The following is a 461,373-nucleotide window of genomic DNA, read 5'->3' as shown; positions in this document are numbered from 1 at the left end:
GCTCCGCGAGCGCGAGCGCCCAGGGCAAACCCACGCTGAGCGGCTCGTGGTCGGCGAGCTCCGTATCGGAGAGCTGGTCCTTCGATGGCTGGGTGGACGCATGCGGGCCGAAGCCGCGGGGTCAAGGCGGGGGCGGCGGATCGGTGCAGATCCGCGAGCAGGGCGGCGAGCTGTCGATCGTCGGCGCAGGGCGCGCCTGGAGCACGGCCGAGTGCTGGGAGCAGGCGCCGGGGCTCGGGCGCGTGAGCCACTCGCAGTCGGGCGGCGGGCGGTTCTGGAGGACGCGGTGCAGCCTCTCGAACGAGAAGGAGCGCATCACCGTCACGACGACGGTGTCGGCGACGGACACGTCGATCGCGATGCAGGAGACGTCGGAGCACAAGGTCACGGCCGAGGGCGTGACCTGCACGGCGACGGCGAGCCGATCGCGCTCGTTCGGGCTCGTGAAGCGCGACGGCGAGGAAGCCGCGCCGAGCGCCTCCGCGAGCGCCTCCGCGAGCGCCGCGCCTTCCAGCCCCCCGGCGAGCCCGCCCCCGAGCGCCGCCGCGAGCGCCGCGGTGCCCGCACCCAAGGCACCGCCGAACTATTGCAAGGTGGCGGGAGATCCGGCGCGGCTGGAGGTGTATCCGGCGAAGAAGACGCTCCGGCCAGGGGATCGTTTTTCCTTCCGAACCGTGGTCACGGACAGCGAAGGCTGTGGTGTCTGGGTCAAGCCGACGTGGACGGTGACGCCCGGTCCTTTCGCGGCGAAAGTGACCGTCGACGGGAGCGGGACGGTCACGGTGGCGGAGGGCGCCGAGGAGGGGCGCGTCGAGCTCGTGGCGACGGTGTCCGGCAAGGGCGTGCCGATCGCCGTGGAGATCACGAGCCCGACGAAGTACGACGCGCTCCTCTCGGCAGGCACGCTCGACCCGCAGGGGCCGGAGCAGGCCGCGGTGGCCGTGATCGCCACGGGCGCGGTGGGGGGACGCAAGGGCGTCGCGGACGACGTGGGCCGGGAGCGGAAGCAGACGTTCGTGGCGATCGTGATCGGCCTCGCCTTCGCCCTCGGCTTTGCGGGGCTCGTGCTGATGCGGCGCGGGCGGAGGCCGGCGGAGACGGCCCCGGAGGCGGACGCCGAGCTGACCGAGGAAGCACCGGCGGAAGCGGAAGCCGCAGCAGGCGCGGAGGACGCGGAGGACGCGGAAGCCGAAGCGGAGGCCCCGAAGGCCCAAGCCCCGGCACGATCTTCCCCTACCCGCGCGGGGGCGCCGGCGGGGAAGGTCTGCCCGACGTGCGGGGAGCGCTACGGCTCCGAGGCGCAGTTCTGTGGGGCAGACGGCACGACGCTCGTACCCCTGAACCGCTGACGCCCGGGTCGGGTAGATCGGGGTGACTTGCTCGCACGTCGAACGAGCACCTGTAGGTTGCTTGATCGCGCTCGTGCGAAACCGTTATGCTTTGTGACGGCGTACGGAGAGGCCGGTAACGACCGGACCGCAGGTCCTCGGCGAGAGAGCAAGACGATCGTTCGTGCACGTGCGCGAGACCCGGAAGGGCAGCTTTCCCCATGAAGATTACGTGTCAGTCGTGCCAGGCGAAGTACACGATCGCCGACGAAAAAGTTGTCGGTAAGACCGTCAAGATCAAGTGCAAGAAGTGCGGCTCGGCCATCGTCGTCAACGCGAACGAAGCCGCGCCCGATGCACACGGCCAGGGTGGCTACGAAGAAGAAGACGACGGGGCGACCCGCGTCTTCGCAGGTGATCCGAACGCAGCCGCAGCAGGCGGCAGCGACTGGACGGTCAACGTCGGCGACGACGACCAACGCACGATGTCGACCGCCGCGCTCGCGGCTGCGTACGCGGCAGGCACGGTCACGAACGACACGTACGTCTGGAAAGACGGCATGTCGGACTGGCTGCCGATGTCGCAGGTCCCCGAGATCATGTCAGCCGTGGGTCGCAGCAGCGGCGCAGCACCCGCCGCAGCGCCGCCCGCAGACGACATGAACGCGACGCTCATGATGCCCGAGGGCGCGGGCGCCGCGCCTGCGGCCGCGCGCAACCAGGCGGCGGCGCGCAAGACGGGGGGTCGTCAGGATCTCTTCGGATCGCAGAAGGGCGAGCCGGAGCCCGCGCGCGCCTCGGTGCCGCCTGCCGCGGGGCCGAAGGGCAACCAGGTCGGCGAGCGCAACGAGAACTCGGTGCTCTTCTCGCTCTCGGCGCTCACCGCGGCCGAGAAGGCCGCCACGAAGGACGAGCCGAAGAAGAAAGACGGCCGCGGCGGGCTCGACGACATCATGAACCTCGGCGGCGGCGGGCTCGGCGGTCCGATGCTCGCGCCGCCTCCGCTCATGGCGCCCGTCGTGGAGCCGCCTCCGCAGCCGATGATGGCCTCGATGCCCGGCATGATGACGGGCACGCAGATCCCGATGACGGGCACGCAGATCCCGCTCACGGGCACGCAGCTCCCGCTGACCGGCACGCAGATCCCGCAGGTCGTGATGGTGCAGGTGCCCGAGCAGAAGAAGAGCTCGGCGGGCCTCGTCGTCGGCATCGCGCTCGGCATCGTGGTCGCAGGCGCGGCCGCGTTCTTCCTGCTGCGCGGACAGCCGCCGAACCCGGTGACGACGGAGAACACGACGACGTCGGCGACCCCCACGGCGTCCGCCGCGCCCACGACGCCCACCCCGACGCCCACGGACACGATCGCAGTGGCGCCCACGACCACGAACAGCGCTGCGCCCGCGACGACGGACACGGCGAAGGTCGGCGGCCCGATCGCAGGCACGGGTGGAACGGGCCCGAAGCCGACGAACACGGCAGCGCCGACGGCGACGACGGCGGCGCCTACGACGACGGCCGCGCCCACGGCGGAGCCCCCGCCTGCGGAGGGTGGCAAGGAGTTCAACCGCGGCGCGGCCTCTTCGGCGCTCGGCTCGGCGGCCGGCGCGGCGAAGAGCTGCAAGACGGCGGACGGCCCGACGGGCACGGGCAAGGTGAAGGTGACGTTCGCACCGAGCGGCAACGTGACCTCGGCGCAGGTGCAGGGCCCGCCCTTCGCGGGCACCTCGGTCGGCGGCTGCGTGGCCGGCGTCTTCCGCGGCGCGCGCGTCCCGCCCTTCGACGGCGCGCCCGTCAGCGTCACCAAGTCCTTCACGATCAATTGACGGGCTGGGCTCGCAAACGCGGGCCCTTCCCCGTACCCTCGGCAGCCATGTCCCACCGCCGAAGCTTCGTGCACGTCGGCCTCGGTGCGCTCGCCGTGGCCGGCATCGCCCTCCTCAGCGCGTCGTGCGTGGTGAAGAACCCAGGCAGCGTCGCTTGCGGCGAGGAGGTCCGTCCCTCCATCGATTGCTCGAGTGATCTCGCCGCGGGCGACATCGGCGTCCTGAACCTCGCCTCGGACACGGCGACGTTCGAGGACGTGGCGATCCGCCGCATCTCGGCGGAGACCGAGAAGTATGTCGCGGCGCACACGCGGCTCTGCCGGGACTACAACGCGTGCGCGATCGACAAGGAGACGTACGACAAGGAGAAGAAGGCGCTTCTCGGGCTCCTCAGCCCCGTCAGCTCGATGGTCGCCGCGGTGAAACAGGCCTCCTCGGAGGAGGAGCGGCAAGCCGCGCTCGACACGCTCTACCAGCACACGGTGCCGGAGGCGGAGCGCAAGGAAGAGCTGACGATCACCCTGTCGATGGAGGCGGAGCTGCCGGAGAGCGCGGGCGGCGGGACACGGACGGTCAAACCGGACGAGCCGCTTCCGACGAACACGCGCGTGTTCTTCAAGGTCGACGTCAAGCCGCGGGCGTACGTCTACATCTTCCAGAACAACGCGAGCAGCGGCCTCACGGTGCTCTTCCCGGACGAGCGGATCGGCACGAAAAACCCGCTCGAAGGAAGCCAGGCGTCACGCATCCCGAGCGGGGACGCGCGGTTTCGTTTGAACGACAAGGATCTCGGCTTCGAGGACATCTACGTCGCCGCGTCGCGCACGCCGCTGCGGAGCCTGGACGAGGCGCTCGCGCGCGTGCGGGACGGGAAGGTCACGCGCATCAAGGACGACAAGCTCCTCGACGGGATGAAGCATCTGCCGGTCGCGGAGGCAGGCGCGAAGAAGGACACGAAGTGCCGCGACGTCGGGATCGAGAGGTGCCCGCGCATCCGTGGGCTCGAGCTCGACCTCGGCGGCGCGTCGGGGAGCAAGCCGGGGTTCAAGCCCGCGTCGTTCATCGCGCGCACGGAGCCCGGGGATGGGCTCATCCTGAAGGTGTTCTCGTTCCAGCACACGGGCGAGGGCGCGGCGTACAAGGACGCGGCGGAGAAGTTCGCGAAGCTGCCGGCGCCGAAGACGCGCGGCGTCGTGATCCTCGAGAGAGCGCGCACGCGGGGCGTCGTGATCCTCGAGTAACGAAGGCCCGGGGATCGAACATCAGCTCGCCGCGAGCAGCTTCCGCGCTGCATCGACGAGCCGGCGGGTCGGGGGGCGCAAGGAGGCTTCGACTTGGCTGGCGCTCTCGACAGCCTTCTGGAGTTCGTCGCGCGCGCCCGGGTCCGCGCATCGCGCCGCGTGGAGCGCGAGCCACAAGACGGCTCGCGCAGCATGATCGACGTTGCCGTTCTCCAGAGCGATCACGCGGGCCGTCGTCGCGTCCTTGGCAGCCTGCTCTTCGTCATGGCTCTGCTCGCAGATCTCGACGCGCCGCAGGAGCGCTAGTGTCGCTCGGTAGTCGCGCCCGGGCAGAATGATCTCGATGGCTTCGTCGATCGCGGCGCGCGCGCGGGCGAGCTCCCCGATCCGGAGCAGACCGTCCGCACACACAGAGAGCGCCCCCGCGAGCATGACGAGGTCGCCGGCGGCGCGGCACGTCTCCGCAGCGCGGTTCGCGGCGTTCGCAGCCCGCGCTGCATCTCCGGTACGCAGATACGTGGTCGCCGTGTTCACCAGGACCTCGCGTTCGAGCGTCCCGAACTTGAACCGCTTCGCGCGCTCGGAAATGCTCTCGAAGAGAGGGAGCGCCGTCGCAAAATCTCCGGCGTTCGATCGAGCACACGCGAATGCGTTGTCCGCGTCGAGCTCGGCCCACGGAGAGCCGAGCTCGCGCGCAGCGGTGCGCACGAGCTCCGTCGCGCGTTGCAGCCTCACCACGTCGCTCGGATCGACCTCCGCCAAAAGCTCGAGCCTCATCCCGAGCGCGCGGTAGCGGAGCTCCAGCGGGCACGCCGCCGCGAGCCCGATCGCCGCTTCGGCAAGCGAGAGCCCGCGATGCCCCCGGGAGAGCCTCGCGACAGCGAGGCGCGTCTCGACACGCAGAGCCATGTCGCCATGAGCATCGGCGTCGGCGACGAGCGTCGGATCATGATCGGCAGGCAAATGCCGGAGGATCGCCGCGATCGCGAGCGTGAGCGTACGCGCTTCGAGCCGCACGCCCATGTCCGTGACGCCGTCGAGGTGGATCTTTTCGAGTCGCTCTTTCGCCTCAGCCGCGCGACCCGCGCGGAAAAGCGCGTCGCCCACATGAAGCTCCGCGCGCGCGCGCTCGGCCCCCTTCGCTACCTGCGCGAGCTTCTCCGCGAGCTCCATCGCCCGTTCAAACTCGCCGCCCGCGAGCGCCTTCGCCACGGCCCTGCTGTACCAGCGCGCAGCCTCCTCGCGATCGCCGAGCGACTCGTGACCCGCCGCGAGAAACGCCGCGTTCTCCTCGGCGACCTCGCTCCGCCCCACGGCTTCGAGCAGGCTCCGGTGGATGCGGCGGAACCACGGCTTCTGCCGCACGTCTTCGAGCGCCGCTTGCCGCACGATCTCCTGCGCAAACCCGTACTCCTGCCGCTCGCCGCGCACGATGAGCAGCCCCGACTCCACGAGCAGCTCGAGCGCCTGCTCCACGCTCCGCGCGTTCGTCCCCGCGGCCTCCACCGCCGCGACGAGCTGCTCCACCGGCAAACCCGAGCCGTAGAGCGCGACGCACGCGAGCACGTGCTGCGCGGCCCGCTCGCCGTCCGATCCCGGATCGAAAAACGAGTCGAGCCGCGCGCGCAAAAGATCCCGCACGCCCGGCACCGAGGCGCGCAGGATCGACTCGTCACGCGGTCGCCACGCCGCGTCACGCCAGACGAGCGCGCCGGTCTCGTTCCACACGAGGAGCGGCTGCACGAGGAAAAACGGCACGCCCCCCGCGCCCTCGACCACGGCACGCTCGATGTCCTTCGCGATCGGCGCGACGTTCTGCACGAGCGCGGAGGCGTCCTTCGAGGAGAGCGCGTCGAGCATGACGCGCGTCGCGCCCGCGCCGATGCCTTGCTCGACGCGACCCACGAAACGCCGCAGCGCGACGCTCGGGTTCGGCTCGTCGCGCACGGTCACGATCACGAAGAGCCGCCCGCGTCCCTTGCGGATCGCTCGATCCGTCAGCATGCGCAAAAGCCCCTGCGTGTGCTCGTCTGCCCACTGCGCGTCGTCCATGTCGAGCACCGTCGGCTCTTCGAGGCTCGCCTCCACGAGCGCCTCCTCGATCGCCTCGATCGACGCCTCCAGCGCCGCGCGCGTCATCGCGGCCTCGACCGAGAGCGCGCGCTCGATCGCGTCGCGCATGCGCCCGAGCCCCTTCACGCCCTCGATCGCAGTGCGCAGCGCGCGGAGCGGCGTCCTGCGCTCGACCGAACAACGCGCGTCGATCACGCGCCCGAAGCCGTACGCCGCGGCCGCCGCGACGATCTCGTCCGCGACCCGCGTCCGACCCACGCCGAACGATCCCGTCACGAGCGCCATGCGCACGCTGCCCGACGCGGCCTCCTCCGCCGCGCGCTCGAGCGACTTCACCGCCGCGTCCCGACCGACGAGGCGTGGCCTGTCCGTGAGCTCCTGCGGCGCGTTCTTGTCCTCGCCCACGAGCTTGCGGATCGCGCGGTCGACCGGCTGGTGCTCCCGATGCTCGCCGATCTCCGGATCGGTGCAGCGCCACGGTTTGCCCGGCGCGTGCGGGCCGTCCGCGAAGAGCAGCCGTTTGTCGACGAGCGGCAGGTAGGGCGACACGGGCATCCACGTCCCGTCCTCGCGCACCACGTACGCGACGCCTGCCTCGACGCCCGCGGCCAGCGCGCCCTTCGTCTTGCGCCAGACCCCGCCCCGGAGCGGCGTGCCCATGCGCGCCTCGTACGTCAGCGGATCGAGCGACACCACGCACCGGAGCGAGAGCGACAGGAGCGCCTCGGTATTTTCGAGGAGTGCCATCAGCTTCTCCAGCGCGTTGTCGCCGGAGCCGCCCCGATGGATGAAATCGTTGCGCGCCGAAACGAGCTCGGTCAGCGGCCGCTGCGACGTGAACGCGAGCATCTGCGCGAGCGCCGGGTCGTAGGGCTTCAGCGCGTTGCCGATGGTGCGCGTGAGCTCGCACCACATCCCGTCCGAGATCCGCGCCGCGCGCGCGAGCGCCTCTGCGAGCGGCCTCGGCGCCGCCGCGCCGCCGAGCTTCGCCACGAGCGCGGCGAGGCCGAGCGAAAAACCGTACCGAACGATGCCGATCCCGAGCTCGAAGAGGCGCTTGCGCACGCCGGTCGCGTCCCCCTCGGCCCGCGCGATCTCCACGCCGACGGCGAGCGTGGCGACGGGCTCGGGCATCGTCGCGATGCGCGCCGCGAGCTCGTCGAGCATGTCCTCGTCGAGCGGCTTCGGCGGCCGCAGGCTGCGGAAGGTGCGTGGTTCCGCGTTCTCCTCGCCTTCGGGGAGCTCGTCGCGCGCCTCTTGCGGAACCTTGCCTTCGTCCAGAGGTTCGACCACGGGGAGAGCGTAGCGCGTAGCCGCCTTCGCGGCGGCAGAACACGCCGCCAAATCAGGTCGTTGGGTGCCCCACGAGGTCCTCGACCTCTTCCGGCCGGAAGCCGAGCATCACGGGCTCGGGCACGAGCCGCACGCCGAAACGCGCGAGCACCGCATCACGAATCCGGCGCGCGAAGCGAAGGATGTCCTCGGCCGTCGCGCCGCCGCGGTTGACGAGCGCGAGTGCGTGGCGCGTGGACAGACCCACCGGACCGTCGCCCGTTCCCTTCTTGAACCCGGCGCGCTCGATGAGCCACGCCGCCGGGATTTTTACGCGACCCGGGCCCGCGACGAACTGCGGGAGGTTCTCGCCGGGTTCGAGCACGTTCGCGGCCACGATGCGCGCGCGGGCCTCGGCGAAGGCCGCCTCGTCGAGCGTCGGGTTCACGAAAAACGAACCGGCGCTGCGCGCGTTCTCGTCCCCCGCCTCGACGAGCATCGACTTGCGGCGGCGTAGCTCCAGCACGGCCTTGCGCACCTCGGCGAGCGAAGGCGAAGGGCCGGCGCCCGTGTCGCGCAGGTGCCGATCGAGCTCCGCGTACCGCACGGCCGCCGAGCCGCCGCGCTGAAGGGAAAACGTCACGCCGACGATCACGAACCTGCCGCTCGCCCGGCGCTTGAAGACGCTGTCGCGGTAGCCGAAGCGGCAGCCGAGCCGATCGATGCCCACGGTCGCGCCGCTGCGCCGATCGATGCCGTAGACGAACGTGATCACGTCGCCCGCTTCTTGCCCGTACGCGCCGATGTTCTGGATCGGCGCCGCGCCCACGTCACCCGGGATGCCCGAGAGGCACTCGAGCCCGGCCCAGCCTTGCTCCACGGTCATCGCGACGAGCGCATCCCACGGCTCGCCCGCGCCCGCGGTCAGCGTGACCCGATCCCCCTCCATCGCATGATTCACGCCGGAGACCGCGACCCGGAGCACGAGGCCGTCGACGCCGCGATCCGCGACGAGCACGTTCGAACCGCCGCCGAGCACGGTGACGTCGAGGCGCTGGTTGCGCGCCCAGGCGAGCGTCTCGTGCACGGCCTCCTCGGTGCGCGCCTCGACGTAACGTGCAGCCGGGCCGCCGACGCCGAGCGTGGTCCGCGGCGCGAGCGGCACATCAAAGAGCATGCCCTCCGGCGCGCGCGGAGGCTCGGGCGGCGGGGGACGCAACGTACGCAGGCTCAGGGTGACACCTTCACGCGCGTGCCGGCCATGAAGCCGTCGTCCACGGCGCGCACCCGCTCGACGAAGCTGTCGTACTCGCCCGCCGACACCGTGCCCGTCGGCAGATCGAGCAAGAACGCCTCCTCGATCACGCCCTCCTTGTACGAGCCTTCGCGCGACGCGGAGAACCCCTCGTGCGCGACCTTCACCGACGACGGCGCGCGCGCGACCGTCGCGCCCTTGGGCAGCTCGATGCGACGGCGGACGCGGTACTGGAGCGGCCTGTCGATGGTCAGCGCGCTCTCGCGGCCCGCGCGGGACGCGTAGAACGAAGCGAGCGTGCTGGAGAAACCACGCGCGAGGTGCATCGGTTCGAGGCCCGGCAGCAGCCACGTCTTGCCGTCGCGGGTCTCGGGCTGCGAGTAGCCGAAGATCGCGATCTTCGCGCGCACCGAGACCTCCCACGAGCCCTCGCTCGATCCGAGCTCCACGTCCTCGACGTCGGCCCAGGGCACCCACGTGAGCACCACGTTGCGGAGCATCTCGCGCCGATCCGTGCCGACGACCATGTCGAGCGAGTCCGCGAGCGACTGCGCCTCGCGCCCGCGCAGCGCGATCGAGAACGTGCCGCGCGCGACGCCCGACGCGTCGAGCGCGAGCCGGATCTCCACCTCGTCGCCCTTCTCGCTCGCGTCGCCCTGCACCGTCACGAGACTGCCGTCGGGCAGGATCGCGTTCCTGCCCCGAAGCTCCGGGCTCACGCGGCCTGGAGGCAAGGGCGGACCGTCCACGTCCGCGTCGATCCACAGCTCGCCCTCGGGCAAACGCGCGACGACGAGCGGATACCGGAAGCGGCCTACGTGCGGCGGGAAGTCGGCCGCGCCGCTGAACGGCTCGGTCTCGGCGATCGCGAGGCGCGCGTCCACGCCGAGCTCGCGCAGCGCGCGCCACACGACGAGCGCGCGGCTGCCCTGGCCGAGCTCCAGCACCGTGCGCGCCGTCGTCTGCTGCGGCCCCGTGCCGTACATCGCCGACACGTCCGACAGCTCGCCGCCGCCGGGCACCTTCACGCGCTTGCCCACGGCCGTGACCACGCGCTCGACGAGCGCGCGCGAGGGCGCCGTGACGCTCCCCGCGGCCTCGCGCGCGAACCGCGCGACGTACGGATCCTTGTCTTCGAGCGCGCGGACGTGATCGTCGAGCAAACGACCGAGGTTCGCCCACGTCTGCGTGCCGAAGCTGATCGTCACCGCCTGTTCGAGCCGCGGCACGCCGTCCTCGATGCGGCGCGGCTCCTTGTTCTCGATGCGCCAGACGCGGACCTCGTCGCCCTTGTCCGTGCGGACCTGCGGCTTGCCGAGCAGCGGATGCGACCAGAGCCCGAGCGCGAGCGAGGCGGGGCGGCGCAGCTCGATCTCCGCCTCGCGCACGCCGGTGCGGGCCGGCAAGAGGTCGGGCCCGTCCACCACGATCTGCCCGCCCGCGTCCGGCAGCACGAACCCTTCGAGGATCTGCTCGACGTAGTCGCCCTTTTCGAGCTCCGAGAGATCGCTGTGGCTCTGCTCGGCCGCGACCTGATCGGGCTCGACCACGCGGCCGTCGCGCTTGTGGATGCGGCGCCGGAGCAAGCGCTGCGCGGCGTTCGCCTCGATCGAAGGCCCGTACGAGTCCGCGCCCTCCGCGACGTCCGTCGTGCCCGACACGCGCCGCAGATCGTAGACGAGGTACCGGAGCACGCCGCCCGCATCCACGGCGTACCGCTCGACGTGCCGGAGCACCGCCGTGCCCGCGCCGGGCATCACGTTCGTCGCGCGATCCGCCGACACGAGGCGCGCGCCTTCGGCCTCGAGTTCGCGCGCTTGATCGGGTTCGAGCGCGAGGATCCGACGTAGGATCGGGATCGCATACGGCGTGTCGACCGCCACACGTTGATCGCGTTCGAGGCGCGGACGCACGAGATCCGACCGGTTCCGGCCCGCCGCAAAGCCGAGCGCGTCGAGCAAACGCCTCCGCGCCGGCGGCGTCGCGTCGTAGGCCGCGATCGCCGCGTCGAGATCTCCCGCGAGCACATGGAGCCCGACCTCCGCATCGCGAAACGCATCCGGCGCCGAGCGCAGGCGCCGCACGCGGCCGAGCTCCTCCAGCGCCGCGCGCGCGTCTCCGCGCTGCTTATGCGCGTGCATGCACGGGAGATACGCGCGGCCTGTCCCTCCCGCGCACGCAGCCTTCACCGCGTCCGCGCCGACCCGCCCGTGCAGGTACGTGTCGACCCGCGCGAGCAGCGGCGATCCCGGCACGGCCGTCTCCAGCGCGCGGTACGCCTCCTCCGCGACGTCGAGCATCTGCCCGCGCTTCGCCGCGGCGGCCACGTACGTGAGCGTCATCGGATCCGTCACGGCCTTCTCCGCCGTGGGTTTGTCCACGGCTTGCCCCGACGCCGGCGGACGCACGCCGAGCTCGCCGAGCGCGTCCGCGAGCCCCTCGACCACGCGCCTGCGCTCCGTCAGCGCCGCGCGCGTCACGAGCGCCTCCCACGCCTTTGGCCAGGCCGCGAGCGTCTTCTCCGTGTAGGCGCGCAGCCGCTCGATCTGCTTCGAATCCGGCAGATCGTCGGCCTTCGCCGTCGCGCGCGCGGCCAGCAAGAACACGCGCGGGCTGCTCGTCTCCGGCAAACCTCGCTCTTCCAGGAGATGCTCGGCCACGCGCGCCTCCCCGAGCCCGAGCAGCGCGGCCGTCGTGAGCGCGAGCGTCGCGTCCCCGGCCCTCGACGCCGTGATCTCGATCGGCGCCGCGCCCGAGGCCCGGCTCACCGTGGCCACATCGCCCGCCTTCGGCGCGCGCAGCGGCAAGGGCAGGCCGTCGTCGCCCCACACGTCGAGTTCGATCTGATCCCCGTCGCTCATCTGCCCGACCCGCACGACGACACGCGCGCGCCCGACCGGGAGCGAGACACGCCCGAGCCGCGTCACGGCCCCATCACCGGCCTCGAAGCCACGACGGATCACGCGCGTCCCCGCGACGTCGACGACCGCCGCCGACCTCGACGCGAGCGACACGAACACCGTCTGCTCGCGCGGGTTCTCGATGTCGACCACGACCGCGCGCACGCCGGGCAGCGAGAACGTCGCGTTCACGTCGAGCGCGCACGCGTCCGCGCGCACCACGTACGGCGTCACCTCGGCGAAGAACGGCCGCGCGCCCGGGTACGTCGCGCCAAACGCGCCCGTCGGTACGACCTGTGAGGGCTCCGCGAGGCCTCGCAACGCGGCGAAATCGAGCGGCGCGACGAGCGCGGCTTCCCGCGCGCATCCCCGCCGCTCGCCCCACACCATCGCCGCCTGCTCTTGCCCCACGTACATCGCGAGCTCGTGCAGCGCCGTCGCCAGCTTCCCGCGCATCACCGGCAGCACGCCCGGATCGTCGCCTTGCGCGAGCCGCTCACCGGCCGCCGTCCACGCCGCGCGCAGCCGCTCCACGACGGCGGGCATCCCGTCGCGCGAGCGATACGCGACGGCCTGTTCTCCGGGCAACCCGAGCGCCTCGACTTCCCGGAACGCGAGCGCGTCGAGCGACGCGACGACCGTGGCGAGCGCCTCGGGATCACGCCCGTTCGCGACGGCCCGATCGATCGCGTCGAGGTACTTCGCCGACGCGAGTGGATCGGCCGCCTCCGCGTCGATCGCCGCGACAAACGACTCCGCGAGCTTGGCGGACGGCGGCTGCTGCGGCGCGACGGGCGTCGGGTTTGCACAAGCGGCGAGGAGCGCCGCAGAAATGAGCCCGAGACGGGCAGCATGCTGGGGGTTTGGGGGCGTAGCTCGGCTCGCCCGAGCGGAGCCCCCAAGCGTTAAATGGCGCATCGGCGGCCTCCATGCTGCCTCATCCACGCGCGCTTGGCACGCGTGGCGAGGTCGTCATGCCGCGGGCGATTCTTCGTACACGCGCACGCCGTACTTCTCCATGCACCAGAGCAGCCCGATGACCAGGCTCCGCTTGTCGTCCACGAACGAAGGTTTTTTCCCTTCGAGTGCGTGCCCCACGAACTGGAAACCCCAGCCCACGGTGAACATCGCCCCCGCGAGCGGCAAGCCGACGAGCGTCGCGCCCACGGGGAAGCTCAGCGCGATGAGGGGGATGCCAACCTTGTGGCAAGCCTGGTTGCGCGGATCTTGGTGATCATCCTGGTACTTGTGGAGGAGCCGGGTCCACTCGGCGTTCAGGGAAATCATGGTCGGGACGCGGAGATTACCACGAGCGCCCCGGGCGCGGCCCTCGCCGTGATGCCGGACCGAAGATCCGCGACGGCGGCCCCGAAGGCGGCTCCGCTCCGGCGAGCAGGCGCGTCGCCTCCTCGCTCATCGCCTCGCCCTCGGACGCCTCGCCGCTCGTCGTGAGCGCGTCCCCGAGCCGCCAGAGCGAGTCGGCGAGCTGGTAACGCACCTCCGCGTTTTTCTCGCTCGCCGCGTAAAGCTTTCGATCGATCGCCACGGCCTCGCGATACGCCGCGACCGCGCCGACCACGTCGCTCGCGTGCACACACGCGTCGGCCAGGCGCTTCAACGAATACGACACCTCGCCGAGCGCCTCCGGCCCCTCCCCGATCGCCGCGAGGACCCGGCGTCGCAGGAGCAAACACTCCGAGAAGGCCACCGTCGCGTCCGCCCCCTTGTTCGCGGCGAGCCGCGCATCGCCGATCCGCTCGAGCGCGTCCGAAAGCTCGAACAATGCGTCCGGCCCCTCGTCGCCTTGCCGCATCGCGCGGATCGCCCCGAGCGCGAGCTCCTCGAAGCGCGTCGCGGCCACGTGCTCGCGCCGCTCCCGCGCGATCCGCGCCGCCAGGCAATACCAGGCCGGCGGCACCTGCCCCGGCATCCGCGCGCCGTACATCGCGAGCGCCTTCTGCACGTGCACCGCCGCGCGCGACAGGTCCTCGTTCTCCGTCTCGATTTCCGCGAGCACCGCGAAGACACGCGCCTCGTCGAGCGCGTCGCCGCGCACGCGCAGCAGCGTCGCCGCCTCGTCGGCCGCGTCCTTCGCGTCCTGCATCCGGCCTTGCCGCAAGAACCCCTCGGCGGCGTCGACGAGCGCGTGCGCGCGGGCCACCTCGGCCCGCGGCGGAGGCGGCGGCGGCGTCGGCCTCGAGCCGAGCGTCGCGGGCGCGAACGACGCCGGGGGCATCGACGGCGTCGACGCGCGCGTCGAGTTCTCGGCTTGCCAGGCCTTGAGCCGCTCTGGGTTTTGCGAGATCGCCACGAGTTCGTCCGGATCGGCGATCGCGGCGCGCATGGAGCTCGTCGAGGGCCTCGACCCGCCGCGCACGGGCAGCGGCGTGCTCGATCGCGGCGCGCTCGCGTTTCGCGGCGTGATGAGGAGGGACAGCGCCTTCACCTGCCAGAGATCTGGCGCGGCCTTCGACACGGGATCGACCACGCCCGGCGGCGCGGCGAGCACGATGCCTCCGAGCAGGACGCCGCGCAGCTCCTCGAAGAGCGCCTCGATCTCGATCACCGTCTGCTCCCAGGCGCGCGTCCACGGGGTCTCGGGCGCGCCGGGCGCCTCGGCGTGGAGCGCCTCGATCCAGACGAGGGATGCGTTCGCGAAGCTCCGATCTTCGAGCAGCCGCGTGGGCAAACCGAGCAGCTCTTCCGGCGTGTTCGGCACGAGCGTCACCATCATGTGATTGTCACCGGTCACGTGCCGCCCGACCCGCTCGCGCAGGGTGCGGAGCTCCGCCGGCACCGGTGAAAACACGAAGCCGACCCAGAATCCGATCACGTTGTCGACGCGTTCGCGGAGGGACTCCCACGCAACTTCGCCGCGGATCGCCAGCGCTTTCGGCGCCGGCTGTTCTCCATCTCCCCAGCCTGCCATCGGTTCGTGACCGCGTTGCGCCGCCCATCGAGCGGCTCCTCGGCTCCCACGAAACCTTATCACCAACGAGGCCGTGTGGGCCTCCTGCGCACGCGAACCTTTACGCCCTCGCCCACCTTGGCCTACCCTACGAGCACCTCATGGCGCGCCGAGTCACTCGATTTCTTCGTTCCGTCCCGTACGCGGGACTCGCGGTCGTCCTCCTCGCCTCTGCGTGCGGCGGTCAGCAAACGCAGACCACGCCGAAACCCCCTACGAATACGAAAACCGAGGAGACGGAGCCCGAAGACGAGGGCCCGGCGCTCGGGCCTCTGACGCTCACCCTCCCCGACGCCGCGGCCTCGGCGTGGGTTGGGCAGCGCGGCAACTACGTCGATACGCTGAGCGGCATCTGGGGCCTCGACAAGCTCGTGATCGCCGTGGGCGGCGGCGGGACGATCCTGCGCAGCGAGGACGGCGGAATCAACTGGACGCGGCAGGCCTCGCCGAAGGACGCGTGGCTGCGCTGCGTCTGGGGCAGCGGCCCGGACGACATCTACGTCGTGGGCGGCAATGCGATCATGCACTCGACGGACGGCGGCATCACGTGGTCGCCGCAAAAGATCCCGATCACGGGCACCTTTTTCATGGCGGTATGGGGGAGCGGCCGGGACGACGTCTACGTCGTGGGCGGCGACGGGAACATCCTCAACACGACGGACGGCGGCAAGACGTGGACGAAGGACACGAGCGGCGTGGTCGGCACGCTGTACGACGTGTGGGGCAGCGGCGCGGATGACATTTACGTCGTGGGTCAGGCCAGCAAGGACGGCGCGCCGATCGTGCTGCAATCGAAGATCGGCGGGCATCTCTGGGCGAAGCTGCCGGTCGACACGCTCGACGCGCCGCTCCGCCAGATCGACGGCGCGAGCATCGATTACCTGTACGCCGTGAGCGCGAAGGGCACGGTGTACGAATCGAACGACCGCGCGGCGTCGTGGAAATCGATCGGGAGCTTCGACGGCGACGAGCTCCTCGGCATCCGCGTGGTGGGCAAGGGCGACCTCTACGTGATCGGCCGCAACCAGCAGTTCCAGCACACGAGCGACGGCGGCAAGACGTGGAAAGACGAGCTCAACTGGCCGCACGGCGCCGCGGCGCTCCAGGGCATCTGGGGCAAGGGCACGACGGAGCTGTTCCTCGTCGGCGAGGGGACGCTCGAAGCCGGGCAGAAGGGGAGCTTGGTCCGGCGGCGGTGACGACCCCCGCGCCACGCGTTGAGGATCCGACCGTGGGGGGGAGGACCCGAACCGATGCGCGTATCGGTTCAGGTCGTGGGAGGGAGGATGACCCCCTCGTCGGCGCAGGGGCCCGAGCGGCTCGTCACGGCGCCGCCGGCAGCGACATGCGGACCGTCGTCCCCACGCCGAGCTGGCTCGTGACGCAGAGACGCCCGCCGTGGTCCGTGACGAACCTCTGGGTGAGCGTGAGCCCGAGGCCCGTCCCCTGCCCCTGCGGCTTCGTGGTGAAAAAGGGTTCGAAAATGCGGTCGAGGTTCTCGGCCGGGATCCCACAGCCGGTGTCGCGCACTTCGATCTCCACGGCGGGGGCGGCGTCCTTCCCCTTGTCGAGCGGCCGCGCCACGACGGAGACAGCGCCGCCCTCGGAGACGGCATCGAGCGCATTGCCGACCACGTTGAGCAGAGCCGCGTCGAGCTGCGCCGCATTCGCGAACACCGCCGGCGGAGCCTCGGGATCCTGCCATACCTCCAGGCGTACCTCGCGCGCACGCGCCTGAGGCGCCGTGAACGCGAGCACGCGGTCGAGCGCCGCCCGCACGTCGCACGGCTCACGCCCGGTCGGATGGTCGCGCGAGTAGTCGAGCAGCGTGTGCACGAGGCGCGAGCAACGCGTCGATTGCGACTCGATGGTGTGCAGCGCCTTGCGGAGGCCAGCCTCGTCGAGGGTCGGCCCTTTGGCCGCGTCGAGCCGACGAAGCAAGAGCTGAGCATTCATGAGGACGATCGCGAGGGGATTGTTGATCTCGTGCGAGAGGCCCGCGAGCATCGTGCCCACCGCCGCCATCTTCCCGGCCTGCACGAGCTCCTCCTGCGTCTCGGAGAGCCGCTGCAAGGTCGCCGTGAGCTCGCGGTTTTTCTCGGCCAGCTCGACGTGCACGCGGTGCAGACGCGCGGCCGCGCGCACACGCGCCGCGAGCTCGGCCGGCTCGAACGGCTTGCTCAGATAATCGTCCGCGCCGGTATCGAGGCCCCCGACCGCCGCGGCGTACCCCGCCCTCGCCGTCAGCAGGAGGATCGGAATGTCGCGCGACGCCGGGTCTCGCTTGAGCCGGCGAACGAGCTCGAAGCCGTCCATTTCGGGCATCATCACGTCCGATACGATGACCTCGGGGCGCCGCGCCTCCACGGCTTCCAGCGCCGCCCGGCCATTCGTCACGAGCTCGATGTCGTATTCGGCGGAGAGGAGATCCACCAGATACGAACCCATGTCGGGGTTGTCCTCGACCACGAGCACGCGGGGGCCGCGCCCGCTCGTCTCGACGCACCGGGCGCTCGCCGCGGGCGCCTCGAAATGGCCCGCGTGGGACGCGGACAGCCGCGCGTCGACCGGCGCGGGCGCAGGCCGCGGCGCGGCCATGGGGTCCGCGGCGCACGGGAGCCGCACGAAGAAACACGAGCCCACGCCGAGCGTGCTCTCCATGAAGGCCTTGCCGCCCATGAGCTCCGCGAGCTCCTTGACGAGCGAGAGCCCGATCCCCGTCCCTTCGTGCTTGCGCGTCGCCGAGGCGTCGATCTGCTGAAATTGCCGAAAGAGCAGGTGTTGTTTGTCCGCCGGAATGCCCGGCCCCGTATCCTCGACCGCGAATTCGAGCTCGTCCTCGACCTTCCGCAGGCGGACCACGATGCGCCCGCCCGGCGGGGTGAACTTCAAAGCATTGCCGAGCAGGTTCAGCACGATCCTCTCGAATTTGCGTCGATCGAGCGGGACCGGGCCGAGGGCCGAGGCGCGAAGCGAGAGCTCGATGCCGCCGCGCACCGCCGAAGGGCGCGCGGCGTCGACGATGTCGGCGCAGAGCTCCGCGGCATCGACGGCCTCCCAGTCGACCGTGAACTTCCCGGCCTCGATTTTCTGGTAATCGAGGATGTCGTCGACGAGGCGATGGAGCCGGCGCGCATTGCGCTGGATGCGCTCGAGATCCGCGCGTACGCCCGGCGAGAGCGGCTCGCGCTCGTTTGCCTCCCCGGAGAGCAGCGAGGCGAGCGGGCCGAGGATCAGCGCGAGCGGCGTGCGCAGCTCGTGGCTCATGACCGTGAGGAATTGCCCCTTCGCGCGGGCTGCGTCGTCGGCGGCCTCCTTGGCGTGCTGGAGGTCAATCTCCATCTGCTTGCGCTCGGTGATGTCGGCGTAGATGCCGAGCAGCCCGGTCACCTTGCCGCTGTCGTCGCGAATCGGGACCTTGCTCGTGAGCAGCACACGCCGCGCTCCATCCGTGCGGAGGACGGGCTCTTCAATATCGAGCATCGACGCGCCGCCCTCCATGACCTCGCGGTCGGCCTTGACGAATGCGTCCGCGTCCTCGCGCCGACCCCAAACGTCGTAATCGGTCTTTCCTACGAGGTTCTCCAGGGTCTTCGTGCCCGTATCATTCAAAAAGTTCTGGTTGCCTCCCAGAAATCGACCCTCGCGATCTTTCCAGAAGATGGCGTGAGGGACGTTCGCGATGACGTACTTGAGCACCGCTTGCTGCTGCTCGAGGGCGTCTTGCGCGCGCTTGCGCGCGGTGACGTCCGTGGCGACGCCGAGCACGCCCGAGCTCTTGGTCTCCGGGATCCGGAGCGGCATGAAATCCACCTCGTACCAGACCCCGTGATACTCCCCGACCACGCGCACGCTCTCGCCGGCGAGCGCCCGCCGCGCGCTGTCGGTGACCCACGGGTAGTCCTGATACAGGCGGAAAATCGACTGGCCAATCTCCTCGTGCTGGTGGAGCCTCGCCGCTTCGAGCCCGCGCCCCTCCTGGAGCGTGAAGACGCCGCGTTCGTCGAGCGTGAAGAGCACGATGGGAGCGTGGGCAAGCACAGTGCGCAAGTGTGACGTAGCTTCCGACCCTGCGCGAGTCCCTGCCGCAGGGGTCGAGCGCCTGGGCCAGGCGGGCCGCCTCCGCAGCCTGGCCGCGCGTTGGCGATTGGATGGCATGGGTGCTGCGTCAATATAGGGTGCCGACCTCCCAGATGGAGACGTACGGCTCCCGATACGCGCGGTTTCGTGTCCCCCCCGCCCGAGCCACCGGGCGGGGACGAGCAATGCCGCGCAGACGGCCGCTTCAGGGCGTCAGGAAAAACGGATTCGACGCCGCGAACGGCCTTCGCCCGGGATGCAGCGGCGCGAGGTCTCCGTCGCCCTTCGCGTGGAACATCACCCAGTTTCTCGGGCGCGACGGGTCCAGCGTCACGGTGACCTGATGGACGAATTTCTTCGACGGGCCGGCCCAGCCATCCACCGGCACGAGTGGCTCCGTCGACACCGTCTTCCCATTCACGATCGTCTCCAGCGTGCTCGCATCCACCCAGCTCGCCGACTCGATCGTGAGCGTGAACGTCGCCATCCCACCCGCGCCGGTCTGCACCATCTGCCCAGGCTTTTCCCCATTCGGGCCCGCCGCCGTCATGAAGAGGCCGCCGCTGATCGTCGCCGAACCATTCCCGACCGCGTCACGCACGAGGAGCTTCGTCAGCTTCGTCGGGTCGTCGTGCCCGAAGGGCAGGCACGTCCGCGGATACCCCACCGGGCTCGTCCGCAGATAATGGCTGTCGGAGCTGCCCACGGCCCACACCGTCATCCCCGCCTCCAGGAGCGCGAACCAATCGGCGACCGAGTCCTTCCGGTTCGCCTCGAAATCGGAGTCGTTGAAGACCTCGATCGCGTCGAAATCGTCGCTCCAGAACCCGTCGCGGCCCTTGCCCGTCTTCCGGTCGAGCCCCGCCGCGCTGAAATAGGCGCCGAATCCGCCGCCGCTCGGGTGGTTCACGATGAGCACGGGGTTGTCGGGGAGCGCGCGCACGAGCGCGAAGACGTCCTTCGGGTCTTTGCCGATCCAGTCGACCGCGCCGTTGTTCGCCTTCGTCAGGTCCGGCGTCATCGGCAGCACGCCGAAATGACCCCACGTGAACGTCGTCAGCTCCTCCGACGCCATCCCGAACGCCCATTGCGTCAGGCCCATGTCCTGGATCAACGGCTGGAAATCCGCGACCCACTCGTGCTCGCTCGACACCGGGATGTCGAGCCCGTCGGCGATCGCGCTCCGCACCTTCTGCACGATCCGGTCGCTCGAGTCCGCCGAGAACTGCGAATGAATGTGGAAATCGGCGCACATCACGCCCGTCGAGTCCACCGAATGCACGAGGTTCGCCGGGACCTCCAGCGTCTCGCCCGCCGCGACCGTCACGTCCGTCGAGAGCAGCTCCCATTCGTAGCCACGCGACACGATCACCGTATGCTCGCCCGGCGGCACCGCCACCGTCGCATTCCCGTCCATCGCGAAGACCTGGTGCAATCGGCCGTTCACCTCGTCGGGCACGCCGAACGCCTCGGGCGCCGCGGCGAGCACGTCCTTCGGCACGACCTGCACGCGCACCGGCAGCGCCACGCCCGTCGCCGTGTCCTTCGCGACCACGTGAATCGTGCCGTTCGGATCGAGCGGAATCGTCGCCGTCGCCTCGTTCGCCCCGACCCCGAAGCCCGCGTGCGGCGCATATCCCTGCTTCTGCGGCACGAGCGTCACGGACGCGCCCGGCGGCGCGTGCACCACGAACGCGCCTTCCGAATCCGTCCGCGTCCGGCTCAAATACGCGCCGTCCGCGCCCACCGCGTGCAGCCACGCCGAAGCGATTCCGTTGCCCTGCGCGTCCTCGACCTTCCCTTTGATCTCGCGCCACGGCGCCTCGCCGGCGACGCGCCGCACCGCCTCGGCAAGGCCGTCGTAATCAGGCCCGCCCGCGATGATGTCCGCCCGATCGATCGACTTCGCCGAGCAAGCCTCGACGACGAAGCCAGGACCATAAAAGAGCGAGAAGCCGCTGACCGTCAGGCCATACGCGAGTTCGTGGTCGGGAATGCGGTACGCGAATCCGAAATCGCCGCCGTCGAAGCCCGCCCACGCGACGCGCCCCTTGGGCTCCGCGAACCCGAACTCCTGCGTCACGAGCTGCGCGTTGCTGGAATGGAAGAAGCCGAGCAGCTCGTCCGGATCCGGGCGCTCCACGCCGAGGTCGAGCGGCTCGTTTGTCGCATTGACCACGCCCATGCGCATCGTGACGCGCTCCTCCCCCGGCCGGAGCACGTAATCGTAGACCGCTTCGAGCTCGTATGTCCGCGGGAACAGATACGAGAGCGGCCCCTGCATGAACGGGATCTTCGAGAGCTTGCCCGCGACCCGCACGATGGCCTCGCCGCCGTCCGAGCCGTCCTTCAGCACCGTGACGCTCGTCGGATCGATCATCTCGACCGAGATCCCGCTCAGCGTCTCGTTGTACATCGACACGCCCGTCGGCTTGCCTTCGGCGTTCGCCTTGTCGATCGAGAGGATCTCGCCGCCGAAGCGCGCATACCCGTCGGAGAAATCCTTGTCCTCGATGAACACGACGATCTTGTCGTTCGCGAGGACGAAATCCCCCGGCTCGATCCGCTGCCGGCCATGCCCCGGCTGCGCGATGCCCGCGAGCTCGGTGACCTTGCCGGCGCGCGCCTGCCCCGCCGCCTTGGCCCCGAACGGGTCCTTGTGCCCGCTCGGATCCCCGGCCTCGAACTTCAGGGCCGAGCAGTCGGTGGCCCCAGGCGGCTCCTCGTCGGTGCCACTGCACGCGGCGACGAGTGGCATCTGAACGAGGACGCAGAGAAGGGCACGAAAGGAAGGCGCGGCAAGCGAAGGACAACGCATGAGACCTCCTCGCGAGGCGGGGGACGCCCGACCTCCATGGATATCTCTACGTTTTGGTGACGATCTTGTGAAGTCTTTCCGGCAGCGCGCGCCGGTCGTTGGGGCTCAAAACGAAGCGCTCATCGCGAGGGCTTCTCCGCCGTCTTTTGTGGTGCCGTCTTGCTTGCGTCCCCGGGCACGAGCCGCACGACCCGGTGCATCAGGCCGTCGACCCGCTGCAACCACGCGCGCCATTTCGTGTACTTGTCGACCGAGATCGTCGACAGATCGAACACGAGCGTGCGCTTCACGACGACCGCGCCGCCCTCGCCCGGAGAGAACTCGATCTTCGCGCGCCCGAACTCGCCGCCCGCCTCTTCACCACCCGGCGGCAGCTCCGCGAAGACGTACCCCTCGGGCGGGACGATCGTGATCGCGCGGGTCTCGTGCCGCGGCGCGAGGGACGGCGGGAGCACCACCGGCAGCGTGCGCGACGAGAGCGGCGCGAGCTGCGACGTGAGCGTCGCCGTGTCGCTCACCGGCACCACGAGCTCGTTTCCTTCGCGCCGCGCGATGCCCTGGCTCGTCGCCTCGTACGAGAGCTTCGCCGCGCCGCCCGGCAGCGCGCCGTCGAAGCCGACCTCGCCCTTGAGCTCCACGCCGGGCACCCACTTGCCCGTGAGGTACGTCTCGGCCCATTGCTTGCGCGCGTCGGGCTCGACGAGGTTCGTGCGCAGCTCGAACGCCGCATCGCCCACGTGCCGCTCGTTCGCGGTGAGCTTGCCGCGCCCCTGCGTGTCGAGCTCGATCCGCCACTCGGCGTCGATGCCGTGATCGTCGGGCGAGCTCGCGGGCGTCTCGATCATCTTCGCGGGGCCGTCGTCGATGAAGAACGCGAGCGTGCGCGCATCCATCGCCGGCAGCGGTCCGAGGCGGCTCTGCGGGCTCGTCGCGTCGAGCCACATCGCCGGCGCGCCGTCCTTCGCGGGCAGGTACGCGATGCCGTGATCGAACATCGGCACGGCGACCTTCTCGCTCCGAAGCAACATCGACTGCCCCGTGTACCGCGTCTGCACGAGCACCTCGGTCGCCTCGATGCCGATCGCCTTGAGCAGCGTGATGAGCAGCATCGCCTTGTCGTCGCAGTCGCCTTGCTTGCGCGCGAGCGAGATCTGCGGGCGGTTCGGCAGCCACGCCTCGCCCGAGACGTAGTTCACGTACCGGATCGAGTCGGCGACATAGTCGAAGACCGCGCGGATCTTCTCGTCGCGTGTCTTCTTGCCCTTCGTGAGCTCGGCCGCGAGCTCCTTGATGCGCTCGTCGGGCGTGGAGAAACCCTCGATCGCGCTCTTGTACCAGGTCCGGAAATCGCCCCAGCCCGCGAACGTCGAGCCCACCACGACGGGCACCGTCTCCGCGATCGGCGGCGCGAGCGGCTCGTCACGCACGTTCGTCGGGTTGTCCCATACGAAGCGCTTGATCACGCGGTCGCCGACGGTCTTCGTCTCCGCCCGATCGGCCTTGCCGTTGATCACGTCGACGGCGAGCGGCGAGGCCGCGGGCGAGTCGACGACGACCTCGTTGAAGAGGATCGGCCGCGTATCCATCGAGCCCACGTAGTCGATGAAGTAGAACGGCGCATCGCCGCGCCGGCCCACGGGATCACGCGTCCACGAGCGCACCGCGATCTCGACGACGTCGCCCGACGAGAGCTTCGGCCAGCGCACGTACGCGCCACGCCCGCCGCCGCCTTGCTCCTCGGGCAGCGCGATCGAGCCGTCCTTGCGGTGCACGCGCGCGAAGAGCAGCTCCGTGCGATCGCCCTCGGTCGGGATGTCCGGCTCGTAGAGGTCACTCTCCGTGCGCGGCTCGACCACGATCTCGCGCGCGTAATGCATGAGCTGCGAGACGCGCCGATCCGCGTGGTACGTCACGACGCGCGTCCAGTGGAGCTGCCGATCGAAGACCTCGCCCTTCTTCGCGGGGTTCGCCTTGGCCCGCGCGAGAAAGACGCTCGGCTGCACGATCGACTGCTCGTCGGGCATCGTCGTCTTGCCCTGCGGCGTGCGCGTGCGGAGCGCGATCTCCGCCTTGCGTTGCTGATCCGTCGGCTCGAGCGCGAGCGCCCGCGCAAGCGCCTCGGTCACGCGCTCGGCCGGCTCCGACGGCGGTTTGCCCTGCCGCGCCTCGTCCGCCAGCACCGCGGTCCGCGCGGCCGCGAGCCCGTCGAACGCCGACGCCTTGTTCGGCGAGACCAGGGTCGCCACGTAATACACTTCGCGCGCCCAGGCGTTCCTGCCCGCTTCGAGGAGCTGCCCCCCGATCGCCACGAGCTCGTCGGCCGATCGCTGGTGCGCGAGGCTCTCGGCCGCGGCGCGCTCGAGCTCCGCGCCGCCCTGCACCCGGAACGCCGACACGTAGCGGCTGTCCCGCGCGCCCGCGCGTTGCTCCACGAGCTTGCGCGCCGCGAGCAGCGCCGTCTGCGGATCGGACCGCGACACCGAGGAGAGCTCGGCCCACACGGCCGTCGGCGCGCGCCCGCGATCCTCGCCCGACATCGCCATGAGCTCGTCGCGATGCGCCCGGTACGCGCCCTGCGCGCCCATCTGCGAGCGCCCCGCGATCTTGAGCAGCCGCGCTTCGAGGTCCGTCGCGGTGGAGAGCGGCGCCTCGCGGACACGCGCGATCGCCCAGTCGGGGTAACGCGCCGCGAGCGACGATTCGAAGAGCCGCCGCTGCGCGAACGCCGCCGTCGCGTCGTCACTCGCAGCCTTGCCGCGCTCGAACGCGAGGTTCAGCCGCTCGCTCCGCTCCGCGCCGAACGGCGAGACGTACCCCGCGAGCGCGAGCAGGTCGGGCGGCGTCTCCTTCGCTCGCAACGCGGCTTCGAGCAGCCCCGGCGCGCGCGGCGAACGCGCGTCCTCCGCGCCCCCGAGCGTCCGCAGGATCGCCGCCCGCAGCGCCACATCCGGGCTCGGATTCGCGCCCACGTCGAGGCCGACTTCGAGCTGCGTTTTTACACGCGTGACGCCCTTCGGCGGCTTGATCTCCGCAGCCACGCGCGCCTCCTTCGCCGGATCCACTTTCCCTGCTTTGCCCGGCTTCTTCTCCGCGGCCGCGGGCAGCACCACGTTCGTGATGTCCGACGACGACGACACCGTGACCGGCGCGCCCACTTCATCCGTGAAGCGCAAGCGCACGCGCCCCTCGTCCGAGGTCGCGCCCGAGCAGACCTTCACCGCGACGAGGTGCGGCCCCGGCGCAGGCTCGATCTGCGCCGCCAGCCGATCCAGCACGAGGCGCGGATGCACCTCCTCGCTCATCACGACATCGGCGCCGTCCCAGAGCAGCCGCACCTTGCCCGTCGACGCCACGTGCACGAGCACGGGCTTCTGCGCCTGGCCCGCGGGCGGGTTCGGGAAAACGACCTTCGACGCGAGATACGTGCAGCTCTCGGCGCGCGGATGCACGTAGAGGTCGAGCGGAACACCCCGCCACGTCGACGACTGCGGCAGGATGCGCCGCCACGCGACGTCGTACACGCCCCACGAATACCGCGCCGCCGCGTCATTGAACTTCTGCCCCGGCGCCTCCGGCCCTTCCTTGTCGCGGATGCCTTCGCCCTTGTCCTGGAACGGTCCCAGGATCGCCATCGACCGCACGAGCCCGCTCGTGTCGGGCGCGACGTCGTACGCGATCGACTTCGATCCGGCCCACGCAGCCCCCGCCGGGCTCGGCGTGAGCCACGCCGCGAGCGCCCGCGCATCCCCCGCGACGGGCGACTTCGTCGCGGCCACCGCGCGCAGCCCCCCGCGCACCTTTCCGAGCGTCGCGCGCTCATCGAGCGTCGTCGCCACGAGCAGCCCCGCGAGCGCATCCGGCCCGCCCGCCGTGGCGCGCTGGATCGCGAAATCCACCATCGGATCCGGCTGCGCCGCCGTCCACCGCGTCGGCGCCTTGGGCAAGGACGGCTGCGCGCTCGCACCTTTGTCCTGGACGCGCTTGTCCTTGTCCTGGACGCGCTTGTCGGTGTCCTGGACGCGCTTGTCCTTGTCCTGGACGCCCGCGGCGGGCTTCTTTGCCGCCGCGGCATCGGGCTTTTTCCCGGGCGATTGCGCGAGCGCCGTGCTCGAGACGAGCCCGAGCGTGATCACCCACGCGATGCCCCTCTTCCACGACGCCCCGGCGCGCAGACGTCGTGTTCCCTCGCCGATGGCCTGCGCGATCGAAGACCTTTCCATGGGTACCTCGATGCATAGCGCGGTCGCTCGGAGGGAGCGAGTCTCTCGGTCCGGTTCTTGGCCCACCACGCCGCGCGCCTCTACCCTCCCGCGCATGCGCCGCGTCTCTCGTTTGATCGCTGCCCTCGCGCTCGCCTTGACCGCCTCGCTCGCGCCCGCTTCGAGCGCGTTCGCGCGCGGCAAGGCCACCGTCGAGTGGACCCGCGTCGACGCCCCGGAAGGAAAAGACGGCGACCGGATCGCCCGCACCCTTCGCAACCTCCTCAAAGAGGCCAGCCGCAAGGCCGATTTCGGCAAATCCGGCAAGGTCGCGCTCCGCGCCAAGATCACCGAGTACGTCGTCGAGAAGAAGGGCGACGTGCTGCGCATCCGCTGCACCGTCATCGGCCGCGTCGAGGGCGGCGCAAGCGCCAAGAGCCGGATCTCCTTCGGTGGCGACCCGAACGACCCGAAGGCCCTCGAGAAACAAGTCCTCACGATGGTCGCGCAGGGCGTCACGAGCCGCCTGGCCGCGATCGCCCGCTCCCGCGCCGAGGCCGAGGAAAAAAAGAAAAACGCGGCCCGTGAGGCCGAGGACTAGAACACGACGCGTTTCGGTTTCGCCTCTCGACCCTCGCGGCAAATTGATTTAGTCCAGGGAGTCGACATGGAATACGACCGCATGCTCGCGACCCTCTTCGAGGAAGAGGACCGCGCGCGCGAGATGGCGAGCAAGCTGATGAAGGTCTCCCAGGAGTCGCGCGAAGCGTCCTCCGCGGAGCGCCAAAGCCTCGTCGCCTTCCTCAAGGGCCCGATGGAGCGGCATATGGCGTACGAGGAGCGCGCCGTCTTCCCGCAGCTCGACCGCCGCGGCCTCGGCGCCGAGGTGCAAGTCGCCCTGCGTCACCACGCGATGATCCGCGAAGACGCCGAGAAGCTCGCCGCCGCGAAGCCCGGTGACGACGTGAGCCAGCTCATCTTCGACGTGGCGCGCCGCATGCTGCACCACACGAACTTCGAGGGAGACTACATCTACCCCGAGCTCACCTACGAAGCCTGGCGGGACCTCATGAAGGAGACCGCGGGGTGAACGCCGCGCTCTCGACATCTGCCCCGGGCGCCACGTACTCTGTGGGTTCCTGATGAGCCTCGAGGCAGGCCGCGTCCTCAGCACCCGCTACCGGCTCGTCCGACCCCTCGGGCAGGGCTCGCAAGGGGCCGTGTGGATCGCGGATCACCTCGCGCTCAACACCGAAGTCGCGGTCAAGCTCATCGACCCCGAGCTCGCGAAGCGCGAAGACGCGCTCGAGCGCTTCAAGCGCGAAGCCACCGCCGCCGCGCAACTCCGCAGCGCCCACGTCGTCCAGATCCTCGATCACGGCATCGACGAAGGGCAGCCCTTCATCGTGATGGAGCTGCTCGACGGCGAAGACCTGTTCGAGCGGCTCAACAAGCGCGGTCGGCTCTCGCTGCGCGAGACGTCGAAGGTCATCACGCAGGTCTGCCGCGCCCTCGCGCGCGCGCACGCCGCGGGCATCGTGCACCGCGATCTCAAGCCCGAGAACGTCTTCCTCTGCAACAACGAGGACGACGAGGTCGTGAAGGTGCTCGACTTCGGCGTCGCGAAGGTGACCGACCCGGCGAAGGCCACGATGCAGCGCACCAACGTCGGTACGCTCATCGGCACGCCGCACTACATGAGCCCCGAGCAGGTCAAGGGCATCTCGGAGATCGATGCTCGCACCGATCTCTGGGCGATCGGCGTGATCGCCTACCAGTGCGTCGTCGGCGAGCTGCCCTTCGACAGCGAAGGCGTCGGCGATCTGCTCATCAAGATCTCGGTCGCCGAACCACCCGTGCCCTCGAAGGTCTGGAGAGGCGTCCCGTCCCAGTTCGACGCGTGGTTCGCGAAGGCCTGCGACAAGGACCCGAACAAACGCTTTCAAAGCGCGCGTGAGCTCGCCGAGGCCCTCGCCCGCGTCGTCGCCTCCGTGCCCGAAGCGATGCGCGGCGAGCTGCCGCCGCGGCCCGCGTCGATCCGACCGCCGCCCGTCGCGCCCACGTCGGCGCCCGGCACGCCCGCGCCCACGAGCGCGAAGCCGAAGAGCGCGAAGGCGCCGGCGTTGCCCCCGCGCGCGACCGCGTCCCCAGCAAAACCGCCCCCGCGCGCCGAGCGCGCCAAGACGGAGCTGCTCGACCCCGCCGATGTCGAGGTCCTCGCCGACCACACGCCGCACGCCCCCGCCTCCGAGGACATCGACGACTTCGAGTTCGACTTCGACGACGAGCCGCCGGTCGTCGTCTCCACGGCGCCGCCCCCCGTCGTCGCGAGAGCGCTCGCGACGGCGACGCCCGCGCCCGCGCCGAAGGTCGCATCCGGCGTGCGCGCGCCGATGCCGTCGCCCGTCACGCAGCCCCCACAAGCCGCGCAGCCCGCGCAACGCGGGAGCGCGCCGCCGCCACAGTCGCAGCCGCAGCTTGCCGCGAACCCGTTCCTGACCGACCTCGGCGCGCCCGTCCTGCCCGCAGGCCTGCTCGATGCCCCCGCGGCCCGGCCCTCGGCCCCGGCGCCGGAGCCCGTGCAGGCGAGGATCCCGCGGCATCCCGCGCCGATCACGGCGCCCGGCGTGGACAGCGGCGATCGGATCTCGGCGCCCCCCGAGATCGACGGCTCGCGCCGCAAGCGCATCCTCGCGTTCGTCGGCGTGGCGTTCGTCCTGGCCGCGGGCGGCATCGCCTACGTCGTGGTCCGATCGAACATGCTCCCGCCCGGCCCTGTCCCGGCCGCGTCGGCGCCGCCTCCGCCCGAGCCCATCGAGCCGCCGGCCGTGGTGGCCGTCCCCTCGCCCACGGCGAGCTTCGGCTCGCCGATGCCGACCACGAAAAAGGGCACGGGCAAGACGGGGGGGACGACGAAGAAGACGACGTCCCCCGCGAACACGTCCAAGACGACCCCGACGGCGACGGCCAAGCAGCCGGATCCTCCGCCCGAGGACGGCACGATCGTCATCCCGGATCCGCCGAGCGAAGTCCCTCCCGCGGACTGATCCAAAAGGAAAAACCCCGCAACCGCAGGACGCGGCGCGGGGTTTTTCGAGACGCCCCGGCGTGTTCTCGCCGGGGCGTCCTCGTTTCGAAGGATCAGGAGCCTTCTTCGAACTCCGCGTCGATGACGCCGTCCTTGCCCTTGCCACCGGCGGGCGGGGGCGGCGCGCCGCCGTTGCCGGGGGGCGGACCGGCCTGCGGACCGGCCTTCTCGTACATCACGCTCGCGATGCGGTGCATCTCCTTCTCGAGCTTCTCGAGCGAGGTCTGCACGGCCGCGTCGTCCTGCTTCTCGATCGCCTGGCGCGCCTCGGCCACGATGCCGTTCAGCGCGGACACGTCGCTCTCGGGCAGCTTGTCCTTGTTGTCGGCGACGGTCTTCTCGATCTGGTAGCAGAGGTTGTCGAGCTTGTTGCGCCGCTCGATCTCCTCGCGACGACGCTTGTCCTCGGCCTCGTGCTCGGAGGCCTCGCGGACCATGCGCTGGATCTCGTCCTCCTTGAGACCACCGGAGGCCGTGATCGTGATGCGCTGATCCTTGCCCGTCGCCATGTCCTTCGCGTGCACGCTCAGGATGCCGTTCGCGTCGATGTCGAACGTCACCTCGATCTTCGGCACGCCGCGCGGCGCCGGCATGATGCCTTCCAGGTGGAAGCGGCCCAGCGTGCGGTTATACCGCGCCTCGGTGCGCTCGCCTTGCAGCACGTGCACCTCGACGGAGGGCTGGCTGTCGGTCGCCGTCGAGAACGTCTCCTTCTTCTGCGTCGGGATCGTCGTGTTGCGCTGGATCATCGGCGTCATCACGCCGCCGAGCGTCTCGACGCCGAGCGAGAGCGGGGTGACGTCGAGCAGCACGAGGTCCTTCACGTCGCCGGAGAGCACGCCCGCCTGCACCGCGGCGCCGACGGCCACGACCTCGTCCGGGTTCACGCCCTTGTGCGGCTCTTTGCCGAAGAACTTCTTCACCGTCTCCTGCACGAGCGGGATGCGGGTCGAGCCGCCGACGAGCACGACCTCGTCGATCTGCTGCGGCGTCTTCTTCGCGTCCGAGAGCGCCTTGCGCACGGGCTCCATCGTCCGCTCGATGAGCGGCCGGATCATCTGCTCGAGCTTCGCGCGGCTGAGCTGCTTCTGCAGGTGCTTCGGGCCCGACGCGTCGGCCGTGAGGAAGGGCAGGTTGATCGTCGTCTCCTGCACGTTCGAGAGCTCGATCTTCGCCTGCTCGGCCGCGTCCTTCAGGCGCTGCACGACCATCTTGTCGGCCGCGACGTCGATGCCCGTGTCCTTCTTGAACTCGGCGATCAGCCAATCCATCACGAGGTGGTCGACGTCGTCGCCGCCGAGGTGCGTGTCGCCGTTCGTCGAGATGACCTGCACGACGTTGTCGCCGACCTCGAGGATCGAGATGTCGAACGTGCCGCCGCCGAAGTCGTAGACCGCGATGACCTCGTCGTTCTTCTTGTCGAGGCCGTACGCGAGCGCGGCCGCGGTCGGCTCGTTGACGATGCGCTTGACTTCGAGGCCGGCGATGCGGCCGGCGTCCTTCGTCGCCTGGCGCTGCGAGTCGTTGAAGTACGCGGGGACCGTGATGACCGCCTCGGTCACCTTCTCGCCGAGGTAGTCCTCCGCCGCCTTCTTCAGCTTCTGCAGGACCTTCGCCGAGACCTCCGGCGGCGAGTTTTGCTTGCCGCGGATCTCGAGGATGGCGTCGCCGTTCTTGCCCTTGATGACCTTGTACGGGACGCGCTTGACCTCTTCGCTCACTTCTTCGAAGCGGCGGCCCACGAAGCGCTTCGCCGAGTAGATCGTGTTCAGCGGGTTCGTGACCGCCTGGCGCTTCGCGATCTGCCCGACGAGCACCTCGCCCTTGTCATCGAACGCGACGACCGACGGAGTGATCCGTGAGCCCTCCTCGTTGACGATGACCTTGGGCTCCTTGCCCTCCATCACCGCGACAACGCTGTTCGTCGTGCCGAGATCGATGCCGATGATCTTGCCCATGGAACCTTTTCCTCCGAGACGGTCGCGCACGAAATTCGGCGCGTGCGAGGCAGAGCGGCCGGGGAGAGCCTGCCCGGAAAACGCTACGTAGATGAGCCGGAAACCTCTGAAATTCTTCCTGTTTCTCGAGTCGCTCCGGCTTCGCGGGTCGCTTTGGCGTCGAAAGTAACCACACCCCCCATCACGTCAACGGAAGCGCTGGCAGAACCCGGAAAAATCCATGCCCGGGTCGGGGCGCCCCGGAAGAACCTGCCCGTCTTGATGACCGTCCCTTGCGATCTCCGGAAGGTGCGTGCTAAGAGGCTCGGCCCTTCTCGGAGGAAGCGCCATGAAGCAAGGCATCCACCCCAACTACGTCATGTCGACGATCAACTGCGCCTGCGGCTCGGTCGTCGTTACCCGTTCGACCCGCGGCAGCTTCACCACCGACATCTGCTCCGCGTGCCACCCGTTCTATACGGGCAAGGCGAAGGTCATGGACGTCGCCGGTCGCGTCGACCGCTTCCGCAAGAAGTACGGGCAGACGCAAAAGGCGACCTGATTCCGCGCGGAATCTCATATTCCGCCTATCTCCCCCCGTGGGGCGCCCGCTCTGCGGGGGGGCGCCTCCCACTCGGGTACTTCCCGCGCTAGAGTCTTCCCGATGAGCCAGGAAGTCGCGCGCCCGTACATCGGCGGGCAAGCCGTGATCGAAGGGGTCATGATGAGATCCCCTCGCTCGCTCTCCATCGTGTGCCGAAGGCGTTCGGGTGAGCTCGTGGTCCGTGAAAGGGCCGCGCCCACACTCGCCCAGGGCCCACGCACCTGGCCGCTCGTACGCGGCATGGTCACCGTCGTCGAGTCCCTCAAGCTCGGCTCGCAAGCCTTGCGCTGGTCAGCCGATCTCTACGAGCAAGACTTAGATGACGATGGGGGCTCCGCTCGGCAAAGCCGAGCTACGCCCCCAAACCCCCACGACGACGACAAGCCGAAGTCGAAGAAGACGCCGCCGTCGGCGAGCAACGTCCTCACGGCGCTCTCGCTCCCGATCCTCTCGCTCGTCACCTCGGGCGGAGAGGCGGCCCCGTCCACGGGGAGCAAGGGCGCGGGCGGGTTCGGGTTCATCTCGATCCTGTTCGCCGTGGGCCTGTTCGTCGCGGCCCCGCAGGCCGGCGCCGAGGGCATCAACAAGCTCTTCGACCTCGGTCTCCCCATCGGCTCGCCGGGCTTCCAGGCGCTCACGGGCGCGGCGAAGCTCCTCATCGTCGTCGGCTACATGCTGCTCATCCGGCAGGTCGCCGAGATCCGCCGCGTGTTCCAGTACCACGGCGCCGAACACAAGGCGATTTCGACCTACGAGGCCCACGAAGAGCTCACGGTCGAGAACGCGGCCAAGAAGACCACGCTCCACGCGCGCTGCGGCACCACGTTCCTCGTGATGGTCGCGCTCGTGTCGATCCTCGTCTTCTCGGCGATCGGCGCGTTCCTCCCGACGATCCCGGGCGGACGTCTCGCGCAGAGCGTGGGCTTCTTCTTCATGAAGCTGCCCTTCCTGCCGTTCATCGCGGCCATCACCTACGAGCTGCAGCGCTTCTTCGCGCGCTTCTGCACGGTGGGCCCGCTGCAAGTGCTGCTCTGGCCGGGCTTCCTCGTCCAGAAGATCACGACCGCGGAGCCCGAGCACGCGCAGCTCGAGGTGGCGCTCGCCTCGCTCCGCGCGACGCTCTGGCGCGAAGCCGCGGCCCAGGGCGCGCCGGCCGAGGTGCCCGACCGCGTCTTCCCCGATTACGGCCGACTCCTCGCGGACCCGGGCTACGTCGGCGCGCGCGTCTGAGTTCGGAACGACCCCCATGTTGCCGATCGCGAAGCTCGAAGCCGTGGCGCGGCGCTTCCGGGAGCTCGAGCACTTGCTCTGCTCGCCCGAGGTGCTCGCCGATCACGCGAAGCTGCAAAAGCTCAACAAGGAGCGCACGGACCTCGAGCCCGTCGTGGCGCAGTTCGCGCGCCTGAACGACATCGAGCGTCGCATCGCGGAGGACCGCGAGGTGCTCACCGATCCGGAGCTCGGTGAGCTCGCGCGGGCCGAGCTGCCCGAGCTCGAAGCCGAGCGCGAGACGATCGCGAACGAGCTCGAATTGCTCCTCCTGCCGAAGGATCCGAACGACGCGAAGAACACGATCGTCGAGATCCGCAGCGGCGAGGGCGGCGAGGAGGCGGCGCTCTTCGCAGCCGACGTCTTCCGCATGATCGTGCGGTACGGCGAGACGAAGCGCTGGAAGGTCGAGATCCTCAGCGTGAGCGAGGCCTCGGCCGGCGGGTACAAAGAGGTCATCGCGCTCGTCACGGGCCAGGATGTCTATTCGCACCTGCGTTACGAGGGCGGCGTGCACCGCGTGCAGCGCGTGCCCGCGACCGAGGCGCAAGGCCGGATCCACACGTCGACCGCGACGGTCGCGGTGCTGCCCGAGGCCGACGACGTCGACGTGCAGATCGACGACAAGGATCTCGACATCTCGATCGCGGCCTCCGGCGGCCCCGGCGGCCAGGGCGTGAACACGACGAACAGCGCCGTGCAGATCCGCCACATCCCGTCGGGGATCATCGTGAAGTGCCAGGACGAGCGCTCACAGCTCAAGAACAAGGCGAAGGCGCTCAAGGTGCTGAAGAGCCGCCTGCTCGACATCGAGCGCAAGCGGCAGGAAGAGGCGCTCTCCGCCGAGCGGCGCACGATGGTCGGCTCGGCCGAGCGATCGCAGAAGATCCGCACCTACAACTACCCGCAGAACCGCGTCACCGATCACCGCATCGGCCTCACGCTGCACAAGCTCGATCGCATCATGGACGGTGACATCGACGAGCTCATCGCCGCACTGCGCACGCATCGCCAGGCCGAGCTCCTGAAGCAGGGCGGCGCGGAGGCTCGCCCCGCCGAGCTCGAATGATCACGCGGCCCGACCTCGAGGCGCTGCTCGTCGCGCTCGTGCTCGTCCCGGGGACGTACTCGCGCAACCGCTTCTTCGCGCTCTACACCGACCCCGAGGCGGCCCACGCCCGCCGCCGCGCAAAGCTCCTCCGCAGCGTCGTCGCCGAGGTCACGCAGAGCGACCCCGCGCGCCGCGGGCACATCGTCGCGATCGACGAACGCGACGACGGCGGCGCGACGTTCACGTACGTCGTGCCCTCGTTGAACCTGCGCCGCACGACGACGCTCTCCGAGCTCGAGCTCGCGATCGTGCGCTACGCCCTCGCGCACCGCGCGGGCTCGATCGCGCCCGCGACGCCGCCCGACGAAAAGGCATTCGCGCCGCTCGGCGAGGACGATCCGGTGCGCGCGCGCATCGAGGACACGCTGCGCAAGCTCGCGCCCGATCTCGCCGCGCTCACGTCGAGCGGCCCGCTCGCCGCGGACGAACCCGACGACCTCGACGAACCGTGTGATCCGGACGAGCGGGACGAGACCTCGGCGTCTGGAGTGCCTTCCGGTCTTTCTTCTTTACCCGAGGGAGCGACCGAGCGATAAGGCGAGCTTCGTGCATCCGGGGAGGACGAGATGTGCATCTTCTGCAAGGTCGCGAAGAAAGAGATCCCGGCGAGGATCGTGCTCGAGGATGATGATCTCGTCGCGTTCCACGACATCAACCCCGTAGCGCCGATCCACGTCCTCGTGATTCCCAAGCAGCACATCACGGGGATCGGCGACGTGACCGACGAGCACGCGCTGGTGCTCGGCAAGCTCCTCGTCGCGGCGCGGCGCATCGCCGAGGACGCGGGGCTTTTGCAATCGGGTTTCCGCGTCGTCATCAATCACGGCCAGCACGCGGGGCAGACCGTGCATCACGTCCACGTGCACGTGCTCGGAGGCCGGCTGCTCGCGTGGCCGCCGGGCTGATCGAGGCGAGGAAGACGATGCGTAGAGCATTCTTTATGGTTTGCCTGGCCGTATCGACCACGCTCGTGGGCTGCGGCGACGAGAGCAACGGGCAGCCGGCGCCCCACTACGTCAGGAAGACGATCGAGCTCGTCGAGCACGTCGAAAACGAGACGGTCACGCACACCGACGCGGAGAAGGTGGATTCGGTCGGCGACATCCTCACGTTCGCGAACCCGGTCTTCGACAAGGCGAACGCAAAGCAGGTCGCCACCGACCAGGGGTATTGCATCCGCACCGAGGTCGGGAAGTCCTGGGAGTGCGAATGGACGATGTTCCTCGAGGACGGCCAGATCTCGGTCGCTGGGCCGTTCTATGACACGGAGGAGTCCGAGCTCGCCATCACGGGCGGCACGGGCGCCTACGAGCAAGCGAGCGGTGAGATGCACCTCGGCTTCCGGGACGTGCCGCCGCCGAAGGTCGAATACGATTTCGTGTACCACGTGATCGTCCCTTATTGAGGGACGTCCCCGTCAATCGACGCGCGAGGCGGCCTCGGCCATTCGATCGATCCAGGCCGCCTCGACCTCCCCGAGCGGCGGATTGCGTTCGAGGCGCGCGTCGAGCGGGTGCGGGCGGGTGAGCGGATCGCGGGAATGCGCGCGCAAATGCGCCGAGCGGATCACGCCGGCGCGGCCGTTCATACCGAAGAAGAGCGCGAAGAGGTCGGGGCCGACGGCGCGGCGCGGCGACGGGCGCACCTCGAATTCGACGCCGGAGCGAAGGCGCGCAGTGAAGCCGGCGACGAGGTGATCGGCCGGATCGAGCCACGGATCGGGCGCGCCGGGGGCACCCCGCGAGAGCCAGGCATCCACGGTCGTCGCGGCGAGGTCAGGCGCGCCTTTGCCGAGCCCGAGCGTGAGCCCAGACCGCGCGAGGAACGTCTCCACGTCGGCGAGCGTGGCCTCGCCGCTCGCATGGACGAGGAGCGAGGCGCGGTCGAGCGTGAGGCTTTGGGGCGGCGGCGGGACGGGGCGGCGTTCGGGCGGATCACGCGGCAGGAGGTTGCCGGGGTTCATGATGCCGCGCGGGTCGAGGACGTGCCGCAGGGCGTGCACGACGTCGATGCCGCGGCCGAGCTCGGCCCCGAGGCGCGGCGCCTTGCTGCGCCCGACGCCGTGGTGATGCGAAAGCGTGCCGCCCGCGCCGATCGCCGCGTCGAGCGCGGTGCGCCAGGTCCAATCGTAGATGGATTCCATCGCCGCGGGCGTGGGCGCGCTGCCGGCGAACGTGAAATAGATGCTGCAGCCGTCCGGATAGGCGTGCGAGAGGTGCGCCATGACGAAGACGTTCTTGCCGAGCGCCTCGCGGACCGCGCGGTAAAGCTCGCCGAGGCGCGACCACGGGGCCGCGACCTCCATCGTGTCGCTGAAGGCACCGGCCATGAAGACCGGCGATTGCCGATAACTCACGCTGTACCGATGCGAGAGCCAATGCCGCGCCGGCCCCTCGCCGAGGTCGCGCGCGCCGCTCGCGAGCGCGATTTGCTTCGCCCGGGCAAAATCCGCCTCGCTCTGCGCGGCTTGCCCCTCGAAGACGAGGATCAACGTGGCGCCGCCGAGCCAATCCGACGGCGCCGCGTCGACGATCCGATTGAGCACGCCCGGACGGCGCAGGATCCGTCGCAGGACGGCCGCGCCAAACCCGGCGCCCTCGCCCCTCTCTTCGAGCGTCTTTTTCGGCCCGGCATGTTTGCCCCGGCGCACGGATCCGAGCCGGGCGATGAACGAATCGAACACGTCGTAGAGGCGCGCGACGGCGGGGCGGATCCCGCTCTGGAACATCTGCCGCATCGCCTCCCAGCCGGCCTCGACCGTGGGGAACGAAAACGCGCCGAACGCGCGCGCCGCCGGGGCGGCGTGCAGCCGGAGCCGCGCGGAGGTGACCACGCCGAGCACGCCCTCGCTGCCGATGATGAGCGGCGTCGCGTCGGGTCCGTGGAGGCGGCGATCGAAGCGAACGATCTCGCCTTCGCCGACGACGCATTCGAGCGAGGCGACCATGTCCTCGATCTTGCCGTACAGCCCGGAGCATTGCCCCGCGCTGCGGGCCGCGACCCAGCCGCCGACCGTCGAGCAGAGGATCGACGAGGGGAAATGGCCGAGCGTATGGCCCGCCGCATTGAGATCCTCCTCCAGGCGGATCCCCAGCGCGCCGGCCTCGACGTCGAGCACGCCCGCCTCGGCGTCGAGCCGCCGGACGCGATCGAGGCGTTTCAGATCAAGGACGACCGTGCGTTCATCCGGCAAGACGCCGCCGCACACGCCCGAGCCCGCGCCGAACGGGACGAGCGGAATGCCTTCCTTGGCGCAGAAACGGACGACGGAGGCGACGTCCTCCGTCGTGTTTGGCCAGACGACCACGCCGGGCCGGTGCTCGGCGATGCGACCGTCGGAGACGGCGAGGTGATGGCGCGGCCAGAGGTCACGCGCGTACGCGATGCGATCGACCGGCGAGGCCGAGACCGTGAGGTTCGGCAGGGCCTGACCGAGCGCCGCTTCGAGGTTCACTTGCGCTCGGCCACGATGACGAGCCGCGGCGACTCCGAGCCGAAAAAGACGCCCGGATGCGCGGGGTGGCCGGTGACCTCGACGACCTTGAAATCGGCGTCGTGCATCATCTTGCCGATCTCGTGCAAGGCGTAGAGGCGGAGCGAATACTCGATTTCACGCGCGCGGCCGTCGTCGAACATGGCCGTGCGCTTGACCTTGAGGCGGCTCGAGAAGAAATCGACCTGCATCTCATCCATGCACACGCAGCCGTCGCCCTCGAACCAGACGAGGCTCGGCTGGCGAGGGGCCACGTAATCACGGTTGATGATGTCGAGGACGAGGATGCCGCCGATGCGCAAAGCGCGGTGCATGCGACGGAGGACGTCGAGGTTCTTCTCGTCGTCGAAATACCCAAAGCTCGTCGACCAGCAATACAGGCCGTCGAAGACCTGGTCGAACGCCATTTCCCGCATGTCGCCCTGCAGGAAATTGAGCTTTTGTGCGCGGCCCTGCGCCTCGTCGGCCGCGAGCGCGAGCATGTTGAGCGAGAGGTCGTAGCCGACGACGCCATATCCGCGGCTCGCGAGCTCCACGGCATGCTGGCCGGTGCCGCAGGCGAGGTCGAGGATCGTCGCGCCCTTCTCCAGGCCGAGGCACGATTCGATGAAATCAGCCTCGCGACGGATCACCTTGGCGTCGGTGCGATCCATCGTGCGGATCATGTCGTCGTCGAAGAGGTCCTCCCACCAGGGGCGCTGACGGCGGCGGCTCGGCTCGGGCAGGCTGATCGGCTTGGAAGGCGCCGAGGCCGCAGGCGGCGGGGTCGCCTGCGCGGCGGGCGGAGGCGGCGGGCCCTTCGGCGGCGGGAGCGAGGTCGCCGCAGCGGCCGGCACGACGTCGGGGACCGTCGGCGCTTGACGTCTCGGCGGCGGCGGCGGGGGCGGCGGCTTCTTGGGCGCGGACGCCTGCTGCGCGTCGGTGGGAGCAGACCCCTTCGCCTCGGAGACACGCTCGGGCTCGATCTCCTCGAACGCATCGACCTCGTCCGCCCTGGCCTCCTCGGCGACCGCGGAGACGACGTCGTCGTCCGCCTCCTCCTCGGCGACCTCGACCACGAGCTCCGGCGCCGATTCGAGCGGCTTTTTCCGCGGGGCCGCCTCGAGCGCCTCGATCGGCGTGACCGGCGTATCCATCGCGGGGCGAGGCGGAGCGGCGGGCGGCGGCGCGAACGCCACGGTCTGCGCCTGCTCGGCCGCGAACTGCGCGGTGATGACCGCGACCTCGGGCGGGCGCGGCGTCCAGCCCTCCTCGACGAGCTCCTCCCCGGGGAGCTTGGCCGGCGGGACCCACGAGCCCCGCGGCTTCGACGTCGCCTCCGCCGCGGGCATCGCGGGCGGCGGCTCCGAATAGACCTTGACGGGCGGCAGATCGTCGCCGACCGAGAGGATCCGCATCGGCTGGATGACCTCGGCGTCGCTCGCACCCGGCGCAGGGAGCGGCTCGGGCGGCGCGGCTTCGGCCACGGGCTCCGGCCCCGGCGTCGCCGTGTCGTCCAGCAGCGCGGGTTGCCCCTCGGACGCGGGCATCGTGTCGTCCTCGGTCTTCACCGCGCGGCGCGAGCGACGGCGCGGCAGCGGCGGGGACGCCGCACGGTCCGGCTCCGCGGCGGCGGCGGCCGGCGTCTCCGTGGACGTTTCGATCTGAGGAACGGCAGGCGCGGGAGGCACGGCGGACACGGCGGGCGCGGCGGGCGGGTTCGACGCGCGGGGCGGCGGGACGTTGGTGTTCGGGCGCGGCGGCGGAGACGAGCCGCTCACGGGCACGCGCGAGGGGCGCGGCGGCGCCGGGACGCTGCCCCCCGGGCGGGGCGGAAGGGGGCGTGGCGATCCCCCGTCCACGCTCCCCGCGGCACCGGCGACGCCCGAGACGCCGGGAGGGTGCCCGTCGATCCCGTTCGAGGTTTGCGTCGCCGTGGAATCTTCAATCCCGCGGGGAGGTGTGTCGTTCATCGGCTGTCTGCTCCGTGCAGCGACTCGCCCATCCGAATCGGACCGCCCTGGATCCCCCAGGGACGGGCCTTGCCTGGCTCGACGAAGATGACGGCGGTCGAGCCGAGATGGAACATGCCGATCTCGTCCCCGCGCTTGACGGCGTACCCCGGCTCGAGCCGGTGCTCGCCGAAGGGAACGTCGCGCGCGTCGATCCCGCTCACCGTGATACGACCGACGATCATCGCGGCGACCATCACCACGGTGACGCGCCCGTGCGCCTCCGTGTCGATGCAGATCGAGACGCGGCGGTTCACCGAGAAGAGCTTCGGCACGTGCATCTCGCCGACCGAGTTGACCGGGAAGTACTCGCCGGGGAACGAGCGCACGAGCGAGATCGTACCGCCCGCGGGAGCGTGCACGCGGTGGTAGTCGCGTGGGCTCAGGTAGACGATCGCGAACTGGCCGCCCTCGTAGCGGCGCGCGTCGTCGGCGTCGCCGACGAGGTCGAGGGCAGTGTAGTCCTTGCCCTTCACCCGGAAGACTCCGTCTCGTTCGATGATCCCGAACGAGTCGATGCGCCCGTCGGCGGGGCTGACGAGGGCGCCCTCGTCGGGGCAGAGAGGACGCGCGCCGTCGCGTAACGGGCGCGTGAAGAAGGCGTCGAAGGACGAGAAGCCCCCGTCGGGGGTCACGGCTTCGGCCATGTCGACACGATAGGCGCGGGCGTAGATCCCGACCACAGCGGACGTGACCGCTTGGGGCATCGGGAGGTCGCAAAGCCGGCCTACGGCCTTGGTAATGCGCTCGCGCGGGAGCACACGCAGGATCTGAGCGGCAGCGTACGTAGCGATCATCGTTGAGATCGGAAAAAGTCGGCCTGGCGGAGCTTAGGCACCGGGCGGGATTAGGGTCAACGGCGGAGCGCGACCGCGGCACAGGTTTTCACGGGGTTTCACTCGTACGACCCTGCTGCCTGACGCAAGGCTGTGTACGCTCGGACGTCTGGCTCGTGAGGCGCGCGTGTGTTCGGACCAACATGACGGCCCCTCTCCGCCTCGTCAACGTGGACGGGCGCCCGGAGGCGGGCGCCGCGGGCGGGGGCGATCCGTTTCGGCGCGGCACCGCTCGGTCTTGGTGCAGTGCCGGAGGCCTCTCCTCGCGATCCGCGGGAAAAGGGCGGGATTTCGCGACGGCACGCTCCTCGCAAAGGGGAAGCGTCGAAGGCAACGACGAGGAGGCATCACATGGAGATCACGTTCTGGGGTGTTCGCGGCAGCATTGCTTCTCCGGGTCCGGACACGATCGGCGTCGGCGGCAACACGAGCTGCGTCGAGGTCCGCTGCGGCTCGACGAAGATCATCCTCGACGCGGGCACGGGCATCCGCGCGCTCGGCGACAAGCTCCTGCGCGAGGGGTCGGTCGAGGCGTCGCTGCTCCTCTCGCACGTCCACTGGGACCACATCCAGGGCATCCCCTTCTTCGTCCCTGCGTACGTGCCGTCGTCGCAGATCCAGGTGATCGGCAGCGCGAACGGCGTGATGTCGCTGCGCGACGCGCTCGCCTACCAGATGACGGCGCCGGTGTTCCCGGTGCGGCTCGACCAGCTCGGCGCGAAGATCGACTGGCGCGAGGTCCGCAGCGGCGAGCGCTTTCAGATCAACGACGTCGTCGTCCGCGTGGCGCGGCAGAACCACCCGGGCGGCTCGTTCGCCTACCGCCTCGACTGGAACGGCCGGAGCGTCGTGTACGCGACGGACACCGAGCACTTCGCGTGTATCGATCCCGAGCTCTACGCGCTCTCGCGGGGCGCCGACGTCCTGATCTACGACTCGCAGTACACGCCCGACGAGTACCGCGGCACGGCGCCGGGCAACTCCAAGGTCGGCTGGGGTCACTCGACGTACGTGGCCGGCGTGGAGCTCGCGAAGGCCGCGGGGGTCGGGCAGTACGTGCTGTTCCACCACGACCCGCGCCGCTCGGACGCGGGGGTCGCGGACCTCGAGCAGAGGACGCGTGAGCTCTTCCCGAACGCCGTCGCCGCGCGCGAGGGCATGGTCATCGGCCTCGACTCCATCGCCAGGGCGGCCTGATGGGCCTTCCCGCGCTCCGTGTCCGAGACGAGCCGTCGATGGTGACGGCGGCGGCGTGGCACCTTATGCTCGAGCTCGCCCCAGGCTCCATGTCGCGCCTCTCTCTCCTCGTTGATCTCGCATCGCTCCTCGCGCGCGAGGTCGACCTCGACGCGCTCCTCGGCACCGCGTGCGAACGCCTCGCCCAGGCGATGTTCGCCGACCGCGCGACGATCTGGCTCGTCGACGCCGAGCAAGGCGACCTCGTGACGCGCGTGGCACTCCTGCCCGAGCTGCCTGCGCTGAGGCTCCCGCTCGGCCGCGGCATCGCGGGATACGTGGCCCGCACGGGTGAGGTCGTGCGCGTCGACGACGCCTCGACCGACGCGCGCTTCGATCCGACGGCGGACCGGGCCACGGGCTACACGACGCGCTCGATGCTGGTCGCGCCGATCCGCGAGGAGGCGCGCGCGCCGGTGCGCGGCGTGGTGCAGCTCCTCAACAAGCAGGTCGGTGGCAGCTTCGACGACGAGGACGAGCGGTACCTCGTCGCGCTCGCGAGCCAGCTCGCCCGCGCGTTCACGATGACCACGCTGCGCGCGGCCGACGGGGGAAACCCCGGCCTCGTGCTGCAAGGGCCCTTCAACCGCATCGTCGGCCGCAGCGCGCCGATCACGGCCGTCTACGAGAAGATCCAGCTCGCCGCGCAGACCGACGCGACGGTGCTTTTGCGTGGCGAGACGGGCACCGGCAAGGGCCTGTTCGCCCGCGCCATCCACGTGAACTCGCGGCGCCAGGCGCGCCCGTTCGTCACGGTCGACTGCACGACCCTGCCCGCGCAGCTCGTCGAGAGCGAGCTCTTCGGCCACGAGCGTGGCGCGTTCACCGGCGCCGATCGGCGCGTCCCGGGCAAGGTCGAGCTCGCCGAAGGCGGCACCTTGTTCCTCGACGAGCTCGGCGACCTGCCGCTCGACATCCAGGGCAAGCTCCTCCGATTCCTTCAAGATCGTACGTTCGAGCGGGTCGGCGGGCGCAACACGATGCGCGGCGACGTGCGCGTCGTGTGCGCGACGCACCGCGATCTGGAGACCGCCGTCGCCGAGGGACGCTTCCGAGAGGACCTCTACTACCGCGTGCGTGTCGTGGAGATCGAGCTGCCGCCGCTCCGGACGCGCGGGCGTGAGGAGATCGAGGCGCTCGCGCGGCACTTCGCCGACGTCTATGCGCAGCGCTACAGCCGGCCGAGCCCCACGTTCGATCCGGCCGCGCTCCTGGCCATCGGCAGCCACACCTGGCCGGGCAACGTGCGCGAGCTCGAGCACTGGATCGAGAGCGCGATCGCCCTCGCGCCCGACGGCCGCATCACGCCGGCGCACCTACCCCAACGCAGGCGCCCGACGACGATCTCCGATGGACGATCGAGCGGCGAGGAGGAGGTCCGCCTGCCGCTCCACCTCTCGCTCGACGACGCGATCGAGCGGTACGTTGGCTCGGTCGTGGCCGCGTGTGACGGCAACAAGACCGAGGCCGCGCGCAGGCTCGGCGTCGGTCGAAACACGATCGCGCGCGCCCTCTCGCGCCGCCACGGCGGAGGCCCGACCTCGCGCGGGCCGGACTCGCTCCTCGGCGGCTCGCACAGCCGCGGCGACGACGACTGACGGACGTTCCTAGCGAGGCATGCGGCGCGCGGCCTCGCAGATCGCCGCGCGGATCGCGTCCTTCGGAAGCTCCGGCGCGGCCTTCTCCTCGCACGCCACCGCGGGCTCGAGCGGATCGAGCGCGATGCCGAAACGGAACGGGCGATCGAGATCACTCGTGTCCGGGTGCAGGAGTCCGTTCAGCGAGTGCCACCGCCCGAAGCGGTTGTACACGTCGTCGATGCGCTCCACGAGCGGCGCGGCGTTCTGCGTGTCGCCCATCGCGAGCAACGACTCCGCGAGGTGGCATCGCACGGAGGCCTCGTGCGGGATGAGCGCGTGCGCGCGCGCCCGCTCGATCGACGCCGCGCGCGCGTGCCCTCGGCCCTGCAGAAGCTCACCGAGACGAATGCGCCGCGCGATCTCCTTCACGTTCGCTGGCATCGCGCCGGGCTCGAGCTCCTGCGGCAGGTCCTTCGGCAGGCTCGTGATGTGCGCGCGCCAGCGCTTCACCCACGTCTGGAAGTCTGCGGCGCTCACCTCGGCGATCGCCTGTTCGAAGTCCTTCGAGCTCTCGGCCGCCTTGAGCCGCACCACGAGCTGCGGCAGCGCCTCGTCTCCTGCCTCGCGCGCCCAGTACCGCACGAAGCTCGCCACCTCGGCGAACGCCACCTGCGCCTGCTCCGCCGACGGTAGCATCGCGATGGACGGCCCGATCTTGTCGAGCTCCACGCCGAGCCCCTTGTCGAGGCCCACGCGCGCGACCACGTCGATCGGCGGGAAATCGTCGAGCGGCTCCTTCTCGCGCCACCGCACCTCTTGCCGCTTCGCCACGCCCTCCTGCAGCCAGAGCGGCGCCTTGTCGCGCGTGCCGCGCGTGAGCGCGAGGTGCGTCAGCTCGTGCGCCAGCGTGTCGAGCCACGCGTAGCCGTTCGTCGTCGCGCGCGGCGAGATCATCGTCACGCGCCCCCACTTCGCCACGGCCACCGTGCCCGTCGTCTGCGCCGCCTCCTCGGGCAAACCCGTCATCGCCGCGAGCGTGAACTGATCTCGCACGAGATCGATCCGCATCGGCAAAGGCAGCTCCACGCCGAGGTCCTTCGCCAGGTTCTCGCGTGCCCGCAGCGCCACATCGACGATCAGCGGCACGAGCGCGCGATCCTCGTCGTCCTGCAGCCGCACGACGACGCCGCGCTCGTCGTCGCGCACCGTCAACGTCCCGGCCGTCGCGCGCGCGCATCCACGCGACACGTCGCCGAGGTCCATCGCCTCCGGCCGGTTCGTCAGGTCCGGCCGCGAGAGCACGGCCACGGCCCCGTCGCAGTCGCCCTCGTAGAGCCGAAGGCGCGCCGTTTCGAGCGCGAGCGCCGTGTCCGACGTGTCCGCGCCGTCCAAGATCTTGCGCGCTGCCGCGACGTCGAGCTCCAGCGTCGCTTCCCGCGCGCGCCGCGCCCGATCCAGATCACCGAGCAGCGGCACGTACGCCTCGCTCGACGCCGCGACGCTCATCGACGTCACGACCGCGAGCGCGCCCATCACAACCTTCCGCATCGCGACCGACCTCATCGCAGGAGCCCCTCCGCGTAGCGCTTCACGGCTTCCTTCAGCAGCGGATCCGACGAGCCGCCGAGCCCTTCGAGCACGCGCTTGCGGAACGCGTCGGGACCCTTGTGGCCTTCTTTGCCCGGGATGTCCGCCTTCTTCGCCATCGACCGCCCGTCGCTCGACTCGGGCCGCTCCTGGCTGCTCTCGTTCTCCTCGTTGTTCCGCTCGCCGCGCGCCATCTCCAGGAGCCGCTGCGCGTTCTGCTGATGTTCGAGCCCCGCCTCGCCGTCGCCCTCGGCGAGCGCGCGCTCGGCGTCACGCATGCTCTTCTCGGCGCGGTCGAGCAAATCGAGCGTCTCTTCGGGCAGGCTGCCGTCGCCCGACGCGCCCTTCTCCCCGAGCTTGCGCGCGCGCTCGGCCATCTGCGCCTCGCGCTTGCCGCTCTTCTCCAGATCGCCCTTCGCGCGCTCCGCGGCCGATTTGCGCAGCTTTTCGAGCGCCTGCTCCGCCCACGCGAGCTCCTCGGAGAGGCCCGGCCGTGCTCGCTCCGCCTCGCGACCGGCGCTCTGCTCGCCCATGTCCCACTGATCGGCGTCTTGCCCGCGCTTCTTCGCGTCTTCGAGCGCGCGCAGCGCCTCCTTGCCGCTTTGCACCGCGTCGCGCGGCCGGCCTTGCTCCAGCGCGTCCGCCATCGACTCGGCGAGGTCACGCGCCTGTTTGCCCGCGGCCGTCGCCGAACCCGGCTCGCCCGCGCGCCTCGGAAGATTCTTGATCGACTCGCGGATCGCCTCGGCGTGCTTCTTCGCCTCGTCCTTCAGCTCGTCGAGCTCGTCCTGCGAGAACGCACGTTCGAGGGCCTGCTCCACGTCTTCGAGCTCGTTCGAGTGCTCGCGGATCAGGTCTTCGAGCTCCTGCTCGCCGGCCTCCGCCGCGTCGTCCGCGCTCGAAGGATCCCCATCGCCCGTCCCACCCCCACCGGCGGCCGACTCCGTGCCACTCCCGCTTCCGCTTCCGCCTCCACCCGCGAACGACGGATCGGGATTTCGCAGCCGCGCCGCGAGGTCCCGTGCCGCCAGCTCCGCGTGGAACAGATCGTTCGCCTTCCGCGCCCGATCGATCCGCCGGAGCCCGTTCGCCACGATCTCGCCGAGATCCAACCCGAGCTGCCCGAGCCGCAGCAGTTGCTTCCCTCCCCCATCGAGCACCGTCACCGCCGCATCGAGCCGCGCCACGCCGTTCGCCGAATCGCTCCCGCGTTGCCCTGCCGCCACGGCCGTCGCCTCCGCGGCTTCATCCGCGACCGTCGCGAGCCGCTTCGACACGCGGCGTGTATCCGACGTCCCGAGCGAGCGCGCGGCCGCGTCGATCGCGAGCAGCACCTCCTCGCTCTCCTCGACGAGCTTCTGGTGCGTCACGGCCGACGGCTGCTTCTGCTCCTCCGCGAGCGCGACCTCCAACCTGCGAAGCTGCCCACGCGCGAGCGCAAGCGCGCGACGCGGGAACCGCAAACCGCCGTACGTCCCGGCGAGCGCCTCCTCGACCACGCCGAGCGCCTTCTCTTGCGCATCGCGCTCCTTCTTCACGTGCTCGGTGCTCTGCTTGCCTGTCGGCGCGTCCTCCACGAGCCGCATCGCGACGAGGTCCGTCAGCGCGTCGCGCGCTCGCACGAGCGCCTCGTACCGGAGCGCCTCCGGCTCGCCGACCTGCGGCGGGATCACCACGACGGCCGCGCTCTTGCCCCACTTCGGCCCGACGATCGGATCGTTGTCGCGCGCCTCGACCGTGATCTCCACGGGCAGGAAGTTGCGCTTGAAGAACGCATCGCCGCCGAAGACGATCCGGTGCGAACCTCGATCCGACTTGGGATCTCCCTGCGGCCGCGACAGCACACGCCGCGCCTCGCGCCCACCCGAGCGGTACACGAGATCCACCTCGCGCAGGCCGTGATCGTCCGTCGCCTCGTACGACACGACGATCTCCGGCTCGTCGAGCATCCGCACCGTGCGTGGCGCGTCCTCGACCAGCACCTTCGGCGCGAGGTCCGGGATCGACGTCACCTCTTGCTCGTCGGCCTGCGCGATGCGCACGTCGCCGAAGCGCGCCGCGATCCGCAGCGTCGCCGTCTCACCGAGCTCCCACCGCGCCACCACGCCGCCCCCGCCGTCGAACGCGAACGGCACCTCGACCTTGCCGTCCGTCAGCACGAGCGTGCGGCTCGGAAACATCGGACGACCGTGCACGGTGAGCATCGTCCCGCGCGGCAACGACGTCGCCTCGAACGTGTCGATCACCCGGCCGTGCTGGTGCAGGTACTCGGGCGGCTTCGCGACGATGTTCACGTCCTCGAGGTACGAGAGCGGCAGCGGCGCCTCGCCGTTTCGCGCCACGAGCACGTCGAGCCCTTCGACCACGCGTTGCTCGATCGCCGCGCCGAACACGGCCACGAGCGCGAACACGAGCCCCGCGACGGACCACCTCCGCGCCGCGGCCGACGCGCGCTCCGCGATGCGCTCCATCGACGCGCGGCTCAGCAGACGCGCGAGGTGAAGCCGAGCGAGCGACGCCGACCCGCGCGTCGCGTCCTTCGCCGTCTGCTCCACGAGCCCGAGCCCTCGCACCGTCGCCGCGGCGAGCTCCGGGTCCGTCGGGCCGATCGTCTCCAGGATCGTGCGCCTTGGATCTTGCCGGCGCCGGTGCAGCACGATCGCGCGGACCACGAGAAACACGCAGAACGCGGCGAGCAGCGAGGCCACGGTCGCTCGCACGGCTGGGGTCCCTCGGCGGGCGAGGTGCGCGAGGCCGATCAGCAGGGCGGCGGCGAGCGCGACGAGCGTGCGGCGCGCGGAGGGACGGATCTCGGCTTCCCAGGTGGAACGGAGCTGGGCGAGCAAGGCAACCGGGACGTCGTGCTCCACGGCGGAGAACGTAGCAGACCGGAGGCTCGTCGCTTCTCCCCTCCGTTGCCGCCCCCGAGCACCTCCCGTACGATGCGGAGCGGCCCTCGTCCTTGCGGCGCGCCGGCCCCTGCGAACTTCTACATCCCGACATCCGGGAGATCTCGCTTGGCGAACATCGGCTACATCCAGGTCGTCCGGCATTGCAACCATTTTTGCGGGTTCTGTTCGAACCCCACGACGCCCTACGTGCACACCTTCGACACGATGAAGGTGCTCGTCGACGATCTGGTGAAGCGCGGGTATTTCGGGGTCATCCTCACGGGCGGCGAGCCCACGCTGCACCCGGAGCTGCCGCGCATCGCGGCGTATGCCTCCGCGCAAGGCCTCCACGTGCGGATGATCACGAATGGCTCACGGCTCGCGGACCCTGAATTCGCGCGTGCCGTGGCCGAGGCGGGCGTCCGGCTCGTCCACGTCTCGGTGTATTCAGTGCGCCCGGACGTGGAGGCGATCCTCCGCGGCACGGACGGTACGCTGGAGAAGGCGTTCGCCGCGGTGCGCAATGCGCACGACAATGGCATCGAGATCAACGTCAACTGCGTCATCAACAAGCTGAACGCGGATCACCTCGACGAGAACATCGATCACTGGATCGAGCATCACCCGTACGTGCGCCATTTCGTGTGGAACAACCTCGACCCGTCGATGGGCCGGGCCGAGGTGAACCAGGCGCAGTTCACGCCGCGCCTCGCCGATTTCGAGGTCTCGCTCCAGCGCGCGATGCGCAAGCTCCACGCCTCGGGCCGCACGTTTCGCGTGGAAAAGGTCCCGCTCTGCTACATGACCGAGTTTGCCTGGGCGAGCACCGAGACCCGCAAGATCGTGAAGGGCGAGGAGCGCATCGTGCATTTCCTCGACAACAAGCAGACCGTCCGCCAGACCGACTGGGAGCACATCTACGCGCCCGCCTGCGCCCATTGCACACTCCGTCCGATCTGCGGCGGCCTCTTCGACCGAGGCGCGGCCTACGACCCGGAAGAGCTCTCGCCCGTCTTCGTCTCCATGGACGCCGTCGTCGAGACGATCATCACCGACCCGAGCGACCCGAGTTATCCGCTGCGCAATCTGTCTGCGTGGAAGAAGGATTTCGAGCAAAGGCTCGCCGTCGCGCGGGGCGCGGGCGAGGAAAAACCCCATACGTCCGCCGAGGAAATGCGCCCACCGGACGCGCCGCCCGTCGGCATGGTGACCGAAAAGGGCCTCCGGCTCTTCGAGGCGAAGCGGAAGAGCGAGGCGAAAAAGGCGGAATCGCTCGGTGTCTCGATGGAGCACATCGACGTCGCCGTGCCCGACGACGGCCCGAACGGGATCTAGGATGTACCGTGCGAAGTAGAATGGATTCGACGGATCTTGGCGGCGAGCTTCATGCCGGCCCGTATCGGCTCGAATCGGTGATCGCCCGCGGCGGCTTCGGGTTCGTCGCCCGCGCGACACACGCGCCCACCGGCCGCACCGCCGCGGTGAAGGTCATGCACGCCGAGCTCTTCGCCGACCCCACGGCGATCCCGCGCTTCGAGCGCGAGGCGGCGATCATCTTCGAGCTCCCCCACCCGAACGTCGTCCGCGTCCACGAATTCGGCCGCCTCGCCGACGGGCGCCCCTATTTCGCCATGGAACTCCTCACCGGCCAGAGCCTCGACGCGCGCCTCGCCGCGGCCGGCCGGCTCCCGATCGACGAGGTCCTCGGCATCCTCGAACCCCTCGCGGACGCGCTCGCCGCCGCGCACGCGCGTGGCATCGTCCACCGCGACATCAAGCCCTCGAACGTCTTCCTCGCCGAAGGCCGCACCGAGGGCCGGGTCGTCCTCCTCGATTTCGGCGTCGCCAAGCTCCTCGACAGCGCCGGCCCCTCGCTCACCGCCTCGCGCGCGACGCTCGGCACCCTCCCGTTCATGGCGCCGGAGCAGGTGCTCGGACAACCCCTCGATACACGCGCCGACGTGTATGCCCTCGGCGCGCTCGCATTCGCCATGCTCACGGGAAAACCGCCGTTCGGCGATCAGGCCACCGCCGTCGTCCGCCAGATTCACCTCCACGCGCGACCGCCTCGCCCGAGCGAACGCGCTCCCGTCGATCCCGCGCTCGACGAGCCCCTCCTCCGCGCGCTTTGCCGCGATCCTGCGGGCCGCCACGCCTCCGCGCCGGAGTTCGTCCGGGCACTCCGGACGGCGAGCGGCGCCGCGACGAGCCCGCAACACCCGAAGCCCGACGCCGCCTCCGTCCGCCCCTCCATGGCCATCTCCGTCTCGCTCCGCGCCGATCCGGCCGCGCTCGCGGACGGCGACGAGGCGCTCTTCACGGCCCTCGAAACGAGCCTGCCCCTCGTCTCGGCCGAGCTCACCGCGGCCGGCCTCGTGCTCTCCCGGGAGACCGCGACAAACCTGCTCGCCGTCTCGCCCGCCCCGCCCGACCCGCCGTTCGCCCGACGCGTGCTCGAAGCGTGTGTCCGCGCCTATCGTCGCGTCCTCGCGGGCCCCTTGTCCGGACAACCTGCCGACCTCGGCATCGTCGCGCACGTCGGCGCCCTCCACACGAGCGAGACCGGCACGATCCTCCCCGGCGGCCTCCTCGACGTCCCCGCGTGGTCGCCGGGTCCCGTGCGAGGCGTCGTCGCCACGAGACAAACGCTCGAAGGCCAGGATCTCCCGCGGTCGGCATTCCCGAACGACCCGCGGTTTTTCTTTCTGGAACGATGAGGGTGGCGCGCGGCGTCACTCCTCCACGGCCGATATCCCGTGCCGCCGCAAAAGCTCCCGCAGGTGGTTCCGATCCATGTGCGCCGAGCGCGCCGCGCGGGAGAGATTGCCTCCGCTCTGCCGCACCAGCGTCTCGATGTACCCGCGCTCCCATCGCGCAACCGCCCGCTCCTTCGCTGCGCGAAACGAGCCAAGCGCGAGATCATCCTCGTAATCGACCGAGGGCGGCGCCGCCACCTTGGGCTCCGACCCAGGCGCCGCGCCGAGCGTCGCCTCGAACCAGAGCTCCTGGTCCTCCATCAGGATCGCCCGCTCCACCGCCGCGCGCAATTCCCGCACATTCCCCGGCCAATCCTGCTTCGTGAACGCCGCCACGAGCTCGGCCGGCGGCAGCGGATCGCCCGACCGCGCGAATTGCTCGTAGAAATGCGCCACGAGCGGCGGAATGTCCTCACGCCGCTCCCGCAGCGGCGGCAATCGAATGCGCACGATGTTCAGCCGATAGTAGAGATCCGAGCGGAACGTCCCGCGGTTCACCTCCTGCCGGAGGTCACGGTTCGTCGCGGCGATCACCCGCACGTCGAGCTTGACCGGATCGAGACTCCCGATCCGCCGCACGAGCCGCTCTTCGAGGGCCCGGAGCAACTTCGGCTGCATGTCGATCGGCAGCTCGCCAAGTTCGTCTAGAAAAACTGTCCCGCCCGCGGCCGCCTCGAACGCGCCCGCGCGCGATTGCAGCGCCGTCGTGAACGCCCCGCGCATGTAACCGAAGAGCTCGGCCTCGATCAACGTCGGCGGGATCGCGCTGCAATCGATCACGACAAACGGCCCCTGCGCGCGTGCGCTCTTTTGATGGATCACCTCGGCGAGCAGCCCCTTGCCCGTGCCGGTCTCGCCCTCGATGAGCACTGTCGAGTCCGAGGCGGCGATCCGCGGCAAGGCCGCAAAAAGCCTGCGCATCGCCATGCTCTGACCGAGGATCCGGCCATAACGCTCCTCGTCGGCGAGCGGCTCGACGATCTCGTCCGGCAGCGGATCGAAGCGCAGCGTCGATTTGCCGATGCCGAGCACCGCGCCCGGGGCGAGGTAGGCGCCTTCCACACGAAAGCCGGCGACACGCGTGCCGTTGCGGCTGCCGAGGTCGCGCACGAGAAACCCGCGGTCCGTCACGGTGATCACGCAATGGTGACGCGAGACGGCGCCGTCGGTCAGGACGAGGTGGTTGCCGGCGGCCGTGCCCACGGAAAGCTCGGCGCCGTCCGAGACGCGCTCGATGCCTCGATCGGGCCCCGCCGTGACCTGGAGGCGAAAGCGGCCGATGGCGCACTCGCGCGGGCGAACGACGAGGGCCACCGTCTCCTTCGCGTGCGGTTCCTTGCTCATGGTGCGGGCACGGTATCACGAATTCCGTGACCTGACCCCGACACCTCCGCCCGTGTACGCCTCTCTGCTCCACGTGTACACATACCCGTCCCGGGTGCGCTTCGCGCTCACCAATCCGGTGGTCACGATTTCGGCGAGCGCGGTGCGGCAGGTTTCCTCGTGGTACTTCGTAATGCGCGCCATCAACGGCGCGGTCATGCGACAGACCCCATCCCGCTGCGTGTGCCGCGCCAGTTGAAACGCGACGAGCTGCGTGGTCCCGCCAAACCGCTCCTGAATCAGCCGCGCCACAGGCCCCCACGGGCGGAACGGTCCCAGACGTGACGACTCAAGTGCGTTCTCCGCGTCGCCGGCCGTTGGGGCGCTTGACGAACCGCGTGCGGGGGCTATAGACTCCCCATTAAAGGTCGAATCCGACACAAAGACCTCCTAGACCCCTGAGGCTCCTACTTTGCGGGATGGGCCTCGGGGGTTTAGCTTTTTGTCTGGTCACCTACCAAGACCGGAACGGTCTCAGCGGAGATGGTCGGAGGGTGCATGGCGGCCCTCCGGAAATCAAGTGCCCTCGATCGCGCGTTGCGCTGCGTTTCGAAAATACCCCGGATCCCTATAAGGAGCGGACCCCCGCCCAACCACGAACTTGGCTGGGACCTGTCCTCGAAGGGCCCTGGCCCCGTGGCCCAATTGGACTGGCTCCTGAAATAGCTTGACGGCGATCGTGGCATGCGCCGTAGCAAGCGCCGCGTGTGACATGAGCCACCGACATGTGGATTGACACGCACATGAAAACCTGCTCGCAGCAGTCGAGTGTGTTGTAGAGTACGCCGGCATATCAATGCCTGCGGTGAACGGCGTGCGATGTTGACACGCCGCGATCGGTGTGTAGTCGCCGCCCGATTCGGGGACGAACCGCGCACACCGGGGGGCACGTTTCTGGTTTGTCGATGGGTTTGCCTGCGCAACATGTGCGGTACGCTACGGTGCGTGTAGGGGAGGAGGCGCTGTGCTCCCCGGAACCGTTAGGACGCGAACCGGCGGACGTGTGCGAGGGTCGTAGGCGGACATGGCGGGACGCCGGGGGCACGCAGGACGGATAATTGTAGGGAGCCATGACGCTTGTCCCGGTTGCGCCTGACGGTGCCGAGCTGAACCCCGCCCTCGTCTACATCGGCAGCATGAAAAGCCAGGAATCCAAGCGGACGGTGCGCGCTCGCCTCAACAAGGTGGCGCGCTTCTTCCGTGAGGGTGCCACCGCCGCGACGTTCCCGTGGCACGAGCTGCGATACGAGGACGTTCAGAGGCTCCGCGGATATCTGGCCGAAGCGTGCAGCTACAAGACCGCCAACATGTGCCTTTGCTTCCTGCGGAAGACGCTTCGCGTGGCCTGGCGTCTCGGCCTGCTAGATGCGGAGGAGCTCGCGCGTGTGACTGACGTCGAGAGCATCCGCGGCGAGTCCCCGCCCACCGGCCGTGCGCTCGAGCTTGAGGAGGTGCGCGCGCTTCTCGACGCGGCGGCCAAGGACGAGCGTCGATGGCGAGCAAAGCGAGACGCGGCACTCGTGACGATTCTATACTGCGCAGGGATCCGCCGCGCCGAGGCCTCGGGGCTTCAGGCGACGGACATTGAGGATGCGGAAGGGCGGTACTGGCTTCGCGTGCTGGGGAAAGGGAACAAGACGCGACGGGTGCCATTGCCTCGGGATGCGCGGGCTGTGGTCGACGCATGGCTCGACGTGCGGGGGAGGACGGCAGGGCCACTCTTTCCGGCGAGGTCGCGCCAAGGGCAACAGCTCCACGGCAAACCGATGAGCGAAAACACGGTGGGGCGGATCGTAAACCGGCTCGTAAAGCGAGCGTCGCTCGGGCACATCACGCCGCACTTCTTCCGTTACACGTTTATCTCGACCCTTCTCGATGAGAGCGGGGACGTCTCAGCCATCCAAAAGCTTGCGGGACACGCGGACGTGAGCATGACGCTTCGCTACGACAGGCGAGCGGAGAGGGCGCGCGTACGCGCGGTGGACAAGTTACCGCTGCCGTTCGGGGGTGAGTGATGGCGAGGTCTAGAGCGTGTCGAGCTCCGCGCTGATCACCCTCTGGACGGCGTCATCGTCGCGGAGCTCGAAGAGGACGGAGGCCGCGAGGCGGAGGAGCGCGGAGCGGCTCGGGGGGTTCTGGCCGAAGGTGCGCCCGACCCACGAGCGGAACGCCTCGAGCTCGCGCAGCTCGGCGTCGGTGAACCGAACGGCGGTGACGGTGGTTTCCTGCGTCCCGACGCGGTGAGGGCGGCCCATGGGTTACGTATTACGTAACTATGGGCCGCCTGTCGAGCGTTACTCGTTGAGGACCAGAATCCGATAAAGGGCCATGACGTCGGCGAGAGGGCACAAGTAGAGCCTCTCGCCGTACAGGCCCAGCGTGTCATCGCGCCAGAAGAAGGGCTGTCCAAACATCACTCCCACCATCCCGACTCGATGAGCGCGTCTATACCGGCTCGAGCTGATCGACACGGAATCCGAGAGGCACGTGCGCGGGCTCATCGTTGACGAGAAACATTGAAGTCCCTTTCAGGGCGTGCCGGTGCTCCACCTCGTCAAGCGCGACCCACACGAGGGCGTAACAGCCTGACTCGTCGCGGTTGTCGATCAGCACCCGCCCCACCTTGCCGCTATGCCGCACCCGCACGCGGTCGCCCTTCTGGTAGCGCACGGTGGCTTTAGTCGTCACTGCCGAACCCGGCGAGGACCAACCCACCCACAACCATCGCCAGGGTGATCAGAATGGCGAGCTCGGGCTCCGTGTCAGCCAAAGCCGCCACCCTGCCGGTCGAGTTGGCGAGCACGAGCGCGAGCGCGCAGAGCGCGAGGAACCCATAGGGCGGCGGCTCCCTGGGCCAGGGAGCAGTCTTGGTCACGAGTCGACACCCGCGATGTTGTCGGGCGACATGTACGGCATGACGCTCGGCAAGGGGATGTGTCGCACACCAACGCGCCGCCTGGCCACGGCCGCGGCCGCCATCGCCTTGAGCCCCTGGCGGAGCGCGGCGACGGCGATGTTGTGGTCGGTCGGATGCTTGACGCCAGGCGGGAGCTTGGCACCATCGCAATCGAGACGCGCGAGCTGCGCGACGGTGTCGAGCAGGATGCGGCACTCCGGGTCGTCGAGCACGAGGGTGAAGAACGGATTGTTGGACGTGTCGGCCATGGGAGTCTCCTATTCGTCGCGGAACGGTTTCGTAACGCGTTAATCGAAGATGCGGAACCCAGCCTCCTCGAGCTCGCGTTGCTGCGAGGGGGACAGGCCGGGGTAGTCGAGCGGCTTCGCGTCGAGCTCGTCGTCGAACGAGACGGCATCGAGCAAAACGTAGTAGGTGCGCTCCTCCCCATTCTCGACCAGGGAGACCCGGCACGATTCGAGGAGCGTGTTGACGCGGTCTGCGTAGGCCTTTCGCCCTCGGTCGGGCCCGGAAAGGATGACCACGCGGCGCTTCGGGTTCTTTCGCTTTGCCATGGTCACACCACGAGCAGAGGGTCGAGCGAGCCAATCCCGAGGAGCCGCGGGTCCGCGAACGTGCGGTACATCAATGCGACGCGATCGCTTCTCGTGCCGCTGTTTCCCTCGATCGTGTGGAAGCCCTTTCCATCGCGGTCGACGCTCTCGACCACGCCGATGTGGCCCATCCACGACCCCGGGTCGCCGCGGTGCCACACCGCGATATCGCCGGGGCGAACCTTCGCGGCGGTGAGCTTCGCCGCGGGAATCCAGGTTCCGCGCGCCTCGAGCTGCTCTTTGAAGGCCTTCGCGCGGGCGCCACCGGCGATCGGGGGCGGACCACCGAGCCCCATGTACGCCTCGCGCATCCACGCGGTCACGGCCGCGGCGCACCAGTTGGCGGGTGGGGAGATCCCCACGGCGGCGAGGTAGCGGTCGACGACCGGCCCCGTGTTCGCAAAGGTCTCAGCGACGCCCTGCCGCAGGGCGCGTTGCGCGGCCGCGAGCAGAGCGGGACCACCTCCGAGCGGTGGCGCCGTGGGGGAGGAGCTGCGCGACGAGGGCGCCGCCGCCGGCCGGGGGCGGCGCGTTCCGCCGAGGAGCTTGTAGGCGACCAGGCCGACGGCGGCGCCCGCGACGGCCACGCCGAACCCCAAGGCCGGCTTCACGAACGCCTCCGGCGCCCGGACCGCGGCGCGTCCACGCCGCTCGTCGTCGGCGCGCTCTGCGCGGCCTCGGCGGCGCGCCTCGCGGCGTCGCCGAACCTCGAGCCAGCCCCGCCCTGCGCTTTCTTCGGCGGGGGTCTGCTGTGGTACTCGTGGATCTCCAGGGGCCGCTCGGGAGCCGGCTTGGGGGGCGGCGCTGGGGTTGTCCCAGGCGACGCCGAGGCCGCCGGGGGCGCCGCGGGCCGCTCCTTCGCGGCGGCCTGCTCGCGTTCGGTGGCCTGGACGATTTGCTCCGGTGTCGCCCGCAGAGCGCCACGGAACGCGGCGTCGATGCCGTCACCAGAGCCGCTCCCACGCGCGAGCTCGGGACGCTCGCGCTCGCGGTCATGGAGGAGGCGATAGACGACGTATCCACCGCCGCCGACGCCGAGGAGGAATAGGAACAGGAGGGGCATGGCTGGTCTCCACCACGGGTCCGACGCGGCCCACAGACAGAGCCGGCCCCGCGCGGCGAGAGGGTCAGGAGGTGGGGTTCAGGACTTCGCGGCGTCGTGCTCGGTCGGCTTCGGCAGCTCGGCCTTGGCCGCCGCGGCGTCGTGCTCGGTCGGCTTCGGCAGCTCGGCCTTGGCCGCCGCGTCGTCATGCTTTGCGAGCACCTCGATCGCGATCCCGAGCACCTGGAACGCGGCCTGCGTTCGCACCTCCGCGACGCCTGCAATCGTGATGGCCTTGGCGATCTGCCCCGCCCGCGCGGACTGCACGTCGTTCGGCATCACGTGGGAGGCCAGCCACCGGCCGAACGTCTCGGGCTCCACGGTCGCGGCCGCCGCCCGGATCGCCTGCACCGACTCGATGGCGAGTTGCTGCGCATAGGTCCCGACGGTCACCCCGTCCGTGGGGACCACGCACCAACCTGCCATGAAAAAGGCCACCACGGCCACCACCACATTCCGTTCCGCCTGGGCGTCCATATCGCTCCTTCCCTTGTGAGGGGTCAGCCTCGGTTCCGAGGAGCGTCGACTATGGCCCGCGAAACGGGGCGTAACGCTTGCGCAAGTCGAAACCCCCCGTGTGTCCAGCGGCTTCGACTTGCAAGCGCAATCGTATTCCGGTCGGCTGGTAGCTCTTGCTAGCGCGGCGACTTCTTATCTACGCCGCGGGCAAACCGCTCGACGGTCGGGACCACGCGCTCCCGAAAAAACGCGCGCGCCTTCGGAGCGCACGACGCGCAGAACGGCACCGACTGGGGATCGAAGCCCTTGCCACAGGCAGGACAGCGCCCGGATACCGCGCGGTCGCAGACGATCAGACCCACGATCAGTCCACGTATGACGCTCATCCGTGCAGTGCAAAGGCGGCCGCGGCCGCGAGTTGGTCCGAGGGCTCCTCATGCTTCGCCACCCGGACGAGCGTGTGAAACGAGGCGTCGTTGACCACCTGAATCACCGCACAGCGAGCGCAGTTCTCGTGCGAGCCGTCGTGCTCCTTCAAACGCATACGACGTGCGATCCGGAGGATATTGTTGCGGTGCGACGGCGTCGGGAACAGCCGCACGCACTGCACGGTCGGCAGTGCAGCGACGGCGCGGCAGCGCGCGAGAAACGGGCCCTCAAGACAGGCACGTACCGTGTCAAGACGAGCCGCAATCGTTACGTCCCCGGGGAACCGATCGTACCGACCGTCAAGGCAATTCACGGCCATAGCTCACCTCACGCTTGCAGACTTGCGGGCGCAAGCGACTTGCGGCGCAAGCCTAGCAGTTGCAAGTCGGAAGTGGGTCGCGCCGGACTTCGATAGCGCTTGCGCATGGGAAAATTCGACCCATGCCTCCGCCTCCTCCGAAAGCAACGATTGCCCGTGCCGCGCCGAAGCCCAGCGCGCCGGGCGCGGGCAAGGTCAGTAAACGGGCGATGGTCCTCGCCGCGGGCCGGAAGGTGGCCGCGGGTGGCAAGACCGCCGGACGCGCGATCGTTCGTGGCGCCGTCGTTGGCGGGCGAGCGCTCGCCACCGCTGGCAAGGCCACGACGCGGGTGATCTATCGCCAGGTCCGGGAGAACTGGAAGACGGTCCTCTTGAACGAGGGGCTCGGCTTCGGGGCGCACACGGCCACGTTCTTCGCCGATCGGGCCGCATACCGCTCTTACCTTCGCGACCTCGAAGGCAATCCGATCCTCCAGTGGCTCGCGAAGCCCAGCAACATTCTGGTGGCCCTCGAGGGTCTTGGCCTCGCGCTCACCAGGGGCAACGTCCGCAAGGCGATCCGCGAGGCCCTCCGCGGGACGCTGCACGCCAAGGTGGGCGAAAACCTCCACGCATGGTTCGGCAACGGCCGCGAGGCCGTGCCGCAGATGACGACGCGCGGAGTCGAGGACGTCGCGGGCGTCGACCAGGGCGAGCCCGAACCGGCGCCCCACGACGTGAGCGGCGTCGAGCCGGATGCGCCCGACGAGCCGGACGAGCTCGAGGGGCCGCCGGACGAAGAGGGCGAGCCCGAATAGGGGCACGCCCATAACCCAACCGCTTTCCCATGCAGACGAATAGGAAGGTATGACCCACCACAGCCACACGCAGCCGAAGATCGCGCTGGTCGGTATCAAAGAGCTCGCGGGCATCCTGGAGGAGATCGGCGCGACGCCCGCCGCCCAAATCGCGAGCCTCGCGCCGAAGTACGTTCAGGCGCTCCAGACCCAGGCGCAACGCATTCAGCTCCCGCAGGTCCGCAGGCTCGCGACGAGCACGGCCGCGAGCCTCTCGCAGATCCACAAGTTCTCGCTCGAGCGGAAGATGCAGCGGGCCGTCCAGCCGAGCCTGCCGATCACGATCTCCTGGGACGGCGTCCCTGCCAATACGGCGGGCGCGCAGGCGACGATGAGGGCGCCCTACAGCGGCCAACCGTTCCGTGTGACGGAGATCGAGTGCCTCACGCAGGTCCCGTTCCGGTTCACGGAGTTCAATATCGGCGGCATCGATTTCGCCGAGCCGTCGCGGAGCCGCGTCACCTACGACGGCGCCATCGGAGCGGTGGCCACGGCGAACCGCGGCTTGGACTTCCCGACGATCAAGGCTCGCGACAAGACGCGGCCGATCGATGCCAACTGGTCGCCGTGGGTGAACGTCGACTTCACGAGCGACGCGACGATCACGGTCACGCCGTTCAACTACGGCACCGTCACGGGTGCCGTCCTGCTGACGATCTACACGCGCTCGAACCCCTGCGGCAACCAGTTCAACAAGCAGGCGTACTACAGCGGCGCGGCGAAAGCAGTTGCCGCGAACGCGATCATGGGCGCGTCGTACATCAACGCGCTCGACGGGATCGGCTGAACCGTGCTCGTCTCGGTTGACACGGATGCGGCGGGGGCGGCGGAGCTCGTGGCGGGACTCGTGCGAGTCAACGTCCGCGATTGCCTCCGCTCGCCCACGTTGCGCCGTGCGCTGATTCTGCGGTGTCGGGATCGCCGGGACTTGCTGCGGTACGCGGACGACGCAAAGGCCAGCCCATTCAAGCGTGATGAATGGGCGGCCTGGTCCGTGAATGCCACGCGCTACGGATGCGTGCGTGCGAATCCGAATGCGAGGAAGGGCGATGACCCGTACCTCCCCGGCGACGATGACGCAGTCGTCATTGACGACTGTGAGGGCCTCACGGCCATGGACTTGGCCGCGCTCGTCCTCACGGAGTTCCCGGACGAGCTCTACGCCGCGATCACGCACCCGAACGGCACGACGGTCGCCCACGCGTACCTGCGGCTCGGCCCACGCGGGCCCACCCAGCGCGTGTGGGATCCGTCGGTGCCGGCGGGGATGAAGGCTCCCACGAAGCCTGGCTGGTACGACCAGGACGACACCCGAATGGTCAGGATCGAGCCCCTTTCGCATTTCCTGGAGGCCGCATGAACCCTATCCAGATCCTCGTCGCTGCGGTCCTCGCGGTCGCGGGGGGGCTCGGGGGCGCGTTCGCCGTCGACAAGCTCGTCGACAAACCCAAGCCCCCGAGCCCCCCGCCGAAGCCGGAGACCAAGACGTCGGGTGTCCTGTCGCCCTCGCAGCAGCGGGATCTCCGTCGTCTCGGTCCGCCGGCAGCCGGCAAGAATTACCAGCGGATCGAGGACACCGGCGCGGATGCGTTCGACCGCGCCCTCGACGCGGCGATGTTCACGCCGGCGGCGCCGTACGCCGCCGTCGTGAAGGTCATTCGCCCTCACGCCGAGGGAGCGATGCAGGACCTCATGGCGCCGCCGAAGTCGAAGAAGGCGGCGCCACCGAAGTCGAAGAAGACGGCGCCACCGAAGTCGAAGAAGACGGCGCCACCGAAGCCGAAGAAGGACGACGCGCCACGGAAGGCGGAAGCCTCCGACTGCCCGAAAGGAGTTGTGGTGCTGGACCAGGACAAACCGCAGGACGAAACCGGATTCACGAGCGTGGGCGCCGTACCGCCGAAGCCGAAGCCGCCGGACCGGTTTTACAAGGCCTGGTCCTCGGGCCAGAAGCGCTATTACCAGGCGAAGAAGTCCGACGCGCAGTGGAAGAAGGAGATCGACGCGTACAACGCGGCGCTCAAGGCGTGGAACGAGGCCGTCGCGTTCGACGCGAAGATCACGCTCGAGAAGAAGCGAATCGAGGAGGACATCCGCCGCGCGAAGAGCCAGAACGAGGTGACCGCGCTCAAGAAGCGGCTGGAAGCCGTGACGAAGGCCGGGAACCTGTCGAAGGTCCACGGCGCCAACTGGCGAGGCCGGCCGGCGCTCACCGCGTTTTTCCAGGCGACGGCGCAGAATGGCGTCCCGGCGAACCTCGACGCGAACAAGCTGCTCGAGGCCCTGAACGCATTCGCGGCGCAGCTCCAGACCCAACCGGTGCCCGGCCTCGACCCCAACGCGTTCATGACGCCGATGGCCCCCGCGGTGTCGGACTTCCAGAACCCGTGGGCGGCGCAGCCCGTGGCGCAGCCGCAGCCCTACGCCGCGCCTCCGGGCTACGCGTACGTGCAGACCCCCATGGGCCCGCAGCTCGTGCCGCAGCAGGCCGCCATGCAGCCCGTCGCGCCTCCGGGCTACGCGTACATGCAGACCCCCATGGGCCCGCAGCTCGTGCCGCAGCAGGCCGCCATGCAGCCCGTCGCGCCTCCGGGCTACGCGTACATGCAGACCCCCGTGGGCCCGCAGCTCGTGCCGCAGCAGGCCGCCATGCAGCCCGTCGTGGACCCGTACGGTCAGCAGTTCGTCGCGGACCCGTACGGTCAGCAGTTCGTCGCGGACCCATACGACCCGAACGCCCTGGTCGAGGCGGAGCTCATGAACCTCGCTGGCCACGGCGGTTCGACGGGGACCCCGGAAAGCATCGGGTGGGCGAGCGACTCGGACGTGGAGGGGCTCGAGCAGCTCTTCGGCGACCAGGCCGGGTGGGCCGACGACTCGGACGAGCTCGAGGGCCTCGACGAGCTGCTCTCCGACCAGGCCGGGTGGGCCGACGATTCGGACGAGCTCGAGGGCCTCGACGAGCTGCTCTCCGACCAGGCCGGGTGGGCCGACGATTCGGACGAGCTCGACGTGGGGCGCACCGATTCGGCGTGCTGCACGGCGTGTGCCGTCGGGCAGCCGTGCGAGGGGGGGGCGTGCGGGATCGGCGGAGGGTGCTCGACCTGCTGATCTCGCGATGAGTTTGCCGCCGCGGGGGTGACCGGCGCAACTCGGCGTGTCGGTCGCCCCCGCACTTTTCCTCAAACGGAGGCTACGATGCCCGCCAGCGCAGAACTCGCCAATCCGCTGCTCGACGGTAACTTGCTGCCCCGGCAGAGCTTCACCCGTTTTGCGGAAAATTGCCGGCACGTCGCGAATACGTTCGGGCAAAACTTCCTCCTCCTCACGTACCGTCGTAGTGACGGATACGAAGAACAAATCAACGTCCAGGAGCTCGAAAAGCCGCGGACCGGCACATACAGAGCCCGCATCAAAGGCGACGACCGTGTAGCGGAGGCCGAGTTCACCGCTGCCGCCGACACGACCGCGCACAACCGCGCGAACTTTCTCGATCGGAGCTACCAGGAGCTCATCGAGACCTTAGAGCACAAGTACGCGATCCGGGCGCAGGAAAACCTCGACCTCGAAACACGGCTCGGCGAGGAGCGGAAGCTCCGGTTTCAAGCCGAGGACGCAATGCGTCTCGCCCAGCGCCGCGCCGCGGAGCTCGAGGCGCAGCTCGAGGAAGCCGACGACCAGGTGCTCGACGACTCGCTGATCGAGCTCATCCGCGGCGTGTTCGGCGACTTCACGGGGTGGCTCGAACGCACCGAGGCGGCGCGGACGGCACTCGACGTGATCGAGGCTCATCCGGAGGTGGCCACGGCCCTGCAAGAGCAGGTCCCCGAGGTGATTCTCCTGCTCGCGCACGCGGCCGGCGAGCATACCGGCGACGACGAGGACGCCGATGCGAGCGCAGAGGCGGGATTGCAATGAGCGCTATTTGGAGCGCGGGCGGGGACCCCCTGCACATCTACACCGTGCAATGTGGCTTGCGGGAGAAGCTCGCGGCGAACCTCCTCGATCGCTGGGATCTCGTGTACGTCGACATCCGTCGGCGCGCAGGAACTGTGGAGCTCGACAACGACGGCTACCTCCCACACTTGCAGTACACGCCGCAATACACGCAGACCGAAGAGGACCGCGGTCCGTGGGTCATCACCGGCAACACGGCGGACAAGCCGGTCTTCCGCTTCGATCCCGGGCCGTTCTTTTGCAACGTCGCTGGGAAGATCGTCCTCACGGGAGGCGCGGGGACGGCGGTCTACGTTGTCAGGGTGTATTTGAAGCGCTTTTCCAAAGCCTTCCCCCTTCGTCACACGCTCACAATCGGCACGACCGGAGGGCGCTTTCAGCGTCCACTGGGCGCGTCGGGCCTCTGGCTCCCCAGCAGCACGAACGCGGTACAGGCACACCTCGGCAATTTCAACCGGTCCATTCCTGCGCCGAACGGCGGCTTCGTCGCATGCGGCCCATTCCAGGAATACGTGTTCACGCCGGGCGAGATTGCGACCTTTGAGGTTATCCCCCCATGGTAGGCGCGACCCTTGCGATCGCCGCCTCTGCATGGCTGCTCGGCGGTGGCGCGCGCCTCGTCCAGCAGGCTCGCAAGGCCCCCACGATTCCGGCGCGTCCTGTGGCACCCGCGCAGAAGGCTCAGGGCGCGGTCCTGCCCAAGGTGGGGCTGCTCAGCCCCATCGCGACGGGTCACGCTGGCGGATACCTCATGCAGGGGCTCCGCGACGACGTGTACGCGGCGATCCGCTGGCTCGAAGTGCCCGTTGGGGATCTCGTGGTGACCATGGCGGCGGACGCCGTCCAGGCGTTCGTGCCCGTGGCTTCGTGGAGGCCGCTGCGTCTCCCGGTCTCCTACGCGGACACCGTCGAGGCCTGTCGCGTCGTGGGCGACTGCGTGGCGCCGAACCAGGAGATCGTGGATGCCGCGTACGCCCTGTCAAGCCGCAACGGGCGGCTGATCTTCAATGGCCTCGTCCACAACGAAAAGGACGAGGCGAACATGACGACGCTGGACTTTACCGTGAAGTTCAACACGGGCATTGACCGGCAGCTCGCAAAGGCGCCGCACCCGGGCATGCGCTGCGGGGCCTGGAAATACTGGATCTTGCACTCGCGGATCCGCGAGAAGGGCGCGGTCAACTACGGGGGGTTTGCCGCGAGCGGCGCGCCGATCCAGACGGTCGGTGGGCGGCACGGGCCGACGCACTACGACTACAGTCAGCTGTTCCAGCCTGTGCGCCGCTATGCGCGCACCAAGGGCGGAGCGCGTCTGGACCTCCTCGAGCGGTACGCAGCGCAGGGCGTCCCGGCCGCGTACCTGGAGAAGTACCGTTGATCCTCCTCCTCGCTGCGGCTTTGGGTGCGGGCGTCGGAGCTGCTCGGCGTTACGCCGACCTCCGGCGCCCGCGCTCGCGGCCGATCGGCTACAACGTGTGGGCGTTCGAGGGGCTCGAGCGGCTCCCCGTGGAGACGGTTCTACGGCCGCTCTCGGCCGGCCTCCTCGAGCTCGGCGTCGACCCGAACGCGGTGCTTGCGGTCCTGAAGCACGAGAGCAATTTCAAGCCCGACGCGGCAAACTGGCAGATGGTCGACGGCAAACGTCGGCTCGTCGCGGCAGGGCTTCTCCAGTGGATCGCGGACACGGCGCGCCGGTATGGCACGACGACGGCGCAGATCCTGCAAATGAGCGCCGCCGAGCAGGTGCCCCTGATCCTGCTCTATTGGCGCGACATGGCCAAGACCTTCCCGAGCCAGCGCGGCCGCTGGACGCCAGAACAAGCCCTCCGCGCAACGTTCTACCCGGCGAGCGTCGGGAAGGCCGGCGGCTACGTGATCGGCGACAAGAACGCGAAGCCCGCCGACGACTCCGAAGCCGCTAAGAAAAAGGCCCGCTACTCGCGCCTGATTTACCAGCAGAATGCGGGCCTCGACCGCAACAAGGACGACAAGGTCACCGCGAGCGACGTCGACGACGACGTGAAGCGCGTCTACCTCGCAGCGAAGCAACGCCCCCCGATCCTCATCTGAAAGGAGCCACCTATGCAAGAGGTCAAGGTTCACTTTGTTGGGTTTTCCCTTGGTGTCGTGCTGCTCCCGCTCGCGACCGCGTGCAGCTCCGAGCCGCAGGTCGATGCCGCGAGCGCGAGCGGCGGGGCGGCGCCGAGCTGCTGCGCCGAGGGACAGACGACCGGCGACGTGTGCGGCGTCGAGCAGCGCGGTGTCTGCCGTGGAACGCCCCTCGAGTGTCACGAATGGTGCGTCGAGAACGGCGCTTGCGTGATCAAGCGCGTCGAAGGCCCCGAATGCCGCTCCTCGTGCTCGGCCGAGGCGTGTCCGCCGCAGTGAGTTTCGTACTACGTAACTGACCCCCAAAGGAGCCGCCCCCATGAAGACCTTCAAAGCCCTTCGTCGCTATCTCCACGCGCTTGCCGATCAGGCCGTGGCCGAGACTCGGCTGATCAACGCCGAGGCGAGCCGTCAATACCTCGCCGCGGCGGACGAGGTCGTCAACTTCGTCACGCAGCTCTTGAACCGTCCCGCGCCCACCCAGGCCGCGGGCGCGTCGACGAGCTCGAGCTCCGCGGGGGCGGCGTCGAGCGGTGCCTCAACGGCGGCGGGGGCGGCGTCCGACATCGCGCCGCCCCCCTCGCCGTCTCCGCTCGCCGACGAGGAGCCGGGGGCCGACGAGCTCGACCAGGCGCTCGAGCTGCTCGGCGAGACGCGCTTTCCTGGAATGGTGGCCTTGGCGCGCCGGTACAAGGCCGTCGAGGCCCTCAAGGATCGGCTGAACGGCCGTGGCCTCGCGAACGACGACCCCGAGCAGCTCCTCGAGGCCGTCGTTCGCATGGTGGAGAGCGAACCGGCCGGCGTCCCTACGGGCGCTTAAAGAACAGCACGCTTCCCACAAGCGTGGGCAGCAGCTTGTCCACCGCACCGATCACGGCATCCTGGCACCCCAGGTACCGCACGCACACCCGCCCACCGACGTGATGCCAGTCGACACGTTGGCCGCTCTCCTCGGCCAATGCGAACACCCACCGATTCGCCTCGGCCTTCGTTGCGTCCAACCCGATGAGCACGCTGCCCCTGCTGTAGACCTCCGGATCGCATCGGTCGGAGTTCACGTGATCAGGAGCTCCTGCGTCGCACCCTGGGTCTCGACCATGCACCCCTGCAAGTTCTCAAGCGAGTGATCCGCCACGGCGTCGCCGCAGACCGTGCAAGCCGGTATCACTCCCATCTGCTTCCCATTGACTTCCGCGATTGGTCCGTCCCAATCGTCCCACGGCGTGTCTGCACACCCGCGCAAGTCTTTGGGCGTGTGTTCGTCGATATCCTCGCCGCAGCACCCACATTTGAGCAACACGGGCCCGTCAATGCGAAGTTTCAACGTGGCTTCCATCTGCCCTTCCTCCTCGGTGTAGCGCAGCGGACATCGCTCACGCCGAACGCTGATACCGCTGCTCCCAGGCGAGCCGCTCATCCCACCCGGCCCGAAAATCCCGCCGTCCCACCTCCCAATCCCCCTCGTACTTGTACTTCGCCGACGCGTGCGCCCATGACGCCTCGTCGCACTCCTTCGTCGGTTCGTAGGCGTTCCACCCCGCGCAGAAGTCCTCCATCGCCTCCGTGCGCTCGCTGCGGACCACGTAGCGGCGTTCGGCGTACTTCGTCGCGCGGCTCGATGCCTCGCGACCGCACTGATCGGGGGGCCCGTTCGGGTGGCTGGATCCAGTCCCTTCCCGCACTGCGTGCACCCAATTGCCCATATAGCCCGCGGGCTCCCCCGGAGCGGTGAACGCCGGGGCAAATTCGACGCGCTCGAAGAGCGGCCCATCCTCCCGCTTCCACCAATACAGTGCCCCTTCGGCTACTCCGCCGTGGAATCCTGATTGATGGCGGTCGAGCTCGCAAACAAGGTCGAGCCCTGACGCGTGCCGCGCACCACACTGCGGTGCTTGCCGCGCCGAATCGTCCGGCTCGTCTTCCGCGACCGTCAATTCGTGCCGTAGAAGTGCACTACTCACCAGCCACCTCCTGCCCACCACGGCATCCGCGACGCGAGAAGCCAGGCGAGCGCGTGGACCTTCTGCGCGTCGGTGGGATAGGGGAGATCGCCGTAGGCGAGGCGCCTGCCGTTCCATGCGACCTCGGCGAAGGCCGCGCAACTGCGGTTCCGTTCGTCCGCGGTCACGGATCCACCTCCGGCCCGAACTGGTCCGGCGACCAGGTTGTCCACGGGGAACCTCGCCAGTGGTTATCGAGCTCCGGGAACCACTGCGACACGTCGCCGACCCACGCCACGAGGCGATCGTCGTCGGGGCGGCGCGCAAGGTGTGGCCTCGCCGGCTCACACTCGTTCCCCACACCGCTCGCGTTCGAGCATCGGTGTCCCGTCGGGTCCGCGTTCGCGACCGGATTCGTGCAGCGCAAGCCGGACGCGTGTCGATGTCCGCAAAGGGGCCCAATGGGCGCGTCCACGCCCCGCGCAGTGAGCATTTCGTCCAAGGTGAGCTGTTTCATTGTGCCCCCCGTAGACTCGGCCAAAGCAGGCTGCGGATACGCCGCGCGAGCGGTGCGCTTGCCCCCTCCACGCTTCCACCGCGCAGGCTTACGCAGGTCTCCGCGTCGTCGACGAGCCGCTCGAGCTCCTGCCAGTCCTCGGGCCGCCGCGGGACAAACCCACGGCCCTCGGTCGAGCGCTGCTGCTCGAGCTCGTCGGCGCTTTTCAGCGTCTTGCGCTGCTCGAGCTCGTCAGGCCCTGGGGGGTCCTCGAGGGTGTCGCGCTCCTCCCGCAGTTCATACCCAGACGGCAGCTTGTGCAACGCGCACTGTCGCGAACACAGGAACACGCCGCCGCCCAACACGAAGGCCTGCGACCGCGGCACAAGCGGCCGATCGCACTGGTGACAAAACGTCTCGGCGGCCACCTCAAACTGCTCGAGGACCGCCACGGCCGGCTCGCGCTCGGCGTGATCGGCGAACGTGTCCCGCTGATGGGCATCACCGCCAGCATCGGCGTTTGTCCACGGGCGCTGCTCGAGCGCAGCCAGTCCCGGCTCACTCCAGCCATCCGGGCAGCGCGACCGCGTGCCGTCGGCACCGTGCATCGCACGTGACGTGCCGCAATTTTGGCACGGGTCGTACCCGCCCCCGTCGCGGAGCGCCGTTGGGTCACCCGCGGCGAGACGCGCGCCAATTTCGCCCATGTACAGGCAGTCCTGAGACTCATGCCATTGAAACGTGCACCGCACGTCTAGGTGTGCTTTTTGGCGCCATCCCTTGCAACGGCGGGTGTGCGTGCCGTCTGACAGCGCGACCGAGCCGAACGCGTGCGACCCACAGGCCGGGCACGTGAACACGTCGCGCGCCACCGGCCGCCGGTTCCGCCCCGCGAGGAGCTTGATCCCGAACACCACGGCGCCCGTTCCGAACAGGAACACGGCGATGCTCGCAATAACGAGTTCCGCGCTCATGCCGCCGCTCCTTTCGCTGCCGGGCGTTTGAGAACGGCCAGGACCCCCTGCAACCCCGCACGGACTTGCTCTTGCTCGCCTTGCGACCGTTCACGGAGCGTCGGCACGAACGCCGGCTTGGGAGTCGCCGACGCCTTTGCCTTGTCGCGGACAAGGAGCGCCGTTGCCACATCGGCGAAATCCTGGCAAAGGCGCGCGAGCGGGTGCCTGTGGTTCCGCAAAAAATTGTCTTTGCCGGGCCGCTCGAACCACACCGCCATCACCTCGCTGGCATTGCGCTCCAGCGAAACGGCTGCCGGTTCTTCAGGGCTTTGCCGAGTCTCGGCCAACCACAGCAGGTTTTCGCGCAGCTCTTGTTGCTCTTCAGCGTTCAGCCGTGCGCGACGTCGAGCGGATGGCAGGTTAGCGGGAACGCGGTAGCGGTCCTCGTGCTGGGACAACCATGCAACCAGAATTACACGGTCGACGTCGACGCCCTCGAGCTCCCCGAACGAAGCCGGAGAACACGAACTCCCACGCCTGCTCGCGCCGAAGCAGTTGCTCTTCGTCGGGCGCTGCGTACCATGCCCCCGGATGATTGGTCGGCAGCTCCTCACCGACTACGAGATCGTCCGCGTGCTGGGTCAAGGCGGCATGGGGACCGTCTACGAGGCGAGGAGCACGAAAACCGGCCGCCGCGTCGCGATCAAGTGGCTGCACGTGCGCCCGTTCGCCCCCGACGACCCGGACCTGCTCCGCTTCGAGCAGGAGGCGCGGATCGCCGGCTCCCTCGACTCGCCGCACGTCGTCGCGGCCCTCGCAGTGGATCACGATCCCGAGAGCGGCGTCCCGTTCCAGGTGATGGAGCTGCTCGACGGGGAGGACGTGCGGGCGCTCCTCGGGCGCGTGGGCCCGCTCCGCCCCGACATCGCGCTGCGGATCCTGGCGCAGGCTTGCGAGGGGCTCGCGGCGGCGCACGCGGTGAGCGTCATCCACCGTGACATCAAGCCCGAAAACATCTTCCTCGCGCGGGGCGGGGACGGCGAGGTCACCGTAAAACTCCTCGATTTCGGCGTGGCGAAGATCCGGCGCACGCCCGAAGCGATGGGCGCGGGCGGCGCGCTCACGGCGCCGGCCGTATCGATGACGCAGAGCGGGCAGGTGATCGGCACGCCGCTCTACATGGCGCCCGAGCAGATCGAGAATCCGAAGAAAGTCGACGCCCGATGCGACGTGTATTCGATGGGCGTGACGCTCTACGCGATGCTCGCGGGGGCGCCGCCGCACGCGCACGTCAAATCGCTGGTGGAGCTCTTGTATGCGATCACGACGCAGCCGCCGCCGCCGCTCGCCGAGAGCGCGCCCTGGGTGCCGGCCGAGATCACGCGGTTCGTCGAGAAGGCGACGGCGCACGCCCGCGAGGACCGATTTCCTAGCGTGGAGGCGATGCGCGACGCGCTCCGCCCGCTCTTGCCCGAGGGGTTTTCCCTGCGACAGGGCACGCTCGTCGGCGTGACCGAGGACGAGCGGAAGGTTGTCGCGACACACCTGACGAACCCTCTGACGGCGGTGGCGAAGACGGAGCGGTCGGCGGAGACGGTCAAGACCGCGCGGGCCCGCGCGGGACGAGCGAGGCTCGCGGCGGCTGCGATCACGCTCGTGGTCCTCGGAATCGCGGCGTTTTTCCTGTTAGGCCGTTAGCGCCGCGTCCGATCAGAAGCAGGAGGTCGGGTCCTTGAGCTGCACCCGGATCGTGTGCGGGTTGTAGAGAATGGCGCCCGACGGTTTGCACGACCAGTATTCACCGGCGGGGCCATTCGGGATGCAGGCGGTCTGGCACGCGCCGAGGTACACGAGGCCGCAGCTGTTCCCGGCCTGGTCGCAGATCCGGTGATCGATCCAGGGCTTGCCGCCCGAGGCCGGGCATTGCTGGATCTGCTCGAGCTCGGAGCAGACGTACGCAGAAAACGCCGGCCGGCCGGGGACGATCGGGGTGCGCGAGTCGAACAGGTTCCCGTAGGCGCTCGACTCCTCGAAATCGTACGTCGCGTCGTTCGCGAGGTTCTCGACGATCCGCGGATGATTGCCTTCAAGGAGGATATCGACGTGCGCGCCGAGGACGTTGAGCCGCTGCACCATACACGCGGTCACCCAGCGCTTGCCGTCCGTGGTGAGCCCGCCGTAAAACCACTCGTCCGCGAGCCCCCAGTGCCCCTGGTAGGTCACGCCATTGACGGGATCGAGCACGGACTGCGACGGGTTCAGGGCACACTCGACCGCGTTCTTCAGGACCTCGCGACAGGTCGCGAGCAGCGTCGGCAGGGCGGGCAGGCTCCCGTTTGCGCCGGAGGTGAGCGCCACTTTGCCGAGGTCACGCAGCGCTTGCTGCGAGCCGGAATCCCAGAAACACGGGGGGCCGTAGCCGTTCGTGCCGAACGGAGGATCGTATCCCCCATATCCTGCCGTCTCGAGCGCCACATCGAAATCTTCGGCGTCAAAGGGATTCTCCTCATCCGAGAGCACGCAGCCATTGAGCAGGGCGGCGGAGGAGGCAAGAAGGGCGAGGAGCAGGTGCGACGATTTCATGGGGCTCTCCTGGGGCTCGAAGCGGCTCGACAAAAGATGCCTAGCAGACCCCATGCCACCACGTCCCCGGAGCAAATCCCAGGGAAAACGAGGCCCATACGCGGCCTCGTGCCCCGCGCTGCAGGCGGCAGCATGCAGCAGGTGCAGGCGCGCGCCATCACCCCCTCCCCGCACATCAGTGCTGGGGGTTACAGTCTTCTGTTGTCCTACGGAACGATTTCCTCGACCTCCTTCTTGAGGCTCCCGTGATCCCGCCCGAGCGACGGGTCGATCTGGAATGCCTTCGCGCACGCCTCCTTGGCCTTGCGCGTGGCCTCGGCGCGCTCGCTTTTCCCGCGCGCGCGCCGCGCCTTTACCAGATGCATCATGCCGCTCACGAGGTATGCCTTCGCGAGCTGCGGATTCTTGGAGACCGCCTCCTCGGCCCTCACGAGGCCTTTTTCGAGATCCTCGCCAGGATCACCACCCGTCTCGGCCAGCCACGCCGCCCGGAGCGCATGAATCTCTGCGAGGAGGGCATGCGGGCTGCTGTCGACGCCGGCCTTCTTCAGCAAGGGCCGTACCTGCCCGAAGGCCGCCTCGAAGCTCTTCGGGCCGAGCGCCGCACGCTTCGCGTCGACGCGCAGCGCCACGATTTCGATCCTCGCGGACAAGAGGCGGAGCTGCGTCCGCGTCGATCCACTCGTTCCGGCGGAGATACGCACGGCCTCCCGCGCCTCGGCGATGAACAGCGTCGCGTCAAGCCCCTGCCGCAAGGCATACGAGGCCTCCAGCAATCGGCACTCGGCGAGCTCCTCGAGGAGCCAGAACTCCTTCGGCATGGGCCCCGCGGACGCGCGGATGGCATCCACGGCCGTCCGCAGGGCAGGTCGAGGGTCCCGATCGAGGACGAACGCCTGAAGGCCATGAAGCCGGTGCGCCCGCGCATTCCAGAACGCGAGGATCGAAGGGCTGCTGCCCGTCTTTTCGAGGAGCGCCACCGCGTCGAAGAGCGCCTTGCTCGTCTCCTCCGTGGGACGTCCACGATCGATCTCCGCTTCGAGCAGCATGCGGAACGCCTGTAGCCGCTGCCCCACGGGCAGAATGAATCGGGGATCGAGCGCCATCGCCTGGTCGAACTGCCGGATCGCGTTGCGCAAGAGCGTGGAGCCGTCGTGCCCTTTCGAGATCTCGTAGCTGGCCTCGAAGATGTATGCGAGGCCGAGCTCGTTCACCGCCCAGGTGAAGCGCGGGTCGAGGGCGAGAACCCGCTCGTACGCTTCGATGGCCTTCGCCATGGAGGCCTCTCGACCCAGCGAGTACATGACGTCGGCGCGCATCCGATGCGCCAGGGCGACCGCATACTGCGCCATGACGTCCTCACCATTCGTCCGGGCGCTTTCTTCCGCGGCGCGCAAGGCCTCCTCGACGGCGCGGGCCGTATCCTCCGAGACGTCGTTCACGGCGACTCGCGAATAGACGCGCGCCGTGAGCACGAGCGCCTGCTGCACGCGCGCCCGGCCATCCTTCGAGCTCGATTGCACCGCGCGGCTACATACCGCCTCGGCGACGTCGAACGGCGTACCGGAGGGCAAACCCTTCGACAGGGCGGCTTGCCCCATCTTTTCCCATAACTCGCACTCCGCCCGGTGCACCTCCGGGTCGCTCCGCCCCATGTCCGCGGCGATCTTGTACGCTGCGGCCCCCGGCTCGAAGAACGATTTCATCTTCTCGTAATCAAAGGCCGCGTCGTGCCGATACTTGCTCCCCTCCGCGAAGAGCGCGTCCGCTTCGAGCTTCTTCGCCTCGTACATCCAGGGCGCCTTCTCGAACGCCTCCTTCGCCTTGGCAATCGCCGCCTCGTTTTTCCCCTCGTAGAGCGCGATGAGCCCCTCCGCGTACGCCGGCACCTCGATCTTCGCCGCCAGCGCCGCCCGCAAATGCCCGAGCGCGGGATCTCGCAATGCCCGCTCGAGCTCCTCGACCTTCTTCTTCCGCTCCTCCTCGTTCGTGATCCGCCGCGTCTCCGCCAGCGCGCGCCGGAAGATCTCTCCGATCGCCCGCCCGAGCGCATACTCCAGATCCGCCGATGAATACCCCGCCGCGAGCGCCTTCTCCAGCTGCTCGCGCGCCCCGTCCGGATCCCCGAGCGCGAGGTGCCCCCGCCCGATCGCGTAATGCCCTGGCCCCTCCCCCGCGCGCCCTGCCGCGACCATTCGTTGGTCGATCTCCCCGAGCCTCTCGCGCACCACGTCCCGCTCCCGCTCCACGTCGTGCAGCGGCAATTCGTAAGCGGCGCGCAAAAACAGCTCCATCTCCTTCACGCCCTCGCCGAGCTCTCGCGCGAGCCGCGCCTGCTCCGCCGCTTGCCGTTGCGCCCGCACCCACACGCCCACGAGCACGAGCGACGAGCTCAGCGCAATCGCGAGCAACGACGTCGCGAGCTTGTGCTTTCGCGCCTTCTTCAAAAACACGTACCCAATCGAGGCCCGTCGCGCCAGAATCGGCTCGCCGTCGAGGAACCGCTGCAAATCCTCGGCGAGCGCCCGCGCCGACTCGTATCGCCGCGACGGCTCCCGCTCCAGGCATTTCATCACGATCGTCTCGAGCTCCGCCGGCACCCCTTTCTTGACCGTGCCGAGCGGCGGCGCCTCCTCGTACGCGACCGCCATCAAGAGGTTCCACGCATGCTCCGCGACGAACGGCGGCCGGCCCGCGATCACGTCGTACAGCGTCGCCCCCAGCGAATACACGTCCGAGCGCCGATCCATCGCCCGCACATCGCCCTTCGCTTGCTCCGGCGGCATGTATGCGGGGGTCCCGAGGACCGCGCCCGTCTGCGTTTCCCCGCGGTCCGAGACCTCCCGCGCCAGGCCAAAATCCATCACGTACGGCTTCAGCGAGCCGTCCTCGCGCGCCTCGACGAGGATGTTCCCCGGCTTGATGTCCCGGTGAATCATCCCGAGCCGATGCGCCTCGTGCACGGCCGCCGACACCTCTTGCATGAGCTTCACGCTTTGCTCGAGCGTCAGCTTTTCCGCGCGCTTCGAGAGCGGCTCGCCGTCGATGTATTGCATCGCGATGTACGGCTCGCCGTCGGCCTGCCCGGCCTCGTACACGCGGCACACGTGCTCGTGCTGGATACGCGCCTGCGCCCGCGCCTCGCCGAGGAATCGACGCCAGAGCTCCGGATCGTCTCCTTTCAAGAGCTTGAGCGCCACCTTTCGGCCGAGGCGCGGATCCATCGCGCGGTAGACCGTGCCCATCCCGCCTTCGCCGAGGAACCGGATGTCCTCGTACCGGTCCGCGAGGGATCGCGGCACATGGCGCCGCTCGCTCGGCGGCCCCGGCATCACGAGCGGGAGCGTCGACGCAAACCCGAGATCCACCTGCACGACGCCGCCGGACGCGGGCGGCCCCGGCTCCGTCGGGGCCACATCACGTCCGCCCTCCGTCGACATGGAGGACGAGTTTACACCGAGCCGCCCGCCCTCCGCACGTGGCTTTTCTTCCCGTGGTATGCGACGTGGTCGACGCTTTCACTCCGGAACTTCGCAGTCGGAGCCGTACCTGTCGTAATTCTTCAACCGAACGCTGACGTGCTCTTGCCCCGACGACCCGCATTGCACGAAGCCGTCGAGGCTGTTGTAGAAGCAGGCGGAATTGCAGTTCCCCACGATGTCGATGCTGCAATCGGGGCTCGAACCACAGAGACGTTGCTCGACGACCTGCTCCACGTCACAAGCGGCCGCCAAATCCGAAAAATAACATACGTTGGCCACGAAATTCGGCGCGAAGAGGTTTCCCCACGCGCGCGACTCCGTCACCGGGAACTCCGAGATCTGCGTCGAGGTCGGCTGGAGCTCCGAGCGGGCGCCTTGGAGGAGAATGGGGACCTCCAGCCCGTATCCATTGAGATGCGCGATGAGGCAGGACGTGACCCACTTCTGGTCGTCGCTGCTCAGCGCCTGCGTCTTCCATGGGTTCGCGACGCCGAGCCAGCCGTTGTACGTGATATTGGTATCCGGGTCCGTCATCGAGGAACCCTCGGGCAATGCGCACCGGGCGAGGAACTTGAGCGCATGGCTCCTGCACGCGCTCGAGACTTGGGACAGGTGCGTGTTTGCGGGAAGGGTGCCCAGCGTGTCCACGTAGAGGGGATTTTGCGCGTAGAGCTTGTAGGCCGCCTGGACGTTGGGATTCCAGAAGCAGCTGGGGTTGAACGGATTGCTGCTGCCCGGCGGGCGGGGGTCGGGGTCGCCGGGCTCCTGCGTTTCCAAGGCGACGTTGAAATCATCGGCTCCGAAGGGATTCGCCGCCTCGGGCGCGCTGCAACCCGAGACGGCGACGCTGCCAGCAACCACGAAACAAGAAATCAAAATCGACGTTCGCATGGAGTCTCCTCGTGGTGAATGGTTAGCAACGCTCGTGCCACGCCTTAAAGCCCCGCTTTTTGTGGATTTTGGCGGCCGAAGGGTCCCCCGGCGAAGATATTTGCGGGGGGGCGCCTGCAGCGGTGATGGCCAGGGCCTGCAGCGCGGGACGGGGCGGGCGCGCCAGCTCCTTTCACCGAGCCGCCCGCCCTCCGCTCGTGGCTTCGAATCAGGGGAACACGACGTCGACCGGCGTGGAGCTGCTCCCCGACGCGGGCGCGCCATTGCCGAGCTGCCCGAGGCTGTCGCCGCCCCAGCATTTCACGCCGTCCCCGAAGAGCGCGCACGTGGAGACCTGACCGCCGTCGATCTTGATCGCGCCCGTGGCGTTCGTGATCTGCGTGGGCGCGCTCTGGTTCGTGGTCGTGCCGTCGCCGAGCTGCCGCGAATCGTTCAGGCCCCAGCAGAACACCTCGTTGTCGCTACGAATCGCGCAGGTATGGCTGTTACCCGCGCCGAGGTCCACGATGTCCGAGAGGCTCGAAAGGAGCTCGGCCGAATACGCCAAGCTCGCTGCGCCCGAGCCGAGCCCGAGCTGCCCGTAGTTGTTCGCGCCCCAGCATTTCACCTCGCCACTGGAGAGCAGCGCGCAGCCGTGGTTTTGCCCGCGCACCATCTTCACGACATCGTCGATCCCCAACACCTCGACGGGCGCGCCCTGGTTCGCGCTCGGGCTGCCATTGCCGAGCTGACCGAACCAGTCGTCGCCCCAGCAAACCACCTTGCCCGTGGCGCGGAGCGCGCACGTCGAATACGCGCCGGCGTCGATCGAAATGGCGTCGGAGAGGTTCGAGACGGTCACGGGCGACGCGGAGTACGAGCCCGACGACCCGTGGCCAAGCTGCCCGTAGGAGTTTTGCCCCCAGCAGACCACCTCGCCCGACGAAAGGAGGGCGCACGAATGCTCCCACCCCGTGGCGACCGCGACGGCGTCCGTGATTCCGGAGACGGCCGTGGGCGTTTGCTTCGGGCTGTACCACGAGCCCGAGCCCACCTTGTTGTAGCCGTTGTGGCCCCAGCAATACACCGCGCCGCCTTCCGTCGCCGCGCAGGTGTGCAGGCCGTACCCGTCGACGTCGGCGACATCGAGGAGGCTGCTCTGCTCGGGGGCCACGCGATTCGTCGTGTCGCCGAGCCCGAGCTCGTAATTCCCATTGTAGCCCCAGGCGAAGAGGTCCCCGCCGTCGGCGATGGTGAACACGTGCGAGTATCCGACCTCGATCTTCTGGACGATGGTGATGGCCTGCGAGGCCTCGGCGGTCCGTCCCTCGGCCGGCGCGTCGATCGAGCCGGCGCAGGCGGCGAGGAGCAGGGCGAAGGGGGCGAACGTGAGGGCGTGACGATTCCTGGACATAGGGATACCTCTTCGAAAATTGGAATGGTTTCGCGACGTGACTCACTCCGGGATGACGCAATCGTACCCGTACCAGTCGTAATTCTTCACGCGCACGCTGATGTGCTTGTTCCCTGACGAACCGCATTGCTTGTATCCGGCGAGGGCGTTGTAGAAGCACGCGGTGTTGCAGTTCCCCACGATGTTGAGATTGCAATAGGGGCTAGAGTCGCAGATGCGCTCGTCGAGCAATTGCTCCACGAGACAAGATGTCGCCATGTTCGTGGAATAACAAACGTTGGCGACAAAATTCGGCGCGAAGAGGTTTCCCCACGCGCCTGACTCCGGCACGGGGAACTGCGCGATCTGCGCCGAGGTCGGCTGGAGCTCCGCGCGGGCTCCCTGTAGCAAAATGGGGACCTCGATCCCGTACCCATTGAGGTGCTCGAGCAGGCACGACGTGACCCACCACTGGTTGTCGCTGCTCAATACCTGCGTCTTCCACTGGTCCGCGAGGCCGAGCCATCCATTGTACGTGACGTTGTTATATGGATCCGTCATCGAGGAGCCCTCGGGCAATGCGCACCGGGCAAGGTACTTGAGGGCCTGACCCCTGCACGTATTCGAGACCAGGGACAGGTGCGGGTTGTCGGGGAGCGTGCCCTCCGCGTACTGGTAGAGCGGCTTTTGCGCGTAGAGCCTGTAGGCCGCCTGGACGTTGGGGTTCCAGAAGCAACCGGGGACAAACAAATTGCTGCTGCCCGGCGGCCGATCCGGCGGATCGCCATCCTCTTGCGTGTCGAGACCCACCACGAGATCGTCGTGATCGAACGGGTTCGCGGACTCGGCGCCGGCGCAGCCGGATGCAACAGCGAACGTCAGGGCGGCAAGAGAAGCAAACGACCGCAATGCAAGCATGGAGCCTCCTCGTGTCGACGTGTCGACGAGGAGAGGCTTTGCACATGCCGGGCCAACCCGCACCGACGCCGAATCCGCGCATTTTCAGAGGCGTTTCGCGCCCCGCGGCGAGGTGTTGCAGGGGGCGACACGCACGAGGCGCAGGCTTCAGCCATCACCCGAGTTGTCAGCGGAGAAACGCCTCGACCTCCCGGTTGTCATCCTCATGGTCCTTCCGGAGGAGCTCGTTTTCCTGGAACGCCGCGTCGAATGCGGCCCTCGCGCGCGACGCCGCCTCCACGCGCTCGGCCTTTGCGTGCGCGCTCCGGGCCTCGATGAGATAAAGCTGCCCTCGAACGGCAAACGCCGATGCCATGTGCGGATTCTTGGCGAGCGCCATTTCGATCCTCTGCAGGCCGGCGTCGATGTCCGATCGCGGATTCGCGCCGCTCTTCCACGTGAAGGCCGCTCGCAGGGCGTATACCTCCGCCAGAATCCGGTGAAGCTGTGGCTGGTCGTTCTGCTTTTGCAGCGTGGGCTCCACGAGCTCGAATACCGGCTCGAAGCTCGACGCGCGCGCCCGGCCGAGCTGCGTGACGGCCCGGACGCGCTCGAGCTCGATGCGCGCAGCGAGGATGCGGTTCGACAGGGTCGTCGTACCACGAACCGAATCGGCCTCCCGCACGGCCTGCCGCGCGGCGCCGAGCAGCGCCTCGGGGTCGATGCCTCGGCGGAGCGCGTGCCTCGCCTCGACGAGGTGACATCGCGCGATCTCCCCGAGGAAAAATGCATCCCTGGGCGACTCGCCGGCAAACGCATGAATCTCCGCGATGGCGGCGCGGGTATATCCGCCGGGATCACGGCCGAGCGCGGCCTCGTACGTCGCGATCATGCGATTCGCTCGCGCTCGCCAGAAGGCCGTGCGCCAAGGATGGTCCTTCCGCCCTTCGAGCCGGGAGAGGCCTCCGAGCAAAGCCGTGACAGTCGCGTCTGCATTTTTCCCCTGATCGATGTCCTGCTCCAGGAGCATCACGAGCACTTCGACCGTCATGAATGCAGGCAACGAAAATGCCGGATCGAGCGAAAGCGCGCGCTCGAACTGCCGCCGTGCATTCTCCAGCGCGCCCCGTCCGTCCTGGCTCCGCAACCGTGCGACGTCCGACGCGAGCATGTACACCTGCCCGAGCTCGTTGTAAGCCCATGTGAAGAGCGGATCGAGCTCCTGGGTGCGCTCGTACGCGACAATGACCTCCTCGACGGAGACCTCCTCCTCCCCGCGCGCGAAGCGCACCTTCGCGCGCTCGTGCAAAGCCGTGGCGACCGCATATCGCGCCATCACGTCCTGCGGGCGCGCGCGCACGGCCTCCTCAGCAGCGTCAACTGCGGCCTGGGCGGTGGCCTGCGCCGAATCCTTGGCGTTGCTGCTGCTGGACACGGCATTGGCGCGCGCGACGAGGAACAACGCGCGTTGCACGAGCGACCTCCCGTCTCGGCTGCTCGCCTGCACGGCTCGATGGCAAGCCTCGACGCCGGCCTCGAACGGGACCTGCCTGTCCGCATTGCTGTTCAGCGCCGCCCACCCCATCTTCTCCCACAACTCGCACTCCGCCCGGTGCACCTCCGGATCACTCCGTCCCATGTTCGCCGCGGCCGCATAGGCCCGCGCCGCCGGCTCGAAATACGATTTCATCTTCTCGTGATCGAACGCCGCGTCGTGCCGATACTTGCTCCCCTCGGCGAAGAGCGCGTCCGCTTCGAGCTTCTTCGCCTCGTGCATCCAGGGCGCCTTCTCGAAGGCCTCCCGCGCCTTCGCAGCGGCTTCCTCGTTTTTCCCCTCGTACAGCGCGATGAGCCCCTCCGCATAGGCCGGCACCTCGATCCGCGCCCCCATCGCCGCCCGCAAATGTCCGAGCGCCGGATCCCGCAGCTCCCTCGAAAGCTCCGCGACCTTCTTCTTTCGCTCCTCCTCGTTCGTGATCCGCCGCGTCTCGGCGAGCGCCCGCTGATAGATCTCGCCGATCGCCCGCCCGAGCGCATAACGTAGATCCGGCGACGAATACCCCGCCGCGATCGCCTTCTCCAGGTGCTCCCGCGCCCCCTCCGGATCCCCGAGCGCGAGGTGCCCGCGCCCGATCGCGTAATGCCCCGGTCCCTCCCCCACCTTCCCCGCGGCCGCCATTCGCTGCGCGATTTCCCCGAGCCGCGCGCGCACGATGTCCCGCTCCCGCTCCACGTCGTGCAGCGGATACGCATACGCCGCCCGCAGGAAGAGCTCCATTTCCTTCACGCCCTCGCCGAGATCCCGCGCGAGCTCCGCCTGCTCCGCCGCCTGTCGTTGCGCCCGCACCCACACGCCCCCGAAGACGAGCGACGACACGGCCCCGAGCGCCAAGACCGACGCCAGGAGTTTGTTCTTACGTACCTTTTTCCGGAGCACGTATCCGATCGAGGCCCGTTTGGCCAGGATCGGCTCGCCGTCGAGGTAGCGCTGCAAATCCTCCGCGAGCGCCCGCGCCGAATCGTATCGCCTCGAAGGATCCCGTTCGAGGCATTTCATCACGATCGTCGCGAGCTCCGACGGCACCCCCTTGTGCACCTTGCCAATCGTCGGCGCATCCTCGTACGCCACCATCATCAAGAGCTTCCACGGGTGCTCCGCGACGAACGGCGGATGCCCCACGATCACGTCGTACAGCGTCGCCCCCAGCGAAAACACGTCCGAGCGACGATCCATCGCCCGCACATCGCCCTTCGCCTGCTCCGGCGGCATGTACGCCGGCGTGCCGACCACCACGCCCGTGCGGGTTTGTCCGCGGTCCGAGACCTCCCGCGCCAATCCGAAATCCATGATGTACGGCTTCAGCGAGCCGTCCTCGCGGCGCTCCACGAGGATGTTCCCCGGCTTGATGTCCCGATGAATGATCCCGAGCCGGTGCGCCTCGTGCACCGCCGCCGTGATTTCACGCATCAGCTCGACCCGCTGCTCCAGGGTCAGCCGATCCCGAAAGCGCGATAGCGGCTCGCCGTCGATGAATTGCATCGCGATGTACGGCTCGCCGTCCGCCTGCCCGGCCTCGTACACGCGGCATACGTGCTCGTGCTGGATGCGCGCCTGCGCCCGCGCCTCGCCGAGAAATCGACGCCAGAGCTCCGGATCGTCGCCCTTCAAGAGCTTCAGCGCCACGGTCCGGCCGAGGCGCGGATCCATGGCGCGGTACACCGTGCCCATCCCGCCTTCGCCGACGAACGTGATGTCCTGGTATCGCTCCGAGAGCGAAGGCGGCACGCCCCGCCGCTCGGCCGGCGGCCCCGGCAGGACGAGCGGCACCGTCGACTCGTGCCCGATCTCCGCGTTTCGTCCGTCGTCCGCCGCCGACATGCCCTGGAAAGATACACGCGCGAAGCGAAGGCGGCCACGACAGGTCCACGGTGGTACCCTGCTCTCCGGCCATGCTCCGCGCCCTCTTCGAACACCTCGCGCGCCTCTTCGCCCCGGCAAAATCGAAAGAGCCGCCTGCGCCCGAAGAGACCGACGACGACGAACCTTTGCCCGACCCCGACGCCATCGCCGTCCTCCCGATCGAGGACGCGATCGATCTGCACGGCTTTGCGCCCCGCGACATCCCCTCGGTTGTCGAGGAATACCTGAACGAGGCCCACGCGCGCGGCTTTCCCGAGGTGCGCCTCATCCACGGCCGCGGCAAAGGCGTGCAGCGGCGCGTCGTGCAATCGCTCCTCGCGCGACACCCGCTCGTCGAATCGTTCCGGGACGCGCCGGCCACGCGCGGCGGCTGGGGCGCGACGATCGCGCGGCTCCGGATCAATCGATCTTGATCGTCACGCCCACGCCGAAATGGTCCGAGGCAAACGCCCGGCCTGCATATTGCGGGGGGCAGCCCGAAATCTCGCCGAGCGGCGCGACGAGCTCCATCGTGATCCGCTCGGGCGCGGCCCGCTGTGACGTCCACACGTAATCGATCAGCGCCCGCTCCGGGCCGCCCTCGTGAAACGCCCGCGCCACGTCGTTCTGCTCCGTGTCGTACGTCAAGAGCCCCGCGCGGGCCGTGTGATCCGTCAAGCTCTCGCCGAGCCGCCGCGCGAGCCCCTCGTATTCGGTCGTCCCGCAAGGCACGTTGAGATCCCCGCAAAGAACCGTGGGCACGCCGCTCGAAAGCGGCTCCCGCAGCGCGTCGCAGAGCACCTCGACCTGGGCTTTACGCACATGAAGGCATTCCTCCGGCGAGACACGCCCGTCATCCGCCTGCAAATGCGTGTTCACCAGGTAGAGCTCGCGCCCCCCGGGCAAACGTACCTCCGCGAGCGCGGCGCCCTTCCGTGAGAATCCGTCCGCGCCCACGCCACGCGGCAATCGTAAAAAACGCGCCTTCAGGGGAAACCGCGAGAGGATCACGAGGCCCGCGCCGACGAGCGTCTTGTCCACCCCGTCGGGCCCCGGCGGATCGTGCCAGAGCTCGGAAAACCTCCCCGCCACGCGCAGCGCTTCCAGCCGCTCGTGCACACCGCCCACGAAGTTCTCCTGGATGCACACGATGTCGAAGCGCGAGAGCACCTCGATCACCCCCGGCGCCCCGAGGCGCTCGGGCCAGAAGGGCCGTCCCGCCAGAAAATCTTCGAGGCTCTGCGGCGCGCCGAAGCAGTTCCAGGTCGCGAGGCGAACGGACAGGGGCCTTTGATCATCCACCATCGAGACCAGATCCTAAATCAACACGCGCGCCCCGGCTGCCCCTTCATTTCCTCGAATGGACGTTTTTCCCGCGCTTTCGCTCGGAGAGCGCCCAGCGGATGCCCATCTCCAGCGTCGAGCGGGTCACGAGCGTGCCGAGATCGAGCCCAAGCCCGACGATCGTGTGCGCGACGTCCGGGCGCAGGCCCGTGAGCAGCACCTCCGCCCCGAGCAGCCGCGCCGCCTGCGTCGCCGCCACGAGCGCGCTCGCCACCTGCACGTCCACCACGCCGACGCCCGTCACGTCGAGGATCACCACCTCCGCCGCGTGCCGCACGATCCCTTCGAGCAGCGTCTCCAAAACCTGCCGCGCGCGCGCCGAATCGAGCACGCCCACGATGGGCATCGCGAGCACGCCGTGGCCAATCGGCACGAGCGGCGTCGAGAGCTCCCGCAGCGCGTCCGCCTGCCGCCGAATGAGCTCCGACGCCGCCCGCAGCTCGGTGATGTCGCTCGCGAGCCCCACGGTCCGCACGACCTGCCCCGACGCATCCTTCACCGGATACGCCCGATCCCGCACGCAACGAATCGTGCCGTCCGGTCGCACCACGCGATATTCGATATCGTATTGCCCGAGCTCCTGCAGCGGCATGGCTTCCACGACGCTCGCGCGATCGTCGGGGTGAATCGCGTCGACGAACCGGAACCGCTTTTCGTAGAGATCCGACCTCGGCCGGCCCCATACGGTTTCATAGGCCGGGCTCACGTAGACGAGCGCGTTTCCATTCGCGTCCGTCATCCAGAAGACGTCGCTGATCGACTCGGCGAGGAGGCGGAACGTCTCTTCCCGCTCGGCGAGCGCGCGCGTGGCTTGTTGGGCCTCGGTGACGTCACTGAGCGTCGCCACGTACTGCTCGACCACGTCCGCCTGGTCCCGCTGCACCGTCACGTTGACCAGGAGCCACACGCGATCGCCGATCTTCGGCCGATCCACCCCGATGATCATGGACGAGACGGCCTCCCCCTTCCCGAGGGCGCGCGCCATGGGGGATTGGTCGGGGGGCAGGGGTTTGCCGTCCTCGTTCAGCATCGCCCAGCCCGGATCACTCGAGGCACGGCCGTGCATCTGCGCCTCGGTCATGCCGAGCAGCTCGAGCGCGCGGCGGTTCACGAAGCGCATGTCTCCCCGCGGCCCCCGGATGACGAGGCCGATCTGGAGGTTCCGGAGCAGCACGTCGAAGCGCGACTCCATGGCCGTGAGATCCCGCGTCCTGCGGGCCACGGTGTCTTCGAGCTCGCGCCAGCGCGCCGACGTGTCGGTCATGTCGCGGCCGAGCGACACGACGAACGACACGCCGCCATCCGCGCCGCGCATCGGCGTGTAGCTCGTGTCGAGGTAGGCGACCGCCCCCGCGCTGCCGCGGATCTTGTGCACCACCTGCACGGTCTCGCCGCTCGAAAACGCGCGCTCCACGCACTGCTCGATGCTCGCGGCCCGGTCCCCATAAAGATCCCGCGGCGACTTGCCCGCGAGCCCCTCCGCATCCCACCCGAGCAGCCCGCACGCCGCCGGGTTCGCATACACGAACCGACGCGCCGTGTCGTAGACCACGCAGACATCCCTCGACTGCGCCAAATAAGAAGAAGGATCAAACGGGAGCGCGGCGGAACCGATTGGAGGGGTGACCATGGGCCTGATCTTCGCAGGATCGCGCATCCGACGTGCGCAACGCAACAAGGATCCGAAGTCCCCGACAGGACACGGGATCTCGCCGCGCGCTCCGCCGGGGGCGTCACGTTCTAGCGCGGAGGGCAGGCTGGCGCACCTCGACCGGGGCGTTCGTCGGGCAAGCAAAAACCAGCGCGTGACAAACGTTGGGATCCGTTGAAAATGGTGGGTGAGCGCGGCAAGCTCCGCGCTGCCTTCGAGGCACGATGAGCAAGGCGCGCGCAGGATCCAAGCCGACGCGGACGAAAAAGGCCGCCGCAAAGCCGACGAAGGTCGCCTCGAAGACGACCTCGAAGGCTGCCGCGAAAAGGCCGAAGGAGGGGCCCGCCCTCGTGCCGTCCGCGCCCCGGATGCCCGAGCTCCGGCCCGCACGCACCGAGCCGCCGCCCGCCGCGGACAAGCCGCTCGTCACGAAGTGGGCCGAGCGCGGGGCCGCGCTCCTCGAGGAGCTCGCGGCGCACGGCGCCGAGGATCACGAGTATCGCGTGGACCTGAAAGACGGACGTTTCGTGTGGCTCGACCCGCGCGGACGCGTCTCGGCCGAGGCCCGCGCGCGCGCGCTCCTGAGCTACGCGCCCACGACGTCCTCGCTGACGATGGCCTGGGCCGATCCGCTCCTGCGCGCGGCCTCCGTGCGCCCGATCGATCGGATGCCGAGGGAGCGAGACGACGTCGACGAGGAAGGGGCCTGGCACGTGGCGATCGCCGCAGCCGAGGCTTCGGGCGCCGAATGGCTCTACCGCGTGGCCGCGCCGCACTCGTGGTACTTCCTCGCGCTCACGGACCTCTCGTTCCAGCCGATCAGCCCCTCGTTCACGCCGGGATCGCCGGCGGGCCTCGTGCTCCTGGAGATCGAAGCGAGCCGCAAGGCGATCCGCTCGGGCGCCGAGCCCGCCGTCATCGTGCGCGAGCGCCTCGCCCGCGTGGGCAGCGCGCTCCTGCACGAGGCCGAATACGCCTACCGCAGCACGGACTGGGTTTCGCGGCTGGCGAGGACGGGCAAACGGCTGGAGAAGCTCGCGGGCAAGGTGCCGGTGCCGTCGTTCGAGGCGGTCGCGAAGAGCGCCTCGTCGTCGGAATGGCTGGCGCCGGACCTCGCAGGCAGCCTCGACGAGGCGTTAGGGCTGCTCGAAGACGAGTGGCGCCTGTTCGCCTAAGGCCCGCACGATCCCGTCAACGTCCACGCCCGCGCTCGCCGCGATCTCCACCGCGGCCTCGGGTTTGTCCGTCCGGCTGATTCGCAGCGATCCCTCGCTCCCCGCGGTCACCACGTGCGAAAACCGGTGCGCCGCTGCATAACGCAGGACGTCCGCCCCCGGCGCGCGCCACGCCGTCGCGATGCCTCGCGCCCGGAGCGACGACGCCAGCGCCTCGCCCGGCGGATCCGCGGACACGAGCACCCGGAGGGGCCGCTCCTCCCGCACGCCCGCGGCCTCCCGCGCCCGCGCAATCGCGTCGAGGTGCAGGCCAAACCCCACCGCCGGCATGGGCAAACCAAAACGTCCGAGCAAATCGTCGTATCGACCGCCCGCCCCCACGGGCTCGCCCGGCCCCGGCGCGAGCACGTGGAAAATCGGCCCCGTGTAATACGCGAAGCCCCGCACCTCGCCGAGATCGAGCCGGAGCACATCCCCGAGCCCGGCCGCGGACGTGTTCGGCCCGCGTGCCGTCTCCCACAATGCCCGAAGCTCGCGCAGCGGCCCCTCCGCCCCCGTCCCCGCAAAGAGCTTTTCCGCGCGGGAGAGAATCTCCTCGCCCGGCCGATCCTCCGCCCCGCCCGCGAGCTCCGGCAGCGCCACCAGCGCCTCCGCCACGCGCTTCGGCACCCCCGCCGCCTCCCGGCCCGAAAGCAGCGCGAGGAGCCGCGACGCGTCCTTTTGCGCCAGCGCGTCCGTCACCTCCACGTCGAGCGGCGACGGCACCGCATCGACCAGCGCGCGCGCGATGAGCGCGTGGCCGAGGTCGATCACGAACGACCCGAGGCCCACGGCGTGCGTCACCGACGCAAGGAGCCGCAGCGCTTCGAGGTCCCCCTCGGGCGAAGGCGCGCCGTAGAGTTCCACGCCGGCCTGCGGGATTTGCCGGTGCTTTTTGGCCCGACCTTGGCGGCGACGGACGATCGTCCCTTCGTAGCAGAGCCGGATCGGCGTGGGCTCCGCGGCGAGGCGCGTGGCCACCATCCGCGCGATCTGCGGCGTCATGTCGGGACGGAGCGCGCACACCTCGCCACTCTCCGGCTCCACGAAACGCAGCACGTCGCCGGGATCCAGGGCGCCGAGACCCTTTTCCAGCACCTCGGCCAGCTCGAACGCCGGCGGCGTCACGAGGTCGTAACCGTGCAGAGCGAAATGGTCGAGGAGGGTCCGGGCGAGCGCGCGCCTTCTTCTCGTCTCGTCCGGTAAGAGATCACGCATCCCGGCGGGCAGCGGATGCGATAGCGCCTTGGGCGGAGAGCCAGAACGGTCCACGCCGAGCTTATACCGCGGCTGGGCAATCCGTGCGCATCGTTTGTGCCCTCGCTGCGATGGCTCACGCATTCTTTGAGGCGCGGAGGCACATCCCTCACGCCCCGACGTGCCAGCGGCGCCAGCCATTCGCGCGGATCCCGACCTGCCATGCCTGGCAGATGACTTGCTAACCCCGACCACCTGCCAGGCGCGCCCACGAAGTGCCGGGAAAGCGCTGGTGATGGAGGCTCTCATGGCCGTCCAGGCCGTCACGACGACGCGTACCTCCGCGGCACCGCCCGCGCCTGCCGGGGCAGAGGCCCGGCTCAGCGAGCTCATCGAGCGCGTCAAGAATGGCGACACCGTGGCGCTCGACGCGCTCACGCGTGCCATCCGGCCGCACGTGGAGCGGCAGCTCGCTCGGTATCCCGTCTCGGACGAAGACAGGCTCGATCTCGTTCAATCGACACTCCTCCAGGTCATCCGACGAATTCGCTCCTTCCGCGGCGATTCGAGCTTCACGACGTGGCTCTTTCGGGTCACGGCGAACGAAGCTCTGATGCTGATGCGCTCCCAAAGGCGTCAGCGGGCGCGGTTCGTCGGCGGCCTCGACCTCGAGGACCTCAGCGTTCTGCCCACGATGCGCGCCCCGGCGCTCGAAGACGACGCGGCGAGCGTGGCCGAGCGCGAGCGTTTCGTCCGGCTCGCCCTGGGCGAGCTGCCGAACGACTACCGGGACGTGGTGATGGCGCATTATCACGAGGACCTCGGGCTCCAGGAAATCGCCCAGAAGCTCATGGTCAGCGAGAGCGCCGTCCGTTCCCGCCTGCACCGCGCACGCCTGCGCCTGCGCGCGATCCTGAACGCGACGCCTTATGGCCGCGAACTCCAGGCGGGATTCGGTCCGGTCGAGCGCCGGGGAACGACGGCCGGGTGACGCCATACCCACCCCCGTGCGGCCTCCCGTACGCAGCGTGTGACACGGTTTTGCCATCGACGAACCCTGTTCGGCGTGGAAAACGGTGGTAAGGTCCGACCATGCGCCCTTACGTCTTGCTTTCGCTCCTCGCCTCGACCGCCGCCACCATGGTCATTGCATGTGCCACCTCGAACGGAGGCAGCTCCTCGTGGGACCCTCCGGGGCAAGGGGGAACCGGGGGGACCGGCGGCGCCGGCGGGACCGCGGGCACGGGCGCGGGAGGCTCGGCGGGCGAGGGCGGGCTCTTCCAGGACGACGGGGGGACGGGCACGGACGCGCCGCCCCTCTCGGACGACGCCGCGTGCGCGTCGACGGCGTCCGAGGCGACCGTCGAGAAGCTCCCCGTCGACATCATCTGGGTCGTCGACAACTCGTCGAGCATGCAGCCCGCGATCACCGAGATCAAGAAGGGCCTCAATGCGTTCGCCTCGCTGATTGCCGCGAAGAACCTGGACTACAAGGTCATCATGCTCTCGCTCCGGAACAAGACGAGTCCGGTGCAGGTCAGCGGCAGCACGCGGTATCCGATCTGCATTCCGGCGCCGCTCGCGGGCAACGACAATTGCGGCAATGGTGCGCGGTTCTTCCATTCGAGCGTGGACATCCGCAGCGTGCAGCCGCTCGAGCAGTTCCTCGGCACGCTCGGACAAACGGACGGCTACAAGCTCGGCGACGAGCGAGGCGGCGAGCCGTGGAAGCAGGAGCTAAGGCCGCAGGCGACGAAGACGATCGTCATCGTGTCGGACGACAACTCGCGCCTGTCGGCGACCAATTTCGAGTCGTTCGCGGGCGGGAAGAACCCGGCGAACACGCTGACGCTCCCGCCGGGGATCCTGAGCCCGACCTGGAACGGGCTCTTCACCGATTACGTGTTCAGCGGCATCTACGGCTGGGGCTCGACCTCGAATCCGAACACGGTATGCGAGTATTCGGACGGCACCAACCCGCCGAGCTCGGGCCCGACGTACACGACGCTCGTGCAAAAGACGGGCGGCGTGCGGGCCCAACTCTGCGACGGCAGCGCCGCCTGGCAGCCGTTCTTCGACGCGGTGGCCCAGGCCGTGGACCAGACCGCGAAGCTCTCGTGCGAGCTCGCGATCCCGAAGCCTCCCACGGGCGAGGACCTCGATCCGGAGCTCGTGAACGTGGCGCTTTCGAGCGGCGGCGCGCCGACGTACCTGCCGCGCGTGAACGGCGCGGCGGCGTGTAACGGCGGCGGCTGGTATTACGACGACCCTGCAGCGCCGCAGAAGGTCATCCTCTGCGAGACCTCGTGCGACCAGGCCCAGGCCTTGGTCGGCGAGGACAAGACCGGGAAGATCGAGGTCTTCTTCGGCTGCCAGTCGATCATCAAATGACCACGCCGATCCGCTCGAACGGCGCGCGGAGATCCTCCGGCAGCGCCGCTTCGAACGTGATCGGTTTGCCCTCCCACGGGTGCACGAAGCCAAGCGACCGCGCATGCAGCGCGAGCCGCGCGAGGCCAAAGCGCTCCCGATACGCGCGGTTCAGCGCGCCCTTGCCATAATTCGCGTCCCCGATCAGCGGGTGGCTGATGTGCTTCATGTGCCGCCGCACCTGGTGGAGCCGGCCCGAATGCGGCTCCGCGTCGACGAGCGAGAGGTGTTCGCCCCGCCAAACCCTGCGGAACGAGGTCGAGGCGGGCACGCGTGGCCCGCCCTCGCGGCGGGGGATGGGGTGGTCGATCGTGCCGGCCTCGGGGGCGACGCCGCGGACGAGCGCGAGGTAATGCTTTTCGACGCGACCCTCCTCGAACATCTCGCAAAAGACGCGGGCACTCTCGGGGGCGAGCGCGAAGACGAGCACGCCGCTCGTGGCGCGGTCGAGGCGGTGGACCGGAAAGACCTTCTGCCCGAGGGTATCGCGGACCTCGTGCATCGCGGTCCGCTCGTCGTCGGCCCAGCCGGGGTGGACGGCGAGGCCAGAGGGTTTGTCGACGACGACGAATCGTTCGTCGTGGTGGAGGATCGAGAGCAAGGACCTAACGCAGCTTGATCCTCGTCGTCGGCTCGCGCCAACGCTGCACGATGCCGGGCAGCATCGAGAGATCCGGCACGGTCACGTCCGGCCCCGCCTGGATGAGCGCCTCGACCGCGGAGAAGCCGGACTCGACGCCCACGGCCCAGGTCCCGGCGTTTCGTGCACAAAGGATGTCCTGGATGCCGTCGCCGACCATCACCACCGCCGCCGGGATCGAGCCGAGCTGCTTCGCCGCGAGCAGGAGCGGCGCCGCGTCGGGCTTGCGCTCCTTCGTGTCGCCGCCGGCCACGATCGCGCCGAACCGATCTTCGATGCCGAGCGCGCGCAGCACCACGTCGGTCGTCCCGCGGTGCTTGTTCGTGCAGATGCCGAGCGCCATGTTCTCCATCGCGGAGAGGGCCTCGATCGCCTCGAGCGCGCCCTTCGCCCAGCGCGTGAAGTCGAGCGGATGCTCCCTGTAGTAGTCGAGGAAGAGGCGGATGAGCTCGTCGGTCTCCGGCGCGTCTTCCGGGATCTTCGCTGCCCTCGCGCAGAGCGCGCGCGGGCCGTCGCCGACGAGGCGCACGATCACCTGCGCGGGCTGCGGGTTGCGCCCCGTCGTGAGGAGTGCGTGGTTGATCGCGGCCACGATGTCGCCGCGGCTGTCGAGCAGCGTCCCGTCGAGATCGAATACGACCGCTGTGGGGGGAAGCACGGGGTTCATCCTAGGCGATCGGAGGCCGGATCTGGAAGGGCCTGAACGACGAACTCACTTCCGCGGGCCCGTCACGCGGATCTCCCGGAGGCGCGCGCGCAGGGCCGCGTAGCGCTCCTCCATGCCCTCGCGCGTGTCGGGCGAACGCCAGAGGTCTTTCCTTTCCTCGGGATCCTGGCCGAGGTCGTAGAGCTCGTAGCCCGCGTTGTTCGAGACGATCAGCTTGAGGTCGCCGTGGATGAGCGCGCGGCGCGCGTCGTTGTAGGGGCCGGCGGGCATGTCGATGACGACGTCACGCGCGGCCGGCGTCTGCCCCTCCGGCAAGAGCACGTCGGGCAGGAGCGAGGTGCCCGAGAGGAAGTCCGGGCCCTCGGCGCCGGGCTTCGGAGGCTCGATGCGGAAGAGGTCGAGCACGGTGGGCGTGATGTCGATGGTGCTCCTGCGCGCCTCGATCCGCGCGGGCTTCGCGCCCGGGACGTGCACGACGAGCGGCACGCGCACGAGCGGCTCCCACAACTCGAAGCCGTGGCGGAACATCTTGTGTTCGCCGAACGCCTCGCCGTGGTCGCTCGTCACGACGATCGCCGTGCGCTTGCCCCAAGGCGCCGCGCGGATCCCGTCGAGGAGGCGGCCGATGTGTTTGTCCGTGAACGCGACCTCGCCGTCGTAGAGCGCGCGCTGGCCCGTGCCGAAGCTCGGCACGTCGTCGTGGCGCAGGTAGTCGGCGTGCGGGTCGAGGTAGTGCACCCACAGGAAGAAGCGTCCCTGCGTGTTCTCCGGCTTTGCGAGCTGCGCGAGCGCCGCGTCCGTGAGCGCGTCGCTCGACTTCATGTCGGCCACGTCCCAGGGTGCGCCCTCGGGCGGCGCAGCCGAGAGATCGACCACGTCGAAGCCGGAGTCGAGGCCGCCGAACTTGCCGAAGTAGCGGTGCGCGTGGACGCCCATCGTGCGGACGCCCGCGCGCGAGAGGCGCTCGGCGAGGAAGGTCTCGGTGTCCTCGAACTTGTTGAAGTGCCCCCAGTTGCGCTGCGTCTCGCTGCCGTACTTGCCGAGGAGCATCGGGCCGACGCTCTTGCCCGTGTACGAGGCGAGCGAATAAGCCCGGAGAAACACCGCGCTCTCGGCGGCGAGTTTGTCGAGGTTCGGCGAGATGGGCTGTGGATACCCGGCGTACCCGAGGTCGGCGCGCAGCGTGTCCACCGTGATGAGCACGACGTTGAGGTCGGCCGGGACGTCGGCGCTCTTCGGCGCGGGCGCTTGCGCCGAAGCGGCGGGCGCGAGCGCGGCGAGCACCTCGGCGCGCAGGTCCGTGCCCGAGCAATCCTCGTCGACGCCGTTGTCGGGGATCTCCACGCCGAGCGGCCCGATCGACGCGTCTCCCTCGCGGCAATCCCCACCGCCGAAGAGCGCGCTCGCGCCGTCGTGATCCCGATCCGCGAGCTTGCGCATTGCCGCGAGCGAGAGCTTGCCGAGCGGCGCATCCCGCTCGATCGCCTGCGCCACCGGCGCGCCTTCGCCCCCGAGCGAGACGGCCGTCCGCGGCGTAAACAGGACCGGCGCGACCGCGAAGAGCGCCGCGACGAGCGCCCTGCGCGGCGATGCGAGCGCGGACGAGAGGACCGCGGCGAGCGCGACGAGCGAAAGCATCCCGACCGCGCGCAGATCGAGCTCGGGGCGCCTGAGCACGCCGTAGATCCCGAAGAGCCCGCCCTCGCCGCTCGGCCCGCCCGTCGCGACGCCGAGGCCCAAGAGCAGGCCCACGACCACGAGCGCGGCGAAGGCCGTCTTCGCGGGATCCACGAACGCGGGCCGACCCTCGCTCGCCGTCGCCAGCGCTTGCCGCAGCGCCGGCGTGAGCGCGAGCGAGAGCAGCGTCGCGAGCAGGCCAACGACGAGCGTGCCCGTCGCGATGGCGAGCCCCGCGAGCGGCGCCGCGACGTCGAGCGCGAGGAGCGCACGCGCGAGCTGCGCAGAGAGCGTCATCCACAGGAACGCGGCCACGATCGCGAGCGGCACGAACGCGGCCACGTCCGCGGGCCGGCCTTTGGCGCGCGCGCGGAGTGAGGCCACGGCCGACGCGGGCGTCGGCGCCGCGTCCGGGAAGAGGATCACGAGCGACGTCGCCACGACGAGCCCCACGACGAGCGCGACGGGCGCGACAAGCCCAGCGTCCGCCACGAAGATCGCGAACGCCTTGGCGGCGTCGATCCGCTCCTCCTCGCCGCCGCGCGCATACGCAGCGTCGAGCGCGGCGGCAGCGAGCCCCGCGATGGATGCGCCCATCGCCCCGCGGGCGATCCGGCTCGCCCAAGCTCGAACGTAGAGCGCGGTCTTCATCCCTTGTTTCGCGCGCGCGGCGCGCGGGGCGGCGCGACCTCCGGGCCGACCGTCTTCGTGGGGCTTCTCCGCGCGAGCGGGTGCGCCGCGTCGTACACCTTCGTCAGGTGATCGATCGAGACGTGCGCGTACCTTTGCGTCGTCGACAGGCTCGCGTGCCCGAGCATCTTCTGGATCGCGCGCAGATCCGCGCCGCCGTCGAGCAGGTGCGTCGCGAACGTGTGCCGGAGCGCGTGCGGGTGCAGGTCCGCGCGGCCCGCGCCGAGCGCGCCGTACCGATGCACGAGGTGCTGCACCTGCCGCACGCTGATGCGCCGGCCGAGCCTCGACACGAAGAGCGCTCGCTCGTCGAGCGCGCCCGTCTTCGGATTCCGAAGCTCCTCCCGCCGCCCGAGCCATCGCGTGATCGCGCCGCACGCGAGCGAGCCCACCGGCACGATCCGCTCCTTGCTCCCCTTGCCGAGCACGCGCGCGCGTCCGCCGTCTGCTGCAATCTCCACGTCGCCGACGTCGAGCCCCGCGAGCTCCGACACGCGGAGCCCCGAGCCGTACAGCACCTCCAAAATCGCCCGATCCCGCTGCCCTTCCGCCGTCGCCTCGTCGGGCGCCTCGACGACCTCCGCCGCGGCGTCCGCGTTGACGAACGTGGGCAGCGGCCGCCGCACCTTCGGCAGCTCGAGCTCGGCCGCGGGGTTCTTCTCGATCTCCCCGCGCCGTTCGAGCCACCGCAGGAAGGCCCGCACCGCGGCGATCTTCCTGCCGATCGAAGGCGGCGCGTGCGTCCGGGCGAGCTGCCCGAGGAACCCTCGCAGCACGAACACGTCGAGATCCCCGGGCCCCCGCACGCGCCCGCGCCGCTCCTGCACGTGGGCGACGAGCTGGGCAAGGTCTCGACGGTACGCGGCCACGGTATGCGGCGATGCTCGACGTTCCTCGCCGAGGTGGCGCACGAAACGCGCCACGGCCTCTTCGAGGCCCGCGCCCTTCGCGGCGTTCTCCGGGACCGCGCTCTTCACGGCCCTTCCCGTAGCATCGCCCCCCGCCCCCGGGCAAAGAGAGCGTCGACCGAGGGCCCCTGCGTCGATCGGCCGGACCGGGCCGGGGGCCTCTGCGAAAAGATGCCTTCCGTGGAGGGGAACAGGTAGATTGCTCCTCGGGGAACCTATGGAAGGCGAGACGCTCGAGGGCCGCTACCAGCTCGGGGAGGAGCTCGGCCGCGGGCGTCATGGCGTCGTGTACAGGGCGAACGACCTGCAAACCGGCACCGAGGTCGCCCTCAAGCGGCTGCGCGTGCAGGCCCAGGACGACCCGCAGCTCTCCGCGCGCCTCTTCCGCGAAGCCCAATCGCTCGCCTCGCTTTGGGGCACGAGCGTCGTGCGCGTCCACGCCTTCGGCACCGACCCCGAAGGCGCCTTGTACATGGTCACGGAGCTGCTCGAAGGCGAGAGCTTCGAGGCCCACCTCGCAGACCTGGAGCTCTTCGGCGATCGTTTGAGCTCCTACAACCTGCTCACGCTCCTCGACCCGATCGCGCGCGCGCTCCACACCGCGCATGCGCTCGGCATCGTCCACCGCGACGTCAAACCCGCGAACTTCTTCCTCGTCTCGCCCGAGCACGGCGGCGGCGTGCGCATCATGGACGTCGGCCTCGCCCAGGTCCTCGGCTTCGAGGCGCTCACAGCCGCGGGCACCCAAGGCGGCTCGGCGAGCTACGTCGCGCCCGAGGCCTGGCGCGGCGAGCCGCTCGATCATCGCGCCGACGTTTACGCCTTCGGCGCCGTCGTCTTCCGCGCGCTCGCCGGCCGAACGCCGTTCCAGGGCGACACCGTCGCGGATCTCTCCCTCGCCGCGACGACCGCGCCGCGCCCCGAGCTCTCCCCGCTGCGGCCCGACCTCGCGCCCGAGATCGACGGTTGGGCGGCGCGCGCGCTCGCGGCCGATCCAAACCAGCGTTACCCGTACATCCCCACGTTGTGGAACGACCTCATCCGCGTGATGATGAACGGCAAAGGCCCGAGCGCCGATCGGGTGCGACAAACCTTCCGCCTACCCGGCTAGCCCTGCATGTCGCCTACCCAAGAGAGCGCGCAGTCCATCGAGATCGACGACGCCGAGGCCGAACAGCCGGTCGACGTCGACCAGGCCAACGAGGAAGCCCACCAAAAAGCGCTCGAACGCGCGCGGGACCTGATTGGCCAGACGATCTCGGAGCGCTACCGGATCATCGACCTCCTGGCGATGGGCGGCATGGGCGCCGTCTACCTCGGCGAGCACGTGCTCATGCACAAGCGCATCGCCGTGAAGATCCTGCACCCCGAGAGCGACGACAACCCCGAGATCGTGGCGCGCTTCGAGCGCGAAGCCCTCGTCGGCGCGCACATCGACAACCCGAACATCGCCCACGCGACGGACTTCGGGAAGCTCGACGACGGCTCGTACTTCCTGATCCTCGAATACGTCGAGGGGAAGAACCTCGCCGAGGTGATCCGCGAGGGGCCGATGAAGCCGCGCACCGTCGTGCACGTGGCGCGGCAGATCCTGCTCGGCCTGCAAGCCGCGCACGAGCTCGGCATCGTGCACCGCGATCTGAAGCCGCGAAACGTGATGCTCGAATCGGGCTTCGTGGCGAAGCTCATCGACTTCGGCTTCGCGAAGGTCTCCGTCGGCAAGCTCCCGCTCACGGTGCCCAAGGAGGGCCGGCCGCCGTCGCGCCTCACCGGCGTCGGCGTGATCTTCGGGACGATCAACTACCTCGCGCCCGAGGCGGCGCACGGCATGGACGCGGTCGACGAGCGCGCGGACCTCTATGCGCTCGGCGTGATGATGTACGAGATGCTGACGGGCAAACACCCGTTCGATTCGACCGATCCCGTCGAGATGTTCCAGCATCACCGAACGACCCCGCCGCCACGTTTTTCGGTGCGCGCGCCGGACGTGACGATTCCCGCCGAGCTCGAGCCACTCGTGGGCAAGCTGCTCGAAAAGGACCCGTACGAGCGATTCCCGAACGCGGCCGCGGCGATCGAGGCGCTCGACGCGCTTTCGATTTCGAGCGAGCCCGTCGAGGAAGCGGCCGTTCGTTCGAGGAAAATCACCCCGCCGCCGCCCTCGGTATCGACGCGCCCCCCGGAGCAACCGAGCACGAATGCGGAGCCGGCGAAGGCGCCCGAAGCGGCGCCGGCGAGCGCTGTGCGCAAGAAAAAGAAAAAGGCGCGGGCCGACGAACTCGCGCGGCGCGCCCCCGAAAAAAAGCCGAGCGCCATCAATTACACGCTCGCCGTCATCGCGATCGTGGCCGTGGCCGCAGCGGCGTTCTTCGCGTCGCGCTAAAAGCCCCTCAATCGCCCGACATCGGCCCCGGATCCGGGATCGGATCCCGCATCGTGACGAACTCCTCGGCGGCCGTCGGGTGAATGCCGATCGTCGCGTCGAATTGCGCCTTCGTCGCGCCGCATTGGATCGCAATGGCCACGCCCTGGATGATCTCCGGCGCGTCCGCGCCGACCATGTGCGCGCCGACCACCTTCTGCGTCGCCCGATCCACGATGAGCTTCATCATCGTGCGCTCGTCCCGCCCCGAGAGCGTGTGCTTCATCGGCCGGAAGCGCGCGCGGTAGACGTCGACCTTGCCGTACCGCCGCCGCGCCTCGTGCTCCGGCAGGCCCACCGCAGCCGCCGGCGGCTGCGAGAACACCGCGCTCGGCACGTTCTCGTGGTCCATCACGGTCGGGCGGTCCCGGAAGAGCGTCTCCGCCACGGCACGCGCCTCCGCGATGGCCACCGGCGTCAGGTTGATCCGATCCGTCACGTCCCCGACCGCGAAGATGCTCGGCACGCTCGTGCGTGAGTACGCGTCGACCTTGATCGCGCGCACCTCGTCGAGCGCCACGCCGACCTCCTCCAGCCCGAGCCCGTCCGTGTTCGGCGCGCGCCCCGTCGCGAACAGGACCACGTCCGTCTCCAGGATCTCGCCGCCTGCAAGGCGCACGGACAGGCTGTCGCCTTCCTTTGCCACGCTCCGGAGGATCGTCTCGCGCAGGATCCGGATGCCGCGCTTCTGCATGCCCTCGGCCACGGACTCGCGCACATCTTGATCGAAGCCGCGCAGCACGTTGTCACCGCGCAGGGCGAGCGTCACCTCCGCGCCCGCGGCGCGCCAGATGCCGGCGAACTCCACGCCGATGTAGCCGCCGCCCACGACGAGCGCGCGGCGCGGCACGTACGGCAGATCGAGCGCCTCGTCCGAGGAGATGCCGAGCTCCTTGCCCGGGATGTCGGGCCGCACGGGCCGGCTGCCCGTCGCGAGGAGCAGGTGCCGCGCCGTGTACCGCTTGCCCGCGACCTCGACCGTGTGGGGATCCACGACCCGCGCGAAGCCCTCGATCGTCGTGACGCCCGCGTCGCGCAGCATGCGCACGTAGATGCCGTTCAGCCGATCGAGCTCGCGCTCCTTCGCCTCGACGAGCTTCGCCCAGTCGAGCTTGGCCTCGCCGAACGTCCAGCCGAAGCCACGCGCGTCTTCGAGCTCCTCGGCCACGTGCGCGCCGTAGACGAGCAGCTTCTTCGGCACGCAGCCGCGCAGGACGCAGGTGCCGCCCACGCGGCGCGCCTCGCAGATCGCCACGCGCGCGCCGTACGAGGCCGACCTGCGGCTCCCCGCCACGCCGCCCGAGCCTGCGCCGAGGGTGAACATATCGAAGTCGAACGTGGTCATCGCGGGGACTCCTCGGCGGGGAGTATGCGGGAGGAAAGGCGAACGCGCGATGGGGTTTGGGGCTCCGCTCGGCGCGGGCTGTTACTTGCGGCCCGCCGCGCTCGAACGCATGCAGCGCCGGAGCGCCTCGCGCAGCGTCGCGAGCGTGCTGATTTTCGTGAGATCGATCCCGATCTGCACCATCGTCTGCGCGACCGCGGGGCGAATGCCCGTGATGATGCACTTCGCGCCGAGCAGCTCGGTCGCGCGCACGAGCTTGCCGATGTGGTCGGCCGTCGCGGTATCCACGATGTCGACGCCCGTGAGGTCGATGATCGCGTACGTCGCGCCCTTTTGCGTGATCGTGTGGAGCAGCCGCTCCATCATCTCGGCCGCGCGCTGGCTGTCGACCACGCCCATGAGCGGCAGCGAAAGCACGCCGTCCCATACCTCGATGATCGGGGTCGAGAGCGCCCGGATCGCCTCCTCCTGCCGCGCGATGAGCTCGAGTTTTTCGCGCAGCTCGCGCTCGGCCGCGGCGCGCTCGTCGACCTCCTTGCGCACGCGTTCGAGCGCCACGGCGAGGTCCGCCTTCGTGGCCTGGTCCGATTCGAAGAGCGCGTCGAGCCGATCTTCGAGGCTCCTTTCCGAGGGCCCCACGACGAACTCGTCGTAAGCGTCGCCCCGGGCCGCGAAGGACGTCTGCTCGGCCCAGCACGAGGGCACGCCGAAATGACGCTGAAAAATCCCGGCGAACTTGCCCCCCACGTACGCGGAGCCCCAATGGGCCGCGATCGCGCGCTGCGCCATGGATTCCCAGCTATTATGGATCCGCACGCGCGCCTCGCGGGCTTTCAGATCGATGGAGACAAGCTCCCAGCGCCCCCAGCCCGCCGCCGCCGCGACCGCCGCGACCGCCGCAAAGCCCTCCTCGAATGTGGGCTGCGCAGAAATGAGGCCCCAATCTCCGTCCGTGCTGTCACGACCACCGCCGTGGAGCGCAAGCCGGAATCGCTCGGTGCCGACCATCCGGTGAAAACCGGACAAGAGGCCCGCGACGGACGACTCGGTCCACATCGTCACAGCGGGAGAGCCGCCCCAGGTGCACACACCTTTCTCGGCGTCCCACTCGACGTCGATCCCTCCGATACGCACCTTGTCGCCCATCGTTCGGCCCCACCTCGCAATGACGACGGAGCGTATCGCCGGCGCCGAGATCAAGCCAGTAAAATAAAAGATACAGCCATAGCGTAGCGCCATGCCGCGCGCATCATGACCGACAACGGCCTGACACCGTTTCTGCGCGCAATCGTGACCGTGTGCCTGGAAAACGGCGCACGCGCGTCGTCGCTAGAGCGAGGCGCGGGCGCTCAGGCGACTTCCGCGTGGTCAGGAATTTTTCTGCATTTGAAGATCCGACGGGCGCATGCAACGGCGCAATGCCTCGCGCAACGTGGACAGGGTGGCGATTTTCGTGAGGTCGATCCCGAATTCGACCATCGTCTGCGCGACCGCGGGGCGAATGCCCGTGATGATACACTTCACGCCGACGAGCTCCGCCGCGCGCACGAGCTTTCCAATGTGATCGGCCGTCTCCGCGTCGATCGTGTCGACGCCGGTCAAATCGATGATCGCGATCCGCGCGCCCTTGTGGGTGATCGCGTCGAGCAACCGCTCCATCATCTCGGCCGCGCGCCTCGTATCGACCACGCCCAAGAGCGGGAGCGTGAGCACGCCGTCCCATACCTCGATGATCGGCGTCGAGAGCGCCCGGATCGCCTCCTCCTGCTGCGCGATGAGATCGAGTTTTTCGCGCAGCGCGCGCTCGGCTTGGGTGCGCTCCTCGACCTCCCGGCGCACACGCTCGAGCGCCACCGCGAGGTCCGCTTTCGTGACCTGATCCGATTGAAAGAGGGCGTCGAGCCGCGCTTCGAGGCTCCTGTCCGAGGGCCGGACGACGAATTCGTCGAAGGCGTCGCCCTCCGCCGCGAACAACGTCTGCTCGGCCCAGCAGGTCGGGACCCCGAAATGGCGCTGAAAAATCCCGGAGAGCTTGCCCGCGACGAACGACGCGCCCCAGGAGACCCCGAGCGCGCGCTGCGCGAGGGATTCCCAGTTGTTGTAGACCCGCACCCGCGCCTCGCGCGCGGCGAGGTCGACCGAGACGAGCTGCCAGCGCCCCCAGCCCGCCGCCGCCGCGACCCGGACGAGCCTTTCGAACCCCTCCTCGAACGTCGGCGCCGACGCAATCATCCGCCAATCCCCGTCGATGCTGTCGCGCCCCCCCTGCTGCATCGCGAGTTCGAACCGCTCGGCCCCGACCATTCTCTGCACCGTCGTGAGCAGCCCCGCCATGGTGCTCTCGATCCACGCCGTCATCACCGGCGCGCCAGCCCATAAGCAAAGCCCGTCCTCCTCGCGCCACTCGATGTCGATGCCGCCCACCTCAAGCTTCGGATTCATGCGGCCGAACATAAACCGAGGACGGAAAAACCGCATCCAGAAATCGGGAAAAGCTGGATGCTACAGGGGACCACGTTACACTACACGGTCGAGATGCTCCTGGAAGAACGCGAGGACGCGATCCTTTGCGTCGAGCGCGGAGGGCTCGTGGTAGCCGGCGTGCATCGGCAGGAACGGGCCGATCTTCTGGAGAATTGCACCCTCGGTGCGCGTGAAAAACGAATGCCCCGCGTCTTCATAGACCTTGATGTCCGAAGGGACGTCGAGCCGTGCGAGGTTCCGCCGCAAGCGCTCGGGCGCGTCTCGCAAAGGCTTGTCGAGGCCGCCGAAGCTCGCCACCGTCGGGCAGGCGCTCGGCAAATCCTCGGGGACCTCGCCATAAAAAGGTGCAGCGACCTTGTAATGGCCCCGCATCGCGAGAACGATCGCGAAGCCGCCGCCCATGCAAAAGCCGACGACGCCGAGCCGGTTGCCGTCGACCTCGGGGCGCGACGCGAGATACCGCCTCGCCGCGTCGAGGTCGTCGAGCGGCCGGCCGCGTTGCTTGATGATCGAGCGAATCGCGCCCGCCACGCATAAGAGCTTCGGGCCGCGGTGAAAGAGGTCCGGGATGAGCACGACATACCCCGCCTCGGCGAACTCCCGCGCGACGCGCTTCATCTCCTCGTTGAGGCCAAAGACCTCATAGATGAGCACGAGCCCAGGCCGCGGCTCCGGCCGGTCCGGCAGCGTGAGGATGCCCCGCATCGAGAAACCGTCGTCGCAAGGAAACCTGATCTCGCGCTGATCCATCGAGCCCCCCTTGTACCATGGGGGAGGCCGCTCCTCAGCCGAGGTTGCGCTTCTTGTCGGCCGGCGCGCCCTGCCTCGTGGCCGCCGGCATGCGCACCGAAGGCTTGCGCGCAGGCCTGCCCTCGGCGCGGGGAGGCGCGAGGCTACGCAGCGTCGCCTGCACCTCCTCCCGCACGTGCGGGCCGAGGAGCCGCTCGGCCTGCGCCACGATGCGGCCCGCGAATGCGGCGAGGATCGCTTGGCCTTCGAGGTCGTCCTGCTCGGGGGCCCCCAGCTTGCGTCGATGCTCCTCGTAATCCCGGGCGCAGGCCCCGACCGGACCCGGCGCGGAGAGGGCACGGCGCACGACCAGGCGCGCGCCCCGTTCGCCCGTGACCGCGGGCAGCTCCGCGGCGATCCGCAACGCGCCCTCGACATTGCCGGCCGCGGCGAGCATGGGCGCGAAGTACTTGCGCGCGAGCTCGACGAGGCGCGGGGCGAGCGCCTGCTCGTCGAGCACGGTGACGTCCGGCGAGAGCAGCCCCACCACGCCGGCCTCGTGCAGGAAGGCGTTGAGGACCCGCGAGCGCGTCGGGACGGGGCGCAGGTAGGTCCCGGAGCCCCGCTCGGTCGGACGCACGGCAGGCATGGCCTTGACGGACCGAGGCTTCCGCGCCCGCGCGAGGTGCCGGTCGGCGAGCGCCTTCTGCGCCTCCGGCTCGGCGCCCGAGACAAGCTCGGACACACGTTTGGCGGGGCCAAAGGCTGGATCCGAAGGAGGCGTGTGACGCTTTCCGCTGGACATGCGAGGGGTGGCTCCCAAAAAGGAGCCTGCTCGTCCGTCTACCACGCGGAAAGCGTTCAGGTGTGGAGAACTTGGACAGGCTCGGACGAATATTGTCCGAGGCTGGATCCAGGCTGGTTTCCGCGACAGCTCAGGCGGCGCGGAGCACGGCCTGGATGGCGTCGAAGCTCGCGGGCTTGACGAGGTGGGCGTCGAAGCCGGCCTCGAGGGCGCGGGCGCGGTCCTCGGCCTGGCCGTAGCCGGTGACGGCCACGATGAACGGACGCAGGGTCCCGTCGTCGCGCAGGCGCTTGCAGACCTCGTAGCCGTCCATGCGCGGCAGGCCGATGTCGAGGAGCACGATCTCGGGGTGGCCATTCGACACGGCCTCCAGGGCCGCCTCGCCATCATGCGCGACGGAAACCTCGTGGCCGAGCGTTTCGAGCAGCGCGGCCATCGTCTCGGCCGCGTCGATGTTGTCGTCCACGACGAGGACGCGGCGGCTCTGCCCGGCCGCGGGGATGTCAGCGGGTTGCGGGATCGTCATCGGAGCTTCCTCCAGCGCGAGACGGACGACGAACTCGCTGCCTTTTCCGAGCCCCTCGCTATGGGCTTCGACCCTTCCGCCGTGCAGCTCGACGAGGCGGCGAACGAGGGAGAGTCCGATTCCGAGCCCCCCCTCCGAGCGGTCGAGGGTGCGCGTCGATTGATAAAATGTGTCGAATACATGCGGCAAGTCCTTCGGGTCGATCCCACGGCCATTGTCCTTGATCCGGATGAGCGCTTCGTTTCGGGGTCCCCTTTCGATGCCGAGGTGGATGCGGCCTCCGTCGTCGGTGTACTTGGCCGCGTTGTTCAGCAGATTGGCCACGACCTGCGTGAGCCGCGCCGCGTCGACATTCACGTGAAGCGGCTCCGAGCAAGGCGCGAGGTCGAGATCGTGCTTGCGGGCGTCGATGAGCGGCCGCGTCGATTCGATCGCCTGGTCGATGATCTCGCAGAGCTCGTGCGTCTCTTTTTGCAAGGTGATCCGTCCGCGCGAAATGCGTGAGACATCGAGCAAATCGTCGAGGAGGCGCACGAGGTGGCCGACCTGGCGCTCGATGACGTCGCGGGACCGCAAAAGCCGCGGCTCGGCGAGCTCGACCCGCTTCTGGATCTCCACGGCCATCTTGATGGGCGCGAGCGGATTGCGGAGCTCGTGCGCCAGCATGGCCAAGAATTCATCCTTGCGGCGATCGGCCTCGCGCAGAGCCTCCTCGGCGCGGGTTTGATCGGTGACGTCCTGGACGACGATGCCGATGCCCATGATCTCGCCCGCCCGTCGGTCGCGCACCGGATAATAGTTGCAGAGCCAGTGGCGGCTCTCGCCCGGACACGCGCGCGTCTCGCCGACGAGGGACACATTGAGGAGCCGTTCGCCCGCGAGCACGCGGCGATACACATCCTCGAGCAGCGGCCACAGGTCGGGGACGACATCGGCGACGCGACGGCCGACGTGCTCGGCGATCGAAGCGCCATTCATCGACGCCAGGCTCTCGTTGACACGCACGAACCGGCATTGCGGGTCGACCAGCGCAATGCCGAGGGGCGCATACGCGAAGAGGTTGTCGAGCAGGCCGAGCGCCTCCTCGGTCGAGCGCTGCGTCTCGCGGAGCATCTCCTCGTTGCGCTTCCTTTGCGTGATGTCCTCGATCACCGCGGTCGACGTGGAGATCCCCCCATGCACGTCCCGCAAGAAAAAGGCGTGCACGCGCACCCAGACGATGCTGCCGTCTTTGCGGAAGTACCGCTTTTCGGTGCGATACACCCGCCCCTCCCGCGCGGCCTCTCGATAACCGGCCACGTCCTTTTCACGATCGTCGGGGTGCGTGAGCTCGCTGAACCTCTTGCCGAGGAGCTCGGCCGCCGAATACCCGGTGATCTCGCAATAACAGGCGTTGACCCGGAGCAAGCGCCCGTCCTTGGCGTCTGCCTGCGCCATTCCGAGGGGGATCCAATCGTAGAGCTGCCGGAACAGCTCGTCGGTCCAGCGCGCCACGCTCTCGGCGGCGCGGCGCGGCGTGAGGTCGCGGATGACCGTCGCGCGCGCCGGGCGGCCCTGGACGTGGACATTGCCGCCCCGAAGCTCGGCTACGAATCGGCTGCCGTCCTTGCGCTGGAGCACGGCCTCGTACGAGGTCTCGGCGCCGCTCATCATCCGCTCCGCGAGCAAGGGGCGAAAATCGTCCGGCGCGAGCAGCTCTTTCCGCGCCCCGAGGACCTCCTCGCGGCGATACCCGAAGGTCTCGGTGAAGGCCTGGTTGACGTCGAGGATCACGCCCTCGCTGTGGAGGACCAGCGGATCAAACGAGGCCTGCGCGAGGGCGCGGAATCGCCCCTCGCTCTCGCGCAAGACCTCCACCTCCGCGGTCACGCGCGCGTCGCGAGCACGCAGCCGATCGAGGAGGGAGGTGCAATCCCCGAAGCGGCGATCGGAGCGGCGCATGCGCCCGCCAATCCAGCTCATGGCGAGGCCGAACGCGAAAAACAGGATGACGAGCACCGCGTCTCGACCGGCCGCCGATTGGATGAACACGGCCAGACCACAGAGCCCCGTGGCGAGCAGGCCAGGCCCGAGGCCACCGAGCACGGCCGGAAGCGCGACCGCGAGGGAAAAGAGCGACCACGGTGGCGACGCGCCGAGCCATCGTTCAAGCGACACGTGCACGACCATCGCCGTGGCCGTCGACAGGACGGCCACGACGAAGCCGAGCGACGTGGACCGTTGGGTTCGCGGCGTCTGCATTCGGTTCCGTGACGTCACGGAGCGTTCGTACAGACCCCTACTAGGATCCGCGCAGGCCGCACGTCACGGCGAATGCATTTGCTCGAAGCTGTCCGGAAAAACCAGCCTCGGGGGACACGCGGGCTCAGCAGCCCGGGGCGTTCGGGCAGCTTCCTTCGCGGGGCGTGGAGCTCGCCGCGCCGACGTCGCACCAGGTGGGGAAGGTGTCGGGCAAACCCTTCGCATAAGGCGATTCACCGGCGCCGATCCAGTAGGGATGGTCGAGGACGAACTGCCACATCGACGCGTAGCTCGTGAGCCCGTTCATGGCGTCGATGGGCGGCTCGGCGTGGCCGCAATTGTGGATGCATTCGAGGAAGAAATGCCCGCGGGAGGCGAGGTTCTGCTCGAGATCCTTCGACGCGGTCTCGAAGTTCATGACGCCGAAGCAATTGTCGGTGGGCCCGCCCCAGAGGACGATCGCCGGCATGCGGTGCTCGGGATTCGGGAACGGCTTGATGAGGCCGCCCGTGCCGCCGGAGAACGAAAGGATCGAGGAGAGGTATTGCCCACGGCCACCCGCGAGCTGGCTCGTCCAGAGCGCGCCCGCGCTGACGCCGGCGCTGGCGACGCACTCCTTGTTGACGCTGAACTGCGCAGACACGCAGGCGAGCATGTCGTCGAAGAAGACGAACTCCTCCTCCATGCGCGCCGTGCTCTGCGTGGCGTCAAAGGGCCATTTGAAGGTGATGTCGTCCTTCGATTCGGGGATGACGGCGATGAAGCGCTGCTGGTCGACGGCGGTCTGGATCTGGCCCTTTTCGTAAAAATCGTCGGCGCTGCCGCCGAGCCAGTGCCAGAGGAAGATCACGGGGAGGCGCTCGTCCGGCATGATCTCCGCGGGGACGACGAGGCGGAAGTCCCGATCGGCGTTGCCGCTCTTGAGGAGGTTGTGCCCGGAGACGAGCGCGGGACACTCGCCGCCCGAATACGTGGGCGCCTCGGGCGCGAGCGTCGCGCCGGGCGGAGGCGCATCGCCGCACTTCAAAAAGACGCTCGCGCCACCCGTGCCGCCTTGCCCCCCGCCCGCGCCGCCCGCGCCGCCCATCCCCCCGTCGCCGCCCGCACCGCCCATCCCTCCGTCGCCGCCCGCGCCGCCCGCGCCCCCGGCCGCGCCGGCGCCCGATCCCGCATTGCCGCCGGTATTGGCCGACCCGCCGTCATCGCCGCAGCCCTCGGCCATTGCGACAAACCCGAGAAGTGCAAGAAAAATCGCGCCGTACTTCATAGCGAAGACCTCCCGGAATGGTCTTACACCCGGGGCGGCGCGGCGGAAAGGGAATTGGGGGAGGTTCGTCTTTCAAAACCGCGGGCGCGTCCGCGGGATCATCGGCAGCTCGCCCGGCGGCAGCGCCTGCAGCGCCGCCAGGAGGTTCGCGGCGCCGGCTTTCGTCTTCTCGATGCCCGGCGCGATCGGCGCCGTCTCCTCGCGCTCCTCGTAGAGCTCACGCGGAAGCTCCAGCAAGAATCGGCTCGGCGTGCGCGGCACGAGCTTGCCGCGCTGCCCACGCGCCATGCAGCGCGACAGGTGGAGCTTTTCCCGGGCGCGCGTCACGCCCACGTAGAAAAGTCGCCGCTCCTCCTCCAGGCTCACCGCCCCGTCCTGATCGCCGGGCACGAAATCGGTCGCGCGCTCGGTCGTCGTACGAGAATGCGGGCAGAAGCCCTCCTCGACGCCGATCAGGAAGACGTACGGGAACTCCAAACCCTTCGAGCCGTGCATCGTGGTGAGCGTGACGCGGTCCGTCGCCTCTTCGTCCTTCTCGTCCATGCGCAGCGCGAGCAGGCGCAAAAACTCGGCGAATTGCTCCCGATCCCCCTTGCCCGCCTCGTCACGCCGCGCGAAGACCTTGAGCAGGCCCTCGATGTTGCCCCAGCGGCGCGCCGCGACCTGCGGGTTCGCCGAGGCCGCCATGATGTCGGCCTTGAGCCCGATCGCCTCGCAGAGCTTCGCCGCGACCTCCGCGCTCGGCAGCTTTTGCTCGAACGCGAGCCGCCCGCCCTCGACGATCCGCACGAACTGCCGGCACCCCTCGAGCGCTCCCGGCGGCAGATCCCGCACGGCGTGCGCGCGCTGCACCACGGCCCACAGGCTCATGTCCTGCGCGGTCGCGTGCGCGGTGATCTTGTGGAATGCGACCTCGCCAATGCCTCGCGCCGGATAGTTCACGACACGCCGCAGGGACATCTCGTCGTCGGGCGAGAGCACGACCTTGAGGTACGCGATGAGGTCCTTGACCTCCTTGCGCTCGAAGAACTGCTGGCCGCCGATCATACGGAGCGGAATCCCCCGCTCCTTCAAGGCCTGCTCGATCGGCTGCGCCTGGAGGTTCGAGCGGTAAAGCACCGCGATGTCCTTGGGGCGCACGCCGTGCTTCTCGATGAGCTCTTGCGACTCGGAGGCGACGAAACTCGCCTCGACCTCGGGATCGGCGCAGACGACGACCTGCACGATGGGCCCGTCGCCCTGCGTGGGCACGAGGACCTTGCGGTGCCGTTTGCCCGCCTGCCGCGCGAGGATCGCGTTCGCCACGTCGAGGATCGGCTTCTTCGAGCGATAGTTGTGCTCGAGCTTGACGACCTTCGCGCCCGGAAAATGGTCCTCGAACGAGAGGATGTTCTTCACGTCGGCGCCACGCCACGCGTAGATCGACTGATCGTCGTCGCCGACGACCACCACGTTCCTGTGCGCGCCCGCGAGCTGCAGCACGAGCTCGAGCTGCGCGTGGTTCGTGTCCTGGTACTCGTCGACGATGAGGTACCGGTAGCGCATCTGGTACTTCTGGAGCACGTCGGCGCGTTTTCTCCAGAGGCGGACGAGCTCGCAGATGAGGTCGTCGAAGTCGAACGCCTGGAACGTGCGCAGCGCCGCGAGGTACTTCGGGTAGACGAGCATGCTGATCTCGTCGTACTCGTCCACGCCGCGGCCCTTGCGTTGCTTCTCCAGCCATTCCTCTGGCGTGATGAAGTCGTTCTTCGCGGCCGAGATGCGCGCAAGGATCGCGCCGATGTCGTAGTTCTTCGTGGTGCGGAGCTCGCGCAGGATCTCGCGGATCGCGCTCGTCTGGTCCGCCTGATCGAGGATGGCGAACTTCGAGCCGCGGAAGCCGAGCGCGCGCGTCTCCTGGCCGAGCGTGTCGAGGCCGAAGCGATGGAAGGTGCAGACCTTGAGGTCCTTCGCGGCCTTCGGGCCGACGAGCTTCGCGACGCGCTCGTGCATCTCGGCGGCGGCCTTGTTGGTGAAGGTCATCGCGAGGATGCTGGTCGCGGGGACGCCCTTGCCGAGCAGCCGCCCGATTCGCTCGGTGACGACGCGCGTCTTGCCCGAGCCTGCCCCGGCGAGCACGAGCATCGGCCCGAGATCGTGCTCGACCGCCTGCTTCTGAGAGGGGTTGAGATCGATCGCCACGGCCGGGGGGTAGCGCGGCCGCGGCGGGTTGGGTAGTCGGAAATTCTCGCGGTGCGTCAGGGCCCAGGATCAGGCCGGATTCCAGGATTCTGGTGCACCGTTCGGCGCGCCGCGAGATCGCGCAGCGAGCTCGCCTCGGGGGGTGAATCGGCCAGGCTTCGCCCGGACGAGAGGGGGGCGCGAGGCGTCCCCCTCGGGACTAGGGCGGCGTGGCGAACTGGCCCGGGAAGGGATTCGCGTCGTGGCGCTTGTTGACCTCGTCGTTCGTCCAGGGGAACGGGTTCGTCCCGCGCTCGTGGAAGAAGGCGAAACCGATGACGCCCACGTTGCGCGAGTCGCCGCCGGACTTCTTGGTCGCGTACGCGCCGCGCACCGAGCCGAAGCGGAAGGCGGCGACGGCGTCGACGCTCTGGCGGAAGCCGTCGATCTCGAGCTCGCCGTGCGGCTGCACGAGGTAGCCGCGCTTCGAGAAGCCCGCGGCGCGGCCGTCGATGACGTCGAGGCCGTCGACGGACACGACGCACTCGATGCGGTTCGGCGTGCGGTTGCGGATGACGATCGTGTAGCGGCGGCTCGCCTCGCCGACGATGTAGTTCTTGTCGCTCGCGACGAACCCGTTCAGGAACGCGCCGTTCTCGTCGCGCAGGCCGACGAGCAGCGCGCCGCCTGCGACCGGGGTGACGCCGCCCGAGGTGCGACGGAAGCCGGCGGCGTTCGCCATGGCGCGCGCGCCTTCCTCGTCGTTGTAGAACAGGCTCGCCATCGAGAACGGGCTCGTGGGTTCGGCGCGCTGGAACGCCACGGTCGTGATCGACGACGAGCGCGTCTCGCCCCACTCGGTGCCGAGGCCGGGCCGGTTCGTGGGCTCGGGCTGCAGGACCTCGGCCCTCTTCTCGGCCTCGAACACGCCGCCGGGGCGCGTCGCGGTGGTGCCCTGCACGGCCGGGAGCGGAGGCGCGGCGGGCGCGGCCTCGTCAGCGGCGGGGGAGGCGGCCGAATCGCCGCCGAACTGCCCGGGAGCCTCCCTCGCGCCCGTCGTCTGGACCTCGATGCCCCCCGCCTCTGCCGGCGGCTTCGAGCCACCGCCCGTGTAGGAGGCCCCTCCGCAGCCGATGGCGGAAGAAAACAACGTCGCTAACGAAACAGCCCAAAACCCACGTCGGATGAGGTCCATCGTCGTTCTCCCCACGGCTCGCGCCGTTCGCCGGTGGAAACGGAGGCGTGCACGAAGACCTTACACCGATCGCGACGCGATCGGATCGTTCACGACACCGCCGAACGAAGAGGGGGCGCCGAGGAGCCTGCCCGCGGCGAGCCCGGCGGCGAGCGAAGCGATGGCCAGGGCGGACACGACCATGCGGCGCATGCCCTCCCCGCCGCTCGAATCCCGCGGCGACGCGGCGGCGCTCGGGGACGAGGGGCGGGAGACGTCCACATAGAACACGGACGGCGTGGTGACGTCGACGGCGCGCGCGGCGGGGTCGTAGAGGGGCGCGACGATCGCGGGGATCTCGGCGGCCATGGCCTCGGCCGAGGTGAAGCGGTCGTCCGGGTCTTTTTCGAGGGCGCGGAGGAGCCAGGTGTCGAGCGCCGCGGGGATGGGCTGCGGGGCGAATCGCGACGGCGGCGGGGGGGTCCGATCGAGGTGTGCGAATCGGAGCGCGTCGATGCCTTTGATGTCGTCGAAGGGGCCACGACCGGCGACGAGCTCGTAAAGGACGAGGCCGAGGGCATACAGATCCGCACGCCCGTCGACGGGTTTTCCAGCGAATTGCTCGGGCGCCATCGTGCGCGGCGTCCCGAGCGAGGCCCCCCGCGCGCCCGGCCCCTCACCACCCGCGGCGGGCTCGGCGGCGCCGAGGTCGAGGATCTTGGCGCGGCCGTCATCGCAAAGGAAAAGGTTTTCGAGCTTGATGTCGCGGTGCACGAAGCCCGCGCGGTGAAGCGCGCCGAGGCCGCCGAGGATCTGCGACGCAAGGGCGAGGGTGGTCGGCACGGAGAGCACGCCGATACGGCCGAGCTCGGCCCGGAGATCACGGCCTTCGAGGAGCTCGAGGACGAGGTAGGGGCGGCCGTCGTCCGAGAGCAGGCCGAGGTCGAGGACCTCGACGAGGTTGTCATGACGTACGCGGGCGAGGATCCGCCCCTCGTCGGCGATCCGCTCGGCGAGCCCGTGGCGCTCGGCATTCGCGGGGAGGAGGACTTTCAGCGCGGCGCGGCGCCCGAGCAGGACGTGTTCGACCTCGAAGACCTCGCCGACGCCGCCCTTTCCGAGGGGCCGAACGACAATCCACGGCGTGCCGGGCGCGCGCTCGCCGCGGCGGAGAGGCGCGGAGCGTCCGAGGGCCTCGGTGGAGGGGGCGCGAAGGCTCTCCGCGGTATCATCGCCGGGCATGGTGGACCGCTCGGGAAGGCCCGTGCAAAACGCAGCGTTTGTCACGACGCCCTCCGCTCGGCCCCGGAGAACGCCTCGGGCGCGACGGCGCCGCGGATCGCCGCAGCGAAGGCGGCCGCCGTGGGATACCGGCGCGCGGGTTTCTTTTCGAGCGCGCGCGCGACGACGCAGGCGAGAGCGGACGGGACGTTCGCGACGTCGTCGAGGCGGCGCGGGGCGAGGCCGAGGTGGGCGCGCATGACGGTGAGAAGATCGGACCCGGCGAGCAGGTCGAACGGGCCGCGCGCGGCGATGCATTCGAAGAGGACGATGCCCATGGCATACACGTCGGTGCGGGCGTCGACGCGCCCGTCGAGGATCTGCTCGGGGGCGATGTAGCGAGGCGTGCCGAGGATGAATTGAGGGTCCGTGGTGTGGCGGACCGCGGCGCCGGAGACCTTGGCAATGCCGAAATCGATCATCGCGGGGCGCGGGGGGCCGGCATTCGCGGCGATGAGGAAAATGTTCCCGGGTTTGACGTCGCGATGCACGACGCCGTGCCGATGGGCGGCGTGCAATCCATCAAGCGCGCCGGCGACGAGGGAGGCGGCGAACGCGGGCGCGAGGGCGCCCTGGCGGAGGCGGGTCTCGCGGAGCGTCTCGCCGGGGAGGCGGGGCATGGCGAGGAAAGGACGGCCGTCCCGGGTCATTCCCATCTCGCGCAGGGGCACGAGGTTTGGGTGGCGGAGCGAGGCGAGCAGGCGCCCCTCCTGGAGAAGGCGTGCGGCGGCGTCCTGCGAGTCCCGCATCTCGTGGCGGAGCACCTTGATGGCATGAAGCTCGCCGGAAGGGCCGGTGGCCTCGTACACGTCGGCGGACAAACCGCCGCCGATCAAACGAACGACACGATAACGGGTCCCCACGAGCGGATCGGTCGAAAGCGCTGCAACGTCGATGAGCATGAGTTCGTCCTCCCGGGGGGTTCGTCCGAGCATGACCCCCACGCGATCATGTCGACAGGAAGGGGTCGACAGTTGCGTGGTAAGGACGAAAAATCGTAATGGGCTGACGAATGTTCAGGTCGCTGCGGGAGCAGACTGCACGTCGATCCAGTGGGAGGGATCTTCGACGAACCTCAGTGCCCGTTCGTCGCGGCGAGCCAGGTGGCGAGGTCTTGGGCGGAGAGATCGAGCACCAGGTCGCCGACACGCTCGGCGCCCTGTGCACGGACCCGCTCGGCGAGCCGAGCCCGCTCGGCGTCGGACAAGCCCCGCGCGAGCCGGCGCTCGAACTGACGCACGAGCGGACGCAGCTCCCCTTCCAAGCGCCCCTCGACGCGCCCCTCGACGCGCCCCTCGACGCGCCCCTTCTCGATGCCCTGCTCGAGCCCCTGCTGAAAGTACGTACGCGCGAACTCGCTCTGGTACTCGTAATTTTTGATGCTCATGACAGCCTCCAGGGCGCTTCGTGTGGCCGCGTTCAACGACATTAGCACGAGATCCATGTAGAGCGCACGGGTCGCCGTGTCCTCGATCCCCGCGCTCGCGGTCATTGCAGCGATGGCCACCTCGAACGCCGTCTCCGTCCGCCCGTGCGCCATCGCCGACAGAACCGCGAGTTCCGGCCTTCTCTGCGCCTCCTCGATGTCCGCCACGACCGGAACGCCCGCGGGTCCCAGGACAAACGGCGTGATCACGGCCTGGCCAGGGCCGAGCACGATCGGCTCTGCGAGGCGCGCCGCGAGCGCAGGGTCGGGCGTGACGAGGAGAAGACACGCGGGGCACTTGTAGCGCGCGCGTGCGCCGACGAGGTAGGCAGGCCACGCGAATGACTTTTCCTGCTTCGGATGGTGAAGCTGCGCCTCGACGATGATCGCGAGAACGGGCTTTCCCTCGAGGAGGAGCACGAGCAGGTCGGCGCGGAGCTCCCGAGGCATCACGTCGCCGAGCTCCGCGGATTCGATGCGCGCTTCCGTGAAGCTCGGCAGCGTCACGTCGAACGCCTCACGCAAGATCTCCGCCGCGAGCACGGGTCGGTTGCGAAACAGCTCGACGATCGCTTCGTGGGACAGGGAGGGCACCGGCGCGTTCTACGCCGGCGGTTCGGGCGTCGTCAACAAACCGGTTTGCCCACGGACGCGAGGAAAAACGTCGCGGTCCACGGACCGTGCATCTTTTGCATCGTCGGTCCGGCACGAGGACGGGCACGCCGGCGACGTCGTCGCTGCCGCGAAGAGCAGATCCGATTGACAGGCCGCTGGCATTCGCGCCACGCTCCCCCGTTCATGCGCCGCAAAGTCCCTTCGCTCGCCATCGCCGTCGCGCTGCTCGTGTCCACGAACCCGAGCCGCGCCGATGGGTGGAACGTCTTCACGGTCGGGCCGATGGGCGGCATCGTGTTCGGCCCCGAGCAGCCCGTGCTGGGGCTCCTCGGCGGGGAGGCCACGTTCGTGCATTACGCGAGCTCAACCGGCAAGGGGCTCGGGTACGGGGGCTTCGTTCAGGCGAGCACGGTGGGCTTCGAGCGCTTGCGGGTCTCGTTTGGCCCGCAGATCAATACCACGATCTTCGGTGCCGAGGTCGGGGCCACGTTCGAGAGCGCGACCAAGGATCGGGCCGCATTCGTCGGCGCGCACCTCGCGCCTTTCGTGTCGGTCGGGTTCGCTTCGCTCATGTTCCAGGTCGATCTCCCGTTCGCGTCCCTCACGAACGGCCCGCTTCCCCCCGTCGAGCTGGTCGTCGCCGGCACCCTCAAGCTGCCCATCGACCTCGAACACGGGGTGCTGCTGCAACCATGACCACACGCTTGCGAAAACGCCGGCCGCGACGGTAGAAAGAAAGGCATGCCCCTCCCCCATTGTCGCGCCACGGCGCTCCTCGCGCTGCTCTCCCTGGCCTGCGGCTGTCGCGACGCCACGACCCCGAACGAGCGCGCGCCGTCCGCCGCTCTCACGCAATCGGTTTCGGCCGCGCCGACATCGACATCGAAAGAACCTCCTCGCAACGCCGCGCCGCTCGGGCCGGCTTCGCCGCTCGTCGAATTCGAGGGACTCGCCAAGCTCGACCACAAGCCGCTGGCCGTGCTGCGCGAAAGGAATCCCTGGCTCATGGTCCTCGGCTCGGACGTGCCCACGATCGTCGTGTACGAGGACGGGCTCGTCGTTTATCACAAACTCGTGGGCGACAAGGCCGAGGCGCTCACCGTGAACGTGGGCGCGGAGGCGGCGAGAAAACTCGTCGAGGAGCTCGCGACGGCCGAGTTCATGGCCCTGCCTGCACAGATCTCGGTCACGGACGCGACGGATCAGCCGAGGGTAGGGATCGCGCTTCGCCAAGGCTCGCAATGGAAATACGCTTCCGTCGAGGGCATCACGCGGAATGGGAAGGCCACCGCCGGGGAGACGGGCGTGGCGCCGGCCGTGTTCGTCCGGGCGTATCAGCGCCTCGCGAACTTCCACGCGCCGGGCGCCACGCCCTGGGCGCCCGAGACCATCGAGATCATGCTGTGGGACTTTTCCCACGCGCGGACTCCGCCTTTGCCCTGGCCCGCAGGCATTCCGGCACCTCCCGCCGACGTGAAGGCGCCCAAGGAAGGCGTCTACCACCATCACGTGCCCGGCCGCCACGAGGCCGCGACGCGCGCGTTCATCGCCTCGCTGGAGCAGAGCCAGGGTGTCTCCGTCGGCGGCGCGTCCGCGTCGATCGGCGTCCGGCGCGTCGTCCCGAGTGATATCTACATCGGAACCATGATCCGCTGCGCTTGGATGAAGAGCATTCCCAACGCGCGGCTCCCGACGGGCTGCCGCTAGCCCCCGTCAGTGCACGAGGAACCACCGCACGCCGGGCTTGATCTCCATGTGGAAATGGTCGGCGTGGTCGGTGTTGTAATTCGGCGAGAGCACGTACGTGAAGATGCCCGCGTCCTGAGATTCGCACACGAGGGCGCGGAGCTCCTGCGCGACGGGCTGCTCGGGCTTGCGCGCGCCGTCGCCGCAGGTCTTTTCACCGATCTTGCCGTGGAAATGGTCGAGGACGCTGATCCAGGTCCCGTCCTTCTTTCGCAATCGGCCCACGTCGATCGCGAGCCCCGCGGGATGACGCGTGCCCGGCGGGGCCCAGCGCGGGTGCGGCACGGTCTTCGCCGGCGCTGCGTGCGTCTCGGCCTTCGCGGGTGTTGCCTGCACGTCCGGCTTCCCCGGCGCCGCTTTCGCCTCGGCCTTCGCCGGCGCGTGCTGCGGAGCGGCCTTCGGGGCGTGCCGCGGCGCGGATTTCGGCTTCTCGCTCGCCGTCACCATCTCGCGCGGCTTGGCCTGGACCGCGGCCGGCGCCTTGTGTTTCGTGCCCTTCGCCGCGCCCTCATGGGAAGGCTTTGCCCCGAGCCCGCCCTTGCCGAGGTCCGGCGCCTTCGCCGCATTCCCCACGGGCAACTTCGAGCTCGTCTTCGGCGCTTCCGCTTTCGGCGCCTCCGCTTTCGGCGTTTCCTTTTTGGGCGCCTCTTTCTTCGCCGTTTCCTTCTTCGGCGCTTCCTTCTTGGCCGGTTCCTTTTTCGCCGCCACGGGCACGGACATCTCGCGCGGCACGTTCGGCCGGTACATCGTGTAGTGGACGAGCTCGTCGATCTCGTGACGTTCGAGCACCGCCGTGAAATCGTCGAGCGCGAGGGCCAGGCGCGCGTCGAGGATTTCGAACACCGACGTCGCCCGCTGCTCCTCCGGCAGCGCCGAATGAATCGATACGCCGTGCAGCCGGCCCGTGAGCCGGATCGGCGCGCGGACGCCGGGCACGGGTTCGACGCGTACGTACGGGAGGCTGCGGCGGTCGAGCTCGGCGATCGCCTCGTCGTCCGTCATGTTCGCGTATCGATACGCCGGGCTCGCCTCGACCACCGAGGCCTCGGGCGTCACCAGGAACGGCGAGAGTGCGCTCGCCGGGCGGGCGCAGAGCATGCCCGCGCCGAGCGTGAGCGCCGCGAGGCAGGACGGGGCCAGGGAGCGGAGAAGCGAACCGAGCACCACGGACCGACTGTACCCGCCGTCCCCAGGAAGGCCAGAAAATCGAAGATCTTCCCGGACCACCCCACGACCACGGGCTCGCGCCGCCGGCCAGACGAGGCTATCCTCGCCCGCGCGTGCTCCCGGATCCTCCCGCCCCCTTCGAAACGCCCGAGCCGCCGCCCGCCCCGGGCCTCGGCGCCGAGAGCCCCGCGCCCGCCGCGCCCGCCGCGCCCGTCCCCGAGGCGCCGAACGCGCGCCGCCCGCTGCTCGTCGCGCTCGCCACGACGATCCTCGTGACCGCGCTCTCGTACCTCGCGCCCAAAGATCACGCGGGGACGGCCGTCGGGCTCGCGTTCCTCGCGGTCACATGGTGGCTCGTCCTGCGCGCGGACGAGCACGTGATCCGCGCGCACGGGCTCTCCCTCGGCGGCCTGCTCGAACCGCTGCCGCTCGATCGGCGCCGGCTGCTGCGCGACGCGGCCGTGGCCTCGCTCTGGGTGCTGCTCCTCGCAGCGATCATCTTTCCGCCGTTCTGGATCGGCTTCAAACTCTTCTGGCGCGTGAAGATGCCCTTCGTGCTCCGGGGCTTCGCGTCGCCGTGGAACGAAATCTCCGGGCATTTCCTGGCCGTGGCGCTCCCCGAGGAGGCGTTTTTCAGGGGATACCTCCAGACCCGCCTCGATGCCGCGTGGGCGCCCCGGTGGCGCGTGTTCGGCGCGGATCTCGGCCCGGGCGTGGTGGTCTCGTCGGCCATCTTCGCGATTGGGCATTTCTTGACCGTGCCGAGCGTGGACCGGCTCGCGGTGTTTTTCCCGTCGCTCGTCTTCGGCTGGCTGCGCGCGCGGACGGGCGGCGTCGGCGCGGGCGTCGTGTTCCACGCGCTCTGCAACATCTTCTCGGCGACGCTCCAGCGCGGCTACGGGTTCTCGCGATGAGCGCGCCGAAGCCCCGCGCCGCGCTCTTCGACATGGACCGCACGCTCGTGCGCAAGGAGACCGCGAGCCTGTACGTGCGGTATCTGCGGGACATCGGCGAGGCGTCGACGTTCGACCTTTTGAAGACGTTTTACTGGGTCGGGCAATACACGCTCGGGCTCCTCGACGCGGAGGGCATGGCGGAGAAGGCGCTCGCGCCGCTCTCCGGCACGCCCGAGAGCACGCTCGTCACGCGCTGCGAGGACTGGTTCGGCAAATACGTGGAGCGACACGTCGCCGACGCGGGGCGGCGCGCGGTGAAACGGCACAAGGCGGCGGGCGACGTCTGCGCGATCGTGACAGGCGCGACGAAATACGCGGCGCGGCCGCTGGCCCAGCGATTGGAGATCGAGCACGTCGTCGGGACGGAGCTCGAAATCGACGCGCGTGGCCTTTTCACGGGTCGCGCGGAGCGGCCGCTTTGCCTCGGCGTGGGGAAGGTGCGGCGCGCGGAGGCGCTCGCCGAGAGGCTCGGGTTCGTCCTCGAAGAATCGACGTTTTATTCGGACAGCGTCACCGACGTGCCCCTGCTCGAACGGGTGGCCGAGCCGATCGCCGTGAACCCCGATCCGCGGCTCGAGCGCCTCGCCCGGCAGCGCGGGTGGCGCATCGAAAGGTGGTGAGGGTATCTCATGGATTCAACCCGACCCCCCGCGCGCCTCGACCTGATCCACGAAGAGGACCTGCTCGTCGTGCGGCTCGACGGCAATTACGACCTGGAGGTCGAGCTGTGCGTCCAGCGCGCGCGCGACGCGACCGAAATGACCTACGGCTACCGGCTCATTCTCCTGGACGCGCGAAAGATCGGCACGGTCACCCCCGAAGCCCGAAAGACCATGGTCACGTGGAGCCGCGGCCGGACGGCGCCGAGCGCGATCGCCATGTTCGGCGCGAACTTCGCGGGGATGACGCTGGCGAAGATGGTGCTGAGCGCGGTCCGGGTGCTCTCGAAGCGGCACATGCGCTTCGAGTTCTTCGAATCGGAGGCCGCGGCGCGGGCGTGGCTCGTCGAGCGGCGCGAGGAGCTGCGCAAGCTCGTCCCGTGAGGTGCGGAGGGGAATGACGATGGCTGGGCCGACGCCGGACGAACGACGGCAATTCGGGGAGCAGGTCGCGTGGACCGAGGCGCCGAACATCTTCGGCATGTGCCTCTCGGGCGAGGTCGACGGCCCGTCGCTCGACGCGCTCATCGCTTATCAAAGGGCCTGGGCCGCCGAGCGAGGGCACATCTTCGTGCTCTGCGACCTCTCCGCGGTCACCGGGGCGACGCCCGAGGCGCGGCGGGTGCTCCAGGGGACGCGCCACACGAGCGCGATGACCCACGTCTGTTTCGGCGCGAAATTCACGATCCGGATCTTCGCCGAGATGGTCATGCGGGCGGCGCGGTTCCTCCGGACGTCGCCGCCCGACATGCATATCGTGTTTTTCGACAACGAAGCGGAGGCACGCGCCTACATCGCGTGCGTGCCCCCGTCCCGACGAAGAAGGCGCGCATGAACGGGATTCCGCGGCGAAAAACCGCATTCGTGACGGGCGGAACGGGCTTCCTCGGCTGGGAAATCACGCGGCAGCTCCTCGCCTCCGGGCACCACGTGGTCGCGCTGTCGCGGAGCGGCGGTTTGCCCGGAGACCTGCCGCGCGACGAGCTCGACATCGTGCGGGGGGACCTCGACGACGTGGAGACGCTGACCGAGGCCATGCGCGGCGTGTCGGTCGTGTACCACGTCGCGGCCGACGTGCGGATGTGGCGCGCGCAGTGGGCGGAGATCGAGCGGACGAACGTCACGGGCACGCGGAACATGCTCGCGGCGGCGCGACGCGCGGGCGTACCGCGATTCGTGTTCACGTCGACGGGCTCGACGATCGGAAAGCCGTATCCCCCGACCGAGGCGATCGTCACGGTCGACGAGTCGAGCGTGTACAATTTCGCGGCGCTCCAGATGGTCTATCCGCACACGAAATGGCTGGCGGAGCAGGAGGTGGAGCGGGCGGGGCGCGAGGGGCTCTTCGTGGTGATCACGCACCCCGTGGCGGTGTTCGGCCCGGGGGACTGGAAACGCAACGTGCTCCCGCTCTTTTCGGCGACGCAAAAGGGCACGACGATCGCGGCGCCGAGCGGGATCCGGACCACGTGCGACGTGCGCGACGTGGCGACGGCGCACCTCGCGGCCGCCGAGCGGGGCAGCGCGGGACGGCATTACATCCTCGGCGGCGAGGCGCTCTCGGTGGGGGCGCTGCTCACGCGAATCGCGGCGGCGGCCGGCGGAAAGGCGCCACGCTTCACGTTGCCGGATCGGGCGGTGATGGGTTTGTCGTTCTTGATGGAAAGCGCGTCCCGCCTCACGGGACGGCCGCCCCTGCTGAGCCACGAAATGGCCCTGCAGAGCACGCTCCGGGTGCGGATGTCGTCGGAGCGGGCGGCGCGGGAGCTCGGATACACGTCGCGGCCGCTCGACGTGTCGCTCGCGGATGCGGTGCGGTTTTATCGGGAGCAGGGGTGGTTGTGACGCTTCGACGCGCTGGGCGCGTCAGTGCGTATTCTCGACCTGCACCCGCCGAACATCCTTGACCCGTTCGAGCCGCTCGATCAGATCGCCCACGCGGAGCGACGGGGGAAACCCCACGTCGAAAGCGATGGAGATCCGCCGCTTTTCATCGAGGCGCCGCTCGTATTCGATGTTGAAGACGACGCCGCGGAGCTCCTTGAGCAATGCCTCCACGTCGTCGAGTTGCTTGGAGTCCTCGGCGAGGACCACCGAGACGCGCCGCCGGACGAGCAGGTTGCCTTTGCCTTCGAGTCGCCGCACGACCGTCTGCACCACGACCCCGATGGCGGTCACGAGGGCGGCTTCGACCATCATGCCCGCGCCCGCACAAAGGCCGATCGCGGTCACCAGCCAGAGGCCCGCTGCGGTCGTGAGCCCCTGAATCGTCAGCCCGGTCCGTAGAATGGCGCCGCCCGCCAGGAAGCCGATGCCCGACACGACAGACGCCGCAATACGTGAGCCGTCCACCTCGACGAGCTGACCTTCGGCGTACCCTTGGAAGTAAACGAAGTGCGCGGACACGATCATGAACGTGGCCGAGGCCGTCGCGACGAGGAGGTGCGTCCGGAGGCCCGCGCGCTTGCCGTGCCGGTCGCGCTCGTATCCGATGACGCCGCCGAGCGCCGTACCCACGGCGATGCGTGTGATCATCTGAACGTGGGAGATCATGGCCTCGACTCCCCGGCGATGGGTCCGGCGCGCCAGACGCGCTGGCACCGTCGTGACCGGTGCGAATGACTTCGAACCGAACCCATTGTGCACGCGTGGACCGGCCGCGCAAGCCTCGGAGCAAGGAGCCGTGCTCGCGGGTTGCACCCCTGGATCGGCGCTGGTTCATCTCCGCGCTCTTCGGTGGAGACGCACGATCCAGACTCCTCACGACGCTCGATCGTCGCGGTCAACGTCGCGCTCGGGTGCGTCGCGCTCCTCGGCGTGGCGTGGATCCCCTTCTTCTGCTGGTCCGTCTCGCTGGAGAGGGACTGGGCCCGCGCAGCGGGGGAGCGTACTGCGGCAACCCCGTCGGCGATCCCAGCACCGCCGCGCAGCGAGACGGTCACGCCCGAGCACGAGCAGGTAGGCTCGCTCGTCGTGGGATCGTCGGGGCCCTCCGCAGCGCTCGGATCGCTCGACGACGCGTTTCTCGACGAAATCGACGACACGCTCGGCAGTTGCCTGCCGGACGACGACCACCGCGAAGGGGCGACGATCCGGCTCGTGGCCGACAAACAACAAGGAGCCGCCGACGCCGGACGCGACACGCATATCCTCGCGCTCGAATACCGGCCGCCCGTCGGCGAGCCGTCGCGGTTCTACGAGTTCGTAGGGCACGACGCGCAGGGTTATTATGACGCGACGGGGACACAGGCCTGCTCGACCGGCTGGCGTTCGCCCCTCGCCAAGCTGCGCAGGACGTCCCCCTTCAACCCGCGCCGCATGCACCCGATCCTGCGCCGGCCCATGCCGCACCAGGGGACGGATTTCGGCGCCCCCAAAGGGACGCCCGTGTATGCCTCGTATCGAGGCACGGTCAGCTTCGTCGGCCCCCACGGGGCGCACGGCAACTGGGTCGCCATCGTGCATCCCGACGGAACCGAGACCGGGTATGCCCATCTCTCGAAGTTTGCCCAAGGGCTCGAGGTCGGCGATCACGTGCGCCCCCACCAGCTCATCGGGTATGTCGGGAGCACGGGGCGCTCCACGGGGCCTCACCTGCATTTCAGCGCGCGCACGAACGGCCCCTTTGTCGACGCCGAGTCGCTCCTCAAGCCGCCCACCACGGCCGTGCCCGAGGCAGAACGACACGCCTTCCTGAAGGCGAAGGCCGAGCTCGATCAGCGGCTCGACGCCGTGCCCCCCCTGGCGCACTGAGCTCAAGGCACGGGCGGGATTTCCGGCGGAGGCGCGGTCTTCGGCGGCGGGGGCACGCTCACGTCCGCGGGCGGCGCGGTGGCCTCGCGACGCGGCGCGTGCAGCTTCTCGTAGGTGTCGACGGTCCAGACGGCCATGGCCGCGATGACGGGGCCGAGGAAGACGCCGACCGGGCCAAAGAGCTCCAGGCCGCCGAAGATGCCGAGCAGCGCGATGAGCGGGTGCATGCGGGTCGACGAGCTCTGCACCCACGGGCGCACGACGTTGTCGGAGAGGCCGATGACCACGGCCGAGACGATCATCCCGATGCCGCCGCCGACGTGCCCCGTGACGAAGAGGTAAATCGTCGCGCCCACCGTGACCGGCGTCGTGCCGACGAGCGGGATGAACGAGAGGAACGCGGCGAGGACGCCGAGCAAGAACGCGTTTGGCACGCCGAACACGTTGAGGGCGAGCAGCGCGAGGCTGCCCTGGACCACGGCGGTCGCGAGAATGCCGAGGATGGCGCCGTTGACGGTCTCGCGGACGGAGGCAAAGAGCTCGCGCGTCTGGTTCTGCGGGAACGGCGAGAAGCGGAACATCCAGCGGACGAGCTTGCCGCCGTCGCGCAGGAAGTAATAAAGCGAGACGCCGAACAGGAAGAGGCTCAGGATGAACGCCGGCAATGCCGTGGCCAGGCCGCCGACGAACGAGGCCGCGAAGGACGCCGCGCGCTGGCCAATGTTCTGGATGGCCGCCTGGAGCTGGGGGCCGCCGATGTGGATGCTCCGGCCGCGAATGTCGATGCCTTCCGTCAGGAACGACTGGAAGCGCTGGATCGTCGGCGTCCAGTCGCGGGTCAAAAATTCGTTGATCTGCTGGATGGCCTCGATCGTGAAGAAGACGAACGGGATGACCACGAGGATCATCGTGCCGAACGTGAAGAGGAGCGGCGCGATGCGCTCGGCGCGGCCGAGCCGCGGCTTCGCCTTTTCGACGAGGGGGCTCAGGAGGAGCGCGAAGAGGCCGCCCAGGGCAATCGGGACGAGGAGCGTCCGGATCATCCAGAAAAACAGGACGAGCAGCGCCGTCCTCAGCACAACGGAGAGCCAGCGGTCTCGGTCCATGGGCAACACGCCTCGCTGAGGGGGAGACGTGGGATAAAAGAGGCGCGGCGTCAACCGGAACGGGAGGTCCCTCGGGGGGCCCAGCCCCCGTCCGGTCAAAGGCCGTCGCAGACAGGGGCGCCGGTGCTCGGGCTGCACGCGCCGGCGTCACAGAAGCCGCTCGCGCATTCGGCGGAGACCATACACGTCGCGCCGTCCGGCTTCGTGGGGGCACATGCGCCCGTGCCCGCGGCGTCGCCGCAGAAGCCGCTCGCGCATTCGACGCTCGTCACGCACGCCGCGCCGTCGGCCTTTTTCGCGGCGCACATTCCGGCCGCGACGTCACAATACCCGCTCGCGCAGCCCGCGTTCACGGCACACGCGCCTCCGACGGGCGCGGGCGCGGCGCAGATGCCGGCCTGGAAATCGCAATAGCCGCTCTGGCAATCGATGTCGAGGTCGCACGCGGCGCCGTCGGCCGTCGGGGCGACGCATTTCAGCATGCCCTCGTCGAGCCTGCACGTGAGGCCCGGCCCGCAGAGGCCGTCCTGGCAAGGCTCGCCCGCGCCGGGCGGGGCCTTGCAGGTGCCGAGCTCCGTGCCCGAGGCGCCCGCGCACGAGGCGCCCGGGGCCTCGCATTCTTCGTCGCCGAGGCAGCCGCCGCCGAGCGCGACGGTGCCCTGGAACATGGCCTCGCAATCGGGGTCCTCTTCGAAGAAATGGGAGCCGAAGAAATCGGCGCAGGCCGTCGCTTCGGCCTTCGTGAAGCACGTGTCCGCGCGGGCTTCGTCGTACGCGATGCGGCCGGCCTCGATGCCCTTGCGAAGTTCGACGGCGACGGCGCCGAAGAAGCTCTCGTACCGGGCCTCGCATTCGGCCTGGGTCGCGGGGGCCGGGTCGAAGAGGAGCACGTCGTCCCGCTCGGCGGCGTCGCAGCAGGCGAAGACACGGCCGCACTCGACGCGGGCATAGGCCTTGGGAAGGCCGGCGAGCGGATCGTCCGTCGTTTGCTGGGGATCGTCGCTGCAGCCGGCCGAGACGACGCCCCACGTGAGCAGGGCGCCGAGAATCTTCGCAATCGTTCGCACGGCCCCTTTTAGGAGAGCTCCGGCGGAGAAGCAACCACGCCGTTCGGGCCCTCCGGATCAGGGCTTGAAGAACCCTGGGTACTTGGTGATGAGGCCGATGATTTCGTCGAGCTCCGGATCGGGGGCGCCGGCCTTGGCTTCCTGGAGCAGCGCGAGCGCGCTCGCCAAGGACTCCTGGGTCGGGTCCTTGAGGGCCTCGGCATAAGCGACGATCGCCTTGCCCTTGGCGAGCTGGGGCTTCGGGGCGGCGAGGAGCTCGGCGAGGGTCATGGTGACCTTCACCTCGCGGTCGAGATACGTGAGCGGGGTCTTCCAGCGCGCGACGACGGTGATGCTGTCGTTCGGATCGACGACCGAGGGGTCACACGCTTTGATGACCTGGTTGAAGATCATCGCGTCGCTCGGGGCGAGGTGCTGCGGCTCGATTTCCTCGGGGTTCGCCGAGTATTCCTCGCCGTAGAACTTGTACATGCGCATGTACCAGGGCAGCGTGATCTCGACCTGCACGCCGCGCGCGGCGACCTCCATGGTCTCGTCGAATCGATCGACGAACATGCGCGTCGCCTCGGCCGGGCTGTCGAGATACACATAGGCGCCGCGGCCTTTGTCCGTGACGGTATCCATGAGCGCATCGTTGTAGTTCTCGCCGGGGCCGGCGCCGATGCCGACGAGGTAGATGCCCTCCTTGTCGGCGTCCTTCGATTGCAGGCCGATGAGGTCCTCGTCCGTGACGCCGACGTTGGCGCCACCGTCGCTGATCAGGATGACGCGGTTCAGCCGGCCCGCGCCGTAATGCTGGTTCGCGAGCTTATAGCCCGTCGCGAGGCCATTCGAAAGATCGGTGCCGCCGCTGGCCTCGATGGATTCGGCCATCGCGAGGACTTCAGGATCGTTCGGCCCCGTGACCTTGTGGCCGGAGAGCACGATGTTGTTGCTCGTGTTCCACGTGACCGCGTTGACGATGTCGCCCTCGGCGAGGCTCTTGGCGATCGCCGTGACGGTGGCGCGCTCGCGCTCGATGGGCTCGCCGCCCATGGAGCCGGACGTGTCGAGGACGAACGTGATCGTCATGGGGCGGCGCGGCTTGACGGCGTCGAAGGAACGGACGCCGAGCTGGAGGTCGAGCTCGCCGGCGATCTTGGTCTCGCCGAGGTGCGGGAGGATCGAAAGGTCGCCGGCGGGCGGCGCGGGGTACTGGATGCGGTAGTAGTTGAGGAACTCGTACGTGCGGACGAGGTTCGCCGGCGGGATGATGCCCTTGTTCAAGAGCTCGCGGATCTGGACCGGCGAGCCCATCGAGTTCGAATCGTCCGCCGAGAGGTAGAGGATGACAGGGCTGTCCTTGTCGAGGTCCTCGCACGCAAAAGGTGCAGCGGCGTCGGCGCCCGCGTCGTTCCCGTCCGCCGGCGGAGGCGGCTGGGCCGGCGGCGGCGAGACCGCGCCGCCCGACGTACCGCCGCTCGGGTTTTGCTCATACCCCGGATAGTCCGAGAGGCCCTCGGACGACTCGCCGCACGCAGCGAGGCCGACGGCGACGACCAGAGAGAGAGCGGCCGATCCCACGAAAACGACGTTCTTCATCGAGCACCTCCGAAGCTATGGCGCGGAGGGCGCCTAGCAACGGACATGCCCCTCCGTGATCAGCGCAATGCCAGCATCCGCACCGTGCGCGGCTTCATGCGCACTTCGAGCGTGCCCGCGCGGGCCTCGAAGGTGGAATCGTCGATGAGGTCGCTCGCCTTCGTGCGCACGGCGCCGGCGCTCACACGCGCGACGATGTCCCGCTCGGAAGGATTGACGACGAAGAGCACGCGCGGCGCTCCCGCGGCATCCTCGTGCACGGTGACGTAGATGCCGCCGGGGTCGCAGGCGTACGCCGGGAGGCCGAGGGTCCCGATGGCGTGCGAGACGGCCGCGTCGGCCGCGGCGGGGACGTCGCCGGTGAGGGGGCCGTCCTCGCCAAGGCGGCGCAGATCGAAGGGGACGGAAAGCGGACGGAAGGCGCCGTCGAAGCGAGGCTCGTGCGGGCCGATCGTGACACGCGCGCCACGCGCGTGGGCCTCGGCGAGCCGGTCGAAGAGCTCGGGCTTCAAGGCGCCGGAGGTGGCGCAGATGAGCCAGCGCGCGTCGCCGAGCGCGATGTCGCGGTCCTCGCCGCCGACGACGGCGAAGGGCACGCCGCGCGCTTCGAGGGCCTGCTCGAAGGCACGGGCGAAGTTGTCGGCCTCGATGGCGAGCGGATACCCGAGGCCGAGATCGTCCTCGACACAGCGCTCGCGCGCGCCGGCCCCGACGATCGAGAAAAACGCGCCGGAGAGCGGGCCGAACGCATGCATGACCCGCGCGAGCCTGCGCTCGGTGCGAGGGAGGAGAAGACGGACGGGTGCTCTTCGGCGCAGCTCGTGAAAGTTCGTCTGTTCGAGGGCGGCGCAGAGCTTCCGCCAGAAGACGGCGTACGGGCGCGCGCGGCCATGCCGATCGATGGGCGCGCCGATCCAGCGGTCGCGCTCGACGGCCATGTACACGTTGAAGCCACGCAGGCCGTACGCGAGGGCGCAGAGGACGGTGAAGGCGCCGTCGCGCTCGTCGAGGGGCGGGAAGAAGGGCGGAAAACCCGCGCCCATCTCGCAAGCGAACGCGGGGACGGAGAGGGCCTCGCAGCGCGTGGCGAGCTCGCTCGTGCGGCGCGCGATGATGGCGCGGCTCGTGGGATCGGCCATGTGGTAGTAGTCGAGCCCGACGAGGTCGACGACCTTCGTGACGCGCGCGGCGTTGAGGGGCGTCGCGTCCTGGCCCGGCGGGAGGTTGTGCGTCGTGGGCAGCCCGTCCATGCCGGCGGCGGCGAGCGCGCGGCCGAGGCGCTGAAACGCCGTGGTGAGCAGGTGCTCGTGAAACTCCGACCAGTCGAGGTGACGCGCGAGGTCACGCGGGCGCTCGGCGTCGAACTTGCGCGGCGGGTCGATCGCGGAGAAACGCGTGACCTCGCCGCGGCGGCTCGACGGGACCTCGCCCTCGTCCAGCGTGGGGGTGCCGTAGGAGGCGCGCAGGGCGTCGATGGTGCCGTATTTCTCCCGGAGAAACTCGCGGTAGAGGCGGATCGCGTCGGGGTGGTAGTCCTGGTCGTAGGCGCCGTCGCGGAAGTAGAGGGCGCCCTCGTTGTCGATCTGGAAGAGGACGATCGGCCCGTTCGGGTAGAGCAGCGGCGTGAGGGCGGGGCCGAGGGCCTGGAAATACCGCGCGGCCTCGTCGTGGAAGGCGTCGCTCGCGTAACTCGGGACCGGGAACGCGAACGGGAGCATGGGGAGCATCACCGGGTTCTGGTCGGGCGAACGGGCCTGGCAGGCCGGGTCCCACACGATGCGCTCGGGCAAGCCGAAGTAGGTGAGCTCGGCGTTGATGTGGGGGCCAGGGCGGGCGATGACGTAGAGGCCGAGCTCCTCGGCGATGCGGCAGAAGCGGGTGATGTCGCGCTGCGGGTCGGAGGCGCCGAGCTCGAGTTTGCCGGGAGCGACCTCGTGGACGGCCCAAGGGATGTAGGTGTCGACGAGGCGGAGGCCCATGGCCTTCACGGCTTCGAGGCACGCGCGCCACTCGTTCGGGTCGAGGCGCCAGTAGTGGACGGAGCCCGCGAGGAGCGGAACGACATCGCCGGCGATCTCGATGCCCCCGGGGACGAGACGCACCCTACGCCCGAGGCCCTCGCCCCCTGCCCTGTCTTCACGTGCGGTCATGACGCCGGGCGAAGGGTAGCAAAGAAGGGACGAACCCGTGAGCTTCGAAAGGCGGAAGAGCCGCCGAGCTCTGGTACTGTACGCCCATGGCGAGCAAGACCCACGTCGATGGCAACAAGGTGACGATCGACGACAGCATCTACCACGTGAGCGCCGCGGGCGGTCAGTACGCCGTGAACGACGAGTTCGGCCTGCGGACCGGCTACTTCTCGGTGCGCGGCCGCGTGGTGACGCCGGAGGACTACGGCGTGGAGGGCGCGCACCCCATTCTCCAGATCGGCAAGCTGTGGGCGGCGGCGAACCTGTGGAAGGCGAGCGAGAAGTCGGCGTCGTCGGTGCCCACGAAAGGCCTCTGCCGGGTGGTGACGCACGAGAAGGCGGGCGAAGCGGACCTGGAGAAGGCGCGCGCCCATCGGGCCTGGATGCGCAAGCAGCCCGGATGCAAGGCAAGTTATTTCGTGACGGATCCGTCGACCGGGAAGGGAATGACCATCAGCATTTGGGAAACGCGCGATCAGCTCAATGCGTTCAAGGAGGCGAGGCCGCCGGAAGGGGCCGTCGCGCTCAAGTCGCTCGGCGTGGAAGTGTTTCCGATGGTCGAGGAGCCGTGAACGTGGGAATGTGACCTCCTTCGCGGAGGTCACATGCGTCGACATTTCTTTCTTCTTTCATTGGTCCTCGGCGGCTTCTGCCTGCATTGCGGCGGCGGAGGCGGCTCGGCGTCGAGCTCCGAGCCGTCGAACTCCGGAGGCTCCGGGGGCGTTGGCGGCTCCGGCGGCGTGGGCGCGTCGGGCGGCGTGGGCGCGGGCGCGTCGGGCGGCGGGGGCGCCGACGCGTTTGTCCCGCTCGACCCGAGCTTCGACAAGGCGGGCTTCGCCAGGGGGCCCGGAATCGGGCCCAACGCGGACCACATGTATGACTCCGTGTTTCATCCGAGCGGCAGGTTCTTCATCGCCGGCACCACGTCGCCCCATCTCCACGGCGACGCCTTTCTCCTCGGCGTACGCTCCGACGGCACGCTCGACACCCACTTCGGCCGCGACGGCGTGTGGGTCATGAGCACGCTGAGCCGGGCCTCCTTCCATGCCGTGACCATCAGGGGCAATGGAGACGTCATCTTCGCCGCGGGCGCGGCCTCGCGTCACCTCGACATCCAGCGCGTCCTCGTCGCGTCTTTCGATTCGACCGGCTGGCCCGATCCTTACTTCGGCGAAGACGGCGTTGTGCTCGGCGCGAATGGCAGGGCATTCGCGATCGCGATCCAGGGCGACGCCAAGATCGTCGTCGCCGGCGTGCGCGAGGAGCCCTCGCAGCCGCCCCGCTACCTCGTCCAGCGCTTCTTCGGCAAGGGGAACGTGGACGTGGACTTCGGGAAGGAGGGATTGGTCGAGCTGCCCTTCGACGACGCCACGTTCGCCTCGGCGATGGTCATCGGAAACGACGGCAAGATCATCCTCTGCGGCAAGCACGAGCCCTCGGGCGGAGCGGCCATCGTGCGGCTCTTGCCGGACGGGACGCTCGATCCGAGCTTCGACGAGGACGGCATCGTCACGACGACGCTCCTCGACATGACGCATCTCTCCGACTGGGCGCCCTCGCGCGCGCCCTCGACGTGCGCCGTCGACTTGCACGGCAAAATCGTCATGACCGGCGGGTCGCTCGGGAGCACCGCGGTCCTGCGCCTCGATTCGAGCGGCAAACCCGACACGACCTACGGCGAGGGGGATGGGCTCGCGACTCTCGCGAACGGGAGCCCCGGGGAGTCTTTGCGGCTCCTGCTCGAGGACGGAGACGGATCGGTGCTCGTGGCGTCCGGCGGCCCGGGGGGGTCACGTGTGGTTCGCTTCCACGAGAACGGGCTCCTCGACACGAGTTACGGGACGGGGGGAATCGTGGACCTCCCCGCGGCGCTCCGGGTCCGCGAGATCGTGAAGGGCGGCCCGGAAGGGCTCGAGAGCGTGATGGTCTCGGGCAAAGCGGAAGGTTTGCCCAACATCGGCACCGCGCTCGCGCGAATCACGCCCGAAGGCGCGGTGGACACCACGTATGGCGCGGGAGGGCTCGCCGTCGTGCAAACGGGGGCGACGCCGGAGGTCGCCATTTCGGTTGGGCTCTCGAATGGCGGAAAGCTCGTCGCCGCCGGCACCACGCGCCGCGCGGAGGACAGGAGCAACGCCATGGTGACGAGGCACCTGCCGGACGGCACGATGGACGCGAGCTTCGGCGCGGGCGGCGTCGCCGTGCTCGAAGAGCTCCGCGATGCCGTGGATGTCGCGGTGCAATCCGACGAGAAGGTGGTCGTCGCAGGCGCAACCGGCGATTTGACGGTTCCCCGGGTGGCGCGGCTCGACGCCGCGGGCGCGCTCGATGCGAGCTTCGGGGCGAATGGTTTCGTCGAGCTCCCGAGCCCGCTGCATGGTGATCCTCGAGCGCTCGGCGTCGACGGCCAGGGGCGCATCGTGATCGGGGGGCTTTACGAGGCTCCGCAGCCGGCTGGGGTCCCGTATTTCGCGAGGCTGCTCGGGACGGGCGAATTCGACACGAGCTTCGGCGGCGACGGGGTGGTGTCGCTCGACGGGATCGGCGGCAAGGTCTACGACCTGGTGACGCTCGCGGACGGCACGCTCGTCGCGGCGGGCAAGGTGGGGCCCACGGCCGCGCTCGTCGTTCGGCTGCTCCCGAGCGGCGCGCTCGATACCGCCTTCGGCGAAGGAGGCGTGACCGTGGTGAACGACGCATTCCCGGCCGGCCGCCTGGCGCGACAAACGAACGGTGGGTTTCTGGTGGCGGGCATGTTCGACACGACGGGCGTCATCGATCACTTCGAGGTGGGCGTCGCGCGCATCGACGCGAATGGCCAGCGTGACATGACGTTCGGCACGAACGGGCTCGTCCGGGAGACGGTCGAGGGCGTGGTGACGGTCACGACGGGCCCGGCGGTGGTGCCGCTCCCGGACGGCTCGTTTTACGTGGCGACCACGGAGCAGCGCGACGTGGATACGATCGTCGTCTTCAAATATCTGCCCGACGGCAAGCGCGACCCGAGCTTCGGCCTCGGAGGGCGCGCGCTGGTAGCGGCCGCGGCGCCGTGGGGAGCGTATGACGGGCTCCTGCAACCGGACGGGAAGGTCGTCCTCGCGGGTCGCGGATTCTCGGCCGGCGGGACGGATTTCGGTCTCGTGCGGTTCACGCCGTAATGGCGGAAGCGGGCATTCGCGCGCGCCGGTGAAGGTGTTTCCGATGGTGGAAGCGCCGTCGACATGAGAGTGTAACCTCCTTCCCGGAGGTCACATGCGTCGACATTTCTTCCTTCTCTCCTTGGTCCTCGGCGGCTTCTGCCTGCATTGCGGCGGCGGAGACGGCTCGTCTTCTTCCAGCTCGGATTCCTCGAACGTGGGCGGCTCCGGCGGCATCGGCGGCTCCGGCGGCGCGGGCGCGTCGGGGGGCGGCGGCTCCGGCGGATCCGGCGGATCCGGGGGTTCTGGCGCGTCCGGCGGCGCGGGCGGCGCGGGTGGCGCGGGCGGCGGTGGCGCGGGCGGCAGCGAGGCCTTCGTCGCGCTCGACCCGAGCTTCGGCACCGACGGCCTCGCCACGGCCGCCGGGACCAAGCAGAACCCGGACCTCATCCACGCCTCCACGCGCCAGGCTGGCGGCAAGATCCTCATCGCCGGCGGCACGTCGGACTGGTATTACGGCGAGGGGCTCCTCCTCCGCGCCAACGCCGACGGCACGCTCGACACCTCGTTCGGCGAGGGCGGCAAGGTGCTCGCGACGACCCGGAGCCGCGCCTCGTTCCACGGCGTCCTCGTCGCGCCGAACGGCGACATCCTCGCCGCGGGCCTGGCCTCGCCGCAGTTCGGCATGAACCGCGTGCTCGTCGCGCGCTTCGACGCGACTGGCAAGCCTGTCGCCTCCTTCGGCGAGGGAGGCCTCGCGCTCGGCGCCGACGGGACGGCATTCGCGATCGCGCTCCAGCCCGACGGCAAGATCGTCGTCGCCGGCCAGGGCGGGTGGTCCTCGCCGTACTCACACCTCGTGCAACGCTTCCTCGCCGACGGGAGCGTGGATACGACGTTCGGGGAGGCGGGCGTCGTCGAGACCCCGTTCGACAACGGGTCGTTCGCCTCGGCCGTGGCCCTCACGAGCGAGGGCAAGATCGTCCTCTGCGGGAAAAACGGCAACGGCTCCGAGACGACCCTCGTGCGGCTCCTGCCGAACGGGGCGCTCGATCCGAGCTTCGACGAGGACGGCATCCTCGTGACGCCGCTGCTCAACCTGTATCAATATGCCGACTGGACGTCGGCCTTCGCCGGCTCGATCTGCGCCGTCGCGCCGGACGGCAAGATCTTCGTGGCCGGCGGGACCGTGGGCTCCACCGCGGTGCTGCGCCTCGACACGAACGGCAAGCCCGATACGACGTACGGCGAAGGGGATGGCCTGGCCACGGTCAGCGACGCCGCCGGCGGCTCGGGCTCCGCGGAGTCGCTGCGGCTCCTGCCGGATGGCTCGGTGTTCGTCGTCTTCCGCTCGAAGAGCTCCTACGCCGTGGCGCATTTCGCCGCCGACGGGACCCTCGACGCGAATTACGGCACGGGGGGCCTCGCGCAGCTCCCCAAGCAGGGCGGGGTCCGCGATATCACCGTGGCCCCGGATGGGAGCGTCGTGGCCGCCGGCCGCCAGACCATCTCGACCCTCGGCGCCACGCTCACGCGGCTCGCGCCGCTCGGCGTGCCGGACACCGCCTATGGCGGCCCGGGAGGCGTCGGCACGCTGCAATCGGGCGCGACGCGGGACATCGCCGTTTCGGTGAGGCTCGGCGCGGACGGCAAGATCGTCTCGGCCGGCGCGACGGGCGGCTTCACGGACATCACGACCGCGATGATCACGCGGCACTTGCCGGACGGCGCGCCCGACGCGGGCTTCGGCACGGGCGGCGTCGTCGTGCTCGACAACCTGGCGAAAGCCGTGGACGTCGTGCTGCAACCGGACGGCAAGACGGTCGTCGCGGGCATGCCCGTCGGCTCGACCAACCGCCGGGTCGTGCGGCTCGACGCGGCGGGCCTGCCCGATACGAGCTTCGGCGCGAATGGCGTGGTCAACCTGCCGGATGCGACGCATGGCAGGCCGACCGCGCTGGGCATCGACGGCGACGGGCGCGTGCTGATTGGCGGGATTGGAAACGGCTCGGTGTACGGGATCGCCTATTTCGCGAGGCTCCTCGCGACAGGCGCGCTCGATACGACGTTCGACGCCGACGGGCTCGTGACGTTTCCCCAGGTTCTGGGGCAGGTCTACGACCTCGTGGTCCTCGAAGACGGCTCGATCGTCGCCACGGGCTACAAAGATTACACGGCGTCGTTCGTGCTCCGCGTGCTCCCGAGCGGCGCGCTCGACGCGTCCTTCGGCGATGCGGGCGTGGCGACGGTGCCGAACAGCGCCTTGTTGAACCGAATTGCGCGAGAAGCGAACGGAGGGTTTCTCGCGGCGGGCGTGTTCTTCTCGCCGGGGAACATCAGCAACTTCGAGGTCGGCGTCGCGCGCTTCGACGACAAGGGCGTGCGTGACATGACGTTCGGCGAGAATGGTTTCGTCCGGCAGAACGTCGCGAGCGTCATCACCTCCGACCCTCCCACGGTCGTGCCGCAGCCGGACGGCTCGTTCTACCTCGCGACCACGCAAGTGCTCGACCGCGAGACGATGGTGGTCTTCAAGTATTTGCCGAATGGAAAACCCGACCTGAGCTTCGGCAATGGCGGACGCGCGCTCGTCGCGGCCCCGGGGCCGTGGGGCGCGTACGACGGGCTGCTCCAGCCGGATGGAAAGCTCGTCCTCGCCGGCCGCGGATTCTCGCCGAAGAGCGGGACGGATTTCGGCCTCGTGCGAATTGCGCCGTAATGGCGGAAGCGAGCATTCACGCGCACCGGTGAAGGTGTTTCCGGTGGTGGAAGCGCCGTCGACATGAGAGTGTGACCTCCTTCGCGGAGGTCACATGCCTCGACATGCCTTCTTTCTCTGCTTGGTCCTCGGCGGGCTCTGCTTGCATTGCGGCAGCTCCGGCGGCTCGCCCTCTTCGAGCACCGCTTCCTCGAGCGCGGGCAGCTCTGGAGGTGTCGGCGGCGTCGGCGGCTCCGGCGGCGTCGGTGGCTCCGGCGGCGTCGGCGGCTCCGGCGGCTCCGGCGGCGTCGGCGGCTCCGGCGGCGGTGTCGGTGGCTCCGGCTGCGTCGGCGGCTCCGGCGCGGGCGGCTTCGACGCGGCGGGCCTCGCCGTGGCCGCCGGGACCCAGCCGAATCCGGATCTCGTCCACGCCTCCGCGCGCCAGCCCGACGGCAAGCTCCTCATCGCCGGTGGCACGTCGGATTCTTATTACGGCGAGGGGCTCCTCTTCCGCGCCCATGCCGACGGCACGCTCGACCCCTCGTTCGGCGAGGGCGGCAAGGTGCTCGCGACGACCCTGAGCCGCGCCTCGTTCCACGCCGTCCTCGTCGCGCCGAACGGCGACATCCTCGCCGCGGGCGTGGCCTCGACGGGCCTCGACCACGACCGCATGCTCCTCGCGCGCTTCGACGCGACCGGCAAGCCCGTCGCCTCCTTCGGCGAGGGAGGCCTTTTGCTCGGCGAATGGGGGACGGCCTTCGCAATCGCGCTCCAGCCCGACGGCAAGATCGTCGTCGCGGGCTGGAGCAACTCGTTAAGCTCCAGATACTTCGTGCAGCGCTTCCTCGCCGACGGGAGCGTGGACATGACCTTCGGCCAGGCAGGCATCGCCGAGCCTCCCACCTTCAACACCCCCTGGGTGTACCCCTCGGCCGTGGCCCTCACGAGCGAGGGGAACATCGTCCTCTGCGGGAACAACGGTTATGAAGCGGGCGCGTCCGTCGTGCGGCTCCTGCCGAACGGCGCGCTCGATCCGACCTTCGACGACGACGGCAGCCTCGTCACGCCGCTCCTCGACCCGGTGGATCATCCGGACTGGATGCCGACGCCCGCCGGCTCGATCTGCGCCGTCGCGCCGGACGGCAAGATCCTCGTGGCCGGCGGGACCGCGGGCTCCACCGCGGTGCTGCGCCTCGACACGAGCGGCAAGCCCGACACGACGTACGGCGGAGGGGATGGCCTGGCCTCGATCAGCGAAGCCGCCGGCGGCTCGGGCTCCGCGGAGTCGCTGCAGCTTTTGCCGGATGGCTCGGTGTTCGTCGTCTTCCGCTCGAAGAACTCCTACGCCGTGGCGCATTTCGCCGCCGACGGGACCCTCGACACGACGTACGGCACGGGGGGCCTCGCAGAGCTCCCCAAGCAGGGCGCGGTCCGCGATATCACCGTGGCCCCGGATGGGAGCGTCGTCGCCGCCGGCCGCGAGACCGCCTCGATCCTCGGCGCCACGTTGACGAGGCTCACGCCTCTCGGCGTGCAGGACGCCACGTATGGCGGCCCGGGCGGGGTCGGCACGCTGCAATCGTGCGCGACGCGGGACGTTGCCGTTTCGGTGAAGCTCGGCGCGGACGGCAAGATCGTCTCGGCCGGCAAGACGGGCGGCATGAAACACCTCACGAACGCGATGATCACGCGGCGCTTGCCGGACGGCACGCCCGACGCGAGCTTCGGCGTGGGCGGCGTCGTCGTGCTCGACAACCTGCTGGAAGCCGTGGACGTCGTGCTGCAACCGGACGGCAAGGTGATCGTCGCGGGCGCGCCTCTGCCCCTCGGCACGTACGTCCGCCGGGTGGTGCGGCTCGACGCGGCGGGCCTGCCCGATGCGAGCTTCGGCGCGAACGGCGTGGTCGACCTACCATTCACATCGTTTGGCGAACCGACCGTGCTGGCCCTCGACGGCGACGGGCGGGTGGTGCTCGGCGGGGGCGCAGACGGCTCGTTCGAGGGGACCAGCCATTTCGCGAGGCTCCTCGCGACGGGCGAGCTCGATACGACGTTCGACGACGACGGGGTGATGATGTTGCCCAACGTCAAGGGGCACGTCCAGGACCTCGTGGTGCTCGACGACGGCGCGATCGTTGTCGCGGGCGGGCACCTCTATTCCACCACCTCGTTCGTTCTCCGCTTGCTCCCGAGCGGCGCGCTCGACGCATCCTTTGGCAATGCGGGCGTGACGACGGTGCCGAATGACCCCAGCCCCTTCTTGAAACGCCTGGTGCGAGAAGCGAACGGAGGGTTTCTCGCGGCAAGCGCGACCTTGTCCACGGGGTACAACAACTTCCCGGTCAGCGTCATGCGCTTCGACGACAAGGGCGTGCGTGACATGACGTTCGGCGAGAATGGTCTCGTCCTTCAGCACGTCGAGGGCATCACGACCTACCTCGCCCCCACGATCGTGCCGCTGCCGGACGGCTCGTTCTACTTCGCGACCACGCAAGTGCTCGACCGCGAGACGATGGTGGTGTTCAAGTATTTACCGAATGGCAAACCCGACCTGAGCTTCGGCAATGCAGGCAGCGCGCTCGTCGCGGCCCCGGGGCCGTGGGGCGCGTATGACGGGCTGCTCCAGCCGGACGGGACGCTCCTCCTCGCCGGCCGCGGATTCTCGCCGAAGAGCGGGACGGATTTCGGGCTCGTGCGATTCGCGCCGTAGGGAGGATGGCAGAGTCGTGCTCTCCGACCGAGGAGCGGTTCCTCCGCTTGCCTCCACGACGCAGCCCGTGCTACCCGCCATCGGATTCACTTGGACTTACCAACCATCGCCCCTCGCTCCCCCACGCGGCACGTCTTCGCGAAGAATCTATCGTTCGGCGCGCTGCTTTGGCTGCTTTCGGCCTGTGCCGCGCCGGGCATGCCCCGAAGCATCGAGGGCCCCGCGCGCCCGGCGAGCGTCGACGTTCCGCCCACTGGCGCGGTACCTTATGCAGGCGATTTCACCTGGAAGACCGAGGCCATGGGCTTTTACGAGACCGGCCTGGCCCTCGCGGACATCGATGGAGACGGTCACGCCGATCTGCTCACCGCCAGCGGCAACGATACCGGACTCCAGCCGCTTGCCATCTACCGCAACGACGGCAAAGGCAACTTTCCCGCCCGACCGAGCGCCCTCTCCGAGGACCTCGACGCGAATATGAACCTCGCTGTCGGGGACATCGATCACGATGGATTTCTCGATGTGGCCGTCTCCACGCTGGGCCCGCCGTACGGCACCGGCGGGGTGAAGATCTACTTCAACCGGCAAGGTACGCTGGAAAGAAAACCATCCTTTCGCTCCAGGGACCTGTTCAGCTCCTTTGCTTGTGCGCTCGGGGACGCCGACGGCGACGGGGATCTCGATCTGGCCGTCTCCGTGATGGCCGAGCCGGGAAGCCCGGAGGGCGGGTCCGCGCGTGTCTATTTCAACGACCGAGGCGTGATCGCAGAGACCCCCGGCTGGAAGGCGCGCCAGCGGATGTTCGGCGCCGCTGTCCTTTTCACGGACGTCGAGCAGGACGGCTTCCTCGATCTGGTGGTGGGTGGGTCGCGGGTCTTCGTGTACCGAGGTGGACCCGTCGAAAGCGGATCGGCGCAGCTCTCTTTGGAGCCGTGGTGGGCCTCCCGGGAAGGCCCCTTCGTCCCTTATCTCGCTGCGGGCCCGCTTGGCCGCGCGGGGAGCTGGGCCCTCGTCGCCTCGCGCAATGATCTCCTCTGCTTGTTCGCCGGCAAGCCTTGCCCTTCACCCCGGTACGAAGCCTACCAGCCAGCGTTGGACAGGCACGAGCCGATATGGAGCTCGTCGTCCACCGGCCTCGGTTCAGGGGTCCGGCTCGCCGACGTGGACGGGGACGGCGTGACCGACCTCTTGGGCGGCTCCTGGGGTGAGACCCGACCCGACGGCGGGCGGCTCGAGATCTACCGCGGCGAAGGCCACGCGTTCACGCGCGAGCCCGAATTCCGCGCCACGCGTTCACGCGCGAGCTTGATTCAGTCCATCGACGCCGCGGACCTGCGGGGCGACGCCACGTGCTCGCGCTTGCACCGCGCGGTCATCCCTCGCCGCGCCGCGGCGATCTCCCTTCCCGAAGTGTTGATCGGCAACGTCACCGGGATCCGGAGAAACGGCGCCGCGCTCGACGCGCAGCGCGACTACACGACGATCCCGGCCGCGCCCTGGATCTCCTTCGCGAAGCCGCTCGGGGCCGGGGATCACCTCGAAATCGCGTACACCCGCCCGAGCTTCGTCGACGTCGTCGTCGCCAACCAGGATTGCGGGATCGGCGCCTATCGCTACGACCACCACATGAGCGCGCCGCGTTGTGCCATTGACGAGAGGGCGCGATGATTCTCTCTCCCCTGGAGACCCTCGACTGGTTCGCCCCCCGGGTGCCACCGGCGCTCGTGTCCGCGGCGGCCTTTTCTCGCGTGCGGCAGGCGGCAGCCTGGCTCCCGGCCGCCCGCGGGCTCAGCTTCGAGTGTTACCTCGGCGCCGATTCCGCGCGGGTGGATCTCATCGCCTGCTTTTCGCCTGCCTGGGGCTGCGACGAGCTCGCCGCCGGCGCGCCGCGGGGCGAACCCGGCTCGCACATGGAGTCGGTCTGGCAAACCATCGCGGCGTTGTGCAGAGATTGGGCCGATCCGGCGAGCGTGCTTCACGAGCGCATGCCATGCCTGTGGCTCGAATTCGACCTGCACCCGGACCGAGAGGGTGTCCCGCCGCCCTTTGCCACGGCCTGCGTGCAGCCCGGGTATTTGAAGGGGAAGCTCGTGAGCACCTCCGACCCAGGGGCGGACGAGGTGGAGCGAATCACGTGGCGCGTGCTGCATCTGCTGCACGGAGGCCCGCTGTCGCCCGGCGTGGAGCGGAAGGTCCGCGCTTGTATCGACGAACTGTCCGAGGGATCGAGCGTGACGCTCGTCTCCTCGCACAAGCCGCGCGGACGCGACGCCGTGCGCCTCATCGTCACGATGCCGCGGCGCGAGGTCATCGCTTATCTGCGCCGCGTGGGGTTCCCCGGCTCGACGGACGAGGTGGAGGAACACTTGCTCACCTATGCCGATGTTTCGAGCCAGGCGGACATCTACCTCGATATCGGTGAGGAGCTCCTCCCGATCACGAGCTGCCCATCCCCGGTCATGCGTTCGCCCGACGATCCCCGGCTCCACCAGATCGCCGATCGGCTGGTCGAATGGGGTCTCTGCCCCCCGGCGCGCCGCGACGCGCTGATCGCATTCCCGACGCGGCGAAATGTCGTTCTCCCCGGCACCGCATGGCCCACGACGCTGATCGAGGCCACGAGCTTCAAGCTCGTGCACCGTTCGGGTCAGCCGCTGGAGGCCAAGGGGTATCTCGAGCTCCAGACAGCATTCTCCTTGGTGGATTGAGCCAACCTCTCGAAAGGAACCAACGTACCGTGTCCATCCTCAAGAACTTTCTTTCTCGCCTGCTCCGCGACGAGAAGCTCCAGCGCGCCTTCACCCAGGATCCCGAGACCACGATGAAGAACGCCGGCCTGGGTGACGAGGATCGCGCTCGCCTGCGCGCCCCCGATCGACGCCAGTTCATGGGTCAGCTCACGCTTGGCACGGCTGTCTTCATGACGCCTCCCATCGGGGCGTGGATCGCGCCGATCGTGGAGATCACCGGTCCGGTGCAGCCCGATGCGGCCAGCCCCGGCGTGGTGATCGAGGGCTTCACGGTCAAGGGGCGTTACTTCTCGGCGGGGATGAAGGCGACCCTCGAAGGGAAGGATCGCTCGGTCCCGGTGGAGGTGAACCGCGTGGAGGGCGCCGGGCTGGAGGAGAGCAAGCTGATCGGGACGCTGCACCTGCCGAAGGATCTGCCGCCTGGCGCCTATACCCTCCGCGTGACGCGCAGCATCGACGACCAGAGCGCGACGTTGCCGCAAGGCTTCCGCGTCCAATGACGAGCGGAACGATACGGCAGCACCCCGGCTCGACCCCGCTTTTCGGGCTCGTGCGGATCACGCCGTAGTATCCTCCAGGGCGTGCTCTCGCCCCACGAAGCCCGGCTCGGCGCGGCGCCGGCCATCTTCGACATGGATATCGGCACGGATCCGGACGATACGTGCGTCGCGGCGATCCTCGCCGCGCGGCCCTCCCGATTCCAGCCTGCCCTGCTCGTCACGAGCGACGAGACCCACGAACGAGGCCGCGCGCGTTTCCTCGCGGGGCTGCTGCGCGCCGCGGGTGTGTCTCGCTCGTGGTCCGGGCTCGATACGGACGACGAGGCGGCCCGGCGAGCGATGGCGGAGGCGTCGCTCGGGGAGGATGGCGCGCGGGTCGCGGAGGCCTGGGGGGCGTGGAATCGGGGTGGTGGGAGGTCGCTCACGGGCTCGTCGACTCCGCTCACAGGCTCGCCGACTCCGCTCACGGGCTCGTCGACTCCGCTCACGGGCTCGCCGACTCCGCTCACGGGCTCGTCGACTCTGCTCACGGGCTCGTCGACTCCGCTCACGGGCTCGCCGACTCCGCTCACGGGCTCGTCGACTCTGCTCACGGGCTCGCCGACTCCGCTCACGGGCTCGCCGACTCCGCTCACAGGCTCGTCGACTCTGCTCACGGGCTCGCCGACTCCGCTCACGGGCTCGTCGACTCTGCTCACGGGCTCGCCGACTCTGCTCACGGGCTCGCCGACTCCGCTCACGGGCTCGTCGACTCCGCTCACGGGGTCCGAGGACTTCGATCACGAACTTTCGGATGTCGAAGGACCCCAGGGCCGGACAGGTCCCCCATCAGGAGGACCTGGCGCCAAGCGAGTTGTTCTCGAAAACTCGATTCATTCACGCGCTTGCGGGGGTGCTCTTCGGAGCTCAGTTCACGTCGATGACGTTCCGAGGCGCGCAGCCCAACCGAGCCGCGACCGGGAAGCAGCTCGGGACCCCCGACACGGCGTCTCCGAGCTTCACGCGAATGCATACATTTCCGGGTCGCTCCGAGCGGGAGATGAACGCGGCTTGCCTTCCTCCCACATCTGCGGCTGAACAGACCGCTGCGCTTTCCGCGGACTCCAAGTCGGCGATCGTCGTACAGCCGAAGTGCTGATCCTGGGCGACCTGCCAGCAGTCCGCAACATTGCCAGGCACGGGGGTACCGAGCTTGACCCGTACACATGCATTCCCCCGGGGCGAGAGGGCGACGACCGCTGCTTGCCTGCCCCCGGCCATCGACGCCGAGCACTCCGCCAATTCTTCGGTGACCATGTCGACAATTTTTCGACAACCCAAGCCTTGAAAGCGAGACGCCTCCCAACAATTCGGAGTCCCGGGAGCTACCCGGGTACCATGGGTGATCCGAAGGCAGACCCCGGGAGCTTGCGGCAGCGTGGTGAGCGTCGCGCTTTGCCGTCCCCCCGCCATCGACGCCGAACAGGCCACCGATGTCGCGTTCGCCGCTCCGGTCGTCAAGGCGACCGCAGCCCAAAGAGAGGCGCCGATCCCAAGCTTGATAACCATTGCGATTTTGCGATCCTTCGTCATGTGCACACCCTCCTCATCCTGGTCCTGCCCATCCCGCAGCACGCGCCGCGATGACGAGAGCGAGCAGACCCCCCTGCTGTTCATCACAACAGATATGTGTGGGCCCTGGTTTGAATGACAAGCCCCGCTCAGGACGGCCGGCGCCTCTGGATGTCACGAGGTTCGTAGCAGGGAAATCGGACAAATCGGGACCGCGCTCGTCAGCTCCCCGAACTCCAGCCCCTCCTCGTGGAGGTTGAGCTTGTCCCAAGTGCCGACTAGCTTCCGCGGCATGTCCGACGCCTGGCTCGACCTCCCCCTCGTCCGCGCCCGCCTGAACGGCCCCGACGAGGACGCGCTCCGCAGCTCCTTCAAGCACGACAACGAGGCGCACGCGGCGACCCTCCTCGCCCTCGACGACGCCGAGCGCGTCGGCCTCCTCTCACGCGCCAAAGGGGGGTACGCGGGCGGCGCCTTCCAGCGCGCGTTGAACCAGCTCTCGCACGCGTGGCTGAAGACCCGGCCGCGCGACGCGCTCGTGCTCTTCGATGCGCTCCTCCAGGGGAAGAACCACGACCTCGCCACGTACTGCAATGCGCTCTGGGCGGTGCAGGACGACAACACGCACCTCGGCAAGGATCCCGCGCGCGCCCGCAGGTACATCGACGCCTGCCTCCCCCACGGCCCGGAGAACCCCGCGATCTTCTTCAATGCCGCGTGTGTCGCCCTCGAGCTCGACGACCTCGACGCCGCGCTCGGCTTCGTCAAGGACGCGGTGCGCTTCGGGTACGACGGGCGCGAGAAGATGCGGACGGCGTTCCGCACCGAGGCGTTCTTCGCGAAGATCCGCGACGACCGCCGCTTCTTCGACGCGCTCGACGACCGCGGTCCGCAAGGCGTCGCGCTGGTCGAGCGCGTGATTGCGAAGGTGAAGGAGAAAGGCTGGCCGGCGTTCGGCATCGAGGCCGCGAAGAACAAGAAGAAGGACGCCTGGCCGAAGCACGACAAGGACTTCCGCCCGCTCTCGCCGGAGGTCCTCGGCGCGCTCACGCTCCCGAACGGCGCGCCGCTGCCGCAAAGTCTGCGGACGTGGCTCGCGTTCGACGCGCAATGGCTCTCGGCGCTCGGCTGGTTCGAGCTCACGCCGGCCTTCCGGTGGACCTCGCGTTCGCTCGAAGCCATCGCGAAGGAAGAATTCGGCGATCTGGACGAGCCGTCCTCCGATCCCGAGCCGGACGCGGAGGGCGCGAAGTCCTGGGCGGACTTCTTTGCCGTGCCGGCGATGGAGCACGGTTTCCTCGTGCCCGGCGGGAGCGAGCATCGCCGGGTGTGGATGCTCTCGAAGGAGCCGGATCACGAAGGCGACTATCCGGTCCTTTATATCGACATCGACGACGTGCCCTCGCTCGGGCCGATGTACCCGGGCTTCGACGTGTGGCTCGCGCAGGAGGCCAACGTCATCGGCATCCGGTACGAGACGTACTCGAGCGCATTCGACGATTTCCGCTTCGCCTCCCGCCTCCGGCACCATGCGCGGACGATGTGCGACGGCGCAATGTACGTGCAATGCCCGGGGATGGTGCTCGGCGTCTCGACGCGGGATGATGGTATCGCGGTGTCGCTCGACCGGGACGATTGGTTCGAGCGTCTTCTCGCGCTGCGGGCATCGCTTCTTCCGGCCGACGACGCGCCGATCCGCGGCGCCTCGGCGGAGGACCTCGCCTGGCTGCAAACGCACCTCGGCGCTCCCCTGCCCCCCGCCGTCGTTCGTTTCTACGAACGGGTGAATGGGCTCTCGTGGGGGACGTTCCGCTTCCTGTCGATCGACGAGATCCGCGACAGCGCGGCGCAGCGTGGCTTTTTCGGAGAGACGAGCCCGCCGTCAGCTCCGTTCGCCGTCCTCCTCGCGCAGCCCAAAGGGGCCGACCGGTTCGTTCTCCTTTCGGAGGACGGCATCGTCGATGGATACCGCTTCGCCTACGACGATTTGTCCCTCGCGTCGCCGAAGTCTGCCATCGAAGGCGCGATCGAGATCCTGCGGCACGCGGCGCTGTTCGCCGCGGTGGAGGAGGGGTTGGAGGAGGACGAGGAGGGCGAGGACGAAGGCGACGAGGACTGAGGGCGTCGTTGCTGCTATCTGTAGGGAGCCATGCGCCGTGGCACCCTACGAAAGGCAGCACGATTGAACCCCGGCGGGGTCTTGCGCCTCGCGCGCTTCCTGCGCCTGCGCGTCGAGGGGATGAGCCCGCGGCAGGTGGCGAGTCTCGTGTATTGGCGGATCACGCGGGGTCGGTATCGAAGGTAGGGCCCACGCGGCCGGGACGTTCACCACCCCGGCCCCTGCCCTCCAATCACGATATGCAACCCCGCGTCGTGACGTAGATCCTCGCCCCAGGTCCCCAAAGCTCGTTCCTCGCCGAACGAATGGAGCACCAGGTGCGGCACGAGCCCGAAGGTGAACGCTCCCTGCTTGCCTTCCTCCTTGCCCACCGCAAACGCGACCCCCAGGGCCGCGCTCAGCCGCGTCTCGTTCCACAGGACGCCTTGAAGCTGGCCGCAGGGTTGCCAGGGCGCCTCCTCGGGGCAATCGTCGTCGCCGGGCAAATCGAGGTAGGCGCTGTTGTACGTGGCCCCGTGGCTCACGTAGAGGTTGAAGAGCGGCGCCACGCGGCCGAGGCGAATGCTCAGGTCGAAGCCGGCGCGGCCCCAGGGGCCATGGCCGATCGCCGAGTAATACCCGCCGGCGCCGAGGGCCATGGAGACAGGGTCGCCGTTGTCTTCATCGAGGACGGCAAAACGCGCTTCGCCGCCGAGGCGCTGGAAGCCGAGGGAGGCGCCGAGCTCGAACCAACGATTGACGCCATAACGAAGGCTGACGTCGTATACGCTGAAGCCGGCGCTCATGAACCAGGGGAACGTCTCGGTCTCGGGGTAAATGTCCGCGCCGCCGGTGGAGACGGATTCGTCCTCGGCGTTACCGCGCTCGAAGTGGCCCGTGCCGAAGTTCCAGAGCGTGGCGTGCACGGACCAGCCGAACTGGCCGGCCGGCGTGGTGTCGCCCGTGCGCGGCGCGATGGCGGGGCTGCACGCGGGGAGGGTGACGAGGAGGGCAAGCAAGAAAAGAAGGTGCTGCATCATGGCCTCAGAATAAGGCCATGGGGCGCGCGATCGTCACGCTTTCTTGGATACGTCGAGCGCGCCCGAGAGGAGCAGCGGGAGGAGCGCGTCGCGGATGCTCGAAAGGCGTCGGTTTTGCTCCTGGAGCGCGACCATCGCCTCGGGGCGCGTGACGGATTGTTCGAGCGGGAGGCCGAGGAGCGAAGCGAATTGGAGGGCGCTCAGGACCTCGATGATACGATCCTGGACGGAAAGCGGGGGCACGGCGAGCTCGAATTCGAAGAGGTCGCTCTGGTAAAGCTCCGGGTACGTCGAGCCATTCGCGACCTTGTCGAGGTAAGGCCGGTTCGCGCGCAGCCAATACGCGAGGTAAAGCGGTCGTAAGGCCGGGCCGCAGCGAAAGTTCAAAAACCCCTGGTTCGTGGCCATCGGGACGGCGTTCACGGCGACGGCCCCGACGGGCGCGCGTTTGCTCAGCATCACGGTCCCCGGGGGCAAGAGCTTCGCCGAGGAGTTTTCCAGGCCGAGCTGCGTGATCGAGCGCTCCGTGCGCGAGACGAAGACGCCGTCCTCCAGGCTCGTGATTTCTTTCGGCGTGAGCCAGGGGAGGTCGCCGTCCCAGTAGGCGTCGACGGACGTGCTCGGGGTCCCGCCGCTGTCGACGCGCGCGATCAACTCCCCGTCCGGCTCCAGCGTGCTCCGGCGCCAGCTTTTCGGGCAGATCAAATACGGCTCAGCCACGGAGGAGCTCCGTGAGGACGCCCAAGGCCGCATTCGAGGCCCGATCGATCTGCTGGAACCGCGCGAGGATCTCGGTGAGCTCCGCCTGCAAGGCGCCGTGATCCCAGGTCGCCTGCAGGCGGCTCTCGAAGCCGACGTAGCGACCCGGGACAAGGACGTACTTGTGCGCGCGAATGTCGGCGAGCGTCGCGGAACGAGCAAAGCCGGGCACGTCGGCATACCGGGTCGGTTCACGCTCGCCGCGCCAGGCGTGGTAGGTGTCGGCGATCTTCTTGATGTCCTCGGCGGTGAGGACGCGCTTGACGCGGTCGACCATCGTCCCGAGGGTCCGCGCGTCGATGAGCAGCACGTTCCCGCTGCGATCCTTCAGTCGTTTGCCCTGCTCGCCGATCCCGCTTTTCTTGTCGCGCGCGAGGATCCACAAGCACACCGGGATTTGCGTGGAATCGAAGAGCTGGCCGGGCAGCGCGACCATACAATCGACGAGGTCCGCCTCCACGAGCTTTCTCCGGATGTCCCCCTCGCCCGATTGCTGCGAGGACATGCTCCCATTCGCGAGCACGAACCCGGCGATGCCCGTGGGCGCGAGGTGGTGGAGGAAATGCTGGACCCACGCGAAGTTCGCATTGCCCACGGGCGGCAAGCCGAACGCCCAGCGCGGGTCCTCGCGCAGACGCACGCCGCCCCAGTCCGAGTCGTTGAAGGGCGGGTTCGCGAGGATGTAATCGGCCTGGAGGCCCTCGTGCAGGTCGCGCTGGAAGCTGTCCGCCCATTCGGCGCCGAGGTCGCCTTCGAGCTGGCGGATGGCGAGGTTCATCTTCGCGAGGCGCCACGTCGTCGGGTTCGACTCCTGGCCGTACACGCGGAGGTCGCCGATCCGCCCGCCGTGCTCCTCGACGAACTTCTCGCCATGCACGAACATGCCGCCCGAGCCACAACACGGGTCGAAGACACGGCCCTTGTACGGGGCGAGCATTTCCACGAGGAGCTCGACGATGCATTTGGGCGTATAGAACTGGCCGCCGCGTTTGCCCTCGGCCGCGGCGAAATGGCCAAGGAAATACATGTACACGTCGCCGAGGACGTCACGGCCGCGTTTCGCCTTGTCCTTGAAGCCAATGTCGCAGAAGAGCACGAGCAGCTCGCCGAGGCGCCGCTTGTCGAGCGCGGGCCGGGCGTAGTCCTTGGGCAAGACGCCCACGAGCGCAGGGTTTTCCCGCTCGATCGCGAGCATGGCGTCGTCGACGAGCTTGCCGATGGTGGGCTCGGCGGCGTGATCCGCGAGGAACGACCAGCGCGCTTCCCGGGGGACCCAAAAGACGCTCTCGGCGCGATAGGCGGCCGGATCCTCGGGATCGGCGCCGGCCACGGCGGAGAGGGCGGCGTGTTTCTCCTCGAAGGCGTCGGAGATGTATTTGAGGAAGATCAACCCGAGGACGACGTGCTTGTACTCCGCGGCGTCGAGGCTGCTCCGCAGCTTGTCGGCCGCCGCCCATAACGTCGCCTGGTAATCACCCACGCCTCCGCCCTCGGCGGGTGGCTTGGGCGCGCTCGTTCTGGCCGTGCGCGTCATCGCTCAGACGAGCCCACGGGGCTGCTCCGTCGACGCAATCTGCAGAGGCCCGGGTCGATCCACGAGCCTGTGCATTCCGAGGCACGCCTGATCCACCATGCCAAGGAGCGGCCGCGGCGCCACGCCGAGCAGCACCAATCCAATCGCGAGCGGCAGCGCCGCCGCGAGCTCACGCCTGTACATCGCGGGGAACTTGCCGCCGAACGGCTCCAGGTACTTGCTCGTCGGCCACTCCTCGCGGGCCTCGCCAAAGAGAAGGTGCCCCATCGCGAAGATGTGCACCGCCGCGAGCGTCACGATTCCGATCGCCCCGAAGGCGCCCACCGCCCGCTCCCGGGCGAACGCGCCCCAAAGCGCGAGCAGCGGTCCCCAAAAGCCCGCGAGCAGCGGCAATCCGAGGGACGCGAGCATGCCGAGGCCAAAGAGCGTCGCGAAGAGCGGCATCTCCCGCGAGAGGCCGCCGAATCGCCCGAGGTCCCGTGTCTGGACGCGCGATTCCAGGACCGACACGAGCACGAAGAGCAGGCCGAGGATCACGCCGTGCGTCGCCGCCACCACGACGCTCGCCTCGAATCCCTGCGGCGTGAGCGATCCAATCCCGAGGAGCGTGATCCCGCCGTGTGCACCGGCAATGCGCGCCAAGAACCGCTTGAGGTCGTCCTGCGCGATCGCCGCGAGCGCGGAGACCAGGATGCCCGCCGCGCCGAGGATCGAGATCGTCGTCGCCGCCCAGCGCATGCCGTCCGGCAAGACGCCCACGTTGAGGCGCAGAATGCCGTACACGCCCGTCGAGAGCAGCGCGCCCGAGAGAAGCACGCTCGTCGGCGCGTCGGTCTCGGTATGCATGTCCGCGAGGTACCCGGGGAACGGGAACGCAGACATGCGGAGCGCAAAGGCGGCGAAGAGCGCGGTCCAGAGGACCTTCACGGCCGAAAACCCGCCCATCGCGAGGCCCTTTTCGACCCAGGCCACACGCGCGAGCTCCGGGATTGCGGCGGAGCGGCGGACGGATTCGCCGGTCGCGAGGTACGTGGGGTCTGCGTGTTGCCAGAGGAACCAGGACGCAGCGCAGAGGAGCGCGGCGCCGATCAGGGACGAGACGAGGACACGGGCCGCGGCGCGGCGCGGGCCAGAGCCGCCGCGGCGCGCGACGAGGAGGCTCGTGGGGAGGAGGGCGAGGAGCCAGAAGGCGCAGAACAGGAAGAGGTCGAGCGAGACGAGGACGCCGAGCGAGGCCGTGAGGAAGACGCCGGCGAGGGCGTGGTAGGTGGCCGCGCGGTCGCGCAAGCTGGCGCTGGCGATCGAGGCGACGAAGGCGAGGAGGACGGCCGCCGCGACGAGCGCGAGGGAGATGCCGTCGACGCCGAGGAAGTATTCGACGCCGAGCGAAGGGAAGAGGCGGCCGCGTTCGATGAGCTGGAAGCCGTCGTTGCCGTCGGCGCGGCTGAAGGCGCGGTCGAACCGGACGCAGAGCCAGGCGACGAAGACGAGGAGCGAGCCGTGGACGAGGGCGCTCGTCGCGGCGAGGAGGCGTGGGCTGTCGCGGCGCGTGACGCGGAGGAGGAGCGCGAGGAGCGTGCCGAGGAGAGGGAAAAAGACGACGACGGAGAGCGGCGTGCGGCCAAGGAAGCCGAGGCCGAGCGGTCGTTCGGCGTGGATGGCGAGGGCGAGGGGGCGGCCAGGTTCGGCGCCGTCGCCGGCGCGGGCGTTCGATTCGACGAGGACCTGGCCGTAGAGCTCGCGGGCGCGAGCGGATTCGTACCGCCAGCGGATGGTGACGCGGCGCTCCTGGCCCGGCGGAATACGCGTGGAGGCGTGCGGGCCTTCGACGGCGACGGTGATGCCGGGCGGGAGGCGTGGATCGTTCGCCGAGGTGCGGACGTCGACACGCGAGAGCTCGAGCGGGCCGGGGCCTTCGTTGCGGAGGAAAAACGCGCCCGTCATGTGCTCGCCGTCGGGCGCGAGGGTGAGCTCGACGTGATCGCCGCCGAACTCGGGGCGAAGGACGGCGCGGCCCGCAGGCTCGTCCGCGAAGGCCGGAGCGGCGAGGCCGAGGATGACGAGCGCGGCGAAGAGGGAGAAGAGGCGCTCGAAGAGGCGCGCGGGCAGGCCGAGGACGAGGTCGTCGATCGCGGAGACGAGCTTCGAGGCGCCCCGCGCGATCGTGTTGGCCACCTCGAAGAGGGCCTCGCCGCGCTTCGTGCCGGTGCCTTCGAGGAGGAGACGCGCGCCGGGGAAGGCGAGCGTCTTCGCAGGTCGCGTCTCGGCGCGCTCGGTCGTTCGCAAGCACGTCGCCGCGCGCACGAGCGCATGGAGGGAGAGAAGGACGACGGCGAAAGCAGGCTCGTCGAGGCCCACCGCGACGAAGGCGAGGGCCGTGGCGGCGAGCGTGCCGTACACGAGGCGATGGGGGTTTCGTGGTTCGAGCGCGGCACGAAGCGCCGCGAGCACGGCCGAGAACGCGCCGAAGATGGTGACGACGCCGGCGGCCATGGGGCTCAACGTGAAGAGATCGGAGAGGCGCACGAGGAGGAGCGGCCCAGGCGCGAGCGCGAGGCCGAGGACGAGCGCGAGCGCAGGGGGCGAGAGAGACGCCGCAGCGCTCGGAAGCCAGGCGGAGAAGGGAAAGGTCGCGCTCGTCGCAGCCGCGCCAGCAAAGAGCAGGAGGCACGCGAGGGTGACGAGGCCAATCGAGCCTGCGCCGAGCTTGCCGAGGAGCGAGCGCGTGACGCTCTGGCGCCCCGCCTCGTCGCGGATCACGAGCTGATCGTGGATCTCGCGAAACGCGACCGTGGGGCCGAGCGGCGTGATGCGAACCTCCTCGCCCTCGGGGACGACGAGGCCCTCGATCCAGGCGACCTCGAAGCCATCCCCCGTGACCGTGGCGCCGCCGCCCGGCGCGATGACGATCGAATGCGGGCCCGCCGCGATTTCCCGGCGCACGAAGGGTGCGACCGCAAAGGGAACGGGATTCTGCGCGAGCTGCGCGCGGTCGGAGACGCCGACGTACACACGCGCGCCCGGGTGGCTCGTGAGCGTGAGGAATCCGCGCTTCTCCGCGCGCTCGGCGACGATCTTCACGTCACGCTCGCCCCGCGGGCGTTCGACGTCCTCGGCGAGCGTCGCTTCGGCAGGAATCCGCCCCTCGGCATACACCGGGACGAAGCGCGCGCGGGAATCCGCGAGGAAACGGCCCTCGTCGAGCCACGCGCCGCCGAGACCCCAGAACAGGAAGACGAGGCCGGAGACGATCGCAGCGCCGCTGAGGCTCGCCACGACGCCCGCGCGCATGCCCGCGGACGCGGCAGGCTGCGAGCTCTTGCCCTGCACCACGAAGAGGCCCGTCGCGAGGACGACGGCGCCCCAGCCGAAGAGCCACACGATCGCATCGGCCGCGAGCGCGACGAGCGAGAGGCCGGACGAAAAGAGCGAAGCGGTCGCGGTGAACCGAATCGCCGCGCGATCGTCGTCGAGGCGCTTCCACGCGGCGACGTGCACGATCGTGACGACGAGGAGCGCCGTGAGGAGGAAGCCCGCGCCGAGCGGGTCGAGGGAAAACGAGGCGTTCGCGTCGAGCGAGCCGATACGCACGAGGCGGAAGGCCACGTCGAAGAGCGCGCGGCGCGCAGGTTCGAGCGAGGCGAGGCGCGCGGCGTCGGCGAGGGCGAGCCCGAGCGCGAGGAGCGTCGCGCCGAGGCCGAGGTGCGTCGCACGGCGTCGCCCCATCCGCGCGCCGAAGAGGGCCACGACGATCGCGGCGAGCAGAGGCACGAGCGGCACGAGGCCGAGCGGCACGAGGGGCGCCTCGACGGGCGTGAGCGGACCGGCATACGCGGGCATGGCTGTCCGGGAGAATGTCGCGCGCGTCGCAAGGCGCCAGCCCCGTTCGTCAGGCCCCGCAATCGAGCGGGAAAGAGCAGGGCACCGTCGGGGCGAGAAGCGGGCGGGCGTGTCACGATCCACGGATGCTGACGGACACCAACGTCACATCCCGGGGCGACGAGGCGGCGAGCGAGCTCGCCAGGCTACGCAAGGAGAACCGGCGCCTGCGCGAGGACCAGCGCCGCCTGGAGATGCTGGTCGAGGTGACGAACGACTGGGTCTGGGAGATCGACGCGAGCGGGGTCTACACCTTCGTGAGCCCGCGAATCCGCGATTTTCTGGGCTTCGAGCCGGAGGAAGCGCTCGGAAAGACGCCGTTCGATTTCATGCCGGCCGAGGAGGTGCCCCGCCTGCGCGCCCTCTTCGGCTCGCTCGTGGCGGCGCGCGCGCCGTTCAAGGACGTTGAAAACGTCAACGTGCACAAGGACGGGCGGCGCGTGGTGCTGGAGACGAGCGGCGTGCCGCTCTTCGACGAGGCCGGCACCCTCTGCGGGTATCGCGGCGTGGACCGCGACGTCACGATGCGCAAGGTGGCCGAGTCGGAGCGCGCACGGATGCAGGAGGAGATCATCCGGGCGCAGGAGTCGATGCTGGAAGAGCTCGAAACGCCGCTCCTGCCCGTGGCCGAGGGCGTGCTCGTGATGCCGCTCATCGGCTCGGTGGACAAACGCCGCGCCGCGAGGATCGTCGACGCGCTGCTCGCCGCCGTGTCCACGCGCGCCGCGACGTTCGCGATCATCGACCTGACGGGCCTGCGCGCGGCCGATCAGGCCGTGATGCGTCTGCTCTGCGAGGCGGTGCGCGGAGCACGGCTGCTCGGCGCGGAGGTGCTGCTGACGGGCGTGCGGCCCGAGGTGGCCCGCACGATGGTGGAGCTCGAGCTGCACGGCGTGCGGACGTTGAGCACGCTGGCCCGGGGGATCACGTTTGCGCTGGGGATGCAGAGAAGGCGCTGACTTACTCGTCCTCGCCGCCGCTGCCCACGCCTTGCATTTCGAGCGGCCCTTCGAGGGCCACGCGTAGCGCCGAGAGAGCGCGCGCCGCGCGGGATTTCACGGTGCCGAGCGGCACGCCGTCCCGCTCGGCGATCTCGGGATAACTGAGCCCTTCGAAAAACGCCGTCTCCAGGGTCGCGCGTTGCGCCGCGGGCAAACCGCCGAGCGCAGCCCGCACCGCGCGGCGTTCGAGGTCGAGGACCGAGCGCGACTCAGGATCGATCACAGGCTCGCTCGGCTCGTGCCGCAGCTCTTCGTCCGTGATCTGCGCCCGCCGCGTGCGTCGCCGCGCGCGATCGAGGGCGAGGTTTCGCACCGTGGTGACGAGCCAAGCGACCACGGTGCCTCGCTCGGCGCGGTACTGATCGGCGCGCTCGACGATCGCGACGAACGCGTCGTGCACGACGTCCTCGGCTTCGAGCGCGTCCCGCACAATCTTGAGCGCGAGGCCGTACGCGACGCTCGCGTGACGATCGTAGATCTCCGCGATGGCGTCGTCGTCCCCATCACAGATGCGACGCATGGCGCGCGCGTCCAGCGCGTCACGCTCCGCCCGGCTCTGGCGCCCACCCGCCGTCATCGCCACCTAACGAAAGGAGCACACAGGCCGAACGTCAACCGATTTACGGTGCGCATCGCCGTACGCTCCCGTGCTGCTGGGCACGCTTCCCAAGGGCGGGCACGCCGCGTACGGGTGGATCAGGACGCACACGCGCGCCGTCAAGCAGGCTCCGGCTCCTGGTCCTTCACGACGGGCGTCGCCTCGGGCGTGCCGAGCGTGACCTTGCGCAGGAGCGCCCACAGCTCCGCGCGGCCCTCGCCCGTGACCGAGGAGAAACCGATCACCTTGCGCCCGGTGCTCTTCGCGATCGCCGCCACCGCGCTTCGGCTCGCCGAACGCCCGATCTTGTCGGCCTTCGTGGCGACGATGACGATCTCCACCGGCCGACGCTGGACGTCACGCGCCTCCTCCACGAACTGGATGAGCTCGAGGTCGTCCTCCTCCAGGCCGCGACGCGCGTCGACCAGGATGACGAGGGCCGCGAGCGTGATGCGGCCGCGCAGGTACCCCTCGATGAGGTCCCCCCACGCCGTCCGTTCGGCCTTCGACCGTTTGGCATAGCCGTAGCCGGGCAGGTCGATGAGGTGGAAGGTCGCGCCGTCCCGCGCGCGCGCCTCGAAGAGGTTGATCTGCCGCGTGACGCCGGGCGTGGCCCCCGTGCGCACGAGGCCCTTGCGCTCGACGAGCGTGTTGATGAGGCTCGACTTGCCCACGTTCGATCGACCCGCGAAGGCGATCTCGGCCATCGTCGGCGCAGGGAGCGACGAACCCGGCGCGGCCGCGGCGAGGAAATCGGCATGCACGATCTGCTTCGGATCGAGCGCCTTCTTTTTGCCGTCGGCCGGCGCGGCCTTGGGCTTGGGTCCTGCGGCGGGTGTCTTCTTCGCCGGCTTCGTCTTTTGGTTCACGGCACTGATCCCGGGCTGAACGTGGGCTTGCACGCGTCGCACTGACAGAGCGAACGGAGGTAACGGAAGGAGTAGATCCCCGTGTCGTGCTGGTCGCCCCAGGTGAACTGCAAGGCGTAGTTGCCGACCTGCTGGATGTCCCGGAGGGAGAGGTCGCCGCCCGGCACGAAGTGGATGGTGCCGCCGTGCCCCTGGCAGACCGCGCAAGGACAGTACCCGCGCAAGATCTCGTGCGGAAGCACGCTCTTGTGCCCGTCGGCCCACTCGATCTCCATGGTCCGCGCCCCATGCGGGGCTTTGACCATCGTGGGTTCGATCCTCGGATCGCCGCTCATCGTGCTCGCTCCCTGTGATCTTGGGACTCGCGCGCTAGCATGAAGCTTCGGGCGACGTAAAGCAGCCATTTTCCTGGCGCCCCCGAGGGTCATGCGAAGGTTTTGGACTGTCCTCTTTGCCGTGACGATCGCGCTGCACGTGACGTTCGCCATGGCCACACACGCGATCCTCGCGCGCCTCGATGCGCCAACGCCTTGGCTCCTGACGCTCGTGCTCTGCGCGCTGCTCGCTTTTGCGTTTCGAGGACGAATCCAGCTCGCGTCGGCCGATCGTCCGGTCCCACGCCTGCGCCGCCTGCTCATCGAGGAGCCGTACTACGTGCACTGGTGCGCCCTCGTGGCCGCGCTGCCGGTGTGGCTCGTCAGCCTGGCCCTCGCGATGCTGGCGAGCTTCGTCGTGCCGGCGACGCACGTGCCCACGTCGGGCTCGCTCGCGATCGTCGCGTACGCGCTCGGGCTCGCGCTCGCCGGCTGGGGCGTGCTCGTGCGGCGCCGCTGGGTCCGCGTGCGCACGATCGACGTGCCCATCCGCGGCCTCGCGCCCGCCTTCGACGGCTACCGCATCGCGCACCTGTCGGACCTGCACATCGGCGCGCTCTGCCCCCGCGAGCACGCCGATCGCTGGGCGGAGACCGTCCGCACGCTCGACGTCGACCTCGTCGCGCTCACGGGCGACTACGTCACGAGCGGCAACACGTTCCACGGCGAGGTTGCCGAACTCGCGAGCTCGTTGAAGAGCCGCGACGGGGTGCTCGCCGTGATGGGCAACCACGACTATTTCGGCGACGGCGAGGCGCTCGTGGGGAAGCTGCGCGAGGCCGGCATCGCCGTGCTGCGGAACGAACGCAAGGCGATCGAGCGGGACGGCGAGCGCCTCATGATCGCAGGCGTCGACGACACATGGTCGCGCCGCGCGAACGTGCGCCGCGCGCTCGACGGCCACGATCACGGCGCGCCGCTCTTGGTGCTGGCCCACGATCCGCAGCTCTTCCCGGATCTGTCCGCGCGGGGCGCCTCGCTCGTGCTCTCGGGCCACACGCACTGGGGCCAGGTCGCCGTGCCATTTCTTTCGACGCGGTACAATCTGTCGGCCCGCGTGTATCGCTATCACGCGGACCTTTATCGCGAGGGCGACGCGTGGCTCTACGTGAGCCCGGGGCTCGGTACGACGGGGCCGCCGGTGCGGCTCGGCGCGGCGCCGGAGATCACGATCCTTCGGCTCGAAGCGAAGCCGGCCTGAGGCCCGCCTCGCCGAGCACCCGCTCGGCCTGCCCGAGCGCGCGCACGACGACCACGCCCTCCTCGAACGGCGTGCGCGGCGCGCGGCGCTCCTCCACACAACGCAGGAAGTGATCGATCTCCACGGCCATCGGCTCACGCCACGGGACGCGGATCTCCTCGGTCGGCCCTTCGAAAAGCCCGTCGCTGCTCACCGGTGAACGGGAGAGAAAAATGCGATCCGGCGCCCGCACGTCGTCGAGCATCGCCACGGAGGACGAGCCCACGACCACGATCCGCCGCTCCTTCGTCGCATGCACGCGCGAGAGCTCGATCCGCGCGTCAAACCCGGTCGCGAGCCGCAAGCCGAGCACGACCGGATCGCCCTCCGGTCCGCTCGTCGCTTCGAGCGACTCGATCCGGAGCGGCTCGATCGCGTGCACGATCGAGAGATCATGCGGGCCGAGCGACCAGAGCGCCGGCACCGATCGATCCCCACGAATGGAGAGGCGCGAGGCCGCAAGGTGCCGGACCGTGCCGAGCGCGCCCTCGTGCACCAGCGCGACGAGCCGCTCGACGGCCGGGTGATACCGCAAGAGGTGGCCCACCATCGCCACGCGCCCGAGCGAGGCCGCGCGCAAGGCGCAACGCTCGGCGTCCGCGGCCGAGAGCGCGAGCGGCTTCTCGACGAGCACGTCGAGCCCCGCGTCGAGCGCCGTGAGCACGAGCGAAGCATGCGAGCGCGGCGGCGTCGCGATCACCACGGCGCGCGCGCCGAGCCCGATCGCCTCTTCCAGGCTCTCGACGATCGCCGCGGAGGGCGCCTTCACGCGCGCGAGCTCGCGCCGCGCCGCGCTCGTCTCGGCGACCGCGACGAGATCGGCCCGCGGGCTCTCGCAAAGCACACGGAGCAGGTTCTCGCCCCACGCGCCGCAGCCGACGAGGGCGACGGGTACGGTCACGACCGCTCCCTGTTGATGCACATCCGCGGCGTATAGCGCCGGCCCGCCGTGCGGGAAAGGTCAGGCGAGGAAAGAGCCGAGCGCGCGGAAGCGACGATACCGATCGTCGACGAGCTCGTCCCCCGAGAGGCCGTCGAGCGAGATGAGCGTCGGCCACAAGGCCTCGTCGAGCCGACGCGCCGCCTCCTCGTGGTCCTGGTGCGCGCCGCCCGTCGGCTCCTCCACGACGGCGTCGACCACGCCGAGCTGCAAGAGCTCCGGCGCCGTGATCTTGAGCTGCGCCGCGGCCTCGTCCGCGCGCGTGCCGTCGTTCCACAGGATCGCCGCGCACCCCTCGGGCGAGATGACCGAGTAACAACCGAACTCCATCACGAGCACGCGGTTCGCCACGCCAAGCGCGAGCGCGCCGCCCGACCCGCCTTCGCCGATGATCGTCGCCAGGATCGGCACGCGCGCCCTCGCCATGGCCGCGAGCGCCGCGCCGATGGCCTCGCTCTGCCCGCGCTCCTCGGCGCCGATGCCGGGATACGCGCCGGGCGTGTCGATGAACGTGAGCACGGGCAGGCCGAACTTGTCGGCGAGCTCGTACATGCGAATCGCCTTCCGGTAGCCCTCGGGGTGGGGCATGCCGAAGTTGCGCTTCACGTTCTCCTTCGTGCCGCGGCCCTTCTGGTGGCCGACCACGACGACGCTGCGGCCGTGGTACGACGCGAGCCCCGCGACGATCGCCTGATCTTCGGCGAAGCGCCGATCTCCTTTGAGCTCAACCCATCCGGTGAAGAGCCGCTTCACGTAATCGAGCGTGTAGGGCCGGTTCGCATGGCGCGAGAGCTGGACCTTCTGGATCGGCGTGAGGTCCGCGAAGATCTCGCGCGCGAGCCGCGACGTCTTCTCTTCGAGGCGCAGGAGCTCGGGTTCGAACCTGCGATCGGAAGCGGCGAGCGCGCGCAGGGCCCTCACCTTCTCGACCAAATCCGCGACCGGCTTCTCGAATGGCAGCACGAACATGGCAGGTTGAGGTCACTCCGAGATCGTCGGCTCCGCGAGGATGTTCGCGGGGACCTGCACCGACGTCGCCGCCCGGATCACGTTGAACACGCGCAGCGGCTTCTCCTTGCCCTTCACCTTCGCCGAGGGCAACTCCTCCGTCTCGAAGCGCCCCACGAGCCTGTCGTGGGTCATCTCGCTGACCACGATCTGTCCCGCCAGCGCGACCGAGCAAAGCCGCGCCGAGGTGTTCGCCGTGTCGCCGATGACCGTGTACGAGAGCGCCTTCGAGCTGCCGATGTAGCCCGCGACGAGCGGGCCCGTGTGAATGCCGATGCCGATCGCGAGCGGCGCGAGGTCGCGCTCGAGGCGCCTCCGATTGAAGTCGCCGAGCACCTCGCCCATCTCCAGCGCGCAATGCACGCTGCGGATCGCGTCGTCGGGGTGGATCACGGGCGCGCCCCAGATGGCCATGATCCCGTCGCCCATGAACTTGTCGAGCGTGCCCTCGTACTTGAAGATCGTGTCCACCATGAGCTCGAAGTACTCGTTCAGCATGTCGACGAGCTCTTCGGGCGGGGTGTTCTCGCTCATCGCGGTGAAGCCGCGGATGTCGCTGTTGAAGACCGTGCACTCATCGACGCGCTGACCGCCGAGGCGCACCTCGAGCTGGCCGCTCATCACGCGCTCGGCGATGTTCGGCGAGAGCAGCCGCGAGAAGCGCTCGCGGGCGATGATCTCGTTCTCGATCTTCTTTCCGAGGATGTTGATCTCGATGAACATCGAGGCCTGGTGGGCCACGGCGACCACGAGCTCGAGGTCCTTCGGCTGGAACTGCGCGAGCGTCTCCGAGTCGAGCCAGAGCACGCCGAGCACGTCCTGCGTGTTGTTCGGCGCGACGAGCGGCACGACGATGGCCGAGCTGATCCGGTTCAGGATCATGCTCTTGCCCTTGGAGGCCGCGAAGTCCATGGCCGCGTCGTGCGTGAGGACGGCCGCGCGCTCCTTGACCACGTGGTTCAGGATCGTCGACGAGACGCTGATCGGCGCCGTGGTGCCGTCGCGCCGCTGCGAGGCGCGCGGCATGAGCTCGCCGTTGTTGTCGTCGCGGAGGAACATCACCCCGCGGTCGGCCTTGATGAACTTGATGATGCTCGCGAGGATCTTGTCGAGCAGCTTCGACGTGTCGCGCTCGGAGGCGATGTCGCGCGCGAGCTCGTGCGACAGGCGCAGCCGCTCGTAGTCGGCGCGGAGCTGGTTGAGATCACTCGCGAGGCGGTCGAAGGGCAAAAACCCCTTTTCGACCGCGGCGATCTGCGTGCCGATCTGGCGCGCTTGATCGTTCAGATCGATGCGCGTGCCCTGCGCGACGTACGAGTGCGGGCCCGTGATGAACGTGTGCGCGCCCGAGCCCTTCCCCATCATCGTCATGTTGGGGTTCGCGCTCGGGATGCCGAGCGCGGGGTTCGGCGCGGGGAGCCCAGGCCCCTGCGGACGCGGCGGCAGGTTCGGCGCGACGGGACCGGCTTGCGGCGGCGGACGCGGCGGCATCGGCGGCGGCGCGAAGGCGCCCTGCGGTGGCCGGTTCGCCTGCGCAGCAGCGGGCAACGCGGGAAGGACGTGCGCGGACTGTGCAAGCGGGGAAGGCGCGACGGGCGCGGGCTGCGGCGTCGCGGCCCACGCTTGCGGCTGCGGCTGCGGAGGCGGCGCGGGCGGCAGTCCCCCGGCCGCGCCTGCGACCGGCGACGGCGTGTCATCGAAGCGGCCACGCGTCGATCCGAGGGCGATCTCGTCGCCGTGCTTCAGCGGTGCCTCGCCGCGAACGCGTTCGTTGTTGACGAACGTCCCGTTCAGGCTGCCCAGATCACGCAGGTAAAACTGCGCTCCGCGGAGCTCGATGATGCAGTGCTCCTTGGAGACAATCTTGTCGAGCAGCTGGATCGAGTTGTTGGGGTGGCGCCCCAACGAGTTCACGGGCCGCAGCTCGATGGCCTGCTGCCCTTCGGCGGTCTGCAGGATCAGTCGAGCCATCAGGTGAGCCGTTGCGCTTGCATTCCGAGAACCACGGGAGGCCCTGCCCGCACGAATGCAGACGGCCGCCGAACGGGTACGGGCAGAAGTGTATTCCTTCTCGTGGAATTAAGCGAGAGGTTCGACGCGCCGATCGTCCTTCCCCCAGCGCGGCCGCCGGGCTAGGCCCGAAACCATGGCCGCCGACCTTCTGCTCGCGATCGACCAAGGGACGACCGGGACGACCGCCCTCGTGCTCGACACAGCAGGGACGACGCGCGGGCGCGCGACGCGCGAGTTCCCACAGCACTTCCCGCGCCCCGGCCTCGTCGAGCACGAGCCCGAAGACATCTGGCAAAGCGTGCTCGAATCGGTCGAGGCCGCGCTCGGCTCGGCCGGCGTCAAAGGCGATCGCATCGCCGCCGTGGGTATCACGAACCAGCGCGAGACCACGCTCGTCTGGCAACGCGCGACCGACAAGCCGATCCACCGCGCGATCGTCTGGCAAGACCGACGTACCGCGGACGCGTGCGCGCGTTTGCGCGAAGGTGGCCACGAGCCCGCCGTGAAACGCACGACCGGCCTCGTGCTCGATCCGTACTTCAGCGGCACGAAGCTCACGTGGCTGCTCGACAACGTCGAGGGCGCCCGCGAGCGCGCCGAGCGTGGCGAGCTCGCGTTCGGCACCGTCGACAGCTACCTCGTCTGGCGCCTGTCCGGCGGCGCGATGGGCGGCTCGCCCGTGCACGCGACCGACGTGACGAACGCCTCGCGCACGCTGCTCATGAGCCTCGCGACGCTCGATTGGGACGACGCGATGCTCGAGCTCTTCCGCGCCCCGCGCTCGGTGCTTCCGAAGATCGTCGACTCGGCCGGGCTCATCGCGAAGACGCTGGGCTTTCCGCACCTGCCCGACGGCGTGCCGATCACGGGCATCGCGGGCGATCAACAAGCCGCGCTCTTCGGCCAGGCCTGCTTCGATACGGGCGACGCGAAATGCACGTACGGCACGGGCGCCTTCGTCCTCGTCAACATCGGCGCGCAGCCGATCGCGAGCCGCTTCGGGTTGCTCACGACGGTGGGCTGGAAGGTCGGCAGCGAGGTCGTCTTCGCCCTCGAAGGCAGCGCGTTCATCGCAGGCGCGGCCGTGCAGTGGCTCCGCGACGGCCTCGGCATCATCCGGAGCGCGGCCGAGATCGAGCCGCTCGCCGCGAGCGTCCCGTCGAGCGAGGGCGTGACGTTCGTGCCCGCGCTTTCGGGCCTCGGCGCGCCGTACTGGGATCCGGACGCGCGCGGCCTCATCCACGGCATCACGCGCGGCACGACGAAGGCGCACCTCGCGCGCGCCACGCTCGAAGGCATCGCGCTCGAAGTGACGGACCTGCTCCGCGCCATGTGCGACGACCTCGGCAAGCCCCTCGGCCGCATGCGTGTCGACGGCGGCGCCGCGAACAACGATCTCCTCATGCAATACCAGGCCGACACCGCGGCCCTCACGATCGAGCGCCCGATCGAGCTCGAATCGACCGCCCGGGGCGCCGCCATGCTCGCCGGCGTCGGCGCCGGCCTCTTCAGCGGCATGCGGGATGCCGCCCGTATGTCCCGGGTCGAGCGGACGTTCGAGGTCGGAATGCCCCAGGAGGAACGAAATGCCCACCTCGCCCGCTGGGCCGACGCCGTCGCCCGCGCCCGGTCGTCGCGCGCTTGAGGCGCGGGATCCGCCGCCCGGGACAGACGAACTCCGGCCAGACACGCTCGGCCGTTCGCTGGACGAGCATTTCCGGCGCGAACCTGCTACTTCGCTGTTTTCGGATGCCAGACGTGGGACGCTTGGCAAGCCGGCACACCCGACGCCTTGGACGAATCCGTCGCGGCGGCGCCCATCGCACGGAGATGGCCGAGCTTCCGGCCTGGGGAACAGGCACTATGTTGCGAGAGTTCACCCCAAAGCGACCTCACAGAGCGTAAAATTCTATGTCAACGGAGAGCTCCCGTTCTCACTTGGTTCCCCTGCAGAGGCCCGGCCGGCCCGCCACACGTCGGGTCGTGTCGCTCGATGAGGAGGAAATGCCGAAGCCTGAAAATCCTTCCACCTCGGGGGTGGTCTACCGGGACATCCCGATCGATTGGGAGGCGCTGGAGGACGCGTTCGAGAACAACGCGCCCGAGGTCCACTCTTACCTTCACCTCGTGACGGGTGACGTCCTGCGCGTCGTCGACGGAGTCGCAGACCCACAGATGCACGCGCGCATCGCGGCCGATCCGAACTACCTCCGCATCGATCCGGTGAGCTCCCGCGAGCAGTACCGCTGGATGGAGCGCTTCATCCCGATGGTGGAGGACCCGGAGCTGCAGGGAAAGCTGACGCAAGCGATCGACGGAAAAGGCGCCTTCCGCCGCTTCAAGGACGTGCTGATGAGCTACGGCCCGGAGCGCGAGCGCTGGTTCTCGTTCCGCAGCGAGCGGCTCCGCATCTTCATGGAAGCGTGGTTGAACGCGCACGCGCTGAACCCGATCGCGCGTCCCGTGTGGGTGCCCGAGCAGCCGCCCTCGCGCACGGGCGCGGAAGGCCAACCTGCGGACGCCCCCGTCGCCCCGCCCGTCCCGAGCACGCGCGAGCTCCGCGAAGAACCGCCGCGCGAGCTGCGCCGTGGCAAGAGCGTGGAGACGCTGCGCAAGAACCTACGCGACATCGCCGATGCGCTCGGCCCGCGGGACCTCGACACGCTCACGGCCTTCGCAGAGTTCCTGAAGGCACGCCGCGCCGCGCGCTCGTTCGCCCATCACTACGAGGGCAGCCACGCGCACACCGAGGAGGAGCCCGCTCCCGCCTCGCAAGAGATCGTCGGCGGCGAAGCGCGCTCCGCTTCGTCCTGACACGCGCGCTAGCGCGAGCGAACGATCGTGACCGTCACGCGAGAGCGCGCGGTCTGGAAGTAACTCGCGATCGCCTCGCCGAGCCGCTGCGCCACGACCCACCGACCGAGCGCGACGGAGACCTGTTCGTACGGACGACCCGTGAACGGCGTCGTGCCCGTGCGCAAGAGCGCTCGGAGCTCCGGGTCGCTCGGCGCGAGCATCGGCGCGACCATGCGGTCGAGGTAAATGCTCGCGCGGGCGTGGCGGCGCAGGAGCGCGTCGATCTCGTCCGAGCCGATCCCCTCGGCCTTGGCCGCGGCGATGAGCTTGTCGCGCCCCTTCACGCGTTGCTCGAGCACCGCGCGGGCGGACTCGGCGCGGCTCGCGATCTCGGTCGCGTCGGGCGCAGGCAGGACGGGCAAGCTTGCGAGGAGCGTCTCGGCGATGTGGCGATCGAGCGCCGCGCGGACGTGGCGATCCGTGAACGGCGCGGGATCCGGATCCGGATCGGCCATCGCCTCGATGCGCGCTTCGAACGCGAGCTCGCGCTCGTAGACGAACTGCGGACGCGCGACGCCGCCCGTCTCGGGCGCATGCCAGCGGACGACCACGCGATCGAGCAGCGCAGGCTTCGCATCGGTCTGTGCGCCGGCGGGCACCGCAAACGCGAGCGCGGCGAGGACGAGGAGGACGGCCGGGCGCATCGAGGATGCGAACTATACCGCGGGCACGAAGCTCCGCCGCTCCATCGAGGGAGCGTCTGCGCTAGCCTCGTTTCATGGCCGAAAGGAGCCCCCCTGCCGCATCACGGCTGACCGTGGTCACGCTCGTCGTGTCGCTCGCGGCGGCCGCGTCGACGCTCCTTCCGGCGCGCGCGGAGGAGCCGCGGCCGGAGGGCCCGCACGCGAACGTGCGCGTGGGCCTCGTGTTCGACGTCGGCGGACGCGGCGACAAGAGCTTCAACGACGCGGCCTACGAGGGGCTGTCACGCGCGGCGCGCGAGCTCGGCGTGACGACGGAGGTGCTCGAGCCGAGCGGCTCGGAGGATCGCGAGGCGGCGATGCGCCTCTTCGGGGCGCGCGGCTTCGACCTCGTGATCGGCGTGGGGTTCATCTTCTCGACCGACGTGAACGTGGTGGCGCGTGATTTCCCGAGCACGCGCTTCGCCTGCATCGACTACGCGCCGCCGATGGAAGGCGCGATGCCGCCGAACGTCTCGGGGCTTCGTTTCCGCGAAGAAGAAGGCTCGTTCCTCGTCGGCGCGGTCGCGGGGCTCATGTCGAAGACGGGCCACGTGGGGTTCGTCGGCGGCATGGACATCCCGCTCATTCGCAAGTTCGAGGCGGGCTACCGCGCGGGCGTGCACGAGGTTTGTCCGCGCTGCGAGGTGCACGCAGCGTTCGCGGGCACGACCCCCGAGGCGTTCCGCGATCCGGTGAAGGGCAAGGCGCTCGCGAACAGCGAGATCGCCGCGGGCGCGGACATCGTCTACCACGCGGCGGGGACGACGGGGCACGGCGTCTTCGAGGCGTCGCGCGACATGGGCGTGAAGGCGATCGGCGTCGACGCCGATCAACACGACGAGATGCCCGGCACCGTGCTGACGAGCATGATCAAGCGCGGCGACGTCGCCGTCTTCGACACGATCCGCGACGTGGCCGAGGGCCGCTTCCAGGCCGGGCTGCGCACGTTCGGCCTCGCCGAGGGCGCCGTCGGGTACGTCGACGAAGGGCCCCACGCCGCGGGCATCCCGGAGGACACGAAGCAGAAGGTCGAGGCGCTCGCGCAGCGCGTGATCCGCGGGGAGATCAAGATCCCCGAGCGCTAGAGCAGCGAAGGGCTCGCTGCTCTGCGGGGTCGCGCAGCGAGCCCGCCTCGGGACGAACCTTCACCACTTCACGAGCACCTTCGGCGGATCGACCACGACCTTCACGTGCGGCACCTCGAGCAGCACGTCGAGGTACACGCTGCCCGGCTTGCTCACATCCGCGCCGGAGCTCTTCGGCTCGACACGCGGCACGAGCGACTCGGGCGAGACGGCGTTCACGTCCTCGTTCGATCCGACGAGGCGCACCTTCACCGTGGGCGGCGTCGTCACGGCGCGCGGCAGGCCCACGACCTCCACGCGCAGGTTCGCGAACTCCTTCTTCGCGAGCTCGCGCGCGATCTCGACCGTCGCGATCACGCTCTCGACGTCGTAGCTCACGAGCTTCGGCGGCTTGTCGAGCGGGAGCGGCCGGCGGTAGACGCCCTCGGTCAAGCCCGTCACGTCGAACGGCGCCGCGCGCGCGTACTGCATGACGTCCACGATCGAGCGAGCGCCCCGCGCCCGCGCGACCTTCGGCTCGGAGCCGATCACGCCCTTCACCGCGAACGTCGGCGCCGGATCACCCGTGCGCGCGATCTGCACCGGGATCTCGCGCTCGACGACGTCGTCCCAGCGCAGCTCGATCGAGGGCGGCTGGACCTCTTCGATCTGCACGCCCGTGGGCACGCGGAACATGCTCGGCTTGAGGTCGAGGTTCGTCTCGCGCCCGCTGCGCAGGTTGAGCTGGAGCGTGCCGAGATCGTCGCTGCGCAGGTCGTCGAGCTGCGTGCGCGAGCCGCGCAGCGTGACCTTCACCTCGTTCGGGATCTGCGTCATGAGCTGCCGGTTCGCGCTGTCCGGCGGCATGATCGTCACGACGCTGACCGAGAACGTGCGCTGCGCGTTCTCGGCGCCGTGGATGAACGCGTAGATCCCGAGCGCGCAGAGGAGCGACAGGATCTTCAGCCCGATGTTGTCGAGCAACGCCGCGCGGATGTTTTCGCGAAGCCCGTCCTTGGCCGTCATGAGTCGTCACCATGGGTGGGGCTGCCGGCGCCCTCGCCCCCGCCAGCGCCCGCGCGCGCGGTCGTCGGCTGCGTGCCCGGCGGCGCGCTCGAAGGCGGACCGGGGGGCGTACTCGGAGGCGTGCTCGGAGGTGTCGTGGCCTGCGGCGCCGCAGGGACCACGCCGGGCGGCGGCATCGTGGCCGCAGCCGCGGCCGGGGGCGCGGGGTCCGAGGACGGCGGCGGCGGCGGCACGGTCGACGTGGGCACGAACGTGTTCGGCCGCAAGGTCGGCGCCGCGACCGAGGCCGGTGGCATCTCCGTGGTCGTGGCCGGGCGCATCGGCATGGCCGCGCTGCTCTGCGGCATGCGCGACGCGGGCGCGCCCGAAGCGCCGGGCATCGGCGTCGCGCCGACCGAAGGGGGCGTAGGGATCGACGGACGCACGGGCGGCGCGGGCGGCGGGATCGCCGGCGTGCGCGAGGGCTGCGGCGGGGCCTGCGTCGGCGGGGCCGGGGGCTTGCGCGCAGCGGCGGCCTTCTGCTTCTTGCGCGACGAGCGCCCGAAGAGGCCGAGCAGCGCGTGCCGGAGCGACTGGCCGTCGAGGTTCGAGACGATGTTGCCGCTGAAGCAGAAGCTGATCGTCCCGCGCTCCTCGCTCACCACGACGACGACCGCGTCGGTCTCCTCCGTGATGCCGAGCGCGGCGCGGTGGCGGGAGCCGAGGCTCGCGTCGAGCACCTTCGTCTCGGGCATCGGGAAGAACACGCCGGCGCGGGCGATCTTGAGATCACGGATCAAGACTGCGCCGTCGTGCAGCTTGTTCACCGACTCGGGGACGAACATGCTGACGAGCAGCTCACGCGTCACGATCGAGTCGAGGACGATGCCCTCGCTCTTGCAGAACTCGAGCACGTTCGCGTCCTGCTCGAAGGCGATGATCGCGCCCATGCGATGGCGCGCGAGCTCCGTCGCCGCCGCCACGACCTCGTCGATGACGCGCGACTGCTGCTCGCGCCCTCCGGCGAGCCACGCCTTCGAACCCATGCGGATCAGCGCGCGGCGGATGTCGTTCTGGAAGACGACGACGACGATCAGGATGATCGACGAGAGCAGCCACGAGAGCAGGTGCAGGAGCGTGACGAGCTCGAACGTCTTCGCCGCGAGGTAGAGCAGAAAGACGATGCCGAGCCCGAGGCCCATCTGCATCGCGCGCGTCCCGCGCATCACGAGGAGCGCGCGGTAGATGACGTACGCGACGATGAAGATGTCGATGAAGTCCCGCAGGATCTGCAGGAACGGGCGCGGGGCGAAGAGGCGAAGCAGGCCGTCGAGCATGGCTCAGGCGTCCCCTCCTCGGCGCGCGTCGATCGCCTTCGCGACCGCGAGCGCTTGCACCACCGCCTTCACATCGTGCACCCGTACGATCGCCGCGCCGCGCGCCACGCACGCGAGCACCGCGGCGATCGTCCCGCCGAGCCGATCTTCCGGCGGCGCGATCACGCTCGCGTCTGGGTTCGCCGCGCGCGCGACGAACGATTTCCGGCTCGGCCCCACGAGCACCGGAAAGCCGAGCTTTGCGAGCTCGTCGAGCCGCGCGCAAAGCTCGATCGAGTGACGCACGTTCTTCGCGAACCCGAGCCCCGGATCGAGCACGAGGTCCTCGCGCGGCAAACCCTTCGCGAGCGCCCGCTCGGCCGCTTCGGTCCACTCGCGCGCGACGTCTGCGACGACGTCCCCGTAGGCGGCGTCGTCGTACATCGAGAAGCCGCGCATGTCGGTCATCGAGCCGCGGCAATGCATGAGGACGAGCGAGGCACCGACATGTGCGCAAAGCGCGCCGAGCTCGGCCGCCGGTTCGAGCGAGACCGTGTTCACGATGCGCGCGCCCTCGCCGAGGGCCCACGCGGCGACGTCGGGCAAGGTCGTGTCGATCGAGACCACCGCGCCGAGCTCCACGCTCGCGCGGATGAGCCCACCGATGCGCCGGATCTGCTCGGCGGCGTCGATCGGGGAAGACCCCGGCCGCGTCGACTCGGCGCCGATGTCGAGGATGTGCGCTCCTTCGATCACGAGCCCCCGCACATGCGCAACGGCTGCCGCATCATCCAGGAATCGTCCCCCATCCGAGAAAGAGTCCGGGGTGCGATTACAAACCCCCATGACGAGCGCGCCCCGTCGGCTCGAAAGAAGCGCGCGGAGCGGGGACGACATTGTGTGTGCGTAGCAAGTTCCGAGCCGGCCGGCAATCTTCGACCGTGTGCGGCAAAAACCTCACGATCCGTCAGCGAAATCCTTGGACTTTCCCGAGGTCGTTCCTGCGGGCGTCCGGACGTGGCCGGTCGGTGTGCGTTCTTCGGGTGGCGCGGCCCATGCGATCCCCCTGACGCGCGGCGAAATGCCTGCTACGGTCGGCCGATCCGCGTGTCCGAGGCGTCTCGGGCCGCATTCGGCCGAGGCCACGCCGCGGCCCGAGCGAATGATGCTAGCCACGCGTGTTCGAGCAGGGGCGACGGCCGGCCTGGTGCTGAGCCTGATTTTCGCCGCACTGTTCACGGCCATCGGCACCTTCGAACTGTACCTGCCCTCCATGGCGCCGCGCCTCGGACAGACGGCGCCGGTCACGCTGCGGATTCCCTACGGCCCGCGGATCGTCCGCGACGCTCGTTCGGGCCGGCTGGCGTACGAGCACGCCCGCGTTGTCGTGCCGCGCGGCACCCTCCTCCACGAGGACAACGACGAGCACCGCGCCGCCTTCGCCTACGAATCGACGCGCAGGCCCCCGGCGGCGGCGCGCCTCGTCTCGGTGTTCGTCATCCACTTCATCGTCTGCCTCATGCTCACCGCGTACCTGCGGCGCTTCGGGCAGAACCGCGTGCGGCTTTTGCGCGCGCAGATCGGGCTCCTCAGCCTCATGGCGGGCAGCGTCGCGCTCGCCAAGGGCATGCTCCTGTTCACGGCGCTCCCGGAGTTCTGGGTGCCGATGGCGGCGCTGCCGCTCTGGGTCGCGCACGCGTTCGACCGGCGCACGGCCTTCCTCGTGGATCTCGCCGTCGCCTTCGTCGCCGCCTCGCTCCTGCGCTTCGACAACGTCCTCTTGTCGGTGCTGCTCGTGCGCGGCGTCGCGGCCACGCTCTTCTTCTTCGATCGCAAGCACGCGCGGCAGATGGTCGTCGCCGGCACGCTCGCCGGCATCTCGGGCGCGGTCGTGTTCATCGCGCTCACCGTGGTCTACGAGGGGCGCTTCAACGTGCTCGCCGACATCTTCCGCGGCACGAGCTCGAACGTGCTCGGTTGCATCGGCGGCGGCATGCTCGCGGGCATCCTGGCGCGCTCGCTGCGTGATCCGGCCGAGCGCGCGATGGGCCATGTGTCCCGCGAAAAGCTGATCGATCTCACCGACCTCGAACAACCGCTCCTGCGGAAGATGGCCGCGGAGGCGCCGGGGAGCTGGGAGCACGCGCGCGCGATGGCGAACCTCGCGGAGGCCGCGTCGAGCGCGATCGGCGCGGACGCGCTGCTCACGCGCGTCGGCGCGTACTACCACGACCTTGGCAAGACCGTGCAGCCCAAGTATTTCGTCGAGAACCTCGCGCACGGCGAGAAGTCGCCGCACGAGGACCTCGACCCCGAGGTCTCGGCCGACGCGATCATGGCGCACGTCGTGATGGGCACGAAGATCCTGCGCGACGGCCGCATCCCCGAGCCCGTCGTCGAGTTCGCCTACACGCACCACGGCACGCAGGTCGTCGAGTTCTTCTGGCACAAGTGCAAGGAGCAAGGAAACCCGCGTGGCCTCACGCAGGAGTACTTCCGCTACCCGGGCATGAAGCCGCAGACGAAGGAGACGGCGATCCTCATGCTCGTCGACTCGATCGAGGCCGCGAGCCGCACGATCTGGCCGCCCGAGCAGAAGAAGTTCGAGGAGATGATCCAGCGCGTCATCTTCACGAAGCTGTCGAGCGGCCAGCTCGACGAGTCGGGCCTCACCCTGGAAGACCTGCGCATCATCACGACGCGCATGGCGACGACGCTCGTGAACCTCTACCACGGCCGCATCAAGTACCCGTGGCAACGCGACAGCGCGAAGCAGGAGGCGGAGAAGACGCCCATCGTGCACGGCGCGCCCCCCGCGAACACGACCCCCGTCGTCCACTCGCCCGCCGAGCTTCCCGAGCCGAAGAGCTCGAAGGAAGGCCCGAAATCCGGCGAGGCGAAGGGCGAGGGTAAGCCCGCGACGACCGAAGAATCCGCGAGCTGACGACCGCGATCCTCGCGGGAAAACTTGCTACAACGAGCAAGTGCCCCCGCTGATCGAGCAAAGCTTCACCAAGGCGCTCTTCCACGGCGTGATCGCCGAGGACATGATCTTCCCGTACCCGGAGATGACCTCCGAGGAGCGGCAGAGCACGTCGATCATCCTCGACAGCGTCCGCCGGTTCTTCGCGGCGAACGTGGACAGCGCCAAGATCGACCGCGACCACGAGATCCCGCCGGCGGTCATGGACGGCCTCCGCTCGCTCGGCCTCTTCGGCCTGCAGATCCCCACCGAGTACGGCGGCATCGGCCTCTCCACCGCGGCCTACGCGCGCGTGATGCAGGAGATCGGCGGCATGGATGCCTCGATCGCGGTCACGCTCGGGGCGCACCAGTCGATCGGCTACAAGTCGCTCCTGCTCTTCGGCACGCACGAGCAAAAGCGGCGGTATCTGCCGCAGCTCGCGACCGGCGAGTCGGTCGCGGCCTTCGCGCTCACCGAGCCGTCCGCGGGCTCCGACGCGGCCGCGATCAAGACCCGCGCGGAGGCGGTCGACGGCGGCGCGGCGTACCTGCTGAACGGCTCGAAGATCTGGATCACGAACGGCGGCTTCGCGGATGTCTTCACCGTCTTCGCCCGCACGAGCGCGCTCGAAGAGGGCTCGAAGCCGAAGATCACCGCCTTCATCGTCGAGCGCGGCATGGGCGTCACGAACGGGCCGAACGAGCACAAGCTCGGCATCCGCGGCTCCTCCACGACCGAGATCTTCCTGGAGAACGTGCGCGTGCCCCGCGAGAACGTGGTCGGCGACGTGGGCAAGGGCTTCAAGGTCGCGATGGAGGTCCTGAACTCGGGGCGGCTCGGCCTCTCCTCAGGCTGCGTCGGCGTGTGCAAGACGCTGCTCCGCCTGGCGATCGCGCGCGTCGAGGAGCGCCGCGCCTTCGGCCGCAACATCGGCGACTTCGGCCTCATCAAGGACAAGATCGCGCGCATGCTCGCCGAGACGTACGCGCTCGAATCGATGACGTACCTCACGGCCGGCCTCGTCGACTCGAAGATCGCCGACTACTCGCTGGAGAGCGCGATCTGCAAGGTGAAGGGCTCCGAGACGCTCTGGAGCGTGGTCAACGAGACGCTCCAGATCGCGGCGGGCATCGGCTACATGCAGGACTATCCGTACGAGCGGATCCTGCGTGATTCACGGGTGAACCTCATCTTCGAGGGCACGAACGAGATCCTCCGTTGCTTCATCGCGCTCTCGGGCATGGCCGCGCCGGGTAAGGCGCTCGCCGAGGTCGTGAAGGCGATGCGCGAGCCCATCAAGGGCTTCGGGTTGCTCAGCGATTTCGCGCTCCGCAAGGCGCGCGCCGCGCTCGGCCGCGAGCGCATGACCCGCGTGCACCCGCTGCTCGGACGCGAAGCCGTGATCTTCGAGGAGTACGTCTCGGAGCTCGCCGTGCAGGCGGAGAACGTGCTGCGCAAGCACGGCCGCGACATCGCCGAGATGCAGTTCACGCAGCTCCGCATCGCCGACATGGTGATGGATCTCTTCGCCGTGGCCGCGTGCCTCACCCGCACGACGCGCGCGATCGAGCGGCGCGGCGAGGACGGGGCGCGGCGCGAGATCGATCTCTGCTCGCTCTACCTGAACATGGCCCACAAGCGCCTGCGGCAGAACGTCTCGGACTTCGCGCGCAACGACGACGAGCTGCGCAAGGCGATCGCCGGGCGCGCCTACATCGACGGCGCGTATCCATTCGACGTGCTCTAGCGCGGGCGGTCGAGCGATCCCGGCGCGTGCCTTGCACGACGCCCGGGCGTGACGACTTCTCCTGGATTCCTCATCGAACGCGCCGCCGCGCGACATCGCGACTTCGTGCAGCATTTGCTCTCGGAGCACCTGCCCGGGTCGGACGTCGCGCGCAGGTACACCTGGCTCTACGAGCAGAACCCGCACGGCCGCGCCGTGACGGTCATCGCCCGCGACGAACGGACCGGTGAGCCGCTCGGGATCACCTCGGCCTTCCCGCGCCGCATGCTCATCGCCGGCCGCACGCGCCTCGGCTCGGTCGGAGGCGACGGCTACGTGCGCCCCTCGGCCCGCCGTCGCGGCATCGCCACCGCGATGCACCGCGCCTCGCTCGAATGCATGCGCGCCGAGGGCGTCGAGATCATGTTCGGCCCGCCCGAGCCGCACAACCTCCGCGCCCTCGAGCGTGCCGGCGCGCGTGTGGTTTGTCACGTCCGCCGCTTCTCGCGCCCGCGTGTCTTGCAGAGCCTCCTCGGCCCCCTCGGCCGCTTCGTCATCCCCGGCGCGCGCCTCGCGCCGATCGAGGGGCGCGACCGCCGGGTCGATCAGATCTTCGAGCGCGCCGTCGACGGCAAGGTCGTCACGCCCGTGCGCGACGCCGCCCACTACGCGTGGCGCTTCGTCGACAGCCCCGCCCGCGCGCAGCGCGCCTACGTCGTCCTGCGCCGGGACAAACCGCTCGGCCTCTGCGTGCTCGAGCGCGCGGGCCGCCGCGTCGCCCTCGTGGATCTCTTCGCGCATCCGGGCGATTTCGGCGACGCGCTCACGATCATCGCCTCCGCGTCGGGCGCGGACTCGCTCGTGACGCAGCTCAACGACCGCGGCCCGCACACGCGGAGCCTCGCGCGCGCCGGGTTCTTCCCGCGCGAGGGCAAACCCTTCCAGGTCCACGCCTGCGAGGGCATGGATCCGGCCGTGTTCGACGCGAGCCGCTGGTACCACACCTGGGGTGACGGCGACCTCGATCGCGTGCTCTGAACCCTCAGCGCACCGCCATCGGACCGATCACTTCGAGGATCGCATCGATCTCCAGCACGCGGGCAAACGCCGCGAGCGGCACGCGCTTCTGCGATCCCGAGCTCGCCTCGTTCACGCCGATCTGGCCCGCGTCGATCGCCTCGCGCAGCGTCGCGATCGCGTCCTTGTGCTGCCCGAGCGGACCGTCGCTCGGATCGAGCGTCGTCTCCGGCTGCACCTTTCGACCCGGCAGCTCCACCTCGAACATCCGACCGGTGCGGTTGTCGATGACCCCGTAGACGTACACGCTCATCTCGGGCGCGGGCAGCGCGCCGAAGGTCCGCTCGAGCTCGTTCAGGAGCGCCGCGAAGCGCGCGCCGTCGAGGCCCGTCGGGAGCAGCACGCCGTCGCGGGAGAGCTCGACCATCCGCTCGTGCAGATACCCGAGCAGCATGCCGCGCAGCCGCTCCGTGAACATCGGCGACGACGCGCGCCCCGATGCGGCGTTCGTCGCCTCCTCGACGGCCGTGATCAGATCCTCCGCGGAGAAGATCGACACGTCGATGCACAGATCCTTGCAGAACGCCTGGAGGAACGCGGCGGCGTCTCTCCGAATCCCTTCGTCGAACCCTGCGAGCGCCTTCGTGACCGGCTCGGTGATCATGCAGGTGGGCCTCCTCGGCCGACGCCCCAGCGTAGCGCCGGAACTCGCCCGCAGGTAGGCGCGCTCCGGCCGCGGTTCGTGCTCAGATTGCCGCTTCTTGCAGGGCCGCGCTCGCCTCGGCCATCACGTCCGGCCAGGTCGGATCCGGCGTCGACACGTACTCGGCGATCGAGCGCGCGTCCTCGCCCGCTTCGATCGCGCGCCGCGCCTGATCCGATCCCGTGAGCAGATCGAACGCGGGGATCGTGTCGATGTACTCGTACCGCTCCGTTCGGAACGCGAAGCTCTGCGGGTTCTGCCGGCGCGCCAGGGCGACGAGCGCGGTGTACGTGGCGACGGGGCGGAACGTCATACGATCGGCGACGTGGATCTGCACGCCGCCGCAGATCTGCCCGGCGTGCTTCTGGAACGTCGGCCGGAACGTGAGAGGCCGCGCGACGAACCCTTGCAGGCCTGTCGCCCGGAGCCCCTGCGCGAGCTGATGCCCGTCGATCCACGGCGCGCCGACGATCTCGAAGGGCTGCGTCGTGCCGCGCCCCTCGGAGAGGTTCGTCCCTTCGAGCAAGCAGCCGCCCGGGTACACGATCGCCGTGCAGCACGTCGGCATGTTCGGCGAGGGCATCACGAACGGCCGGTCCCAGGCGTCCGCGTACTTCTCGCGATCCCAGCCTTCGACCGTCACGATCGAGACCGCGTCGCCGAGCGGGATGCCCTCGCGCCGCGCGAAGAGCGCCACGGCCTCGCCGATCGTGAGCGAGTGCCGGACCGGGATCGGCTCGAGGCCGACGAACGACAGGAAGCCCGGCGCTTGCGAGCGGCCTTCGACCATGCGGCGCGAGCCCGTGATCGGGTTCGGCCGATCGAGCAGGATCACCGGCACGCCGGCCTTCGCCGCCGCGCGCGTCGCGAGCAGCGCGGTCCAGACGAACGTGTAGTACCGCGCGCCGACGTCGGCGAGATCGATGAGCAACACGTCGATCGACGCGAGATGCTCGGGCCGCGGCGAGAGGTCCTCGAAGCGGTCGCCGTAGAGGCTGATGATCGGCGCGCCCGTGCGCTTGTCGCGCGCGTGCGGCACATCGACCATGTCCTGCGCTTCTCCTCCGTAGCCGTGCTCTGGCCCAAAGAAGAGCGCGGGCTTGGCGCCGATACGCGCAAGCACGTCACCGATGTGCTCGATGCCCCGATCCACGCTGGCCGGATGCGCGAGCACGCCGAAACGCGTGCGGTTCAGGCGGGAGGTGACCGAAGGGAGGCGAGGGAGCCGATCAAGTCCTGCGAGCACTGTCCGGCCGTACTCCGGCCCTGGCCGCTCGTCCAGGGGTGAGCACAGGACTTACCAGGGTCTCCACAATTCTGAGGGAAATCATAGGGGTTCGCGCTTTGCAAGCGCAGGAATCCGTCGCCGTGGTAGCTTACATTTCGTCTTTTCAGGGGGTTACGGCGCCGGACCATGGCTCTTCAGATCGGCCAGATCTACGGCGGCAGGTACCGCGTCCTTCGTGTGCTCGGCGAAGGCAAACACGGCCCCGTGTACGAAGGGGAAAACGTCGAGATCCATCGGCGCGTCACGGTCGAGGAGCTCGCGCCGTCGCCACGCGCGCGCCCCGCCGCCCTCGCAGCGTTCGCACACGACGCACAAGCCGCGAACGGCGCGCCGTCCCTCCACGTCGACAAGATCCTCGACGACATCGAGCTCGCCGGCGGCGCGCGTGTCCTCGTGAAGGAGTCGCGCGAAGGCGTGACGTTGCGCCAGCGCATGCGCGAGCGCGGCCGGCTCGACGCCGACGAGACGAGCCGCATCGGTATCGAGAGCACGCGCGGCCTCGCCGCCGTGCACGCCGTCTCCGTCGTGCACCGCGCCCTCGAACCGGAGAGCGTCTTCCTCGCGCGCGGACACGAGCCCCGCATCGAGCACGTCAAGCTCCTGGACGTCGGCGTCGCTCACATCGCGGAGAAGCAGCCGCCCGACCATGCCACGCCGTACACCGCCCCTGAACAGATCCGCACCACGAACGAAATCGACGCGCGCGCCGACATCTACGCGCTCGGTGTGATCCTCTACGAGTGCCTCGCCGGGCAGGCGCCCTTCGCCACGAGCGCCGAAGATGAACTTCTTTTCAGCATTGTGATGCAGGACCCTGCACCTTTGGAGAAGCTCGCGCCGGACGTCGACCCCGAGCTCGCGACGATCGTGCACAAGGCCATGGCGCGCGACCCGAGGGTCCGGTATCAACGCGACCAAGACCTCGCGCAAGCGCTCGCCACGTTCCGGGCTCGACGTGGCCTCGGCGCCGTCCCTGAGGTGCCTTTTGCACCGCACTCTCCGCGCCCGCCATCGCCCTCCATGAGCGCCCCCGGGGACGACGACGACGACCTGATGATCGCGGACCACGGCACGGTCATCATGGACCGCAAGCCGCACTTCCCCGCGCGCCCGGCCCCGCCGAACCCGCCGCCGCCGCCGAGCCAACGCCATCCGGCCCCCATGTCCATGGGGCACCCGCCGATGTCCAGCCCGGCGCCCGTGGGGCTGCCCGTCCTGCCTTCCTCGATCACCGGCGTCCCCGCCCGACCGCAGCCGCAAGCGGGTCGTCCGTCGCGAGCGCTCGCCCCGATCGTCGGCGGCGCGGCGTTCGTGATCGTGTTCGTCCTCGGCGCGATCATCATGCTGATCGTGCGCTTCACGCAGGATCCGACCGAGGCGGCCACGCCTCCGGCCGCCGTCTCGGCCTCCGCAGCGCCCGTGCCTTCGGCCGTGCTCCCCGCGGTCACGGTGGAGCCGATCGAGACCTCAGAGGCGGTGGAGGGGTCCACGCGGGTGATCACGCCGCCGCAGACGCCTGCCCCGAACACGAAAGGCACAGGGACCACGCGCACGTCCCCCACGAAAGGTACGGGCAAGCGCCGCATTTCGGACGACCTGTGAGCGCGCCTCGGGGATCGTTCGAGGCCCTCGGCCGGACCGTCGAGAACTCGACTCCATGCGCCTTCCGCGCGGTATGATGCAACGCCCACGCGCGCTCCGGAACTGGTTCCGGATCTTCTTCCCGACCCGATAGGGCAGCCGATGACGCTTCAGCCCGGCAACACCATCGAAGGCAAATACCGCATCGTCCGCCTCCTCGGGCAGGGCGGCATGGGCGCGGTGTACGAGGGCGAGAACGAGCGCATCCATCGCCGCGTGGCGATCAAGGTCCTGCACGCGTCCGTCTCGGGCAAGGAGGACGTCGTCCAGCGCTTCGAGCGCGAGGCGCAAGCCGCGGGCCGCATCGGCTCCGAGCACATCGTCGAGGTGCTCGACCTCGGCAACCTGCCGACCGGCGAGCGCTTCATGGTCATGGAGTTCCTCGACGGCCAGAGCCTCGGCGATCGCATCAAGAAGCGAAAGCGCCTCACGCCGCAGGAGCTCGCGCCGCTCATCCACGGCATGCTCGAAGGGCTCGCGGCCGCGCACGACGCGGGGATCGTCCACCGCGATCTCAAGCCCGACAACGTCTACCTGATCAACAACAAGAACCAGCGCGACTTCGTCAAGATCCTCGACTTCGGCGTATCGAAGTTCTCCGCGCTCGACACCGACATGAGCATGACCAAGACCGGCGCGGTCATGGGCACGCCCTACTACATGTCGCCGGAGCAGGCGCGGGGCGGCAAGATCGACGCGCGCAGCGATCTCTACTCGGTCGGCGTGGTCATGTACCAGGCGATCACGGGTCGCCTGCCCTTCCAGGCGCAGACGTTCAACGAGCTCGTCTTCAAGATCGCGCTCGAGTCGCCCGATCCCGCCGAGCTCGTCGTGCCGAACCTCGATCCGAACTTCGCGGCGATCATCGCGAAGGCCATGATCCGCGACGCGAACGTCCGCTTCCAGACGGCGCGCGAGTTCCAGGCGACCGTCGCGCAGTGGATGATGGCGAACCCGGCGGGCCCCGAGCTCAGCGCAGGCCGCATCCCCACGATCCAGCCGGGCATGTTCGATCCGCGCATGAGCCAGCAGAACCCGCTCGTCGGCACGGGGCCGCTCGGTTTGCCCGCGGGGTTCGATCCGCGCATGAGCCAGCAGAACCCGCTCGTCGGCACGGGCCAGCTCGGTTTGCCCGCGGGGTTTGACCCGCGCATGAGCCAGCAGAACCCGATGGTCATGGGCCAGCAGCCCATCCCCGGGACGAGCCTCGGGATGTCGCACCCGAACCTCGGCATGTCGCATGCCGGGCTCACGGTCGTCGGCGCGCCCCCGAAGAGCGGCAACGGCGCCATGGTCGCGATCGGCCTGCTCGGCACGTTGCTCGTCGCGGCGAGCGGGCTCATCGTCTGGAAGTTCGTACTCGACAAACCGGCCGCAGGAACGCCGCCGGCCGTGACCACACAAGCCGCGGCGACGCAGCCGCCGCCGATGCCGACGCCCGCGCCGACGCTCGCGCCGACGCCCACGGCCGCAGCGACGGAGGAGGCGCCGACGCCGGCCGATACGAACACGGCGGCGGTCGGCACGGCGACACCACCGATCGGCGTCGGTGGGCCGCTGCCGACGGGCGCGCGCACGAGCAGCACGGCGCCGGTCGGCACGGGCACGGGGACCGGGACCGGCAAGAAGCCGCCCACGCCGACGACGACGGCGACGTCGACGGGCGGCCGCAAGATGGGCAGCGATCTCTGAGAACGCTGCCCGCGCGGACCTAACGAACCGCCGTGTAAAACGTCGCCTTGTCGCGACGAATCCGCAGCAAGAGCCGCCCGTCCTGCGCCGCTTTCTGCACGTCGGCCGACGACGGCAACCGCGCGAAGTCTGCCTCCAGCACCACGTCGCCGCGCTTGAGCCCCGCCCGATCCGCCGGCGAATCCGCCGACACGGCCACGATCTGCGCGAGCGAGCTACCGCCGTCGCCCTCCACGTCCCGCAGCGTGATCCCGAGCCCCTGCGGGCTCGACACCTTGCGCTCGACCGGCAAGGCCGGCGGCGACGTCTCGCTCTTCGCTTCGAGCGTCACCTTCGTCTGGTAGCGCTTGCCGCCGCGGATGACCTCCATCGCCAGCACCTCGCCGTCGTCATGCAGGAAGAGCTCGCGGATCACGTCCTGCGCGTCGGCGATCGAGCGCGCGCCGATCTTCGTGACGATGTCGCCCGGCTCGAGGTGCGCCTTCTGCGCAGGCCCGCCGGCCACCACGGTGTTGACGAGCGCCCCCGAGGTCGGCGCGCTCGGAATCTCGGCCGCGAGCTGCGGCGTGAGGTCCTGGATCCCGATGCCGATCCAGGCGCGCATCACGCGCCCCGTCTTCAGGATCTGCGTGGCCACGCGCCGCGCGATGTTCGAAGGTACGGCGAGGCCGATGCCCTGGCCCTTGCTCACGATCATCGTGTTGATGCCGAGCACCTGACCGTCGAGGTTCACGAGCGGCCCGCCGGAGTTGCCCGGGTTGATGCTCGCGTCCGTCTGCAGATAGTCCTCGATCGCGTTCATCCCCACGCCGCCGCGTCCCTTCGCGCTGAGCACGCCGGTGGTCACGGTGTGGCCGAGGCCAAAGGGCGATCCGATCGCCACGACCCACTCGCCCACGCGCGCGGCATCGCTGTCCGCGAACGTCGCGACGGGCAGGTTCGTCGCGTCGACCCGGAGCACGGCGAGGTCGGTCGCGGGGTCGCGGCCGGCCACGCGCGCGGGCAAGGTGCGGCCGTCCTTGAGGCGCACGTTGATGGCGCGCGCGTCCTCGATGACGTGGTTGTTCGTGAGGATCGCGCCGTCGGCCGAGAAGATCACGCCCGAGCCCATGCCGCGCGTCGTCGCGTCGGCGCGGAACCAGCGGCCCGCGGAGCTCTCGCCGCTTCCGACCGTCACGTCGATCTGCACGACGGCCGGGCTCGTCTTCTCGGCGACCGCGACGAACGTATCGCCGAGCGCGCGCACCTCGGCCGCCGAGGGCAAACCTCGCGCGGGCGCGGGGAGCGCAGGCGGCGGCGACGGGGCCTTCGGGCGCGGGACCTGCGCGGAAGCGACCGCAGAGGCCGAGCCGAGCCCGGCCATGACCAGCATCGAGGCGAGCATGCAGCGAGGGCGCATCGTTCCTCCGACGAAGACAGGGGTTCGATTATGGATCTCTCGGGGCCACGAAAGCACGCGGAAGACGCGCGCCTACGCCCCCGTCACGCTCGGCCACGCTTCCCGCCCCTCGTCGGCGAGCGTCACCGAGACCAGGTACAGCCCATCCGGAGGCGCGGTGATGCCCGCGTCGTCCCGGCGTTTCGAGGCGAGCGCGCGCGACACGGCGCCCGGCGCGAGCCGCTCCCGCGCGACGTCCACGAAGGTCCCGACGAGGATACGCACCATGTTGTGCATGAACGCATCGCCCTCGACCTCGATCCGGACGAGGCGGGGATCGTCCCGGTCGACCTCCACCGACACGCGCCGCAGCGTTCGCACCGTATTCTCCCGCGGATCCGCGGCGGATCGAAACGCGGCGAAGTCGTGCGTGCCGACAGCGAGGCTCGCCTCGGCCGCGGCGCGCGTGATCGCGGCGTCGTCACGAAGCTGGTCCACGCGCCACACGCGCCCTTCGAAGAACGGATCCCGCACGAGGTCGCGCAGGAGCAGATATCGATATCGCTTGCCCTGGCTCGCGAACCGCGGCGTGAACCCGCGCGGCACGAGCGACGCGCGGCGCACCGCGATCTCCTTCGGCAGATGCCTCGCCGTGCCGAGCACCCATCCTCGCGGCGGGACCACGCGCGACGGATCAAACGCGACGCGCTGGCCGAAGGCGTGCACGCCCGCGTCGGTGCGGCTCGACCCGCGGATCTCGCGGATCGTCGGGTCGAGAGCGCGGACCGCGGCGAGCAGCTCGCCTGCGATCGTGCGGCGATCGGGCTGGTGGGCGAAGCCCGAGAAGGTCCGGCCGTCGTAGGCGACGGTGAGAAGAATGCCGTCGGGAAGGGGGGTCTCGCCCCTCTCGTCAGCGGGCTCGTTCATGGAAGGGTCGCGTGGCTAGTTGCCGCCGCCGCTGCCGCCGGAGCCTCCGGTCGGCTCGGGCCCGGCGCCGTAGCCGTAGAGGCAGGCTTGGAGCTCGAAGCCCTGGAGGTCCTTGCAGCACTCACCAGGGGGCGAGACCTTGCCGTTGACGACGCAGGTGGCGAACGGGTTGCAGCCGTTGTCGACGTCGATGTGCCCGTTCTCGCTGAGGTCCTGGTTGCACGTGGGCGTCGTGCCCTCCTCGGACGCGCACGCCGCGGCGCCGCACATGAGCGCCACGACGATCGCCGCGAGCAGCGGAGAGGTCTTACCGACGCCTTTCGGGGAAGTGAGGGGTTTCATCGAGGTCGTGCTCATGGCTGGAAAGGGGTGCGCTCGAGCGCGCTGCGTGCGCTCTCTCGCGAAGCGATGCCTCCCTGTACCTTACCCATCTGCGGCCCCGGAGGGAACGTCCTCCGCGCGCGTGTACAAGGAGATCGCCGTATCTCCGTAGATCCGCGTCTCGTCACGGACGAGGCGCGCTGGCTCGGGCGGGGCGTCGCGGCTCGCGTGTTCGAGCACGACGCGGGCCCCGGGGGCAGCGAGGTTCGACGTCTCGGCGGCGAGCGCGTCGAGCACGCGCGCCGCCTCCGCGAGGGCGGCGTACGGCGGATCGAGCAGGATGAGCTCGAAGGGGCCGAACGGCGCGAGCGACGCGAGGGCGCGCGTCACCGGCTGCGTGATCACCCGCGACGCCCCCTCGATCCCGAGCGACGTGAGGTTTTGCCGGAGCGCGGCGAGCGCGGGGCGGCCATTCTCGACGAACACCACGCGCGAGGCGCCCCGCGAAATCGCCTCGATCCCGAGCGCGCCCGTCCCTGCGTAGAGGTCGAGCACGGCCGCGCCGGAGACGTCGCCGAGCACGTTGAAGAGCGCCTCGCGCACGCGGTCGCTCGTTGGCCGCGTGGCGTGCCCCGACGGGGCGACGAGCCTGCGTCCGCCGAGCGAGCCGCCGATCACGCGCATGGGAGGAGAGGTGGAGAGAGGTTTGTGGTCAGAAGCGGAAGCCGACGTCGAGCTTGCCGCCGGTCCGATCGACGCGGGGCAGGACCATGAAGCCCGTCGTGGGTTTTTCCTTCGAGGCCGTACCACTCGTCGCGATGAGAAACACGCCTGCGCCAGCCGCGATGGCCGCGAGCGGGTAGAACACGAGCTGCAGGAGCTGGCCCGTTTCGCCCCTCGAGCAGAGGCTATCCACGGCGGGCCCGTCGAAGCCGGAGACGGTCGGCTGGTTGCCCCGCGCGAGCTCGCAGATGTTCGTCTGCTGGTCGTAGAGCGCCTGGTTCTTGTCGTACACCGGATCCTTGTTGACCCCGTTCACGGTCACGGTGCCGTAGATCCCGACCGCGCCGAACGCGACGCCCGCGCCGATCGCAGCAAAGCCGCCGATGCGCTTCCAGTTCGTCGGCGACGTGTCGCCGGCGGCGACGGGCGCGACGACCACGTCCGTCGGCGAGTTCGGCTTGACCGTGATCTCGGTCGACATGTCGGCGTACCCGGCCGCTTTGACCACGAGGTTATGCGTGCCCGAGGGGACGAAGAACGTGCCCTCGCCGTTCGCGAGCGCGCCGAGGGGCTGACCGTCCACGAAGACCTGCCCGGCCACGCTGCCGGCCTTGACCTTCACCTCGCCCTTGGGCGGGCCGTCCGTCAGCTTGTTGAGCGCCTCGGTGGCGATCTTCCGCAGCGCCTCGTCCTGCGACTCGGTCAGGTTCGCGGTGTATTCGACCTTGTGGTCCGTTGTGCCCTTGCCGCGCACCCAGAAATGCAGCTCGCCGACGACGTTGCCGCCTTTGCCTTTGTCGAGCTTGCCCCACACGTACCGGTCGGCGCGGATCTGATCGGCGATGCGCGACTGACACCCCGCGTCCGGCGGATCCGGACACTTCAGCGAGAGCGTGAGCACTTCGAGCGAATAGTCCCCTTCGCCCTGCGACCAACCCGGCGTCGCGCGGACCGCGTTCCGCAGCGCCTTCGTGAGCGCCTCCGCCTGGTCGTCGGCGTCCATCGTTTGGACCGAAATGATGTGGATCGGAAGCGTGTCGGGCCCTGGCTCGGAGGCCTGGGCCGCGCCGACGGACATCCACGTCGCAAACGCGAGCGTCGTCGCCAGACCGTATCGGGGTGCGCGCATGGTCATCTTGCCGCTCTCTCTCCTCCGCGCGACCACGTTATCCTCCCTTGGGCTGGTTCCGCAATTATGCGGTGACGGGGCGAGGAGGATCACGCTCTGTCACGAGGGGGACACCTCGCGTCCCCCTCTCGGCCAGGCGAAGCCCGGCCGATTCACCCCCCGAGGGAAGATCGCTTCGCGATCTTCCGCGCATCGAATGGTTCGATGCGCTAGCCGATCTCTACCTTGCTCCACATGTCGCGGCGCATCTTCTCCTTGCGGCGGTCGGTCCGCGTGACGAGCCGTGCCGCGCCCCACGCCGCGAGGAGCTGTCCCTCTTGCCCGAGGCCGGGCAACACGCTGCGACCCACGAGCAAGGTGCGCTCGATCGGCCCGCGAATCGGCTCGCCGCCGAGCCCGAGATACCCCGGCGGATCCACGTCGAGCTGCCGGACCATGGGCTCCGGCGCGGTCGACGCGCCCGTGAGCGAGGTCCGATCCAGCGGGCGGAATCGGCCGTCTTCGTACACCCAGACCGGCAGGCCATCGTGCACCGAATCGACCACGCGCAGGTGACGTTCGAGAAACGGAAGCTCCGCCGCGAGCGTCGACAACACCACTTCGCGCATGCCGAGGACCGGAATTGGGCTCCGATCGGGCAGGAGTACTTCCGCGACGAGCAGCGACTCTCCGCGCACGCCGGGCATCACGTGCCGCTCCAGGTGCATCACGGGGCGCAACGCGGCCGGCGGCGCGCTCGAACGCGGGCCCGCCGCCGCGGCCGTGCGCGCCGTGCTCCGCAACGCGGGACGATCGCCGGGCAACACGAAGCTCTCCACGCCGAGCGGCGCGGGCAAACCTTCGTCACGCACCACGAGCGACACGACGAACCTGCCGACCGACGACGTGATCCGCGGCCACTCGCGCTGGGCGCGCTTGTGGATGCCCTCGCCCCCGGAGAGCGCCGCGAGGCCTTCGCCATCGAGGTCGGTGATCACGAAGCTCGCGCCCGTCGGCCCCTCGTCGCCGTCGACGACCACACCCGCGGCCGCGCCACGCCGGAGGTGCAAGGCCCGCGCGCGCGCGGAGAGCATGCAACGGCCGCCGTGCGCCACGATGCGATCGACGAGGAACTGTTCGAGCTCGTCCTCGCCGCCGGGGAGCGTGTAGAGGCCACGCGTCCACGCGCCGTGCAGGCGAGCGACCGCGAACGGCGGCGGCAACGAGGCGAGATCGGTCGCGAACGAGACCGACGACGTCACGACCTGCCGAAAGAAATGCCCGCGCGGCAGCTCGACCAAGAGGTCCGCGTCCGGCTCGGCGCGCACGTAGGGCAACATCGCGGCATAACGCCCCGTCTCGCGCCGCTCCCAGAACGTGCCTGGCGGCCAGACCGCGTCCCTCTCGAAAGCCTCGTCCGCGGCCCCGTTCACGCGGGCGAGCTCGGCGTAGAGGTCGTCCACCACGCGGCGCACCTCGGGCATCTCGCGATCGATCTCGCGGCCGAAGAGCACGAGGTCGGGCGGGATGTCGAGCCTGCGCCGCGGCGCGAGCACCTGCATCATGGGGCTCGCCGACACCACGCGCCGCTTCCACGTCTGCGACTGCGCGAGCTCCACGAGCACGCGCGTCCACGCGGGCGAGCTCGCCGCGAGCATGGTGAATGCGCGCCTGCGCAGCGTGCGTTCGCCGAGCTTGTAGCTCGCGGGCCTCCCGCCCTGGCCGAGCACGAGCACCGTGAAGTCACGCCGCGCGAGCAGCGCGGCCGTCACCAGGGCGCCGAGCGATCGGCCGAGGACGACGACGTCGAAATGCTTCGAGGTCACGACGCGCTCTCCCTCAATCGTTCGTCGTCTCGACCCCGAGCGCGCCGGGGACACCCACAAGCTCGACGCGCGCCCTCGATGCGACCGTGGTCGGCGGATGCACCGTGAGGTTTCCCGCGGCGATCGCGGCGAGCACGTACACGAGCAGCGCGTGCTCGCGCGCGAGGATCCGCTCGGACAAACGCTCCTCCGTGTCGTCCGGCAGCACCGGCACCGCGGCTTGCGCGAGGATCGGCCCCGTGTCCGTCCCGGCGTCGACGAGGTGCACCGTGCAGCCCGTGATCCGCACGCCGTGCGCGAGCGCCTGCGCCTGCGCGGAGACGCCCGGGAACGCAGGCAGGAGCGACGGGTGGATGTTGATCACGCGGCCTGGAAACGCGTCGAGCAGCACGCTCGTCACGATCCGCATGAAGCCCGCGAGCACCACCCACGACGCGCCTGCTTGCCGCAACGCGTCCACGAGCGCGGCGTCGAACGACGCTCGGTCCGGGTGATCCTTGTGGCTGATCACGGCCGTCGGCACGCCGGCTTCCCGTGCGCGATCGAGGCCCGGCGCGCCGGGGCGGTTCGAGATCACCAGGCGGACGCGCGCGTCGAGCTTCCCCGCGGCGATCGCGTCGAGGATCGCCTGGAGGTTAGAGCCGCGGCCGGAGATGAGCACACCGAGGTCGAGGGTCATCGGGCCGGGCCATCGTAGCCGAGGATGGGGGACGCGCATCGACCGCGCGCTCGTTCGGATATCATCGCCGCGTGCGCCCTCGTTTTTCGTGCCTCCTTTTCGCGGCTCTCTTGCTCCCGCTCGCGTGCCAGCCGTCGCGCTCCTCGCCCGTCCCGGCCGGAGACGGCGGGACGCCGCGGCAGATCCTGGTGACCGGGACCGACGTGGTGGGCCTCTCGTCGCTCGCGGTCGGCCCGTCCGGCGCGCTCTTCACGATGACGGAGAGACAACCGCTCTTGATCGAGCTCTCGCCGGACGGCGCCGTGGTCCGCAAGACGGCGGTGAGCGGCGTGCCCGAGGGCCTCGATTTCGAGTCGCTCGCGTGGCTCTCGGGGGACTCGTTCGCGATCGGCACCGAGGGCGGCTGCTCGAAGACGGGCGCGGACCGCATCCTGCTCGCCACGCGCGAGGGCGACGCGGCGCGCGTGACGCGTACGCTCGACGTCCCGCTCTCGGCGTGGAACGCGTCGTGCGACGAGGGGCATGGACTCGAGGGCCTGTGCGCCGCGTCGGGGCAAATCGTCGCGGCGATCGAGGACGCGATGAACGGCGAAGGCAAGGCGCGCCATGCGCCGATCGAGCGGATCGATCCGACGACGGGGGACCGGGCGGTCTTTCGCCTGTCACTCACGAGCACGAAGGACGAAAAAGGAAAAATCTCCGGCCTCGATTGCCGTGCCCGGGGGGACGATCGAATCGAGGTGCTGGCGATCGAGCGCCATTTCGCGGTTTCGCGCATCCTCTCGTTCACGCTCCCTGCGAAAGGCCCGGGGACTGCGGCCCCGATCGAGCCCCGCGTCCTCGTGGACCTCGCGCCGTATTCGAACGAGGGCACGCGCAATTTCGAGGGAATCGTCTGGAAGGATGAGACCCACGCGCTGCTCATCGTGGACAATCAATATGGCGAAAAGATCTCCGGGCCGAACGAGCTCCTCGAAGTGACGCTGCCCGCATCGCCGTAAAGCATCGTTTGTCAGCGCGAACCCCCGGGCCCGAGCATCCCGACGAGCGAAAGCCACAGCGCCTTCACCGTCGGAAAGCGATGCTCCGGCTCGATCGCGAGCGCGCGCTCCACCCACGTATCGATCGCCGCCGGCAAATCCGGCCGGAGCGCGTGCAAGCTCGGCCGTTTGCCGCGCGTGCTCATTTTCACCACGTCGATGAGCGTATCCGCGGGGAACGGCACCTGGCCCGCGAGCGCGCGGAAGATCACGGCGCCGATCGCGTACACGTCGGCCGCAGGCGTGACCCGATCGGGCCTGCCCTGCCAGCCTTCGGGCGCGATGTACGACGGCGACCCCACGACGAGCCCTTCCTGCGTGAGCGGCGTCAACACCGAGAGCACCTTCACCAGACCAAAATCGAGCAACCGCACCGGCCCTCGCGCCGTCGATTCCAGCACGAAGATGTTCGCCGGCTTGATGTCGCGATGCACGATTCCCCGCTGGTGCGCGACGTCGAGCGTGTCCACGATCGGCGAGATCAGCTCGAAGAGCTTCGATCGCGAGAGCCTCCCCACCTCGCGCTCGTGGTCGGCGAGGAAGCGCTCGAAATCCTTGCCGCGGAGCAGCTCCATCACGATGTACATCTGCCCCGACTTCGTGCGGTTCAGCGCGAAGATCTGCACCGCGCTCGTCCCCGACAGGGCGCCCATCGCGCGCGCCTCCCTGCGCATGCGCGTGGCGAACTCGGGCGTGTCCGCGACCTCGGGGCGCAGGAACTTGACGGCCACGGGCGCGCCGATGTCGAGATCCTCGGCCTCGTAGACGGTCCCATGTCCGCCTTCGCCAATCCGGCGCAGGATCCGGTACTGCCCGTCGATCACCTCGTTCACCTGAAACATCCCCCGATCCTCCGCAGGCCACACAGCCAAGGCAAGGCCACGAGAGCCATCCTACACGGAGCGCTGGACTTGTCAGGACGGTGGGTACAGTAACGCTTCTATCCGCGACGCACAGCCGGGAGACCTCACCATGCTCGAACGACGATTCCACTTCCTCGCCGCCCATCCCCTCGTCCGCGCCGCCGTGCTCGCGGCCCTCACCCTGTTCGGCGCGGCGTGCGGCGCCAAGGTCGTCGTCGATGCCGGAGGCGAGACCGGCGGCACGGGCGGCGCGGGCGCCTCGGGCACCGGCGGCGACGGCGCGGGCGGCGACGACGGCCTGCAGTGCGGCGAGGAGCCCAATATCGGCAAGCTCAACGCCGTGTGCGTCTCGATGAACGGCGGCGACTTCTGCCCCCCTGCGGCGTCGACCCCCGGCCTGCTCAAGACCCTCGCGGACGCGACCGGCTTCTGCGCCGAGACGACCCCCACGGCCTGCTGCAACAAGCCTGCGTACCGCCAGGTCGTCTGCGATTTGCCGCCGCTGGACGACGAGTGTTGTTACCACGTCCATTACATCCCGAACGTGGTTTGTCCGTGAAGACCACGCGGCGTCTCCTCCTCGCCGCGCTCGCGTTCGCGGGCGGCTGCACCCCCGCGCCGCAGCCCTCGACATCGCCGCCGCGCGCCGCGTGTGAGCCTGCGTCTTCCTGCGAGAGCCCTCCGGAGGGCCTGCTCATGCTCGCGGAGCTCCGCGTGTTCGCGCGCGACGAGCCCTTCGTCACGCTCTACCGCAACGGCTTGCTCGTGCAGCGCGGTGAGGTGCTCGGGACGCTGCATTCCGATGGGACGTTCGTCGACCTCGGCGGCACCCTCCACATCACCATGAACGCCGACGGCACGGTCCCGATCTCCGCGGGCACGCTCGTCCTCGACGAGGCCGGCGTCGCGACGATACGAACGCCGGACCGCCCGCCGCAGAGGATGCATTTCGACGCCGCGGGGCACATCGTCGGAACCGAGAGGGACTTCCGCGTCGAAGGAATGACCCCGGCCACGCGCCGGACCGCGATGTTCGTGTTCCTCCTGCCGGATCTCCTCCTCGACGCGCGCCCACCCCGGATCCAGTAGCCCACATCCCCGCACTCGGACATTCCCTGTCCGATCTGGACCGTCATTTCCCTGGAAATCGCACGCGCATGCGGTAATCTGTGCGCCGTTCCAACGAAGAACAACACGCGGCTCGGCGACGGGCGGCGTGACCCAACGGCGGGTTCATCGAGGGGGGCCGGGTGAAGGCGCGGAGAGCGTCCCCCGGCAACTTGTATCGATCCGCCCTCACATCAGGAGGTCCTCGTGACGCTCGCGATGCATCATTTCGACGGCGTTCGTATCCGCATGCCTATGATCGTGGCAGCTGTCGCTGCTTTTCTTCTTCTCAGCGCCGTGCTTCTCGGCGTTGCCTCGTGGATCGTGGAATCGAAGGGGCATTCCGCTTCGGGGAGCGCGCAAACGTCGAGCGTGTTGCCCTCGGACGCGCCCGATCCGGCACGCCTGCTCGAAGATCGGGGCCGCCCCGGACGCCGCTACTGATCCACGTCCCCAGGGGGGATTCCTTCCACAACACGACGAACGGGGGCGCTCGCCGGCTGGCCGGCGTCCCCGCGCCTGCCCACGCGTCGTGTCCCTACAAACGCTTCCCTGCGCGCCGTCAGTGCACAGGCGGCGGACGGGAGCCGCGCGACGTCACGCCCTGCGTTCCACATCGGATCGCCTCGATGTAGGCCCGCGCTTCCGCCTCGGTCGCGACGAATTTGAAGGGGGTCAGGATGCGCGAGGGCCTGAGCACACGCGCGGCCTTGATCGCGAGGTTCGCGATCGCGCGCTGCTTGAAGTTGCCGCCGTAGATCGCCGTACCCCGCAGGTTCTTGTTGGTGTCGGATTCGATCGCGAGCTTGCGCGCCTCGGCACGCACGTGCCCCATCTGCGTGATGTCCGCCAGCCAGAAGACCAGCCCCCCCACCTGCGCTCGGGCCTCCCGGACCAGCTCGAACATACGCTGCATGTCCTCCCGGGCGACGTCGCCGACGTTTCGGATGTGCACGATATCCGGCGCCTCGAAGCGATAGACGTGCTCCCCGAACCCCTCCCAGTCGGTATTCGATAGCGTCATGCAACCCGAAGGAAAACGCTGATTGTGGGCGTATTGCCCACCCGCACAGGATGAGCCCGCCGCCGCGACCGTGTCAAGCCCTGCGGCAGGCGTTGACGTACGGACGCACCCATTGTAATCGGGCCGCCGACGTCGTCCGCGCCGCGCGCGCCGAGGCCCTTGCGGCCAGGCCCCTTGCGCCAAACGGACACGCAACAAGCCCCATGCGTACGCTCTTCCTGTTCCTGCTCGCCAGCCCGTTGCTCCTCGCCTGTCGTGACGCCGCGCCCGACAGCACCGCGCCCGACAGCACGAAAACACCTGCCGCCAGCGCCGTGGCGCCGACGACGCCGACCGCGGCCGCGCAGCCGCCCGCGGAGCCGACCGCGAAGGCCGCCGAGCCGCCTTCCTCGGCGAAGCCCGCTGCGCCCGCGCAGGGGACGAAGGAGCCCGGGGACACGGCGCCCGAGGCGTTCGAGGGGACGTCCGCGCCGATCGAGAAAAAGATCCCCGAGGTGCATACGGTCGAGCTGCGGTCGGTCCGGGCCGGCCGTCACGCGGGATTCGATCGTGTCGCCTTCGAATTTTCGGGCCAGGCATTGCCCGGCTACCGGGTCGAGTACATCGACAAACCCGTGCACCTTTGCGGCACGGGCGAGGCCGTGACGGTGGCGGGCGATGGATGGCTCCAGGTCCGGATGACGCCGGCGCGGGCCCACAGCGACGCGGGCCTCCCGACGCTCGGCCCCGTCGAGCGAAAGCCAAAGCTGCCCGTGCTGCTCGAGCTCGCAGCGACCTGTGATTTCGAGGGACAGCTCACCTGGGTGCTCGGCGTCGGATCGAAGAATCGGTATCGCGTGCTGGAGCTCCGTGATCCTCCGCGGATCGTCGTCGACGTCCGGCACGGCCGCAGCTCCCCTTGACGCGCCTCGCACGCGCTCCTACCGCCGCAGGAGGGACCATGAAGACCGTCGAAGACATCCCCGTCCTGTCGGGACAAACGTTTGCCGGGCACGCGACGGAGTTCCGCACCACGCAAGCGGCGATCTTCCTGCGCCTCGCGCGCGAGCTCGGCGACCTCGGGCAAATTCGATTCTTCAACTTCCCGCTCGTCGTCCTCTGCGCGCCCGAGCTCGCCCACGAGGCGCTCGTGGAGAAGCAAAAGAGCTTCGAAAAGAGCCTCGCCACGAAGATGATGTTCTACCCCTTCGCCGGCCGTGGCCTCTTCACGAGCGAAGGCGAGCCGTGGCGCAAGCAACGCAAGCTCATGGCGCCGCTCTTCCACCCGCGCGCCATCGAAGGGTATGCGCCGATGATGAACGACGTCATCACGCGGTGCCTCGACGACTGGAAAGACGGCGAGATCCTCGACGCCGGGCGCGAGATGACGCGGATCACCATGGGCATCGCGGCGAAGGTCCTCTTCGACGCCGACACGCTCGACGAGTCCGACGAGATCAGCGCCGCGATCCGCGCGATGTTCAACTACCTCGGCGAGCAGACCGCCAGCGTCTCGATCTTCCTACGCTCGATGTTGGCCCAGCTCCTTCTCCAGCCGCAAAACCTCCCCGCGCCGCTCGAACGCGCGCGGGAAACGGCCCTCGAGGCCCTGCACCAGCCCGTCCCCCTGCCCACGGCCGAGCGGCGCAAGCTTTTGGCTGCCATCCGGACGGTCGACGACCGCATTCAGCGCATGATCACCGATCGCCGGCAAAAAGGCGGCGACCGGCCCGACCTGCTCTCGCGGCTGCTCGCGGCGCGCGACGAGGACGACGGCTCGTTCATGACCGATCGCCAAGTGCGGGACGAGGCCATGACGTTGTTCATCGCCGGCCACGAGACGACGGCGACGTCCACGACCTGGTGCCTCTATTTTCTCGCGCGCAATCCCGAGGTGTACCGCCGCTGGAAGCAGGAGGTCGACAGCCTGTCCGGAAAAACCCCCACCGCCGAGGCGGCTTCCCGGCTCGAGTACACGCGCGGCGTCTTCCGCGAAGCGCTGCGGTTTTATCCGCCGGCCTTCGCGATCGATCGTGTCGCCATCGAGGACGTCGAGGTCGGCGGATACCACCTGCCCAAGATGACGTCGATCATCGTCCCGATTCACGCGCTCCACCGGCGTGAGACGCTCTTCCCCGATCCGGAGCGCTTCGATCCGACGCGCTTCTCGGCGGAGAACGAGGCAAAGCGGCCGCGCGGTGCCTACATGCCGTTCGGCGCCGGCCCGCGGGTCTGCATCGGCGCGACGTTCGCCACGCTCGAAGCCGAGCTCCTGCTCGCGCAAATTGCCCAGCGCTTCGATTTCGAGCCCGTGAGCGACGCGCCGATCGGCCCCGATTACACCGCCGTCCTCCGCCCCGAAAAACCCGTCCTCCTCCGCGTCCGCGCGAGGCGCGCCGCGAACTAATCCAAGATCCCGCTGAAGCCCACGAACGGCCCGCCGCCGGGCAGCGGGCTCGCCATCATCCCCGAGAGCCGCGCCCCTGCGTCTTTGCTCAGGCTCGCGCTCGGCCGGTGCAGCCACGGCACCACGAACCCGACGGCCGATCCGACGATCGCGCCGACCATCACGTCCGAAAAATAATGTTTGTCCGCGGCCATGCGCAGATACCCCGTGGCCGTGGCAATCGTGAGCCCCGTGGCCCAAATCCAGGGCGCCGCGCGATATCCCTTCAGCGTGGCCAGCGTTCCAGCCGAGACCGCCGCGGAGAACGTGAACGACGTGTGACCGGAAAAGAAGGAAAGGTTGTTGTCGCGGTTGTCCCGATCCTCGGGAGACACGGAGCCGTATTCGAGCAGCGGGCGCTCCCGCGCCACGGAAAACTTCACGATTTGCGTGAGATCCGCGGCCACGACCATCGACTGCAAAAGGACGATCACGTCCGTCCCCCACTCTGCGAGCGTACCGCCGCTCGCGTACACGACCGCCGCGTCGAACCCAAACGCGGCGAGCGGCGCGAGCCCATACAGCCCGACATCGCTGATCCGGGCCGCCGTCTTCGTGTTGCTCCAGCGAAGCGCGCGCGCGATCGAATCGTCGAACCCCGGCGGGCTGCACCATCGACACGTCGCCGGCGCGATCTTCGATTTCAGCACCTCCGTCGTGATCCACGCCGCGCCGCCCACGCCGATCACGGTGAGATCGATCGGCAGGTTCACCCGCATCATCGGCCGAGCGGGCGGAGGCTCCTGTGCCGAGGCCACCCCCGGCGCGGCGAGACACGTGACGAACGCAAACGAAAGCAGGAAGCGCGGCATCGAGGACATCCGGAGATGCTACAGGAAGTCCCCCGCGTGGAAGACCCCTCGCGGACCCGAACGATGCGCCCGAACGATCGCGAAACCGTCGATGCCCATCGCCCGGACGAGGGCGACGCGCCGAGCGAGCCCCCTCGAACGGCCCCCTCGTGGCGCACGATCGAGCCGCCGCGCGAGGGCGAGCTCATCGTCGTCGTCGGCCCCACTGCGAGCGGAAAGACCGAGCTCGCGATCCGCCTCGCCGAGCGCTTCGGCGGCGAGATCATCAATGCCGACAGCGTGCAGATCTACCGCGGCTACGACGTCGGCTCGGGCAAGCCCACGGCCGACGAGCGCGCGCGGGCCCCGCACCACCTCGTCGACATCGCCGACCCACTCGTGCCCCTCGACGCGCAGACCTTCGCCGATCTCGGCGAGCGCGCGATCGAGGACGTCAAGCGCCGCGGCCGCGTGCCCATCGTCTGCGGCGGCACGTACCTCTGGATCAAATCGCTCGTCTACGGCCTCGCCCCCGCGCCGCCCGCCGACTCCACGATCCGCGCGCGGCACGCGGCGATCGCCGAGGCCGAGGGACGCGCGGCCCTGCACGTCATGCTCGCCGCGGTCGACCCCGAGAGCGCCGCGCGCCTCGCGCCAAACGACCTCGTCCGCGTGAGCCGCGCGCTCGAAATCCACGAGCTCTCGGGCAAACCGCAGAGCCAGTGGTTCGCCGAGCACGGCTTCCGCGAGAAGCGCCACGACGCGCGCCTCGTCGGCGTCGCCTGGCCCCGCGAGACGCTCGACGAGCGCATCCGCGCGCGCGTCCGGCGGTGGATCGACGCGGGCTGGCTCGACGAGGTGCGCGCGCTGCTCGACGCGGGCCACGCCGCGGCGCGACCCATGGGATCGGTCGGATACAAGCAGGTGCGCGCGCACCTCGCAGGCGAGCTCCCGCGTGAGGAGCTCGAAGACACGATCGTCCGCGCGACACGCGTCTTCACGCGCCGCCAGCGCACGTGGCTGCGCGACGAGCCCGTCCTCTACGTCACGCTCGACGCCTGATCCATCACGCGCCCTTGTCGCTGATGTCGAGCGTGATCACGAGCGAGAGCAACGCCGGCCCCTTCGAGGCTTCGAGCTTCTGCTCCGCTTCGCGCACCGCCTCGGCCAGGAGCGCGCGCGCGGACTTCCGGTCGGGCGTCGATCCTCGCCGCTCCACGCTCACCCGCGTGAAAGGCACGACGCCCTCCGACGCCAGCGTCTGCGTGAGCGACTTGCGCTTCGTGCTCTCCGCGCGTGGCCGCGTCGCGCTCGGCGGCGGCGTCCCGCGCGACGCCTCGATCCGCACCACGGCAGGCGCCACGACGCTCGCGAGCACCGCGCTCTTCGGCAGCATGCCGTCGTCGGGAAGGACGTGCAGCGGCGCTCCGTCGGCGCTCGGCGTGCCGCTCAGGAGGTACGCCTGCGCTGCGCCCGCCACCATGCGCAGCTCCACCGACAGCGACCGCCGCATCTCGTCCTGCCGCAGAATCGCGCGCGCCTCGCGCAGATACTTGGACGCCGAAAGGTCGTTCTTCTCGCGCCCCGCGAGCTGCTTGAGCACGCCGAGCACGAGCGGATCGTCGAGCGTCTCCAGCGAATCCTCCGCGGCACCGAGGCTCGCCTGCACGGCCGACGAGCTCGTCTCCAGGCGCGCGGAGGCGAGCGCCTCGACGATCTCGCGCGCCTCGCGCAGCGACTTGCTGGCCAGCGCCTCACAAAGCAAACGCGCGCTCCGGGCCGTGCGCAGCCTGTCGCAGTCGTGATCGATGCCGAGCTCGGCCATGCGCGCTTCGAGCACCTCGACGAGCTTGCGCGTCGCGGGCGTGATGGCGCGGATGACCTCCAGCACCTTGCGCGCGAACTCTTCCAGGGCCTTCGCAGATAGCGTGCGCTCCGTCAGGCTCACGCCGAGGATCCCCGTCCCGAGGACGACGGCGCGCGCCCACGTCGTCGTCTCCGGCAGGGAGCCTGCGCTGCTGTCGATCCCCGTCCTGCTCTTGGCCATTCGACCTCTCCGCGGCGAAGTATAGGCGAAACGGCCCTGCACGCTGGACCCTTCGGCACGTGCGGGACACACCCGCGCGCGGGCCTACGATCGCTCCCCGCTCGTTCGCTGTTCGTGGCATGATGCATTTCATGCACGTCGACGCGGACCTCTGCGGCGGGAGCATTGTCGTCACCGGCCACTACGGGGCCGAGGCCGAGCTCTCCTTGCGCGCCGACAGCGCGGCAGGCATCCGGCAATGGTTCCATTTCCGCGTTCGAGGCGCGCGCGGCCGCCACGTCGAGCTCACGATCACCGACGCGGGCGAGGCGATGCACCCCGACGCCTTCCATGGCTACCGCGCGCTCGCATCGTATGACCTCGATCGATGGTTCCGCGTCCCCACCCATTTCGACGGACGGCGCCTCGTCCTCCAGCACCGGCCCGAGCACGACACGGTCCACTATTCGTATTTTGCAGCGTATCCCCTGGATCGCCTCGCGGCGCTCCTCTCGGTCGTCGATCGCTCGCCCCGGGCGCGCGTGCTGCCGATCGGCGCGAGCGTCGAGGAACGCCCGATCCACCTCGTCGTCTTCGGGGAGGAACGACCGGGCAAGCGCCGCCTCTGGATCGCGGGGCGGCAACATCCGGGCGAGACGATGGGCTCGTGGTTCGTCGAGGGCGCGCTCGTCCGGCTCCTCGCCGAGGACGACCCGGTCACGGACACGCTCCTCCACGAGGCCGTGGTGTACGTCGTGCCGATCGTGAACCCGGACGGCAGCACGCGCGGCAATTTCCGCACGAACGCGGCCGGGCGAGACCTCAATCGTGAATGGCAGACGCCGAGCCCCGAGGTCAGCCCCGAGGTCGCCTCTGTGCGCAGCGTCATGGAGCAGGCCGGCGTGGACCTCTTCCTCGACGTGCACGGCGACGAGCACGCCGACGTCGCGTTCGCCATCGGCTGCGCGGGAAACCCTGGCTACTCCGAGCGCCTCTACGAGCTCGAACGACGCTTCACGCGGAGCCTCGCGCGCCGCGACGGCGGTTTTTCCTCGGAGCTCGATTATGGGGCGGACGACCCGGGCAAGGGCGATCTGCGCATCGGAAACAACTGGGTCGGCGAGCGCTTCGATTGCTTGTCCATGACGATCGAGATGCCGTTCAAGGAGGGCCCGAGCGGCTTTGGCCCCGAGCGCGCCGCCCAGCTCGGGCGCTGCTCGCTCGAGGCCGTGCTCGAATCTTTGGGCGCGCTGCGCTAGGGTAGCGCCCCTCGATGCTTGCTCGGCTCCTCCCCCTTTGGCGGCGCCTCCCCGCCTTCCTCGGCCGCGTCCTCCCCTGGCTCGTCGGCCTCGGCGCCGTCGCCTACGTCGGCATCTATCTCGTGCTCGCGGTCCTGCACCTCCGGTATCCATTCGAGCTCGAATGGATGGAGGGCGGCGCCGTCGACCACGTCCGCCACATCCTCTCGGGCAAACGCCTCTACGATCGCCCCACGATCGATTTCGTCCCCTTCATCTACACGCCGCTCTACTTCTACGTCTCCGCGGCCGCGAGCAAGGTCGTGGGCCTCGGGTTTTTCTCCCTGCGCCTCATCTCGTTCCTCTCCTCGCTCGGCTGCTTCGCGCTCCTCGCGCTCTTCGTGCACCGCGAGACGAAAAACCGCCTCGCGGCCGTGCTCGCGGTGGGCCTCTTCGCGGGCACGTACCGCGAGAGCAGCGCTTTCATGGATATCGCGCGGGTCGACTCGCTCGCGCTCCTCTTTTTGCTCCTCGGCCTCTACGTCCTCCGCTTCCGCGAGGGCCTCGGCTTCCGGCTCCTCGCCGTCGCCTTGTTCCTGCTCTCGTTCCTCACGAAACAATCGATGCTCGTGGCCGCGGCGCCTCTTGCGGTGTACGCGCTCTTCGCGGACGGCTGGAAGCGCGGGCTCGGGTTTGGCGTGGCGCTCTTCGGCACGATCGGCCTCTCGATCCTCGCGCTCGATCGCCTGCACGGCGGCTGGTTCCGTTATTACGTCTTCTTCTTGCCCTCGCAGCACCCGAACGTGCCGGCGATGTGGGTCGATTACTGGATCGAGGACCTCTTCGCGCCGCTCGCCGTCTCTTTCGGCGCGGCGCTCTACTGGTTCGCGGCCTCGGGCGAGGGCGCGCGCAAGGCGCGGCTCTTCTGGTTTTTCGCCGCGGCCGGCGCGCTCGGGACCTCGTGGGGCGGGCGCCTGCACGCGGGTGGCTGGCCGAACGTGCTCATGCCCGCGTTCTCCGTGCTCGCCATTCTCTTCGGTCTCGGCGTCGCCACGGCCCTCGAAAGCATCGGCCAGGCGCCGGAAGCCCTGCGGGCCCGCCTGCGCGCCGCGGCGTTCGGCGTCGCGGCCCTCCAGCTCGCCTGCGTCATCTACGATCCTCGCCGCCTCGTGCCCTCGCGCAGCGACGAGCAAGCGGGCCACGCCTTCGTGAAGAGGCTCGCTGCATTGCCTGGCGACGTATGGCTCCCGGCGCACGGCCACCTCCCGACGCTCGCGGGCAAGCGCCCATTCGCGCACGAAATGGCGATGCAGGACATCCTGGGCATCGGCGGCGGCCCGCCGGGCACCGCGCTCAGGGACGAGCTCCGCGAGGCGCTGAAAACGCAGCGCTTCGGCGCGGTCATCCCGGACACCGATTTCTTCAAGAAAGAGATCAACCTGTTTTACCAGCGCAACGAAAAGGACCCGCCGCTCTTCGGGGGGAACGATTTTTTCCCGGTGACGGGGATGAAGACGCGACCGCGGGGGGTGTTTTCCCCGCGGCCGGTGGGGCAGCGGCGGTAACGCGGCGGCTCACGGCCCGATCGAAAACGTCACCGCCTCCCCTGTGAACGGCCCTCCGTCCTGCGCCACGCGGTTGTCCTCGAAGATCGCGTTCGTCACGACGAGCGTCACCGGCTCCCCCGTGAGCGCGAGTTTCGTCCACGAGGCCGCGTCGAACGTGTACGACAGCTCCGTCGTGAAAACACGAACGAGCTCCGGGCTCTTCGGCGTCGAGAACACGAGCAGATACGCGCGACCGTTCACCGGCGCCCCGTGTGCCCAGGCCTCGCGCGGGCCGAAAAACGAGGCGATCGCCTTCGCGGCTCCGACAAACCTTTCTCCCGCCGAAGGCTCGCGCGCCGCGGAGGACCCGCCCACGTGCCATTCGATCGTCGGCGGCACGTCCTTCGGCAACGTCGCGCCCGCGGCCGGTGTGTCCACCACCGCGGCCTGCGCCGCGTCGGTCTTCGGCGCGGCCAAGAGCAGCGCCTCGAGCGCCTCGTCCGTCGCCTCGCCCGTGTAGACCACGCCGGTCAGGTCCGGCTCGTTCGTCGCGGGCGGGTTCTCCGTCCCGCCTCCGCACGCGCCCACGCTCGTCCCGACGAACACCGCGCCGGCGAGTGATACGATTCCCACGATTCGTCCGATTCTTTTCACGGCATTCCTCCCGCGCTGTCCTGCTTCCAAGGGTCCGCGAAGCGCGGATCGGTGAGCAGCGCCTCGTCCGTCAGCGACGCGAGGAAAGCAAGCACGTCCGCCTTCTCCTCCTCGGTCAACACAAAACCATTGATGAGCTCACTCTTGTACGGGTTCGTGCTCCCCACGCCCGCGTACGGGCCATCCGCGATCGTGCGCCCGCCGGCCGCGTAATGGTCGAGCACCTCGCCGAGCGTCGCGATGCTCCCGTCGTGCATGTAGGGCGCCGTGAGCGTGATGTTGCGGAGCGTCGGCGCGCGGAACCGGCCCATGTCCGTGGAGACCTGGGTCACCTCGTAGACGCCTCGATTGTTCTCCGGATACGCGCCCGTGCCGCCGATGTTGTAAAGGCCGGTGTTGTGGAACATCGTCTCGGTGAACGTGCTCCCGTCGTGCACCACGGAGTCGGAGAAATTGAAGCCGCCGTGGCAATGGAAGCATTCGAGCTTCTCCGAGAAAAACAGGTCCTTGCCGCGTTTCTGGGCCTCCGACAGCGCCTTCGAATCACCGCCGTAGTTGTGCCGATCCCAGGCCGAACGGTAGGAGGTCACGCTGCGCTCGAACGCGCCGATCGCCCGGACGACGTTCTCCAGCCGCACGGGGTCGGCCTCGTCCGGAAACGCCTTCGGAAAGAGCGCCTCGTACACCGGCTCCTTGCGCAATCGTTCGAGGAGCACGTCTTCCTTGCCCGCGAGCCCGAGCTCGACCGGCGTCTCGCCGAAGAGCGGCAGGAGCGCCTGCTCTTCGAGCTCCGTGATCAACGGGTTTGCCCAGGTGAGCGTCGACAGATACCCCACGTTCACGATCGACATCGAGCTCCGCGGGTGGACCTCGCCCGTCGATCCGAGCCCGCCTGCGCGCCCGTCCGTGAACGCGAGCTTCTGGTCGTGGCACGACGCGCAGCTCTGCGTCTCGTTCCCGGACAACCGTTTGTCGTAAAACAGGCGCCGGCCGAGCTCGACCTTGTCCACCGACATCGGGTTGTCCGCAGGAACCTTGGGCTTCGGATACCCCGCGGGCAGACCAAAATCCCAGATCGCGGGGGCCGGGGGCGTGGGCTCGGGCGGCCCCTCCCCCTCCCCGCCGCAGCCGGCGAAGGTGCCGAGGAGCAAAAGCGCGGCGAAAGGCCCCCGCGCGGCCAAGGGGAGGAGGGGAGGGTATTTCATGGATTCACTCCGCCACGAAGAGCTTCTGTTCGTCCGGATGAACCGACCCGTCGTCCACGTGAATGCCGAGCCGACCCATGACGGCCAGGCATTCGGGGTCGTCGAAGCCCGCCATGCAGCCCGGCGCGCCGCCCGCGTTTTGCGAAAGGTCATTCTCCGCGACGAGCGCCGCGTAATCGACGACGAACTTGCCCGCGAGCGGGTCGAAGTCCGTGAGGCGCACCTCCGGGCGGTTCGACCGATCGCAAGCCGTGACGGCGCCCGACGCGTCCTCCGTACAGCCCGTGCTGCCGATGTGCACGTTGAACGCCCCGCCGCCCGCCGTCGGCGCCGCATCCACGCGGAGGAACTTGTACCCGCCGTTCCAGTTCCAGAATAGCGCGCTCAGGTTGAGCGGCGAAGGCGCCGCCGCCGCGTCGCCGTGGTTCAGCTCGAAAGGCACGCCGACCTTGAACGTGATGCCTTGGTAGCTCCCGGCCTGCACCCGGCCCTTGATCGTGGTGTTCGTCTCGCTGGTGCCGTTCGCGCAGGCGCCGGCCTTGTTCTCGAAATCGAGGAGCGCCAGGTTCTCGTGTTGCCACAGCCCGTCCTGCGTGAGCTCGACCGGGAACTCGCTGCCGTCCTTGCGCAAGAGGCGCACGTCGTGCACGTAAAGCCGAAAATCGGTGATCCGCACCTCGGTAGACGCGCTTCCTGCGGTGTAGGTCTTTCCGCAATCGAATACCTCGTCCCCGACGCGCCCCTCGAACGCGAGCTCCACGTCGACGAGGTTCGGCCCGCCGCCGCCCGATCCACCGCCGCCCGATCCGCCGCTGCCGCCCGATCCGCCGTTGCCGCCCGATCCGCCGCCGCCTCCGCCGCACCCTGCGACGAGCGCCGCGCCGAGCGCCACGATGAGCCACCTTCCCCACGAAGTACCAAGTTCAGAAGCCACGTCTCACCTCCGTCCGAAAAGCCATGAACCCGTTTCCGTGTCCAGGCAATGCGACAATTTGATGCATCCCCCGTGCCACACGGCTCCGGGCTTTCCTTCGGCTACGCGGCGCCATTGACGGAACCTCGCGGGGATGTTGAAGCCACGTGGATCCGCGCGCAAGCCGCGTGCGTCGTGACCACGTTTCTTGTAGGGTGCCGGCCATGCTCGTGAAGCTCTTCCGAATCGGGTTCGTGACGGCCCTCTCGGCCGCAGTCGCCTGCGGCCCGGCGCCTACGCCTCCGGCCGCCTCGCCCGGAGACGGGTCCCAGGGACCCGCTGATCAGGGCGCGAACGCCGCCACTGCTGGAAAGGACGCCGAAACCGCAGGCCGCGGCGGGGTCAAAGGCGCGGGCGCGCCCCGCGCCGACGGCGCAGCCGAAGGCGACGGCGAGAGGGCCCTCGTCGGGGGCGCCGAAGACGACAACACCGCAAACGGATTCCCCGTGCGCACCGTGGCCCCGGCCGAGGCCGGCACGTGGACCGGCGGAAACGAGGCCGACACCGGCGAAGGCGCGAAGAGCCCGGTGCCCGTCACGGCCGCGGATCCGAGCTGGGGGAGCCCCAAGGCGCTCGTCACGATCGTCGCGTTCTCCGACCTCGAGTGTCCGTTCTGCGCGCGCGCAGCGGGCACGCTCGCGGAGCTCGGGAAGATCTACGGCAAGGACCAGCTCCGGATCGTCTGGAAAAACTTCCCGCTCGTGTTCCACAAGAACGCGCGCCCGGCGGCCGAGGCGGCGATGACCGTGTTCAAGCTGAAGGGCTCGCCCTGGTTCTGGGCCTATCACGACGCGCTCTTCGCCGGCCGGATCGACCCGCAGGTCATCGACGGCTCGCTGCCGCGGGGCATCACGCGCAAGTTCGTCGACGCGACGCTCGCGAGCGGCGAGATCGGCAAGAAGATCGACGAGGACATCGAGCTCGGCAAGAAGCTCGGCGTGACGGGCACGCCCGCGTTTTTCATCAACGGCGTGCACCTCTCCGGCGCGCAGCCGATCGACAAGTTCCGCGCCGTCATCGACGAGCAGGTCGCGGCCGCGCGCAAAGCGACGGCGAGCGGGACGGCGCCCGAGAAGGTCTATGCGGTGCTCTCGGCGCAAAATTACCAGAAGCCCGAGGACCGGCCCGGCGCGAGCCCGAGCCAGGCCGAGGACACGAAGACGGTCTGGCGCGTGCCCGTCGACGGCTCGCCGGTGCGGGGCAAAAACACGGCGCTCGTGACGCTCGTGATGTTCACGGATTTCCAGTGCCCATTCTGCGTCAGGGTGACGCCGACGATCGAGCAGCTCGCCCGCGATTACGGCGACAAACTCCGGATCGTGTACAAGAATAACCCCCTGCCCTTCCACAAGGACGCCGAGCCCGCGGCCGAGCTCGCGCTCGAGGCGCGCGCGCAAAAGGGCGAAGCGGCGTTCTGGCAAGCGCACGACCTGCTCTTCGCCGCGAACGGCAAGCTCGCGCCCGAGGACCTCGAGGGCATCGCGAAGAACCTCGGGCTCGACGTGAAGAAGGCGAGCGACGCGATCGCGAAGAAGAAGCACAAGGCCCGCATCGAGCAGGACATGGACCTCGCCGACGACGTGCAGGCGAGCGGCACGCCGCATTTCTTCATCAATGGCCGCCGCCTCGCCGGCGCGCAGCCGATCGACAAGTTCAAGGCCCTCATCGACGAGGAGCTCACGAAGTCGGAGGCGCTCGTCAAGAAGGGCACGCCCGCGGCGAAGCTCTACGACACGATCATCAAGGACGGCAAGGCCGCGACGTTCGAGAAGGTGAAGGCGATTCCCTCGTTCACGAAGGAGAACCCCACCAAGGGCCCGGCGAACGCGAAGGTCACGGTGCAGATCTTCTCCGATTTCGAGTGCCCGTTCTGCAAGCGCGTCGAGCCCACGCTCGCCGAGCTCGACGCGGCCTTCCCGGGCAAGATCCGGTTTGTCTGGCGCAACAAGCCGCTGCCGTTCCACAAGAACGCGATGCCCACCGCGCTGGCGGCCATGGAGGCATTCAAGCAAAAGGGGAACGACGCCTTCTGGAAGATGCACGACGCGTTTTTCCAGGACCAGACGCAGCTCGACCGCGCCGGCATCGAGCGGACGGCCGCCGCGCTCGGGCTCGACGTGCAGAAGGTCCTCGCCGCGATCGACGGGCAGACGCACAAAGCGCTCATCGACGCGGACCTCAAGGCCGCCGACGACGCCTCGATCACGGGCACGCCGACGTTCGTGATCAATGGGTATCTCCTCTCGGGCGCGCAGCCGCTGTCGAAGTTCAAAAAGATCGTGAACCTCGCCCTCAAGGACGCGAAGTAACCCGCGGCGCCGGGCCGCGTCGGGTTTTCGACGTGGCCCATCTTCTGCTGGGGGCACGTTTCTTGATATCCTCGCCGCCGATGCGCACACGCCTGCGGCTCGGCCCCGCCCTCGCCCTCGCCACGATCACCCTCGCGACGCGCGCGAACGCGCAGCAACCGGGCTCCGCGCCCCCGCCGCCTCCGCCCCCGCCGGCCGCGACGAACGCGGCTCCGCCGCTGTCGAACGCGCTCCCGCCGCCGTCGCCGTCGACCCCGGCGCCTCCGCCGCCCGCGGCCCCCACGCCGCCGCTGCAAGCCAATCCCTTCCCCGCGCCGCCCGCAGGCCCCCTGACACCGCCGCCAGGGGTGCCGGCTCCGCCGCCTCCTCCGGGATCGGCTGCGAATGGGGCTTCGCTTCCGCCGCCGCCGGCCCCGCCGCCGGGCGCCGGGCCTTACACGCCTTATCCGCCCGGACCTTATGCGCCGTATCCGCCGGGGCCCTATCCGCAACCTCCGCCCAACGGGGCCTGGGGGCGCGGGTACGCGATGCCTCTGCCCGGCTGGAGCACGGAGGTCCCCACGCAGAAGGTGAAACGCTGGTATGGGTGGCAGACCTTGATTGGCGTGGTCGCGGGTGATCTCGTGTCGGTCGTCGGCATGGGGACCCCGATCACGTACGTCGGCATCGCGGGGCACGTGCTCACGGGGCCCATCGTTCACTGGGCGCACGGGCACCTCGGCAAGGGCTTCGCGAGCCTCGGCCTGAACGTCGGTCTTCCCCTCGGAGGCGGCCTCATCGGGCTGATGGCCGGCGCGGGGAGCGGGTACGAAGCCCTCGGGTATACCGCCATCGGGGCCGTCGTCGGATACGTCGTCGCGCCCGCGCTCGACATGGCCGTCTTCTCGACGGAGACCGTGGAGGTGCCCGTGGAACCGGCGAAGGGCGCGCGCGCGCTCCTGCCGAGCTCGGTCACGGTCGTGCCGATGATGGGTCAGGATCGGATGGGGCTCTCGGTCATGGGTTTGTTCTAAGCACCTCCGTCGACCGGCGCCCACGCATGCACGGGCTCGCCGGAGGCCGCGCGCTCCTCGTAATGGGCGAGCATCCGCCGCAACGCCTCCTCCTGCGAATGTCGACCCCGCAAAGCCGCGAGCGCCGCGCGTTGCCAGCGCGCGCCCGTTTGCCCAGCTCGTACCCGAGCCGCGAAGACGTCGAGCCAGCGGTCGGCCTCGCTTTCGAGGACGCCCGCGCCCACGAGGCCGCTCCGGGCGAGGGGCAGGAGGCGCTCGCATAATGTGACGATCGGGGTCGCGCGGGGGGACGGGGCCTCGTTGCACGGAAAGGGAACGACGGCATCGAGGCCATGCTGCGCCGCTCGATGAAACGCGTGGCGCGCGAGCTCGAACGGATAGGCGGGCAAGAGGCGCTCGACGTCCGGAGCGAGGCCGATCGTGGCGCCGAGGAGGAACGCGGCGCTCGCGAGCATGTCGACCACGGTGGGCCCGGCCGGCAACGCGCGATATTCGATACGGAAATGGCCGCCGCTGCCCGGGTCGTAGACGGCGCGGTTCCAGCGCCAGACGGTGCCGTGGTGCAAACGGAGCTCGGCGAGGCCGGGGACGCCGCCCGAGGCGAGGGTTTGTCGGGGGTCCTCGCTCCCGAGCACGGGCAGGAGCGGAGCGTGGAGCCGGACGCTCTCGGCGAAGAGCTCGGCGGCCCCGTCGCGGACCCAGCCATACCCGAAGGACACACGCGACGGCGGGTGAAAGGCCGCCGGGGCGTCGAGGCGATCGTCGACGGCCTGGCGAAAGAGCGCGATACGCGTCTCGTCCCAGAGGCGATGGCCGATGAGGATCGGCGAGTTGCACGAGGCCGCGAGCGCCGGGATCGTGGCGATCTGTGCCGCATTGTAATATTTGGCGAAACGTCCGGGCGGGACGCGAAGGTGAACCTGGAACGAGGTGCCGGCGCCCTCCATCGCGACGTCGTCCGTGTCGAGGGCGAGCGGGTCTTCGCCGTGAATGCGGACATGAAAAGGTCCGCCGCGCAGGCGCCGGATGCGCTTGCCGAGGGCGCGATAACGAGGGACGTCGGTCATCTCCGCGGCGGTGAGATCCTCGCGGCGCAGCGTCGGCAAGATGCCGATGGGCACGATACGCCCGCCCTGCTCCCGCGCGGCGCGCGAGATCTCCACGAGCGCGCCGGCGAGCTCGTCCGCGAGCGCCGTGAACGGGCGGCCGGCGAGCGGGCACGGGCTCGCGTTGAACTCGAGGTTGAACCGGTCGAGCTCGACGGTGAACCGACGATCGACCGTGCGCGCGAGGACCTCGCGGTTCGCCGGGAACGGGAGGCCGGCCGGGTCGACCAGGAAAAGCTCGAGCTCGGCGCCGACCGTGGCCGGCCCCTCGCCGAAGCCGGGGAGGTTTGCGAGGGTGCCGAGGACGTCGAGCTGCTCGGAGAGACGCTCGGAGAAACGGACGAACTCGTCCTCGGTGAAATCGTCGCGCGTGATCAGGAGGCCCATGCCCTCCGAGCTTTGCGTTCACGCGCGGCGGGCGGGAGCGGGGGAGGCGCGATTCAGTCGATGAACTCGATGCCCGTCGCCTCGATGTTCACCTGCGCCATCTTGGCGCTGCCGCCCTGGCCGCAGCCGTCGTCGGCGCCGCAGACGCCCTTGTCGGCCTCGGGCGTGAGGACCTTGCCCTGAATGACGGCGCGGTGGCCCGAGCTGTCGCGCGGGACGAAGAAGCTGTGGCCCGCCATCTTGATGTGCGCCTTGCCCGAGGTGTCGGCGATCTCCATCCAGCAGCCCATCGACTTGCAGACCGCCGAGACCACGCCCTCGGTGCGCACCGTCTGCTCGGCGAACTTCGCGGGCTCCTTCGTCAGGTCCGTGAGCGCCGTCGTCTTCGTCTCCGTCACCGGCTGGCCGAACTTCTTCTGCGCGAGCGGCTTGATGCTCTCCGCGACCGCGCCCTGCGGCTGTCCGGGCACCTGCGTCGGCAGGGCGGCCGGCTGATCGGCCTGCGCGGCGGGTGCTTCGGACTTGCTGCAAGCCGCGAGAAGGAGGGTGAGACCGGCGAGCGAAACGAAGAGCCGAGACGTGTGCATGGCGGGCGGAGTGTGCCGCAGATTTCGGGACCGTGCCAGAAGGGATCGAAACGGACCAAAGCCGTGGTCGGTCGACCGAGGAGCCCGAACTTTGCTACAAGGTGCACGCGATGCGAGCACGGGTGAAGCGCCTCGAAGACCGACGGCGGAAAGGCCGACGTGCGCTCGCGTCCGCAGCCGCCTTCACCCTCGCGCTCGGCGGGGTGATGGGGACGGCGCGCGGCGCGGACGCGAGTGAAGAGGCGGCGGACGCGGACGCGGCGCCGGCTGCGCCCGAGCCTCCGCCACGGCCGAAGGAGCTGCCTCCGCTCGACATCAAGGAGCCGCCGTTCACGCGGCACGTCGACATCGGCGGAGGTGTGGCGCTCGTGCATCGCATCCCGAGCGGCGACACGGGCGTGCGGTATCCGGCGTCCGTGGGCATGGGGCTGTGGGCGCGGGTCGACATCACGCGGTACCTGCGCGCGAGCCTGTACGCGGTGCGCGCGGAGCGCGACTTCAACATGCCTTCGGGCGCGCTCGGGCTCGTCGGGGATCCGGGGGATGTCGAGTTCTACACGTACTCGTTTGGCCTGCGGCTCGCGCCGACGTGGCGCATCTCGCCGCGGGCGCGCGCGTGGGTCTCGGCGGGCGCGGGCTGGGGGCGGCTCGAGCTCGGGCGGTTCTCGGTCGAGACGTCGGGAGGAAGCGTGTTTCCCGTGCGCGAGCGGACGGCGTCGTTCGTGGAGATTCCGCTCGGCCTCGGCGCGTCGTTCGACGTGGTGCCCCAGTGGCTCGCGGTGGAGCTCGAGACGACGGGCGCGTTTTACCCCGCGTCGGCGCAACGAGGACGGGCCTTCGAGGACGGGCAAGCGATCGACGCTTCCGGGCGCCGCGTGACGGTGGGACCTTTCCCCAGGTTCGCTGGGGGTTTCGTGACGACGCTCGGGCTTTCGCTCGTGCTTTGAGGGGAAGCGGAGGACGAGATGCTCGAGAGCCGGCGGGATGGCGCGCGCCCCCGGATCATCGCGGTGGCTGGGAACATGGGAGCTGGGAAATCGAGCCTCGTGAAATGGCTCGAGCAGCAGTTCCGAATGGTGCCGTTCTTCGAGCCCAACGAGGAGAACCCGTACCTGTCCGACTTCTACGGGGACATGTCGCGCTGGGCGATGAGCTCGCAGCTCTTCTTCCTCGTCCGGCGCTTCCACATCCACCGCGACGTCGTGCGACGCGCGGCCGTGGATCCTCGGCCGATCGTGCAGGATCGGACGCTCTACGAGGACGCGGAGATCTTCGCCGCGCACCTGCACCAGGCCGGCTACATCGACGCCCGCGACTGGCAGATGTACGACGACCTCTATCGGACGCTGCGCGAGGAGATCCGCCCGCCGGACCTGATGATCTATCTGCGGTGTCCTCTGCCGACCCTCGTGCGGCGCATCCGGCAGCGGGGACGAAACTTTGAACGCAAAGTACCCAAGAGCTACCTCGCTGCGCTGGACAAGCTCTACGAGGAATGGCACGCACGGTACGACCTCTCGCCGACGATGGTCATCGAGACCGATCGGCTCGACTACGTGGAGCGGCTCTTCGACAGGCTCGAGGTCATCCGCGCGATCGAGAAGCACCTCGGCTGAACATTTCGCCTGACAGCCGCACCATTGCGGTCATTGCGTTACGCGAAGTTGGCGTCACCCCGCGTCAACCCATTGGCACTGGGCGGCAAATTGCCGCATGCTCGCTTTTGGCGCTTGCGCAATGCTCAGCGATGGGCGACCTATTGGAATTCCTGGAGTTGGCGTGGGGCTCATTGGCACGACGATGGGAACGACGGCGGAACATGGGGGATCCGCGCGGCGGACGCGCGTGCTGCTCGTCGACGACGAGCCGTTCATCGTGGCTTCGATCCGACGGCTCCTCGCGAACGAGCACGAGGTGACCACGGTGTCGAGCGGGCACGAGGCGCTCGCGGTGGTGGAGGCGGGGGCGCGCTTCGACGTGGTGCTGTGCGACGTGCGGATGCCGGGGATGAACGGGTTCGAGCTCTACGAACGACTGCTCGTGACGGCGCCGGAGGTGGCGCGGCAGATCGTGTTCTTCACGGGCGCGGCGTTCACGAGCGACGTGCGCGCCTTCTTCGCGCGCGTAGAGAACCTGCTCCTGGAAAAACCCTACGACCCGTCCGAGCTGCGCGCGCTCGTGCGCAAGCTGGCGACCGGCAAGCCCGACGCCCCGACGAACCTTTGAGCTCGAAGGGAGCGGCCGGCCCGATGGCTCACGAGAGCGCGAGCATCCGGTCGATCGGCACCCGAGCGCGCTCGCGCAGGTCGAGGGGCATCTCGATGCGGGGCTCGAGGTCGCGCAGCGCGAGGTAGACCTTCTCCATCGTGTTCAGGCGCATGAAGGGGCACTCGTTGCAGGCGCAGTTCTTCTCGGGCGGCCCTTCCAAAAACGTCTTGTGCGGCGAGGCCTTGCGCATCTGGTGCACGATGCCGCTCTCGGTCGCGACGATGTAGGCCTGCGCGTCGTCGGTCTGCGTGTACTTGAGCAGCGCGGTCGTCGAGCCGATGAACGCGGCCATGCGGAGGAGCGCCTCCTCGCACTCGGGGTGCGCGATGAGCTTGGCCGTGGGGTGCTCCTCGCGCAGGGCGATGATCTTGCGCAGGCTGAAGGTCTCGTGCACCACGCAGCTTCCCTGCCAGAGCCGCATCTTTCGGCCGGTCTTCTGTTCGAGCCAGCGGCCGAGGTTCTTGTCGGGCGCGAAGAGGATCTCCTTGTCCTCGGGGATCGCGCGGACGATCTTCTCAGCGTTCGACGAGGTGCAGATGTAGTCGCTCTCGGCCTTCACCTCGGCCGTGCAGTTGATGTACGTGATCGAGACGGCGTCGGGGTATTTCGCGCGCCAGGCGCGGAAACGGTCGACCGGGCAGCCGTCGGCGAGCGAGCAGCCGGCCTCGAGGTCGGGCACGACGACGATACGATCGGGGTTCAGGATCTTCGCGGTCTCGGCCATGAAGTGCACGCCCGCGAAGAGGATGACGTCGGCCGTGGTCTTCTTCGCCTGCTGGGCGAGCTGGAGCGAGTCGCCGAGGAAGTCCGCGAGATCCTGGATGTCACCCTCCTGGTAGTAGTGGGCGAGCAGGACGGCGTTGCGCTCCTTCTTGAGCCGCACGATCTCGGCCTCGAGATCCAGACCCGGGTCGATCTTGCCTCGGACGGTTTCGCTCATCGTGGGCCTCAACGTAGAGGCTCCGCGGGCGCCGCGCCAGGGGGGCGCGGGAGGGCACGCGCGAGGCGTTCGAGGGCGAGGCGCAGGTGCGCGGAGGGCTCGGCGCCGAGCTCCGCGACGTCGAGCGCGGGGCCGATCGTGACACGCACGTCGACGTCGCCGAAGCCTGGGAGCGTGAGCTGGAGGAGCGGCACGAACGCATCGGTCAACCCCGCGTGGCCCGCGAGCGCAGACGCGAAGGCGCGTGCGCGGAGCGAGACGACCCCCGAGACGATCACGGGCACGACGACGAGGTCGGGGCGCGCGCGCGCCGCGAGCGTGACGAGCGCGTCGAGGCCGGGTTGGAAGGCGTGGAGCACGCTCTCGCCGGGAGGAACGAGGCGGGGATCCGGCTCGATGCGGCCCGCGGGGAAGTGCAAGAGCGCGCCGCCGCGCGTGAGGTGACGGGCGGCAACGCGGAGCGCGAGACCGGCACGCGCGTCGGGCGGCGCGGAGAGCAGATGCTTGCGGACGTGGGGCAAGGCGAAGAGCAGATCCCGCGCGGCCGCGATGACGGCGAGGTCGTCGCGGCCCACCGCTGAAAAGAGCGCGAGGGCGTCGTAAAGGCCGGGGTGGTTCGACACGACGAGGAGAGGGCCACGCTCGGGCAGAGCTGCGCGCCGCGCGGTGAGGTCGTGCGGGCCGCCCGAGGCGTCGGCGAGGCGCGCGCGCACGCCGTACCGATCGAGCATCACGAGCGAAGCGCGGCGGAGCGATCCGAGGCGCGCGAGGTCGTGGTCGAAGGCGACGAGGTGTTTCGCGAGCGAGAGCGCCGCAGGATGGAGGACGATCTCGGCCGCGCGAAGGGCGAGCGGGCCGCGATCTTTCGCGAGGTGCCCGGCCATCTCGGCGCGCGCGATGTGGAGGATCTCGACGAGGTCCGCGTTCATCCTGCGATGCCAAGATACTCTGCTTGCGGCGGCCGAGCGCGCTCGACATCATGGGTTCATGCGCGTCGTTTCAAGCCGTTTCGCCCTTGCCGTCACGCTCGCCGGGCTGGTGTTCACGCAGGGCTGTCGCGAGGCGGCGAGTCCGCCCCCGGTGGCCGAGGAGCCGAAGGTCGCGGTTGCGCCGAAGCAGGCTGAGGAGCCGAAGGCCGCGGATGCGCCGAAGCAGGCCGAAGAGGGCGTCGAGACGCGCGAGGGCGAGCTGCATCCGAGCAAGGGATTCGGGTCGGTCGCCGATGTGTTGATCCCGCGCGACGACCTGAAAAAGCACCTCGGCGCGGATTGGCAGAAGACGACCGTGGGAAAACGCGTGCGGGTGCGGGGCAAGCTCCGGATTCACAAGTGCGGGCCGCAAGAGCAATGCCTCATTCAGGGCGAATTGCCCATTCTCACGCCGGATTCGATCGAGGTGCTCCCGTGAAGCAGCCCACGAGCGCGCGCCCGCGGGCCGGCCCTTCGCAGCAAACGCGTCAGTCGTCGTCGCACGAGAAGCGCGCGAAGAACGCCTCGTCGGTCTTGGCGCCATAACGCTTCTTGGTCTTCGACCGCTCCCGCTCGATGCATTCGCGACACTTGTCCTTGCACCCGAGCCGCTTCCAGAGGATCGCGGCATAGAAGAGCTCGAACGTATCTTCACGGGGATTGATGAATCGATCTTCCTTCTTGCGGGGCTGCGAGCAGAACTCCGCGACCGCGCGTTCGTCCCGGAACCGGTCGAAGAAGGGCAGGGCCGCCGTCTCCACGAGCCGCCGCAGCTCCTGCCCTACTTCATCGTCCTTCTCGGGCCCATCGGAGGACGTGAGATGCCACCACGGATTGCCCGCCGGTGTCAGGAATCCGGGTCGCACGTGCAGGACGCCGTCCGCTGCGTCAGGTGCCTTGGGTTCGACGCTGTGTGGACCCCAGTAGACAGTTCTGACCCCGGGAATGTAAACCCCACAATTCGTGGTAAAACTGTATTCCTCGGCCGTATTGAGCTCGTCACTCTCGTGATGGTAGAGATGCTGGACGCTCCCCACCTCCCGCACGTACACGATCCCTCGTTTCTTGAAGCCCGCCGCGTGGAGCGTGGGCGTGACCCGCATCTTGAAGATGTGGCTCATTCGGTCCCGCAGGACTCGCTTAGGGTTCATAATAGATCACCCGTCCCTTCTTCCGAAACGCCTCTTCGTACTTCTTCATTTGGCGTTTGCCCGCTTCTTTGCCCGTCGGCGTGTTCGGCTTCAGCTCGATCGGATTCCCATTTGGCGTGAGTGCGTCGGGCCGCAGTTCCTTGCCATCCTTCTTGATGCTCGGCCGGGGATCCCACCCCTCTCCCTTCTTCGCCTCGACCTTCTCCGTGAACTCCTTGTGCACCTGCCGCCCCCGCGCCGCCGCCGGGTTCTCGCCTCCCCGCTTCGGTTTGGCCTGCGGTGGAGGATCCGCCGCGCTCCCGCTGCCCCCCTGCCCCGCCGCCCCTCCGTTCGGCTTCCCGACCGGCTTGGTCCTCGTCTTGACCGTCGACTTCGCCGCCGGCTGCGGCGTGCTGGCTCCCCCCGCGCTCCCACTTCCCGTTGACAGTGACTGCCCATGGTGCGTCCCGGCGGGCTTCTTCTTGTCCTTCGGCTGGAAGTTCTTGTGCCGGGCATGGCAAGCGCCTGTGAGGCACTCCTGGGCTCGATCGAGCCGCGCCGTCTCCTCCGGGGTTTGGCTCCAGTCCTCATACCTCCATACTTCACCCGGCTGCACCTCGCTCGGGTCCTTCGGTACGGGCGCGGGCGCCTCGACCGGGCGCGGTCGATTTTCCGCGACGGCCGGCTCCCCGCCGGGCCGCTTGACCAGGATCCTCGTGCACGTACGTGAACCCGCGCCGCCGCGTTGCCGCGTCTGACCTGGCTCCCGATAGGCCGCGCACCGCTCCCGCTCCGACGGTCTCGCGATCGGTCGCGGCAGCGATTTCCGCCGCGACGTCGGCGGCTCGGCGCGCCCGGCCTCGCCCTTCTTTTCTCCGTCCTCCTTCTCCGTCGCCGCGAGCTTCTCCGGCGGGGGGGGGCGGCGGCTTGTCGCAGGGGAGATGCTGGAACGCAATCCCCAGAAGCTTCCGGCTCTCGGAGGGCGCGTTGGCATCATGGATATAAATGACCTTGGCCTCGCGGCTCTCCAAGAGCTCGTCGAGCGGCAGGAACGTCGTTCGAGGCGTCCCGTCCCCCACGTCGTACCAATAACGCGCATTCGGGTCGACGTGGGGATGGCGCCGGCATATGCGGAACAACCTCATTCCGTTCGGCGTCGTCTGCGCCCACGCCTGCGTGTGCGCGCCTGTCGCGGCGCACCCGAGGAGCCATGCCGAGACGCCCAAAGCGAGGAGCACGAGGAGCCAAAGCCGAACAAAGCGGTTCGACGACCAGGCCATGGAAGTGCCTTCCGTTTGCGCAAGGCCTCACCAGGCCACCCCCGTGGCGCCGTGCGCGGGCTCGCGTTCTTCCTGGCGAGCCGTTCTGCAACAAGCCTCGACGCGGGGACAAGAGATTGCACGCCACCGCCCCCGCGCGGCAAATCCCTCCCCCGCGGATGCGTCCTTCAACCCCGCCACGGCACGCCATCCACGTGGGAGGGCACACCCTCTCCCCGCGAAGGCACGCTCGCCCCACCCCAAGGCAGGCCCTCGACGTGTGACGGCACACATCAAACCCATGAAGGCACGCACCGACCGCAGGAATGCAGCGCGCAGACGTGTGATTGCACACGCTCGCTCCGCCGCGGCAAACGTTGCCGGCACGAAGGCACAATTCCGACCCGTGAATGCACACTCGACTTCGTCGAACGCTCCCGCTGACGGCGTCTTTACAACCTCAGAACCGCGCATATGCGCAGGTAGGACACGAACATGCCCCTCGATCTCGCGACGATCTCCCCCAAAGGCCGCGACCGTTACCTCCGCATCGGCCGCGCATACGGGTCCAGCGACACGCTCAAGCAGGCGAACAAGACCCTCCACGCCCTCGATTCGCACGCGTCGGCTCTCCTCGACGGCGGGTTCGCCTCCGAGGACGCGGTGCTACTCGAAGCCGCGCGCAATGCGCTGATCGACGCAGGCGTGGGGCGCGACGAGGCCGCCGGGAAAAAGAGGTCGACGAGCCAGGCTTATCTCGCCGCGACCACGGAAGCGAAGGGCGCGCGCGCACGCGCGCGATCGGTCCTCGTGGCCGCGCACCGCGTGCTGGAGGACGCGGGGTGCGAGGACGCAGCGCGCACAGTGGAGACGACGCTCGATCGCACGAGCGTGCTCCCGGACGACGCGGAGAAGCTCGCGACGCAGCTCGACGCGCTCCGGGCGACGTTGAGCAGCGAGGCCGTGGTCGAGGTCGCGAAGAAACGCGGGGGGACGACGGCGTTGCTGTCGCTCACCGCGGCCGCCGCCTCGCTGCGCGCTGCCGCGGAGGCGCGCGAGGGGACCGGCACGCAGCTCTCCACCGAGCAGATGGATGTCATCGACGGGATCATCGTGACCCTGTGCCGCTCGGCGAGAAACACCGCGCGGCTGGCGGCAGCTTCACAATCGCAGCCCGCGCTCCTCAAGGCATTCGCGCTCACCCATATCAAGCCGCCAAGCCGCGCTGTCGAGGACGACGGCGCCGATGAGGCCTCCGCGACTGGCTGACCCTCTCCCGACCCGCCCCGCGAGCCATTTCATCCCCATCGCAGCTCCATGACCAACCGGGGGTCCTTCTCGCCGAAATAGTGCGGCTCCTCGCCGATGACCTCGAATCCGAGGTTCCGGTAGAGCGCCACGGCCGGATTGTCCGGGTGCACCGTGAGCTTGGCCGAGGACGTCCCCCGGGCCTTCATCGCCGCGAGCAGCGCGTGCATCAGCGCTTTGCCGAGCCCGCGACCCCGGGACGCGCCTCGAACGGCGAGGGAGAGGACCCACAGGACGCCGGGCTCGTGCGAGCTGGCTCCGATGCCGTATCCGTCGAGCGAGCCATTTTCGCCGTCGGCCACGAAAAAGGTATCGCCCCAAAGATCGAACGCCTGCCGGAAGAAAAAGTCTGGATAGACGTGCGTGCCGAAGACGTCGCGCTCGACGGCGAAGACGGCGCGGAGGTCGGTGAGGTCAGCGCGACGGATCATGTTGCGAGTCCCATCGATCGATGGCCCGATGCCACGAGCCCCCGATCAGCCGAGGACCCGCTTCAGCGCGCCATACGAAATGACGTCACCGATGCGCTCCACGAACGGAATGTTCTCCGCGACGCCGCTCGCGAGCGAGCCCCGAAGGATCACCGGCGTGAAGTCGTGGTCCAGCGCGCCGCGGTAGGTGGAGAGCACGCAATGTTCGGCGCAATATCCGGTGAGGATGACGGTATCGACGTCGAGCTCGCGCAGAGCGCCCGCGAGCGGCGTCTTGTTGAACGAATTTCCGTACGTCTTGTGAATGTGCAGGTCCGAGGGGAGGACCTTCACGCTTTCGGGCACCTCGAAGCGCGTGGTGCCCGGGACCCGTTGGTCCTCTTCGCCGATGTCCTGCACGCAGACGACGGGCAGACCTTTCGCGCGAAACAACGCGATGCCGGCATTGATGTACTCGATCGCGTTCGTCAGCGAGCGAGCCGTCTCGGGGCTTTCGTCGAAAAACTGCTTCTGTACGTCGATGACCAGGAGGGCAGGCTTCATCGGGAACTCCTCGTCGCAGGCGCGTTCATGCGCGCCCACGCATGGCAGGCGCGACGGTAGCGCGGCGGGGCGAGGATCGTCTACGGCACGATTTCCTCGGCGCAAGCAGCCATCTCCCTTGACGATGCTGGTCGACCAAGCCCAAGTAACCCTTGCGGCCCCCAAGGCGCCGCGCCCCCGCATGGCCGACGACAAGCCCAAGGACAAGCCGCCGACCTCCCGGCTCGGCCGGCTCGCGAGACTCGCGAGCCTCGCCCCGCGCTCGATCCCCTTCGCCCTCGAAGGCGCCAAACGCGCGCTCTCGAAGAGCCCTCGCACCGAGGACGAGGAGGCCGCCGCGAAAGAGCGCATGGCCGCCGAGGTCAAGAAGACCGCCGAGGCGATGCTGAAGACGCTCGGCGAGATGAAGGGCCTGCCCCTGAAGCTCGGCCAGATGGCGAGCTACATCGACGGCCTCGCCCCGCCCGGCCACGAGGACAAATTCCAGGCCGCGCTGAAGAAGCTCCAGGACAAGGCGCCGCCGCTCTCGGCCGAGTCCGCCGCGCAGATGATCCAGACCGAGCTCGGCGCGCCGCCCGAGGAGGTCTTCGCGAAGTGGGAGCGCGAGCCGTTCGCCGCCGCGAGCATCGGTCAGGTGCACCGCGCCGTCACGAAGTCGGGCGAGCGCGTGGCCGTGAAGGTGCAATACCCCGGGATCGACAAGGCGATCGAGAACGACCTGAAGAGCATCTCGCTGCTCGAGACGATGATCAAGCCGCTCTCGCGCAAGCTCAACGCGACGCAGACGCTCGACGAGATCCGGCAGGTCTTCCTGGCCGAGCTCGACTACGGCCGCGAGGCCGAGATGGCCGACCTCTTCCGCCGCCTCAACACGGACGAGCCGGACATCCTGATCCCCGAGGTCCACCACTCGCTCACGACGAGGCGCGTGATCACCACGAGCTTCGCCGACGGCGCGCCCTACGCCGACTTCTGCAAGGAAGGCAGCCAGGAGGCGCGCAACCGCGCCGGCGAGGCGATCTGGCGCTTCACGTTCCGGTCGATGCTCCGCTACGGCGTGCTCTACGCCGACCCGCACCCGGGCAACTACCGCTTCCTGCCCGACGGGCGCGTCTGGTTCCTGGATTTCGGCTGCGTGAAGATGCTGCCGCCCGACCTCGTGAACGACATGAAGCGGTACATGCGCGCCGCGCTCGACGGGGACTGGGTCGAGTTCGATCGCGCGTGCATCGAGGTGCTCGGCTACGACCCGAACGACGAGACCTGGGATCTCTACCGGAGCTACACGATGGAGCTCATGATGCCGCTCACGACGAAGGGCACGTGGGTCTGCTCGCGGGAGAAATCACGCGAGACGGTGCAGTTCCTGGCGCGCGGCATCAAGAGCCTGGCCTTCAAGGAAGGCGAGGCGATCCCGAACATCCCGCACGTGCCCAAGATGCCGCAGGACTTCACGTTCGTGAACCGCCTGCAATGGGGCCTCGCCTCGGTGATGGCCGGGCTCGGCACGGAGGCGTCGTTCCGCACCATCAGCGAGGGCTGGATCCGCGACGGGGTGCACCCCCTTCCTGCGTAGCGCGTCGAGGGACGAACCATGACCGTACGGCTCACCCAGGTCGCCAAGCGCGCCGGCTGCGCAGCGAAACACCCGCCCGGCTACCTCTTCCCGCTCCTCCGAGGTCTGCCGCCGATCACCGATCCCAACGTGATGATCGGGACGAGCACAGCGGACGACGCGGCCGTCTACCGGCTCTCCGCAGACACGGCGCTCGTGCTGACGACGGACTTCTTCACGCCCGTCGTCGATGATCCGTACGACTTCGGCGCGGTCGCCGCGACGAACGCGCTCAGCGACGTGTACGCGATGGGCGGCAAGCCGCTGACGGCGCTGAACCTCGTGGGCTTCCCCGACGACACGCTCGACGCCTCGATCCTCGCGGAGATCCTGCGCGGCGGGGCCGAGAAGGCGCGCGAGGCGGGGATCGATCTCGTTGGAGGCCACACGATCAAGACGGACGAGCCGATCTACGGCCTGGCCGTGACGGGCGTGGTGCATCCGGATCGCGTGGTGTCGAACGCGGGAGGTCGTCCGGGCGATCTGCTCGTGCTGACGAAGCCGCTCGGGATCGGGATCCTGACGACGGCAGCGAAGCAGAACAAGGACACGCGCGGCGCGATCGGGAAGGCGATCCGGCTGATGTCGACGCTGAACCGCGACGCCTGCGAGGCGATGACGGCCGTAGGCGTGCACGCGGCGACGGACGTGACGGGCTTCGGGCTGCTCGGGCACCTGCGGAACGTGGTGGCCGCGAGCGGATGCGGCGCGACGGTGTGGCTCGACGCGGTGCCCGTCGTGGAGGAGGCGTGGACCTACGTGAAGGAAGGCATCGCGCCCGGCGGGACACACGCGAACTGGCGCTTCCTGAAGGATCATGTGAGCTACGAGGACGGGATCGACAAACCCGCCGAGCTCGTGCTCTCCGACGCGCAGACCTCGGGCGGGCTGCTCATCGCGGTGGAGCCGTCACGCGTGGATGCGCTCGTCGCGGCGCTCGAAGCGCAAGGCACGCCGGCGCGGGCGATCGTGGGCAGGCTCGACGACGGGCCGGCCGGGAAGATCCACGTCGCCGCGAAGCGAACGTAGCCCGCGTCAGGGCGAGAGCGCGAAGACGAAGCCGTCGGAGTTGTACGTGCTGCTGTTCATCAGCGTCTCGTCCGCGGACAGCGACAGAGAGCGCTCGAACAAGCCGCCGACAAAAACCCGCTCCTTGCTGTCGACGCCGACGGTGGTCGCGGCCTGCCCGTCGTCAGCGCCGAAGCCCTTCCCCCACAAGACCTGCCCTGCTGCGTCGAGCTTCAGGACGAACACGTCGCCCGGCGACCCGCCGCTCTGGACGTTGACGACCGCGTCCTCATCGTAGAACTCGAGCACGCCCCGGTACTCGCCGCCGACCACGATCTCGCCGCTCGGCGCGACCGCGATCGATCGGCCGACCTGGTTGCCGAATGAGCCGAAGCGGCGGCTCCAGAGGTGCTGGCCCGTGGCGTCGAGCGCGAGCACGAAGAGATCGGTGCCGCCCCGGCTCTTCAGCGTGGCGCCCCCGCCGAGGTCGAACGTGCCCGCGAACTCGCCCGTCACGAGGATCTCGTTCGACGGGCCGATCGCGAGGCCGTACGCGCGCTGATCCTCGGCCGGGCCGAAGGTCTTTCCGAACACGCAGGAGCCGTCCGGCGCGAGCCGCACGACGAACGCATCGGAGCCGCCGTACTGCGGGAGCGTGCAGCCCGAGAACGTGAGCGTCTCGTTCAGGTTGCCCGCGACGACGATGTCGCCGCTCGGCATGACCTCGACCGACGCGCTCGGGTTCTTCGGGTCGTCGCTCGCCGCCCTACCGACGCGCTGGTGCCAGAGGTGCTTGCCCGCAGGGTCGAGCTTGACGACGAAGATGTCCGTGCCGGGGTTCGGCGGGCTCGGGACGCCGTCGCCAAAGTCGACGGTCCCCCTCACCACGCCGACCACGATCACGTTCCCCTCCGGATCCAACGCGACGTCGGTCGCGAACTGCGTCTCCGCGTCCCCGACCCGGTAGACCCACTGGGCCACGCCGTTCGCGTCGAGCTTCACCGCATACGCGTCGATCCCGCCGAACGCGGCCGCCATGGCGCCGTCGACGGCGAACGGCCCTTCCCACCCGCCCGCGAGGACGACGTTGCCGACCTTGTCGACGGCCACCGTGGTCCGGTACTGCTCGGCGGGATCGCCGATGTGCTTGCCCCACACCGCGTCGCCCTCGACGACGGACATCTTCACGACGGCGAGGTCGAGCTTCCCCGTGGTCACGTACGGGGTGCCTGCGAGGTTCGGGATCTCGAGCTGAGCGTCGAAATCCACGACGGCGAAGAGGAAGCCCTCGTCGCGCAGGACGGCCATGTCGTGGACGCTCTGGTACGAGTCGACGGCCGTTTGGCCGAAGCTCTTCTGCCAGACAGGATCTCCGCCCTCGCGCCCGCCGCCGCCGGTCGTGGTGTTGGGGATCCGGGTCCCCGGCTGGGCGTCCTCGGCCGCGCAGGAAGGCGCGCCGATCGCCGCGAGCCCGAGGGCCAGCGCGAGGAGAGCTCTGCGATCCGTGCGGTCCATCAGAAACGACCTCCGATCCCGACCCCCGCGCCCTCCCGCTCCACCCAGGTCCACGGCGTGACCGAGGCCGACGCGACGCGCGGCTTCGACGACGGCGCCGTGACGATGCCGACGACGGCGACGCCGAGCGCCGCGACGCCCCCGATGCCGAGCCCGATGAAGAGGGCGTTGCTCCGGTTCTTGCGCGTGTTGTCGGACGCGGGGTCGTAAAACGTGAGCGGCGGGCAGTTCTTCTGGACGTCGCCGTCGCAGATGCCCGACTGCTTGCCCTCGATGTAAGCCTGATCGATCCGGAACGCGGCCGCGCCCGCGAGCAGCGCGATCCCCGCGCCCCCGGCGGCCCACGCCCAGATCGGGATGCGACGGCCTCCCGCAGCCTCCGCGTCGGTGCGCAGCGCGATCGCGACGTCGATGACCTTGCCCTCGGCCACCTCGACGGTCGTCGCGAACGGCTCGTAGCCGGGCGCGTCGGCGCTGATCGACTGCTGGCCGAGATCCACGGGGATCACGGTGCCGAGCAGCGCGACGGGCACGTCCTTGCCGTTGTGCGTGACGCGCAGCCCCGGGGGCGCGCCGCCGCTGACGGCGATCTTGATGCGCGGCAGGCGCGGCTCGATCTTCGTGAGCCCCTTCTGCGCCACGTCCTCGAGCGCGCGCTTGCGCTCCTCCCCTTGCGTCTCGCGGTTCAGGACGAGCGCGCGCTGGTAGGCCGACCACGCGAGCGCGAGCTTTCCTTCATGCTCGTAACATCGCGCGATGTTGAGCAGCGTGCTCGCCGCGGGGTAGAGGATCATGCTCGCCTCGAACTTGGCGCAGCCGTCCTTCCAGTTGCCGCGATCGAGCAGATCCCGGCCCGCCTGAAAGAGCGCCGCCGCCGCGGGATCGGGGACCGACGCGCTCTGCGCCTGCGCGGCGCGAGGCGGCGCGGTGACGAACGACGCTCCGAGGCACGCGATGAGCACGGATCCGACGCGCGCACGGCGAGCGCCCGCCGAGCGGATTGTCCGCGGGGAGCGAGCGACTTCTGTGCACGACAGCGCAGCGGGACCGCGTGGCTCAAAGCTCACGGAGCGGATCATACCCCGTTTGCTTCTTCGTCGTGCGCTTGGTCGCGGGGTTCGTCGTCGTGGTCGTCGGGCTTGCTGCCTTGCCCGTCGTCGCTGCCGCCGGCGTATTGGCGCTTGCGGACGAGGGCGCCGGCGTTGCGGTCGTCGTCGCGGGAAGCGCCTCGGGCGCCGCGGCGCTCGAAGGTGCGCGGGCCTCGGGGGTCGCCGCGGCGAGGGTCGGCGCAGTCGGCGTGACGCCGCCTGCAGCCGGCGTGGTGGCCGTCGCGTCGGCCGGGCCGGAGAAGCGAAGGACGATCGCCGCGACGCCGATGCCCACGACAAACGCGAGGAGCAGCACGGCCCCGATCGTCTTGCGGTTCGACTTCTTCGCGGGCCGCGCGGCCGGAGTCGCCATCGCCGCATGGGAGTACGGCCCGTACGGCGCGGCGCCCGGCGGCCGGAGCGCGGGCGCAGGCGGGAGCGGCGGCACGGACGGGGGCATGCCGGGGCTCGACGAAGGCGCGCCGGGCGCGGGCGGACGATAGAGCCCGCCCGCGAGCTTGCGGACCGAGGTCGCCGTGAGATCCCAGTCGCCGGTCGAGGTCATCGGCCGCGCGTCGAGCGGGATGCCGAGCACCTGCGCGAGGGCGAGGACGAGGTCCGTGGCCTTCACGAACCGCCCGTCCGGCTTGGGCCACGTCGCACGCGTGAACCAGGCATCGAAGGCTTGCGGCAGCTCGACGCCGTAGCGGCGCGCGCGCACCGAGGCCGGCTCCTTCGCGCCCTCCACGATGTGCAAGAGCAGCGTGTAGAGCGACTCGAGCTTGCGGCTGTCTTCGAGCCAGTACGGCTCGCCGACGAGCAGCGCGTAGGCGATGTGGGCGAGCGCGTAGAGGTCGGCGCGATGATCGATCGTGCCTTCGCCCAGGATCTGCTCGGGCGACATGTACGGCGGCGTGCCGAGGTTGATCGTCTGCTGCTTCATGCCGGCGTGCTGGCCGGAGGCGAGCACCTTGGCGATGCCGAAATCGAGCAGCTTGATGCGGGGCGTGCCGTCGTCGCGGTACGTGATGAAGATGTTCTCGGGCTTGAGATCGCGATGCACGATGCCCGCTGCGTGTGTCTTGTCGAGCGCGCGCGCGGCCTGCGAGAGCACGAGGACGATCTCGGGCGGCGAGAGTTTTCCCCGGTCGCCGAGCACGTTCGCGAGGTCGTCGCCGCGCAGGAGCTCCATCACGAGGAAGGGCGCGCCGGTCGCGGCGTCGACGTCGGCGTCGAACGTCTCGACGATGTGCTCGCTGACGATGTCGGCGGTGACCGTGGCTTCGAGCTTGAAGCGCTCGCGCATCTCGGGGCTGCCGACGAGGCCCGGCAGCATCACCTTGAGGGCGCGGCGGCGGTGCGTCTTCTGGTCGATGACCTCGTAGACCGCGCCCATGGCGCCGGTGCTGACGCAACGCACGACCTCGTAATGGCCGTGGAAGATCTTGCCGGGGGCGAGCAGCCCCGCATCCGGTTCCGCCAAGGGATCTTCCTTCTAAGCGTGCAGTGTTCCGCTTTCAATAGCCGCGCCGCGCCGCCCGCCTTCTCTCGCGAACGGGCGTCCGACATGCTGAAAACAGGCGCTCTGAGCTGCCAAATTTACGTAATTGTTACAAATATTTACAGTTATGCCGTGGGCACCGACACAACGATGCCCCGGATCCGTGGCGTTCGCGGCGGGCACGCGCTAGACCCGCCGCCTCCGCGAGGTAGCTGATGCTCGACGACAAGCTCCGCGAATGCCTGACCTTCGACGACGTGCTCCTGGTCCCGGCCTATAGCGAAGTGCTGCCGAACCAGGTGGACGTGCGGGCGCGCTTCAGCCGGCGCATCCCGCTCAACATCCCGCTCGTCAGCGCGGCGATGGACTCGGTCACCGAAGGACGCACCGCCATCGCCATGGCGCGCGCCGGCGGCATCGGCATCGTCCACAAGAACCTCACGATCGCGCAGCAGGCGCGCGAGGTCGAGCGTGTGAAGCGCGCCGAGAGCGGCATGATCACCTCGCCCGTGACCGTGCGTCCCGACGAGTCGCTGCGCGACGCGCTCGGCGTGATGAACGAGCACGACATCAGCGGCGTGCCCGTCGTCGAAGGCGGCAAGCCCGTCGGTATCCTGACGGCGCGCGACATCCGCTTCGAGAAGAACCTCGATCAGCCCGTCAGCGCGCTGATGACCCGCGAGCTCGTGACGGTGCCGCCGGGCGTCTCGAACGACCGCGCGAAGGAGCTGCTGCACGCGCACCGCATCGAAAAGCTGCTCGTCGTGGAGAACGGCAAGCTCATCGGCCTGATCACGATCAAGGATCTCCTGCAGGCCGATCGAAACCCGGACGCGCTGAAGGACGAGGCCGGTCGCCTGCGCGTCGGCGCCGCGCTCGGCCCGGGGCCCGACGCGGACGAGCGCGCCGAGGCGCTCGCAGCCGCGAACGTCGACGTGCTCGTCGTGGACACGGCGCACGGGCACTCGCGTGGCGTGCTGGACACCGTGAAGCGCGTAAAACACCGCTTCCCGCACATCGACGTGGTCGGCGGGAACGTGGCGACGCCCGAGGCCGTCGAGGCGCTCGTCGACGCGGGCGCAGACGCGGTGAAGGTCGGCATCGGGCCGGGCAGCATCTGCACGACGCGTATCGTCGCGGGCGTCGGCGTCCCGCAGATCACGGCCGTCTCCGACTGCTCACGCGTCGCCGATCGGCACGGCATCCCGATCATCGCCGACGGCGGCATCAAGTACTCGGGCGACGTGACGAAGGCGCTCGCCGCGGGCGCGTGGAGCGTGATGGTCGGCTCGCTCTTCGCGGGCACGGACGAGTCGCCCGGCGACCTCGTGCTCTACCAGGGCCGCAGCTACAAGGTGTACCGCGGCATGGGCTCGCTCGGCGCGATGCGCAAGGGCTCGAAGGATCGCTACGGTCAGGGCGGCGCGGCGGACGAGAAGCTCGTGCCCGAGGGCATCGAGGGCCGCGTGCCGTACCGCGGCTCGCTTGGCTCGATCCTGTTCCAGCTCGTCGGCGGCCTGCGCTCGGGCATGGGCTACACGGGCTGCGCGACGGTGGCCGAGCTCCGGCAGAAGGCGCGCTTCGTGCGGATCACGTCGCAAGGGCTCCGCGAGAGCCACGTGCATGATGTGATCATCACGGAAGAAGCGCCGAACTACCGCACGTAACGAGCGCTCGTCGGCGGCAGCGGCTTGTCGCGGCCCTCGCTGAGATCGAAGCGGTAGAGCAAGCCCACGCGGAAGAGGAGCGCGTTCGTCGTCCCGGCGCCGGGCGCGCAGCCCTCGATGACCTCGCTCGAAAGGCGGTAGGCGTCGAGGGATCCTTCGGCGGTGAACGAGACGGTTTTTCCGATCGGCACCTCGACGCCCACGGCGGCGCGCAGGCCGAGGTTCAGGCTGTCCGTCGCGGAGCAGGAGAACGGCTGTCCCCCGCGGAGCCCTCCATCGATGAGGAAGACGCCGTCGGCGTGTGCGCTTTGCCAAACGGCGCCGAGGCCCACGCCGAGGAACGGCACGATGGGCTCGAGGCCGGAAAAACGCACGCGGACCGAGGCCCACGCGGCGTCGGTCGAGCGAGCGATGCGCACGGCGCCGAAGGGCACGACGCCGCTGTCCTCGCGGCCGAGGCCCACATGCTCGTACGTGAGCCCGATCGAGAGGGGGTGCAGGAGGTAGGTGAGCCCGAGGCCGAACAGGGTCCCGCCGCGCTGTGTGACCGGGAAGAGGGGCGCGTCGCCGAGGCGAACGCCGCCGCCGACCGACGCCGAGAGGTCGATCGCGGTCTGTCGGGGCTTCCTCGGCTGGGCCGGCGGGGCGGCCTGGGCGCGCGCCTCCTCGGCTCCGAGGAGAGACACGAGGAGCGCGGCTGCGCCAAACGCGCGGGCTTGCCGGGCCTTTTGGGAGAGCGGGGGCATGGCCCGAGCCATACGCTGGATATTTCTTCGTTGGCAAGGACGGACGATGCTTGACCAGGCGGCCGCCTTTTGCCATCTTCGCCCGCGGAGAGGTGACCGAGAGGCCGAAGGTGCCTGATTCGAAATCAGGTGTACCCTCACGGGTACCGCGGGTTCGAATCCCGCTCTCTCCGCACAGACCAGCGTAAACGTGACGCGCGCCGATGGCCCCAAGCTACCGGCGCGTTGTCGCGCGTGCGCTTGGAGAGGTGACCGAGTGGTCGAAGGTGCACGACTGGAAATCGTGTGTACGGCAACGTACCGCGGGTTCGAATCCCGCCCTCTCCGCCAAGATCAAGATCGCGCTCGATGATGCGTCCGGACGCACGCCGCGCCTACTCGGTGCGGAGCGCCTCGATGGGGTCGAGCCGCGCTGCGCGCCAGGCTGGGTAGAAGCCGAAGATCACGCCCGTTACCAGCGCGAGGCCGAGGCCCAGGCCGATGGACCAGGGCTCGACGTGGTGGTCCCAAGGGCCCACCACCTGCGTCATCACCTGGGCCAAGAGCCACGAGACGCCGACGCCTCCGAGCACGCCGAACGCGCCGCCGACCGAGGAGACGGCCGCAGCCTCGAGGAGGAACTGGGCCAGGATGGCGCGGCGTGGAGCGCCGACGGCGCGGCGGATGCCGATCTCGCGGGTCCGTTCCGTCACGGTCACGAGCATGATGTTCATGATGTTGATGCCGCCGACGAGCAGAGCCATGAGGCTCGTGCTCAGGAGCAAGAGCTCCACCACGCTCAGGATGAGCCGATCCTGACTGCTGCTCTCGTCGTCCTCGACCTTGAAGTTCTTCACGCCGAGGTGCCTGCGCAGGAGCGTCGACGAGACGATGCTCCGCAGCGTGGAGAGCGGCGTCGTCACCTCGGCCGTGTCCGTTCGTCGCACGTAGATGCGGTTCACGGCGTGGTTCGGCGAGAGGATCGCGTCGTAGGTCGTCTCGGGGACGAGCACCTTTCGGTTCCAGATGTCGGTGCTGTCCGTCGAGCCGAAGATCGGACGATTCACGAGCACGCCGATCACCGTCCACGCGTGCCCCTCGACGAGGATCCGAGGGAGATCGTCGGCTTCGAACGCAGCGAAGCCCCGATCGCCGAAGAGCTTCTGCCAGACCTCATGACCGAGGATGCACACCCTCGCGCGACGTTCGAGGTCCGCGTCGACGAAGAAACGACCTCGCGCGAGCTCGAGGCGATAGAGCGAACGCGCGGTTGGCGTGGCGCTGACGAGCGTGATGCTCGTCTTCTTGTCGCCTGCGTGTGCCTCCGTTCGCTTCGTCGATTCGCTCTGCGCCTCGAAGCCGCGGATGCCGCCGGACGCGCGGAGCGCGCGGGCATCGTCACGTGACAGCTCACGCCGCGTGCGCTTGCGGTCTCGCGCGTTCGCTTCTTCGCGACGCACCTGGACGAGGTCGCTCTCGGTGGCCTCCTGGCTGGCGCGCAGCAGCGCTTCTTCCCCGCTTCGAAGGAGCGAGGCGAGGACCACGATGGAGCCTGATCCGATCATCACGCCGAGCAGCGTGAGCAGGGCGCGCAGCCGCCCGCCGACGACGAACCGCACGGATCGGAGCAGATCGAAGAACCTCATCGCCGCATCGCCACGACAGGATCGAGGCCGCCCGCGCGGCGCGCCGGCAACCAGCCGAAACCCACACCAAGGCCGAGTGAAACGAGCAGCGCGGCCGTGGCCGCGCCGGTCGAGACGGAGCCGACCCAGGTCGGGATGGCCGATGCGATCAGCGGCGCCGCGACCAGCGCGACGAGCGCGCCTGCGGCCGTGCCGAGCAGACCCCCGAAGCCGGAGAGAAGCATGGCCTCGACGAGGAACTGCGCGCCGATGTCGCGCGGCGTCGCGCCGAGGGCCTTGCGGATCCCGATCTCGCGCACGCGCTCCGAGACGCTCACGAGCATCATGTTCATCACGCCAATCCCGCCGATCAGGAGCGCGACGCCGGCGATCAGGCCGACGACGGCCTCCATGATCAGGAAGATCATCTCGAACTTCCCCATGATCGAGCTGAAGTCGTAGATCGTGAAATCGTCGACGCCGCGATGGCGCGAGACGAGGCGCGCGTTGACGATGCGCTTGACCGCGTCGTTCTGCGTCGCGTCGTCGGTCTTCGCGACGACCGTCGTTTCGAACCGCGTGCGCGGCAAGAGCTCCGCCACGGTCTCGAGCGGCGCGATGAGCAAGTCGACCCAATCGAACCCGAACCCGACGCCGAACCGCTCGTTGTTCGCGAGGACGCCGACGACCCGGCACCGCAGCACGCCGATGGTGACGTTTTGCCCGAGCGGATCACCGTCCCAGAGTTTTTCCGCGAGCTTGTGGCCGACGACGCAGACCCGCGCGTGGCGCTTGTTCTCCTCCTCGGTGAACGCGCGCCCTCGACCGATGCGCATCCCGTAGGCCGCGAAGAAGCTTTCGTCGCTGGCGACGAGGGACGTGCGCTCCTGCTTCCCCTTCGCCGAGAGGATGTCCTTCGTGCCCAGCGACGCGTACATCGCCGTCTCGACGACGTGCGGGACCCGATCGAAGTAGCGCGCCTTGTCGCGCAGCTCGAAGCCGAGCGTGTACATGCCCTGCTTGCGCGCGGCGCGCTCCGGCACCTTGGGCACGAAGAGGAGCAGCCGAGCGCCGCCGATCTCCTCGATGCCGCGGCTGAGCGTCTGGAGCCCGCTCTCGGCGAGCGACGACATGAGGACGATGGCGAACGCGCCGATCATGATGCTCGTGACCGTCAGGAGCGAGCGGAGCTTGTGCGCCACGAGCGCCTTGGCGGCGATCACGAGGTGACTCGTCCACATCACATCTGCGTCTCGTTTGCGGCGGCAGACCCCGGTTCGAGCAGAACGCGGTTCCCCTCCTCGAGCCCACGCACCACCTCGACCTCACGATCGGTGCGCGCGCCGAGGACGACCTCGACCTCCTCCGTCGTTTGTCGGCCCTCGGGGCCGTCGTGGACGCGCGTGACGCGCGCCTTGCCGCCGCTCTCCCGGACCGCCTCGATCGGCAGCGTGAGGACGTCGCGGCGTACGTCGAGACGAATCCGCACGTCGGCGGACATCCCCGGCTTGATTTGCGCGTCAGCCGCGGTGAGCTCGGCCTCGATCGGGAACACGTCCACGTCCCTGCCCTGCGGGCGCGTCGACGCCGGCGCGATCTTCGTCACGCGCGCCTCGTAGGTTTTCCCGGGGAGCGCGTCGAGCGTCAGGGTCGCGGCCTGCCCGAGCTGGACCTTCGCCACGTCGATCTGATTCACCTCGATTTTGACGACCAGCGTCGAGAGGTCCGCCACGACGAGCAGCGCCTCGCCATTGAAGGTGGCTTGCACGCCGGGCGTGACGACCTCGCCCGGCTCGATTCCGCGCTGGATCACCGTGCCGGCCATCGGCGCGACGATCTTCGTGTATCGAAGGCGATCCCGGGCGATGTCCACCGCGACGCGCGCCTGCCGCACGGAGATGTCCTTCGTGGCCAGGTCGTGCCGGGCCGCATCGAGCTCGTGCGCGGGGACGACGGCCCCCTCGACACCCGCGGTTTTCCGGCCGAGGACGAGTTTGGCATAAGCTACCGACGCCTGCGCGTTCGCGAGCTCGGCTTCGGCGCGGGCGAGCTCGCGTTGATAATCCGTCGGATCGAGGACGACGAGCAGGTCTCCTTTTTTCACCTGCGCGCCTTCGTCCACGAGGACCTCGGCCACCTGGCCCGGGACCTTCGATTTGAGCTCGACCTTGTTGCGCGCCTCCACCTTCCCCGTCTCGACCACCTCGAGGACCAACTCCGAGCGTTTCGCCGTCACGACGAGCGCGGGGTCGAGCGGAGCCGCTCCCGCGCCGCCGCGCTGCGAAATCACGACGCCGAGCGCGACGATCACGATGAGCGCGAGCAGCCACGGCCACCGCCGCTTCCGCTTCGCGCTCATGCTGTGGCTCCCTGCGCGGCTGCGGCGGCCCCTGGGCTGGCCGCGACAAACTTCGACGCGTCCGAGACCAAGGCCCCGTCCTTGAAGGTGATGACCCGATCCGCATAAGCGGCGATGGCCTCGTCGTGGGTCACGACGACCACGGTCATTCCCTGGGCGTGGAGCTCGCGAAAGAGGCCCATCACCTGCACCGTCGTGGCGGAGTCGAGCGCCCCCGTGGGCTCGTCTGCGAGCAGGAGCAAGGGCTCATTGACGATCGCGCGGGCAATGGCGACGCGTTGTTGCTGGCCGCCGGAGAGCTGGTTCGGCAGATGATCGATACGCTCGGCGAGGCCGACGCGCACGAGCGCGCGCCGCGCACGTGCTCGGCGTTCCGACGGGCGGATACCCGAATAGATCATCGGCAGCTCCACGTTCTGGAGGGCGGAGTCCCGGGGCAGGAGGTTGAACGACTGGAAAACGAACCCGATCTTGCGGTTTCGGAGGTGCGCGAGTTCGACCTCGTCGAGCGCCCCCACATCCTCTCCATCGAGACGATATCGCCCCTCCGTCGGCCGGTCGAGGGTCCCGATGACGTTGAGCATCGTCGACTTCCCCGACCCGGAGGCGCCCATGATGGCGACCATCTCGCCCTTCCGGATCTCCAGCGAGACATTGCGGAGCGCGTGCACCTCGATCTGCCCCATCCAGTACACCTTCGTGATCGACTCGATCTGGATCAGGGGATCCATCAACGGAACCTCTTCCGGCCGTAGCGGACGCGCCCGCGGAAGGGGCCGATGGTACGAGACTTCGTCTTACGCCACCCAGAAATTTCATCGCTCCGCACAAAAAACGCAAAACAGCGCCGACGCGGGCCGCTCCGAGCATTCTGTTGCACCACCAATTGAATTCTACAACACGCAACCGCATCTCGGCCTTCTCCGAAGACGACACGTCAACGAATGTGCTTGTGGGACGACACGGAGATTGATAAATCTGAGTATTGCTCCTCACCGGAGCAATTCACGAGCAGGAGAAAAACCATGAACGACATCGAGAAGCAGATCCAGGATCGCCTCGCCGACGAGGACAGCATGGACTTCGAAGGTGCCGAGGACCTCATCGAGGCCCACATCGACGAGGTCACGGGCGGCGGCTTCAGCCTGCACGTCCAGTTCAAGCAGCAGCAGAAGTAAGCCTCCACCACGTGGAGTGAGTCCGCCGGGCGCGGCCTCCTTATAAAGAGGCCGCGCTCGGTGGCTCGAACGCGGGCCTTGGATACGAAAGGAATCAGCGCGAGATGCTTCAGGACATCCGTCGAACCGCCGAGTATCTGAACATCGTATTCAAGGTAAGCGAGCGCTGCAATCTCAAATGCGATTATTGCTATTTCTTTTTCGCCGGCGACGACAGTTGGAAGAAACATCCTCCGCTCGTGTCGCCGGAGGTCGTCGACTCTCTCGGGGCGTTCTCGGCGCGAGCGGCGAAGACGTACGGCATCGAGCGGGTGACGCTCATCTTTCACGGCGGCGAGCCGCTGCTGATGCCACGCGCCCGGTTCGCGGACATGTGCGAGAGGCTCCGCAAGCACGAGGAAGGATTCCGCTTCGACTTCGGCCTGCAAACGAACGGGGTCCTCGTCCGCGACGAGTGGATCGATATCTTCGAGAAGTATCAAATCTCCGTGGGCGTATCGCTCGACGGGCCGCCCGCCGTGAACGACAAGCACCGGCTCGACCTCAAGGACCGCGGCTCGTATGACCGCACGGTCGCGGGGCTACGCCTGCTCCAGGAGGCCGCGGCGCAAAAAAGGCTCAGCGCGCCCGGGCTCCTCGCGGTGATCAACCCCGGGGCCGACGGCGGCGCTGTGTACCGTCACTTCGTCCACACCCTGGGCGTGACCGACATGAGCTTTTTGACCCCGGATTACACGTGGGATTCGGGCGTGAACGAGGAGATCGTCCGCGGCGTCGAGCGATATTTGCTCTCGGCCTGCCGCGCGTGGCTGCGCGACAAGAACCCCAAGGTCCACATCCGCGTCTTCTCGGAGCTCCTGTCCGCGATGGTGAGCGCGCAAGCCATGGACCTCCTCCGGACGTATCGCGACGACTATCGAAACATCATCTCCGTCTCGTCGAACGGCGACCTGGCCCCCGAGGATACGCTGCGCGTCGTCGATCCGCGCTTCGCCTCCATGGGCCTCAACATCGCGACCCACGGCCTCGAAGACCTCGTCGAATCGGATGCATGGCGCGAGCAGGCCGAGGCGTCGCTGAAACGACCGGAAGGGTGCAAGGCGTGCGGATGGTGGAACATCTGCAAGGCGGGGCGACCGATCAATCGTTTCTCCAAGGCCCTCCGGTTCGACAACAAATCGCTGTATTGCAAGGGGCTGCAAGACATCTACGCGGAGATCGCCGCATTCCTGGTCCGGAACGGGATTCCCCTCTCCGAGATCACGAACAGGATCGCCGCGATCGACCCCGCGCCCGCCCCCGACCCGGGGGGCGTCCCGGAGAACGGGCAACAGGCGTCCCCTCCACGCTGAGCCGGACAAACCCATGGCAGACATCTCCTCCCACGCGGACATCTTCGCGTCGCCCGTCCACGGCGACGCCGTCGGCGCCGTGCGCTCGCTCGCGGCAGGTCGCCTCCATGCGACGCGCCGCCGGGTGGCGGACGTATTGACGCGGGCGGGAAAGGACGAACCCGCCCGCGCCCTCGTCGCGTTCACCCCGGGCCGAGGCAGCGCATGGCGCCCCGAAATGGGTTTGGCCCTGCTCGCCCTGCGAAACGACGCCCCCGCGCTCGCCGCGCTCCAGCTCGCCGCACTGCACGGCGGCATGGGCGGGTCGGGCGTCGTGGAGATCGAAATCGACACGCCGCAATGGCTTTACCTCGACGGGTGGCTCGAACCCATCCAAGGGGCGTGCCGCCTCGCGGCGGGGGAAAACAAGACGACGGTTCATTCGGATCTGGGCCATGCGACGTACGTCCTCTCGCCGGAGAAAAACCTCCTCCCGGCCGAGGCGCCGGGAGGCCCGTGGAGGGTTTTTCCGAGCGGCGGTCTCGCGCCGCGGTACGTCACGGTCAGCGGGCTGCGCCATTCCGTCGAGGGATTCCCCTGGATTGAAGGCCCTCCGCCCGCCCCGCCCGCGACCGTGACCGCGCCGCAGGAGCGCATCGACGTCATTCGCGCCGCCTGGCGGCTCTTGCTGGAGAGCGCGCCCCTCTTCGCGCCCTGGGTCGCGAGCACGGCCGCGGGGTGCTTGCTCCTCGACCGGAGCGGCAGCCACGAGGCCCAATCCGGCAGCTCCTACGATCATCCCGGGCTCATTGCGATCGAAACGCCCGACGACGCGGCGTTCTGCGGCGAGCTCCTCGTCCATGAGTGCGCCCACCAGCACATGCTGCTCTACTCGATGGTCGCTCCGTTCGTGCAGACAGGGAGCGACGAAGTGTACTACTCTCCGATCAAGCGGGCGCACCGGCCGATCGAGCGGGTCCTCTCCGGGGCGCACGCAGTGGGAAACATGATCGTTTACTACCACGCGCTCCGCCGGACGACCGGGCTCGACGCCGCCTCGCAGGATCGATTCAGCGTCCACCAGCGCTGGTTCGACGAGGATTACCGGCCCGCCCTCGACCAGAGCAAGACCCTCACGGAGGCCGGCCAGCGGTTCTGGCGGGGCGTGTGCAACGCGGTCGATTCCGCAGCGCGACAATGAGCGAAAGCAAGGCGAGCGAGAGCCAGGAAAAAGGCGGCAAGAGCAACCGGCGGGACAATCATCGACTCTACCGCCCGGAGGCAGTGGCTGCGCACGCCACACGTGGAGCCGGTGAGCCGTGGGAAGGCCGATTGCTCGCCGAGCACGCGATTCTCGCCGTCCTGACGTTGCTGGCGGCGGCCGGCCTCGTCGCCTTGTATCTGGGAGCCCGCTGAGCCCATGGCCAGCGTCGCCGACAACGAAGCCTCGCCCCCTCGCCCTGCGCGAGCCGTCCCCATCATTCTGCAAGGAGAGCCCAGCGAGTGCGGGCTCGCGTGCCTCGCCATGGTCGCCTCGTCCTGGGGGCTCGAGGCCGACCTCGCGGCGCTTCGCGCGAAGCTCACCACCACGCCGCGCGGACTCAGCCTGCGCATGCTGATGAGCCTCGCGGGGGCGCTTGGCCTCGCGGCGCGCCCCGTGCGCATCGGCCTTCACCGCCTCGGTGATCTGAAGACGCCCGCCATTCTCCACTGGAACATGGACCATTTCGTGGTCCTGGAGAAACTCGCGGGAGACGTCGCGTGGATCGTGGACCCTGCGCGTGGCCGCGTGCGCATGAAAATCGACGCGGTATCTCCCTCCTTCACCGGAATCGCGGTCGAGCTCACGCCGACGAAAGCGTTCTCCCGCGAGCCCCTCGCGCTCTCGCGGAGCTTCCGGCGGGCGTGGTTCGACGATCCGCACCTGCGATCAGTCGCGCTTCGAGCCTTGTGGCTCACGGTCCTGCTCCAGGTATCCATCGTCTCCCTGCCTTTCGCATACCGGTCCCTGATCGACCGTCACCCCGCGGCGGGCACGTCCGACCCGGCCATGCTGGCGATCGTCGCGGGCATTGCATTGATGATCGTCGTGCAAGCAGGCGCGTCGTGGACACGCGGGGTGCTGGTCACGCGGTTCGGCAATCTCTTCGTCCACCGCGTCTCCGCGCACATCGTCGGGCGTCTCTTCTCGCTCCCGGTGTCCTTCTTCCAGCGTCAGATCCTCGGCGACGTGCTGGCGCGCGTCCGATCAGTCGACGCGATCCGGCGCTTCGTCACCGATCGGGCGATTCCCCTGCTCATCGACCTCGCGGTCAGCGTGGTGACCGCCGCGCTGATGATCCGATTCAGCCCCAAGCTCGCGGCGATCGTGATCCTCGGGCTCGCCGTCGAGACCACGATGCGGTTCGCGGCGCTGCCGCGGCAACGGGAGCTCTCCGACGAGCTCTTGCACGCCGAAGGAAAAGAGCTCGCCCGCCTCCTCGAATCGATCCGCGCAGTGCAAGCCATCAAGCTCGCGGGGCGGGAGGCCCAGCGGTTCGCGTTGTGGGAGAACGACCTCGTCCGTGTCCTCAACGCCAACATGCGCCTGAGCCGCCTGCACACCGGCGTGGAATCGGCCGCCTCGACCATCGGGGCCGTCGAATGGGTGCTCGTCCTCGGAATCGGAGTGCTCGGCGTGGGCGCCGATCCCGTGCCCCTCGGCACCCTCTTCGGCTTCCTCGCGTACCGCGGCGTGTTCCGTGAGCGGTTCGGCACGCTCACCGAGAACCTGTCCTCCCTGCAGCTCGTCAGCGTCCACCTGCGTCGGCTCGACGACCTCATGCTCGCCGAAGCGGAGCCCGTGGGCGGACGCGACATGCCGGTCGACGGCGCGGGCGCGCTGTCGCTGAAGAACGTCCGCTTCCGGTACGCGGCGACGGAGCCGCTGGTGCTCGACGACGTCTCCCTGGAGGTCCCGGCCGGCGCGTGCGTGGCGATCGTGGGGCCGTCCGGGAGCGGGAAGTCCACGCTCATCAAGATCATCCTCGGCATCGAGACGCCGAGCGAGGGCGACGTGTTCCTCGACGACGCCTCGATCCGCGACGTCCACCGGCACGGCTGGCGCGAGCGGTTCGGGACCGTCATGCAGGATGACACGCTCCTCGCCGGCTCGATCGCCGAGAACATCGCCTTCTTCGACGCGACGATCGACATGGACCGGGTCCGCGCGGCGGCCCGCGATGCCTCGATCGCCGAGGAAATCGAGGCGATGCCGATGGAGTACGGCACGCTCGTCGGGGACATGGGCGCGCAGATCTCGGGGGGCCAGCGGCAGCGGATCCTCATCGCGCGCGCCCTCTACCGCCAGCCGAAGATCATCCTCTTCGACGAGGGCACCGCGAACCTCGATGCCGACAACGAGACGCGCATCGCGGCCGTCCTCGCCAACCTGGCCCCGACGCGCATCGTCGTCGCGCATCGTTCGCACCTCGTCTCGGTCGCCGACATCGTCTACGAGGTCCGCGGCGGACGCGTCACCCGGATGCGCTGAGCCGGATCGAGCCCCCCGAGGCCGAGCCCGCTTCGTTTGATGTCAAAATGACTTCAGGTTCGACACGATCCGCTTCGAGATGACCACGCGCTGGATGTTCCCGGTGCCCTCGAAGATGTCGTAGACCTTGATGTCGCGGAACCACTTCTCGAGCAGCGCGTGCTCTGCCTGGAGCGTCCCGTGCGCGCCGCAGATCTCGATCGCGTCGATGCACGCGAGCGTCGCGGCCTGCCCCGCCGCGGCCTTCGACATGCTCGCCTCCTTCGCGTTCGGGATGTTCATGTCCGCGAGGTATGTCGCGCGGTGCACGAGCAGCCGCGCCGCCTCCAGACGTCGCCCGATCTTCGCAAGCTTCTCTGCGATCGCCGCGTACCTCGGGATCGGCCGGCCGAGCACGTAGTTCTGCTTCACGAAGTCGCGCGCGTACTCGTACGCCGCGCGCCCGATGCCCACGGCCATCGCTGCGACGAGCGGGCGCGTGTTGTCGAAGGTCTTCATCGCCGTCATGAAGCCCTCCTTCGATCGATACGCCTCCTCGCCGCCGAGCAGGTTCTCCTCCGGCACGCGACAATCCTCGAGCACGAGCTCCGCCGTCTCGTTCGCGCGCAGCCCCATCTTGTCCTCGATCTTGCCGACCTCGAACCCGGGCGTCCCCTTCTCCACCACGAACGCGCGATGCCCCGCGCGCCCGAGCGAAGGATCCACGGTCGCGAAGATGACGGTCCACACCGCGCGGCCGCCGTTCGTGATGTAACACTTGCGCCCGTTCAGCACCCAGTGCGCGCCGTCCTTGCGACAGCTCGTGCGGATGCCCGCCACATCGCTGCCCGCGCCCGGCTCCGTCAGCCCGTACGCGCCCCACTTGAGCGGGCCCGTATCCATGTCGCGGAACATCCCGAGGAACCGCTTCTTCTGCTCCGGCGTCCCCGTCGCGCGCACCGGCGGCGCGCCGAGCCCCGGCCCCGGCATGCTGAGCGGAATCGCCGCGTCTGCCCACGCGAGCTCCTCGGCCGCGATCACCGCCGTGCGGTTCGCCTCGGAGGGCTTGCTCGGATCTCGCTCCTTGCGCGGCGTGCCTTCCGAGAACTCCGCGATGTCGTCCGAGCGGAAGCCCCTCGACATCATCATGAAGTTGCGCAGGAACGACTCCGGCACCTCCTTGTTGCGATCCATGTCGAGGCTCATCGGCCGGATCACGTGACGTCCGAGCGATTGGAGCGCCTCTTTCAGCTCGTGTTGCTTCTTGCTCAAAGCAAATTCGATCATCGTCGGCTCCTCGTTCGGTCCGTCAGGTGAAGATCGCCTGGGTGTCGGGGGTGGGCAGCACGAGCGCGGGATCGAGCTTCTGCCCGAGCTCGATCGCGCTCGCGAGCTGATCGAGCTGCTCGGCCGTCGGCGCGGCGAGCATGAGCTGCTTCGCGTCGCGCATCAGCTTCTCGGCCACGAGGTCGCGGATGAAGCCCGAGCCGCCGAAGAGCTGCACGCAGTCATCGGCCGTGCGCATCGTCGCCTCGAACGCGTGCGCCGCCGCGCGCGCCGACGCCAGCAGCGCATCCCGCTCCGGCAGACCCGCGTCCCACGCCGCCGCCGCCTTCCACACGAGCCAGCGCGACGTCTCCACGTCCATCGCTCGATCCGCGAGCGTGAACGCGACGGCCTGAAAGTGGCCGATCGGCTTTCCGAACGCGACACGCGTGTCGCAGTGCTCGCGCGCCAGCTCGAACGCGAAGCGCGAGAGCCCCACCGCCCGCGCCGCCACGACGAGCGCATGCTTCACGAAGAAGCGCAGCGCAGCGCGGGTAAAACCCTCCTCGCCTCCGTCGCCATGCAGCCGATCCGCGTCGCGCACGACCGCGCCTTCCAGCACGACCTCCCCGAAGCTCGCCGCGTCGAGCCCGAGCGTCTTGTGCCGCTCCCCCACGCGGATCCCGGTGTTGTCTCGCTGCACCACGAACGCGCCGATCCCGCCCCACCCGCGCTCGGGCTCCACCTGCGCGAACACGAGGAACCGATCGGCGAGCGCCGCGTTCCCCACGAACGCCTTCTTCCCCGTGATCCGGTAGCCCTCGTCGGTCCGCTCGGCCTTCGTCGCGAAACCTTCGTGCGTGCGACACGGCCCGGGCTCGCTCCACGCGACCGCGCCGAACCGGTCCCAACCGCCTTCCTCTGCGAAGCCGGCGAGCAGCTCGGCTGCGCGCTCCGGTCCGCCGAGCTCGATCACCGCGCGACCGAACGCGCCGGGCCCTGCGAGGCCAAACGCTGCGGCTGCGTCGGCGGCGCCGAGCTCTTCCTCGATCAGCACGGCGGTCACGAGCCCTTGGCCCTGGCCCCCGGCGGCCTCGGGGACCGAGACGAGCCCGAGCCCCATCTCGTGTGCCGTGCGCCGGATGTCCTCGGGCACGCCGCGCGCGTGTTCGAGCTCGCGTGTCCGGGGCAGAAGCGTGGCTTTCGCGAATTCCGCCACGGCGTCCTGCATCAACCGCTGGTCTTCGGTCGGTTCGAAAGCAATCATGGGTCCAGGCAAGGTCGGCCAAGGGTGGCCTTGCCGTCAACGCGGCGGGTTTTACGCACCCTTCGGGTGTGAGGACGGGTGGATCACGAACGATCCGATGCGGTTTTGCCCTCGTCGATCCTTGACAGACCGCCACCCCGCCTGTAGAAGTTGCGCCCCTTTCAGCTAGCTGGTGTCCCTCGGAGTCCGAGCGATGAATCCTGTCCCCAAGTCGTACAGCGCTAAGCCTGCGCAGGCGCTCGCAGATCGTAAATGGTGGGTGATCGACGCGGAGGGCAAGCCCCTCGGCCGCCTCGCCTCGCAAGTTGCGACCATCCTGCGTGGCAAGAACAAGCCCACGTTCACGCCCCACGTCGATACGGGGGATTTCGTGATCATCGTGAACGCCCAGAAGGTGGCGCTCACGGGACGCAAGCTGGAGCAGAAACAGTACGTCCGGCACAGCGGTGAGCCGGGTGGCTTCCGGACCGAGGCGTACGGTCACCTGCTCGAGCGCAAGCCCGAGCTGCCGATCGTCAAGGCGGTCAAGGGAATGCTCCCGAAGAACATCCTCGGCCGCGAGCTCATCACGAAGCTCAAGGTGTACGCCGGACCGGATCATCCCCATGCGGCGCAGAAGCCGCAGCCCCTTGCGTGAACTGAGGCCGATCCATGCCCGAGAACAATCGCATCTACGCTACCGGTAAGCGCAAGACGGCCGTCGCGCGCGTGTGGATCTCGCCGGGTTCCGGCAAGATCTCGGTGAATGCTCGTGGCGCGAACGACTATTTCGTGCGCGAGACGAACCAGATGATCATGCGTCAGTCGCTCGAGCTCCTCGAGCTCGTCGACCAGTACGACGTGCAAGCCACGGTGTCCGGCGGCGGGCACAGCGCGCAGGCCGAGGCGATGCGCCATGGCATCGCGCGCGCCCTCTGCCTCGCCGACCCCGAGCGCCGTGCTTCGCTGAAGCGCGCCGGCTTCTTGACGCGCGACGCGCGCAAGAAGGAGCGCAAGAAGTACGGTCAGCCGGGCGCCCGCAAGCGCTTCCAGTACTCGAAGCGCTGATCGCTGCCCGTTTGGTCCCCAAAACCCCCTCTCCCCCTTCACGGGACGGACAGGGGGTTTTGGTGTTTTGTCCCGAGGTGGCCCTTGCCCACGGAGGAGATCAGCTCGCCTTCGACGCGAGCTCGTCGCGCTGCGCCTGAAGCCAGGCCCGCCCGATCTCCTCGTCCGGGAAGAAACGCACCTGCACCTCGGTACGCGTGAGCGAGCGCATCGCGCGAACCGCGAGGTCCGAGAGGACCTGCACGTAGTGGTTGCCGCCGCAGATCGCGATCGCGCGGTTGTGCGTCCCGAGCGCGGGCTCGGTGGACGCCTTGCGCGCGTCCATGGTCGAGCTCATCTGGCGCGAGATGTCGACCAGCACGAGCAAGTAGGGCTTGCCCGCGTTCCATTGGCCCTCGGCCACGCGCAGCGTCCGGAGCTGGTGCCCCTCGACGACCCCGCCGAGGCGGTAGATCACAAGGTCGGGTTCCTCCACTTCGAGCACGCTGTCGCCCGCCTGCGCGATCTGCACCGGCTTCGACGATTCGTTGCGGCTCAAACGATCCCCGACGCGCTCAATGTGCCTCGGACTCTTCACCCGGATCATCCGGGGGCGCCTCCGGCGCAGGCGCGGCCGGCGGCTTCTTGCCCGCCGCGGACCCGATCGGCGTCGCCGACGACGGTCCCATGGGCAGGCCGTTCAAGAGCGGCGCGGGGATCGGCTGGCCGCCCCCTTCATCCTCATCGTCGCCCGTCTCCTCGACGAAGCCTGGCTGGGCCGCGGCCGGCTCACCCGCCGGCTGCGACGGCGGCGCGCCCGGCGCGGCAGGCGCGGCGCTCCCCGCGGGCGACGGCGGCGCGCCCGGCGCGGCGGCTGCGGGCGCGGGCTTCTCGGGCGGCGGCTCCGGGAGCGGGATCGCGTCGAGACGCCGATCGAGCTCGGCCTTCGCCTCCAGGAACGCGGCGCGATCGATCGGCGGCAGCACGCGCTCGCCGTCCATCTGCAGCGTCAAGGCGTCGAAGAACTTGCCGTCCTTCTTCGCGCTGAAGTGCAGGTGCGGGCCCGTCGATCGGCCCGTCGAACCGACGTACCCCACGAGCTGATGCACGCCGAGCTTCATGCCGACCTTGATGCCGGGCGCGAAGCGCGAGAGGTGCGCGTAGCCCGTCTGGACGCCGTTCGGGTGCATGATCGTCACCAGGTTCCCGCTCGGCCCGGCGGGCCCCACCCAGTCGACCGTGCCCTTGTAGGCTGAGTACACCGGCGTCCCCGTCGGCGCGCCGAGGTCCGTGCCGTTGTGCGGCATCGGCCGCTTCAGCACCGGATGTAGCCGCTTCGGGTTGAAGTGCGACGTCACCGGCGCGCCCGGGAGCGGCGAGCGCCAGCCGCCCGAGTACGGCTGTTTGCCGTGATCGTCCCAGTAGCCGCGCGCCTCCTGCCCGTTGAAGAAGTAGATGCGGATCGGCTTCTCGGCGGGATCGGCGGGCCTGTACTCGAGCGCGACGATCTTCTTGTATCGCGCGAACATCCCGAGCGCCGTCTCCTCCACCGCGATCACGCGCACCGTGGAGCCTTCCTCGAACGCCTCCGACGAGATACGACCGCCGAGCGCGTCATCGATCGTCGTGAGGACCCCGTCCTCCAAGCCGCCGGCCAGAGACGACGCGACGACGTCCTTGCTCACGTAGAACGCGCCCACGACCTCGGCCTCGGCGACCTTCATGTCGAGCCGCGTGCCGGCGAGGATGCCGCCTTGATCCTCGCGCGCCTGGTAGACCTCGAGCGACGAGACCTCGTACTCGAAAGCGCGCACGCGCTTCGTCGCGCGATCGAGCGCCGCGAAGAACTTGTCCTTGCGGCCGCACTTGTCGAACTTCCGCGTCCCCTCGAAGGCCTTCATGATCCGGTAGGTCTGGGCCTTCGGAACGTCCTTCTCCGCGAGCGCCTCCACGAAGCTCCTGCGATCGATCGTGCCCGACACGATCTGCACCGACGGATCCTTCGCGAGCTCCGACAACCGCCACGGACCCGGGACCGGCTCGCGCTTGCGCTTCGTCGCCTGCGCGTTCGGACCGCCTTTCGCATTCTCCGGCGTCGAGGCCTGGTGCGTGAGCCCTGCGCCTGCGATGAGCGCGCGCTCGTTGCGCGGCGGCACCACCTGGATCAGGAGCGCGATGATCGACGTCACCGTCGCGAGCCCGAACAGGCCGCCGAAGATCGCCGTCATGCGCGGCGTCAGGTACACGCCTCCGTGCGCGCGCGGCAGCGGCCGCGCCGACGGGCCTTCGAGCCCGGACGAAGGCGATGGACCTGCGCCGCCGCCCGCGAGCCCCGAGAGCGGCCCGCGCGGCGCGGCGGGCGGGCCCTCGGCTTCGCGCCTTCGCAGCGGCACGACCAGTCGCGGACGTTTGGACCTCGAAGCGTCCGCGACGCTCCCTCCCGGCTCGGGCGACGGATCGTTCATGTCGTCGAGCTCGGGCCCCTGCGGACCTCTGCGCTCTTCGACGGGGATGATCGGCTCCGGGACGTCCGCCACGGCATGCACGTACCCCGAGCAGACGAAGGCGGCAAGAGCGGCGTGCATGCACACGCCCGAGCTTCCGCCTCGGTCGAAGTACTGGAAAACGTAGGCTTTTTTGCGCCCACGCATCGCCGAGTCGGCCTGGCCGACGTAAGCTTTGGGGCATGGATGAGCGCCTCAAGGACCTGCTCCGCGTCGCGCGCGAGCACTACCAACGACGGGATTACGACCGCGCCGAGCCCGCCCTGAGAGAAGCGCTCGCGCTCCACGGCGAGCTCGCCGACGTGCACGACATGCTGGGCGTGATCCTCCATGATCGCGGAGATCTCCTGGGCGCGCGGTTTCACTTCGCGAACGCCGCGCGCATCAACCCCGCCTACACCGAGGCGCTCATGAACCTCGCGGTCACCCACGCCGACCTCGGCGACTACGAGGCCGCGCGCGAGGTCTATCGACGCATCCAGTCGGAGCACACGGGCACCACCTCGGACCCCTTCGTCCGCGGCAAAATCGCCAACATGCACGCGGACCTGGCGCAGGCCTACCTCGACGCCGGCAGCCCACGCGACGCCATCGCGGAGCTGCGCCGCGCCGTCGATCTCTGCCCGCGTTTCCCCGATTTGCAGGCTCGCCTCGGCAACCTCTACCGCGATCAGGGCAACCACGCCCTCGCCCGCGAGCACTACACCTCGGCCATCGAGGCGAACCCGCGGTACGCGCCGGCCCACGTCCTCCTCGGCCTCACGATGCTCGCCCTCGGCAGCCCCGATCAGGCCGTCACTTGTTTCCGCGCGGCGCTCTCGGTCGACCCGGACAACAAGAGCGCGAAGATGTACCTTCGCCTGGTCGAGGCCCAGCGCAACGCGCGCGCGGCCAAGCAGCCCCGACGGTCCCGCGAGGGCGCATCAACTCCAACTTGACGCTTGGGGGTTCCGCTCCCCCAAATCCCACCTGAGACTTGGCGACCTTTTCCCTCTGGCGCGAGGAGCTCCGGCGCGCCTTCCGTGACCTCCAAGGCGAGGACCTCTCTCCCGCGCGGCTCGGCGCCGCCGTCGCCATCGGCCTGTTCATCGGCTCGCTCCCCGTCTTCGGCTTCCACCTCCTCCTCGTCCTCGTCGTCTGCCTGAGGCTCCGCCTGCACGCCGTGCTCGCGTACGCCGCGGCGAACGTCTCGAACCCTTTCTTCGCGCCCTTCCTCATCACCGCGGAGATCCAGGTCGGCGCGCGCCTCCGCACCGGCGCATGGCTCCGCCTCGATCACGCGGTTGACGCTTGGGGGCTGCGCTCGGGCGAGCCGAGCTACGCCCCCAAACCCCCGATCGAGGCCAGCTACCGCACGGTCGTCGACTTCGCCGGCTACATGCTCGTCGGCGCTCCCCTCGTCGGCCTCGCCCTCGCCGCTGCTGGCTTCGCCCTCACCGTCACATTCGTCCTCGCCAAACGCGCCATCCGCCCTGCCTCGGGCGCGCTCCCGCCCTACCGCCTCCCGGAGAACGCGCCTCCCTGGATCGTCGCCGCCGAGCGCGTCGCCTCGCGCTTCGCCTCGCCCGAGAGCCCTTCTGCCGCCGACAAGAGCCTCTTCCACTACGTTCGCATCAAGCTCTCGCTCGACCCTATCGCGCGCCTCATCGCCGACATCGAGGGCCCGCGCGACGGCGCGCTCGGCGACGTGCTCGACATCGGCACCGGCCGCGGCCAGCTCCCGATCCTCCTCCTCGATCTCGGCCGCGCCACGCGCGCGCATGGCCTCGACTGGGACGAGACCAAGATCGAGGCCGCGCGCCGCGCCGCCGCCACGCGTCCCGAGGGCGCCGGGCCCGCCGAGGCCACGTTTGCCCGCGAGGACGCGCGCCGCTTCGAGGCCACGCCGGCCGACACGGTGCTCCTCATCGACCTCCTCCACTACTTCACGATCGAAGAGCAGGACGCGATCCTCCGCTGCGCTGCCGACCACGTGAAACCCGGCGGCCGCCTGCTCGTGCGCGAGGCCGACACCGAGCGAGGCTTCCGCAGCTTCGCCACCTTGCTCGAAGAGAAAATCTTCACGGCCGTACGGTTCAACCGCGGCGAGCGTGTTCGTTTCCGGCCTGCGCAAAGCATCACCGCGCTCCTCGAAGCGCGCGGCTTCCACTGTGATGTCCTGCCGGCGTGGGGCTCCACGCCCTTCTCCAACGTGCTCATCGTCGCGCGACGACCCGCGCTGGAGAATGCGCCCGCAGCGTGATCTCGCAGCAAGCTGCGATACGTGGATGCCCCGCGCGTTCGTCCGGGTGTGATACCGTCCCGCCCAATGTTCTCCCGCCGCGCGTTCCGGCTCCTTTCGCCGCTCCTCCTCGCTCTTCCCGCCTGCGCCTCCTCCTCGACATCCGCGCCTCCGAGCTCGCCTGCGAAGGCCGAGGCGCCTCCGCCCGACGTCCCTTTCCCCTGGGAAGCGCGCCCCTCCACCGCCGCGGGCATCGAGACGCCCGCCGCCGCATCGCCGCCGATCCTCATCCGCAATGCGACGCTCTGGCTCGCCACGGGCAAGACGATCCCGCGCGGCAGCATTCTCCTTCAGGGCGGCAAAATCGCGCAGGTCGCCGAGGGGGACCTCACGCCGCCCGAGGGCGCGCGAATCCTCGACGCCGCGGGCAAGTTCGTCACGCCCGGCATCATCGACACGCACTCGCACATTGGCGTCTATCCGATGCCGGGCACCGTCGCGCACCTCGATGGCAACGAGGCGAGCTCGCCCGTCACGCCCGACGTGCAGACCGTCGACGGCTTCTGGCCCCAGGATCCGGCCATCGAGCGCGCCGTCGCCGGCGGCGTCACCACGCTCCAGATCCTCCCCGGTTCGGCGAACCTCATTGGCGGCCGCTCCGTCACCTTGAAGCTCCGCCCCGCCCTCTCGCCGCGGCAAATGCACTTCCCGAATGCGCCCGACGGCCTGAAGATGGCCTGCGGCGAGAATCCCAAGCGCACCTACGGCAACGGCCGCCACGTGGCGCCCGGCACGCGCATGGGCAACCTCGCCATGCAACGCAAAGCCTTCCTCGACGCGAAAAAATACGAAGACGACTGGCAACGACATCGCACCACCGAGGCGAACCGCCTCCGCGACGACCAAAAGAAGCGCGCCGCTTACGAGGCCGAGGTCGAATCCCGCCAGAAGCAGCAGGCGCAATGCAACGACGATCCTTCGTACCCTCCCTGCGCCGAATGGCAAAAAGACTGGGACAAACCCCTCGATCCTCCGCGACCGAGCGACCCGGACGCCACGCCCCCGCGGGACCCCGCCAAGGAGACGCTCGTCGGCGCCATGCGCGGCAGGGTCCTCGTCCACATCCATTGTTATCGCGCGGACGACATGCTCGCCATGCTCGCGCTCGCCGACGAGGTGGGCTTCCAGGTGCGGAGCTTCCACCACGCCCTCGAAGCGTACAAGATCCGCGACATCCTCGCGAAAAAGGGCGTCTCCGTCTCCACCTGGGCCGATTGGTGGGGCTTCAAAATGGAGGCGTATGACGGCATCCCCGAGAACATCGCGCTCCTGCAAGAATCGGGGGCCCTCCCGATCGTACACACCGACTCGGCCGAGGGCGTCCAGCGCATGAACCAGGAGGCGAGCAAAGCCCTCGCCAGCGGCCGACGCGCCGGAATGCCCCTCACGGACGAGGAGGCCATTCGATGGCTCACGTACAACCCGGCCTGGGCCCTCGGCATCGACAAACGCGTCGGCACACTCGAAGTCGGCAAGGACGCGGACGTCGTCCTTTGGGACCGCCATCCTTTCTCGGTCTATGCCTCGGCCGAGGAGGTCTGGATCGACGGCGCCACCGTGTACCAAAAAGGCAAAAAACGCCCACCCTGGAGCGATTTCGAACTCGGCCAAGACACCGGCCGGCCCACGACCCTTCTGCCCGGAGGTGCGCCGTGACGAACCCCCGATCCCTGCGAAAGACGTTTGCCTCGTCCCTGTTCGTCCTGACCACCCATTTCGCGGCGACGGAGGCCCTCGCGCAGCCCGCCCGCCCCGCGCCAGCCCCGGCCCCCGCGGCGGCGAAGGCCACCGAGCCTGCCGCCGCCGCGCCCCTGGCGATCGTCGGCGGCCGTGTTCATACGGGCACGGGCGAGATCCTCGAAGATGCCACGATCCTCGTGGAAAAAGGCCTCGTGCAGAAGATCGGCAAGGGCCTCGCCGTCCCGACCGGCGTCACGACCATCGACGCCAAGGGCGCCATTGTCACGCCTGGCTTCGTCGACGCGCTCACATCCATCGGCCTCGTCGAGATCTCGCTCGAAGACTCCACGCACGACGATGACCGCGGCGGCAAAGACCCCATTCGCGCGGCCTTCCGCGCCGCCGACGGCTACAATCCCGCCTCCACCGTCGTCGGCATCACGCGCGCCGAGGGCGTCACCTCCGCCGCTGTCGTCCCGCTCGGCGGCCTCTTTTCCGGACAATCCACCTGGGCCGACCTCGACGGCGACACCCGCGAATCGGCGCTCGCCGCGGGCCCCCTCGCGCTTCACGTCCACCTCGACGGCAGCCTCGACGGCGATCGCGGCGGCCCTGCGGCGGCCTTGCACCTCGCGCGGGAGGTCTTCGACGACGCCCGTACGTTCCAGAAAAACCGCGCCGCCTGGGAGCGCAACCAGAGCCGCCCCTTCGCCGCGAGCCGGCTCGACCTCGAAGCCGTCGGCGACGCGCTCGCCGGCCGGGTCCCGGTCGTCTTCCACGTCGATCGCGCCTCCGACATCCTCGCCGCCATCGCGCTCGCCAAGGAGTTCGGCCTCCGCCCCGTCATCGCGGGCGGCGCCGAGGCCTGGAAGATCGCGCCTCGCCTTGCCGAATCGAAGGTCCCGGTGATCGTCAATCCCCTCGAACCCGGCCCCACGACCTTCGACACCCTCGGCATGCGCGACGACAATGCCGCGCTCCTCCACGCCGCTGGCGTCCCCGTCGTCATCACCACGAACGACACCCACAATGCGCGCAAGCTCCGCCAGGTCGCCGGCAACGCCGTCCGCGCGGGATTGCCGCACGCCGCGGCCATCGCTGCCATTACGAGCGCCCCGGCCGCGGCGCTCGGGCTCGGCGCCAAATACGGTACGCTCGCCCCGGGCAAGGTGGCGAACCTCGTCGTCTGGTCCGGCGATCCTCTCGAAATCGCCTCGCGCCCGCTCGCCGTCGTCATTCGCGGCAAGAAGGTCGACCTCACGAACCGCCAATCGGCCCTGTTCACGCGCTACAGAAAACTCCCCATCGCCCGGTGAACGCGCCTGCCCCGCCTCGATTTCGGCTCCGCCTCTTCCTCGAGCGCCTCGCCGTCGGGCATTTCTTTGGCTACCCCCTCGCCTTCGTGTGGGCCGTCGCCTCGATGCCGCTCACGATCCACCTGCATTTCGAGCGCCTCTCCGAGCTTGAGCACGACACCAAGGCGATGGGCCAGCTCGTCGTCCGCCTCGTCGCCTGGCCTTCCGGCGTGGTGTTCGTCCTCGCGCACCTCTTCGCGCTCGCGTGGGGGCTCGCGCAGTCGAAGAAGCGCGGGCAATGGATCTTTCTCGGCGGATTCGGCGTGCTCCTCGGGACGGGCGTCCTTTTCGGCGCGGGGAGCTGGCTCTGGCTCTACCTGCGCTGACGGACCCGTTTGGCGGGACAATTCCTATCGAATCTCGATGTACCGAAGATCCACGCTCTCCTGCGGACCGTCGTTGTCTCCGAGCAACCACACGGTGGAATCCTTCCCGACGGGCTCGACCCGCCCGAGCTTCGACACGGTCGCATCTCCCTTCGTCGCGCCCTTGATCGAAATCAGCCGCCGATTCGGCAGGTACTGCACCCGCACTTCGAGTTCCTGATCCCGCGACCAGTCGAGCCCCTCGATCCGCAGGCTGTCCGGCGAGCCCACCTTGAGCAGCGTCAACGTGCCTCCCATCGCCCCGGCCTTCATCCGAAAAAAGACGCTGTCGTCCTCCAGCGCGACGAGATCTTGATCAACGACCTGCTCCCTCTGCGCGTAATGCGGCGCATACCGGATCGTCACGTCGAAATACCCCGACGGGGCCAGCGTTTCCATGTCGACGTGCAAGAGATCCGCCTCCCGGAGCGCCGGCGCCCCCGTCGTCGGAATGAAGCTCGAAGGATATGTCCCCACCTCCACCTGCGCCGCGTACACGGTCATCGCCGTCGGCTGCTCGATGGCAGGCTCCGCCCCAACCGCCTCCGTCGTCAATCGAAGGACGGGCTGCTCCTCGACGGTCCTCACCTCGTACCGCTTCCATGCCGCGTCGCCCACGGTCACGAACGCATTGCCGTACGCGAAATACGCAAACGGCCCCGTTCCCTGCGTGCCCGCGATCCACGCCGAGGCAATCGCACCGTCCACGATCATCCCGGGTGACGACTGCTTTCCCGCGGAGAGCAGGGCCACGCCATCCATTCCGCCTGCGGGATCGGGGGCGTCCTGCGTGGCCATCATCGCCTGGGCCGGCGTGATCCACCCGGCGCCTCCCCACCTGCTCCGCGGATTCAAATTCGTCCGCTCCGTCTCCAGCGCGAGCCCCCAGCCCGTCCCCACGTTGCGGGGCCTCGGCTCGTTCTTCTGGTATCCGATCCGCAGCGCATTCGGACCAATTTGCGACGTGCGCGGCGTGTCGGTCTTATTGATGTAAATGAGCCAATCGGGCATCGTGTAGACCATCTCCGGCCCGGGCTCGATCGCCTCCCACACCAGCCGATCCCGCGGAGGCAGGCTGCCCGGGTCCTCATCGAGCGAAAGCTCGCCGGGCAGCCCGCCCACGATCTGGCAGCCAAACGTCGAGGCCCCGAGGATCGCGATCCACAAACCTCGCTTTGCTTTCCACGCGCGCATCTTGCTAAGCTCCACGCGCCCGAGGATACACCACCCGGAGGCCCCCATGAAGCGACGCGCCCCTGCAGCCGAGAGAAATCGCGATCCCATCCTGGACATCCTCCGACGTGTCCTCCCGGACGGCGCCTTTGCCCTCGAAATCGCGAGTGGCTCGGGTCAGCACACGGCCCACTTCGCGGCGCACCTCCCCAGCGTCACGTTCCAGCCGACCGACCCCGACTCCGACGCGCTCATCAGCATCGAAGCGTACCGCGCTGAGCTCGATCTCCCGAATTTCCTCCGCCCGCTCCGGCTCGACGCCTCCGAGGACACCTGGCCCGTCTCTCGCGCCGACGCCATCGTCTGCATCAACATGATCCACATCGCCCCCTTCCGCGCGTGCGAGGGCCTCTTCCGCGGCGCCGCGCGCATCCTCCCCGCGGGCGGCGTGCTCTTCACGTACGGCCCTTATCGATTCTCGGGCTCCTTCACGGCGCCGAGCAACGAGGCCTTCGACGCCTCGTTACGGGAAAGGGACCCGTCCTGGGGCGTGCGCGACCTCGACGACCTCCAGCGCCTCGCACGTCAATCCGGCTTCGTGCACGAGGAGACCGTCCCCATGCCCGCCAACAATCACTCGCTCGTCTTTCGCAAGACGGCCTGAGCGATCATTCGCATTTCACGAGCGGCGCGAGCGGCGCGAAATCCCACTGCGTCAGGTTCATATCGTCGTACGTCTTGAGCTCCGACGACAGGATCTGCGTAATGTCGGCCCACGTCTGCCCGAACTTGTTCGCCGTCGTGCCGCCCGTCTCGGCCACACACGCGAATTTCGCGGCCCCGCAGATATCGAGCGCCTCGCAGCCCGGCGCTTGCGGCCCAAGCGCCGCGAGCACGGCGTCTCCATAAAGCGGCACCCCATTCACCACAACAAGCGAAACGTCCTTCGGCCGCGCCGCGAGCACCGTATCAAATGGCACGCTCGCATCCCCCGTGATCACCGTCACGTCCGCCTTTTTCCCGACCTCGAGCGACCCGAGCACATCCGAGAGCCCCAGCGCCTTCGCCGCATTCACCGTCACCATGCGGACCAGCATGGCCGGCGACAGCACGTCGCCGAAGGCCTCGTTGTCGACCCTGTTGGCGAAGCGCAGCTCGTCGAGCAGGTTCTGGCTGCCCCCGAGCGACCAATCCGGCGCCAGCGCCACGTTGATGCCCAGCGACAAGGCCATCGGCACGTTCGTCGTTTTCGTGAAGTCCGTCCCGCCGCCGTACAGGAACACGTTCGAGCGCGGCGACCACACGAGGCTCATGCCCTTGTCCGCCATCACCCCGAATTCGTCGGCCCCGAACGCCGTCCCGTGGACGATCGTCGTCTCTGCCGCGTACAGGCAGCCATCCGGGTTCGTCGCCGTCCCGAGCGTCGTGAATTCTTTTTTCGCCGTCTCGTCCACGCCCTCGCCGCAATGAATGACGTACGCGTCCGTCTTGTCGACGAGGAAGTTGCTGCAGACCGTATCGCCGCTCGACGGCGGGAACAACGTCGAGACCTGCACCTTGTCCGCGCCGAGGTCGTTCGCCTTCTGATCGATCGTCCGGGCGAGCGACCCATAACACGTCTTGTCAATCGGGTTCGCCGCGCCGGCGATGCTCGTCGTCCCGGCGACGAGACCCTTCATCTCGCCGTACTTGTTCATCTCGCAGCCGAAGCCCGGGTCGAGGTTCGGCGTCCCCTCGCCGTTCATGTATTGCTTCGCGTCGACCATCGCCTGGTAACGCGGCTCGTTCGGCCACTGGTTGTGGTTGCCGTACGCCTTCGAGGGGCTCCAGTCCGACTCGTCGAAGATATCGAACAGGATGTGGTTGTGCGTATCGATCATCCCCGGCAGGATGACCCCGTGCGTCTTGACGACCGTCGCCTCCGCGGCGCCCGGCGCGTTCTCGCACGACGGGCCCACGCACGTCAGCGTATCGCTCTCGATGAGCACCTCGCCCGCGAATGCCTTGTCCGGGGTGACCACACACCCGATGAGCCGCAGCTTTCCGGGCATCCCCACCTTGGACACCTCGGGCGTACCCAGGTCGGCCATGCAATCGGTTTCGACCGGGACCCCGTCGCCGCCGCTGCCGCCCGCGCCGCCCACGCCCCCTGTTCCGCCCGCGCCGCCCATTCCCCCGACGCCGCCCATTCCCCCTGCGCCGCCTGTCCCGCCGACGCCGCCGACGCCACCCGACCCGGCGTCGCCGCCGCTGCCTCCATTGCCCTCGTCGACGTCCACCGGAAGGGGGTTGCTCGGCGTGAGCACCGGCTCGTCCGAGCAACCCACGACCGAGACCAACCCAAAAGCCCAAAGGATGAAGGTTCGGGAGGAGGCCACGGCTCGAATGTACAGGTTTTCCCCCCGAACCGCACTCCGTTTTTCGTGACATCTTGGTGGCACGCGGCGCGTCAATTCGCAGCGCGCACGACCCAAAGCGGACCTCGCAGGGAGCTGCCCTCGAACCGTTCGTCGAGGAAAACAGGCCCGCCATCCTTTTCCACCACGATGGCGCGCACGCCCTGGTCGGTCGCGACGAGCGCCCGGTCCCCGGCCGTGGCCAGGTCTCGCGAGAAAAACGTACCAGCCCGACGAACCTCCCCCCCAAGCGCGATCGCGGTCACGCCGAGACCCCCGTTTTCCTGCCCGAGCTCCACGACCCACAATGTATTCGTCGACAGCACGAGCGCCGCCCCGCCGAGCACCGCCGCCGCTTCGATCCTCTCGATTCCCGGCCCGACCCCGAGCATCACGGCGGCCTCCGCACTCTGCGCGCCCACCTTCCGCGCGGCAATATCACCTCCCACCACGTCCCAAAGCAGCCCGGATTCGGCCGACAGCGGAACGAATCGCGCTGTCGGCGGCTGGAGCGCCGGCGCCCCGAGGTCGAGGCCCGTCGTCACGACCAACCCGTTTTCCGTCAGCGTCCCCGACATCCGCGTCAATCGGTCCTCGTTCACGCCGTACGAAAGCACCTCCATCCGGTCCCCCTCCCTCCACACCGAAGCGGGCCGCGGCGCGTAGACCCCTTTTGCGATCGTGCCTTCCCGCAGCACCTTCCACCGAGGCCCGTACGCCCCTTGCTCGAACACCCACAGCCCCCCGTCCGTCGCGAAAAGCGCGGCTCCTCCATCCACCCACGCCGCGTGCGCGCACGCCCCCACGGCGCCCTCGTCGAGCGGACACACACGGATCTCGCCGCCCGACGCATCCTCATTTTCTTCGAGCACCCACAATCGTGAGGCGTCCGGATCGACCGCCACGTCGCGCGGCGTCCCTCCGCCCCCTTCGGCCGAGCTCGTCACGGCCCCGGTCTTCCCGTCGAAGACCACGACCTCCCCTTGCAGGCCAAACCCCACACCATACCACGCTTCATCCGCGGAAGAAATATGTTGCACCTCCAACGGATTCTCCTCCCGGCACGCCGATACCCCAAGCACCCCGAGCACAACGATGGACCATCGCGTCATGCCCCTTCATCGACGCGACCCCCTCCGCAGTTGCGTAGAATTTTTCGGTACGCTCAGGGACAGCGAATGCGCGTCGGCAATGGCTCGCACCGCGCCACGCCTTTGTGGAGCACGCAACAGGCCTCGTGAGCCCCGTGGCAGGGACAATCCCTCGGCTTCGTACCGTCGCCGCAGAGGACCCCGCGTGTCTTCTCGAATTCGGCCTGCTCGGCCCGCAAAAGCGGCAGCTCCTTCGACGAGAGCTGCGCGAGCGCCCGCGCCACCTCGGGCTTTCGTTTCTCCGCCGGAGGCAACGTCTCGAGCAGCGCCCGCGCCTTGCAAACCGCCGCGCGCCCATCCATCCGCGCATCCGCGAGCACCGCGCTCGCCAATTTCATCCGCTCGCTCGTGGAGAGCTGCGCGGCGTTCGCCGCCTCGATCGCCTGCTCGACCGCGCCCGGCTCCTCCACGGACGCCGCGGGGCGCGCCGGCTCCGCGGATGGGATCTGCGCAGTGCTCTCGCGCCATCGATCCTCGATCTCGCGCACGATCCCATCTTTGTTTTCGGCGACGTGGCCATACGCCACCACCGCCACGACGACCGAGGCGAGCGCCACAGCCACGCGTACGAGCTCCATCCGTGTATACGCGAGCCACCGCCCGCGCCTCGGCGCCCGCCCCTCTCGCGAGCTCCGCGCGACGAGCTCGTCCGCGAACGCCGGGTGATCATCGAGCGCGATCCACGCCTCCTGCCCCTCGGGCCGCACCCGCGTCGACGAGGGCAAACCCCGCATGATGGCCCAGCGCACGGCCTCCTCGCTCATCGGGCCGAGTTTCTTGTCGCCGTCGTGGAGTTCCCATCCGGGCATGATGGTTCAAGATGAGACTACCACGAGTTCTGCGGTGAAGGCTCAAAGAACCTGCGCCCCCTCGACCGTCGGGACGATCGCCAATGCGTTGACCGACGGCCCCTTCACAACCTCCCCCCTCGCCCCCTCTCGCCCACCTTCGAGCTGCCGCTCCACGAGCTTCCGATAAAGCCCGCCTTGCTGCATCAGCGTCGCGTGGTCCCCGCTCTGGATGATCTTTCCGTCCTCGATCACCACCACCCGATTCGCCCCCATCACCGTCGACAATCGGTGCGCGATGATCAGCGTCGTTCGCCCCTTCATCAATCGGTCGAGTGCTTCTTTCACGAGGTGCTCGCTCTCCGCATCGAGCGCGCTCGTCGCCTCGTCGAGCACCAGGATCCGCGGATCCTTCAGCACCGCGCGCGCGATCGCCACCCGCTGCTTCTGCCCGCCGGACAACTTCACGCCCCGCTCCCCCACGAGCGTCGCATATCCCTCCGGGAACTTCGACACGAACTCGTGCGCGTTCGCCGCCCGCGCCGCCGCCTCCACCTCGGCCTCCGTCGCGGTTGTCCGGCCATACCGAATGTTGTCCGCAACGCTGCACGAAAACAGCATCGGCTCTTGCGACACCACCCCGACGTTACGTCGCAGCCATTCCGGCGAAAGCTCCCGCAAATCCTTTCCGTCGAGGGCGATCCGCCCGCCTGTCGGATCGTACAGACGCAGGAGCAGCGCCGCGATCGTCGATTTCCCCGATCCCGACGGCCCCACGAGCGCCACCACCTCGCCCGGCGCGATCACGAGATCGAGGTCCCGCAGCACGGGCAGGTCTTTCCGCGAGGGATACGCGAAGCTCACGCGCGAGAGCTCGATACGACCCTCCACCGAACCGGGCCGCGCGCCCTCCGTGAGCGGAATCGTCGGGGGGCGATCGAGCAATTCGAAGACCCGCTCGGCCGCGCCCGACGCCCGCATCAAGTCGGCCCACAGCTCGCTGATCCCGCCGAGCGAAAACGCCACCATGAGCGTGTAAATCAAAAATGACGTCAATCCGCCGGGCGTCATCGCTCCCTGCGAAACGAGCCGCCCGCCGTACCAGAGCACCAGCGCGAGCGCCGCAAACGCCGCGAACGACGAGACGCTCATGAACACCGAGCTCGTCACGATGCGCCGCCATACCACGGCGAAGGCGTCCCATACCGCGTTCGTGTATCGCCCCGCCTCCGTCTTCTCCGCGGCGAACGCCCGCACCGTCCGGATGCCCGCGATCGTCTCCTCGGCGACCTCGTTCGACCGGGCGAGCGCGTCCTGCGCCTCGCGCGACAGCTTGCGCACCCGGCGCCCATACGCCACGGCGCCGAGCGCCACCGGCGGTACCACCCCGAGCATCACGGCCGTGAGAATGGGTGACGTGTAGACGAGGAAGCCGACGCCGCCGAGCACCTGCGCCGCGAAACGCAGCCCCATCGAGATGTTCACGCTCACCGCGTTTTGCACGAGCGTGGTGTCCGCCGCGAGCCGACTCGTCAGCTCGCCCGTCTTCCGCTCGTCGAAGAACGCGATCTCCTGCGCGAGCAGGTGCTCGAAGAGATCCCGCCGCAGGCGCGTCACCACCCGCTCGCCTGCGCTCGTGAACAGCACGAAACGCAGCGCCGTCGCGGCCGCCTGCACGGCCGCCACCAGGATGAGCGCGAGCGCCGCGCGATCGATCGTCCAGAAGCCGCCCACCTGGCCCACCGCGCGATCCAGGATCACCCGGAATGCCTGCGGGACGAGCAGCCCCATCAGCGTGCCGATGACGAGGAACACGGTCCCGCCCGCAAGCCGAGCGGTCTCCGGACGAGCGAGCCCGAGCAAGCGGCTGAGGGACGCATTCTTGGCGGGTTTGTCCGGATCTCCCATGATCCCGCCTATGTACCACGGAGCGCGCCCGCCGACGACGCTGCTCGCTCTCCGTTATCCTGCTTTCCTCACGCGCTCGCGCGGCGCGCGCCTCGGCGCGGCCTTCTTCACCGACGGACGCGCGCGCTCCTCCGCAGGCGCCTCCTCGGCCGCGGCCTCCTCCGCTTCCTGCGGCGCGGCCGCGGCCGGGGCCTTTTGTTTTGCGGACAGGCTCTGCTTCAACGCCTCGAACAGATCGATGATCTGCGCCTGCGGCTCGGCCGGCGGCAGCGAGATCTCCTGCCCCGCCGCCTTCTTCTCGATGAGCTCCGTCAGCCGCTCTTGGTATTCGTCGTGGTAGTTCTCCGGGTGGAACGCGTCGGTCGACAGCTCGCTGATGAGCCGGTCCGCGAGGTCCTCTTCTTGCGGCCGGAAATCCACCTTGGCCGGCGGCGCGATCTCCTCGAACGGCCGCACCTCGTCCGCGTAATACACCTGGTGCATGAGGAGCCCGCCCTTGTACGGTCGCAAAAGGACGAGCTGATCCTTGCCGCGGACGCCATACCGGCCGACCGCAAACGTCTTCGTCCGCTCCATCGCGTCCGCGAGCAGCTTGTACGCCCGCGCGCCGCCCTTGTCCGGGCCCAGGTAATTCGTCTTGTCGATATACAGCAGGTCGACGGTCTCGGCCGGGACGAACTCCACGATATCGATCCGGTCCGTCCGCTCGGCGCGCACCGCGTCGAGGTCCTGATCGGTCACCTCGATGTATTGCTCCCGCGCGTACTCGAACCCCCGCATCGTGTCCGATCGCTCGACCACCTCGCGGTCGTACGGACAGAACAATTGTTGCTTGACCCGCGTCCCACATTTCTTGTGAAGCATGTGAAAACCGACGCCGTGGGAAGACGTGGCCGTGTACATCTTGACCGGAATGGAAACCAGGCCAAACGAGATGGTCCCCGTACCCGTGGATCGCGCAGCCATGCGCATCGATCCTTGCAAAGGTCGTGGACGATCCCGGAGGCCCCTGTGGACGGACAGGCCAAGCTCGATGCATACCGGAAAAAGCGTGATCCCGGGCAAACCCCCGAGCCCTTCGGGGGCCCTTCGAGCTCGCCCGGTGCGACGCGGGAAGGCGCGTACGTCGTGCACCTGCACGACGCTCGCCGCCGCCATTACGACCTGCGCCTCGAGGTAGGCGGCGCGCTCGAGAGCTTCTCCGTGCCCAAGGGACCCACGCTGAATCCGGGCGAGCGCCGCCTCGCCGTCCGCACCGAGCCGCACCCCCTCGAATATCTCCATTTCGAGGACGTCATCCCCGAGGGCAATTACGGTGCCGGACCCATGATCGTCTGGGACTCCGGCAGCGTTCGGTACCTGGACGAACCCGCCGAGGAGCAGTTACGCAAGGGCAAACTCGAGTTCGAGCTTTCGGGCCACAAGCTCCACGGCCGCTTCCTCCTGGTCCGGCTGAAGGACTCCGAGAAGGACTGGCTCCTCTTCAAAAAACACGACGCCTTCGCGGCGCCCGGCGGCGACATCGTCCAGGAAAAACCCCGCTCCGTCCTCTCCGGCCTCGACATCGGCGAGCTCGGCCACGCCTCGGACATCGCCTCGGAGCTCGAAGCGCGCGCCGCGGCCCTCGACGCGCCCGTCGGTTCCATCGAGCCAACCATGATCCCCATGCGCGCCAGCCCGGCGCCGAAGGGCTTGCTCGGCTCGAACTACATCTTCGAGCTCAAGCTGGACGGCGTCCGCTGCATTGCCCGGAAAAACGGCGCGGACGTCCTCCTCCAGTCGCGAAACCTCCGCGACGTCTCGCGCGTCTATCCCGAGGTCGCGCGCGCCGTCCACAAGCTCCCCGCCGCCCGCCTCGTCCTCGACGGCGAGATCATCGCCCTCGACCAGGCCGGCCAGCCGAGCTTCCAGCGCCTCGCTCAGCGCATCCACCTCGCGAAAGGCGCCGACATCCGTCGCGCCGAGACCCGAATCCCCGTCCTTTTCGTGGTCTTCGACCTGCTCGCGATCGGTGACCGCGACCTGCGCCGCCTCCCGCTCCACGCGCGCAAGGAGCTCTTGCAAAGCCTCGTCCGCGCGCCCGGCGAAATCCGCACCCTCGACATGATCGAGGGCGACCCCACCCTGCTCTTCGATTTCTGCCGCGAGCGCCGAATGGAGGGCCTCGTCGCCAAACGCAGCGACGCCCCCTATCGCCCCGGCCCCTCCCGTTCGTACGACTGGATCAAGCTCAAGTGCGAGCGCGACGACGATTTCGTCGTCGTCGGTTATACCCTCGGCGAAGGCGGCCGCGCCCGGCTCGGCGCGCTCGACGTCGCGGCCTACGAGGCCGGCGAGCTGCGCTATCGCGGCAAGGTCGGCAGCGGCCTCGACGCAAGTTCCATTGAAGCCCTGCTCGCGCGCCTCACCCCCCTGCGCACGGACAAACCCACCGCGCGTGGCCCTTACAACGCCGCGCCGCGCGGCCGCGTCCACGTCCGCCCCGAGCTCGTCGTGTCCGTGCGTTTTTCCGGGTATACCGACGACGGCAATCTCCGTTTCCCGGTGTTTCGCGGGATCCGGGACGACGTCGCGCCCGAGGAGTGCGTGGCCTCGCCGCACGCGGATCGAGAGGAGGCCGAGATCGAACGCCTCGCGGCGGAGTCCACCCACACGGGCGGCGCCGCGGATGAACCGACCCGGGTCCCCGTCGCCAACCCCGACAAGGTCCTCTTCCCCGCGGACGGCATCACGAAGCAGGACATCGCCGAATATTACGCCGCCGTCGCGCCCGTCCTTCTGCCGCACCTCGGCGACCGGCCGGTGATGCTCGTGCGGTATCCCGACGGCATCACCGGCAAATTTTTTTATCAATGGAACGTCCCTGCAGGCTTGCCCGCCTGGGTGCCCACGCTCCGCGTCCGCCTGCCGGGGCGCGAGGACCTCCTCGAAGTCTTCCACATCCGCGACGAGGCCACGCTCCTCTACGTCGCGAACCTCGGCACGATCCCCATTCACGTGATCGCCTCCCGCGTCCCGCACCTCGAAGAGGCCGACTTCTTCAACATCGACCTCGACGTCAGCGGCGGGACCTTCGCCAACGTCATCACCCTCGCGCGCTCGCTCGAGGATCTGCTCAAACAGATCGGCCTCACGGGCTTTCCCAAGACCTCCGGCCAGTCGGGCCTGCACGTCTTCGTCCCGCTCGGCCCCGCGATCTCCTACGAGACGGCGCGCGCGCTCGCCGATCTGCTCGGGCACATGCTCGTCCGCAGACACCCCGACATCGCCACCATGGAGCGCTCGAAGCAGCGCCGCGGCCCGCGCGTATATGTCGATACCGGACAAACCGGCGCGTCTCGCACCATCGTCGCCCCCTACGCCCTGCGCGCGGTCCCCGGCGCGCGCGTCTCCACGCCGCTCACCTGGGACGAGGTCGACGATACCCTCGATCCGCGCGCCTTCGACATCCGCACGGTTCCCCGCCGCGTCGCGCGCATCTTCGACCCCATGGCGGCACTGCTCACGGAAACCCCCTCCGTGCTCGCGGCCATCGAGCGGCTCGAAAAGCTCGCCCTCGGCCGCCACGTCGCCTGACGCCCCTCACGGACGCTTTCGGGCGGGCGCCTCCGTCGGCACGAGCGCCCCAGGGCTCACGCGCCCTTCACGCGCCGTCGCCACGATGTAATCGATGAGCGCGCGCACCGGGCGCGAGGGCTCCACGCTCTTCGGGTAGAGCAGCGAAAACGGGCGGCTCTTGCCGCGAAAAGAACCGAGCACCTCGACGAGCGTGCCGCGCGCCACCTCGTCCTCCACCAGAAAGTCGTACACCTGCACCAGCCCCACCCCGGCGCGCGCGAGCGTGACGATGCCGAGCACGTCGTCCGAGCATCGATAAGGTGCCTCCGGCTCGAACCTCTCCGGCGCGGGCATGAACGTCCACGGGAGCACGCGGCCCGAGCGCGGCATGACGAAGGCCACGCAGGTATGCTCGTCGAGCTCGTCGGGCGTGCGCGGCGCGCCGTGGCGGGCGAGATACGAGGGGCTCGCATACACGCCCAGCGCGAAATCGCCGAGCTTGCGCGCGACGAGGGTCTTGTCGTCGATGGCGCCCATCCGGATGGCGAGGTCGTAGCCGTCACGCACGAAGTCGACGTTCTGGTTGGAGACGTTCACCTCGACGCCGATGCCGGGATAACGCTCGCGAAATGTGCCGAGGGAGGGCAGCAGGCGGTGATGGCCGTACGTGGTGGGCACGCTGATGCGCACGCGCCCCTCCACGGCCTTCTTTCCGCTGGCAAGCTCGCGTTCGCCCGTGGAGAGGAGCGAGAGGGCCTGCACGCAGAGGTCATAATAACGGCGCGCCGCGTCGGTCGGCGCGAGGCTGCGCGTGGTCCTGCGGAACAACGTGACGCCGAGGGCGCGCTCGAGCCGGGCGACGCTCCGGCTGGTGGCCTGCGGGGTGACGGAGAGGACACGCGCGGCCTTGGTGAAGCTGCCGGTCTCGTACGTGCGGCAAAAGGCTTCGAGGTTGGGGAGCGTGCCCGCGAGGCTCGGCGCCGTCATCGTTCAACACGATAGTACAAATGCTTCGACGCGGGGTCGTCTACCGGACGCGCACGGGGACGATTATCAAGAGGGGCATGTCGAACCCCGAAACGGATCGGCCGGTCGCCGGTCGCACCCGGCCCGTGTGGCTGCTCGCCGCGGCCCTGCTCGCCGCGTGCGGCGGACCGGCCACGTCCTCCGCGACCGCGAAGGACGTCGTTCCCGACAAACCAGCACCCAAGGAGGCCCCTGTGACGAAGCCTGTTTTGCTCGCGATGACCAGCCACGACAAGAAGGGCGATACCGGCGAGAGCACCGGCGCCTTCCTGCCCGAGATCGCGCACCCGTACGCGGTGTTCGCCCGGGCGGGTATCGTCGTCGAGTTCGCCTCGGTGCGCGGCGGGCGTGTCCCGCTCGACGGCGTCGACCGCGACGACGCGGTGAACGCCGCCTTCCTCGACGATCCCGAGGTGACGCGACGCTTGCACGAGAGTTTGCCGTCGAGCGCGGTGGATCCCTCGCGTTACGCGGCCATCTTTTTCGCCGGAGGACACGGCGCCATGTGGGATCTTCCGGACGATCCGAGCTTCGTGAAGGCCACAGCGCGGATCTACGAGGCGGGTGGCGTGGTGGGGGCGGTCTGCCACGGCCCCGCGGCGCTCGTGAACGTGCGCCTCTCGGATGGCGCGTACCTCGTTGCCGGCAAGCAAGTGAATGGCTTCACGAACGAGGAGGAGCGCGCGGTGAAGCTCGAAAACGTGGTGCCCTTCCTGCTCGAAGATCGCCTCGTCGCGCGGGGCGGGCGCTTCGTCGGCGCGCCGAAATGGCAAAAGCAGGTGGTGGTGGATGGCCGCCTGGTCACGGGACAAAACCCGGCGTCCGCGGCCGGCGTCGCCGAGGCGATGGTCGCGCTCCTGCGCGAGAAAAAGACCCCCTGATCTTCCTCAAGGTCGCTTCCAGGCGAAGGCCTCCGTCGGCACGAGCGTCACGTTCGTCAGGCCATACTTGTCACGCAGGGCGAGCACCCGCTCGGTCGCCACGAGGCAACCGCTGAATCCCCAGGGCACGAAGACGTCCTCGCCGCTCCACGTCGGCTCGTCGATCGTCATTCCCTCGACCAGCACGACCTCGGCGCCGCCCATGCATTGCAGGCAATCGGGTTCGCCCTCGCGCACGACGTGGCTCCGCTTCGGGTCGATCTGCGTCATTCCGTAGCCGGCCATCGCGAGGTGATACCGCGCATGCGGCGCGGCCGATTCCGGGTGCACCTTCCGGATCTCGACCTCCTTCAGCCCGTGCAGCCCCGAGAGCTTTTCCGCGCGCCACGCGTCGAGGAGACGCTCGGAGATCAGCAAATCGAGACCCGACGCGAACGCCACGTCCCCGGGCGCCTCGCCGCGCGCAAAAAGCTCGGCGCGGAGCGGCGGGAGCCATTCCTTTTCCGTGAGCGTACGCCCGCAGGCCGGGCACGTGAGCCCCTCTTTGAACTGGGGTTCGAGCGGCGCAAAGGCCGTCTCGTGGCTCGACCCGACACCGCTCTGCAAAACGAAAAACTTCATGGCTCGTTGCCTCTCACGACGTTCTGCCCCCCGCTGCGCCGCTCCTCCTCGACGTACGCCCGCGCCTCGGCCTCGGTGGTGAAAAAGGAAAGGGGCCTCATTTGCCGACTCGGACGCAGGAGCGGGATCGCCTTCATCACGAGGTTCGCCACGAGCCGCTGGTGAAAGTTGCCCCCGAACACGACCGTGGCCCGGAGCCACCGCGTGGGATCGAGCTTCAGGGGGAACTTGCGGGCGGCCGGGGTCACCTGCCCGAGCCCCGAGATATCCGAGAGCCAGAAGATCGGCCGCCCTGCTTTCTCGGACAGATCCTCGATCCTCTCGAACATGGTCTGCGTATCGGAGAGGCTGACGTCACCCACGACACGAACGATGAAGAGGTCCGGCGCCTCGAATCGATACCGATGCGCCCCGAGCGACGACCAATCCTCCGACAACTCTGCCTTCACCGCGCCTCCATGCCTCGACGTATCCTCCCCCCCATACCTGGGAACCCTCGCCCCATCGGGAAACATACTGACTTGCGCAACGACCGGCCAGCAAAGCAGGAATGCGGCCTCCGCCGCAGAACGCCCCTACGACGCGGCGTTTTGAAGACGCCGCTGCTCCTCGACGACCGCCCTCGCTTCGGCCTCCGTGGCGCAGAAGACGACCCTGTCCGTCCTCCGCTCCGGCTTCAGGACGTGCAGGGCCTTCGTTACCATGGTCGCGAGGAGCCGCTGGTGAAAGCTGCCCCCGTAGATGAGCGCCCCGCGCAGGAACGGTTTGAGGTCCCGCGCGAGGGCGAGCTTGCCGACCTCCTCGCTCAGCTTCCCGACCCGCGAGATGTCTGCCATCCAGAATAGCCGCCTCCCCGCGCGCGCCGCGAACTCCTCGACGAGATCGAACATGCGCGCCAGGTCGGCGCCGGAGACGTCGCCCTGGGTACGACTGAAGAAGAGGTCCGGCGCCTCGAAGCGATACAGATGCGGACTCCCCGCCCGGAGCGGCGACCACTCCTCCCGAACCTCCGGCTTGACCATGCCTCGACGCACCCTCCGCGTACCGTAAGACCTCGTCCGCGCGAGGGAAGATACCGACCTGCAGCGTACGCGGGCTAGCAAAGTGGAAACTCGAGTGCCCACCCGCCGGAACGCCTGCGCGTGGCTTCGCGTGGTCGTGGTATGAGGGGGTCGAACGCACTTACCAAGGAGATCATCATGCGACGCGCCCTCCAAACCATCGTCCTCACGTCCTTCCTTGGCCTCGTCCTCGCTGCCTGCGGCGGCTATTCGCAGGAGGAGGCCCAGACCAAGTGCGACATCGAACGCACCGCCAAGGCCGCCTGCATGAGCGACGCAGCCTACCAGCAGTGCGTGAGCTGCTTCGAGGAGTGCGGCGACACCTGTGCCATCGCCGAGTCCTGCCCGCTCCAGTACATCTGCTCCGAGTAGTTCTCCCTACTCCTCCCGCCCCACGACCGCGCTGTGGTTTGGAGCACGAAACCCACGCGCGTCGAAAAAAAAAACGGCCTCGTCGCTTTCGTTCGGACGAATGGCCTTCTCAACACATGTAGGAAAGCAGGGGAGGTCTGATCGGCGCATGCCGGCCCGGCCTCCCTTAGGAGCAAGCCCCAGGAGGGCGGATCCGTCCTACCGCCCTGGTCACGATCAACTCGGCTCTGTGCACCTGGCCAAACCAAAAAGTGCATACGCCGGAAAGAGTCTCGTTGCCTCGGCCTTTGGGACAGTGAAACCTTCCTGGGGTTTGCCCCGTCCAACTCGCTGTACGACGCCATGACCATCGACCCCTTCCTCCACGACGAGTCGCCCGACACCCGCCACGACGCACCCACGAAGCGCGCGATGGAAGGGCTCTTCGCCGACGAAGTCGCGTCGAGCGACGGCCCCGCGACCCGCGCCATGAGCCCGGACGAACGGGAGATTGCGCTGCTCGGGCACGAAGAAGGTCGATACGGAGGCGACGCGGAAGCCTGGGACGACGACGAACCCGCCGAGCCGGTCCTCCCCGCGGCGTTCGCCGACTCCGACGATGACGACGCGGCGCTCGCTGCCCTCGCCGAATTGTCAATACGGTCCGATCGGAAGACGTTACCCTCGGCACGCTTTACCCACCTCGGCGAGCCCCGGGCCCCGGGCCCATGGGCCGACCTCGGCTGGGAAACCTCGATGTGCGCGGACGAACCCGCGACCTCCTGGGACGAAACCCCGGTCCCGGCCTCCGAGGAGCCGCCGGTCTCCTCGCCTTCGATCTGGGGACGTGTGCAGCAGTTTGTCGCGCGCCTCTCCATGAAGCGCACGGCGCCGAACCCGGCGGCCTCGCATGCGCGGAGCACGGCGCGCGCGCTCGCGGACCTCGTGTGGACGATGGAGGACGCGGACCTCGAGGTGCTCGCGTCGCACATCGAGCGCGTGGTCTCGTTGCGCCAGCTCGGCCCCGAGGCCTACGCCGAAGCGAGGATCCTCGACGCCATGGGCACGCTGGAGTCGGACGACCGCGCCTCCGGCGGCATTCCGCTCTCGGCGCTGCGCGCACACATGCCGGAGGTATCACGCAGCGCGCTCGACACGGCGCTCTTGCGCCTGGAAGAACGCCGCTTCCTCGCGCTCGCCCCCGCAGACGACGTGCCGGAGCGCGATGCGCTGCACGACCCGAAGCGAGGTTTGCTCGGCCGATGCGCCCTTCTCGCGCCTTCCACGATGGGGGGCTCACGCAGCTAACGCTGCGCTCTGCCCCCCAAACTCCCGGTTCGCGATGGGGGGCTCACGCAGCTAACGCTGCGCTCTGCCCCCCAAACCCCCGGTTTGCCTACCGTACCCCCAACGCTCACTTCAGCTTCGCCGCTTCGTCCCCGACGCGCTCGAACAGCTCCGGGATCGCCTTCTTCTGTGCGGCTTCGCGGATCCAGCCGGGAAGGGCGGTGTTCGGCTCGGCGTGCACCGTGTACACGAGGAGGCTCTTCTTGCCGCCGTCGTGGGGCTTCACCTCCCAGCTCCCCTCGTTGAACTTGTAGTCGCCGCGCAAGAGCTTCCAGCGCCGCGACATCCCCTTGTCGCTCACCTCGTGCACGGCCTCGGTCACGGCCGTCAGGTTCGAGAGCGGGAAGGGCATCGCGATCGTCACCTCGCAGGTGTGCTTGTTCCCGTCCTGCTTGACGAGCTTCGACGCCTCGATGCGCGGCATGCGCTTCTTGTAGCTCGCGCACTCCGAGACCACCTGCCACACCTTCTCGGGCGGCTGATCGATCACGGCCTTCGCCACGACCTTCGGCGTGTCGCTGCCTTTCACCTCGACCACCCGAATGTCGGGCGGCGCCGAGCCTCCGGCGGCGGCTTCGGGTCCGAGCAAGGTCGTGCCGACAAGGGCCGCGCCTCCGAGAAGCGCGAGGGCGCGACGCGCGAAGAGGGACGTTCGTTCGCGTTCCATCTGTGCGGGCCTCCGATCGTGACAGATCGAGAACTACCAGCGAAGCCGCACGCGGGACAAGCCCTTGCAGCACGGAGGCATGCAAAGTTCCATGCCGTTCGTCAGGTACATTTTCCGGGTGGCTGTCGCCGCCAAACCCTACCGGTCGAGCTCCCGCCGCACGACGGCCTCGATCGCGTCGACGAAACGCGGCCGGTCGCACACCGCCTTGGCCCGGTAGAACCGCCCGAGCCCCGCCTTCGCGGCGATCGTCGGCGCCTCGATGTCGAGGTCGTAGAGCGTCTCCACGTGCTCGGCGAGAAACCCGATCGGCGCGACGAGCACCGCGTTCGCACCTTGGGCTCTGAGAGCGGCAAACGTCTCGGCGAGGTCCGGCCCGAGCCACGGCTCGGCGCTCGCGCCCTGGCTCTGGAAGGCGATACGCGTGGAAAAACCACGTGCTTCGAGCCGCGCCGCCACGGCGCCGGCCATTTCGCGGAATTGTGCTTCGTACTTGTCCCCCATGGCGATCACCCGGCGCGGCAGGCTGTGCGCCGAGAGGACGATCGGCACCGCCGTCCGCTCCGCCTCGGGCACGGCGGCGAGCGCCTCGTCGATCGTCTCGACGAACGCGTCGATCAGCGCGGGCTCCATCCCCCAGGCGGGCACCGCGCGGATGGAAAGCTCCGGATGGCTCGCGGCGGCCTCGCGGACGGGCCCGTGATACACGTCGACCGATTGTGGCGCGAGCGGGAGCGACACGAGCGCCCGCACGCCCTTCGCGACGAGCCCAGGCAGGACCTCGGTCGGATACGGATGCCAGAGCCGGCCCGACACGACCACCGGAATGCCGATCCGCGCTTCGAGCGCGCGCGCCTGCGCGTCGGTGATGGCCATGAGCGGCGAGCCGCCGATCGCCTCGAACCGATGCGTGACCTCCGCGAGGAGCTCGGGCGGCGTCGGGCGGCCCCGGCGGATGTTGTTCAGGAACGCGGGGATGTCGGCGGTGCGGGAGACGGTGCCGTGGCAGGAGACGAGGACGGCGGTCGACATGGGGCGTGTGTATAAGGCGAACGAGGTCCGCTGGCGAGCAGCCGGAGCGCGTGTCTACGACCGGCCCGCCCGCCTGCGCCTGAAGAGGCCTCCGACCACCGCGAGGAACCCGAGGGCCATGCCGGCCGAGCCCACGCCGGCGCCGGCCGCCTTGCAGCCGCATCCGCTGTTTTCCTCGGGCGCAATGCATTGGCAAGCCTCGTATCCGGTCCCGTCCTGATTGCAGGCCTGCGCCCCCGGAGATCCACCCGGACACGCGCATTCGACCTGCTCGCCCGGGATACACACCCCGGGGTTTGCCCCGCTGCCCCCCATGCCGCCGCTCCCCCCGTTTCCGCTCGGCATTCCACCCGTGCCGCCGCTGCTGCTCCCCATGCCGCCCATGCCGCCCATGCCGCCGATACCGCCCATGCCGCCCATGCCGCCCATGCCGCCGGTCCCACAGGGCGCGGGGCATGCCGGCGGGGTCCCCTCGGTCGCGCCTTCCTTCACCACAATCGGGCTCGGCACGGCGGTTTGATTCGGCGAAACGCCCACGGTGAGATCCGTCATGAGGCCGTCGGGCCCGAGGTTTCCTTCAAACCGCGTCACCCAGGTCGCGTTTGGGTCGAGCCCCCCGAAAATCGCGTCCAAGTCGGCCGTGCAGCCGCTCGAAGCCTCGGCCGCGTCGATCCCCCACCCGCTCGCCGCGGGTTGCGAGGTGGCCAAAGCGAGCATGTCGTTCTTGAACGTGTTCACCGGGAAAGGCGCGGCATGCTCGACGACCCACCCCGTCCCACCGACGACGTTGAAAGCATCCTGTCGCAGCGACGCGTAGTTGCTCGTCCCCGTGTCCCAGTTCCAAAGGAGGTTGTCCAAAGAAACGGTCACCGAGGGCATGTTCTGGGAATCGACGCGGCCGCCGGCGACGACGTAGAGCCGCGTCGGCAGGGCCATCGGCGCACCGGCCCGCGAGAAGCGCATCGGCAACGTGGGAACCGAGCCTTGCAGCGTGACGCGAATCGGGCGCGTCGCCAACGTGCTCGCAGACGGGGCCATCCTCAGCGCGACGAAGCCATATCCCTGCACAGTCGCGAGAGAATCGATGAGCGCCGCCGTCCCGGCATCAACGGCGTACCCGTGTGCTGCGAGCCAATCTTTGAGGGCTTGCGGGTCGCCGGGTTGCAGGGAGACGATGTTGTAGGGCCCGACCGTCTCCCGCGCGGGAACGACCTCCGCGGGCATTCCACCGCCCCCGCCCCCTGCGCCGCCCATGCCCCCCGTGCCGCAGTCCGAGGGTGGACAAACGAACGGCGGTGGCGTGATCACGGTCTCCGTGACCACGTCGAGATTGTTGAAAAGCGCGTCGGAGGAGAGAGCGATCGTGGCCGACGCCGGCACCGGCAAGACCCACGCGAACGATTCGGGGACGGGCGCGAACTCGACCTGATCGACGACCGTCGTCTTCTGCGCGGAAAAAACGAGCAGCGTGCGGTGCCGCGTGACCTTCGAGGACTCGAACGACGACACGAAATACCCGCTCGTCGCCGTCGCAGTGGGGGCATGCCCGGCGGCCAGCGCGAAAAGGGCGGCGGAAAGGATGTAGACGGGCGCACGACGCATGACGCCATCGGAACACATTCCCAAGGCCTGTCAACGCCGACGACGTGGTGCCACGCACCTACACGATGCGCCCTCGCCGCTCGAGCTCCCGCACGATTCGCTCGGCGCATTCCGCCACGCTCAACTCATGGCTCGGCAGCACGAGGTCCGCATCCTCGGGCGGCTCGTACCGGAAATCGAGCCCCGGCACGTTCGACACGTTGCCCGCGGCGGCATCCCGATAAATCCCGCTCCGATCGACCTCGCGGCACCATTCGAGCGGCGCGGCGAGGTGCACCAGGAAAAACCGCTCCGGGCCCACGAGCTCTCGCGCGCGCTGCCGTACCGCGTCCTCCGGCGCGACCAGCGACGCCACGCAAAGCAGGCCCGCGTCGTTCAGGAGCTTCGCGACCTCCATCGAGCGGCGCAGGTTCTCCGAGCGGTCCGACGCGGAGAAGCCGAGGTCCCGGTTCATCCCGTGCCGCATCGATTGCCCGTCGATCGCCACCACCGCGCGGCCGAGATCAAAAAGCCTGCGCTCGACCTCCCGCGCCACGCTGGTTTTTCCGGACCCCGCGAGCCCCGTGATCAGGATCGTCGTGGGCTGCTGCCCATACCGTTTTTCCCGCTCCTCGCCCGTGACCGCGCTCTCCGCCCGCGTGAGCCTGCCTTGCGCCGGATCGTCCCAGCGCCCTTCCCCGCTCTCGACGATCATCCCCGCGCCGACGGTTCCATTCGTCACGCGGTCGATCACGACGAACGCGCCCGTCGCCCGGTTCTTCGTGTACGCGTCGAACAGAAGCGGCCGGCTCGTGCGTAGCTCCACGCGCCCAATCTCGTTCAACGCGAGCGCCGGCGCGTCGCTCTTCTCCAGCGTGTTCACGTCCACGCGGTGCACGATCCGCGTCACGCTGCCCGGCGTGCGCAAGGGCCCGTGCTTGATCCAGTATTCGCGCCCCGGCACCATCGGCCGCTCGTCCATCCACACGAGCATCGCGAGCACGCGCGTCGAAATCTGGGGCCGATTGTCCGCGTGACACAAGACATCTCCACGGCTCGCGTCGATCTCGCCTTCGAGCGTCAACGTCACCGACATCGGCGCCGCGGCCTCCGCGAGATCACCCTCCCACGCCACGATCCGCGCGACCTTGCTCGTCCGCCCGGACGGGAGCGAGACCACCTCGTCGCCGACCCGCACCGCCCCCGACGCGATCGTCCCGGCAAATCCCCGGAACTCCTGGCTCGGCCGGTTCACGTATTGCACGGGGAAGCGCAGGTCCACCGTGTTCGACGCCTCGTCGAGCGGCACCGTATCCAGCAATTCGAGCAGCGGCTCCCCCTCGAACCAGGGCATGGCCGCGCTCTTCTCGACCACGTTGTCCCCCGCGAGCGCGCTCATCGGGAGGAACCAGTGATGCCGGTCCGGCAAGAGCGCCGCGAAATCGAGGTAGGCGCGCCGGATCTCCTCGAAGACCTCCCGCGAATACCCGACGAGATCCATCTTGTTCACGGCCACCACGACCTTGCGAATCCCGAGCAGGCTCGTGAGGAACGCGTGACGCTTCGTCTGCGTCGTCACGCCCTTGCGCGCGTCGATCAGGATCACCGCGAGCTCGGCCGTGCTCGCGCCCGTGGCCATGTTGCGCGTGTATTGCTCGTGGCCCGGCGTATCCGCGATGATGTACTTGCGCCGCGACGTCGAAAAATACCGATACGCGACGTCGATCGTGATCCCCTGCTCGCGCTCGCTCTTCAGCCCGTCGACGAGCAGCGCGAGGTCGAGCGCGCCGCCCTGCGTGCCGAAGACCTTGCTGTCCTTGGCGACGGCCGCGAGCTGGTCCTCGTAAATGCCCTTCGTATCGTGCAGCAGCCTGCCGATCAGCGTGCTCTTGCCGTCGTCTACGTTCCCGCACGTAAGGAAGCGCAAAAGCTCCTTCCGCTCGTTCCGCGCGAGGTAGGCCTCGATATCGGTATGGGCGAGGTCTTCTTCGTGGCTCATCTCAGAAGTACCCTTCGCGCTTCTTTTCTTCCATGCTCCCCGACTGATCGAAATCGATGAGCCGGCCCTGGCGCTCGCTCTGCCTCGCGAGGAGCATCTCCTGGATGATCTCGGGCAACGTCGTCGCCTCACTCTCGATCGCGCCCGAGAGCGGATAACAGCCGAGCGTCCGGAACCGGACCTTTTTCGTCATCGGCACCTCGCCCGGCCGCAGCGGCAGCCGCTCGTCGTCCACCATGAGCAGCACGCCGTCGCGCTCCACCACCGGCCGCGGCGCCGCGAAATATAGCGGCACGATCGGCAGTTTTTCCTGGTGGATGTATTGCCAGACGTCGAGCTCGGTCCAGTTCGACAGCGGAAACACCCGGATGCTCTCGCCCTTGTGGACCTCCGTATTGTAGAGGTTCCAGAGCTCCGGCCGCTGGTTCTTCGGGTCCCAGCGGTGGTTCTTGTCGCGAAACGAAAACACACGCTCCTTCGCGCGTGATTTCTCCTCGTCGCGCCGCGCGCCCCCGAACGCCGCGTCGAACCCGTATTTGTCGAGCGCAAGCTTGAGCGCCTGCGTCTTCATCACGTCGGTGTGCACCTTGCTCCCGTGCGTGATCGGACCCACGCCGGCCCGCCGCCCCTCCTCGTTCGTGTACACGAGGAGATCCACCCCGAGCTCGCCCTTCACGTAGCCGTCGCGATAGGCGTACATGTCCCGGAACTTCCACGTCGTGTCCACGTGGAGCAGCGGAAACGGGAGCTTCGCGGGGTGGAACGCCTTCCGCGCGAGGTGCAAGAGGACCGTGCTGTCCTTGCCGATCGAGTAGAGCATCACGGGTCGCTCGAAGCACGCGACGACCTCGCGAAGAATGTGGATGCTCTCGGCCTCGAGCATCTTGAGGTGCGTGAGCTTTCCCTGGGCCATGCTGGTCTCGACGCGCTGGGTCAAGGCCCGAGCGTCGGAGCAGAACATCGCGCGAACACGGCGTCTGTCAAGGGCGTCGAGCCCCGCGCGGCAAGCCCGCTCACGCCGCGATCGAACACAATCGATCGCGGAGCCCGGCAAACGAAGGCGCGTGGTGCCCGACGAGGGACACGGCCACGTTCGCCGCGCGCTCGCGCATGGCGCGGGACGCGTCGCTCGCGACGACCCGCAACGCGAGCTCGGCTTCGAGCGGCACGTCGCCGAGCAGGCCCGCGAGTTCGAACGCGCGCACGGCAAACGAAGCGGGGACCTGGCCGAGCATCGCGAGGAGGCGCAAGGCGCGCGCCGCGAGCGCGAGATCGTCGAGCGACGCGGGAGAGGCTCGGAAGCGGTCTTCGAGGGCCTCCACGACGAACGAGGAGCGCGCCCGCGCCGCGTCGAGCTGCCCCGAGGCCGCGAGCACCTCGGCCCGCTTCTGCTCGAAGATCGGGCGCGTGGGCAAAGGCTCGCGCGCGATGGCCGACGCGAGAAACACGAGCGCCTCGCCAAAGAGGCCCATACGACCGAGCGCCGTCGCCGTCGCCTCGCGGCGGAAGGCGTCGAGCGCGGGGGAATCGTTCGTCTCGCGAACGCGGGCGACGGCGAGGGCCACGTCGTACCGCGCGCCAGTGATCAACGTCTCCAGCGCCGCGGCGATCGCCTCGGCCGCGAGCTTCGGCCCGAGCAGAGGCGCAAACGCCCGCACCTCGGCCCATCGCGCGGGCGTCACCACGAGCGGACCCGCTTCGAGCGAGCCGCCGAGCGGCAAGGCCGCGAGTTTTTCGAATAAGAAAAGCGCCTCGTCGTCGTGTCCGAGGGACCCTTCGATTCGACCGAGGCCAAGCGCAGCGCGGAGCGCGAGGGCGAGCGCCGTGAGATCCCCATTTCGATCAAACGACGAAGCGAGCAGCGCGATCGACGCGCGGTAGAGGCGCCGCGCGTCGATCAGGCGACCCAGGAGCGACGCGCTCCGGGCGGACTCCTCGAAGCAGAGGGCGAGATCCGGGAGGCGGCTCTCTCTCGCTTCGAGGGCGCGATCGAGGCGCGTGGTGATCTCCACGCACGCGGGCTCGATCGGCCCGCGCGGCGACCTTTCGCGCGGGGCCAGGAATTCGTCGCAAAGAAAAGCGCTCGGCCCGCCGCCCGGGGCGGCTGGCCATGCAAGAGCGAGGGCGCTCATGAGGGCCGCCTTTCAAGTTCGTCCGTGTTCAGGCATTGCCTGGCGAAATAGCCTCCGAAGAGGCGTGCGCCCCCGGAGAGGCGCTATCGGGGCAAGGTCTCCCAGCCCCGCGGGTGCTGCATTCGATTGTGGCCGGGCGCTGCGGACGTCAACGCTCGGTGGATTCGATCATTACGGGATCCAACCTGGAATGGCAACGAAATTGACCCCCTGGATGGGACCGAGAATGTCCGGTCCTGGGGCGCACGTCGAGGGCGCTTGACACCGACTCGCCAGCGCGCCTTTCATGGACGGCATGCAGCCTGTCCGCCAGCCTGCGAAGTCGTCTGCCGGCAAGGTCATGGTCACCCTCGGCGTGGTCCTTCTCTTCGCGCTCGTCCTGTCCTCGTGCGTGGGCAAGCACCTCTGGACGGTCTCGGCGCCGCCGATCACCCGGACGGTCGAGCTCGTGGAGAAGGATCCGGCCGTGGCGGCAGCGCTCGGGAGCCCGGTCTCGGTCTCGCTGGCCGTGACGAAGACCCTCCGTCGCGACTTCGTCCGCGCGATGCAGGGTCAGGACAACGTGACGGTGCTCGCGAAAGCATCGGGCCCGAAGGGCGAAGCCTGGTTCCGGCTCAGCGCGCAGAACCACGACGGCCAGGGCTGGGCGGGCACGTTCTCGGTGACGACGGAAGGGCGGCAGGTCCTCGAAGGCGGCTCGTACAAGGCCGAAGGCGCGGGCATCCTGATCGAGGGTGATTTCGCGCCCGACGGCGCCCCGCGCGTCAAGAAGCCCTGATCCCACGCCTCACGGCGCGAGGAGCAGCACCTTCGGCTGGCTCGGCACGATCCGCATGCCGGGGCAATTCGTCGAATTCTGCAGGGCCATGCTGGTCATGCGTGTGGCGGGCATTCCGCCCACGAGGACACGGAACGCGGCCGTCAGGTGCCGCGCCGGCCCCATCACCGTCCCTGACGCCACGCCCATGGCCACGCCGGCGTTGTCGCCATTCGTCATGGGAATACACGTGGTCATGTTGTGCGAGGGCGTGCACGTGAAGAGGACCTTGTAACAGGCCGACACGGCCATCACCCCGACAGCGATGTTCGGATAAGGGATCGGCGTGGGCGCGGGCACGGGCGTGAGGCACACGTCGGGAAACCCGAGATCCATTCCCATCATCTGCGTATTCGCGAACATGGCATCACCCCAGGTGGATCTGCTCGCCGTCGACCTTCACGAGCTCCTTCGCCATCACGATCGCGTGCTCGGCGCGCATGCTCAGCGTGCGCTTGGCCGCGTGGTCGATGCTCTCAGCGCGGAGGTTGTCCTGCTCGGTCACGACCCGATAGACGCGCTTCGCCTTCTGGAAGATCCGATCCGCGATCGAATCGAGCGCCTCGGCCACGACCTTCACCACGCCGACCTCGGCATGCACCGCGGAGCTGAAGACGCCGAGGCGCTCGGCGGACACGGCGGTGTCGGCCGCTTGAATCGTCGCGCGCCCGGCGATCAGGCTGATCTCCTGCTCGGTCACGACCTCCACGCCCTCGCGCGAGAGCACGCGCACCTTGCCCGAAGGCGCCTCGATCGAGGCATCCCCTTCCAAGACGATCCGCGAGCTCGCCTCGGCGTCCCGCTCGAGCACCGCGAGCACGTACGCCGCGCCGCTCTCCAGGAGCACGACGAGCACGGCGTCGCCCGCCGCCGGCGCGAGCAGACAGCTCGCGGCGCGCCGCGCGATGAGAATGTCGTCGGCGACCTCGACCCGGATGAGCTCTCCCTCGATGGCGTGTACCGTCCCGACTTCCTGGACGGCGCGGCCTCGGGGTGATTTTGCTCGCTTTCGTTGCGGCTCGAAATTCATGACAAACCACTCCTTCAGCTTGGAACGAAGCTCTCCGCCTTTGCGAGCTCACGATCGTCGCCCAGCGCGAGCGCACGATCCGTAAAAATGGCCTGGGTCTCCACGGTGCGGTGGAACTTGGCCCGGAACAGGGTCGCGCCGGAGAAGTCGGCCTTCGACACGTCGGCGTTCGAGAAATCGGCGTACGTGAGGTCCGCGGCGGGCAGGAGCGCGCCCACGCAGCGAGCGCGGTGGAAGTTGCACTGACCGAGCTTCGCCTTCGCGAAATTCGCCCCGGAGAGATCCGCATCGGCGAAGACCGCCTGATGAAAATCGCCGCGGCGCGCCCGCGCGGAGACGAGCTTCACCTCCACGAAGAGCGCGTTCTTCGCGTTCACGTCGTCGAGGTTTGCCCCCGAGAGATCGGCGCCCTTGAAATTCGCCTGCACGAGGTGCGCGCCCGAGAGATCGGTCCCGCGGAGATCACACTCCATGAGCTGCGTCAGGCCAAGCTCCACGCCAGCGAGCGACATCCCGGCGAGGTTCGAGCCGACGAGCACGGCCGTCTCGAAGCGCGCCTTTTCCAGCAGGACCTTGCGCAGATCCGTCTTCAGCACGGCCGTTTGTTTGATCACGCTGCGCGTGAACCGCAGCCCCGAGAGGTCACACGCGACCAGGGCCGACCGGTCGAGCACGACGTCCACGAAGCTCGCGCCTTCGAGCTTCCCTTCGAGGATGTTCGTATTGTGCACCTTCGTGCGCTCGAACTTCGCGCCCGCGAGGTTGCATTTGTTGAAATTCGCGAACGAGAGATTCGTGTCCTCGAACGAGACACCTTCGAGGTTGCACTCCACGAACGACGCGTGGCGCGCGTCCACGCCCGCGAGGTTCACGCCCCGCAGATCACTGCGATGCACGATGACCTCGCGCAGGTTCGCCCCCGCGAGGTTCGCCCCGGAGAACTTGCTCTCCTCGGCGATGAGGCCCCCGATGGACGCGCCCCGCAGATCGAGCCCCGAGAAATCCAGCCGATTGAGAACGTCTCCGCGCCCGACGAGGCGCTCGAGCTCTTCCTTGTTCACGCGCCGCCCTCCCGTGAAAAGCGCACCTGGGTGACGTTCGCCGCGTCGAAGCTCGTCTTGTCGTCGCCCTTCATTCGCGCGAGATCGGCCCGGAACAGGCTCGCCCCGCGGAAATCGGCCCCGGCCACGTTGGCCTTTTGCATGACGGCGTGCATCAGGTCCGCCCCTCGCAACGTCGCCTTGTCGAGGTTCGTCCGCACCCAGCGCGACTCGCGGGCGCGAATCCGATCGAGCTTCGCGCCCCGCAGATCACACTCACTGAGGTCACCCCGATCGATCTTGGCCTCCGTGAGATCCGCCTCGACGAGCGACGTCCCGCGCAAGTTTGCCTCAACGAACGTGGCTCCCTTGAACGAGGCGCCCGAAAAATCGCTCTCCTCGACGAACCGAGCATTGTCGAGCGCCGCCTTCTCCAGGTTCGCGCCATTCGCCTTGCAGCGCAAAAACACGGCCGAGACGAGCTTCGCCCCCGAAAGCCGCGCCCCCGAGAGATCACATTCGAGGAACGTCACGCCCGAGAGATCCGCCTCGGAGAAGTCCACCGCGGCGAGCTTCGCTTCGAGCAGCCGCGCGCCCGCGAGCGTGGCCCGCCGCAACACGACATCGCCGAAGCTCGCCTCGTGGAGCGACGCGCCCGAAAGATCCGCGCCCGAGAAATCGGCGGCCGCGAGGTCGGCCTTGTCCAGCGTGGCTTGCGCGAGCACGGCCTTGCCGAGCTTCGCACCCGTGAGCGTGGCCGCGCCGAAGTTCGTCTCGACGAGCTGCGCCTCTTCCAGATCGGCCCCGGTGAGGTCCGCCCGCGCGAGCACCGCGCCGCCGAGCCTGGCTTTTCGCAGCACCGTCCCCCGCAGGTTCGCGTTTTCGAGCATGGCGCCTTCGAGATCCATGCCCGAGAGATCCATTCCTTCGAGCGACGCGCCCGTGAGATCCCTCCCCGCGAGCGATTGCCCCGTCGCCCGCGCTTCGAGCACGACCGCGCGCACCCGCGCCATCGGCTCGTCGGCGAGCGCGCCTGCCGGCGGGAAATGATGGGCGAACCGCTGGTACATCTCCCGCAATTTATGCTCGGTGAACCGGAGCTTTTTTTCGAACTCGGGATCCACGAGATACGCTTCAAGCGACGCGTTCGGCGTCCCCTCGGCGCGATAGCGGGTCGCGAGGGCCCGAAGCTCGGCGAACTGCGCGTCTGCGGAGAACTTCGGCGGCCCGGCCGCCTCCGCTTGGGCCTTGCGCATCTGCTCGTCGTAATCGAGCCCGGCCGCCTCGCACCGCGCGCGCACGTTCGCGATGGCCTCCTCCCGCTGCTTCTTCACCTGCTCGCGGGCCTTCTCCATTTCCTTTTCCATCTGCTCGACGTGCTCGGCCATGTCGTCGACGTCGGGCAGGGGGGCCTCGGGCGGCAGTGCCTTCGGCACGTTCGCGTTCTTCTTGCTGTCGGGGAAATCGTCGAGGCCCTCGTCCACCGCGGCGAGCCGCGCCTCCATGCCGGCGCGCAGGTTTTTCGAAACGAGCCGCTCGGTCGTCGTCCCCGGCAGCCCCACCTCGTCCGCGCGAAACGCCGCATACGATGCGCCGATGGGCAAAAGCTCGCGGTCGCGCAGCGCGTGCAAATGCCCCTTCTCCTTGTCGATGCGGCGCGCGAAGACCTCCCGGTAATACGCGGAACCGCGCTTCTGCTCCTTCGCGTCGAGCGCGCCGAGGAAATGAAGCACGTCCTTCGCGTCGTCCTCCGCGATCCGCACGACCCCGCGAAAGATCAGGATCCCGAGGAGCGCGCCGGGCAAGAGGTGCACCGTCTCCATGCGCAACGGCACCTCGACCCATTCCTCGCCGCTGGCCTTCCGCTGGGTGATGAATGCGCGGCCCACGACCTCGGGGACACGGGAGACGATCCGCGCCCGCTCAGGGTGCACGTTCTCCAGCTCGATCGCCTCGCCGCCCGAGAAAAACCCTTCGATGCGTTGATCGGGCGGGGCGACGTTGAAGAAGCTCCAGTCGAAATCGCTCGGCATCCCGGGCGCCTCGTTGTCGAGCCATTTCTTGTCGTACGTGCCCGAGTTCGCCCACCGCTCCGGCAACGTGAGGTCTGCCGGGCCAAACGTCGCCGGCTCGGGCCGATCCCCGGGCGCCTTCACGAGCCGCTTCGGGTTCTCCACGTTCGGCAGGAAATGCACCTCGCCGCCGCCCTCGGTCTTCTCCGGCGCATATCCTCGGCCCACGGGATTTTTCGTGAACCCCTTGCCGCCGAACGACCTCGACCACGTAAGAGGCATCTCGGTGAATGGCGCGGGTTGCGAGGGCACGCCGAGCTTCCAAGCGCGATCCCCGAACACGGCGAGCCGCTTGTCGACGGAGCCGACCTTGAGCCGCACCGGACAAACCGGCGCCGGACCTCCGGGCGGATACGCTTTTCCGCTGAGCAGCACCTCGCCGTTCGGCTTGGGCCGGCACACGTCGAGGGGCACGTTCGGGCCGAGCTCCTTCGTGATGGAGAGCCAGAGCGCGGCCTCGGGGACGAGCGAGGGCTCCTCGTCGAGCGTGAAGCCCGCGAGGAGCGAGACGACGAAATGGGGTTCGCGGCGCGCCTCGAACACGCCCGTCATGACGCCGAGGCGGAGGGGCTTGATCGTCTTCATGCGAGCATGAAAATGCCGACCTGGGTGATCGTCACGCTCTGCTGGATGAGCGTGATGCTCACCGAACCGAGCTCGGCCTCTTTCTTGACGATCTTGCCCTTCTTGAGCTCGAACTCGGCGACCTTGTCGACGAGCGACAACGTCGCGCCGAACCGGATCTCCGCGGCGAGGACGCCCTCGATCTTGCCGCCCACGAGCGACTCCACCTGCAGGCCGAGGATGTTCTCGTTCTTGATCCCGAGATAGGTCTCCGACTGCGAGCCCTTCACGCTCACCTCGGCGCCGAGCACCTCCCATTTCCACTCGGACTTGCTCTTCACGTCGACCTTGTTGGCCTCGATCAGGATGTCCTTCGTGGCTTTGATCTCCATCCCCTGGGGCGTATCCACGTTGACGCCGGCGTCTCCGTGGATGTGCATGAGCCCCTTGCTCAGGAGGTCCATCGTCGCGTTGCTCGATTCGACCTTGACCAGCCCCTTGCTCAGGATCTCGGTCTTGCCATTCGTATCGAACTTCGTGTTGTTCGTCGTGACGGTGACCGTGTAATCGCCCTTCGTCGTCGTCGTCATCGTGTTCGCGGGCACGCGCGTCGTCCACGGCCCTTCCGTCACGGTGAGCGAGTAGCTGCCGTGGTTCGCCGTCATGCTGATGCTCTGGTTCGCCGTGATCCCGATGCATCCGGCCCCGGCCGGGCCATACCCGACGCCCACGCCGAGCGCCATGCCGCCCTGGATGTGCGATTTCCAGTCGGTCGCCACGTCGACCGTCCAGTTCCCGCCGCCCATGAGTCCCACGTCGAGGTCGAAGTTCTTCCCGAAGTCGAGCAGCGTGTTGTCGTCGGTCCTCAAGATGATCTCGTGACCGTCGTTCGGCGAGCCCATCCGCAGGTACGAATTCGAATACGGCGTCGACAACGTCACGCGCTGCTGCCCGGCGAGGTCCTCGAGCTCGAGCCGGTTCCTGCCGCCCGTCTGAATGACGTTTTTCGTATGGTTGCCGCTCGTCACCGGGCTCGGCGTGAGCGCGTTCGGCACGACGCCGCTGATCACCGGACGATCCGGGTCGCCGCCGAGGAACGTGAGCACCACCTCGGTGCCCTTGCGCAGCGGGAAATGAAACCCTTCGATGCCGCCGCCGTGCGGCTGCATCATGCGCACGTACGTCGAGGCGTTGCCCTGCTTCAGGTTGCTCTCGTCGTACTTGAACTTGACGAGGTATCGCCCCTGATCGTCGATCTGCGCGTACTCGCTGTCGGCCGGGCCGTCGATGATCGCGTTCTCCACGCCGAAGATGCGCGGCCACGGCGTGCGGCATTCAGGCCGGAACTGCGTGTCGGCAGGAATCGCGTCGACCTCGACGAAGTACACCTCGTCGTGCTCGATCTCCATCAGCTCTTTCCACTGCGTATGCCCCGCGGCCTGGTTGCCGTGGTGGTGCACCTCGATCGCCAGGTACTTCTTGTTGAACGAAGCCTTCGGGTGCTCGTCGAGCTCGAAGGTATGGCCGCTCCGCAGGTGCGAGCGCGTCCCCGTCGCCCGGAAGACCACCTCGCGCGCGAGCATCTCTTCGGCGCGGATCTGCGCGAGCCGCTTGCCGTCGCTCGGCGAGAAGAACCGGGCGCCGTGGACCGTCACCTCCGCCGTTCCGTGCTGCGAGACGTTCGCCTGCCCCGACACGTCGAGGTTCGGCTTGGCGTAATCGTAGTCCTTCAGCTTGACCACGGCCGGCAGCGAGGCGTGGCGCGCCCGGAACGTGCGGAACGAGGGGCCCGCGCTGCGATCCATGCCCGTCTGCGGGAAATACCGCACCGGCGCGCCCAGCGGCTCGTCGGGGTAGCCTTCCGCGTCGCAGATGATGAGCTTCTCGCCGTTCTCCGCGTGCTCGAAATAATAATAAATGCCCTCGCGCTCCATCCACCGCGAGATGAACGCGAGATCGCTCTCGTGGTACTGGCAGACGTGCTCTTCCTTGGCGTACCCCGAGAGCCGGATCTCGAAGTCCTCCGAGGTGAAGCCATTGTCTTCGAGGATCGCCTGGAGGATCTCGGGCACGCTCTTTTTCGTGAAGTTGCGCGAGTGGCGCGAGAGCCCGAGCGTCCAGAGACGCGGCACGATCACGGCGCGGACGAGCGAGCGGCCGCCGAAGCTGTGCAGATGCTCCAGGCTGCCGAGGATCCCCGCAAAGATATAGGGCGGGAGCTTGTCGTCCGCGCGGTCGATCACGAGCCGCGCCTTGCCGCCGATGCCGTCCGCGAGATCGATTTCCTCGCCGTCGGCCTCCTCGACCACGACCATGACCTCGAACTCGTAGGGCCGCGACATGCCCTCCACGCCTCGAAACGTGGCGACGCGACTGTTCTCGGGAAGTGCGCTCGATTCCAGGGTGATGAGGTCCGCCATAAGGTCGGACGGGAGGATAGGTCACCCCCGAGCCGCATGAAAAGGGAAAACCCGCCGCCCGATCGATGCTCTAAAACACGCGTCGCGTGCCCGTCACGGCCGCGTGCACCGCCCGCATCGCCTCTGCGACCGCGCCTGCCTCGTCCCGCATCACCGCGAACCACCGCGCCGGCGTGAGCATCGAGTCCGGCAGGAGCCGCTCCAGCAAATCGATCGCCTCGGCCCGCCGCGAGAGATCGGATCCGCCGAAATCGGCCACCACCTCGGCGATCGTCGAGAGCACGACGACCACGGCCTCGCAATCGGACGAACGCCCCGTGGATGCATTCTCGCCGGGTTCGGCCGCCGGCGCTGGAAACCATCGCAAAAATCGCCCTTCGAGCGCGCGCCGATCCTTTTCGATCGCCTCGCGCAGCGCCCGCGGCCCCTCCCCCTTCGCCGCCGTGTCTGCTGCGACCCCGAGCGCCGCCTCCGCGCGCGCCGCCTCCGCGCTCGCTTCCGCCTCCGCCGCGAGCGCTTCGATCGCCGCCGCGCTTCGTTTCTCCGCGAGCGCCCCGAGCTCATCCACGAGCCCGCCGAGCTCGGCCCGGAGCCGCGCTGCCCGCACCTCGACCGAGAGGTTCTTCTCGTCCGGCAGACCTTCCACGTGGATCTTCGGCCCCTTGAAGAGCTTGCCCTCGCAGATCTCGACGAGCGCGTCGTCGTCGAGGAAATGATAAAAGGCCCGCTCCCCGCGCGCCCGCTGCCGCGCGACGAGCGCCCGCAGCGCCTCGTTCTCCTCCCCGAGCGCGACCACGCTCACGGCGATCGGCACATCGCCGACCTTCTCCCGCGCCGCCTGGATCACGTCCTCGCGCACCACGGCGTCGCCGTCGGTCACGAGCACGATCTGCGCCCGCGCGAGGTCCGGATCCTCGTCCTTCGCCGCCCGGATCTGCTCGAAGCTCGACAGAAGCGCATTCTCGATGTCCGTGCCGCCCTTGCGCACGGTGCCAACGACGTCGGCCATCGCCGTGATCGCGGCCTTCCCATTCTCGATCCGCGTGATCGGCCCGATCTTCTTCGTGAAGTATCGATAATGCAGCGTGAGGCGCGTCGACCGATCCCCCTCGGCAAATCGCTTCACCAGCATGCCGAGCTCGGCGAGCAGGATCGCGTCCCGCACCCGCGCACGCGCGCCCTTCTTGCCGTCTTCCAGCATCGAGCTCGACCCGTCGAGCACGTAGACGCGCGCCTCACCCACGAGGCGCGTCCGCGTCCGCTTCTTGACCTCTTGCTCGACGTACCGCCGCGCGAGCAGCCGCCCCTCGGCGAGCGCGAGCAAGACCGTGCGTGGCTCCTCGATGACGGCGTGCGGGAGGTCCATCACGTCGCGCGCGGGCATGAGCAAGAGATCCTGCGTCGGGTGACGGACGAGGCGCGCGCGTGTCTCGACTTCGGTCACGCGCACGGGCGCGAGCGGAACGCCGACGTCGACCGTGCCGTCGATCGCGCAAAGCGCCGCGTGTGTCTCGGCCTCGTTCTCGGGCGCGAGCCATTGCAAGGCAAGCAGGCGGTATTTTTTATCCTCGTCGCTCTCGCCTTTCGGCGCCTTCGCCTGCACGCGGCGCGCCTTCCCGTATCCTTCCGCGATCGCGGTCATCGCCGCGCCGCCGAACATCTCCTCGCTCGACCGACGCAGGCTGCGCAGTTTGTCCCCCTCGGGATCCTCGCCCTCGCCGTCGCCGAGCTTCTGGCGCGCGCGCGACGACGCGGCGGAGAGCGCCTCGTCACCGGCCGCGAGCGAGGCGCCGTCGAGCGCGACGAGCGCGGCGTGCAGCCTCTGCCGTTCGCCCCGCGCGAGGGCGTCCTTCGCCTGGTGCAAGAGCCCGCGGTGCGCCGAAAGCCCCGCGGCTTCGAGCCGATCGATCCGCGCGATCTCCATGGCGAGGTGCCGCCTGCGCACCTCCACGCCTTCCTTGCCGAGCGGCAGCGCCGCGGATGCGTCGAGCAGGAGCTTGCGCGCGGCTTCGAGCAGGCGGCGTTTGCGCGAGAGAAACTCCGTCTCGCCCCGCGCCGCGTCGAGCAGGTGATCGATCGCGAGCAGCTCGACCTCGACGAGGCGCTCCTCCTCGGCCGAAAGGGGTTTTTCGAAGAAGCTGTCGGCCTCCGCCGTGGCCGCCTCCCCTTTCCCGGCCCCCTTGGATTTGTCCTTCTCGCCCGTATCCCCGGGCGTGCGGGGCGTGATCGCGAGCGGCGGCGCGATCCGCACCGGATCGATCGCGGCGGCGACACGCCGCGCGGCCTCGTTTTTCTGATCGCTCGCGGCGCGCGCGGCCCGCACCGTGACCTCGTAGAGCCGGCGCACCCACGCGGCGTGCGCGAGGGGAACCCGCCCGTGCACCACGAGCGTTCGTTCGAGCGCGATCACGTTGTCTTCGAGCTCGCGCACGGCGCCCGTGAGCAGCTCCTCGGGCACGGGTTTGCCCCCCGGCGCGCGCAGCGCATCGAGCAGCGCCGTGACGCGGGCCGTGCGCAGCGGCGGACGATAACCGAGCGCTCGAAGCAAAGGCCGCGCGAGACGCACGAGCGGGGCGCGCACGTCGTGCGGCCGCGCCGTGAGCTGCTCGATCCGCTCGCCGAACGACGAGAGCGCTTCCTCCGTCATGCGTTCCCGGTACGCAGCGCTTGCGCCCACGCGGCATCCGAGCGCTGCCGGAAGAGCTCGGTCACGGCCGTGCGTGTCCTCGCGTCGAGCGCGTCGATGCGGTGGCGCACGGCGTCGACCTCGGCCGCGTGCGCGGGGAACACCTCGGCGACGTTCCGCGCTTCGAGGGCGAACCGCGTGAGCGCCCCCTCGTCCCACAGGAGATCGAAGAACCGCGATTGCACGATCGCGCGCAGGCTCGCCTCCGCGCCGCCCGCGTGGTTTTCGAGGTCTCGCCAGAATCGTTCGAGGTAATCGAGCGACCGCCCGATCCGCGCGAGATCCCCGGCGACGACCCGCCCGCGCACCGCCTCCGGCAGCTTGCCGCACGCGGCCGCGATCGCCGCCGCCGCCTCCGCGGGCGAGGACGCGTCCCGCACGCCCTCACCGGCGACGAGGAGTGCGATCTCCGCGAGCGTGTAAGCCGAGGAGACCCGCCGCTCGGCCGCGCGGACGCGGCGATACCCGTCGTAATCGTGGATTTGTCCTTCGCCGACATTCGGCGCCACGTCCCCGCGCAGAAGCGCCTCGGCCGACCAGCCGAGGAACGCCTCGGCGGCGATCGCCCGCGCGAGCCCGGCCTTCCCGAGCACGGAGACGAGCGCTTCGACCTCGCGCACGAGCGCGGTGCGATCGCGCGCGTCGAAGCCCTTGAACACCACCTCGATCAGCGCGCCGAGGCGCGGCCCCGTGACCTTCTCCTTCAGCGACGAGGGCGCGCCCCGCACGCCTGCGAGGCGCGCGGCCATCACGTCGAGCCGATCGAGCTCGGGCGCGATCGCCGCGAGCACCTCGGCGAGCCTGCGCGCGGGCGCGCTCTTCAAGGCGCTCGTGACCACGCTGCGCAGCGAGATGTCGAGCAGGATCGTGATGTCGTCCTCGGCCGCGGCCACCGCGCGCTGCCAGGCTTTTTCCTCGCCGGTCTCGTGCACCGCGCCCTGGCCGAGCAGCTCGCGCCGCAGCTCGTAGAGCGATTCGAGCGCCTCGATCCGCGCGCGCGCCCTTTTTTGCGCCTCGGTGCCGTCGTCGATGATCGACGCGACGATATCCGTCGACGACGCGCCCGCCGCGTGCCCCGCGGCCTCGTCGACCATCACGAGCGCCCGACCGCGCAGCCACCGCGCGACGGCGCGTGTCCCCGCCGTGCCGTCCTCGATCTCGGCGGCGAGCCGCGACAGATCCTTCACGACCTCGCCGATCGGCCGCGTCTCTCCGCCCGCGGCCGCGTCGATCCCGCGGCGCAGCACGAGCGCCGTCAGCGCCCCGGTCGCCTCCTTCACGAGCAGCCCTGCGCGCGCCGCGTCGATCGAGCCCGTGCGCGCCTGCGCCCCGAGCTCCCGCATGGCGGCGAGCAAGCGTGTCGCGTCTTTCGAGGCGATGGCTTGATCGACCATCACGCGAGGCTTGTCCTCGGGCGGGGGCGGCTCGGATTTGCGCTTCTTCTTTGTGCCCGTATCCGCCGGCACGGTCACAGCGTCGGGCCGCGGCGCATCGACCGTGGCGGGCCGGGGTTTTACGTGAATGGGCGGCATCTGCGCGAGGCACGATTCGAAGATCGAGCGCTCCGTGCGCACGATTCCGAGCTGCCGCCGCTCGTTCGGATCACTCTCGCGGCCGATCAGCGCCTCGGTCTGGTCCGGCGTGGGGCCCGAGAGCAAGAGGTGCAGCCGCAGCCATTTGAAATCGGAAGGCAGCACCTCGAGCGAGCGCTTCGGATTGTGCAGGATACGGTCCGCGACCACGGCCGCCCGCAGGACGCGGCCCGAACGAACGGCCGTGCGTGTGGAGATGTAGCGCGTCGGCACGAACGCCGGATCGGCGCGCACGGCGGCGTTGAGCTCGCGATCGAAACGTTCGAGCAGGGTCGCGAGGCCATCGCAGACCGGATCGGAGACGTAGACCTCGTCGACGAGGTGCTGCAAAGCGTCGAGGTCCTGGACGCTCAGCGTGGATTCGAGCAGCGCCCGGGACGACCCCCCGACGTGACGTCGCAGCACGAGCCCGAGCTGATTCGGATCGGCGAACCCGCGCGGGACGAACGAGACGAACGCGATACGATCGACGAACGCGAGCAGCGTCTCCCGCGAGCTTTCGAGCACGTCGGCGATGTACCGGTTCGTCGTCATCAATGCGCACTCGATGCGCCCCCGCTTCACCCGCCCGCCTTGCTTCACCTCCCGCTCGTGCAGCACGTTCAGCGCCGAGCGGAGCAGCATGTCGCGGCCGTCGAAGATCTCGTCGAGGAAGGCGTGGACGGCGCCGAGCATCCCCTCGTCGGTGAAATGCTCGGTGCGCCCCGTCTCCATCAGCGTCTTGAAATCGATGGGGCCGATGAGGTCGGTCTGGACCGTGCTCTCGCCGATCTGCCGCGCGTACAGGCTCGGCTCGCCCGTCTCCTCGTCGAGGATTCGCCCGAAGACCGCCGAGGCGAGCTGGCTCTTCGCGGTCCCCGGCGGGCCGGTGACGAGCAGGTGCTCGCGCGAGAGCAGCGCGAGCGTGAGCTGGAGGAGCACGTCGTCGCGCTCGAGGAAAAGGTGATGGAGCTCGTCGAAGAAGGCGCGGAAGCGATTGGAGGCGGCTTCGAGGCGGATCGGATCGACCATCGCGGCCGAGGGTAGCGGCTCGCGGGGGCCGAGGTAAAGGCTAGAGAACGTGAAAATGGAGCTCGATCGGCAGGCCGACGTGCACCGCCGAGGCCCCGAGGCTCTTGTTCGCGCTCTCGACGCGCTCGGTCTGGAACAGGCTGTAGAGCGCGATGCCCGTCCGCACCGAGAGGTTTGGCGAGAGCTGATACCCGAACATTGCATACATCGACATCGCGACGCCGACCGTGCTCGAAGCCTCGTCGACCTTGCGCCCGTCGGGCAGCCGAAGCCTGCGGTCGTTCGACCCGAAATAGGGACCGATGCCGAGGCCAGGCATAAACGCGAGCCGCCGCGTGACGGGCAGGATGTAATGGCCGGTGAACTCGAGCAGCGCCGCGACCGAGGTCGCATTGCTGCCGTCCTCGCGCGTGAGGTTGTTGCCGAGCAGGCCGAACGAGGCGGAGACGAGCACCCGCTCGTACACCGTCAATCCCACCGTGGGCGTCAGCCGGAAGAAGAGCGTCGTATTGCTCTGCTCCTCGGCGAGGAGCGTATCGTTCGAGATGCCCGTGTAGCTGAACGCGCTCCGGCCCCCAAAGCTCCATTTCCACGGCGCCGTGGAGATCTCGGGCTCGGGCGACGGGATCGGCAGGGCGGCGGGCAACGACGCCGCGGGCGGGGGCGGCGGCGTCTGGCCGCGCTTCATCGCCTCGTAATCGGCGAAAGGATCCGGCTGCGCCGCGGCCGTGAGCGAAACGGCGGCGCAGGCCGCGTAGGCGAGCGCGCTTCCGGTGAGCCGCTTCATCCTTCTCGTCATTTGATGCCCTCGACGAGCTCCATGTGGATCTCGATCCGTCGATTGTCCTCGCGGCCCTGCGGGGTGTTGTTGTTCGCGATCGGGCTCTCCGCGCCCCGCCCCTCCGAGCTCAGGAGCTCCGCGGACACGCCGCGCTGGATGAGCGCGTCGCGCACGGCCGCGGCGCGGTCGGCCGAGAGCTTCTTGTTCGTCGCGGCGGCGCCCCAGCCATCCGTGAACCCGATCAGCGACACCCGCTTGTACACCGCCTTGTTTTCGATCAGCACCTTGGCGAGCTCGTCGAGGGAGACCTCGCTCGCGGGCGTGAGCGTCGTCCCCTTCGAGAACTTCACGGGCGGATTCAATCGGAGCTGCGACCCGAAGCGCGCCACCCGCGTCACGCCGGCGGGCAGGAGGAACTCCGGCTGCTTGGCGATCGTGTCCTTGAAGATCTTGTCCGCCTTGTCGGCGAGATCTTTCACCACCTCGTAACGTTTGTCGACGTAGGCCGCTTGCGCGGAGACCATGTATTCGGTCGCGCGGATCCACGCCTCGCCGTCGATCGCGCGGCAATTGCGGGTCTCGCAGATCTTCTTCGTGATGTTCGCCTCGCGGAGCGAGCTGTCTGCCGCCTCCCGCAAGGCTTCGAGCTTCTCGGCTGCGATCTTCGGATCGGACGCGTCCTTCCGGGGCTTCTGCAGCGCGGCCGAGAATTGCTCCTTGGCCTTGCCCGCGAGCTCGATCGCATACCCGAAGCGCCTGTCGACATACGCCTGGCGCGCCGAGGCGAGCAGCTCCTTCGCGCTCGCATGCCCCGCGAGATCACGGTCGCCGCACGCCTCTTTCTCGCAAACCTGCTGCCCCACGCTCGCCTCCCGAATGAGCGCGTCGGCCTTCCTCGTGCGCTCTTCGAGCTCCTCGGGGCTGCCCCGATCCGCCGTCACCTCCGCGAGGGGTTCGAGAAGGGCGGACGCGTCGTCGGCGAGGCGCATCGCGTCGGCATGACGTTTCGCCTGCCAGGCCGCGCGGGATTGCGCGAGGAGCGCATCCGCCTCGTCCAGGCGCTTCTTTGCGTCCGGCGACCGGAGCCTCGCCCGATCCCGCAGCGAGAGCGCCCGGAACACCCGCTCGTAGGCCGGCCGCCAGGACGCATCGACCGGCCCTTGCTTCTGCTGCTGCATCTGCGCGAGCGCTTGCTCCATTTGCTGCAAGCGGGCCGCGAGGAATTGCTCTTCGCGCGCCGCCGACCTTTCGTCGACGATCCGCACCGTCGTCCCCGGCGGCGCCGGGGGCACGGGCGGCGGCGATTGGACGACGTACACGGGGGCCTGGGGCTGCGTGGGCTGCGGCGGCTGCGGCTGCGTGGGTTGCGTCGCGCTCGGAGGCGCGGGCGCGGGCTTCGATGCGGCCGACGCGGCCGGCGCGGCGGGCTTCGCGGCGACCTTCGCGGGCTCCGGCGCCTTCACCTTGGAGAGCACGGCGAGCGCGCGGTTGGCGAAGTCCTCCGCCTCCTCGTACGATCTTCGCCCGAGCCAGGCATCCGCATTCGAGAGCAGCAGATTGCCTTGCAACACCCCCGGATCGTTCGGGTTCGCGACCTGCGCCCGCGCGCTCTCGACCTGGGCCTTCTGAATCGCCACGACGGCCTTCTTGCGCGCTGTCTCCTCCGCGTCCTCCGCCCGCTTCTGGCCCGCCTGCGTCGCTGCGGCCGGCATCGCAGCCGCGACCAGCCCGAGTTTGTCACAAGCACGGAGCCGCTCGTCGGCGCGCAGCGCATATTCGTACGCGTGCTCGTAATCGGCGACCTGGAACCGCTTCTGCGCCAGCACGAGCATCGCGTCCATCTCGCGGAACGGCCCCGGGCATCGCTGATCCTTCTGCTCGCCGAGCGCCTCCGCGCGCCGCAGCTCCAGCGAGACGAGCGTCCTGTCCGCGAGCTCCTCGATCGACGGCGCGGCCGCGCGCGTCCCGCCTGCACGCGGACGCGGCGGGGCGGCGCGGGGCGCCTCGACGTTCGCCGTGCCCGCCCGTGTTGCATTCGTCTCCTCCGCTCGCCTCGGCTCCACGGGCGTTTCGCCGCCGGGCGCCGCCGCCGCCTCCTTGTCCTTTTCCGTCACGCTGCCGATCGCCGACACGAACGAAGCCGCCGCGGACTGGCCCGCATTCGCCGCCTCCGCGTACGATTTCACCTCGAAGGCGTCGAGGGCGACCTCCAGCAAGGCCTGCCCCTGCTGGAAGTAAACACCCGCGGAGCCCCCGGTCGCGCCTTTTTCGAGCGCCGCCAATTGCTTCTCGTGCGCCCGGTCGATGGCCCGCATCGCCCGCGCTGCCTCGGGTGAGCTCTTGCTTTGCTCTTCGAGGTTTTTGAGCCGCGCCTCCAGCTCGGCCTTTCGCCGCTCCTCCTCGCTCTCGCCCGCCGCCTTGTCGACGACCCGCAAGAGCCGCTCCGCCTCGTCGCGCTCGGCCAGGTTTTTCGCCGTCGTGAAGAGCTGGATGGCCTGGTACGCATAGAGCGCCGCGCGCTCGGAGTCGCCGATGTTGTGCGCCGCCTTTGCCCGACGCAACAAATCACGCGCCTCGGCCACGAGCTCGGGCCGGGCGATCTTGATATCCCCGGTGTCCTTGCGCGCGAGCAGCCGGTCCGCCTCGGTGAGCGGGGCCGGAGGCGGCGCCGACGCGCACGCCGCGACGAAAAGCGCAGGCGCGAAGCGCGCCGCGAGGAAGAGGGCACCCGGGAGCCGCAAAAGAATGCGTGTTCGTCTCATGCCATCACTCCGAGGTTTCATCGGCCGTCGGCGCGAGCGCCTGCTCCCTGCGCTTCGCCAGCTTTTCCTCCGCCCGGCGCCGCGCGTAATGCGTCTGGATCATCGAGAGCTGCCCCTCGGCGGTCGTCAGGTACAGGTCGGCCCGCTCGTCGACCTTCCCGTCCTTGGCCTCGGCCTCCGCCGTGACGATCCACGTCTCGGCCCGCTGCAAATCGAGCCGGACCTCGTTCGCGAGCGGATCGGCCTTCACCTTCTCGAAGGCCCCCCGGATGCGGAGGATCCGCTCGTTCACTTCGAGCGCCGTGGCCGGATAAGGCCCGTAATTGCGCCCGCAGCCCGAGAGCGCGGCCAGAGAGACGCCGAGGAGCGCGGCCAGGATGATTCCTCGGGAGCGACGAACGAGCGATGGCATGGGCGTCGCGAGGCCTCCGGTCAGAAGATGGCCGCCTGGAGCCGCAGGCGGAACGTGTGGGCGAACTGGTTCGGCACGACCGCGGCAGCGTCGCGCCTGAGGACGGCCGTGTACACCACGGAGGCGAAACGCGAGAGGCGCAGGCTCGCGATGTTGTCCCATCGATAAATGGGCCGGTACGTCGCGCCGAGGAACCCGCTGAACTGATCCGTGTCCACGAACAGGTCGAGGCGGCTCTTCACGGAGAGCACCTTGAAGAGCGTGAACCCGACGAGCCCCGACGCCTCCGCGCCGTAATCGAAGGCGTCCGGCAGCGTGATCAGATCGAGGTTCGCGCCCGAGCGCCCCTGCACGTAGCGCCCGCCGCCGTAAAACGATTGCCGCATCGCGGCCCCGGCGCGGAAGCCCAGCGTGATGCCCAGGAAATCGACGCGTGTCCCGAACCCCGCGCCCTCCTGGAGGAACAGGGGAAAGCCCCCGGCGAACGTCTCGAGCTCGTCGCCGGCGAAATAATCCCCCTGCTTCACCACCTTCCCCTGCACGTCGCGCGTCGTCGCCCGGTACGGCTGCTCGTCGCGATAGGTGGTGTTGAAAAGCGTCGCATACCCCATGGCGTGGGCGTAAGGGCCGAGGATGCCGACGACGCGATAATTGTAGAGCAGCTCCGCGCTCACCTCGTCGACGACCTTGCGGAGCGGAAATGCCTGCTCGACGGGCGAGGTCAAGGAGAGGACCATCTCGTCGATGCCGACATTGAGCTGGGCGAGGTGGCGGCCGGAGTCGTAGGCGCCCTCGAAGCTCGTGAACCCGCCCGCCATGAAGACGTCGCCGTTGTACGTGGAGAACTGGTTCATCCGCTGGGCGAACGACACGTCGCCGCCGACGACCCATTGCACGCGCCACGGGCTCGGTTCGTACTCGGCCTCGGGACGACCGAACTCGGTGCGGACGATCTTGCCGTCCTCGATGACGACGCGGTATTCGATGAGCTCGCCGCCGCCGACCTGGATCGCGATCGAATTCACGGTCGCGTTTGGATTCGTGCCGAGCGCGAGGATGTACCTGCCCGGCGGCAGGATGAGCGCCTCCGGCTTCGCCGCCTTGTCGACCGAGGTCGCCACGGGGCCATACACGCGGGCCCCGTCCGCGGACGCGACGACGTACTTGTCCTCGATCGGCGCTTTTCGGTCATCGACGAGGCTCACGCGGAGCACGCCGAAGTTCTGCGCCGCGGTGACGGTCATTCCTTTGACCACCGTCACCTCGCTCGAAGCCCGGAGCGCCTCGGGCCCGGAGCCCACGAGCACGCGATACTGGCCCGGCGGCACGGGGATCCGCTCGCCGATGTATCCCCGCGCGACCGTCTCCCCCTCGTATTGCACGAGCACGCTCGCGCCGGGCAACCTCCCCGCGGGGCTCGGCACGAATACGGCCCCGTACCCGGTGGGCAGGGGCGTGATATCCATGTCGAGCTGATCCTGAACGGACATTCCGGAGGTGCGCTTCGGCGCCGCAGGCGGGGTCGACTGGGCGAGGGCGGGCGCGGCGAAGAGCAGCCCGGCGAGCGAAAGGGCCACGAAGCGCGCGCCCGTGAGGGGATGGAAGGCGCGGCCGTTTCGCGGAAATGGGGGGAGCTGGTTCACGGCGTGGCCATTTCTCCTGGCGGCGTGTACGTGGGCGCTCGGAAGCGGTCTTCAGGCATCGTACGATCGAAGCTCGGAAAATGTCCAGGAACGGATCGGATCGGCTCCGGACACCTCGCGCAACGGGACGTGGGTGAGCCTCGTGCACTGACGGGCGACGTGAGGAGATCGCCGCGCTTGCGCTCGAAACGGCCGGGAACCACGAAGGTCCCATGGACTTTCTCGACGACTCTCTGTTCCCCGAGAACCAGGAAAAGCTCGTCATCACGGTCGCGCCGTACGGGCCGGAGTGGGAGCCGACCGATTTCCCCGAAGACATCGCGGTGACGATGGCCGAGCAGGTTCAGAAGGCCGTGGATTGCTACAACGCCGGCGCCACGGTGCTGCACGTGCACGCGCGCGAGGCGGACGGCAAGGGCTCCAAGCGCCTGTCCAGGTTCAACGAGCTCCTCGCGGGCCTGCGCGACGCGGTGCCCGACATGATCCTGCAGGTCGGCGGCTCGATCTCCTTCTCCCCGGAGGGCGAAGGGGAGAAGGCGAAATGGCTGAGCGACGATACGCGCCACATGCTGGCCGAGCTCTCGCCGAAGCCCGATCAGGTCACGATCGCGATCAATACGAGCCAGATGAACATCGTCGAGCTGATGACCGAGGACGACTATGCCGGCAGCTCGTTCGCGCGGCCCGATGTCTACAAAGCCTACCGCGAGATGACCGTGCCGGCCGGCCCGGCCTGGGTCGAGGAGCACCTCCGGCGGCTCTCGGCCGCCGGCATCCAGACCCATTTTCAGCTCGCCAGCGTCCCCCAGCTCGAAACGGTGGAGCGCCTGATCCGCCACGGCGCCTACGCCGGGCCGCTCAACCTCACCTGGGTCGCCATCGGCGGCGGATTCGACGGGCCGAACCCTTGCAACATGATGGAGTTCATCCGCCGCGTGCCGAACGGCGCCTGCCTGACGCTGGAGAGCGTCATGCGAAACGTGCTCCCCATCAACACGATGGCCATCGCGATGGGGCTGCACACCCGGTGCGGCATCGAGGATACGTTGTGGGGGCGCAAGGGGCAGCGCATGACCTCCGTGCAGCAAATCGAGCAGCTCGTCCGCATCGCGCGCGAGCTCGGCCGCGACGTGGCGGATGGCAAGGAGGCCCGCCGCATCTACAAGATCGGCACGTTTTACAAGGACGCCGACGAGACCCTGGCAAAGCTCGGGTTTGCGCCCAATCGCGAGGCGGGCGAGCGCGGGGTCCCGCGGCGCAGGGCGGCCTAGCGCCACCGAAGGGGGGCATTCCCATGGCCCATGCGGTTCGATTTCACGAGACCGGCGGACCGGAGGTCCTGCGCTGGGAGGAGGTCACCGTCGGTGATCCGGGTCCTTTCGAGGCTCGGGTCCGGCACGTCGCCGTCGGGCTCAACTTTGCAGATACCTATTTTCGCACGGGGCTTTATCCCGTGCCGCTCCCGAGCGGCATTGGCGTGGAGGCCGCCGGCGTGGTGGAGGCCGTCGGAAAAGGCGTCACGAACGTCGCGCCGGGCGACCGCGTGACGTACACCGGCTTTCTGGACACGCTCGGCGCCTACAGCACCGAGCGAACCCTGCCCGCGGCGCCGTTGATTCGATTGCCCGAGGGCATCCGCTACGAGACCGCCGCGGCCATGACCATGCGGGGCCTCACGGCGGCCTACCTGATGCGCCGTATCTGGCCCTTGAAGGCCGGCGACGTCATCCTGCTCCACGCGGCGGCGGGCGGCGTGGGCCTGATCGTGTCGCAATGGGCGAAGCTCCTCGGCCTCACGGTGATCGGCACGGTGTCGACCGAGGCCAAGGCGGAGATCGCCCGCGCGCACGGCTGCGATCACATCATCCATTACGGCCGCGAGGACGTGGCCCGGCGCGTGCGCGACTTGACGGGGGGAGCCGGCGTCTCGGTCGTGTACGACAGCGTCGGAAAGGACACGTTCACGGGCTCGCTCGATTCCCTGAAGCGGCGCGGGCTGCTCGTCTGCGTGGGCACGAGCTCGGGCCCGGTGCCGCCGCTCGACGTATCGAAGCTCGCGGTCAAAGGGTCCGTCTTCGTCACGCGCCCGGCGCTCGCCGATTACATCGCCGATCCCGCGGAGAAGGCCGAGCTCGCCGGAGAGCTGTTCGACCACGTCGCCGCGGGGCGGATCCGGATCGAAATCAACCAGCGCTACCGGCTGGAGGACGCGGCGCTGGCGCACCGCGATCTCGAAGCACGCAGGACGACCGGTTCGTCGATCTTCATCGCCTGACCCACCAGGAGACGCCGCCATGACGAGCGCAGCACGGACCCGATCGACGATCCCTCGCCATGCGACCCACGACTCCATCAAGGTCGCGCCGTTGACCTGCACGATCGGAGCCGAGCTCGAGCACGTGAGCCTGGCCGACGCTGTGCGCGACGACGGGCTCTTCGCGGAGATCCGCGCGCTCCTGCTGAAACACCGGGTGCTGTTCCTGCGTGATCAGGACATCACGCGCGCCGACCACGTCGCGTTCGCGAGGCGCTTCGGCGAGCTCGAAGACCACCCCGTCGCCAGCAGCGATCCCGACCATCCGGGGCTGGTCCTCATTTACAAGGACCTGAACAGCCCGCCGGAGCACTACGAGAACGCCTATCACTGCGACACGACCTTTCGCGAAGCGCCGCCGATGGGCTGCGTCCTGCGCTGCGTGGAGACGCCAGCCGTCGGCGGTGACACGATCTGGGTCAACATGGTCGAGGCCTACCGCCGCCTGCCCGAGCCCATCCAGCAGCAAATCGCGGGGCTGCGCGCCAGGCACAGCATCGAGGCCACGTTCGGCGCGGTCATGCCGTTGGAGAAACGCCACGCGCTCAAGGCTCGTTTCCCCGACGCGGAGCACCCGGTGGTGCGCACCCATCCGGAGACCGGCGAAAAGACGCTGTTCGTCAATGCGTTCACCACGCACTTCGTCAACTTCCACACGCCGGACAACGTGCGCTTTGGCCAGGACTTCACGCCTGGGGCGAGCCATCTGCTGAACTACCTGATCAGCCAGGCGCAGATCCCCGAGTATCAGGTTCGATTTCGGTGGAAGAAGAACAGCGTGGCGATCTGGGACAATCGCTGCACGCAGCATTATGCGGTCCAGGATTACTGGCCGGGGGTGCGCAAGATGGAGCGGGCCACGATCGTGGGCGACCGGCCGCGGTGACGGGCATCTGGATCAGGTTTTCTCCGGCGCCTCGCCCTCGCCCTCGGCCCGCACCTCGGCGACCTCCGCCCACAGGGCATCGATATCGATCAGGAGCCCGGCGCATCCCGGAACCGATTCAATCCGCCCGTCGGTCGACGTGACCTTGTGGATGTATTCGCTCTCCGGTCCGAGCTCGAGGATCTCGAACGATTGAAGCGCAGGATCGACGATCCAGTACCATTTCACGCCGAACGCAGCGTACTCCTTCAATTTCTCCACGCGGTCGCGCCGGGCATCCCGGGGGGTCGCCGAGACGACCTCGACGGCGATGCTCGGGGGCACGCGGATCGGTCCTTCCGCGGGCGGGCGGCGTGATCCGGCGAGGTACACCGTGAGGTCCGGCATGCGCCCCCGTGTGGCCGACACGGCAAACTTCCCCGCGGACCCGGCCACCCGCGCTCCATGCGCGATCGCCCAGGATCGAAGCAGGTGCGCGAGCCAAATGACGACGACCTCGTGGACGTACCCGGCCATCTCTTCCTCGACGAGCTCGCCGTCGACGAGCTCCCCCGGCTCGTCCTCGGGCAGCGCGGCCCACTCCTCGAGCGTCATGCGCCGAGGGGACGCGCGGTCGGCGTCGTGAGCGACGAAGCTCATGAGCGAGATCTTACCGAAGACGGTCGGGTATGTCGAGGCGAGGGGGAAGCGGCGGGGAAGAGAGAGGAGGAGGCGCGGGCTCGACCGAGCGGAGCGAGCCCGCGCCGGTCGAGGTCAGGCGTCGGTGGGCGGGAGCGGATGCGAGGGGAGCGGTTCTTCCGCGCCGTCCTCGCTGGTGGTGGCGTCGGCCTCGTCGACGGGCGGGAAGAGGACGTCCTGCAGGGCGCGGTCGCGCGGGAATGCCGCGCGGACCTGGCCCATGATCCGGTCGACGGCGTCATGGTGCGCGTCGCGGAGCGCGAGCTCGGCCTTGAATACGTCGTCATACGCCGCGAGGGCGGCGAGGTGCGTGGCGACCGCCACCTCGAAGCTCGCGAGCGCGTCCTGGAGCTTCGGGAGCCACACGGCGCGATACGCGTCGATGCCGGCGACCTGCGATTTCGCCAGCCGCTCGACGAGGTCCTTCAGTGGCTTGACCTGGCGCTTTCCGACGGGCTTGAGGATCGGGTTGGATCCTTTCGGAAAGACGCTCGCGCAGATGCGCGCGCGCCTGCCGCCATCCTCGATCTCGGCGGCGCGGAGCGCGGAGCGAACGACGCGCTCGACGCTGTATTCGGCGAAGCGAAGCGCGGCGCGGGTCCGGAGGACCGGAATGCGGAGGGCGCGGCGGCTCTCGTACCGGGCCGCGAGCGCGCCATTGATCGTGCTGATATCCGAGGCCGCCGAGGTCAGCTCGGGGAACAACGCGAGGCCCTCGCCAAGCTCGATGCCATACTCGATACGGACGTCCGACGCGGCATTGCTGCGATAACTGCGCATGGTCTCTTCCCTGGGCCCATGGCCCGGTCTGGTTGGTTCCGACAACCCAGCCGAGCGCGTCGCGCCGGCGGGTGCACGTTGAACGGAGATGGGGCGTTTTCATTGGGGCAAAAAAGAAAGCAGGAGTTCGACGCCGGAGGCGCGCGCGGGGGTCGCCGCGTGGCAATGGGGACGCGTCGTCGTGGCGCGAGGGGGTCGCCGCATGGCGAGGGGTCGTGGAGAACGTGACGCGAGGGGGTCGCCGCGCGGCGAGGGGGACGGGTCAGCGTTGCAGGAGGGGGTCGCCGCGTGGCGAGGGGGACGGGGCAGCGTTGCAGGAGGGGGTCGCCGCGTGGCGAGGGGGACGGGTCAGCGTTGCATGAGGGGGTCGCCACGGGGCGAGGGACGCGCGTGGACCTTGCGCGAGGGGGTCGCCGCGTGGCGAGGGGGAAGGAGGCGGGGAAACGGGGGGACGCGCCGCGGCCGTGAAGGGCGACAAGGGGAGCGCAAAGTTGCTGTATCCATGAGCGGCAGGCTTCCGATAGGGTTGCACGCGTACCCTTCCAGCCCACGGAGCCTGCACGTGACTCTGTCCGCGCCGTCCTCGCCGCCCGACCGTGTCGACATCGTCTTCCCGCTCGCAGGCACGCTCGTGCCACGCGATCACGGGTACGCGCTCTTCGGCGCCCTCGCGCGGGTGCTCGGGGATCTGCACGGCGCATCGTGGCTCGCGGTGCACCCGCTCGGGGGGATCCCGCGGCCGGATGGATTGCTCGCGTTGCATCCACGGCGCGGCTCGCTGCAATTGCGCGTGGTGCCCGCCGAGATCCCGCGCGTGCTCGCGCTCGCGGGGAAGGCGCTCGATGTCGATGGATATCGCGTGCACGTCGGCGTGTCCCGCGTGTATCCGCTCCGGCCCGCCGAAGCGCTGACGGCAAGAATGGTGGTGATCAAGGGTTTCCAGGAGCCGGAGCCGTTCGCAGAGGCCGTGAAAAGGCAGCTCGATGCGCTCGGCGTGATGGCGTCGATCGAGGTGGGGCGGCGGAGGATCGTGACGATCGCCGGGGACAAGGTGGTCGGCTTCGGGACGACGCTGCGAGGGCTCTCCGAGGAAGGATCGCTCGTCGTGCAAAGGGCGGGGATCGGTGGGCGGCAACGGATGGGCTGCGGGGTGTTCGGGCCGGTCGGGAGGGAGGCGAGGGCGTGAGCGGGAGCCCGGACAGGCTCCTCGCCAAGAGCATTCGCAGCGGGCGTGATCCGGTCACGCTGGAGGCGCACGCGAACGACACCGAGCGCGCCGCCGCGCGCCTCTTCGGGCCCGAGAGTCGCTGGGGGACGTCGTTCTGTCGGTTCTTTCGGATCGCCGAGGAGGCGCGCCCGCGTTTCCTCCTGCACCTGCGCGTCGCCGCGCTCTTTCACGACCTGGGCAAGGCCAACGAGGATTTCCTCGCGGCCGTCACGCGCACACGCACGGAGCCGCAGACGGTGCGGCACGAGCACCTCTCCGCGCTCGTGTTGCACCTGCCCGAGGTGAAGGCGTGGCTCGCAAAAAACGCCGCGCTCGATCACGACGTGGTCACGGCCGCCGTGCTCTCGCATCACGTGAAGGCGGGTCAGGACGGGGACCACCGTTGGTGCGAGCCGCAAGACGGCAAGAAGAGCGTCGCGCTTTACCTCCAGCACGCGGAGGTCCGCGCGATCCTTTCGCGCGTCCGCGAGCTGCTTTCGCTCGACGATGCGCCGGAGTTGCCCGCTCGACGATGGAGCCATGCGCCACCCTTTGGGGAGGCGCTGAAGCGCGGAAGGGACGCCGCGAAGGCGCTCCAGAGGGCGCTGCGCGCACAAGACGAGGCGTCCCGCGCGCGGCGCGCGCTCCTGCTCGCGACGAAGGCCGGCTTGATCGCGGCGGACGCGGTGGCCTCGGCCGTCGTGCGGGAAGGGCTGTCTTTCGAGGCATGGATCGACGAGGTCGCGCGGCGCCCGGCGCTCACGCCGGAGGAGATCCACGCCGCGGTGATCGCGCCGCGCATCCAGGAGATCGAGAAGCGGCAGCCCTACAAACCGCATCGCTTTCAGGAAGCCGCCGCGGAGCTCGGCCCGCGCGCGCTCCTTCGCGCGGCGTGCGGCGCGGGCAAGACGCTCGCCGCGTGGAAGTGGGCCGAGGCGCAAGCACGCACGCGGCCCATCGGGCGGGTCGTTTTCCTCTACCCGACGCGCGGCACCGCGACCGAAGGCTTCCGCGACTACGTGGGCGCGGCGCCGGAAGGAGAGGGCGCGCTCGTGCACGCGTCGAGCCGCTACGAGATCGAGGCGATGCGGGACAACCCCGCCGATCACGACAAGGCCACGCGGCACCACCTGAACGAAGCGGACGAGCGGCTGTTCGCGCTTGGGCTCTGGTCGCGCACGTACTTCAGCGCGACGGTCGATCAATTCCTCGGCTTCCTGGAGCACGCGTACAGGAGCCTGTGCCTCGTGCCCGTGCTCGCCGACGCGGCCGTGATCATCGACGAGGTGCACAGCTTCGATCCGCGCATGTTCGAGGCCCTGCTGGCGCTGCTCGATCACTTCGACGTGCCCGTCCTCTGCATGACGGCGACGCTGCCGCCCGCGCGGCGGAGGGCGCTCGAAGCGCGAGGGCTCGTGACGTACCCGCGCGAGGAGCACCGCGCCGAGCTCGAGGATCTGGAGCGGGCCGAGGGGCATCCGCGCTACCGGATCGAGCAGGCGGCGAACACGAGCGCCTGCGTGGAGATCGCGGCGAACGCGTTCCGCGAAGGTCGACGCGTGCTCTGCGTCGTCAACCAGGTGCGGCGCGCGCAAGTGCTCACGCGCCAGCTCGAAGCGGCGCTCGGCGCGGCGCCGCTCTGTTATCACAGCCGCTTCAAGCTCCGCGATCGGCAAGCGGTCCACACAGCGACGGTGGAGGCGTTCCAGCAGGAGAGCCAGGCGGCGCTCGCCGTGACGACGCAGGTCTGCGAGATGAGCCTCGACCTCGACGCGGACCTCCTGATCACGGAGCTCGCGCCGATCCCGGCGCTCGTGCAGCGGTTCGGGCGAGCCAACCGGAAGCTCGCGCGAGGCGAGGCGTTCCGCGCGCGTGTGATCGTCGTGCCGCCCGAAAACACGCTTCCGTACGATGCGTCGGAGCTCGACGCAACGAAGCGTTTCCTCGACGCGATCGGGTCGGGCGACACGAGCCAGCGCTTGCTCGCGGGGCTGTTCGAGATCCACGCGAACGCGGAGCGGATGCCCGACGCCTGGGCGCGGTTCCTTCACGAGGGGTACTACGCGACGCCGGGGACCTTCCGCGACATCGAGGAGCGCTCGCGGCCCTGCATCCTGGACGGGGATCTGGAGGAGGCGCGAGCGCTCTACCGCGCGAGGGAGCCGCTCGATGGGCTCGTGGTGCCCGTGCCCTTCACGTCGGTGCTCCCGAGCGAGGGTCGGCCCTCGTGGTTGCCCGGGTATTACGGCGTCGCGGACGGCGCGGCGTACGACGAGCGGATTGGCTTTCTGGCCGAAGCGGCGAAGGGGAAGGCATGACGGAGACGACGAACGCCAAAGCGTCGCGGGGCAAGGCGGCGAAGAAGGACGAAGCGCCTTCGGTGCTTGCGCTGGAATGGTCGCTCGCGGAGCTGCCCTCGGCGCAACACCGGGCGGGGCTCGCCGGGCTCGTGCTCATGGTGCGCTGGCTCGAAGGGCAGCCGGGAGGCTTCGCGGGGACGTGTCGGATCACGCGTATCGACGAGGCGGGCCTTTCGCTTTTGATCGATCTCGCGGGGCTCGGGAGCCTGCTCGACGCGACATACGAGGCGGCGAGCGAGGAGGAGGAGTACCCGAGCCCGTGGAAAAACAAAGCGCCGATCCGCGAGGTGCAAAAGGAGGAGGTCGACAAGAAGGGGAAGGTCAAGACGAAGACGTATTACGTGTACCCGAGGATCGTGCCGAGCGGCGCGTGGCTCGTCTCGTATGACCCCTCGGGGAACGGCTCGAAAGGCGGGGAGTGGACGGCGCTGTTCCGGCGCATGTTGTGGGAGACATTCCGCGGCGTGCCGGCGACGCGCGCGCCATTCGAGGAGCGCGCGGCGAAGAGGGCGTGCGGGCTCGCCGAGGATACGTGGAAGGACCTGTGCCGTCCGCCGGAGCACGCGGTGCGGCTGCCGAGCACGTATTACCTGGGCGCGCAGGCGAATTCGGCGGACGGGGTGCCGTTCTTCGATCGAGCGCGGTATCAATTCCTCCTGCATTTCTGGCCCTTCGTCGCGTCGATCTACGTCCCTGCGCACGTGAAACCACAGGACGGGAAACGCGAATACGTGCCGTACGCGATCGTGGTGCCCGACGTGGCCGCGCTCGCGTCGTTCTGCGAGGAGCTACCGTACGTGCTGAAAGCTCGCGAGACGCGGGCCATCGGAAAATCGTTGCCGGAGGCGGCCGTGCTGGATCTGGCGATCGAGGGGGCGCTCGACACGGCGAGGCGTCTCCGGGAGCGAATTGCCGCACGGGAAGGGAGGAAAGACACGGCGGATCTCGTGCTCGGCTACGAGGTCCATCACGTGACGAAGGAGGGCAACAACGTGCGTGTGCTCTCGTCGTCGCGGGTCGAGCCGGACGCGGACACGGTCGACCACTACGCGCGGAACCGCAAGGCGTTCAGGCATCCGCCCTTCCGCCAGGTCTGGCTCTCGAACCTGATCCACGGCCGTCCGCGCCATGTCGCTTTCGATCGTCTCATCGCGACGAGCCCGCTCTCCACGATGACATTCGGCTCAAACGCATTCCGCCACGACGCGCGCAAGTATTTCGAGATCACGTCGAACGAGGCAGCAGAGATGCAAGAAGAGAACGAGACACCGGAGAACACGCGAGACGACAGCATCGAGGCCATCGTGTACGCGGTGGTCAGCGGCTACGTGCGCGGGAAGCTGAAGGCCAAATACAACCTCGCCTGGGAGGATGTGAAGGCCGGCAAGAAATCCAAGAAAGACTACGAGGAGAAGAAGGAGAAGGTCGCGAAAGAGGCGTTCCTCGCGGTACGGGCGAGGCCCGAGCAGGACTTCGTCTCGTACTTCGCCGGCACGCTCTGCTCGGTGCCTCAATTCCTGGATACGAAGCGATACAGCCGGCTCACGCACGCCCTGCAAGGCGACACAGGCAAAGTCCGCACGCTGACGTTGCTCGCCCTCTCCGCGAACGCCTGGTCCATCCCCGCGAAGGAGTCCTGATCATGTCCCAGCGATTGAATCTGTTCGCCACCGTCCTCACCTACGCCGCGCCGAGCTCGAATTACAGGGGCGAGAGCGAGGAGAACCGAACGGTCCTCCAGAAGATTACGCGCAAGAACGAGGAGTACACGGTCATCAGCCCGGAGTCGATGCGCAACGCGCTGCGGGAGATCCTCGCAGGATACGAGCTGCCGATGAACCGGCGAAGGCTGCACGACGAGGATCAGCTCGCGGTGGAGTTCAAGAGTTTCCCGAACGCGGAGGCGTACGCGGACGATTTCCTGTTCGGTTACATGGTCGCCGACGGCGCGACGATGAAAAAGGAGAAGCGCCCGGCGAAGCGCGACAGCGTGCTGCGGATGAATCTCGCCGTGGCGACGTCGCCGTATCGTTTCGACGCGACGTTTCATCAATCGCCCCTGAACGCCGGAGCGAGCCCCTGGAAGAATGCGACGACGTCCGCGCTGCTGCACCGGGAGGTGAATCACACCGCCTACCAGTATCCGTTCGCGCTCTCGATCGAGGATTGCCTGAAGGCCAAGGAGGGCAAGGCATGGACGAAGGCTCTGCTGCGGGCGATCGGGGAGCTGTCGAACGTGGCGGGTGGACACGCGCGCGCGTACTTCGAGATGGCGCCGCGGAGCATCGTGGCGCGGCTGTCGCCGAGGCTCGTCGCCGGGTTCGATACGTACGGCTTCGACGCGGAGGGGAAGTTCGCGGAGCTCGCGCGTATCCACGCGGACGATCTGCCGGGTCGGGAGATGTGGATCGGCGGGGAGATCGTGCGGGGCATGAAGGCGGAGGAGAAGGAGCGGCTGAAGAAAGAGGGCGCGCGGCTCTTCGAGAACCCGCAGGTGCTGCTCGAAAAGATCGGCGCGGCGGCCTTCGGGGAGGCGTGATGGAGCGGCTCTGGCTGCGTGCACGCGCGCCCTTCGCGGCGTACCGGGCGATGCAGGCAGGCGTGTACCGGCCGAGCGCGCCGACGATGCCGCCGTCGGCCGCATTCGGGCTCGTGCTGAACTGCGCGGGGATCGAGATGCGCGACCCGGAGCCCACGCCGACGACGCGCATCCGGAGGGACGTGCCGCGATTGCGTATCGCAATCGGGGCTGTCTCGCCGACGGAGACGGCGACTTTGTATCAGCAGCTCCACTCGTATCCCGTGGGGGCGTCGGGGCAGGAGCACAAGGCGCGGACGCACGGGGCGAAATACTGGATCGCGCCGGCGCGGCGGGAGCTCGTCGTGGACCTCGACGTAATGATCGGGGTCGAGGCGGAGGCGGCGCTCTGCGAGCGGGTGCGGCGAGGTCTGCGGGGAGAGCTGGCGGACGCACGGTACGGCCTGCCCTTCGCGGGCGATAACAACTTGCTCTTCGATCGGATCGAGGCGCTGGATACGCCCGTCGTGGCGCGCTGGTACACGCCCCTCGCGCCGGGAGACCGGCCGCGCCGAGGTTCGTGCCGGTTGACGATCGGGATCGACCGCGAGGACAGCAGCAGGACGACGTCGCAGCTCTTCGCGCCGATCGAGGAGGCGTGTGCGTTCCCGCCCGACGAGGCGTGGACGTGGACGCCCTGGGCTCCCTGACAAACCCCGCCGACAAACTTGGCCTCCGCCGCAAGCGCCCGTACCCTCCAGTAAAACCTATTCCTCACGGGGAGGTTCCACATGGATGGTTCGGGGGACGGCGCGCCGCTGCGCGTGATGGCGCTGCACGCGCTCGCGTATTGTGAGCGATTGTTTTTTCTGGAAGAGGTGGAGGAGATCCGCGTCGCGGACGCGCGCGTGTATGCCGGGCGGACGCTGCACGCGGAGCTCGCGCGGGAGGAGGGGGACGGGCCCTCGGAGAGGTTCGTGCTGGAGAGCGAAGCGCTCGGGTTGCGCGGGGAGGTGGACGCGCTGCGGCGGCGCGACGGGCGGTGGATCCCCTACGAGCACAAACGAGGGCGCTGCAAGCGGGGCGAGGGCAAGGAGGCGCCAGAAGCGTGGCCCTCGGATCGATTGCAGGTCGGGGCCTACGCAATGCTCGTGGAGGAGGCGACCGGCGAGGTCGTCCCCGAGGGGCGGCTGCGATACCACGCGGACAACGTGACCGTGCGCGTCGCGGTGGACGAGGCGCTCCGGGCGGAGGTGCGCGCGGCGATCCAGCGAGGAAGGGCGCTGCGCGGGACGGTGGAGCGGCCGCCGGTGACGCCAAACGAGCGGCTCTGCACGCATTGCTCGCTCGCGCCGGTATGCCTGCCAGAGGAGGAGCGGCTGGCAAAAGACGAGGCGCGCGAGCCTCCGCGTCTCACACCCAAGGACGATGACCGGCAAGCGCTGCACGTGACGACGCACGGCGCGCGCGTGGGCCGAAGTGGTGACGAGCTCGTGGTGACGCCACGCGAGGGCGAGGAGACGCGCGTGCCGTCGAGGTCGACGAGGCACGTGGTGCTGCACGGCGGCGCGCAGATCTCGACGCAAGCGCTGCACCTCTGCGCGGAGCGGGAGGTGGGGGTGTCATGGGTGACGACAGGGGGGCGGTTCATCGGTTCGCTCTCCGCCGGGGCGGGGTCGGTGCAGCGGCGCATCCGTCAATACGAGGCCCTCGGAAAAGAGGGCTTCGCGCTGGATCTGGCGCGGCGGCTGGTGGGCGCGAAGCTCGAAGGTCAGCTCCGGTTCGTGCTGCGGTCGACGCGAGGAGAGAGGGCGAGGCCGGCCGCGGTGGAGGAAATGCTCGACGGGATGCGGCGGGCGGTTCGAGGAGCGCACGCCGCAGGGACGGTGGAGGAGCTGCTCGGAAACGAGGGCGCCGGGGCCGCGGCGTATTTCTCGACGTGGAACGTGCTGCTCGGGGAGGTGGATGAGCGGCTGCGGTACGCGGGGCGGACGCGGAGGCCACCGCGAGACCGGGTGAGCGCGCTGCTCGGGTTCGGTTATGCGCTTCTACTTTCGGACGTGACGACGGCGCTGACGAGCGTGGGGCTGGAGCCGGCGTTCGGGTTTTATCATCGGCCGAGAAGCTCGGCGCCGCCGCTCTCGCTGGACCTGATGGAGCTGTTCCGGGTGCCGCTGGTGGACATGGCGGTGCTGGGGTCGATCCGGCGGGGGCAATGGGACCCGGAGGAAGATTTTTCAGTGACGGGTCCGCGGATATGGCTGAGCGCGGCGGGGAAACGGAAGCTCGTGGAGGTGTACGAGCGGCGACGAGCGGAGGAGTGGAAGCATTCGGTGGTGGGGTATTCGCTGTCGTACGGCCGAATGATCGAGCTGGAGGCGAGGCTCCTGGAGAAGGAGTGGTGCGGGGCGCCGGGGTTGTTCGCGAAATTCAGGCTGCGGTGAGGCCGCGGGGGAAAGAAGGGCGCGATGAGCGAGGCGAAGTCATGGTATCTGGTGTCGTACGACATCCGAGATCCGAAGCGATGGCGCAAGGGATACAAGGTGCTGCGGGGGTACGGGACGCGGGTTCAATACTCGGTGTTCCGGTGCTGGCTGTCGGTGCGGCGGCTGGAGGAGCTGCGGTGGGAGCTGGAGAAGGTGCTGGACGCGGAGGACAGTCTTCTGTTCGTGCCGCTGTGCTCGGCATGCGTGGCGAGGATGGTGATGCGAAACCGGAAGGACGTGTGGGTGGTGGATGACGCCCCGGCCAAGATCGTGTAGGAGGGGAGGAGCGTGGACGGAGGGATCGGGCGGATCAAGGATCTCCGGGGGTGGGTACCAACCGGCCCCCGGGAAGGTCCATGCAGAGCGTCAAGTGTCCGATCTCGTTGGTGTTTGACAACCAAGATGGAGGCGCGGAGGTGCTTGATCAGAGAGAAGAGGCGTGAAGACGGAGGGTTGCGCGGTGGTGGAGCACGGTGGAGAGGGCGAGGAGCCGGTAGGAGCGAAGGTGCTTGCAAAGGGGTCCAGATTCCCGTGGAGTTTCCAGGGCTACGGGGGTGGGGACCGAGTTCTGCTGGGATGCCGATAAGGCGTTGAGCACCTCGACCAACTGGAACGCAACGGCTTGCCCGTAACGGACCGAGTTCTGCTGGGATGCCGATAAGGCGTTGAGCACAACATCGCATTGTTGTTCACGGCCAGCGGCACAATCCGAGTTCTGCTGGGATGCCGATAAGGCGTTGAGCACTTCCGAGCCGAAAACACGCTGGCAGACATCACGGTAGGCCGAGTTCTGCTGGGATGCCGATAAGGCGTTGAGCACTAGTACTGGAGGGCGCGTCGTGGACGGGAACGCTACCTCCGAGTTCTGCTGGGATGCCGATAAGGCGTTGAGCACTCCTCGCGTGTGCGATTGAAGCCAACGGCCCACGTTCCGAGTTCTGCTGGGATGCCGATAAGGCGTTGAGCACACCTCGACGATGCCTTGGATGACTTGATTCCGTTCCGAGTTCTGCTGGGATGCCGATAAGGCGTTGAGCACCGATCGAATTCGGTGCCGACGCGCTCGCGCGTGCTCGCCGAGTTCTGCTGGGATGCCGATAAGGCGTTGAGCACCTGCCGCGCAGCCGCTCGTCGTAGGCGAGCAGGACGCCGAGTTCTGCTGGGATGCCGATAAGGCGTTGAGCACGCCTCGTCCGAGCCGACGAGCCCAGCCGCCGAACTGTGGCCGAGTTCTGCTGGGATGCCGATAAGGCGTTGAGCACGTGCCTTCCAGGGCATAGACTCCGATGGGCGACGCGAACCGAGTTCTGCTGGGATGCCGATAAGGCGTTGAGCACGTGTGCGCCCGGTCGATTGCTCGCTGCGGGGTCTTGCCGAGTTCTGCTGGGATGCCGATAAGGCGTTGAGGGCGGTTATTCGTTGTTTTGTTATGCCACCGAGGCGCTGACGGCGAGAATGGTAGTGTTCAAGGGCTTCCAGAAGCCGGAGCCGTTCGCCGAGGCCGTGAAAAGGCAGCTTGATGCGCTCGGCGTGACGGCGTCGATCGAGGTGGGCGGCGGAGAATCGTGACGATCGCCGGGAACAAGGTGGTCGGCTTCAGGACGACGCTGCGAGGGCTCTCCGAGGATGGATCGCTCGCCGTACAACGGGCCGGAATCGGCGGGTGGCAACGGACGGGCTGCGGGGTGCTCGGGCCGGTCGGAGAGACGCGGAGGCGTGAGCGCAGGCCCCGGAGAGAACGCGGAGAGCAGAAGGGCCCCCTACCCCCGCGTTCGCCGACGCAAAAGCCCTTCCTGGGCGGTGGACGCGACGAGCCGACCATCTCGCGAAAAGACGCTGCCCCGCACGAGCCCACGGGCCCCCGACGCCGACGGGCTGTGGATCACGTGCAAGAGCCAGTCATCCATCCGGAAAGGCCGGTGGAACCACATCACGTGATCGATGCTGGCGACCTGCATCGAGAAATCGAACCACGTGACGCCGTGGGGGCGTAGCGCCGTCGTGACGAAGGCGTGGTCCGACGCGTACGCGAGCAAGTACCGGTGCAGCGCCGGATCGTCGGGCAGGGCGCCGGCCGCGCGGATCCAGATGGCCTCGTGGGCCTCTTTTTTCTCCGGATGAAAGGGATCGATCGGGCTCACGTGGCGAATCTCGATCGGCTGCTCGGCGACGGCGCGGGTACGGAAAGGCTCGGGGATCTTGTGCGCCAGGCGGCTCCAGATCTCGCGCTGGCTCGAAAGCCCGTCCGGACCGGGGACGTTCTCCATGCTGTCCGCGTGGTCCAATCCCTCCTCCTCGATCTGGAAAGAGGCGGACATGTTGAAGATGGGCTGGCCATTCTGGATGGCCACCACGCGGCGGGTCGTGAAGCTCTGTCCGTCGCGGATGCGATCGACGTCGTAGACGATCGGCTTGCGCGCGTCGCCGGGGCGGAGGAAGTACGCGTGGAGCGAATGGACCTGGCGCTCGGGGGGCACGGTCTGCGCGGCGGCCGAGAGCGCCTGGCCGAGTACCTGACCGCCAAAGACCTGGCCCCAGCCGAGGTCCTGGCTCTGGCCCCGAAACAGGTTGGTTTCGATCCTCTCCAGCGAGAGCAGCTCGATCAGCTCGGTCAGCACGCGGGTCATGGTGCCGTGCGTCATAGTGGACGCCCAGCCCGGCCGGCAAGAGAGCGCGGCTCCAGGGAGCGGGAAAAGTTTGGGGGGGTTTCCAGGGTGGAACGGGAGCCGTCAATCGCGCGACGGCAGGCCGCCGGCCCCCGCGAACACCTTGAGGCTCCCGATCCGGTCCACGTAAATCGCCACGTCCAACCCCGTCCCCCACTGGAGCCGCAAGAACGGCCACGCATAGGCCCGGACCACGTGGCGCACCACGCTCGCGCCGGCGCCGATCGCCGTGAGGCCCGCGAGCGCCTTGTCGATCGCGTCTCCGAAATCGTGCCCGTGGAAGTCGGGCCGAACGATTTTCTCGCCGCCGCGATAGGCCGAACCGGTGACGCGGCCCGTGAGGTCGTGGCAGCGCAGCTCTTCGGGTAACGCCTGCTGGAACTGGACGTCCTGCTCCATGCGGCTCTCCAGCCCGAAGAGCGCCGGCACCGCCGTGATGTGCGTGGGCATGTAGGCCTCGCTCAAGAAGGCCGGCGTGTCCGTGTAATAACGGAGCCGGACCCGGCTCGCCTCCGCCGTGCCGCCGCACGTCGGGCACGGGATGAATCCCTCGTCGCACGAGCAGCGCGTCTTGCCGTTGAAGAGCGTGCCCGCGCCGCCGCAGATGCGGCAGCGCCGCTGTCCCGGGTTCGCCGTGCACGCCGTGCATTCGCCGCCCCCGAGGCTCGCGTCGATGCGCACGTGGTGGTGGACCTCCAGGTCGTCGGGCGGCGGGGGTTCGCCGCTCTCGAGCCCCGCAGGCGCGCTCTCCACGTCCTCCGCCCAGCTCGTGCGCCGGATCAACGCCGCGTGCACGACCAGCATCGCGAGCCGCTCCACCGAGACCGGCTCCCCCGCCGGCAGCGGCAGCCGCGCGCGCGCCGTGTCGAGTGTCGGGAAATACGATTCGAGCGATGACATGTCCCGGAGGAGGCCAGCCTTGTCGCGCGCCGTCAAGGGAAGAGCCTCCCATGCCCCCGCGGCTCTGTTACCATGCGCGGCGAAAGGGCGTTTCGGGTGTGATGATGGCAACGTTCGGGCTCGGCAAGATCGTCCTCTACGCAGGGGACCCCGAAGCCGTGAGCGCCTTTTATGCGCGCGCCGCGGGGCTCTCGTTCGATCGGGTGGAGGGGACACGGCGCTACGAGTCGATGAGCACGGGCGGGACCTCGCTCGTCGTCGACCTCGCGCTCGAACCCCTCCCGCGAGGCCGCAGGGAATGCGCGCTCTCGCTGCGCGTGCCAAACCTCCAGGCCGTCGCGTCGAGCCTGCGCGAGGACGGCATCGACGTGGGCCCGATCCTCGAAAGGCCCTCGGGCGTCTTCGCGTCGCTCAAGGACCCGGACGGGCGTGACGTCGAGTTATGGGAGCCCCGCGCCAAACCCGTGAGCGTCGCGCCGCCGCCGCTCGTGGACAAGCCGACGCTGGCCACGCAGGAGCCCGCGCGTATCGCGCCGCCCCCGCTCCCGCCCCCGCCGGTGCCGCTGCCGTCCGATCTGTCGGCGCTGGTGGAGACGCCTGCGCCCGGGGAGACGCCTGCGATCGTCGACAAACCCGCGATCGTCGCGCCGCCCGCCCTCGTGGAGGTGCCGCCGGTGCGCCTGGAGATGCATTCGGCGCTCGACCTCGAAAAGGAGGCAGCGGCAGCGACCGAGAGCGCGACGAAAGCCGAAGGCGAGGACGCCGCCACCGAGAAGAAGCGCGGGACCGAGCCACCTCCGCCGCCGCCGATGATGGGCGCGCCGGGGCCGGTGGTCACCGCGGCGCGGCCGGCGAAGGTCTCGACCCAAGGCGGCACGAAGATCTCGCTTTACGGCGCGAACTTCGCCGACGGCTGCCGCGTGCTCGTCGACGGCGACGATTGTACGAACCCGAAGCGGCTCGACGATTTCACGCTGGAGATCGAGGCGCCGCAGCACGCGCCGGGGTCGGTCGAGGTCGTGATCGAGAACCCCGACGGGCAGCGCTCCGTCATCCAGATCGTGTACGACGAGGGGCCGTCGATCGAGCGGTTCTCCCCGCTCGAAGGCTCGCCGCGCGGCGACACCGAGGTCGTGGTCGAAGGCCGCAACTTCGAGGAGGGCTGCCGCGTCACGTTTTTCGGAAACCGCGCGCCCGAGGTCATCTTCGAGAGCCCCTCGCGCATCCGGTTCGTGACGCCGCCGCAGGAGCAGCTCTTCCACGGCGAGCTGCGCGTGACGAACCCCGACGGCCTCTCCGCGCTCGCGGCCGAGCTCTTCACCTATCGGCTCGCGACGCCGTACGTGCGCGAGGTCTCGCCCGCGTCGGGCCTCGTCGGCGGCTCGAAGCGCGTCGCCGTGACGGGCGTCGATTTCCATCCGCAATGCGTGGCGCGCCTCGGCGGCAAGCAGGCGACCGTCACGTTCCGCAGCGCCGAGTCGCTGGAGCTCGTGACGCCGCGGGCAAACGAGCCGGGCCTGGTGGACCTCGAAATCGAGAACCCCGACGGGCAAGTCACCAAGCTCGAAGGCGCCTTCACGTACGAGGCCGAGCCCACGCCGCCGCTGCTCGTCGAGGTGCGCCCCGACCGCGGCTATTGCGCGGGCGGGCAGACGATCCGGCTCGTCGGTGACAATTTCGAGGCGGATACGGTGGTGCGCATCGGCGAGGTGCGAGCCATTTCGCGGACGCGCTCGCGGCACGAGATCGAGGTGGAGCTGCCGCAAAGGACGCAGCCGGGCCTCGTCGCGATCGAGCTCGTCGACAGGTTCGGCGTCGTCGTGCGCCGCGAGGATGTGTTCACGTACGAATCACGCCCGGCGCCGCGCGTCGACGGCGTCACGCCGCGCAATGGCCCCATGGTCGGCGGCACGAAGATCGTCCTCGAAGGCGACTATTTCGACGAGCACGTGTTCGTGCGGATCGGCGGGCAAGCGCCGAAGCGCGCCGTCGTCCGCTCGACCACGACGATCGAAGCCGTGACGCCGCCGTCGCGCGCGTCGGGGTTCGTCGACATCGAGGTCGGTCGCGGCGACGCGGGCAACACGGTCGTGAAGAATGCGTTCCGCTACGACCCCTCGCCCGCCCCCGCGATCGACTCCGTGGCGCCGAACAAAGGCTCGGTCGAGGGCGGCACCGAGGTCAGCATCGAAGGGAAAAACTTCGTCGCCGAGTCGGCCGTGCTCTTCGGCGGCAAGCCAGCTCAGCGCGTCAAGTTCGTCTCGGCCTCGACACTCGAGGTCAAGACGCCGCCGGGCAAGAATGGCGAGATGGTCGACGTCGTCGTGCGCAATCCCGACGGCAAAGAGGCCGTGACGAAGCGTGCGTTCCTCTACGACGCGCGGTACCGTTCCTGACGACTCCGTCTCGTGGGCCCGCGGGACCCATCGCCCGTGAGGCGCCTCAAGGCGCCTTCGTGATCGCCCACTCCTTCAAGATCCCGATCTTGTCCGCCGGGAGCTTCTTCTCGTAGTTCGGCGGCGGCATCGATCGTTCGTCGGCGACGCGCGCGATCACGCGGTCGACGAGGCCGAGCACGACGTCGTAGTTCTCGAAATCGATCTTCGGCGCGCCGCGCGTCGCCGACGCGTGGCAATCGGCGCAATACTCGCGCATGAGGGGCTTCACGTCCGTGAGGAAGGAGAGCGGCGTGCCGAGCGCGAGCTTGCGCGTCGTCTTCCCCTCGCCCGTCCACACGTCGCCGATCTTGTCGACGGCGAGCGCGCGCGGCGCCTCCGCCGGTCCGAGCGTCGCCACGACCTCCGGCACCTCGCCCGCGCGCACGCGGAGGACCCAATCGCCCGCGAGCGCATAAAGGCGCTGCTTGCTCGCGTCGAGCGCGAACGCGTCGATCCCCATCGCGGACCCGCCCTCGGCGGCGAGCGGATAGAGCGAATACTCGCCGCTCGGCGAGCGCTCGACGAGCCCCGCGTCGGAGGCGAAATACACGAGCGAGCCGTCCTCGCACGCGAGGCTGCCGCACGCCATCGCCCGGACGAACCCTACGTCGAAGACGAGCGGGTACGCCTTGCCGCTCGCCTTGTCAATCTCGTACACGCGTTCGCCATACGCCAGAAACACGCGCTCCTTCTGCGCGAGGATGGCCGTGGGCCTCGCCGCCTCGCCCTCGACGGTCCACGCCACGAGCGCGCCGCCGCCGAGCTCGTAAGCGCCTTGTTCCGCGCGAATCGCGAGGTGCGTCTCGGCCGTGCCGTCGCCGTCGTCGTCGGCCACACGCGCGCGCATCGCCTGAATGCCGAGCGGCGCGAGCTCCGCGGTGCCGAGCGATCGCTGGAGCACGCCGCCCGGCGTGAAAAACACGCCGGCCTCGGCCGCGACGAGCACGCCGTTTTCATACCCGACCATCGCGCGCACCGCGCCGGTCTCGCTCGGCAAATCGGACGCGTCGCCGACGATGGGCAGGAGCGTCGGGCCCGCCGCCGCGAGCTCGTAAACGCCCGTCGTCGTGCCCACGGTGACGAGCGCGCCCTGGCTGCCCATCGCGGTCGAGTATCCCTCGATCGTGAACGTGGCGCTCTCGGGTTCGGTGTTCGAGGTCGTGGGCGCGCCATAGACGACGGCGAGCTCGGGCGGGCCGCCGCTCGGGCCGGCATTCGTGGGAGGTGCCTCGCCGCAAGCCGCCGTTGTGATCACGGAGAGCATCGCGACGAGATGCGGGAGGTGCCTGCGCGGCATTCTTCGATGGGACTGTAGATGGAGGGAGTCGAGCACGGCCTGGCAGGATAACAAATTTCGTCCCCACTCCCAAGAGATGGTTGACGAAGCGTTATGGCTCGGTTCCACTGGAGTCTGGCCCGCTGCGCCCGCGGTGCCCCCCTCAGACCCCGAGCCGTACCCCCCATGAAAAGCAAACGACACTGGCAAGTGTTATGCTTTGCCCTCCTCGCGGCTGCGCCCTCCGTGGCGCTCGCCGACGAGGGTGAGCAATGTTTTTTGCACCGGGAGCTCCCCGTCGAACGGCAGCTCCGACGCCTCTCGATCGATCTACGCGGGACCGTGCCCGACGTCGCCGAGTACGACGCGGTCGCGGGGCTCTCGGAGCTGCCCGACGCGTTGCTCGACGAGTACCTCGCGAGCGACGCGTTCCGCGTGCAGATACGTCGTTATCACGAGAGCCTGCTCTGGACGAACCCGGCCCCGGCCCTCGCCGACGTGGGTTTCTCGCTGAGCACCGTCGCCTACGACGGGAGCCCGGTCTATTACGTCCCCGGACAGGGCAAGTCCGCGCTCTTCCGCGGCGGTGACGGCACGCATACCTGCCAGAACAAGTCCCAGGAAGCCCTCGGTTACGACCCCGTGACCGGAATGCCGATCACCGAGCCCATGGGCACCGACGCCGCAGGCGCGTGGTCCGCCGAAGGCTGGGTCGAGGTGCATCCGTACTGGGAGGCCGACCCGGCGAAAAAGGTGAAGGTCTGCGCGTTCGACGCCCAGACAGCGGCGACGTACACCCTGCCGCCCGGGGATCCGGACGCGGGGACCCATTCGTGTGATCATCTGCTCGCCACGAACAAGGCGAAGTCCTGCGGCTGCGGCCCGGAGCTCAGCTATTGCATGCCGGCCGGCGTCGTGCAGCCGCTCGTGCACGCCGCGCTGCGCGAGCAGATGCTCCGGCTCATCGACGAGCACACGGACGGGAAGCAGCCGTATTCGGGGCTGCTCACGACGAAGCGCGTTCATTACAATGGACCTCTCGCGTTTTACTTCAAGTATCACGCGCAGCGGCAGACGTTCTCGCGTACCCAGAACGAGCACCAGGCGTCGGACGGCCCGCTGCCCGACCTCGCGTTCACGGACGTGGATACCTGGGTCGCGGTGGAGCGCGAGGCGCCGCACGCGGGGCTCTTGACCCTGCCCGCGTTCCTCCTGCGCTTCCAGACGAACCGCGGCCGGGCGAATCGGTACCGGATCGCGTTCCTCGGGCAATACTTCCAACCGCCGAGCACGAAGGACACGAACTGCGCGAAGGAAAGCGACGACCTCACGCGCCGCTGCGTCTGCCGGAACTGCCACCTGACGCTGGAGCCGATCGCCGCGTATTTCGGGCAATTCACGGAGGCCGGCAGCATGTCCCTGCGTGATTTCGCCCGCGAATACCCGACCCGCAAGGCCTGCGCCAAGGGCATCGCGCCGCAGAACGCGGGCTGGTGCGACCGCCATTACGTGGCGATCCCGGACGATACGGACCCCGATCTGAGGCCGTACACGCTGAAGGCGCTCCAGTATGCCGACGACGAGCATCCGGAGATCAAGCCGCATTTCGATGCGGGCCCGGCCGATCTGGTGAAGGCCGACATCGAGAGCGGGCGGTTCCACGAGGTGGCCACCGAGCACCTCTTCTCGTACCTCATGAAACGCGAGCCGAACCTCGATCCGACGACGAGTGATTACGAGGGCGACGCGCTCGCCAAGATCGCCGCGGACTTCCGGGTCCACGACGACATTCGTCAGGCGGTCCGGGACCTCGTCAAGCTGCCCGCCTACCGGAGGATGCCATGAGCGCGTCTCGCCTCACGTACCTCTGCGCGCTCGCCGCGCTCGCCGCGGCCGCGTGCACGAAAGAAGCGCCGTCGGCCGGCACGACCGAGCCCTGGGAAACACCCGAGGTTGCGGCGAACGGCGACACCGAAAAGGTCCCCGCAGACCTCGGCGGCGGCGAGCTCCCGGGCCCCGCGCGCGGGGTGCGGCGCCTGCGCATCGACACACTCCAGGCCGCGATGACGAAGGTCGCCGGGAACGACGTGTACGGCGCTCCGATCTTCTGGCGGGTCAACAACCGTGACGGGTTCAGCGACCTCGCCTTCGGCAAGGCGCTCGGCCGGCCCGATTACCAGACCTCGACGGAGGAGAGCACGGTCTCGAACGCGCTCTACCTCAAGTTCGTCGGGGACGCGGCGCGCGACATCTGCATGCAAATGGCGAAGAACGACATGAAGCGCTCGGGCGCTTCCCGCGCGCTCTTCCCGAAGGCGCCCGTGGACGGGACCGCGACGGACGCCGAGGTGACGGAGAACCTGCAATACGTCGTGCTCCGCTTCCTCGGCCTGCGCGTAACCGCGGACGATGCGATGGTCACGAACCTGCGCGCCGTCTACGACGCGGGGGTTTCGAGCGTCGCGTCGCCGAACGGCAGCGAGATCACGGCCGCAGCCGAGGGATGGCGGGGCGTGTGCGTCACGCTCTTCGAGTCTCCCCTTTTCCACAACGATTGAGGAGGAACACGCCATGAGCCAAAAAGGCCAGTTTTCACGACGCACGCTCCTCGGCGCGCTCGGCGCCGCGAGCGGCGCGCTCCTCCTCGACGGTCTGCTCGGCCTGCGCCACGCGCGCGCGGACAACGTCGATCCGGACAGCGCCCCGCTCCTCGTGATGTGCGAGTTCACGGGCGGATGGGACACGCTGTATTCCCTCGACCCGCGCAACCACCACGATTTCGGCGAGCCCGCAGGAGGCATTTATACGGGCTTCGACATGGTGACCGACGGGCCGACGAAGAAGGTCATCGAGGACGAGACGGGCGGCACGGGCCTCGTGAAGCCCGTGGGTTCGAGCGTCGCCTACGGGCCCACGATGTCGAAGCTCGCGAACACGCATTCCAAGGATCTCTGCGTCGTGCGTGGCATGAGCATGGGCACGCTGACGCACGAGGTCGGGCGGCGGTATTTCCTCACGGGCAAGTTCCCGCGGGGCCTCGCCGCGAGCGGCAGCTCCCTGGAGACGTGGTGGGCGGCGGCCTCGGGCCTGCTCGACCATCACGAGATCCCGAACCTCGTCGCGGGCGGCGCGGAGACGTACAACGAGGGGCTCTCGCCGCTCGCGAGCGGGCTCTCGGTGCCGAGCTACAACGAGATGCTGCAGGTGCTGCGGCCGCTCAATGCGTCGCTCTCGCTCGACGGCAAGGTGGAGCAGGCCGCGTCCAAGTTCCACCACGACGAGTATTGCCTGCACCAGCAACTCGACGCCCGGGGCAAGCAGATCTCGACGCACCTGTCGGCGTGGCGCTCGGCGCAGACGCTGGCGAACGGCGGGCTCTGGAAGCATTTCGATTTCAAGCCGAACCCGCCCGCCACGAGCCAGCTCGCGAAGCTCTACGAGACGTTCGGCGTGAACCCGGCGAACCCGGGCGCGACGCTCGCGGGGCAGCCGAAGGGCCAGGCCGCGCTCGCGGCGCAGGCGCTCGTGAATGGCATTTCGCAGGTGGTCCTCCTGCGACTCGTCAACGTCACGGACGCCCATTTCGACGACGATTGGCCGTCGAACCACCCGGCACGGCAGCGGGCGGGCTTCGACGCGGTGAGTGATCTCATCACGTACCTGAAGAACACGCTCGATGGAAGCGGCAAGCCCTACTGGGATCGGACGACGCTGCTCTGCTTCTCGGAGTTCGCGCGCACGCCGCGGATCAACCAGCAAGGCGGCCGTGATCACCACCTCGCGTCGTCGTGCCTCGTCGCGGGCAAGGGCATCCGGGGCAACATGGCGATCGGCGCGACGAGAGACGCGAACTACGACGTGCGCCCGATCAACCTCGACACCGGCGCGCCGGACGACGAAATGGGCACGATCGTAAAACCGTCGGACGTGCACGCGACCATCCTCACGGCCGCGGGTTTGCCCTACGATCACATCTCGAACCAGGATCCCAAGCTCATCAAGGCGATGCTGAAGAACCCCTGAAGGCCTGACGGTGGACAAGGGCCTCGCGCGGGTGATTCGCCCGGGCGAGGCCCTTTTTCATTTCAGATGGGATCGAGCACGGGCGTCGGCGTCGAGAGGAACGGCAGGCCGCTGCCGAGCTGCCCGTAATACGCCGCGCCCCAGCAGGAGAGCACGCCGTCCTGCGCGATGCCGCAGGTGTGCTCGTTGCCGAGGGAGAGGACTTTCCACGGGCCGAGGCTCGGCACCTTCTGCGGCGCGTTGAAGCTCGTCAGGTTGCCGAGGGCGAGCTGGCCGAAGGAGCCGACGCCCCAGCAATAAAGGTCGCCGTTTTTCTTCGTGGCGCAGGTGGACAACCCTTGCCCGAGGAACGGCCGCGCCCAGTCGGTCGCATTGCCGACCTGCATGGGTGTCATCATCGGGGTGATGGCATTGCCGAGGCCGAGCTCGCCGTTGTTGTTGCGGCCCCAGCACCAGAGGGTGCCGTCGAGGCGCACGCCGCAGGTGTGATTCGCGCCCGCGTCGATCGCCGCGTACGTCCCCGGGACGGGCTTCGGCACGTTCACGGGGGAGACGATGTCGCCCTGCCCGAGGTGGCCGAGGTTGTTCAGGCCCCAGCAAGACACGTTGCCGCCTTCGCGGAGGCCGCAGGTGAAATCGCCGCCCGCCACGACGTCGAGCCAATCGGCGGGCTCGGCCGGGGCGACCTGCTTCGGATCCGGCCGGTTCGCCGTGGAGGCGTCGCCGAGCTGGCCGCTCGCGTTGCGGCCCCAGCACCAGAGGGTCTTGTCCTGACGCACGGCGCAGGTGTGGTTGTATCCCGCCGCGATCTCGACCCAGGGCGATTCATTGCCGGCGGTGGCATTCACGGCCGTGGGGAGGAGCTGGGCCGTCACGACCGGCCCATTGCCGAGCTCGCCGTTTCCGTCGAGGCCCCAGCAATACGGGACATCCGGGCCGCCGCCGTCGCTCGCGATGCCGCAGGAGTGCGTGCGGCCGAGCGTGATCCGCTTCCAGACCTTGCCCGCGCCGATCTCCACGGGCGTGACGCGCGTGCGCGTCGTGCCGTCGCCGAGGTGGCCGTAGACGTTGCGGCCCCAGCAGAAGAGCTTTCCGCCGGTGCGAATGCCGCAACCATTGTCGAGCTGCGTGTCGACCCGCTCCCAGTCGGTATCGGCGGAGACGGGTGTGACCTCGGTCCGGTCCGCGGAATACCCCAACCCGAGGGCGCCGCGGCTCGCCGAGCCCCAGCAGAGGAGGTCGCCGGTTTGCCGGACGCCGCAGGCGAAGCGCAGGCCGCTGGAGAACGAGACCCAGTCGGTGATGCTGGAGGCGGGCAAGGGGGTCAGGGTCGGCGCCTCGTTGTCCGGCTGGCCGGTTTGTCCGACGCTGCCATCCCCCCAGCAATGGAGCTCGCCGCTCTGCTTCTGGCCGCAGGCGGCGAGGTCGCCGAGCTCCAGGTTCGCGGACCAATCCGTGGCCATGTCGGCGGCTTTGGGCGTGAGGACCGTCACGAGCAAGCCGTCGCCGACCTGCCCGACGGAGTTCGCGCCCCAGCAATGGCGCGTCCCGTCGGTCTTCGCGGCGCAGGTGAACGCGTTGCCCGTCGATACACTCGCCCAGTTGGTGGCGGCGGTGAACTCCTGCGTGGGCACGAGCCGCTGGCCGGCGTTCGTGTTGTCGCCGAGCTGGCGGGCATTGTTGAAGCCCCAGCAATGAAGCGTCCCGTTCTCCTTGACGCCGCAGGTGAACTCCGTCCCCGCCGAGACCATCGACCACGGGCCCGCGTCGACGAGCACGGGCGAGAGCGCGTTGTTCGTGGTGTTGTCGCCGATCTGGCCGCGGTTGTTCTGGCCCCAGCAATACAACGCGCCGCCCATCCGGATTCCGCAAGCGTGGGTCGAGCCGGCGCTGAAGGACACCCAGTCTTCGTAGCCGCCCGCGCCGATGGCCGGCGTGGATTGCGCGACGCCGAGGCCGTCGCCGATCTGGCCGACGCTCCCCGAGCCAAAACACGAGATGCGCTTGGTCTCGTCGAGCGCGCAGGTGAACGTGCCGCCCGCGCTCACGGAGACCCAGTTCGTCGCGCCGGAGGCGGGCACGGGGCGCAAGAAGACCTGGTCCGACGTGCCGGTGCCGACCTGCCCGCTCGTGTTGAGGCCCCAGCAATGCAGGGTCTTGTCGGTGCGGATCGCGCAGGCGTGGTATTGGCCGGCGGACACGGACGAATACTTCGCGTCGCAGGTCTTGCCGTCCCCGGAGAAGCCCGCGGGGCAGGCGCACTGGAACGCGCCCGGCAGGTTCGTGCAGGTGGCGTTCGTATCGCAGTCGTGGAAGAGCGTCGTGCATTCGTCGACGTCCGCGCACGTCTTGCCATCGCCCTCGTACCCGGGCTTGCACGTGCAGGTGTAAAATCCTGGCGTATCGACGCATTGGGCGTCGGGCGCGCAATCGTCGAGGCCGAGTGCGCATTCATCGACGGCGAAGGGATCGCCGCCCGTGCCGCCGCTCCCGGCTCCGCCACCGCTTCCGCCTGCGCCGCCGCTTCCTCCGCTCCCGCCTGCGCCTGCGCCCCCGCCTCCGCACGCGGCGGCGGCGAGCGACACGAGGACAAACCACGCCCGAGCCCTTGCGCCTCGCAACATCAACACCGATCTCCTTCAGGTGAACTCAATAGGACGCCGCGATGGGGACGGGCGCGAACGCGAGCCCGTCGCCGCGCGCATTTTGACCGATCTCCCCGGATCCCCAGCACGCGAGGTTGCCCGCCTGCGTGACGCCGCAGGCATGGCTGAAGCCGAGGGTCGTCGCGACGAACACCCCCGAGAGCGCGGTCGGCACCTTGCGCTGGCCCGTGTCCCCGAGCCCGAGCTGGCCGACATTGTTCGCGCCCCAGCATTGCACGCCACCGCCCACCTTGCCGGCGCACGTCGACGCGTTGCCCGCGACGACGAAGGCCCAGTCCGTGGCCGAGCCGATCTGCACGGGGGACGGGCGATCGACGGCTGTGTTGTCCCCGATCTGGTTGTTCGCGTTCCGGCCCCAGCACCAGAGCGTGCCGTCCTTCTTGATCGCGCAGGTATGGTTGACGCCGGCGGCCACGGGCCCCTTCCAGTCGTCGCCCAGCGAATACGGCGCGGTCTTGCCGGCCGCCGGCGTCCCATTGCCGATTTGCCCTTCCACGTTCCGACCCCAGCAATAAAGCGACCCCGTGGCCCGTGCAGCGCACGTGTGGTATTGACCGGCCGCCACGCTCACCCAATCGGTGGGCGGCGCCTCGCCGGCGACGAGCTCGAGCTGGATGAGGTTGCCGAGGGCCGGATTTTTCATGCCCACCTGCCCCTCGTTGCTGCGCCCCCAGCACCAGAGCGTCCCATTCGTCGCGATGCCGCAGTTGTGCTCCTCGCCCGCGGCGAGCTCCTTCCACTGGAGCGCCTCGTAAGGCTTGCCCGTCTTCAGGATCTCGGCGAACGACGTCGCCGGGGTGTTCGTCCCCCGGCCGAGCTGGCCCTGCGCATTGCGGCCCGAGCAGGCGAGCTTGCCCGTGGCCGTGAGGATGCAGGTGTGCTGGCGGCCGGGGGCGGCCGTCGCGACGGCCTCGAAATCGACCTTCGCCGGGGCGGAGCGGGTCTTGTTGTCGCCGAAGCCGAGCTGGCCGCTCTCGTTGTTGCCCCAGCATTGAAGCTCGCCCGCGCCGCTCACGGCGCAGGCCGATTCGCCGTACGCGACGACGTTCGTATAGGTCGTGTCCGCGCCGATGTTGGCGGTCGCGGTCCACAGGCTCATCGCGCCGTCGCCGAGCTGGCCGTAGATGCGCGATCCCCAGGTGACCACGCGGCCCTCCGTGGTGACGCCGCCGCTGTGCACGACGCCGACCGCGAAATCGAGCCACTTCGTCCCCGGCGCGACGTCGATCGGCGCGGTCACCCAGCCCGGCGCCTCACCCGAGATCTGCGCGGCCTGGTTGCGGCCCCAGCAATGCAGGGCGTTCTGATCGTCGAGCGCGCAGAGGTGGAAGGCATTGGCGCGCACGCGCTTCCAGACCTTGCCCGCGCCAATCGCCACGGGCGCCGCCGTCGCCGGCCCGAGCGCGGTCCCGAGCTGGCCTTCGTTCCCGCGGCCCCAGCAATACAGCCGCCCGTCCTTCTTCACGGCGCACGTGGTGAAGCCGATCGCGGCCGTCGCCCAATCGGCGTCCGCCGCCATCGGCGCCGTTTCCACGAGGAACGGCGCGTTCACGGAGCCGCCGCCGACCTTCGAAACCTGAAGCTCGTTGTTTTGCCCCCAGCAATAAAGCCGGCCGTCCTGCTTCGTCGCGCACGTCGTGTCGCGGCCGGCAAAGACCTCCTTCCAGTCCTTGTCCGGCGTCGCCGCGAGCGGATCGACGCTCACGGGCGAGAGCTCGAGCTTGTTGTCGAGGTTGTTGATCCCGAGCTGCCCCGCCTGGTTGCGCCCGAAGCAGAAGAGGCCGCCGTCGCTCTCCACGGCGCAGGTATGGTTGTCGCCCGCGGCGACGCTCGAGAACGTGCGTTCGAGGGAGAGGAACGCCGGGAGCGTCTGGTTGTCGGTATACCCGAGCCCGAGCTGGCCGAAATTGTTCGTGCCCCAGCACCAGAGCGTGCCGGTCTTTTTGATCCCGCAGGTATGCGCCGAGCCCGCGACGACACGAATCCAGTTGTCCGCCGCGCCAGCCCGCACGGGCGCGGATTGGTTCGCGCCGAGGCCATTGCCGAGCCGGCCGCCGCCGCCGGCGCCGAAGCAGAAGATCGAGTTGTCCATGCGGCGCGCGCAGGTGTGATACGCCGCCGCGGTGATCTCGACGAAGCGCTCCGCGCAGCCGGTCTTCGGATCCCCCACGGTGCCCGGAGGGCAGGCGCACGTGAACGAGCCGACCGTATTCGCGCAAGCGGCGGTCGAATGGCAATCGTCGAGCTGCTCGGTGCACTCGTCGACGTCCACGCAATCGCCGTCGTCGTTCACGAATCCGGCGGCACAGACGCACGCGCCGCTCGCGTCGCAGCTCGCATTCTCGCCGCAGGGCCCGCAGGTCGCGCCGCCTTGACCCCCGGCGCCGCCCGCGCCGCCGGTCGACGACGACGAACCGCCCGCGCCGCCGGAGCCGCCCGCGCCGGAGCCGCCCTCGCCCGAAGGCGTGCCTTCCCCGCCCCCGCCGGAGCACCCGGCGAGGACGATCGTTGCCCAGAGGAAAGGAAAGAAAGAACGCGCGCTTCGATGCATCTCGGGTATTTTCGGATGCTACGAAGCAAGCGGGACGACTGTCAACCTCGGATTCCCGAGAATCTCACTTCACGATGGTCGCGCAGCCGACAAGGACGTCGATCTCGGCCTTCGTGTCCTTCGCGACCTGCGAGCACGTCGCGTCGCAGAACATGATCTGCTTCGGCGCCCCGGGGACGTCGTAGTACCAGGCGAGACCCGCCGCGGGGCAGTCGGCCGCTGATTTCACCTGCGGGATGACGACCGAGATCCCCGACTCCGGCGTGTACTCGACGTTGATCGCGTTGTAATCGATGTCGTCGCCGGGCGGCGGCTGCGGAATGAGGTACGAGCACGAGAGCGCGGCGCCGCGAATCTCGTTCATCGCCTTGAGGAACTCCTCGGTCGCACCCTGGCTCCCGTCGACGATGAACGCCGACCCCGTCCCGCCGGCCGCGGCGACGCTGTTCAGGCTCGCGATGTCGCCGACGCCGATGACGAAGGTCTTGATGCTGGGCACGCCGTTGAATGCATCCGCCGCGGCATTGACGGAGGTGATGCTGGCCGAGCAGCCGGTCGGCTCCCCGTCCGTCGCGAGCACGACGACCGTCGTGTGCGTGGGGTTCAAGGTCGCCCATTGCTTGGCATAATCGACCGCGCCCTGGAGCGCCGGCCCGGTCGGCGTGCTGCTCCCGGACGGGGAATGGGCGTTGATCGAGTTCATGATCGTCGTCCCGACCGCCGGCAGCGGGGCGATCGGCACGTCGGGCACGGCGTAGTCGGAGGGCTTGCACGAATCGCCGCCGGCGGTCGAGCAGGTCTTGATGGGGAAGCCGGGCGCGGGCGCGGCGCAGGGGCCGCAGGCGGCCGGCCCGCAATCGGCGTCCGTATTGCAGAATGGGATAACGGGACAGACGACCCCGCTCGACTGTGGGAAATACTGGATACCGACGCCGATCCCCGCGGCGGCAGGCTGCTCGACGAACGCCTTGAGGGCCGCCTTCGTCGAGGTCCACTTCGAGTTGTCGCTCATCGAGGAGGACTGGTCGAACATGATGTACATGTCGAGCGGCACCTGCTGAGCCTTGTTTTTCGTGGCGGCGCAGCTATCGCCGCCGCCCGAGCCTGCGTTGCCGCTGCCGCCGGCCCCAGCCGGGATGAAACCGCCGCCGTCGCCTCCATGGCCCCCGGCGTTGGCCGCGCCGGAGCCATTGTCGCCGCTCGAATTGTTGAATTCCGTGTCGCCACCCGTCGCCGAGCAAGCCGCGATCCACGCGCCGGACAGCGCCGCCGCGCAAACGACCCTCGAAACACCCGAAGAGAACCACCCGTTTCGCATGCTTTTGCCCTCCGAACCCGCGGATCGGAGCAGCCGAGCGGGCGTCACGTCAAGCCTGGTGAGCGGGGCGATGTCACAAAAACGACGCGCTTCGGCCATGCGTCCGTCGATGTCGTCGAAAATGTCCGCGGCGAGCACCCTCGACGCCACGAAGCGTGAGCGCGCCGCCCCGCCGCCGCGGTGCGTCGCTCCCGTCAGCGCAGCGCGTAACCCCGCCGGCGAGGCGCGTAGCCCCGCCGGCGAGGCGCGTAGAAGAATTTGGCCCGCAGCCCGCGGCGACGGTACCTCCCCTTCGATCATGGTGAACCTCGTCCCCGGCCCGGCGAGCGAACGCACGCCCAAGGGTCCCCCGCCTGCCAGCCGCGGCCGCCCGTTCCAGAAAGCTGCCGGCCCCGGTCTTTCCAGGTTCACCCGCGACGCGGCGCAATCCCGGAATCAAAGCCTCGATATCAGCACTTTCCAGGTTCCCCGCGCGACGTTCACCCATCTTCTGCCTGCTCGCCTCGAATGGCGTGCCCGTTGCCCCACGGCGACAGGCGAGGCGATCATGGGTACACAGAGCACGCCCACGAGCGGACGCAGGAACCTGGTCGGGAATACCCTCGTCACGGTGGGCGCGCTGTCGAGCGCGTTCGGGGCGGTCGGTTGGCTTTCCGCCCTGCGTTCGCCCTCGATCCTGACGCTCGCGCTCGGGTTTGTCCTTTATGGCATGCTCCCGGTCCTTTTGGGCGTCACCCTCGTGTGGCGCGGGCTCGGCATGATCGAGGAGGTCGAGTCCGCGCGGCGCGTGGACGTCGTGAGCCGCGCGGCGCTGCTCGACGCCCTGCGCGACGGCGGCGCGACGGCCCGCGAGGTCGCGGCCAAGCTCTGCATGCCGAGCATGCGGGAAGCCGAGCGCGCGCTCGACCGCCTCGTGCGGGACGACCTCGCGAAGCTCGACGTCACGGACGACGGCGAGCTCGTCTACCGGCGCGACCCGGAGACGATCCTGCTCCAGGACCGCGACGTGAACTGACCCTTCAATCGAGGACGCGCCGCAGCGTTCGCTCGTCGAGCTCGCCCTCGGCCGCTTCTTCGAGCGCGTACTTCATCGCGTCGTCCGCGCAGGCCTCCGCGGCCACGCGAATGCGCTCGCGCCCGTCGGGGTGCTTGGCGATGCCGATCGCCATGGCCGCCCCGAGCCGCTGCCCCGGCGGCAAATCCGGATCGTCGACCACGGCGACCAGCTCCTCGTACGTCACGGCGGATTTTCGGTATCCCGCATGGAGCAGGAGGGACTGGAGTTTGTCTTTCCATTCCGTGAACGACTTGCCCGCCGGATCGAGCTCCGCCCCGACGGGCGGGCCGTCCGCGCCGTTCGACCCGAGCGCAATCGCGAGCCGCAGCCGGCCGGCCAACGCCAGGATGAAGCTCGGGTCGCCCGTCGCGACCTCGACCCGTTCGCCGGGCCTTCCGGCCTCGCCCACGACGAGGAACAAACTGCGTGGCTGCTCCTCGACCGTGCAGACCCGCGAATGCGGGATCCATCGATCGTCGAAGCCGCCCCGGCGGATGCGCAGCCCGTCGCTGCCAACGATGATCTCGCGCGGCCGCGCGAGCCGCACGATGAAAAACATCGTGAGCATCACGGCCCATGCGAAGACGAGCACGGGCCAATCGGCGGAAGGGTATTCCGTGATGAAGTAGCCGAGGGGGATCGCCAAAAGGAAGCAAACGACGGGGAGGCTCAAGCAACCCGTGGCGAGCGGCCGATACGCCGAGCCGCTCAGGACGGCCACGCGCCGCCGCGAGACGTCGATGCCGAGCCGGTCGAGGATCCGATGCGCCGCAATGCCGTCGGGGACCTCGGCCGTGAGCACCACGCCGCGGCGAAGGTAAAGCTCGACCCGCGGGCGTTTCCCATCGAGGAGCGTGCCCGGGAGGACGATCCCGCCCTCGATCGCCGAACGCGCGAGATGGCGCTCCTTTCCTCCCTGCACGACGACGAGGCCCTGGCCATCGGCCCGAAGCACGCCAACGTTCCGCAACGGGAGCGATAACGCCGCGAGGACGGCGCCGGCGATCGACACGAACGGCGCGACGAGAAGCCCGAGACCGGCGAGGAAGAAGATCAGCACCGAGAGGGGCACCGACGCATCGGCCGTCTCTGGCCCCACGATCGCCAGGATCGTCACGATGAGCCCGGGGAAGCCGACGAAGCCGCCGAATCCCGCGCGCATGAGCCACCCGCCGAGCCGGGGGCGGCGGTGTTCGATGGAGGAGCTCGCGACGACGAGGGGCTCTGCGCTCATGACGGCGGAAGGGCGGAGCCTATCATAACGACATCCGCGAACGAATTGTGTACATTGGCCCCATGGCTGACTTCGGACGCTCTCTTTCGCGAACGCGGCGCCTCGTCGCCTCGTCTCTCGTCCTGGGCTGTCTCGGGCCTCTGGCGATCGTGAGCTGCAGCTCGGGGGACGCGGTGAACACGTCCACGACCACGGGCGGCACGGCGACCACCGGCGCGGGCGCGGCGGGCGCCGGCGGCGCGGGGAATGGAGGCGCCGGGAGCGGCGGCGCCGGGGCCACGGGCGGAGCGGGCGGGGCGGGCGCGGCGGGTGGTGCAGGCGGGACGGGCAGCTCGTCGACGTCGAGCACGGGCAATGGCGGCACGGGCGGAGGCCCGGCGGCGAAGGTGGTCCGTCTGCTCGCGATCGGCGACACGGGCGAGGGCAATGAGGCCCAGCACGCCGTCGCCGATCGAATGAACGAGAAATGCGAGAAGGTGGGCGGCTGCGACGCTGTGCTCGTGAACGGCGACAACTTCTACGACAACGGCGTGGCGAGCGTGAACGACCCGCAATGGGGCGAGAAGTTCGAGGCGCCCTACGACCGGCCGAACCTCCATGGGGTGCCGTTCTACGCGGTGCTCGGCAACCACGATCACGGCCCCACGTCGAGCGGGAACAAGCAAGCGCAGATCGACTACGCGTCCTTGCCGCTCGGGAGCGGCCCCGGGATGCGGCCGAGCGACAAATGGCACATGCCCGCGTCGTGGTACGACGTCACGATCGGCCACGTGCACCTCTTCGCGCTCGACACGGTCGATTTCCTGAACGGGACGCAGAAGGACCAGATGAGCGCCAAGGTGAAAGCCTCGAAGGCGACGTGGAAGCTCGTCTTCGGCCACCACCCGCGCTTCACCTCGGGCGAGCATTTCTGGGACAACAACCTGCTCGGCATCGCGGGGATGTTCGCGTTCCAGCAGGCGATCTATTGCGGCGCGGACATGTTCATGGCTGGGCACGACCACAACCTGGAGTTCATCGACAAGGGCCGCGACGGCGACTGCCCCGGCACGCATTTCGTGGTGAGCGGCGCAGGCGCGAAGACCCGCGACACGTTCGAGTTCGTCCCGAAGGACGAGAGGCAGCTCTACTTCTCGGACGACTTCGAAGGGTTCGCCTACCTGGAGTTCGACGGGCCGAAGCTCTCGTTCGAGTTCATCGACAGAAGCGGGGCCGTGGTCTTCTCGAAGACGATGACGAAATGAGGATCCCCATGCTCTCCCCGCGCTCTGCGCTTTTGCTCGTTCCCGCGCTGCTCCTCGCCTGCCAGGATCCGCCGCCGGCCCCCGCGCCCGCCACGTCCGCGGCGCCCGCGGCCGCACCCACGCCCACGCCGACGGCGGCGCCCGCGCCCACGCCCGAGAAGGCCGCGGCCGCGCCGGAAAAACCCCCGGAGTGGATCGCGGCCCAGCACGTGCTCGTCGCGTACAAGGGCGCGAAGAACGCGCCGAAGACGGTGACGCGCTCGAAGGCGGACGCAAAAAAGCGGGCGGACGAGGTCGCCGCCAAAGCGAAGGCGGGCGACGATTTCACGGCGCTCGTGAAGGAGTATTCGGACGACGCGGCGACGGCGGAGAGGCTCGGCAGCCTCGGGAAGTTCAAGGCGGATGGAATGGTCAAACCCTTCAGCGACGCGGCGTTCGCGCTGAAGGTGGACGAGACGAGCGGCGTGGTGGAGACGCCGTTCGGGTTTCACGTGATCAAGCGCAACCAGTAAAACCCGCGCCGCGCTTTGGTCCCGAGGGGGACGCCTCGCGCCGCTCGCTTCACCCGCCCTTCCACTCCGTCCGCTGCACGACAGGCAATTGCAACGCGCGCTCGCGGTCGAGGTCGAGCGAGCCGAGGTGAATCGCCAGCGGCGATTGCACCCACTTGAAGATCGATTGCGTGAAGAGGCGCGCAAACTTCTCCGCCCACAGGGCGAGCTGCGCCGGATCCCGATCCGGGAACACGCTCGTGAGCGCGAGCGCCACCTCGTTCGGCGCGAGTTTCTCCGCGCCGTAGAGGTAGAGGCACGCATCGAGCACCTCGAACGGCATGAGCTCGGCCTCGCCCGACTGGTTCGCCGCGAGCTCGGGGCCCGCCGTGGTGTCCAGCGTCGCGCGGATGCCCGGATAGCCAAACCGCTTCTCCAGGCGTTCGAGCAGCGCGATGACCACGGTCTTCGGCAGGTTCGCGATCACGCTGAAGGCGCCCTCGAGGTCACCGCCGACGGTCGTGTACCCGAGCGCCTTCTCGCTCATGTTCCCCGTCTGCAGGAAGAGCGCGCCGCTCGTGTTCGACCAGTTCCACATGCGCTGGCCACGAATCCGCGCCTGCACGTTCTGCTTCGTGAGCTCGGTCGGCTCGGGTCCGTCCGGTCCGAGCAGGGTGCGCGTCGCGTCGAGCTCGCGCACGAACGCGTCCTCGATCGGCACGATCATGAACGAGACGCCGAGGTCGGCGCAGATGCGCGCGGCCGCGTTTTGCGTGGCGTCGCTCGAATAACGTGACGGCATGTAGAACGCGCTGATCATGGCGCCCGCCGCCGCGTGCAGCGCCGCGCCTTCGAGCTCGGGGTGGAGCAGCGCGGCGGCGCGATGCGCGACGAGCAACGTGAGCAGCGAGTCCCGCCCGCCCGAGAGCGCGAGGCCGATGCGGCGGAACGCGCCGATCTTGCGATAGTAGTCGGCGACGCCGAGCGCGAGCGCGTCGTAAAAATCGTCGAGCAGCTCCTCGCGCGGCGTCTTCACCGGCAGGTTCGCCGAGGGCAAGAAGAACGAGGTCCCGGGCGGCGGCGCGGGGTAACGCAGCTTCGAGCGATCGGCCGTCTTCTCGTGGAGCACGGCCGCGGGCACGGGCGCCTGCTCGCGCCGGAAGGCTTCGAGGTCGCTTCTCCAGGTGCTCGCCTCGCGGCGGCTGCGGATCGTGCGATCGAGGTCGACGACCGTCGCCGCGTATCCCTCGCGGAAGCGCGTCGCCTCCAGCATGGGCCGGCCGTTTTGGTTGACGAACCCGCCGCCGTCGAAGACGAGGCCATCATTGGCGCCGACGAGGTTCGCGTACGCGATCGTGCACTGGTTGTCCGAGGCCCGCGTCGCGATCATCTCCCGCCGCGTGCCCACGACGCCCGCGCGGAACGGCGAGGCCGAGAGGTTGCAGACGATCTCCGCGCCCGAGTAACAACGCCGGCGCATCGGGCCGTCCGGCGACCAGATGTCCTCGCAGACCTCGATCGCGAGGAGGCCGAAATCGAACTGGAAGATCCGATCGCCGCAGAACACACCGCGCGCATCGAGGTTCAAGCCGGGCACGCCGCGCGAGAACACGCGCGCCTCGTAGAAGACGTTGTACGTCGGGAGTTTTTCCTTCGGCACGAACGCGAGGATCTTCCCGCCGTGCACGAGCGCGCCGACGTTGAAGAGGTCGCCGTCGACGCCGACGGTCAGGCCGAGGACGAACACCGTGCGGAACCGCGCGGTCTCCACGGCGAAACGCTCGAGCTCGCGCCGCTGGCTCTCGACGAACGCCTGCCACTGCACGAGGTCCTCCGCCGCGTACCCGCCGACGACCTGCTCCGGGAACACCGCGAGCGTGACGTCGTCCTCGGCCATCGCCGTCGCGAGGCGGATGCACCGATCCACGTTCGAGCGGACGGCGCCGATGGTCGCGTTCACGCTGGCAACCCCGATCTTCACGAGCCTCATGGGGGCCGAGCGTAGCAGTGGGTTGAGACGATGGTGGATGGAGTTCGAGGGTCTACGCGACGGGTCGGAGAGGGCTGAGGGAGCACGGGCCAGCACATCCGACGACGGAACGGGTCTCCACGTCGTTGAACCCGTCGCCCCCCGGCGAGAGGAACGCGTAAAGGTACTTCGTCGGGCGCTTATGGTTTCTTACGGCTCCCGGTTTCGCTCGGAGGAGACGCCGGCCTCAACTGTGCGGCGAGCTCCGTGAACGTCGGACCCTTCAACGGCGTATAGTCGATGCCTTCGGGAAGGAGGTCCGGGTATTCGCGGAGAACTGGATCAATGAGCCTCTCATACATCTCCGCAATGGTATGGCCGGCAGCGCGCCGAACGACTCGCAATTCGTCTTCGTCGCCATTGGACAGTGCAACTTCGGTCATCTCATTGACGAGCCGCATGCAGTCGAATGCTCGTGCCATGAGCTGCTTCGCCGTATCTTTGTCCATCGATGGGGTCCCTCTCTCACATCCTTGCGGCTCGTGGCCCCTCCGGGGTTCACTCGGAGGAGGCTCCTGCTTCATCTTCGCAGCCAGCTCCGAGAACTTCGGACCATCAAGCGGCCCATAGTCGAGGCCCTCGGGAACGAGGTCGGGGTCATCGGTGAAAATGGGGACCATGAGCCTGTCCAGCAGCTCCGAAAGAGTATAGCCGACAGCATGCCGAACGACACGTTCTTCGCCCTTGTCGCAATGACATTGCGCAAATTCAATCATATCATTGAAAATACGAATACAACCCCGCGCGCGCGTCAAGAGCTGCTCCGCAGTATCCTTCTCCATACGTGGCTTCCTCTCTCCGATCAGGAGTGCCGGGGGCATCCATGCCGCTCGAGACATTCTTGTTGGCACAACCGGAACGCCGAGCCGTCATCCCCTCTGGGCAACACCGTGTCGGCGCATTCTTCAATGCACATTTGTTTGATCTTCTTGCACTCTTCCTTGCTCGGCCTGTCATCCTTCAACGACACAGCCGCGACCACCACGAGCACCGCGACCGCGACGACGATCATCGTCCCGCCCGACCCAACGACCACCGGGATCAACCTGATCACCTGCGGCAGCGCCCACGTGTTCGCCAGCATGCCTCGCGTAGGCAAGAGGCCGCCGCGCGAGACCAGCTCGTCGGGGTCCGGCGAGAACCCCGCGTCCGCCATCCTCCGCAGCGCTTCGATCATGCACTGCTGGACGCCGGTATCGTCGAGCCGCGGGCCCTTGGGCTTTACCGCCGTGACGCGGTCGCCCGTCAACTCGACCGCGAACTCGATCTCGTACGCGTTGTGCCGAAGCCGCTGGCCCCCCTCTTTGACGCACGCTTGAAGCGCCTGGACCGTCCTCGGAGGGAGCGCGAGCCCGCTGCCCTGCCTGGGCGCGGCGGCGTATTCGTCGCTCGCCCCGCACCCGATCGGCACCATGCACGTAGCGACCAAGGTCGCCCCCGCAAGCCGCCGCTTCCTCATGAGCCCCCTTCCCCGTCCCCGTGCGCAACCTCGTGACGCAGGTAGGGCACGGTACGGAGGCGGCGGCGTCTCGGTCAACCGCTTTCCCAGCGTTTTCCCGCTGTTTCACGCGCCGACATGCCGCAAGTCGTCCCGCGACGGCTCGCCACGCCATTTCGATCGCTCCAATCGTGTTCGCGACCCAGCTCCGCCCCGCCTTCGGCCGCGCTTCTGAAACAGCGCGAGCTCCTGAGCCCCCATCGCGGGCCGAATCGGAATGTCGACGCGTCGCTACCTCACGCGCCTCGCCGAAACCACGGCGCTCCTATGGGCACGCCATCATCCGGCGAGAGCATGCCGTCATGCGCCTGGGAGCATGTCGTCATCCGGCAAGAGCATGCCGTCATGCGCCTGGGAGCATGCCGTCATGCGCCTGGGAGCATGTCGTCATCCGGCAAGAGCATGCCGGCATCCGGCAAGAGCATGCCGGCATCCGGCGAGAGCACGTCGACATGCGCCTGGGAGCATGTCGTCATCCGGCAAGAGCATGCCGTCATCCGCCGGGAGCATGTCCACATGCGCCTGGGAGCATGCCGTCATCCGGCGAGAGCATGCCGGCATGCGCCTGGGAGCATGTCGTCATCCGCCGGGAGCATGTCCACATGCGCCTGGGAGCATGTCGTCGTCCGCCGAGCGCACGACCTCAATTGAAGCGGCCCACGCTCGGCGGGCAGCTCGATATCATGAAGACCTGGCCCGAGGCGCTGGTGGAGGCCGATAAAGCCGTCCGTAGCCAAAGAACCACGGCACACAAGACGAGCGCCACGCGCACGTTCTTTTTTCCCATCCCATGCGCTCGCGTGTCTCTGCGCGGAACCTTTCCACGTGGAGCACACAAGCATGAGACAGCCCCTCCTTGCCTTCGCCTTCCTCCTCTTCGGCTGCGGAGATGTTTCTCCGAACGACCTCCTTTCCTCCGGACCGCATTCCGAAGCGCTGGAGGCCGAGCCACAAGGCGCGGAAGCGACCCTGAGCTGCACCCTGCCCGATCGGCCCGTCACGCACGGCCCCAGCACGAGCGAGGAATGGGAGCTCGTCGAGCTCTCGACCGCGACCTATCCCAAGGCGCTCTGCAACGACGGCACGCCGGGCACGTACATGATCCACCGAAACCCCGCGTCCACGAAGTGGCTCATCTGGCTCGAGGGCGGAGGCAATTGCTACGATTCGGCGACCTGTGCCCAGCGCTGGAACAGCAGCGGAGCCAAGCTGATGAGCTCCAAGCAGCTCACCACCCGATTCGCGCAGGGCACGCTCGAATTCCCCTCGCGGGGCGTCTTCTCCGTCGATCAGACAGAAAACCCGACCTTCCATGACGCCAACGTCGTGCGTCTTTCCTACTGTTCGAGCGACGTCTGGTCGGGCGATCTCGCGGGCGACCCGTCCTTGCCCGTGACCGACGTGAAGCACTGGCACTTCCGCGGCCGCGCGATCATCCAGGCCGTGTTCCGCGAGTTGATGCTGCACGAGAACCTCCCGGCCGCGACCGACATCGTGTACGCGGGCGGCTCGGCGGGCGCCGGAGGCGTTCATTTCACGGTCGACGACGTGCGAGCGCAGATGCCCGCCGGCGCGCGTTTCATGGGCATGCCGGACGCCGGCTTCCGCTTCGATCACCCGTCCTACGATCCGAACACGGGCCTGGAGAGCACCGCCGTTCCCACGGATCAACGGATCTTCATCGAGATCGCCGCGGGCAACTGGGGAGGTCGCGGCGACGCGAGCTGCCATGCCGCGGCCACGACCTCGGACGAACACGCGTCCTGCCGCGAGCCCGGCTGGCTCACGACCCACGGCCATATCCGCACGCCGCTGCTCATCATCCAGAACCAGTACGATCACAACCCCCTCGGGCACCTCGGCGTCGATCTCGACAGCAACATGGATGCGGGCGAGATCGGCTACACCGAGCGCTACGCGGCGCGGACGCGCGAGCTGCTCGCGAGCACGGACTCCATTCATTCGTGCTTCGCCGACTACGACTCGCAGCACGTCACCTCGCACGGCCCCGCGGCGGGCACGAGCACGATCGACGGCACCGTGCTGCGCGACGCCATCGACGCGTTCTACCGGCAGCCCTGTACGCCGCAGCGACGCATCGAGGCGCCCCCTCCCGACGCGCCCTGAACCCGCGGGACGCGGCCCCCGCGCCGCGTCCTTTCCTTACCGCGGCATCAACGTATCGGCGAGCGTGAGGAGCCGATCGATCTCGGCCTGCGTGAGATGCAGGTCGCTCCTCACCTGCGCGCCCTCGGCGCGGAACACGACGGGCGCGAAGAGGCGAACTTTCACGATGCCGAGGTTCAGCGAGGTCGCCCGATCCACCGAGGCCGTGAGCGCCGCCGCGTCCGCGCCCGCCTGCACCGGGTCGGTGCTCTCGCCCGTGCTCGATACGTCGACGCCGCCGTCCGCGGCGAGGCGCAAGCGCGCTTCGGCCGAGCGAATCGTCGACGGCACGGGCGGCGCGTGCGAGCCCGCGAGGCTCCGCGAAGGGTCCGTGGCGGTGGCGACGACGGCCTCGGGCCCCAGCGGATCCGGAAAACCGCCCGTGCCCTCGAAGCGCGCCGCCTGCAGCGCGATCGACTCCGGCAAGACCGCGAGGAAGCCCTCTTCGACGAGCGCGACGACGCGGGTTTGTCCGCGCACCGTCACGCGCGCCGAGGGCACGCTCGCGGTCGTGATCCACTCACCGCGCGGCTGGCTGCGGGCGATCATCGTGTTGAGGCCCTGGCGCACGCGCTGTTCGTCGAGCTTGTGCTGCACGATCGCCACCGCGAGATCACTCTGCGTGACGCCGGTGGAGGCGACGTAGGCCGCGGCGACGTCGTTGATCGCATCGATGCCCGTGCCTTCGAGCATGCTCCGGAGCGGGTTCATCACGCGCACGCGCAGCTCGAGGGGATGGCCTTTCAGCCGCTCGGGCCAGACCATCACGCCGACGCGGGCGCCCACGATCGAACGCGCAATCTCGGCGGCGTTTTTCGGCCTGGGCGCGGGCGGCGTGGCCGCCTCGGGCGTCTGCTCTTGCGACGCGCAGCCGGACGTCGCGAGCGGCGACGCGAGGAGCGCGAGCAGCAGGACGACCGAACCAAAGCGCCTCGTCACCGATCCAGATTAGCGAAAGCCCTCCGGGGATGCTAGGGGCCGAAGCCATGAGCCACGGTCCGAAAAAGGTCGGTATCCTCGTCGGCGGCGGGCCCGCGCCGGGCATCAACGCGGTCATCGGCGCGGCCACGATCCGCGCGGTCCTCTCCGGCTACGACGTGGTCGGGATCCAGGACGGGTTCCAGTGGATCATGAAGGGCGATCTGGAGCACGCCCGCCCGCTGTCCATCGACGACGTGAGCCGCATCCATTTCCGCGGCGGCTCGTACCTCGGGATCGCGCGCGCGAATCCCACGAAGTCGCAGGAGCTGCTCGAAGAGACCGTCTTGTCCTTGTTGCGGCTCGAAGTGGACAAGCTCATCACGATCGGCGGCGACGATACGGCGTTCTCGGCGTCGCAGATCGCGCTCCAGTCGAAGGGGCGCCTGCGCGTGGTGCACGTGCCGAAGACGATCGACAACGACCTCGATCTGCCGGGGTACGCCGATACGTTCGGCTTCCAGACGGCGCGCCACATCGGCGTCGAGCTCGTCGAAAACCTGATGGTCGACGCGAAGACCACGCATCGCTGGTACTTCGTGGTCGCGATGGGCCGCAAAGCCGGGCACCTCGCGCTCGGCATCGGCAAGGCCGCGGGCGCGACGCTCACGCTGATCCCCGAGGAGTTCCCGCAAGGGGGGCACGTGCGGCTGAAGACCGTGGTGGATTTGCTCGCGGCCGCGATCGTGAAGCGCCTCGCGGCGGGGCGCGCGGACGGCGTGGCCATGATCGCCGAGGGGCTCGTCGAGCGCATGGAGGAGCACGACCTCGAAGGGCTCGCGGGCGTGGAGCGCGACGCGCACGGGCACGTGCGGATCGCGGAGATCGCGTTCGCCGACATCTTGAAGGCCGAGGTGCAGAAGCGGCTGCGTCAGTTCGGGGTCAAAGCGACGATCGTCCCGAAGAACATTGGCTACGAGCTGCGCTGCGCCGATCCGATCCCGTACGACATGGAGTACGCGCGGGACCTCGGGTATTGCGCGGCGAAGTACCTCGCGGAGGGCGGCACGGGCGCGCTCGTGGCGATGGTGCAGGGCTCGTTCCAGGCCGTGCCATTCGACATGATCATGGACCCGAGGACGGGCCGCATGCGCGTGCGGATGGTGGACATCGCGAGCGACCGCTACATGATCGCGCGGAGATACATGCTGCGGCTGCGCAAGGACGACTTCGACGATTCGAGCCAGCTCGCCCGGTTCGCGAACGTGCTCGACATCTCGATCGAGGACTTTCAGAAGGAGTTCGGCTACCTCGTGGAGCACGAGCCGATCCCCCGCACGTTCTACCCCGACGAACGGCAGAAGCCCTCGATCGCGCCACCGGGCAAATGAGGCAAGCGCCGATGGAGACCGTGTCGATTCGCCTCGCGCACGCGGGGGACGTGGAGACGCTCGCGCAGAACCACCGCGCGATGGCCCTCGAAACCGAAGGGAAAACCCTCGATCGGGAGACGACGATCCTGGGCACGCGCGCGGTGATCGAGGATTCGGCAAAAGGGTTTTACCTCGTGGCCGAGCGCGAGGGCGTGACGGTCGGGCAGCTCCTCGTGACGTTCGAGTGGAGCGACTGGCGAAACGGGACGTTCTGGTGGATCCAGTCGGTCTACGTCGCCGAGGGCGCGCGGCGCACGGGCGTCTACCGGGCGCTGCACGATCACGTGCTCGGCAAGGCGCGGGCCGACAAGGGCGTCTGCGGCGTGCGGCTCTACGTGGACAAAGAGAATCATCGCGCGCAAGCGACGTACGCGGCGATGGGGATGCGCGCCGCGCATTACGACGTTTTCGAGATCGATTTCGTGCTCGGCTGAGCGCGACGTCAGAACGCGGGCAGCATGACGCGCGCGCCGGCGCGCAGCTCGAACGTGTACACGAGCGTGCGCGTCGCGTGCGCGCCAACGTCGACCGTCGCGCGCAGGAAGCCGTCTTTGTCCGGGGAAAAACCGCCCGCCTCGGCGAGGTGGATCTCGACGTCCTCGATCTCGCTGACCGGGATCCGCTCGGTGACGACGACCTTCCGCGCCTTGTTCGACAGGTTCGAGAGGTACAACGTGACCTTGCGCTCGATGCGTTGCGCGCCGGTGATCGCTTGCGTGTCGCGCTTCTCGTCCTCGCTGCGGCGCACGCGGATCGCGTCGTCCGGGCCAAAGCCGAGCTCGAAGGGCTCGCCCTTGCCCACGAAATCGAGGCGCGCGCGGCCGACGAGGCTCGCCCCGCGCGCGAGACGCACCGGGCCCGCGAGCAGCGGCCCCGCGCCTTCGAGCGTGGCCGTGGCGCGAAGGTGCGCGGCAGGCGAACGAACGGCGATGACCACACGGGCGAGTTCGGCCTTCACGGTCACGCGGCCGATCTCCACGCGGCAAGGGCGTCCGTTCGAGGGGAGTGAGGCGCGCTCCTTGCCGATGTAGGTGATCGGCTCGCCGCCGTCGTCGACGCCGGGCATCTCGGAGGCGGCACGATCGCCGCGATCGAGGCCCGCGAGCTGGATCGATTGCTCGCGCGCGGCGACGACGATGTTTCGGCGCTCCTCCTCGGTCTTCTTGCGGCTCGCGAGCACGTCGTCGGCGAGCAGCGGCGGCGAGGCCGCGCGCGTGGGCCGGGCCGTGGAGAAGCGCAGATCGACGTCGTCCCACGCCTCACCCGTGCGTTGCCACGCGGTCGCGTACGTGACGATCTCGACCGTACCCGCGGTCGCCTCGGGCCCATCCGAGACGAGGCGCGCGAGGTGCTCGGGGCGCCAGAGCGCGCAGGGCAGGCGGTAGGTGATCTCGACCTCGACATCACCCGCCTCGGCCGCGTCGATCTCGACCTCGACGACAGCGTCGTACCGTGGTTTCTCCGCGCGTCCCTCGGCGAGGCGCGCCTCGGCGCGGCGACGATCGAGGTCGGCCTGGGCGCGCTCCTCGCGGATGCGGGCGACCTCGTCGAGGGATGCCTTCGCGGCCCCGTCGATCGCGCGCCAGCCGTCGCGGTACGCGCCTGCGACGTCCGGATCCGACGCCTTGCGTGGGCCGAGCGCGGCGCTCTTTACCCATTGCGTGGCGAGCTCGTAATGGTGCTGCAAACCGCGCTGCGAACGCTCGATCGCGCGGTCGGCCGCGGCCACGCGATCCCGCGCCGCGCGCGCTTCGCGTTCGAGCGCCTCGATCTCCTCACGCCCGAGCGCCCGCTCCTCGTGCGCGCGCCGGAGCACGCGGGCCGAGAGCACACGCGCCTCGCCTTTCGTGACCTTCGCTTGCACCGTGCCGTCATCGACGAGGAGCGAGACGCCGGCGATGGCCTCCCAGCGCGCGCCTTTCGAGGCGCGGAAGGAGGCGCGACGCACGACCTCGGCGCGGTCCTCGAAAAGAGTGACGCGCGCGACGCGGCTCGGATGTTGAGCGCGATCCTGCGAAGGCTCGTCCGAACGAACCTGCTCCACCACGGGCTCACTCACGGCGGTTTCCTCCGACGATCTCGCTCTTGGCAGGCAGCTTGATGCGATAGGCGTAGGTGATCTTCGACTTGCCGCCCGCGGGCACCTCGACCCGGAAGCGACGGCCGCCGCGCACGGGCGCGCCGATGTCCGCTTGATCGTAGGCCTCGGACTCGGGCTCGGCGGAGGTGAGCTTCACCGTGACGTCCTTGTCGTCGGTGACGGGGATCCGCTCGAGGATCTCGACGTGGATGGGCACGCCGAGCGACGAGGTGAGGTCCACCGTGACGTGATGATCGACGACGGTGGATCCGCCGAGCAAGCCGGCCGAGCTCTCCTCGATGCGGGCGTTTCGCGCGATGCGCACGCGCTCCTCGACGCCGAGGCCGACCTGCACGTAGCCGCCGCGATCGACGGCCGCGATCTCCGCGGTCGTGACGAGCGCGCCTTCGAGGAAGACATCGACGGGGCCGGCGCAAAGCGGCGCGCCGAGGGGATTTTCGATGCGGGCCTCGCGGTAGACCTCGGTCGATTCGCGCGGGACGGCGCGGAATCGCGGGCTCGCAGGGCCCTCGCCGACCTTGACGTGCACGCGGTGTGGGCGGCCGTTCGAGGGGACGTCGCCGCGGCCTTCGGCGTCGTACCGGTGGTCGAAGCGGCCGCGGGAGACGAGGGGATCCTGCGTGCGCGCGGGGCTCGGCAGGTGCTCGATGCGCTCACGCGCAGAGCTCGCCTCGCGGCGGGAGGCGTCGTCGGGGATGCGGCCGAGGCGGCCACGGCGCGGTTTGTCGTCGACCGGGGCGAGCACGAGGGCGTCGAATTCGAGCCAGCTATCGTCGGGCTCGAGGGCGGGCGGCGGCGCGCTTTCGTCGTGGGCGCCGCCTCTCGTTTCTTCGAGGAAGTCCCCAGCGCCGCCGCCATACCCGCCGAGCTGCGCCGAGAGGGAATACAAGACCTCGCCCTCCTCCTTTGCCGCCTTTTTGGCCGGCGCAGGCGCCGACCGCGCGGGCATCGGCATGGCCGCCCTTGGCATGGCCGCCGCGGGCGCAGGCAGATCCATCGACGGGCCAAACCCCGGCGGCGGAGGCGGCGGGGCGGGGGCTTGCGGCGGCGGCACCACGCCGGCCCGGGGAGGCGACGGCGCCCCGGGCCGCGCAGGAGACGGCGGGCGCGGCGGTGCAGGGATGTTCTCCACGGCGCGCGGCAGCTTCGCCATGGCCGCGTCGTACGATTCGAACATCGCGTCGAGCCCCGGCGGCGGCGGGCGATACCCACGCTTCGCCGGAGGTTGCGCCCGGCCAAATCGGAGCGATTGAATCTCGGGCAAACGCGCGTCGTGCACGAGGTCGGCCGTCGAGAGGGAGAGCTCGACGTCCTTCCAGTCCTCGCCCGAGTCCTGCACGACGAGCGCGTCGAGCTCGAGCCGCACGCGCGTCGCATTTTTCGTGAGCCAAGCCTTGTACGTCGGCCACCAGCGCGCGGCGAGGACCACGTACTCGATTTCGAGCGCCTCGATCGCGCCTTGCCCCGCGCCAAGGCGTACGTGGCAAGCGAGGGTCGGTCGGGACGAACCCCCGCGCTCCTCGGCGCTCGCCTGCGATTCGGCGAGGCGCGCGGCGTCGATGGCGCGCTGGACGCGTTCGAGCGAGGCCTCGATCTCCGCGAGGCGCGCGTCGAGCACGGCGAGCTCCTCCTGGGCGAGGCGCGAGGTCGCGAGGGCGTCCTCGATCCGCGTGCGGGGATTCGCCTGCCGGAGGCGTCGATCCATGCCGAGGTCGAAGGACAACCCGGCGAGCAAGTTGCGGCGGCCCGTGACGTGCGTGCGCGTGTCGTTCAGCGCGTCGCGTTCGGCTTCGAGGGCGCGCAGGCGTTCACGCGCCGAGCCCGTCTTGGCGGGCCCCTCGGGGACGACGAACCGCGCGCCGACGGAGACGACCTCGCGTGCGCCCTTGGCGAGCGCGCGGAAGCTCGACGGCTCGGAGAGCGGCGTCACGCCGGAGACGACGAGCTCGCACGGCTCGCTCGGGAGCGCCTCCGGGAGCGTGACGACCCGGGTGACGAGGGCGCCGCGCGCGTGGACCACGACGCGGCGGATGTGGCTGCCGAGGGCGAGCGAGGTCATGGGCGCGGAGAGGATACGCGAAATCGATGCACGATTGCCCGCAAATCCTCCGCGCCGAAATCCCGGGCTCAGGGCGCGAGGCGCGTCACGAACACGTCGAGCATGCCCTGGCTCACGAGCGGCGCGACCGGGGCGTCGAAATCAATCGTCCCGGCAAACCCGCCCGAGAGGAGCGTCTTCGAATCCGGCAGAGCCGCGACGCCAAAGGCGTGTTGCGCCTGGTCGTCGCCGTCCGTCCTCGCCCAGAGGAGCGCGCCGTCGACGCCCCCGTATTTCGCGACGAACACGTCGGAGGCCCCCGCCGAGGGAACCGCGCCGGCGCCGAAATCGATGGCACCGTCGAAGCTGCCGGTCACGACGACGTTGCCAGCCGCGTCGAACGCGACGGCCGTGCCGATCTGATCACCGCCGGTCGTGTCGCCGAGCTTTTTTCCAAAACGGAGCGCGCCGTCGGGCTCGAAGACGAGGAGGAATGCGTCCACCGACGTCAGGCTGGTGAACGTCGTGCCAGCGACCGTGATCGATCCGGCGAACATCCCCGTCACCGCGATTTCGCCCGAGGGGCCGACCGCGACCGCGTAGGCGCGCTGCAGGGACGCGTCGTCGCCGATCTTGACGCTCCATTTCGAGTTCGTGTTCACGCCCGAGAGCCGCGCCACGAAGGCGTCGCCGCCGCCCGCGGATTGCAGGGCGCCGCTGCCGAGATCGAGCGACCCGTCGAACTCGCCCGCCACGACGACGTCGCCGCTGCCCGTGAACGCCACGCCGTAGGCCGCCTGCGGGGCGGCGTCGCCGAACACGCGGCTCCAGATGTGTTTGCCCTCGCCGTCGAGGATGGCCACGAATCCGTCGATGCCACTCGCCGTACGGTCGCCGCCGCCGAAATTGACGACACCCGACGCCTCGCCCGCGACCGCGATCCACCCGTCCGGCCCGGCCGCGACGGCATTCGCGACCTGGACCTGGTCATCTCCGAACGCCCGCGCCCACCGCACGGTGCCGCCCGCGTTCACCGCGACGACGAAGGAATCGACGCCGCTCGCCGCGCTCGTGAGGACCTTGCCATTGCCGAAATTCATCGAGCCCTTGAATTCACCCGCGGCGATGATGTCCCCGGACACGGCCGCGACGGCGACGCCACGCGCCAGCGCCCGGCCGTCCGTGGCAGGGACCTCCAGGCTCCACATCGAGGCGAGGCTCGAAAGGCGCCGATCCACATAGAGCGATCCGGTATTGACGGAGCGGAACGTCACGTCGCCATCGACCACGCCGGCCGTCGCGTGAACGATTCCATTCGTCGCGACCGCGAAGGCCACGTCCGAGAGCGGGCCGCCACGAGAGAGGCCGAGATCCGTGGTCCCCGTGCATCCGGGCGCGATGCCGTCGCAATCGTCGTCGGCCTCGGTCGCGCAATCCTCGGGGAGAGGCGAAATGGCGGGGAGGCAGGGCCCGAAGGAGAGGCCGTCGGGCGTGCACGTGCGGACGCCGCCCGCACACACGCCGGGCCGCCCGGTCTCGCATGGCAGCGTGTCGCCGGGCGCGCAGAGGCACTCGTCGTCCCCGAGGGCTTTGCCGTCGCAATCCTCGTCCGCGGGCGCGAAACAATCTTCCTTTTGGGGGACGACCTCGCCCACGCACGCGCCGAACGTGCGATCGATACGACAAACGTGCGTGCCGGGCTTGCAGGCCCCGACGCCGGCCGTGCCGAGAGGACCCGAGTAGCAGGGCGCCGAGACGCCGACGGTGCAGGGCGCGTCGGGGTCGAACGAGCCGTACACGTCGAGCGCGCAGGCCGAAGGGAGCGCGGAAGCGAAGAGCGAGACGAGCCCCACGGCGGCGAGGCGCAGGTAGGTTCGTCTTCGGCGGACCATGGCGAGGCTCCTCGGGGCGAGGCCCCAGAGACCGAGCGAGGAAAAGCGAACGTCGATTCTACGGAACGTGGGGCCCGCAGATCAACATCACGGCGAATCTCGTCACGCCTCGGGGAGCGCGACGTTGATCCCCACGAGCCGCATGAGCCGCAGGGCGTTCGTGGTGGAGACGACGCCGGACCGGAGCACGTAATCGAACGTCATCTTCCCCTCCTCGACGTGCTCCTCGAAATGCACGTTCACGACGCGGCCACCCGTCTGCTCTTCGAGGTCCGCGAGCGCGAGGTCGTGCGAGGTGACGGCGCCGATCGCGCCCTTGTCGAGGAGGTGGACGACGACGGCGCGCGCGCCGATGTGGCGCTCGCGCGAGTTCGTTCCGTGAAGGACCTCGTCGAGGAGGAAAAAGACGGGCTCGTCGCGATCCGCCGCGTCGACCACGGATTTGAGCTTCTCGAGCTCGGCATAAAAATGCGAGACGCCCTGCTCGAGCGAGTCGCTGATCCGCATGCTCGTGCGCACCGAGAGCGGCGTCATGTGAAGCTTTTTCGCGCACACGGGTGCCCCCGCCTGCGCGAGCACGGCCGCGAGGCCCATCGAGCGGAGCCACGTGCTCTTGCCGCTCATGTTGGAGCCGGTGACCAGCATCCCCCGCCCCGGCCCGTCGATCGAAAGGTCATTCTCCCGCCGCGAGCGCGTCGGGATCAGCGGATGCCCGAGCCGCTCGGCCACGAAGCACGGCGGGCCCTCCTCGACGACGGGAAACACGAACGTCGGATGTTCGTACGCGAACGCGCCGAGGCTCGCGAGCGCCTCGATCTCGCCGAGGGACTTGAACCAGCCGCGCACGTGGCGCCCCGCGCGCAGGCGGAAACGCTCGAGCGCGGCGATGCAGAAGACGTCCCAAAGCAAGAAGACGTTCGCGAGCATGTGCACGAGCCCGGAGTGGCGGAGCTCGACGAAGCCGAGGACACGCTCGAACGTGGCGAGCTCGCGGCAAGCCGAGGCGCCGTCGTCGCCGCCGAGCAGCGCCGCGCGGAGCTCGACGAGGCGTGGCGCGCGCAGCGGCTCGGCCTCGATGCGCGCGAAAAGGTCGCGGTATCGGCCGAACGGAGCCTCCTTCGACGCCGCCTGCGCGAGCACGGGCTGGATCCTCGCGCTGATGAGGAAAAGGACGACGACCTGGAGGACGAACGGGACGAGGTACACCCGGCGGAGCAGCGGCGGGAGCGCGCTCCCGAGCCCGTGCGAGAGCGCAAAGAGGCCCACGGTGAGCGGCACGAGGACGAACGCCGCGCGCACGAGCGTCCGCGCAAAACCGCCGCGGAGCACAGGCTCGGCCTCGGCCCATGTGACGAGAGGCTCGGTGGGGCGGCCACGCGTGCCCGCGGAGGCGCCGATCGTGGCGAGGTCTTCCCGGAACGCAGGCATGCCCGCGAGCTCGCGCACGGCATCCTGTCGGGCCGCGATCTCAGCGGGCGAGGCGCGCTCGCCGAGCCAGCGCGCGAGCGTCGTGGTGCCAGGCGCGGTGCGCGTCTCGTCGAGGAGGCGGAAGAGCGAGGCGGATCCGAAGACGTCGAGGTCGACCGCATAAGGATGACGCGGCTCGGCCGCGGGTCCATGCGGGAGCGCGTCGGGCAGTTTGCCGGCGAGGCGCGCGAGCGAGCGGTCCACGATCCCGAGCCGCGTCTGCACCTCGGACTCGCGCGTGACGAGCGCGCCGTGCACAGCCACGACAGCGATGAAGACGACCCAGCCGAGCGCGACGAGCACCCAGCCGAGCGTCGGGAGCGAACGGAAAAATCCGTATCCGAGCGAGCCGAGGGCCACGAGGAAGAGGAGCCCGCGGAGGCCGGAGAGGCGCGCAGAGCGGCGCGCGAGCTCGTCCGCCTCAGCCGCGAGCGTGTCCCGGCGCGCGTGCTGCGCGGCGTGAGGATCGTCGGAAGTCGAAGAGGTTTCGGGCGCGTCGGACACGGCCGGAGCCTACCGCGGCGGGGGGCATGTACGCTCGCCCCATTTCGTGCAACCTTTCCGGCCCCGTGCTCGCCGCCCTGCCCTCGTCCGTCCCCCCCACGATCGTGCTCGCCGTGAGCGGCAGCATCGCCGCCTACAAGGCCGTGGAGGTCGCGCGGCTCCTGAAGAAGGCCGGGGCGCGGGTCATCCCGATGATGACCCGTTCGGCGCGCGAATTCGTGGGACCTCAAACGCTCGCCGGCATCACGGGCGAGCCGGTGCACGAGGAGATGTTCGATCCGGGCTACCCCGGAGAAAAACACGTCGAGCTCGGGCGCGCCGCGGATCTCGTGTTGATCGTGCCGGCGACGGCGGATCTCCTGGCGCGGCTCGCCGCGGGCCGCGCGGATGATCTGCTGACCGCGCTCGTGCTCTGCGCGCGCGGGCCCGTGCTTGCAGCGCCCGCGATGCACCCGCGCATGTGGGGACACCCGGCGACGATGCGGAACGTGGCGACGCTCGCGGCGGACGGGCGCGTGTCGCTGCTCGGTCCCGTCGAGGGCGAGGTCGCCTCGGGCGAACGAGGCATGGGGCGAATGGCCGATCCCGAGGAGATCACACGCGCGGCGCTCGCGGCCGTGGAGACGCGGGATCTCACGGGGATCCGGATCGTGGTGACGGCGGGGCCGACGGTCGAGGACCTCGATCCGGTGCGGTTCCTCGGCAACCGATCGACGGGGAAGATGGGCTTCGCGATCGCGGAGCGCGCGGCGTCGCGGGGCGCGTCGGTGACGCTCGTCTCGGGGCCGGTGGCGCTCGCGACGCCGCGGGGCGTGACGCGGGTCGACGTGCGCGGCGCGCTCGCGATGAAGGAGGCGCTCTGGGAGGTGATGGGCGCCGATCTCGGGCGCGCGGATGCGCTGATCATGTCGGCCGCGGTGGCCGACTACCGGCCCGCCGAGCAAAGCGCGACGAAGCGAAAGCGCTCGGCGGAGCCGCTCGAGATCAAGCTCGTCCCGAACCCGGATCTGCTCGCCGAGGTGGGCGCGGCGCGGACGGGGGCGCGGCCGGTGCTCGTGGGGTTCGCCGTGGAGACGGCCGACGACGCGGGGATCGTGGCGTACGCGCGCGGAAAACTCCAGGCGAAGCGCGTGGACATGGTGGTCGCGAACCACGCGCAGGACTCGTTCGGCCGCGAGGACAACCGGGCGACGATCGTGACCTCGCACGGCGCGGAGGCGTTCGGGGTCCTGTCGAAGCGTGATCTCGCGGATCACATCCTCGATCGCGTGGCGCAGAGGTGCCGGTGAGCGAGGCCTCGGACGAAGAGACCCCGGACGAGGACGTCGACACAAGCGAAGACGTCGACGGTGAACCCACGTCGAAGCGAGAGGCCCTCCTCGTCGCGGGCGGCGTGACCGTGGCGAGCGGGCTCGCCGTGGGGTTTGCCTTCTCGGACGAGCACGCGGGCACGCCGTGGATGCTCGGGTCGCTCGTGCTCGTGTACGCGGCGCTCGCGGCGTTCACGGTGTGGCGCCAGCACGCGCGGGGCGAGCTCGATGAGCAGCTCCGGCCGCGCAGCGGGGATCTGACCGTGGGCGCGATCGTGGCGGCGGTGCTGTACGGCGTCGCGACGGGCGTGCACCTGCTCGTGACGTCGCCGCCGTCGCCGCGGGCCGCGTGGATCATGCACGTGTACGCCACGCTCGGCGATCCGTCGGCGGAGGGGCGGCACTTGCTCGGAGGCGTGGTCTTCGTGGTGGCGGCGCTGGAAGAGCTCGTCTGGCGGGGCCTCGTGCAGCGCGTGCTGCTCGCGTCGTTCGGGTGGCTGCGCGCGTGGCTCTTGCAGGCGGCGCTGTTTGGCGTGGCGCACCTGCCGACGATGTTCCTGCTCGGTGATGCGCGCGTGGGGCCGAACCCGCTGCTCGTCGCGGCCGGCGTCGCGTATTCGCTCGTGTGGGGGCGACTCGCGATGCGGATGGATCGCTTGCCGCCGGCCCTCTTCGCGCACGCGCTCTTCACGTGGGGCGTGTTCGAGTTCCCGATCTGGAGCCCTTGAGGCCGAAATGGCGAAGCGCCCGCGGACAGCCCGCGAGCGCCTCGCCTCCGCCTCGATCACGCGAGCGGATCAGCCGTTCTTGCGATTGCGACGCCGACCGACCGAGATGCCCATCGCCGCGAGGCCGAGCGCGATGCCCGTCATGGCGAAGGGCGACTCGGTTTGTCCCGGCGAGGCCGAACAGCCGAGCCCGCTGGCCTCGCCCGAGCCCCCGCAATCCGCGCCGCCGAGCGTGATCGTGCACTCGCCTTGCGCCTGGGCCGAGACGTCGACCTTGAGGCCCTGCTCGAGGAGGGCGTTGATGCACCCCTTCACGTCGGAGGCGAACACGTACTGGTCGTTGCAGAAGAGCGCGCCCGTGGGCTCCTGGCACTGCACCCTGCAGCCGCCTTCGAGCTTCGCGTAGCAGGTGAGGTCGCAGTCCATGTTGATGTTCGCCGTGCACGCGCCCGTGCAGCACGTGTCGCAGTGCTCGATGCAGTTGCTCGGTTGCACCTGGCACTGGCTGCGGCAGCGGCTGGTGCAGCTCGCCTTCGCGTCCGTCACGCAATCACGTTGCGGGTAGTTCGCCTGGCAATCCGCGATGAACGGCTGCTCGCATTCGTCGTGACAGCCCTGGATGCAATCGAGCTTCGAGGGGTCGCACTCCGCGATGCAGCTCTCGCCGCAGTTGTTGGTGCACGACGTCGACGCCGACGCGGTGCATCCGCCCTCGCAGCCGGCGGTGAACCGCAGCGACGTGCAGTCGGCTTCGCAGCCGCCCTCGACGCGGATCTCGCAGCCGAGGCCGTTCTTGTCGAAATCGAATTTCCCGCACTCGGGAGGGGTCGTGATGGCGAGCGCCTGGGAGGAGGCGAGGAGCAACGCCGGGAACGTGAGGACCGAAAGCACGAGCTTGCCGAAGTCAGCCATGGGGTCTCCTTCCGATGCGAAGGCAGAGGGTATCAGGGACCGTTGGATCGAGGCCCACGCGATCACGTGGACGGCCTCGTAAGACGGTCTTTCCCCAGGCTCGTTGCAGCGCTCGTCCGGGTCCGAATGCTGCTCCACACGCAAAAGGGGACCTTCCCGTGCGGAAGATCCCCTCGTTTGTGTGCCTCAACCCGCGATGCGGGCGAGCTCTTCTTCGGAGACGTCGAAGTCGGCGTAGACGTTCTGCGTGTCGTCGTGATCGTCGAGCGTGTCGAAGAGGTTCAAGCAGAGCTCGGCGTCACGCCCCTCGACCTGCTTCTTGTTCTTCGGCACGTACGCAGGGCCGCTCGACTTGACCGCGATCTTCGCGTCCTCGAGCGCCTTCACGACGGGGTCCGTGAGCTCGACGCTGCACGTCACCTGCCACTCCTCGCCCTGGTCGGAGTAGTCGTCGGCGCCCGCGCCCACGGCGATCTCCATGAGCTGGTCCTCGGTCGCCGCGTCCTTCGCGAGCGTGATGAGGCCCTTGCGATCGAAGGCCCACGCCGCCGAGCCTCCCGAACTCATCTGGCCGTTGTGCTTCTCGAAGATCTTGCGAACCTCGGCGACGGTGCGGTTCTTGTTGTCCGTCATCACGTCGACGATGAAGAGCGTGCCGCCGGGGCCCGTGCCCTCGTAGACGATCTCCTCGTAGTTCACGCCCTCGATCTCGCCGGTGCCGCGCTGGATCGCCCGCTTGATCGTGTCGGCGGGCATCGCCTGGCTGCGCGCGTCCGTGACCGCCTTGCGCAGGCGCGGGTTGCCGTCGACGTTGCCCCCGCCCATGCGCGACGCGACGGTGATCTCCTTGATCAGCTTCGTGAAGAGCTTGCCGCGCTTCGCGTCGAGCGCGCCCTTCTTGCGCTTGATCGTGGCCCATTTGGAGTGGCCGCTCATGCCTTCACTACTCCTCAGAAAGTGTGCGCCCCGGGCGCACCGCGCCGCAAAGCGCGCGGAAGGTAGCGAGGCGGCCCCTCGGAGGCAACCTCGGCCTGCGCTCCCCCAGGCGTTTTTCCGACCCGGCGGCGGCCAGCGCGGGCGGACCTCGCTTGCTTTCGGGGCCGCGGTGGCGCACGTTCTGCGCCCCAAACCAAGAGCTTTGTGCTGGCCGGGACCTCGACCGAGAGGGCTCGGCCGGTGGACAGGGCCGAGCCCAACCGAGAGATCCGAGTCATGCCCGTCATCGAAGAAAAGCCCCAGGACGAGAAGCTGTTTCGCATCCGCCACTCGCTCGCTCACGTCATGGCGCAGGCGGTCCAGACGCTCTACCCGGGGACGAAGCTCGGGTTCGGACCGGCCATCGACGACGGCTTTTACTACGACTTCATCCTGCCGAAGACGGTGAGCGACACGGAGCTGCCCGCCATCGAGGCGAAGATGCGCGACATCATCGCGGCGGCGCAGACCTTTTCGCACGAGGACCTGCCCCTCGACGCGGCCCTCGCGCGCATCGAGGGCCAGATGGGCGAGCCCTTCAAGGCCGAGTACGCGCGGGAACTCGCGAACAAGAAGGGCCACCGCGAAATTAGTTTCTACGCAAACGGTGGCTTCGTCGACATGTGCGAAGGGCCGCACGTTTCGAACACGAGCGACATCCCGGCGGACGCCTTCAAGCTGCACGCGCTGGCGGGCGCGTACTGGCGCGGCGACGAGCGCAACGCGATGATGACGCGGATCTACGGCTACGCGTTCAACACGAAGGCGGAGCTCGACGAGTACGTCGCGGCCGTGGAGCAGGCCAAGCAGCGGGATCACCGCAAGCTCGGGCAGGAGCTTCGCATCTACGCGATCCGCGACGAGATCGGCAAGGGCCTGCCGCTCTGGCTGCCGAACGGCGCGGCGATCCGGCACGAGCTCGAGAAGCTCGCGCACGAGATGGAGTTCCGCGCGGGCTACAAGAAGGTCGCGACGCCGCACATCACGAGGCGCGGCCTCTTCGAGACCTCGGGGCACATCCCGCTCTACGAGGACGGCATGTACCCGCCCATGGTCCTCGAAGAGGAGGGGCGCGGCGCGGGCGGGCCCGAGGAGTCGTACTACCTCAAGCCGATGAACTGCCCGCACCACCACATGGTGTTCGCCTCGGAGAAACACTCGTACCGCGATCTGCCGCTGCGTTACACCGAGTACGGCTCGGTCTACCGCTTCGAGCGCGCGGGCGCGCTCCAGGGCCTCACCCGCGTGCGCGGCATGACGATGAACGACGCGCACATCTACGTGACGCCCGAGCAGCTCAAGGAGGAGTTCCAGGCCGTCATGAAGCTCCACGAGCGGTACTACTCGCTGTTCGGATTGACGAACTACTTCATGCGTTTGTCGCTCTGGGATCCGGCGGATCCGAAGCGCGGCGCGAAGTACGTCGACGATCCGGAGAACTGGGCGCTCTCGGAGCGGCTCGTGACCGAGGCGCTGGAGGAGATGGGGGCGAACTACAAGCTCTCGCCCGGCGAGGCGGCGTTCTACGGGCCGAAGGTGGATTTCCAGTTCATCACCGTGACGGGCCGCGAGTTCACGCTCTCCACGAATCAGCTCGATTTCGCGGTCCCGCCGCGCTTCGGGCTCTCGTACACGGACAAGGACGGCAAGGAGAAGACGCCGTACTGCATCCACCGCGCGCCGATGGGCACGCACGAGCGCTTCATCGCGTTCCTCATCGAGCACTTTGGCGGCGCGTTCCCGACGTGGCTCGCGCCGGTGCAGGTCGTGATCATCCCCGTGAGCGACAAGTTCCTCGCGTACGGCAAGAAGATCGAGGCGCTGCTGCGCGAGGATCTCGTGCGCGTGGAGCTCGACACGAGCTCGGCCACGATGGGCAAGAAGATCCAGGAAGGCGCGACGCGGAAGGTGCCGATCCTGCTCGTCGTCGGCGGCAAGGAAGAGACGGAGCAGACGGTGACCGTGCGCAGGTACGGCATCAAGGAGCAGAAGGCGATGCCGCTCGCGGGCTTCGTCGAGATGCTGTCGCAGGAGATCAAAGAGCGGCGGCACGTGAAGTCGTGGTAATTTCCGGGGGGACTCGATGATCCCCCCGGCGCGCCTCGTTTCGTTCGTTCGAGAGGCGCCATCGCTCGCGCTCATCATGCTCGCGCCCCTCGCCGGGTGTGTCCTCATCACCGACGTCGATGAACGTCGGATCCCCAAAGATCACGCGTCGTCCGCTTCGTCGTCCGGAAGCTCGTCCGCGTCGACCGGCACGGGCGGACAAGGCGGCGCGGGTGGCGCGTCTTCGTGCACGAACGACGCCGATTGTCCGGGGCTCGCCGCCGCGTGTGGCGAGCCGCGGTGCTTCGAGGACGGGCGGTGCGGCTTCGACAACCAGCCCATCGGGGCGCCCTGCGACGAAGGTGGGGCCGCGTGTGACGGCAAGGGCCATTGCGTGGAGTGCACGGCCGGCGTGCACTGCGCGAGCGGCAAGTGCGGGCCGGATCGAACGTGCATCCCGGCGACGTGCAGCGACACGATCGAGAACGGCGACGAGACGGACGTCGATTGTGGCGGGTCGTGCGTCGCGAATTGCGGACCAGGCGCGGGGTGCGTCGTGGACGACGATTGCGTCGGCGGGCTCTGCGAGGCGGGCACGTGCGCGCCGACGTGCAAAGACGGAGCGAAGAACGGCGAGGAGACGGGCGCGGATTGCGGCGGGCCGACGTGTCCCGCGTGCCCGCTCGGCGTGGCCTGCGAGATCGACGCGGATTGCGTCTCCGGGTTCTGCGAGACCGGCGTCTGCGCGGCGATCCCGACCTGCTCGGACGGCGCGAAGAACGGGGCCGAGACGGACGTCGATTGTGGCGGGCCGGACTGCGTGAAATGCGTCGTGGGCGGGGCTTGCGAGGGCGGGGTCGATTGCGACACCGCGTCGTGCGTGGCCGGGGTGTGCGCGGGCCCCTCGTGTGCGGACGGCGTGCAGAATGGGAACGAGGCGGGGATCGATTGCGGCACGGTTTGTCCGACCGGATGCGCCCCGGGCGCGCCGTGCACGAACGGGCTTGATTGCGCGAGCAAGATCTGCGAGGGACCGGCGGGCAGCGCCGTCTGCTCCACGCCCTCCTGCTTCGACGGCGAGCACAACGGCGACGAGACGAGCTACGACTGCGGCGGCTCGTGCGACGTGAAATGCCCGCCGTTCTACCCGTGCCTCGTCCACGCGGATTGCAAGGGCGGCGTGTGTGATCCCGTGAAGCTCACGTGCACGCCGACCTGCACCGACGGCTACCAGAACGGTGGCGAGACGGATCCGGATTGCGGCGGCCCGTGCCCCAAGAAATGCCCCGAGGGCGGCCATTGCAACACGAGCCTCGACTGCGTCCCGGACTTTTACTGCTTCCAGGGGCATTGCTTGCCATGAGGCGCCTCGGAGGCCTCGCCGTCCTCGCCGCGCTCGCCCTACCTTCGGGCCCGGCGCTCGCGAATGGTCGATTTCCTTCGGCCGGGCACGTCGAGGTCGATCCGATGGATCCGGCGCACGTGGTCTTGCGGGCGACGTACGGGCTCATCGTGAGCACGGACGGGGGCGCGCGCTGGTCGTGGGTGTGCGAGGAGGCGATGTCGTTCGCGGGGATCTGGGACCCGCCGATCGGCATCACCGCGGGCGGCGCGCTGCTCGTGGGGTTGCCCGATGGGCTCACCGTCTCGACGCCCGACGGTTGCGGATTTTCGCGGGCCGGCGCGCTCGAAGGAAAGCTCGTCATCGATCTCGCGGTGGACAAGAAAAACCCAGCCCGCGCCGTGGTGCTCACGTCGTCGCCGGTCGGCGCGGGCTTCGATACGCGGCTCTTCTGGACCGAGGACGGCGGCGCGTCGTTCACGGACGCGGAGGCTGTTTTCCCGGACAATCTGCGCGGGTTGACGGTCGATCTCACGCCGGATCCGTCGATCGTCTACGTGAGCGGCGTGCTCGGCGGATCGATGCCGATGGGCGTCGTGCTTCGGTCGACGGACGGCGGAAAGACTTACGAAATCACGCCGGTGCCCGGGAGCGACGACACGCGCGGGCCTTTCATCGGCGCCGTGGATCCGGCGGACGCGGACCGGGTGTACGTGCGGCTCGACGGCGCCCCGGGAAGGCTGCTCCATTCGGCAGACGGCGCGAAGACGTGGGAGGAGCTTTTCGTCGGGGAAGGGACGCTCTTGGGTTTTTCCCTGTCGCCCGACGGCAGCGCGCTCGTCGTGGGCGGCGAAAAGGATGGCATCTGGCGCTCGCCGGCGCCGGAATGGGCGTTCGAGCAGGTGTCTCGATTGCACGCGCGATGTTTGCGCTGGGCGGAGCCGGGCGTGTACGCATGCACCGAGGAGGTGCTCGACGGCTTCTCCGTGGGTTTGTCCGTGACCGAGGGCTCGACGTTCGGCGTGGCCTCGCGCCTCGCCGACCTCTGCGGGCCGCTCCCCTGCCCCGCAGGCAGCACGACGCGCTCGTCTTGCGAGCCGCGCTGGCCGATGTTGCAGACGATGCTGAATACGGTGTCCTGTGACGGCGCCGGCGGCGGAGGACCGGTGGACGCCGGTGTGCCGCCCTGGGAAAATCCGGGGAAGGAGCCGCCGGGCGATTGTGCATGTGGCCTCGCGCGGGGGGTCCCGGGCGGCGAGGCGGGCGTTTTTTGGGCGGCCCTCGCCGCCTTCGGGTTCATCGGGGCGCGTCGCGCGCACCGAAAAGGATTTCGCTCGGGCGAGCCGAGAGGAAGGCGACCGTGAATTGTCCCAAGTGCAAAGCGGCGATGGAGATCGTGGTGTTCGAGGACGTCGAGGTGGATCGCTGCACGGGCTGCAAAGGCCTCTGGTTCGATAGCCGCGAGAACGAGCGGCTCAAGTCGATGCGAGGCTCGGAGATCATCGATTCCGGGGACCCGAAGACCGGGCGGAAAAACAACACGATCCCGTACGTGCGCTGTCCACGCGACGGAAACCCGCTCGTGCGAATGGTGGACCCGGCGCAGACGCACCTCTGGTACGAGACGTGTTCGACCTGCGGCGGCGCATATTTCGACGCGGGCGAGTTCCGCGATTACAAAAACCTCACAGTGCTCGATTTCATCAAGGATCTATTCGCGAAGCCGCGGGCCTGAGCCGAGGCGGGCGCATCAGCGGTTGCGCCGCCAGCCGTCGGGTTCGTCGGAGGGTGGAGGGGGCGGAGGCGGTGGGCGAACGACGGCTCGACCAGCGTCCGCGACGCCGGCATCCGCGGGCGCGGTGTCCACGGGTCGCGGCAGCTCGGGCAAGGACGGCGGGTCGATCGGCGGGGCCCCGACGAGGAAGGGGCTCGGAGGCGGCGGGGTCTCAGGCGCCCGGTTTTCCGGCCGCGGCGGCTCGGGCAGAGCGAGGGGCGCGGCGCTCGCCTTGGCATTCTCGGCGGATTCGGCCTCGACCGAAGCGGCCTCCTCGTTCTTGCAAGCCGCGCCCGCGAGGGACAGGCCGATCGCCGCGCCGAGAATCATCGTTCGCATGGCAAGGCGCCTCGGGGTCAGGATCTATCTGCGGGCCCGATAGGCGTCGAGCTCGGCCTTGCGCTCCCGACCAACCGCGTCGAGCTTGTCCTGCCAGACCTTTTTGTAGGGCCGGAGCGTCTGCACGAGCTCACGGGCGATGACCAGGTTCCGGTACCATTTCGAGTCCGCGGGCACGATCGTCCACGGGGCGCGCTTCGTCGAGGTGCGCGAGATGGCGTCCTCGTAGGCATCGGTGTACTCGCCCCATTTCTCGCGCTCTTTCCAGTCGCCGGGATTCAGCTTCCAGGCGGTGCGCGGGTCCTGCTCACGCTCGACGAGGCGCTTTTTCTGCTCGTCCTTGCTGATGTGAAGGAAAAACTTCAGCACGATCGTGCCGTGCTCGCAGAGCAGCTCCTCGAAATCGCGGATGTGGCCGAATCGCTCGCCCCAGATGTCGCGGGGGACGAGGTCGTGGACGCGCACGACGAGCACGTCCTCGTAATGGGAGCGGTTGAAGATCGAGAACTCGCCCTTGCGGGGCGTATGGCGGTGAATGCGCCAGAGGAAATCGTGCTCGCGCTCCTCCTCGGTGGGCACGCCGAACGAGGTGACGTGCACGCCGCGCGGATTGAGCAGGCCCACGACGTGCTTGATCGCGCCGTCCTTGCCCGCGGTGTCGCGGCCTTGAAGAACGACGAGCACCGAATGCGTGCGCGCGCCCCACAGGAGATCCTGGAGCTCGAACAGCTCCTCGCCGAGCTCCTCGAGCTCCCGCGCCGCCTCGTCGCGCGTCACCCCGCCGGGCGGCGACTCGCTGATCGCGCCGAGATTCACTTTCTCCCCGGTCTTGTCGAACGTGACGACGCCCACGCGCACTCTCCTTGTCGAGGTCCCTTGGCCACGAGGCCCGCCCCGCGAACCGAGCAAACGCAAAGATTCGCCGCACGTCAAGGGTCATTCGTGTATCGTTGGTGCTCGCATGGTCAGCGCGAGCGGGACGGATCCGGCGGCGCAAGTGGAGACGAAAGCTCCGCTGCTCGAACGACTCGGTGTGCTTTATTTTCGCCGGCTTTCGGCGTCCTTGCCGCGCGTCGCCGCGGCCGACGCGGTGAGCGTGCTGAACGCCGAGGAGCGGCGACACCTCTCTGTCGTGGTGCGCGGCGCCGTCATCCGCGCGAGCCTCGCGGGCGCGGTGAGCGCGGCGCTCGCGGCGGGCGCGGAGGTGCTCGCGGATCGGCTCTTCGGGGCCGAGCACGCAAGTTTCGACGTGACCGCGCGATACTGGGCGCTCGTCGGCGGCGTGACGATCGTCACGGCGGTGGCAGAGATCCTTTATCTTTATTGGGATTCGCTCCGCGCGGTGCATCAGCTTTCCCGCGCCGCGGGGCTCGATCCCTTCGCGACCGAGGCGAGCAGCGATGGGGCGGCCGTGGCGGCAGCGCTCGCGCGCGCCGCGCTCGAATTGCCGAACCCGACGGAGCGCGTGTTCGGGGTCGATCCGCGGCGCGAGGCGTCGAAGATCAAATTGGCGATCGCATCGCTGCTCTACAAGGTGAAGGTGAGCGTCACCAATTTCGCGGTGAAGGTGCTCGTCCGTCGCCTCGCCGGCCGCGCGCTCGTGCGCACGTGGCTGCCTTTTGTTGCGGTGCCCGGCACGGCCGCGTGGAACGGGCTCGTTTGCTGGATCGTGCTGCGCGAGGCGAAGATCCGGGTGATGGGCCCCTCGGCCGCGCGCGAGCTCGTGGGCGCGATCTTCGATCAGGGAATCACGCTTTCGGCCGAGGGGCGCCTCGCGCTCGTGCGCGCCGTGGCGAGCTCGATCGTGCGCACGGAGGATTTGCATCCGAATCTGCACGCGGTGCTCGTCGAGGTCTTGCGGCGCGTGGACGATCCGCTGCCGGAGGACATCGACGATTCGCGGGTGTTCCTCGACGTCCTTGCGCGCCTCCCACCCGCGGAGCAACGAATGGCGCTGCAGATCCTGCTCTCGGCGGCGATCATCGACGGGCGCTACACGAGCGCCGAAAAGCGGCTGCTCCACGAGGCGCAAGCCGCATGCGGGCGGACCCCGGACGTGCGGCCGGCGGAGCGGCTGCGGCGCGCGTTCGTGGCCGGCGCCGGGTCGCTCGACGAGCTGATTCGCACGCTCCTCTGATCGGTCACACGAGCGTCGTCGATTCTGTGTAAAATGGAGGCGTTCCGCGCTCTCCGGGAGGGGAGCCTTCCATTTGCCAGGAGGCAACGATGCTTTCCGTCGATACCCGACGCAGACCGGGATTCCCGGCGCTTCTTTTCTCCTTGCTCCTCGTCCTCTGGACGGCGGCCTGCGGCGACGATCCAGCCCCACCACCAGCCTGCGCCGGTGGCACGACGTCCTGCAACGGGACGTGCGTGAACGTCGCTGCGGACGCGCAAAATTGCGGCGCATGTGGGACGACGTGTAGCGCAGACGAGACGTGCTCGGACGGCGCGTGTGTTCTCGACTGCGTGTCTGGACAAACGACCTGCGGCAGCACCTGCGTGGACACCTCCAAGGACCTCGCGAACTGCGGGGCCTGCGGCAATCCCTGCGCCGCGGGCGAGGTTTGCTCGAATGGCACCTGCGCGCTCTCCTGCCAGGCGAGCCTTTCCGATTGCAGCGGCACCTGCGTGGATACCTCGAAGGACCTCGCGAATTGCGGGGCCTGCGGCAATCCCTGCGCCGCGGGCGAGGTCTGCTCGAACGGCGCGTGTGCGCTCTCCTGCCAGGCGAGCCTCTCCGATTGCGGCGGCACCTGCGTCAACCAGCAAACGGACGTCGAGAACTGCGGCGGATGTGGGCTCGCGTGTGCTCCGGGCGAGGTCTGCTCGAATGGCATGTGCGCGCTCTCGTGTCAGGTGGATCTGACCGATTGCGGCGGGGTCTGCGCCAATCTGCAGACGGACCTCGGCAACTGCGGGGCTTGCGGGCAGGCGTGTGCTCCGGGCGAGGTCTGCTCGAACGGCATGTGCGCGCTCTCCTGCCAGGCCGAGCTCGTGGCGTGTGATGGGCTCTGCGTGGATACGGCGACGAACCCGGCCCATTGCGGGGCGTGCGGGACGACGTGCAAGTTCGACGAGGTCTGCTCGAACGGGACGTGCGAGAGCACGACGCCGGTCGATCTGCAATTCCTCAGCGTTTCGGACTGGCACGGGCAGCTCGACCCGCTCGTCGTGAACAACGTCGAAATCGGCGGCGCCTCGGTGCTCTCGGCCTATTTCCAGAAGGAGCGCACGACGAACCCGAACACGCTCGTCTTCACCGCGGGGGACGGCATCGGCGCGAGCCCTCCCCTCGCCTCGTACTTCAACGAGGAGCCGGCCATCAAGGCGATGAGCTTGATGGGCATCGACGCGTACACGTTCGGCAATCACGATTTCGATCGCGGCGTCGGGCATCTGCAATCGATGATCGACCTCTCGACGTTCGAGTGGGTCACGTCGAACCTCGCGAACATCGACGGAAACCTCACGGGCGTGGCGACGCCGTATCACATGGTCGAGGTGGGCGGGTTGAAGGTGGCGATCATCGGCATCACGAGCCCGGATGCGCCCGCGAGCACGGCGCCCGGGAGCTTCGGGACGATCACGATCAAGAATCCCATCACGTCGGCGATGGAGGCGCGCAATGCCGCAGAGGCCGCGGGCGCGAAGGTGTTCGTGGCGATCGTGCACCTCGGCGCCTCGCTCTGCGACCAGGCGACGGGGACGTGCCAGGGCCCGCTGCTCGATTTCGCGAAGGGCGTGAACGGGTTCGACGTGATCCTCGGCGATCACACGGACATCCAGGTCAATACAGTGATCAACGGCGCGCGTGTCGTGGAGAACCGCAGCAAGGGTTTGACGTACGCGCGCGTCGAGCTCACGGTCGTGCCGTGGAATGGTTTCGTGGCGAAGAGCTCCGCGACGATCCTCTCGCCCGTGAAGAGCCAGGTGACGCCCGATCCCGCGGTCGAGGCGATGCTCCAGCCTTATCGCGCGCAGCTCGCGGCCGAGCTCGATGCCGTGATCGGCGTCGCCACGGACGTGTTTCCGCGCGGCAACAACGTCGAGCGGCTCGTCGAGGTGGCGATCGGGAACCTCGCCGCCGACGCGATGCGCGTCAAGTACGGCACGCAGCTCGCGTTCTGCAATGGCGGCGGTCTGCGTACCTCGATCCCCTCGTCGTATACGCCGGCAAACACGATGCTCCGGCGCCTCACACCCGGGTATGCGGCCGGCCCGCCGTACGACATCGTGCGGGGCGACGCGCTCGCGGTCCTGCCATTCGGCAACGTGATCATGACCCGCACGGTGACGGGGGCGCAGCTCTGGCAGGCCATGGAGAATGGAATCAGCGGGCTCCCCACGGCGGCCGGGAGATTCCCGCAAATCTCAGGCTTCGGGTTCACCTACAGCGCGAGTGCGCCGGCGGGATCACGTATCCAGGAGATCCACCTCGCCAATGGGACGCCCATTGCGGCAAACGGGACGACCTATACCCTGGCGGTGCCCGATTTCCTCAACGCGGGCGGCGACGGCTACACGATGCTGCTCGACGGGCAGGGGACCTCGCGCGAGATCCACGCGGAGGTGCTCATCGAGCACATCCAGGCCCTCGGCACGATCACGCCGACCGTCGAAGGTCGGATCGTCGCCGTGCCCTGACGATCCACCCCTGCCCTACATTCAGCGCGACGCCGGCAGCTTGCCGGTGACGACCCCGAGATCCACGAACGCGCGGTCGGTCATGACCACGAACGGCCGCTCTTCGAGCCGGATCTCTCCATTTCCGTCGTGCTCGACGATCTGGAGTTTTCCCATGCCGTAGCCCATCGGGCCCTTCGAGTAATAATGGGCCTGGAGGCGATACGGGTAGGCCGCGGCGCGGCCGTCGATGGCGAAACACTCGGGGCCATAGCCCGTGGTGACGTCGGCGAAGAGCTCGCCACCCGAGCGGAGCTTCCGGTGACTGTAATAGGCGTGTCCGCGGCGGCCGTCGCGAATGTGGAAATCGACGTCGTTCGCGTCCGTCTCCCACGTGAGGACAAACCGGAGCGAGGGGCGCTTGGCGAGGGGGACGCCGAGCTCGCGCAGGGTCTTTTCCACCTCGGCGCGGCGCTCGGGTTTGGCGCGAATGAGCGCGGCGGCGAGGATGCCGACGTCGTCGGCGAGGACGCGGCGCACGCCGGCGAAACGGCCGCTCGGATAACGGCGCGCGAACGACGCGGTGATGGCCTCGAAGGCCTCGGCGAACTTTCCGGCGCGGGCGAGCGCATACGCGAGGAGCCGGTGCCCGGAGGGATGATCGGGGCGCGACGCGACGGCCTTTTCGTAGGTGTCGACGACGAGGAACGAGACGCCGTCGGCGCGATTGCCAATGCGCTCGAGCCGCGCGCCGGCAAACCTCCGGAGGTCGGCGCGGGACGGGAAGAGGTCGATGATCGAGCCGTAGGCACGCGCGGCCTGGTGGAGGTCGCCGAGCCCCTCGAACGATTCGCCGAGCGCGACGAGCGCGAGCGCGTCGCCCGGCTCGGCCGCGCGCCACGTGGAGGCCAGGGAGAGCGCTTCGGCGTGTTTCTTCGCCTGGATCAGGTTCATGACGTCGGCGAATTTGCCCTCGTAGGGCAGGACGCCGGAGTCACTTGAATCCTCGTCGTCCTCGAATTCGCTCGGCGGCGGGGGCGGCGGGGGCGGCGGCCTGCGGTGCGGCGGCGGTCGCCAGGAGGTGCTCGGCGCGTCGCCGAACTCGGCCTCGATGCGGCTGGGGCTTGATGCGCCCGAGGCCGCGGATGAAGCGGGCTTCGCGGCCGCGCGGGGCGGGCTCGCGGGGCGCGGGGACGGGCGTGGTGCCTCGTCGGCAGGCTCGGCTTTCGCCTCGCGCGCAAGCTCGTCCCGGGAGAGGGTCTCCGATTGCGGAGGAGGAGGCGCTGCCTCGGCCACCGGTGCCGCCGCGGGTTGCGCGTCCGGGGCGCCGGTATCCTTCTTTTGCCTTTCCTTGGTCTCGCTCTCGTTTTTTTCCTGGGCGACCTTCGGGGGTTCGTCCGAGCCCGCGGCGACGGCCACGGGGCCCCCTTTGCGGCTTTGCAGCTCGACGCCCGAGCGACCAACGACGAGGATGTCCGCGAGCGCGGTCCGGTCGATGCCAAACCGAGCGTAATCGTTTTCGGTCTCCAGGACGAGCAGCGCCGTGAGGTCGGAGAGCACCCGGAAGCGCGTCGAGAGCGAGACGATCTCGCGCCCGATCGCCGCGCGCCGGCCCTCGTCCGGGGCCGCCTCCATTTCGAGAGAGAGGCGCTCGATTTTCGCCCGCGTCGCCGCGCGTTCGAGCAGCGGGCGCTCGGCGAACTCCGTCGCGACCTTCGTCCGCGCCGTGCCGGAAGGCCCCTGCACCTCGACCTCGAACGGCGCGCTCGGCGGGATCTCCGCATACACGAGCGCCTCGTCCCCGGGCTGCACGGCGTCGAGTTTTTCCGGGTACACCCATTTTGCGCCAGGAACCCGCACCTTGAGGCCCGAGACGGTGGCGCGGCCGAGACGATCGGCGAGCACGCGCGGGCTTTCCGCGGCGTCGAGGACCACGCCGTCCTGCGGGAACGAGCCCGTCGTGAGCCGGCGCAGGAGCGCCTCGTCGCGAATGCCGCCGGCCACGATGGCGTCGAGCCGGCGAATGCCCGCGTCCCGGAGCTTCCCGAGCTCGGCCGCGATCTCGCCGGGCGTCGTGGGCCCGGCCGTGGGAATGCCGTCCGTGAGGAGCAAGGCGCGCGTGAAGCGGCCGCCCTGCTTTTTTGCATATCCCGCCGCGCTCTCCAGTGCGAGCCCGAGGTCCGAGGCGCCGAGCGCCTTGCGCTGCAGAATGGCCTCGATCTCCTTGCGGCCAAACCCCTTCCTGGGCCCCGTGTACACGGGTTCGAGCCCTTGATCGAAGCACGCGACGGCGACCGGCATGTCGCTGCCCGGCTCATCCGGTAGCGCCGCGAGCAAGGCCGCGAGCCGCTCGGCCTGGGTGGAAAGGTCGAGCGCGCGCGAGGCGCTCGTGTCGAGCAGGACGAGCAGGTCCCGGACCGGCTCGGGGCGATTCTCCGCGAGCGGCGTGACCCGCGCGACCGCGAGTTCCTCGTGCCGCAGGCCGACAGCCGATGCCCCGCCCGCGCCGAGCGGGAGCACGAAATCACGGTCCGGGGCGAAATCGGCCTGCTTGAAGGCGTGCATGCGGCGCACGGGCTCGCCCTTGTCCCCGCGGCGGCGCTCGATGACGCGCATGTCGAATTTGCCCATACGCGGCAGGCCCCGGAGATACGTGCGGTAAGGATCGGCGCGCGACGCGAGCGACTGTGAATAGGAGACGATGATCTCCTTCTCGCCCGAGGCCGGAATGGGAAACACCCGGGCTTGAAAACGGTTGCCCGCCTGCTTTTCGAGCAGCGCCGGGTCAGCCCTGCGGTGAAGGAAATCTTCGTATGCGGCGCGCGCCGCCTGGAGCTCGACGACCTCGCCCTCCTTCCAGCCGTCCGCGTTTTTCATGGCGAACCGGCTGATCGTGGCCCCGGGCGGAAGGACGAGCTCGAAGCGGCCCTCGATGGTTCGATCCTCGGGGTTCTTGAAGGTGAAATGGAGCTCGGTGAACGCGAGCGGGTCCTCGACGGCCGCCGCGACTTCGAGCGAGGTGATCACGAGGCCGACGCCGTCGGGCGAGGTCAGCGAGACGGGCGCGCCGCTGCGATCGCCCCCGGCGACCTCGAGGGTCTGCGCCGGTTGCTCCTCCCAGCGCACGGGGACGATCGGGAGGTCGCCCGCGGTGCCCCCATTCTTGTCGCCCGCGCCGCCGAAGTCCGCGGACTGCGGGCCCGTGACGATCGTGGGTCCCGGGCCGCAGCTCGCGAGGGCTTGAGCGAGGACGAGGAGGGCGAGGCGGGAAAGGCGGCGCAGGCGCATACGGTCGAGATTACGCCGACCGCCGGGCGCCGCGAAAGGTGATCAGCTCGCCTTGACCGCGATTTGCCGAGGCTTCTGGGTGGACACCTTGGGCAGGCGGACCTTGAGGACGCCCTGGGCCACCTCGGCGGTGATCCCGTCGGCCACGACGCCCTGCGGGACCAGGAAGGTCCTCGAAAAGTCCCCCAGCCGGCCCTCGACGGCGAGGACGTTGCCCTCCGGTGCGCTCGCTCGCTTGCCCGCAATCGTGAGCTCGTTCTTGTCGAGGCGGACCGCGATGTCGCCGGGGCCGACGCCGGGCAGGTCGGCGACGATCAAGAGCTCGGTCTTGTTCTCGAAGATATCGACCGCAGGCGCCACGCCGCGCCGCGTCTCCGGCGCCTCGGTCTGATGGTCCCGCTCGTCACGGCTGATCTGCGCGTTCATGGCTGCTCTCTCCTTTTCCTTCCAGAATCGATTTCACGAAGCCGATTTCACGGCGATCTTCCGGGGCTGCGCCTCGGGCGACTTCGCCAGCGTGAGCGTGAGGACGCCGTCCTTCAGCACCGCGCTCGCCTTCTCCGTATCGACCTTGCAAGGCAAGGCCACGCTGCGCGAGAACTTCACGGGAGCGCGCTCCCTCTTGTGGAGCGCATATCCCTCCGGGACGTCGGCCTTGCGCTCGCCCGAGAGCGTGAGCACGTCCTGATCGATCTCCAGCTTGATGTCCGATTCCTTCATTCCGGGAACATCGGCCGCGATCACCAGCGCGTCGCCCTTGTCGTACACCGAGAGGCGCGGCCACGTCGCGACCGTGCGCGACGAAAGCCCGGCCTCGAAGGGCTCGAAGAAGAAGGTCGATCGCGGCCAGGCGCCCCCGCGCGAATCGTACTCGTCGAAGAGCCGGTCCATTCTCCGGCGAAGCTCATCCATGGCAGCAAAAGTCCTGTTCACGTCGCCGAATCGCATCAACATGGTCGCCTCCGTATGCCCTCGCAGGGCGTGGCTCCGCCCCCACGGGCCCCGAGACGCCGCCGGCAGGGCAAACCATGCCCCGACCGCGAACGCGCGCTCGGTCCCGTCTCGTGCACCCATCCCCAAGCGCGGAGAACCGGTCTCGATTCTCTTCCGCCACTCGGGTTCGAACGACCTGCAATCTCTACATGGGTCGGCCGCTGTCAAGAGCAGCACCCGCAACCCACCCTCACCCCACCCGCCGCAGGCCCCCTCCCCGTCCCCCGAGGCGCGACCGTATGAACACGAAACAAAGATTGACTTCCGCGTCGAACCTTGTACAAAGAGTGTACAGCTTCGACGGGACGCGTGTTACGCGGAGGAATCGGCGATGAGCTCCAAGGGAAAAGCTTCGAAGTTCGTCTCGGCGGCCGCCCTCGTGGCCGCCTTCGTGCCCGGGGTCTCCCTCGCCCTGCCGAAGGAAGGCGCCGAAGCCCCGAATGCGCGGGTGGAGGACGCCGACGGTCGCGCGCTGCAGATGAGCTCTCTCAAGGGCAAGCCGATCCTCATCGTATACGAAGACAAGGACTCCGCGGCGCAAAACCAGCCGCTCAAGGACGACCTGTCGAAGCTCGGCCAGGGCGACAAGTACAAGCAAAAGATCGCGCTCGCCGCGGTCGCGGACGTGAGCGGCTACGACTGGTGGCCCGCGAAAGGCTTCGTGAAGGACGCCATTCGCGAGGAGTCGAAAAAGCAGAAGACCACGATTTACTGCGACTGGGACGGCTCGTTCGGGAAGGCCTATGGCGTTCGCAAGGGCGTGAGCAACGTGATCCTCGTCGGCAAAGACGGGCGCGTGCTGTTCGCGGGCTCGGGCGCGCTCGGCGTTGCCGATCGGAAGAAGCTCATCGAGCTGCTCGGCGCGCAGGTCGAAGGCTGACGCGCTCGCCCCCTCACTCCTTGCTGCCCCGCGACGGGCGCCGCCGCTTCTGCGCCGCCAGGACGCGCTCGATCGTCTGCCGCGCGGCCGCGAGGTCGCGCCCGACGCAAATGCCGCCGCGATCCTCGACCCACGCGCGCATCGCCTCCGAGCCGTCGCCGCCGACGAGCCACGCGACGCCGCGGCAAGCGTCGGCGTACGCGTCGACGAGCTCACGCGCGCGCGGCGGCGGCACGGCCATGGTGACGCTGAGGCCGACGAGGTCGGGCGCGAGCGAGTCGACGACACGAGCGATGGCCGGCGGCGGCGTGCGCGCGCCAATCATGAGCGTGCGGAAGCCCCACGAAGTGAAGCGCAAGCCGGCGCCGTAAAGGCCGAGGACGTGGTCCTCGTCGGCGAAACAAGCGAGCGCGACGCGGCGCGTGGCGTCCGCCGGTTGCGCGAGGCGCAAGAGGTGGATGAGGGTGCCGCCGAGCACATTGGAGGCGAGGTGCTCCTGCGCGACGGTAATCGTGCCCGCGTGCCAGAGGTCGCCGATCTCGCGGAGCGCAGGGCCGATCGTCCGGTCGAAGATCGCCACGGCAGGGCCGAGGGTGAGGGTCTTCGACACTTCTTCTTCGAGCCCGTCGGGGTCGAAACGGCGCGTGGTCTCGACGATCCGATCCTTTGCGACGGTGAACGGGTCGGTGTCGAGGGGCGCGGCGCCCGGCGGAGGCGCGGTGGGCGCGGCGACGATCGCGGGCTCGCTGAGCAGGAGGCGCGCGGATTCGGCCGGCGCCATGCCCGCCTTCACGAGGTCGCGCATCTTGACGATGAGCGCGACGTCTTCCTCGCTGTAGAGCCGGTACGCGGACGACGTGCGCGACGGCGCAGGGACGCCGTAACGACGCTCCCAGGCGCGCAGCGTCGCAGAGCTCACGCCTGTCAGTTCCGAGACGGTGCGGATTCGGTAGAGGCTCAACGGATCGCTCTCCACGGTCGCCCCGACCGATCGTCAGGACCGACCAAGAGAAACCTTTGTCAAACTTGATACAGACCTTATATTGTCCGCATGCAAGGTTCAACCCCCAAGCCTCACGCGGTCGTCATCGGCAGCGGTTTTGGTGGCCTGGCTGCGGCGGTCCGCCTGGGCGCGCGTGGCTACCGGGTGACGGTGCTGGAGAAGCTCGATGCTCCGGGCGGACGAGCCTATGTCCACCGAATCAACGGCTTTACCTTCGACGCGGGGCCGACGGTGATCACGGCGCCCTTCTTGCTCGAAGAGTTATGGACGCTCGCGGGCCGGCGCATGAGCGACGACATCGACATGCGGCCGGTGACCCCCTTCTACCGCATCCGGTTCCACGACGGGGCCGTGTTCGACTACACGGGGGACGCCGCGGCGATGCGCAAAGAGGTCGCAGCGCTCGCGCCGGGGGACGTGGAGGGCTACGAGCGGTTCCTCCGCACGAGTGAGGAGATCTTCCGCGTGGGCTTCGAAGAGCTCGCGCACGTGCCGTTCGGCTCGTGGTGGGACATGGCGAAGATCGTCCCCGCCATGATGAAGCTCGAGAGTTATCGCTCGGTCTACAACCTCGTCGCCAAGCACGTGAAGGACGACCGGCTGCGGCAGGTGATGAGCTTCCACCCGCTGCTCGTCGGGGGAAACCCGTTCTCGACGACCTCGATCTACACGCTGATCGCATTCCTGGAGCGCAAGTGGGGCGTGCATTTCCCGATGGGTGGGACGGGCGCGCTCGTGAAGGGGCTCGTGCGCCTCATCGAGGGCCAGGGCGGCGAGGTCCGCTGCAACGCGGAGGTCCGACGCATCCTGCTCGACGGGCGAAGGGCGCGCGGCGTGGAGCTCGAGAGCGGCGAGCGCATCGAGGCCGAGGTGGTGGTTTCGAATGCGGATTCGGCCTGGACCTATCGGCACCTCGTCGACGACAACGTCCGCAAGCGCTGGACGAACGACCGTTTGGAGAAGCAACGATATTCGATGGGGCTCTTCGTCTGGTACTTCGGGACGAAGCGAAAATACGAGGACGTCGCACATCACACGATCTGCCTCGGTCCGCGTTACGAGGGGCTCTTGGACGACATCTTCCAGAGGCACGTGCTGGCGGATGATTTCAGCCTTTATTTGCACCGGCCGACGGCGACGGATCCGTCGCTCGCGCCCGAGGGCTGCGACACGTTTTACGTGCTCTCGCCCGTGCCAAACCTGGCGAGCGGGACGAACTGGGAGAAAGAAGCGGAGCCCTATCGGAAGAGGGTCGAGCGGTACCTCGCAACGACGCTGATGCCCGGGCTCGAAAAGGAGATCGTGGCCTCGCGGGTGACGCATCCGCAGGAGTTCCAGGACCGGCTGCTCTCGTTCCGCGGCGCAGCCTTCGGAATGGAGCCGGTGCTGATGCAAAGCGCGTTCTTCCGGCCGCACAACGAGAGCGAGGACGTAGAGCGGCTTTACATCGTGGGCGCAGGGACCCATCCAGGCGCGGGTCTCCCAGGCGTGCTTTCTTCGGCGCGGGTGCTCGACAGGGTGGTGCCCGATGCTTCCTCGCTCCATTGAACCCGCCATGCCCCTCGGCGCGCCGCTTCTCCTGTCGCCAGCCGAGCGCACGGCCTCGGCCGACGATCTCGCCGCGTGCCGGGAGCTTTTGCGAAAAGGCTCGAAGAGCTTCTTCGCCGCGTCGCTGCTCCTGCCGAAGCGGGTGCGCGTGCCCATGCTGCCGGTCTACGCGTTCTGCCGCGTGGCCGACGACGTGGTCGATCAGGCGAGCGAGCCCGGCGCAGTGGAGGCGCTGCAAGCGCGGCTCGCCGCGGCGTACGAGGGCAAACCCCACGATTCGCCGGTCGACCGGGCCTTCTCGGACGTGGCGCGCGCGCACGAGCTGCCGCGCGCTGTGATGGAAGGGCTCATCGAGGGGTTCGCTTGGGACGCCGCGGGGCGGCGGTACGAGACGTTGTCGGATTTGCATGCGTACTGCGCGCGTGTCGCCGCGACGGTCGGTGTGATCATGAGCGTGCTCATGGGCGTGCGAGACCCGAAAGCGCTCGCGCGCGCGTGTGACCTCGGCGTCGCCATGCAGCTCACGAACATCGCGCGCGACGTGGGCGAGGACGCGCGAAACGGGCGCGTGTACCTGCCCCTCGCGTGGCTGGAAGAGGCCGAGATCGACGTGGCGAAATGGGTCGCGCGGCCCGCGTTCACCGCGGCGCTCGGCGGCGTGGTGGAGCGGCTCTTGCGCCAAGCGTCGGTGCTCTACGCCCGCGCGGACCTCGGAATCACGATGCTGCCGCGCGACTGTCGGGCCTCGATCCGCGCGGCGAGCTTGATCTATTCGGACATCGGGCGCGTGGTCGAGGGCGCGGGCTTCGACTCCGTGACGAGCCGCGCCTACGTGCCGCTCGGGCGCAAGCTCTGGCTGCTTTTGCGCGCGCTCGCCGCGCCCACGCCGCGAGTGCCGCTCCCGCGCGTCGCCAGCGATACGCAGGTCGATCCGCCGGCGCTGCCCGAGGTGCAGTTCCTCGTCGACGCCTGCGCGCGCTCGAACCGCAGGGGTCGATGATCCCTGCACGCAAGGTGTCCTGGTTCAACACCTGGTTCTCGGCCCACGCGCGCTCGCGGATCCAGGCGACGTTCGGCGAGGTGCGCGTGCAGGGGCTCGATCGGGCGCGGGCGCTCGCGAAGGAGGCGCCGCTGCTCGTCGTCTCGAACCACACGTCGTGGTGGGATCCGCTCGTCGCGATGCACGTCTCGACGCATCTGCTCGGCACGGACGGCTACGCGATGATGGACGCGAAAAACCTCCGGCGCCTGCCGTTCTTCGCGCTCGTCGGCGCGTTCGGCGTGGACCTCGACAAACCCGCGGACGGCGCGCTCGGGATGCGCCACGCGGCGCGGCTGCTCGATACACCGGGCAAGCTCGTGTGGGTGTATCCGCAAGGGCAGGAGCGGCCGATCACGGAGAGGCCGCTCGGGTTTCGGCCTGGCTCGGCGGAGATCGCGCGGGTCTCGCGCAAGGCGCGCACGGTGCCGGTGGGGCTCCGGTACGAGTTTGGCGGAACGGAGCGGCCGACGTTGTGGCTCTCGTTCGGCGAGCCCGTGCCAGCCGAGCGGGACACGACGAAGGGCCGCGCGGCGCAGGAAGCGGCCGTGGAAGCGGAGCTTGTCCGGATCGAGCGCGCTTTGCGTGGCGAGGGCGCGGAAGGCTTCGAGGTGGTATTTCGCGCGGCGCCCTCGCGCATGGGCGGCGTGCTCGAAGCGATGCTCGCCACGATGACGCGGCCGTGGGTGATCCGGGCGCCGAAGTCCGCGCCGCCGCTCAGCGCCGGGGACGCGCGTCCCTCATCGCGGCCTTGATCGCCTCGCGCAGGTTGCTCCGCACGGTCGTCTTCGTGAGGTCGGCGCCGAGCGCGACGAGCGTCTGCGCCACGGCGGGGCGAACGCCCGTGATGATGCTTTGTGCCCCAAGGAGAGACGTGGCGCGGATGATGCGCAGGAGGTGATCGGCGGTCGCGTCGTCGACGGTCTCGACGCCGGTGAGGTCGAGGATCACCTGCGCCACGCCGAGCGAGACGACGGTCTGAAGGAGGCGCTCGGTGATGTCCGCGGCGCGCGTCTCGTCGAGCTGACCCACGACGGGGAGCGCGAGCACGCCGTCCCATACCTGGATGATCGGCGCGGACATGGAGTGGATCGTCGAGCGCTGCTGCTCGATGATCGCGAGTTTTTCCTGGAGCTCGATCTCGCGCCGCTTCTTCTCGTTGATGTCCTGGAAGGCGCCGAAGATCCGCACGACCTTGCCCTCCTCCACCTGCGCGTGGCCAGCCGCGCGCACCCAGAGCCTGCGCTTCTGGTAGGTGAGCAACTCGAGCTCGAGGTCGAACGGCTCGGCCTCGCCCACGCACCGCTCGACCGCCTGGGAGATCGTCGGGACCCACTCGGGCGCGTAGAAGTCGATCGCGCTCGAAAGGTCCGGCGCGAAGCCGGGCGGCGTCTCGTGGATGCGGTAGGTCTCCTCGGTCCAGAAGAGCTGGTTCGAGCGGCAATCGAGCTCCCAGCCGCCGACCTTCGCGAGCGCCTGCGTCTGCTGCAGGAGGATGACGGTGCGCCGGATCGTGTCGTCGCTCAGGGTGCTCGGGTCGACGTCACGACCGATGGAGTCCTCGCGGCGCGCATACTGGGCAGGCTGGTTCATGGGTCCTCAAACGATTTGAAGGCGCAACGACCACCGAGCCCCCCGACAGAGCATCATCGATACCACGAACCGTCGCCGTCGTGGCAGAGCCGAGCGATGCGATCCATCCGAGAAAAGGCGCCAATTTTTGGACGATCGCCTCGCGTCGTCGTCGATACCGAGATTCCCCCGAGGGCCGATCTCACGGTTTCACGGCAGAGGGCTGACGCAAAAGGCCGGCACGGTCGACGACGAGGACACGGTCCCGCCACAGGACCGTACGAGATCGTAGAGCACGCGCGAACGCGAAGGCGAGCACGACGTCGGCGAGAACGGCATCCCGCAACGCAGAGGCGAGGCCCAGCGTGCGCCCCGCAGCCTGCGCGGCGACGAGCGCGATGACGAGACGCGCGAGCAGCGCGAGCAGCGCGGCGGAAAGGGCGACCTGCGGGACGACGAAGGCAAACGCGGCCGCGAGCAAGACGATGGGCCAGGTGGCGAAGAAGAGCGCGGGGTAGCTCCACAGGAGGAGCGGGCGCTGCGCACGGATCACCGTGAGCCACCGGGAGAAGCGGGCGATCACGGCCTCCCACGATCGTCCCTCGGCGAGCGAGCGCGCCACGATCGGCACGGCCACGACCGTGCCGCCCTTCGCGCGGACGCGCCGCGCGATCTCCATGTCCTCGCCGAGGTAGTCGACGAGTGAGCCAAAGCCGCCGATCGCGGCGAGCGCGCTCGCGCGGATGGCGAAGAGCTTGCCGACGAGGCCACGCGGATCGAGGCGCGCGAGGAGCGGGAAGGCGTGGAGCGAAGCGCCGAGGACGGCCGCGGAGGCGTGATCGCCGAGCGTCCGCGGAGGCGCATGCTCGGCCGGCGGCGCCCACGCGACCCACGCAGGCGAGGCGCCGACGAGCGGCGCGACGAGGACATCGAGGTCGACCCCGGCGAGATCGACATCGCTGTCGGTGACGATCAGGAGGTCGGCGCCCTCGGCCGCGGCCGCGAGCTGCGCAGCCTTGCGGTTCGGTCCACCGCCGCCGGTGAAGACGATCTCGGCCTCGATCCCGGCACACGTGAGCACCTCGGCAGCCCTGCGCGCCGCGGGCAAGGCGAGGTCGGATGCCTCCTCGATCGCGAAGCGGCACCGGACGTCGAAGGAGCGCTTCGCGCGGGCGAGCGAGGCGAGCGTACGTTCGAGCGAGGGCTCGCTGCCCGCGCACGGGCGCACGACGAGGACGGTGAGGTTTTCCTTTTGGACGGCCGCCTCCGCGCCTTCCCGGCGGGCGGCGCGCGGGGCGAAGGTCGCGCGCCGGACGGCTTCGAGCGAGGTCGACGCGACCGCGAAGGACCAGCCGAAGAGCAGGAAACCGAGGAGGCTTGGAACGTCCGTCGTCATGGCGAGACGCGTCGCATCCGATACGGCAGCATGAACTGCACCACCCGGGTCCGGAACCGATCGAGCGAGAGCGCCTCGTGCACGCCGTGCGCCTGTTCGCCGAGGTAACGGCCCGAGAGCTGCGAGCGCGCGTAAAACGGCGTGTCTTCGAGCGTGCGCACGAGCCGCGGGGACGTGCCCGGATCGACCCGCACGGGCCGCTCCATCCCCCACAGCGTGCGCGGCGCGCGCGCGAGGGCGAGCGGTTCGAGCGGCTCGGACCGTCCGTCAGCGCCGAAGCTGTGCTGGATGAGATCACGGGTTCCATCACGACGAACCGAGTCGTACGTCACGACCGTGCGGCGCCGCGTGGTGGCGCGGCTCCAGTTCCAGCCGGTGAAGCCGTCTTCGAGCGGCTCGCTGCCGAAGTTCGAGTCGACGTACGCCATGCCCGTCCAGCGCGTGCTCTCGGGACGGCGGATGTCGACTTCGGCGCGGGCGATCGGCGCGATCGGGGCCCAGCGGTGGCGGCCGTGCGTGTCGAGGACGAACGACTCGTGGGCGAGCGCGAGCGGATGAATCCGCACGGTGCCGGAGACGCGGCCGGGCAGCGGCGCTGTCTCCTCGTCGAAGCGGACGAGGAACGTGTCGTCCTGCCACTCCATCGAACTCGTGCCGATGACGAGCGACGTGCGATACCGGCGCACGTCGGTCCCGCCGCGCTCGGTGAACGACCACGCATCACGCTGCGGCCCATAAAGCGCGACGTTCATCGAGCAATGGGCGAGCGGGTCGGCGAGGCCGCGCTTGCGTGCGGCCGCATAAAACGGCGAAAAGACGCTCCCGAGCAGGCCGATGATGGTGACGCCGCTGCGGCCGTCGTCGCTGAGCGCGTCTAGATACCACCACCCATAACCGTTTCGCGCGATCGGCTCGTCGAACCGAGGTCCTCGATCACGGCCTTCGCGCACAGGCGCCCGCTCAGCGCCGCCATCGGCACGCCCGCCCCCGGATGCGCGGCTCCACCCGCCAGGTAGAGCCCCGGGATCTTCGTGCGCGACGCCGCCCGTACAAACGGGGACTTCCACCCGTGTGACGCCGGACCGTACAGGGCCCCCCCCGTCGCCGGGAACATGCGATCGAACTCGCTCGGTGTCGTCACGACGGGCGGCGCGGCAAACGGCGGAAAGACGAGACCCGCCCGTTCGAGGAGCGAGAACGCTGCTGTTTCGCATGGCTTGATCTCCGAAGTGGTAAGGGCGCGCTGATCCCCGCGGGCCGGCGCATTGACGAGGCAGAGGAACCGCTCGGGGCCCGAAGGCGCGTGATCCCCGTCGTCGCGATCCTGGGCGCAGACATACACCGTGGGCTCTCGGGGCAAGACACCACGCTCGAAGAGGTCGCGGAACTCCTCGTGATAATCCTTCGAGAAAAAGACGTTGTGGCGCGTGAGCGGATAGGCGCCCCGGGCCTCGGCCACGAACGCCCAGGTGATGGCCGAGAGCGAACGCTCCGCAGGGGCCGGAATCGCACGCTTGCCGGACGCGCCGAGCATTCCCTGGAAGAGCGCCGCGGGGTCTCCATTGTGGACGACGAGGTCGGCCTGGAGGCGCTCGCCCGAGGCGAGGCGCACGCCCGCGGCCCGGTTGCCGGAGACGACGAGCTCCGTCACGTGCTCGCCGCAGCGAATCGTGACCCCGAGGCGCTCGGCCACCCGCGCGAGCGCCTCGGCGACGCGGTACATGCCGCCCTCGACGAGGTAGACGCCGTCGCGCTCGACGTGGGCGATCACGTTGAGCGTGGCCGGCGCGAGGAACGGCGAGGAGCCGCAATACGTGGCGTAGCGGCCGAAGAGCTGGCGCAAACGTGCGTCTTGGAAAAACTCGCCGAGGGCCTTCCAGAGGGTCCGGTGGCCGTCGATGGAGAGCATTCCCTGCAGGCCCAGCGAGCCGACCGCGACCATCGCCGAGCCGAGGCTCGGGCGCTCCGAACACAAAAACGGCTTCTGCACGGTCTCGTAAATGCGCTGCGTGTACGCGCAGAACCGCCGGTATCCCTCGCCCTCGGCGCGGCCGGCGAACGTCGATACGGCCTCGACGGAACGGTCGAGATCGGCGTACAAATCGAGCGTGGGCCCCTCTCCCCAGGCGTGTCGCGCCAGGACCTCCGCCCGCCGAAGGGTGAGCTCAGCGTCGAGCGAGGCTCCCGCCGAAGAAAACACCTCTTCGAGGACCCAACGCATGGTCATGACCGTAGGACCGGCATCAATCGCGCGTCCGTCCACGTCGACCTGCCGCATCTTGCCGCCGACCCTGGGCGCACGTTCGAGGACCACGACATCGATCCCCCGACGAGCCAGCTCCAGCGCCGAAACGAGGCCCCCCACGCCGGCGCCGATCACCACCGCACGGCTCGTCCCGTTCGCCATGAGCCCGTTCCTACAACAACCTTGGACATCTGTCTAGAGTTTGTTCAGCATGGCCCACCAAACCCTTGACAAGGGTTCCACATCCATGGACGATACCTTTCGCATGGACGTCTCCAGTCGCGTCGAGCGCGCTCTGCGCGCTGCCCTCGATCCGATGTACGCCCCGGGCGCCCCGCCCCGCCTCGCGGCCGCCGTCTATCACTCGGTGTTCCCGGCAGGCGCGCGCATCCGGCCGCAGCTCTGCCTGCGCGTCGCCATGGCCTGCGGGGAAGACGTTCCGGGGCTCGCCGACGGGGTCGCCGCGGCCATCGAGCTCATGCATTGCGCGTCGCTCGTCCATGACGATCTGCCCTGCTTCGACGCCGCCCTGACCCGACGCGGACAACCTTCGACACACCGTGCCTTCGGAGAGCCGCTCGCCGTGCTCGCAGGCGATCAGCTCATCACGCTCGCCTTCGAGATCCTGGCCCGCGCGTCGGCCTCTGCGCCGCTGCGGCTGGGAAAACTCGTGACCACGGTCGGCCGCGGCGTGGGCATGCCGTACGGGATCATCGCGGGCCAGGGCTGGGAGAGCGAGCCGAGCATCCCGGCGACGCTCTACCGAAGGGCCAAGACGGGCGCACTTTTCGAGGCCGCTGCGGTGGGCGGCGCCGTCGCGGCCGGCGCCAATACGGAAGAGGCGGAGGCGTGGCGCGGGTTCGGCCAGCGGATCGGCGAGGCCTACCAGATCGCCGACGACATGCTGGACGTGCTCAGCAGCGCGGCGAGCGCAGGCAAACCCGTGGGCCGCGACGCAGCGCTCGGCCGCCCGAACGCAGCGTCCGACCTCGGGCTCGGCGCCTCGACGCACCTCTTCGAACAGCTCGTCGACGCCGCGATCCTGTCGATCCCGGACTGCCCCGGCCGCGAGGATCTCTCGCGCTGGGCCACGCAGGTGGTCGAACGCATCCGCCGCCGCGCCCACGTGGCCATGTCGCAAGGCGCGCAGGCCGAACAACCCGAGGTTTGAAGCGGCCTCAAGGGTGATGGAGAAGCAGCGCCTTCCGTAGATTGCGGGGCGTCGTCTCGCCGGGCGGCGGGGCATCGGCGGAGACCCACCAGACGTCGAGCTCCACGATCCGCTCGGAGGCGGCGAGCCCCTCACGACGGTGCCAGTCGAGCAGCCATCGCGCGAGCGCATCGCGGTAGCGCGCGAAGGGCTCACGCCGCACGTGATAGAAATACTCGCATCGGAGCTGGCTCATCGCGCCCGGCCCGCGCAAGAGCACGTCGAAATCGGGCGGCGCTCCGGTGAGCGGGTCGATGTGCCGACCGGATTCGGTTCGTGCATCCACGACGAAGGTCCCGTCGTGGCGCGGCGCCTCGGGGGCGAATTGGTTCCAGCCCTGAATCAGGCGCAGATAACGGACCGGCGTGGGAAAAGGCGGAGGCACGCGCAGCCACATCGGCACGACGGCATTGTCCTGGGTGATCTGCGCGCCGATCGTGATCATCACGAGGAGCACCGCCGTCTCGCGGAGCGCGCGTGCCCAGCGATGAACGTGTTCTTGAAAGGGCGAAGGAATCGACGACGGGAGGCTCGGCGCCGGGGTCGACCGGGAGAGCCACGCAGAAAAGGTGGCGCGACGGAGCAGGGCGTCGACGGCTACCGGCGGCAACAGCAGCAGGTTGAAGCCGATCATCGCCCAGGAAAAGACGCCCACCGAAAAGAGCGCCGCGATGCCGAGGTGCAGCGCCGTGGTGAGCACGAAGTGGAGCGTCCGCGTGGCGCCTGTCCGCAGCGGAGACAACACGAGCAACGGCGCGCTCCATTCGATGGCGAGCGTGAGCCACGACAGCGCAGGCGATAGCCACGCGGGTTCGTGCAGGCGAAGCACACCCGCGACCGACGTGGTGAGGCGGTGTTGCCAGAGGACATCGTGCACCGCCTCGCCCACGCGCCACGTCGCGCCGCTCTTCTGCACAGCGTTGAGCAGGTAGATCGCGGCGATCTGGAGCGCGAGGGCAAGCACGGCGAGCGAGGTGAAGGCCCTATCGCCCTCAGGCTCTCCACGACGCGCCTTTCGCCAGGCGTCGACGGAATACCGATCGCCGAGCGGGAGGAACGTCGTCCACACGAGCAGCGCCGCCATGGCTGCGTTGCCCGAGTTCTCCAGGAAGAGGTTGCGCGCGCCGAGGCTCGTCCAGACGAGGAGCGCGAGGATCTGCGCAATCCTCGTATGAAAGCCCGCAAATAGCGCGAGATAAACACACGCGAACAGGACGAACGCGAAGGACACCTCGCCCGGCGAGGTGAAGGCGTGCAGGAGCGAGAAGTTCGGGGATGCGAGCGGCGCGAACAGCGACAGGTGGGAAGGCAAGACGCCTTCGTCGCTGTAGAAAAGCGCGAGCTCGGGCAGCCTGCGGCCGAGATCCCCGAGCAGGACCACGCCGAGGTAGATCCGAAACAGACCCAGCAGGCGCCGATCGATCGAGAAATACGACGCCCGGATGGATCCGGGTTCGGTCATCGCATCACTTGCTGCCGGAGCCGCCGTCGCCGCCGGAGCCACCGTCGCCGCCGGAGCCACCTGCGCCGCCTTCGCCGCCCACGCCGCCCACGCCACCCACGCCGCCCATGCCGCCGCCGCCCACGCCGGGACCGGTCGTCCAACCCGGGCCGCCGCCGTACGCACCGCCGACACCGGGGCTGCCGCCGAAGCCGCCGCCACCCCAACCGGGGCCGCCGCCGTAGGCGCCACCGACGCTGGGAGAGCCGCCGAAGCCGCCCACGTCACCCGTGCTGGAGCCGTCTTTGACGTCGCTGCCACACGCGGACGCGGCGAGCGTGCTGCCGAACGCGAAGATCATCGCGCGGGTCAGGCGCCCCGTCGGGAGCGTGCGCGCGCGCGATTCCATGTCCTCGGGGACGGTTTGTCCGCAGAACGGGCACGCGGCCTCGGATATGCGGATGTGACGGTTGCAAGAAAGGCAAGGCGCGAATGAAGCTTTCATTCCTTACAGGTCTCCGGACTCGCGCTTCATGTCAAGGCACAACCGGAGCGAGGCCGTAGCGTCGCCGCGCGTCGTCGAGATCGTGCGCGGGCCAGTCCTCCTCGATCAGCTCGAAACGCCCGTGATCGAAGGGCTTGCCCGAGGCTGCCTCCGCGGGGACGAGCCGCTCGCGTCGCCCCTTGCGCAAAAGTTCGAGCGAGCGGTGATGGCAAAATGGGTTGTTGCCGCGTCGCCCAAAGAGCACGTGCGCCGTCCAGCTACAACCGGCCATGCAGGCGTCGCCGTAGTAGCAATCGCCGCAGTGGCCCCACAACTCGTCCACGGTGCGATCACGCGTGAAGCGCAGCGCATCGGTCTGTTCCCAGACCTCTTGCAACGATCGCTCCCGGATGTTGCCGCCCACGTACGCTTGCGACGGTAGCGACGGGCAACCCTTGAGATCGCCGTTGGCCTCGATGCCGAGCAACGTGCGGCCCGCGCCGCAGGAGCCGTTGTATCCCATGGGGAACGAGCCCCGCAGCACGTGCTCGTACGGGCCGAAATAGCCGATGTTGTTGGCGGGCCAGATGCGCAGGCCGTGCTGATCGCCGCGCTCTTTCAAGGCCGCGAGCATCGGCATCACCTCCAGCATCTGCCACGGCTCGAGCAGCACCTCGGGCTGGTCGGCGGCGCGCCCCATGGCGACCGTGATCTGCACCTGCCAGGTGTCGACGCCCGCCGCGATCAACCCGTCGAACACAGCGGGGATCTCGGCGAGGTTGAGGCGGCCGATCTGCGTGTTGGCGTTGACCACGAGGCCCGCCGCCTTCGTGTTCCGGAGCGACTCCATCGCGCTCGCGTGGCTGCCCTTCACGCCGCGCAACATGTCGTGTGTCGCGGCGAGCCCGTCGATCGACACCGACACGCTGCGCACACCCGCGGCCTTCGCGCGCCGCGCGCGTTCCGCGGAGAAACCTCGACCTCCCGTGGTGATCGTGCAGATCATTCCGGCGTCGACGATCGCCTTCGCGATGACGTCCCAATCGTCACGCAGATACGCCTCGCCGCCGATCAGCGTGATTTCCGTGACCTCGAGGTCGCGCATCTGCCGCACGAGGTCGAGCGCCTCCTCGGTGGAGAGCTCCTCGGGTCGCGCTCGCCCAGCGCGTGATCCGCAGTGATGACAGGCGAGATCGCAGCGCAGCGTGATCTCCCAGATCACGTAGATCGGCCGCCAGGCCTGGTCGACGCCACGCGAAGGACCCGCGAGCGGCAAATGACGTCGCGGCGGATCGGCCAGCGGCGCCACGGGGAGCGAACGATTGCGGACGAGGACCGTTCGCGGCGTGAGGAGAGGTGTGGGCACCGGCGGCTCGAAGCCGTCGGCTTCACGGGAAGGGATCAAGGAAGGATCAGAAGCCGAAGACACGCAGCGAGTCTACGCCACGGAGGCAGCCCCTGCGATCGGCAACTTCCGAGGCGCCTGCCCACGGAGCGCCGGAATTCGCAGCACGAACACGCTGCCGCGGCCGTCTTCCGTGATGGGGCTCTTCACCTCGATGCTGCCGCCGTGGCTCTCGGCGATGTGCTTGACCAGCGCGAGCCCGATGCCGCTGCCGCGGATGCGTTGCTCGCCCGCCCCCCGCCCGCGCACGAAGCGCTCGAAGATGCGCTCCTGCTCGTCGGGATCGATCCCGGGGCCACGATCACTCACGCGCACGACGACCGAGCTGTCCTCGGAGGCGACCTCGACGTCGACGCGGCCGCCGTCCTTCGCGTACTTGAAGGCGTTGTCGAGCAGGTTGATGATCGCGAGCTCCATGGCGCGGGCGTCGAGCATCGCCTCGGGCATGTCCTCGGCGCTCACGAGGTGCACGACGATGCCGTCCCGCTCGGCGCGGTAGCGATAGACGTCGACGGCGCGGCCGACGACCTCTTCGAGCTTGCCGGGCGCGAACTCGTACGCGGCCTTTCCGCGCTCGACCTTGGCGAAATCGAGGACGTTCTCGATAAGCGCCGTGAGCCGCTCGCTCTCGCTCACGATGATCTGGAGGTATTGCCTCCGCTTGTCCTCGCTGGCCACACGATCGGCGAGCAGGATCTCGCCGAACATGCGGACGAGCGCGAGCGGCGTCTTGAGCTCGTGCGAGACGTTCGCCACGAAGTCGCTCTTCAGCGCGGCGAGCCTGCGCTCCTTCATCGACGCGAAGATGATGATCGTCACGCCGACGAGCACGACGATCGCCGCGAAGCCGACCATGCCGAGCTCGACCATGCGCTGCCGCTCGACCTTGTCGCCGAGGTCGTCGGCGCTGGTGAGCGCGATCTGGAGGCGCCAGTTGTAGAGCGTCGTCGGGAAGGGGCGGCCGACGGTGAACTCGCCGCCTTTGATGGGCGGGCCGAAGACGATGCGGCCCTCCTCGTCGATGACGTTCATGCGGCTGTTGCCGCGATCGATGTCGCGGTAGAGCCGCGGGAAGACGTCGTGCACGAGGCGCGGGACATCGTGCCAGGCGATGACGAGGTAACGCCGGGCCGCGTAGGTGCGCTGCCAGTAGCTGATCAGGATGCTCTGCTGATCGATGATCTGGTGCAGGTGGCGCAGCTCCTCCGTGTCGCCGTCGAAGTTCAGGCTGGAGAAGAGCCGGCCGAGCAGCAGCCTGCGGAACGCGTCGTCCTCGCGTCCCGGCGCGCGTGAGGCGAACGCGAGCACGTCGCGCGACTCGTGGCTCAGGTCGAGCACCAGGATCGCGCGCACCGTCGGCGTCTCGCGGGAGGCCGTCGGCAACCAGCGGCGCGCGATCGTGTTGAGGTTCGCGATGTCGACGTGCGCCGCGACGACGTTGTCCTGCGCGATGATCAGCTTGTCGAGGCGGTCGACGCGCTCGTCGGCGAGCGTGAGCGTCGCGTCGAAGACGGTCTGCTGGCGGGCCTTCTCGATCTGGAGCGTCGTGCGCAGCGCGATGCCGCCGAGCACGAGGACGGCGAACACGATCGCAGGGACGATCGCGAAATAGAGCAGCCGTTCGCGCAGCCGACGACGCTGCATGGACGGTCCCCCCGCGCGCCGCGCGCCTAGCGCGCCGCCGCCTTGTTCGCCGTGGCCCGGATCTTCTCCGGATCGAGCACGACGCCCTGGATGGTGAGGAACTCGGCGAGCTCCTTGCCGACGTAGGTGAGCGCGTTGCCCTCGGCCGTGGCGTAACGACCGCCGCCCGTGGGGTTCACGATCTCGATGAGGCCGAGCGTCTTGCCGCCGCCGATCGCGGGCGCGCAGGCGATGCTCTTCGGGTCGATGCCGAAGGCCTTCCAGCGCGCGTCGACGGCGCGCGGATCGCGCTGCGCGTCGGTGATGACGAGGGCCTTCTTGTAGGCGATGGCAGCCTGCGCCAGGCCCGCTCGATCGGGCATGCGGGCGAGGAGCCGGTCGTGCTTGCCGCCCTGCTGGCGCACGAGAACGAGCTCGCGTTTCTCGGCGTCGTGGAACCAGACGAGGATGAGCTCGCTCGGGAGCTGCTCCCGGAGGATCGAGACCACGAAGTCGGCGCCTTCGAGCGCGTCGCTCAGGAAGTGCAGATCCGTCGAGGCACCTTCGAGCTCCTTCATCAGCTCTTCGGCGGAGCGAACACGCGCCTTCGGCGGCGTGGACTTCGTGGTCGTCGTGACCGCGGCCTTGATCGCGGGGCTCGACCCGGCTGCCGCGCGCGGAGGCGGCGCCGAGGGCGAACGCGCAGGCGGCGTCGAGACGGACCGCTGCGCGGGCGGCGGCGCCGAGGGCGAACGCGCAGGCGGCGTCGAGACGGACCGCTGCGCCGGAGGCGGCGTCGAGACGGCGCGCTGCGCGGGCGGCGGCGTCGAAGCGGGACGCGGCGCGGCTGCGGCCACGGGCTTGCTCGGCTGCGGCGCCGGCGGACGCACGTCCGGCTCGCCGCGCCAGTCCTTCCACATCAGCGTGACGAGCGGCGCGCGCGCGGGTTTGCCCTCATAGGCGTGATCGAACACGGCGAGGTTCACGAGCACGCCGCGCACGCCTTCGAGCGCCTTCTTCACGGCCTCGAACCGATCCAGCACGACCCGCCGCGCCACGTCGACCGACGTCCCCTCGGGCACGACGTACACGTACTCCCGGTACGTCAGCGACGAGCTCGCCGTGGCGGCCACCTCACGGCTCGAAAGCACACGGTGGTTCGGGAGCGGCGCGGCCGCGGGCGCCGGCGTCGCGCGGGGCGGGGCGGCGACGCGCGGGGGCGCGGTGACGGCCGGCCGGCCCTTCGGCGGCTCGGCTACGGCTTGCCCGCCGGGGGAGAGCTCGGCCGTGTCGGGCGCTTTGCGCACCACGTAGCGGAGCTTCTTTACAGGATCGACGGCCTTGTAACCGTCGTCGAGAAGCTCGATCGAGAAGTTTCCGAGCGACCCGTCGTCCCCGCGCATCGCGCGGGCCTTCCTGCCACTGCGGGGCCTCCACGGTGAGCTTTGCCGGAGGTTCGGCGGAGGGCCCGGCCGACGAGATTTCCACGAACCAGCGCATCGGTCGTCCATTCGGCGTCGGCGCCTTCCGCGACGCTCGAACGCGGTTCTTTTCTACAGGTGCGGCAAGGGCCGGTCAACGCGCGCGCCCTTGGAATTCATGGCCCCCGGGTTCGGCCGGGCCCCGTGCGTCACGACGAGGTCGGCGCGCGGGCCGAACCGGGGATCGTGTAATAAGAGTCCCCCGTGCCCGCCACACTGGACAAAGACGAAGCGGAAGCGGCGGCCCCCCTCGGGGCCCGACGACGCGGCGACACCTACGACCCGGGTTTTTTCGCGCGCGTCCTCGAGAGCTGGCCCGCGATCGACCGCGTGCTCTACCCCGTCTACGCCTCGGCCTGCGTCCTCTACGCGGCCACCGTGTTCTACGGGTACATGCTCGTGCAGACGCGGGGCGGCTGGTCGGCGCCGCTCGACGACGTCTTCATCCACTTCGACTACGCGCGCGCCGCGGCCCGCGGCTTTCCCTTCCAGTGGTCCGAGGGCAACGGCTTCTCCAGCGGCAACACGAGCCTGCTCTACCCGTTCACGCTCTCGCTCGGCTACCTGCTCGGCTTCCGCAGCCTCGACCTCATGGCGTGGGCGGCGCTCATCGCGTGCCTCTCGACCACGTTCTTCCTCGTCGTCGCCGGACGCGCGTGTGAGCCGCTCGGGCGCGCCGCGAAGTACCTCGTGCCCCCGGCCGTGCTCTCGCTCGGCGCCCTCGACTGGTCGCTCTTCAGCGGCATGGAGAACGCGTTCCACCTCGGCGTGTGGGCGCTCATGCTCCTGCCGATCCTCTCGATCGGAGACACGCCCGCCGATCCCCGCGCCGTGCGTCGCGACGGCTTCCTCGCGGGCCTCGCAGGCGCGCTGCTCTACGCGACGCGGCCCGAGTCCGTCGTGTGCATCGCGATCTTCGCGTTCTACGCCGCGCTCGTCGTCTGGAAGCCCCTCGGCCTCCGCGCCGCGTTCGCGACCTTGCTCCGCGCCTCGGTCCCCGGCGCGATCGTCGCCGTGGCGCAGGCCGTGGCGAACCGCGTCTTCACCGGCGAATGGGCGGCGGCCGGCGCGATCGTCAAGCTCGCGCTGAACCACCCCTACATGAACGGGGAGCAGAAGCTCGACGAGTACCTCTCGCACCTGAAGTACGTCGTCCTCCGCAACACGCAGCACCACTTCGCCGACTGGATCCCCGGCCAGAACCTCCCCTGGGGCTGGATCGTCCCCCTCGTCGCGCTCCTCCCCTTCTTCTCGAAGAAGACGCGCGGGATCGCCGCGATGCTCTGGGCGCAGGTCGCGGGCTGGCTCCTGCTCGTCTCGCTGAACGGCCAGGTCCGCTGGCAAAACGAGCGCTACACGATGAGCGCCGTCGCGTGGCTGTTCATCCTCGCCGCGATGGGCCTCGGCGTGCTCCTCACGCCCGCGCTCGAAGCGACGCGGCGCGCGCGGGGCCTCCTTGCGTTGCGGATCGCGATCGCGTGCGGCGTGGTCGTCCTCTACGGCGTCCACCAGGCGCCGAACATGCGCGACCAGATCTGGTTCTTCGGCCGCGCGAGCCGCAACATCCGCGACCAGCACGTGGTCGCGGGCAAGGTGCTCGCCGAGCGCAAGGCCAAGCGCGTGCTCGTCGGCGACGCGGGCGCGCTCATGTATGCGTCGGACCTGCCTGGCCTCGACATCATCGGCCTCGGCGGCTACCACGACCTGCCTTTCGCGCGCGCTGGCGTGAACGGCCTCGGCGCCACGATCGAGCTCCTCGAGCGCATCCCGCCCGAGGATCGGCCCGACCACATGGCCATCTACCCGTCGTGGTGGGGCGACCTCCCCGGCCTCTTTGGCCGCCGCCTCGTCGGCGTGCCCGTCGTCGGCAACGTCATCTGCGGCGGCGCCGAGAAGGTCATCTACAAGGCCGACTGGAGCGCGCTCGACAGAAACGGCTGGCCCCGCACGCAGCGGGAAGGCGAGCGCGTGATCGACGAGCTCGACGTCGCGGATCTCGTCAACGAAAAGGCCCACGGCTACAACTTCCCGCGCCCCGGCAAGGGCTTCGTCGTGCACCGCGTCCTGCCCGAGCCTGGCCAGCGCCTGCGCGAGCTCTTCGACGCCGGCCGCATCGTCCCGCACGGCGAGCCCGAGCTCGCCATGATGAACGCGCCGAAGCGCGGCGGCCGGCTCGTCGTGCGCACCGTCGCGGGCCGGCAAGTCGCGGCCGAGGTCCGCGTCGACGGCCGCCTCCTCGGCAAGCTCGAAGCGCGCCCTGGGCCCACGTGGACCGAGCCGAGCATCGACCTCCCGGCGGACCTCCCGCCGCGTTTCCAGCTCGCGATCACGCCCGTCGAGGGCGAGTGGATCACGTACCACGCGTGGATCCTGGAGGACGGCGGAGCGCCGTCGGCGGGACGCTGATGCAATCCCTGACGAGCATCCCGCTCGGCCTCTTGCTCGCCGTCGCCCTGACTGGCTGCGGCCGGACGGATGCGGAGAACGCGAGGCGCTTGGCGGTCTCGCCGCGGGGCGCGCGCCTGGTCTCGATCCCAGGCGCGACCTTCTCGTTCCGCGAATCGATGGCCACGAACCGCACCGTCGTCACGGTGCAACCCTTCCAGATCGAAGCGACGGAGGTAACGGTCTCCGGGTATGCCGCGTGTGTCGGCGCGAAGGCGTGTCTCGTGCCTGCCGGCGAAGGCCGCGTCGAGAAGTTCCACGAGCCGATGTGCAACTGGGGCAAGCCTGGCCGCGGCGATCACCCGATCAATTGCGTGAGCCCGTCCGAAGCGGAGGCCTACTGCAAGTGGAACGGCGGCCGCCGCCTGCCGACGATTTACGAGGCGTACTGGGCCGCGCTCGGCGACGCGCGCATGAGCGAATCGGAGCGGCTCGGCGAGCGGCACCGCACCTATCCGTGGGGCCGCGACGAGCCGGAGAAGATCGAGCATTGCTGGCAACGCGGCGCGATGGGCGGGACGCAGGGCGGCGTGGTCTCCCCGATCACGAGCAGCGCGCCGCCGGTCGCCGTGGATCTCGGCACGTGCCCGGTCGCGAGTTACACGGGGGATCGGAGTCCCTTCGGGCTTTACGATACGGCGGGGAACGTGGCGGAGTTCGTGTTCGACCCGAAGCCGATCACGTGCATTTCGATGGAAGGCGAGCTCCCGTGTCCGCGGGAAAAGATGTTCCGCGTGACGGGAGGGACCTGGCACGATCACGGGCTCATGGGCAACCAGTCGCCGGCGGACAACCATCCCGTCGCGAGCGAGCGGCACCCTTGGTATGGGTTTCGGTGTGTGGCGGGGGCGACCTGATTCCGCGTACAGCTCCCCTTCTGCGCATCGAACGGAGCCAGGCGAATGGGCGTCGCGACGGGTGATGAATCGGTCGGCGCGCCCGAAGACGGCTTTGGCGCAGCGCCACTCCGCACCCGGGACACGCGAACATGCCTCTGGCGCAGCGCCACTCCGTACCCGGAGCACGCCGACATGCCTTTGGCGCAGCGCCATTCCGCACCCGGAACACGCCGACATGCCTTTGGCGCAGCGCCACTCCGTACCCGGCGCACGCGCACATGCCTTTGGCGCAGCGCCACTCCGCACCCGGCGCACGCGCACATGCCTTTGGCGCAGCGCCACTCCGCACCCGGGACACGCGCACATGCCTTTGGCGTATCGCCAGGCCCTACCCACCCCGCCCGGACATGCTTTTGGCGTATCGCCAGACCCTGCCCGCCCCGCCCGGACCCCTCTTCGCGCCCGTGGATGTGAGAAAACTCGCTCCACGAACCCCTCGCTCCCCTTCTGGTTCCGAGACATCCCCCCGTGCGCTTCGGCCTCCCCCGTGACCCCGCGCAGATCGCCGCCCTCCTCGCCGCGCTGATCGCCCTCGCGTTCGCCCCGCGCATCGTTCGACCTGCAACCAAATCCCGCCTCTTCCTCGCCCTCGCCGCCCTCACGGCCGTTGCCCTCTCCGCCGCGTACGTCGCGCTCTACCTCCGCGGCGGACCTCGCATCATCGACGCCACGAGTTACTTCCTCGAAGCGCGCGCCCTCGCGGCGGGCCACCTCGCCTTCCCGCTCGACGAGCCCGTCGCCTCCACGCTCGGCCGCTTCCTCGTGCGCACGGATGGCCCCGACGGGCCCACCGCGGCCGTCCTCTTTCCGCCCGGGTATCCCGCGCTCCTCGCGCTCGGCTTCCTCGCCCACGCGCCCCTCGCGGTCGGCCCGCTCCTCGCCGCGACCCTCACGATCGCGACCTACGCCCTCGCCGCGCGTGCCCTCCCCGAAGGCACACCCGCCGCCGATCGCGTCGCGATCCCGCGCCTCGCGACCCTCTTCTCCGTCCTCTGCGCCGCGCTCCGCTACCACACGGCCGACACCATGTCGCACGGCCTCGCCGCGCTCTGCGTCACGAGCGCGCTCGCCCTCGCGCTCTCGGCCGTGCGTGCGCTCGAAGCCGGAGAGCGCGCCCTTCTCCCCGCGCTCGGCGCAGGCTTTTTTGCAGGCTGGCTTGCCGCGACGCGCCCTCCCTCCGCGCTCGCCCTCCTCCTCGCGCTCACCTTCCTCGTCGTCACGACGCGCAGCGCCACGGCACGCGCGTCCCGCAGCTCGCGCCTCACCGCCCTCGCGCTCCTCGCCCTCGGCGCGCTCCCTGGCCTCGGCTTGCTCCTCGCCCATCAACACGCGGCCACCGGGGAGCTCTTCACCTCGTCGCAGCGCCTCTATTACGCGCTCTCGGACGGCCCGCCTGGTTGCTTTCGGTACGGCTTCGGCGCCTCGATCGGTTGCCTCGGCGAGCACGGCGACTTCGTTCAGCACAACCTCCCGCACGGCTACGGTGCTTACGCCGCTGCCGCGACCACGCTTCGCCGCCTCAAGCAGCACCTCGTCGACGCCGGCAACGCCGAGCCCTTCACGCTCCTCGTCCTTTTCGGCGCGATCCTCGCCGCGCGCCTCCCGCGCGCGCGCCTGCTCCCGATCGCCGTCGCCCTCCAGATCGCCGCGTACGTCCCCTTCTACTTCGACGGCAACTACCCCGGCGGCGGCGCGCGCTTCTATGCCGACGTCCTCCCGCTCGAACACATCCTCGCCGCGCTCGCCGTCGCGCACCTCGCCGCGCGCGGAAAAGATTTCGGCCGCGCGTCACGCCGCGTCGCGGCGCTCGTCGCGCTCGTCCCGCTCGGCTTCGCCTTCCGCGCCGGCTTCGATCACGCCTTGCTGCGCGATCGTGAAGCCGGCCTCCCGATGTTCGAGCCGGCCCGCCTCGCGAGCCTCCCCGCACGTGCGCTCGTGTTCGTCGACACCGACCACGGCTTCAACCTCGCCTACGACCCTTGGACCTCGAACGAACGAACCATCGCCCGTCATCGCGGCGACGCCTTCGATCGCTTCGCCTGGGAGGCGCACGGCCGTCCTCCTGCGTACCGCTACCTCTTCCCGATCCCGCCCGACGGCGAGGCGCCCCCCTCCACGCCGCACCTCGTCCCGTACTCGTTTGATCTCCAAGCGCCGATCGCCCTCGAAGGCGAAAACCTCTGGCCCGCGCTCGCACAACAAGACGCCTGGGCCTTGCCCGCCTGGGCCACGGACGCCTGCGCCTCGGAGCGCCGCTGGCTCTCCGTCACGCCCGCCGATCCCACAAAAAGCGGCGCTGTCTCCCTCGCCCTCCCCGCGCCCTTCCTCGCCGGCCGCCGCGTCGCGCCGCGCCTCGCCGTCCTCGGCCCCGCCTCCGTCACCGTCTCGCTCGTCGTCGACGGAGACACGTTGCACACCCACGCGCTCGACCCCGCCGCGGCCCCGCATCCGCCCTGCGTCACGCTCCCGGCCTTCTCGATCCCGCGCGCGGCGCGATCCGTCGCGCTCACGCTGCGCCTCGGCCCGCAGCCCGCGCATTCGCATGTCGCGCTGGACCGCTTGGATTTCTTCGAGAACGAAAGTCGTTGACGCTGAGCGTCCAGGGTGCGAGGGGTGTCCTAAGTTCCTGGAATCGTAAGTCGTATCCGTCCAGGCGTCACACAGGTCGGGAGGGACGTAGGGACGGGGGGCGGCGTGACGGCCGCCGAGGGGTGTCCATGACAAAGAGCGAGCTCATCGACGCGATCGCGGGCCGTGGCGAGCTCACCAAGGCGCGCGCCGAGCTTGTGGTCAACTGCATCTTCGATGCGATGACCGAGGCGCTCCAACGCGGCGAAGGCATCGAGATCCGCGGCTTTGGAAGCTTCACGGTCCGCCCGTACAAGCCCTACAGCGGCCGAAACCCGCGCACGGGTCAGCCCGTCCCGGTGCCCGCCAAGCGCCTGCCCTTCTTCAAGGTCGGCAAGGAGCTGAAGGAGCTGGTCAACCAGAGCCGCGCCTTCGCGATCACCGGCGGCAAGGACGACGAGGACGACGAGGACGACGAGGACGACGAGGACGAATGATCGCCCCGGCCAGGCGAAGCGCCTCTCTGCGCGCCTCTCCGGCCGCGTGACGCTTGCGCCCGGCGCGCCGTCCGGCAAAGTTCGCCCCATGCTTTCCGCCGAGCGTCAACTGGAGGAGTTGTGCCGGGGCGTCGTGGACTTCCACGTCCGCGCCGAACTCGAAGAGCGCCTGAAGGAGGGCCGGCCGCTGCGCATCAAGGCCGGCTTCGACCCCACGCGTCCAGACCTGCACCTCGGGCACACCGTGCTCATGCAGAAGATGCGGCAGTTCCAGGAGCTCGGGCACCAGGTCATCTTCCTCGTCGGCGACTTCACGGCGATGGTCGGTGACCCCACGGGCAAGAGCGAGTCCCGCCCGCGTCTGACGCGCGAAGAGGTCCGCGCCGCCGCCGAGACCTACCAGGCGCAGGCGTTCAAGATCCTCGACAAGGACAAGACCGAGGTCCGCTACAACTCCGAGTGGCTCGGCAAGCTCTCGCCCTTCGAGATCGTCGAGCTCGGCGCGAAGTACACCGTCGCGCGCATGCTCGAGCGCGACGACTTCTCGAAGCGCTTCGACGGCAACGTGCCGATCCACATCCACGAGTTCCTCTACCCGCTGCTCCAGGCCTACGACTCGGTCGTGCTGGAGAACGACGTCGAGCTCGGCGGCACCGACCAGCTCTTCAACCTGCTCGTCGGCCGCGACCTCATGCCGCGTTACGGCAAGCGCGCGCAGATCGTGATGACCACGCCGATCCTCGAAGGCACGAACGCGCGCGTCGAGAGCGGCAAGGTCGTCGGCATGAAGATGTCGAAGAGCGCGAACAACTACGTCGGCGTGAGCGAGCCGCCCTTCGAGATGTTGCAGAAGCTCATGCTCGTCGATGACCAGGTGATCTGGCGCTACATGGAGCTGCTCTCGTCGCGATCGAACCAGGAGATCGCCGAGCTGCGCGAGGACGTGCGCGCCGGGCAACGCAACATCGTCGAGTTGAAGGAGCTCTTCGCGAAGGAGGTCGTGACGCGCTTCCACGACGCCGCGGCCGCCGACGCCGCGCTCGAACGGCGCCGCAGCGTGGCCGCCGGCGGCGTGCCCGACGACATCGAGGAGATCAAGGTCGCCGCCGAGGCCGAGTCGCTCTGGATCGCCAAGGCCTTGTCGCTGGCGGGCCTCGTGAAGTCGACGAACGAGGGGCTTCGGCTCGTGAAGAGCGGCGCCGTCCACCTCGACGGCGAGGTCGTGCGCGACGAGCAACAGAAGCTCGAGCGGGGCCGGAGGTATCTTGTCCGCGTCGGATCGAAGAACCGCAAGTTCGCGCACCTCGTCGTCGGCTGACGCCACGGATCCGGGGCGGCGCGCCTTCCTCGCCGCCACGCTCGCCGCGCTCGCCTCGGCCTTCGCCGGCTGCGGCGCGCCCGCGCCCGTCACGAAGCCCGCCACGCCCGAGCCGCCGCTCGCCGTCCCCTCGCTCGACGGCCTCTTGCCCCTCGCAGGCCTGCGCTGGGTCGTGCTCGTGCATCCCCACGAGATCACCTCGATCCCGTGGCTCGTCCCCTTCGTCGGCACCGTCATCTCCGAGGCGCGCTTCAACCGCTTCGCGAAAGGCACCGCCGTCGATCTTCGCCGGACGCCCGAGGCCGTCGTCGCGTCCTACGCGACGAACGAGGGCGACGCGACCGTCGAGATCCTCCGCCACACGAGCGACACGCGCGCCGTCGAGCGCGCCTTCCGCGACCGCCTCAGCGGAGGCGCCACGCGCGCCGTCGACCGCCCCGACCTCGTCCGCGTCTCCGGCAAGATCGGGCGCGGGGCGCACGCCTTCGCCGCGATCGGCCCCGACGTCGTCTGCTTCCAGCAAGCGGGCTCGATCCAGCGGGGCCCTTGCCGGATCGCCTCCCTCTTCGCGCGCGGCGCCCTCTCCCGCGCCACGCGCGCCTTCGCCGATCCGTCCTTGCGTGCGCTCGCCGAGCGCCTCGGCCCGGCGCCTGCCCGCGCGTTCGCGCTCGGCCCGTTCGAGGGCGAGCTCGCGCGGGGCGCGCGGGGCCTGCTCGCCGCGGCCACCGCGATCGGCGCGGCGGCGAGGCCGAGCGCGCGCGAGGGCATCTTGCTCTCCATCGCCGTCGCCGGCGACTTCTCCCGCACCGGCGAGGCGGCCTCCGAGGAGCTCGCGGCGTCGTGGCGGGACCTCGCGCAGGGCTCGTTTGGCCGTCTGCTCGGCCTCGACGTCCCCGCGACGGCGCCGCTGCCGACGCACGCGCCCGACGCCGTGGCGATCGCGGTCGAGCTCGATCCGAAGAAGCTCGCGAAGGGGCTCGCGGACGCGACCTCGAACGAGATCGATCAAATCATGCGATGAGGCGCGGCGCGCCCTAGCAGCCTGTGGAATTATCGTCGCGAGCGCCCCGAAGCTAGGGCGACGGAGCGAGGAATCCTGAAGGATTTCGAGCGATGTCGACCGACGATTCGGGGCGCGCAGCAGATAAGTCCACAGGCTGCTAGCGTCGCCCCTTGAAGCCCATCATCCCTTGCACGACGGCCTCGCTCTCCTCGGCGATCGCGCCTTCCTGGGCGACGCGGTCGGCGCAGTCCTCGCACATCTTCTTCTTCTTGGTCCCGACCTTCACGGTCTTCAGCTCGTCGACCTCGTTCTCGCACTCGCGGCACGTGGGCATTCCGGATCCTCCTCGACGCCGATCCTAGCCCGCGCTCGGGCGACGGCAAAAAGTTGGCCCGGTCGATCTTCTTCCCGTATCGCGGCAGACGGACCTTCATGGAACGACGGATCGGCCCTCGCGCGCTCTGCGACTATCCCCTGGTTGCCATCGTGGATGGTCATCGCCACGCGTGCCGCGCCGTCGACCTCTCGGTGAGCGGGCTCGTCTTCGAAACACCGCGGACCCTCGTGGATCGGGAGCTCAGCATGATCACCGCGTTCGAGCTGGACGTCGGCGCGGGCCGACCGATTCGCCTGCGCGGCCGCCCGATCTGGATGAAAGACCGGCTGCAGGCGATTCGGTTCGTCTCCATGAATGACGCCGACCGGCTCACCCTCGCCGAGCAGCTCGATCGGAAGAAGATCCTCGGCGACCCCTTGCATTGAGGCGCGAGCGCCGGCGCCCGCCGACGAACGCCATCCCGAGCGCCATCATCGCCGCCATCAGCCCCCGCGTCTCCTCGCTCCCGCCCGCGGCGGTGCACGCGCCGCATCCGCCCGTCATCATCGCGCTGTCGTCGCCGATGGTCGCCTGGTTCGGACGTGCGCCCGCGCCGCCCGCGCCGCCGACGCCGTCGAATCCGCCGGCGCCGCCCATTCCACCGGCGCCGTTCGCCCCCGAGGCGATCAGCGCCCCGAACGTATACACCGAGCCGGCATTCTCGCCCTTGTCGTTATCGTCGCCCGGCGCGCCGACGATCGCCGTGCCTTCGGAGAGCGCGACCGCGATGCCGAAGAAATCGCCGTCGGCCCCGTCCGACGCGAGGAGCCGGTGATCCGGGACCCACACGTCACTCTCGCGCACGAATACGTAGGCCGACCCTGCGCCCGTGACGTTGGGCCCGCTGAGATAGGTCCCCACGAGCGCCACGTCGCCCGCGACCGACGTCGCCATTCCGAACCTGCCGAACTTCTCCGGCGCGGAGGGGACGAGCTTCTGCTGCGCGCTCCACACGTTGTCCACCCGCGAAAAGACATAGGCCGCGCCGCCGTCCTCGGCGACGTCGTCGTCTCCCGTCGCGCCCACGAGCGTCGTGTCTCCCGAGATCGCCACGGAAGCTCCGAAATAATCTTGCTCGCCCGCGTCGTCCGCCACGAGAATCTGTTCGAGCGGCCAGGCGCCCTCTGCGCGGTCGAAGACGTACGCCGCGCCGACCGAGACCGGCATACCGGCGTTGTCCCGCGGCGCCCCGACGACGGCGGCGTTCGCCGAGAGCGCGACCGCGGAGCCGAAATGGCTCGGCGCCCCGTCCGCCGGCAAGAGCTTCTTTTGCAGGCCCCACATGGTTCCGGACCCGTCGCGAACGAAGACGTACGCCGCGCCGGAATCGAAGCCGAGCCCGTCCTCGCGGCTGGCCCCGACAAGCACGAGGTTGCCTGAAATCGCCACCGACGTGCCGAACGAACCAATGAACTCCGGATTCGGCGAGACGAGCTTCTGCTGCTCCTTCCATGCGTCGCCTTCGCGCACGAAGATGTACGCCGCGCCCGCGTTTTCGGCCGGGTCGTCCTCGTTCGGCGCGCCGATGATCGCGATATCGCCCGAAACCGCAACGGCGTAGCCGAATCCATCCGTCGCCTCTGCATCGGAGGCCACGATCTTCTGCTGCGGGAGCCAGACGTTGTCTTTTCGCACGAAGACCTGCGCGGCGCCGGCGTTCTCGGCGATCCCATCGTCGGAGTGCGCCCCGACGATCGCGATATCTCCGTCGATGGCGACGGACACGCCAAACTCCGCCTCTTTCGTCCCCTCGGGCGCCACGAGCTTGGCGCCCTCTTTCCATTCCAGCGAATCGACCGCCACTCCGGTGCGCTCGAACCCGTCGGCCCCGCATCCGGCGCAGAGCCACAAAAGCGGGACGAGCCCGCAGCACAGCACGGAAGAATTGGTGCGCATGTGTTCCCCCCGCATCGCGCGCGGGCGCTCCGCGCGTGATTCCTGGAAATCAAAACGCGCTAGGTTTACACCACGCAGCGCGCGGGACCACCCGACTCGCCGGATTCACCGAAGATCGTGGCGCGCGCCCTCCCCATTCCGCCGAAGACGTCCGCGCCTCAGACCTCGATCACACGCTCGTCCGTCACCACGACCGGCAGCGGCACGTCCCCCTCCGTCACCGGCACCTCCGATAACACCTGAAAATCGTACACCACGCCAATCGCCACGCCCGGCGGGCAGAATCGCGGAATGGTTCGATCGTAATACCCCGCCCCATACCCGATCCGGTTCCCCTCCCCGTCCACGCCGAGCGCCGGCACCACCACCACGTCGACCTCCCCGGCCTCCGGATCCGTGAGCAGCGGCTCCTGAAAGCCGAGCCCGTGCTCCTCCATGGCCGCGGGATCGGCCGGGATGCGGAACGTCATCACGCGCGTCTCCGGGTGGATCGAGGGAAATGCCACGCGCACGCCCCGCCCCCGAAGCTCCGCGACGAGCGGCCGGAGGTCCACCTCGCCGCGCTTCACGATCGGCCAGAAAAGCGCGACCGTCCGCGCCCCGACGACCTCCGGCCTCCCGAGGAGCCCCGCCCGAATTTTGCCCGATCGCTCGGCGAGCGACTCACGCGGGATCGAGTTCCGGAGCGCCCGCATCCGCTGCCGCAGCACGCCCTTCGCGCGGTAACGCAGCACCCGCATCGCCTCGGGATCGAAGTCTTCCATCGCCGCCACCCTACCCCGAACGTCCCCCCCACGCACGCCGGTGTCCTGCGCAGCGCTCCCCGAGGCGCGCTTGGCGTGGTAACGGTTCTCGAACCGATGCGTCCTTGCGCGATCATCCCCGCTTATCAGGCCGCCCGCACCGTCGCCGAGGTCGTCCGCGCCACGCGCGCCCTCTGGCCCGAGCCCTCCGCGGTCTTCGTCGTCGATGACGGCTCCACAGACGGCACCGCCGACCTCGCCCGCGCGGCCGGCGCCACCGTCCTCTCGCACCCCAACAATCGCGGCAAGGGCGCGGCCCTCCGCACCGGCATGATGCACGCCCTGCGGCGCGGCTTCGACGTCGCCGTCACGCTCGACGCCGACGCCCAGCATCCGCCGGCCGAGGCGCATCGCATCGCCTTCGTCGACCCCGACCCGCGCGCCCTCGTCCTCGGCGTGCGTGACCTCGTCCGCGCCGGCGCGCCGCGCGCGAACCAGATGTCGAACCGCATCTCGAACCTTTTCCTTTCGCTCTTCAGCGGCCGCCCGCTCGCCGACACGCAATGTGGCCTGCGCCGGTATCCCCTCCAGACCACGCTCTCGCTCGGCGCCCGGGACGAGGGGTATGCGTTCGAGGCCGAGATCATCCTCCGCGCCATTGCCGCGGGCGTCCGGATCGTCGAGGTCCCCATGGACGTCGTGTATCCGCCGGAGGACGAGCGCCTCACCCATTTCCACAGCGTGCGCGACCCGGCGCGCATCGTCTTCCGCGTCGTCAGCACCCTCGCCGAATCGAGGCTCGCCCCCGCCACGATTCCCCCGGCGACCCCGCCTGCGCCCTCGGCCAAACCCTCGCGGCCCTCGCGGGACACGTCGCTCGAAAGCGCCCAGGAGCACTGATTCGAGGCGCCGTGACCGAAGAAGGCCCGAAGACCCCCGCCCCGAGGCCGCGTGCGCGCTGGAAACGGCGCCTCCTCGTGGCGTTCGTCCTCCTCGTCGTCGTTCCGAGCCTCGCCCACGTCTCCATCCTCGCCGGCACGCGGATCGAGCCCCCCGCCATTGCCCAGGCGACCGGCGAGGCCGTGGAGGCGCGCCCCGGCCTGCGGGTCCTCGGCCCTGCGTATGCCCGAAAGCGCGGCGCGATCCTCGAAGTCCGCCTCGCCGGCACGCCCGAGGAGATCGGCCACCAGCATTCGCGCCTCCTCTACCGCGAAATGGTCGAGAACGAGGGCACGCTCTACGACCAGTTCAGCCATTACGTCCCTGTCCCGCCCTTGCGCTGGCTGCTCGTCGACCTGAGCCGCCTCGAATTCCGCCACGTCGACCAGGGAATGCAGGACGAACGCCGCCGCGAGATCGCCGCCCAGGCCCGCGGCTTCTCGCCCGACCCGTACGACGGCTTCCTCTCGACCTACCATCGCTTCGTCTTTTTGCATTCCCTCTACGACATCGCCCTCTCGTTCGAGCATTCGCCGCTCATCGGCTGCACGAGCTTCGCCCTCGGCGACGGCGCCTTCGAGGACGGCCACACCGTCCTCGCCCGCAATTTCGATTTCGAGGCCGGCAGCATCTTCGACACGGGCAAGGCCGTCTTCCTCGTCCGCGAGCAAGACCGCATTCCGTATGCCTCCGTCGCCTGGCCCGGCCTCATCGGCGCCGTCAGCGGCATGAACGCCGAGGGCCTCGCGCTCGTCGTCCACGGCGCCCGCGCCCGCGAGCCTCGCAACGTCGGCGAGCCCGTCGTCCACACCACACGCGACCTCCTCGGCCGCGCCCGCACCACCGCCGAGGCCATCGACCTGCTCCGCGATCGGTCCCCCATGGTCTCGCACATGATCATGCTCACCGACGCCAAGGGCGACGTCGCGATCGTCGAGCGCGCCCCGGGCGAGCCGATCCACGTCCGTCGTGGACGCGGAAAAGTCCCGCTCACGAACCACCTCGAAGGCCCGCTCGCGGGCGACCCCGCGAACAAACGCGTCGAGACCACGACGTCCACGCACCCGCGCCGCGAGCGCCTCGACGAGCTCCTCTCGAATCTCCCGCCGGCCGCGTCCGTCGAACACGTGATGGGCGTTCTGCGCGACAAAAAAGGCCTCGGCGGGGTGGACCTCCCGATCGGCCACCGCCGCTCCCTCGACGCCCTCATCGCCACGCACGCCGTCGTCATGGACACGACGGCGCGTGTCCTTTGGGTCAGCGAAGGCCCGCACCTGCTCGGCCGTTTCGTGCGCTTCGACGTCGCCCGGCTCCTCGAATCGAGCTACGAACCGAAGGACGACGAGCCGCTCGTCACCGCCCCCGAGGACCCGCTGTATCGGTCCCCGGCCTACGAAACCTGGGAAAAGGCGGGCAAGCCGCATCATGGAGAGCTCTGATGGACCGACGTGATTTCTTGCGAAATGCCTTCGCCGCCTCGGGCGCGCTCCTCGTCCCCGCGTCGTATTCCGCCGAGGCCCATGCCGATGAGGTCTCCGAGGCCCTCGGCCGGATCACGAAGGCGCGCGCGGATCTCAAGACGCTCGTCGGCCCCTTCGAGCAAGAGCGCACGATTGGCCTGCTCGCGACGGCCGTGAAGAGCGCCGGCGAGATGACTTTGGTTCGCCCCGACCGATTGCGCTGGGAGCTCTTGCCCCCGGACGCGGTCACGTACTGGGTCGGCCCGGAAGGGTTTTCCTTTGCGACCCCGCGCGGCGCGGCGAGCGTCGGCAAGGCCGCGGCGGGCCGGTTCGGCGCGGTGCTCGGTGATCTCCTGATCTTCATGGGCGGCGACCTGGAAAAACTCCGCGCCCGTTACGACCTCAGCATCCCCAGCAAAAAAGACGGAATCACCCTCCGCGCCGTCCCGCGCGCCGAGGACGTGAAAAAACACGTCAAGCGACTCGAAATGCGCCTCGGCATCGAGCTCTGGACGATCAGCGAGGTCACGATCGAGGAGCAGACCGGCGACCAGAGCGTCATTCGATTCGGCAAGCTGAAGCGCGACGTCGCCGTCGACCCGGCGAAGATGACGCCGCCGAAGAGCTGACGAACCCCCTCAGTGCCGCGCGAACCTCCGCGCCGCCGCGAGTCCATCCCGCAACGTTGCTTTCGTCGTGATGCTGCCGAGCTCCCAATGGAGCTCCACCAACGTGCGGGCCGCGGATGGCCCGAGGCCCGTGAGCACGACGCGCGCACCGAGCAACCCCACCGCCTTCGTCACGCCCACGAGCGCCTCTGCGACGGCCGCGTCCACCGACGGCACGCCCGTCACGTCGAGAATGGCGACCTCGGCCGCGTGCGTCACCACGCCGTCGAGCAGCGCCGCCATCATTTGCTCGGCCCGCGCGTGGTCCACGTTCCCCACGAGCGGCATCAGCAAGACCCCGTTGCCGAGCGGCACGAGCGGCGTGGAGATTTCCCGGAGCATCTCCCGCTGCGCGCGAATGGTCTCCTCCTGCGCGGCCGCCGCCTGCGCCGCCCGCTCCGCCGCGAGCCGCTCCGTCACGTCCGTCAGCACCGCCTGCGATCGGACCACATTGCCTGCCTCGTCCCGGTCGACGATCGCCGAGAGCATCACGTCGAGCAGCGACCCATCCTTGCGGACGAACTGATACAGCACGTTGTCACATCGGCCTGCCTTGAAAAACGCGGGCAGGACGACCTCGCGCGCATACCGAGCCGACTCCGGCGTCAAGAACTCCGTCGAGCGCTTCCCGATCACCTCGTCGCGCGTGTACCCGAGCGCCTCGATCCATCGATCATTGACCGCGCTGAGCCGGCCTTGGGCGTCGATCGAATGCATGATGGCCGGCAAATGGCTGAACAGCCATTCGTGATGCGACTCCACGTGCGCGAGCGTGCGGCGCGTCTCCGCGAGGACCTCGACCGATTGCCTCGCGAGGGACGCGGCGACACGCTCCGCGACCTCCTCCACAAAATCGGCCGCCGCGCCGGCGATCTCGGGCCCGCTCGACGCGACGACGTGACGAACGAAGGCGCGTCGGACCACGCCGAGCGCGAAGAGCGCACCATCGAGCGTGGTCCCCATGCTTTCCAGAGATTCACGCAACGTCGCGGAGAGAGCCTCCGGATCGCCGTCCTCGAACCCCCGGAGCATTCCGTCCACGATCGGCACGAGGCTCGAAACGGGGGCGTTCGTCTCTCCCCGCTGGGCGGGGTCTTCGAGGTCCCGGCGCGCCTCTTCCAGCAGAGCTTCACGCCGGGAACGCAGGGCGACGAGCACGGCGGAAGGCAGCGGATACAGCATGAGCCGGGCGGTTATAGGGCGGGCTTGGCCGTTTGAAAACCGTCTTTTGATCCCGAAAGACTTCGAATTCGTAGTAGGCTGGCGACCCATGCGCGCTCCCTCGCTCTCGTTACGGGCGCTCCTGTTCGCCCCTCTTCTCCTTCTCTCGGCCTGCACCACGCCGCTCGCCCACGGCCCTTCGAAGGGCCTGCGCCTACGCCATGTCGTCCTCTACCAGAATGGCCTCGGCTACTTCGAGCGCACCGGCGAGATGTCCTCGGACAAACTCGCGCTTCGGTTCCGCGAGCGTGAGGTCGACGATGTCCTGAAGAGCGTGGTCGTCGTCGAGGAGGGGCTCGGCCCGAACGAGACGCCCTCGACCGTCAGCGCGCATTTGCCGCGCTCGGGCCGCGGCGCCTCGCCCGAGGAGGCGACCGAGCTCGAGCTCGTCTTCTCCCCGCGCCCGTCGCGCCCCGTCTCCATTGCGTACGCCGTCCCCACGGCCGCCTGGAAAGCCACGTATCGCATCATCCTCCCGACGAAGGAGCAAAAGGACCGCCGCGCGCTCCTGCAAGCCTGGGCGCTCATCGACAACGTCGGCGATGAAGACTGGAACGACGTACGCGTCACGCTCGCCACGGGCGCGCCGCTCTCGTACAGCTCCGATCTCCGCTCGCCCACGATGATCGAGCGGCCCGAGCTCAAGGGCATTTACGGCCCGCAGGGCGGCGCCGTGGGCCCCGTCCTCGCCGAGAACGTCGCCGCCCGCGACACGGACGCGGACGGCGTCCCCGATCGCGAGGACGTCTGTCCCAACGAGCGCGGCACCGTGCATACCGATCCCGCGCGCACCGGCTGCCCCTCGCACGTGCGCGTGAGCTCGACCGAGATCCACGTCCTCACGCAGGTTCTCTTCGACAAGGGCTCCGATACCGTGAAGCCGACGAGCCAGGTGCTCCTCGACCAGGTCGCGCAGGCGCTCCTGGAAAACCCGGTGATCGCGCTCCTCGAAATCGAAGGACACACCTCGACGGACGAGACGAAATCGCTCGATCTCGCGACGCGACGCGCCGCGGCCGTCCGGTCCGCGCTGGTCAAGCGGGGCGTGCCCCCCATCCGGCTCTCGATGCGCTCGTATGGCGCGGACCGGCCCGTGGACAGCAATGCGACGGAGCAGGGACGCGCGAAAAACAGGCGCGTCGCATTCCGCGTCGCTGAGCAGGTCCGGCGAGAGGCCACGCAAACCACGACGGGAACGTTCTCGCCGATCACGACGGAGGCGCTCGCGCGCGTGCCCGAGGGCGCGGGCCGCATCGACGCTTCGAGCGGGAGTTATCGGTACGAGATCGCGAATCCCGTCACCCTCGCGAAAAAGTCGTCGGCGCTGATCACGCTCATCAATCGACCGATGAGCGGCGACGACGTCCTCCTCTATCGCCCCGACCCCGCAGCCCCGCAAAGCTCGACGCATCCTTTCCGCGCGGCCGAGATCGAAAACAAGAGCGACATCGGCCTGCAACCCGGCTCGGTCTCGATCTTCTCGGGCGGCACGTTCGTCGGCGAGGGCGTGATCACGCGCCTCCTCCCGGGCGAACGCTCGACCATTCCCTACGCCATCGACGATTCGACGCGCGTCTCGCAAGCCCGGATCTCGCTCGACGAACCCGTGCGCATCGTGGCCCTCGCGCGCGGCGTCCTGCGCGTCACGGACCGGCAGCGGCTCGTGACCACCTACGACGTGGAGCCCGGCCACAACGTGCCGAATACGCTCGTGCTCCGGCACCCGAGGACGTTCGGTTACGAGCCGGTCGTGCTGCCCGAGGGCACCGAAAAGACCCCCGACGCTTACCTCATCCGCGTCGCGCTCACGCCGCACAAGCCTACGAAAATCGCCATCGAGGAGGCGCGCCCCGTCGAGCGGCAATGGCTCGTCCTCACGGCCGACGGCGAGCGGCTCGCGCTCTACCTGAAAGGCTCGGCGCTCCCGGAGGGCACGCAGAAACGAATGGCCCGCATCGTCGAGCTCCGCCGCACCCTCGGCGCCGCGAACGACGAGCTCGGTCGATTGCGCGAAAAGCGGCAGGAGGCGACCGATCGCGCCGTGGAGCTCCGCGAGAACGTGAAGGCGATCGAAAAGACGCCCCAGGCCGACAAACTCCGCAAGATGCTGCTCGAACGGCTCGAAAGCGTGACGAAGGCCGGCGACGAGCTCGCCGTGAAAATCACCCAGCGCAGCGACGACGCGGCCATCGCCCGCGCCGAGCTCGACGACGCCGTGCGCGACCTCGTCATCGAGGAGGACGCGAAGGCGGACGGCGGAAAACCCTGATCAGAGCATCGCCACGGGATCGACGTCCACGACGACTCGCACGCGCCGATCGATCTCCGGGATCGCCGCCGCCGCCACCGCGGTCGCGGCCCGGAGCGCGCGGCGATCCTTGGAGCGCAAAAGAACACGGAATCGATACCGGCCTCGCAGGCGCGCGAGCGGCGCCGCCGCGGGGCCGAGGACCTCGACCACGCGCGATTGTCCTTCCGGCGAGGTCTTCGCGTGCGCCGCGATCACGCCCGCCGCGCGCCGCGCCGCCTCCTCGTCGAGCGCGTCGACCCGGAAGAGCGACAAACGCGAGAACGGCGGATAGCCGACCTCCGCCCGATCGGCGAGCTCGTGCTCCAGGAACGCGTTCACGTCGTGCCGCTTCGCGAATTGCACCGCAGGCTGCTCGGGATTGCGCGTCTGGATGATCACCCGGCCCGGACGATCCCGCCTCCCCGCGCGCCCCGCGACCTGCACGAGGAGCTGAAACCCACGCTCCGACGCGCGAAAATCCGGCAAGGAGAGCGCCGCGTCCGCATTGAGCACGCCGACGAGCGTCACGTTGCCGAGGTCGTGCCCCTTCGTGACCATTTGCGTGCCCACGAGCACGTCGATCTCGCCCGCCCGCATTTTCGCGAGGATCGCCTCCGCCTTCGCGCCGTCGGCCACGTCCCGATCGAGCCGCGCCACGCGCGCCGTGGGAAACGCCTCCGCGATCGTCTCCTCCAGCCGCTCGGTCCCGAGCCCTTCGAGCGCGAGCGAGGGCGCCCTGCATTCCGAGCACGCCGCGGGCATCGGCCCTTCCCAGTCGCAATAATGGCACCGCATGCGCCCGCCCCGCGCCCGGTGAAACGTGAGCGCCACCGAGCAGGCGAGGCACGTCGCCACGTGCCCGCACGACTCGCACACGACGCTCGGCGCGAACCCGCGTCGATTGAGGAACAGGATCACCTGCTCCCCCGCCGCGAGCGTCTTTTCGATGGCTCGGTGGAGCGGCAACGAAATGAGCTTGTTCCCCGTCGCCCCCGGCCCGATCCGCCGCAGATCGACGGTCGTCACCTCGGGCAACGTCGCCTCCCGGTGCGCGCGGTCGGGCAGGCGTAGCTCGGTCAGTTTGCCCTGCCGCACGAGGTGCACCGATTCGAGCGAGGGCGTCGCTGATCCGAGCACGGCCACAGCCGCGGCGCGGTGCGCCCGCAGCAAAGCCATGTCGCGGGCGTGATACCGCACGCCCTCCTCCTGCTTGAACGAGCCGTCGTGCTCCTCGTCCACGAGGATGAGCCCGAGGTTCGCGACGGGCGCGAAAATCGCCGAACGCGCCCCGATCGCCACGCGCACCGTCCCCGTCCGCACGCGTTTCCACATCGCGTGCCGATCCGCCTCCGACAAACCGCTGTGCAAGACGGCGAGATCATCCCCGAACCGCGCCCGGAACCGCGCCACGAGCTGCGGCGTGAGCGCGATTTCGGGCACCATCACGATCGCGCCCCGCCCCCGCGCGAGGCAACCCGCGATCGCCCGCAGATAGACCTCGGTTTTTCCGGACCCCGTGACGCCGAAAAGCAAAAACGCTGACGACTTCGCTTCCGCGAGGGCCGCCTCGATGCGCGCTTCGGCCGCGCTTTGCGCCTCGTTCAACTCCGGCGGCTCGTCGCGTGGCTCGGGACTCGCGAAAAACGCGTCGCGCGGCGGCTCCCGCTCCTCGGTCACCACGAGCCCGAGCGAGGCGAGCTTCTTCACCGCGGCCCGCGCATTGCCGAATTTTTCTTCGAGCCGCGCGATCGGCATTTCCCCGTTCGACCGCAAAAGCGCCAGCACCGACGCGGCTTGCCCGCGAAGAACCCCCGGCTCCTCCACCGCATCCGTCGGCCGCGCATACGCAATCTTGCGCCCGCCCACCTGCTTCACGCGCGAGAGCGTGCCCGGGAGCTCGCCCTGCGCTTCGAGCGTGCGCACGTCCTCGCGCTCGACGGCCGGGAGCGCGAGCCGGAGCACCTCGCCGATCGGCGCGAAATAATACGACGAGAGCTCGCGCAAAAACGAGAGCAGCTCCGGCGGCAGGACCGGCTCGGGATCCACGACCGCCGTGATGGGCTTGAGCCGCACGCCCTCGGGCGCCGCGCCCTCGGACGTCGCGAGGACCACGCCGAGGACCTTCTTTCGACCAAACTCGACGAGCACCCGCGCGCCCGGACGAACCGAGGCGGCGAGCGCGAGCGGGACCTCGTAGGAGAAGGCCCGAGCGAGCGGGACGGGGACGGCGACCTCGCAGAGGAGGGGCATGGATGCCGGAGAGGTATCAGGTTTTCGGAGGTCGTGCACCCAGGAGGGCGCGCGGGCCCGTCCACGCGCGGATCGTGATAACGACGCCCGCGCCGAGCGGCCGCGCGTCCGATTCAGCTTCGTATGCCCCGCGCGCTGGGAGACGCTCGCCCCGACGGAGGACCCATCGGTGCGCTTTTGCGGCCAATGCCAGGAGCGCGTCTATTTCTGCGAAAGCAGCCGTGTCGCGGCAGTGCACGCCCGGGCTGGCGATTGCATCGCCGTCCCCCGCGAGCTCAGCGACACGGACCTCCACTTGAGCAAGCGCGGCGTGCTCGGAAGGCCGGATCCCCTCGGCAACTGGGCCCGCGACCTGTTCCCCGACGACGAGTGATCCGCGTCAGCCGCCCGAGGTGAGCTGGAGCATCACGAGCCCGGCCACCATCGCCGCCGCGAGCAACAAGATCGCGCCCGCATAACCGCCCTCCGACGCCTCGCGCGGCGCAACCTTCACCGGCCCGTTGCTTTGCCCCTGCGCTTTCAACGCCTTGCGCCGCTTCTTCGCGAGCCGCTTTTCCCGCTCCGCCGGATCGAGCGGCCTCGTCTGCCGCACGCCGCTCGGCGGGGCGTCCACGATCGATTCCTTTCGCGGCACCACGCGCTGCGTGGGCGGCGTCGGCGTGTGGTTCGCGTTTTTCTCGGCCGCATTGCCGTTCGCGGGCCGCGCGCGCTTGCCAATCGGCGTGATCACCGCGACCGGGCCGCGCTCGATCGCCTCGATCGCGCGCTGCCGCGCCCGCCGCTCGGAGATCACTTCCTTGCCGAAATGCTGCGTGAGCCACGCCCCGAACTGGTTCGAGCTCGCCAGCATCCGCGTCTTCGCGGCGTACGCTTCGAGGTCGCACAGCATCGCCGCGGCCGTGGGATATCGCTCGTCCGTCTCCGTGGCGAGCGCACGCCGCACGATGCCGAAGAGTTCGTCCTCCTCTGGCAAACCTCGGCTCGGGAGCTCCGGGATCTCCGCCCTGCGCGAAGCTTGAAGCAGCGTCTCCCCGGGCTGCGCCTTGTAAAGACGCTTCCCCGCGAGCAGCTCCCACAGAATGATCCCGACCGCGAAGACGTCCGAGGTCGCGGTGAGCTCCTCACCCCGCGCCTGCTCCGGGCTCATGTAGCCGGCTTTGCCCTGGAACGCCGTATCCACGCCGCTCACCGTGCCTGCCTGCGCGATCCCGAAATCGCAGAGCTTGACCTCCCCGTCGAAGCTCACGAGCACGTTCGCCGGCGAAACGTCGCGGTGCACGATTCCGAGCGGCGCGCCGGCCTCGTCCTTCCATCGATGCGCGGAATCGAGGCCACGCAGGACGTCGCCCACGAGCAGGAGCGAATACGCGACCGGAAAGGGCACCTTCGCCGCAGCAGCGCGGCGCAAAAGCTCGCGCAGATCGAACCCCTCGACGTACTCCATCGCGAGGTAGAGGCTCTCGCCGTCACGCCCGAGATCGTAAACCTCGACGACGTTTTTGTGGCGGAGCAGGCTCGTGATTCGGGCCTCCTCGGCGAGCATCTCCGCCATGCGCGCGTCGTGCGCGAGCTCGGGCAGGACCTCCTTGATGACGCAGAGGCGATGCCCACCAAGCTCGGTCTTGCGGCGGGCGAGATACACGTTCGCCATGCCGCCGTAGCCGATCCGCTCGAAGAGCGTGTACGGGCCGAGCTTGCAGGGCAGCCGCCGGCTCGCGCGCTGCTTCCGGCGCGAGGACGGAACGGCGGAGGGCGGGGGCGTGGGGGTCGGTTGGGCAGCGAGCGCGGCGGTCACGACACGTCCCCCATGCCAGAGGGCCGGGGGACGGGCCAAGAAACCGCAGGACTAAAACAGGACTTCGCGCCGGGCCGACTGCGGCACGCTGCGGGTGTTCTTGTTGCTGCCGAAGACGATGAACGGCTCGTCGCGCGCCGGACCGGTCAAGCGCTCGTAAATGGCGTCGAGCGAGAGAATGAGGCTCGCGCTGAGCGTGGCGTCGGGGCCATACAAGGGATTGCGCCGCTTGCCGTTGAGGCCAATCTGCGTACTGGCGTTGCCGTAATCGATCGAAAAACCCCACTCCGCGGCGGGGAAGTAGCTCACGCCAACGCCAAAGCTCGTCGTGTACCGCGTCGTCGTGGGGTTCTCGACGCGGGCCGGGTCGGCGCACCCCGTCGAGATCCTCACGCACTCGCTCACCTGGGGCTGGTTGAGGAACGAATACTGGAGGCCGCCGCTCACGAAAATCCAGAGCGTGTGGTCGAAGAGCTTCTCGTCGAAGAAGAGGAACGCGCCGGTGCGCAAGCTGTTCGTGTCGATCGAGCCGCCCGTGAGCTGGTCCGACATCGACACGGTCCCCTGGAGCGTCTGCCGCGGCCGCTGGATGTCCGGGTTCGTCGGGACCGTCGCCCGCGTGAACTGGTGGTCCCAGCGCACGCTCGCACCGACGAGGAAATTCTTCAAGAACTCCGCGTCCTTGCCCCGCAGCGGAATCTGCCCGAAGAGCGACACGCGCGGCGAGGTCGTCACGTAGACCCCACGATCGTACGAGAGCTTCGACGTCGGCAAAAGGACGGTGCCGTTCGCCGCCATGCTGAGCCCCCATTCCTCGTTCGCGCTCTTCCAGAGCGGCTTCGAAAAAATGCCCTGAATGGGTAGATCGCGGAAGAGCGGCTCGCGCTTCGTCGAGGTGAAATCGCTGTTCGTCAGCTCGACGTCGAAGCCGGGCGCCGTCTGCACGCGGAACGAATACCCGCGCGGCTTGCCGTCGGGCAGCTTCGGCTCGAGGACGAAGTAGTTCAGCACGAGGCCGAAGCCCATCGAGACCTGCTCGCCCTCGCTGCCGATGTTGTCACGACCGAGCCCGAGCGCCGTGGTCGTCGCGTTCGTACCAAAGTTGAAGTTCGTGCCGCGCCACCGCACGCGCGCCGGGGCCGTCTTGGGCGTTACGCCCGCATCCGCGCCGGGCCCCGGGGGCGTGAGCGTGGTCGCCTGACCCGGGGCCGGCGGCGGAGGCGGCGGCGGGTTGAGCGGCGTCGTGGTGTTGCCGGTGAGATAAGGCGGGAGCGCGACGGGCGGCGGCGGCTCGGGCGTCCCGGCCGGGTCCCCCGGAGGAGGCGGAGGCGGCGGCGCATCCGGGTTCGGGGAGGGAGGCGGCGCGGGCGCGTCGGCCTGATCCGCGCCTGCGGCCGGTGCCGGCTGCGCCAGCGCCGAAGCCTGCCCGAAGAGCCCCACGCCGAGGGCAAAGACGATCCCGAGACGATGCTTCATGCCGTGCTTCTCCACGATCTACCGAGCGCCCTCGCCGCCGGTGCCGACGCCCCGAGGGACTCGGTTGCGTCTCACACCTGGCCCCCGGCGTCAATGACGGGGGGAGGAGGACCGACGGAACCAAGGCAGGAACCGTACCGAAGCCGAAGGAGCCGCGATCCACGCATTTTGCCGCGAAAACAGCGCCGCGGTCGGGAGCGGGGGCGGGGGATCGTTACGGTCTTGACGAGGGGGGCCGTCGCGATGCTGACGAGCCGGGAGCGAGGGCGTGGGCAGGCTCGCCGAACGTCAGCAGGGGCAGAGGAAGTAGGGGACCGAGACGCTGCGGACCGCGAAGCCGCTCGGGCCCTTGCGAAGGACCGATTGGTAGCCGAGCAAGGAGGGCGACCCGTCCCGATCGAGGTGGACGAGGGTGCTCGGGAGGAAGTCGTCCGCGCCCTCGTACAGCTTCACGAATCGGGCGTCCTTGGCGGACCCGCCTTCGAGCTTCCAGAGCGCCGTGAGTTTCCCGCGAAACTCGCTGCAAATTTCGCCGGCATCGGCGTCGAGCCACACGTACGTCGCGCCCTCGCCCGAAAACACCTTTACGGTGGGGGTCGCGCCGTTGTGCTGCTCCCAGGGGACGTCGGGCGTCTGGATGCCCGAGCCCTGGTAACTCTCGTCGATCTCGGCATACCCCGCGAGGTTTCGCATCTCGGCGGCGGCGCGCGTCGCGAGCGCGACCGGCGCGTCCTTCACCGTGAACGGGTGCGCCTGGGGGAGATCACGGTCGCGCGCGAACATCGCGTCCTTGCAATCGCCCTGCACGTCGCCGAGCTCCGCGACGAGCGAACGGCCGCCCTCGGCCATGCTCCACGCCTCCTCGGCAATCTGCTCGGCATTCGCGGGCGGGATCGGCGTCCCGTCGTAATCCTCGCCCTTCCATTGCTGACGAACATTGTACTCCGGCTCCACCCGGCTGATCAGGCTGATCGGGCCGAGCTTGCCCTCGCACACGGCGCCCTGGGGCCCATACAGACGAACGGGTGCACCCATACGCCGAACGAGCGACGCCGGGAGCGCAGTGGGCACGATTTCGCGACGCGTGACGACGGGTGATTCGTCGGAGACGAGGGTCGGCGCGCCCTGGGCCCAGCGATCGACGTCCGGGCTGGCGTCGAGGACGACGTACGTCTTCCCATGCTCGACGAGGACGTGCGCAAAGAGGCTGGGATCGATCTCGCCCGCCATCCCGGGGGCTTTGTCGGTCGCGGGCGCCGAGGGCGCGGGCGCGGGCGACACGACGGCGGAGGGCTCGACGCTGGGGATTTTGACGAGGGCCTCGCGCTTCGAGCAACCGACGGCGGACACGACGAGCAGAAGAGCAGCGAGAGCGGAACCGAGACGCATGACGAAGCCTCCGGGCACGGTACCATCAGGATCCGTGCCGGGCCTCGTTTTCAGGGAAATGGCGGTGCTCGCAGGATCCCGCCCCGGGGGGCCGTGTCTACCCGTCCACCGGCCGTAGCGACGGCCCCACGTATGCCTTGCCGCTCACGATCCGCTCAAGCCACCGCGGTTTCCGGCTTGGACTCGGATTTTTTCGAGGCGGCCCCAGGCGCCGCGGCGGCCTTGGGCTTGGCGTTCCACACGCGCGTGGCGAGAAGGAGGCCCACGGCGGCGACCGGGAGCATGGCGAGCGGCCATTGCTTCCAGTTCGCCGGATCCTTCGCGGCGTCGCCCGAAGGCAGGATGCGGGCATAAAGGAGCGACTGGAAGCCCGTGCCGAGATACACGAATCCGTCGATGATACCCGTCGCCACGCCCGCGTTCTTTTTGCCGCCGAAGTCCATACTCGCGGTGCCGGAGAGCATGCCGTGCACGCCGATCACGCAGAGCGACATGAACACCACAGCCCAGCCCGTGATGGGGCTGCCGAGCACGAAGATCGCGACGGCCGTGCCCCCGAGCAGGCCCGCATAAAGGACCGACGCGACCGGGCCGCGCCGCGAGTCGAAGACGTGATCGGAGATGAGGCCCGCGAAGATGCCGCCGAGGATCCCGGCCACGCAGAGCAAGACGCCCCAGTTCTCCGAAACGAACCCGTCCTTGAGTCCCGTCTTGTCGGCGAAGACGAGGTACCATTTCATGACGGCGTTCCGGAGGAAGCCGCTGCAAAACTCGATCGCGATGATGATCCAGATGACCTTCTGGGAAAACATCTTCCGCGCGACCTCGGCGAGCCCGACCTGCTCGCCCGTGTCGCCGCTCGACGCGTCGGCCGTGTCGAAATCGGCAAAACCCGCTTGTCCGGGCGTATCGCGGATCATGAAAGCGTCGAGAATCAAGAATCCGACGAGCAGGGCCGCCGGGATCATGAACGCCGCGGTCATGCCCATGGCCTTCGCGATGAAGCGGCTCCAGTCGTAGGCGAAGTAGAGGCCGAGCGAGATCAGGATGCCGAAGACGCCGCCGAGCACGCCGCGCTCGCGCACGTGGAACCAGGGCGCATTGACCTTGACGATCGAGACGGCGCCGAAGCTCTGGAAATACATGTTCCCCGCGAAGAGCACGGTCATCGCGGTGACGACGGACCCATGCTCCATCTGGCCCGCCTGCGCCCGCATGGTGATCACGCCGAGGAGCGCGTTCATGAGCGCCGAGCCGCCGGCCGCGATGAGGATCGTCGCGCGGCCGCCCCATCGATCCGTGAGCGGGCCGTTGAGAAGGAAGGCCACGCCGTAAAGGATGGAGCCCACGCCGTCGATGTCGCCGTACTCCTGCTTCGTCAGGAGCCCGATCTTCTCCATCAGCGACGCGTTCGCCGAGAGGTTGTAGCGACCGAAGTAGAGCAGCGCGTACGTGAGCCCGAGGGGGAACCAGTTCAAGAAACGCCTGCGTTTGAAGGCTTCGGAGTGGCCGACATCGATCTTGGGCAGGCGGCTGACGACAACGGCGATCGCCGCGAGCAGGAGCACGATCGGCAGAAGGTTCTTGAGCCAGTCGGGCATGACGCACCCATCCTACCCGAGCCTTCGCCAAGACCGCACGCGTAAAGCCACGTTGCAGCGCAGCGAAACGCCTGCAACTCTGCGCCGTCCCCGACACCACGAAACGACGCGAGGCGAGGAGCGGCGCATGATGCCCGAGGAGAGGATCGAGGAGGTGGAGCTCGCGACGGACCCGAGCGTCGTGCGAAGGGACAGGCTCCTCGGCGCGATCTTCGCAGAAGATCCGGAGAGCTGCCTCGTCCAGCACGGCCCCGTCGTGTCCCACGTGGTGACGACGAGCGCGCCGCCGCAGCTCCTCCTCCTGCCCACGCGGGATCGCGACGCGATGGACCGGCTGCCGAAGCTGCTCGCGCAAATCGTGAGCTCGACGCATCAAGCGCCGGTGCCGACGCACGTCGTCGCGGTCGGTGGAGGTCCCGAGATCGTGAACGCGCTGCGTCGCGCGTCGACGAGCGACGCAGCGGCGACCAAACTCGGCTTTCACCACGTGGACGACGCGAGCCGGTACGCGCACGTGGCCGGGCCCAAGCTCGCGCTGCTCGAACACGCGAGCGAGCAGATCCGCGCGACCGAGCCGCCGACGCCCGAGCGGATCGAGGAGGCGCTCGTGAAAGGGCGAAACCTGGCGCGGCGGGACCAGCGCGCGGTCTCGCGGCTGCGCGGAGGGACGCCCGTGACGGTCGGGATCATCGCGCTCTGCGCGGTGCTCGGCGTGCTCACGTTGATCTGGCGGCAGAGCATGGGCACCACGCAGGCGCTCGTGGCCCTCGGCGCGACGAGCGGGCACGCGGTGAAGAGCGGCGATGTGTGGCGCATCTTCGCCTCGGCGTTCCTCCACGCGAGCCCGATGCATTTCGTGATGAACATGGTCGCGCTCTGGAGCCTCGGCGTGATGCTCGAGCCGATCCTCGGTTCGCGGCGTTTCCTCGTGCTCTACGGCCTCTCCGGTCTCGGCGGCGCACTCGCCACGACGCTGCTCGGCAGCGGGCAGTGGAGCGTCGGCGCGTCGGGCGCGATCTGGGGCCTCATGACGGCGGTGCTCGCGATCGTCCTCTTCCCGCGCGGTATCTTGCCGCCGCTCTTCATCACGCGGCTCAAGCAAGGCGCGTGGCGGCCGCTCGTGCCGAACATCCTCATCAGCTTCTTCCCCGGCGTGGATTACCTCGCGCATTTCGGGGGCGGCATCGTGGGCTTTCTGGCGACGGCGCTGCTCCTCGGCCGCGGGCTCAAGCCCGTCGAGGAGCGCATCGACGAGGGCGACGTGGAGCCCGGCCCGCGCCCGTTGCTCTCGCTCGCCTCGATGATCGTGGGCGCGGCGATGCTCGTCTCGATCGGCGCGGGCGTGGCGCTCGGCGGACCGTGGGCGATGAAGAAGCCGCCCGCGATGACCCGCACGACGCTGCCGGGCCTGGGTTTGTCCGTGGAGATGCCCGCGCCGCTCGCGAAGATGGCCGGCAAAGAGGACCGCGACGGCCTTCAGGTGCTCACGTTCGGCGACATCGACGCGTCTCCCGTGCTCGTCGAGATCATCGCCGTGGATCTGGAGCCGGCGCCGCTCGCCGAGCAGCTCGACGCGTTCGTCGAGGAGATGCGCGTCGCGGCGGACAAGACGGCGCCCGACAAGGCCGTGCGGCTCGACAAGGCGCGGATCGAGGACGTGGGCGCGCGAAAGGCGGTGCTCGTCGAGCACGAGATGCCGATCGGCGGCGAGTCGTTCACGCTGCGCACGTACTTCGTCGTCGTGGGCTCACGCGAGCTCATCGTGCGCGGGTACGCGCGCAAGGGCCGGCGGCCCGAGGGGTGGAAGGCGATCGAGGAGAAGGTCGTGGCGTCGTTCGAGGAGCGCTGAGCGGGGGGGTTTGGGGGCGCAGATCGGCTCGTCCGAGCGGAGCCCCCAAACGAGAACTAAGGATCCACGAACTTCGGATCCTCGATCGCCTCGGTGCTGCACTCGCTCGGCGCCGTCACCGGGTTGCATCGTGAGGGCGCGCCGCCCGGGATCTCGACCCAGTACTCGGCCTCCGGGACCTTCGCGGGGAAATCCGTCGAGACGAACTGCGCGCCGCTCGCGATCGCAGCTTCTCGTTCGATCGTGCTGCCCATCTCGATCACGTCGCCCGCGTTCCCGTCGGCGCGCGTGCGCACGAGCATGTTCGCGGCGAGCGCCTCGGCGATGGCGGCCGCCTCGCCGACGGGATTGTTGAGGATCGCGATCGCGGCCCACGGATCCGCGGGCGAGGCGTTCGCGAAGAGGATCCGGCCCGCGAGGCTCGTATGGTTTTTCGTGTACGCCTTCCGCGCATCGCCGCCGTCGTCCAGCGTGAAGAGCACGTGCCCGCGGACCTCGCCGAGCGTCGGCCAGCCCTTGGAGAGGACCGCTTCCCGCAGCGTGGCCGCGTCGCCCTGCACCTCGTCCGGGACGAGGATCCGATCGTCCGGCCAAACGCTGCGGATCTCCTTGTGCAAGGCGGCGAAATAACTCTCCGCCCCGGCCTCGTCGGCTGGCACGGCGTCCTTGATCTCGAATTGCACGACGATCGGGTGGTGCGCCCGATGCGCGTCGGACCAGTCTTTCAACACCCGCAGACAATCCGTCAGCTTCCTGCACGTCGTCTGCTCGTCGAGGACGGGCAGGTGATACACCTCGAACGCTTCGAGATCGAAGTCGTATCGCAAGTCCAGCTCGACGTGCCGCACGCCCTGCGCGCCGAGCTGCACGTCGAGCGGCGCGTGCGTGTAGCGCCACTCGCCGACGGTGTTGCCCTCGGTCTCGATGTGGTAGCTGTTGTGTGTCGATTTCGTCTGCAGGTGATGCAACCTGAGCACGTCGTCGAGCGGATAATCGAACTTCGGCGGCGGATCCGGGGGTTTTACCTCCGCGGGTTCGCCCCCGCCGCCGCACCCGACGAGCGCGGCGGCGAGGCCGAGGCACGCCGCCCGAAAGCGGAGAGACATCGGAGACAGCCTTTCGTTCAAGGTCCGTAGGCGAAATACGTGGCGCTCGAGGCCCAGTTCCCGCCCGACTCGACCGTGTTGATGGTCCACTGGAACGAATGCGGCCCGGGTTTTCCGAGCTCGGGCGTCTCCCACACCTTCGGCGCCGTCATGCTCCCCGGACACCAGTTCGCCCGCGGGGCCTTCACGCTCGAAGTCGCGCCGCAGGGGTTTTCGAGGCAGTACGTAAAACTGTTTCCGCTCGGCCAGGTGTGCGTCGTCTCCGTGCAGAGCTCCTTGCAGTCCGTCCGCCAGGGCTTCCACGTCTCGACCACCGCGCCGTCGATCGAGACCGTATGCGTGCGATTGCAGAACTCCTCGGCGGGCCCGATGCAACCCAACCCGGCGTTGCCGCCTCCGTGCCCGCTCGTGCGGAATTCCATCTTGCCCGCCACCGCGCCCGCGGGCGCCTCGAAGTTGAGCGCGCCCGGTCCATCCGCCGTCGTCTGCGACCCGTAATAGAGTGATTTCACCGCGAGCACGTTCCGCGGCGGCGCGCCCGGCACCATTTCGAGCTTCGCCGTCACGTTCCACCCGCCGTTCGAGCCCGAGACCATGCCCGCGCCGTCCGAATAGGTCGTGATGTGCGCGCGCATCCGGTGCGCGCCCGGCAGGCCGTTCGCCACGTCCGTGACGTCGATTTCGAGGTGCAGCGGCCCGCCGAACGGCGTGATCGCGTGCATCACCTCGAGCCCCGGCGGCTCCGTCGTCGGATCCATCGGATCATCGAGCGAGATGTCGAAATTGCGATCGAACGCGTCGCAATCGGCCGGCCAGTTCTGCCCGGCGGGCGGCGGGTTGTCGACCCACTTGTCGAACGGATAACAGGTGCTCGCGAGGTCCACGACGAGCTTCGCGCTCGCGAACGGGCCGTCCTTGAAATCGATGTCCGTGAACACCGTCTGGAAATTCGGCTGGTTTCCGTCGCTCGTGATGCGCGTGTCGTCGAATGCGGTGATCGTGTACGGATCCGCATACGAGGGGCCGCCGCCGCCGCCCTGGCCGCCGCTGCCGCCCGAGCCGCCGCTCGCGCCTTGCCCGCCGGCGCCGCCCTGGCCGCCCGAGCCACCCCCGCACCCCACAAGCAATAGCGCGCCGAGCAAAGCAGCCCAGCCCACGCGCACGGACGGCACGTTCCTCATCAAACACCTCCGCGCGCGAGCGTACCGCAAGGTCGAACCCGGCCGCCAGCCACAATCCCCCCTCCCCCACCGGCGCCGCCGGCGCTAAAGAGCCGGGCCGATGAAAATCATCAAGGTCCAGGACGACAGACAACGCCGTCATATTTTCACAGCCCCGCCGAGGCGCGTCGTCTCGCTCGTCCCGAGCGATACCTACTCGGTCATCCGGCTCGGCGCCAAAGACCGCCTGGTCGGACGAACCCGCTTTTGCATCGCGCCCGAGGGCGAGGTCGAGACGATCGAGGACGTCGGCGGCACGAAAGACGTCGACGTCGACAAGGTCCTCGCGCTCGAACCCGACCTCGTGATCGCGAACCAGGAAGAGAACACCCGCTCGCAGATCGAGCGCCTCGACGCAGCCGGCGTCGCCGTCTTCGTCTCGTTTCCCAAGCGCGTCGCCGACGGAATCGCGCACCTCGCCCGCCTCGGCCTCGCCCTCGGCCTCGACCGCGACGACGCGGCTCGCGCGCGGATTGCCTCGGCCTACCACGCGCACCGCGAGGCCGAGAAGCACCGCGGCGAGCACGTCCCCGTCCGCGCGTTCGTCCCGATCTGGATGGATCCGCTCATGACCGTGCACGAAGAGACGTTCATCTCCGACATGATGGATCTCGTTGGTGCGCAAAACATCTTCGCGGACCGGCGGCGCCGCTACCCGCTCGCCGCTGATCTCGGCAAGGCCGCGCCGCTTCCGCCCGAGCGCGTGGGCAGTCGGGACACGCGATATCCGCGGGTCACGCTGGACGAGGTCGTCGCGCGACAGCCCGAGGTGGTCCTCTTGCCCGACGAGCCGCACGCGTTCACGGAGGCCGACGCCGAGATCTTCCGCAAGCTCGACATCCCCGCCGCAAAGACCGGCCGCGTGCTCTTCTGCAACGGCAAGGACCTCATGTGGTACGGCGCGCGCAGCGTCGAGGGCTTCGAACGGCTCAGGCGTCTGGTGACCAGCGACGAATTGGAGTAGGAAGCGCCCCATGACTTGGAATCGGGAAACCGTCCACGAAGAGCTGCTCAAGGTGTTCCGTCAGCACAAGCAGACCGAGGTCGAGGCGAGCGAGACGAGCCACATCGTCGCCGATCTCGGCATCGATTCGCTCGGGGTCATGGAGGTGCTCGCGGACCTCGAAGACACCTTCAAGCTCACGATCCCCGACGAGGCGCTCCGCGAGATCAACACGATCGGCGACGTCGCGACCGCAATCCTCACGCGCCTCGAAAGCGACGGAAGGCTCCAAGGATGAGCGCGCCTCCGCCCCGCACCGTCGCGCAGGCCATCGAGGACGCGGCGGCGAGCGGCAGCAGCACAGGGTACCGCTTCCTCGAAGAGTCGCCCGACGTCGCGCCCTTCCACTCGTACGTCGACGTCGAACGGATGAGCGCTCGTTTCGGCGGCGCGATGCAGGCGATGGGCCTGCGCAAAGGCGATCGCATCGCCCTGATCCTCCCCGACAACGCCGATTTCGTGTTCGCGTTCCTCGGCGCCGTGCGGGCGGGCATCATCCCGGTGCCGATCTACCCGCCCACGGGCCTCGGCAAACTCTCGGGGTACCTCGAAAACACGCTGCACATCGTGGCGAAGAGCGGCGCGCGCGTGCTGCTCACGAGCAGCGAGATCAAGAAGATCCTCGGCACGATCCAGGCCCAGGCGCCGGGGCTCGAGAAGGTCGTGGCGGTCGAGGGCGTGCGCACGGCGAGCGACAAACTAAGGCCCGAGAAGATCGACCTCGACGACGTCTGCTTCCTTCAGTTCACGAGCGGCTCGACCGCGCGGCCGAAGGGCGTGACGCTCACGCACCGAAACCTCGCCGCGAACGTGCATGCGATCATGCCCGTGGGTCTGAGCATCACCGACGGCGTCGATCACGGCGTCTCGTGGCTGCCGCTCTACCACGACATGGGGCTCATCGGCTTCGTGATCGCGCCGATCTACCACCGGAACCCGATCACCTTCCTGCCGCCGCTGCTCTTCTTGAAGCGCCCGGCGCGCTGGCTCGAGTCGATCTCGAAGTACAAGGGCTCGATCTCCTTCGGCCCCAATTTCGCCTACGCGCTCGCGGTGAAGCGCATCAAGGAGAGCGAGATGGAGGGGCTCGATCTGTCGAGTTGGCGCGTCGCGGGTTGCGGCGCCGAGCCCATCCGCGCCGACAACCTCCGCGCCTTCGCGCAGAAGTTTTCCCGCATCGGCTTCGACGAGCGCGCGTTCGTGTGCTGCTACGGCATGGCCGAGTCGACGCTCGCGGTCTCGTTCAGCAAGATCTGGACGGGCGTGCGGGCCGACGTCGTCGACGGCGAGACGCTCTGGTCGAAGGGCCACGCCGAACCTGCGGCGGAAGGCTCGCCGCGCGCCTCGGGCATCGTCGAGTGCGGCGCGGCCTTCGAGGACCACGAGATCAAGACGTTCGCGCCCGACGACGCGGAGAGCGAGCGCCCCTTGCCCGAGCGCGAGGTCGGCGAGCTGCGCATCCGCGGGCCGAGCGTGATGCAAGGTTACTGGAACGACCTGGAGGTCACGAAGCGGTCGTTCGCGGGCGGCTTCTTGCGCACCGGCGACCTCGGGTACATCGCGGATGGGAAGGTCTACATCTGCGGGCGCTCGAAGGAGGTCGTGATCGTCAACGGCCGCAACTACTACCCGCAGGACATCGAGTGGGAGGCGAGCCAGGTCGAGGGCGTGCGCAAGGGCAACGTCATCGCCTTCGGCACGATGAAGGGCCCCTCCGATCGTGAGCGCGTGGTCATCGCGTTCGAGACGGGCGAGAGGGACGAGGCCACGAAGAAGCGGCTCGAAGCCGACGTGCGCAAGGCCGTGCAGCAGAGCGTGGGCCTGACCATCGACGACGTCGTGCCGCTCGCGCCGGGCGTCTTGCCGAAGACGTCGAGCGGCAAGCTACAGCGCGCGAGGACACGCGAGCTGTACGAATCCGGAGAGCTTCTCGGAAGGACGAGCGCGCGCGAGGTGGACAAACTCGATCTCGTGAAAGAGATCGCGAAGAGCCAGATCGGATACTTCCGGCACCGGCTCTTCGGAAAGAGCGACGAATGAAGAAGACGTACAAGGGGAGCTGTCATTGCGGCGCGGTCCGCTTCGAGGCGGACATCGACCTTTCGGCGGGCACGGGTCGGTGCAATTGCACGTATTGCGCGAAGATCCGGTGGTGGGGCACGATCGCGAAGCCCGACGCGTTCCGGCTGCTGACGGACGAATCGGCGCTCGCCGATTATCAGTTCGGCTCGAAGAGCATGCACCACCACTTCTGCAAGACGTGCGGCGTGGCGCCGTTCGGGCCCGGATCGATGGAGCAGCTCGGCGGCGCGTTCTACGCGATCAACGTGGCCTGCCTCGACGACGTCGACCCGGAGGAGCTCGCCGCGGCCCCGATCCAGTATTACGACGGGCGAAACAACAACTGGTGGAACCCGCCCGCCGTCACGAAATACCTTTAGAACCCCGCCTCCACCGAGAGCTGCGGGATCGTGATCGGCCCGAGCAGCCGCGGCTGGCAGATCCCGCGGGCGCACGTCACGTCGAAGACCTCTTTGCTCAAGGTCGCATTCTGCATGTCGAGCACGAGCGAGACGAACCCCGTCTGGCCGACCTTCCACCGCCGCGACACCCGCAGATCGAGCCGATAAAAAGGCCGGACCCGCGGCGGATCCTCCACCACGGCCCCGCTGCCCGCCTCCTGCGCGGGAAACCCGCTGTAAAAGACGTGCCGCACGCCCGCCTTCCAGCCCTTGCCGAAGTCGTAGAGCAAGGCCACATGCGCGACGTGCGTCCGATCGACCGCCGAGGGCGTCGTGAGGCCGCTCTTCGACGTGCGGGTCGACCGGGAAAGCGTGTACGAGGCGAGGAAGAGCAGATCCTTGCGCAAGGCGCCGCGGGCTGAGAGTTCGAGCCCATAAGCGTCACCCGTGCTGCGGGAGAGGAATCGGCCGGCGCCGAGGTTCGTGCCGCGATCGGAGCCAATCGGGTCCGTCAGGTTGAACGTCACCTGGCGGAAGAGCGATCCGCTGATCTCGACCGGAATGGGCGAGAGCTTGACCTCGGCGCCGAAGCTCGATTGCAAGGCCCGCTGGAGGCCGCCCGTGATTCCCCCGATCTGCAGCGCCGGCAAGGGCGCGAAGCCGGGGAGCTGGGAGGCCACGCCAAATGAGGGCACGATCCGCACGCGCTCGCCGACCCCGAACCGGCCCGTGATCTTCGGGTCGATCGCGAGCGCCGTGTTGCCCATCGACGTGTAATGGTCGACGCGCAAGCCGGGCGTGATCGTCGCCCGATCCGAGAGCACCACGAGCGCGTCCGCCCACGCGCCGACAGCCGTGTCCCAGCGGCTCGGAAAAAGCGCGCGAAACGCCTCGTCGAGCTCGCCGAGCGGCCCCGAGGCGCACGCTTCGAGGGAGATGTCACACGGCTCCTTGTGCACGATGTCGTATCGATCGACCATCAGATCGATCCCGCCGCGCAAAAGCGCCTTTCCCCCGCCGATCGGCTTCGACCCGCGCAGGCGCGCCCCGATCTTCCAGTTGTTCGCGCTCTCCGCGCCGACCTGCCTCGACCGATCGAGGCCGAGCATCACCGCCGCGCGAAGCTTCGCGCCCGAATCGAAGTCATGATCGTATCGGACATCCAGCCGGTGGAAATCCGCGTCGAGCAGGACGTCCTTCGCCCCGCTCGCGTCGCCCGTCGTCGTCGTCGCCAGATAGTCCCACGCCCCGAACGCGAGCGCCGTGAGCCGGCCTCGCTCGCCGATGCGGCGGCTCACGCGGGCCTGGTAATCGCCGTACCCGAACTCGACGTTGTCGATCAGCGCGGAAAGAATGTGCCCGCCAAACGCATAATGTCCGCCGACGAGGACCGTGGTCTTGTCGCCGATCGGCCCCTCGACCACGCCGCCCACGTCCACGAACCGGAACGCGCCCTCGCCCTTCCATTCATTCGGAAACGGCGCGGCCTCGGCCTCGACCGCCGCGCCCGCGAGACGGCCGATGTCGGCCGGATACGGGCCCATGTGCAGCGTCACGCCCGAGACGAGCGGCGCTGGAATCACGCTCGGCCCCGCGCCCACGTGAAAGAGCAGAGGCACGCGCACGCCGTCGTAGAAGAACCCGATGTTCCCGGGCGGCGCGCCGCGAATGTAATAGTAGGGCAATCCGCTCGCCGTCGGCGTCACCCCCGGCTGCACCTCGATCGCGCGGTACGGATCGCCGAGCACGCCCGGCATCTCCCGGATGTCCCGGCGCTTGAGCGAGACCGACCCGGCCGGCGCCTTGTCGCCCTCGACGGTCACCTCGATCGGCTGCGGCGGAGGAGGCTCCGGCGCAGGCTCGGGCGCAGGCTCGGCGAGCGCAGGCGCAGGCTCGGCGAGCGCAGGCTCCGCGGGCGGCGGCGCCTCCGCGAGCGCGGGGCCGGCGGCGAGGGACGTGGCGAGCGCGAGGCCGAGCCCGGCGCGCCGGAGGACTTCACCCATCAAACATCCGAAAGGCCAGCCGCCTCCATCACGTCGATCGCCGCGGCCAGCGTCTTGTCTCCGCGCATCACGTGGCGCAGCTCGTCCGGCCCTTGCTCCCGCAGGTGCGTCCCCTTCGCCGCGTGCCGACCGAGCACCTCGGTGAGCCCATGCAGCAGCGGATGGCGGTTCAGATCGGCCGCGAGATCCCCCTCGTGCAGCGCAGGTTCGAGCAGCCGCGCGATCTGCTTCTCCGACCAGCCGAGGCCCTTCTGCGCGTCCACCACGACGACGCGGAGCTGGGCCCAGAAGAGCCGCTCGGCGCGCTCGGCCGCGGGCCCGAGCAGCGACTCGGCGCGCGTGCGGATCGCCGTGCTCTCGTCCTTCGAGGCGCGGCGCATCTCCTTGTAGACCTCGCTCACGAGGCCGAGCAGGTGCGGGTTCGGTCGGTCCGCCGTGAGCATGTGCCGCTCGGCGCGTTCGAACGCTTCGAGCAGCGCCGCCTCGGTCCGATCCCAGCGCCGCTGCGCGATCTTGAGCCGCGCCGAGGAGCAGAGCGACGTGACCATGTCGTGCTCGGCGAGCGCCTTCGTGTCGGCCGTCGCCTCGGGATCCTCGAAGACGGGCTCGAGCCACGCGCGCAGGCGCCCCACGAGCGCGTCGATCTCCTCCTTCGGATCGCCCGCGACCATGCAGAGCGCGACGCGCAAGAACATGGCCTGCCGCGCCTCGGCATCCCGATCCGCGCGGTTCTCGCAGAGCAGAGGGATCGCGGCTTCGAGCTCGGCGGAGGCCTCCTCTTGGCGGCCGCGATCGAGCTCGGCGCGGGCGAGGTCGAAGTGCAGCGATCCGAGCCGATCCTTCGGATACGTCGACTGCCGCTCGGCGCTGGCGATGGCGAGGCGCTGGTAGCGCGCGGACATGCCGGCGTTGTTGTCGAGCGCGTAGGCGAGGGCTGCGATGCGCGCGGCCTCGACGTACCGCGGATGCTCCCGGCCGAGCTCGTGCGCGATCTCCATCGCCTTCTCGGAGGCAACGACGGCCTCCCCGAGGAGCTTGGCCTCCAGGTAGGAGCGGACCGCGGAGATGGCGCTGCTCAGCCGATTTTCGACGTCGCTCATGGCGGGGCGGATTGCATCACGTGAGGGGGCGACGCGCAACGCGGTCGCAGGATCTTGGACGCCTGGACGGAGGGCGTCGAGCCGCTGGCGGGGGGCGGCGGGGACGGAGGCTCCTGCCTACGGGAGCGGTCACGGGAGGTTCAGAGGGTCGAACCCGAGGCTCTCCTCATCGAGGAAGTGGAGCTTGCCCCCCGCGCTGCTTTGCAAGGACCGGAGCTCCAGGGCGATCATCTGGAGGCCCCATTGCAACGATTGCACGGCGTCCACGGCGGGGAAAGCGCGCTCCATGCGACGCTGCCCGGGTCCGATGATCTCGAAGGGGAGGACCCATTTCGCGGGGTCCTTTTCCTCGGGCGCGCCGACGCGAAGCAATACCTTCTCCGATGGCCGGGCGTCGTCGAATACGAATTCGTATTCACGTTCGGCGATGACTGGCATCGTTTCCCCTGCTCGCAGTCGACGATGCACTTGGCGTACGCTTCGTTCTTCTTACGACTTTCAAATCCACTGATCCACGACGTACTCCATGACCGAAAATGGGCAAGAGGTTCCGCGCGTTGGCTTCCTGGACACAACCCGGCTTGTCCTGTCTGGAACTCTACGTGATCCCCAACGGAAATCACCACGCCTGGACGGCGGGGTCGGACGACATGCTCGCCCAGATTGAAGCAAGCCAACCCGACGCAGCCGTCCAGGCATGGTCTTTCCGAAAAGCAGCACAGCGCGCTGTAGCCCGAAACGGTCCGCGCGTGCGCCGCCCGATACGTACTGCACCCGAGACGCGCCCATCCGTCGCGCGTCGTGACAGGTCACGTTCTTTTTTGGGATCGGTGCCCGCGGCGCCCGCGCACTCTAAGGGTGGAGGTCCTGGAGCTCGCGACAAAAGACGTTGTCGGGCCGGGCCAGACGGCACGCCTCGGCCGCGCTCTTCTTGTCCCCCCGGTCGCGGGCCGTCGCGGCGGCACGCCCGAGCGAGCGCGGCCCCGCGTTCTTGTGCGTGTCGTCCGCCGGACAAGGGAGCGTGCGCGCCGGCGGCGGGGACGGCGGGCAGAGGGGCGGCGGCTCGACAGTCGGGCTCGGCTGCATGGGGTCGGTCACGAGCGGCAGCACGCCTACCCCCGGCCGGAGGTCGGGCACCATGAGCGCGAGGTGGTTTGCCCAGGGCGACTCCCTCGGCGAGAGCAGATAAAGGAGAAGGGCGACGACGCCGGCGGCGACCGCCAAACGACGCGCCCATGGCTCCCATGCGGCCATGGTTGGCCCTGCGGGCGGAGGGGCGGCCGGGAGGGACTCGTGATCACCCGCCGCCACTCCCCCTCCCCCGTCGGGTTTGGCGCGGAAAGCTCGGCCTCGATCCCCTTGCCGTTCGTCCGGGTCTCCACCCGCAGCATGGCCGCCGCGTCCGCACGAACGAGCAGATATCCGAACTCGCCCGCGAGGATCAGGCCAAACTCGTCCGCGTTCGGACAGCCGCGCCCTGGGAGCTGGACCTGGTAATCCAGCCCGAACGCAATCGGCGGCGGCGCCTCGGCGGCGGCTTTGCCCGAGAGCGTCAGGGCGGCGCATGCGACGGCGACGGCAACGGCCCGGGTGATCATGACGAACCCCACGGTACCCGGAACGAAGGGCGATCCGCAAGGGGGGTTCGTCCAAAGGGAACCGACGCGGAGCCGTATCGCCCGTCTGGGCTCGAACGACAGCGGCTCCGCGCCGGCCACCGGAGACAGCTCTTACCGCGGACAAACTTGGTTGTCAACCCCGAGGACAAACGTTTTTGTTGGGTCCTGCGAGAAAGAACCGGCGCGACGCCCTGCCGCCTGGCCAACCACGAACACGACCCCGCGCCGGCCTTCGGGACTTACCGCGGACAAACGCGACGGTCAAGCGCGGGGACAAACTTTCCGTCTCGTCCACGCGGCGGTTGGTGTAGGGTTCGTCGTACGAACAAGGGGAGCACGTCATGAAGCGCCGCCGAACCTTTGCCGCCATCGTCGCCATCGCCATCCCCATCGTCGTCACCCTGGGGCTGATGACCCGCCGGGCGGAGTCGGAGATGCTCCAAGCAACCACCTGCGAGAGCGATCTCCGCTCCGTCTTCGAGATGTGCGAGCGAGGCCGGGAGAAGGGCCCCTGCGAACACGTGTCCGAAGCGTTCGAGGATGCGTGTCAGGCCGGCTGTGTGGCGGGCGTCTGCCCGGAGCAGACGAGGTGCACGGGCAGGGATCCCCTGTGGTGTGCGACGTGCACCGATATGCAGGGCGCTCTCTTCTGGGACAACCTCTTCAGCATCGCGGCCTGGTGCGATGGGGCGCTCGGCGTGGGATACGCCGAGGTCGACGGGGATGACTGGGATGCGTGCTTGAAAGAGGAGGTCGGGCGGCAATGCCCGGAGATCAGGGGTACGGATTGGTTTGTGCGGATGCGGGAGCGAAAGAGGTGATGGGTCCTATTGTGGACAAACTCGGTTGTCAAGCACGGGGACAAACTTCGGCGTACGAGAAGAGGGGAGCACGTCATGAAGCGCCTCCACAGGTTGGCCATCGCTGTCGCTGTCGCTCTCATGCTCACGCCGGGGATGGGGGCGTCCGGGAGGAAGCTCGTGGTTCCGAAGGAGGAGCTTTGCGAAGGAGATAGCCTCTCGTCCTTGTACGAGACGTGCTTGCGGGGATATCAGAAGTGGTTTTGCACAGGGATCTCGGCGGAGTTCGAGGTCCCCTGCCAGGTCGCGTGCGTGAGCCACCTCTGCCCGGACGAGGCCGCATGTGTGGACGACGATCCCGTCGTGTGCGCGCCCTGCGACGACATGGCGGGTGCGGCGTTCTGGTACACGCTCGACGTAGCCGACATGCGCTGCGATTCCAAAACGCTCGCTAGCCTCGATGAACCCTTTGACCCGGAAGCGTTCGCGGCATGTTATTGGGCCACGGTGGAGCACCTCTGCCCCGCGCTCGTCGATACGGACTGGGACGAGCGGGTCCGCGTTGCTTTCGCTTCGAGGTCCTATGACCTCCCCGCGCGGCCAGCATCACCCACGCGTCGCGCGCTGGGCGCGAAGTAAGCAACCAGCAGCGCGTTACTTGGCGGAGTCGGCCTCCTCCTGAAGAAGGTCGTCGAATGCTTTTTGTATCTGCTGCTCGCGCCATGCGGGGTACGCAGGGCATCGTTCCGTCATGACCGCGTCCCTGCAATTGCGCCAGGCCCTGAACTCTGGTGAATCCCACTCGCCGTTGCCGTCCTGATCACCCATCAGGTGATCGCAGTGGTCTGCGGAGATGTTGCTGTTGCGCCAAAAGGTGGCGCCGCTCGAATCCTCGCAGGGAGCGCACCACATCGGGTCGAGTTCGGTGCAGGTGATTTGCTCTGGGCACAGGTACAGCACACAGCCGGCCTGGCAGGCGGCCCTGTCCTCGTCTGCAACGAGGCCGCACGGCCAATGGGCTCGGCTCTCGCACCAGTCGAAGACGAACCCGAGCTCCGTCTTGCAGGACTCTGCGCTTGGCGGACGCCTGTCGTCCGCACGCGAGCCCGAGCCGAGGTTCAGGATGGCAACGGCGGCGATGACGATGACCGCGGCACCATGACGTTTCACGTGATGATCCCCTTCCGTCGCTCCGCTGATCGGACCCTATACCACCGGACCGGAAAAGCGAGCGTGCCTTCGTCTCAATACCTCAGATCCAGCCCTGCCCCTCGACCCCGGGGCTGCCCCGGCGCTCCCTGCGCCACCTGCCCCCTGCTCGTCGGACCAGTAATCACCGGAGCCGGTACCCATGCCCACGGTAACGAACGTCTCGCCGGTGGGCGCCGGGCCCGGCCCGCCGGCTGCAGCCGCCAAGCACCGACAACCTCATCGACCCGCCCCACGCAATCGACGCGACCACGAAGCGAATTCGCCGCCCCCCTCGACGATCGCATCGTCCCTGCCCAACGCCCTCCTCACCCTCCCCCAACGCAATCGTCGACCCGCCCGGCGCCCTCGTCCCCTCCCCCGACGCCCTCACCGCCCGCCCCCTCGATCTCGCCGACGCCGCCCACGCAATCGTCGACTTCCCTCGACGACTTCGTCGACAACCGCCGCGCGGTCGTCGACCTCCTCCGACGACTTCGTCGACCCTGCCCGACGACTTCGTCGACCCTGCCCGACGACCTCGTCGACCTCCGCCGACGATCCCATCGTCGATTTCGTGCTAAATCACGCCCGCCCCTCGACGACGCGATTCCCTTGGTTACGTTCCAGCTTCCCCCGCAACCCTTGCAAAAGAGGTATCGCGATGTCCAGCGTAGTTGCAAAGCCCTATCCCGGTCCGTTCGAGTTCTCCCTCAAGGATTGCGAGGCCGACCTCGTCGACCTCGCCCCGGGCGCCATGAGCCACCTCCGCAGCGAGCACGAGGGCCTCGCCGAGGTCTTCGCGGAGCTCGCCGCCAGCCTGCCCGCGTTCGGTGACGAGGCCGGCATCCCGCCGAAAATCTATCAGCGCCTGCTCGATTCCAATGCCTCGATCGACAAGCTCGCCGTCCACGAGGCCCTGCTCGCCAAGGCCCTCGAGGTCGTCCGGGAATCACGGGCCAAGAAGGTCCACGAGCGCGAAAACGACATCGCCTCGATCGTCGACGCCGTGAAGTCGAGGGCGCGCCGCGGCGTAGACAAAGCGCTGCTCAACGCATTCGAGAAGACGATCAAGTACAACGCGCAGATCGCCGAGAAGGCCGCGAGGACGCGGCGCAAGAACGCCGAGGCCGCAAGGGCCACGCCCACGACCGGCTGAACGATGCATGAATGCGGCGGCGGCGCGCTCCCTCCACGCGTCGCCGCCGCATTCCCACCTCACGCCAATGCAAACGCGTGCGCCCGATGCGCGTCCCGATGCGCGAGCCGCGTGATGGCCTCGCGCAGGATGTCCTCGCGCAACTCGTGCGCAATCACGCCATGGCCAATGCCGTTCAGCAAGGGCACGTGTGGCGAGCGGCCAAGGGAGCGCTCCGACAAACCGTCGAGGAGCAAGAGCCGTCCCTCGGAGTCGACGTTGCCGAGCGCGTCGTGCCACAGGCGTAGCCCGAGCCGTTCGAGCAGGCGGTGGATCAACTCGCGCTCCGCTTCCGTGTTCGTCCCGTGCAGCGCGCCGAGCGTCGTGTCGAGCGCGATGCCCACCGCGAGCGCCTCGCCCTGGCGGATGCGGCGCTCGGTGTGGAGCTCGATCCGGTCGGCCGACCACGCGCCGAACGCGAGCGGCCCCTCGGGGCCATAGACGTCCTCGTTCGGCGCCGTGGCCGCGAGGTGGGCGTGCAGGGCGGCGCTCTTCTGCAAGAGCTCCGCGACAGCGTCGCGCTCCCCCGAGGCGAGCCGGTGCGCGTGCGAGACGATCCAGCCGAAGAGCTCCTCGTCCCACAGGAGCGCAGCGCGTACGGCCTGGACGAGGCCGAAGACTTTTTCGCGCGTCTTCTGGGTCTCGACGAAGCGTCGGTCGCACACGACCGCGTAGGGCGCGCGGAACGTGCACAGGAAGTCTTTCGTGCCGAACGCGTTGATCGCGCTCTTCGGCAAGACCGCCGGGCCGGCCTGCGCGAGCGTCGTCGTGGGCACGCGGACGACCCGCGGCGCGCTCTGCACCGTCGACGCCGCGAAGCCCACGAGGTCGAGCAGCGACGCGCCGCCCACGACGAGCAGGATCGAGCGTCGATCGAGCTCCAAGGCGTGGAAGTACGCCTGCAGGCGTGACGGAAGCGCCGCGTCGTCCTTCACGCGCTCGCCCCCGCCCTGAACGATCGGCGGAGCGACGAGATCCAACGCATCGTGGTGGCACCGGGCATACCGCTCGATGTGCAAATTCAGCTCGGGCTGGGCAGCGAGCGCACCACGGTCGACGATGGCCGCGACGCGGTGACGAACGTCGGGCTCGCGCTGCACGATGAGGTGACGCAAGTCACGGTTCATCGGCGAGAACACGTCGCTCGTGAAGCAGACCGGGTACTCGAACGGCGATGCCGATGCTCTGACGTGGACAATCACAGCGCGCTCTCCAGAGGTGAGCACGCCTGCATGCGGCGTACCGTTCGGTCGAGCGCGATCGTGAGCACAAACGAACAATCCCCGGGAGGCGGGGCCTACCGGGGACTACTTTCGTGTCTCGTGTCTGTCTTGTCGGGGCGAGAGGATTTGAACCTCCGACTCCTCGGTCCCGAACCGAGTGCGCTACCAGGCTGCGCTACGCCCCGTACGCCGCGGGCTTTCGCCACCGACGTGGGGGCGGACCATGCTCGCACCGGACGCTTCTGTCAAGTCCTGACGAGCAGAGATTTCATCCGAGGCACCACCGCCCTGGGCACCCCCACGTCCGCCAGGGACGTCGACTGGGTGGAAAAATCTTGAAACGCAAGTAAAAAAGTCGATCCCGGAGCGGACGGGCTCGTGTTAAAGTGCTACTGGAATCGAGACGAGACCTGGGGGCGCTCAGAGCTCCCCCCAGGCCGAACATGCGGCGACTCCAGGGGGGGGTTCGAGGGAGGAGCCCGGCGGTCCGGGCGAAGCCCTCGGGCGTCGACGTGAGCCCCGGTCGATGTGGCCGCGAATAGGAGGACAAGGTGGCAATCGAGCTTCCGGCAGTTCGCATCCTGATCGTGGACGATGACCGAGCCATCTGCGACTACATGCAGACGCTGCTCGAGCGGGATGGGTACCAGGTCAAGACCCTGGTGGATCCGTCGGCCGTGGAGGAGGAGGTCCGCACGGGCGGGTATCACCTCATCATCCTCGATCTGATGATGCCCAAGCTCGACGGCATCGAGGTGCTCAAGCGCATCCGCAAGGTCGATACCGACATCGCGGTCGTCATCTTCACGGGCTTCCCGAACCTGGAGAGCGCCGTGCAATCGATGAAGCTAGACGCCGTCGACTACATCAAGAAGCCCTTCAACGTGGACGAGTTCCGCGAGGTGCTCGCCCGCGTGATGCGCAAGAAGGGCCTGGCGCGCACCCCCGAAGAGCAGCTGCACCGCGTCATCGGCGACACAATCCGCAACCTCCGCAAGGAGAAGGATCTGACGCTGAAGCAGATGGCTCGCCGCACGGGCCTCAGCGTGTCGCTGCTCTCGCAGATCGAGCGCGCCGAGTCGAGCGCGTCGATCTCGTCGCTCTACAAGATCGCGGTCGCCCTGGAGTCCCGCATCCAGGACCTCTTCGGTCAGTACTAGGGCGAAGAGCCCTTCTCGATCGCGCGGTCGATCCGCGCGAGGTCCACGCCGGCCATGCGGTCGACCGCTATGCCGCGCTTGTCGTACACGACGACGTACGGGAGCTGGGGCACGTTCGCGAGGTAGCGCTTCGCGAGCGGCGTGTCCCAGTCCCCCACGTCGAGCCGTCGATACGCGACGTCCTTGCGCGCGCCGAGCACCTTCGCCATGTGCTCGTCCACCTTGCGGCACGGGCCGCACCACGCCGCCGAGAAGTCGACGACCGTGACCTTGCCGCTCGCGAGATGCGGCGCGAGGTCCGGGACGTCGCTTCCGTCCTCCACGACCATGCGCACGTCCGCGCCCTCGGGGAACGGGACGTGAGCGAGGTAGCGGCCCTTGCCCGCCCCAAGGATCGCCTCGAACCCGTCCTCGGCGGCGAGCTTGCGGACCGTCGTGAAGACGTCGAAGCCCGGTGAAGCCACGACGACGACCTCCGCCTTGCGACGATCGAAGCGAGCGTCGTAGACGCCCGGACGCTCGCGCAGGTCCCGGGCGATCCCATCACCGCAGTCGCTGCAATCGATCTTGTCGAGCGAGACGATGACGGTGCGCGCGTCCTTCGGATAGGAGCGCGCGCCGCCGCACGCCGTGAGCAGGACGAATGCGGACAACGTGAACAGGTGCTTCAGCGAGGAGCGCATCGGAGGGCCACACGATGCCGCCCCGGTCACACCCGAGCAAGGCCACGGCGTAGGCCTGAATCCACGCGGCAAGGAATGCTCGCTCGGTGTAGGCTCTCGCGCGTGAGCCAGAGCCAGATCCTGACCCGCACCCTCGCCGCCGATCACGTCACGCCTGTCCGCGCGTACAACGCGCTCCGGGCGCAATCCGCCGGGCGTTCGTCATTCCTGCTCGAATCCGTGCTGCCCGGCGAGCGCTGGGGGCGCTACTCGATCCTCGGCTACCGCGCGCGCACCGAGCACGCCTATCCGCCCGGCGCGAATGCGCTCGATCTGCTCGCCAGCGACGCGTCCGAGCTGGAGAACGCCGAGGGCCTCGCCGCGCGCTTCTCGCAGGCGCTCGTCGGCTACATGGTCTACGACGCGGCGAACGTGGCGAACGGCATCAAGCCGTGGCCGAACGAGGGCATGAGCGGGCGGCTCATGCGCGACTGCACCGTGGTCGTGTTCGACAACCTCACGCAGACGCTCACGATCGCAGGACGCTCGAAGGGCGCAATCGATCGGTGCGCGTGGGAGATGACACACGGGCCGGAGCTCGATCCGCTGCCGTCGCCGGACCCGACGCTGGAGGCGCTGTTCGCCGAGCCGAACATCGACGACGACACGTACGCGGCGAAGGTCGCGAAGGCGAAGCAATACATCGAGGCGGGCGACTGCCTGCAGATCGTCCTCGCTCGTACGTTCCGCGCGCCGATGCGGAACGCGGATGCGTTCGACGTGTACCGCGCGCTGCGGGTGCTCTCGCCCTCGCCGTACCTGTTCTTCCTGGACTTCGCGGAGACGCCGTTCGCCGAAGGGATGGCGATCGCAGGCGCGTCGCCGGAGACGATGGTGCGCGTGTCGGGCGGAAAGGTGACGCTCCGGCCGATCGCGGGGACGCGCAAGCGCGGGGCGACGCAGGAGGAGGACGAGGCGCTCGAGCGCGAGCTCGTGGCCGATCCGAAGGAGCGCGCCGAGCACGTGATGCTCGTGGATCTCGCGCGGAACGACGTGGGGCGCGTGGCCGCGCCGGGGTCGGTGACGGTGACGAGCGAGATGAAGGTGCAGCGCTTCTCGCACGTGATGCACCTCGTGAGCGAGGTGGAAGGGACGCTCGCGGAGGACAAGTCGCCGATCGACGCGGTGCGCGCGGCGATGCCGGCGGGGACGCTCTCGGGCGCGCCGAAGGTGCGGGCGATGCAGATCATCCGCCAGCTCGAACCGGGTCCGCGCGGCGTGTACGGCGGCGCGATCGGGTACGTGTTGCCGGATGGAACGGTCGACTTCGCGATCCCGATCCGCACGGTGATCGCGCGCGGCGCGGATTTCGAGGTGACGGCGGGCGCGGGGATCGTGGCGGACAGCGATCCGCAGCGTGAAGCCGAGGAGACGCGGATCAAGGCGCGCGCGGCGCTCGCGGCGATCCGGAGCGCGCAGGACGCGGTCGAGCGGCGCGAGGCGGAAGCCGCGGCGATGCAGAAGCGGCGCGAGGAGGCGGAGCGGAAGAAGGCCGAGGCGGCCGCGACGGAGGCGGCGGCCGCGACGAATTCGAATGGCGAGGGGAACGCCGGCTCAGAGGGCGAGGGCGCCGCGAACTAGAGCGCCTCCTCGCTCAGGGCGAGAGCTTGGCGAGGAAGGCGTCGCCGTTGGTGAGGTACGCGTTGAGCGGCCCGCCGCCGAAGTCGATCGAGCCGCCGTAGAGCGCGCCCGCGAGGATCGTGTTCCCGGCGGTGTCGACGGCGAGGCCGCCGAGCCGCTGATCGCCGCTGTCGCCGAAATGCCCGGCCCAGAGCGTCGCGCCCGAAGGATCGAGCTTCGCGGCGAAGACGTCGTACGTCGTCGTGGAGGAGCCGGGAACGTAGCCGAGGCCGAGATCGACGCTGCCCTGGTAATTGCCGGCAACGCTGATGTTGCCGGAGGCGTCGACGTCGAGCAGCACCTGCTCCTGATAGTTCGGGCCAGCGAGGCGCTTGGTCCAGACGTGGTTGCCCGTCGCGCCGAATTTGGCGACGAACCCGTCGAGGTTGTCGATGCCGGTAAGCGTCGGCCCGCCGAAGTTCGCGCGGTAATAGAAGTAGCCGCCGAGGAGGAGGTCGCCGCTCGGCGCGACGCGGAGCGAGGACAGGAGCTGGTCGTACGGGCCGCCGAGGCTCTTCGCCCATACCGCGTTGCCCGCCGGGTCGATCGTCGCGAGGAGGATCTCTGCGCCCGAAGCAGGGAACGCGCCCGTGCCCACGTCGGCCGAGCTGTTGTAGGTGAAGCCGAGGATGACATTGCCCGCGGCGTCGACGTCGATCACCGGGGCTCTCTGCGATTTCGTCGCGACGAACCGCTTGCCCCAGACGAGGTTGCCCGACGCGTCGAATTTCCCGAGGACGACGTCATCATCGGCGCCGGTGAGCACGCCCGCGCCGAAGTCGAAGGGCGCGTTGCTGTAGCTCGCGTAGTAGACATTGCCCGTCGCATCCACGGCGACGCTGCCGCCGTGCGTGCCCCCTGTGAAGGGTCGCGCCCATAACGTATTGCCCGCGGCGTCGAGCTTCACGACGAAGGAGCCGAGTCCCGTGACGGTCATGGGTCCGGTGCCGAAATCACAGGTGCCGCTGAAGATGCCGGCCGCGAGCACGTTGCCCGCCGCGTCCGTCGCGACGGAGTAAACGGTCCCGCCGCTGGTGCCGCCGACGTTCGGGCAGAGGGGCTCCATCCAGGCGTGCGTGCCGGCCGCGTCATATTTGACCACGGCCATCCCGCCCGTGATGGGGATCGGACCGCTGCCAAAATCGACGCTGCCGCTCGCGCCGAGGCCGACGAAGATGTTGTTCGCGGCGTCGGTCGCCACGGCCCCATAGTTCTGCCCTCCTGCGCCGAGGAGTCCGCGGCTCCAGACGTGCGTGCCGCCGGGGCAGCCGCCGAAGCCGTCACAATCCTCGTCCTCGGGGGTGCTGCAATCCTCGACCTGCGGCGCCTGATCGGGCACGCATTCGAGCTCGGCGTAGGTGCCGCAGGTGAGCGTGCCGGCGGCACAAATGCCAGGCTGGCCGGTGTCACAGGCGAGGCCGTACGACGGATCGTCCTCGTCGACCTCGCCGTCGTGGTCGTTGTCGCGGCCGTCGCAGACTTCGTCCTCGGGCGGCCCGACGATCGCGGGCGGCGCGCCGGGGATCAAGGAATTCGCCTGCGGAGTGGGATCTCCGGGCTCCGCGCCACAACCGGCGAAGCCACAGGCGGTGACGAGCATGAGAACAGGAATGGCAGCGGGGGAATGAAAAGCGCGCATTCGGACCTCCCTGCGGGCGCACCATCGACAATCACGTCGATGGTCGATTCGCAGAAGAGCCGAGCGTACACCGGTCGAGGCCGGTCGACAGTAATTTTTGGAAATTCCGGAGGGGAAATCAGGCGGGGCGCATGCCCACCCCGAAGGCCAATCGGACGTTCGGGCGCGTCAAATAAAAGATCACCACCGCTGCAATTGCAATGGCGAGCCAGGTCGGCCAGGCGGTCGGCGCCGACGCGACGGCGATGATCGCGAAGAGGGCGTTCACCGCCTGGACGCCGAGCGTCACGACCCACGCCCAGGCCCGCAGCGTGACGAGCCCCCACGCGACGGCGAACATGGCGATCCCGACCGCGACATCAAGCGCGATCGCCCAAGGCGGCAGCGCCGCCCCCGTGACGGCCGGGATGCTGGAGAGCACCGTGAGCACACCGCTGAGCGCCATCAGCACGGCCACCGCGATGACGCCCGCTGGCCTCGTCTTGACTTCATCCATGAAGGCGCGTCGATGCAAAAGACGCGCACCGCGAAATTCCGCTCCGGCTTTCTTCCCTCAGGACGTGTAAGCGCGGAGAACCGACAAATCGCGGGAAACCATGCGAAATGCCGCGCGCTCGGCCTCGGCGCGGATCTTCTCCTCGTCGAGCGTCAGGATCGTCCCGTCTGCGTAAACGAGTTTTCCCGCGACGAAGACGTGGCTCACGTCGCTGCCCTTCGCCGCATGGACGAGGTTCGCGACGAGGTCGTGGCGCGGGACGAGGTGTGGTTTGTCGAAGTCGAAGAGCACGAGATCGGCCGCGCGTCCGGGTTCGAGCACGCCCGCCTCGGAAAAACCCATCGCGCGGGCGCCGGCCTGCGTGGCCATGCGCAGCGAGGCGTCGCCCGCGATGGCCTCCGCGTCGCGGCGCGCGAGCTTCTGGAGCAGGGGGAGAAACCGAACGGCTTCCTTCATGTCCATGTCGTTGTTCGACGCGGGCCCGTCGGTCCCGAGCGCGACGTTCACGCCCGCGCGGAGCAGCCGCGGCACGTCGCCCGGGCCCATCGCGAGCTTCATGTACGTGATCGGGCAATACGCGACGGTGGCGTCGTGCCGCGCGAGGATCGCGACGTCGTCGTCGCTCAGGTAGAGCGCGTGCGCCGCGATCGTGGGCACGCCGAGCACGCCGGTCTCTTCGAGCAGCCGCGTGGGCGTCACGCCGTGCGCCGCGAGCGAGCGGCTCACCTGCTCCTCGCTCTCGGCGAGGTGAATGTGCAGGCCGAGGCCCTTTTCCTTCGCGAGCGCCGCGATCTCGCGCAGAAACGCGGGTGGGCAGACGTAGGGCGAGTGCGGCCCGAGCATCGCGCGGATGCGGCCTTCCGCTTTGCCGTTCCATCGCTCGGCAAAGGCGAGCGCGCCTTCGAGATCGGCGCCGACCTCCTTGCCCGTACCAAACTGGCACCACGTGAGCGACGCGCGCAGCCCCGACGTCTCCACGACCTCGGCGACGTGGTCCATGTAGAAGTAGTGATCATTGAAGGCGACCGTGCCCGCGCGGATCATCTCGCATGCGGCGAGCAGCGCTCCGGCGCGCACTTCCTCGGGGCCGAGCGCGGACTCGGCGACCCATACGCGCTCGTTGAACCATCGATCGAGCGGCAGGTCCTCTGCGTAGCCACGCACGAGCGACATCGACGCATGGCAGTGGGCGTTGAAAAATCCGGGCACAGCGACGTGGTTCGTGCCGTCGATCGTCGTGTCGGGCGCGAAATCTTCAGGCGCTTTGCCGACGGCCACGAGATGGGCGCCGTCGATGGCGATGGCGCCGCCCCGGATCACCGTGCCTTTTTCGTCGAGGGTCACGATGTCCACGTCCTTGATCAGCGTCTTCACGGCTCGTCCTCCGGGCTCCGGGCGCGCTCGCGCCGTGGCGCATCCTACAACGACTCTTTTTGGTCCCAAAGCCCGCGGCGCGCTTCCCGGCATGGGAAGGACAATGGTACGCTCGACATCGCTTCGAGGACTTTGGGGGGATCCCCGGGAGAGCGTGGGCCATGGCTTTGACCGACCTCATCACGATCTCGTCCAGCGTGCTGCCGGACACGACGCGCGTGATCGCATTCCGCGGCGCCGAGGCGATCTCGCGGACGTACGAGTTCGAAATTTTCGTCTCGCTCGAAGGGGAAGAGGGCGACGGGCTGGATCTCGGCGACGCGATCGGGGCCAAGGCGCAGCTCGTGATCGACCGGGCGGACGACAAGCTGCCGCCGTTCGTGTTCGCCGGGATCCTCGCGAGCGTGGAGCTTTTGCACGCGGTCGAGGGCCGCTCGCTCGTCCGCGCGGTGCTGGTCCCGCGGCTATGGCTGCTCGGCCTCTCGAAGCACAGCCGTATCTTCACGAAGAAAAAGCTGCCCGAGGTGCTCGAGTCGATCCTCGAAGAAAACGGCCTCTCCGGCGACGATTACGAGCTGCGGCTCGGATCGTACGAGACGGAAGAGCACATCTGCCAGTACCGGGAGAGCGACCTCGATTTCATCTCGCGCTGGATGGAGCGTGAGGGCATCTTTTATTACTTCATCCATAACGAGGACGGCGAGAAGCTCGTCATCAGCGACGGGGCGTCGTACGAGGACGACGTCCTCGGCAAGCCCGTGCGGTATTTCCCGCAGACCGGGCAGGACCGCAGCGCCGGGCCGTCGTTCCGCGCGTTCACGAGCCGCCACCGCACGCTGCCGTCGCTGGTCAAGCTCAAGGATTATGATTACGCACGGCCCAACCTCACGATCGCCGGCTCGGCGCCGGTCGCGTCGAACGGCGCGGGCGAGGTGAGCCTTTATGGCGAGCGGTTCTTCTCGGCCGCCGCGGGCGAGCGATTGGCGAAGCTCCGGGCCGAGGAGATGCTCGCGCGGGAGGTCGTCTACCAGGCCCGCGGCACGCGCTCGCACCTGCGCGCCGGGCACGTCTTCGAGATCGAGGAGCACCCGCGCGCGGCGCTCAACGCTCGTTACCTCGCGGTCGAGGCGCGCCACCACGGCAACCAGGCCGCGAGCGCGTCAGCGTTCCAGCAGCTGCTCGATCTGGATCACGACGAGGTGTATTTCGTCGAGGTCGACGCGATCCCGGAGGGCACGCAGTTCCGGCCGGAGACGCGCACGCAATGGCCGCGGATCTACGGGTACGAGAATGGCACCGTAGACGGGCCGGCCGACAGCGAATACGCGCAGATCGACGATCAGGGCCGTTATTCGGTCAAGTTCAAGTTCGACGAGACGAACCTGAAGGACGGCAAGGCGAGCACGTTCGTGCGCATGATGCAGCCGCACGGCGGCGGCGTGGAGGGGTTTCATTTCCCGCTGCGCAAGGCCACCGAGGTCGTCTTCAGCTTCCTCGGCGGCGACCCGGATCGCCCCGTCATCTCGGGCGTCGTGCCGAATGCTCACACGCCGAGCCCGGTCACGAGCGGCAATCACACGAAGAACATCATTCAAACGGGCGGGCGGAACCGGCTCGAGCTCGAGGACAAGTCCGGACAGCAGCGCATCACGATGTCGACGCCGCACACGAACTCGTACGTGCGCATGGGCTCGCCCAACGAAGGCCACACGATGATCATCCACACCGACGCCGCGACCCTGCTCGACGCGGGCGGCGACTGGAACATCGAGGTCGGCTATCACGACGGCGGACCGGTCGGCAACAAGACCGAAAAGGTCAAGGGCTCCGTCACCGAGACGTACGAGGACGTGAAGACCGAGACGGTCACGAAGCTCGTCACCGAGAATTACAACGATCGGCAGGTGATCACGGTCGCGAAGGGGCAGGATCTCTCGGTCACGACCGGCGGGCAGAAGGTCGGCATCGCGGGCGGCATGGGCGTCGCGGTGAACGGCGGCGTCTCGTTCAACGTCGGCAGCGGCTCGGGGCTCGCCGCGCCCGCGAACAGCGATTTCAACGTCGCGGTGAACGACGGCAACTTCAAGGTCACGACGAACAAGAACATCGACGTGAAGTCGACGGGGGGCACGCAGTCGTACGAGAGCACGGGGAAAGCGACGCTGAAGAGCTCGGGCGGCGACGTCGACATCTACGCCAAGGGCAACATCAACGTCACGACCGAGGGCAAATACGCCGGCACCGTCAGCGGCGACAAGACGACGAACATCCTCGGCACGAGCTTCAAGATCGTCGGCAGCGACAAGCGGGAGCTCACGTACGGCACGGGGATCACGTTCAACGCGCAAGCGAACGCGAACTTCACGCTCGCGGCCGAGTTCAACCTGAAGGTCGGCGTGTTCGTCGACGTGAAATGCTCGGCCGATTTCACGTTCGCCACGGGCATCAAGGCCGAGTTCTCCAGCGTGATCGACCTCCGCGCCACGCCGATGAAGGTCTCCGAGGCGACGGCGGGGTTTGCGTTCATGTCGGCCGGCGTCTTCATGGTCCAGACGCCGACGCTTGTGTTCACGGGCGCGGCGTTCATGTCGCGCGCCGCGATCCAGCTCATCAACTGAGCGCGCTCGCCGGGACGAGAAACACGTGCGTACGATCAAACCCGCAGGATTGATCCCGTCCGTCCGGGTCCAGGCGATCGGATTGCCGGGACGCGGCTGCCTGTCCGTGACCTTCATGCTGCAATTCGGCGGCGAGGGCGCGGGCCTGCTCGTCAACGATGGAAACCTCGTCACGACGTTCACCGACGAGGGCACGGGCGTCTTCGACCACGGATTGCCCAAGGTGCGCGGCGAGGTGCTCTGCGAGGGTTTTGCCACGGGCCCCGAGCCTGCGATTGCGCGGCAGGTTCGGCTCTCCCTGGGCCGGATCGACAAGAAGCTCTACGTCGTCGGCGACCGGACCTGGGGCGCGACAGGCCCGTCCGAGCCCGTGCCGTATACGAGAATGCGGATCTCGTGGGAGAACGCGCTCGGCGGCGAGGGCGATCCGAGAAACACCGTGGGCAAGGGCAAGAAGCCCATCACGGCGGCCGGCAAGAAGGTGCATCCCTTGCCGAACGTGGAATGGCCGAACCGGCTCGTCAAATCGCCGGGCGACGAGCCGCCCCCCGCGGGCTTCGGACCGCTCGACCTCACGTGGGAGCCGCGCTCGAAGCGCGTCGGCAGTTATGGTCAGAAATGGCTGAAGACGCGGTATCCGGAGCTGCCCGAGGATTTTGATCCGCTCTTCTTCAACGTGGCGCCCGAGGACCAGTGGATGCCCGGGTATTTCCGCGGCGACGAGGCGTTCGTCGTGGAGAACATGCACCCCGACAAACCCAAGATCGAGGCGGCCCTCCCGGGCTTCGTGGCGCGGGCGTTCCTCGGGACACGCAGCGCGCCTTCGCCTGTCGAGGTGTCGATGCACTGCGATACGGTGTGGATCTTCCCGCACGTCGAGCGCGTCGCGCTGATCTATCGTGGCATTTTCCAGGTCGCGACGGACGACGAGCTGGAAGTGAACGAGGTCATGGTGGGCCTCGAACGTTTGGGTGAGGCGAAGCCGCGGTCGCATTACGAGGAGGTGCGACGGCGGCGGCTCGACAAGGAGCGCGGGCCGCTCCACGCGCTCAAGGACAGCGATCTCTTGCCCGAGGGCGTGGGCGTGCTCAAGCCGAGCGGGAGCGACGATACGAAGGTCCTGCTCGAACGCGAGGGCTCGCTCGAAGAGAACATGCGGCGGCGCGCGGAGCTCGAATTGCAGCGCGCCCACGAGCAGATTCGCGCCGCGGGCCTCGATCCGGGGCCGAGGCTGCCCGAGAAGCTCCCACCGCGCGAGGAAATGCCCAAGGGCGATGTCCTCGCCTTCATGGAGTCCGTCGACGAGAAGGTCGAGGCGGCCAAAAAGGAGGGCGAGGCGCTCAAGAAGCAGGCGATGGAGCAGTTCCGGCAATCGTGCAAGGACGCGAAGCTCGATCCGGACGAGGTCCTCGAACGGCAGAAGCGGCGCTCGCTCGGTCCGCCCAGGTTCAGTGCGCAAAAGGAGCTCGAAACGCTCCGCGGGCTCGCGACGCTCAGCGAGGCGACGGGCGTGCCCATGCCGGAGGAGGTCTTTCAAAAGCTCCACGATCCTGCCATCGAGGAAAAACTCGTCTTCGCCGAGCAGAAAGTGAAGGAGGCGTACCGGCTATCGGTGCACCGGACGGAGGCCATGCCGCCGCTCGACGAGGAGGACGGGCAGAAGGTCCGCGCCGAGGTGGAGCAAGCGCTGCGCAATGGTGAGAGCCTCGCGGGCCGAGATTTTTCGGGGGTGGACCTCTCGGGCATCGATTTCCGAAAGGCCGATCTCTCGGAGTCCTTCTTCGAATCGACGAACGTGGAAGGATGCAGGTTCGACGAGGCGAACCTCTCCCGCGCCGTCCTCGCGCACGCGCGGGCGAAGGGAGCGATCTTCCGCGGGGCGCGGCTCGAAGAGGCAAACCTCGGCTGCGCGGACCTCACGGAGGCCGATTTCTCGGAGAACACGAACGTCACGCGCGTCGTGTTCTTCCGGGCGAACCTCACGCGGGCGAACCTCGAAAAGGCGACGCTCGACCGGACCGATTTCACGGAGGCGAAGCTCGAAGGGACGAAGCTCGCCGGCTGCAAGGCCGAGGAGCTCATGTTCTCCAAGGTCTCGCTTGCCGGGGCGGACCTCTCCGGCTCGGTGCTGGAGAAATGCAATTTCCTCGAGGTTGATTGCACGAAGACGAACTTCACGGTGGCGAAGCTCGATCAATCGGTGTTCCTCGACGTGGAGGGAGACGGGGCGATCTTCCGGCGCGCGAGCCTCACGAACCTCCGGGTCGTGCGGGTCGAGAAGGGCACGCGGTTCACGAATGCCGATTTCCGTGATACGGACATGACCCGAGCCAACCTCCGGGGCGCGCGGCTCGCCGGGAGTACGTTCGTGGCGGCGACCCTGCATACGGCCGATTTCTCGGAGACGGACCTCACGGGCGCGAAGCTCATGGGCGTGCGGGCAGCGGAATCGCGCTTCGAGCGCGCGAATCTCACGAATGCGGATCTGCGCGGGGCCGACCTTTTGTCGGCGATGCTCGCGAGGGCCACGGTGGCGGGCGCGAATTTCGAGGAGGCGAACCTGTTCCGAGCCGACGGGGCGCGGATGGTGGGCGATGCAAAGACGAGCTTCAAGGGCGCGAATTTGAAGCACTTCCGATATCTGCAAAGCCGAGGGGACGATGGACAAGGCAACGCTTGAGAACCTCGTCCGCAGCGGCGAGCTCTTCGACAGCACGGACCTCGGCGGCAAGGACCTCGCGGGCGCGGATCTGCGCGGCGCGGTCTTCGCGAATACGTCGTTCCGCGGCGCGAACCTCGCGGGCGCGAACCTGCGCGAGGCAACGTTCACGCAGTGCGATTTCGCGAACGCGGTGCTCGAAGGGACGACGTGGAGGCACACGACCGTGATGAACACGCGGTTCGTCATGGCAAAACTCGGCGGGGCCGAGCTTGTGAATGTGACGGCGAATGGGTGCGATTTCATGGCGGCCGAGCTCGCGTCGGCGTCGCTCTTGCTCGCGAATTTCTCGAAGAGCTGCTTCGACGAGGCGTCGCTCGCGGGGGCGAACTTGGAACGCGCGTCGCTGCTCGAATCGAGCTTCAAGGGCGCGAACCTCGCGGGGGCGAACCTCAAGCGCACAGCACTCTTCCGCGCGGACCTCGTGGGCGTGAAGCTCGACGGCGCGAGGCTCGAAATGACGGTGCTGACCGAGGCGAAGCTCGCCGGGCACTCGTTCGCAGGCGTGGATCTGCACCTGACGCAGCTCAACGACGCGAACCTCGAGGGGTGCAATTTCGCGAAGGCGAAGATCACCCAGGTCAATTTCAAGGGCGCGAACCTGAAGGGCGCGAAGCTCACGCGGGCGGATGCGAAGAATGCGATCTTTTTCGAGGCGCGGCTCGAAGGGGTCGATGCGCGTGGGGCGAATTTGAAAGAGGCGCTCTTTCCGAAGGTGATCGCGCCGGCCGTGCCTTTCGACGACGCGATCCTGGAGATGTCGATCTGGCACGAGGCGAAGGCCCCAGGCGCGAGCTTCAAGAACTGCGATCTTACGTATGCGGATTTCTCGCACGCGTCGATCGAGGGGGCGGATTTCTCGGGCGCAAAGATGTACAGGACGAGGCTCCACCGGGTGAAGGACGGGGGCGCGCGGTATCCGCTGGGACGGGCGGGCGCGCTCGGCAATGATGCGGACCTGGCGGAAGCAGAAGATTGGCGCGACAAGCACCAGCGGATCTGGAAAGGAGACGGCGATGCATAACGCGGCGCGGAAGCTCGCGGCGAAGACCGTGTGGCAAGAGTTCGGCGAGGTCGTTTCGGCGGGTCCGGAGGGGTATTTCGTGCGCACGGCGCTCGCCGAGGTGAACGCGAAGCGCGCCACGAGTTGCCTGGTCGCGCCGGCCCCTGGGGACCGCGTCCTCGTGGCGACCGAGGAGGAGGGCGATTCGTTCGTGCTGGCGGTGCTGGAGCGGAAAGAATCGCAGAAGACGACGATCGCCGTGGAGGGGGACCTCGAGCTGCGTACGCCGAGCGGGAAGGTTGAAATCGCGGCGCAGGAGGGCGTGGACGTGGTGGCCGCGGCGCCCGTGAACGTGACGGGCTCCGAGGTGACCGTAAAGGCGCTGCGGGCGCATTTGTCGGCGGAATGGATCGACGTGGTAGGCGCCGCGGTGAAGGCGGAGTTCGGCAAGGTGAAGATGCTGGCGTCGACGTTCGACGCGGCGCTCGACCGATTCAGCCAGCGGGTGAAGCGCTCGTATCGGACGGTCGAGGAAATCGATCAAGTGCGCGCGCAGCACATCGACTGGGCAGCGCAGGGCAATGCGCATCTCCGGGGCGAAAACACGCTCGTGACGGCGACGGACCTCGTGAAGGTGAACGCCGATCAGGTGCACCTCGGCTGATAAGGAGGAATGAGCCGATGTTCGTCAATACGCAGATGATGGGCATGAACATGGGCTTCCCGGACGTGTGCCTCACGCCCGTTCCGCCCGCGCCGGCCCCGGTGCCGATTCCCTATCCGAACATGGGATTCGGGCCGATGGCCTGTCCGCCAGTGTGGAACGTGCTCACGATGTGCACACCGACGCACAACATGGCGACGCCGATCACGATGAGCGTGGGCGATAACCCCGGTATCGCGACGGGCGTGGCGTCAGGAATGGTGATGGGGCCGGTGCGTCACGTGACCGGGTCGTTCACCGTGCTCGTCGGCGGAATGCCCGTCACGAAGATGACCAGCATGTCGATTCAAAACAGCACGAATTGCCCCGGCATGCGGATCGTGCCGAGCCAGCCGACGGTGCTGAGCCTCGGACCCTGAAAAACGCGGGCGCCCCGCGCTCACGCGGGCGCGACGTGCATCCGATCCTTCGGGCTCACCTTCACGTTCACGTATTTGCCCGGAATGAGGCGCAGGCCGTCGTACGGGCCCATGAGCCACCGAATGGAGACGTCATACGGCGGCTGGCCGGGCATGTGCACGCGCAGGCCCACTTTGCAGACGACCTGCTGGCGATCGACGACCTCGCCCGTGTGATCGACGCGGAGGACCTCGGCCTGCGCGTCGAGGCCGTTCTTGGCGAGCCAGCGGGCGCCGAGCTCGCGGACGAGGAAACGCGCGCCGACGACCGTGAGGATGAGGCCCATGGGCAGGACGATGGGCTCGATCGTGAGGCCCCTCGGCGTGCGGTTCCAGAAGAAGAGGAGCTGCGCGAGGCCGGCGAGGAGGAGGAGCGCGCCGAGGCCCGTGAAAACAGCGCCGAGGACGAGCTGCGTCGTCCTGCCAGGATTCGGCGGAGTGGGAAGGTCCACGGGCGAGAGTGTATCAGGACCATGGCCGGCGCCGCTAGCCACGTGTATAGTCGGCGAGCGATGAAGGAGCAGAACCGCTTCCGGATCGAGCGCATGGCGGCGCGTTATGCGGCGCGGCAAAAAGAAAAGTCCGAGGCGGACGGAGCCCGATTCCTTCGCGAATTCGACGAGGCGCGCGAGCGCGTGATCCGGCCGGCGATGCTGGAGGTGCAAAAGGAGCTCGAGCGCGCCGGGCATTCGCCGTGGATCGCCGTCGACGAGGCCGCCGAAAAGCCGAGCATCGAGTTATGCCTCGGGCTCTCGGGTGTGCCGAAGACGCGCGGGACGAATCTCGTGGGTTTCTGCGTGATCCACTGGCGCGATTTTCCGGAGGTGCTCGCGTACCTCGTGGTCTCGCCACCGCCGATGGATCTGCTGCGTTTCGCGGTGCCAAAGGAGATCACGCAGGAATACGTGGAGCAGATGCTCGTCGATGCGGTCGAGCACATCTTCGCGTGTCGATCGATTTAGCATTTCGCTTGGCCGCACAATCGAGCCGGCGCATGATGAGCTCGTGCTGAAACGAAACGCGACCGTCGCCGTCGTCGCCCCCGCAGGCATCCCGCAGCTCGCCGGCGTCGCAGCCGGCGTGAAGCTCGTGAAGAGCTGGGGCTACGAGGTCATTCTCGCCCCGAACGTGGAAAAGCAACACCATTTCACCGCGGGCACGGCCGAGGAGCGGACGCAGGATCTCCTGTGGGCGCTGACGGCCGAGGGGATCGACGCGGTGTGGCTCGCGCGAGGCGGCTACGGGTGCATGCATTGCCTGCCGAGCCTGCCGCGCGAGGGGCTCGACAGGAGGCCGGTGATCGGCTGCTCGGACGCGACCGCGCTCTTCGCGGCGCTCGTGACGTCACGCGGGGGCCACCTCGTGCACGGGCCGATGCTGGAGACGATCGCGACGAAGGTGGACGACGCGACACGGGAGCGAATTCGGGCAATGCTGGCAGGCGATGCGGTCGCGCCCATTGCGGCGCAGCATTTCGCGGGTCCGAAGGAAGAGGTGCGCGGGCGGGTCGTCGGGGGAAATCTGTGCGTGCTCGCGAGCCTGGCAGGGACGCCGTGGGCGCTCGACGCGCGGGGGGCAATCGTGGTGCTGGAAGAGGTGACCGAGGTGCCCTACCGGGTCGATCGGCTGATCATGCAGCTCCGCCTGAGCGGTGCGCTCGATGGGGCGGTGGGGATCGCGCTCGGCGATTTCGTGAAATGCGAGCCGCCGGAGGGCGCGCGCTACGAGCTCACGGACGTGCTGCGCGAGGCACTCGAGCCGCTAGGGCTGCCCGTATGGTCTCGGCTGACGCTCGGCCACGACAAACGCAATCTGGCGTTTTGCGTGGGCGAGGAAGGGACGCTCGGGCCGGGCGGGCTGTCGCAAGCGCGATCGGCCTGAGGTCAGGGTCGGCCGGGAGCACAAAAGCAAAGGGGCCGACCCATTTCGAGTCGACCCCTTGCTTTCCGGTTCTCGGACTTGGTTGCGCGGGCAGGATTTGAACCTACGACCTTCGGGTTATGAGCCCGACGAGCTACCAGGCTGCTCCACCGCGCGTCAGTATGTTTCCTCTACAAAACAACTGAGCGTGGAGGACAGCGACTACGGCTGTCCCCACGCTCCGCTGGTTGCGCGGGTAGGATTTGAACCTACGACCTTCGGGTTATGAGCCCGACGAGCTACCAGGCTGCTCCACCGCGCGTCATGTTCGCCAAACGAAGCGGCGACGACGGGTCGGAACCTACTCCTGTCCGTGCAGGAGTCAAGCCCCTCGTGATCGTTCGATCACGCTTCACGCGGGAAGGCTGTTTTTCCGGGGTCCCCGTCAGGCATTGAGGAGCCACGCCGGCACGAGCGGGCTCGGCTTGGCCGTCGAGACCACCCATAGCTGATGCGCCGCGCGTGTCGCCCCGATGTGCAGGAGGTGTCGCGACTCGTCATCCAACGGGTACGTCGAGTGGTTCACGTCGACGAGCACGACATAGTCGTACTCGAGGCCCTTCACCTGCCGGATCTCGGTGACGTCCACACCCGGACGGAAGAGGAAGTCGAACGCACGCACGCGGCGAAGGCTCGGAATCTCGGCCATCTTGAGCGCCTCGTAGTACGCGTCCGCCTGCTCGGGGTGGCGCGCGAGGATCGCCAGCGTGGCGCGCGGCTCGCGCGTGAAGAGCGGGCGGATCGAGTCCGCGAGGAACGCGACGGCCGCGCCCTGGCTCGGGAAATGGTGGTGCTCGACAGGCGCGCCCGTGCGCGGCGCGAGGGGCGGCGTGGGATCGGCGAGCGGGCCGAGGATGTCACGCGCGACCGCGAGGACCTCACGCGTCGAGCGATAGGCGATGCGCAGAGGCTCGATGTTGACCGAGTCGAGGCCGAGATCTTCGAGCACGCGGCTCCAGTCGCGGAAGCCCGAGTCCATGAAGAGGCGCTGCGCGGTATCACCCGCGAGCGTCACCGACTTCTGCTTGGAGACGACGCCGAGCAGGACCGCGAGATCCAAGGGCGCGAGGTCCTGCGCCTCGTCGACGAAGAGGTGCTCGAAGACGTAGGGCTGTTTGCCCTTCTTGAGGTCGCCCTTGATGACCTGGTAGGCGCGCAGCAGGAGCGCGTCGTCCTCGGGATCGAGCAACGCGCGCTCGTCCTCTTCGACGGGCCTGTCGTCGGCGCCAAGGCGCTCCTCCACGGGATCTTCGTCCACGGGCTCGTCGGCGAGCGCGGCTTTGCGCTCGGCACGATCGCCGGGGTCGCGATCGAGGACTGCGGGGCAACGCTCGGCGCACCAGCGCCACGCCTGGCGGACCTTATCGAGGCCGAACTCGGGATCGTTCGCCGCGACGAACGCCTTCTCGATGCTGTCCTTGTCGGTGAGCAGATCGGCCCAGAACCAGAGGATGCCGCGCGAGTCCTTGCGGGTCGTGAGGTCCTGCGCATACGCGGCGGCGCGCTCTTCGAGCAGGCGCAGGAGCGCCGGGTGCGTCTTGTACCGCGTGACCGCGCTCGGCGTGTTCTCCTCGACCGGCGCTTCGAGCCACGGGAAGGCGCGCGTGCGCGCGGCGCGCGCCCACTCGGCGAACGTCTCGACCTGGACCTCGCCAATGCCGAGCGCAGGCAAGACCTCGCTGATGTACGCACGGAGCGCGGGGCTGCCGACGATGACGAGCATCTTGTCGGCGGAGAAGCGGGAGCGGTTGTTGAAGGCGAGGAACGCCATGCGGTGGACGCCGATGGTCGTCTTACCGCTGCCCGCGCCGCCCTGGATGACCACGATGCCCGCGTCGGGCCGCGAGATGAGTTCGAACTGGCGCGGGTCGAGGAGCGCGGCGATCTCGGGCAGGTGCCGATCCTCCTTCGCCGCGAAGCTCGCGCCCGTGCCGAGCGCGCCGCGCATGTCCTCGGGGCGGACGGCCTTGCCCTGGCCACCCGCGAGCACGACAGCGCGGCTGTCGAGCCGGCGATACCCACCCTCGACCCGCACGAAGACGCCTTGCGGCGCGGCGATGCGGTAGAGCTCGCCGTCCTCGATGGTGACGGTGCGCCGGGCGAGGACCTTGCCCTCGACCTCGCGGTCGCCGAAGGTCTCTTCGTACTCCGCGCCTTCCTCGTAGCGGTAATACAGCTGGCTCACGGGCGCGTGGCGCCAATCGACGATCCGCACGCCGGCCTTGGCGTCGACGTGCGTGGTGCGGCCGATGAGGACATCGCGGTCCTGCTTGCCGCGCTCGCGGAGGCGAAGGTGGCCGAAGTAGGGCGATCGCGGGTCGACGGGCTCGGTGACGACCTCGGCGCGGCGCGCGGCGACGCCTGCGATACGCTCCATCTGCTGCACGAGCGCAGGGACGTCTTCGAGGCGGCTCGCCGCGATCTGATCACGCAGCGAGATCATCTGCGCCTCGTAGTCCTCCGTGGGCGGCGGGCGCGAGGGCTTCACCGTCGCGAGGTGGTCGCGCACGCGATCGAGGAGCGCTTGCTCTTCGCGAACGATCGCAAGCTCGTCCGCGTCGCCGTTCGGCTGCGGGCTGCTGTGGGAGTTGCCCGAGCTCGGCTCGGGACGAAGCGGCTGCGCGGTCGTCTGCTTGGCGGTCACGGTGGATTACGTAGCGCGCGGAGCGGGGTTGGGAGGGTGCGTGCCCCTCGATTTCCATTTCCATCCGTCACTGCCCAGAGGGCCGGTGGACGGACGGCAGAGCTCGCGGATGTCGCGGAAAAAGTCCCTCGGCCGCGAGGCGACCGCGCGTTTTGACCCATCCTTCCGGGCCGCGCAAGGGTTTGTCGGGGGAGAACGGATCGCTCGGGTGGACCGGTTCGGCCGTCCGGGCGGGCAGCGGAAGGAGCAGCGCGCGTCAGGTGCGCGCTTCGGCGTGCGCTTGGCTCGGCTCGGAGACCGAGGCCATCGTGGCCCGCCGCGCGTTCTCTTTCGTGCGGACGTCGCGCACCTCGACGTGGATGCCGCGAAGCGCCGCGGAGAGCTGGAAGTCCTCGATCACCTCGATGATGTCCTGATCGATGAACTCGGCGCGGGTGCCGTCGATGATGACGGACGAGCCGTCGGGGATGCGCTTGAGCACGCCGATGAACGTCGCCTTGTTAAGGAAGGAGACGTCCTTCTTGAACGTGATCACGCGCTTCTTGCCCTCCTTCGCGACGGTGAAGGCCGCGCGCATGTGGCTGCGCAGCACGAAGCCGACGCCGACGACGATGCCCGCGAGGATGCCGCGCAGAAGGTCCGTGAGGAGGATGGCGGTGATGGTGAAGACGAACGGGATCAACTGATCCCAGCCGAGCTTGTACATCTTCTTGAAGAGCTCGGGCTTCGCCAGCTTGTAGCCGGTCATGAGCAGGATCGACGCGAGGCACGCGAGCGGGATCATGTTGAGGAACCGGCCAATGAAGAGGACGGCGAGCAGCAGGAAGAGCCCATGGAAGGCCGTCGCCGCCCGCGTCCGTCCGCCGGCGTTGATGTTGGCGCTGGAGCGGACGATCACGCTCGTGACGGGCAAACCACCGAGCAGGCCGCTCGCCGCGTTGCCGATGCCCTGCGCGACGAGCTCACGGTCGAGCGGCGTGTTGCGCTTCCAGGGATCGAGCTTGTCCACGGCCTCGATGCTGAGCAGCGTTTCGAGGCTCGCGACGATGCCGATCGTCAACGCGACGACGTAGACCTGCGGGTTCGTGAGCGCGGCGAAAGTGGGCGTGCGGAGCTGGCCGAGCGCGCCGCTCACGCCGTCATAGGCGGGCAACGTGACGAGGTGCGTCTGCTCGAGCGCGATGGGCAAGCCGGTCTTGCGGAACAGGATGTTGAGGCCGGTGCCGACGAGGACGACGACGAGCGCGCCCGGGAGCCACGAGAGCTTGCGCAGCCGCTCGGTCTTTTCCCACAGGACGAGGATGCCCATCGAGACCGCGCTGATCACGAGCGCGCCACGCTCGAGACGGCCGAAAGCGTGGAGGATCATCGTGAACGTGTTCTCCTCCGCGGAGACCACGAACTGCTCGGAGCCCTCCTGATCGAGGTCGTACCCGACGGCATGCGGGAACTGCTTGAGGATCAGGATCAAGCCGATCGCAGCGAGCATCCCTTTGATGACGGACGAAGGGATGAGGTAGACGGCCGTGCCGAGGCGAGCGACGCCGAGAATGATCTGCAAGACCCCGCCGAGGACCACGGCGACGAGGAAGTTCTCGAAGCTGCCGAGCTTGTCGATGCCCGCGAGGACGATCGCCGTGAGGCCCGCGGCCGGCCCGCACACGCTGAGCGGCGAGCGGCTCATGAGCGGGATCAAGAGCCCACCGATCACGCCCGCCGTGAGGCCCGCGAAGAGCGGGGCGTTCGAGGCGAGCGCGACGCCGAGGCACAGCGGCAGCGCCACGAGGAACACGACGAGGCCCGCCGGCAAGTCGTATTTGAAGTTCGCGAGCGGGCTCAAGTTTGGCCGGGTCACCCCGGCGCCGCTCGTGTTCGCGTTGGCCATCGCTTCCTTTGCTCCGTATCCGGCTTGTTTTTCCCCCACCGCCCGAAGGGCCGATAGGGGGTAGCGTACGCGGCAAACCCCGGCAAACGCCGAGGTCCGACGCGGTCAAATTCATCCGAATTCAAAGGATCGCACAGAACGTGGGCAGGAGCGAATCGCGGACGGTTCCGTGTTCCAAAGTACGCGGGATGCCGGGGTCCACGGCGGTCTTGAGACCGGGGCGCACTGGGCTTATGGGTTTTCATGCATGGAACGCTCCTTTCCGGATGACGCGCTTCCCCTCCACCACCTGATCCTGCGCTCGTTCCGGCAACGGGAGGCGCTCTTCCTCCTCGTGCTCGCGACGTACCGGGTGGAGCTCACGGGCGTGCTCAGTCGCGCCGCAAAGACGGGGTTCGAGTTCGGGGACGCGAACACGGTGATCGATCTGGCCGAGCAGATCGCGTCGGCCGCGCGCGCCGCGGATCTCTCGACGATCCGCAAGGACGCGCTGTCGCTCCGCGCGTTCGCGTCGGCTGCCCAAGACGGCGGCGAGCAGGAGGAGGGCAAGGTGCTCCTCGCAGGGCTCCGGCTGATCGATCGGATCCTCGACGAGGCCAAAGAGCGCGCGAAGGCGGCCGAGCCGTCCACGCCGCTGGTCCTGAACTAGTCGAGCACGAGGGCTCGCCGTGTCACCCCGGTGCGCACGCGTCCCCGAAGCCTCCTGGCGCGCTCCGTGCTGCACCGCGCGGCGCGGACGTCCGAGCCGGCGCTGGGCGCTGAGGGGCGGCACCTCCGCGCGCACCCCATGACGACCTGCGCCGTCCCCATGCCCTACGCCCGCTCCGCACGCAGCCCGCAAAGGCACGCCGTCGCGAGCGCACCGATGCGTGTTTCGTTCGCCGGAGGCGGCAGCGACCTGCCGCCCTTCGTGGAGGGCCTGCCGGGGCGCGTCGTGGGCAGCGCGATCGGCCTGCGGGTGCGCGCGCTCGTGGAGCCCTTCGACCGAGGTTGGGTGCGGCTCGAAGTGCCCGTGGCGGCTGAGACGACCACGCGGCGCAGCCACGAGCAGCCATCGAGCGAGCTCGCCTTTCGCCTGCTCGAAGCGGCGCTCGCGCGGACGGGCGTGACGGACGGCGTGAAGCTCCGGATCGACACCGACGTCGCGCCGGGCGCAGGGCTCGGCGGGAGCGCGTCGACCGCAGTGGCCGCGCTGTCGGCGTTGCGGTGGAGCGTGGGTGAGGTGACGGCCGAGGAAGAGCTCGCGCGCGAGGCGACGACGATGGAGCGCGAAGGGCTCTCGATCGTGTGCGGCGCGCAGGACGCGACGTTCGCGGCGTGCGGAGGGATGCTCGACCTCGCGTTCGGCGAGGCGGGGTGCACGCGGATCGAGCGGGTCACGCCGGAGAAGGCGCTCGCGGCGGAGCTCGAAGCAGGGCTCTTGCTCGTCGACACGCACGTGCGTCGTGTCTCGGGCGAGGTGCTGGAGCAGGTGGACGCGGCGGCGGCGCTCGCGAACGTGGCGGATCTCGTGGAATCCGCGACGGTGGTGGCCGCGGCGCTACGCGAGGGATCTCTCGGACGAGCGCTGGCGGGGATGCGCCGGAGCGCGATGGCGAAGGTGCGGCGCGCGCCCTCGGCGAGCGCGCTAGCGACGGAGCTCGGCCATCGGCTCGAGGGGCTCGGCGTGGAGGTGATCCGCGCGTGCGGCGCGGGCGGAGGCGGGCACGTGCTCGTGTGGGCGCCCGAGGCGCGTCACGGGGAAATTTTACGCGCGCTGGGCCCTGCGACCGTGCGAAGGCCCGCGCTCTCGGCGCCCGGCGTGCGGATCGAGACGGCCTAGGGGATCAGCACGACGCGGCCGAAGACGGCGCGTGCTTCGAGCAGGGAGTGCGCCTCGGCGGCGTACCGGAGCGGGAGCTTTCGATCGATCACGGCGCGGAGCGCGCACGAGGCCGCGAGGTCGAGCACGCGTTCGAGGTCCTGCCGCGTGCAGGAGGCCGATCCGGCGATCGTATGACTCCAAAGGATCAAGGCGCCGAGCTTGAGCGAGACCTTGGCTTGGTCGATGTTGCCGACGACGACCAAACGGCCGCCACGGCGGAGCGACTTCAAAGCGGAACCGAACGTGGCGCTGCCGGTCAGTTCGAGCGCGACGTCGACGGGACCGCCGAGGCGCGTTTTGACGTCGTCCTCGAACCTGCCGTCGGGGCTCACGAGGACCTCGTGCGCGCCGAGCTCGGCCAGGGCGGCGGCCTTGGCGGGGCTGCCGGTCACGGCGACGACGCGGGCGCCGAGGTGGCGCGCGACCTGGATCGCCGCGGTGCCAACGCCGCCGCTCGCGCCCGTGATGACGACGGTCTCACCCGCGACGAGGCGCGCGCGGGAAGCGAGAGCCTGGTAGGCGACGCCCGCGGTGCACATGAGGGTCGAGGCGTCCTCGAACGGCACGGACGCGGGGATTTTCACGAGGGCGCGGTGGTGCGCGGCGACGAGCTCGGCATACGCGCCGTCGACGGTGTGGCCGAAGCTCTGATGGGCACGCTCGCAGAGCAGCTCCTCGCCGCCCACGCAACGCGGGCATTCGCCGCAGGCGGGCCGGTGCAGGTTCGCCACGCGATCTCCCGGGGCAAACCCGGCGCGCGCCGCTTCCTCGCCCACGGCTTCGATCTCACCGGCGAACTCGTGGCCGAGGATGGTCGGCAGCTTCATGAGCGGGAAGCCGCCGCGACGATCGATGAGATCACGGCCGCACACAGCCGCAGCGCGGACACGTACGAGGACCTCGTCGGCCGCGGGGACGGGGTCCGGGGTGTTCGGGGACGGGACGAGTTTGTCCGGTCCGCCGGTCTCGTGAAGGACGACGGCGCGCATGATCAGGTCGACGTCTTCAGCTTGCGACGCCGCTCCGCCCGCGCGAGCGCGAGGTCGATGAGGCGCGCGACGAGCTCGCGCGGCGGGACGCCGCTCGCCTCCCACAGCTTCGGGTACATCGAGATCGAGGTGAAGCCAGGCAGCGTGTTGATCTCGTTCACGTAGACCTCGCCGCTCTTCGACATGAAGAGGTCAATCCGCGCAAGCCCGGAGGCTTCGAGGACACGGAAGGTGCGCAGCGCGAGGAGCTGCACGGCGCGCGTCTCGGCGTCGGTGAGGTCGGCCGGGACGCGCGTGGTGACGCCGCGCTCGTCGATGTACTTGGCGGCGTACGAGTAAAACCCGTCCGGGTGATCGACCACGATCTCGCCCGGGATGCTCACGATGGGCTCCTCGTCGCCGAGGACCGCGCACTCGATCTCGCGCGCGCCTTCGACGCCCTGCTCCACGACGATCTTGGTGTCGTACTCGAACGCGAGGCTGATCGCGTCGGCGAGCGCTTCATACGTCTTCACCTTCGTCACGCCGACCGACGAGCCGAGGTTCGCGGGTTTGACGAAGAGCGGGAGCGCGAGCCTCTCGCATCGCGCGAGGACCTCGCTCGGATCACGCTCCCACGCGAGGCGACGCACGGTCTCGTAGGGGACGAGGGGCAGCTCGTCCTGCGCGAGCAGGCGCTTCATCACGTCCTTGTCCATGCCCACGGCCGAGCCGAGCACGCCGGAGCCGACGTACGGCACGCCCGCGAGCTCGAGCAGCCCCTGCACGGAGCCGTCCTCGCCCATGGGCCCGTGCAGCACGGGGAAGACCACGTCGATCGCCTGCGACGCGCCGCCGACGGTGAGCGCGGCGTCGCCGGTCGGGCTCGGGTGCGCGAGGAGCGCGACATCCGGCGCCGACTGATTGAGGCGCGCGAGGCGCGGATCGCGCGAGGCGCCGAGGAGGAGCGCTTCTTCCTGCAAGAGCCACCGGCCCGTCTTGTCGATGCCGATGAGGACGGGCTCGAAGCGATCCCGGTCGAGAGCCTCGACGACATTGCGGGCCGAAAGGAGGGAGATCTCGTGCTCGGCAGAGCGACCGCCGAAGAGCACGGCGACACGGAGCTTGCGCGGGGCGCTCATGAAGGCCGCACCCTAGCAGGGTGCTCGGGCCCGGTGAAACATCCGGCCGAGGAGCCCCGATCCACGCAGGATCCAGCGGGCGCCCCGCGGTCGAGCTCGCTAGTCCCGGGACTCGTCGGCGAGGACGAACGCCTTGCGGATCGCGTCGACCGCGACGCGCTTGAGGACGTGCCCATCCGCGAGCTCCACGTCCACCGTGGCCACACGGCCCTTCTGCAGGCCGACACGCGTGACGTGAATGCGCGCGCCTTTGCTGAGCGCAGCGTCGCGCAGGGTCACGTCCTCCGTGGCAACGAAGTACATCCCCACGCCGATCTCGCGCGGCTCGCCGGCCGAAGGCGCGTCGTTCGTATCTGCGCGGGCGACACTCGACGTGGCCACGAGGCCCGCCGAAGCGGCGAGGGTCAGGAGCGAGGATAGAAACCGCGCACGCATGGCCACCATCCTACAAGATTCCCGCGATCGGGGCTCGATTTTTCACCGGGCAGCCGCGGCCTTCACGATTCTTTGGGACGCCAACCATCGAGCGCCTTCTCCACGAAGAGCAGCCGGTCCTGACCCCAAAACAAGAGGTCGCCGACGAGGAAGCTCGGCGCGCCACAGACGCCGATCCGCTCGGCCTGCTCAGTAACGTCCTTGAGGCCCTGCTTCATCCGCTCGTCCGTCGTCGCTGCGACGAGCGCCGCGCCGTCGAGCCCCACGGAGGTCGCGACGTCGACGAGGACATCGTCCGCGGAGATGTCGCGATCCTCAGCCCAGTACGCGCGGTACACGGAGTTCACGAGCGCGGCGACATGGTCCTCCGGCGTCGCGAGCACCATCCGCAGGGGCTTGACCGTGTTCATGGGGAAACGCGTGGCGAAGCGGAACGGCACGCCCCAGTGATCCGCCCAGCGATGAAGGTCGGCCGTCACGAGCCTTCGCTTCGGCGCGGGCATCGCGAAGAGCGGCACGTTGGGTGTGCCGATCGCCTTGAAGAGCGCGCCGAGCAGGAAGGGCCGATACACCAGCGATGCGCCCTTCCGCGCCGCGAGGGCCTCGATCTGCGTGGAGGCGAGGTACGCGAAGGGGCTCGAAAAATCGAAAAAGAACTCGACGCGCTTCATGGGGGCTCGGGGCGCGAGGCGCGTGGCCTCAGGGACGCGAGCTTCGACCGAGCTTCACGCGGGGCTCAACCGAAAATTCTTCCGTCCGCGATCAGGGCCCAAAGCCGCGCGAGGGCGCCGTGTCGGAAGGAGCGAACGGAGGCACGACGATGCGAAAGATGATGATCCTGGCCCTTACGACCCTTGGCGCGACCCTCTTCACGAGCGCGGCATACGCGGAGCCCAAGAAGGAAAAGTCCCAGGACTACGGCTACACGTTCACGGACGACGCGTTGCTCGGCAGCGACATCGGCGGCCAGTACGGCCTGATCAAGGTCCGGCAGACGGGGGTGCGCGACAAGCTGATCCGCCCGCGCGTGCAGTTCGTGAACGAGCTGCTGAAGTCCGTCGAGGCGCTCTGAGCCGCGACCTTCCGGACGACGCCCCACCACCCCCGCCCCTCTCCCCAAACATCCCCTCGCATCGTCACGCAAGCGCCTCCGCGCGGGCCCATCTACGCCCGCCCGCGCGGAGGCCCGCCGCTCACGTCGTCATCGACGGCGGCGCAGACTCGCGAGACGTGGCGCGCGGAGACAAACTCGCCACCGTCGCAGCAAGCTCGGCCGCGTCCACAGGCTTCGGGACGTGCATCTGGAAGCCCGCCGCGAGCACACGCACGCGGTCCTCGGCGCTCGCGTACGCCGTCAGCGCGACCGCGGGGAGCGCGCCCCAGCGCGCAGGCTTGAGCGCGCGGATCTGCCGAATGAGCGCATAACCGTCCTCGCCGGGCATGCCGATGTCAGAGACGAGGACGTCGGGGCGGAACTCGTCGAGCGCCGACAACGCCGCGGCCGCGGAGGACACACACCGCACGACGGCGCCGCACTGCTGCAGCATCGCGGCCAGCATCTCGCGGCTGTCCTGCTCGTCGTCGACGAGCAAGAGGCGCAGCCCTTCGAGCGACGGGAGCTCTTCGAGGCCGGCCGGCTGCGGCGTCAAGCGGTCGAGGCTCGCGAGCAAATCCGGGTTCGGGCTGAGCGGGAGGAGGACCGAGAAGACCGCGCCCTTGCCCTCGCCCGCGCTGTCGGCGCGCACCCCGCCGCCGTGCAGCTCGACGAGGTGCCGGACGATCGCGAGCCCGAGCCCGAGCCCGCCGTGCTTGCGCGTCGTGGTGCTGTCGCCCTGACGGAAACGATCAAAGACGTACGGGAGGAACTCCGGCCGGATCCCTTCGCCCGTGTCGCGGACCGTGATGCGCGCATGCTGGCCCGCTCGACCGAGCGTGAGCTCGACACGGCCACCGTGCGGGGTGAACTTGATCGCGTTCGTCAGGAGGTTCCAGACGATCTGCTGCACGCGGCTGGGATCCCCTTCCACGAGGCAAGCGCCGCGCTCCAGGCTGCTTTCGAGGCGCACCGACTTCGCCGTCGCCGCGGGACGAACGGCCTCGATCGCCGCGTTGATCGGGCCGACAAGGTCGAGCGTACGTAGCTCCAGGCGCAGCTTGCCCATGACGATGCGCGAGGCGTCGAGCAGGTCCTCGACGAGGCGAGCTTGCAGCATCGCGTTGCGCTCGATCGTTGCGAGGGCGCGCTCCTGGGAGGTGCCGTTCAAGGACGCGGTGCGGAGCATGCGCGTCCAGCCGAGGACCGCGTTGAGCGGCGTGCGCAGCTCGTGCGAGACGGTGCCGAGGAACTCGTCCCGCATGCGCGTGGCCTCCTGCGCGTTCTGGTAAAGGCGCGCGTTCTCCAGGGCCATCGCGGCGCGATGCGCGAGCTCCTCGGCGAACGGAAGATCCTTCGTCGAGTACCGCTCGCCGACGCGGAAGAGCGAGAGTGTGGCAGAAGCCGTGTCGCCCACGGTCAACGGGACGATGATGGCCGAGCGCGCCCGAAGCTTCGCGAACCGCGCAGCCTGCTCGGACGAACCCACGATGCGTTCGAGGGACGAGAGGCTGAGGTCCGTATACAGCTCCGAGGTGCGGGTACCGAGCGCGCGCGTGACGGGGCCTTCGCTCCAGCCATCGGGCGCGTCGCTGCCGCGGAGATCCTGGACGTCGCGCTCCAGGGCCGGATCCTCGTGGGCCACGGCGACGGTGACCGTGGTGCCGTCCTCGGAGGCGACGTCGAGCATCGCGTACGTCGCCATCATGGGCACCACGAGCCGCACGATCTTTTCGAGCGTGGCCTCGTAGTCGAGCGAAGCGGAGAGCAGCGCGCTCGCCTCGGCGAGGAACGACGAGCGCCGGGCCGCGTCCTCGGCCTCTGCGCGCGCGATCTGCTCGCGGATGAGGCGCGTCCTCTCCTCCTCGGCGCGCTTGCGCTCGCTGATGTCGCGACAAACGCCAACGAGGAACCGCGCGCGGCCCTCCTTGTCGAAGACGGGCTTGGCCGTGGTCTCGATCGGGACCGTCGTGCCATCCTTTCGAACACAAACGAGCTCGCCGAGGAACGCGCCCTGATCGCGGACGCCGCGCAGGATGTGCGGACCGAGGCGCTCGACCGTGTCGGGGTGCGCGAGGATCGTGACCGGGCGGCCGATGGCCTCGGTCTCGGTGAAGCCGAAGATCTGCGTGGCCTTGCCCATCCATCGCAGGATCGTGCCGCCGAGGTCGGTCACGAGGATCGCCTCGGGCATCTGCTTCAAGATCTCGTGCGAGAGGTGGACCGCCTCCTCGGCGGCGCCGGCGGAGAGCGAGGCGCGATCGAGCGCGTCGGCGCAATGCTGGGCGAGCGAGAGGACAAGCCAGCGCTCGTCGTCGTCGAAGGAGCGCGGCTCCTGGAACGAGAGCGCGAGGCTGCCGACGACCCGGCCGTCGACGAAGAGCGGCACCGCAGCCCACGCGTGGCTGCCCTGCACGAGATCACCGAGCGGGAGACCGGGATAACGTGCCGCGAGATCGGCGCGCGAGCGGAGCCAGATCGGCTGCTTGATGCGCACAGCCTCGGCGACGGGCGCCTCCGTGGCCATGGAGATGCGCGGGCTGTGCGCGGGGATCACCTCGGGAAACCCCGCGGCATGGACGATCTCGAGCTCGGCGCCACAAGGCGACAGGCGCGCGATCACGCACGCGCGAGCCCCGAGCACACGTGCGCCGTCCTCCACCACGCGCCGCGCGACCTCGTTCGGCGAGACCGCACGCGAGAGCGCCGCCGTGACCTCGGAGAGGCGCTTCATCTGCGAAAGACCTCGCTCGGCCGCCTCGAAGGCCCGCTCGCGCGAAGAGCGCGCGAGCGCCGTGTCGATGGCCGAGGCGCCGAGGCGAACGAGCGCCTCGATCAGCCCACGCTCCTCGCGCGGCATCACCTCGCGGAACGGCCCCACGCCGATCGAAAGGACGCCGTGCGTGCGGTTCGCGACGCGCAACGGGTAGACGACCTCGCGAAGAGCACGCGTCGCTTGCGACCGCGCAGGCGTCGCCGCGCCCTGAGGAGCGATCCTCGTCACGCGCATCGATCCACGCCGCGTCTGCGGCTCGCCGGCTTCGAGGGCCGCGCGCGCGGCGCGCTCGTGGGCCTCGGCGTCGCCATCCGGGCTGCACACGTCCCAGAGCCGCTGCTCGTCGCGGATGTCCACGTGCGCCACGGCGACACGGCGCAGCTCACCACGCTCCAGGAGGTCGAGCGTGCAGTAATCCGCGAGGTTCGGCACCGCGAGCCACACGACCCGCGTGAGCACCTCTTCGAGCGTCGACGCGCGCAGAAGCTCGTCGGCCACTCGCTCCACGAACGCGGCGCGGCGCCGCGTCCGAGCGTCGTTGATCTGCGTCACCCCGGTCTGCGCGAGATCCCGGACGCGCTCCGTCTTCGATGCATCCCCCGCCATCGTGCCCCGATCATTCAGCCTAGCGATCGGTGTGCACGCTCGCCACTGTGCGGGTCCCTTGCTCTCTTGTCAGGAGGAGCCTTCTCCGTCCACGTCGAGCGCACGGCGCGCCGCGTGGACGAGCGACTGGACCTCGGCGCGCACCCGCTCGCGAAGCTCGCCGACGTCGCCGCTGACGTCGACGATCGGCTCCCCCACGACGATCGCCGCGCGTGTCCTCGGCGCGCCGCTCACGCGGACCATGTGATCGGCGAAGCTCTCGGAGCCGAACGACGCCGCCGCGCCTTCGTAGGCGAGGCCCACGGGGACGATCTCCGCGCTCGTCCGTTGCGCGGCCAGGAAGGCCCCGGGCTTGAAGGGTCGCACTTCGTCGCCCTCGTACGTCGTGCCCTCGGGGTACACGAGCACCGCGCGGCCTCGTTCGATCGAGGCGGTCATGGCGTTGATCGCGGCCGCGCCGCTCTGCTTGTTCGTGCGATCGACGAAGAGCGTCCCCACGCGCCGCGCGGCCACGCCGATGACGGGCCAGCCCGAAAGATCGGCGCGGCTCAGGATCGTGGCCTCGATGTGCGCGAGGCAGATCGGGATGTCCAAACCGGAGCGGTGGTTCATCACGAACACGCGCCCGCGCTCCCCGGCGCCGCGACCCGGGTAGATGTCGCCGCGCGCCACGTGCGGCCCCCGGGCGATCATTTGGACCCCATACAACTTGAGCAGGGCCTCACCGTAACGACGGATCCAGGCGTGAAGCACCGCTTCACGCTCGGACGCAGGTGAGACCGCCGTATCGAGCTCGAGCATCCCGTACATGCTGAACGTGAGGCCCACGAACGCCGCCGTGCGCCCGACGAATCGCCCCTTCTCCACGAGGGACTGACCGCTCATGCCCCGCTCCCTTCGCCGAGGAGACGCACGAGCACCGCGTTCACCGTCGCCGGATCCGCGCTGCCCTTCGTCTGCTTCATGATCTGTCCGACGAAAAACCCGAGGAGCGCCGTCTTCCCGGCGCGGTATGAGGCGACTTGCTTCGGATTCGCCTCCATCACGCCGCGCGCGATGGCCTCGATCGCCGATGCATCACCAAGCACGGCCATGCCTCGTTCGCGCACGACATCCCCAGGCGCGTGGTCCGTGCCCGCGACCGCCGTATAAAGCTCCTTCGCCTGCTTGCCGCTGATCGTGCCGGCATCGACGAGCCGCAGGATCTCGACCACCTGCGCGGGCGTCACCGGGAAGCTCGCCGAGAGGCCCGTCGTCGTCACGTCGCGCAGGACCTCGCTCTGCACGAAGTTCGCGAGCTTCACCGCGTCCGGATAAAGCGCGCGCGCCTCGTCGAAGAAACGCGCGATCGCGGGATGCCCGCCGAGCACGCTCGTCGCGTACGCCGTGAGCCCGAGCTCGAGGGCCCATCGCGCACGCTTCGCCACGGGCAGCTCCGGCAGCGCGCTGCGAATCGACTCGATGAACGCCTCCGCAAGCACGAGCGGAGGCAGGTCCGGCTCGGGGAAGTAGCGGTAGTCGGACTCGCTCTCCTTGTCGCGCAGGAGGTAACTCTCGCGCTTCTCCGCGCTGTAGCCGCGCGTCTGCTGCCGGACCCGCTCGCCTCGCTCGACGAGGTTGATCTGCCGGCGGATCTCCACGTCGATCGCGTCGGCCACGAACTTGAACGAGTTAATGTTCTTCAGCTCGACGCGCGTGCCGAGCCGCGTCTCGCCCACCTTGCGGATCGACACGTTCGCGTCGCACCGGAAGCTGCCCTGTTCGAGGTTGCCGTCGTTCACGCCCGTGAACATCAGGACCTCGCGGAGCCGCCGGAGGTACTCGGCTGCCTCGGCGCCCGCGCGCAGATCGGGCTCGCTCACGATCTCGATGAGCGGCGTGCCCGCGCGGTTCAGGTCAACGACGGACTCGTCGCCGATGCCGTGCAGGTTCTTCCCCGCGTCCTCCTCCATGTGGACCCGATGGATCCCCACGCGGCGCGGCGTGCCCTCCACCTCGACGTCGAGCACGCCCGTGAGCGCGAGCGGCAGGTCGTACTGGCTGATCTGGTAGCCCTTCGGCAGGTCCGGATAAAAGTAGTTCTTCCGGGCAAACACGCTCCGCGTCTGCAACGAGCAGCCGAGGGCGAGCGAAGCGCGCACGGCGAGCGCCACCGCCTCCGCGTTGAGCACGGGCAGCGCGCCGGGCAGGCCGAGGCAGACGGGGCAGGTGTGCGTGTTCGGCGGGTCGCCGAAGCTCGTGGCACAGCCGCAGAACGCCTTCGTCCGCGTGAGCAACTGCGCGTGCACCTCGAGCCCGATCACCGGCTCGTACTCACCGTAGGCGCTCATCGGGCGGATTATGGCAAGCCGAAGCGCGAACGCCCCTGTTTTCCCGCAGGAAGCAAAAACCCCCTCTCCTCGCGGGCCACGCGAGGAAGAGGGGGCTTCTGTCCGTCAGCGAATCGGGATCAGTGATCCATCTGCTCGCGCGACAGACCGGGATGCGTCGGATCGCCCGGCTCGTGGCGCGGGTTCGCCGACTTGCGCGAACCGTCCCGGCCGGTGAACTCCATGAGCAGATCCTTCCTGTAGATGAACTGCTCACGCGAGTCGTACGGCGTCGCGTGAATGCCCGTGTCCATGCGGATCGCGTCGCAGGGACAAGCCTCGACGCAGAACCCGCAGAAGATGCAGCGCAGCTCGTCGATGACGAACGTCTTCGGGAACCGCTCGTAGCCGCGACGCTGGTCGCCCTCGGTGTACTCGCCCGCCTCGATGTGGATGCACTGCGCGGGGCAAGCGGTGGAGCAGCACAGGCACGCCACGCAGCGCGGCGAGCCGTCGTCACGGAGCGTGAGGCGATGCAGCCCGCGGAAGCGCTCCGGGTAGGGGCGCTTCTCCTCGGGGTAGCAGATCGTCGTGACGCCCTCGTTGAGAGCCTCGAGCACCGGGTCGGGCTTCTGGCCGAGCATCATCTCCTTCGTGTTCTTGAAGAAGTGACGCATCGTGATCGCCATGCCCCGGAAGAGCTCGGGCAGGTAGGACTGGACCTCGGCCGTGCGGCGCGGCCGCGGGATGGGCTTGCCCTGGACGGGCGCGCCGGCCGGCTTGGTCCACGGGTTCGACGGAGTGCGCTTCGCCATCGTTCGATCCTCTCAGGCCTGCTGAGGCTCCGGCTTGACCCCACCCATCGCAGCCGCGAAACGTGCCGCAGACGAGGCGAGGAACTTCTTGCGCTCGACCGGCTCGAGCAACCCGACCACGAGCGCCACGAAGCCGGCGAGCGTGGCGACGGCGACGACGCCCTGCGTGATGTCCGCGAGGAGCTTGAGCCACGAATCCGCCGCCGGACCCGCGTTGCGGAGCGCCAGCACGACCACGCCCGTCACCATCATGTTCGCGATGGCGAGCGGCAGGAGCTTGGTCCAGCCGAGCTTCATGAGCTGGTCGTAACGGAAGCGCGGCAGCGTCCAGCGGAAGAAGATCTGCACCCAGGTGACGAACACGGTCTTGCCGAAGAACGCGATCGCCGAGAGGAGGCTCACCGCGAGGTGCGTCATCTTGTACTGGAAGAGCACCGTGTCGCCGAACGCGATGTTGAGGCCGTCCGGATGCAGGAAGGGCAGCGAGTAGCCGCCGAAGAAGAGCGCGACGAGCAGCGCGCTCGAGAAGACGAGCTCGATGTACTCGCCCGTCATGAACATGCCCCACTTGAACCCGAGTACTCGAGGAAGTAGCCGGCGACGATCTCGCTCTCGCCCTCGGGCTGATCGAAGGGCACGCGCTTCGTCTCCGCGCAGAGCGCCGTCAGGAACAGGACGAACCCGAGCGGCTGCACGAAGACGCCCCACGCGTTCTGGCCCTGCCACACGGCCATGTCGCTCATCCGGACGCTGCCGTAGATGAGGAAGAGGCCGACCAGCGAGAGGCCCATCGCGACCTCGTACGAGACCATCTGGCTCGACGCGCGCAGGCCGCCGAGGAGCGCGAACTTGTTGTCGCTCGCCCAGCCCGCGATCGCCGCGCCGATGATGCCCGTGCCCGCGATGCCGAAGACGTAGAGGATGCCGACGTTGAGGTCGATGATCTGCAGCTTCACGCGGAAGCCGTTGCACGCGCCGCTCGCGGGGACCGTGGCGAGGAGGTTCGTGAGGTCCGAGAAGTCGAGCGTGCCGTTCTTGTTGCCATCGGCGAAGCAGAGGTCGTTGCCGAAGGGAATGACGGCCATGACCGCGAGCGCCGAGAAGACCGCGAGGACCGGCGCGAGGCCGTGAAGGAGGCGATCCGCGTTCTTCGGGATGAAGTCCTCCTTCCAGATCATCTTGACCGAGTCCGCGAGCGCGTGGAGCGTGCCCGCGAGGCGCAGCGGGATGCTGCCGTCGGGCACGCGCGAGGTCGCGTAGAGGCCGACGAGGAGGAAGACGCCACCGAGCACGAAGCCCGAGACCTGCGCCGCGAGCGGGAGCGCCGCCGGCGGCACGAGGCGCCCGGCCACGAGGCCGATCGCGTGCACGCCGAGCCCCGCGAAGAAGATCGATCGCGGGTCCGTGTCCTCGAACATCTGCTCGGCGCGGTTGATCGCGCCGCCGCTCCGCACCTTTGCGCAGAGCACGAGCAGGCTGAACCAGGCCACGAGGATCGTGAGCTGCACGTTCATCGTGAACCGCTCGGCCGCCGCGCGTCCGGCGAGCTGACCGAGCGAGGAGAAGATCGCGAGCACGCCGAAGAGCGCGGGCGGTAGGAGCACGATGACCCGCGCCACCATGTTCGGCAGGTACACGACCGCGCGGTTCGGGCCGACGCGATCCTGCACCATCGCGCCCTGCCGGCGGTCGGCCCACGTGCTGAGCGCCGCCATGTTCAAGAAGAACAGGGCGAGGATGAGGATCTTGACGACTGCCAGGACGATCTCGACGAGGCTCATGCGCTCACCTCGGGCTTCGCGGCCCGATCCGCGTCACGGCTCGCGGCAGGCGCCTCGGGCGTCATGGCCCGACGCATGTCCGCGAGCGTCTTTTCGGTCATCGCGTAGCCGAGCTCTTTGCCGAGCTTCGCCACGAGCTCCCAGCCGGGACGCGCGTCGCCGCGCGGCTTGAGCGCGCGCTCGCTCTTCTGCGCGAAGCCCTGGCGGTTGACGTACGTGCCGTCCGCCTCGGCCCACGCGGTCGCGGGGAGCGCGACGTGCGCGGCGCGCGCGAGCGGCCCGTCGTGCGCGGCGATCGTCACCACGCCCTTGAGCTTCGACAGCGCGTTCTCGGCGTCCTTCGCGTCGACCTCGATCTCGGCGCCGAGCGCGATCACGAACGAGTACTTGCCCGCCTTGATCGCGTCGAAGAGCGCCGCGATCGGCTTCGGCGCCGGCGCGCCCGCGAGCTGCATGACGCCGAGCGTGTTCGGGTTCTTGTCCTCGCTCATGAGGATCTTGTCGCCGCGGCCGAGCGGACGACCCGACACGTAGAGGTCCTTCGCGCCGATGAACGTGCGCGCGAGCTTGAGGAGCGCGAAGTTGTCCTCGTTCGAGTGCTGCGCGCTGAGCACGATGGCGACCCGACCCGGATCGTCCTTGATGCCCGCGAGCTGATCCTTCGCCGCCGCGAGCGCCTCTTCGAGGCTCGCGTCCTCGCCGCCGACGAGCGCCGTGCCGAGGCGACCCTCGACCGCGCGCCGGTACGAGAGCATGCCCTCGTCGCACATCCAGTACTTGTTGACCTCTTCGTTGTCGCGCGGGCGATGCCGATGCGGGGCGTTCGTCCGCGGATCGTAGTCGAGGTACGCGTTGCAGCCCGTCGCGCAGCCCTGGCAGACCGTGCGTGCGCTGCGGAGGAACCACACGCGCGCCTTGAAGCGGAAGTCCTTCGAGGTGAGCGCACCGACGGGGCAGACGTGCTCCGTCATGAGCGTGTAGTCGTGGTCGAGCTCGCGGCCCGGCGACACGACGATCTCGTTGAGGTTGCCGCGCTCGCGCACGCTGAGGACCGGATCCTTCGCGACCTCGGCCGTGAAGCGGACGCAACGCGTGCAGATGATGCAGCGCTCGGCGTCGTAGACGATGGTCGGCCCGAAATCGACGGCCTTCGGCTTGTGCACGACCTCCTGCTGCATGCGCTTGCCCGTGCCCTGATGCTCCAGCCAGTAGTCCTGGAGCCGGCACTCGCCTGCCTGATCGCAGATCGGGCAGTCGACCGGGTGGTTCAGGAGCAGGAGCTCCTGCACCGCGCCGCGCGCCTCCTCGACGTGGTCGCTGCCCTCGGAGAGGACCTCCATGCCGGGCGCGCAGGCCTGCTGGCAGGCGGGGACGAGCTTCGGCTTGCGGGCGGGGACGTAGTCCTTCTTCTGCGGGTCCCAGCGCAGGATATCGAGCTGCATCGCGGGACGGCCGGGAGGCGGCGCGACCTCGACGAGGCACATGCGACAATTCGCCGCGACGGAGAGGCCCGGGTGCCAGCAGTAGTGGGGGATGTCGATGCCGGCGCGGTGCGCCGCTTTGATGATGGTTTCCCCTTGCTCGAAGGGGATCTCGCGCCCGTCGATCTTGATCGTAGCCATCTCAGTGATCGCACTCCCCGCCGATCATGTTGAGGGAACCGAACGTCGGGACGACGTCCGGGATCATCAGGCCCGTGATGAGCTGCTCGAGGCCCTGCGTGGTGGCGAAGCAGGGGGGCCGGATCCGCACGCGGTAGGGCGTGCCGCTGCCGTCGGAGACCAGGTAGAAGCCGAGCTCGCCGTTGCCCGCCTCGGTGTACGAGTAACACTCGCCCGCCGGGACCTTGATGCCCTCCATCACGATCTTGAAGTGCTGGATGGTGGCCTCGATGGTCGTGTAGACGTCCTGCTTCGGGGGCAGGACGATCCGCGGATCCTCGATGTTGATCGGGCCCTCGTCCGGCATCTGATCGAGCGCCTGCTCGATGATCCGCACCGTCTGCCGGATCTCCTCCTGGCGGCACATGAACCGGTCGTAGTTGTCGCCCGTCGTGCCCACCGGCACGTCGAACTCCATCCGGTCGTAGACCAGGTACGGATGCGCGCGTCGCACGTCGTACGGCACGCCCGAGGCGCGGAGCACGATGCCCGTCCACCCGAGCGCGAGCGCGTCCTCCTTCGACATCACGCCCACGCCTTCGAGGCGGTCGAGGAAGATGCGGTTCTTCAAGAGGAGCTTCTCGCCCTCGCTGATGAGCTGCAGCACGCGCGGAAGACCCGCGCGGACCATCTCCTTGAAGTACTTCGTCGGCGGGTTCGCCATACCGCCCACGCGGCCGAAGCTGTGCGTGACGCGCGCGCCCGTCTCTTCCTCGAAGATGTCCCAGATGATCTCGCGGGCGCGGGCGAAGTAGAGGAACGGCGTGAACGCGCCGAGCTCCATGCACATCGCGCCCGAGCAGATCATGTGGTCGCAGATGCGCGCGAGCTCGCCGAGCGCCACGCGGTAGTACTGGCAGCGCTCGGGCACCGTCACGCCGAGCATCTTCTCCACCGCGAGCGCGAAGCCCACGTTGTTCAGCATCGGCGAGACGTAGTTGCAGCGGTCGACGTACGGGAAGATCTGCGTCCAGGTGCCCCGCTCGCACATCTTCTCGAAGCCGCGGTGCAGGTAGCCGATCTGCACGTCGGCCTTCTGGATCATCTCGCCCGAGAGCTCGAGCACGATGCGCACCGTCCCGTGCATCGCCGGATGGGACGGGCCCATGTTGAGCATCATCGGCTCGCTGGGCAGCTCGAGGAGGCCCTCCTCGAGATCACGATCCAAGGGTTCCATGACTCAGTTCGTCTCCTCGCCCCGCGGGTAGTCGTGGGTCTGGCGCCCGAACGGCATGCCCTCGTCGATGCCGAAGGGGGGCAGTTTGTCGGGAACGTTGCGCAGCTCGACGAGCGGCTGGATCTTGTCCGCCGGATAGTCCTTGCGAAGCGGGTACCCGACGAACTCGGGGTACATCAGGATCCGCCGCAGATCGGGGTGACCTTTGAAGTTCACGCCGAACATGTCGAAGCACTCGCGCTCGAACCAGTTCGCGCCTTTCCACACGGACACGACCGAGTCGATCTCCACGCCGTTCGCGTCCTCGTCGCCGATGCGCGCCTTCAGCCGGATGCGATGGTTTCGATCCATCGAGCGCAGATGCAGCACAACCTCGAAGCGCGGCGTCTGCCGGCCGAGGTAGTCGACGGCGGTCAGGTCGACGAACATGTTCATCGCGCACTGGGGATCGTCCCGGAGAAACCGCGCGATCTCGCGCCATTTCTCGGGGTTCACCACGGCCGTGTCGTCGCCGAACTGCGAGTGGGTCTCGTAGATGTCGTCGCCGAACTTGCTCTTCAGGATTTCGAGGACGCGCTTGCTCATGTTGCGGTGCTCTTCTTGCCGAGCCTGACGAGGTTGCCCGCTTGCACGGTGGGGTCGCGGCGCGGCTTGACAATCGCGGGCGTACGGTCGCCACGCGCGATCTTGTCCTGCAGCAGCAGAAGGCCGTCGATCACGGCCTCCGGGCGCGGGGGGCAGCCAGGGACGTACACGTCGACGGGGATGACTTTGTCGATGCCCGCGAGCGTCGTGTAGTTGTCGTAGAAGCCGCCGCACGACGCGCACGTGCCGAAGGCGAAGACGTACTTCGGGTCCGCCATCTGCTCGTAGATGCGCTTGAGCGCGGGCGCCTGGCGCTGGCTGATCGTGCCCACGACCCAGAGCAGGTCCGCCTGGCGCGGCGAGAAGCGCGGCGCCTCGGCGCCGAAGCGCGCCATGTCGAAGCGCGGGCTCGCCATGGCCATGAACTCCATCGCGCAGCACGCCGTGATGAACGGGTACTGGAACAGCGAGTACTTCCTCGCCCAGTTCAAGAGCGCATCGAAGCGCGTCGTCGCGAACCCGGTCTCCGATCCCTCGAGGACCTGGATCGTCGTGCCAGCGCCGCCAGTGGTCATTTCTCCCATTCGAGGGCTCCCTTCTTCCAGATGTAGAGCAGCGCCACCACGAGCATGAGGATGAATGACCCCATGGTCGCGAGGCCGATCCAGCCGAGGTTCTTGAACTCCACCGCCCACGGGTAGATGAGCACCGCTTCGATGTCGAAGACCACGAAGAGGATCGCCGTGAGGTAGAACTTGACGCTCGGCTTCACGAAGCGGCCGCCCGTCGTTTCGCTCCCGCACTCGTACGGGATCATCTTCTCCGGCGTCGGGTTCTTCGGTCCGAGCACGGTGCTGATCGTGAACAGGGCGCCCGCGAGGACCGCCGCCACGATGAAGAGCAGGAACAGGGGGACGTAGGTGGACAACATCGTTTGCTCCGGGTGCTCCGGGTGCTCCGGGTACGTGGTGTACCCGGTTCTGGTGCCGACCGAGAAGGTGGGGACCTCTCTCGCGATCGCTCGCGATCACGAGCGGGCGCTGGCAGGCTCCGAGATGGCGCGAAATCCGTGCGATCTCGGCACAATCGCCGCGGCTATGTAGCTTTGGCGTTCTAGGGTGTCAATTGCGCGGCCAGGGTGTATGGGGGCTCCAAGAGTCCGGTCAACCCCTGGTGCTCAGCACGAGCCCACGGAACGCCGTCAGCGCCGTGCCGAGCCGGGTCTCGATCTCGCGGATCTCCTCGATGAGCTCGGCGTCGGGCACGCCCGCCGCGCGGGCCTCCCGCACGCACGCGAACGCGGCCACGTAGCGCTGCCGCTTCACGTACGCCTTCGCCAGGAGCGGCCAGATGAGCTTGGGCGGCGCGCCGAGGCTCGACGCGCGCCGGAGCCCGCCGATGGCCTCCCCTGCACGCCCATTCTCGAGCTGCGCCTCCCCGAGCCGGCGGAAGATATCCGCCGCCGCCGCCCCATCCTGCGCGTATTGCACCGCGAGGCGCATGACCTCTTCGCCTTGATGCTCTTCGCCGAGCTTGACGCACGCTGTGCCGAGGAGGCCGAGCCCCTTGGCGATGAGCGCGCGCGCGTCGGTCGTGAGCATCTGCCCCTCGGGCGTGCGAAGGAAGATCGCGAGAGGCGCCGGCCACGCTCCGAGGAGCTGCACCACGCGCGACCAATCGTTGCGCTGGCTCGCTGCCTCAGCCTCCGCCACGCGCGTCAGATCGATCGCCGAGCGCGAGCCCGCCGAGGCACGCTCGAGCTCCTCGCGCACATGCGCTCGGATGCGCGCGCGGAACTCGCTGAGCTCGTACGTTTGCTCGAGGCCGTCGCGCAGCACGAGCAACCTCGACGTGCGACCGTCGACGTAGAGCTTGCGAAGGCTGTAGCCGAAGAGCGGCGCGAGCAGGAGATAACGGACGCCGATGTGGAGCTGCAGCGCCTCGATGTCCGTGTCGCGCTCCGGCGGGCCGGGCGTCGCGTCCTCGGTGAGGAGCGCGCCGACGAGCCGATGCCGGAAGTCGGCCAGGGTCAGCCGCTGAACCTCGCTGTCTTCTTCCTCGTCGCCCGGAGGCGCGATGACGAAATCCACGAGGGTGTTGTCGGGGTTGCGGCGGTCGACCGTGAGCGCGGTGATGCGCGCTCCCGTGATCATCGAGAAGGCGAAGAACGTCTCGCCGACGATGTCGCAGAGAGCCTGAAAGCTGCCGATCCCATCGCCGATGCGCTCGAACCAGCCGTCGGTGCGGACCGCATCGAGAGAGAAAACTCGTTCCTTCGCCATGAGCGGGAGATTGGGGAGAGTCGCACGAGCCGCGCGGGATGTCACCGCCCGTGGTCGTCGCCGCGAGCAGTCTTGCCCGTCCCACGGGTCGCCGAAAAGCCCCCTTCTGCGAAGAATTTTGTGGCTCTTGCCACAATGACCACGCAATCCGGGGGGCGAGCCTACCAATCGACGCCGCGGCCGCGAATTTTGCGCGCTTTCGAATTCAGGTCGCCGGCCGCGCGCTGGCGGAGGCGCGCACGTGGCGCTTGGGGCGCGCGCCGATGTTCGCCACGTCGAAGCTCACGCTGCCGCCGAGGCTGTCGCTCGACCCGCCCTTGCCGATGTTCGTGCCGCCCGTGCTGCCGTCCGGCATCTGGAGCTGCGAGACGACCTCGACCATCACGATCGCGCCCGCCGCATACGACTCCGGCAGCGTGAACTGTCGGCTCGCGAGCCGCCCGCTCACCGCGCCCGCGACCGCGCTCCAGTCGCCCGCGTTGCCCGCCGACGAACGCACGACACGCACGCTCGCCACACGACCGCCGGGCGCGATGCGCACTTCGAGCGTCGCGCGCGAAACGTCGGGCGTGCCCGAGCCGCGCACGACATCGGAGACGACACTCGCGATCGTGCCCGCGCCCGGTAGATCCAGGCCGAGCTGTCGATCCTTCTCGCGCATCACGTCGGTGATCAAGCGGCCCGCGATCTTGCGATCGACCTCGGGCGGAGGCCCGACCGTGGTGGGCGCGGGCTTCGGCTTGCCCGTCTCGGGGATGACGCCGGGCATCGCCCACACGGGCCCGCCGAGGCCCGGGATCCCAGGGCCCCCGCCGGTCGCCGCGGGCGGCGGCGCGCCGTACTCGTCGGGCGGGGCGGCCGAAGGCATCGCCGTGGGCACGGGCTCGACCTGCTGCGGCTCGATGGTGTTCGGCTCCACGACACGCGGGTCGACTGCGTCCGTCGTGCGCGGACGCGTGTCGTTCATCGCGACCGCGGGATCCTGCGGACGCTCGAAACGAGGTTCGTCCGGGCGCGCCGGCTCGATCGGGACGTCCTCGATGTCGATCTCCATGCGCCGCGCCAAGCCGGTCGAGATCGCGAGGAGCGGGCCATTCGGCCGCGGCGCGACTCGAGCGACGACCGGGATGAAGAAGTGCAGCCCGGTGGCGACGAGGACGAACGGGAGAAAGCGCACCTACAGGGACCTTGGTCCGCGCGCGTCGGCGCCGCAAGGGAGGAATTCGGGGGACGCGCGGGGATCACGCCCCGGAGCGCGGGGGAGATCGCAAAGGGCCTGGGATCTCGGCCTTCAGCCTTCGAGACGGAGGACGGCGCGCTCGACGAGGGCGGGGACCATCTCGCGGCGCCACTCGGTGTCGTCGTCGACGTTCGGGAGCGGCTTGCACTCGGCGTAGGCGCCTTCGGCGAGCTCGCGCGCGGCGACGTCGAAGGGCGTCCCGGGACGGACCTTCGATGCGGCGCGGACGCGACGCGGCCGAGCGCCGAGCGCCGAGACGACGACGTCCGCGGCCTCGACGCGCGTGGTCTCCACACCCGAGACGTCGAGCCGGACGGCGATCGAGAGCAGCGGGAAGTCGATCGCGTTCCTGCGGCGAAGTTTTTCGAAGCTCGAACGGCGGCCGGGGTGGCGCGTGATCGAGACACGCACGACGAGCTCGCCGGGTTCGAGCACGGTGTTCTTGATGCCGTCGGCCACGTAGAAATCGTGGGCTTTTACGATGCGCGCGCCGCGCGGGCCGAGGAGGTGGAGGTCGGCGTCGAGCGCGATGAGCGCGGGGGCGGTGTCGTTCGAGGCGGCGGCGACGCAGCGCGATCCGCCGCGCACGACGTGGCAGACGGTGCCGTCCTTCTTGAGGCAGAAGCCCAGCGATTTGCGCCAGAAGTAGGTCTGGTTGTAGTAGCGGCAGCGCGTGTCGAGGCAGATGTTTCCGCCGAGCGTGCCCATGGCGCGGTGGTGCGGTCCGCCGACCTGACCCGCGGCCTCGGCGAGCGCAGGCGCGACGCGGCGCACGAGGATCGAGCTCTCGATCTCGGCGAGGCGCGCGCCGGCGCCGAGGACGAGCTTGTCGTCGTCGCCCTCGCGGTCGAGCGAGATGCCGCGCAGCTCGTCGATGCCGGCGATGGAGACGACGTGATCGGGCTCGACGAGCCCATGCTTCATGTTGGGCAGGACGTCGGTGCCGCCGGCGAGGACGACGGCCTTGTCGCCGAGGCGCGCGAGCAGATCGAGCGCCGCCGCGAGGGTGCGTGGCCTGTGATGATCGAAGACGGGCAGCGGTAACACGAGGACCTCACTCCGCAGCGGCGTGACGCGCGTCCTCGTCGGCCTGCTTCTTTCGAAGGGCCGCGAGGACACGCGCGGGGGAGAAGGGGAGCCTGTCGACGCGTACGCCGACGGCGTCGAAGATGGCGTTCGCGATGGCCGGGATCGACGGGTGCAGCGGGCCCTCGCCCGACTCCTTCGCGCCGAGCGGGCCCTCTTGATCTTCCGACTCGACGATGAGCGCGTGCAGGTCGGGCACGTCGAGGCTCGTCGGGATGCGGTAGTCGAGCAGGTTCGGCCCCTTGTGCAGGCCGTCGGGCCCGATGACGTGCTCTTCGAGCAGCGCCTCGGCCGCGCCCATGTACGCCGATCCTTCCATCTGCCCCTCGACGATCGTGGGACAGAGGGCCTTGCCGCAGTCGTGCGCGACCCAGATCTTCTCGACGCGGACGAACCCCGAGCGCGCGTCGACCGAGACCTCGGCGACGTGCGCCGTGAACGAGTACGCAGGCGAGGCGCCGATGGTGCCGCCGCGGTACTCGCCGCCGAGCTTCGGCGTGTTGTAGTGGCCGACGGCGCCGAGCGTGCCGAACTTCGCCTCGGCGAGCTGGATGGCCTCGGTGACGGAGACGCCGCGGGCCGGGTCGTGCACGACGACGAGCGCGCCGCGCGTGACGAGCACGTTCCGCGGATCGACGTCGAGCTTCTCGGCGACGGCGGCGACGAGCTTGCTCTTGATCTCGCGCGCGGCCATGAGGCACGCGTTGCCGTTCATGAACGTGCCGCGCGAGGAGTAGGCGCCGAGGTCGACGGGCGTGAGGTCCGTGTCGCCCGAGATGACGCGCACCGACCCGAGATCCAGGCCGAGCTCGTCGGCGACGAGGACGGCGAGCATGAGGTCGCAGCTCTGGCCGATCTCGCTTTGACCTGAAAAGACCGTCACCACGCCGGAGCGATCGACCTTGAGCTGCACCGCGCTCTGCGGCATCGCGTTCGGGTAGATCGCGTAGTTCGTCCCGCTGATGTACGCGCTCGTGGCCACGCCGAGCCCGCGCCCCTTCGGCAGCTTGCCCCAGCGGTCCTTCCAGCCGCTCGCCTGCGCGACCGCGTCGAGGCACTGCTCAATGCCGTTCGAGGTGACGCGCAGCCCGTTCAGCGTGGTCGTGTTCGGCGGGACGAGGTTCTTCCGGCGCAGCTCGATCGGATCGATCGCGAGCGCGCGGGCGATCTTGTCGAGCGAGACCTCGAAGGCGAAGCGCGGCTGCACGCTGCCATGGCCGCGCTTCGGGCCGCAGGGAGGCTTGTTCGTGAAGAGGCGCGTCGAGCGGAAGCGGTAGGTGTCGGCGAACGCGGGCAGCGTGAGGAGCTGGCCCGAGTAGTAGGTCGTGACGAGGCCAAACGAGGAGTACGCGCCGCCGTCGATGAAGGTGCGCGCGTCGACGCCGGTGAGCTTGCCGTCGCGCTTCGCGCCGACCTTCATGTGGATCTGCATCGGGTGCCGGCCGCGATGCGCGTAAAACTCCTCCTCGCGCGTGTAGAGGAACTTCACGGGGCGGCCCGTGACCATCGCGAGCTTGGCGGCGCAGAACTCGAGCGAGAAGGGCTCGCTCTTGCCGCCGAAGGCGCCGCCGACGGGCGGCTGGATCACGCGGATGCGCGTGGGCGGGACGCGCAGGACGCGCGAGAGCTCGCGGTGCAGGTAGTGCGGGACCTGCGTCGTCGACCAGACCGTGAGCAGCCCGTTCTTGTCGAGGTTCCCGATGGCGCAGTGGGTCTCGATCGGAACGTGCGCGCTGCCCTCGTAGTAGTAGTCGCCCGTGATGACGACGTCGCTCTCGGCGAGCGCGGCGTCGACGTCCCCGAACGCGAGGTCGACCTCCTTCGAGACGTTGTCCTTGCCGCCCTTGCCGAGCCCGACCTCGGGTTTGTCGATCGCGGTCTGCAGATCGGTCGCGGCCGGCAGCACCTCGTACTCGACGTCCACGAGCTCCGCCGCCTCGTGCGCGATGCGCTCGTCGGTCGCGGCGACGGCGGCGACAGCGTCCCCGATGAAGCGCGCGTGGTCGAGGGCGAGCGGGTACTCGTCCGGCGTCCAGGGGATGATGCCGAAGCGCTCGGGCATGTCCTTGCCCGTGATGACCGCGAGGACGCCGGGCTTGGCGAGCGCGCGTGTCGCGTCGATGCGCACGATGCGCGCGTGCGGATGTGGCGAGCGGACGATCCGACCCCAGAGCATGCGCGGCAGGTGGATGTCGTCGGTGTAGCGGACCTGCCCGGTCACGCGCGGCGCGAGCAGCGTGCGCGTGCGGCTGCCGACGAGACCTCGAAGCGCACTCGGCTTTCGCGTGTCCGTCATGGCTAGCCCTGCCTCCCCTCACGCGAGCTCTTGTTCGAAGGCAAGGGCGGGGGCGTGTTCTCGATCCCCGGCAGACCCACGCCCGCCTCCGCCTCGCCGCGACGGATCTTCGCCGCGAGTTCGATCGCGTCGACGATCTTCCCGTAACCCGTACAGCGGCAAAGGTTGCCCGCGATCGCGCACTTGATCTCGTCGCGCGTGGGCCGCGCGTTCCGGTCGAGCAGCGCCGTCGCGGTCATGAGCATGCCGGGCGTACAGAACCCGCACTGCCCGCCGCCGAGCCTGTCGAAACCGTCGAGGAGCGCGTCGATGTGCGGCGCGCCTTCGAGCGTCTCGACCGTGCGGACCTCCTTGCCGTCCGCGTCGAGCGCGAGCGTGAGGCAAGAGAGGGTCGCGACGCCGTCCACGACGACCGTACACGCGCCACAATCCCCCTTGTCACAGCCCTGCTTCGTGCCGACGAGGTCGAGGTCGTACCGCAGCGCTTCGAGGAGCGTCCTGCGCGGCGGGACCGCGAGCGCGACGGCGCTGCCGCCGATCTTCATGCACATCGGGACGAGTTTTTCCATGGACTCCAGGGGCTCGGATGCAGGCGCCTCCTCGGGCGTTGCATGGTAGGGGCGTACCTCGAAACGCGCGCCGCGCATGTTCGCGCCGGCGATCGGGTGCCCCGCGGGGATGGGATACCGGAGCGCGCGGGAAGCGAGCTCGCAGTACTCGACGAGGCGCGCCTCGGGGACACGGGGACGCGCGCCGAGGAGGCCGAGGTTCTCGACGAGCAATTCGAGGCTCGTGTTGCCGACGCGCTCGCCGACGCCGAGGCCCGTGCCGTGCACGCGATCGACGCCCGAGGCGGCGGCCCATAACGCGTTCGGCAGGCCGATGCCGCGGTCGTTGTGTCCGTGCCAGTCGAGCTCGACGTGCCGCGCGCCGAGCTCGTCGAGGGTGCGTCGCGCAAACCCGACGAGCGCCTCGATGCCGTAGGGCGTGACGTGGCCGGTGGTGTCGCAGAGGCAAATGCGGCTCGCGCCGGCGTCGATGGCGGCGCTGTAGAGGCTGCGGAGGACGTCGGGGTTCGAGCGGGTCGTGTCCTCGGTGACGAGGCAGAACGGCAAGCCCGCGGCCTTGGCCTCCCGCGCGGCCGCGGTGATGGCGCCGAGGAGGAAGTCCGTGTCCCACCCTTCAACGGCGAGGCGAATGGGGGAGCTGCCGATGAAGGCGTAGACCTCGATGGGGATCCCGGCGCGCTCGGCGGCGCGGGCGATGCCGTGGACATCGGCGACGACGGTGCGCGCGGCGGCGGTGGGGACGAGGCCGAGCTTGGAACGGACGATCTCGCGGCAGAGGAGGAAACAATCCTCGGCATTGGCGAGGCCGGCGGCAGGGAGGCCGACGCTGACGACGTCGACGCCGATCGCGGCCATGGCGTAGAGCAGGTCGATCTTCTGCGCGACGTCGGGCTGGTGGCCGGCCGCGCTCTGCAATCCATCCCGGAGGGTCTCGTCGACGACCTTGATGGGCCGCACCCTGCGCGCGAAGTCGCGCTGCACGGGCCCACCGGAGAGGGAAATCGCGCGGCCCGATGCATCGACGAACGGGACGCTTTCGTTCCAGTCGTACATGAGAACCCCCGGGGTGATTCGGAGTGATGAATACCACGGAACGAGGTTCGGCCGGGACGCTGGATCGCGCGGACGTACGGGGAAAAAGGGATGGCGCGGTGCGGCGGAGGACGCTGCCTGCGTGTCGTGCCGTTACGGCAGTGCGAGTCCCCCGGAGGAGGTCGGCGACGCGGGGACGCGGCGCATGGTTCCGCGGAGCCCTGTGGCTTCAATGGGGCATCGACGGACCGCGCGCTGTGCCATCGCCGAGCGGGCCGAATGGATTGTGACCCTTGCAGACCACGCTTCCATCCCGGCGGAGCGCGTACGCGTGCTGCTCGCCGATCGCGATTTGCGTGTTCTCGTGCAAGCCGAAATCGCGTTTGCTTGCCCTCTCATAGAACGAGATATCCCCGGGCTTGTCGCGGAGGTATTCGTCGAAGCTCTGGTATCGCATTTCAAAGCAATGCGCCGGACCTCGCCCGCCCCGCGTCGCCGCGCACGTACGAGTGTGGTCCGCCGCAATGCGCACCGCGGGTGGGAGATTCCGAACGGGCGCCGGTTCGTCCTGCGAAGTCGTCGACCCGTTGCCGAGCTGCCCCCGATGCATTGTGGCCCCAGCAGCGCA

The 461,373-nt window shown here is 69.0% G+C and carries 379 protein-coding genes, 5 tRNA genes, 3 pseudogenes and 1 CRISPR repeat array (2 of these 388 running past the window's edge); of the genes and pseudogenes, 167 read left to right on the top strand and 220 right to left on the bottom strand.

What is annotated here, in order from left to right:
- From POL67_RS02415 to POL67_RS02405, 3 genes are all read left to right on the top strand, one after another.
- Positions 1–1,349, top strand: partial view of a hypothetical protein gene (locus POL67_RS02415; RefSeq protein WP_271915124.1) — the 3' portion only. Its footprint begins 67 nt before the window's first position; the window shows 1,349 of its 1,416 coding nt (coding positions 68–1,416); the start codon falls outside the window, past its left edge; its stop codon occupies positions 1,347–1,349.
- A gap of 200 nt (positions 1,350–1,549) precedes the next feature.
- Entirely contained in the window at positions 1,550–3,151 is a 1,602-nt protein-coding gene (locus POL67_RS02410) for a zinc-ribbon domain-containing protein (RefSeq protein WP_271915123.1), read from the top strand.
- Between the two features lie 47 nt (positions 3,152–3,198).
- Positions 3,199–4,392 (top strand): DUF4384 domain-containing protein, encoded by a 1,194-nt coding sequence (locus POL67_RS02405; protein WP_271915122.1) that lies wholly within the window; start codon positions 3,199–3,201, stop codon positions 4,390–4,392.
- Between the two features lie 21 nt (positions 4,393–4,413).
- Here the strand turns inward: POL67_RS02405 and POL67_RS02400 are convergent, their stop codons facing one another.
- The 5 genes from POL67_RS02400 to POL67_RS02380 are packed head-to-tail and all read right to left on the bottom strand — an operon-like array spanning position 4,414 to position 14,821.
- Positions 4,414–7,758, bottom strand: coding sequence for an ATP-binding protein (locus POL67_RS02400; protein WP_271915121.1), 3,345 nt, complete (start codon positions 7,756–7,758; stop codon positions 4,414–4,416).
- A gap of 52 nt (positions 7,759–7,810) precedes the next feature.
- Positions 7,811–8,956 carry a UDP-N-acetylmuramate dehydrogenase gene (locus POL67_RS02395; protein ID WP_271915120.1) on the bottom strand — a complete coding sequence of 382 codons (1,146 nt, stop codon included), beginning with the start codon at positions 8,954–8,956 and terminating at the stop codon, positions 7,811–7,813.
- Positions 8,957–8,967: 11 nt separating this feature from the next.
- Complete coding sequence (locus tag POL67_RS02390) at positions 8,968–12,810, bottom strand: hypothetical protein (RefSeq protein WP_271915118.1); 3,843 nt, start codon at positions 12,808–12,810, stop codon at positions 8,968–8,970.
- Positions 12,811–12,864: 54 nt separating this feature from the next.
- On the bottom strand, positions 12,865–13,179 hold the full coding sequence (locus POL67_RS02385) for an Mpo1-like protein (RefSeq protein ID WP_271915115.1): 315 nt from the start codon (positions 13,177–13,179) through the stop codon (positions 12,865–12,867).
- 16 nt (positions 13,180–13,195) lie between these two features.
- On the bottom strand, positions 13,196–14,821 hold the full coding sequence (locus POL67_RS02380) for a tetratricopeptide repeat protein (protein ID WP_271915114.1): 1,626 nt from the start codon (positions 14,819–14,821) through the stop codon (positions 13,196–13,198).
- Positions 14,822–14,961: 140 nt separating this feature from the next.
- Between POL67_RS02380 and POL67_RS02375 the strand changes: the two genes are divergently transcribed.
- Positions 14,962–16,059 (top strand): WD40/YVTN/BNR-like repeat-containing protein, encoded by a 1,098-nt coding sequence (locus POL67_RS02375; protein WP_271915112.1) that lies wholly within the window; start codon positions 14,962–14,964, stop codon positions 16,057–16,059.
- A gap of 124 nt (positions 16,060–16,183) precedes the next feature.
- On the opposite strand, the gene POL67_RS02370 is transcribed toward POL67_RS02375, so the two are convergent.
- The 3 genes from POL67_RS02370 to POL67_RS02360 form a co-directional block, all read right to left on the bottom strand.
- Positions 16,184–19,018 (bottom strand): ATP-binding protein, encoded by a 2,835-nt coding sequence (locus POL67_RS02370; RefSeq protein WP_373372344.1) that lies wholly within the window; start codon positions 19,016–19,018, stop codon positions 16,184–16,186.
- Between the two features lie 127 nt (positions 19,019–19,145).
- The gene (locus POL67_RS02365) at positions 19,146–21,758 is read right to left on the bottom strand and encodes a CehA/McbA family metallohydrolase (protein ID WP_271915108.1); all 2,613 of its coding nucleotides are present in this window, start codon (positions 21,756–21,758) and stop codon (positions 19,146–19,148) included.
- Between the two features lie 119 nt (positions 21,759–21,877).
- Positions 21,878–25,978 (bottom strand): transglutaminase domain-containing protein, encoded by a 4,101-nt coding sequence (locus POL67_RS02360; RefSeq protein WP_271915106.1) that lies wholly within the window; start codon positions 25,976–25,978, stop codon positions 21,878–21,880.
- 94 nt (positions 25,979–26,072) lie between these two features.
- On the opposite strand from POL67_RS02360, the gene POL67_RS02355 reads away from it, so the two are divergent.
- From POL67_RS02355 to POL67_RS02345, 3 genes are all read left to right on the top strand, one after another.
- The gene (locus POL67_RS02355) at positions 26,073–26,558 is read left to right on the top strand and encodes a hypothetical protein (protein ID WP_271915105.1); all 486 of its coding nucleotides are present in this window, start codon (positions 26,073–26,075) and stop codon (positions 26,556–26,558) included.
- Positions 26,559–26,624: 66 nt separating this feature from the next.
- The gene (locus tag POL67_RS02350; RefSeq protein ID WP_271915103.1) at positions 26,625–27,047 is read left to right on the top strand and encodes a hemerythrin domain-containing protein; all 423 of its coding nucleotides are present in this window, start codon (positions 26,625–26,627) and stop codon (positions 27,045–27,047) included.
- A gap of 52 nt (positions 27,048–27,099) precedes the next feature.
- Positions 27,100–29,004 carry a serine/threonine-protein kinase gene (locus tag POL67_RS02345; protein ID WP_271915101.1) on the top strand — a complete coding sequence of 635 codons (1,905 nt, stop codon included), beginning with the start codon at positions 27,100–27,102 and terminating at the stop codon, positions 29,002–29,004.
- 94 nt (positions 29,005–29,098) lie between these two features.
- Here POL67_RS02345 and dnaK read toward each other — a convergent pair whose 3' ends face one another.
- On the bottom strand, positions 29,099–31,003 hold the full coding sequence (gene dnaK, locus POL67_RS02340; protein ID WP_271915099.1) for a molecular chaperone DnaK: 1,905 nt from the start codon (positions 31,001–31,003) through the stop codon (positions 29,099–29,101).
- Between the two features lie 328 nt (positions 31,004–31,331).
- Between dnaK and rpmE the strand changes: the two genes are divergently transcribed.
- From rpmE to POL67_RS02310, 6 genes are all read left to right on the top strand, one after another.
- Positions 31,332–31,544, top strand: a complete 213-nt coding sequence (rpmE, locus tag POL67_RS02335; protein ID WP_271915097.1) for a 50S ribosomal protein L31 — start codon at positions 31,332–31,334, stop codon at positions 31,542–31,544.
- A gap of 102 nt (positions 31,545–31,646) precedes the next feature.
- On the top strand, positions 31,647–32,816 hold the full coding sequence (locus POL67_RS02330) for a DUF1385 domain-containing protein (protein ID WP_271915095.1): 1,170 nt from the start codon (positions 31,647–31,649) through the stop codon (positions 32,814–32,816).
- Between the two features lie 16 nt (positions 32,817–32,832).
- A complete protein-coding gene (gene prfA, locus POL67_RS02325; protein WP_271915094.1) occupies positions 32,833–33,924 on the top strand; it encodes a peptide chain release factor 1 in 1,092 nt (363 codons plus the stop codon).
- Complete coding sequence (locus POL67_RS02320; RefSeq protein ID WP_271915092.1) at positions 33,921–34,502, top strand: hypothetical protein; 582 nt, start codon at positions 33,921–33,923, stop codon at positions 34,500–34,502. The genes prfA and POL67_RS02320 overlap by 4 nt, the downstream gene beginning before the upstream one ends.
- A gap of 30 nt (positions 34,503–34,532) precedes the next feature.
- Positions 34,533–34,871 carry a histidine triad nucleotide-binding protein gene (locus POL67_RS02315; RefSeq protein ID WP_271915090.1) on the top strand — a complete coding sequence of 113 codons (339 nt, stop codon included), beginning with the start codon at positions 34,533–34,535 and terminating at the stop codon, positions 34,869–34,871.
- 17 nt (positions 34,872–34,888) lie between these two features.
- Positions 34,889–35,371, top strand: coding sequence for a dirigent protein (locus tag POL67_RS02310; RefSeq protein WP_271915088.1), 483 nt, complete (start codon positions 34,889–34,891; stop codon positions 35,369–35,371).
- A gap of 12 nt (positions 35,372–35,383) precedes the next feature.
- Here POL67_RS02310 and POL67_RS02305 read toward each other — a convergent pair whose 3' ends face one another.
- From POL67_RS02305 to asd, 3 genes are read right to left on the bottom strand one after another with little or no spacing between them, the layout of a single operon-like run.
- Positions 35,384–37,420: an FAD-binding oxidoreductase gene (locus POL67_RS02305; RefSeq protein WP_271915086.1), complete on the bottom strand. Its 2,037-nt coding sequence runs from the start codon at positions 37,418–37,420 to the stop codon at positions 35,384–35,386.
- Positions 37,417–39,411, bottom strand: coding sequence for a methyltransferase domain-containing protein (locus POL67_RS02300; RefSeq protein WP_271915084.1), 1,995 nt, complete (start codon positions 39,409–39,411; stop codon positions 37,417–37,419). Before POL67_RS02300 ends, POL67_RS02305 begins: the two co-directional genes overlap by 4 nt.
- Entirely contained in the window at positions 39,408–40,247 is an 840-nt protein-coding gene (asd, locus tag POL67_RS02295) for an archaetidylserine decarboxylase (RefSeq protein WP_271915082.1), read from the bottom strand. The genes POL67_RS02300 and asd overlap by 4 nt, the downstream gene beginning before the upstream one ends.
- A gap of 390 nt (positions 40,248–40,637) precedes the next feature.
- On the opposite strand from asd, the gene POL67_RS02290 reads away from it, so the two are divergent.
- Together POL67_RS02290 and POL67_RS02285 are read left to right on the top strand one after the other, a co-directional pair.
- The gene (locus tag POL67_RS02290) at positions 40,638–41,483 is read left to right on the top strand and encodes an MBL fold metallo-hydrolase (protein WP_271915080.1); all 846 of its coding nucleotides are present in this window, start codon (positions 40,638–40,640) and stop codon (positions 41,481–41,483) included.
- 89 nt (positions 41,484–41,572) lie between these two features.
- The gene (locus tag POL67_RS02285; RefSeq protein ID WP_271915079.1) at positions 41,573–43,120 is read left to right on the top strand and encodes a sigma-54-dependent Fis family transcriptional regulator; all 1,548 of its coding nucleotides are present in this window, start codon (positions 41,573–41,575) and stop codon (positions 43,118–43,120) included.
- A gap of 9 nt (positions 43,121–43,129) precedes the next feature.
- Here POL67_RS02285 and POL67_RS02280 read toward each other — a convergent pair whose 3' ends face one another.
- Together POL67_RS02280 and POL67_RS02275 are read right to left on the bottom strand one after the other, a co-directional pair.
- Complete coding sequence (locus POL67_RS02280; RefSeq protein WP_271915077.1) at positions 43,130–44,650, bottom strand: hypothetical protein; 1,521 nt, start codon at positions 44,648–44,650, stop codon at positions 43,130–43,132.
- An 11-nt stretch (positions 44,651–44,661) separates the two neighbouring features.
- Entirely contained in the window at positions 44,662–47,559 is a 2,898-nt protein-coding gene (locus POL67_RS02275; RefSeq protein WP_271915075.1) for a DUF4175 family protein, read from the bottom strand.
- A 147-nt stretch (positions 47,560–47,706) separates the two neighbouring features.
- On the opposite strand from POL67_RS02275, the gene POL67_RS02270 reads away from it, so the two are divergent.
- Positions 47,707–48,915: a radical SAM protein gene (locus tag POL67_RS02270; RefSeq protein ID WP_271915073.1), complete on the top strand. Its 1,209-nt coding sequence runs from the start codon at positions 47,707–47,709 to the stop codon at positions 48,913–48,915.
- 8 nt (positions 48,916–48,923) lie between these two features.
- Positions 48,924–50,297 (top strand): serine/threonine-protein kinase, encoded by a 1,374-nt coding sequence (locus POL67_RS02265; RefSeq protein ID WP_271915071.1) that lies wholly within the window; start codon positions 48,924–48,926, stop codon positions 50,295–50,297.
- 15 nt (positions 50,298–50,312) lie between these two features.
- Here POL67_RS02265 and POL67_RS02260 read toward each other — a convergent pair whose 3' ends face one another.
- On the bottom strand, positions 50,313–51,680 hold the full coding sequence (locus tag POL67_RS02260) for a sigma 54-interacting transcriptional regulator (RefSeq protein ID WP_271915069.1): 1,368 nt from the start codon (positions 51,678–51,680) through the stop codon (positions 50,313–50,315).
- A gap of 1,109 nt (positions 51,681–52,789) precedes the next feature.
- Between POL67_RS02260 and POL67_RS02255 the strand changes: the two genes are divergently transcribed.
- A complete protein-coding gene (locus POL67_RS02255; RefSeq protein ID WP_271915067.1) occupies positions 52,790–53,734 on the top strand; it encodes a tyrosine-type recombinase/integrase in 945 nt (314 codons plus the stop codon).
- 9 nt (positions 53,735–53,743) lie between these two features.
- On the opposite strand, the gene POL67_RS02250 is transcribed toward POL67_RS02255, so the two are convergent.
- The 9 genes from POL67_RS02250 to POL67_RS02210 form a co-directional block, all read right to left on the bottom strand.
- Complete coding sequence (locus POL67_RS02250; protein WP_271915065.1) at positions 53,744–53,974, bottom strand: hypothetical protein; 231 nt, start codon at positions 53,972–53,974, stop codon at positions 53,744–53,746.
- A gap of 190 nt (positions 53,975–54,164) precedes the next feature.
- Positions 54,165–54,407: a hypothetical protein gene (locus POL67_RS02245; protein ID WP_271915063.1), complete on the bottom strand. Its 243-nt coding sequence runs from the start codon at positions 54,405–54,407 to the stop codon at positions 54,165–54,167.
- Entirely contained in the window at positions 54,397–54,594 is a 198-nt protein-coding gene (locus POL67_RS02240; protein WP_271915061.1) for a hypothetical protein, read from the bottom strand. The genes POL67_RS02245 and POL67_RS02240 overlap by 11 nt, the downstream gene beginning before the upstream one ends.
- A complete protein-coding gene (locus POL67_RS02235) occupies positions 54,591–54,884 on the bottom strand; it encodes a hypothetical protein (protein ID WP_271915059.1) in 294 nt (97 codons plus the stop codon). The genes POL67_RS02240 and POL67_RS02235 overlap by 4 nt, the downstream gene beginning before the upstream one ends.
- A gap of 39 nt (positions 54,885–54,923) precedes the next feature.
- Positions 54,924–55,190: a hypothetical protein gene (locus POL67_RS02230; protein ID WP_271915057.1), complete on the bottom strand. Its 267-nt coding sequence runs from the start codon at positions 55,188–55,190 to the stop codon at positions 54,924–54,926.
- A 2-nt stretch (positions 55,191–55,192) separates the two neighbouring features.
- Entirely contained in the window at positions 55,193–55,840 is a 648-nt protein-coding gene (locus POL67_RS02225) for a CHAP domain-containing protein (protein WP_271915055.1), read from the bottom strand.
- Positions 55,837–56,292 (bottom strand): hypothetical protein, encoded by a 456-nt coding sequence (locus POL67_RS02220; protein ID WP_271915053.1) that lies wholly within the window; start codon positions 56,290–56,292, stop codon positions 55,837–55,839. The genes POL67_RS02225 and POL67_RS02220 overlap by 4 nt, the downstream gene beginning before the upstream one ends.
- Before the next feature lie 78 nt (positions 56,293–56,370).
- Positions 56,371–56,808 (bottom strand): hypothetical protein, encoded by a 438-nt coding sequence (locus POL67_RS02215; protein WP_271915051.1) that lies wholly within the window; start codon positions 56,806–56,808, stop codon positions 56,371–56,373.
- A 364-nt stretch (positions 56,809–57,172) separates the two neighbouring features.
- The gene (locus tag POL67_RS02210; RefSeq protein ID WP_271915049.1) at positions 57,173–57,532 is read right to left on the bottom strand and encodes a hypothetical protein; all 360 of its coding nucleotides are present in this window, start codon (positions 57,530–57,532) and stop codon (positions 57,173–57,175) included.
- Between the two features lie 128 nt (positions 57,533–57,660).
- On the opposite strand from POL67_RS02210, the gene POL67_RS02205 reads away from it, so the two are divergent.
- The 10 genes from POL67_RS02205 (at position 57,661) to POL67_RS02160 (ending at position 65,260) form a co-directional block, all read left to right on the top strand.
- On the top strand, positions 57,661–58,335 hold the full coding sequence (locus tag POL67_RS02205) for a hypothetical protein (protein ID WP_271915048.1): 675 nt from the start codon (positions 57,661–57,663) through the stop codon (positions 58,333–58,335).
- 49 nt (positions 58,336–58,384) lie between these two features.
- The gene (locus POL67_RS02200; protein ID WP_271915046.1) at positions 58,385–59,161 is read left to right on the top strand and encodes a hypothetical protein; all 777 of its coding nucleotides are present in this window, start codon (positions 58,385–58,387) and stop codon (positions 59,159–59,161) included.
- A 3-nt stretch (positions 59,162–59,164) separates the two neighbouring features.
- A complete protein-coding gene (locus POL67_RS02195) occupies positions 59,165–59,734 on the top strand; it encodes a hypothetical protein (protein ID WP_271915044.1) in 570 nt (189 codons plus the stop codon).
- Positions 59,731–61,485: a hypothetical protein gene (locus POL67_RS02190; RefSeq protein ID WP_271915042.1), complete on the top strand. Its 1,755-nt coding sequence runs from the start codon at positions 59,731–59,733 to the stop codon at positions 61,483–61,485. The genes POL67_RS02195 and POL67_RS02190 overlap by 4 nt, the downstream gene beginning before the upstream one ends.
- Before the next feature lie 87 nt (positions 61,486–61,572).
- Positions 61,573–62,292 (top strand): hypothetical protein, encoded by a 720-nt coding sequence (locus POL67_RS02185; protein WP_271915040.1) that lies wholly within the window; start codon positions 61,573–61,575, stop codon positions 62,290–62,292.
- Complete coding sequence (locus tag POL67_RS02180) at positions 62,289–62,894, top strand: hypothetical protein (protein WP_271915038.1); 606 nt, start codon at positions 62,289–62,291, stop codon at positions 62,892–62,894. Before POL67_RS02185 ends, POL67_RS02180 begins: the two co-directional genes overlap by 4 nt.
- Positions 62,888–63,709, top strand: a complete 822-nt coding sequence (locus POL67_RS02175; RefSeq protein WP_271915036.1) for a hypothetical protein — start codon at positions 62,888–62,890, stop codon at positions 63,707–63,709. Before POL67_RS02180 ends, POL67_RS02175 begins: the two co-directional genes overlap by 7 nt.
- Positions 63,706–64,401 carry a transglycosylase SLT domain-containing protein gene (locus POL67_RS02170; protein WP_271915034.1) on the top strand — a complete coding sequence of 232 codons (696 nt, stop codon included), beginning with the start codon at positions 63,706–63,708 and terminating at the stop codon, positions 64,399–64,401. The genes POL67_RS02175 and POL67_RS02170 overlap by 4 nt, the downstream gene beginning before the upstream one ends.
- Positions 64,402–64,413: 12 nt before the next feature.
- Complete coding sequence (locus POL67_RS02165) at positions 64,414–64,719, top strand: hypothetical protein (protein ID WP_271915032.1); 306 nt, start codon at positions 64,414–64,416, stop codon at positions 64,717–64,719.
- 40 nt (positions 64,720–64,759) lie between these two features.
- Positions 64,760–65,260, top strand: a complete 501-nt coding sequence (locus POL67_RS02160; RefSeq protein ID WP_271915030.1) for a hypothetical protein — start codon at positions 64,760–64,762, stop codon at positions 65,258–65,260.
- On the opposite strand, the gene POL67_RS02155 is transcribed toward POL67_RS02160, so the two are convergent.
- The 6 genes from POL67_RS02155 to POL67_RS02130 form a co-directional block, all read right to left on the bottom strand.
- The gene (locus tag POL67_RS02155) at positions 65,247–65,498 is read right to left on the bottom strand and encodes a hypothetical protein (protein ID WP_271915028.1); all 252 of its coding nucleotides are present in this window, start codon (positions 65,496–65,498) and stop codon (positions 65,247–65,249) included. The genes POL67_RS02160 and POL67_RS02155 overlap by 14 nt on opposite strands.
- Positions 65,495–65,776 carry a hypothetical protein gene (locus POL67_RS02150; RefSeq protein WP_271915026.1) on the bottom strand — a complete coding sequence of 94 codons (282 nt, stop codon included), beginning with the start codon at positions 65,774–65,776 and terminating at the stop codon, positions 65,495–65,497. The genes POL67_RS02155 and POL67_RS02150 overlap by 4 nt, the downstream gene beginning before the upstream one ends.
- 37 nt (positions 65,777–65,813) lie before the next feature.
- Entirely contained in the window at positions 65,814–66,401 is a 588-nt protein-coding gene (locus POL67_RS02145) for a hypothetical protein (RefSeq protein ID WP_271915024.1), read from the bottom strand.
- Positions 66,398–66,568 carry a hypothetical protein gene (locus POL67_RS02140; protein WP_271915022.1) on the bottom strand — a complete coding sequence of 57 codons (171 nt, stop codon included), beginning with the start codon at positions 66,566–66,568 and terminating at the stop codon, positions 66,398–66,400. The genes POL67_RS02145 and POL67_RS02140 overlap by 4 nt, the downstream gene beginning before the upstream one ends.
- Before the next feature lie 325 nt (positions 66,569–66,893).
- Positions 66,894–67,850 (bottom strand): hypothetical protein, encoded by a 957-nt coding sequence (locus POL67_RS02135; RefSeq protein WP_271915020.1) that lies wholly within the window; start codon positions 67,848–67,850, stop codon positions 66,894–66,896.
- Entirely contained in the window at positions 67,847–68,290 is a 444-nt protein-coding gene (locus POL67_RS02130; protein ID WP_271915018.1) for a hypothetical protein, read from the bottom strand. The genes POL67_RS02135 and POL67_RS02130 overlap by 4 nt, the downstream gene beginning before the upstream one ends.
- Positions 68,291–68,423: 133 nt before the next feature.
- Between POL67_RS02130 and POL67_RS02125 the strand changes: the two genes are divergently transcribed.
- Positions 68,424–69,530, top strand: a complete 1,107-nt coding sequence (locus POL67_RS02125) for a serine/threonine-protein kinase (protein ID WP_271915016.1) — start codon at positions 68,424–68,426, stop codon at positions 69,528–69,530.
- Between the two features lie 12 nt (positions 69,531–69,542).
- On the opposite strand, the gene POL67_RS02120 is transcribed toward POL67_RS02125, so the two are convergent.
- The 6 genes from POL67_RS02120 to POL67_RS02095 all read right to left on the bottom strand — a co-directional run bounded on the left by POL67_RS02120 (position 69,543) and on the right by POL67_RS02095 (position 80,436).
- On the bottom strand, positions 69,543–70,415 hold the full coding sequence (locus POL67_RS02120) for a hypothetical protein (RefSeq protein WP_271915014.1): 873 nt from the start codon (positions 70,413–70,415) through the stop codon (positions 69,543–69,545).
- A 206-nt stretch (positions 70,416–70,621) separates the two neighbouring features.
- Positions 70,622–73,855 (bottom strand): serine/threonine-protein kinase, encoded by a 3,234-nt coding sequence (locus POL67_RS02115; protein ID WP_271915013.1) that lies wholly within the window; start codon positions 73,853–73,855, stop codon positions 70,622–70,624.
- 78 nt (positions 73,856–73,933) lie between these two features.
- Positions 73,934–74,788, bottom strand: coding sequence for a hypothetical protein (locus POL67_RS02110; protein WP_271915012.1), 855 nt, complete (start codon positions 74,786–74,788; stop codon positions 73,934–73,936).
- Between the two features lie 208 nt (positions 74,789–74,996).
- On the bottom strand, positions 74,997–76,181 hold the full coding sequence (locus POL67_RS02105) for an RCC1 domain-containing protein (protein WP_271915010.1): 1,185 nt from the start codon (positions 76,179–76,181) through the stop codon (positions 74,997–74,999).
- Positions 76,182–76,223: 42 nt separating this feature from the next.
- Entirely contained in the window at positions 76,224–77,078 is an 855-nt protein-coding gene (locus tag POL67_RS02100; RefSeq protein ID WP_271915009.1) for a hypothetical protein, read from the bottom strand.
- A gap of 166 nt (positions 77,079–77,244) precedes the next feature.
- Entirely contained in the window at positions 77,245–80,436 is a 3,192-nt protein-coding gene (locus POL67_RS02095; RefSeq protein ID WP_271915008.1) for a serine/threonine-protein kinase, read from the bottom strand.
- Positions 80,437–80,507: 71 nt separating this feature from the next.
- On the opposite strand from POL67_RS02095, the gene POL67_RS02090 reads away from it, so the two are divergent.
- A complete protein-coding gene (locus POL67_RS02090) occupies positions 80,508–80,891 on the top strand; it encodes a Smr/MutS family protein (protein WP_271915007.1) in 384 nt (127 codons plus the stop codon).
- On the opposite strand, the gene POL67_RS02085 is transcribed toward POL67_RS02090, so the two are convergent.
- Positions 80,878–81,762, bottom strand: a complete 885-nt coding sequence (locus POL67_RS02085; RefSeq protein WP_271915006.1) for an endonuclease/exonuclease/phosphatase family protein — start codon at positions 81,760–81,762, stop codon at positions 80,878–80,880. The genes POL67_RS02090 and POL67_RS02085 overlap by 14 nt on opposite strands.
- A 43-nt stretch (positions 81,763–81,805) precedes the next feature.
- Positions 81,806–83,431, bottom strand: a complete 1,626-nt coding sequence (locus POL67_RS02080; RefSeq protein ID WP_271915005.1) for a PAS domain S-box protein — start codon at positions 83,429–83,431, stop codon at positions 81,806–81,808.
- A 245-nt stretch (positions 83,432–83,676) separates the two neighbouring features.
- Here POL67_RS02080 and POL67_RS02075 point away from each other — a divergent pair, with 245 nt between their 5' ends.
- A complete protein-coding gene (locus tag POL67_RS02075) occupies positions 83,677–84,627 on the top strand; it encodes a DUF6882 domain-containing protein (RefSeq protein WP_271915003.1) in 951 nt (316 codons plus the stop codon).
- Here the strand turns inward: POL67_RS02075 and POL67_RS02070 are convergent.
- Positions 84,589–85,884: an ATP phosphoribosyltransferase regulatory subunit gene (locus POL67_RS02070; RefSeq protein WP_271915002.1), complete on the bottom strand. Its 1,296-nt coding sequence runs from the start codon at positions 85,882–85,884 to the stop codon at positions 84,589–84,591. The two genes, POL67_RS02075 and POL67_RS02070, sit on opposite strands and share 39 nt — an antisense overlap.
- A 286-nt stretch (positions 85,885–86,170) precedes the next feature.
- Between POL67_RS02070 and POL67_RS02065 the strand changes: the two genes are divergently transcribed.
- Positions 86,171–86,854 (top strand): RNA polymerase sigma factor, encoded by a 684-nt coding sequence (locus POL67_RS02065; protein WP_136927285.1) that lies wholly within the window; start codon positions 86,171–86,173, stop codon positions 86,852–86,854.
- Positions 86,855–86,955: 101 nt separating this feature from the next.
- Positions 86,956–88,254, top strand: a complete 1,299-nt coding sequence (locus tag POL67_RS02060) for a hypothetical protein (RefSeq protein ID WP_271915001.1) — start codon at positions 86,956–86,958, stop codon at positions 88,252–88,254.
- Here POL67_RS02060 and POL67_RS02055 read toward each other — a convergent pair.
- The 4 genes from POL67_RS02055 to POL67_RS53435 are packed head-to-tail and all read right to left on the bottom strand — an operon-like array spanning position 88,247 to position 92,944.
- Positions 88,247–88,894, bottom strand: a complete 648-nt coding sequence (locus POL67_RS02055) for an RluA family pseudouridine synthase (RefSeq protein WP_271915000.1) — start codon at positions 88,892–88,894, stop codon at positions 88,247–88,249. The two genes, POL67_RS02060 and POL67_RS02055, sit on opposite strands and share 8 nt — an antisense overlap.
- Before the next feature lie 4 nt (positions 88,895–88,898).
- The gene (locus POL67_RS02050) at positions 88,899–89,591 is read right to left on the bottom strand and encodes an HAD family hydrolase (RefSeq protein WP_373372343.1); all 693 of its coding nucleotides are present in this window, start codon (positions 89,589–89,591) and stop codon (positions 88,899–88,901) included.
- A gap of 54 nt (positions 89,592–89,645) precedes the next feature.
- A complete protein-coding gene (locus POL67_RS02045) occupies positions 89,646–91,928 on the bottom strand; it encodes a sulfatase (protein ID WP_271914997.1) in 2,283 nt (760 codons plus the stop codon).
- A complete protein-coding gene (locus POL67_RS53435; RefSeq protein ID WP_271914996.1) occupies positions 91,925–92,944 on the bottom strand; it encodes a tyrosine recombinase XerC in 1,020 nt (339 codons plus the stop codon). Before POL67_RS53435 ends, POL67_RS02045 begins: the two co-directional genes overlap by 4 nt.
- A gap of 148 nt (positions 92,945–93,092) precedes the next feature.
- Between POL67_RS53435 and POL67_RS02035 the strand changes: the two genes are divergently transcribed.
- On the top strand, positions 93,093–93,986 hold the full coding sequence (locus tag POL67_RS02035) for a serine/threonine-protein kinase (RefSeq protein ID WP_271914994.1): 894 nt from the start codon (positions 93,093–93,095) through the stop codon (positions 93,984–93,986).
- Positions 93,987–93,992: 6 nt separating this feature from the next.
- Positions 93,993–95,258, top strand: a complete 1,266-nt coding sequence (locus POL67_RS02030; protein WP_271914993.1) for a serine/threonine-protein kinase — start codon at positions 93,993–93,995, stop codon at positions 95,256–95,258.
- Positions 95,259–95,265: 7 nt separating this feature from the next.
- Here POL67_RS02030 and gor read toward each other — a convergent pair whose 3' ends face one another.
- The 12 genes from gor to POL67_RS01970 all read right to left on the bottom strand — a co-directional run bounded on the left by gor (position 95,266) and on the right by POL67_RS01970 (position 111,329).
- Positions 95,266–96,642 carry a glutathione-disulfide reductase gene (gene gor / locus POL67_RS02025; RefSeq protein WP_271914992.1) on the bottom strand — a complete coding sequence of 459 codons (1,377 nt, stop codon included), beginning with the start codon at positions 96,640–96,642 and terminating at the stop codon, positions 95,266–95,268.
- Between the two features lie 81 nt (positions 96,643–96,723).
- Positions 96,724–97,881, bottom strand: a complete 1,158-nt coding sequence (locus POL67_RS02020; RefSeq protein ID WP_271914991.1) for an STAS domain-containing protein — start codon at positions 97,879–97,881, stop codon at positions 96,724–96,726.
- Positions 97,882–98,010: 129 nt separating this feature from the next.
- Positions 98,011–99,084, bottom strand: coding sequence for an STAS domain-containing protein (locus POL67_RS02015; protein ID WP_271914990.1), 1,074 nt, complete (start codon positions 99,082–99,084; stop codon positions 98,011–98,013).
- A 75-nt stretch (positions 99,085–99,159) separates the two neighbouring features.
- Complete coding sequence (locus POL67_RS02010) at positions 99,160–99,876, bottom strand: dienelactone hydrolase family protein (protein WP_271914989.1); 717 nt, start codon at positions 99,874–99,876, stop codon at positions 99,160–99,162.
- Positions 99,877–99,910: 34 nt separating this feature from the next.
- Positions 99,911–100,660 carry a hypothetical protein gene (locus tag POL67_RS02005; RefSeq protein ID WP_271914988.1) on the bottom strand — a complete coding sequence of 250 codons (750 nt, stop codon included), beginning with the start codon at positions 100,658–100,660 and terminating at the stop codon, positions 99,911–99,913.
- Positions 100,661–100,790: 130 nt separating this feature from the next.
- Positions 100,791–103,445, bottom strand: coding sequence for a hybrid sensor histidine kinase/response regulator (locus POL67_RS02000; RefSeq protein ID WP_271914986.1), 2,655 nt, complete (start codon positions 103,443–103,445; stop codon positions 100,791–100,793).
- 106 nt (positions 103,446–103,551) lie between these two features.
- A complete protein-coding gene (locus POL67_RS01995; protein WP_271914985.1) occupies positions 103,552–104,694 on the bottom strand; it encodes an alpha/beta hydrolase family protein in 1,143 nt (380 codons plus the stop codon).
- A 72-nt stretch (positions 104,695–104,766) separates the two neighbouring features.
- Positions 104,767–106,875 carry an ATP-dependent helicase gene (locus POL67_RS01990; protein WP_271914983.1) on the bottom strand — a complete coding sequence of 703 codons (2,109 nt, stop codon included), beginning with the start codon at positions 106,873–106,875 and terminating at the stop codon, positions 104,767–104,769.
- Between the two features lie 199 nt (positions 106,876–107,074).
- Positions 107,075–108,004 carry a hypothetical protein gene (locus tag POL67_RS01985; protein ID WP_271914981.1) on the bottom strand — a complete coding sequence of 310 codons (930 nt, stop codon included), beginning with the start codon at positions 108,002–108,004 and terminating at the stop codon, positions 107,075–107,077.
- Between the two features lie 105 nt (positions 108,005–108,109).
- Positions 108,110–109,315, bottom strand: a complete 1,206-nt coding sequence (locus POL67_RS01980) for a serine/threonine-protein kinase (protein ID WP_271914980.1) — start codon at positions 109,313–109,315, stop codon at positions 108,110–108,112.
- Positions 109,312–110,211: a serine/threonine-protein kinase gene (locus POL67_RS01975; protein WP_271914978.1), complete on the bottom strand. Its 900-nt coding sequence runs from the start codon at positions 110,209–110,211 to the stop codon at positions 109,312–109,314. Before POL67_RS01975 ends, POL67_RS01980 begins: the two co-directional genes overlap by 4 nt.
- A gap of 173 nt (positions 110,212–110,384) precedes the next feature.
- Positions 110,385–111,329: an RpnC/YadD family protein gene (locus tag POL67_RS01970; protein WP_271914976.1), complete on the bottom strand. Its 945-nt coding sequence runs from the start codon at positions 111,327–111,329 to the stop codon at positions 110,385–110,387.
- 204 nt (positions 111,330–111,533) lie between these two features.
- Between POL67_RS01970 and POL67_RS01965 the strand changes: the two genes are divergently transcribed.
- Entirely contained in the window at positions 111,534–112,046 is a 513-nt protein-coding gene (locus tag POL67_RS01965; RefSeq protein WP_271914974.1) for a hypothetical protein, read from the top strand.
- Between the two features lie 45 nt (positions 112,047–112,091).
- Positions 112,092–113,057, top strand: a complete 966-nt coding sequence (locus POL67_RS01960; RefSeq protein WP_271914972.1) for a hypothetical protein — start codon at positions 112,092–112,094, stop codon at positions 113,055–113,057.
- 6 nt (positions 113,058–113,063) lie between these two features.
- On the opposite strand, the gene POL67_RS53430 is transcribed toward POL67_RS01960, so the two are convergent.
- Positions 113,064–114,263, bottom strand: coding sequence for an extensin family protein (locus POL67_RS53430; protein WP_271914971.1), 1,200 nt, complete (start codon positions 114,261–114,263; stop codon positions 113,064–113,066).
- A 113-nt stretch (positions 114,264–114,376) separates the two neighbouring features.
- Between POL67_RS53430 and mrtC the strand changes: the two genes are divergently transcribed.
- From mrtC to POL67_RS01930, 5 genes are read left to right on the top strand one after another with little or no spacing between them, the layout of a single operon-like run.
- Positions 114,377–115,177: a myxosortase MrtC gene (mrtC, locus tag POL67_RS01950; protein WP_271914969.1), complete on the top strand. Its 801-nt coding sequence runs from the start codon at positions 114,377–114,379 to the stop codon at positions 115,175–115,177.
- A complete protein-coding gene (locus tag POL67_RS01945; RefSeq protein WP_271914968.1) occupies positions 115,174–115,839 on the top strand; it encodes an HAD family hydrolase in 666 nt (221 codons plus the stop codon). The genes mrtC and POL67_RS01945 overlap by 4 nt, the downstream gene beginning before the upstream one ends.
- A 9-nt stretch (positions 115,840–115,848) precedes the next feature.
- Positions 115,849–116,262 carry a DUF7793 family protein gene (locus POL67_RS01940; RefSeq protein WP_271914966.1) on the top strand — a complete coding sequence of 138 codons (414 nt, stop codon included), beginning with the start codon at positions 115,849–115,851 and terminating at the stop codon, positions 116,260–116,262.
- 19 nt (positions 116,263–116,281) lie between these two features.
- Entirely contained in the window at positions 116,282–116,713 is a 432-nt protein-coding gene (locus POL67_RS01935) for a hypothetical protein (RefSeq protein WP_271914964.1), read from the top strand.
- The gene (locus tag POL67_RS01930) at positions 116,710–117,723 is read left to right on the top strand and encodes an NAD-dependent epimerase/dehydratase family protein (RefSeq protein WP_271914963.1); all 1,014 of its coding nucleotides are present in this window, start codon (positions 116,710–116,712) and stop codon (positions 117,721–117,723) included. The genes POL67_RS01935 and POL67_RS01930 overlap by 4 nt, the downstream gene beginning before the upstream one ends.
- Positions 117,724–117,744: 21 nt before the next feature.
- Here the strand turns inward: POL67_RS01930 and POL67_RS01925 are convergent, their stop codons facing one another.
- Complete coding sequence (locus POL67_RS01925) at positions 117,745–118,431, bottom strand: MgtC/SapB family protein (protein ID WP_271914961.1); 687 nt, start codon at positions 118,429–118,431, stop codon at positions 117,745–117,747.
- Between the two features lie 183 nt (positions 118,432–118,614).
- Here POL67_RS01925 and POL67_RS53425 point away from each other — a divergent pair, with 183 nt between their 5' ends.
- Positions 118,615–119,631, top strand: a complete 1,017-nt coding sequence (locus POL67_RS53425; protein WP_271914959.1) for a M23 family metallopeptidase — start codon at positions 118,615–118,617, stop codon at positions 119,629–119,631.
- Positions 119,632–119,633: 2 nt separating this feature from the next.
- On the opposite strand, the gene POL67_RS01915 is transcribed toward POL67_RS53425, so the two are convergent.
- The 4 genes from POL67_RS01915 to POL67_RS01900 all read right to left on the bottom strand — a co-directional run bounded on the left by POL67_RS01915 (position 119,634) and on the right by POL67_RS01900 (position 125,535).
- A complete protein-coding gene (locus tag POL67_RS01915; RefSeq protein WP_271914957.1) occupies positions 119,634–120,737 on the bottom strand; it encodes an AI-2E family transporter in 1,104 nt (367 codons plus the stop codon).
- 95 nt (positions 120,738–120,832) lie between these two features.
- Positions 120,833–121,804 (bottom strand): hypothetical protein, encoded by a 972-nt coding sequence (locus POL67_RS01910; protein WP_271914955.1) that lies wholly within the window; start codon positions 121,802–121,804, stop codon positions 120,833–120,835.
- A 57-nt stretch (positions 121,805–121,861) separates the two neighbouring features.
- Complete coding sequence (locus tag POL67_RS01905) at positions 121,862–123,385, bottom strand: vWA domain-containing protein (RefSeq protein WP_271914954.1); 1,524 nt, start codon at positions 123,383–123,385, stop codon at positions 121,862–121,864.
- 59 nt (positions 123,386–123,444) lie between these two features.
- On the bottom strand, positions 123,445–125,535 hold the full coding sequence (locus POL67_RS01900; protein WP_271914952.1) for a beta-galactosidase: 2,091 nt from the start codon (positions 125,533–125,535) through the stop codon (positions 123,445–123,447).
- Between the two features lie 86 nt (positions 125,536–125,621).
- On the opposite strand from POL67_RS01900, the gene POL67_RS01895 reads away from it, so the two are divergent.
- The 10 genes from POL67_RS01895 to POL67_RS01850 all read left to right on the top strand — a co-directional run bounded on the left by POL67_RS01895 (position 125,622) and on the right by POL67_RS01850 (position 141,225).
- Positions 125,622–126,146, top strand: a complete 525-nt coding sequence (locus tag POL67_RS01895; RefSeq protein WP_271914950.1) for a hypothetical protein — start codon at positions 125,622–125,624, stop codon at positions 126,144–126,146.
- Positions 126,147–126,179: 33 nt separating this feature from the next.
- Complete coding sequence (locus tag POL67_RS01890; RefSeq protein ID WP_271914948.1) at positions 126,180–128,732, top strand: NHL repeat-containing protein; 2,553 nt, start codon at positions 126,180–126,182, stop codon at positions 128,730–128,732.
- Positions 128,733–128,826: 94 nt separating this feature from the next.
- The gene (locus tag POL67_RS01885) at positions 128,827–131,430 is read left to right on the top strand and encodes a delta-60 repeat domain-containing protein (protein WP_271914946.1); all 2,604 of its coding nucleotides are present in this window, start codon (positions 128,827–128,829) and stop codon (positions 131,428–131,430) included.
- 94 nt (positions 131,431–131,524) lie between these two features.
- Entirely contained in the window at positions 131,525–134,119 is a 2,595-nt protein-coding gene (locus POL67_RS01880) for a delta-60 repeat domain-containing protein (RefSeq protein WP_271914944.1), read from the top strand.
- 198 nt (positions 134,120–134,317) lie between these two features.
- Positions 134,318–135,787, top strand: coding sequence for an FG-GAP repeat domain-containing protein (locus POL67_RS01875; RefSeq protein ID WP_271914942.1), 1,470 nt, complete (start codon positions 134,318–134,320; stop codon positions 135,785–135,787).
- The gene (locus tag POL67_RS01870) at positions 135,784–136,827 is read left to right on the top strand and encodes a hypothetical protein (RefSeq protein WP_271914939.1); all 1,044 of its coding nucleotides are present in this window, start codon (positions 135,784–135,786) and stop codon (positions 136,825–136,827) included. The genes POL67_RS01875 and POL67_RS01870 overlap by 4 nt, the downstream gene beginning before the upstream one ends.
- Before the next feature lie 29 nt (positions 136,828–136,856).
- Complete coding sequence (locus tag POL67_RS01865) at positions 136,857–137,369, top strand: hypothetical protein (protein ID WP_271914938.1); 513 nt, start codon at positions 136,857–136,859, stop codon at positions 137,367–137,369.
- Between the two features lie 1,417 nt (positions 137,370–138,786).
- Positions 138,787–139,059, top strand: a complete 273-nt coding sequence (locus POL67_RS01860) for a hypothetical protein (protein WP_271914936.1) — start codon at positions 138,787–138,789, stop codon at positions 139,057–139,059.
- Positions 139,060–139,212: 153 nt separating this feature from the next.
- Positions 139,213–141,039: an SMI1/KNR4 family protein gene (locus tag POL67_RS01855; protein WP_271914935.1), complete on the top strand. Its 1,827-nt coding sequence runs from the start codon at positions 139,213–139,215 to the stop codon at positions 141,037–141,039.
- A 30-nt stretch (positions 141,040–141,069) separates the two neighbouring features.
- Positions 141,070–141,225 (top strand): hypothetical protein, encoded by a 156-nt coding sequence (locus POL67_RS01850; RefSeq protein ID WP_271914934.1) that lies wholly within the window; start codon positions 141,070–141,072, stop codon positions 141,223–141,225.
- 20 nt (positions 141,226–141,245) lie between these two features.
- Here the strand turns inward: POL67_RS01850 and POL67_RS01845 are convergent, their stop codons facing one another.
- Genes POL67_RS01845 through POL67_RS01830 form a run of 4 tightly spaced genes read right to left on the bottom strand, consistent with a single transcriptional unit; the run spans position 141,246 to position 148,191 of the window.
- The gene (locus tag POL67_RS01845) at positions 141,246–142,058 is read right to left on the bottom strand and encodes a hypothetical protein (protein ID WP_271914933.1); all 813 of its coding nucleotides are present in this window, start codon (positions 142,056–142,058) and stop codon (positions 141,246–141,248) included.
- A 33-nt stretch (positions 142,059–142,091) separates the two neighbouring features.
- Entirely contained in the window at positions 142,092–142,778 is a 687-nt protein-coding gene (locus tag POL67_RS01840; RefSeq protein WP_271914931.1) for a restriction endonuclease subunit S, read from the bottom strand.
- Entirely contained in the window at positions 142,771–144,351 is a 1,581-nt protein-coding gene (locus POL67_RS01835; RefSeq protein WP_271914929.1) for a type I restriction-modification system subunit M, read from the bottom strand. Before POL67_RS01835 ends, POL67_RS01840 begins: the two co-directional genes overlap by 8 nt.
- A 3-nt stretch (positions 144,352–144,354) precedes the next feature.
- Positions 144,355–148,191, bottom strand: coding sequence for an NADH-quinone oxidoreductase subunit M (locus POL67_RS01830; protein ID WP_271914927.1), 3,837 nt, complete (start codon positions 148,189–148,191; stop codon positions 144,355–144,357).
- A gap of 125 nt (positions 148,192–148,316) precedes the next feature.
- Between POL67_RS01830 and POL67_RS01825 the strand changes: the two genes are divergently transcribed.
- A complete protein-coding gene (locus POL67_RS01825) occupies positions 148,317–149,189 on the top strand; it encodes a PAS domain S-box protein (RefSeq protein ID WP_271914925.1) in 873 nt (290 codons plus the stop codon).
- Between the two features lies 1 nt (position 149,190).
- On the opposite strand, the gene POL67_RS01820 is transcribed toward POL67_RS01825, so the two are convergent.
- The 3 genes from POL67_RS01820 to POL67_RS01810 form a co-directional block, all read right to left on the bottom strand.
- Positions 149,191–149,751, bottom strand: coding sequence for an RNA polymerase sigma factor (locus POL67_RS01820; protein ID WP_271914923.1), 561 nt, complete (start codon positions 149,749–149,751; stop codon positions 149,191–149,193).
- Between the two features lie 197 nt (positions 149,752–149,948).
- The gene (gene yihA, locus POL67_RS01815) at positions 149,949–150,698 is read right to left on the bottom strand and encodes a ribosome biogenesis GTP-binding protein YihA/YsxC (protein ID WP_271914920.1); all 750 of its coding nucleotides are present in this window, start codon (positions 150,696–150,698) and stop codon (positions 149,949–149,951) included.
- Positions 150,695–151,033: a gamma-butyrobetaine hydroxylase family protein gene (locus POL67_RS01810; protein WP_271914919.1), complete on the bottom strand. Its 339-nt coding sequence runs from the start codon at positions 151,031–151,033 to the stop codon at positions 150,695–150,697. The genes yihA and POL67_RS01810 overlap by 4 nt, the downstream gene beginning before the upstream one ends.
- A gap of 121 nt (positions 151,034–151,154) precedes the next feature.
- Here POL67_RS01810 and POL67_RS01805 point away from each other — a divergent pair, with 121 nt between their 5' ends.
- On the top strand, positions 151,155–152,273 hold the full coding sequence (locus POL67_RS01805) for a metallophosphoesterase (protein ID WP_271914918.1): 1,119 nt from the start codon (positions 151,155–151,157) through the stop codon (positions 152,271–152,273).
- On the opposite strand, the gene POL67_RS01800 is transcribed toward POL67_RS01805, so the two are convergent.
- From POL67_RS01800 to POL67_RS01790, 3 genes are read right to left on the bottom strand one after another with little or no spacing between them, the layout of a single operon-like run.
- Positions 152,239–153,213, bottom strand: coding sequence for a Gfo/Idh/MocA family protein (locus tag POL67_RS01800; protein WP_271914917.1), 975 nt, complete (start codon positions 153,211–153,213; stop codon positions 152,239–152,241). The genes POL67_RS01805 and POL67_RS01800 overlap by 35 nt on opposite strands.
- Positions 153,214–153,273: 60 nt before the next feature.
- Positions 153,274–154,221, bottom strand: coding sequence for an acetyl-CoA carboxylase carboxyltransferase subunit alpha (locus tag POL67_RS01795; protein ID WP_271914915.1), 948 nt, complete (start codon positions 154,219–154,221; stop codon positions 153,274–153,276).
- A 12-nt stretch (positions 154,222–154,233) separates the two neighbouring features.
- Entirely contained in the window at positions 154,234–156,231 is a 1,998-nt protein-coding gene (locus POL67_RS01790; RefSeq protein ID WP_271914913.1) for an adenylate/guanylate cyclase domain-containing protein, read from the bottom strand.
- Between the two features lie 175 nt (positions 156,232–156,406).
- Here POL67_RS01790 and glpK point away from each other — a divergent pair, with 175 nt between their 5' ends.
- Both glpK and POL67_RS01780 read left to right on the top strand, forming a co-directional pair.
- Entirely contained in the window at positions 156,407–157,918 is a 1,512-nt protein-coding gene (gene glpK, locus POL67_RS01785) for a glycerol kinase GlpK (RefSeq protein ID WP_271914911.1), read from the top strand.
- Between the two features lie 359 nt (positions 157,919–158,277).
- Positions 158,278–159,087: a UPF0158 family protein gene (locus tag POL67_RS01780; protein ID WP_271914909.1), complete on the top strand. Its 810-nt coding sequence runs from the start codon at positions 158,278–158,280 to the stop codon at positions 159,085–159,087.
- Positions 159,088–159,095: 8 nt separating this feature from the next.
- On the opposite strand, the gene POL67_RS01775 is transcribed toward POL67_RS01780, so the two are convergent.
- Positions 159,096–159,773: a hypothetical protein gene (locus POL67_RS01775; RefSeq protein ID WP_271914908.1), complete on the bottom strand. Its 678-nt coding sequence runs from the start codon at positions 159,771–159,773 to the stop codon at positions 159,096–159,098.
- Positions 159,774–159,847: 74 nt separating this feature from the next.
- Between POL67_RS01775 and POL67_RS01770 the strand changes: the two genes are divergently transcribed.
- Positions 159,848–160,897, top strand: coding sequence for a BMP family lipoprotein (locus POL67_RS01770; RefSeq protein WP_271914906.1), 1,050 nt, complete (start codon positions 159,848–159,850; stop codon positions 160,895–160,897).
- Positions 160,898–160,957: 60 nt separating this feature from the next.
- Here the strand turns inward: POL67_RS01770 and POL67_RS01765 are convergent, their stop codons facing one another.
- The 3 genes from POL67_RS01765 to folP are packed head-to-tail and all read right to left on the bottom strand — an operon-like array spanning position 160,958 to position 164,043.
- On the bottom strand, positions 160,958–161,902 hold the full coding sequence (locus tag POL67_RS01765) for a CdaR family protein (RefSeq protein WP_271914904.1): 945 nt from the start codon (positions 161,900–161,902) through the stop codon (positions 160,958–160,960).
- Positions 161,899–163,218: a diadenylate cyclase CdaA gene (gene cdaA / locus POL67_RS01760; protein WP_271914902.1), complete on the bottom strand. Its 1,320-nt coding sequence runs from the start codon at positions 163,216–163,218 to the stop codon at positions 161,899–161,901. Before cdaA ends, POL67_RS01765 begins: the two co-directional genes overlap by 4 nt.
- 3 nt (positions 163,219–163,221) lie before the next feature.
- Positions 163,222–164,043 carry a dihydropteroate synthase gene (folP, locus tag POL67_RS01755; protein ID WP_271930711.1) on the bottom strand — a complete coding sequence of 274 codons (822 nt, stop codon included), beginning with the start codon at positions 164,041–164,043 and terminating at the stop codon, positions 163,222–163,224.
- A 361-nt stretch (positions 164,044–164,404) separates the two neighbouring features.
- Here folP and POL67_RS01750 point away from each other — a divergent pair, with 361 nt between their 5' ends.
- The 3 genes from POL67_RS01750 to POL67_RS01740 are packed head-to-tail and all read left to right on the top strand — an operon-like array spanning position 164,405 to position 168,926.
- Complete coding sequence (locus tag POL67_RS01750; protein WP_271914900.1) at positions 164,405–166,141, top strand: HDIG domain-containing metalloprotein; 1,737 nt, start codon at positions 164,405–164,407, stop codon at positions 166,139–166,141.
- A 40-nt stretch (positions 166,142–166,181) separates the two neighbouring features.
- Entirely contained in the window at positions 166,182–167,909 is a 1,728-nt protein-coding gene (locus tag POL67_RS01745) for an acyl-CoA dehydrogenase family protein (protein ID WP_271914898.1), read from the top strand.
- A gap of 48 nt (positions 167,910–167,957) precedes the next feature.
- On the top strand, positions 167,958–168,926 hold the full coding sequence (locus POL67_RS01740; RefSeq protein WP_271914896.1) for a GNAT family N-acetyltransferase: 969 nt from the start codon (positions 167,958–167,960) through the stop codon (positions 168,924–168,926).
- A gap of 4 nt (positions 168,927–168,930) precedes the next feature.
- On the opposite strand, the gene POL67_RS01735 is transcribed toward POL67_RS01740, so the two are convergent.
- The gene (locus POL67_RS01735) at positions 168,931–169,569 is read right to left on the bottom strand and encodes a hypothetical protein (protein ID WP_271914894.1); all 639 of its coding nucleotides are present in this window, start codon (positions 169,567–169,569) and stop codon (positions 168,931–168,933) included.
- 82 nt (positions 169,570–169,651) lie between these two features.
- Positions 169,652–170,854 (bottom strand): exo-beta-N-acetylmuramidase NamZ family protein, encoded by a 1,203-nt coding sequence (locus POL67_RS01730; RefSeq protein ID WP_271914892.1) that lies wholly within the window; start codon positions 170,852–170,854, stop codon positions 169,652–169,654.
- Between the two features lie 168 nt (positions 170,855–171,022).
- Here POL67_RS01730 and POL67_RS01725 point away from each other — a divergent pair, with 168 nt between their 5' ends.
- Together POL67_RS01725 and POL67_RS01720 are read left to right on the top strand one after the other, a co-directional pair.
- Positions 171,023–172,498 carry a serine/threonine protein kinase gene (locus tag POL67_RS01725; protein WP_271914890.1) on the top strand — a complete coding sequence of 492 codons (1,476 nt, stop codon included), beginning with the start codon at positions 171,023–171,025 and terminating at the stop codon, positions 172,496–172,498.
- A gap of 141 nt (positions 172,499–172,639) precedes the next feature.
- Positions 172,640–174,229 carry a serine/threonine-protein kinase gene (locus POL67_RS01720; RefSeq protein WP_271914889.1) on the top strand — a complete coding sequence of 530 codons (1,590 nt, stop codon included), beginning with the start codon at positions 172,640–172,642 and terminating at the stop codon, positions 174,227–174,229.
- Between the two features lie 19 nt (positions 174,230–174,248).
- On the opposite strand, the gene POL67_RS01715 is transcribed toward POL67_RS01720, so the two are convergent.
- The 7 genes from POL67_RS01715 to purN all read right to left on the bottom strand — a co-directional run bounded on the left by POL67_RS01715 (position 174,249) and on the right by purN (position 181,191).
- Complete coding sequence (locus POL67_RS01715; RefSeq protein ID WP_271914887.1) at positions 174,249–175,628, bottom strand: trypsin-like peptidase domain-containing protein; 1,380 nt, start codon at positions 175,626–175,628, stop codon at positions 174,249–174,251.
- Positions 175,629–175,700: 72 nt separating this feature from the next.
- Positions 175,701–176,534, bottom strand: coding sequence for a tRNA pseudouridine(38-40) synthase TruA (gene truA / locus POL67_RS01710; RefSeq protein WP_271914886.1), 834 nt, complete (start codon positions 176,532–176,534; stop codon positions 175,701–175,703).
- 15 nt (positions 176,535–176,549) lie between these two features.
- Positions 176,550–176,891: a hypothetical protein gene (locus POL67_RS01705; protein ID WP_271914884.1), complete on the bottom strand. Its 342-nt coding sequence runs from the start codon at positions 176,889–176,891 to the stop codon at positions 176,550–176,552.
- 66 nt (positions 176,892–176,957) lie between these two features.
- Positions 176,958–177,539 (bottom strand): 16S rRNA (guanine(966)-N(2))-methyltransferase RsmD, encoded by a 582-nt coding sequence (gene rsmD / locus POL67_RS01700; RefSeq protein ID WP_271914883.1) that lies wholly within the window; start codon positions 177,537–177,539, stop codon positions 176,958–176,960.
- Positions 177,540–177,567: 28 nt separating this feature from the next.
- Positions 177,568–178,707, bottom strand: coding sequence for a PEGA domain-containing protein (locus tag POL67_RS01695; RefSeq protein ID WP_271914882.1), 1,140 nt, complete (start codon positions 178,705–178,707; stop codon positions 177,568–177,570).
- Between the two features lie 209 nt (positions 178,708–178,916).
- Positions 178,917–180,512, bottom strand: a complete 1,596-nt coding sequence (locus POL67_RS01690) for an NAD(P)-binding protein (RefSeq protein WP_271914881.1) — start codon at positions 180,510–180,512, stop codon at positions 178,917–178,919.
- 13 nt (positions 180,513–180,525) lie between these two features.
- The gene (purN, locus tag POL67_RS01685) at positions 180,526–181,191 is read right to left on the bottom strand and encodes a phosphoribosylglycinamide formyltransferase (RefSeq protein WP_271914878.1); all 666 of its coding nucleotides are present in this window, start codon (positions 181,189–181,191) and stop codon (positions 180,526–180,528) included.
- Positions 181,192–181,262: 71 nt separating this feature from the next.
- Between purN and POL67_RS01680 the strand changes: the two genes are divergently transcribed.
- Entirely contained in the window at positions 181,263–182,192 is a 930-nt protein-coding gene (locus POL67_RS01680; protein ID WP_271914876.1) for an esterase-like activity of phytase family protein, read from the top strand.
- A gap of 11 nt (positions 182,193–182,203) precedes the next feature.
- Here POL67_RS01680 and POL67_RS01675 read toward each other — a convergent pair whose 3' ends face one another.
- Entirely contained in the window at positions 182,204–183,073 is an 870-nt protein-coding gene (locus POL67_RS01675) for a serine/threonine-protein kinase (protein WP_271914874.1), read from the bottom strand.
- Between the two features lie 130 nt (positions 183,074–183,203).
- On the opposite strand from POL67_RS01675, the gene POL67_RS01670 reads away from it, so the two are divergent.
- Together POL67_RS01670 and POL67_RS01665 are read left to right on the top strand one after the other, a co-directional pair.
- Positions 183,204–183,653 (top strand): hypothetical protein, encoded by a 450-nt coding sequence (locus POL67_RS01670; RefSeq protein WP_271914872.1) that lies wholly within the window; start codon positions 183,204–183,206, stop codon positions 183,651–183,653.
- Positions 183,650–184,183, top strand: coding sequence for a hypothetical protein (locus POL67_RS01665; protein ID WP_271914870.1), 534 nt, complete (start codon positions 183,650–183,652; stop codon positions 184,181–184,183). Before POL67_RS01670 ends, POL67_RS01665 begins: the two co-directional genes overlap by 4 nt.
- 580 nt (positions 184,184–184,763) lie before the next feature.
- Here POL67_RS01665 and POL67_RS01660 read toward each other — a convergent pair.
- Positions 184,764–185,225: an STAS/SEC14 domain-containing protein gene (locus POL67_RS01660; RefSeq protein WP_271914868.1), complete on the bottom strand. Its 462-nt coding sequence runs from the start codon at positions 185,223–185,225 to the stop codon at positions 184,764–184,766.
- Between the two features lie 203 nt (positions 185,226–185,428).
- On the opposite strand from POL67_RS01660, the gene POL67_RS01655 reads away from it, so the two are divergent.
- Together POL67_RS01655 and POL67_RS01650 are read left to right on the top strand one after the other, a co-directional pair.
- A complete protein-coding gene (locus POL67_RS01655) occupies positions 185,429–186,127 on the top strand; it encodes an AMIN-like domain-containing (lipo)protein (RefSeq protein WP_271914865.1) in 699 nt (232 codons plus the stop codon).
- Positions 186,128–186,165: 38 nt separating this feature from the next.
- On the top strand, positions 186,166–187,611 hold the full coding sequence (locus POL67_RS01650; RefSeq protein ID WP_271914863.1) for a cytochrome P450: 1,446 nt from the start codon (positions 186,166–186,168) through the stop codon (positions 187,609–187,611).
- Here the strand turns inward: POL67_RS01650 and POL67_RS01645 are convergent.
- Complete coding sequence (locus POL67_RS01645) at positions 187,608–188,471, bottom strand: phosphatase PAP2 family protein (RefSeq protein ID WP_271914861.1); 864 nt, start codon at positions 188,469–188,471, stop codon at positions 187,608–187,610. The two genes, POL67_RS01650 and POL67_RS01645, sit on opposite strands and share 4 nt — an antisense overlap.
- Before the next feature lie 54 nt (positions 188,472–188,525).
- On the opposite strand from POL67_RS01645, the gene miaA reads away from it, so the two are divergent.
- Positions 188,526–189,503 (top strand): tRNA (adenosine(37)-N6)-dimethylallyltransferase MiaA, encoded by a 978-nt coding sequence (gene miaA / locus POL67_RS01640; protein ID WP_271914858.1) that lies wholly within the window; start codon positions 188,526–188,528, stop codon positions 189,501–189,503.
- A gap of 4 nt (positions 189,504–189,507) precedes the next feature.
- Here miaA and POL67_RS01635 read toward each other — a convergent pair whose 3' ends face one another.
- Positions 189,508–190,488: a BREX-2 system ATPase PglY family protein gene (locus POL67_RS01635; RefSeq protein ID WP_271914856.1), complete on the bottom strand. Its 981-nt coding sequence runs from the start codon at positions 190,486–190,488 to the stop codon at positions 189,508–189,510.
- 131 nt (positions 190,489–190,619) lie between these two features.
- Here POL67_RS01635 and POL67_RS01630 point away from each other — a divergent pair, with 131 nt between their 5' ends.
- Complete coding sequence (locus POL67_RS01630) at positions 190,620–191,726, top strand: M14 family metallopeptidase (RefSeq protein WP_271914853.1); 1,107 nt, start codon at positions 190,620–190,622, stop codon at positions 191,724–191,726.
- 14 nt (positions 191,727–191,740) lie between these two features.
- The gene (locus POL67_RS01625) at positions 191,741–193,270 is read left to right on the top strand and encodes a glycosyltransferase family protein (protein ID WP_271914850.1); all 1,530 of its coding nucleotides are present in this window, start codon (positions 191,741–191,743) and stop codon (positions 193,268–193,270) included.
- Positions 193,271–193,279: 9 nt separating this feature from the next.
- Here the strand turns inward: POL67_RS01625 and POL67_RS01620 are convergent, their stop codons facing one another.
- The 3 genes from POL67_RS01620 to POL67_RS01610 are packed head-to-tail and all read right to left on the bottom strand — an operon-like array spanning position 193,280 to position 196,045.
- Complete coding sequence (locus tag POL67_RS01620) at positions 193,280–193,885, bottom strand: hypothetical protein (protein WP_271914848.1); 606 nt, start codon at positions 193,883–193,885, stop codon at positions 193,280–193,282.
- Positions 193,886–193,902: 17 nt separating this feature from the next.
- Complete coding sequence (locus POL67_RS01615) at positions 193,903–195,111, bottom strand: methanobactin export MATE transporter MbnM (protein WP_271914845.1); 1,209 nt, start codon at positions 195,109–195,111, stop codon at positions 193,903–193,905.
- Between the two features lie 4 nt (positions 195,112–195,115).
- Positions 195,116–196,045 carry an MbnP family copper-binding protein gene (locus POL67_RS01610; RefSeq protein ID WP_271914842.1) on the bottom strand — a complete coding sequence of 310 codons (930 nt, stop codon included), beginning with the start codon at positions 196,043–196,045 and terminating at the stop codon, positions 195,116–195,118.
- A gap of 203 nt (positions 196,046–196,248) precedes the next feature.
- On the opposite strand from POL67_RS01610, the gene POL67_RS01605 reads away from it, so the two are divergent.
- On the top strand, positions 196,249–198,393 hold the full coding sequence (locus tag POL67_RS01605; RefSeq protein ID WP_271914840.1) for a DsbA family protein: 2,145 nt from the start codon (positions 196,249–196,251) through the stop codon (positions 198,391–198,393).
- Between the two features lie 80 nt (positions 198,394–198,473).
- On the top strand, positions 198,474–199,406 hold the full coding sequence (locus tag POL67_RS01600) for a hypothetical protein (protein WP_271914838.1): 933 nt from the start codon (positions 198,474–198,476) through the stop codon (positions 199,404–199,406).
- On the opposite strand, the gene POL67_RS01595 is transcribed toward POL67_RS01600, so the two are convergent.
- A complete protein-coding gene (locus tag POL67_RS01595) occupies positions 199,403–200,899 on the bottom strand; it encodes a glutamate-cysteine ligase family protein (RefSeq protein ID WP_271914836.1) in 1,497 nt (498 codons plus the stop codon). The two genes, POL67_RS01600 and POL67_RS01595, sit on opposite strands and share 4 nt — an antisense overlap.
- Positions 200,900–200,952: 53 nt before the next feature.
- Positions 200,953–201,486 (bottom strand): DUF4920 domain-containing protein, encoded by a 534-nt coding sequence (locus tag POL67_RS01590; protein WP_271914834.1) that lies wholly within the window; start codon positions 201,484–201,486, stop codon positions 200,953–200,955.
- Between the two features lie 110 nt (positions 201,487–201,596).
- On the opposite strand from POL67_RS01590, the gene POL67_RS01585 reads away from it, so the two are divergent.
- From POL67_RS01585 to POL67_RS01575, 3 genes are all read left to right on the top strand, one after another.
- Entirely contained in the window at positions 201,597–202,433 is an 837-nt protein-coding gene (locus POL67_RS01585) for a hypothetical protein (protein WP_271914833.1), read from the top strand.
- An 18-nt stretch (positions 202,434–202,451) separates the two neighbouring features.
- Complete coding sequence (locus POL67_RS01580) at positions 202,452–203,102, top strand: deoxynucleoside kinase (RefSeq protein ID WP_271914832.1); 651 nt, start codon at positions 202,452–202,454, stop codon at positions 203,100–203,102.
- Positions 203,103–203,286: 184 nt separating this feature from the next.
- On the top strand, positions 203,287–203,712 hold the full coding sequence (locus tag POL67_RS01575; protein WP_271914830.1) for a response regulator: 426 nt from the start codon (positions 203,287–203,289) through the stop codon (positions 203,710–203,712).
- Positions 203,713–203,740: 28 nt separating this feature from the next.
- On the opposite strand, the gene nadA is transcribed toward POL67_RS01575, so the two are convergent.
- Positions 203,741–204,694 (bottom strand): quinolinate synthase NadA, encoded by a 954-nt coding sequence (nadA, locus tag POL67_RS01570; protein ID WP_271914828.1) that lies wholly within the window; start codon positions 204,692–204,694, stop codon positions 203,741–203,743.
- An 8-nt stretch (positions 204,695–204,702) separates the two neighbouring features.
- Positions 204,703–205,623, bottom strand: a complete 921-nt coding sequence (locus tag POL67_RS01565; protein WP_271914825.1) for a 1-acyl-sn-glycerol-3-phosphate acyltransferase — start codon at positions 205,621–205,623, stop codon at positions 204,703–204,705.
- 58 nt (positions 205,624–205,681) lie between these two features.
- Here POL67_RS01565 and POL67_RS01560 point away from each other — a divergent pair, with 58 nt between their 5' ends.
- The gene (locus tag POL67_RS01560) at positions 205,682–206,101 is read left to right on the top strand and encodes a hypothetical protein (protein WP_271914822.1); all 420 of its coding nucleotides are present in this window, start codon (positions 205,682–205,684) and stop codon (positions 206,099–206,101) included.
- Between the two features lie 49 nt (positions 206,102–206,150).
- On the opposite strand, the gene POL67_RS01555 is transcribed toward POL67_RS01560, so the two are convergent.
- On the bottom strand, positions 206,151–206,813 hold the full coding sequence (locus POL67_RS01555) for a DUF4304 domain-containing protein (RefSeq protein WP_271914818.1): 663 nt from the start codon (positions 206,811–206,813) through the stop codon (positions 206,151–206,153).
- On the bottom strand, positions 206,803–207,747 hold the full coding sequence (locus POL67_RS01550; protein WP_271914815.1) for a hypothetical protein: 945 nt from the start codon (positions 207,745–207,747) through the stop codon (positions 206,803–206,805). The genes POL67_RS01555 and POL67_RS01550 overlap by 11 nt, the downstream gene beginning before the upstream one ends.
- A gap of 799 nt (positions 207,748–208,546) precedes the next feature.
- On the opposite strand from POL67_RS01550, the gene POL67_RS01545 reads away from it, so the two are divergent.
- On the top strand, positions 208,547–209,320 hold the full coding sequence (locus tag POL67_RS01545) for a hypothetical protein (RefSeq protein ID WP_271914812.1): 774 nt from the start codon (positions 208,547–208,549) through the stop codon (positions 209,318–209,320).
- A gap of 29 nt (positions 209,321–209,349) precedes the next feature.
- Here the strand turns inward: POL67_RS01545 and POL67_RS01540 are convergent, their stop codons facing one another.
- Both POL67_RS01540 and POL67_RS01535 read right to left on the bottom strand, forming a co-directional pair.
- Positions 209,350–209,790 carry a GNAT family N-acetyltransferase gene (locus POL67_RS01540; protein WP_271914810.1) on the bottom strand — a complete coding sequence of 147 codons (441 nt, stop codon included), beginning with the start codon at positions 209,788–209,790 and terminating at the stop codon, positions 209,350–209,352.
- 45 nt (positions 209,791–209,835) lie between these two features.
- Positions 209,836–210,333, bottom strand: a complete 498-nt coding sequence (locus tag POL67_RS01535; RefSeq protein ID WP_271914807.1) for a cysteine hydrolase family protein — start codon at positions 210,331–210,333, stop codon at positions 209,836–209,838.
- A gap of 181 nt (positions 210,334–210,514) precedes the next feature.
- On the opposite strand from POL67_RS01535, the gene POL67_RS01530 reads away from it, so the two are divergent.
- On the top strand, positions 210,515–211,909 hold the full coding sequence (locus tag POL67_RS01530; protein WP_271914802.1) for an ABC1 kinase family protein: 1,395 nt from the start codon (positions 210,515–210,517) through the stop codon (positions 211,907–211,909).
- 18 nt (positions 211,910–211,927) lie between these two features.
- Entirely contained in the window at positions 211,928–212,977 is a 1,050-nt protein-coding gene (gene selD / locus POL67_RS01525; protein ID WP_271914799.1) for a selenide, water dikinase SelD, read from the top strand.
- Between the two features lie 6 nt (positions 212,978–212,983).
- Here the strand turns inward: selD and POL67_RS01520 are convergent, their stop codons facing one another.
- The 3 genes from POL67_RS01520 to POL67_RS01510 all read right to left on the bottom strand — a co-directional run bounded on the left by POL67_RS01520 (position 212,984) and on the right by POL67_RS01510 (position 217,042).
- Complete coding sequence (locus POL67_RS01520) at positions 212,984–214,471, bottom strand: NHL repeat-containing protein (protein WP_271914796.1); 1,488 nt, start codon at positions 214,469–214,471, stop codon at positions 212,984–212,986.
- Positions 214,471–215,433, bottom strand: a complete 963-nt coding sequence (locus tag POL67_RS01515) for a hypothetical protein (RefSeq protein WP_271914792.1) — start codon at positions 215,431–215,433, stop codon at positions 214,471–214,473. The genes POL67_RS01520 and POL67_RS01515 overlap by 1 nt, the downstream gene beginning before the upstream one ends.
- A gap of 94 nt (positions 215,434–215,527) precedes the next feature.
- Positions 215,528–217,042: a serine/threonine protein kinase gene (locus POL67_RS01510; protein ID WP_271914789.1), complete on the bottom strand. Its 1,515-nt coding sequence runs from the start codon at positions 217,040–217,042 to the stop codon at positions 215,528–215,530.
- Between the two features lie 233 nt (positions 217,043–217,275).
- On the opposite strand from POL67_RS01510, the gene guaB reads away from it, so the two are divergent.
- Complete coding sequence (gene guaB / locus POL67_RS01505; protein ID WP_271914786.1) at positions 217,276–218,727, top strand: IMP dehydrogenase; 1,452 nt, start codon at positions 217,276–217,278, stop codon at positions 218,725–218,727.
- Here the strand turns inward: guaB and POL67_RS01500 are convergent.
- Complete coding sequence (locus tag POL67_RS01500) at positions 218,715–219,473, bottom strand: hypothetical protein (protein WP_271914783.1); 759 nt, start codon at positions 219,471–219,473, stop codon at positions 218,715–218,717. The genes guaB and POL67_RS01500 overlap by 13 nt on opposite strands.
- 86 nt (positions 219,474–219,559) lie before the next feature.
- On the opposite strand from POL67_RS01500, the gene POL67_RS01495 reads away from it, so the two are divergent.
- Positions 219,560–219,646 (top strand) — tRNA-Ser (locus POL67_RS01495).
- A 69-nt stretch (positions 219,647–219,715) separates the two neighbouring features.
- Positions 219,716–219,803: transfer RNA gene (locus POL67_RS01490), tRNA-Ser, on the top strand.
- Between the two features lie 44 nt (positions 219,804–219,847).
- Here the strand turns inward: POL67_RS01490 and POL67_RS01485 are convergent.
- Genes POL67_RS01485 through POL67_RS01470 form a run of 4 tightly spaced genes read right to left on the bottom strand, consistent with a single transcriptional unit; the run spans position 219,848 to position 224,167 of the window.
- Entirely contained in the window at positions 219,848–221,098 is a 1,251-nt protein-coding gene (locus tag POL67_RS01485; RefSeq protein WP_271914780.1) for an ABC transporter permease, read from the bottom strand.
- Positions 221,095–222,318 (bottom strand): ABC transporter permease, encoded by a 1,224-nt coding sequence (locus POL67_RS01480; protein WP_271914778.1) that lies wholly within the window; start codon positions 222,316–222,318, stop codon positions 221,095–221,097. The genes POL67_RS01485 and POL67_RS01480 overlap by 4 nt, the downstream gene beginning before the upstream one ends.
- Positions 222,318–223,436 carry an efflux RND transporter periplasmic adaptor subunit gene (locus POL67_RS01475; protein WP_271914775.1) on the bottom strand — a complete coding sequence of 373 codons (1,119 nt, stop codon included), beginning with the start codon at positions 223,434–223,436 and terminating at the stop codon, positions 222,318–222,320. The genes POL67_RS01480 and POL67_RS01475 overlap by 1 nt, the downstream gene beginning before the upstream one ends.
- A complete protein-coding gene (locus tag POL67_RS01470; protein ID WP_271914772.1) occupies positions 223,433–224,167 on the bottom strand; it encodes an ABC transporter ATP-binding protein in 735 nt (244 codons plus the stop codon). The genes POL67_RS01475 and POL67_RS01470 overlap by 4 nt, the downstream gene beginning before the upstream one ends.
- A gap of 294 nt (positions 224,168–224,461) precedes the next feature.
- On the opposite strand from POL67_RS01470, the gene POL67_RS01465 reads away from it, so the two are divergent.
- The 5 genes from POL67_RS01465 to POL67_RS01445 all read left to right on the top strand — a co-directional run bounded on the left by POL67_RS01465 (position 224,462) and on the right by POL67_RS01445 (position 229,477).
- Positions 224,462–224,614, top strand: coding sequence for a hypothetical protein (locus POL67_RS01465; RefSeq protein ID WP_170228813.1), 153 nt, complete (start codon positions 224,462–224,464; stop codon positions 224,612–224,614).
- Between the two features lie 104 nt (positions 224,615–224,718).
- Positions 224,719–225,966: a radical SAM protein gene (locus tag POL67_RS01460; protein ID WP_271914768.1), complete on the top strand. Its 1,248-nt coding sequence runs from the start codon at positions 224,719–224,721 to the stop codon at positions 225,964–225,966.
- Between the two features lie 13 nt (positions 225,967–225,979).
- Positions 225,980–227,146, top strand: coding sequence for an aKG-HExxH-type peptide beta-hydroxylase (locus POL67_RS01455; protein WP_271914765.1), 1,167 nt, complete (start codon positions 225,980–225,982; stop codon positions 227,144–227,146).
- Complete coding sequence (locus POL67_RS01450; RefSeq protein ID WP_271914763.1) at positions 227,143–227,361, top strand: hypothetical protein; 219 nt, start codon at positions 227,143–227,145, stop codon at positions 227,359–227,361. The genes POL67_RS01455 and POL67_RS01450 overlap by 4 nt, the downstream gene beginning before the upstream one ends.
- Before the next feature lie 4 nt (positions 227,362–227,365).
- Entirely contained in the window at positions 227,366–229,477 is a 2,112-nt protein-coding gene (locus POL67_RS01445) for a peptidase domain-containing ABC transporter (RefSeq protein WP_271914760.1), read from the top strand.
- A 42-nt stretch (positions 229,478–229,519) separates the two neighbouring features.
- Here POL67_RS01445 and POL67_RS01440 read toward each other — a convergent pair whose 3' ends face one another.
- Positions 229,520–230,743 carry an acyl-CoA dehydrogenase family protein gene (locus POL67_RS01440; RefSeq protein ID WP_271914757.1) on the bottom strand — a complete coding sequence of 408 codons (1,224 nt, stop codon included), beginning with the start codon at positions 230,741–230,743 and terminating at the stop codon, positions 229,520–229,522.
- A 22-nt stretch (positions 230,744–230,765) separates the two neighbouring features.
- Complete coding sequence (locus POL67_RS01435; protein ID WP_271914754.1) at positions 230,766–231,989, bottom strand: acyl-CoA dehydrogenase family protein; 1,224 nt, start codon at positions 231,987–231,989, stop codon at positions 230,766–230,768.
- A 193-nt stretch (positions 231,990–232,182) separates the two neighbouring features.
- Here POL67_RS01435 and rplM point away from each other — a divergent pair, with 193 nt between their 5' ends.
- A complete protein-coding gene (gene rplM, locus POL67_RS01430) occupies positions 232,183–232,626 on the top strand; it encodes a 50S ribosomal protein L13 (protein ID WP_271914751.1) in 444 nt (147 codons plus the stop codon).
- Positions 232,627–232,640: 14 nt separating this feature from the next.
- On the top strand, positions 232,641–233,036 hold the full coding sequence (rpsI, locus tag POL67_RS01425; protein ID WP_136927400.1) for a 30S ribosomal protein S9: 396 nt from the start codon (positions 232,641–232,643) through the stop codon (positions 233,034–233,036).
- A 100-nt stretch (positions 233,037–233,136) separates the two neighbouring features.
- Here the strand turns inward: rpsI and POL67_RS01420 are convergent, their stop codons facing one another.
- Both POL67_RS01420 and POL67_RS01415 read right to left on the bottom strand, forming a co-directional pair.
- A complete protein-coding gene (locus tag POL67_RS01420) occupies positions 233,137–233,574 on the bottom strand; it encodes a hypothetical protein (RefSeq protein WP_271914745.1) in 438 nt (145 codons plus the stop codon).
- A 16-nt stretch (positions 233,575–233,590) separates the two neighbouring features.
- Positions 233,591–235,600: a M23 family metallopeptidase gene (locus tag POL67_RS01415; RefSeq protein WP_271914742.1), complete on the bottom strand. Its 2,010-nt coding sequence runs from the start codon at positions 235,598–235,600 to the stop codon at positions 233,591–233,593.
- Positions 235,601–235,701: 101 nt separating this feature from the next.
- On the opposite strand from POL67_RS01415, the gene POL67_RS01410 reads away from it, so the two are divergent.
- From POL67_RS01410 to POL67_RS01390, 5 genes are all read left to right on the top strand, one after another.
- Complete coding sequence (locus tag POL67_RS01410) at positions 235,702–236,457, top strand: tetratricopeptide repeat protein (RefSeq protein ID WP_271914739.1); 756 nt, start codon at positions 235,702–235,704, stop codon at positions 236,455–236,457.
- A 38-nt stretch (positions 236,458–236,495) separates the two neighbouring features.
- Positions 236,496–237,761 (top strand): DUF2062 domain-containing protein, encoded by a 1,266-nt coding sequence (locus POL67_RS01405; protein WP_271914736.1) that lies wholly within the window; start codon positions 236,496–236,498, stop codon positions 237,759–237,761.
- 66 nt (positions 237,762–237,827) lie between these two features.
- Positions 237,828–239,456: an amidohydrolase gene (locus POL67_RS01400; protein ID WP_271914733.1), complete on the top strand. Its 1,629-nt coding sequence runs from the start codon at positions 237,828–237,830 to the stop codon at positions 239,454–239,456.
- Complete coding sequence (locus tag POL67_RS53420; RefSeq protein ID WP_271914730.1) at positions 239,453–240,796, top strand: amidohydrolase family protein; 1,344 nt, start codon at positions 239,453–239,455, stop codon at positions 240,794–240,796. Before POL67_RS01400 ends, POL67_RS53420 begins: the two co-directional genes overlap by 4 nt.
- Complete coding sequence (locus tag POL67_RS01390) at positions 240,793–241,161, top strand: hypothetical protein (RefSeq protein ID WP_271914727.1); 369 nt, start codon at positions 240,793–240,795, stop codon at positions 241,159–241,161. Before POL67_RS53420 ends, POL67_RS01390 begins: the two co-directional genes overlap by 4 nt.
- Before the next feature lie 24 nt (positions 241,162–241,185).
- On the opposite strand, the gene POL67_RS01385 is transcribed toward POL67_RS01390, so the two are convergent.
- Complete coding sequence (locus POL67_RS01385) at positions 241,186–242,409, bottom strand: phage head spike fiber domain-containing protein (RefSeq protein ID WP_271914725.1); 1,224 nt, start codon at positions 242,407–242,409, stop codon at positions 241,186–241,188.
- A gap of 31 nt (positions 242,410–242,440) precedes the next feature.
- Between POL67_RS01385 and POL67_RS01380 the strand changes: the two genes are divergently transcribed.
- Positions 242,441–243,037: a DUF938 domain-containing protein gene (locus POL67_RS01380; RefSeq protein ID WP_271914723.1), complete on the top strand. Its 597-nt coding sequence runs from the start codon at positions 242,441–242,443 to the stop codon at positions 243,035–243,037.
- 4 nt (positions 243,038–243,041) lie between these two features.
- Here POL67_RS01380 and POL67_RS01375 read toward each other — a convergent pair whose 3' ends face one another.
- The 5 genes from POL67_RS01375 to ku all read right to left on the bottom strand — a co-directional run bounded on the left by POL67_RS01375 (position 243,042) and on the right by ku (position 249,582).
- Entirely contained in the window at positions 243,042–244,751 is a 1,710-nt protein-coding gene (locus POL67_RS01375) for an amidohydrolase family protein (protein ID WP_271914721.1), read from the bottom strand.
- 71 nt (positions 244,752–244,822) lie between these two features.
- The gene (locus POL67_RS01370) at positions 244,823–245,809 is read right to left on the bottom strand and encodes a YncE family protein (RefSeq protein WP_271914717.1); all 987 of its coding nucleotides are present in this window, start codon (positions 245,807–245,809) and stop codon (positions 244,823–244,825) included.
- A 125-nt stretch (positions 245,810–245,934) separates the two neighbouring features.
- On the bottom strand, positions 245,935–246,729 hold the full coding sequence (locus POL67_RS01365; RefSeq protein ID WP_271914715.1) for a DUF4339 domain-containing protein: 795 nt from the start codon (positions 246,727–246,729) through the stop codon (positions 245,935–245,937).
- A gap of 42 nt (positions 246,730–246,771) precedes the next feature.
- A complete protein-coding gene (locus tag POL67_RS01360) occupies positions 246,772–248,616 on the bottom strand; it encodes an ABC transporter ATP-binding protein (protein WP_271914713.1) in 1,845 nt (614 codons plus the stop codon).
- Positions 248,617–248,670: 54 nt separating this feature from the next.
- Complete coding sequence (gene ku / locus POL67_RS01355) at positions 248,671–249,582, bottom strand: non-homologous end joining protein Ku (RefSeq protein WP_271914711.1); 912 nt, start codon at positions 249,580–249,582, stop codon at positions 248,671–248,673.
- A gap of 45 nt (positions 249,583–249,627) precedes the next feature.
- Between ku and ligD the strand changes: the two genes are divergently transcribed.
- A complete protein-coding gene (ligD, locus tag POL67_RS01350) occupies positions 249,628–252,192 on the top strand; it encodes a DNA ligase D (RefSeq protein ID WP_271914709.1) in 2,565 nt (854 codons plus the stop codon).
- A gap of 6 nt (positions 252,193–252,198) precedes the next feature.
- Here the strand turns inward: ligD and POL67_RS01345 are convergent, their stop codons facing one another.
- Positions 252,199–253,161 carry a LysR family transcriptional regulator gene (locus tag POL67_RS01345; protein ID WP_271914706.1) on the bottom strand — a complete coding sequence of 321 codons (963 nt, stop codon included), beginning with the start codon at positions 253,159–253,161 and terminating at the stop codon, positions 252,199–252,201.
- 77 nt (positions 253,162–253,238) lie between these two features.
- On the opposite strand from POL67_RS01345, the gene POL67_RS01340 reads away from it, so the two are divergent.
- Positions 253,239–254,081 carry a type 1 glutamine amidotransferase domain-containing protein gene (locus tag POL67_RS01340; protein WP_271914704.1) on the top strand — a complete coding sequence of 281 codons (843 nt, stop codon included), beginning with the start codon at positions 253,239–253,241 and terminating at the stop codon, positions 254,079–254,081.
- A gap of 6 nt (positions 254,082–254,087) precedes the next feature.
- Here the strand turns inward: POL67_RS01340 and POL67_RS01335 are convergent, their stop codons facing one another.
- The 3 genes from POL67_RS01335 to POL67_RS01325 form a co-directional block, all read right to left on the bottom strand.
- Entirely contained in the window at positions 254,088–254,702 is a 615-nt protein-coding gene (locus POL67_RS01335; RefSeq protein ID WP_271914701.1) for a hypothetical protein, read from the bottom strand.
- Positions 254,699–255,151, bottom strand: a complete 453-nt coding sequence (locus POL67_RS01330; protein WP_271914699.1) for an STAS/SEC14 domain-containing protein — start codon at positions 255,149–255,151, stop codon at positions 254,699–254,701. The genes POL67_RS01335 and POL67_RS01330 overlap by 4 nt, the downstream gene beginning before the upstream one ends.
- A gap of 126 nt (positions 255,152–255,277) precedes the next feature.
- A complete protein-coding gene (locus tag POL67_RS01325) occupies positions 255,278–255,724 on the bottom strand; it encodes a hypothetical protein (RefSeq protein ID WP_271914696.1) in 447 nt (148 codons plus the stop codon).
- Positions 255,725–255,901: 177 nt separating this feature from the next.
- Between POL67_RS01325 and POL67_RS01320 the strand changes: the two genes are divergently transcribed.
- Complete coding sequence (locus POL67_RS01320; RefSeq protein WP_271914693.1) at positions 255,902–256,135, top strand: hypothetical protein; 234 nt, start codon at positions 255,902–255,904, stop codon at positions 256,133–256,135.
- A gap of 342 nt (positions 256,136–256,477) precedes the next feature.
- Positions 256,478–257,422 carry a hypothetical protein gene (locus tag POL67_RS01315; protein ID WP_271914692.1) on the top strand — a complete coding sequence of 315 codons (945 nt, stop codon included), beginning with the start codon at positions 256,478–256,480 and terminating at the stop codon, positions 257,420–257,422.
- Between the two features lie 106 nt (positions 257,423–257,528).
- Here POL67_RS01315 and POL67_RS01310 read toward each other — a convergent pair whose 3' ends face one another.
- The 6 genes from POL67_RS01310 to POL67_RS01285 all read right to left on the bottom strand — a co-directional run bounded on the left by POL67_RS01310 (position 257,529) and on the right by POL67_RS01285 (position 264,872).
- A complete protein-coding gene (locus tag POL67_RS01310) occupies positions 257,529–258,128 on the bottom strand; it encodes an SRPBCC family protein (RefSeq protein WP_271914690.1) in 600 nt (199 codons plus the stop codon).
- A 138-nt stretch (positions 258,129–258,266) separates the two neighbouring features.
- The gene (hemH, locus tag POL67_RS01305) at positions 258,267–259,160 is read right to left on the bottom strand and encodes a ferrochelatase (RefSeq protein WP_271914689.1); all 894 of its coding nucleotides are present in this window, start codon (positions 259,158–259,160) and stop codon (positions 258,267–258,269) included.
- A 54-nt stretch (positions 259,161–259,214) separates the two neighbouring features.
- Positions 259,215–260,762, bottom strand: coding sequence for a DUF2330 domain-containing protein (locus POL67_RS01300; RefSeq protein WP_271914687.1), 1,548 nt, complete (start codon positions 260,760–260,762; stop codon positions 259,215–259,217).
- Positions 260,763–260,820: 58 nt separating this feature from the next.
- Entirely contained in the window at positions 260,821–262,740 is a 1,920-nt protein-coding gene (cysN, locus tag POL67_RS01295) for a sulfate adenylyltransferase subunit CysN (RefSeq protein WP_271914684.1), read from the bottom strand.
- 1 nt (position 262,741) lies between these two features.
- On the bottom strand, positions 262,742–263,677 hold the full coding sequence (cysD, locus tag POL67_RS01290; RefSeq protein ID WP_276075308.1) for a sulfate adenylyltransferase subunit CysD: 936 nt from the start codon (positions 263,675–263,677) through the stop codon (positions 262,742–262,744).
- Between the two features lie 76 nt (positions 263,678–263,753).
- On the bottom strand, positions 263,754–264,872 hold the full coding sequence (locus POL67_RS01285; protein ID WP_271914682.1) for a hypothetical protein: 1,119 nt from the start codon (positions 264,870–264,872) through the stop codon (positions 263,754–263,756).
- Between the two features lie 295 nt (positions 264,873–265,167).
- On the opposite strand from POL67_RS01285, the gene POL67_RS01280 reads away from it, so the two are divergent.
- A complete protein-coding gene (locus POL67_RS01280) occupies positions 265,168–265,650 on the top strand; it encodes a cytochrome c oxidase assembly factor Coa1 family protein (protein ID WP_271914679.1) in 483 nt (160 codons plus the stop codon).
- Between the two features lie 9 nt (positions 265,651–265,659).
- Here the strand turns inward: POL67_RS01280 and POL67_RS01275 are convergent, their stop codons facing one another.
- From POL67_RS01275 to POL67_RS01225, 11 genes and pseudogenes are all read right to left on the bottom strand, one after another.
- On the bottom strand, positions 265,660–266,052 hold the full coding sequence (locus POL67_RS01275; RefSeq protein ID WP_271914676.1) for a DUF4150 domain-containing protein: 393 nt from the start codon (positions 266,050–266,052) through the stop codon (positions 265,660–265,662).
- A 4-nt stretch (positions 266,053–266,056) separates the two neighbouring features.
- On the bottom strand, positions 266,057–266,719 hold the full coding sequence (locus tag POL67_RS01270; RefSeq protein ID WP_271914673.1) for a DUF3540 domain-containing protein: 663 nt from the start codon (positions 266,717–266,719) through the stop codon (positions 266,057–266,059).
- 14 nt (positions 266,720–266,733) lie between these two features.
- A complete protein-coding gene (locus POL67_RS01265; RefSeq protein ID WP_271914672.1) occupies positions 266,734–267,780 on the bottom strand; it encodes a pentapeptide repeat-containing protein in 1,047 nt (348 codons plus the stop codon).
- Positions 267,777–270,416 carry a DUF2169 domain-containing protein gene (locus tag POL67_RS01260; RefSeq protein WP_271914668.1) on the bottom strand — a complete coding sequence of 880 codons (2,640 nt, stop codon included), beginning with the start codon at positions 270,414–270,416 and terminating at the stop codon, positions 267,777–267,779. The genes POL67_RS01265 and POL67_RS01260 overlap by 4 nt, the downstream gene beginning before the upstream one ends.
- Entirely contained in the window at positions 270,413–272,815 is a 2,403-nt protein-coding gene (locus POL67_RS01255; RefSeq protein WP_271914665.1) for a type VI secretion system Vgr family protein, read from the bottom strand. The genes POL67_RS01260 and POL67_RS01255 overlap by 4 nt, the downstream gene beginning before the upstream one ends.
- A 70-nt stretch (positions 272,816–272,885) precedes the next feature.
- A complete protein-coding gene (locus POL67_RS01250) occupies positions 272,886–275,462 on the bottom strand; it encodes a hypothetical protein (RefSeq protein ID WP_271914663.1) in 2,577 nt (858 codons plus the stop codon).
- Between the two features lie 2,039 nt (positions 275,463–277,501).
- Positions 277,502–278,104 (bottom strand): annotated as a pseudogene (locus POL67_RS54070) (AAA family ATPase); the annotation flags it as partial.
- A 40-nt stretch (positions 278,105–278,144) separates the two neighbouring features.
- Positions 278,145–278,891: a hypothetical protein gene (locus POL67_RS01240; protein ID WP_271914657.1), complete on the bottom strand. Its 747-nt coding sequence runs from the start codon at positions 278,889–278,891 to the stop codon at positions 278,145–278,147.
- An 8-nt stretch (positions 278,892–278,899) separates the two neighbouring features.
- The gene (locus tag POL67_RS01235) at positions 278,900–281,647 is read right to left on the bottom strand and encodes an OmpA family protein (protein WP_271914654.1); all 2,748 of its coding nucleotides are present in this window, start codon (positions 281,645–281,647) and stop codon (positions 278,900–278,902) included.
- 4 nt (positions 281,648–281,651) lie between these two features.
- The gene (locus POL67_RS01230; protein ID WP_271914651.1) at positions 281,652–282,059 is read right to left on the bottom strand and encodes a hypothetical protein; all 408 of its coding nucleotides are present in this window, start codon (positions 282,057–282,059) and stop codon (positions 281,652–281,654) included.
- Positions 282,060–282,079: 20 nt separating this feature from the next.
- Complete coding sequence (locus tag POL67_RS01225; RefSeq protein ID WP_271914649.1) at positions 282,080–283,702, bottom strand: hypothetical protein; 1,623 nt, start codon at positions 283,700–283,702, stop codon at positions 282,080–282,082.
- Between the two features lie 212 nt (positions 283,703–283,914).
- Here POL67_RS01225 and POL67_RS01220 point away from each other — a divergent pair, with 212 nt between their 5' ends.
- The 3 genes from POL67_RS01220 to POL67_RS01210 are packed head-to-tail and all read left to right on the top strand — an operon-like array spanning position 283,915 to position 286,902.
- Complete coding sequence (locus POL67_RS01220) at positions 283,915–284,973, top strand: beta-keto acid cleavage family enzyme (RefSeq protein WP_271914647.1); 1,059 nt, start codon at positions 283,915–283,917, stop codon at positions 284,971–284,973.
- Positions 284,974–284,996: 23 nt separating this feature from the next.
- Positions 284,997–285,977, top strand: a complete 981-nt coding sequence (locus POL67_RS01215; protein WP_271914644.1) for a quinone oxidoreductase family protein — start codon at positions 284,997–284,999, stop codon at positions 285,975–285,977.
- 19 nt (positions 285,978–285,996) lie between these two features.
- A complete protein-coding gene (locus POL67_RS01210) occupies positions 285,997–286,902 on the top strand; it encodes a TauD/TfdA dioxygenase family protein (RefSeq protein ID WP_271914642.1) in 906 nt (301 codons plus the stop codon).
- Between the two features lie 12 nt (positions 286,903–286,914).
- Here POL67_RS01210 and POL67_RS01205 read toward each other — a convergent pair whose 3' ends face one another.
- Together POL67_RS01205 and POL67_RS01200 are read right to left on the bottom strand one after the other, a co-directional pair.
- Positions 286,915–287,541, bottom strand: coding sequence for a Uma2 family endonuclease (locus POL67_RS01205; protein WP_271914639.1), 627 nt, complete (start codon positions 287,539–287,541; stop codon positions 286,915–286,917).
- A 114-nt stretch (positions 287,542–287,655) separates the two neighbouring features.
- Positions 287,656–288,360 carry a hypothetical protein gene (locus POL67_RS01200; RefSeq protein WP_271914636.1) on the bottom strand — a complete coding sequence of 235 codons (705 nt, stop codon included), beginning with the start codon at positions 288,358–288,360 and terminating at the stop codon, positions 287,656–287,658.
- A gap of 562 nt (positions 288,361–288,922) precedes the next feature.
- Between POL67_RS01200 and cas6 the strand changes: the two genes are divergently transcribed.
- The 8 genes and pseudogenes from cas6 to POL67_RS54065 all read left to right on the top strand — a co-directional run.
- The gene (cas6, locus tag POL67_RS01195) at positions 288,923–289,546 is read left to right on the top strand and encodes a type I-MYXAN CRISPR-associated protein Cas6/Cmx6 (RefSeq protein WP_271914634.1); all 624 of its coding nucleotides are present in this window, start codon (positions 288,923–288,925) and stop codon (positions 289,544–289,546) included.
- Complete coding sequence (cas3, locus tag POL67_RS01190) at positions 289,543–291,885, top strand: CRISPR-associated helicase Cas3' (protein ID WP_271914631.1); 2,343 nt, start codon at positions 289,543–289,545, stop codon at positions 291,883–291,885. Before cas6 ends, cas3 begins: the two co-directional genes overlap by 4 nt.
- Positions 291,882–293,567: a type I-MYXAN CRISPR-associated protein Cmx8 gene (cmx8, locus tag POL67_RS01185; RefSeq protein WP_271914628.1), complete on the top strand. Its 1,686-nt coding sequence runs from the start codon at positions 291,882–291,884 to the stop codon at positions 293,565–293,567. Before cas3 ends, cmx8 begins: the two co-directional genes overlap by 4 nt.
- Positions 293,568–293,569: 2 nt before the next feature.
- Positions 293,570–294,466 (top strand): type I-B CRISPR-associated protein Cas7/Cst2/DevR, encoded by an 897-nt coding sequence (gene cas7i, locus POL67_RS01180; protein ID WP_271914627.1) that lies wholly within the window; start codon positions 293,570–293,572, stop codon positions 294,464–294,466.
- Positions 294,466–295,155: a CRISPR-associated protein Cas5 gene (gene cas5 / locus POL67_RS01175; protein WP_271914624.1), complete on the top strand. Its 690-nt coding sequence runs from the start codon at positions 294,466–294,468 to the stop codon at positions 295,153–295,155. The genes cas7i and cas5 overlap by 1 nt, the downstream gene beginning before the upstream one ends.
- An 81-nt stretch (positions 295,156–295,236) precedes the next feature.
- On the top strand, positions 295,237–296,889 hold the full coding sequence (locus tag POL67_RS01170; protein ID WP_271914621.1) for a type I-MYXAN CRISPR-associated endonuclease Cas4/Cas1: 1,653 nt from the start codon (positions 295,237–295,239) through the stop codon (positions 296,887–296,889).
- Between the two features lie 24 nt (positions 296,890–296,913).
- Positions 296,914–297,207, top strand: coding sequence for a CRISPR-associated endonuclease Cas2 (cas2, locus tag POL67_RS01165; RefSeq protein WP_271914619.1), 294 nt, complete (start codon positions 296,914–296,916; stop codon positions 297,205–297,207).
- A gap of 285 nt (positions 297,208–297,492) precedes the next feature.
- Positions 297,493–298,342: a CRISPR direct-repeat array (repeat unit 38 nt; unit sequence CCGAGTTCTGCTGGGATGCCGATAAGGCGTTGAGCACT).
- 44 nt (positions 298,343–298,386) lie between these two features.
- A pseudogene (locus POL67_RS54065) lies at positions 298,387–298,571 on the top strand (type I-MYXAN CRISPR-associated protein Cas6/Cmx6); the annotation flags it as partial.
- A gap of 120 nt (positions 298,572–298,691) precedes the next feature.
- On the opposite strand, the gene tesB reads toward POL67_RS54065, so the two are convergent.
- Positions 298,692–299,558 (bottom strand): acyl-CoA thioesterase II, encoded by an 867-nt coding sequence (gene tesB / locus POL67_RS01160; protein ID WP_271914617.1) that lies wholly within the window; start codon positions 299,556–299,558, stop codon positions 298,692–298,694.
- 102 nt (positions 299,559–299,660) lie between these two features.
- Positions 299,661–300,533: a hypothetical protein gene (locus tag POL67_RS01155; protein ID WP_271914613.1), complete on the bottom strand. Its 873-nt coding sequence runs from the start codon at positions 300,531–300,533 to the stop codon at positions 299,661–299,663.
- Between the two features lie 14 nt (positions 300,534–300,547).
- Between POL67_RS01155 and POL67_RS01150 the strand changes: the two genes are divergently transcribed.
- Complete coding sequence (locus POL67_RS01150) at positions 300,548–302,893, top strand: IPT/TIG domain-containing protein (protein ID WP_271914610.1); 2,346 nt, start codon at positions 300,548–300,550, stop codon at positions 302,891–302,893.
- Between the two features lie 46 nt (positions 302,894–302,939).
- On the opposite strand, the gene POL67_RS01145 is transcribed toward POL67_RS01150, so the two are convergent.
- Complete coding sequence (locus POL67_RS01145) at positions 302,940–304,232, bottom strand: hypothetical protein (protein ID WP_271914607.1); 1,293 nt, start codon at positions 304,230–304,232, stop codon at positions 302,940–302,942.
- A 165-nt stretch (positions 304,233–304,397) separates the two neighbouring features.
- On the opposite strand from POL67_RS01145, the gene POL67_RS01140 reads away from it, so the two are divergent.
- From POL67_RS01140 to POL67_RS01130, 3 genes are read left to right on the top strand one after another with little or no spacing between them, the layout of a single operon-like run.
- The gene (locus POL67_RS01140; RefSeq protein ID WP_271914604.1) at positions 304,398–306,056 is read left to right on the top strand and encodes a hypothetical protein; all 1,659 of its coding nucleotides are present in this window, start codon (positions 304,398–304,400) and stop codon (positions 306,054–306,056) included.
- Positions 306,053–306,769, top strand: coding sequence for a hypothetical protein (locus POL67_RS01135; protein ID WP_271914603.1), 717 nt, complete (start codon positions 306,053–306,055; stop codon positions 306,767–306,769). Before POL67_RS01140 ends, POL67_RS01135 begins: the two co-directional genes overlap by 4 nt.
- Before the next feature lie 13 nt (positions 306,770–306,782).
- The gene (locus POL67_RS01130; protein WP_271914601.1) at positions 306,783–308,234 is read left to right on the top strand and encodes a DUF1501 domain-containing protein; all 1,452 of its coding nucleotides are present in this window, start codon (positions 306,783–306,785) and stop codon (positions 308,232–308,234) included.
- A 62-nt stretch (positions 308,235–308,296) separates the two neighbouring features.
- Here POL67_RS01130 and POL67_RS01125 read toward each other — a convergent pair whose 3' ends face one another.
- The 3 genes from POL67_RS01125 to POL67_RS01115 all read right to left on the bottom strand — a co-directional run bounded on the left by POL67_RS01125 (position 308,297) and on the right by POL67_RS01115 (position 315,069).
- Entirely contained in the window at positions 308,297–310,819 is a 2,523-nt protein-coding gene (locus tag POL67_RS01125; protein WP_271914599.1) for an RCC1 domain-containing protein, read from the bottom strand.
- A gap of 64 nt (positions 310,820–310,883) precedes the next feature.
- A complete protein-coding gene (locus tag POL67_RS01120) occupies positions 310,884–313,451 on the bottom strand; it encodes an RCC1 domain-containing protein (RefSeq protein WP_271914597.1) in 2,568 nt (855 codons plus the stop codon).
- A gap of 64 nt (positions 313,452–313,515) precedes the next feature.
- Positions 313,516–315,069 carry a VWA domain-containing protein gene (locus POL67_RS01115; protein ID WP_271914595.1) on the bottom strand — a complete coding sequence of 518 codons (1,554 nt, stop codon included), beginning with the start codon at positions 315,067–315,069 and terminating at the stop codon, positions 313,516–313,518.
- A gap of 247 nt (positions 315,070–315,316) precedes the next feature.
- Between POL67_RS01115 and POL67_RS01110 the strand changes: the two genes are divergently transcribed.
- On the top strand, positions 315,317–315,784 hold the full coding sequence (locus POL67_RS01110) for a hypothetical protein (protein ID WP_271914593.1): 468 nt from the start codon (positions 315,317–315,319) through the stop codon (positions 315,782–315,784).
- A gap of 4 nt (positions 315,785–315,788) precedes the next feature.
- Here POL67_RS01110 and POL67_RS01105 read toward each other — a convergent pair whose 3' ends face one another.
- Positions 315,789–317,060: a hypothetical protein gene (locus tag POL67_RS01105; RefSeq protein ID WP_271914592.1), complete on the bottom strand. Its 1,272-nt coding sequence runs from the start codon at positions 317,058–317,060 to the stop codon at positions 315,789–315,791.
- A gap of 62 nt (positions 317,061–317,122) precedes the next feature.
- On the opposite strand from POL67_RS01105, the gene POL67_RS01100 reads away from it, so the two are divergent.
- Together POL67_RS01100 and POL67_RS01095 are read left to right on the top strand one after the other, a co-directional pair.
- Complete coding sequence (locus tag POL67_RS01100) at positions 317,123–318,304, top strand: metallophosphoesterase (protein WP_271914589.1); 1,182 nt, start codon at positions 317,123–317,125, stop codon at positions 318,302–318,304.
- Positions 318,301–318,816: a peptidylprolyl isomerase gene (locus POL67_RS01095; RefSeq protein ID WP_271914586.1), complete on the top strand. Its 516-nt coding sequence runs from the start codon at positions 318,301–318,303 to the stop codon at positions 318,814–318,816. Before POL67_RS01100 ends, POL67_RS01095 begins: the two co-directional genes overlap by 4 nt.
- A gap of 49 nt (positions 318,817–318,865) precedes the next feature.
- Here POL67_RS01095 and nadE read toward each other — a convergent pair whose 3' ends face one another.
- From nadE to POL67_RS01080, 3 genes are all read right to left on the bottom strand, one after another.
- A complete protein-coding gene (gene nadE / locus POL67_RS01090) occupies positions 318,866–320,785 on the bottom strand; it encodes an NAD(+) synthase (RefSeq protein ID WP_271914583.1) in 1,920 nt (639 codons plus the stop codon).
- A 179-nt stretch (positions 320,786–320,964) separates the two neighbouring features.
- Positions 320,965–321,606, bottom strand: coding sequence for a hypothetical protein (locus POL67_RS01085; protein ID WP_271914580.1), 642 nt, complete (start codon positions 321,604–321,606; stop codon positions 320,965–320,967).
- A 20-nt stretch (positions 321,607–321,626) separates the two neighbouring features.
- A complete protein-coding gene (locus POL67_RS01080; protein WP_271914578.1) occupies positions 321,627–322,238 on the bottom strand; it encodes a hypothetical protein in 612 nt (203 codons plus the stop codon).
- 924 nt (positions 322,239–323,162) lie between these two features.
- Between POL67_RS01080 and POL67_RS01075 the strand changes: the two genes are divergently transcribed.
- On the top strand, positions 323,163–324,449 hold the full coding sequence (locus tag POL67_RS01075; RefSeq protein WP_271914576.1) for a pectin acetylesterase-family hydrolase: 1,287 nt from the start codon (positions 323,163–323,165) through the stop codon (positions 324,447–324,449).
- A gap of 36 nt (positions 324,450–324,485) precedes the next feature.
- Here the strand turns inward: POL67_RS01075 and POL67_RS01070 are convergent, their stop codons facing one another.
- Positions 324,486–325,427 carry a hypothetical protein gene (locus tag POL67_RS01070; RefSeq protein WP_271914573.1) on the bottom strand — a complete coding sequence of 314 codons (942 nt, stop codon included), beginning with the start codon at positions 325,425–325,427 and terminating at the stop codon, positions 324,486–324,488.
- Positions 325,428–325,474: 47 nt separating this feature from the next.
- On the opposite strand from POL67_RS01070, the gene pfp reads away from it, so the two are divergent.
- Positions 325,475–326,797: a diphosphate--fructose-6-phosphate 1-phosphotransferase gene (gene pfp, locus POL67_RS01065; RefSeq protein ID WP_271914570.1), complete on the top strand. Its 1,323-nt coding sequence runs from the start codon at positions 325,475–325,477 to the stop codon at positions 326,795–326,797.
- 11 nt (positions 326,798–326,808) lie between these two features.
- Positions 326,809–327,273 (top strand): GNAT family N-acetyltransferase, encoded by a 465-nt coding sequence (locus POL67_RS01060; protein WP_271914567.1) that lies wholly within the window; start codon positions 326,809–326,811, stop codon positions 327,271–327,273.
- Between the two features lie 8 nt (positions 327,274–327,281).
- Here POL67_RS01060 and POL67_RS01055 read toward each other — a convergent pair whose 3' ends face one another.
- The 4 genes from POL67_RS01055 to POL67_RS53415 all read right to left on the bottom strand — a co-directional run bounded on the left by POL67_RS01055 (position 327,282) and on the right by POL67_RS53415 (position 334,841).
- Positions 327,282–328,898 carry a DUF4139 domain-containing protein gene (locus POL67_RS01055; protein ID WP_271914564.1) on the bottom strand — a complete coding sequence of 539 codons (1,617 nt, stop codon included), beginning with the start codon at positions 328,896–328,898 and terminating at the stop codon, positions 327,282–327,284.
- Entirely contained in the window at positions 328,891–330,999 is a 2,109-nt protein-coding gene (locus POL67_RS01050) for a DUF4139 domain-containing protein (protein WP_271914561.1), read from the bottom strand. The genes POL67_RS01055 and POL67_RS01050 overlap by 8 nt, the downstream gene beginning before the upstream one ends.
- A 68-nt stretch (positions 331,000–331,067) precedes the next feature.
- A complete protein-coding gene (locus POL67_RS01045) occupies positions 331,068–332,870 on the bottom strand; it encodes a WD40 repeat domain-containing protein (RefSeq protein ID WP_271914558.1) in 1,803 nt (600 codons plus the stop codon).
- 102 nt (positions 332,871–332,972) lie between these two features.
- Positions 332,973–334,841, bottom strand: a complete 1,869-nt coding sequence (locus tag POL67_RS53415; protein ID WP_271914555.1) for a MutS family DNA mismatch repair protein — start codon at positions 334,839–334,841, stop codon at positions 332,973–332,975.
- A gap of 26 nt (positions 334,842–334,867) precedes the next feature.
- Between POL67_RS53415 and coaBC the strand changes: the two genes are divergently transcribed.
- Positions 334,868–336,130 carry a bifunctional phosphopantothenoylcysteine decarboxylase/phosphopantothenate--cysteine ligase CoaBC gene (gene coaBC, locus POL67_RS01035; protein WP_271914553.1) on the top strand — a complete coding sequence of 421 codons (1,263 nt, stop codon included), beginning with the start codon at positions 334,868–334,870 and terminating at the stop codon, positions 336,128–336,130.
- Positions 336,127–336,879, top strand: coding sequence for a CPBP family intramembrane glutamic endopeptidase (locus POL67_RS53410; protein ID WP_271914550.1), 753 nt, complete (start codon positions 336,127–336,129; stop codon positions 336,877–336,879). The genes coaBC and POL67_RS53410 overlap by 4 nt, the downstream gene beginning before the upstream one ends.
- A 69-nt stretch (positions 336,880–336,948) precedes the next feature.
- Here the strand turns inward: POL67_RS53410 and POL67_RS01025 are convergent, their stop codons facing one another.
- Both POL67_RS01025 and POL67_RS01020 read right to left on the bottom strand, forming a co-directional pair.
- Entirely contained in the window at positions 336,949–337,791 is an 843-nt protein-coding gene (locus POL67_RS01025; RefSeq protein WP_271914547.1) for a hypothetical protein, read from the bottom strand.
- 186 nt (positions 337,792–337,977) lie between these two features.
- On the bottom strand, positions 337,978–338,727 hold the full coding sequence (locus tag POL67_RS01020) for a YebC/PmpR family DNA-binding transcriptional regulator (protein WP_271914544.1): 750 nt from the start codon (positions 338,725–338,727) through the stop codon (positions 337,978–337,980).
- Positions 338,728–339,003: 276 nt separating this feature from the next.
- Here POL67_RS01020 and thrS point away from each other — a divergent pair, with 276 nt between their 5' ends.
- From thrS to POL67_RS01000, 4 genes are read left to right on the top strand one after another with little or no spacing between them, the layout of a single operon-like run.
- Entirely contained in the window at positions 339,004–340,833 is a 1,830-nt protein-coding gene (thrS, locus tag POL67_RS01015; RefSeq protein ID WP_271914542.1) for a threonine--tRNA ligase, read from the top strand.
- Between the two features lie 16 nt (positions 340,834–340,849).
- A complete protein-coding gene (locus POL67_RS01010; protein ID WP_271914539.1) occupies positions 340,850–342,175 on the top strand; it encodes a hypothetical protein in 1,326 nt (441 codons plus the stop codon).
- A complete protein-coding gene (locus POL67_RS01005) occupies positions 342,172–343,518 on the top strand; it encodes a WD40/YVTN/BNR-like repeat-containing protein (RefSeq protein WP_271914536.1) in 1,347 nt (448 codons plus the stop codon). The genes POL67_RS01010 and POL67_RS01005 overlap by 4 nt, the downstream gene beginning before the upstream one ends.
- The gene (locus POL67_RS01000; protein ID WP_271914532.1) at positions 343,515–343,889 is read left to right on the top strand and encodes a zf-TFIIB domain-containing protein; all 375 of its coding nucleotides are present in this window, start codon (positions 343,515–343,517) and stop codon (positions 343,887–343,889) included. The genes POL67_RS01005 and POL67_RS01000 overlap by 4 nt, the downstream gene beginning before the upstream one ends.
- Positions 343,890–343,904: 15 nt before the next feature.
- On the opposite strand, the gene POL67_RS00995 is transcribed toward POL67_RS01000, so the two are convergent.
- Both POL67_RS00995 and POL67_RS00990 read right to left on the bottom strand, forming a co-directional pair.
- On the bottom strand, positions 343,905–344,267 hold the full coding sequence (locus POL67_RS00995; RefSeq protein ID WP_271914529.1) for a hypothetical protein: 363 nt from the start codon (positions 344,265–344,267) through the stop codon (positions 343,905–343,907).
- Positions 344,268–344,291: 24 nt separating this feature from the next.
- Positions 344,292–345,119: a PPK2 family polyphosphate kinase gene (locus POL67_RS00990; protein WP_271914526.1), complete on the bottom strand. Its 828-nt coding sequence runs from the start codon at positions 345,117–345,119 to the stop codon at positions 344,292–344,294.
- Positions 345,120–345,228: 109 nt separating this feature from the next.
- Between POL67_RS00990 and POL67_RS00985 the strand changes: the two genes are divergently transcribed.
- Together POL67_RS00985 and POL67_RS00980 are read left to right on the top strand one after the other, a co-directional pair.
- The gene (locus tag POL67_RS00985; protein WP_271914523.1) at positions 345,229–346,404 is read left to right on the top strand and encodes an LBF_2804 family protein; all 1,176 of its coding nucleotides are present in this window, start codon (positions 345,229–345,231) and stop codon (positions 346,402–346,404) included.
- Between the two features lie 89 nt (positions 346,405–346,493).
- Positions 346,494–348,914, top strand: coding sequence for an MXAN_6577-like cysteine-rich protein (locus tag POL67_RS00980; protein WP_271914521.1), 2,421 nt, complete (start codon positions 346,494–346,496; stop codon positions 348,912–348,914).
- Positions 348,915–348,935: 21 nt separating this feature from the next.
- On the opposite strand, the gene POL67_RS00975 is transcribed toward POL67_RS00980, so the two are convergent.
- Genes POL67_RS00975 through POL67_RS00965 form a run of 3 tightly spaced genes read right to left on the bottom strand, consistent with a single transcriptional unit; the run spans position 348,936 to position 353,135 of the window.
- Positions 348,936–352,181 (bottom strand): VIT domain-containing protein, encoded by a 3,246-nt coding sequence (locus POL67_RS00975; protein ID WP_271914517.1) that lies wholly within the window; start codon positions 352,179–352,181, stop codon positions 348,936–348,938.
- 42 nt (positions 352,182–352,223) lie between these two features.
- A complete protein-coding gene (locus tag POL67_RS00970) occupies positions 352,224–352,607 on the bottom strand; it encodes an Hsp20/alpha crystallin family protein (protein ID WP_271914514.1) in 384 nt (127 codons plus the stop codon).
- 33 nt (positions 352,608–352,640) lie between these two features.
- Positions 352,641–353,135: an Hsp20/alpha crystallin family protein gene (locus POL67_RS00965; protein ID WP_271914511.1), complete on the bottom strand. Its 495-nt coding sequence runs from the start codon at positions 353,133–353,135 to the stop codon at positions 352,641–352,643.
- 370 nt (positions 353,136–353,505) lie between these two features.
- Between POL67_RS00965 and POL67_RS00960 the strand changes: the two genes are divergently transcribed.
- Positions 353,506–354,054: a YtfJ family protein gene (locus POL67_RS00960; RefSeq protein WP_271914509.1), complete on the top strand. Its 549-nt coding sequence runs from the start codon at positions 353,506–353,508 to the stop codon at positions 354,052–354,054.
- Positions 354,055–354,067: 13 nt separating this feature from the next.
- Here POL67_RS00960 and POL67_RS00955 read toward each other — a convergent pair whose 3' ends face one another.
- Positions 354,068–355,030, bottom strand: coding sequence for a MerR family transcriptional regulator (locus POL67_RS00955; protein ID WP_271914507.1), 963 nt, complete (start codon positions 355,028–355,030; stop codon positions 354,068–354,070).
- 75 nt (positions 355,031–355,105) lie between these two features.
- Between POL67_RS00955 and POL67_RS00950 the strand changes: the two genes are divergently transcribed.
- Genes POL67_RS00950 through POL67_RS00940 form a run of 3 tightly spaced genes read left to right on the top strand, consistent with a single transcriptional unit; the run spans position 355,106 to position 358,399 of the window.
- Complete coding sequence (locus POL67_RS00950) at positions 355,106–356,605, top strand: phytoene desaturase (RefSeq protein WP_271914505.1); 1,500 nt, start codon at positions 355,106–355,108, stop codon at positions 356,603–356,605.
- Positions 356,586–357,605, top strand: coding sequence for a phytoene/squalene synthase family protein (locus tag POL67_RS00945; RefSeq protein WP_271914502.1), 1,020 nt, complete (start codon positions 356,586–356,588; stop codon positions 357,603–357,605). Before POL67_RS00950 ends, POL67_RS00945 begins: the two co-directional genes overlap by 20 nt.
- The gene (locus POL67_RS00940; protein WP_271914499.1) at positions 357,602–358,399 is read left to right on the top strand and encodes a lysophospholipid acyltransferase family protein; all 798 of its coding nucleotides are present in this window, start codon (positions 357,602–357,604) and stop codon (positions 358,397–358,399) included. Before POL67_RS00945 ends, POL67_RS00940 begins: the two co-directional genes overlap by 4 nt.
- Here POL67_RS00940 and POL67_RS00935 read toward each other — a convergent pair.
- From POL67_RS00935 to crtD, 4 genes are all read right to left on the bottom strand, one after another.
- Positions 358,362–359,237, bottom strand: a complete 876-nt coding sequence (locus POL67_RS00935) for an STAS domain-containing protein (protein WP_271914496.1) — start codon at positions 359,235–359,237, stop codon at positions 358,362–358,364. The genes POL67_RS00940 and POL67_RS00935 overlap by 38 nt on opposite strands.
- Positions 359,238–359,418: 181 nt before the next feature.
- A complete protein-coding gene (locus POL67_RS00930; protein WP_271914494.1) occupies positions 359,419–360,612 on the bottom strand; it encodes a glycosyltransferase in 1,194 nt (397 codons plus the stop codon).
- A complete protein-coding gene (locus POL67_RS00925) occupies positions 360,609–361,562 on the bottom strand; it encodes a carotenoid 1,2-hydratase family protein (RefSeq protein WP_271914491.1) in 954 nt (317 codons plus the stop codon). The genes POL67_RS00930 and POL67_RS00925 overlap by 4 nt, the downstream gene beginning before the upstream one ends.
- Complete coding sequence (gene crtD / locus POL67_RS00920; protein WP_271914489.1) at positions 361,487–363,019, bottom strand: 1-hydroxycarotenoid 3,4-desaturase CrtD; 1,533 nt, start codon at positions 363,017–363,019, stop codon at positions 361,487–361,489. Before crtD ends, POL67_RS00925 begins: the two co-directional genes overlap by 76 nt.
- Positions 363,020–363,104: 85 nt before the next feature.
- On the opposite strand from crtD, the gene POL67_RS00915 reads away from it, so the two are divergent.
- A complete protein-coding gene (locus tag POL67_RS00915) occupies positions 363,105–364,028 on the top strand; it encodes a polyprenyl synthetase family protein (protein WP_271914487.1) in 924 nt (307 codons plus the stop codon).
- 7 nt (positions 364,029–364,035) lie between these two features.
- Here POL67_RS00915 and POL67_RS00910 read toward each other — a convergent pair whose 3' ends face one another.
- The 5 genes from POL67_RS00910 to POL67_RS00890 are packed head-to-tail and all read right to left on the bottom strand — an operon-like array spanning position 364,036 to position 370,423.
- Positions 364,036–365,529, bottom strand: coding sequence for an HTTM domain-containing protein (locus POL67_RS00910; RefSeq protein WP_271914484.1), 1,494 nt, complete (start codon positions 365,527–365,529; stop codon positions 364,036–364,038).
- Between the two features lie 4 nt (positions 365,530–365,533).
- A complete protein-coding gene (locus POL67_RS00905; RefSeq protein ID WP_271914481.1) occupies positions 365,534–366,013 on the bottom strand; it encodes a hypothetical protein in 480 nt (159 codons plus the stop codon).
- Positions 366,014–366,044: 31 nt separating this feature from the next.
- Positions 366,045–367,397, bottom strand: a complete 1,353-nt coding sequence (locus POL67_RS00900; protein WP_271914478.1) for a radical SAM/SPASM domain-containing protein — start codon at positions 367,395–367,397, stop codon at positions 366,045–366,047.
- A gap of 33 nt (positions 367,398–367,430) precedes the next feature.
- Positions 367,431–369,041, bottom strand: coding sequence for a sensor histidine kinase (locus tag POL67_RS00895; RefSeq protein WP_271914476.1), 1,611 nt, complete (start codon positions 369,039–369,041; stop codon positions 367,431–367,433).
- Between the two features lie 26 nt (positions 369,042–369,067).
- A complete protein-coding gene (locus tag POL67_RS00890; RefSeq protein ID WP_271914473.1) occupies positions 369,068–370,423 on the bottom strand; it encodes a GAF domain-containing protein in 1,356 nt (451 codons plus the stop codon).
- Positions 370,424–370,705: 282 nt separating this feature from the next.
- Here POL67_RS00890 and POL67_RS00885 point away from each other — a divergent pair, with 282 nt between their 5' ends.
- The 6 genes from POL67_RS00885 to POL67_RS00860 all read left to right on the top strand — a co-directional run bounded on the left by POL67_RS00885 (position 370,706) and on the right by POL67_RS00860 (position 379,249).
- Entirely contained in the window at positions 370,706–372,907 is a 2,202-nt protein-coding gene (locus tag POL67_RS00885) for a hypothetical protein (RefSeq protein WP_271914470.1), read from the top strand.
- Complete coding sequence (locus POL67_RS00880; RefSeq protein ID WP_271914467.1) at positions 372,907–373,803, top strand: SUMF1/EgtB/PvdO family nonheme iron enzyme; 897 nt, start codon at positions 372,907–372,909, stop codon at positions 373,801–373,803. The genes POL67_RS00885 and POL67_RS00880 overlap by 1 nt, the downstream gene beginning before the upstream one ends.
- A 510-nt stretch (positions 373,804–374,313) precedes the next feature.
- Positions 374,314–376,434 carry a hypothetical protein gene (locus POL67_RS00875; RefSeq protein WP_271914465.1) on the top strand — a complete coding sequence of 707 codons (2,121 nt, stop codon included), beginning with the start codon at positions 374,314–374,316 and terminating at the stop codon, positions 376,432–376,434.
- A 128-nt stretch (positions 376,435–376,562) separates the two neighbouring features.
- On the top strand, positions 376,563–376,910 hold the full coding sequence (locus POL67_RS00870; RefSeq protein WP_271914462.1) for an HU family DNA-binding protein: 348 nt from the start codon (positions 376,563–376,565) through the stop codon (positions 376,908–376,910).
- Positions 376,911–376,998: 88 nt separating this feature from the next.
- Positions 376,999–378,228 (top strand): tyrosine--tRNA ligase, encoded by a 1,230-nt coding sequence (gene tyrS / locus POL67_RS00865; RefSeq protein ID WP_271914459.1) that lies wholly within the window; start codon positions 376,999–377,001, stop codon positions 378,226–378,228.
- Positions 378,176–379,249, top strand: a complete 1,074-nt coding sequence (locus POL67_RS00860; RefSeq protein WP_271914456.1) for a hypothetical protein — start codon at positions 378,176–378,178, stop codon at positions 379,247–379,249. The genes tyrS and POL67_RS00860 overlap by 53 nt, the downstream gene beginning before the upstream one ends.
- Before the next feature lie 139 nt (positions 379,250–379,388).
- On the opposite strand, the gene POL67_RS00855 is transcribed toward POL67_RS00860, so the two are convergent.
- Positions 379,389–379,565, bottom strand: a complete 177-nt coding sequence (locus tag POL67_RS00855) for a hypothetical protein (RefSeq protein WP_170228834.1) — start codon at positions 379,563–379,565, stop codon at positions 379,389–379,391.
- 98 nt (positions 379,566–379,663) lie between these two features.
- On the opposite strand from POL67_RS00855, the gene POL67_RS00850 reads away from it, so the two are divergent.
- Complete coding sequence (locus POL67_RS00850) at positions 379,664–379,993, top strand: PilZ domain-containing protein (protein WP_271914451.1); 330 nt, start codon at positions 379,664–379,666, stop codon at positions 379,991–379,993.
- On the opposite strand, the gene POL67_RS00845 is transcribed toward POL67_RS00850, so the two are convergent.
- Together POL67_RS00845 and POL67_RS00840 are read right to left on the bottom strand one after the other, a co-directional pair.
- Positions 379,938–381,503, bottom strand: a complete 1,566-nt coding sequence (locus POL67_RS00845) for an FG-GAP repeat protein (protein WP_271914449.1) — start codon at positions 381,501–381,503, stop codon at positions 379,938–379,940. The two genes, POL67_RS00850 and POL67_RS00845, sit on opposite strands and share 56 nt — an antisense overlap.
- Before the next feature lie 158 nt (positions 381,504–381,661).
- Positions 381,662–382,267: a 5-formyltetrahydrofolate cyclo-ligase gene (locus POL67_RS00840; protein WP_271914447.1), complete on the bottom strand. Its 606-nt coding sequence runs from the start codon at positions 382,265–382,267 to the stop codon at positions 381,662–381,664.
- 96 nt (positions 382,268–382,363) lie between these two features.
- Between POL67_RS00840 and POL67_RS00835 the strand changes: the two genes are divergently transcribed.
- From POL67_RS00835 to POL67_RS00825, 3 genes are read left to right on the top strand one after another with little or no spacing between them, the layout of a single operon-like run.
- Positions 382,364–383,146, top strand: a complete 783-nt coding sequence (locus POL67_RS00835) for a glycosyltransferase family 2 protein (protein ID WP_271914445.1) — start codon at positions 382,364–382,366, stop codon at positions 383,144–383,146.
- Between the two features lie 11 nt (positions 383,147–383,157).
- The gene (locus POL67_RS00830; protein ID WP_271914443.1) at positions 383,158–384,624 is read left to right on the top strand and encodes a C45 family autoproteolytic acyltransferase/hydrolase; all 1,467 of its coding nucleotides are present in this window, start codon (positions 383,158–383,160) and stop codon (positions 384,622–384,624) included.
- A complete protein-coding gene (locus POL67_RS00825; protein ID WP_271914440.1) occupies positions 384,624–385,274 on the top strand; it encodes a LolA family protein in 651 nt (216 codons plus the stop codon). Before POL67_RS00830 ends, POL67_RS00825 begins: the two co-directional genes overlap by 1 nt.
- Before the next feature lie 9 nt (positions 385,275–385,283).
- On the opposite strand, the gene POL67_RS00820 is transcribed toward POL67_RS00825, so the two are convergent.
- Positions 385,284–386,495, bottom strand: coding sequence for a PAS domain S-box protein (locus POL67_RS00820; protein WP_271914437.1), 1,212 nt, complete (start codon positions 386,493–386,495; stop codon positions 385,284–385,286).
- A gap of 88 nt (positions 386,496–386,583) precedes the next feature.
- Between POL67_RS00820 and POL67_RS00815 the strand changes: the two genes are divergently transcribed.
- Positions 386,584–388,803, top strand: a complete 2,220-nt coding sequence (locus tag POL67_RS00815) for an OmpA family protein (RefSeq protein ID WP_271914434.1) — start codon at positions 386,584–386,586, stop codon at positions 388,801–388,803.
- Here POL67_RS00815 and priA read toward each other — a convergent pair whose 3' ends face one another.
- Positions 388,804–391,074, bottom strand: a complete 2,271-nt coding sequence (gene priA / locus POL67_RS00810; protein WP_271914430.1) for a replication restart helicase PriA — start codon at positions 391,072–391,074, stop codon at positions 388,804–388,806.
- On the opposite strand from priA, the gene POL67_RS00805 reads away from it, so the two are divergent.
- On the top strand, positions 391,073–391,447 hold the full coding sequence (locus tag POL67_RS00805) for a hypothetical protein (RefSeq protein WP_271914426.1): 375 nt from the start codon (positions 391,073–391,075) through the stop codon (positions 391,445–391,447). The two genes, priA and POL67_RS00805, sit on opposite strands and share 2 nt — an antisense overlap.
- Positions 391,448–391,453: 6 nt before the next feature.
- Here POL67_RS00805 and POL67_RS00800 read toward each other — a convergent pair whose 3' ends face one another.
- From POL67_RS00800 to POL67_RS00785, 4 genes are all read right to left on the bottom strand, one after another.
- Positions 391,454–392,869, bottom strand: coding sequence for a serine/threonine-protein kinase (locus POL67_RS00800; protein ID WP_271914425.1), 1,416 nt, complete (start codon positions 392,867–392,869; stop codon positions 391,454–391,456).
- 51 nt (positions 392,870–392,920) lie between these two features.
- Entirely contained in the window at positions 392,921–394,345 is a 1,425-nt protein-coding gene (locus POL67_RS00795) for a hypothetical protein (protein WP_271914422.1), read from the bottom strand.
- A gap of 288 nt (positions 394,346–394,633) precedes the next feature.
- The gene (locus tag POL67_RS00790) at positions 394,634–395,734 is read right to left on the bottom strand and encodes a hypothetical protein (protein ID WP_271914420.1); all 1,101 of its coding nucleotides are present in this window, start codon (positions 395,732–395,734) and stop codon (positions 394,634–394,636) included.
- Between the two features lie 155 nt (positions 395,735–395,889).
- A complete protein-coding gene (locus POL67_RS00785) occupies positions 395,890–397,335 on the bottom strand; it encodes an MFS transporter (protein WP_271914419.1) in 1,446 nt (481 codons plus the stop codon).
- Between the two features lie 127 nt (positions 397,336–397,462).
- Between POL67_RS00785 and POL67_RS00780 the strand changes: the two genes are divergently transcribed.
- On the top strand, positions 397,463–399,184 hold the full coding sequence (locus tag POL67_RS00780; RefSeq protein ID WP_271914415.1) for a rhomboid family intramembrane serine protease: 1,722 nt from the start codon (positions 397,463–397,465) through the stop codon (positions 399,182–399,184).
- A gap of 56 nt (positions 399,185–399,240) precedes the next feature.
- Here POL67_RS00780 and POL67_RS00775 read toward each other — a convergent pair whose 3' ends face one another.
- On the bottom strand, positions 399,241–400,290 hold the full coding sequence (locus POL67_RS00775; RefSeq protein ID WP_271914413.1) for a Ca2+-dependent phosphoinositide-specific phospholipase C: 1,050 nt from the start codon (positions 400,288–400,290) through the stop codon (positions 399,241–399,243).
- 17 nt (positions 400,291–400,307) lie between these two features.
- The gene (locus POL67_RS00770; protein WP_271914411.1) at positions 400,308–401,471 is read right to left on the bottom strand and encodes a peptide-N-glycosidase F-related protein; all 1,164 of its coding nucleotides are present in this window, start codon (positions 401,469–401,471) and stop codon (positions 400,308–400,310) included.
- A gap of 100 nt (positions 401,472–401,571) precedes the next feature.
- Between POL67_RS00770 and POL67_RS00765 the strand changes: the two genes are divergently transcribed.
- Genes POL67_RS00765 through POL67_RS00750 form a run of 4 tightly spaced genes read left to right on the top strand, consistent with a single transcriptional unit; the run spans position 401,572 to position 404,954 of the window.
- Positions 401,572–402,474, top strand: coding sequence for an ABC transporter substrate-binding protein (locus POL67_RS00765; protein ID WP_271914410.1), 903 nt, complete (start codon positions 401,572–401,574; stop codon positions 402,472–402,474).
- Between the two features lie 10 nt (positions 402,475–402,484).
- On the top strand, positions 402,485–402,751 hold the full coding sequence (locus tag POL67_RS00760) for a phosphopantetheine-binding protein (protein ID WP_271914408.1): 267 nt from the start codon (positions 402,485–402,487) through the stop codon (positions 402,749–402,751).
- Entirely contained in the window at positions 402,748–404,553 is a 1,806-nt protein-coding gene (locus tag POL67_RS00755) for a fatty acyl-AMP ligase (RefSeq protein WP_271914405.1), read from the top strand. Before POL67_RS00760 ends, POL67_RS00755 begins: the two co-directional genes overlap by 4 nt.
- A complete protein-coding gene (locus POL67_RS00750) occupies positions 404,550–404,954 on the top strand; it encodes a GFA family protein (RefSeq protein ID WP_271914403.1) in 405 nt (134 codons plus the stop codon). Before POL67_RS00755 ends, POL67_RS00750 begins: the two co-directional genes overlap by 4 nt.
- Here POL67_RS00750 and POL67_RS00745 read toward each other — a convergent pair.
- The 4 genes from POL67_RS00745 to POL67_RS00730 all read right to left on the bottom strand — a co-directional run bounded on the left by POL67_RS00745 (position 404,951) and on the right by POL67_RS00730 (position 409,332).
- Positions 404,951–406,978 (bottom strand): TonB-dependent receptor plug domain-containing protein, encoded by a 2,028-nt coding sequence (locus POL67_RS00745; RefSeq protein ID WP_271914400.1) that lies wholly within the window; start codon positions 406,976–406,978, stop codon positions 404,951–404,953. The two genes, POL67_RS00750 and POL67_RS00745, sit on opposite strands and share 4 nt — an antisense overlap.
- On the bottom strand, positions 406,978–408,078 hold the full coding sequence (locus tag POL67_RS00740) for a hypothetical protein (protein WP_271914398.1): 1,101 nt from the start codon (positions 408,076–408,078) through the stop codon (positions 406,978–406,980). Before POL67_RS00740 ends, POL67_RS00745 begins: the two co-directional genes overlap by 1 nt.
- 129 nt (positions 408,079–408,207) lie before the next feature.
- Positions 408,208–408,516, bottom strand: coding sequence for a DUF6968 family protein (locus POL67_RS00735; RefSeq protein ID WP_271914395.1), 309 nt, complete (start codon positions 408,514–408,516; stop codon positions 408,208–408,210).
- 414 nt (positions 408,517–408,930) lie between these two features.
- Positions 408,931–409,332 carry a hypothetical protein gene (locus POL67_RS00730; RefSeq protein ID WP_271914392.1) on the bottom strand — a complete coding sequence of 134 codons (402 nt, stop codon included), beginning with the start codon at positions 409,330–409,332 and terminating at the stop codon, positions 408,931–408,933.
- 706 nt (positions 409,333–410,038) lie between these two features.
- On the opposite strand from POL67_RS00730, the gene POL67_RS00725 reads away from it, so the two are divergent.
- Together POL67_RS00725 and POL67_RS00720 are read left to right on the top strand one after the other, a co-directional pair.
- Positions 410,039–410,518 carry a hypothetical protein gene (locus POL67_RS00725; RefSeq protein ID WP_271914389.1) on the top strand — a complete coding sequence of 160 codons (480 nt, stop codon included), beginning with the start codon at positions 410,039–410,041 and terminating at the stop codon, positions 410,516–410,518.
- Positions 410,519–410,593: 75 nt separating this feature from the next.
- On the top strand, positions 410,594–411,136 hold the full coding sequence (locus tag POL67_RS00720; RefSeq protein WP_271914386.1) for a hypothetical protein: 543 nt from the start codon (positions 410,594–410,596) through the stop codon (positions 411,134–411,136).
- Between the two features lie 15 nt (positions 411,137–411,151).
- On the opposite strand, the gene POL67_RS00715 is transcribed toward POL67_RS00720, so the two are convergent.
- Positions 411,152–411,667 (bottom strand): hypothetical protein, encoded by a 516-nt coding sequence (locus POL67_RS00715; protein WP_271914383.1) that lies wholly within the window; start codon positions 411,665–411,667, stop codon positions 411,152–411,154.
- Between the two features lie 682 nt (positions 411,668–412,349).
- Here POL67_RS00715 and POL67_RS00710 point away from each other — a divergent pair.
- Positions 412,350–412,844: a hypothetical protein gene (locus tag POL67_RS00710; protein WP_271914381.1), complete on the top strand. Its 495-nt coding sequence runs from the start codon at positions 412,350–412,352 to the stop codon at positions 412,842–412,844.
- Between the two features lie 59 nt (positions 412,845–412,903).
- On the opposite strand, the gene POL67_RS00705 is transcribed toward POL67_RS00710, so the two are convergent.
- Together POL67_RS00705 and POL67_RS00700 are read right to left on the bottom strand one after the other, a co-directional pair.
- Complete coding sequence (locus tag POL67_RS00705; RefSeq protein ID WP_271914378.1) at positions 412,904–414,085, bottom strand: 3-dehydroquinate synthase family protein; 1,182 nt, start codon at positions 414,083–414,085, stop codon at positions 412,904–412,906.
- Between the two features lie 132 nt (positions 414,086–414,217).
- Positions 414,218–414,291: transfer RNA gene (locus tag POL67_RS00700), tRNA-Pro, on the bottom strand.
- Positions 414,292–414,657: 366 nt separating this feature from the next.
- On the opposite strand from POL67_RS00700, the gene POL67_RS00695 reads away from it, so the two are divergent.
- Positions 414,658–415,266: a response regulator gene (locus tag POL67_RS00695; protein ID WP_136930390.1), complete on the top strand. Its 609-nt coding sequence runs from the start codon at positions 414,658–414,660 to the stop codon at positions 415,264–415,266.
- Here the strand turns inward: POL67_RS00695 and POL67_RS00690 are convergent.
- Positions 415,263–415,949: a thioredoxin family protein gene (locus POL67_RS00690; protein ID WP_271914373.1), complete on the bottom strand. Its 687-nt coding sequence runs from the start codon at positions 415,947–415,949 to the stop codon at positions 415,263–415,265. The two genes, POL67_RS00695 and POL67_RS00690, sit on opposite strands and share 4 nt — an antisense overlap.
- Before the next feature lie 102 nt (positions 415,950–416,051).
- Here POL67_RS00690 and POL67_RS00685 point away from each other — a divergent pair, with 102 nt between their 5' ends.
- Complete coding sequence (locus POL67_RS00685; protein ID WP_271914370.1) at positions 416,052–417,569, top strand: anthranilate synthase component I family protein; 1,518 nt, start codon at positions 416,052–416,054, stop codon at positions 417,567–417,569.
- Between the two features lie 13 nt (positions 417,570–417,582).
- Here POL67_RS00685 and POL67_RS00680 read toward each other — a convergent pair whose 3' ends face one another.
- The 3 genes from POL67_RS00680 to POL67_RS00670 all read right to left on the bottom strand — a co-directional run bounded on the left by POL67_RS00680 (position 417,583) and on the right by POL67_RS00670 (position 421,117).
- On the bottom strand, positions 417,583–419,208 hold the full coding sequence (locus POL67_RS00680) for a hypothetical protein (protein WP_271914367.1): 1,626 nt from the start codon (positions 419,206–419,208) through the stop codon (positions 417,583–417,585).
- A gap of 157 nt (positions 419,209–419,365) precedes the next feature.
- Positions 419,366–419,743, bottom strand: coding sequence for a hypothetical protein (locus tag POL67_RS00675; RefSeq protein ID WP_271914364.1), 378 nt, complete (start codon positions 419,741–419,743; stop codon positions 419,366–419,368).
- A 57-nt stretch (positions 419,744–419,800) separates the two neighbouring features.
- Positions 419,801–421,117, bottom strand: coding sequence for an amidohydrolase (locus tag POL67_RS00670; RefSeq protein ID WP_271914362.1), 1,317 nt, complete (start codon positions 421,115–421,117; stop codon positions 419,801–419,803).
- 161 nt (positions 421,118–421,278) lie between these two features.
- Between POL67_RS00670 and POL67_RS00665 the strand changes: the two genes are divergently transcribed.
- From POL67_RS00665 to POL67_RS00645, 5 genes are read left to right on the top strand one after another with little or no spacing between them, the layout of a single operon-like run.
- A complete protein-coding gene (locus tag POL67_RS00665; RefSeq protein WP_271914359.1) occupies positions 421,279–423,735 on the top strand; it encodes a type VI secretion system Vgr family protein in 2,457 nt (818 codons plus the stop codon).
- Between the two features lie 25 nt (positions 423,736–423,760).
- Complete coding sequence (locus POL67_RS00660; RefSeq protein WP_271914356.1) at positions 423,761–426,415, top strand: DUF2169 family type VI secretion system accessory protein; 2,655 nt, start codon at positions 423,761–423,763, stop codon at positions 426,413–426,415.
- Positions 426,396–427,478, top strand: coding sequence for a pentapeptide repeat-containing protein (locus tag POL67_RS00655; protein WP_271914336.1), 1,083 nt, complete (start codon positions 426,396–426,398; stop codon positions 427,476–427,478). The genes POL67_RS00660 and POL67_RS00655 overlap by 20 nt, the downstream gene beginning before the upstream one ends.
- Positions 427,471–428,121: a DUF3540 domain-containing protein gene (locus POL67_RS00650; RefSeq protein ID WP_271914333.1), complete on the top strand. Its 651-nt coding sequence runs from the start codon at positions 427,471–427,473 to the stop codon at positions 428,119–428,121. The genes POL67_RS00655 and POL67_RS00650 overlap by 8 nt, the downstream gene beginning before the upstream one ends.
- A gap of 17 nt (positions 428,122–428,138) precedes the next feature.
- Entirely contained in the window at positions 428,139–428,540 is a 402-nt protein-coding gene (locus tag POL67_RS00645; RefSeq protein ID WP_136930398.1) for a DUF4150 domain-containing protein, read from the top strand.
- Between the two features lie 20 nt (positions 428,541–428,560).
- Here the strand turns inward: POL67_RS00645 and POL67_RS00640 are convergent, their stop codons facing one another.
- Positions 428,561–429,031 (bottom strand): hypothetical protein, encoded by a 471-nt coding sequence (locus tag POL67_RS00640; RefSeq protein WP_271914330.1) that lies wholly within the window; start codon positions 429,029–429,031, stop codon positions 428,561–428,563.
- Between the two features lie 60 nt (positions 429,032–429,091).
- Between POL67_RS00640 and POL67_RS00635 the strand changes: the two genes are divergently transcribed.
- Together POL67_RS00635 and POL67_RS00630 are read left to right on the top strand one after the other, a co-directional pair.
- A complete protein-coding gene (locus tag POL67_RS00635; protein WP_271914327.1) occupies positions 429,092–429,541 on the top strand; it encodes a hypothetical protein in 450 nt (149 codons plus the stop codon).
- A gap of 43 nt (positions 429,542–429,584) precedes the next feature.
- Positions 429,585–430,460 carry a S66 peptidase family protein gene (locus tag POL67_RS00630; protein ID WP_271914326.1) on the top strand — a complete coding sequence of 292 codons (876 nt, stop codon included), beginning with the start codon at positions 429,585–429,587 and terminating at the stop codon, positions 430,458–430,460.
- Positions 430,461–430,539: 79 nt separating this feature from the next.
- Here the strand turns inward: POL67_RS00630 and POL67_RS00625 are convergent.
- From POL67_RS00625 to POL67_RS00610, 4 genes are all read right to left on the bottom strand, one after another.
- Positions 430,540–430,616, bottom strand: a tRNA-Met gene (locus tag POL67_RS00625).
- 68 nt (positions 430,617–430,684) lie between these two features.
- Positions 430,685–430,761 (bottom strand) — tRNA-Met (locus POL67_RS00620).
- A 123-nt stretch (positions 430,762–430,884) separates the two neighbouring features.
- Positions 430,885–433,143 carry an ATP-binding domain-containing protein gene (locus POL67_RS00615; RefSeq protein WP_271914323.1) on the bottom strand — a complete coding sequence of 753 codons (2,259 nt, stop codon included), beginning with the start codon at positions 433,141–433,143 and terminating at the stop codon, positions 430,885–430,887.
- A gap of 256 nt (positions 433,144–433,399) precedes the next feature.
- On the bottom strand, positions 433,400–435,028 hold the full coding sequence (locus POL67_RS00610; RefSeq protein WP_271914321.1) for a SulP family inorganic anion transporter: 1,629 nt from the start codon (positions 435,026–435,028) through the stop codon (positions 433,400–433,402).
- A gap of 247 nt (positions 435,029–435,275) precedes the next feature.
- Between POL67_RS00610 and POL67_RS00605 the strand changes: the two genes are divergently transcribed.
- Complete coding sequence (locus POL67_RS00605) at positions 435,276–435,677, top strand: hypothetical protein (RefSeq protein WP_271914320.1); 402 nt, start codon at positions 435,276–435,278, stop codon at positions 435,675–435,677.
- 216 nt (positions 435,678–435,893) lie between these two features.
- Positions 435,894–436,850, top strand: coding sequence for a GHMP family kinase ATP-binding protein (locus tag POL67_RS00600; protein ID WP_271914317.1), 957 nt, complete (start codon positions 435,894–435,896; stop codon positions 436,848–436,850).
- Here the strand turns inward: POL67_RS00600 and POL67_RS00595 are convergent.
- The 4 genes from POL67_RS00595 to POL67_RS00580 all read right to left on the bottom strand — a co-directional run bounded on the left by POL67_RS00595 (position 436,847) and on the right by POL67_RS00580 (position 440,108).
- Positions 436,847–437,881 carry a zinc-binding dehydrogenase gene (locus POL67_RS00595; protein WP_271914314.1) on the bottom strand — a complete coding sequence of 345 codons (1,035 nt, stop codon included), beginning with the start codon at positions 437,879–437,881 and terminating at the stop codon, positions 436,847–436,849. The genes POL67_RS00600 and POL67_RS00595 overlap by 4 nt on opposite strands.
- Positions 437,882–437,883: 2 nt before the next feature.
- Complete coding sequence (locus POL67_RS00590) at positions 437,884–439,002, bottom strand: D-alanine--D-alanine ligase family protein (protein ID WP_271914313.1); 1,119 nt, start codon at positions 439,000–439,002, stop codon at positions 437,884–437,886.
- Between the two features lie 99 nt (positions 439,003–439,101).
- Complete coding sequence (locus POL67_RS00585; RefSeq protein ID WP_271914309.1) at positions 439,102–439,437, bottom strand: hypothetical protein; 336 nt, start codon at positions 439,435–439,437, stop codon at positions 439,102–439,104.
- Positions 439,438–439,499: 62 nt separating this feature from the next.
- Positions 439,500–440,108 (bottom strand): 2-hydroxychromene-2-carboxylate isomerase, encoded by a 609-nt coding sequence (locus tag POL67_RS00580; protein ID WP_271914307.1) that lies wholly within the window; start codon positions 440,106–440,108, stop codon positions 439,500–439,502.
- A 149-nt stretch (positions 440,109–440,257) separates the two neighbouring features.
- Between POL67_RS00580 and POL67_RS00575 the strand changes: the two genes are divergently transcribed.
- A complete protein-coding gene (locus tag POL67_RS00575; protein ID WP_271914304.1) occupies positions 440,258–440,509 on the top strand; it encodes a hypothetical protein in 252 nt (83 codons plus the stop codon).
- A 121-nt stretch (positions 440,510–440,630) separates the two neighbouring features.
- On the opposite strand, the gene POL67_RS00570 is transcribed toward POL67_RS00575, so the two are convergent.
- The 17 genes and pseudogenes from POL67_RS00570 to POL67_RS00490 form a co-directional block, all read right to left on the bottom strand.
- Positions 440,631–443,912 carry a hybrid sensor histidine kinase/response regulator gene (locus tag POL67_RS00570; RefSeq protein WP_271914302.1) on the bottom strand — a complete coding sequence of 1,094 codons (3,282 nt, stop codon included), beginning with the start codon at positions 443,910–443,912 and terminating at the stop codon, positions 440,631–440,633.
- 69 nt (positions 443,913–443,981) lie between these two features.
- Positions 443,982–444,797, bottom strand: a complete 816-nt coding sequence (locus POL67_RS00565; RefSeq protein WP_271914300.1) for a lysophospholipid acyltransferase family protein — start codon at positions 444,795–444,797, stop codon at positions 443,982–443,984.
- A complete protein-coding gene (gene gatB, locus POL67_RS00560; RefSeq protein ID WP_271914297.1) occupies positions 444,794–446,242 on the bottom strand; it encodes an Asp-tRNA(Asn)/Glu-tRNA(Gln) amidotransferase subunit GatB in 1,449 nt (482 codons plus the stop codon). The genes POL67_RS00565 and gatB overlap by 4 nt, the downstream gene beginning before the upstream one ends.
- Before the next feature lie 119 nt (positions 446,243–446,361).
- On the bottom strand, positions 446,362–447,036 hold the full coding sequence (locus POL67_RS00555) for a NuoI/complex I 23 kDa subunit family protein (RefSeq protein WP_271914295.1): 675 nt from the start codon (positions 447,034–447,036) through the stop codon (positions 446,362–446,364).
- 12 nt (positions 447,037–447,048) lie between these two features.
- Positions 447,049–448,214, bottom strand: a pseudogene (locus POL67_RS00550) (complex I subunit 1/NuoH family protein).
- Between the two features lie 599 nt (positions 448,215–448,813).
- Complete coding sequence (locus tag POL67_RS00545) at positions 448,814–450,439, bottom strand: NADH-quinone oxidoreductase subunit G (protein WP_271914294.1); 1,626 nt, start codon at positions 450,437–450,439, stop codon at positions 448,814–448,816.
- A 1-nt stretch (position 450,440) separates the two neighbouring features.
- The gene (locus tag POL67_RS00540) at positions 450,441–451,655 is read right to left on the bottom strand and encodes an NADH-quinone oxidoreductase subunit D (protein WP_271914292.1); all 1,215 of its coding nucleotides are present in this window, start codon (positions 451,653–451,655) and stop codon (positions 450,441–450,443) included.
- A gap of 3 nt (positions 451,656–451,658) precedes the next feature.
- Positions 451,659–452,240 carry an NADH-quinone oxidoreductase subunit C gene (locus POL67_RS00535; protein ID WP_271914291.1) on the bottom strand — a complete coding sequence of 194 codons (582 nt, stop codon included), beginning with the start codon at positions 452,238–452,240 and terminating at the stop codon, positions 451,659–451,661.
- Complete coding sequence (locus tag POL67_RS00530) at positions 452,237–452,824, bottom strand: NADH-quinone oxidoreductase subunit B (RefSeq protein WP_271914288.1); 588 nt, start codon at positions 452,822–452,824, stop codon at positions 452,237–452,239. Before POL67_RS00530 ends, POL67_RS00535 begins: the two co-directional genes overlap by 4 nt.
- Complete coding sequence (locus POL67_RS00525; RefSeq protein WP_271914286.1) at positions 452,812–453,171, bottom strand: NADH-quinone oxidoreductase subunit A; 360 nt, start codon at positions 453,169–453,171, stop codon at positions 452,812–452,814. Before POL67_RS00525 ends, POL67_RS00530 begins: the two co-directional genes overlap by 13 nt.
- Positions 453,172–453,403: 232 nt before the next feature.
- Entirely contained in the window at positions 453,404–454,522 is a 1,119-nt protein-coding gene (locus POL67_RS00520) for a hypothetical protein (protein ID WP_271914285.1), read from the bottom strand.
- A 205-nt stretch (positions 454,523–454,727) separates the two neighbouring features.
- On the bottom strand, positions 454,728–455,699 hold the full coding sequence (locus tag POL67_RS00515; protein WP_271914282.1) for a hypothetical protein: 972 nt from the start codon (positions 455,697–455,699) through the stop codon (positions 454,728–454,730).
- A gap of 114 nt (positions 455,700–455,813) precedes the next feature.
- Positions 455,814–456,809: an FAD binding domain-containing protein gene (locus POL67_RS00510; RefSeq protein ID WP_271914280.1), complete on the bottom strand. Its 996-nt coding sequence runs from the start codon at positions 456,807–456,809 to the stop codon at positions 455,814–455,816.
- Positions 456,810–456,816: 7 nt separating this feature from the next.
- Positions 456,817–459,144, bottom strand: a complete 2,328-nt coding sequence (locus tag POL67_RS00505) for a xanthine dehydrogenase family protein molybdopterin-binding subunit (RefSeq protein WP_271914277.1) — start codon at positions 459,142–459,144, stop codon at positions 456,817–456,819.
- Positions 459,145–459,146: 2 nt separating this feature from the next.
- Positions 459,147–460,766, bottom strand: a complete 1,620-nt coding sequence (locus tag POL67_RS54495; RefSeq protein WP_271914274.1) for a hydroxymethylglutaryl-CoA lyase-like TIM-barrel protein — start codon at positions 460,764–460,766, stop codon at positions 459,147–459,149.
- 208 nt (positions 460,767–460,974) lie between these two features.
- Entirely contained in the window at positions 460,975–461,202 is a 228-nt protein-coding gene (locus POL67_RS00495) for an RCC1 domain-containing protein (protein WP_271914272.1), read from the bottom strand.
- A 1-nt stretch (position 461,203) separates the two neighbouring features.
- Positions 461,204–461,373: the 3' portion of an RCC1 domain-containing protein gene (locus tag POL67_RS00490; protein WP_271914269.1), read on the bottom strand. Its footprint extends 226 nt past the window's final position; only the last 170 of its 396 coding nucleotides appear in the window; the start codon falls outside the window, past its right edge; its stop codon occupies positions 461,204–461,206.

The sequence above is a fragment of the Polyangium mundeleinium genome (genome assembly GCF_028369105.1).
GTDB lineage: Bacteria > Myxococcota_A > Polyangia > Polyangiales > Polyangiaceae > Polyangium > Polyangium mundeleinium.
Note: the sequence above shows the minus strand (reverse complement) of the source record. Positions and strands in the feature narration are given on the sequence as shown.

Coding starts and splice junctions, on each gene's coding strand:
- POL67_RS01670 (WP_271914872.1), top strand. CDS start 183,204: ATGCTCGAACGACGATTCCACTTCCTCGCCGCCCATCCCCTCGTCCGC.
- POL67_RS01250 (WP_271914663.1), bottom strand. CDS start 275,462: ATGACGGAGGAAGCGCTCTCGTCGTTCGGCGAGCGGATCGAGCAGCTC.
- POL67_RS01380 (WP_271914723.1), top strand. CDS start 242,441: ATGAAGCGACGCGCCCCTGCAGCCGAGAGAAATCGCGATCCCATCCTG.
- POL67_RS00835 (WP_271914445.1), top strand. CDS start 382,364: ATGCGTCCTTGCGCGATCATCCCCGCTTATCAGGCCGCCCGCACCGTC.
- POL67_RS01535 (WP_271914807.1), bottom strand. CDS start 210,333: ATGAAGCCTGCCCTCCTGGTCATCGACGTACAGAAGCAGTTTTTCGAC.
- POL67_RS01115 (WP_271914595.1), bottom strand. CDS start 315,069: ATGATCGAAGGGGAGGTACCGTCGCCGCGGGCTGCGGGCCAAATTCTT.
- POL67_RS02235 (WP_271915059.1), bottom strand. CDS start 54,884: ATGGCCGACACGTCCAACAATCCGTTCTTCACCCTCGTGCTCGACGAC.
- POL67_RS01205 (WP_271914639.1), bottom strand. CDS start 287,541: ATGAGCTTCGTCGCTCACGACGCCGACCGCGCGTCCCCTCGGCGCATG.
- POL67_RS00905 (WP_271914481.1), bottom strand. CDS start 366,013: ATGAAAGCTTCATTCGCGCCTTGCCTTTCTTGCAACCGTCACATCCGC.
- POL67_RS01875 (WP_271914942.1), top strand. CDS start 134,318: ATGCCCCGAAGCATCGAGGGCCCCGCGCGCCCGGCGAGCGTCGACGTT.
- POL67_RS01555 (WP_271914818.1), bottom strand. CDS start 206,813: ATGAACCCTAAGCGAGTCCTGCGGGACCGAATGAGCCACATCTTCAAG.
- POL67_RS02345 (WP_271915101.1), top strand. CDS start 27,100: ATGAGCCTCGAGGCAGGCCGCGTCCTCAGCACCCGCTACCGGCTCGTC.
- POL67_RS01025 (WP_271914547.1), bottom strand. CDS start 337,791: ATGGCTGACTTCGGCAAGCTCGTGCTTTCGGTCCTCACGTTCCCGGCG.
- hemH (WP_271914689.1), bottom strand. CDS start 259,160: ATGTCGACCGCCGTCCTCGTCTCCTGCCACGGCACCGTCTCCCGCACC.
- POL67_RS00770 (WP_271914411.1), bottom strand. CDS start 401,471: ATGAGGAACGTGCCGTCCGTGCGCGTGGGCTGGGCTGCTTTGCTCGGC.
- POL67_RS01775 (WP_271914908.1), bottom strand. CDS start 159,773: ATGCGCCCGGCCGTCCTCCTCGTCCTCGCCGCGCTCGCGTTTGCGGTG.
- POL67_RS00555 (WP_271914295.1), bottom strand. CDS start 447,036: ATGGCGAAGCGCACTCCGTCGAACCCGTGGACCAAGCCGGCCGGCGCG.
- POL67_RS01150 (WP_271914610.1), top strand. CDS start 300,548: ATGCCCCCGCGGCTCTGTTACCATGCGCGGCGAAAGGGCGTTTCGGGT.
- POL67_RS01605 (WP_271914840.1), top strand. CDS start 196,249: ATGCTCGTGAAGCTCTTCCGAATCGGGTTCGTGACGGCCCTCTCGGCC.
- POL67_RS02360 (WP_271915106.1), bottom strand. CDS start 25,978: ATGGAAAGGTCTTCGATCGCGCAGGCCATCGGCGAGGGAACACGACGT.
- POL67_RS02330 (WP_271915095.1), top strand. CDS start 31,647: ATGAGCCAGGAAGTCGCGCGCCCGTACATCGGCGGGCAAGCCGTGATC.
- POL67_RS00775 (WP_271914413.1), bottom strand. CDS start 400,290: ATGTCTCTCCGCTTTCGGGCGGCGTGCCTCGGCCTCGCCGCCGCGCTC.
- POL67_RS00940 (WP_271914499.1), top strand. CDS start 357,602: ATGATCCCTGCACGCAAGGTGTCCTGGTTCAACACCTGGTTCTCGGCC.
- POL67_RS01135 (WP_271914603.1), top strand. CDS start 306,053: ATGAGCGCGTCTCGCCTCACGTACCTCTGCGCGCTCGCCGCGCTCGCC.
- POL67_RS01365 (WP_271914715.1), bottom strand. CDS start 246,729: ATGCCCGGATGGGAACTCCACGACGGCGACAAGAAACTCGGCCCGATG.
- POL67_RS00815 (WP_271914434.1), top strand. CDS start 386,584: ATGCGCGCTCCCTCGCTCTCGTTACGGGCGCTCCTGTTCGCCCCTCTT.
- POL67_RS01945 (WP_271914968.1), top strand. CDS start 115,174: ATGAGCGCGCCGAAGCCCCGCGCCGCGCTCTTCGACATGGACCGCACG.
- rpsI (WP_136927400.1), top strand. CDS start 232,641: ATGCCCGAGAACAATCGCATCTACGCTACCGGTAAGCGCAAGACGGCC.
- POL67_RS02060 (WP_271915001.1), top strand. CDS start 86,956: ATGCGCCCTTACGTCTTGCTTTCGCTCCTCGCCTCGACCGCCGCCACC.
- POL67_RS00950 (WP_271914505.1), top strand. CDS start 355,106: ATGCAAGGTTCAACCCCCAAGCCTCACGCGGTCGTCATCGGCAGCGGT.
- POL67_RS01020 (WP_271914544.1), bottom strand. CDS start 338,727: ATGAGCGGCCACTCCAAATGGGCCACGATCAAGCGCAAGAAGGGCGCG.
- POL67_RS01795 (WP_271914915.1), bottom strand. CDS start 154,221: ATGTTCGTGCTGCCATTCGAGAAGCCGGTCGCGGATTTGGTCGAGAAG.
- POL67_RS00825 (WP_271914440.1), top strand. CDS start 384,624: ATGGACCGACGTGATTTCTTGCGAAATGCCTTCGCCGCCTCGGGCGCG.
- POL67_RS01625 (WP_271914850.1), top strand. CDS start 191,741: ATGCTTGCTCGGCTCCTCCCCCTTTGGCGGCGCCTCCCCGCCTTCCTC.
- POL67_RS02200 (WP_271915046.1), top strand. CDS start 58,385: ATGACCCACCACAGCCACACGCAGCCGAAGATCGCGCTGGTCGGTATC.
- POL67_RS02125 (WP_271915016.1), top strand. CDS start 68,424: ATGATTGGTCGGCAGCTCCTCACCGACTACGAGATCGTCCGCGTGCTG.
- POL67_RS00605 (WP_271914320.1), top strand. CDS start 435,276: ATGGAACGCTCCTTTCCGGATGACGCGCTTCCCCTCCACCACCTGATC.
- POL67_RS01660 (WP_271914868.1), bottom strand. CDS start 185,225: ATGACGCTATCGAATACCGACTGGGAGGGGTTCGGGGAGCACGTCTAT.
- POL67_RS01060 (WP_271914567.1), top strand. CDS start 326,809: ATGGAGACCGTGTCGATTCGCCTCGCGCACGCGGGGGACGTGGAGACG.
- POL67_RS01780 (WP_271914909.1), top strand. CDS start 158,278: ATGCCGAAGCCTGAAAATCCTTCCACCTCGGGGGTGGTCTACCGGGAC.
- rpmE (WP_271915097.1), top strand. CDS start 31,332: ATGAAGCAAGGCATCCACCCCAACTACGTCATGTCGACGATCAACTGC.
- POL67_RS01105 (WP_271914592.1), bottom strand. CDS start 317,060: ATGAGCGCAGAGCCCCTCGTCGTCGCGAGCTCCTCCATCGAACACCGC.
- POL67_RS01310 (WP_271914690.1), bottom strand. CDS start 258,128: ATGGAACGCGAACGAACGTCCCTCTTCGCGCGTCGCGCCCTCGCGCTT.
- POL67_RS02230 (WP_271915057.1), bottom strand. CDS start 55,190: ATGGCAAAGCGAAAGAACCCGAAGCGCCGCGTGGTCATCCTTTCCGGG.
- POL67_RS01695 (WP_271914882.1), bottom strand. CDS start 178,707: ATGCGCGCACCCCGATACGGTCTGGCGACGACGCTCGCGTTTGCGACG.
- POL67_RS00575 (WP_271914304.1), top strand. CDS start 440,258: ATGCGAAAGATGATGATCCTGGCCCTTACGACCCTTGGCGCGACCCTC.
- prfA (WP_271915094.1), top strand. CDS start 32,833: ATGTTGCCGATCGCGAAGCTCGAAGCCGTGGCGCGGCGCTTCCGGGAG.
- POL67_RS01235 (WP_271914654.1), bottom strand. CDS start 281,647: ATGAGACGAACACGCATTCTTTTGCGGCTCCCGGGTGCCCTCTTCCTC.
- priA (WP_271914430.1), bottom strand. CDS start 391,074: ATGCCCCTCCTCTGCGAGGTCGCCGTCCCCGTCCCGCTCGCTCGGGCC.
- POL67_RS01285 (WP_271914682.1), bottom strand. CDS start 264,872: ATGAGCGCCCTCGCTCTTGCATGGCCAGCCGCCCCGGGCGGCGGGCCG.
- POL67_RS01635 (WP_271914856.1), bottom strand. CDS start 190,488: ATGGCCAAGAGCAGGACGGGGATCGACAGCAGCGCAGGCTCCCTGCCG.
- POL67_RS01715 (WP_271914887.1), bottom strand. CDS start 175,628: ATGCGCCCTCGCTGCATGCTCGCCTCGATGCTGGTCATGGCCGGGCTC.
- POL67_RS01885 (WP_271914946.1), top strand. CDS start 128,827: ATGCGTCGACATTTCTTCCTTCTCTCCTTGGTCCTCGGCGGCTTCTGC.
- POL67_RS02205 (WP_271915048.1), top strand. CDS start 57,661: ATGCCTCCGCCTCCTCCGAAAGCAACGATTGCCCGTGCCGCGCCGAAG.
- POL67_RS00960 (WP_271914509.1), top strand. CDS start 353,506: ATGAGCTCCAAGGGAAAAGCTTCGAAGTTCGTCTCGGCGGCCGCCCTC.
- POL67_RS00525 (WP_271914286.1), bottom strand. CDS start 453,171: ATGTTGTCCACCTACGTCCCCCTGTTCCTGCTCTTCATCGTGGCGGCG.
- POL67_RS02320 (WP_271915092.1), top strand. CDS start 33,921: ATGATCACGCGGCCCGACCTCGAGGCGCTGCTCGTCGCGCTCGTGCTC.
- POL67_RS01705 (WP_271914884.1), bottom strand. CDS start 176,891: ATGAGCACGACCTCGATGAAACCCCTCACTTCCCCGAAAGGCGTCGGT.
- POL67_RS01400 (WP_271914733.1), top strand. CDS start 237,828: ATGTTCTCCCGCCGCGCGTTCCGGCTCCTTTCGCCGCTCCTCCTCGCT.
- POL67_RS01565 (WP_271914825.1), bottom strand. CDS start 205,623: ATGAACGCGGACCTCGTCGAGATCCTCCACATCGCGCGCGCCGAGATG.
- POL67_RS02105 (WP_271915010.1), bottom strand. CDS start 76,181: ATGTCCAGGAATCGTCACGCCCTCACGTTCGCCCCCTTCGCCCTGCTC.
- POL67_RS01200 (WP_271914636.1), bottom strand. CDS start 288,360: ATGCGCAGTTATCGCAGCAATGCCGCGTCGGACGTCCGTATCGAGTAT.
- POL67_RS00690 (WP_271914373.1), bottom strand. CDS start 415,949: ATGCGCTCCTCGCTGAAGCACCTGTTCACGTTGTCCGCATTCGTCCTG.
- POL67_RS00610 (WP_271914321.1), bottom strand. CDS start 435,028: ATGGCCAACGCGAACACGAGCGGCGCCGGGGTGACCCGGCCAAACTTG.
- POL67_RS02185 (WP_271915040.1), top strand. CDS start 61,573: ATGCCCGCCAGCGCAGAACTCGCCAATCCGCTGCTCGACGGTAACTTG.
- POL67_RS01720 (WP_271914889.1), top strand. CDS start 172,640: ATGACGCTTCAGCCCGGCAACACCATCGAAGGCAAATACCGCATCGTC.
- POL67_RS01900 (WP_271914952.1), bottom strand. CDS start 125,535: ATGACCGCACGTGAAGACAGGGCAGGGGGCGAGGGCCTCGGGCGTAGG.
- POL67_RS00850 (WP_271914451.1), top strand. CDS start 379,664: ATGGAACGACGGATCGGCCCTCGCGCGCTCTGCGACTATCCCCTGGTT.
- POL67_RS01485 (WP_271914780.1), bottom strand. CDS start 221,098: ATGAGGTTCTTCGATCTGCTCCGATCCGTGCGGTTCGTCGTCGGCGGG.
- POL67_RS00845 (WP_271914449.1), bottom strand. CDS start 381,503: ATGCGCACCAATTCTTCCGTGCTGTGCTGCGGGCTCGTCCCGCTTTTG.
- POL67_RS01825 (WP_271914925.1), top strand. CDS start 148,317: ATGCTGACGGACACCAACGTCACATCCCGGGGCGACGAGGCGGCGAGC.
- POL67_RS02090 (WP_271915007.1), top strand. CDS start 80,508: ATGCTCCGCGCCCTCTTCGAACACCTCGCGCGCCTCTTCGCCCCGGCA.
- purN (WP_271914878.1), bottom strand. CDS start 181,191: ATGACCCTCGACCTCGGTGTGCTCATCTCCGGCCGCGGCTCTAACCTC.
- POL67_RS02405 (WP_271915122.1), top strand. CDS start 3,199: ATGTCCCACCGCCGAAGCTTCGTGCACGTCGGCCTCGGTGCGCTCGCC.
- POL67_RS00735 (WP_271914395.1), bottom strand. CDS start 408,516: ATGCCAGTCATCGCCGAACGTGAATACGAATTCGTATTCGACGACGCC.
- POL67_RS01675 (WP_271914874.1), bottom strand. CDS start 183,073: ATGTTTCAGGTGAACGAGGTGATCGACGGGCAGTACCGGATCCTGCGC.
- POL67_RS01995 (WP_271914985.1), bottom strand. CDS start 104,694: ATGAAGTACGGCGCGATTTTTCTTGCACTTCTCGGGTTTGTCGCAATG.
- POL67_RS01650 (WP_271914863.1), top strand. CDS start 186,166: ATGAAGACCGTCGAAGACATCCCCGTCCTGTCGGGACAAACGTTTGCC.
- POL67_RS01580 (WP_271914832.1), top strand. CDS start 202,452: ATGCTCGAGAGCCGGCGGGATGGCGCGCGCCCCCGGATCATCGCGGTG.
- POL67_RS01005 (WP_271914536.1), top strand. CDS start 342,172: ATGAGGCGCCTCGGAGGCCTCGCCGTCCTCGCCGCGCTCGCCCTACCT.
- POL67_RS00935 (WP_271914496.1), bottom strand. CDS start 359,237: ATGAACCAGCCTGCCCAGTATGCGCGCCGCGAGGACTCCATCGGTCGT.
- POL67_RS00725 (WP_271914389.1), top strand. CDS start 410,039: ATGAAGCGCCGCCGAACCTTTGCCGCCATCGTCGCCATCGCCATCCCC.
- POL67_RS02100 (WP_271915009.1), bottom strand. CDS start 77,078: ATGCTTGCATTGCGGTCGTTTGCTTCTCTTGCCGCCCTGACGTTCGCT.
- POL67_RS02165 (WP_271915032.1), top strand. CDS start 64,414: ATGCAAGAGGTCAAGGTTCACTTTGTTGGGTTTTCCCTTGGTGTCGTG.
- POL67_RS02250 (WP_271915065.1), bottom strand. CDS start 53,974: ATGGGCCGCCCTCACCGCGTCGGGACGCAGGAAACCACCGTCACCGCC.
- POL67_RS01940 (WP_271914966.1), top strand. CDS start 115,849: ATGGATTCAACCCGACCCCCCGCGCGCCTCGACCTGATCCACGAAGAG.
- POL67_RS01790 (WP_271914913.1), bottom strand. CDS start 156,231: ATGGCTCGACTGATCCTGCAGACCGCCGAAGGGCAGCAGGCCATCGAG.
- POL67_RS01100 (WP_271914589.1), top strand. CDS start 317,123: ATGGCTGACTTCGGACGCTCTCTTTCGCGAACGCGGCGCCTCGTCGCC.
- POL67_RS54495 (WP_271914274.1), bottom strand. CDS start 460,766: ATGTACGACTGGAACGAAAGCGTCCCGTTCGTCGATGCATCGGGCCGC.
- POL67_RS01210 (WP_271914642.1), top strand. CDS start 285,997: ATGACGAGCGCAGCACGGACCCGATCGACGATCCCTCGCCATGCGACC.
- POL67_RS01325 (WP_271914696.1), bottom strand. CDS start 255,724: ATGGTCAAGCCGGAGGTTCGGGAGGAGTGGTCGCCGCTCCGGGCGGGG.
- POL67_RS02115 (WP_271915013.1), bottom strand. CDS start 73,855: ATGTCGACGGAGGGCGGACGTGATGTGGCCCCGACGGAGCCGGGGCCG.
- POL67_RS01630 (WP_271914853.1), top strand. CDS start 190,620: ATGCACGTCGACGCGGACCTCTGCGGCGGGAGCATTGTCGTCACCGGC.
- POL67_RS01075 (WP_271914576.1), top strand. CDS start 323,163: ATGAGACAGCCCCTCCTTGCCTTCGCCTTCCTCCTCTTCGGCTGCGGA.
- POL67_RS01545 (WP_271914812.1), top strand. CDS start 208,547: ATGCCCCTCGATCTCGCGACGATCTCCCCCAAAGGCCGCGACCGTTAC.
- POL67_RS00585 (WP_271914309.1), bottom strand. CDS start 439,437: ATGCGTGCGCGGTTTCTATCCTCGCTCCTGACCCTCGCCGCTTCGGCG.
- POL67_RS01440 (WP_271914757.1), bottom strand. CDS start 230,743: ATGATCGAATTTGCTTTGAGCAAGAAGCAACACGAGCTGAAAGAGGCG.
- POL67_RS01220 (WP_271914647.1), top strand. CDS start 283,915: ATGGACTTTCTCGACGACTCTCTGTTCCCCGAGAACCAGGAAAAGCTC.
- POL67_RS02300 (WP_271915084.1), bottom strand. CDS start 39,411: ATGAACGACACACCTCCCCGCGGGATTGAAGATTCCACGGCGACGCAA.
- pfp (WP_271914570.1), top strand. CDS start 325,475: ATGAGCCACGGTCCGAAAAAGGTCGGTATCCTCGTCGGCGGCGGGCCC.
- POL67_RS01410 (WP_271914739.1), top strand. CDS start 235,702: ATGGATGAGCGCCTCAAGGACCTGCTCCGCGTCGCGCGCGAGCACTAC.
- POL67_RS01110 (WP_271914593.1), top strand. CDS start 315,317: ATGGGTACACAGAGCACGCCCACGAGCGGACGCAGGAACCTGGTCGGG.
- tyrS (WP_271914459.1), top strand. CDS start 376,999: ATGCTTTCCGCCGAGCGTCAACTGGAGGAGTTGTGCCGGGGCGTCGTG.
- POL67_RS02045 (WP_271914997.1), bottom strand. CDS start 91,928: ATGAAGACCGCGCTCTACGTTCGAGCTTGGGCGAGCCGGATCGCCCGC.
- POL67_RS01645 (WP_271914861.1), bottom strand. CDS start 188,471: ATGTCCTCGATGCCGCGCTTCCTGCTTTCGTTTGCGTTCGTCACGTGT.
- POL67_RS01415 (WP_271914742.1), bottom strand. CDS start 235,600: ATGCACGCCGCTCTTGCCGCCTTCGTCTGCTCGGGGTACGTGCATGCC.
- POL67_RS01340 (WP_271914704.1), top strand. CDS start 253,239: ATGTCGAACCCCGAAACGGATCGGCCGGTCGCCGGTCGCACCCGGCCC.
- POL67_RS01215 (WP_271914644.1), top strand. CDS start 284,997: ATGGCCCATGCGGTTCGATTTCACGAGACCGGCGGACCGGAGGTCCTG.
- POL67_RS01850 (WP_271914934.1), top strand. CDS start 141,070: ATGCGCCGTGGCACCCTACGAAAGGCAGCACGATTGAACCCCGGCGGG.
- POL67_RS01465 (WP_170228813.1), top strand. CDS start 224,462: ATGAACGACATCGAGAAGCAGATCCAGGATCGCCTCGCCGACGAGGAC.
- POL67_RS00910 (WP_271914484.1), bottom strand. CDS start 365,529: ATGACCGAACCCGGATCCATCCGGGCGTCGTATTTCTCGATCGATCGG.
- POL67_RS01810 (WP_271914919.1), bottom strand. CDS start 151,033: ATGAGCGGCGATCCGAGGATCGAACCCACGATGGTCAAAGCCCCGCAT.
- POL67_RS02285 (WP_271915079.1), top strand. CDS start 41,573: ATGTCGCGCCTCTCTCTCCTCGTTGATCTCGCATCGCTCCTCGCGCGC.
- POL67_RS00985 (WP_271914523.1), top strand. CDS start 345,229: ATGGTCAGCGCGAGCGGGACGGATCCGGCGGCGCAAGTGGAGACGAAA.
- POL67_RS00915 (WP_271914487.1), top strand. CDS start 363,105: ATGGACGATACCTTTCGCATGGACGTCTCCAGTCGCGTCGAGCGCGCT.
- POL67_RS01560 (WP_271914822.1), top strand. CDS start 205,682: ATGCGCGTCGTTTCAAGCCGTTTCGCCCTTGCCGTCACGCTCGCCGGG.
- POL67_RS01965 (WP_271914974.1), top strand. CDS start 111,534: ATGCGCCGCAAAGTCCCTTCGCTCGCCATCGCCGTCGCGCTGCTCGTG.
- gor (WP_271914992.1), bottom strand. CDS start 96,642: ATGACCACGTTCGACTTCGATATGTTCACCCTCGGCGCAGGCTCGGGC.
- POL67_RS02255 (WP_271915067.1), top strand. CDS start 52,790: ATGACGCTTGTCCCGGTTGCGCCTGACGGTGCCGAGCTGAACCCCGCC.
- asd (WP_271915082.1), bottom strand. CDS start 40,247: ATGATCGCTACGTACGCTGCCGCTCAGATCCTGCGTGTGCTCCCGCGC.
- POL67_RS02355 (WP_271915105.1), top strand. CDS start 26,073: ATGCGCCGCGTCTCTCGTTTGATCGCTGCCCTCGCGCTCGCCTTGACC.
- tesB (WP_271914617.1), bottom strand. CDS start 299,558: ATGACCCGCGTGCTGACCGAGCTGATCGAGCTGCTCTCGCTGGAGAGG.
- POL67_RS02070 (WP_271915002.1), bottom strand. CDS start 85,884: ATGCGTGATCTCTTACCGGACGAGACGAGAAGAAGGCGCGCGCTCGCC.
- POL67_RS00545 (WP_271914294.1), bottom strand. CDS start 450,439: ATGGCTACGATCAAGATCGACGGGCGCGAGATCCCCTTCGAGCAAGGG.
- POL67_RS01595 (WP_271914836.1), bottom strand. CDS start 200,899: ATGGGCCTCCTGATCACGCGCGACGATTTCACCGAGGACGAGTTCGTC.
- POL67_RS00740 (WP_271914398.1), bottom strand. CDS start 408,078: ATGAGCGACGTCGAAAATCGGCTGAGCAGCGCCATCTCCGCGGTCCGC.
- POL67_RS02315 (WP_271915090.1), top strand. CDS start 34,533: ATGTGCATCTTCTGCAAGGTCGCGAAGAAAGAGATCCCGGCGAGGATC.
- POL67_RS00880 (WP_271914467.1), top strand. CDS start 372,907: ATGCAATCCCTGACGAGCATCCCGCTCGGCCTCTTGCTCGCCGTCGCC.
- POL67_RS01085 (WP_271914580.1), bottom strand. CDS start 321,606: ATGGAGAAGGATACTGCGGAGCAGCTCTTGACGCGCGCGCGGGGTTGT.
- POL67_RS00890 (WP_271914473.1), bottom strand. CDS start 370,423: ATGCGCGGGGACGACGGGTCGCTCGGAAACTTCTCGATCGAGCTTCTC.
- cas7i (WP_271914627.1), top strand. CDS start 293,570: ATGTCCCAGCGATTGAATCTGTTCGCCACCGTCCTCACCTACGCCGCG.
- POL67_RS00965 (WP_271914511.1), bottom strand. CDS start 353,135: ATGTTGATGCGATTCGGCGACGTGAACAGGACTTTTGCTGCCATGGAT.
- POL67_RS01960 (WP_271914972.1), top strand. CDS start 112,092: ATGCCCCTCCCCCATTGTCGCGCCACGGCGCTCCTCGCGCTGCTCTCC.
- POL67_RS02260 (WP_271915069.1), bottom strand. CDS start 51,680: ATGAGCAAGGAACCGCACGCGAAGGAGACGGTGGCCCTCGTCGTTCGC.
- POL67_RS00870 (WP_271914462.1), top strand. CDS start 376,563: ATGACAAAGAGCGAGCTCATCGACGCGATCGCGGGCCGTGGCGAGCTC.
- POL67_RS00675 (WP_271914364.1), bottom strand. CDS start 419,743: ATGGATGAAGTCAAGACGAGGCCAGCGGGCGTCATCGCGGTGGCCGTG.
- POL67_RS02190 (WP_271915042.1), top strand. CDS start 59,731: ATGAACCCTATCCAGATCCTCGTCGCTGCGGTCCTCGCGGTCGCGGGG.
- POL67_RS01880 (WP_271914944.1), top strand. CDS start 131,525: ATGCCTCGACATGCCTTCTTTCTCTGCTTGGTCCTCGGCGGGCTCTGC.
- POL67_RS02095 (WP_271915008.1), bottom strand. CDS start 80,436: ATGTCGGCGGCGGACGACGGACGAAACGCGGAGATCGGGCACGAGTCG.
- POL67_RS01300 (WP_271914687.1), bottom strand. CDS start 260,762: ATGCGTCGTGCGCCCGTCTACATCCTTTCCGCCGCCCTTTTCGCGCTG.
- POL67_RS00540 (WP_271914292.1), bottom strand. CDS start 451,655: ATGGAACCCTTGGATCGTGATCTCGAGGAGGGCCTCCTCGAGCTGCCC.
- POL67_RS00590 (WP_271914313.1), bottom strand. CDS start 439,002: ATGAGCGCCCCGCGCAAGCTCCGTGTCGCCGTGCTCTTCGGCGGTCGC.
- POL67_RS02280 (WP_271915077.1), bottom strand. CDS start 44,650: ATGCGGAAGGTTGTGATGGGCGCGCTCGCGGTCGTGACGTCGATGAGC.
- cysN (WP_271914684.1), bottom strand. CDS start 262,740: ATGAGCCACGAAGAAGACCTCGCCCATACCGATATCGAGGCCTACCTC.
- POL67_RS01345 (WP_271914706.1), bottom strand. CDS start 253,161: ATGACGGCGCCGAGCCTCGCGGGCACGCTCCCCAACCTCGAAGCCTTT.
- POL67_RS01600 (WP_271914838.1), top strand. CDS start 198,474: ATGCGCACACGCCTGCGGCTCGGCCCCGCCCTCGCCCTCGCCACGATC.
- POL67_RS01315 (WP_271914692.1), top strand. CDS start 256,478: ATGACCATCGACCCCTTCCTCCACGACGAGTCGCCCGACACCCGCCAC.
- POL67_RS01475 (WP_271914775.1), bottom strand. CDS start 223,436: ATGAGCGCGAAGCGGAAGCGGCGGTGGCCGTGGCTGCTCGCGCTCATC.
- POL67_RS01935 (WP_271914964.1), top strand. CDS start 116,282: ATGGCTGGGCCGACGCCGGACGAACGACGGCAATTCGGGGAGCAGGTC.
- POL67_RS01915 (WP_271914957.1), bottom strand. CDS start 120,737: ATGGACCGAGACCGCTGGCTCTCCGTTGTGCTGAGGACGGCGCTGCTC.
- gatB (WP_271914297.1), bottom strand. CDS start 446,242: ATGAGCGCCTACGGTGAGTACGAGCCGGTGATCGGGCTCGAGGTGCAC.
- POL67_RS00760 (WP_271914408.1), top strand. CDS start 402,485: ATGACTTGGAATCGGGAAACCGTCCACGAAGAGCTGCTCAAGGTGTTC.
- POL67_RS02370 (WP_373372344.1), bottom strand. CDS start 19,018: ATGCCATCCAATCGCCAACGCGCGGCCAGGCTGCGGAGGCGGCCCGCC.
- POL67_RS01855 (WP_271914935.1), top strand. CDS start 139,213: ATGTCCGACGCCTGGCTCGACCTCCCCCTCGTCCGCGCCCGCCTGAAC.
- POL67_RS00565 (WP_271914300.1), bottom strand. CDS start 444,797: ATGAGCGGTCAGTCCCTCGTGGAGAAGGGGCGATTCGTCGGGCGCACG.
- POL67_RS01140 (WP_271914604.1), top strand. CDS start 304,398: ATGAAAAGCAAACGACACTGGCAAGTGTTATGCTTTGCCCTCCTCGCG.
- thrS (WP_271914542.1), top strand. CDS start 339,004: ATGCCCGTCATCGAAGAAAAGCCCCAGGACGAGAAGCTGTTTCGCATC.
- POL67_RS02375 (WP_271915112.1), top strand. CDS start 14,962: ATGGCGCGCCGAGTCACTCGATTTCTTCGTTCCGTCCCGTACGCGGGA.
- POL67_RS01725 (WP_271914890.1), top strand. CDS start 171,023: ATGGCTCTTCAGATCGGCCAGATCTACGGCGGCAGGTACCGCGTCCTT.
- POL67_RS00570 (WP_271914302.1), bottom strand. CDS start 443,912: ATGGCGGGGGATGCATCGAAGACGGAGCGCGTCCGGGATCTCGCGCAG.
- POL67_RS02160 (WP_271915030.1), top strand. CDS start 64,760: ATGAAGACCTTCAAAGCCCTTCGTCGCTATCTCCACGCGCTTGCCGAT.
- cmx8 (WP_271914628.1), top strand. CDS start 291,882: ATGACGGAGACGACGAACGCCAAAGCGTCGCGGGGCAAGGCGGCGAAG.
- POL67_RS01275 (WP_271914676.1), bottom strand. CDS start 266,052: ATGTTCGCGAATACGCAGATGATGGGAATGGATCTCGGGTTTCCCGAC.
- POL67_RS02350 (WP_271915103.1), top strand. CDS start 26,625: ATGGAATACGACCGCATGCTCGCGACCCTCTTCGAGGAAGAGGACCGC.
- POL67_RS00495 (WP_271914272.1), bottom strand. CDS start 461,202: ATGCGATACCAGAGCTTCGACGAATACCTCCGCGACAAGCCCGGGGAT.
- POL67_RS01080 (WP_271914578.1), bottom strand. CDS start 322,238: ATGGTGCCGATCGGGTGCGGGGCGAGCGACGAATACGCCGCCGCGCCC.
- POL67_RS00535 (WP_271914291.1), bottom strand. CDS start 452,240: ATGAGCAAGCGCGTCCTCGAAATCCTGAAGAGCAAGTTCGGCGACGAC.
- POL67_RS01455 (WP_271914765.1), top strand. CDS start 225,980: ATGGCAGACATCTCCTCCCACGCGGACATCTTCGCGTCGCCCGTCCAC.
- folP (WP_271930711.1), bottom strand. CDS start 164,043: ATGGGGGTTTGTAATCGCACCCCGGACTCTTTCTCGGATGGGGGACGA.
- POL67_RS02150 (WP_271915026.1), bottom strand. CDS start 65,776: ATGGAAGCCACGTTGAAACTTCGCATTGACGGGCCCGTGTTGCTCAAA.
- POL67_RS00505 (WP_271914277.1), bottom strand. CDS start 459,144: ATGACGGACACGCGAAAGCCGAGTGCGCTTCGAGGTCTCGTCGGCAGC.
- POL67_RS01585 (WP_271914833.1), top strand. CDS start 201,597: ATGCGAGCACGGGTGAAGCGCCTCGAAGACCGACGGCGGAAAGGCCGA.
- POL67_RS00895 (WP_271914476.1), bottom strand. CDS start 369,041: ATGCAGCGTCGTCGGCTGCGCGAACGGCTGCTCTATTTCGCGATCGTC.
- POL67_RS02380 (WP_271915114.1), bottom strand. CDS start 14,821: ATGGCAGGCTGGGGAGATGGAGAACAGCCGGCGCCGAAAGCGCTGGCG.
- POL67_RS02180 (WP_271915038.1), top strand. CDS start 62,289: ATGAGCGCTATTTGGAGCGCGGGCGGGGACCCCCTGCACATCTACACC.
- POL67_RS00665 (WP_271914359.1), top strand. CDS start 421,279: ATGGCTTTGACCGACCTCATCACGATCTCGTCCAGCGTGCTGCCGGAC.
- dnaK (WP_271915099.1), bottom strand. CDS start 31,003: ATGGGCAAGATCATCGGCATCGATCTCGGCACGACGAACAGCGTTGTC.
- POL67_RS01260 (WP_271914668.1), bottom strand. CDS start 270,416: ATGAAGACGATCAAGCCCCTCCGCCTCGGCGTCATGACGGGCGTGTTC.
- POL67_RS01230 (WP_271914651.1), bottom strand. CDS start 282,059: ATGCCATCGCTCGTTCGTCGCTCCCGAGGAATCATCCTGGCCGCGCTC.
- POL67_RS00805 (WP_271914426.1), top strand. CDS start 391,073: ATGGATGCCGGAGAGGTATCAGGTTTTCGGAGGTCGTGCACCCAGGAG.
- POL67_RS00635 (WP_271914327.1), top strand. CDS start 429,092: ATGAAGGAGCAGAACCGCTTCCGGATCGAGCGCATGGCGGCGCGTTAT.
- POL67_RS00780 (WP_271914415.1), top strand. CDS start 397,463: ATGATGCCCGAGGAGAGGATCGAGGAGGTGGAGCTCGCGACGGACCCG.
- POL67_RS01575 (WP_271914830.1), top strand. CDS start 203,287: ATGGGAACGACGGCGGAACATGGGGGATCCGCGCGGCGGACGCGCGTG.
- POL67_RS02310 (WP_271915088.1), top strand. CDS start 34,889: ATGCGTAGAGCATTCTTTATGGTTTGCCTGGCCGTATCGACCACGCTC.
- POL67_RS00720 (WP_271914386.1), top strand. CDS start 410,594: ATGAAGCGCCTCCACAGGTTGGCCATCGCTGTCGCTGTCGCTCTCATG.
- POL67_RS01895 (WP_271914950.1), top strand. CDS start 125,622: ATGGCGAGCAAGACCCACGTCGATGGCAACAAGGTGACGATCGACGAC.
- POL67_RS02365 (WP_271915108.1), bottom strand. CDS start 21,758: ATGCGTTGTCCTTCGCTTGCCGCGCCTTCCTTTCGTGCCCTTCTCTGC.
- POL67_RS00790 (WP_271914420.1), bottom strand. CDS start 395,734: ATGCGTCTCGGTTCCGCTCTCGCTGCTCTTCTGCTCGTCGTGTCCGCC.
- miaA (WP_271914858.1), top strand. CDS start 188,526: ATGCGCCCGAACGATCGCGAAACCGTCGATGCCCATCGCCCGGACGAG.
- POL67_RS00820 (WP_271914437.1), bottom strand. CDS start 386,495: ATGCTGTATCCGCTGCCTTCCGCCGTGCTCGTCGCCCTGCGTTCCCGG.
- POL67_RS02385 (WP_271915115.1), bottom strand. CDS start 13,179: ATGATTTCCCTGAACGCCGAGTGGACCCGGCTCCTCCACAAGTACCAG.
- POL67_RS02020 (WP_271914991.1), bottom strand. CDS start 97,881: ATGGCGCTACGCTATGGCTGTATCTTTTATTTTACTGGCTTGATCTCG.
- POL67_RS01770 (WP_271914906.1), top strand. CDS start 159,848: ATGGCCGAAAGGAGCCCCCCTGCCGCATCACGGCTGACCGTGGTCACG.
- POL67_RS02030 (WP_271914993.1), top strand. CDS start 93,993: ATGTCGCCTACCCAAGAGAGCGCGCAGTCCATCGAGATCGACGACGCC.
- POL67_RS00995 (WP_271914529.1), bottom strand. CDS start 344,267: ATGCGAACGATGATTCTCGGCGCGGCGATCGGCCTGTCCCTCGCGGGC.
- POL67_RS00755 (WP_271914405.1), top strand. CDS start 402,748: ATGAGCGCGCCTCCGCCCCGCACCGTCGCGCAGGCCATCGAGGACGCG.
- guaB (WP_271914786.1), top strand. CDS start 217,276: ATGCTCGACGACAAGCTCCGCGAATGCCTGACCTTCGACGACGTGCTC.
- POL67_RS01590 (WP_271914834.1), bottom strand. CDS start 201,486: ATGCACACGTCTCGGCTCTTCGTTTCGCTCGCCGGTCTCACCCTCCTT.
- POL67_RS01445 (WP_271914760.1), top strand. CDS start 227,366: ATGGCCAGCGTCGCCGACAACGAAGCCTCGCCCCCTCGCCCTGCGCGA.
- cas5 (WP_271914624.1), top strand. CDS start 294,466: ATGGAGCGGCTCTGGCTGCGTGCACGCGCGCCCTTCGCGGCGTACCGG.
- POL67_RS01890 (WP_271914948.1), top strand. CDS start 126,180: ATGCGTCGACATTTCTTTCTTCTTTCATTGGTCCTCGGCGGCTTCTGC.
- POL67_RS01145 (WP_271914607.1), bottom strand. CDS start 304,232: ATGCCGCGCAGGCACCTCCCGCATCTCGTCGCGATGCTCTCCGTGATC.
- POL67_RS01460 (WP_271914768.1), top strand. CDS start 224,719: ATGCTTCAGGACATCCGTCGAACCGCCGAGTATCTGAACATCGTATTC.
- POL67_RS01255 (WP_271914665.1), bottom strand. CDS start 272,815: ATGGCGGACCTCATCACCCTGGAATCGAGCGCACTTCCCGAGAACAGT.
- POL67_RS01095 (WP_271914586.1), top strand. CDS start 318,301: ATGAGGATCCCCATGCTCTCCCCGCGCTCTGCGCTTTTGCTCGTTCCC.
- POL67_RS00975 (WP_271914517.1), bottom strand. CDS start 352,181: ATGCGCCTGCGCCGCCTTTCCCGCCTCGCCCTCCTCGTCCTCGCTCAA.
- POL67_RS00580 (WP_271914307.1), bottom strand. CDS start 440,108: ATGAAGCGCGTCGAGTTCTTTTTCGATTTTTCGAGCCCCTTCGCGTAC.
- nadA (WP_271914828.1), bottom strand. CDS start 204,694: ATGAGCGAAACCGTCCGAGGCAAGATCGACCCGGGTCTGGATCTCGAG.
- rsmD (WP_271914883.1), bottom strand. CDS start 177,539: ATGCGCGTGATCGGCGGCTCGCTCGGCGGACGCAGGCTCGTCGCCCCG.
- POL67_RS00785 (WP_271914419.1), bottom strand. CDS start 397,335: ATGCCCGACTGGCTCAAGAACCTTCTGCCGATCGTGCTCCTGCTCGCG.
- POL67_RS01975 (WP_271914978.1), bottom strand. CDS start 110,211: ATGCTCATCGACGTTGCAGCGCTTTCGACCGATCCGCTCGTGGGGACC.
- POL67_RS00745 (WP_271914400.1), bottom strand. CDS start 406,978: ATGGGTGAAGTCCTCCGGCGCGCCGGGCTCGGCCTCGCGCTCGCCACG.
- POL67_RS00710 (WP_271914381.1), top strand. CDS start 412,350: ATGTCCAGCGTAGTTGCAAAGCCCTATCCCGGTCCGTTCGAGTTCTCC.
- POL67_RS01280 (WP_271914679.1), top strand. CDS start 265,168: ATGCAGCCTGTCCGCCAGCCTGCGAAGTCGTCTGCCGGCAAGGTCATG.
- POL67_RS01905 (WP_271914954.1), bottom strand. CDS start 123,385: ATGAAGAACGTCGTTTTCGTGGGATCGGCCGCTCTCTCTCTGGTCGTC.
- POL67_RS02085 (WP_271915006.1), bottom strand. CDS start 81,762: ATGGTGGATGATCAAAGGCCCCTGTCCGTTCGCCTCGCGACCTGGAAC.
- POL67_RS00855 (WP_170228834.1), bottom strand. CDS start 379,565: ATGCCCACGTGCCGCGAGTGCGAGAACGAGGTCGACGAGCTGAAGACC.
- POL67_RS01335 (WP_271914701.1), bottom strand. CDS start 254,702: ATGAAGTTTTTCGTTTTGCAGAGCGGTGTCGGGTCGAGCCACGAGACG.
- POL67_RS02390 (WP_271915118.1), bottom strand. CDS start 12,810: ATGCGCCATTTAACGCTTGGGGGCTCCGCTCGGGCGAGCCGAGCTACG.
- POL67_RS00645 (WP_136930398.1), top strand. CDS start 428,139: ATGTTCGTCAATACGCAGATGATGGGCATGAACATGGGCTTCCCGGAC.
- rplM (WP_271914751.1), top strand. CDS start 232,183: ATGAATCCTGTCCCCAAGTCGTACAGCGCTAAGCCTGCGCAGGCGCTC.
- POL67_RS01500 (WP_271914783.1), bottom strand. CDS start 219,473: ATGCCCCCGCTCTCCCAAAAGGCCCGGCAAGCCCGCGCGTTTGGCGCA.
- POL67_RS00980 (WP_271914521.1), top strand. CDS start 346,494: ATGCTTTCCGTCGATACCCGACGCAGACCGGGATTCCCGGCGCTTCTT.
- POL67_RS01835 (WP_271914929.1), bottom strand. CDS start 144,351: ATGACGCGCACGGCCAGAACGAGCGCGCCCAAGCCACCCGCCGAGGGC.
- POL67_RS02010 (WP_271914989.1), bottom strand. CDS start 99,876: ATGGATCAGCGCGAGATCAGGTTTCCTTGCGACGACGGTTTCTCGATG.
- POL67_RS01170 (WP_271914621.1), top strand. CDS start 295,237: ATGGATGGTTCGGGGGACGGCGCGCCGCTGCGCGTGATGGCGCTGCAC.
- POL67_RS01520 (WP_271914796.1), bottom strand. CDS start 214,471: ATGGACCGCACGGATCGCAGAGCTCTCCTCGCGCTGGCCCTCGGGCTC.
- glpK (WP_271914911.1), top strand. CDS start 156,407: ATGGCCGCCGACCTTCTGCTCGCGATCGACCAAGGGACGACCGGGACG.
- POL67_RS00530 (WP_271914288.1), bottom strand. CDS start 452,824: ATGGGAGAAATGACCACTGGCGGCGCTGGCACGACGATCCAGGTCCTC.
- POL67_RS00750 (WP_271914403.1), top strand. CDS start 404,550: ATGAAGAAGACGTACAAGGGGAGCTGTCATTGCGGCGCGGTCCGCTTC.
- POL67_RS00600 (WP_271914317.1), top strand. CDS start 435,894: ATGCGTGTTTCGTTCGCCGGAGGCGGCAGCGACCTGCCGCCCTTCGTG.
- POL67_RS00730 (WP_271914392.1), bottom strand. CDS start 409,332: ATGGCCGCATGGGAGCCATGGGCGCGTCGTTTGGCGGTCGCCGCCGGC.
- POL67_RS02110 (WP_271915012.1), bottom strand. CDS start 74,788: ATGCGAACGTCGATTTTGATTTCTTGTTTCGTGGTTGCTGGCAGCGTC.
- POL67_RS01480 (WP_271914778.1), bottom strand. CDS start 222,318: ATGTGGACGAGTCACCTCGTGATCGCCGCCAAGGCGCTCGTGGCGCAC.
- POL67_RS02015 (WP_271914990.1), bottom strand. CDS start 99,084: ATGAATCCGAAGCTTGAGGTGGGCGGCATCGACATCGAGTGGCGCGAG.
- cdaA (WP_271914902.1), bottom strand. CDS start 163,218: ATGCTCGACGGCCTGCTTCGCCTCTTCGCCCCGCGCCCGTTCCTGCAG.
- coaBC (WP_271914553.1), top strand. CDS start 334,868: ATGTACGCTCGCCCCATTTCGTGCAACCTTTCCGGCCCCGTGCTCGCC.
- POL67_RS02005 (WP_271914988.1), bottom strand. CDS start 100,660: ATGTCCAGCGGAAAGCGTCACACGCCTCCTTCGGATCCAGCCTTTGGC.
- POL67_RS01130 (WP_271914601.1), top strand. CDS start 306,783: ATGAGCCAAAAAGGCCAGTTTTCACGACGCACGCTCCTCGGCGCGCTC.
- POL67_RS01045 (WP_271914558.1), bottom strand. CDS start 332,870: ATGGTCCGCCGAAGACGAACCTACCTGCGCCTCGCCGCCGTGGGGCTC.
- POL67_RS00930 (WP_271914494.1), bottom strand. CDS start 360,612: ATGACGACGGACGTTCCAAGCCTCCTCGGTTTCCTGCTCTTCGGCTGG.
- cas2 (WP_271914619.1), top strand. CDS start 296,914: ATGAGCGAGGCGAAGTCATGGTATCTGGTGTCGTACGACATCCGAGAT.
- POL67_RS00680 (WP_271914367.1), bottom strand. CDS start 419,208: ATGCTCGTCACCGCCTGTGGCTTCGCCGGTTGTGGCGCGGAGCCCGGA.
- POL67_RS01450 (WP_271914763.1), top strand. CDS start 227,143: ATGAGCGAAAGCAAGGCGAGCGAGAGCCAGGAAAAAGGCGGCAAGAGC.
- POL67_RS02215 (WP_271915051.1), bottom strand. CDS start 56,808: ATGGACGCCCAGGCGGAACGGAATGTGGTGGTGGCCGTGGTGGCCTTT.
- selD (WP_271914799.1), top strand. CDS start 211,928: ATGACCGTACGGCTCACCCAGGTCGCCAAGCGCGCCGGCTGCGCAGCG.
- POL67_RS01050 (WP_271914561.1), bottom strand. CDS start 330,999: ATGACCTCGCTCGCCCTCGGCAGCCACATCCGCCGCGTCGTGGTCCAC.
- POL67_RS00595 (WP_271914314.1), bottom strand. CDS start 437,881: ATGCGCGCCGTCGTCCTTCACGAGACCGGCGGACCGGACAAACTCGTC.
- POL67_RS01655 (WP_271914865.1), top strand. CDS start 185,429: ATGCGTACGCTCTTCCTGTTCCTGCTCGCCAGCCCGTTGCTCCTCGCC.
- POL67_RS02290 (WP_271915080.1), top strand. CDS start 40,638: ATGGAGATCACGTTCTGGGGTGTTCGCGGCAGCATTGCTTCTCCGGGT.
- POL67_RS02035 (WP_271914994.1), top strand. CDS start 93,093: ATGGAAGGCGAGACGCTCGAGGGCCGCTACCAGCTCGGGGAGGAGCTC.
- POL67_RS01270 (WP_271914673.1), bottom strand. CDS start 266,719: ATGAATTTCGAGCCGCAACGAAAGCGAGCAAAATCACCCCGAGGCCGC.
- POL67_RS01435 (WP_271914754.1), bottom strand. CDS start 231,989: ATGATTGCTTTCGAACCGACCGAAGACCAGCGGTTGATGCAGGACGCC.
- POL67_RS00655 (WP_271914336.1), top strand. CDS start 426,396: ATGGACAAGGCAACGCTTGAGAACCTCGTCCGCAGCGGCGAGCTCTTC.
- POL67_RS00970 (WP_271914514.1), bottom strand. CDS start 352,607: ATGAACGCGCAGATCAGCCGTGACGAGCGGGACCATCAGACCGAGGCG.
- POL67_RS01735 (WP_271914894.1), bottom strand. CDS start 169,569: ATGATCACCGAGCCGGTCACGAAGGCGCTCGCAGGGTTCGACGAAGGG.
- POL67_RS01930 (WP_271914963.1), top strand. CDS start 116,710: ATGAACGGGATTCCGCGGCGAAAAACCGCATTCGTGACGGGCGGAACG.
- POL67_RS01925 (WP_271914961.1), bottom strand. CDS start 118,431: ATGATCTCCCACGTTCAGATGATCACACGCATCGCCGTGGGTACGGCG.
- POL67_RS02075 (WP_271915003.1), top strand. CDS start 83,677: ATGAGCAAGGCGCGCGCAGGATCCAAGCCGACGCGGACGAAAAAGGCC.
- POL67_RS01820 (WP_271914923.1), bottom strand. CDS start 149,751: ATGCGTCGCATCTGTGATGGGGACGACGACGCCATCGCGGAGATCTAC.
- POL67_RS00795 (WP_271914422.1), bottom strand. CDS start 394,345: ATGAAGCATCGTCTCGGGATCGTCTTTGCCCTCGGCGTGGGGCTCTTC.
- POL67_RS01010 (WP_271914539.1), top strand. CDS start 340,850: ATGATCCCCCCGGCGCGCCTCGTTTCGTTCGTTCGAGAGGCGCCATCG.
- POL67_RS00840 (WP_271914447.1), bottom strand. CDS start 382,267: ATGGAAGACTTCGATCCCGAGGCGATGCGGGTGCTGCGTTACCGCGCG.
- crtD (WP_271914489.1), bottom strand. CDS start 363,019: ATGGCGAACGGGACGAGCCGTGCGGTGGTGATCGGCGCCGGCGTGGGG.
- POL67_RS00945 (WP_271914502.1), top strand. CDS start 356,586: ATGCTTCCTCGCTCCATTGAACCCGCCATGCCCCTCGGCGCGCCGCTT.
- nadE (WP_271914583.1), bottom strand. CDS start 320,785: ATGAGGCTCGTGAAGATCGGGGTTGCCAGCGTGAACGCGACCATCGGC.
- POL67_RS02120 (WP_271915014.1), bottom strand. CDS start 70,415: ATGAAATCGTCGCACCTGCTCCTCGCCCTTCTTGCCTCCTCCGCCGCC.
- POL67_RS02065 (WP_136927285.1), top strand. CDS start 86,171: ATGGCCGTCCAGGCCGTCACGACGACGCGTACCTCCGCGGCACCGCCC.
- POL67_RS00520 (WP_271914285.1), bottom strand. CDS start 454,522: ATGGCGAAGGAACGAGTTTTCTCTCTCGATGCGGTCCGCACCGACGGC.
- POL67_RS01470 (WP_271914772.1), bottom strand. CDS start 224,167: ATGGATCCCCTGATCCAGATCGAGTCGATCACGAAGGTGTACTGGATG.
- POL67_RS00650 (WP_271914333.1), top strand. CDS start 427,471: ATGCATAACGCGGCGCGGAAGCTCGCGGCGAAGACCGTGTGGCAAGAG.
- POL67_RS02080 (WP_271915005.1), bottom strand. CDS start 83,431: ATGGTCACCCCTCCAATCGGTTCCGCCGCGCTCCCGTTTGATCCTTCT.
- POL67_RS01360 (WP_271914713.1), bottom strand. CDS start 248,616: ATGGGAGATCCGGACAAACCCGCCAAGAATGCGTCCCTCAGCCGCTTG.
- POL67_RS01540 (WP_271914810.1), bottom strand. CDS start 209,790: ATGATCCGTCGCGCTGACCTCACCGACCTCCGCGCCGTCTTCGCCGTC.
- POL67_RS01120 (WP_271914597.1), bottom strand. CDS start 313,451: ATGCATCGAAGCGCGCGTTCTTTCTTTCCTTTCCTCTGGGCAACGATC.
- POL67_RS01870 (WP_271914939.1), top strand. CDS start 135,784: ATGATTCTCTCTCCCCTGGAGACCCTCGACTGGTTCGCCCCCCGGGTG.
- POL67_RS02135 (WP_271915020.1), bottom strand. CDS start 67,850: ATGAGCGCGGAACTCGTTATTGCGAGCATCGCCGTGTTCCTGTTCGGA.
- POL67_RS01530 (WP_271914802.1), top strand. CDS start 210,515: ATGGCCGACGACAAGCCCAAGGACAAGCCGCCGACCTCCCGGCTCGGC.
- POL67_RS01765 (WP_271914904.1), bottom strand. CDS start 161,902: ATGACGGCCAAGGACGGGCTTCGCGAAAACATCCGCGCGGCGTTGCTC.
- POL67_RS01320 (WP_271914693.1), top strand. CDS start 255,902: ATGCGACGCGCCCTCCAAACCATCGTCCTCACGTCCTTCCTTGGCCTC.
- POL67_RS02175 (WP_271915036.1), top strand. CDS start 62,888: ATGGTAGGCGCGACCCTTGCGATCGCCGCCTCTGCATGGCTGCTCGGC.
- truA (WP_271914886.1), bottom strand. CDS start 176,534: ATGAACGAGCCCGCTGACGAGAGGGGCGAGACCCCCCTTCCCGACGGC.
- POL67_RS00765 (WP_271914410.1), top strand. CDS start 401,572: ATGAAAATCATCAAGGTCCAGGACGACAGACAACGCCGTCATATTTTC.
- POL67_RS01830 (WP_271914927.1), bottom strand. CDS start 148,191: ATGCCCGCGTATGCCGGTCCGCTCACGCCCGTCGAGGCGCCCCTCGTG.
- ku (WP_271914711.1), bottom strand. CDS start 249,582: ATGGCTGCGCGATCCACGGGTACGGGGACCATCTCGTTTGGCCTGGTT.
- POL67_RS02220 (WP_271915053.1), bottom strand. CDS start 56,292: ATGCCCCTCCTGTTCCTATTCCTCCTCGGCGTCGGCGGCGGTGGATAC.
- POL67_RS01615 (WP_271914845.1), bottom strand. CDS start 195,111: ATGAAATACCCTCCCCTCCTCCCCTTGGCCGCGCGGGGGCCTTTCGCC.
- POL67_RS01845 (WP_271914933.1), bottom strand. CDS start 142,058: ATGATGCAGCACCTTCTTTTCTTGCTTGCCCTCCTCGTCACCCTCCCC.
- POL67_RS01240 (WP_271914657.1), bottom strand. CDS start 278,891: ATGAAGCGGCTCACCGGAAGCGCGCTCGCCTACGCGGCCTGCGCCGCC.
- POL67_RS02410 (WP_271915123.1), top strand. CDS start 1,550: ATGAAGATTACGTGTCAGTCGTGCCAGGCGAAGTACACGATCGCCGAC.